The 331,908-nt window shown below is 61.9% G+C and carries 275 protein-coding genes, 8 tRNA genes, 6 pseudogenes and 1 riboswitch; of the genes and pseudogenes, 111 read left to right on the forward strand and 178 right to left on the reverse strand.

Going from position 1 to position 331,908, the window contains the following annotated elements; all coding sequences use genetic code 11:
- Nucleotides 1-213 precede the first annotated feature (213 nt).
- The 4 genes from FEM01_RS10750 (at nucleotide 214) to FEM01_RS10765 (ending at nucleotide 4,632) form a co-directional block, all read left to right on the forward strand.
- Nucleotides 214-2,661 (forward strand): acyl-CoA dehydrogenase, encoded by a 2,448-nt coding sequence (locus FEM01_RS10750; RefSeq protein ID WP_138219422.1) that lies wholly within the window; start codon nucleotides 214-216, stop codon nucleotides 2,659-2,661.
- Nucleotides 2,662-2,752: 91 nt separating this feature from the next.
- Nucleotides 2,753-3,163: a PA2817 family protein gene (locus tag FEM01_RS10755; protein WP_138219423.1), complete on the forward strand. Its 411-nt coding sequence runs from the start codon at nucleotides 2,753-2,755 to the stop codon at nucleotides 3,161-3,163.
- Between the two features lie 141 nt (nucleotides 3,164-3,304).
- A complete protein-coding gene (locus FEM01_RS10760) occupies nucleotides 3,305-3,847 on the forward strand; it encodes a fimbrial protein (RefSeq protein ID WP_138219424.1) in 543 nt (180 codons plus the stop codon).
- Nucleotides 3,848-3,909: 62 nt separating this feature from the next.
- Nucleotides 3,910-4,632 (forward strand): fimbrial biogenesis chaperone, encoded by a 723-nt coding sequence (locus FEM01_RS10765; RefSeq protein ID WP_138219425.1) that lies wholly within the window; start codon nucleotides 3,910-3,912, stop codon nucleotides 4,630-4,632.
- Between the two features lies 1 nt (nucleotide 4,633).
- Here FEM01_RS10765 and FEM01_RS10770 read toward each other — a convergent pair whose 3' ends face one another.
- The 7 genes from FEM01_RS10770 to FEM01_RS10795 form a co-directional block, all read right to left on the reverse strand.
- Nucleotides 4,634-6,121: a hypothetical protein gene (locus FEM01_RS10770; protein ID WP_138219426.1), complete on the reverse strand. Its 1,488-nt coding sequence runs from the start codon at nucleotides 6,119-6,121 to the stop codon at nucleotides 4,634-4,636.
- Nucleotides 6,122-6,176: 55 nt separating this feature from the next.
- Nucleotides 6,177-8,378 carry an autotransporter outer membrane beta-barrel domain-containing protein gene (locus FEM01_RS10775; protein ID WP_138219427.1) on the reverse strand — a complete coding sequence of 734 codons (2,202 nt, stop codon included), beginning with the start codon at nucleotides 8,376-8,378 and terminating at the stop codon, nucleotides 6,177-6,179.
- Nucleotides 8,379-8,532: 154 nt separating this feature from the next.
- Nucleotides 8,533-10,548, reverse strand: coding sequence for a hypothetical protein (locus FEM01_RS10780; protein WP_138219428.1), 2,016 nt, complete (start codon nucleotides 10,546-10,548; stop codon nucleotides 8,533-8,535).
- 531 nt (nucleotides 10,549-11,079) lie between these two features.
- Nucleotides 11,080-15,045 (reverse strand): RHS repeat domain-containing protein, encoded by a 3,966-nt coding sequence (locus FEM01_RS10785; protein ID WP_171030938.1) that lies wholly within the window; start codon nucleotides 15,043-15,045, stop codon nucleotides 11,080-11,082.
- A 64-nt stretch (nucleotides 15,046-15,109) separates the two neighbouring features.
- Entirely contained in the window at nucleotides 15,110-17,971 is a 2,862-nt protein-coding gene (locus FEM01_RS24160; protein WP_171030939.1) for a hypothetical protein, read from the reverse strand.
- On the reverse strand, nucleotides 17,968-20,388 hold the full coding sequence (locus tag FEM01_RS10790; RefSeq protein WP_138219430.1) for an Ig-like domain-containing protein: 2,421 nt from the start codon (nucleotides 20,386-20,388) through the stop codon (nucleotides 17,968-17,970). The genes FEM01_RS24160 and FEM01_RS10790 overlap by 4 nt, the downstream gene beginning before the upstream one ends.
- Before the next feature lie 115 nt (nucleotides 20,389-20,503).
- Complete coding sequence (locus FEM01_RS10795; RefSeq protein ID WP_138219431.1) at nucleotides 20,504-22,234, reverse strand: hypothetical protein; 1,731 nt, start codon at nucleotides 22,232-22,234, stop codon at nucleotides 20,504-20,506.
- A 382-nt stretch (nucleotides 22,235-22,616) separates the two neighbouring features.
- Here FEM01_RS10795 and FEM01_RS10800 point away from each other — a divergent pair, with 382 nt between their 5' ends.
- The 4 genes from FEM01_RS10800 (at nucleotide 22,617) to FEM01_RS10815 (ending at nucleotide 32,878) form a co-directional block, all read left to right on the forward strand.
- Nucleotides 22,617-23,894 carry a hypothetical protein gene (locus FEM01_RS10800; protein WP_138219432.1) on the forward strand — a complete coding sequence of 426 codons (1,278 nt, stop codon included), beginning with the start codon at nucleotides 22,617-22,619 and terminating at the stop codon, nucleotides 23,892-23,894.
- A gap of 24 nt (nucleotides 23,895-23,918) precedes the next feature.
- Complete coding sequence (locus tag FEM01_RS10805) at nucleotides 23,919-29,060, forward strand: RHS repeat-associated core domain-containing protein (RefSeq protein ID WP_138219433.1); 5,142 nt, start codon at nucleotides 23,919-23,921, stop codon at nucleotides 29,058-29,060.
- Between the two features lie 186 nt (nucleotides 29,061-29,246).
- Nucleotides 29,247-31,763, forward strand: a complete 2,517-nt coding sequence (locus tag FEM01_RS10810) for a fimbria/pilus outer membrane usher protein (RefSeq protein WP_138219434.1) — start codon at nucleotides 29,247-29,249, stop codon at nucleotides 31,761-31,763.
- A 44-nt stretch (nucleotides 31,764-31,807) separates the two neighbouring features.
- The gene (locus FEM01_RS10815; RefSeq protein WP_138219435.1) at nucleotides 31,808-32,878 is read left to right on the forward strand and encodes a fimbrial protein; all 1,071 of its coding nucleotides are present in this window, start codon (nucleotides 31,808-31,810) and stop codon (nucleotides 32,876-32,878) included.
- Nucleotides 32,879-32,987: 109 nt separating this feature from the next.
- On the opposite strand, the gene FEM01_RS10820 is transcribed toward FEM01_RS10815, so the two are convergent.
- The 5 genes from FEM01_RS10820 to FEM01_RS10840 all read right to left on the reverse strand — a co-directional run bounded on the left by FEM01_RS10820 (nucleotide 32,988) and on the right by FEM01_RS10840 (nucleotide 33,547).
- Nucleotides 32,988-33,063 (reverse strand) — tRNA-Gly (locus tag FEM01_RS10820).
- Between the two features lie 82 nt (nucleotides 33,064-33,145).
- Nucleotides 33,146-33,221, reverse strand: a tRNA-Gly gene (locus FEM01_RS10825).
- Between the two features lie 7 nt (nucleotides 33,222-33,228).
- A tRNA-Glu gene (locus FEM01_RS10830) sits at nucleotides 33,229-33,301 on the reverse strand.
- A gap of 92 nt (nucleotides 33,302-33,393) precedes the next feature.
- Nucleotides 33,394-33,469 (reverse strand) — tRNA-Gly (locus FEM01_RS10835).
- A 2-nt stretch (nucleotides 33,470-33,471) separates the two neighbouring features.
- Nucleotides 33,472-33,547: transfer RNA gene (locus FEM01_RS10840), tRNA-Glu, on the reverse strand.
- Between the two features lie 395 nt (nucleotides 33,548-33,942).
- On the opposite strand from FEM01_RS10840, the gene FEM01_RS10845 reads away from it, so the two are divergent.
- Nucleotides 33,943-34,710 carry a hypothetical protein gene (locus tag FEM01_RS10845; protein WP_138219436.1) on the forward strand — a complete coding sequence of 256 codons (768 nt, stop codon included), beginning with the start codon at nucleotides 33,943-33,945 and terminating at the stop codon, nucleotides 34,708-34,710.
- A 59-nt stretch (nucleotides 34,711-34,769) separates the two neighbouring features.
- On the opposite strand, the gene FEM01_RS10850 is transcribed toward FEM01_RS10845, so the two are convergent.
- Together FEM01_RS10850 and FEM01_RS10855 are read right to left on the reverse strand one after the other, a co-directional pair.
- Complete coding sequence (locus FEM01_RS10850) at nucleotides 34,770-35,252, reverse strand: GAF domain-containing protein (RefSeq protein WP_138219437.1); 483 nt, start codon at nucleotides 35,250-35,252, stop codon at nucleotides 34,770-34,772.
- Nucleotides 35,253-36,140, reverse strand: coding sequence for an ATP-binding protein (locus FEM01_RS10855; RefSeq protein WP_138219438.1), 888 nt, complete (start codon nucleotides 36,138-36,140; stop codon nucleotides 35,253-35,255).
- A 158-nt stretch (nucleotides 36,141-36,298) separates the two neighbouring features.
- Between FEM01_RS10855 and FEM01_RS10860 the strand changes: the two genes are divergently transcribed.
- Nucleotides 36,299-38,653, forward strand: coding sequence for a hybrid sensor histidine kinase/response regulator (locus FEM01_RS10860; RefSeq protein WP_138219439.1), 2,355 nt, complete (start codon nucleotides 36,299-36,301; stop codon nucleotides 38,651-38,653).
- Here FEM01_RS10860 and FEM01_RS10865 read toward each other — a convergent pair.
- Both FEM01_RS10865 and msrB read right to left on the reverse strand, forming a co-directional pair.
- Nucleotides 38,643-39,131: a glutathione peroxidase gene (locus tag FEM01_RS10865; protein ID WP_138219440.1), complete on the reverse strand. Its 489-nt coding sequence runs from the start codon at nucleotides 39,129-39,131 to the stop codon at nucleotides 38,643-38,645. The two genes, FEM01_RS10860 and FEM01_RS10865, sit on opposite strands and share 11 nt — an antisense overlap.
- A gap of 12 nt (nucleotides 39,132-39,143) precedes the next feature.
- Nucleotides 39,144-39,539, reverse strand: a complete 396-nt coding sequence (gene msrB / locus FEM01_RS10870; protein ID WP_138219685.1) for a peptide-methionine (R)-S-oxide reductase MsrB — start codon at nucleotides 39,537-39,539, stop codon at nucleotides 39,144-39,146.
- Between the two features lie 169 nt (nucleotides 39,540-39,708).
- Between msrB and FEM01_RS10875 the strand changes: the two genes are divergently transcribed.
- The gene (locus FEM01_RS10875) at nucleotides 39,709-40,920 is read left to right on the forward strand and encodes a pyridoxal phosphate-dependent aminotransferase (RefSeq protein ID WP_138219441.1); all 1,212 of its coding nucleotides are present in this window, start codon (nucleotides 39,709-39,711) and stop codon (nucleotides 40,918-40,920) included.
- A gap of 214 nt (nucleotides 40,921-41,134) precedes the next feature.
- Nucleotides 41,135-42,022, forward strand: a complete 888-nt coding sequence (gene htpX / locus FEM01_RS10880; protein ID WP_138219442.1) for a protease HtpX — start codon at nucleotides 41,135-41,137, stop codon at nucleotides 42,020-42,022.
- A 47-nt stretch (nucleotides 42,023-42,069) separates the two neighbouring features.
- Here htpX and FEM01_RS10885 read toward each other — a convergent pair whose 3' ends face one another.
- Nucleotides 42,070-42,735 (reverse strand): thiopurine S-methyltransferase, encoded by a 666-nt coding sequence (locus tag FEM01_RS10885; RefSeq protein WP_138219443.1) that lies wholly within the window; start codon nucleotides 42,733-42,735, stop codon nucleotides 42,070-42,072.
- Between the two features lie 102 nt (nucleotides 42,736-42,837).
- Here FEM01_RS10885 and FEM01_RS10890 point away from each other — a divergent pair, with 102 nt between their 5' ends.
- Nucleotides 42,838-43,590: a DODA-type extradiol aromatic ring-opening family dioxygenase gene (locus FEM01_RS10890; protein WP_138219444.1), complete on the forward strand. Its 753-nt coding sequence runs from the start codon at nucleotides 42,838-42,840 to the stop codon at nucleotides 43,588-43,590.
- Between the two features lie 169 nt (nucleotides 43,591-43,759).
- Here FEM01_RS10890 and FEM01_RS10895 read toward each other — a convergent pair.
- Both FEM01_RS10895 and FEM01_RS10900 read right to left on the reverse strand, forming a co-directional pair.
- A pseudogene (locus FEM01_RS10895) lies at nucleotides 43,760-45,479 on the reverse strand (DEAD/DEAH box helicase).
- A 319-nt stretch (nucleotides 45,480-45,798) separates the two neighbouring features.
- Complete coding sequence (locus FEM01_RS10900) at nucleotides 45,799-46,554, reverse strand: spermidine synthase (RefSeq protein WP_138219446.1); 756 nt, start codon at nucleotides 46,552-46,554, stop codon at nucleotides 45,799-45,801.
- 116 nt (nucleotides 46,555-46,670) lie between these two features.
- Between FEM01_RS10900 and FEM01_RS10905 the strand changes: the two genes are divergently transcribed.
- On the forward strand, nucleotides 46,671-48,017 hold the full coding sequence (locus tag FEM01_RS10905; protein ID WP_138219447.1) for a class II 3-deoxy-7-phosphoheptulonate synthase: 1,347 nt from the start codon (nucleotides 46,671-46,673) through the stop codon (nucleotides 48,015-48,017).
- Here FEM01_RS10905 and FEM01_RS10910 read toward each other — a convergent pair.
- Together FEM01_RS10910 and FEM01_RS10915 are read right to left on the reverse strand one after the other, a co-directional pair.
- Entirely contained in the window at nucleotides 47,998-49,218 is a 1,221-nt protein-coding gene (locus tag FEM01_RS10910; RefSeq protein ID WP_138219448.1) for a winged helix-turn-helix domain-containing protein, read from the reverse strand. The two genes, FEM01_RS10905 and FEM01_RS10910, sit on opposite strands and share 20 nt — an antisense overlap.
- Nucleotides 49,219-49,327: 109 nt before the next feature.
- A complete protein-coding gene (locus tag FEM01_RS10915) occupies nucleotides 49,328-50,077 on the reverse strand; it encodes a sulfite exporter TauE/SafE family protein (protein ID WP_138219686.1) in 750 nt (249 codons plus the stop codon).
- Between the two features lie 115 nt (nucleotides 50,078-50,192).
- On the opposite strand from FEM01_RS10915, the gene FEM01_RS10920 reads away from it, so the two are divergent.
- The 3 genes from FEM01_RS10920 (at nucleotide 50,193) to FEM01_RS10930 (ending at nucleotide 52,220) form a co-directional block, all read left to right on the forward strand.
- A complete protein-coding gene (locus FEM01_RS10920; RefSeq protein WP_138219449.1) occupies nucleotides 50,193-51,149 on the forward strand; it encodes a LysR family transcriptional regulator in 957 nt (318 codons plus the stop codon).
- Between the two features lie 56 nt (nucleotides 51,150-51,205).
- Complete coding sequence (locus FEM01_RS10925) at nucleotides 51,206-51,661, forward strand: MarR family winged helix-turn-helix transcriptional regulator (RefSeq protein WP_138219450.1); 456 nt, start codon at nucleotides 51,206-51,208, stop codon at nucleotides 51,659-51,661.
- Between the two features lie 130 nt (nucleotides 51,662-51,791).
- Nucleotides 51,792-52,220, forward strand: a complete 429-nt coding sequence (locus FEM01_RS10930) for an organic hydroperoxide resistance protein (RefSeq protein WP_138219451.1) — start codon at nucleotides 51,792-51,794, stop codon at nucleotides 52,218-52,220.
- 88 nt (nucleotides 52,221-52,308) lie between these two features.
- On the opposite strand, the gene efp is transcribed toward FEM01_RS10930, so the two are convergent.
- Both efp and earP read right to left on the reverse strand, forming a co-directional pair.
- On the reverse strand, nucleotides 52,309-52,878 hold the full coding sequence (efp, locus tag FEM01_RS10935; RefSeq protein ID WP_013971530.1) for an elongation factor P: 570 nt from the start codon (nucleotides 52,876-52,878) through the stop codon (nucleotides 52,309-52,311).
- Nucleotides 52,879-52,926: 48 nt separating this feature from the next.
- Nucleotides 52,927-54,060, reverse strand: coding sequence for an elongation factor P maturation arginine rhamnosyltransferase EarP (gene earP, locus FEM01_RS10940; protein WP_138219452.1), 1,134 nt, complete (start codon nucleotides 54,058-54,060; stop codon nucleotides 52,927-52,929).
- Between the two features lie 128 nt (nucleotides 54,061-54,188).
- On the opposite strand from earP, the gene FEM01_RS10945 reads away from it, so the two are divergent.
- Together FEM01_RS10945 and FEM01_RS10950 are read left to right on the forward strand one after the other, a co-directional pair.
- Entirely contained in the window at nucleotides 54,189-54,593 is a 405-nt protein-coding gene (locus FEM01_RS10945; protein WP_138219453.1) for a hypothetical protein, read from the forward strand.
- 2 nt (nucleotides 54,594-54,595) lie between these two features.
- Nucleotides 54,596-55,078, forward strand: a complete 483-nt coding sequence (locus FEM01_RS10950; protein WP_138219454.1) for a GreA/GreB family elongation factor — start codon at nucleotides 54,596-54,598, stop codon at nucleotides 55,076-55,078.
- Between the two features lie 250 nt (nucleotides 55,079-55,328).
- Here the strand turns inward: FEM01_RS10950 and FEM01_RS10955 are convergent, their stop codons facing one another.
- Nucleotides 55,329-56,261, reverse strand: coding sequence for a LysR family transcriptional regulator (locus tag FEM01_RS10955; RefSeq protein ID WP_138219455.1), 933 nt, complete (start codon nucleotides 56,259-56,261; stop codon nucleotides 55,329-55,331).
- Nucleotides 56,262-56,371: 110 nt separating this feature from the next.
- Here FEM01_RS10955 and FEM01_RS10960 point away from each other — a divergent pair, with 110 nt between their 5' ends.
- Entirely contained in the window at nucleotides 56,372-57,121 is a 750-nt protein-coding gene (locus FEM01_RS10960) for a 3-oxoacyl-ACP reductase family protein (protein WP_138219456.1), read from the forward strand.
- 25 nt (nucleotides 57,122-57,146) lie between these two features.
- Here FEM01_RS10960 and FEM01_RS10965 read toward each other — a convergent pair whose 3' ends face one another.
- Nucleotides 57,147-58,025 carry a LysR family transcriptional regulator gene (locus FEM01_RS10965; protein ID WP_138219457.1) on the reverse strand — a complete coding sequence of 293 codons (879 nt, stop codon included), beginning with the start codon at nucleotides 58,023-58,025 and terminating at the stop codon, nucleotides 57,147-57,149.
- Between the two features lie 108 nt (nucleotides 58,026-58,133).
- On the opposite strand from FEM01_RS10965, the gene FEM01_RS10970 reads away from it, so the two are divergent.
- The 3 genes from FEM01_RS10970 (at nucleotide 58,134) to FEM01_RS10980 (ending at nucleotide 62,131) form a co-directional block, all read left to right on the forward strand.
- A complete protein-coding gene (locus FEM01_RS10970) occupies nucleotides 58,134-59,324 on the forward strand; it encodes an MFS transporter (protein ID WP_138219458.1) in 1,191 nt (396 codons plus the stop codon).
- A gap of 105 nt (nucleotides 59,325-59,429) precedes the next feature.
- Entirely contained in the window at nucleotides 59,430-59,807 is a 378-nt protein-coding gene (locus tag FEM01_RS10975; RefSeq protein ID WP_138219459.1) for a hypothetical protein, read from the forward strand.
- Between the two features lie 194 nt (nucleotides 59,808-60,001).
- Entirely contained in the window at nucleotides 60,002-62,131 is a 2,130-nt protein-coding gene (locus tag FEM01_RS10980; protein WP_138219460.1) for a TonB-dependent siderophore receptor, read from the forward strand.
- A gap of 112 nt (nucleotides 62,132-62,243) precedes the next feature.
- Here the strand turns inward: FEM01_RS10980 and FEM01_RS10985 are convergent.
- Nucleotides 62,244-62,333, reverse strand: a tRNA-Ser gene (locus FEM01_RS10985).
- 289 nt (nucleotides 62,334-62,622) lie between these two features.
- Between FEM01_RS10985 and FEM01_RS10990 the strand changes: the two genes are divergently transcribed.
- From FEM01_RS10990 to FEM01_RS11000, 3 genes are all read left to right on the forward strand, one after another.
- Nucleotides 62,623-63,312 (forward strand): crotonase/enoyl-CoA hydratase family protein, encoded by a 690-nt coding sequence (locus FEM01_RS10990; RefSeq protein ID WP_138219461.1) that lies wholly within the window; start codon nucleotides 62,623-62,625, stop codon nucleotides 63,310-63,312.
- Between the two features lie 93 nt (nucleotides 63,313-63,405).
- Entirely contained in the window at nucleotides 63,406-64,125 is a 720-nt protein-coding gene (locus FEM01_RS10995) for a lysophospholipid acyltransferase family protein (protein WP_138219462.1), read from the forward strand.
- 109 nt (nucleotides 64,126-64,234) lie between these two features.
- Nucleotides 64,235-65,206, forward strand: a complete 972-nt coding sequence (locus FEM01_RS11000; protein WP_138219463.1) for a magnesium and cobalt transport protein CorA — start codon at nucleotides 64,235-64,237, stop codon at nucleotides 65,204-65,206.
- Nucleotides 65,207-65,248: 42 nt separating this feature from the next.
- Here FEM01_RS11000 and FEM01_RS11005 read toward each other — a convergent pair whose 3' ends face one another.
- Entirely contained in the window at nucleotides 65,249-65,983 is a 735-nt protein-coding gene (locus FEM01_RS11005) for an amidotransferase (RefSeq protein WP_138219464.1), read from the reverse strand.
- Nucleotides 65,984-66,511: 528 nt separating this feature from the next.
- Between FEM01_RS11005 and FEM01_RS11010 the strand changes: the two genes are divergently transcribed.
- Nucleotides 66,512-67,315 (forward strand): c-type cytochrome, encoded by an 804-nt coding sequence (locus FEM01_RS11010; RefSeq protein ID WP_138219465.1) that lies wholly within the window; start codon nucleotides 66,512-66,514, stop codon nucleotides 67,313-67,315.
- Nucleotides 67,316-67,318: 3 nt separating this feature from the next.
- On the opposite strand, the gene FEM01_RS11015 is transcribed toward FEM01_RS11010, so the two are convergent.
- The 4 genes from FEM01_RS11015 to FEM01_RS11030 all read right to left on the reverse strand — a co-directional run bounded on the left by FEM01_RS11015 (nucleotide 67,319) and on the right by FEM01_RS11030 (nucleotide 70,760).
- Nucleotides 67,319-67,651, reverse strand: coding sequence for a ribonuclease E inhibitor RraB (locus FEM01_RS11015; protein WP_138219466.1), 333 nt, complete (start codon nucleotides 67,649-67,651; stop codon nucleotides 67,319-67,321).
- 179 nt (nucleotides 67,652-67,830) lie between these two features.
- The gene (locus FEM01_RS11020) at nucleotides 67,831-68,067 is read right to left on the reverse strand and encodes a hypothetical protein (RefSeq protein WP_138219467.1); all 237 of its coding nucleotides are present in this window, start codon (nucleotides 68,065-68,067) and stop codon (nucleotides 67,831-67,833) included.
- 266 nt (nucleotides 68,068-68,333) lie between these two features.
- Nucleotides 68,334-70,403 (reverse strand): LTA synthase family protein, encoded by a 2,070-nt coding sequence (locus tag FEM01_RS11025; RefSeq protein ID WP_138219468.1) that lies wholly within the window; start codon nucleotides 70,401-70,403, stop codon nucleotides 68,334-68,336.
- Nucleotides 70,404-70,568: 165 nt separating this feature from the next.
- Nucleotides 70,569-70,760, reverse strand: a complete 192-nt coding sequence (locus tag FEM01_RS11030; protein WP_138219469.1) for a PLDc N-terminal domain-containing protein — start codon at nucleotides 70,758-70,760, stop codon at nucleotides 70,569-70,571.
- A 124-nt stretch (nucleotides 70,761-70,884) separates the two neighbouring features.
- Between FEM01_RS11030 and FEM01_RS11035 the strand changes: the two genes are divergently transcribed.
- On the forward strand, nucleotides 70,885-71,820 hold the full coding sequence (locus FEM01_RS11035) for a ZIP family metal transporter (RefSeq protein ID WP_138219470.1): 936 nt from the start codon (nucleotides 70,885-70,887) through the stop codon (nucleotides 71,818-71,820).
- A gap of 67 nt (nucleotides 71,821-71,887) precedes the next feature.
- On the opposite strand, the gene FEM01_RS11040 is transcribed toward FEM01_RS11035, so the two are convergent.
- Nucleotides 71,888-72,418, reverse strand: a complete 531-nt coding sequence (locus FEM01_RS11040; protein ID WP_138219471.1) for a hypothetical protein — start codon at nucleotides 72,416-72,418, stop codon at nucleotides 71,888-71,890.
- A gap of 58 nt (nucleotides 72,419-72,476) precedes the next feature.
- Nucleotides 72,477-72,974, reverse strand: coding sequence for an ankyrin repeat domain-containing protein (locus tag FEM01_RS11045; protein ID WP_416781376.1), 498 nt, complete (start codon nucleotides 72,972-72,974; stop codon nucleotides 72,477-72,479).
- A 290-nt stretch (nucleotides 72,975-73,264) separates the two neighbouring features.
- On the opposite strand from FEM01_RS11045, the gene FEM01_RS11050 reads away from it, so the two are divergent.
- Nucleotides 73,265-73,537 (forward strand): DUF3509 domain-containing protein, encoded by a 273-nt coding sequence (locus tag FEM01_RS11050; protein ID WP_138219473.1) that lies wholly within the window; start codon nucleotides 73,265-73,267, stop codon nucleotides 73,535-73,537.
- Between the two features lie 84 nt (nucleotides 73,538-73,621).
- Here the strand turns inward: FEM01_RS11050 and FEM01_RS11055 are convergent, their stop codons facing one another.
- The 3 genes from FEM01_RS11055 to aroC all read right to left on the reverse strand — a co-directional run bounded on the left by FEM01_RS11055 (nucleotide 73,622) and on the right by aroC (nucleotide 76,477).
- Nucleotides 73,622-74,158, reverse strand: coding sequence for an oxidase (locus FEM01_RS11055; RefSeq protein ID WP_138219474.1), 537 nt, complete (start codon nucleotides 74,156-74,158; stop codon nucleotides 73,622-73,624).
- Nucleotides 74,158-75,306: an MFS transporter gene (locus tag FEM01_RS11060; protein ID WP_138219475.1), complete on the reverse strand. Its 1,149-nt coding sequence runs from the start codon at nucleotides 75,304-75,306 to the stop codon at nucleotides 74,158-74,160. The genes FEM01_RS11055 and FEM01_RS11060 overlap by 1 nt, the downstream gene beginning before the upstream one ends.
- A 79-nt stretch (nucleotides 75,307-75,385) precedes the next feature.
- Nucleotides 75,386-76,477, reverse strand: a complete 1,092-nt coding sequence (gene aroC, locus FEM01_RS11065) for a chorismate synthase (protein WP_138219476.1) — start codon at nucleotides 76,475-76,477, stop codon at nucleotides 75,386-75,388.
- Nucleotides 76,478-76,647: 170 nt separating this feature from the next.
- On the opposite strand from aroC, the gene FEM01_RS11070 reads away from it, so the two are divergent.
- Both FEM01_RS11070 and FEM01_RS11075 read left to right on the forward strand, forming a co-directional pair.
- Nucleotides 76,648-77,610 carry an alpha/beta hydrolase gene (locus FEM01_RS11070; protein ID WP_138219477.1) on the forward strand — a complete coding sequence of 321 codons (963 nt, stop codon included), beginning with the start codon at nucleotides 76,648-76,650 and terminating at the stop codon, nucleotides 77,608-77,610.
- 121 nt (nucleotides 77,611-77,731) lie between these two features.
- A complete protein-coding gene (locus FEM01_RS11075) occupies nucleotides 77,732-78,514 on the forward strand; it encodes a hypothetical protein (RefSeq protein WP_138219478.1) in 783 nt (260 codons plus the stop codon).
- Nucleotides 78,515-78,545: 31 nt separating this feature from the next.
- Here FEM01_RS11075 and prmB read toward each other — a convergent pair whose 3' ends face one another.
- A complete protein-coding gene (prmB, locus tag FEM01_RS11080; protein WP_138219479.1) occupies nucleotides 78,546-79,454 on the reverse strand; it encodes a 50S ribosomal protein L3 N(5)-glutamine methyltransferase in 909 nt (302 codons plus the stop codon).
- 179 nt (nucleotides 79,455-79,633) lie between these two features.
- On the opposite strand from prmB, the gene FEM01_RS11085 reads away from it, so the two are divergent.
- The 5 genes from FEM01_RS11085 (at nucleotide 79,634) to FEM01_RS11105 (ending at nucleotide 82,572) form a co-directional block, all read left to right on the forward strand.
- Nucleotides 79,634-80,224: a cysteine hydrolase family protein gene (locus FEM01_RS11085; protein WP_138219480.1), complete on the forward strand. Its 591-nt coding sequence runs from the start codon at nucleotides 79,634-79,636 to the stop codon at nucleotides 80,222-80,224.
- A gap of 89 nt (nucleotides 80,225-80,313) precedes the next feature.
- The gene (locus tag FEM01_RS11090; protein WP_138219481.1) at nucleotides 80,314-80,634 is read left to right on the forward strand and encodes a hypothetical protein; all 321 of its coding nucleotides are present in this window, start codon (nucleotides 80,314-80,316) and stop codon (nucleotides 80,632-80,634) included.
- A 304-nt stretch (nucleotides 80,635-80,938) separates the two neighbouring features.
- Nucleotides 80,939-81,499, forward strand: a complete 561-nt coding sequence (locus FEM01_RS11095) for a Smr/MutS family protein (protein ID WP_138219482.1) — start codon at nucleotides 80,939-80,941, stop codon at nucleotides 81,497-81,499.
- Between the two features lie 70 nt (nucleotides 81,500-81,569).
- A complete protein-coding gene (gene folE, locus FEM01_RS11100; RefSeq protein WP_138219483.1) occupies nucleotides 81,570-82,115 on the forward strand; it encodes a GTP cyclohydrolase I FolE in 546 nt (181 codons plus the stop codon).
- An 85-nt stretch (nucleotides 82,116-82,200) separates the two neighbouring features.
- The gene (locus tag FEM01_RS11105) at nucleotides 82,201-82,572 is read left to right on the forward strand and encodes a glutaredoxin family protein (protein ID WP_138219484.1); all 372 of its coding nucleotides are present in this window, start codon (nucleotides 82,201-82,203) and stop codon (nucleotides 82,570-82,572) included.
- A gap of 66 nt (nucleotides 82,573-82,638) precedes the next feature.
- Here the strand turns inward: FEM01_RS11105 and FEM01_RS11110 are convergent, their stop codons facing one another.
- Nucleotides 82,639-83,241, reverse strand: a complete 603-nt coding sequence (locus tag FEM01_RS11110) for a glutathione S-transferase family protein (RefSeq protein WP_138219485.1) — start codon at nucleotides 83,239-83,241, stop codon at nucleotides 82,639-82,641.
- A gap of 146 nt (nucleotides 83,242-83,387) precedes the next feature.
- Between FEM01_RS11110 and FEM01_RS11115 the strand changes: the two genes are divergently transcribed.
- Nucleotides 83,388-84,578: a benzoate/H(+) symporter BenE family transporter gene (locus FEM01_RS11115; RefSeq protein WP_138219486.1), complete on the forward strand. Its 1,191-nt coding sequence runs from the start codon at nucleotides 83,388-83,390 to the stop codon at nucleotides 84,576-84,578.
- Nucleotides 84,579-84,767: 189 nt separating this feature from the next.
- Here the strand turns inward: FEM01_RS11115 and FEM01_RS24755 are convergent, their stop codons facing one another.
- From FEM01_RS24755 to FEM01_RS11125, 3 genes and pseudogenes are all read right to left on the reverse strand, one after another.
- Nucleotides 84,768-85,640, reverse strand: a complete 873-nt coding sequence (locus tag FEM01_RS24755) for a methyl-accepting chemotaxis protein (RefSeq protein ID WP_431188589.1) — start codon at nucleotides 85,638-85,640, stop codon at nucleotides 84,768-84,770.
- Nucleotides 85,629-86,807: pseudogene (locus FEM01_RS24760) on the reverse strand (HAMP domain-containing protein); the annotation flags it as partial. The pseudogene FEM01_RS24760 and the gene FEM01_RS24755, both read right to left, overlap by 12 nt.
- Before the next feature lie 174 nt (nucleotides 86,808-86,981).
- A complete protein-coding gene (locus FEM01_RS11125; RefSeq protein WP_138219487.1) occupies nucleotides 86,982-87,743 on the reverse strand; it encodes an SDR family oxidoreductase in 762 nt (253 codons plus the stop codon).
- 176 nt (nucleotides 87,744-87,919) lie between these two features.
- On the opposite strand from FEM01_RS11125, the gene FEM01_RS11130 reads away from it, so the two are divergent.
- Nucleotides 87,920-88,921, forward strand: coding sequence for an NADP-dependent oxidoreductase (locus FEM01_RS11130; RefSeq protein ID WP_138219488.1), 1,002 nt, complete (start codon nucleotides 87,920-87,922; stop codon nucleotides 88,919-88,921).
- A 65-nt stretch (nucleotides 88,922-88,986) separates the two neighbouring features.
- On the opposite strand, the gene pyrF is transcribed toward FEM01_RS11130, so the two are convergent.
- The gene (pyrF, locus tag FEM01_RS11135; RefSeq protein WP_138219489.1) at nucleotides 88,987-89,688 is read right to left on the reverse strand and encodes an orotidine-5'-phosphate decarboxylase; all 702 of its coding nucleotides are present in this window, start codon (nucleotides 89,686-89,688) and stop codon (nucleotides 88,987-88,989) included.
- 184 nt (nucleotides 89,689-89,872) lie between these two features.
- On the opposite strand from pyrF, the gene FEM01_RS11140 reads away from it, so the two are divergent.
- Nucleotides 89,873-90,040, forward strand: a complete 168-nt coding sequence (locus FEM01_RS11140; RefSeq protein WP_138219490.1) for a DUF2897 family protein — start codon at nucleotides 89,873-89,875, stop codon at nucleotides 90,038-90,040.
- A gap of 74 nt (nucleotides 90,041-90,114) precedes the next feature.
- On the opposite strand, the gene FEM01_RS11145 is transcribed toward FEM01_RS11140, so the two are convergent.
- From FEM01_RS11145 to mtnA, 46 genes are all read right to left on the reverse strand, one after another.
- Entirely contained in the window at nucleotides 90,115-90,447 is a 333-nt protein-coding gene (locus FEM01_RS11145) for a ComEA family DNA-binding protein (protein WP_138219491.1), read from the reverse strand.
- 176 nt (nucleotides 90,448-90,623) lie between these two features.
- Nucleotides 90,624-91,862, reverse strand: a complete 1,239-nt coding sequence (locus FEM01_RS11150; protein ID WP_138219492.1) for a glycosyltransferase family 4 protein — start codon at nucleotides 91,860-91,862, stop codon at nucleotides 90,624-90,626.
- Entirely contained in the window at nucleotides 91,859-93,061 is a 1,203-nt protein-coding gene (locus FEM01_RS11155) for a glycosyltransferase (protein WP_138219493.1), read from the reverse strand. Before FEM01_RS11155 ends, FEM01_RS11150 begins: the two co-directional genes overlap by 4 nt.
- A 28-nt stretch (nucleotides 93,062-93,089) precedes the next feature.
- Entirely contained in the window at nucleotides 93,090-95,018 is a 1,929-nt protein-coding gene (gene asnB / locus FEM01_RS11160) for an asparagine synthase (glutamine-hydrolyzing) (RefSeq protein ID WP_138219494.1), read from the reverse strand.
- Between the two features lie 24 nt (nucleotides 95,019-95,042).
- Nucleotides 95,043-99,242, reverse strand: a complete 4,200-nt coding sequence (locus FEM01_RS11165) for a D-glucuronyl C5-epimerase family protein (protein WP_138219495.1) — start codon at nucleotides 99,240-99,242, stop codon at nucleotides 95,043-95,045.
- Nucleotides 99,229-100,632: a glycosyltransferase gene (locus FEM01_RS11170; protein ID WP_138219496.1), complete on the reverse strand. Its 1,404-nt coding sequence runs from the start codon at nucleotides 100,630-100,632 to the stop codon at nucleotides 99,229-99,231. The genes FEM01_RS11165 and FEM01_RS11170 overlap by 14 nt, the downstream gene beginning before the upstream one ends.
- Nucleotides 100,616-102,886 (reverse strand): class I SAM-dependent methyltransferase, encoded by a 2,271-nt coding sequence (locus FEM01_RS11175; RefSeq protein WP_171030941.1) that lies wholly within the window; start codon nucleotides 102,884-102,886, stop codon nucleotides 100,616-100,618. The genes FEM01_RS11170 and FEM01_RS11175 overlap by 17 nt, the downstream gene beginning before the upstream one ends.
- Nucleotides 102,883-104,646, reverse strand: a complete 1,764-nt coding sequence (locus FEM01_RS11180) for an ABC transporter ATP-binding protein (protein ID WP_138219498.1) — start codon at nucleotides 104,644-104,646, stop codon at nucleotides 102,883-102,885. The genes FEM01_RS11175 and FEM01_RS11180 overlap by 4 nt, the downstream gene beginning before the upstream one ends.
- The gene (locus FEM01_RS11185) at nucleotides 104,639-105,421 is read right to left on the reverse strand and encodes an ABC transporter permease (protein ID WP_138219499.1); all 783 of its coding nucleotides are present in this window, start codon (nucleotides 105,419-105,421) and stop codon (nucleotides 104,639-104,641) included. Before FEM01_RS11185 ends, FEM01_RS11180 begins: the two co-directional genes overlap by 8 nt.
- Before the next feature lies 1 nt (nucleotide 105,422).
- Nucleotides 105,423-106,514: a non-hydrolyzing UDP-N-acetylglucosamine 2-epimerase gene (gene wecB, locus FEM01_RS11190; protein ID WP_138219500.1), complete on the reverse strand. Its 1,092-nt coding sequence runs from the start codon at nucleotides 106,512-106,514 to the stop codon at nucleotides 105,423-105,425.
- Nucleotides 106,511-107,602 (reverse strand): DegT/DnrJ/EryC1/StrS family aminotransferase, encoded by a 1,092-nt coding sequence (locus tag FEM01_RS11195; protein ID WP_138219501.1) that lies wholly within the window; start codon nucleotides 107,600-107,602, stop codon nucleotides 106,511-106,513. The genes wecB (FEM01_RS11190) and FEM01_RS11195 overlap by 4 nt, the downstream gene beginning before the upstream one ends.
- A gap of 181 nt (nucleotides 107,603-107,783) precedes the next feature.
- Complete coding sequence (wbpA, locus tag FEM01_RS11200) at nucleotides 107,784-109,088, reverse strand: UDP-N-acetyl-D-glucosamine 6-dehydrogenase (RefSeq protein WP_138219502.1); 1,305 nt, start codon at nucleotides 109,086-109,088, stop codon at nucleotides 107,784-107,786.
- A 182-nt stretch (nucleotides 109,089-109,270) separates the two neighbouring features.
- Nucleotides 109,271-111,268, reverse strand: coding sequence for a polysaccharide biosynthesis protein (locus FEM01_RS11205; protein ID WP_431188586.1), 1,998 nt, complete (start codon nucleotides 111,266-111,268; stop codon nucleotides 109,271-109,273).
- Nucleotides 111,269-111,359: 91 nt separating this feature from the next.
- Nucleotides 111,360-112,370, reverse strand: a complete 1,011-nt coding sequence (locus FEM01_RS11210) for an MraY family glycosyltransferase (protein ID WP_138219503.1) — start codon at nucleotides 112,368-112,370, stop codon at nucleotides 111,360-111,362.
- Nucleotides 112,367-113,335, reverse strand: coding sequence for a UDP-glucose 4-epimerase family protein (locus tag FEM01_RS11215; RefSeq protein WP_138219504.1), 969 nt, complete (start codon nucleotides 113,333-113,335; stop codon nucleotides 112,367-112,369). The genes FEM01_RS11210 and FEM01_RS11215 overlap by 4 nt, the downstream gene beginning before the upstream one ends.
- A 9-nt stretch (nucleotides 113,336-113,344) precedes the next feature.
- On the reverse strand, nucleotides 113,345-114,472 hold the full coding sequence (gene wecB / locus FEM01_RS11220; protein ID WP_138219505.1) for a non-hydrolyzing UDP-N-acetylglucosamine 2-epimerase: 1,128 nt from the start codon (nucleotides 114,470-114,472) through the stop codon (nucleotides 113,345-113,347).
- Nucleotides 114,465-115,475 (reverse strand): nucleoside-diphosphate sugar epimerase/dehydratase, encoded by a 1,011-nt coding sequence (locus tag FEM01_RS11225; protein WP_138219506.1) that lies wholly within the window; start codon nucleotides 115,473-115,475, stop codon nucleotides 114,465-114,467. The genes wecB (FEM01_RS11220) and FEM01_RS11225 overlap by 8 nt, the downstream gene beginning before the upstream one ends.
- Nucleotides 115,476-115,712: 237 nt before the next feature.
- A complete protein-coding gene (locus FEM01_RS11230; protein ID WP_138219507.1) occupies nucleotides 115,713-118,337 on the reverse strand; it encodes a hypothetical protein in 2,625 nt (874 codons plus the stop codon).
- Between the two features lie 560 nt (nucleotides 118,338-118,897).
- Nucleotides 118,898-119,755 (reverse strand): dTDP-4-dehydrorhamnose reductase family protein, encoded by an 858-nt coding sequence (locus tag FEM01_RS11235; RefSeq protein ID WP_138219508.1) that lies wholly within the window; start codon nucleotides 119,753-119,755, stop codon nucleotides 118,898-118,900.
- A 15-nt stretch (nucleotides 119,756-119,770) separates the two neighbouring features.
- A complete protein-coding gene (locus tag FEM01_RS11240) occupies nucleotides 119,771-120,190 on the reverse strand; it encodes a hypothetical protein (RefSeq protein ID WP_138219509.1) in 420 nt (139 codons plus the stop codon).
- A 38-nt stretch (nucleotides 120,191-120,228) separates the two neighbouring features.
- On the reverse strand, nucleotides 120,229-122,238 hold the full coding sequence (locus FEM01_RS11245) for a hypothetical protein (RefSeq protein WP_138219510.1): 2,010 nt from the start codon (nucleotides 122,236-122,238) through the stop codon (nucleotides 120,229-120,231).
- 428 nt (nucleotides 122,239-122,666) lie between these two features.
- Nucleotides 122,667-123,641 (reverse strand): methionyl-tRNA formyltransferase, encoded by a 975-nt coding sequence (locus FEM01_RS11250; protein ID WP_138219511.1) that lies wholly within the window; start codon nucleotides 123,639-123,641, stop codon nucleotides 122,667-122,669.
- A gap of 3 nt (nucleotides 123,642-123,644) precedes the next feature.
- Complete coding sequence (locus tag FEM01_RS11255; RefSeq protein WP_171030942.1) at nucleotides 123,645-124,958, reverse strand: lipopolysaccharide biosynthesis protein; 1,314 nt, start codon at nucleotides 124,956-124,958, stop codon at nucleotides 123,645-123,647.
- Between the two features lie 33 nt (nucleotides 124,959-124,991).
- Nucleotides 124,992-126,929: an acyltransferase family protein gene (locus tag FEM01_RS11260; protein ID WP_171030943.1), complete on the reverse strand. Its 1,938-nt coding sequence runs from the start codon at nucleotides 126,927-126,929 to the stop codon at nucleotides 124,992-124,994.
- Nucleotides 126,930-126,953: 24 nt separating this feature from the next.
- On the reverse strand, nucleotides 126,954-128,165 hold the full coding sequence (locus tag FEM01_RS11265; protein ID WP_138219514.1) for a glycosyltransferase family 4 protein: 1,212 nt from the start codon (nucleotides 128,163-128,165) through the stop codon (nucleotides 126,954-126,956).
- A gap of 2 nt (nucleotides 128,166-128,167) precedes the next feature.
- Nucleotides 128,168-129,040, reverse strand: a complete 873-nt coding sequence (locus tag FEM01_RS11270) for a glycosyltransferase family 2 protein (RefSeq protein ID WP_138219515.1) — start codon at nucleotides 129,038-129,040, stop codon at nucleotides 128,168-128,170.
- Nucleotides 129,033-130,424, reverse strand: a complete 1,392-nt coding sequence (locus tag FEM01_RS11275; protein ID WP_138219516.1) for a polysaccharide deacetylase family protein — start codon at nucleotides 130,422-130,424, stop codon at nucleotides 129,033-129,035. The genes FEM01_RS11270 and FEM01_RS11275 overlap by 8 nt, the downstream gene beginning before the upstream one ends.
- On the reverse strand, nucleotides 130,421-131,380 hold the full coding sequence (locus FEM01_RS11280) for a GNAT family N-acetyltransferase (RefSeq protein ID WP_138219517.1): 960 nt from the start codon (nucleotides 131,378-131,380) through the stop codon (nucleotides 130,421-130,423). Before FEM01_RS11280 ends, FEM01_RS11275 begins: the two co-directional genes overlap by 4 nt.
- Before the next feature lie 77 nt (nucleotides 131,381-131,457).
- Nucleotides 131,458-132,294 carry a sulfotransferase gene (locus tag FEM01_RS11285; RefSeq protein WP_138219518.1) on the reverse strand — a complete coding sequence of 279 codons (837 nt, stop codon included), beginning with the start codon at nucleotides 132,292-132,294 and terminating at the stop codon, nucleotides 131,458-131,460.
- A complete protein-coding gene (locus FEM01_RS24500; protein WP_276610551.1) occupies nucleotides 132,291-132,929 on the reverse strand; it encodes a CatB-related O-acetyltransferase in 639 nt (212 codons plus the stop codon). Before FEM01_RS24500 ends, FEM01_RS11285 begins: the two co-directional genes overlap by 4 nt.
- A gap of 35 nt (nucleotides 132,930-132,964) precedes the next feature.
- Nucleotides 132,965-134,206 carry a lipopolysaccharide biosynthesis protein gene (locus FEM01_RS11295; RefSeq protein ID WP_171030944.1) on the reverse strand — a complete coding sequence of 414 codons (1,242 nt, stop codon included), beginning with the start codon at nucleotides 134,204-134,206 and terminating at the stop codon, nucleotides 132,965-132,967.
- Complete coding sequence (cysC, locus tag FEM01_RS11300) at nucleotides 134,190-134,834, reverse strand: adenylyl-sulfate kinase (RefSeq protein ID WP_138219520.1); 645 nt, start codon at nucleotides 134,832-134,834, stop codon at nucleotides 134,190-134,192. The genes FEM01_RS11295 and cysC overlap by 17 nt, the downstream gene beginning before the upstream one ends.
- Nucleotides 134,835-134,924: 90 nt before the next feature.
- The gene (locus FEM01_RS11305; RefSeq protein ID WP_138219521.1) at nucleotides 134,925-136,013 is read right to left on the reverse strand and encodes a DegT/DnrJ/EryC1/StrS family aminotransferase; all 1,089 of its coding nucleotides are present in this window, start codon (nucleotides 136,011-136,013) and stop codon (nucleotides 134,925-134,927) included.
- Nucleotides 136,010-136,591 carry a UDP-2-acetamido-3-amino-2,3-dideoxy-D-glucuronate N-acetyltransferase gene (gene wbpD / locus FEM01_RS11310; RefSeq protein ID WP_138219522.1) on the reverse strand — a complete coding sequence of 194 codons (582 nt, stop codon included), beginning with the start codon at nucleotides 136,589-136,591 and terminating at the stop codon, nucleotides 136,010-136,012. The genes FEM01_RS11305 and wbpD overlap by 4 nt, the downstream gene beginning before the upstream one ends.
- Nucleotides 136,592-136,598: 7 nt before the next feature.
- Nucleotides 136,599-137,549, reverse strand: a complete 951-nt coding sequence (wbpB, locus tag FEM01_RS11315) for a UDP-N-acetyl-2-amino-2-deoxy-D-glucuronate oxidase (protein ID WP_138219523.1) — start codon at nucleotides 137,547-137,549, stop codon at nucleotides 136,599-136,601.
- A gap of 16 nt (nucleotides 137,550-137,565) precedes the next feature.
- On the reverse strand, nucleotides 137,566-138,879 hold the full coding sequence (gene wbpA / locus FEM01_RS11320; protein ID WP_138219524.1) for a UDP-N-acetyl-D-glucosamine 6-dehydrogenase: 1,314 nt from the start codon (nucleotides 138,877-138,879) through the stop codon (nucleotides 137,566-137,568).
- A 175-nt stretch (nucleotides 138,880-139,054) separates the two neighbouring features.
- On the reverse strand, nucleotides 139,055-140,482 hold the full coding sequence (locus tag FEM01_RS11325) for an MBL fold metallo-hydrolase RNA specificity domain-containing protein (protein ID WP_138219525.1): 1,428 nt from the start codon (nucleotides 140,480-140,482) through the stop codon (nucleotides 139,055-139,057).
- Nucleotides 140,483-140,586: 104 nt separating this feature from the next.
- Nucleotides 140,587-140,850, reverse strand: coding sequence for a LapA family protein (locus FEM01_RS11330; RefSeq protein WP_138219526.1), 264 nt, complete (start codon nucleotides 140,848-140,850; stop codon nucleotides 140,587-140,589).
- Nucleotides 140,851-140,870: 20 nt separating this feature from the next.
- A complete protein-coding gene (gene ihfB / locus FEM01_RS11335; RefSeq protein WP_138219527.1) occupies nucleotides 140,871-141,167 on the reverse strand; it encodes an integration host factor subunit beta in 297 nt (98 codons plus the stop codon).
- Nucleotides 141,168-141,363: 196 nt separating this feature from the next.
- Nucleotides 141,364-143,040, reverse strand: a complete 1,677-nt coding sequence (gene rpsA, locus FEM01_RS11340) for a 30S ribosomal protein S1 (RefSeq protein WP_138219528.1) — start codon at nucleotides 143,038-143,040, stop codon at nucleotides 141,364-141,366.
- A 124-nt stretch (nucleotides 143,041-143,164) separates the two neighbouring features.
- Nucleotides 143,165-143,851, reverse strand: a complete 687-nt coding sequence (gene cmk, locus FEM01_RS11345; RefSeq protein ID WP_138219529.1) for a (d)CMP kinase — start codon at nucleotides 143,849-143,851, stop codon at nucleotides 143,165-143,167.
- Nucleotides 143,848-146,088 carry a bifunctional prephenate dehydrogenase/3-phosphoshikimate 1-carboxyvinyltransferase gene (locus tag FEM01_RS11350; protein ID WP_138219530.1) on the reverse strand — a complete coding sequence of 747 codons (2,241 nt, stop codon included), beginning with the start codon at nucleotides 146,086-146,088 and terminating at the stop codon, nucleotides 143,848-143,850. Before FEM01_RS11350 ends, cmk begins: the two co-directional genes overlap by 4 nt.
- An 83-nt stretch (nucleotides 146,089-146,171) precedes the next feature.
- Nucleotides 146,172-147,266, reverse strand: a complete 1,095-nt coding sequence (gene pheA / locus FEM01_RS11355; protein ID WP_138219531.1) for a prephenate dehydratase — start codon at nucleotides 147,264-147,266, stop codon at nucleotides 146,172-146,174.
- Complete coding sequence (gene serC / locus FEM01_RS11360; RefSeq protein ID WP_171030945.1) at nucleotides 147,266-148,351, reverse strand: 3-phosphoserine/phosphohydroxythreonine transaminase; 1,086 nt, start codon at nucleotides 148,349-148,351, stop codon at nucleotides 147,266-147,268. Before serC ends, pheA begins: the two co-directional genes overlap by 1 nt.
- Nucleotides 148,352-148,577: 226 nt before the next feature.
- Nucleotides 148,578-151,367, reverse strand: a complete 2,790-nt coding sequence (gene gyrA, locus FEM01_RS11365) for a DNA gyrase subunit A (protein WP_138219533.1) — start codon at nucleotides 151,365-151,367, stop codon at nucleotides 148,578-148,580.
- Nucleotides 151,368-151,627: 260 nt separating this feature from the next.
- Nucleotides 151,628-152,704, reverse strand: coding sequence for an S-methyl-5-thioribose-1-phosphate isomerase (gene mtnA / locus FEM01_RS11370; protein ID WP_138219534.1), 1,077 nt, complete (start codon nucleotides 152,702-152,704; stop codon nucleotides 151,628-151,630).
- Nucleotides 152,705-152,814: 110 nt separating this feature from the next.
- On the opposite strand from mtnA, the gene FEM01_RS11375 reads away from it, so the two are divergent.
- From FEM01_RS11375 to FEM01_RS11390, 4 genes are all read left to right on the forward strand, one after another.
- Complete coding sequence (locus tag FEM01_RS11375; protein ID WP_138219690.1) at nucleotides 152,815-154,140, forward strand: TRZ/ATZ family hydrolase; 1,326 nt, start codon at nucleotides 152,815-152,817, stop codon at nucleotides 154,138-154,140.
- 64 nt (nucleotides 154,141-154,204) lie between these two features.
- Nucleotides 154,205-154,903, forward strand: coding sequence for a bifunctional 2-polyprenyl-6-hydroxyphenol methylase/3-demethylubiquinol 3-O-methyltransferase UbiG (gene ubiG, locus FEM01_RS11380; protein WP_138219535.1), 699 nt, complete (start codon nucleotides 154,205-154,207; stop codon nucleotides 154,901-154,903).
- Between the two features lie 2 nt (nucleotides 154,904-154,905).
- Complete coding sequence (gene mupP / locus FEM01_RS11385) at nucleotides 154,906-155,577, forward strand: N-acetylmuramic acid 6-phosphate phosphatase MupP (RefSeq protein ID WP_138219536.1); 672 nt, start codon at nucleotides 154,906-154,908, stop codon at nucleotides 155,575-155,577.
- Nucleotides 155,578-155,698: 121 nt separating this feature from the next.
- On the forward strand, nucleotides 155,699-156,439 hold the full coding sequence (locus FEM01_RS11390) for a YciK family oxidoreductase (protein WP_138219537.1): 741 nt from the start codon (nucleotides 155,699-155,701) through the stop codon (nucleotides 156,437-156,439).
- 70 nt (nucleotides 156,440-156,509) lie between these two features.
- Here FEM01_RS11390 and FEM01_RS11395 read toward each other — a convergent pair whose 3' ends face one another.
- From FEM01_RS11395 to FEM01_RS11425, 7 genes are all read right to left on the reverse strand, one after another.
- The gene (locus FEM01_RS11395) at nucleotides 156,510-157,295 is read right to left on the reverse strand and encodes a TenA family transcriptional regulator (protein WP_138219538.1); all 786 of its coding nucleotides are present in this window, start codon (nucleotides 157,293-157,295) and stop codon (nucleotides 156,510-156,512) included.
- A 38-nt stretch (nucleotides 157,296-157,333) separates the two neighbouring features.
- Nucleotides 157,334-159,790: an EAL domain-containing protein gene (locus tag FEM01_RS11400; RefSeq protein ID WP_138219539.1), complete on the reverse strand. Its 2,457-nt coding sequence runs from the start codon at nucleotides 159,788-159,790 to the stop codon at nucleotides 157,334-157,336.
- Between the two features lie 301 nt (nucleotides 159,791-160,091).
- The gene (locus FEM01_RS11405; protein WP_138219540.1) at nucleotides 160,092-161,924 is read right to left on the reverse strand and encodes an ABC transporter ATP-binding protein; all 1,833 of its coding nucleotides are present in this window, start codon (nucleotides 161,922-161,924) and stop codon (nucleotides 160,092-160,094) included.
- Nucleotides 161,917-162,549, reverse strand: a complete 633-nt coding sequence (locus FEM01_RS11410) for a DsbA family protein (RefSeq protein ID WP_138219541.1) — start codon at nucleotides 162,547-162,549, stop codon at nucleotides 161,917-161,919. Before FEM01_RS11410 ends, FEM01_RS11405 begins: the two co-directional genes overlap by 8 nt.
- A 3-nt stretch (nucleotides 162,550-162,552) precedes the next feature.
- Nucleotides 162,553-163,485 carry a rhodanese-related sulfurtransferase gene (locus FEM01_RS11415; RefSeq protein WP_138219542.1) on the reverse strand — a complete coding sequence of 311 codons (933 nt, stop codon included), beginning with the start codon at nucleotides 163,483-163,485 and terminating at the stop codon, nucleotides 162,553-162,555.
- Nucleotides 163,486-163,687: 202 nt separating this feature from the next.
- Nucleotides 163,688-163,984 (reverse strand): BolA family protein, encoded by a 297-nt coding sequence (locus tag FEM01_RS11420; RefSeq protein ID WP_138219543.1) that lies wholly within the window; start codon nucleotides 163,982-163,984, stop codon nucleotides 163,688-163,690.
- Between the two features lie 10 nt (nucleotides 163,985-163,994).
- Nucleotides 163,995-164,519, reverse strand: coding sequence for a DUF2059 domain-containing protein (locus FEM01_RS11425; protein ID WP_138219544.1), 525 nt, complete (start codon nucleotides 164,517-164,519; stop codon nucleotides 163,995-163,997).
- Between the two features lie 156 nt (nucleotides 164,520-164,675).
- Between FEM01_RS11425 and FEM01_RS11430 the strand changes: the two genes are divergently transcribed.
- Nucleotides 164,676-166,070 (forward strand): class II fumarate hydratase, encoded by a 1,395-nt coding sequence (locus tag FEM01_RS11430; RefSeq protein WP_138219545.1) that lies wholly within the window; start codon nucleotides 164,676-164,678, stop codon nucleotides 166,068-166,070.
- Between the two features lie 87 nt (nucleotides 166,071-166,157).
- Here the strand turns inward: FEM01_RS11430 and pap are convergent, their stop codons facing one another.
- Entirely contained in the window at nucleotides 166,158-167,648 is a 1,491-nt protein-coding gene (gene pap, locus FEM01_RS11435) for a polyphosphate:AMP phosphotransferase (protein ID WP_138219546.1), read from the reverse strand.
- Nucleotides 167,649-167,780: 132 nt separating this feature from the next.
- On the opposite strand from pap, the gene mnmC reads away from it, so the two are divergent.
- The 5 genes from mnmC (at nucleotide 167,781) to FEM01_RS11465 (ending at nucleotide 175,017) form a co-directional block, all read left to right on the forward strand.
- Complete coding sequence (mnmC, locus tag FEM01_RS11440; RefSeq protein ID WP_138219691.1) at nucleotides 167,781-169,742, forward strand: bifunctional tRNA (5-methylaminomethyl-2-thiouridine)(34)-methyltransferase MnmD/FAD-dependent 5-carboxymethylaminomethyl-2-thiouridine(34) oxidoreductase MnmC; 1,962 nt, start codon at nucleotides 167,781-167,783, stop codon at nucleotides 169,740-169,742.
- A gap of 127 nt (nucleotides 169,743-169,869) precedes the next feature.
- Nucleotides 169,870-171,657: an N-acetylglutaminylglutamine amidotransferase gene (locus tag FEM01_RS11445; protein ID WP_138219547.1), complete on the forward strand. Its 1,788-nt coding sequence runs from the start codon at nucleotides 169,870-169,872 to the stop codon at nucleotides 171,655-171,657.
- 3 nt (nucleotides 171,658-171,660) lie between these two features.
- Nucleotides 171,661-173,406 (forward strand): N-acetylglutaminylglutamine synthetase, encoded by a 1,746-nt coding sequence (ngg, locus tag FEM01_RS11450; protein ID WP_138219548.1) that lies wholly within the window; start codon nucleotides 171,661-171,663, stop codon nucleotides 173,404-173,406.
- A 127-nt stretch (nucleotides 173,407-173,533) separates the two neighbouring features.
- Entirely contained in the window at nucleotides 173,534-174,718 is a 1,185-nt protein-coding gene (locus FEM01_RS11460) for an osmoprotectant NAGGN system M42 family peptidase (protein WP_138219549.1), read from the forward strand.
- A 71-nt stretch (nucleotides 174,719-174,789) separates the two neighbouring features.
- Complete coding sequence (locus FEM01_RS11465; protein WP_138219550.1) at nucleotides 174,790-175,017, forward strand: YheU family protein; 228 nt, start codon at nucleotides 174,790-174,792, stop codon at nucleotides 175,015-175,017.
- A gap of 51 nt (nucleotides 175,018-175,068) precedes the next feature.
- Here the strand turns inward: FEM01_RS11465 and csrA are convergent, their stop codons facing one another.
- Both csrA and FEM01_RS11475 read right to left on the reverse strand, forming a co-directional pair.
- Nucleotides 175,069-175,254 (reverse strand): carbon storage regulator CsrA, encoded by a 186-nt coding sequence (gene csrA / locus FEM01_RS11470; protein WP_138219551.1) that lies wholly within the window; start codon nucleotides 175,252-175,254, stop codon nucleotides 175,069-175,071.
- Nucleotides 175,255-175,378: 124 nt separating this feature from the next.
- Nucleotides 175,379-176,194, reverse strand: a complete 816-nt coding sequence (locus FEM01_RS11475; RefSeq protein ID WP_138219552.1) for an SDR family oxidoreductase — start codon at nucleotides 176,192-176,194, stop codon at nucleotides 175,379-175,381.
- Between the two features lie 247 nt (nucleotides 176,195-176,441).
- On the opposite strand from FEM01_RS11475, the gene FEM01_RS11480 reads away from it, so the two are divergent.
- Nucleotides 176,442-176,594, forward strand: a complete 153-nt coding sequence (locus FEM01_RS11480) for a DUF3309 family protein (protein ID WP_023630061.1) — start codon at nucleotides 176,442-176,444, stop codon at nucleotides 176,592-176,594.
- A 78-nt stretch (nucleotides 176,595-176,672) separates the two neighbouring features.
- Here FEM01_RS11480 and FEM01_RS11485 read toward each other — a convergent pair whose 3' ends face one another.
- The 3 genes from FEM01_RS11485 to FEM01_RS11495 form a co-directional block, all read right to left on the reverse strand.
- Nucleotides 176,673-178,337 carry a cation acetate symporter gene (locus FEM01_RS11485; protein WP_138219553.1) on the reverse strand — a complete coding sequence of 555 codons (1,665 nt, stop codon included), beginning with the start codon at nucleotides 178,335-178,337 and terminating at the stop codon, nucleotides 176,673-176,675.
- Nucleotides 178,334-178,645, reverse strand: a complete 312-nt coding sequence (locus FEM01_RS11490) for a DUF485 domain-containing protein (RefSeq protein WP_138219554.1) — start codon at nucleotides 178,643-178,645, stop codon at nucleotides 178,334-178,336. Before FEM01_RS11490 ends, FEM01_RS11485 begins: the two co-directional genes overlap by 4 nt.
- A 203-nt stretch (nucleotides 178,646-178,848) precedes the next feature.
- Nucleotides 178,849-179,697 (reverse strand): glycine betaine ABC transporter substrate-binding protein, encoded by an 849-nt coding sequence (locus tag FEM01_RS11495; RefSeq protein ID WP_138219555.1) that lies wholly within the window; start codon nucleotides 179,695-179,697, stop codon nucleotides 178,849-178,851.
- A gap of 211 nt (nucleotides 179,698-179,908) precedes the next feature.
- On the opposite strand from FEM01_RS11495, the gene FEM01_RS11500 reads away from it, so the two are divergent.
- Nucleotides 179,909-181,444 (forward strand): beta (1-6) glucans synthase, encoded by a 1,536-nt coding sequence (locus tag FEM01_RS11500; protein WP_240791747.1) that lies wholly within the window; start codon nucleotides 179,909-179,911, stop codon nucleotides 181,442-181,444.
- A 55-nt stretch (nucleotides 181,445-181,499) separates the two neighbouring features.
- Here FEM01_RS11500 and FEM01_RS11505 read toward each other — a convergent pair whose 3' ends face one another.
- Complete coding sequence (locus FEM01_RS11505) at nucleotides 181,500-181,868, reverse strand: hypothetical protein (protein WP_138219557.1); 369 nt, start codon at nucleotides 181,866-181,868, stop codon at nucleotides 181,500-181,502.
- 208 nt (nucleotides 181,869-182,076) lie between these two features.
- Between FEM01_RS11505 and FEM01_RS11510 the strand changes: the two genes are divergently transcribed.
- The gene (locus tag FEM01_RS11510) at nucleotides 182,077-183,375 is read left to right on the forward strand and encodes a serine/threonine protein kinase (protein WP_138219558.1); all 1,299 of its coding nucleotides are present in this window, start codon (nucleotides 182,077-182,079) and stop codon (nucleotides 183,373-183,375) included.
- Nucleotides 183,368-184,183: an MlaA family lipoprotein gene (locus tag FEM01_RS11515; protein WP_138219559.1), complete on the forward strand. Its 816-nt coding sequence runs from the start codon at nucleotides 183,368-183,370 to the stop codon at nucleotides 184,181-184,183. Before FEM01_RS11510 ends, FEM01_RS11515 begins: the two co-directional genes overlap by 8 nt.
- A 968-nt stretch (nucleotides 184,184-185,151) precedes the next feature.
- On the opposite strand, the gene FEM01_RS11520 is transcribed toward FEM01_RS11515, so the two are convergent.
- Together FEM01_RS11520 and FEM01_RS11525 are read right to left on the reverse strand one after the other, a co-directional pair.
- Nucleotides 185,152-186,294: a patatin-like phospholipase family protein gene (locus FEM01_RS11520; protein ID WP_138219560.1), complete on the reverse strand. Its 1,143-nt coding sequence runs from the start codon at nucleotides 186,292-186,294 to the stop codon at nucleotides 185,152-185,154.
- Between the two features lie 111 nt (nucleotides 186,295-186,405).
- On the reverse strand, nucleotides 186,406-187,341 hold the full coding sequence (locus FEM01_RS11525) for a lipid A biosynthesis lauroyl acyltransferase (RefSeq protein ID WP_138219561.1): 936 nt from the start codon (nucleotides 187,339-187,341) through the stop codon (nucleotides 186,406-186,408).
- 100 nt (nucleotides 187,342-187,441) lie between these two features.
- On the opposite strand from FEM01_RS11525, the gene minC reads away from it, so the two are divergent.
- The 5 genes from minC to FEM01_RS11550 all read left to right on the forward strand — a co-directional run bounded on the left by minC (nucleotide 187,442) and on the right by FEM01_RS11550 (nucleotide 191,566).
- A complete protein-coding gene (gene minC, locus FEM01_RS11530; protein ID WP_138219562.1) occupies nucleotides 187,442-188,197 on the forward strand; it encodes a septum site-determining protein MinC in 756 nt (251 codons plus the stop codon).
- Nucleotides 188,198-188,294: 97 nt separating this feature from the next.
- Nucleotides 188,295-189,107 (forward strand): septum site-determining protein MinD, encoded by an 813-nt coding sequence (minD, locus tag FEM01_RS11535; RefSeq protein ID WP_050704578.1) that lies wholly within the window; start codon nucleotides 188,295-188,297, stop codon nucleotides 189,105-189,107.
- Nucleotides 189,108-189,110: 3 nt separating this feature from the next.
- On the forward strand, nucleotides 189,111-189,365 hold the full coding sequence (gene minE / locus FEM01_RS11540) for a cell division topological specificity factor MinE (protein WP_138219563.1): 255 nt from the start codon (nucleotides 189,111-189,113) through the stop codon (nucleotides 189,363-189,365).
- 152 nt (nucleotides 189,366-189,517) lie between these two features.
- Nucleotides 189,518-190,153, forward strand: coding sequence for an RluA family pseudouridine synthase (locus FEM01_RS11545; RefSeq protein WP_138219564.1), 636 nt, complete (start codon nucleotides 189,518-189,520; stop codon nucleotides 190,151-190,153).
- A 123-nt stretch (nucleotides 190,154-190,276) separates the two neighbouring features.
- On the forward strand, nucleotides 190,277-191,566 hold the full coding sequence (locus FEM01_RS11550; RefSeq protein WP_138219565.1) for a M18 family aminopeptidase: 1,290 nt from the start codon (nucleotides 190,277-190,279) through the stop codon (nucleotides 191,564-191,566).
- Here FEM01_RS11550 and FEM01_RS11555 read toward each other — a convergent pair.
- Together FEM01_RS11555 and FEM01_RS11560 are read right to left on the reverse strand one after the other, a co-directional pair.
- Nucleotides 191,542-192,339 carry a hypothetical protein gene (locus FEM01_RS11555; RefSeq protein ID WP_138219566.1) on the reverse strand — a complete coding sequence of 266 codons (798 nt, stop codon included), beginning with the start codon at nucleotides 192,337-192,339 and terminating at the stop codon, nucleotides 191,542-191,544. The two genes, FEM01_RS11550 and FEM01_RS11555, sit on opposite strands and share 25 nt — an antisense overlap.
- A 49-nt stretch (nucleotides 192,340-192,388) precedes the next feature.
- Complete coding sequence (locus FEM01_RS11560; RefSeq protein ID WP_138219567.1) at nucleotides 192,389-192,820, reverse strand: hypothetical protein; 432 nt, start codon at nucleotides 192,818-192,820, stop codon at nucleotides 192,389-192,391.
- A gap of 206 nt (nucleotides 192,821-193,026) precedes the next feature.
- Here FEM01_RS11560 and FEM01_RS24165 point away from each other — a divergent pair, with 206 nt between their 5' ends.
- A complete protein-coding gene (locus FEM01_RS24165; RefSeq protein ID WP_171030947.1) occupies nucleotides 193,027-193,194 on the forward strand; it encodes a hypothetical protein in 168 nt (55 codons plus the stop codon).
- Between the two features lie 44 nt (nucleotides 193,195-193,238).
- Complete coding sequence (locus FEM01_RS11565; RefSeq protein ID WP_138219568.1) at nucleotides 193,239-195,392, forward strand: mechanosensitive ion channel family protein; 2,154 nt, start codon at nucleotides 193,239-193,241, stop codon at nucleotides 195,390-195,392.
- 59 nt (nucleotides 195,393-195,451) lie between these two features.
- On the opposite strand, the pseudogene FEM01_RS11570 reads toward FEM01_RS11565, so the two are convergent.
- Nucleotides 195,452-196,163, reverse strand: a pseudogene (locus FEM01_RS11570) (UTRA domain-containing protein).
- A gap of 327 nt (nucleotides 196,164-196,490) precedes the next feature.
- Between FEM01_RS11570 and FEM01_RS11575 the strand changes: the two are divergent.
- The 6 genes from FEM01_RS11575 (at nucleotide 196,491) to FEM01_RS11600 (ending at nucleotide 201,755) form a co-directional block, all read left to right on the forward strand.
- Nucleotides 196,491-197,549 carry an ABC transporter substrate-binding protein gene (locus FEM01_RS11575; RefSeq protein ID WP_138219569.1) on the forward strand — a complete coding sequence of 353 codons (1,059 nt, stop codon included), beginning with the start codon at nucleotides 196,491-196,493 and terminating at the stop codon, nucleotides 197,547-197,549.
- A 112-nt stretch (nucleotides 197,550-197,661) separates the two neighbouring features.
- Nucleotides 197,662-198,468 (forward strand): alkaline phosphatase family protein, encoded by an 807-nt coding sequence (locus tag FEM01_RS11580; RefSeq protein ID WP_138219570.1) that lies wholly within the window; start codon nucleotides 197,662-197,664, stop codon nucleotides 198,466-198,468.
- Nucleotides 198,465-199,313 carry an ABC transporter permease gene (locus FEM01_RS11585; RefSeq protein ID WP_138219571.1) on the forward strand — a complete coding sequence of 283 codons (849 nt, stop codon included), beginning with the start codon at nucleotides 198,465-198,467 and terminating at the stop codon, nucleotides 199,311-199,313. Before FEM01_RS11580 ends, FEM01_RS11585 begins: the two co-directional genes overlap by 4 nt.
- Nucleotides 199,303-200,097 carry an ABC transporter permease gene (locus FEM01_RS11590; protein ID WP_138219572.1) on the forward strand — a complete coding sequence of 265 codons (795 nt, stop codon included), beginning with the start codon at nucleotides 199,303-199,305 and terminating at the stop codon, nucleotides 200,095-200,097. The genes FEM01_RS11585 and FEM01_RS11590 overlap by 11 nt, the downstream gene beginning before the upstream one ends.
- A 1-nt stretch (nucleotide 200,098) precedes the next feature.
- Nucleotides 200,099-201,088, forward strand: coding sequence for an ABC transporter ATP-binding protein (locus FEM01_RS11595; protein ID WP_138219573.1), 990 nt, complete (start codon nucleotides 200,099-200,101; stop codon nucleotides 201,086-201,088).
- 13 nt (nucleotides 201,089-201,101) lie between these two features.
- On the forward strand, nucleotides 201,102-201,755 hold the full coding sequence (locus FEM01_RS11600; RefSeq protein ID WP_138219574.1) for an HAD family hydrolase: 654 nt from the start codon (nucleotides 201,102-201,104) through the stop codon (nucleotides 201,753-201,755).
- A 103-nt stretch (nucleotides 201,756-201,858) separates the two neighbouring features.
- On the opposite strand, the gene FEM01_RS11605 is transcribed toward FEM01_RS11600, so the two are convergent.
- Nucleotides 201,859-202,821: an NAD(P)H-quinone oxidoreductase gene (locus FEM01_RS11605; RefSeq protein WP_138219575.1), complete on the reverse strand. Its 963-nt coding sequence runs from the start codon at nucleotides 202,819-202,821 to the stop codon at nucleotides 201,859-201,861.
- A gap of 141 nt (nucleotides 202,822-202,962) precedes the next feature.
- Between FEM01_RS11605 and FEM01_RS11610 the strand changes: the two genes are divergently transcribed.
- A complete protein-coding gene (locus tag FEM01_RS11610) occupies nucleotides 202,963-205,044 on the forward strand; it encodes a carboxy terminal-processing peptidase (protein ID WP_171030948.1) in 2,082 nt (693 codons plus the stop codon).
- Between the two features lie 109 nt (nucleotides 205,045-205,153).
- A complete protein-coding gene (locus FEM01_RS11615; RefSeq protein ID WP_138219577.1) occupies nucleotides 205,154-206,908 on the forward strand; it encodes a GGDEF domain-containing protein in 1,755 nt (584 codons plus the stop codon).
- 12 nt (nucleotides 206,909-206,920) lie between these two features.
- On the opposite strand, the gene FEM01_RS11620 is transcribed toward FEM01_RS11615, so the two are convergent.
- The 6 genes from FEM01_RS11620 to FEM01_RS11645 all read right to left on the reverse strand — a co-directional run bounded on the left by FEM01_RS11620 (nucleotide 206,921) and on the right by FEM01_RS11645 (nucleotide 211,279).
- Nucleotides 206,921-207,289 (reverse strand): hypothetical protein, encoded by a 369-nt coding sequence (locus FEM01_RS11620; protein WP_138219578.1) that lies wholly within the window; start codon nucleotides 207,287-207,289, stop codon nucleotides 206,921-206,923.
- Nucleotides 207,286-207,630: a helix-turn-helix domain-containing protein gene (locus tag FEM01_RS11625; RefSeq protein WP_138219579.1), complete on the reverse strand. Its 345-nt coding sequence runs from the start codon at nucleotides 207,628-207,630 to the stop codon at nucleotides 207,286-207,288. The genes FEM01_RS11620 and FEM01_RS11625 overlap by 4 nt, the downstream gene beginning before the upstream one ends.
- Nucleotides 207,631-207,721: 91 nt before the next feature.
- The gene (locus FEM01_RS11630; protein WP_138219580.1) at nucleotides 207,722-208,162 is read right to left on the reverse strand and encodes a YkvA family protein; all 441 of its coding nucleotides are present in this window, start codon (nucleotides 208,160-208,162) and stop codon (nucleotides 207,722-207,724) included.
- Between the two features lie 285 nt (nucleotides 208,163-208,447).
- Nucleotides 208,448-209,176 carry an FKBP-type peptidyl-prolyl cis-trans isomerase gene (locus FEM01_RS11635; RefSeq protein ID WP_138219581.1) on the reverse strand — a complete coding sequence of 243 codons (729 nt, stop codon included), beginning with the start codon at nucleotides 209,174-209,176 and terminating at the stop codon, nucleotides 208,448-208,450.
- A gap of 197 nt (nucleotides 209,177-209,373) precedes the next feature.
- The gene (gene pcaQ, locus FEM01_RS11640; RefSeq protein ID WP_138219582.1) at nucleotides 209,374-210,306 is read right to left on the reverse strand and encodes a pca operon transcription factor PcaQ; all 933 of its coding nucleotides are present in this window, start codon (nucleotides 210,304-210,306) and stop codon (nucleotides 209,374-209,376) included.
- 10 nt (nucleotides 210,307-210,316) lie between these two features.
- Complete coding sequence (locus tag FEM01_RS11645; RefSeq protein ID WP_138219583.1) at nucleotides 210,317-211,279, reverse strand: helix-turn-helix transcriptional regulator; 963 nt, start codon at nucleotides 211,277-211,279, stop codon at nucleotides 210,317-210,319.
- Between the two features lie 365 nt (nucleotides 211,280-211,644).
- On the opposite strand from FEM01_RS11645, the gene FEM01_RS11650 reads away from it, so the two are divergent.
- The 7 genes from FEM01_RS11650 (at nucleotide 211,645) to FEM01_RS11680 (ending at nucleotide 221,263) form a co-directional block, all read left to right on the forward strand.
- Nucleotides 211,645-212,988 carry an MFS transporter gene (locus tag FEM01_RS11650; RefSeq protein ID WP_138219584.1) on the forward strand — a complete coding sequence of 448 codons (1,344 nt, stop codon included), beginning with the start codon at nucleotides 211,645-211,647 and terminating at the stop codon, nucleotides 212,986-212,988.
- A 139-nt stretch (nucleotides 212,989-213,127) separates the two neighbouring features.
- Complete coding sequence (locus FEM01_RS11655; protein WP_138219585.1) at nucleotides 213,128-213,820, forward strand: fumarylacetoacetate hydrolase family protein; 693 nt, start codon at nucleotides 213,128-213,130, stop codon at nucleotides 213,818-213,820.
- A 14-nt stretch (nucleotides 213,821-213,834) separates the two neighbouring features.
- Nucleotides 213,835-214,599 (forward strand): SDR family oxidoreductase, encoded by a 765-nt coding sequence (locus FEM01_RS11660; RefSeq protein WP_138219586.1) that lies wholly within the window; start codon nucleotides 213,835-213,837, stop codon nucleotides 214,597-214,599.
- Nucleotides 214,600-214,648: 49 nt separating this feature from the next.
- Entirely contained in the window at nucleotides 214,649-215,599 is a 951-nt protein-coding gene (locus FEM01_RS11665; protein ID WP_138219587.1) for a 2-hydroxyacid dehydrogenase, read from the forward strand.
- 119 nt (nucleotides 215,600-215,718) lie between these two features.
- On the forward strand, nucleotides 215,719-216,144 hold the full coding sequence (locus FEM01_RS11670; RefSeq protein ID WP_138219588.1) for a DcrB-related protein: 426 nt from the start codon (nucleotides 215,719-215,721) through the stop codon (nucleotides 216,142-216,144).
- Nucleotides 216,145-216,165: 21 nt separating this feature from the next.
- Entirely contained in the window at nucleotides 216,166-220,782 is a 4,617-nt protein-coding gene (locus FEM01_RS11675) for an RHS repeat-associated core domain-containing protein (RefSeq protein WP_138219589.1), read from the forward strand.
- 1 nt (nucleotide 220,783) lies between these two features.
- Nucleotides 220,784-221,263 (forward strand): hypothetical protein, encoded by a 480-nt coding sequence (locus FEM01_RS11680; protein WP_138219590.1) that lies wholly within the window; start codon nucleotides 220,784-220,786, stop codon nucleotides 221,261-221,263.
- Here the strand turns inward: FEM01_RS11680 and nirD are convergent.
- From nirD to FEM01_RS11695, 3 genes are all read right to left on the reverse strand, one after another.
- On the reverse strand, nucleotides 221,256-221,630 hold the full coding sequence (gene nirD, locus FEM01_RS11685; protein WP_138219591.1) for a nitrite reductase small subunit NirD: 375 nt from the start codon (nucleotides 221,628-221,630) through the stop codon (nucleotides 221,256-221,258). The genes FEM01_RS11680 and nirD overlap by 8 nt on opposite strands.
- The gene (gene nirB, locus FEM01_RS11690) at nucleotides 221,630-224,182 is read right to left on the reverse strand and encodes a nitrite reductase large subunit NirB (protein ID WP_138219592.1); all 2,553 of its coding nucleotides are present in this window, start codon (nucleotides 224,180-224,182) and stop codon (nucleotides 221,630-221,632) included. Before nirB ends, nirD begins: the two co-directional genes overlap by 1 nt.
- A 305-nt stretch (nucleotides 224,183-224,487) precedes the next feature.
- Nucleotides 224,488-228,501: a bifunctional nitrate reductase/sulfite reductase flavoprotein subunit alpha gene (locus FEM01_RS11695; protein ID WP_138219593.1), complete on the reverse strand. Its 4,014-nt coding sequence runs from the start codon at nucleotides 228,499-228,501 to the stop codon at nucleotides 224,488-224,490.
- A gap of 308 nt (nucleotides 228,502-228,809) precedes the next feature.
- Between FEM01_RS11695 and FEM01_RS11700 the strand changes: the two genes are divergently transcribed.
- From FEM01_RS11700 to FEM01_RS11715, 4 genes are read left to right on the forward strand one after another with little or no spacing between them, the layout of a single operon-like run.
- On the forward strand, nucleotides 228,810-229,013 hold the full coding sequence (locus FEM01_RS11700) for a ParD-like family protein (protein WP_138219594.1): 204 nt from the start codon (nucleotides 228,810-228,812) through the stop codon (nucleotides 229,011-229,013).
- Entirely contained in the window at nucleotides 229,010-229,789 is a 780-nt protein-coding gene (gene map, locus FEM01_RS11705; RefSeq protein ID WP_138219595.1) for a type I methionyl aminopeptidase, read from the forward strand. The genes FEM01_RS11700 and map overlap by 4 nt, the downstream gene beginning before the upstream one ends.
- 57 nt (nucleotides 229,790-229,846) lie before the next feature.
- Nucleotides 229,847-230,539: a DUF1266 domain-containing protein gene (locus tag FEM01_RS11710; protein WP_138219596.1), complete on the forward strand. Its 693-nt coding sequence runs from the start codon at nucleotides 229,847-229,849 to the stop codon at nucleotides 230,537-230,539.
- A complete protein-coding gene (locus FEM01_RS11715) occupies nucleotides 230,536-233,169 on the forward strand; it encodes a molecular chaperone DnaJ (protein WP_138219597.1) in 2,634 nt (877 codons plus the stop codon). The genes FEM01_RS11710 and FEM01_RS11715 overlap by 4 nt, the downstream gene beginning before the upstream one ends.
- Here the strand turns inward: FEM01_RS11715 and FEM01_RS11720 are convergent.
- From FEM01_RS11720 to FEM01_RS11730, 3 genes are all read right to left on the reverse strand, one after another.
- Complete coding sequence (locus tag FEM01_RS11720) at nucleotides 233,163-234,869, reverse strand: molecular chaperone HscC (protein ID WP_138219598.1); 1,707 nt, start codon at nucleotides 234,867-234,869, stop codon at nucleotides 233,163-233,165. The genes FEM01_RS11715 and FEM01_RS11720 overlap by 7 nt on opposite strands.
- 156 nt (nucleotides 234,870-235,025) lie before the next feature.
- Nucleotides 235,026-235,102 (reverse strand) — tRNA-Asp (locus tag FEM01_RS11725).
- A 13-nt stretch (nucleotides 235,103-235,115) separates the two neighbouring features.
- Nucleotides 235,116-235,191, reverse strand: a tRNA-Val gene (locus FEM01_RS11730).
- A gap of 206 nt (nucleotides 235,192-235,397) precedes the next feature.
- Between FEM01_RS11730 and rdgC the strand changes: the two genes are divergently transcribed.
- Both rdgC and sugE read left to right on the forward strand, forming a co-directional pair.
- On the forward strand, nucleotides 235,398-236,318 hold the full coding sequence (rdgC, locus tag FEM01_RS11735) for a recombination-associated protein RdgC (protein WP_138219599.1): 921 nt from the start codon (nucleotides 235,398-235,400) through the stop codon (nucleotides 236,316-236,318).
- A 216-nt stretch (nucleotides 236,319-236,534) separates the two neighbouring features.
- Nucleotides 236,535-236,852: a quaternary ammonium compound efflux SMR transporter SugE gene (gene sugE, locus FEM01_RS11740; RefSeq protein WP_138219600.1), complete on the forward strand. Its 318-nt coding sequence runs from the start codon at nucleotides 236,535-236,537 to the stop codon at nucleotides 236,850-236,852.
- Between the two features lie 18 nt (nucleotides 236,853-236,870).
- Here the strand turns inward: sugE and FEM01_RS11745 are convergent, their stop codons facing one another.
- The gene (locus FEM01_RS11745) at nucleotides 236,871-238,745 is read right to left on the reverse strand and encodes an MFS transporter (protein WP_138219601.1); all 1,875 of its coding nucleotides are present in this window, start codon (nucleotides 238,743-238,745) and stop codon (nucleotides 236,871-236,873) included.
- 267 nt (nucleotides 238,746-239,012) lie between these two features.
- On the opposite strand from FEM01_RS11745, the pseudogene FEM01_RS24765 reads away from it, so the two are divergent.
- Nucleotides 239,013-240,077: pseudogene (locus tag FEM01_RS24765) on the forward strand (methyl-accepting chemotaxis protein); the annotation flags it as partial.
- Nucleotides 240,069-240,932 (forward strand): methyl-accepting chemotaxis protein, encoded by an 864-nt coding sequence (locus FEM01_RS24770; RefSeq protein ID WP_416782123.1) that lies wholly within the window; start codon nucleotides 240,069-240,071, stop codon nucleotides 240,930-240,932. The pseudogene FEM01_RS24765 and the gene FEM01_RS24770, both read left to right, overlap by 9 nt.
- Nucleotides 240,933-240,991: 59 nt before the next feature.
- On the opposite strand, the gene FEM01_RS11755 is transcribed toward FEM01_RS24770, so the two are convergent.
- The 6 genes from FEM01_RS11755 to FEM01_RS11780 all read right to left on the reverse strand — a co-directional run bounded on the left by FEM01_RS11755 (nucleotide 240,992) and on the right by FEM01_RS11780 (nucleotide 246,764).
- Entirely contained in the window at nucleotides 240,992-241,828 is an 837-nt protein-coding gene (locus FEM01_RS11755; RefSeq protein WP_138219603.1) for an amidohydrolase family protein, read from the reverse strand.
- Between the two features lie 133 nt (nucleotides 241,829-241,961).
- On the reverse strand, nucleotides 241,962-243,236 hold the full coding sequence (locus FEM01_RS11760) for an MFS transporter (RefSeq protein ID WP_138219604.1): 1,275 nt from the start codon (nucleotides 243,234-243,236) through the stop codon (nucleotides 241,962-241,964).
- Nucleotides 243,237-243,368: 132 nt separating this feature from the next.
- Nucleotides 243,369-244,100 (reverse strand): GntR family transcriptional regulator, encoded by a 732-nt coding sequence (locus FEM01_RS11765; protein ID WP_138219605.1) that lies wholly within the window; start codon nucleotides 244,098-244,100, stop codon nucleotides 243,369-243,371.
- 131 nt (nucleotides 244,101-244,231) lie between these two features.
- Nucleotides 244,232-244,954, reverse strand: coding sequence for a type 1 glutamine amidotransferase (locus FEM01_RS11770; protein ID WP_138219606.1), 723 nt, complete (start codon nucleotides 244,952-244,954; stop codon nucleotides 244,232-244,234).
- 90 nt (nucleotides 244,955-245,044) lie between these two features.
- Nucleotides 245,045-245,938, reverse strand: coding sequence for a dihydrodipicolinate synthase family protein (locus FEM01_RS11775; protein WP_138219607.1), 894 nt, complete (start codon nucleotides 245,936-245,938; stop codon nucleotides 245,045-245,047).
- A 43-nt stretch (nucleotides 245,939-245,981) separates the two neighbouring features.
- A complete protein-coding gene (locus FEM01_RS11780) occupies nucleotides 245,982-246,764 on the reverse strand; it encodes an aldolase (RefSeq protein WP_138219608.1) in 783 nt (260 codons plus the stop codon).
- Nucleotides 246,765-246,902: 138 nt separating this feature from the next.
- Here FEM01_RS11780 and FEM01_RS11785 point away from each other — a divergent pair, with 138 nt between their 5' ends.
- Nucleotides 246,903-247,439: a helix-turn-helix domain-containing protein gene (locus tag FEM01_RS11785; RefSeq protein ID WP_138219609.1), complete on the forward strand. Its 537-nt coding sequence runs from the start codon at nucleotides 246,903-246,905 to the stop codon at nucleotides 247,437-247,439.
- Nucleotides 247,440-247,501: 62 nt separating this feature from the next.
- On the opposite strand, the gene FEM01_RS11790 is transcribed toward FEM01_RS11785, so the two are convergent.
- On the reverse strand, nucleotides 247,502-248,641 hold the full coding sequence (locus FEM01_RS11790) for a TDT family transporter (RefSeq protein WP_138219610.1): 1,140 nt from the start codon (nucleotides 248,639-248,641) through the stop codon (nucleotides 247,502-247,504).
- A gap of 161 nt (nucleotides 248,642-248,802) precedes the next feature.
- Here FEM01_RS11790 and FEM01_RS11795 point away from each other — a divergent pair, with 161 nt between their 5' ends.
- Nucleotides 248,803-249,993: an MFS transporter gene (locus tag FEM01_RS11795; protein ID WP_138219611.1), complete on the forward strand. Its 1,191-nt coding sequence runs from the start codon at nucleotides 248,803-248,805 to the stop codon at nucleotides 249,991-249,993.
- A 117-nt stretch (nucleotides 249,994-250,110) separates the two neighbouring features.
- Nucleotides 250,111-253,587, forward strand: a complete 3,477-nt coding sequence (locus FEM01_RS11800; protein WP_138219612.1) for a hybrid sensor histidine kinase/response regulator — start codon at nucleotides 250,111-250,113, stop codon at nucleotides 253,585-253,587.
- Here the strand turns inward: FEM01_RS11800 and rmuC are convergent.
- Nucleotides 253,559-254,917: a DNA recombination protein RmuC gene (gene rmuC / locus FEM01_RS11805; protein WP_171030951.1), complete on the reverse strand. Its 1,359-nt coding sequence runs from the start codon at nucleotides 254,915-254,917 to the stop codon at nucleotides 253,559-253,561. The genes FEM01_RS11800 and rmuC overlap by 29 nt on opposite strands.
- A 186-nt stretch (nucleotides 254,918-255,103) precedes the next feature.
- Nucleotides 255,104-255,523, reverse strand: coding sequence for a tetratricopeptide repeat protein (locus FEM01_RS11810; RefSeq protein ID WP_138219614.1), 420 nt, complete (start codon nucleotides 255,521-255,523; stop codon nucleotides 255,104-255,106).
- A gap of 921 nt (nucleotides 255,524-256,444) precedes the next feature.
- On the opposite strand from FEM01_RS11810, the gene FEM01_RS11815 reads away from it, so the two are divergent.
- The 3 genes from FEM01_RS11815 (at nucleotide 256,445) to FEM01_RS11825 (ending at nucleotide 258,820) form a co-directional block, all read left to right on the forward strand.
- Nucleotides 256,445-256,669 (forward strand): hypothetical protein, encoded by a 225-nt coding sequence (locus FEM01_RS11815; RefSeq protein WP_138219615.1) that lies wholly within the window; start codon nucleotides 256,445-256,447, stop codon nucleotides 256,667-256,669.
- Nucleotides 256,670-256,913: 244 nt separating this feature from the next.
- Nucleotides 256,914-257,396: a hypothetical protein gene (locus FEM01_RS11820; RefSeq protein WP_138219616.1), complete on the forward strand. Its 483-nt coding sequence runs from the start codon at nucleotides 256,914-256,916 to the stop codon at nucleotides 257,394-257,396.
- A gap of 146 nt (nucleotides 257,397-257,542) precedes the next feature.
- Nucleotides 257,543-258,820: an OmpP1/FadL family transporter gene (locus FEM01_RS11825; protein ID WP_138219617.1), complete on the forward strand. Its 1,278-nt coding sequence runs from the start codon at nucleotides 257,543-257,545 to the stop codon at nucleotides 258,818-258,820.
- Between the two features lie 167 nt (nucleotides 258,821-258,987).
- Here the strand turns inward: FEM01_RS11825 and FEM01_RS11830 are convergent, their stop codons facing one another.
- Nucleotides 258,988-259,917 carry a LysR family transcriptional regulator gene (locus FEM01_RS11830; protein ID WP_138219618.1) on the reverse strand — a complete coding sequence of 310 codons (930 nt, stop codon included), beginning with the start codon at nucleotides 259,915-259,917 and terminating at the stop codon, nucleotides 258,988-258,990.
- A 114-nt stretch (nucleotides 259,918-260,031) separates the two neighbouring features.
- On the opposite strand from FEM01_RS11830, the gene FEM01_RS11835 reads away from it, so the two are divergent.
- Nucleotides 260,032-260,292, forward strand: coding sequence for a DUF2798 domain-containing protein (locus FEM01_RS11835; protein ID WP_138219619.1), 261 nt, complete (start codon nucleotides 260,032-260,034; stop codon nucleotides 260,290-260,292).
- A 12-nt stretch (nucleotides 260,293-260,304) separates the two neighbouring features.
- Here the strand turns inward: FEM01_RS11835 and FEM01_RS11840 are convergent, their stop codons facing one another.
- From FEM01_RS11840 to cobO, 14 genes are all read right to left on the reverse strand, one after another.
- Nucleotides 260,305-260,856, reverse strand: a complete 552-nt coding sequence (locus FEM01_RS11840; protein ID WP_138219620.1) for a glutathione peroxidase — start codon at nucleotides 260,854-260,856, stop codon at nucleotides 260,305-260,307.
- A gap of 46 nt (nucleotides 260,857-260,902) precedes the next feature.
- On the reverse strand, nucleotides 260,903-261,025 hold the full coding sequence (locus FEM01_RS24505; RefSeq protein WP_276610554.1) for a hypothetical protein: 123 nt from the start codon (nucleotides 261,023-261,025) through the stop codon (nucleotides 260,903-260,905).
- Entirely contained in the window at nucleotides 261,022-262,224 is a 1,203-nt protein-coding gene (locus FEM01_RS11845) for an MFS transporter (RefSeq protein ID WP_138219621.1), read from the reverse strand. The genes FEM01_RS24505 and FEM01_RS11845 overlap by 4 nt, the downstream gene beginning before the upstream one ends.
- 64 nt (nucleotides 262,225-262,288) lie before the next feature.
- On the reverse strand, nucleotides 262,289-262,693 hold the full coding sequence (locus FEM01_RS11850; RefSeq protein ID WP_138219622.1) for a MarR family winged helix-turn-helix transcriptional regulator: 405 nt from the start codon (nucleotides 262,691-262,693) through the stop codon (nucleotides 262,289-262,291).
- 75 nt (nucleotides 262,694-262,768) lie between these two features.
- Complete coding sequence (locus FEM01_RS11855) at nucleotides 262,769-263,497, reverse strand: adenosylcobinamide-GDP ribazoletransferase (protein ID WP_138219623.1); 729 nt, start codon at nucleotides 263,495-263,497, stop codon at nucleotides 262,769-262,771.
- 1 nt (nucleotide 263,498) lies between these two features.
- Nucleotides 263,499-264,068, reverse strand: a complete 570-nt coding sequence (cobC, locus tag FEM01_RS11860; RefSeq protein ID WP_138219624.1) for an alpha-ribazole phosphatase family protein — start codon at nucleotides 264,066-264,068, stop codon at nucleotides 263,499-263,501.
- Nucleotides 264,065-265,120: a nicotinate-nucleotide--dimethylbenzimidazole phosphoribosyltransferase gene (gene cobT / locus FEM01_RS11865; protein ID WP_138219625.1), complete on the reverse strand. Its 1,056-nt coding sequence runs from the start codon at nucleotides 265,118-265,120 to the stop codon at nucleotides 264,065-264,067. Before cobT ends, cobC begins: the two co-directional genes overlap by 4 nt.
- On the reverse strand, nucleotides 265,117-265,638 hold the full coding sequence (cobU, locus tag FEM01_RS11870; protein WP_138219626.1) for a bifunctional adenosylcobinamide kinase/adenosylcobinamide-phosphate guanylyltransferase: 522 nt from the start codon (nucleotides 265,636-265,638) through the stop codon (nucleotides 265,117-265,119). The genes cobT and cobU overlap by 4 nt, the downstream gene beginning before the upstream one ends.
- Nucleotides 265,631-267,091, reverse strand: coding sequence for a cobyric acid synthase (locus FEM01_RS11875; RefSeq protein ID WP_138219627.1), 1,461 nt, complete (start codon nucleotides 267,089-267,091; stop codon nucleotides 265,631-265,633). The genes cobU and FEM01_RS11875 overlap by 8 nt, the downstream gene beginning before the upstream one ends.
- Nucleotides 267,088-268,080: a threonine-phosphate decarboxylase CobD gene (gene cobD / locus FEM01_RS11880; RefSeq protein ID WP_138219628.1), complete on the reverse strand. Its 993-nt coding sequence runs from the start codon at nucleotides 268,078-268,080 to the stop codon at nucleotides 267,088-267,090. The genes FEM01_RS11875 and cobD overlap by 4 nt, the downstream gene beginning before the upstream one ends.
- Nucleotides 268,073-268,981, reverse strand: a complete 909-nt coding sequence (gene cbiB / locus FEM01_RS11885) for an adenosylcobinamide-phosphate synthase CbiB (protein ID WP_138219629.1) — start codon at nucleotides 268,979-268,981, stop codon at nucleotides 268,073-268,075. Before cbiB ends, cobD begins: the two co-directional genes overlap by 8 nt.
- The gene (gene bluB, locus FEM01_RS11890) at nucleotides 268,978-269,628 is read right to left on the reverse strand and encodes a 5,6-dimethylbenzimidazole synthase (protein WP_138219630.1); all 651 of its coding nucleotides are present in this window, start codon (nucleotides 269,626-269,628) and stop codon (nucleotides 268,978-268,980) included. The genes cbiB and bluB overlap by 4 nt, the downstream gene beginning before the upstream one ends.
- Nucleotides 269,625-270,920: a cobyrinate a,c-diamide synthase gene (locus FEM01_RS11895; RefSeq protein ID WP_138219631.1), complete on the reverse strand. Its 1,296-nt coding sequence runs from the start codon at nucleotides 270,918-270,920 to the stop codon at nucleotides 269,625-269,627. The genes bluB and FEM01_RS11895 overlap by 4 nt, the downstream gene beginning before the upstream one ends.
- Nucleotides 270,917-271,528: a cob(I)yrinic acid a,c-diamide adenosyltransferase gene (gene cobO, locus FEM01_RS11900; protein ID WP_138219632.1), complete on the reverse strand. Its 612-nt coding sequence runs from the start codon at nucleotides 271,526-271,528 to the stop codon at nucleotides 270,917-270,919. The genes FEM01_RS11895 and cobO overlap by 4 nt, the downstream gene beginning before the upstream one ends.
- A 111-nt stretch (nucleotides 271,529-271,639) precedes the next feature.
- Nucleotides 271,640-271,859: riboswitch (cobalamin riboswitch) on the reverse strand.
- A gap of 147 nt (nucleotides 271,860-272,006) precedes the next feature.
- On the opposite strand from cobO, the gene FEM01_RS11905 reads away from it, so the two are divergent.
- A complete protein-coding gene (locus FEM01_RS11905; protein WP_138219633.1) occupies nucleotides 272,007-272,585 on the forward strand; it encodes a hypothetical protein in 579 nt (192 codons plus the stop codon).
- A gap of 128 nt (nucleotides 272,586-272,713) precedes the next feature.
- Here FEM01_RS11905 and FEM01_RS11910 read toward each other — a convergent pair whose 3' ends face one another.
- From FEM01_RS11910 to FEM01_RS11930, 5 genes are all read right to left on the reverse strand, one after another.
- Nucleotides 272,714-273,247, reverse strand: coding sequence for a C40 family peptidase (locus tag FEM01_RS11910; protein WP_138219634.1), 534 nt, complete (start codon nucleotides 273,245-273,247; stop codon nucleotides 272,714-272,716).
- A 145-nt stretch (nucleotides 273,248-273,392) separates the two neighbouring features.
- A complete protein-coding gene (locus tag FEM01_RS11915; RefSeq protein ID WP_138219635.1) occupies nucleotides 273,393-274,031 on the reverse strand; it encodes a C40 family peptidase in 639 nt (212 codons plus the stop codon).
- A 127-nt stretch (nucleotides 274,032-274,158) separates the two neighbouring features.
- Nucleotides 274,159-274,863, reverse strand: coding sequence for a DnaA regulatory inactivator Hda (hda, locus tag FEM01_RS11920; RefSeq protein WP_138219636.1), 705 nt, complete (start codon nucleotides 274,861-274,863; stop codon nucleotides 274,159-274,161).
- A 143-nt stretch (nucleotides 274,864-275,006) separates the two neighbouring features.
- Nucleotides 275,007-276,080, reverse strand: coding sequence for an AI-2E family transporter (locus FEM01_RS11925; RefSeq protein WP_138219637.1), 1,074 nt, complete (start codon nucleotides 276,078-276,080; stop codon nucleotides 275,007-275,009).
- Between the two features lie 12 nt (nucleotides 276,081-276,092).
- The gene (locus FEM01_RS11930; protein WP_138219638.1) at nucleotides 276,093-277,139 is read right to left on the reverse strand and encodes a DUF2066 domain-containing protein; all 1,047 of its coding nucleotides are present in this window, start codon (nucleotides 277,137-277,139) and stop codon (nucleotides 276,093-276,095) included.
- A 321-nt stretch (nucleotides 277,140-277,460) separates the two neighbouring features.
- Here FEM01_RS11930 and purM point away from each other — a divergent pair, with 321 nt between their 5' ends.
- From purM to FEM01_RS11950, 4 genes are all read left to right on the forward strand, one after another.
- A complete protein-coding gene (purM, locus tag FEM01_RS11935) occupies nucleotides 277,461-278,519 on the forward strand; it encodes a phosphoribosylformylglycinamidine cyclo-ligase (RefSeq protein ID WP_138219639.1) in 1,059 nt (352 codons plus the stop codon).
- Complete coding sequence (gene purN / locus FEM01_RS11940) at nucleotides 278,519-279,172, forward strand: phosphoribosylglycinamide formyltransferase (RefSeq protein ID WP_138219640.1); 654 nt, start codon at nucleotides 278,519-278,521, stop codon at nucleotides 279,170-279,172. Before purM ends, purN begins: the two co-directional genes overlap by 1 nt.
- A gap of 8 nt (nucleotides 279,173-279,180) precedes the next feature.
- Nucleotides 279,181-279,891, forward strand: coding sequence for a DUF3108 domain-containing protein (locus FEM01_RS11945; RefSeq protein ID WP_138219641.1), 711 nt, complete (start codon nucleotides 279,181-279,183; stop codon nucleotides 279,889-279,891).
- A 220-nt stretch (nucleotides 279,892-280,111) separates the two neighbouring features.
- Complete coding sequence (locus FEM01_RS11950) at nucleotides 280,112-280,294, forward strand: hypothetical protein (protein ID WP_138219642.1); 183 nt, start codon at nucleotides 280,112-280,114, stop codon at nucleotides 280,292-280,294.
- Between the two features lie 46 nt (nucleotides 280,295-280,340).
- Here the strand turns inward: FEM01_RS11950 and FEM01_RS11955 are convergent, their stop codons facing one another.
- The 7 genes from FEM01_RS11955 to FEM01_RS11985 form a co-directional block, all read right to left on the reverse strand.
- On the reverse strand, nucleotides 280,341-280,883 hold the full coding sequence (locus tag FEM01_RS11955; RefSeq protein ID WP_138219643.1) for a DUF2058 domain-containing protein: 543 nt from the start codon (nucleotides 280,881-280,883) through the stop codon (nucleotides 280,341-280,343).
- Nucleotides 280,884-280,910: 27 nt separating this feature from the next.
- Complete coding sequence (gene mazG, locus FEM01_RS11960) at nucleotides 280,911-281,744, reverse strand: nucleoside triphosphate pyrophosphohydrolase (protein WP_138219644.1); 834 nt, start codon at nucleotides 281,742-281,744, stop codon at nucleotides 280,911-280,913.
- 64 nt (nucleotides 281,745-281,808) lie between these two features.
- Nucleotides 281,809-284,049, reverse strand: a complete 2,241-nt coding sequence (gene relA / locus FEM01_RS11965) for a GTP diphosphokinase (RefSeq protein WP_138219645.1) — start codon at nucleotides 284,047-284,049, stop codon at nucleotides 281,809-281,811.
- Nucleotides 284,050-284,148: 99 nt separating this feature from the next.
- A complete protein-coding gene (gene rlmD, locus FEM01_RS11970; protein WP_138219646.1) occupies nucleotides 284,149-285,507 on the reverse strand; it encodes a 23S rRNA (uracil(1939)-C(5))-methyltransferase RlmD in 1,359 nt (452 codons plus the stop codon).
- Nucleotides 285,507-286,406, reverse strand: coding sequence for a cysteine synthase CysM (gene cysM / locus FEM01_RS11975; protein ID WP_138219647.1), 900 nt, complete (start codon nucleotides 286,404-286,406; stop codon nucleotides 285,507-285,509). The genes rlmD and cysM overlap by 1 nt, the downstream gene beginning before the upstream one ends.
- 1,272 nt (nucleotides 286,407-287,678) lie before the next feature.
- Nucleotides 287,679-289,025 (reverse strand): sensor histidine kinase, encoded by a 1,347-nt coding sequence (locus FEM01_RS11980; RefSeq protein ID WP_138219648.1) that lies wholly within the window; start codon nucleotides 289,023-289,025, stop codon nucleotides 287,679-287,681.
- 2 nt (nucleotides 289,026-289,027) lie between these two features.
- Nucleotides 289,028-289,747, reverse strand: a complete 720-nt coding sequence (locus tag FEM01_RS11985) for a response regulator transcription factor (protein WP_138219649.1) — start codon at nucleotides 289,745-289,747, stop codon at nucleotides 289,028-289,030.
- A gap of 246 nt (nucleotides 289,748-289,993) precedes the next feature.
- Between FEM01_RS11985 and FEM01_RS11990 the strand changes: the two genes are divergently transcribed.
- From FEM01_RS11990 to FEM01_RS12005, 4 genes are all read left to right on the forward strand, one after another.
- Nucleotides 289,994-292,747, forward strand: coding sequence for a response regulator (locus tag FEM01_RS11990; protein WP_138219650.1), 2,754 nt, complete (start codon nucleotides 289,994-289,996; stop codon nucleotides 292,745-292,747).
- A gap of 111 nt (nucleotides 292,748-292,858) precedes the next feature.
- Nucleotides 292,859-293,848, forward strand: a complete 990-nt coding sequence (locus FEM01_RS11995; protein WP_138219651.1) for a 2-hydroxyacid dehydrogenase — start codon at nucleotides 292,859-292,861, stop codon at nucleotides 293,846-293,848.
- Nucleotides 293,849-293,879: 31 nt separating this feature from the next.
- Nucleotides 293,880-294,314 (forward strand): hypothetical protein, encoded by a 435-nt coding sequence (locus tag FEM01_RS12000; protein WP_138219652.1) that lies wholly within the window; start codon nucleotides 293,880-293,882, stop codon nucleotides 294,312-294,314.
- Nucleotides 294,315-294,719 carry an META domain-containing protein gene (locus tag FEM01_RS12005; protein ID WP_138219653.1) on the forward strand — a complete coding sequence of 135 codons (405 nt, stop codon included), beginning with the start codon at nucleotides 294,315-294,317 and terminating at the stop codon, nucleotides 294,717-294,719. It begins immediately after the preceding gene.
- Between the two features lie 89 nt (nucleotides 294,720-294,808).
- Here the strand turns inward: FEM01_RS12005 and FEM01_RS12010 are convergent, their stop codons facing one another.
- Entirely contained in the window at nucleotides 294,809-295,276 is a 468-nt protein-coding gene (locus FEM01_RS12010) for a TlpA disulfide reductase family protein (RefSeq protein WP_138219654.1), read from the reverse strand.
- Nucleotides 295,277-295,362: 86 nt separating this feature from the next.
- Here FEM01_RS12010 and arsC point away from each other — a divergent pair, with 86 nt between their 5' ends.
- From arsC to FEM01_RS12025, 3 genes are read left to right on the forward strand one after another with little or no spacing between them, the layout of a single operon-like run.
- Nucleotides 295,363-295,716 carry an arsenate reductase (glutaredoxin) gene (gene arsC, locus FEM01_RS12015; protein WP_138219655.1) on the forward strand — a complete coding sequence of 118 codons (354 nt, stop codon included), beginning with the start codon at nucleotides 295,363-295,365 and terminating at the stop codon, nucleotides 295,714-295,716.
- The gene (gene wrbA / locus FEM01_RS12020) at nucleotides 295,713-296,318 is read left to right on the forward strand and encodes an NAD(P)H:quinone oxidoreductase (protein ID WP_138219656.1); all 606 of its coding nucleotides are present in this window, start codon (nucleotides 295,713-295,715) and stop codon (nucleotides 296,316-296,318) included. The genes arsC and wrbA overlap by 4 nt, the downstream gene beginning before the upstream one ends.
- Nucleotides 296,311-296,718, forward strand: a complete 408-nt coding sequence (locus tag FEM01_RS12025; RefSeq protein WP_138219657.1) for a DUF2069 domain-containing protein — start codon at nucleotides 296,311-296,313, stop codon at nucleotides 296,716-296,718. Before wrbA ends, FEM01_RS12025 begins: the two co-directional genes overlap by 8 nt.
- Nucleotides 296,719-296,767: 49 nt before the next feature.
- On the opposite strand, the gene FEM01_RS12030 is transcribed toward FEM01_RS12025, so the two are convergent.
- Complete coding sequence (locus tag FEM01_RS12030; RefSeq protein WP_138219658.1) at nucleotides 296,768-297,439, reverse strand: DNA-3-methyladenine glycosylase I; 672 nt, start codon at nucleotides 297,437-297,439, stop codon at nucleotides 296,768-296,770.
- 4 nt (nucleotides 297,440-297,443) lie between these two features.
- On the reverse strand, nucleotides 297,444-298,268 hold the full coding sequence (gene ttcA / locus FEM01_RS12035; RefSeq protein ID WP_138219659.1) for a tRNA 2-thiocytidine(32) synthetase TtcA: 825 nt from the start codon (nucleotides 298,266-298,268) through the stop codon (nucleotides 297,444-297,446).
- A 261-nt stretch (nucleotides 298,269-298,529) separates the two neighbouring features.
- On the opposite strand from ttcA, the gene FEM01_RS12040 reads away from it, so the two are divergent.
- Together FEM01_RS12040 and FEM01_RS12045 are read left to right on the forward strand one after the other, a co-directional pair.
- On the forward strand, nucleotides 298,530-299,129 hold the full coding sequence (locus FEM01_RS12040) for a Yip1 family protein (RefSeq protein WP_138219660.1): 600 nt from the start codon (nucleotides 298,530-298,532) through the stop codon (nucleotides 299,127-299,129).
- A 174-nt stretch (nucleotides 299,130-299,303) separates the two neighbouring features.
- Nucleotides 299,304-299,798 carry a SprT family zinc-dependent metalloprotease gene (locus FEM01_RS12045; RefSeq protein ID WP_138219661.1) on the forward strand — a complete coding sequence of 165 codons (495 nt, stop codon included), beginning with the start codon at nucleotides 299,304-299,306 and terminating at the stop codon, nucleotides 299,796-299,798.
- 18 nt (nucleotides 299,799-299,816) lie between these two features.
- On the opposite strand, the gene FEM01_RS12050 is transcribed toward FEM01_RS12045, so the two are convergent.
- From FEM01_RS12050 to FEM01_RS12070, 5 genes are all read right to left on the reverse strand, one after another.
- Complete coding sequence (locus tag FEM01_RS12050; RefSeq protein ID WP_138219662.1) at nucleotides 299,817-302,270, reverse strand: M10 family metallopeptidase; 2,454 nt, start codon at nucleotides 302,268-302,270, stop codon at nucleotides 299,817-299,819.
- 189 nt (nucleotides 302,271-302,459) lie between these two features.
- Nucleotides 302,460-303,785 carry a dicarboxylate/amino acid:cation symporter gene (locus FEM01_RS12055; RefSeq protein WP_138219663.1) on the reverse strand — a complete coding sequence of 442 codons (1,326 nt, stop codon included), beginning with the start codon at nucleotides 303,783-303,785 and terminating at the stop codon, nucleotides 302,460-302,462.
- Between the two features lie 532 nt (nucleotides 303,786-304,317).
- Complete coding sequence (locus FEM01_RS12060; protein ID WP_138219664.1) at nucleotides 304,318-305,664, reverse strand: ATP-binding protein; 1,347 nt, start codon at nucleotides 305,662-305,664, stop codon at nucleotides 304,318-304,320.
- Nucleotides 305,661-306,338 carry a response regulator gene (locus FEM01_RS12065; protein ID WP_138219665.1) on the reverse strand — a complete coding sequence of 226 codons (678 nt, stop codon included), beginning with the start codon at nucleotides 306,336-306,338 and terminating at the stop codon, nucleotides 305,661-305,663. Before FEM01_RS12065 ends, FEM01_RS12060 begins: the two co-directional genes overlap by 4 nt.
- Nucleotides 306,339-306,446: 108 nt before the next feature.
- Nucleotides 306,447-307,052 (reverse strand): outer membrane protein, encoded by a 606-nt coding sequence (locus FEM01_RS12070; protein ID WP_138219666.1) that lies wholly within the window; start codon nucleotides 307,050-307,052, stop codon nucleotides 306,447-306,449.
- Nucleotides 307,053-307,184: 132 nt separating this feature from the next.
- Here FEM01_RS12070 and FEM01_RS12075 point away from each other — a divergent pair, with 132 nt between their 5' ends.
- Together FEM01_RS12075 and FEM01_RS12080 are read left to right on the forward strand one after the other, a co-directional pair.
- The gene (locus FEM01_RS12075) at nucleotides 307,185-307,976 is read left to right on the forward strand and encodes a dienelactone hydrolase family protein (protein ID WP_138219667.1); all 792 of its coding nucleotides are present in this window, start codon (nucleotides 307,185-307,187) and stop codon (nucleotides 307,974-307,976) included.
- 55 nt (nucleotides 307,977-308,031) lie between these two features.
- A complete protein-coding gene (locus FEM01_RS12080; RefSeq protein WP_138219668.1) occupies nucleotides 308,032-308,727 on the forward strand; it encodes a 4'-phosphopantetheinyl transferase family protein in 696 nt (231 codons plus the stop codon).
- On the opposite strand, the gene FEM01_RS12085 is transcribed toward FEM01_RS12080, so the two are convergent.
- Nucleotides 308,724-310,328, reverse strand: a complete 1,605-nt coding sequence (locus FEM01_RS12085; RefSeq protein ID WP_138219669.1) for an ATP-binding protein — start codon at nucleotides 310,326-310,328, stop codon at nucleotides 308,724-308,726. The two genes, FEM01_RS12080 and FEM01_RS12085, sit on opposite strands and share 4 nt — an antisense overlap.
- A complete protein-coding gene (locus FEM01_RS12090; RefSeq protein ID WP_138219670.1) occupies nucleotides 310,325-311,035 on the reverse strand; it encodes a response regulator transcription factor in 711 nt (236 codons plus the stop codon). Before FEM01_RS12090 ends, FEM01_RS12085 begins: the two co-directional genes overlap by 4 nt.
- A gap of 769 nt (nucleotides 311,036-311,804) precedes the next feature.
- Between FEM01_RS12090 and FEM01_RS12095 the strand changes: the two genes are divergently transcribed.
- From FEM01_RS12095 to FEM01_RS12100, 3 genes are all read left to right on the forward strand, one after another.
- Nucleotides 311,805-314,681: a ribonucleoside-diphosphate reductase subunit alpha gene (locus FEM01_RS12095; RefSeq protein WP_138219671.1), complete on the forward strand. Its 2,877-nt coding sequence runs from the start codon at nucleotides 311,805-311,807 to the stop codon at nucleotides 314,679-314,681.
- Nucleotides 314,682-314,830: 149 nt separating this feature from the next.
- On the forward strand, nucleotides 314,831-314,962 hold the full coding sequence (locus FEM01_RS24510) for a hypothetical protein (protein WP_276610562.1): 132 nt from the start codon (nucleotides 314,831-314,833) through the stop codon (nucleotides 314,960-314,962).
- A gap of 465 nt (nucleotides 314,963-315,427) precedes the next feature.
- The gene (locus tag FEM01_RS12100) at nucleotides 315,428-316,678 is read left to right on the forward strand and encodes a ribonucleotide-diphosphate reductase subunit beta (protein WP_138219672.1); all 1,251 of its coding nucleotides are present in this window, start codon (nucleotides 315,428-315,430) and stop codon (nucleotides 316,676-316,678) included.
- 42 nt (nucleotides 316,679-316,720) lie between these two features.
- Here FEM01_RS12100 and FEM01_RS12105 read toward each other — a convergent pair whose 3' ends face one another.
- Genes FEM01_RS12105 through FEM01_RS12120 form a run of 4 tightly spaced genes read right to left on the reverse strand, consistent with a single transcriptional unit; the run spans nucleotide 316,721 to nucleotide 321,779 of the window.
- A complete protein-coding gene (locus FEM01_RS12105; protein ID WP_171030949.1) occupies nucleotides 316,721-317,992 on the reverse strand; it encodes an N-6 DNA methylase in 1,272 nt (423 codons plus the stop codon).
- Nucleotides 317,989-318,876: a hypothetical protein gene (locus FEM01_RS12110; RefSeq protein WP_138219674.1), complete on the reverse strand. Its 888-nt coding sequence runs from the start codon at nucleotides 318,874-318,876 to the stop codon at nucleotides 317,989-317,991. The genes FEM01_RS12105 and FEM01_RS12110 overlap by 4 nt, the downstream gene beginning before the upstream one ends.
- Nucleotides 318,876-320,861, reverse strand: a complete 1,986-nt coding sequence (locus FEM01_RS12115) for a hypothetical protein (RefSeq protein ID WP_138219675.1) — start codon at nucleotides 320,859-320,861, stop codon at nucleotides 318,876-318,878. Before FEM01_RS12115 ends, FEM01_RS12110 begins: the two co-directional genes overlap by 1 nt.
- A gap of 3 nt (nucleotides 320,862-320,864) precedes the next feature.
- The gene (locus FEM01_RS12120) at nucleotides 320,865-321,779 is read right to left on the reverse strand and encodes a phosphoribosyltransferase-like protein (RefSeq protein WP_138219676.1); all 915 of its coding nucleotides are present in this window, start codon (nucleotides 321,777-321,779) and stop codon (nucleotides 320,865-320,867) included.
- 469 nt (nucleotides 321,780-322,248) lie between these two features.
- On the opposite strand from FEM01_RS12120, the gene FEM01_RS12125 reads away from it, so the two are divergent.
- Nucleotides 322,249-322,788: a BRO-N domain-containing protein gene (locus FEM01_RS12125; RefSeq protein WP_138219677.1), complete on the forward strand. Its 540-nt coding sequence runs from the start codon at nucleotides 322,249-322,251 to the stop codon at nucleotides 322,786-322,788.
- 485 nt (nucleotides 322,789-323,273) lie between these two features.
- A complete protein-coding gene (locus FEM01_RS24170; RefSeq protein ID WP_171030950.1) occupies nucleotides 323,274-323,426 on the forward strand; it encodes a hypothetical protein in 153 nt (50 codons plus the stop codon).
- Between the two features lie 120 nt (nucleotides 323,427-323,546).
- Here the strand turns inward: FEM01_RS24170 and FEM01_RS12135 are convergent, their stop codons facing one another.
- The 7 genes and pseudogenes from FEM01_RS12135 to FEM01_RS12165 all read right to left on the reverse strand — a co-directional run bounded on the left by FEM01_RS12135 (nucleotide 323,547) and on the right by FEM01_RS12165 (nucleotide 331,608).
- The gene (locus FEM01_RS12135; RefSeq protein ID WP_138219679.1) at nucleotides 323,547-324,446 is read right to left on the reverse strand and encodes a LysR family transcriptional regulator; all 900 of its coding nucleotides are present in this window, start codon (nucleotides 324,444-324,446) and stop codon (nucleotides 323,547-323,549) included.
- Nucleotides 324,447-324,527: 81 nt separating this feature from the next.
- Nucleotides 324,528-326,543, reverse strand: a complete 2,016-nt coding sequence (locus FEM01_RS12140) for a pyridoxamine 5'-phosphate oxidase family protein (RefSeq protein ID WP_138219680.1) — start codon at nucleotides 326,541-326,543, stop codon at nucleotides 324,528-324,530.
- Nucleotides 326,544-326,570: 27 nt separating this feature from the next.
- A complete protein-coding gene (locus tag FEM01_RS12145) occupies nucleotides 326,571-327,200 on the reverse strand; it encodes a glutathione S-transferase family protein (protein WP_138219681.1) in 630 nt (209 codons plus the stop codon).
- A 300-nt stretch (nucleotides 327,201-327,500) separates the two neighbouring features.
- Entirely contained in the window at nucleotides 327,501-328,055 is a 555-nt protein-coding gene (locus FEM01_RS12150; RefSeq protein ID WP_138219682.1) for a UPF0149 family protein, read from the reverse strand.
- A 66-nt stretch (nucleotides 328,056-328,121) separates the two neighbouring features.
- Nucleotides 328,122-328,697, reverse strand: a pseudogene (locus FEM01_RS12155) (asparaginase domain-containing protein); the annotation flags it as partial.
- Nucleotides 328,697-329,785 (reverse strand): annotated as a pseudogene (locus tag FEM01_RS12160) (FAD-dependent oxidoreductase); the annotation flags it as partial. The pseudogenes FEM01_RS12160 and FEM01_RS12155, both read right to left, overlap by 1 nt.
- Before the next feature lie 179 nt (nucleotides 329,786-329,964).
- Nucleotides 329,965-331,608, reverse strand: a complete 1,644-nt coding sequence (locus FEM01_RS12165) for an acetolactate synthase large subunit (protein ID WP_138219684.1) — start codon at nucleotides 331,606-331,608, stop codon at nucleotides 329,965-329,967.
- Nucleotides 331,609-331,908 lie beyond the last annotated feature (300 nt).

Here is a 331,908-nt window from a genome sequence, read left to right on the forward strand (position 1 = left end):
TGCGAAATCAGTTCTCTGCGCGACAGCGCAGCCCAAAGGTCTGGGTAATCTCCTACAGAGATCACGCCAGTTTTCAAATACTGAGCAAGACAGTTGCCTGCATCGAACTTGCACCCGCCTCCCCCGGTCACTGTTCAATCAGGCCGCCCCCCGCATTGCGTCTAAGCTCTGTGGGGTCGGCTGAACGCCCCCAGGGTTCATGGAGGAAAACGTATGTTGCTGTTGTGGTTGCTCGTCCTGCTGTTCGGTGCCGTGTATCTCACCCACCGGCGCCTGCCACCGTTGCAGATCCTCGCCGCAATGGCCGGGTTCACCTTGCTGATGGGTATCTTCAGCAAGGCGCCGGGCTGGCTACTGACGCTGATCTGGGTGGTCATCGCCCTCAAGGTGGCTTTCGTCACCCTGCACGAACAACGCCGCCAACTGTTCACGGCCCCGGTGTTCAAATGGTTCCAACGCACCCTGCCACCCATGTCGCAGACCGAACGCGAGGCCATCGACGCAGGCACCGTATGGTGGGACGGCCACCTGTTCAGCGGCCGCCCAGACTGGAACACCCTGCTCGACTACCCCGCGCCCAAGCTCACTGACGAAGAACAAGCCTTCATCGACGGGCCTACCGAAGACCTGTGCGCCATGGTCAGCGACTGGCAGGTCGGCCAGGACCTGGACTTACCGCCCGAAGCCTGGGCACATATCAAGGCGCACGGCTTCTTTGCCCTGATCATCCCCAAGGAATACGGCGGCAAGGGCTTTAGCGCCTACGCCCATTCACAAGTCGCGATGAAACTGGCCACCCGCAGCGGCGACCTGGCCTCGACCGTCATGGTGCCCAACTCATTGGGCCCGGCCGAATTGCTGCTGCACTACGGCACCGATGAACAGCGCAACCACTACCTGCCGCGCCTGGCCCGCGGCGACGACATTCCCTGCTTTGCCCTCACCGGCCCGCTGGCTGGCTCCGACGCCGGTGCCATGCCCGACACTGGCATCATCTGCAAAGGCCAATGGCAGGGCGAAGAGGTCATCGGTCTGCGCCTGAACTGGGAAAAGCGTTACATCACCCTCGGCCCGGTCGCAACCCTGCTGGGGCTGGCCTTCAAGGCCTATGACCCCGACCACTTGCTGGGCGATGAAGAAGAGCTGGGCATCAGCCTGGCGCTGATCCCCACCGACACCCCTGGCGTAGAAATCGGCAAACGCCATCTACCGCTGGGGGCAGCGTTCATGAACGGCCCCAACAGCGGCAAGGACGTGTTCATCCCGCTGGACTTCCTGATCGGCGGCCAGGCCATGCTCGGCAAGGGCTGGATGATGCTGATGAACTGCCTGTCGGTGGGCCGTTCGATCTCGCTGCCGGCAGTCGGCACCGGCGCTGCCAAGTACACAAGCCTGGTCACCGGCCAGTACGCACGCGTGCGCGAGCAATTCAACGTGCCCTTGAGTGCCTTCGAAGGCATCCAGGAATCGCTCGCACGGATCGGCGGTAACGCCTGGCTGATGGACAGTGCCCGTTTGCTCACCGCCAAGGCCGTGGACCTGGGCGAGAAGCCGTCGGTGCTGTCGGCGATCCTCAAGTATCACCTCACCGAGCGCGGCCGCGAGTGCATCCAGCACGCCATGGACGTGCACGGCGGCAAGGGCATCATCATGGGCCCGAACAACTACCTGGGGCGCAACTGGCAAGGCGCGCCGATCTTCATCACCGTCGAGGGCGCGAACATTCTTTCGCGCAACCTGATGATCTTTGGCCAGGGCGCGATTCGTTGCCACCCGTTCGTGCTACGCGAAATGGCCTTGGCCGGGCGCCAGGACCAGGATCACGCACTGAGGGAATTCGACGACCTGCTGATGCAGCACATCCTGTTCGCTGCGGGTAACGCCGCCAGCACCCTGGTGCTGGGGCTGGGCCTGGGGCGTTTCGAAAAAGTGCCGGGCGACGCGCTGAGCCAGGGCTACTTCCGCGCGCTCAACCGCCAGGCTGCGGCATTCGCCCTGCTGGCGGACCTGTCGATGATGCTGCTCGGCGGTGCGCTCAAGCGGCGCGAGCGCCTCAGCGCTCGGCTGGGGGATGTGCTGAGCTACCTCTACCTGGCATCCGCCGCGCTCAAGCGCTACCACGACCAGGGCTCGCCCAAGCACCTGCAAGCGCTGCTGCGCTGGGCGATGGAAGAAAGCCTGGGCAAGGCTGAGCAGGCGCTGGACGCACTGTTGGACAACTTCCCCAACCGTTTCGTCGGCTGCGCCTTGCGTGTGCTGGTGTTCCCACTTGGCCGCCGACATGCCGGGCCGAGCGATGCCCTGGACGCTGAAGTGGCCGAACTGATCGGCCGCAACCGGGGTGATGCGGCGCTCGAAGCGCTGCTGGCCGGCTGCTTCCGTCCACAGGCCGAGGGTGACCCAGTAGCGGCGCTGCAACGGGCCTGCGACCTGTTGGAGGATGTGGCGCCGCTGCAAGCCAGCCTGCACCAGGCCCTCAAGGCCGGCACGCTACAGCCCAAACCGGGCCAGTCGGTGATTGAGGCGGCAGTGCAGGCCGGCGTGTTGCAGGCCGCCGAAGGGCAACGCCTGCACGCCGCCGAGCAGGCCAGGCGGGTGGTGATCGACGTGGATGCGTTCGACAAGGCGCAGTTGCTGCCGGTATCCGGCAAGGTGCGTTGAGATCCATCACGGGGCAGGCCAAGCCGTGACAGGCTTGCCCCGTGATTGGCGTATACTGCGCGCCTGTTTCCGAACCACCGAGGATCACCCCATGGCCACCCCCCACCTGGACTACCACCTGCAACTGCTACACCACCTGCGCACCATACTGGCCGCGCTGGGCGAAGCCGAGCAGGTGCCCGAGGAGAGCCACGCCCTGTTCCTCGAACGCTACGACGAACTGCTGACCCTGCTGCCGCAAGACCCCCTCCAAAGCCAGTACCTGGGCCAGGACCTGCTGTGCCAGGTCATCCAGCGCTATCCGCAAATCGCCCACCTGGTCCCCCGCGACTTGTTGTGGTTCTTCGGCGGTGACTGCCTGCACTTCATGCCCGACGAAGAGCTAGACCTGTACCAGCGCCTCGAAGAACGCCGCTACGAAGCCGAGCAGAACGACGAACCCTTCGACTGGCACCAGGAAAAACAACTGCTGTCGATGCCGGACGACGGCGCCAACCACTAACCCAATCGTTTCGACTTTCCGCACCTCGCAAGTCGACTTGCCCTACAGCAGCGGCTTGCCCACTTCCGTAGTCTCGCACCTCGCCTCGAAGCAGGCTTTTCCTGCTGTCAGAGGCCTCTGATAGACATACGGACCTTCACAATGAAAAAAACCCTGATCGCCCTGGGCCTGAGCCTGGGCGCCACCGCCGGTATCGCCCACGCCAACACCGGCTCCATCAACTTCCACGGCCAGGTCACCGCCGGTACCTGCTCCATCGAGATCATCGACCCATCCACCGGCCTGCCACTGAGCCGCGTGTTCATGGGTAACGTCCCCGCCAGCAAGTTCGAAGCCATCGGTACCGAGTTCGGCAGCCGTGCCTTCTCGATGCGCGTCACCCCCGGCACCAATTGCGACACCACGGGTAAAAAAGGCGTGGTGACCTTCACCGGTGCCTATGGCGCGGCAGGTGCAGGCGGCGACCTGCACGCCCTGGAGCCAGGCAGCACCGACGGCCTGGCACTGGCGATCAAGGACATTACCGGCGCCCTGATTGCCAACGGCAGCGACTCCAAGGATTACGATCTGGACGAAACCGACCCGACCGACATGCAGTTCTCGGCCCACTACCGCTCCACCGCCGCAAGCGTAGCCCCAGGCCCGGCAAACACCGACCTCGCCTACGTGTTCACCCTGAAGTGATCCCTACGCCCGGCTTCTTGAGGCCGGGCGTCCTTCTGTTGCAATTCACCCCACGGCCCGCCATGAACCTTCATCCCCAACGCCTTCGCCGCGCCCTGCTGAGCCTGGGCCTGGCCGCGTGCCTGCCCTGTGCACAAGCCGCACTGACCATCAACGCCACACGCGTGGTACACACCAGCGACGCGCGTAGTTCGTCGGTGGTGGTCGCCAACCCGAGCAATCGCCCGTTCGCCGTGCAGACCTGGGTCAACACCGAGCAGGACGACACCCTCGCCGCCGTGCCGCTGATGCCCGCGCCTGCCCTGTTCCGCCTGGATCCAGGCAAGGAGCAGATGGTGCAGATCAACGGCCTGCCCAACGACCTGCCGCAGGATCGTGAGTCGCTGTTCTTCTTCAACGTGCAGGAAATTCCGCAGCAAGTCAGCGGTGGCGAGAACGTGTTGAACATTGCCGTGCGTACGCGCATCAAGCTGTTCCACCGCCCGGCACAGCTCAAGGGCAAACCTGAAGATCAACTCGAGCGCCTGGCCTGGTCGCTGCAAACCCTCAACGGCAAGCCGCATCTGGTGGTCGACAACCCCTCGCCGTACCACTACACCTTCAATCACCTACGGGTCGGCACTGGCAGCCAGGCGCATGACTTGCGAGCCGCTGCCATGGTCGCGCCCTTCGAGCGCCAGGCCTACCCGCTGCCCGCCGAGCGAGCGCGCCCGTCGCAGGTACGCTTTGCGATCATCAACGACTACGGCGCGGTGTCCGCGGAAAAGACCGGGGACATTCGCTGAGTCAGGCAACCAGCGTCAGTTGCAACTCGAAATCCCGGCTGCTTGGCCAGGTCACCCCGGTGTCCAGGCTGACACTCACCTGAACCAGCAGCCGCGTGTTCAAGGCCAGCCCCTGGAGGAATGTCTTGGGTACGGTCAAGGTTGCGCCACCGCCGAGCAACCCGGCATCGATCTCCGCCTGGGTGACAGCATGCGAGTCGACAACCGTGTGGGCGGCAGCCCCCCCACGCACAATGATTTTCACCCGCTGATCGGTACTGGCCAGCGGCCAGAGTTCCTGGGTGATGGTCGCAGCATTCCCCACCTTGGCCAGGCTCAAGCTCCCCACGCTGGCTTCCAGCACTTGCGGCGATGGGGCAAAGGGCTTGTAGACGAGCACCCTGACCAGGCGCCGGCTCGACTCGTCGCCGGTGGCCGTGTAGTACAACGGGATGGTCTTGCCGCTGTGCGCGGCCAGACGCTCGTAGGGAATGGCGAACGCCCGGGTGCCAGGGCTGCCAGTGACGCTCACGGCCCCGGTCGTGCCGGGCTCGCCCCACTGCATCACCACCGGTTCCTGGCGACCTACGCCGGCATCTTCCGGAATACGCGCCTCCAGCTCGCCTCGCAGTGCATTCAGGTCAAGCACCACCGTCTCGCCGGTCCCTGTGGCCATGGGTAACTCTGGCCGGGACAAGATGCGCGGTGCAGGGGTTGCCTTGACCGCGAGGGTAATCACAGCCGAAGCCCGGCTCTGGTTACCGGCGCGATCGCTGATGCGGTAGTGCACATGGCGCTGCCCATCCCCACGTTCGCGGATCAGGTCACCGGCCAATACCAGTTGCAGGGGCTTGTTCAGATCGTCGACCTCCAACACCCGTTCCTCGACCAGCTCATCAGCCCCTAGCTGGCGGTCCCAATAGTAGGAAATCCGATCTCCGACCATCGGCGAGGTGTAAGCGGGCAACTCGGCCAACAACTGGTCGCCGTTGTTCAGCAAGTACTCCTCCGTCACACCGGCGGTGATGACTTGCGAGTCGAACTTCAGACGGTCGTCGAGGGTTGCCAGAGCAGGCGCGGTCAAGTCGATAGTCAAGGTCAAGGGCGCTGAGTCGGACTGGGCGCCGTTGTAGATCACCACTTGGTAGTGCAGCACCGGTCGGCCCTCGCGCAGGTAATGGGCAGGCACCTCGAACAGCAAGTCCTGGGGAGAAATCGGTGTCGTCCAATGCCGCTGCTCCACCTGCTGGTTGTTCCAAAACAGCGTCACGGTTTCTTCGCCGAACTCCGGATTGGAATCCGTCCACTGCGGCACCTCAACTACCAGCGGGTTGAGCAAAGCGCTGACCGGCAACAGGTTAGGCTGCCCGCCCGGTACGTCGCCGAGCAACAGCGGCACCCTGGGCAATGCCGCAGGCTCGGCGACTGTCGATTGCGCACCGACAGCAGCGGAGCCTGACATCACTCGCTGATACCAACGCCCGATCTCGCACGCGATTCGCTTGAACATACGCTTTCACTCCGCAGACAAAAAAAAGGGAAGGCCTTGGCCTTCCCCGTCTCTCTTACCAGCTGTAGTGCAGACCGACGCTGGCCCCCCAAGGCTGCTCGATCCGCTCGCCGTTGCTGTAATCGAAATCGGCATGCACCTGCCAGCGCTCGGCCAATGCCAGCGCTACCCCGACGCCCAGCTCCCCACGGGACCCGGAGATGTCATCGCTGAAACGGTGATCGTTGACCTTGGCCGAATTGTTGGCAGCGAACTCATGGGCAAACGCCGCACGCACATAAGGCTGCACGGTCTGGCCATTACCCAGCTCGAAGTTGCGCCCGAAGGTGGCACCCGCCTTGCCCAGCAACGAGCGGGTGTTATCGCCGTCGACCCGCAGGCCGTTGTCCAGGCGGTAGCTGGCGCCTTGAATGTCGACTGCCGACCATTGGGTGTACGGCTCAATGAAGTAGCCATCGCCCAGTGGGATGTTGCGGCCAAACTCCAGCGAAGCACCAAGCCCGTGGTTGCGGTAGTCGCCGCCAGTGCGCGTGCCGTCACCCAGTTCAACCTTGCTGCTGTTATCGAAGCGGTTGACCTTGGCCACCCCATCGAAGTAGTAGCCACTGTCGGCGTCCAGCCAGGTGGCGTACAGGCCCAGGTAGTAGCTCTTGACCTCACCGCTGGCGCCACGGGCGACGTTCAGGTCAGAATTGCTGTGCCCGGCCATCACACCCACCAGCCATTGCCCGTCGCCATACGGCAGTGGCGCATCGACACCCAGCGAAAAGCCCTGTTGCACTTGGGAGTAGGCCGCGCCAGAGGCAGGCGAGGCATTGAACTTGTTGCCATAAGAGCGCACCCAGGCCCCAGACTTGCGCTCGTCCAGGCGCAGCTCGCCCATCCGGCTACGCAAGGTACTCAACTCGCCATACCATACGGTGGGGGCAGAGTTGAACAGCGCCAGCGCCGAGGCGGTGCCAGGGCTGATGATCTGCCGCGAACCATCGAGGAACCAGTCGTCGCCACGCTGCACCAGTTCGTAGGAGAACGCACCGATGGCCACTGGGCCGTTGACCAGCGAGAAGCTCGCATCGCCAGCGGCTGCGTGGATCAAGTGCAGCGGATTCTGCTCGGATGGCTCGTTGCCACTACTGGCGACCACCAAGCCATGATTGCCAGTGGCAGTGCCAATCTCGAGAAAATCGGTTTGGCCAGTGGAGAAATCGGCATCCATAACGAAGGTACCGTTACCGCTCAACGTATCCAGTTCAAGCCTCAAATATTCAGTTGGAGCACCGAAACGCACCACACCGTCGTTCATGGCCAGCGCGCCGACCTGGCTATCTTCGGTCATGGTCCAGCTGCCTTGGCTGTTGAGCGTAAGGCTCGCGACGTTCACCAGACGACCGGTGAGGCTGGCCTGGTTCTCCAGGGTCAGATTGGCGGTGGAGCCGGCATCGGCCACCACATCGCCGGTCAGCGTGCTGTCATTGACACGCAGGTTGGCGGTGGAATTGGCCGTCACCTTCATCAACACGCCATCGCCACCCACCAGGCTTGAGCCCGCGCCGACCAGGATGTTCGCGGTGGTGGGCACAGCGGCAGTCAGACCTACCAGCAGCGCCGGCCCGGTCAGTCCCTCGACCTGAGTGCCTAGCAAGGTCACCTCGGCCGCCCCGCCCGTGTTGTCACCATACATACGCAACCCGGCCGAAGCGCCGGTAATGATGCTGCCCTCGGCGAACAGGGTACCGCTGCCAGCGAGGCTCACGGCGGGGGACGTACCGGTGCCGACCAAGGTGCTGTTGGTGGCCGTGAGGCTAGAGTTGGAACTGATCAACGCCGCGCCATTTCGGCCTTCCACATAGCTGTCGGTGACCTGCGCTGACGAGCCGATACCGCCGCTGGTGATCAGGCGAATGCCGTAATTGTCGGCGACGATGCGCGCATTATTGCTCACCGCAGCGCTGCTGCCTGCGGCCAGTTCGATACCGTCCTCGCTATTGAACGCATCGATGGTGCCGCCATTGATGGTCACCGTGGCGTTGCGCTCGGTGCGTATATGATTCATGGTGGCGCCGTTGGCGGTTAGGTGTATGCCCTCCAGCACCAGGTAATCATCAACAGGCGTCGCAGCAGTGATGGTCCTATCGGAGATGACTGGGGTAGTGGCCCGCGCCAGCGGATGCACGGCAAGGGCCAAAGGGGCCAGCAAAACCCAGGCTTGCGCTCGGGCCGGCCAAGACTTGGGGCGACGGTCGCAGATCAACATCATGCAGCACCTCTCATTTAGCAATCGGCGAACGCGTCGCCACAACGGTCAAATTGAAAGGCGGCAAAGCTATACAGACGTGCCGACTTTTTATGTCGGAAAAGTCTGAAGCTTAGTTCCCCATCCGATGGACAGTCGGGGGGTTGTCAGCAAGTCGTCAGTAAAAAACCTCGCATGGCCCATTGGGGTCATGCATGGCGATTCGCTGTTCGGCCATGTTGGACACCACGACTTTATGTATCCCGCGCTTCAACAGCGCTGGGTCTTCGAACTCGTAAGTGCAACGTGCGCGGCCAGTATGGTTGAGCGCATCGTACTCATAGATAGGCAAAATGTAGTCGACGTAGGGTTCTACTCGCCAAGTGAAGCCACTGACTGGGTAATCAGTCCCCAACGTGACCGTTTCTTCGAAAGCGGCGTCATCGACTTCCTCGCTTCCCACCAGCCCATGCAGCACCCACCACTTCATGGTGACGCTGGCGCCCGCTACCAAACCATACTTGGACAGATCACCCACGGTAATCCGCACGGCCGGCTCTGCCGACGGATTGGCAGGGTCGACCAGCGACTCGCAACTCAACCAGCCCTTGGGGTTGACCCCTTCGAATACCGGCTCGTCCGGGTGCAACACCACGGCCGTCACATCGACGATACGCGGCTTTGACCTGGGGCTGTTCGGCACCAAGGTGCGAGTAAGCCGGTAATCCACGGCTTTTTGTCCGTTATCGCCGCGCTGGATGTACTCCCAAGCAATGGTGCGCTCCAGCGTGTCACCAGCCTTGTCGGCGGCGATTACCGTGTAATCGGCGCTGACGACATGCTCGCCGTCCCAGAAGAACTCGATAAGGTCGCCCACGGCCAGGTTCTCGTAGAGCTTGACTTCAAGTTTTGCCGGTTTGCCATCATGCTCGGGCAAGAGCACGTTGGCAGTAGTCGAGCCTTCGCCGTAGACATCGCAGAGCGGTAACAGATCATTGATGATCTCGGGCCAGTCGGGGTCGGGATCGGAGCCAGGGTCAACCGGGCCGAACGTCTCGAAATTGACTTGGACCTCTGTACTTTTGGTACCGACGCTTCGACCACCACGCCACACCTCATAGCTCACGGTCATGTCCTTGGTGCCTGTGGCAGGTAGGCCATAGGCATCGCGCAACACCTGAGGCAGTACGCTGACCACCAGCGGGAACGTCTGACCAGCACCGATCGCTCGTCTATCCAGCAGGGTGCCCGCCCACGTAACGCTGACCTCATCGCTGGCTTTCCAATTGTCGAACACCGGGATGTGCACTTGCACGCCCAGCACCGCATCTTCGCGGTCGATCAGACCATCGGCGGCCAGTGGAACCACAGGCTCTTTCAGGTTTGCCGGCATAGCCCCCAGCGCCACCGACACCAATTGCGGCAGGGAAAGCTGGCCAACGTTGCCAGCTTTGTCCACCAACACATAAAACGCGAAAAATTCTCCGTCACCTGCGGCTTCGATGGCCGCTCTAGGAACGGCAAGCGCCTGAGACGGCCCGGTAACGTCGGCACTGCCGACCGGCGTCACCTGGTTGAAGTCGTCGGGCATTTCCTTGAGCCAGTAATAATGGACCTTGTCTCCCGGTGCGCGATCAGGATAGTCCGGAAGCGTCAGGCTCACAGCGGCTACGTTGGCATCGGTAACCGGGGCTATCGCGGGCACTGCGGGGGGAACGTTACCTTGGTTGGGCGCGACACGGTCGAAGCGCAACGAAAGACGACCGGAGGTCACCTCGCCCCCCATGTACCCCTCCACTTTACATTCAAAGTAATGATTGCCATCGCCATAGACTTCAGCCGTTTTATCCAGCTCCTTTTCAACGACCGGATCGCCCGGCTGCTGAAGATTTTCCTGACTGTATTCGCCTGTGAATAAGACTTCCGGCGTGGTACTTGATCCAGAGAAATGGTAGACCGTCAATGTATCGGTAACGCCTGGCGGCGCCAAATCGTTCCACTGCGGCACAACCAGCACCAACTTCTTGGCTGGATCTTTCAATACGCTCGCCAGCACGGTGTTGTCTGTGTCCACCAATACATCATCAGCATCTTTTATACCCGGTGCTGCGAAATCTGCCATTGCACCCTGCGATTTACGCGCCGCCCGGCGAACTTCTTCAGCCTTGGACAATATTTTTTTGAACCTGCCCATCTTTCGCCTCCACACTTACCGTGTTCACAGTTAATTTGATGAGTCGGCCCATGAACGACTGCCTGCCGGACCCGACAAGAACGTACAAAATTAGGAGCACACAATGAGTTACCTACAAAGATTGAGCACGCGTTGTAAATGACGCGCAACTGGCATTTTTATCAGTTTGACAGTTGAAATTTCATCGACTAAACAAGATCGTCCACCTGCTGATTAGCGCGTGCGTTGGCGCTCGGAGCACAACCTAAACTTGCTTGGCGAGCAAAAACCGGCTGGCGTTGCCAGCCTTGTCCAGCAACCGATACATCACCAGGAACTCGCCAGCACCCACTGCTCGAATCGCGCCTGCGCAATACGGGCTCGGGATTCTCGATAGCGGGCACCACACTCACCGTCGACGCTGACGCGTTGGAGGCTTTGGCACCCCAGCAGCCCGTTTGAAACAACACTGTATCTGTCGTGTTCATAGCACCTCCCGCCACAGCCACCCGACCGGTCATACCGTCGAATGGCGTGGCAGGCACAGCGCTATCAGGCAGGCTGCTGGTCTTTGCCAGCAGGATCGGCCATGGCGCTACCGCCCTGGCTGGCCAGCCGATCCAGCGGATCGTAGCCATAGTCGGCCTGCGTACCATCGGCCAGCTCGACCTGCTGCAACTGCCCCAGCTCGTTGTAGCTCAGCGTGCGCTGGTCCTGGTCGAGCGTGAGGTTGCCATCTGCGTCATACGCAAGGTCGATGGCGTTCGGGTAATCCGCGTGGGAATTGGTGATTCCGGTCAGTTGCGCCGGGTCCAGCGGGTTGTCGAACTGGTACTCGGCTGTGTTCTTCTCTTCACGGCCCGCCGCATTGGGGAACCAGGTATCGACGCGGGTGATGTTGTCCAGCTCATCGAAGTCGAACGCCTGGGCATTGATGGTCTTGCCATACGGATCGACCGGCGCCAGCGATCCTTCACACTCGTAGCTTTCAAGCCGTCCGCGCTTGTCGTAGTAATAGGTCTCCAGGCGCAAGGTTTCGCCGTCCTCCGTGGCCAGGTGACGCTCGATCAGCGCATCGGCGGCGTCGTAGACCTGGGTGAGCACTTGCACCTCGTCCTGCAACTCGAAACGCCGCTCGATCTCGCGATCGAAATCGTCATAGCTGAGGAAAGTACCCAGGCGCTGGGTGCCATCGCGGGTGATGTAGCTCTGCATGCGCCCAAGCGGGTCATAGGCGAACACCGTGCTCAGCGTACCCAGTGCCGTCGTGCTAAGGCGCCCCTGGCCGTCGTAGCTGTAGGTCTGGGTGTTGCCCAGCACATCGACGTAGGCCAGCTCGCGGCTGCGCAGGCTGCTGCGGTAGTGCATGGTGTAGGTGGCCAGGGTACCTGGCTCCTCCTGCACCGCGCGCACTTCGGACTTCAACTCGCCGGTGCTGAAATAGCTGCGCTCGAGCACCTTCACGCCGTTGTCCAAACAATGATTCAGGCGTGCGTTCTGCTTGTCATAGTCGTAGTCGAGCGTACCGCTGGAAACCCGGCGCTGCAGCGGTTCCTCACCCAGTTGCGGTTGGTAGACGTAGTCGATGCGCGCTTGGCGCGGCGTGATCACCCAGCTCGGCTGACGCTGGCCTGGCAGGTAGTGCAAGGTTCTGGTGCGCCCACCAGTGATGGACTTGATCATGCGGCCCAGGCCATCGAATTGCTGCTCGCCAAGCAGCTTGCCTTCTACCTCGATGCGCGTCGGCAAGTCTTCGCTACTGTGCTTGGCATAATCACGGTGCACGACGCTGCCATCGGCGAGGGTATGGTCGACCAGGCGATCAAAGGCGTCATAGGCGAACTTGACGATGGACTGGCGGGCATCGATCTCACGCACGGTACGCCCCAGGCCATCGTAGAAGTACTGGTGCCGGCTGACCCGTTTGCCCTGGGTATCGACCCGCAGCATCTCGCTCGGCTGGTCGAAGGCGTTGAGCCATTGCAGGGTCTTGCCGCCCTTGGTGCTGCCGTCGGCGCTCTGCGACCAACTGCTGCGCAGCGGCTGATTCCCGTCAGCCTGAGCCTTGCCGGGCGCTGCGCTGCGGGCATGCCGGGGGCGCCGGGCCGGGGCCTGCTCGCCTGGCAGCGAGCCGATCAGGTCAGTTTGCTGGACATGCATCACACCGTCGGCGCCCACCTCGGCGCAGTTCTGGTTCCAGCCGTCGTAGCGCAACGTCCTGGACAGTTTCAGGGTGACCGGCACCAGCGGGCCGTCAGGGTCACTGGGGTTGGGCTGGTCAAGCCAGTCATGCTCGACTTCCTCTACCAGGTTGCCGAACACGTCGTAGCGCGCGGTGTAGTTGACCCGGAACTTCTCTGCACGCGCTGCATCCTGAGCATCGGCATCATGGCGCTCGGTCCTGATCGGGCGGTTCAGGCCATCCAGCACGGCCAGCGTGGCCACCCCCTTGACGTTGGTTTCGACCTGCCGGGCTTGCTGGCCCGAGGTAGCCACCAGCTCGTAACTGTAGTGCCGCGAAGCGCGCAGCGCATCATCGTTGGGCGCAACGGTTTCGCGCACGACCCGGCGCAGTTCGTCGTACTCGTAGGCGATCTCCACGTCGTTGTCATCGCGATTGAGCAGCGGCTCGCCAATCAGCATGCTCTGGCGCAGAGTGACCTGCTTGATCGAATGGCGCCGTTGCTCCTCTTCCCCCTCAACGGGTTCGTCGTGGTCGAAGCCGGTCAGGGTTTGCACGGTTTCCAGCACGCTGGCGTTGTCCAGCGCCTGGTACTGGAACTCGGTCAACGTCGCGGTATCCGGATCATCGTGCAGCGTCACTACCTGGCTCTGCACAAGGCCATGACGCAGCGCGTCCTGGGGCGCCTGACAGTAGGTGTACAGGGTATCGCGCAGGGTACCGACGGCCACCTGCGCCAGGGTTTCCTGGCTCACTTGCAACCAGTATTCGCCGACCGCCCGGCGCAGGCTGCGCTCGCGCGAAGCCAAGGTGGAGTCGAAACGCGCATATCGATAGAACGTTTGCAGCACCGGGGCTGGCGACGCACTGTCGAACCGATCCGAGGGATGAACCGTCTGGCACTTGAGGCTGCGCACGAAGCCCTGCGGGTCTGGCGGGCAATCGCTGCCGCTACCTGCTACCGGGTAATACTCATTGACCGTGCGCACACCGCTGGGTAAGGCTTCGAGGGTCGGGTTGCCGAAGTCGTCGAACTCGGTCTCGGTGACCTCGGTACGTATCCGTGAGGGATCGTCACGCAGGCGCCACTGCTCGACCACCTGCTTGGGCAACTGGAAGAATCGTGGTTGCAGGACGAAGCTCAGGCTGGCGTCACCGTGGTAGGTGGTGTCGGTCTGGTTGACGTACCATTGCTGCTGGGATTGCGCAGGTGCGTCATAGTCCAGGGTCTCGCCCAGCTGTTCGGTCACCTGACGGGTCATCAGGTGATGGCGATCATAGGTGCGCTCGATCTTGCGCACGACCTCGCCCTGCCAGTACAGGCTTTCGACGCAACTGAACACATACGCCGCGCCAGCCTTGTACAGGTTGTCCTCGCCGTCGGTCCAGGTGATCCCGCTGTTGCCGGCCATGAAGTTTTCCGGGCTGTAGGTATAGCCCGTCTGCATGACCGGTTGCCCGCCACCAGGGTCGAGCGTGTGGGTCTTGACCCGCGGCAGCCGCTGGCGAGGGGCACCGGTCGGCAGCAAGTGGCCGGCATCGTCATATTCGAGGGTTTCGACAGCACCGGTAGGGGTCGCCACGCTGGCCAGGCAGGTCATGTTCTGGGTGCTGGCGTTGTTGACGTAGGTGAAGCGCCAGCTCCCTTGATCTGGGGTTGGCAGTACCACCTTGTCCACCTGGCGACCGCCCAAGTAAACGGCATAGGTGGCAAGCGCCAGGCCGCCTGCGCTCGCATCGGGGTGCAGATGCACGTTGTAGCGCGCATCGCTGGCGTACTCCACCTGTAGCAGCCGTACACCCGCCGCATCGACGATGCTGGCCAAGCATTGGTGGGCGCTGCCGGCTGGCCGCGTGTAGGCCAGCTCGATCCAGTGCCCGGAAGGTGCGTATACCCGGTATGGCAGGGCCACGGTCACCCCATTGCTGGTTTGCGAACGCAGGTGTTCCACCAACCCGGACTTGTGCACGATGCGGAAGTTGCTCGCATCGTCCTGATAGAAGTGGAAACTGAGAAGTTTCTGCTCATCGATCCTGGCTGGTGTCGTCGCGGTGCTGGTGACCACGAACTGCTCGCCGGTGTGCAGCGACAGGGCTCGGGTAGTGGGTAAGTACTGGCTGAGGTTGATGCTCCAGCCTTTGCCGTAGCCACTGTCTTCGGTGTTGAGCGGGTTGTAGGCCAGTTGCAACGGCAGCTCGGGGCCACGTAACTGGTTGGCCGGTAACCGTGGCAGCTGGATGGCCAAGGTGTACTGGCCCGTGCGCGGGTCGACAGCGTTATTCATGAAACTCATGAAATTGAAGGCGTTGGAGTGCACGACCGATTCTGTAGTCATCGTAGGGATCTCTGTATAGATGCAGGCCGCGATGCCTTGCCCAAGCAAGGCATCGCGGCTGAGGTCAGTGGCGTGCGGGTGGCTTGGACAGGAAGAAGCTATTACGCCCCTCCCGTCCAACACCGGCATAAGTGATTTGCAGGTCGTGCCGGTTACCCTGCTGGTCGAGCAGGCGGAACCTGAAGGCGCGCAGCAGGTGCTCGCGCTCGGCTTCCTCCTCGTCGGTGAGAATGTCCGGGTCGTCCGGTTGCTCGAAGCGCTGGCGGAAGTCATTTACCCGGTTCAGGCTCAGTAGCAGCTCACCTGTAGCCGGACGGCGGTTGGGATCGAGCGCCTCTAACGTCAACCCACGCTTGCCGGCCATGCGCACCAATGCACCGTCGTAGATCATCTGGTCCGATTCGCCACCGATCATGAAACCGCTGTAGCTGCACTGCACATCTTCGTATTCATCCGATGCCCAGCGCATGACCGACTTGTTGTCATTCGGCTCCACATCGATCGCCACGAACGGGATTCGCCGCCCTTCCGACATGACGTGTGTGAGCTTCCAGTAGTCGACGGTAAGCGTCATGTAGCCGAAGGTATCGTTTCCGACCACCTTGCCTTCCTGGCGTACCCGCTTGTCCTGCTCGTCCCACGGGTAATCCCTGGAGGCGTCGAAGGTCGGCAGCGTCATACCCTGCAACGCCACCTTGCCGTTCTGCTGACTGACCACCTCGGAATTGAACCAGCGTCCCCCCAGGCCAGACTGCTTGAACATGGCATAGACCTCGACCGGCACCGTCGAGGTGGTCTGCAACCAGTAGTTCGCAATCGTCTGTCCAGGGAGCGCGCGGGCGGGCGCGGGGTTGCCCTGGCCCGGGCGCATTTCCAGCAGGGGGTTGTGCGCGCGATTCATGACCCACGTGCCCGGCGTACCCGCCGCTGGCGGTTCGATACCGACCTCCACCACAGGGAGTTCGCTGCCATTGACGGTGTAGAACTTGAGCGACTGCAATTCGTCGTCGCTGATCGGGGCGTGGCTACCGTCGCCTGGGTCCCTGGTCTGGATATCTACCTGGACTTGAATCTGCTGCATGCCATTGGCGTAGCACTGCGGCGCAGTGATGGCCTTGACGTAGAAGTGGTCCAGATCATTCCAGTCGGTAACGGCCAGCGCTCGCATGCCGGTGCGCTGGCCGTGCTCGATGACGGCGTAGCCGGACACCCTGCCCAACAGCACCAGTCTGACGACACTGACCGACGATTGTGCAACCCCAGGCGGCGTATATAGCCCATCCGCCGAGATTTCACCGTCGCCAACGACTTCCCAGGCATAGTCGCTGCGTTGCAGGTGCTGCGGCGGTTCCTGGCCGATGTCGAGCAACGCCTGTCGCCAGTCTTCCGGCACGCGGAACTGGACCTGTCCAAAGGTTTGGTGGCGTGCCACGAAGGCCGGTTCAATGTCCAGCGATGCAGGCCGGTTAACGATGATCACACACGCCTCGGTGTCCTGCGCACGCCCCTTGTCGTTGTAATGGACACGCACGCGCTGGAGCTGGACTGGCGCAACCTGGCCGCTGGGCTTGTCTGGCGTGAACGTTGCCCGGTTACCGGCAGTGGTCAGCGTGCCAAGTTTTTCCCCTTCCAGACTCCAGGTGATACCGCTGCCGCCCGCTGCCACGAACTCGATCGGAGGGTTGTCAAGCGACCAAACGGCCGTTTGCGGTGCGATGACCAAGGGTTGGTCGTGCTCGACCACCAATGCCGATGCGGTGTGGGATTGTGGATCATTTTGCGCATGGGCGGTTACCAGCACCAGTTGCGTCGACTTGGCGAAATCCTGGCGCTCCCGCGTACTGTAGAGCCCCGTTGTCATCTGGCCCGTCGCTAACGGACGGAACAAGTTACGGGCGTCCCAAGCGACGGCACCACTGCCACCGGACATCTTGAACTGGCATTGCTCGGCAGCTACCAAGGTGGTAACCGCCGGGGCGATCTCACGGGTGAGCGGCCCCGCCTGCAACGTACCAAAACTCAACTGCTCGGCGCTTGCAAGCAGGCGGATCTTGCGCTTGCTGCCCTGGGACAATGATTCGAGCACCTGCTCTGGGGTACCCAGTGCCAGTTCCTGCAGATCCTTCTGCACCACCAGGGCGGCATCGACATCATCATCCTTGGACAACAGATAGGGATAGCGAGCACCTGGCAGGCCACCAGGCTCAAAATCCACGCCCAGCTGCATGAACAGCACCAGCGCACCGTCGCCCTCGCGGCCTTGCTCGCCCGCCCAAGGCGCCGGTTGCGTGATAGCCATCACGGACTTCGAGGTCATCGGCCGGTAGTCGCGCAGGTCGATGGTCGCCAAGCGCAATACGCGTCGTTCATCGGGTTGCTTCGCCAACCACTGCTGTAGGCGCTCGCCAATCTTGGCTCGTTCATAGGCGGTTTCACCCAGGTTGCAACTGAAATCCGTGGCCTGCCCTACGTCGAGCAGCACTTGAATTTGCCGTGACACCAGGTCGGTGTGTACGCTCAGTCGGCCGCGCGCCTCCAGCGTGAAGTCCATTGACTCGCGCACGCTCAGGCTGCGATGGAACCGTTGCGGCTCACCGGGCAAATGCAGCAGGTAACGATAGTCGGCGGCCAGCAGCGACATGCGCAGCGTGACCAGCCGATCGGTGGAGACAGATCGCTCGAAGGACACTTGTGTCGCGCCAAGCACCAGGCCCTCAATCTGGATCAACTGGGAATTACCCTCGTTGATGGAGAAGGTCTCAGTGAACGGCTCCAGGTACGTGAGGCTGCCCAGCCCTTCGAGGAATTTGTCCTGCAAGGTGAGGTTCAATGCCTTGCGACCGATGGCCAGTGCAGCCCCCCAACCCTTCAGCAGTTCTTCGTTACGCAGGCGCTGTGCCTGCATCTGTACCGAGTGATCGTTCATGGCCGAACCTGCTCGTTTGAAGTCTGCATGAGGGGAAGAGGCAGAATGGTGTAGTTCCACATCAAGTTGCGCGTGCCTCCCGCCCGGTCGATTGCCGCCACCACTACATAATGGTCAACGGAATCCGTGGGGAAGGTATACAAGCCGTTTGCGTCGAGGTTGCCATGCCCGCTGACCTTCACCCACGTGGTATCTTCAGGAAGCAATTCAAGTTCCTCGCCACCGTCCAGGGTGAGCCAGAAGCTGAACTGGATACCGTCGGCTACCGATTTGTGGGTGAAGTAGTAATCCTGCTTGGGCGGTTTGGTCAGGATCATCTCGCAGGTGCTGACCGTGCCATCGGCCTGCGACACCTTGACGCGGTCGACTCGCAACACTTTATTCAGGTCGCTATTCAGGTCGCTATCCAGGTCGCTGACGCCAGTCGGAAATACCGCTGGGCCGTGGTAGCGCCGCGCATCTTGCACATTAGGGTCATCCGCAATGACAAGCTTGCCGCCAGCATTGCCGGTGATCTCCCAGGTCAGTGCGCTTTTGTTGGTGGAGGCGGCCCAAACGAGGTAACCCTCATCGTTTTCGCCAGTCAGGTTGACCACGTTGACCAGCGGGAACACAGATACCGGTGCCGCGACCAGGTGCACCAGCGCCTTGCCAGTCCAGGAACCGTCGGTGGCGCTGGCCGTGACGATCACCCGCTTGCTGGAACCGAGAGCGGCGGAACTGGGGGCCGTATAAAGCCCTGTTGCACTGATCGAACCCACCGCTGCCGGGCTGACACCACGTTTACGGTCGCTGTCCAATGGATCCTCTACCTTCCAAGTTACCGCGAGGCCACTGGGTTGAACGGAGAACTGATGAGTTCCGCCAGCCGCTACTACCTTTTCAGCATCGGATAACTGGTAAGCGGTTAGCTTTGGCGCGATGTCTCCCAATATCGTCAAGTCACCTGGCACCGCAATCTCTTTCGGCACTACCACGGACGTGTCTCGAAACAACAGACCATTCAAGCGGAAGGCGTCAATGGTCTGGGTAAGCGATTTGAATCGCGATTGTAGAAACTTCAAATGTTCATAACAATGCTTCTCGAAATGCTCCGAAGTGTGTTTATCAAACTCAGCCTTGCACCTTGGATTGCCGCCGGATTTTTTTACGCTAACACCGGACTCAAGCTTTACCGCGACAGGCTGAATCTCGATGAGTGGCAAGCCGCTGGCTGCATCTTCGACCACAACCACCTTAAATTCTTGGACAAGATTCCAAGTGGCCGCGACGTTCCCGTCATATATGGCGTTACCGTTGTCGGGGTTGTCCATATTGAGTTTCGCGGATTGCGCATACATAACATCAGACTCACCTTGCCAGACCAGCTTTACGGTGTTATCCATGACCCTTACCGTCATTCCCGAAAACGGCATATACGTCGGCCAGCAAGAAAAAGACCACGGCTTGTCATCAATTCGGTATGTGTAATACCTGTCACTAATCACCAGCGTACCGCCCTCAAATACATATTTGAAAAATTGACCGTCTAGTTCTTTTTTGAATTCTCCGCCCAAACTAGTGAGCAATGACATGAGCTGAGGAATTAGCAAGCGGTCAACATATTGAGCATTCGAAATGATCAAATTGCTCGAATATCCCTGCGGCAGCATGTAAGGAATCGAGGTGTCGCTTGGGGGCAGCGCCCCCTCACGGTCATCCAGCCCGATCATCACAAGTACCTCGCCATCGCCAAAATCTTCGGCAGTGCGCAGGGTGGCTCCTCGCGCCGGGCGGGTCAGCACTCTGAACTTGCCAGGTTGCAGGGCATCCCCAGGGTTCTGACGAAGTTCGCTCAGCTGGAACTTTTTCTGAGAATCGCTCCATGTGGCGATTTCCGCCTTGAGATGCTCACCCAGTTTGACTCTCTCGAAGCGTGTATCCACACCGGACATCTCGAAGTCCGTCGCACCATTGCCCGCCAGGTCGAGCTCGACCTGCCCCGCCGAACCGACGCTACCCGGCGCGTTCCTGAGATTGATAGTCATCGTCAGTATCGGCCCGACCAGCCCATCGGCTAAACCCACGCGCTTGACCTCTTTGCGCGTGGTGCCTTGAGGTTGGGTGGTTTCGATGATTTTCCCGCCCACCGTGCGCATCAGGCAGCGGGCACGCGACTCGGTGATCACCGCGTTCTCGAACGACAGCCGCGGCTTGTCCAACTGCAGGCCTAACAACTGATGAGTAGTCCCGGCTACCGGATCGATCGAACTGTCGACCGGCGGGAACAACGAGGTCGCACCGAAGCGGGAGATGTAATCCTGCAACAGCAGGTAATTGGTTTTATTGCGATCGAATGCCAGTATGACATCCCAGCCTAATGTCTGCGGTTTTTTTGCCATTTCTTGCAAAAATTGGTTTTTCGTTTGCCGGGCCATAATAATTATCCTTTCATATAACAACGTAATCGTGGGAGATGTTTTGCTTATTAGATAACAGCAATCAATAAGCGCCTTACATCAAAATCGGCTAGTTTCACTACGCGCTTGCCAGTCATTTATTTAGGGAGACGAAAGCGTCGGGTACGGCATGCGTAGTTTTGCCGCCGTCGAAACTAATGCGTGCGGTCATGGTCATTCGCGAGTTGGCTGCCAACCCTCTCAGGTCTTGCAACGGCACTCTGGCCACAACCATTTTCTGGGACAGCTCGGAAGCACTCACCGGAACGGCGTCACGCAGGGTTTTCTGGTATTCACCCACACCACTCACAGCGATCGTGACCTGGTTGCCGACCGCCATGAACGGCCATTGGTGGAGCACAAGGTGCGGGTCTTCGGTGAGCTCGCCGAGCGACAAGTTGCCCAGTCCATCGGCTTCATCGCAGAGCACCTGCTGGTAGCCGTTACGTGGAACCGGATGGATCCGCAGGTTCAACGGCTCGGAAGCCCATTCACCCTGGCTGGTGGCCACGCTGTAGGTCACCGCGAAGCGCTTGGCTGATGCGTCGTTGCTCTGCTCCATGTTGGCGGCGATGAAATCGGCAGGCACCTTGAAGCGCAACGGGCTGTGCGGATCATCCGGAGCCTCCACCACGGTGCGGCCACCCTCTGTGTCGCCCAACCAGTGAACCTTGACCGTATCGTCCGGCTGCACCGCACTGTCAGGTACATTGACCCAGGCGCCGGCGTTGAAATCGGTCGCCGAACCCACCGCGTTGCCCGCGCCCTCAGCCGTGGTTTTTTCGACGCTCGGCGCCGGGCGTGGCCCACGGGTGCGCTCGACCTTGAACACAAGCGGCGCCGAGCTCATGGCCCAGCCTTCGCGGGCAATCTGGAAGAACAACACCACCTCGTCACCCACACTGGCGCCCAGCGCCTTGGGGTCGATCTGCCACTGCATCAAGCCACCCGCCAGGCTACTGGCATCCAAGCGCAGCGCTAGCGTGTGGCGGTTGTCCAGCTGAGTGCCAGTCCAATGGCACAGCACCAGGTCACCGGCCTCGACGCCCGCCGGGCAAGGCGCTTGAAGGGTTAGGCCATTGGCGAAAGCGTCCGGGTCCAGCACGTCCCCACCGGTAAAACCCACAATGCTCATGGCAGGCAGCAGCGGCTCGCTGGCGGGCTCTCCCTGCACCGCGAAGACCTGTTCCGACGATTGCAGCGTATCGGCCTGCCCCTTGAGCAGCACGGTGTAGTGCAGCACCGCCTTCCCATCCACCAAGTTGCGCCAGTCGGTACGCCGCACCTGGCATGCCAACGCAGCGCCCAGCTCGCCCGCCTGGGGTGAACAATCGTAGGTTTTTTCCCGAATCGGGGTACCGTCCTGCTCCTCGCCGTTGAGCAGCAAGGTCACCTGGTCGCCCACCTGCATAGCCTGGTACGGCGGGATATACAGGGTGGCGCCTGCAGTGGCCATCGCGCTGTAGTCGATGACCAGCGCGTGGGACTCCAGCGCCTGCACCGGTGCTAGCTGCTCCTCAAGCGCCGGCCTGCTGCGCAAGCCGACATAGCAGAATTGGCGCATCGATTCGGTTGGCAGATCATCGTTGACGCGGTAGGAGTAGAACACCCAACCGCCATAGGCGCCGGTCAGCAAGCGGTTGGCGATCTTCACGAGCACGCCATTGTCTGGGTCTGGGTTGATCACCGGGGTAACGGCATCAATATCGTCGATGGGTTCACCCTGCTCGTCCGACCCACGCCAGATCACCTTGATTTCGTCACCGGCCTGGATGCCGGGAAAGTTCACATAGGTTTCAAGATCGGCACCAGCCAATGCGTCCACATCGATCTCGGCGTTTGCGGTCAATGCAGGAATATGAGGAAGCGGGAAGCGCGTAGGTCCTGTCTGTTCAGCAGCGCATGCTTGCCCATCTGGTCGGTTTGTCGATTTCATGTACTGAAGCTCCACGGGTTTGGCACTTTTTTACGCCGCCACCCGTAAGCCGCCAACTGACAGAAATAATAGGTTCCCTTGATTGCCCCTGTATTCGCGCCGTGCCAGGCCACCTGATATTTTTACCAGTTGTGGAGGCTTGGTACGCTAAGGCATATTGAAAATTTAAATAATCAAGGCATGTTTTGCTGACTAGCAATTCTGTCAGGTGTGCAAAGCCACCGGTACTTTTATCCTCCAGATACGCACTACTCAAGCGTGACAGGTTGCAATGTTCAACCTGATGAATTATCGCGCCGCGTTACACAACGCCAAGCGATCCCAGCGTATTTCTGGAGAGACCAAGATGCTATTTAACCCCGTTGCACCCACCTCACGCAGACTGCAACCTGCCCTATTTGGCATGTTCTTGATCAGTTGCCTGGCAGGCAGTCTGGCGCAAGCAGCGAGCCCCAACACAGACGCCGGGCTGATTACCCTTTATGGCAAGAAAGGCGACATTGAGGACCCCGAGAACGATAACTACGCCACTTGTACCATCAAAGTTCCGCCCGCCGGCGCTGGGCGTTCTTTCGATGAAAACCTGAACAATCCCAGCTCGTCCTGTTATGAACTGCGCATATCGACCATTTCAATGTCGAACATGCCACCGGCCACCCAGATACTGCTGACCGACGATTATTTTTGCAACACCGCCCTGGACGACAGTTATGACGTAAGGCGTGACCCCGAAAGCAATAAAAACTTCTGGGTCAAACTCAGAACCGGTGCAGCCGGTGCCACATTGGAAGAAGAAAGTATCAGTGCGCTTACCTTCAAGGGCTTTGCCAGCAACGCTTCGCCCTCCTCGGGCAATATCAGCAAGGACGTACAGGTCGAAGATTTCAAGATCAGCGGCAGCAGCGATCGTATGACCTACACGCTGTCCTGCGTGCGGATCATCAGCTCCACCAACAAGAACACCAAACGCGGTGAATACCTTACACCCGTAGTCAATAGCGACTGGCACGAAGCGGTGAAAGAGTCGCAAAGCGTGGACTGGACTTGCCCCGCCGACAGCATGATCAGTGCACGCAAGCATGAAGGTGATGAAAACGGCAATACCGCCTACAAATGTGCCTCGCTTCCCGGCGTCAAAGTACTGCATGCCCAATGGTCGGCGAAGTTCCCGGAGTGCGGGATTAACCTCAAGGCCGATTACGACGAGGACAAGCACAGCTACAAAACCTGCGCCGAAAAAAAGTATGACAACGCCAATGCGCAGTTCCTGTACTTCAGTTGCCCCGCAGACCAAGTGATGACCGGCCGAAGCCACGAAGGCGATGAAAACGGCGACACACGCTACCAGTGCGCGGAGCTGTACCAAGGTGCCAATGAAGCCAAGAACCGTGTCACGGTATGGCCCGCCAGCTGGAGCGCTCCAATCAAGGAATCCAACAGCGAACATGCCTGCCCGGCAGGCCAGGTCATGGTCGGCAGGGCGCACAAGGGCGACGAGAACAACGACACCCGTTACCTGTGCGCCAAGCTGCGCGCGCCCGCCAATTGATCGCCATAGTCGGAGCACGCTTCCATGATTGCCTCTTCAAGCACCCACTCCAATGCGTTCAACTTCCTGGGCTTCATGCAGGGACAGGTCGACCCGCGCACTGGTCAGTACACCCTCGGCATCGAACTGCCGAAGCTCGCCGGTAACGACCTGATCGGCCCCACCCTGCCCCTGCGCCTGGATTTCAGCCCGCTCACCACCGAGGACAGCGGTTACGGCAAGGGCTGGAGCCTCAACCTCACGCAGTACGACCTGACCAGCCACACCCTGTCGCTGATTACCGGGGAAAGCTATCGGGTGACCAACGATGACCCCAAACCCGCCAGGATCGACGAACAGAAACTCGTGAGTTTCGAGTTCTACAAGGACGATGCCGACAACTACCGGGTAGTACACCGCTCTGGCCTGATCGAGCACCTGCGCGTGCAGGTCAGCAACGGCCAGCGCGTGGCCCTGCCGCACCGGGTTTACGCCGCTTCCGGGCATTGGATCGAGTTGAGCTATACCAGGCCCGCGCAGTTGAGCCATACCTGCCTGGACAGCATCCAGGATGCCACCGGCAGACGCTTGCTGTGGGTTGAGTATCAAAGCCTCAGCCAGTTCAACCTGCACCTGCACCCCGAGAACGGTGCCGATGGCGCGGCGCTCAGCACCTACACGGTCAAACTGACTAATCGCCTAGTGACCTCTGTGGTACTGCCCGAAGGCCAGGCGAACTGGGAGTTCGAGTACCTCAACAACGCCTCGACCCAGAACATGACCTGCCTCAAGCAGGTGCGCACGCCAACCGGCAGCCGCGAAACCCTCGCCTACGACGACGCTGGCCACCTGCTGCCCAGCGGTGCGCCGCTGGCCAGGTTGCCTCGCGTGAAGAGCCATGAGGTAGACCCTGGCTTCAAGCAACCAACCATGCTCACCGAGTACACCTACTCGGCCAACAACTTCATGGGCGGCAACAGCAGCCTGAAGTGGACACCTGGCGAAGACACGCTCTACAAGGTGCCCGGCAGCAGCACCTACTTCTATGAGTCGACGCAGACCCAGGCCCTGGATGGCAAAGTGGTGCGCAAAGTATTCAGCCGCTACAACCGCTACCACCTGTTGGTCCTGCAACGCACCGAACAGCTCGGCCCGGTGGCCGAGGTGCAAGCCTCGCGCACTGCGCAGCCGGTCGAGGACTGGCACATCCAGGAAACCGAGACCGTCTACCACGAAGACCTGAATCTCGACTTCGCCCTGCAACCGCGCAAGTTCCAGATGGCCAAGTACGCCATCGAACGCTGGCGCATGCAAAGCGACACGAACAAGTTCCGCCAGCAGGTCACCTACACCGACTTCGACGAGCATGGCAACCAGGTGCTGGAGGTGCAACCCAACGGCATTCACACGGTCAGTGAGTATTACCCCAAGGAGGGTGAGGCCAACGACGACGACCGGCACACCGGCTGCCCTGCCGACCCCCACGGTTTTGTGCGCAGTACCAAGCGGCGCACGATCTACCCCGCCGATTTGGGGCCAGGCGTGCTACCCGACGACATGCCCGAAACGATCCCCGCACTTGGCAACGTTGAATCCGGCGCCGTGGTGCTGTCCAGCGTGTTCCGTTACCAGCTGTTCGGTGCGCTCACCGACGCAACCCGCTCGGCCAGGGTGGCCGACCAATACCTGGTGATCGGCAGTGAAAGACTGGAGCAAGGCGAAGGGGGTGAGGCGCTCGTCCTTGAGCTGACCGAACGCAGCTACCTGAACCAACCTGACAAACCGACCTTGCATGGGCGTCAGGAACACGAGCAGAAAACCCTGTACAACCCGCAAGCCGACGGCCTGCTGGCCAGCGAAGGCATCACCACGCAGTGGCGCTACCCCAACGCAACGCGCAAGCACGCCGCCGCGCCGTTGGAGGTCAGGGAAACCGTTACCTGCAAGGGTCAGCAGAAAAACCTGCTCAGCCTGCATTCGAGCCTGACCGGCGACGTGCTGCGCCAACAGGACCTGCACGGCAACTTCACCGCTTACGAGTACGACGCCCTGCAACGGGTGGTGAAGCAGACCTTGGCCGACGGCACCCCGAACGCCGCGGTGCATACCTTTGCCTATGAGTTAGTCGCAAGCGCCGGTCAACAAGCGACCGTTACCGTGACCGACGCCAAGGGCGTGGCCACCCGCTCGTACTACGACGGCGCCTACCGCCTGATCGAGCAATGGCGCAAGACCGAAGCCGCCACTGACGAACAGAAAGTGTACGAGGCCAGCCACGATGCGCTGGGCCGTGTGATCGAGGAAACCCACTACGACCATGCCACGCAGTTCAGCGGTGGCCAGCTGGCGGTAAGCACCCGCTACGTATACGGCGCCTGGGAGGAAATCAGCCAGACCCTAAAGGCCGACGGTACTTGCCTGCACAACGCCTATTCGCCGTTCGGCGAGTTCGGTGACGTCAATGCCAACTGGCTGACCTCGGCCGAACAGCCGACCCTGCGCCAGCAGCATAGCGTGACCCACAGCGACCTTAACGACAGGACCGTGCGGGTGGAGCGCTTCGACAGCGACGGCAAGCTGGCTGGCCGCCAGGACTACTACCAGGATGGCCTGGGCCAGTGCCGGCGCGAAGAACAGCGCCTGCGCGACCCCGAATCCGGGCGCGAGGAGCTGCGCAGGACCCTGCATGCCTACGATGCCCATGGCCGCATGGTGCAGACCGAGCGCCCCGACAAATCAGTGCTGCGCCGCACGTTCGCCGGCCATAGCCGCAACGAGCTGGTCGAACGCATGGCGCTGCACACAACCGGCACGGCCCCTGGCATTACCGTGTGCGAGCGCGAGTTCGACGGCCTGGAACGCATGATCCGGCTAGCCGGCCCGCGCGAGGAAAGCTACACCTACACCGGCGAGCAGATGCTGATGAGCACGCGCACCACCGCCGCCAAGCGCGAGTTCGACTACACCTACGACACCAGCCTCTCCACCCAACCCAAGACCATCTCTGCCAAGGGCCAGACTGCGAACACCTACGCCTACGACAGCAAGACCACCGCGATCACCAGCGCGGTCAATCCGGCAGGCGTGCGCAGCTACCAGTACACCGACCAAGGCTACCTGCTCAAGGAAACCTGGGATGACACGGCCGGCGGCGACCGCTACGTCTGCGACCACGTCATCTCGCTGCAAGGCCGACCACTGGCGCGCGACGACAGCGACCAGCAGCAAACCCGGCATGGTTATGACACCCACGGCCGGCTGGCCTGGACCACCCAGGGCAACCTGCGCGCGGACTTCACCTACGACGCCAACGGCAGGCTGTGGCGCACCGAGACCCGCGACCTCGACAGCCAGCACGCCCTCGTCTGTGAGCAGTTGTACGACAGCCTCGGACGCGAAATTACCCGCCACCTGACGCGCTTTAACGGCACGGTCGAGCTCGACAAACAGACCATCACCCAGGTGTGGCGCGACGATGACCTGCTGCATAGCCGCAGCCTGGCCCACGATGGCAGGCAACAACTGAGCGAAACCTTTACCTACGATGCGCGCAACCGCCTGGAGGCCTACCTGTGCGAAGGCGAGCCCGCCGCCCTGCCCTGCAATGCGAAAGGCCGCGCCATCGAGGAGCAGGACTTCAGCTTCGATGAGCTGGACAACCTGGTCGAGTGCAAGACCTGGTTCGCCGATGGCACGCGCGATACCGCCACCTACACTTGCGTAGGCTTGCGCCTGACTCGGGTAGCGCACACCCACGACGACTACCAGCCCAAAATCGTCGATTTCAGCTACGACGACGACGGCAACATGCTCAACGACGAGGCCGGTAACCAACTGGTGTATGACGAGTATGGCCGCCTGAAACAGGTACTCGATGCCAAGGGCCAGGCGCTGTTCGGCTACCGCTACGATGGCCATGACCACCTGGTAGGGGTGCGCGAAGGCGCAGCGACACAGGAAAGCCTGCGCCGCTACCAGAACGAACGCCTGCACAGCACCGTCGAAGGTAACCTGCTCACCCAGTACCTGTACGACGGCGAGCGCCCGCTGGGCCTGCAACAAAAAGGCGATGCTGGGGCCACGCGCCTGCTGCTGAGCAACATGAGCAACAGCGTGCTCGGCGAAACGAGCCAGGGCAGCCTGACCGAGGCCCGCTACGCTGCCTACGGCGGACGTGACCAGTCGGGTCAAGCGCCAGAGTTGCAGGGCCTGCTTGCATTCAATGGCGAGGCGCGCGAGCGGGCGCTGGGCTGGTACCTGCTGGGCCGCGGCTACCGCGCCTACAACCCCGAGTTGATGCGCTTCCACAGCCCGGACTCGATGCCCCAGGAGACTGCCGGCATCAACCCCTACCAATATTGCCTGGGCGACCCGGTGAACTGGCGCGACCCGACCGGGCACGCAGGGCAGCCCACCACGCCGCCGGCGACCGCGGGCACGCGGCGCAAGAAAGCCAACAAGACCGGCCTGTGGATCACCCTGGGTATCTCGATCGCTGCCGCGCTCCTCTCCATCGTCACCTTCGGGGCCGGCGCGATAGGCGCCGTGGGTGCCGCAGGCTCCTTCGCAGCGCTGTCGGCAGCCACCAAAGTATGGATGGTGGTCGGTGTTACCGGCTCCTTGCTGCAGTTGGGCGGTACCGCAGTCCAGGTCGCATCTGTGCTCGAGAAGGATCCGGAAAAAGCCAATACGCTTTGGGCCATTGGCGGGGCGGTCAGTTTCCTGGGCACGATCATGACCGGTTTGGCAGCATCGCAGATGTTCTCGGCGAAGGCGGCGCTTCAGGCGGCGGCGGCGAAGAACGTAGCGGGTGCGAGCCAGTCGGAGGCAATGAAGGGGCTTGAAACCAGGGTTACGCAGCTAGAACAACGGCCACCTCAGCGAGGGGCTCGTGGGCCTGAGGGACCTCAGGGACCACAAGGACCACAAGGACCACAAGGAGAACCGGGAGTGCAGGGCGCGCAAGGCAGGGCGGGTGTTGACGCGCCAAGCGGGGTCGGTGGGGTAAGAAATAATCCGATCTTTGTCGACGAAAAGAGCCCTACACCCACACCACCAAGTTCGCCATTACCCCCCACCAGGCCCACAGCAAGCGCAAATCGGTGGGTATCTGCCCCAAGCGGCGGCATGGTGCAAGTAGAGTCCATGGATGTTGAAAAGAAAGCTTTAAAGTCGTCTAACGGCTGAGCCCTTCGAGTGAACCTCTCCTGACACGAGAGGTTCACTCCTCTGACTTAGTCGCCTAATTCGTCAGATCACGCCTACATACCCTTTCCTCCCTCCTCCCTAACCTTCCTCTCCACGCTCAGCCCGCCAAGGCGTGGACGAAAGTCCACAACCCAGCGACCTACCTCACATATCCGAGACCCCTTCATGCGTCACGCCAACCGGCGTCGGCACCCGCCGTCACCCCTTCGTTTTGCACCGCTGCTGGCCCTAGGCGGCAGTTGCCTGCTGCCCGCTGGCCAGGTGGCCCAGGCCGAAGAGCCTAGGCTGAAGTTCCATTCCGGTTTCATGCGCCAGGCCCCCGGCCAGCCGCCGGGTAGCGCCGAACTGGCCTTGCAGGCGTTGGCCGAACAACAGTCGCTGGCCGCCGGGCGCTACCCGGTACAGGTACGGGTGAACCTGGCCCACAACGGCGAGCACACCCTCGACTTCTACGAAAAAGGGCCGGGCCTGGGGCTTGCCCCCTGCTTGAGCCCGGCCCTGCTGGCGGAGCTTGGGTTGCGCCTGGAGCGCCTGGAAGCCACTGTCGACCCCGATACCGCGTGCATTGACCTGGCCGCCCAGCTACCCGGCGCCGACGTGAAGTTCGACAGTGCCAGCCTGCAACTGGACATCGCCATCCCCCAGGCAGCGCTGCGCCGCGACGTGGCCGGCAGCGTCGCCCCCGAACGCTGGGACAGCGGTATCAATGCAGCCTTCGTCAGCTACCAGGCCTCGGCCCAGCACAGCAGCCGCCGTGGCGGGCAGAGCCGCAGCCAGCAGGACCTGTACCTGAACAGCGGGGTCAACCTCGGCGGCTGGCGCCTGCGCAGCAACCAGAGCCTGCGCGAGGATGAACACGGCCGCCGCCACTGGAACCGCAGCAACACCTATGCCCAGACCGACCTGCCTGGCACCTGGGGCACCCTGACCCTAGGCGAGACCTTCAGCAACGGCGAAGTGTTTCGCAGCCTGCCATTCAAGGGCGTGCAACTGGCCTCGGACCTGGGCATGCTGCCCGACGTGCTGCAAAGCTATGCCCCGGTGATCCGTGGCGTGGCGCAGAGCCGGGCAAAGCTCGAGGTACTGCACAACGGCTACCCGATCTACAGCACTTACGTCGCCGCCGGCCCCTACGAAATCGACGACCTGGGCGTCGGCGGCGGCAGCGGCGAGCTGGAGGTGGTGCTAACCGAGGCCGATGGCCAGGTGCGGCGCTTCATCCAGCCGTATTCGAGCATCGGCAACCTGCTGCGCCAAGGCGTATGGCGCTACACCGCAGCGCTGGGCCGCTACAACCCGGTCGGCGACAGCGACCAGCCGAAACTCTGGCAGGCCACCCTGGCCCGCGGCATCGACTGGAACACCACCCTGTATGGCGGCATGCTCGGCGGCGACTACTACCGCGCCGGGCTGCTCGGCGCGGGTCGCGACTTCGGCCAGTACGGCGCCGTGTCACTCGACCTCACCCACGCCAGCAGCGACCTGGGCCGCGACCTTGGCAGCGTCAGCGGACAGAGCTATGCCATCCGCTACGGCAAGGCCTTCCAGACCCGCACCAACCTGCGCTTCGCCGGCTACCGCTACTCCACCGAAGGCTACCGCGACTTCGACGAAGCCGTGGCCCAACGCAACGCCGACCAGTACTACATGGGCAACCGCCGCAGCCGCCTGGAGGCCTCGGTGCATCAGCAACTGGGCCTGCGCAGCTCGCTGAGCCTGAGCCTGACCCAGGACGACTACTGGAACAGCGACCGCCAGCGCCGCCAGTACCAGTTCCAGTTCAACACCCAGTACCGAGACATCGGCTACAACCTGTTCGCCTCGCAGTCACTTGGGCGCAACAACCTCAGCGACCGCATGCTCGGCGTGAGCGTGACGATCCCGCTGGGGCTGGGCAACAGCAGCAGCGCCAGCTTCGACATGCAAACCCAGGGCGGGCGCCACATCCAGCGTGCCAGCCTCAGCGGCAGCGACCTGGACAACCGCCTGGGCTACCGCGCCGCGCTCAGCCGCGACGAGCAACAACGCAACAGCCTGGAACTGTCGGCCAGCTACCAGACCGCCCACGCCAACTATGGTGCCGGCATCAGCGAAAGCCGCGACCAACGCAACCTGTCGGTGAACGCCAGCGGCGCCCTGCTGGCCCACGCCGGCGGCATCACCCTGACGCCCTATCTCGGCGAGACCAGTGCCTTGATCCAGGTGCCGGACATCCCCGGCATCGGCGTGGAAAACGCCCCCGGCGCGCGCACCAATGCCAGCGGCTACGCCGTGGCGCCGCACCTGCGCCCCTACCGGGTCAACTCACTGAACCTGCGCACCGAACAGCTAGGGCCGGACATCGAACTGGACAACGGCTCGCAGGCCGTGGTGCCGCGACGCGGGGCCATCGTCAAGGCCACCTTCGCTGCGCGCCAGGTTACCCGCCTGATCCTCACCTTGCAGCACGACGCCGGCCAGCCGCTGCCGTTCGGCAGCCAAGTCAGCGACGAACAGGGCAATGTCGTGGCCATCGTCGGCCAGGGCGGCCAGGCACTGATTGCCACCGGCCCGCAGGCGCAAACCCTGGGCGTGCGCTGGGGCAAGCAAGGCCAGCAACACTGCCGGCTGGCGATCGACCCAACACAGATGCAACAGCGCCAGGGCTACCACCTGCAGACCCTCACTTGCCCGACCACCTGAACCCGAAGGTGCCAGTGATGGCGCCTCGCTATACGGATTTACGCATGTCCACCCTCAAGCACCTCTACGCGGCACTCAGCCTACTCGCGCTGTCCAGCGGCGCCCACGCCATCCCGCATTGCGCCTGGCTCACCACCCCTGGCCCGCTGCGCTATGACATCGACCTTGGCAATACCTGGGTGGCCCGGGATGCTCCTGTCGGCAGCATGATCGGCCAGATCCGCAACCTGACGGCGGCCGAGGCGCAAGGGCGCCAGATCCGCTGCGACAACGACGGCAGCGGCACGCTCACCTTCCAGGCCTCCCCGGCGGTTCCTGTGCACCCCAACCCGCTACCACCGGTCAACAGCTGGAACGTCGATGGCAAGGTCCTCGACACCGGCATTCCAGGGGTGGGCCTGTACATTCGCCTGGGCTTCCCCTTCACCGGTGGCGCCAGTAATGCCTTCACCCCGAAGAACGATGTCGCCATTCCCTACGACGGCGACCACGCACGCGAAGTCGGCGCCACGCCGATCCAGATCAACACCGCCAGCACCTTGATCGCCAGCTACACGCTGATCAAGACGGGGCCGATCCCCGCCGGGCTACAGCGTTTCGGCAAACAGATGGCGCGCAGCCAGATCACCGACCTGGGCAGCGCGCTGGATATTCATGTGAGCGGCGGCGTGCAGCAGGCGCAGTGCACCCTGAAGGCCGACGCAGTCAGCGCCGATCCGGTGCAACTGGGCACTCATGAGGTGAAGGATTTCACCGGGGTGGGCAGCACCACGGCAGCCACGGACTTCCATATCACCCTCAGCGATTGCGAGGACGATTCGGCCGGCAGCATCGCCCGCGCCTTCGTGCGCCTGGAAGGTGCCCGCGGTTCGGTACCGCTGCTACCAGGCCTGGGCGTGTTCGGCCTGAGCAGCAACTCCTCTGCCGCTGGCATCGCCATCCAGTTGCTGCGCAGCGACAACACCCCGATGCCACTGCAACAGGACGAGCCGGTCACCGCGCTGTCGATCGGCGTGACCCGCCTGGACTTCAAGGCCCGCTACTACCAGATGGAGGCCAAGGTGACGCCTGGACTGGCCGAAGGTGCGCTGGACTTCACCATCAGCTACCGCTGAAAACGCTAAAGCCCTGGGTGCCAGGTGGCACATCCAGGGCTCTTGGGTGTTTTTCGACAACGGCAGAAACGAAAAAAGAGACTTTCGTCTCTTTTTTCGTTTCGATGTTTGGAGCGGGAAACGAGACTCGAACTCGCGACCCCGACCTTGGCAAGGTCGTGCTCTACCAACTGAGCTATTCCCGCAAAGTGAAGCTTTACCGCATTTGGCGTGAAACGCTTGAAGCCTTTCACCACCTACACACCGCCACGGCGCTGTGCTTTGAACTGGAGCGGGAAACGAGACTCGAACTCGCGACCCCGACCTTGGCAAGGTCGTGCTCTACCAACTGAGCTATTCCCGCAATGTGACGTCCCCTAGGGGACTCGAACCCCTGTTACCGCCGTGAAAGGGCGGTGTCCTAGGCCACTAGACGAAGGGGACTAAGCCGACGCTTTTCAGCGTACCAGGTGATGAACCTCACGATTCAGCCTGGATTTTCTTTTCCTGCCCTGCCGAAGCAGTGCCGGAGAAACTGGAGCGGGAAACGAGACTCGAACTCGCGACCCCGACCTTGGCAAGGTCGTGCTCTACCAACTGAGCTATTCCCGCATTGGCGTCCCCTAGGGGACTCGAACCCCTGTTACCGCCGTGAAAGGGCGGTGTCCTAGGCCACTAGACGAAGGGGACACACTACAACATTCACTCCCTGAAGCGTTTGGCTGTGTGCTTTACGCTGCAAGTGGCGCGCATTCTATGGATGCCTCGACAACCCGTCAAGCCCTTTATCAAAATTTATTTAAATCAATGACTTCCCGTTTTCCTGGGCGCTTGCATCGGGTGCGCCCAGGGTTTGACGTTGCTATTTTGACGCCAGGTCGGCAAGCTCATGGCAAATCGCTATGAGCTTGAGTAATCCTGGCGTTGGCCGATAGCAAGGGACAACGATCGTTCGCGGTTGAACCCGCTGCCGCCAGGTTCGGTTCGCACACTTGGCACATCTGCCGGGCTGCACTGTTCGCCATCGGACGAACTCACTACACTCACGTATAGATGCAACACTTCTTCTTGATGAGGCGTTAACGGTGACACCACTTCTGATCACCCTGCTTATCGTTGCGGGTATCGCATTGCTGATCGTGATCGGCTACCTCAACAACGTGGTCGAGAACGGCAAGCTCGAACGTGCCCGGCTCAAGGTGGAGCTGGCTGAGCGCCTGCGCCGCTGCGGCGAAATCTCCGAAACTTTCCCAGGTCAGTTCATGACGCCAGCGCTCAAGCTGATGCTGAGCCGCCTGGAACTGAACCTCAACCAGCGCCAACTGGCCCTGGACAAACACAACACGCCACTCAAGACACGCATTGCCGAACTCGAAGGCCTGATCGCCCTGGGCGAGAAGATCCCGGTAGGCAATCCGCCCTCGCCCATCCACACCGAAGTCAAGGCAAAGGATGTGCGTTTCTTGCTCGAACTGCTGCACAGCCAGATCGTGCGTGCCACCCAGGAAGGTTTCCTGGCCACCAACGAAGGCAAGTACTGGGTCAAGGAAGTTCGCCACATTCTGGTGCTGCTGCACATCGAGTTCTTCAACAACCTCGGCCAACAAGCCTTGCAGCAGAACCAGCCCGGCCAGGCGCGCCTGGCGTTCGAACGCGGTGTGCAGTACCTGCGCAAGCAGCCCGAGCCCAAGCAGTACGAAGAGCAGCTCACCTACATGGAAAAGCTGCTGGCACGCTCCAACGCCCAGGTACTGGACCAGATGGAGCCGGCTGCCGACGAGCAGAACGCGCTCACCGAAGGGCTGAAGACCGACGAAGACGAAACCTGGAAGAAGCGGGTCATCTACGACTGAGGTCACATCGACCGCGTTGCAACAAAAGCAAGGGGCCTGTTCAAGGCCCCTTGTTCATTTCAGCAATCGCTCAATTCAAGGAAGATGGCCGCCAGGCGTTCCAACCCAACCTGGTCGGCTGCGCTGAAGCGCGCAAGCTTGGGGCTGTCCAAGTCCAACACACCAATCAGGCGCCCGTGCTTGACCAGCGGGATCACCAGTTCGCTATTGGACGCACTGTCACAGGCGATATGCCCAGGGAAGGCATGTACATCGTCTACCCGCTGGGTCTGCCGGGTGGCTGCCGCCGCGCCGCACACACCCTTGCTGAACGGGATGCGCACACACGCCACCTGGCCCTGGAACGGGCCAAGGACCAGCTCCTCGTTGCGGTTGAGGTAGAAGCCGGCCCAGTTCAGGTCGTCCACCTGGTTGTACAGGAAGGCCGAGAACTGCGCGGCGTTGGCAATGAAGTCGCGCTCGTCGGCAAACAGCGCCTGCACTTGCGCAGCCAGCAGGTCGTAGCCATCGAGGCCTTTGCCACTGGCGTTGAGGTCGATCATTTATTTCTGCTCCAGCAATTGCAGCCCGACCCAGTAGCGGGCGAACTGATAGGCACAACGGCCATTACGGTTGCCGCGGCCAGTGGCCCAGCGCACGGCGAGAATTTCGAGTGCTTCGGTACGTTCCCAACTCAACCCGGCCGGGCGCGCCAGCTGGCCGATCCAGTGTTCGACCACGTCCAGGAAATGCGCCTGGCTGAACGGGTAGAACGACAACCACAGGCCAAAGCGGTCGGACAGGGCGATCTTGTCCTCCACCGCTTCGTTGGGGTGCAGTTCACCGTCGATCATTTTCCAGTTTTCGTTGTCGCTCTGCTTCTCCGGCACCAAATGGCGGCGATTGGAAGTGGCGTACAGCAGGACGTTGTCCGGCGCCTGCTCCAGCGAGCCGTCGAGCACGCTCTTGAGTACCCGGTAGTCGCCCTCCCCGGCTTCGAACGACAGGTCGTCGCAGAACAGGATGAAGCGTTGCGGCAACTGTTGCAGTTGCTCCACCACCCGTGGCAGGTCAGCCAGGTGGTCGCGCTCGATCTCGATCAGGCGTAAGCCGGCTGTGGCGTGCTCGGCCAGCAGCGCACGCACCAGCGACGATTTGCCGGTGCCGCGCGAACCCCACAGCAGGGCATGGTTGGCGGGCATACCGTTGATGAACTGATGGGTGTTGCGACCCAGTTGCTCACGCTGCTTGTCCACGCCGATCAGGTCGGACAGGCGCATGTCCAGGCTGACCTCCAGCGGCAGCAAGTAGCCGCTGCGGCCATCGCGCTGCCAACGCGCGGCCAGCGTCTGCGACCAGTCGATATGCGGACGTTGCGCAGGCAACAAGGGTTCAAGACGCGCGAGAACGGATTCGGCACGTTCCAGAAAAGCAGTGAGGCGAGCGTCCATCGGGGCTCCTGGCAAGTAGGGTTTCGGGGGTTCGCAAGTTCGCGGGCAAGCGCGCTGCCACAGGCGTGCAGCGGTGGAAACAGGCTTGCCGACGAAGGCGCCGTACAGGCCGCCGCTGAATGTTCTACAGACCCACCAGCAGCCAGGGCTGATCGGCTATGCTTGCGCAGCGCACGGAGCAAGTAACCGGCCTGGAACCCATGGATATCAAGTTCACCCATCGCCTGTCATACAAGCAAGCCCGGTTGACAGTCATGGCCGGCTTCATTCTGGGAACATTGCTGAGTCTCATCCAGATCGGCATCGATTATGCCAGCGAAGACGCGTCCATCAACCGTGAAATTCAGGCGCTGCTGAAAATCAGCCATGACACGGCCTCGCGCATCGCCTACAACATCGACGACGAGTTGGCCCAGGAACTCACCGGTGGTTTGCTCAAGTCCCCGGCGCTGGTCGGCGCCCGCTTGATCGACAACAACGACACGGTGCTGGCCGACGTGCAGCGTGCTCGCCTGGAAAGCCGCTACCGGCCACTGTCGGACTTCCTGTTCGGCGAACGGCGCCAGTTCCAGGACCGCCTGTACCTGGCGCACATGCCCGAGGAATACCTCGGCACTTTGTACCTGGACGTCGACACCTTCGCCTTCGGCGGTCGCTTTCTCGACCGTGCCGGCATCACCTTGGTCAACGGCTTCGCCCGCAGCCTGGTGCTGACCGGCATCCTGCTAGGGCTGTTCTACCTGATGCTGACCAAGCCTCTGGTCACGGTCATCGGCGCCCTGAGTGGCAGCGACACCCGTACGCCCCGGCAGGCGCGCGTGGAGTGCCCCAAGGGTCATGAAAACGATGAGATCGGCGTGCTGGTCAAGGTCGCCAACCAGCAGTTCGTGAGCATGGCCACCGAGATCGAACAACGCCGCACTGCCGAAAACCGACTCACCCAATACCTCAACGAACTCGAAGACATCGTCTCGGCCCGCACCAACGAACTCAAGGCCAGCAACAGCCGCCTGAGCCAGTCCAACCAGGAGCTGGAAGATGCGCGCCAGCGTGCCCTGGACATGGCCCAGGCCAGGGCGGCGTTCCTGGCCAACATGAGCCATGAAATCCGCACCCCGCTCAACGGCATGCTGGGCATGATCGCGCTGGCACTGGACAGCGGCCTGGCGCCCGAACAGCGCCAGCAACTGTCGATCGCCCACGACTCGGGCAAGGTGCTGGTGGACCTGCTCAACGATATCCTCGACCTGTCCAAGTTCGATGCTGGCCAACTCGAACTCGAACGCATCCCCTTCGACCTCGCGGCGATGGCCGAGGACACCGCCAACTTGCTTTCCCAGAACGCCGCCCCCAGCGTCGAGCTGACCTGCCTGATCGCCCCGGACTTTCCCAGCACGGTGCTGGGCGACCCCACGCGGGTGCGCCAGATCGTCAGCAACCTGCTGTCCAACGCCCTCAAGTTCACACGTTTCGGGCGGGTGGATGTGCGCCTGACGCAAATCGTCGGCGGTGTGCGCCTGGAGGTCAGCGACACCGGCATCGGCATCCCCGAAGAAGCCCAGGCGCGTATCTTCCAGCCGTTCACCCAGGCTGGCGCCGGGATCACCCGCCAGTACGGTGGTACTGGCCTGGGCCTGGCACTGACGCGCAACCTGTGCATGGCCATGCAGGGGCACTTGTATATCCACTCCGAAACCGGCTTTGGCAGTCGCTTCAGCGCCGACCTGCCACTGCTCGCACACACTGAAGCAATCCCACCGACAGCACTGAGCGGCCGGGTGGTGGCGCTGGGTAACCGCGCGAGCGGCCTGGCCGAACTGCTGCAAACGCTGCTGCCATGCTGGGGCCTGGATTACCGCCATGTCGACGATGCCATGCCGTTGGCGCACACCGAGGTCGACTTGTTGATCACCGACGATCTGAACCGCGTGCTGGATTTGCGCCCGGGGATCAAGGCACCGATTCTGCTGGTGACCGCTTATGGCAACTTCCTGCCCGGTGAGCAGGCCCACCAATTGGCGCCGCTGCACCAGATGGCCCGGCCACTGGCCCGCAACGCCCTCTACCAGACGTTACGCCGCACCCTGCTAGGCGAGCCTAACGCGCCGCTGCCGCACGAGATCCCGCTGGGGCAGGAACGGCGCGCGCGGATTCTGCTGGTGGAGGACAACCCGGTGAATCAACTGGTGGCCAAAGGCATGCTGAGCAAGCTCGGATGTCAGGTCGAAGTGGCCGCGCAGGGCGCCGAGGCCCTGGACTGTCTGGAGCAGGCAGCCTTCGACTTGGTGCTGATGGACTGCAACATGCCGGTGATGGACGGCTACGAGGCCAGCCGGCGCATTCGTCAGAGCGGGCGCTGGCCGGAATTGCCGATCATCGCCCTGACCGCCAATGCCATGCCCGAGGAGCGCGAGCGCTGCCGCGCCGCGGGCATGGACGACTACCTGGCCAAGCCGTTTCGCCGCGAAGAGCTACTGGCGCTGATCGACCACTGGGTACCGTTCAGCGGTTGAGCAGCCGTTCGATGTCGCCTTCCAGTGCCTGGGGCTTGGTGGTGGGGGCATAACGGGTGACCTGGCCACCGACCGGGTCGATCAGGAACTTGGTGAAGTTCCACTTGATTTTCTGCGTGCCAAGCACTCCTGGGGCGCGGCGCTTGAGTTCGACGAACAGCGGGTGGGCCTCGGCGCCATTGACCTCGACCTTGCGAAAAAGTGGAAAGCTGACGCCGAAGTTCAACTCGCAGAACTGCGCGATCTCATGGGCATCGCCTGGCTCCTGCTTGCCGAACTGATTGCAGGGAAAGCCCAGCACTACCAGGCCACGACTCTGGTAGTCCTGCCACAGCCGCTCCAGGCCCTGGTACTGGGGCGTGAAACCGCACTGGCTGGCGGTATTGACCACCAACAGCGCCTTGCCGGCGAAATCGCCGAGGGTTTTCTGCTCACCGCCAAGGGTGACGCAGGGGGTATCCAGCAGTGCATCGGCCATGGGGGCTCCAGTTCAGTCGCGGGGTTTGAGGTCCAGGCACACCGAGTTGATGCAGTAGCGCAGGCCGGTCGGTGGCGGACCGTCGGGGAACACGTGGCCCAAGTGGGCGTCGCACCGCGCGCAAGTGACCTCGGTGCGGATCATCCCGTGGGAGGTATCGCGGATCTCGATCATCGCGGCGTCATCGATCGGCGCATAGAAGCTCGGCCAGCCGCAGCCGGCGTCGAACTTGGTCTGTGCATCGAACAGCGGCAGGTCGCAGCAGATGCAGTGGTAGATGCCGTCGCGGCGCTCGCTGTTGTACTTGCCACTGAACGGCCGCTCGGTGCCTTTGAGTCGGCACACCTGATACTGGGCCGGGTCGAGCATGGCGCGCCATTCTTCCAGGGTCTTGTCGATCTTCTGCATGGGAACCTCGGCAGGCTTGAATTTCACCTCGCACCGTCTTTTCCCTGGCGCGGGTGGCACGTATATTAGTTGGCTTCGTGTGCCAGGCGCCAAGTCTGGCACCTGCTTCCTGCCCTTTCAAACCTTTCGCGCAAAGGCGGGCGGGCGTCTTCTCAATCGGGATCTCATCATGCAGTTCAGCAAATCGAACAAGCTCGCCAATGTCTGCTACGACATTCGAGGCCCAGTGCTCAAGCACGCCAAACGCCTGGAAGAGGAAGGCCACCGCATCCTCAAGCTGAACATCGGCAACCCGGCACCGTTTGGCTTCGAGGCGCCGGACGAGATTCTCCAGGACGTCATCCGCAACCTGCCCACCGCGCAAGGCTACAGCGACTCCAAAGGCCTGTTCAGCGCGCGCAAGGCGGTGATGCAGTACTGCCAGCAAAAGCAGATCGAAGGTGTCGGCATCGAAGACATCTACCTGGGCAACGGCGTCTCAGAGCTGATCGTGATGTCGATGCAGGCGCTGCTCAACAACGGTGACGAGGTGCTCATCCCGGCGCCCGACTACCCGCTGTGGACCGCTGCGGTGAGCCTGGCCGGTGGCAAACCGGTGCACTACCTGTGCGACGAGCAGGCCGACTGGTTCCCCGACCTTGAAGACATCAAGGCCAAGATCACCCCGAACACCAAGGCCCTGGTGATCATCAACCCGAACAACCCGACTGGCGCGGTGTACTCCAAGGAACTGCTGCTGGGCATGTTGGAGCTGGCCCGCCAGCACAACCTGGCGGTGTTCTCCGACGAGATCTACGACAAGATCCTCTACGACGAAGCCGTGCACATCAGCACCGCCTCGCTGGCCCCAGACCTGCTGTGCCTGACCTTCAACGGCCTGTCGAAGTCGTACCGCGTGGCCGGTTTCCGTTCGGGCTGGTTGATCATTTCCGGTCCGAAACACAATGCCCAAAGCTACATCGAGGGCATCGACATGCTGGCCAACATGCGCCTGTGCGCCAACGTGCCGTCCCAGCACGCCATCCAGACCGCCCTGGGCGGCTACCAGAGCATCAACGACTTGGTGCTGCCGCCGGGCCGCCTGCTGGAGCAGCGCAACCGCACCTACGAGCTGCTCAACGCCATTCCAGGCGTGAGCTGCGTCAAGCCGATGGGCGCGCTATACGCCTTCCCACGCATCGACCCGAAGGTGTGCCCGATTCTCAACGACGAGAAGTTCGCCCTCGACCTGTTGCTGTCCGAAAAGCTGCTGATTGTGCAGGGCACGGCGTTCAACTGGCCATGGCCGGACCACTTCCGTGTGGTGACGCTGCCGCGAGTGGATGACCTGGAGCAGGCTATCGGGCGAATCGGCAATTTCCTGCGGACCTACTCCCAGTAAATCACGCCCCATCGCAGGCTGGCCCCAGCCTGCGATGGCACCGAATAATTTCTTACATCCTGCAACGCTCTATCCCACAGCCCCTCTGGCATCCTCTGCCATACTCCCCCGCGTACACAGTTTGAAATAGTCGCCTGGTTGAAACGGTGACACCCTCCCCTTATATACCCCCGCAGTACGCAACAATTCCTTCCGTCAGGAGAACGTGACAACCATGATGCGCATTCTGTTGTTTGTAGCCACCAACCTTGCGGTGGTGCTGGTTGCAAGCATTACCCTGAGCCTGTTCGGCTTCAACGGGTTCATGGCCGCCAACGGGATCGACCTTGATCTTGGCAAGCTGCTGGTGTTCTGCGCCGTATTCGGTTTCGCCGGCTCCCTGGTCTCGCTGTTCATCTCCAAATGGATGGCGAAGATGAGCACCGGCACCCAGATCATCACGCAACCGCGCACCCGCCACGAGCAGTGGCTGTTGCAAACCGTCGAAGAGCTGTCCCGCGAGGCCGGTATCAAGATGCCCGAAGTGGGGATCTTCCCGGCCTACGAGGCCAACGCCTTCGCCACGGGCTGGAACCGTAACGACGCGCTGGTCGCCGTCTCGCAAGGCCTGCTTGAGCGCTTCTCGCCTGATGAGGTGCGCGCAGTGCTGGCCCACGAGATCGGTCACGTGGCCAACGGTGACATGGTCACCATGGCGCTGGTGCAAGGCGTGGTGAACACCTTCGTGATGTTCTTCGCGCGTATCATCGGCAACTTCGTCGACCGCGTGATCTTCAAGAACGAAGAGGGCCACGGTATCGCCTACTTCGTCGCGACCATCGTCGCTGAGCTGGTCCTGGGCATCCTGGCCAGCATCATCGTCATGTGGTATTCGCGCCGCCGCGAATTCCGCGCCGACGAAGCCGGTGCCCAACTGGCCGGCACCGGTGCGATGATCGGTGCCCTGCAACGCCTGCGCTCGGAGCAAGGCCTGCCGGTGCACATGCCCGATACGCTGAAAGCCTTCGGCATCAATGGCGGCCTCAAGCATGGCCTGGCTGGCTTGCTGATGAGCCACCCACCACTGGAAGAGCGCATCGACGCACTGCGCCGCCGCGGCTGATCCACAGGTGTCTGCAAAAGGGCGACTTCGGTCGCCCTTTTGCATGTTTATCGAGCAGCGCCACCGCGCTGAAGACGGTAGGCGCGCTCCACCAGGCTGTGTACACCTGCCTTCTGGAACTTCGGGCTATCGCCGATGATTTCGGGCGCAGCGAGCGTTTCCACCTGCCAGCCGGCAAAGCCTTGGCGTACTTCCTCGTCTGCCACCGAAAACGGCGGCCCACCGATCAGTGACTGGTCGTAGTCCAGCGTCACCAACAGGCCTTTGCACGCCTCGGGCAACACATCCCCCAACAGCGCCAGGTAGCGCCCGCGCATGTCCGGTGGCAGGGCAATCAGCGCCGCCCGGTCATACAGCGCCGCGCACTCGCTCACATCCTCGGGACGCAGGCTAAAGATATCCCCGCACCACAGCGCCACCTCATCGCTGCGCCAGACCTCGAACGCCCCCTGCCGGGACACTTCGGGCGTTAGCCCATGCTCGGCAAAAAAACACGCAATGGCGTGCTGCGACAACTCCACGCCCATCACCTGGTACCCCTGCCCGGCCAACCAGACCAAGTCCAGGCTCTTGCCGCACAACGGCACCAGCACCTTCGCGCCAGGGGGCAGCGCCAAGCCGGCCCAATGCGTCTGCAAGTAAGGATTCACCTGCGCCTGGTGAAAGCCGATCTGATTGTCCGCCCAACGCTGGTGCCAGAACGCTGCCTGCATGATCACTCCTGGTTTTTCGATAAGTAGATATCAAAACTTAGTTTGTATATCGATCTTTACCTGATCGAAGATACCTTCATCTTACTCGCCAGGACCTTCGCGATGCTGCCCAGCCTGTTTATTTCCCACGGATCCCCCATGCTCGCCCTGCAACCGGGCGCCAGCGGTCCAGCCCTGGCCGGTCTGGCGCGCGCGCTGCCCAAGCCCAAAGCGATCGTGATGGTGTCGGCGCACTGGGAAAGCCGCGAACTGTTGGTGACGAGCAACCCCAATCCCGCCACCTGGCACGACTTCGGCGGCTTCCCGCCGGCCCTGTACGCCGTGCAGTACCCGGCACCGGGAGACCCTGCGCTGGCGCAACGGGTGGCTGAACGGCTGGGAGCACGCCTGGATGACCAACGGCCGTTCGACCATGGGGCGTGGGTGCCACTGTCGCTGATGTACCCGCAGGCGGATATCCCGGTGGTTCAGGTCTCGCTGCCAAGCCAAGCCGGGCCGGCCATGCAATTGAAGGTGGGCGCGGCACTGCGGGCACTGCGCGAGGAAGGCATTTTACTGGTCGGCTCGGGCAGCATTACCCACAACCTGGGCGAGCTGGACTGGCACGCCGGGCCCGAGACCATCGAACCCTGGGCACTGGCGTTTCGCGACTGGGTGGTGGAGCAGTTGCAAGCAGGTAACGAGGCGGCGTTGCTGGACTACCGGCATCAGGCGCCGTTCGCGGTGCGCAACCATCCCAGCGACGAGCATCTGTTACCGCTGTACTTCGCCATGGGGGCGGGTGAGCGGTTCGGGATCGTGCACCAGGGGTTTACGATGGGGGCGCTGGGGATGGATATCTACCGGTTTGACTGAAGGTGCCGGTTAAGCCATTGGGGCCGCTACGCGCCCCGTTCGCGACACAAGGCCGCTCCTACAATGTCCACGTGAGCCTTGTGAATGTCGGCTTACGCAGTCGTGCAGGAGCGGCCTTGTGTCGCGAACGGGCCGCACAGCGGCCCCAATGGCCTAAGCTACGTGAGGATCAATCCTCGCGGTAGCGGCGCAGCTTGAGTTGCTTGCCGGCCACGCGGGTGTCCTTGAGCTTGGTCAGCAGACGCTCCAGGCCATCTTCCGGCAGCTCGATCAGACTGAAGCTGTCGCGTACCTGGATCCGGCCGATGGCATCACGGGCCAGACCACCTTCGTTGAGGATCGCACCCAACAGGTTCTTGGCAGCGATACCGTCACGGGCACCCAGGGCAGTACGGCAACGCACACGACCTTCGGCCAGCGGCATCGGCGCACGGCGCTCGCGGTCACCCGCACTGCGCTCGCTACGCTCACCACGCTCGGCGCGCTCGCCGGTACGCTCACGCGGGGTGTAGGTCGGCACCAGCGGTTGCTCGCGCTCAACGCTGGCCAGATCCAGCGCCTGACCGTTGGTGGCCTTGCGCAGCAGGGCCGAAGCCAGTGCGCGGGCGCTGCAACCCAGGTCGGCGGTCAGACGGTCGAACAACTCGCCGTGGCTGGCCTCGGACTCGGCCACCAGCGGCGCCAGGCTCTTGGTCAGCTTCTTGATGCGTGCATCGAGCACCGCTTGCGGGTTAGGCAGACGGGCTTCGGCGACTTTCTGGCCAGTGACACGCTCGATCACCTGCAACATGCGGCGCTCACGCGGGGTGACCAGCAGCAGCGCACGGCCATCGCGACCGGCACGGCCGGTACGGCCGATACGGTGAACGTAGGACTCTGGGTCGTACGGCATGTCGACGTTGAACACGTGGGTGATGCGCGGTACGTCCAGACCACGGGCAGCGACGTCGGTGGCGACGACGATGTCCAAGCGGCCATCCTTGAGCGAGTCGATCACGCGCTCACGCTGGTTCTGGGCGATATCGCCGTTCAGTGCAGCAGCCTTGTAGCCTTTGGCTTCCAGGGCGGCGGCCAGGTCCAGGGTGGCTTGCTTGGTCCGCACGAAGGCGATCAACGCGTCGAACTCTTCGACTTCCAGCAGACGCAGTACAGCCGGGATCTTCTGGTCAGCGTGGACCATCAGGTGAGCCTGATCGATCGCGGTAACGGTCTGGGTCTTGCTCTGGATCTTGACGTGCTTGGGCTCGCGCAGGTGACGCTCGGCGATCGAACGGATCGACGACGGCAGGGTCGCGGAGAACAGCACGGTCTGGCGCGACTCAGGGATGGCATCGAAGATCACTTCGAGGTCGTCCATGAAGCCGAGCTTGAGCATCTCGTCCGCTTCGTCCAGTACCAGGTACTGCACGGTGGACAGGACTTTCTCGTCACGCCGCAGGTGGTCGCACAGACGGCCTGGGGTGGCGACAACAATTTGCGCGCCGTTGCGAATGGCACGCAGTTGTGGGCCCATCGGGGCACCACCGTAGACAGCCACTACGTTTACGCCCGGCATCTGCTTGGCGTAGGTTTCGAAAGCGGTGGCTACTTGTAGCGCCAACTCACGGGTTGGCGCCAGGATCAGGGCTTGCGGTTCGCGCTTGCTCACGTCGATCTTGTTGAGGATCGGCAGGGCGAAGGCAGCGGTCTTGCCGGTGCCAGTCTGCGCCTGGCCGATCATGTCGTGACCGGCGAGGATGATCGGGATCGACTGTTGCTGGATAGCCGACGGCTCTTCATAGCCGGTGGCCAGGACGGCAGCAACGATGTTCGGATTGAGTTCGAGAGCGGCGAATCCGCCGATTTCCTGGGTCATGGGTCTGCCTCTAGGTGCATCCGCAAAGACCCATGCTCCAAAGCTGCACATGCCTTGAAAGACCAAACGGTCACCCAGGCAGCTTTGGCGGCGGGGATTTGCGAAAACGATTGAAATAAGAAACGTGTGAGAGGGTCCGCCTAGCGGACATGCAGCCGAAGCTGGATTCGGAGGATTTGCACCACCTGATTTTAGGGTCCGCTAAAAGACCGGCGCGTACTATATACGAATTCGCCTAAGACCGGGAGAAATATTTCAGCAGGAAAAGCCAGTATGCAGGACCGGCTGAAACGATTCCTTGTAGGAGCGTTGGGCTTGGGTGTTGCGCAGTCCTGTGGGAGCAGAGGCGGTTTTCAGGTCGCCGGCCTCACCACATTGATCAAATACTCCAGCGAATACCCCAGGCGCGGCGCGAGTGCCCCTGCCCGCTCGCGCAGCCCATCAAGATCCAGCGTCTGCTCCAGGTCCGCCGGCACCAGCAAGATCACGTTGCCCTCCTTCACCGGCAGTTCCCAGTAATGCCGGTGGTACAACCCACGCAACAACGCCGCGCCCAGTGGCCGGCCATCATCGCCGGCCCATTGGTTGATCACCAACCAACCGCCAGGGTTGAGCTGCTTCTGGCAGTTTTCCAGGAACGTCCAGGCCAGGTGGGCAACGCCCGGCCCGTGATCGGTGTACAGGTCGACGAACAACAGGTCGGTCTTCTCGGCGCTGGGCAGCAGCTCGATGGCATCGCCGATGCGTACGTACAGCCTGGGGTCGTCATCCAACCCCATGTACTGCATGGCCAGGCGCGGCACATCCGGGCGCAGCTCGATGGCCTCGACGTCCTCCAGCGGCAGGAATTTCAGGCAGGCCTGGGTCAGGGTGCCGGCGCCAAGGCCTAGGAACAGCGCGCTTTCCGGTTGCGCGTGGCACAACGCGCCGACCAGCATGGCGCGGGTGTAGTCGTATTCCAGCCAGCTGGGGTCGGCGGTAAAGGTGCAGCTTTGCTCGATGGCATCGCCGAACTCGAGGAAACGGTAATCCTCCACCTCGTACACACTGATGACCCCGAAGGCGTCCTCCACCCGTGCCAGCAATCGCTCTTCCCTTTCCGCCGCCATGCCAACCACCGCCTGCACAAAACGGGCATTGTCCGCCAATGCCAGTGGTGCAACAAGCCGCCCGGCGGCGTTACCATGACAGACACGCCTGAACCGACACCTATTAAGAGCCTGTGATGACCCAACCCTGGAGCCCTGAAAGCTGGCGCGCCCTGCCGATCCAGCAACAACCCGTCTACCCCGACGCCGTGCATCTGGCCAAGGTCGAGCAGACCCTGGCCAGCTACCCGCCGCTGGTGTTCGCCGGCGAAGCCCGCGAGCTGCGCCGGCAGTTCGCCGAGGTCACCCAGGGCCGGGCGTTCCTGCTACAGGGCGGCGATTGCGCGGAAAGCTTCGCCGAGTTCTCCGCCGCGAAGATCCGCGACACCTTCAAAGTGCTGCTGCAAATGGCCATTGTCATGACCTTCGCCGCCGGCTGCCCGGTGGTGAAGGTGGGTCGCATGGCCGGACAGTTCGCCAAACCGCGCTCGGCGAATGACGAAACCATCGGCAACCTCACCCTGCCCGCCTACCGCGGCGACATCGTCAATGGCATCGGCTTCGACGCCGCCAGCCGCGTGCCGGATCCCGAACGCCTGCTACAGGCCTACCACCAGGCCACCGCCAGCCTCAACCTGCTGCGCGCCTTCGCCCAAGGCGGCTTTGCCGACTTGCACCAGGTCCACAAGTGGAACCTGGACTTCATCGCCAACTCGGCGCTGGCCGACAAGTACCATCAGTTGGCCGACCGCATTGACGAAACCTTGGCGTTCATGCGCGCCTGTGGCCTGGACACCGCGCCGCAGCTACGCGAAACCAGCTTCTTCACCGCCCACGAGGCGCTGCTGCTCAACTACGAAGAAGCGTTCGTGCGCCGCGACAGCCTGACCGGCGACTACTACGACTGCTCGGCGCATATGTTGTGGATCGGCGACCGCACCCGCCAACTCGATGGCGCCCACGTCGAGTTCCTGCGAGGGGTGCACAACCCCATCGGGGTCAAGGTCGGCCCAAGCATGAACCCTGAGGAGCTGATCCGCCTGATCGACGTGCTCAACCCGGACAACGACCCAGGCCGCCTCAACCTGATCGTACGCATGGGCGCCGGCAAGGTCGGCGATCACCTCCCGGGGCTGATCCGCACGGTCGAACGCGAGGGTCGTCAGGTGCTGTGGAGTTCGGACCCCATGCACGGCAACACCATCAAGGCCAGCAGTGGCTACAAGACCCGCGACTTCGCGCAGATCCTCGACGAAGTGAAGCAATTCTTCCAGGTGCACCAGGCCGAGGGCAGCCACGCTGGTGGCATCCATATCGAAATGACCGGGCAGAATGTGACCGAGTGCATCGGTGGCGCGCGCCCGATCACCGAGGATGCTCTGTCAGACCGCTACCACACCCACTGCGACCCGCGCATGAACGCCGACCAGTCACTGGAGCTGGCATTCCTGATCGCCGAAACGCTCAAGCAGGTACGCCGCTGAGCAACGCCTGACGCAGCCGGCTGCCCTCTTTACGCGGGCAGTCCAGGCGCAGCGTCGCCAGCCCCAGCCAGTTGGCCAGTTGCTGTAGCTGTTGCGCCAACGCCTGGTAGCCCGCCTCGTCCAGCCCCGGCGACTCCTCGTGAACCGCCTGCACGGCCAACTGCCCGGCTGCGCGTTCGGCACGCAAGTCCACGCGCGCAGCGATGCGCTCGCGGTGCAGGAACGGCAGTACGTAGTAGCCATAAACCCGCTTGTGCGCCGGGGTATAGATCTCCAGACGATAGCGAAAATCGAACAGCCGCTCGGTGCGGCTACGCGCCCAGACCAACGAATCGAACGGCGACAACAGCGCGCTGGCCTCGATACGCCGGGGAATGCGCGGCACCTCACGCACATAGGCCGGTTGCTTCCAGCCCTGCACCGTGCACGCTTGAATTCGCCCGTCGGCCAGCAGCGCCGCCAGCGCGGCCTTGCTCTGTTGGGGTGAGAGGCGGAAATAGTCACGCAGGTCGTGTTCGCTGGCCACCCCGAGCGCGCCGAGGGCATGCAGCAGCAAACCTTGCTGGGCTTGCGCCTCGGGCAACGCCGGCTGGGCAAGGATGGCGGCCGGGATCACCCGTTCGGGCAAGTCATACAGGCGCTCGAAACCACGCCGCCCGTCGACCGTCACCTGGCCTGCGGCAAACAGCCATTCCAGCGCGTGCTTCTCGTCGCTCCAGTCCCACCAGGGCCCCGCACGCTGCTGACGAGTGGACAGGCTCCCTGCCCCCAACGGACCGCGCTCTTGCACCGCAGCCAACACCCGCTCAATGACCTCGCGCCGCTCACGGCCAAACACGGCCATGTGCCGATAGATACCAAGCCCTTGCGCCGCCGCATCCATGCGCCAGCGCATCAGCGGGTATAGCTCCAGTGGCAGCAGCGAGGCTTCATGCCCCCAGTACTCGAACAGCCTGCGTTGGCGCCGCTTGCCCCAGGCCAGCTGATCGAGGCTGGCCTGTGGATAATTGCCCAGACGTGAGAACAGCGGCAGGTAGTGGGAACGCACCAGCGCATTGACCGAGTCAATCTGCACAACACCCAGCTGTTGCAAGGTGCGCTTGATGGTCGCCAAAGCAGGTGTGCGCTCAGGAGGTTTGCCAAAGCCCTGGGCCGACAAGGCCAGGCGACGGGCTTGGAGAATGGACAACTCGAGGCTCACGGCGCGCCCTCCTGGAACCGGTGCAGTGCCTGCACCTTAGCACGCTTAGGTAAACCCACGCGTGCAGGCGATGCGCACGCGCGATGCCGGTGAGTGAGTACCCGAGGCGCTAGAGCTCGAATCCGAGCATCACCGCGCACACCACCAGAAACGCACAAAACATCCCTCGCAGCACTTTCTCCGGCAACGCATGGGCCAGCCGCACGCCCCAGCTGATACTGAGCAAGCCGCCTGCCGCCAACGGAATACCGATAGACCAGTCGACACTGTGGTGCACCCCATAGGTCAACAGGGTCACCAGGGTGCTGGGCGCAGCCAGCGCCAGCGACAAGCCTTGGGCCACCACCTGGGTAGCGCCGAACACACTGGTCAGAATCGGCGTGGCGACCACCGCTCCGCCTACCCCGAACAGCCCACCCATGGTCCCGGCGAAACTGCCCAGTACACCCAGCCACGGCCACCGGTAGCGCAGCTCATTGCTCGGCGGCGCCAGGCGCAGGAACATCCGCACCACGTTCCAGACCGCCAGCGCCACCAGGAAACCGACGAAGTACAAGCGCATCGAATGCGCATCGATCCCTACCGCCCAGATCGACCCCAGCCACGCGAACAGGAAGCTGCACAGCGCCAGCGGCAGGGCATGGCGTAGTTCGATGCGGTTGCGCTGGTGGTAACGCCACAACGCCAGCAACACGTTGGGCACGACCATCACCAGGGCGGTGCCCTGGGCCAACTGCTGATCCAGACCGAACAACACCCCCAGCGCCGGAATCGCGATCAACCCACCGCCGATGCCGAACAACCCACCCACGGTGCCAAGCGCGGCGCCCAACACGATGTACAGCACCCACTCGATCATCCGCGTCTCATCCCACTGCTTAAACGATGCACGCATGCTACCCAGTCGTAGCTGGCGGGGAAACGCACAGCAGCGCACAATGGCTGTGCGCATAACGCACAAGCAGAGCCCGAACATGAGCCCCGACATCCTCACAGAACAACTCAGCCTGTTTCTCGATGTACTCGACACTGGCAGCTTTTCCGCCGCCGCCCGTCGTCACCCGCTGACTCCGTCGGCGGTGGCCCGGCGCATCGATAACCTCGAAGCCGCAGTCGGCAGCCGGTTGTTCGCCCGCAGTACCCATGCAGTGCGCCCCACCTCGGCCGGCAAGGCCTTCGCCGAACGCGCCCGGCGCATCATCGAGGAACTGCGCCTGGCCCGCGCCGAAGCCGTGTCGTTGAGTAACGCCCCCGAGGGGCTGATTCGTATCGACGCCCCCGCCGCATTCGGTCGTCGCCATCTGGCACCGGCCATCGCCGACTTCCTGGTGGCCTATCCGGGACTCGACGTGCAGTTGCGCCTGATCGACAGCTTCGTCGACCTGCACGGCAGCCACCTGGGCGAGGTCGACCTGGTACTGCGCGCCGGCCCCTTGGCCGATACCCGGCTGGTGGCCACGCCGTTGGCCAATATGGTGCGCATCGCCTGCGCCAGCCCGGCGTACCTGGCCAGTCGCGGCGTGCCGGCCTGTCCCAGCGAACTGCCCGAGCACGATGGCCTGGACTGGGACGGCTTGGCACCGCCCTTCGCCTGGCGCTTCACGGTAGGCGGCCAGGCCCGCCTGTACCGACCGGCGCGCATGCGCATGACCGCCAACAACGCCGAAACCCTGCTATTCGGCGCCCTCGCGGGCCTCGGGGTAGCGCACCTGCCGACCTGGCTGATCAGCGAGTACCTGCTGCGCGGCGAACTGATCCCGCTGTTCTGCGACAACGGCCTGCCAGCAGCGGAATCCACCGGCATCTATGCACTGCGTCTTGAACATGAAACGAACTCTCGCAGCCGCTTGCTGCTCGAATTCCTCAAGAGCCGTTTCAGCCCGGTGCCGCCATGGGACCTGGCCCTGCGCAGCGAGCTGCGCTGGCAATGAGCACGTAAGCGCATTGGCGTGCTAGATTTTTCACCTGACCGAATTCAAGGAGCTGCATGAACGCCACCTCCCAAGCCCCCTGCGATGAGCTGCTGCTGGACAACCAGGTCTGCTTCGCCCTGCACTCCACTTCGCTGCTGATGACCAAGGTCTACAAGCCCCTGTTGCAGGCCCTGGGCCTGACCTACCCGCAGTACCTGGCGATGCTGGTGCTGTGGGAACAGGACGGCCTGACCGTGGGCGATATCAGCCATCGACTGCTCACCGATCCCGGCTCGCTCACCCCACTGCTCAAGCGCCTGGAAAGCGAAGGCCTGCTCAAGCGCAGCCGCAGCCGCGAGGACGAGCGAGTGGTGCTGGTACAACTGACCGACAAAGGCCGCGACCTGCAGCAACAGGCCCAACAGGTGCCGCCGTGCATCCTCAAGGCCTCTGGGCACAGCGCCGAGCAGTTGCGCAAGCTACAAGCCGACCTCTTGAAACTGCGCACACATCTGCAAGAAAACCTCTGAGCACTATGCTGTGATGTGGCCGCTTGGATGAATAGTCAAATATTTATCTTGCGCACTAATTAATCGCGCGATAAATTAAATCCATACCCACCTAGCGCCCCTGGCGCACAGCACACATGCGAGGCTCAAGATGCAAAAGGTCACTCCGCTGTACATCGCAGAAGCCACCTCCACTGGCGGTCGCGACGGCAAATCACGCTCCAGCGACGGCAAGCTGGAAGTCAAGCTGAGCACCCCCAAAGAGCTGGGCGGCGCAGGCGGTGAAGGCACTAACCCCGAGCAGATGTTCGCCGCCGGCTACTCGGCCTGCTTCATCGGCGCGCTGAAGTTCGTCGCCGGCCAGGAGAAAAAAGCCCTGCCAGCCGACGCCTCGATCACCGCCAAAGTCGGTATCGGCCAGATTCCGGGCGGTTTCGGCCTGGATATCGACCTCGCCATCAACCTGCCGGGCCTGGCCCAGGCCGATGCCGAGGCGCTGGTGGAAAAGGCCCACAAGGTCTGCCCTTACTCCAACGCCACCCGCGGCAACGTGGATGTGCGACTGCACGTAACGGTGTGACAAAAAACGCCGACGCAAATGCGTCGGCGTTTTTGCATGCACAAAAAAACCGGCCGAGGCCGGTTTTTTGTGCTCATCGCAAGAAGTCTTACTTCTTGGAACGGCCTTTGAAGCTGTTGTCGCGAGTGTCGATATCGATCCACTCGTCGATCTGGATGAAGTCGGCAACCGAGATCTCGGTACCGTTCTTCAGCTTGGCAGGCTTCATGACCTTACCGGAGGTGTCGCCACGGGCAGCGTTCTCGGTGTAGACAACCTGACGGCTGATGGTGGTCGGCAGCTCTACCGATACCAGGCGGCCTTCGAAGAACACGGCTTCGCAGACGTCTTCCATGCCTTCCTCGATGTACGGCAGAACGGCTTCGATGTCCTCGGCGTTCAGTTCGTACATGGTGTAGTCGGTGGTGTCCATGAAGGTGTATTCGTCACCGTTGATGAACGACAGGGTCGCTTCTTTGCGATCCAGGATCACGTCGTCCAGCTTGTCGTCTGCACCGTATACGGTTTCGGTCTTGTAGCCGGTCAGCAGGTTCTTCAGCTTGGTCTTCATGATCGCGCTGTTACGGCCCGACTTAGTGAACTCAGCTTTCTGTACCAGCCACGGGTCGTTGTCGATACGCAGTACGGTACCGGGTTTCAGTTCTTTACCAGTTTTCATTACGAAGTATCCGAATCTGGATGGATTTATAAAAATCGAGGCCGCGTATCATAGCGAATTTCGATAAAACTGTACCAGCTTCGTGGCAAGGTCCGGCTGAGCGGCCTGAACGGCGCACCATTGGCGCGCGTGCAGGCACAGCTCCGGCCAGTGCGCCTGCAGGGCTCGCCAGGCCTCGCCCATGCCCTTGTGCGTATTCCACGCCTGCCACAACCCAGTCAGCGCCTGCCCGGCAGCGTCCGACAAACCACGCCGATAAAGCGCCAGGAACGCGTCGAGCTTTTCCAAGTGGGCGTTTTCTTGCTGCACATAGATATGCCAGAGCATCGGCGCCGCGGCCCATTGGGCGCGCACGAACGAGTCTTCGCCACGCACGGCATTGAAATCACAACTCCACAGCAGACGGTCATAGTCGTCCTGGCTAACGAACGGCAGCACCTGCACGCTCAGAGCGCCGCGCCGATGCACCGCGCCCACCGGCAAGTCTGCCTGCCCCAGCCACTGGCCAAGGTCGCCCAGGATACGCCCATGGGGCACCAGCAGATGCGTCGGATCAGGCGCCGCTGCCAGCACATCGAGCCATTCGCCCAGTTGCGGGTTTTCGTAGGCGAACAACGAGATCAGCCGTGCTGCGCCCTGCACCTGCACGCCCAGCCCCTGGAGGAACGCCGTGCGCGCCTCAGGACTCTGGCAAAAGGCTTCACGCCGCGCGAGCAACGACGCCTCGCGCAACAGCCCGCCGGTTTTTTCGCTAAAGCCCGGGAAGAAGAAGATCTTGCGCAGGCCGTTGGCTTGAGGCGATGGCAGCCCATGGCAACCCTCGACCCAGGCCTCGGCGCTGAGGTAATCGAGATTCAGCCAAAGCGGCGGCTTGGGTTGCGCGGCCATGGATTGCACCAGGCCTTCCGGCAGTTGGCAGGCGAACGCCCCGATCACTACATCGCCAGGCACCTCGTCCTGCCAGCACGCCGGCCAACGGCGCACATCGACGCCCTGTTGCCACTGCTGGTCGGCATCGTTGTCGGCTTCAGGACACAGGCGCGTGAACGCTTGCAACTCATCCACCCACAGGCGCACCGCCAGCCCGTGTTCGTCTGCCAACTGGCGCGCCAGGCGCCAGGTGACACCGATGTCACCATAGTTGTCGACGACCGTGCAGAAGATGTCCCAGGTGGTTCTCATCGTGATACCTGCCAAAAAACGAGCGCGGATTCTGCGCACAAATGCCGACGGTTTAAAGCACCGCGCTGAAAATTCCTGCCACGCCATGCGACAATGCCGCCACCAAACTGCCTTGCCAGGAGGCCGCCATGGCCCGTCGCCGCGAACTTACGATCACCCTCAAGCCCGTGCAACTGATCCTGTGCGTCGCCTTTGGCCTGTGGCTGGGCGCCGTGGCCATTGCCTTGAGCCTGTGGCTGGCGCTGCGCCTTTGGCCCGAGCAGGTCCAGCCACTGGCCCAGGCCGTGGCACCGTCGGTCGTCCAACCCGCGACGGCCCCCACGGCAGCGCCCAACCAGACACAGGATGCCCAGGCGCAGATGTTCGAACGCTACAAGGACATCCTGCACAAGCAAGAACTGCAACAAGCCGCCGAAGCCGCCCAAGGTAACCCGCGTAACCTGAACGACCCCAAGTGCCAGTTCTGGCTGCAACAGAACCGCACCGCCCCGACGCCCAAGAGCCAGGCCAATGTGCTGGAGCTGTGCTACTGAACATGGACAAGGCCGCCCTGCTGCAACGCATCATCGCCACCCTGGAACACGACATGGACGTGTCGCGTCGCGCTGCGCAGACCGCCTACGAAGCGGCAACCGCCGAAGAGAACATCGCCGAGAACAAGTACGACACCCTCGGCCTGGAAGCGTCCTACCTGGCAACCGGACAAGCCCGACGCACCGCCGAGATTCGCCAGGCACTGCTGACCTATCAGCAATGGCGACTGCGCGACTACGATCCGGCGCGCGGCATCCAGATCGGCTGCCTGGTGACCCTGGAGGACCAGGCCGGGCAGCAGCGACGGCTATTCCTGGGCCCGGAAGGTGCGGGACTGAAGATCGGCGAAGGCGACACGCTGGTGACGGTGATCACCCCACGGGCACCGCTGGGTCAACAGTTGATGGGCAAAAAACCAGATGACGAAGTGAGCCTGGCAATCAATGGGATGGCCCAGGTTCAGTTCATCATCGATGTGGCCTGAACGCAGGATGCCAGTCAGTTAAGCCAATGGGGCCGCTGCGCAACCCATCGCGGCACAAGGCCGCTCCTACAGGTGCGGCGGTGGATTCAGGCTATGCACAATCCTGTGGGAGCGGGCTTGCCCGCGAAGCAGCCGACTCGGTGGGTGGCACCGGCTACGCCGGTGTTCGCGGTGGTCCGGCACTCCGGCCGGAAAGGGGCGCGCAGCGTCTCCAACTACTGCAAAAAAGGCTTGACTGGCTGGTATTAGCCTATGCCCCCTGCAACGCATCGAAGCGCTGCGCCAAGCCCTGCTCGGCAAAGCGCTCCACCACAAAATCGATGAACGCCCGAGTCTTGCCCGGCAGCAGCTTGTGCCCGGCGTAGTACAGGCTGATGTGGCCATCGTCCACGTACCAGTCGGGCAATACCCGCAGTAGCCTTCCGGCCGCCAAGTACGGCACGGCGAACGGCAGGCTCACCAGGGCGACGCCCAGGCTTTGCTCGGCCACCGCGCATGCCGCGTCGGAGTCGCTCATGGTCATTGCCTGGCGCAGTTGCAAGGGGCACTGCGCCTGCCAGCGGCTGGTCAACGGCCAAGCCCGTACCCGCCCCGTCTGCGGCGAGCGAATCAGGATACCGTCATGCCGTTGCAAGGCCTGTGGGTCGTCGATTGGACCATGCTCCTCGAGGTATCCGGGCGAGGCTACCAGGACGCGATGCGCCGGCGTCAGCTTGCGCGCCACCACACCCGGCGGCAGGTCGAAACCACCACCAATGGCGGCATCGAAGCCTTGCCCGATCAGGTCCACCTGGCGATTGTCGAAATGCCAGTCCGGGGTAATCGCTGGGTAACGGCGCAAGAAGTCGCCCAACAGAGGCAACACGTACAGCCGCCCGAACACCGTGCCCATGCTCACCCGCAACTGCCCGGCCGGCTGGCCCTCGGCACTGGCCAGATTGGCAACGGCGTACTGGATGGTGCGAAAACTGTCGCTGACCTCTCCCAGAAAGCGCTGCCCAGCTTCGGTCAAGGTCAATTTGCGTGTACTACGCTGGAACAGCCGCACGCCCAGGCGCACCTCCAACTGGGCAACGTTCTTGCCGACCGCCGCCGGGGTCAGCGACAAACGCCGGGCCGCTTCGGCGAAGCTGCCGACTTCGGCACTGCGGATGAAACATTCGAGGCTGCTGAACGATTCCATACCAAAAGTTTACTCTGATGATCCTGATTGCCATCTTATCAACAGGTAATCGACGATCGATACTGCGCCCATCCAAGGCATCCGGCCTTGCTCATCAGCAGGAGATCAGCATGTCCCAGCAACTTCCCCTCAGCGGTAAAGTGGCCCTCGTCCAGGGTGGTTCGCGTGGCATCGGCGCAGCCATCGTACGCCGCCTGGCCCGCGACGGCGCCAAGGTCGCCTTCACCTACGTCAGCTCCGCCGAAACCGCCAACACCCTGGCAGCACAGATCGTCGACGGCGGTGGCCAGGCCTTGGCCCTGCGCGCCGACAGCGCCGACGCCAGCGCCGTGCAGCAGGCCGTCGAGGACACCGTCAGCGCTTTCGGTGGCCTCGACATCCTGGTCAACAACGCCGGCGTGCTGGCGGTGGCGCCTGTCGCCGAGTTCGACCTGGTCGATTTCGACCGGATCCTGGCGATCAACGTGCGCAGCGTGTTCGTCGCCACCCAGGCCGCCGTCCGGCACATGGGCCAAGGCGGGCGCATCATCAACATCGGCAGCACCAACGCCGAGCGCATGCCCTTCGCCGGAGGCGCGCCCTATGCCATGAGCAAATCGGCACTGGTCGGCCTGACCAAGGGCCTGGCCCGCGACCTGGGTCCTCAAGGCATTAGCGTCAACAATGTGCAGCCGGGCCCGGTGGACACCGACATGAACCCGGCCAAGGGCGAGTTTGCCGACAGTCTGATCCCGCTAATGGCCATCGGGCGCTACGGCCAGGTCGAGGAAATCGCCAGCTTCGTCGCCTACCTGGCAGGGCCTGAAGCGGGTTATATCACCGGCGCCAGCCTGCTCGCCGATGGGGGCTTCGCAGCCTGACCCACAGCGCCTGGCGGGCTGCGTATCAGCCTGCCATCAGGCGTTGCTCCAGCACCTCCAGGAACGCTCGCGCAGCAGGCGTGGGGCTTTGTGACCATACCGCATAAAGATGCCGTACCGGCGCATCCACCAGCGGTACGCTGATCACCCCCTGGAAGCCCCTAGCGATGCGCTCGGGCACCAGCCCCACTGCCATGCCGCGTTGCACGAACTTCTCCACCAGGCGGATATGGCCGATTTCGAACTGCACCCGACGCACCACACCCACCGCCTGGAACGCCTCGTCGGTCTGGCGACGCGCGCCAGTGCCCTCGGGAAAATCCACCAGCACTTCATCGGCCAGCGCCGCCAACGCCAGTTGCCCCCTGCCCTGCAGCGGGTGTTCGGGGGCCAGCACCGCCACCAATTCCTCGCGAGCCAACAGACGGTGCTGCACGCCCTGCAACACCTCGCCCTGCCACAGGCCAATGAAACCCACGTCCAAGCGCCGCTCGATGACATCGGCGACCAACCGTTCGCTCTTGGCGGTCAGCCAACGTACGTCCACCTGCGGATGCCGGTCGTGGAACACTTCCAGCAACTCGACCAGATCGAGCGCTGTCAGCGAACTGATCTCGCCAATCGACAGGCGCCCGCGCACCTGCCCGCAGGCTGCCGCGACATCATCGGCGATACGCCGCGCCGCCTCTACCGCTGGGCGCGCACTGAGCACAAAGGCTTCACCGGCAGGGGTCAAGCGTACCCGCCGCGAACTGCGCTCGAACAGGCTCACCCCAAGCGTCGCCTCCAGCCGCGCGACCTGGTGGCTGAGTGCCGACTGCACCACATGGCAGCGCTCGGCGGCGCGGGTGAAACTGCCGGTGTCAGCTACGGCGAGGGCATACTCGAGCTGCTTGAGGTTCATACTGCTATCTGCTTTCAAGATGGATACCGTGAAAACTATACATTGGCGTCATGCCTGACACTTCCTGATACTTGTGCCTATTCCCTTTTTTCCTGCCACGAGACACCCATGAACACCCCCACTCTCGGTCGCGCCCTGATCTTGCTAATGGCCACCGCCACTGGCCTGGCCGTGGCCAGCAACTACTACGCCCAACCCCTGCTGCACAGCATCGCCGAGCACTTCGGCCTGAGCACCGCCAGCGCCGGCAGCATCGTCATCGCCGCGCAGCTCAGCTATGGCGCCGGCCTGCTGTTGCTTGCGCCACTGGGCGATTTGTTCGAGCAACGCCGACTGATCGTGAGCATGACGCTGATCGCTAGCGTCGGGCTGCTGATCAGCGCCTGCGCGCAAAGCCTGCCCTGGCTGATCGTCGGTACCGCGTTGACCGGGCTGTTCTCGGTGGTGGCGCAGATCCTGGTGCCGATGGCCGCCGCCCTCAGCGCCCCGGAGCAACGCGGACGCGCGGTGGGTACACTGATGAGCGGCCTGCTGCTGGGCATCCTGCTGGCCCGCACCGCGGCCGGACTCATGGCCGAGCTGGGCGGCTGGCGCAGCATCTACATCCTGGCCGCGGTGCTGATGGCGATCACGGCACTGGCGCTGTACCGCAGCCTGCCGCAGCACCACAGCCATGCCGGGCTCAAGTATCCCGCCTTGATCGGCTCGGTGTTCCGCCTGTTCGCCGAGGAACCCGTGCTGCGCTTGCGCGCGTTGCTAGGGCTGCTGTCGTTCAGCCTGTTCGCCTTGTTCTGGACACCGCTGGCGTTTTTGCTGAGCAGTGCGCCTTACCACTATTCGGATGCCGTAATTGGCCTGTTCGGCCTGGCGGGCGCGGCCGGGGCGCTGGCCGCCAACTGGGCCGGGCGTCTGGCCGACCGGGGCAAGGGCGCTCTGGGCACGACCATCGGGCTAACCGCGCTGCTGCTGTCATGGGTGCCACTGGGCTTCGCCCAGCAGTCACTGGCGGCGCTGCTGCTCGGGGTGCTGGTGCTGGACCTGGCGGTGCAACTGGTGCATGTGAGCAACCAGAACGCAGTCATCGCCCTGCGCCCCGAGGCGCGCACGCGGCTCAACGCCGGATACATCACCTGCTACTTCATTGGCGGCGCATTCGGGTCGCTGCTGGGCACCCAGCTGTTCCAGCGGTATGGCTGGGACGGCATCGTGGTCGCAGGGCTGATCATCGGCGCGCTGGCGCTACTGGCGTGGGAAATCGCCCGACGCAAGCAGGTGAAACTGCCGATGCAGGCGACCTGACGCGACAAATAGCCACATGACCCTCCGTCGCCTGGGCGTTGACTTGCCAACGCCCCCGGCGCTCAGTAAGCGCTGGTCAAAGCCCTTTCCCGACAGGACGACACAATGACAAGACTCACGGTGCAATCCGGCGATTTCTTGCAAGGTGAAGGCGAGTATCGCAATGGAGCGCTCACACTCAAGACCCCGCGCAGCCCCTCGCCTGGCGAGCGCATTTCCCTGGCCCGCATCAAGGACCTCAAGCTTGCCAACCTCGAATCCACCCGCAGCCTGGGCAGTGCCCTCGGCTGGGGCATGGCCGGGGCGCTGGTGGCAGGCCCGGTGGGGCTACTGGCCGGGCTGCTGCTCGGCGGCAAGGAAGACGAGGTGACGTTCCTCGCCACGTTCAAGGACGGACGCAAGCTGCTGGCCATCACCGATGGCAAGACCTGGTCGAAGATCGACGACAACTGGCGCCAACATCAGCGCCCAGCCGCCGCCTGAATTCACCCGCGGCTTATTCGTTCCATTCCTGAAGTGCCCGCTTTATTGCAGGCACGCGTGCCTGTGCGCCTGCTAACATGACGCCCCTTTTGACCGCCTGACCGGCGCAACGCCGGTGGCGCTCGCCTGCCTGCCGCATAACCGGCGACCACCGACCGATAACGGTGGCGCGTGCCTTTTCAAGGAGTCCCCGCATGACCCCGCTTCGCCCCCGCCTGCCGCTTGGCCTGCTCGGCCTGGGCCTTGCCCTGCACAGCACTCAAGGCCTGGCCGACGATAGCGTGACCCTGGCCCCGGTGCAGATTACCGAAGCCTACGCAAGCGAGGGCTACCCAGTGCACGAAGCACAGGTTGGCGGCCTGCACAGCGGCCCGCTACTGGATACCCCGGCTGCGGTCAGTGTGTTCAGCCGCCAGTTGCTGGACGACCGGCAGGTGCGCAACCTGAGCGAGGTGCTGCAAAGCGACGCCTCGGTAGGCGAAAGCTATGCCCCCATCGGCTACTACGAGAACTTCAACGTGCGCGGCTTCGAACTCAATGCCGCGAGCAGCTACCGGATCAACGGCCAGACCATCGCTGGCGAGCAGAACGTGGCTCTGGAGAACAAGCAGCAGGTGGAGTTGCTCAAGGGCCTGTCGGGGCTGCAAAGCGGTGTTTCCGAGCCCGGCGGGCTGGTCAACTACGTGACCAAGCGCGCGCAGGATGTGCGTAGCGTCAGCGTCTCGACCAACCAACAGGGCGAGCGCTACCTGGCCACCGACCTGGGCGGCTGGTTCGGCGCCGAGCGCCAGTTCGGCGTGCGGGTGAACCTGGCCCACGAGGACATCCGCTCCTACGCCGACCACGCCGATGGCCGACGCGAGTTCGCCTCGCTGGCCTTCGACTGGCAGATCAACCCCGATGCCGTACTGGAACTGGACGCCGAGTACCAGCACCGCGAGCAGTTCTCGGTGCCGGGCTATCAGTTGCTGGGCGGCACCGCCCTGCCCCACGCGGTCGACCCGAAGGACCACCTGGCCTGGCAGCAGTGGACCAAGCCTGTACAGAACGACTCACTGAACCTGGGCGGGCGCTTCAAGTACCGGCTCAATGACAGTTGGAACAGCACCCTGAGCGCTTCGCGCAGCCAGGTCGTGATCGACGACTACAGCTCGTTCGCCTGGGGCTCGAGCCAAGGCGCGGTGTTCGGCAGTACGGGTGACTACGACATCTATGATTTCCGCAGCCCCGACGACACGCGCCGCACCGATGAAGCCCAGGCCATGCTGGACGGGCGTTTCGACGCCCTGGGCGTGGCCCACGAACTGAGCATTGGGCTCAGCGCACAACGCCGCACCCTGGACCAACGGCCGTACTACAGCGAATGGCGGGGCACCGGCAACATCGACACGGGCGCCCCCGCGCTGCCACCTTCCGACAAACCGGTCGGCGACAGCGAACGGCGCCTGGACAGCCGCCAGTACGGCCTGATCTTCAGCGACCGCATCACCTTCAACGAACACTGGCAAACCCTGATTGGCGCCCGCGAAGTGCGCCTGGACGAGAAAGCCTGGGATCAAGACGGTGGCCTGAACCGCCACACCCGCCAGTACCAGTTGCTGCCCAACGCCGCGCTGATCTACAAACCGCAGCCCGACACCACGCTCTACGCCAGCTATGCCAAAGGGCTGTCCGCTGGCGGCACTGCGCCGTGGTACGCGTTGAACGCCGGCAATATCCTCGCCCCGACCCTGTCCCACCAACTGGAACTGGGCTTCAAACAGGACTGGCAGGGCATGAGTTTCAGCGCCGCGCTGTTCCAGATCCGCCAGGCCTACCAGTATTCACGCGCCGAAGGGTCTGACTTCGTTTATGTGCAACAAGGCCAGCAGAAGAACATTGGCCTGGAACTGAGCGCCAGCGGCCAGGCGACCTCGAACCTGCAGATCCACGCCAGCGTCGCGGCGATCCGGGCCCGGATCAAGAACAGTGGCACCGACGCCTACGAGGATCATCAAGCGATCAACGTGCCGCGCCTGCGCGCCGCGTTGCAGGCCGAGTACAGCTTGCCCGTACCAGGCCTGGCCCTGCTCGGCGGCGCCCGCTACAGCGCGAGCAAGTACGCCAGCCAAGCCGGCAATGTCGAGGTCGGCGGCTATACCGTGTTCGACCTCGGCGGCCGCTACCGCACGCGCATCAGCGGCTACGACACAACCCTGCGCCTGACCGTGGACAACGTTTTCGACAAGCGCTACTGGCGCGACGTGGGGGATTACCTGGGGGACAACTACCTATTCCAGGGCGCGCCGCGGACGGCGAGGTTGTCGGCTTCGGTCAATTTCTAATCGCCAGCGCGGAGCACGTCGACACCCCGACGTGCTCCGCGAACGCCGCCTGCATGACAGCTGAAAACAAAAAGCCCCCGAACCTTTCGATTCGGGGGCTTTTCGTAGAATGTGGCGGTGAAGAAGGGATTTGAACCCTTGATACGATTTCTCGTATACACACTTTCCAGGCGTGCTCCTTCGACCACTCGGACACTTCACCGTTTCTCTTCAAGCTATTCAGCCTGTCGAGGCGCGCTAATTTAGTCGAAGAGGTTTGCCTTGGCAAGTATTTTTTTCAGAATTTTCATGCGCTTAAGCCAATCCAGGAAAAGCCCGTAGGAATCAGGGCAATGCTGCCATTGTCGCCTGCGCTTTTACCGCGCGCCAAGCGCGCGCCCCGCTGCAGCGCGGGCTCAAGGGCGATGGCTGACCGACCAGTCAGTCTTGCTGCTTTACCTGACCGGTGGTGCTGGGTAACGTCGTGGCCACGCCACCTAAAGGACTCTGCCATGAGCGAGCTGATTACCTACCACGCCGAAGACGGCATCGCCACACTGACCCTGAACAACGGCAAGGTCAACGCCATCTCACCGGATGTCATCCAGGCGTTCAATGCTGCACTCGACCGCGCGCTGCAAGACCGCGCGGTGGTAATCATCACCGGCCAACCCGGCATCCTCTCCGGTGGCTACGACCTCAAGGTGATGACCGCCGGTCCCACGGAAGCGGTCAGTCTGGTCACCGCTGGCTCCACCCTCGCCCGCCGCCTGCTCTCGCATCCCTTCCCGGTGATCGTCGCCTGTCCGGGCAATGCCGTAGCCAAAGGGGCATTTTTGCTGCTGTCTGGCGACTACCGTATTGGCGTCGAAGGCCCTTTCAAGATCTGTCTGAACGAGGTGCAGATCGGCATGACCATGCACCACGCAGGTATCGAACTGGCCCGCGACCGCCTCGGGCGGGCGGCGTTCCAGCGCTCGGTGAACAACGCCGAGGTGTTCGACCCACAGGGCGCGTTGGCTGCCGGCTTCCTCGACAAGGTGGTGCCCGTCGAGCAATTGCAGGCCGCCGCGCTGGCCGCTGCCGCTGAACTGAAAAAACTGAACATGCTGGCGCACAAGAACACCAAGCTCAAAGTGCGCAAGGCCCTGCTCGAAGCACTGGACGAGGCGATCCTCGCCGACCAGAACTACCTGGGCTGAACCCAGCACCGCGACACCCGGCTCACACGCAGGTTTGCCGCGCACAGTGCACAGTCGTACACTTCGCCGCGACTGTCTGGTGTGAGTCGTATCATGCTTTATATGTTCCGCATGCTCCTGCTGGCGCTGCACTTTCTTCTGGTGGGCGTGGTGGGCCTGTTGATCGGCCTGCTACGGCCTTTCAACCCCGACAACAGCCGCCTGTTCGCCCACCTCTACAGCGTGCCCGCCGCCTGGATCATGCGCATCAGGGTGAAAGCCGAAGTCGGCCCGCTGTGGGACCAGCCGCCCGGCTGTGTGATCATCGCCAACCATCAATCGAACTTCGATCTGTTCATCCTCGGCCAGGTCGTTCCACCGCGCACGGTGGCCATCGGCAAGAAGAGCCTGGGCTGGATTCCGTTGTTCGGCCAGTTGTTCTGGCTGGGTGGCAACGTACTGGTGGACCGCGGCAATGCCTATCAGGCGCGCCGTGCCATGCAGGCCACGACCCGCACGCTGCGCAGCGGCACCTCGATCTGGATTTTCCCCGAAGGCACGCGCAACCCCGGTGAGCAACTGCTGGGTTTCAAGAAAGGCGCATTCCACATGGCCGTCGAGGCTGGCGTGCCAATCGTACCGGTATGCGTGAGCCGCTATTCGCAACGCCTGGGCCTGAACCGCTGGCGCAAGCGCACGGTGATCGTCCGCTCTCTGGCCCCAATCGCCACCACTGGGCTGACCCAGCAGGACCTGCCGGCACTGATCGAGCAGTGCCGTACGCAAATGCAGCACTGCATCGACCACATGGAAGCTGAGCTGGACGAGGCGTGAGCGCAGCCCTCGGGCTCGACGACCGGATAAATCTTCATCCTGCCTGGTTGCTCCCTGTCGCCACTGGGCCCAAGCTGTCTGACGTGTTCAACCGGATAAGCGGACAGTCATGGGTCGAGTCGTCGCAGCGGCGGTGTACAGCGCCGGTCGCAAGGTCACCAATATCAGCATCGACGAGGGCGCAGAATGGGCACGCAAGCCCGGACACTTCGTATGGATCGGCCTGGAAGCGCCCAACGCCGAGGAACTGGCCAACTTGCAGCGCCAGTTCGGCCTGCATGAACTGGCCATCGAAGACGCCCTCGAAAAACACAGCCGCCCCAAGCTCGAAACCTTCGGCGACGCGTTGTTCATCGTCACCTATTCACCGGTTCGCCATGAGGGCCGGCTGGAGTTCATCGAAACCCATATTTTCGCGGGCAACGGTTACATCATCACGTGTCGCAACGGGCACTCCAAATCCTACGCCCTGGTGCGCCAGCGTTGCGAAGCGCGCCCGCTGCTGCTGGAGCACGGCGAAGACTTCGTGTTGTACGCCCTGCTCGACTTCGTGACAGAGAACTACCAACCGGTCAGCGAAGCGATCCATGGGGAAATCGAGACGCTGGAGCAAAGCGTGCTCAGCAACTCATTGCGTGAAGAGGATATCCAGCGTCTGCACAGCCTGCGTCGCGACACCCTGCGTCTGCGCCGCTACGTGGCGCCGATGGTGGAAATCAGCGAGGAATTGCAGCGCTTGAGCTTTCCGTTCATCGACAAGAACATGCGCCCCTATTTTCGCGATGTGCAGATCCACGTGACGCGGCAGATGGAAGACCTCGCCGGGATCCGTGATATCGCCAGCCAGACCATCGAAATCGGCATGCTGCTGGAGTCGTCGCGCCAGAGCATCACCCAACGCAAGTTCGCCGCCTGGGCGGCGATACTGGCGTTTCCCACGGCGATTGCCGGGATCTACGGGATGAATTTCCAGAACATGCCGGAGCTGGGCTGGCACTACGGGTATTTTGCAGTGCTGGGCGTGATCGGGTTGGGGTGCACGGGGCTCTACGCGAGCTTCAAGCGTTCGGGTTGGCTATAAACGCTCGAATCAAGCGCTGCGCCTGAACGGCCTTAGGCTTGATCAAACAACGTTGCCGCTGGCCTTGGCCGGCTGCTGAATGAACCTGAGCATCCACTCGCCGACCAAATCGCCTTGGTGCTCGCTGGCCAGGCTCGCCACGGCCTTCTGGTAAACGTCCTCGCCCAGAGACGCCTGGCGGGCATCGAGCAGCGCGCGCGAGTAGTCGTGGACGAACTCCGGGTGCCCCTGGAAACACAACACCTGATCACGGATATGGTAGGCGGCGTTCGGGCAGAAGTCGCTCGAAGCAATCACCGTCGCCCCCTCGGGCAATGCCGTCACCTGATCCTGGTGGCTGATCAGCAGGGTCAGTTCGCTGACCTGCGGGTCCATCCACGGCGCATGCGCAGCCAGGCTATAGCGATGGATGCCCACGCCCCAGCCCTTGTCGGCCCGCTCGGCCTTGCCACCCAGGGTGAGCGCCAGCAACTGGTGGCCAAAACACACGCCCAGCAGTTTCTCGCCGCGCTCATAGAGCTTGAGCAGATAGGCCTTGAGGGTTTGGATCCAGGCATCGGTGCCGAAGGAGTCGGCCTTGCTGCCGGTCACCAAGTAGGCATCGAAACGCTCGGTGTCTGCGGGGTAGTCGCCGTTCATCACGTTGTACACGCAAAACTCGGCGGCGACCGGCTGACGCGAAAACAGCTGCTCGAACATCCTGCCGTAGCCCTGGTACTGCGCAACCAGTTCCGGTCGCAGGACATCGGTTTCAAGGATGCAGATGCGTAACGACATAGGGATAGTCCTGAACGACGTGGTGGGGATTTTTCGCTAAAGACTGACGCGAAAGCCCCGTACAAGCAAGTAGGATGTCCAGACGAACGGTAGGCCCTGTAACCCTTGGTAACTCCCTTCGCGCACTCGTCTAGCGAGAGCATGACAGCCAGGTGGCCAATGGCCTTGAAACCGCAGGAAATCAGATCGGTCACGGTTAGAACAAAGCGTTCTGAAACAAGGACGTCGCGCGCCCTACCTTTGGTTGTATACCCATCAATATGCGGTATGGAGGTACGGCACTGCATCACGCCGCTGTGATCGACCCGACGCCACGCAAGGAAGCCTAGGGTTTTTCAGGAATAACAACAATGAAGGCGGTCCGCCATGTTCAGACAATCAAAAGTACGCCAAGCCGGGCTCATACTCTTCGCCACGACGCTGCTGCTGATTTTGCCGAATCTTTCTCGGCTCTTTGGCTGACAGTGCCTGTGGTCTTTTCCCACGATGCGCAGGTAATCTTCTGACCTTGATGGTTGGAGATTGCCTATGCGTCTGCTGTTCGCCCTGCTCTGCCTGCTGCCTGCGCTGCCGTCGGCGGCCGCATCACTGAACCTGCAAATCGGTGATCAGCCGCGCACCTGGCACACCGAACAGCTGCTAACGCACCCGCAGGCACGTGACATCACCATCGAACAGGACGTGGCCTACAAGCGCACCCTGCACTACCGCGCCGTACCCCTGGCCGCGCTGCTCGAAGGGGTAAGCGCGGACGATCACCTGCAGGCCGTGGCATTGGACGGGTTCGCCGCCGAGATGCCAGCCGGGCCACTGTTGCAGGCAGGACCGGCACGCGCATGGCTGGCCATCGAGGACCCGGCGCAGCCCTGGCCGCCACTGGCCGCAGGTAAGCCCAGCGCCGGGCCGTTCTACCTGGTGTGGACCGCGCCACAGGCCAGCCACATCCGCCCGGAACAGTGGCCCTACCAGATTGCCTCGATTCGCCGCCTGCCCCCGGTAGCGGCACGCTTTCCCGCCCTGTTACCGGACCCGACCCTGGCCAAGGACAACGCCATCCGCCAGGGCTTTGCCCTGTTCCAGCAGAACTGCCTGGCGTGCCATCGCCTCAACGGCAGCGGTGATGCGCAGTTCGGCCCCGACTTGAACCTGCCACACAACCCTACCGAATACTTCCAGCCAGCCTACCTGCGCCAGTACATCCGCGATCCACAGAGCCTGCGGCACTGGCCGCAGGCGAGGATGCCGGGATTCCCGGTGCAGGTCCTGAGCGATCCGGAGCTTGATGCGTTGTTGGCCTACCTGAAGCACATGGCAGGGCGCAAGGCGCAATGATCGCTAGGCGATCTGCCGCTCCTGCCTGACGCCCCAGCCTTCCACCTCGCCGCCACAGGGCGAGACGACCCGCTCGAACGACGCTTCGAACGCGCCGATGCCCCGGTAGGTGGCGTACATCACCTTGCTCAGCTCCAAGTGCCAGGCGCCATCGTCGCGCTCGCTCACCTGGGCATTGATGGACTCGCCGCGAAATTGCCCAGCCGCACGACGGGCGCCAGCCTCGTCAGGGAACACCGCATAGAACTCGATGGGGTGGATTTGCGTGAAGTCGAAACCGCCAGCTTTCATCTGGCGAAGGACACTGCTGCTGATGTCATCGTTCTGGCTGCTCATGAAACGTCCTCCTGAAATGCAATGGATAGACTTTCCGTGCACACGACACACCCGTCCGGCACGCACAGGCGCAGGGCGGTTCGAGCTGATGCAAGACGCGAATGAAAGCGGCGCAGGTCCGCAGAGTAGACCGGCGCCAGATACCAGCTTAGTGCCTGCGCAGGCACCTTGCCAGAAGCTCAGCACACCTCGCGGATCGCGCTGATCACCACGCCGTTCTGTTCCTTGAGCCAGCGCGCGGTGGGGGAATGGCTACGCCCCTGGAAGTCGTTGAGGTCCAGCTCATCCATGACCGGGAACAGATGCGAACGAATGGCCCGCGCCGCGTCCTCCTCACTGGGGCACTGCTCGGCGGTGAGCAGCAGCGACGACGGTTCGCCCTTCTGGTCGGCAAAGATGACTTCCCACTCTTTCATCGATCAACCCTCGCTCGCAACGCAATGGTGAGTGACATCCGTAATAGCTGACCGCCACGCACCCGCATTGTTCAGCAGCGCCCACCTGCGAACGAAAAAAAGCCCCGTGTCCACCCTGGACTGGGCTGCTACGCAGTCCGTATACGACACAAGGCCGCGCCTGCAATGACCGCGCAAGCCCAGTTCGAGCGGGCACAGCGGTCATTGCAGGGGCGGCCTTGTAACGCGAATGGGCCGCACAGCGGCCCCTGGCGATCTGGAACGGGTTACTTGGGCGTGCCGTGCACCACCCCGGCGGTGTTGTCCAGCAGGCTCTTGGTGGCGGTCTGGATGTAGGCTTCCAGTTTCTTGAGCATCGCCGGCTGGTCTGGGCTGTCGATCAGTTCGGCCTTGAACTGGCTGCCCAACTGGTAGCGGTACAGACGGGGCGTCATGTCCTTGGACTCGATCAGGATGCGATCACCCTGTACCAGCCCCACCACCTGCTCACTGCCCGATGGTTTGATCATCCCCACGCCCTGGTCGCCCTCAGGCAGGTTGAGCAGGTCGCGCCCCCAGCACTGGTGACGGGTCTGGCCACCGAGGCGGCCCATGATGGTCGGCACGATATCGACCTGGGTACCGACGGTGTGGTTGACCGCGCCGAACTTCTCCTGGATGCCAGGGGCGATCAGCAGCAGCGGTACGTTGAAGCGGCCCAGGTCCAGTTCGGTGACCTGCTCATGGTTGGCGAAGCCGTGGTCGCCGACGATGACGAACAAGGTGTCCTTGAAGTACGGCTCCTTGCGCGCCTTCTCGAAGAACTGGCCCAGCGCCCAATCGCTATAGCGCATGGCGGTCAGGTGCTCGTCCAGGCGGCCTTGGCCGGTCACCTTGTCCACCGGCAAGTCCTTGGGCAACGCGTACGGCGTGTGGTTGGAGAGTGTCTGCAACAGTGCGTAGATCGGTTTCTTGCCGTCGTGCTTGGCCAGTTCTTGGTTGCCACGCTCGAACATGTCCTGGTCGGAAACACCCCAGGTCGGGTCCGAGAATACTGGGTTGACGAAGTCGTTACGCCCGATGAAGGTGGTCATGCCCTGGTTGCCGAAGAACCCCGACTGGTTGTCCCAGGCGAAGTCACCGTTGTAGACGTAGACATCGTCGTAGTCACGGGCGCTGAGCAGTGCAGGCAAGCCGGACAGCTTGTGGCCGCCTTCGGGGGTCTGCATCAGGTATTCGAAGCCCGGCAGGTTGGGGAAGCACGCCATGGTGGCGAACATGCCCTGATGGGTGTGGGTGCCGTTGGAGAAAAAGCGGTCGAACAGCAAGCCTTCTTTGGCCAGCTTGTCGAAGTAAGGCGTGATGTTGTTCGGGCTGCCCAGCGCGCCCACGGAGTGGCCGGCGAAGCTTTCCATGAGAATCACCACCACGTTCTTGACCGCCAGGGTCCGTGCCTGTGGCGGCAGGAAGTCGCGGCGGATGGCCGCTTCGTCGGCGTCGACCAGGGTGTCGTGGGGCGTCAGCAACTGCTCGCGCACGGTCTGGGTCGCTTCGTTCTGTTCAAGCACCGGCTTCCAGAGATTGGCGCGGTCCTCGCCGTAGCGACTCTTGGCTGCATCGATCAAGGTCAGGGTGCCGTTCAGGCCCAGTTGGTTGACGAAGTTCGAATCCGTGGTGAAGGCATCGCCCCAGCGCATCGGCGGGCCTTGGCGCAGGGTGCCACGGGCGGCGATCACCGCCACCAGCAGGATCACCATGAACACCGCCAGACGCCCGTACCACGGCGCTGCCGAGCGACTGCCCAGGCTTGGCGCACGGCCCCGGGTCAGGCGATCAATTCCCTTGAACAACAGGCTCAGCAACCAAGTGCCGAACAACCAGGCCAGCAGATAGCGCACCACCGGGAAGCCATACCAGAGCATGCTCAGGACGGTCTTGGGATCCTCGTTGATGTATTGGAACACCAAGCCGTTCAGACGCTGGTGGAATTCGCGGTAGAAGTCCATCTCCATCAGGCCGAGGAACATCACCACGCTCGAGGCGACGGTCAGCCACAGGCGAAATGCCCCGCGCCGGGCCATAGCCCACGGGCTCAGGATCGCCAGCAGCAACGGGATGCTGATGTACACCACCACACGCAGGTCGAAGCGCAGGCCGTTGAAGAAGCCTTCGGCGACGGTCGAGTAAGGCGTCTGGCCGATCATATCGCTGTTGTAGACCAGCAGCGCCAGGCGCACCAGGCTCAACATGAACATGATCACCAGGCCGCTGAGTAGCGTATAGAGCAGGTGGGATTTGAGGGTTGGCGAGAACGCGCCTCGCGCGCCCTTTTGCTTCAAGGCGTCCGTGTTGGCCATGAATGGAGAGATCCTAGGATTGCTGGTTTGCGAAAAAGGCGACGTCGCCGACAGCCGGAAGGCCCCACCGCCTTAGGTGGCGTGGTGCCCATGCAGCATTGTGCGGCGCGGATTCTCGAAAATCGAGTGTGAAAATTATGTCGACAGAACCGCTGCGGGTATTTGTCAGAGCCGCACATTACCCCGTGGCCCGGCGATGGCCCAGATGATCAGCCCGAGTACCGGCAGCAACACGATTAGCAGGATCCACAGCACCTTGATGCCGACTTCAGCACCGCTCTTGAGCACATTGAGGACTGCCCAGATGTCCAAGGCGAGAATGATCAGGCCCACCAGCCCGTTGAATGTCGATCCCATGTCAGCATCTCCTGCGATAAATATCGCCAGAGCATAGCCGTCTATCGCGACCATAGAAGGGAATCCTTGGTCAGGGCCATCGGTCACTGGATAGACTGTCTACACAGACTGATCCGAGGTTCCAATGCCACCTGCACACACACCAAACGTATCCGCCTCCCTGTTCGCCGCTTGGCGGCAACAGGCGTTGAACACCCCCTGGCTCAGCGCAGGCCTGGGCTTGAGCCTGCTGGCCATCGTCGCGCTGTTGCTGGCGAGCCTGTGGAACGCGGTCAGCGGCGAGCATGCCGATAACCTGCACCTGGCCGCGCTGGGCGGGCTTGGCGGCTTTGCCGCCACCGCGCTTGGTGCGGTGCTGGCGGTGGTGCTGCGCGATGTGAGTGCCCGAACGCAGGATGTGATGCTTGGCTTTGCCGCCGGCATGATGCTCGCGGCCAGTTCGTTCTCGCTGATCCTGCCTGGGCTGGAAGCTGCCCGTGCGATCACCGGGAATGGCCCGGCGGCGGCGTTCACCGTGGTGCTGGGCATGGGCCTTGGCGTCTTGCTGATGCTTGGCCTGGACCGATTCACCCCCCACGAACACGAAAGCACTGGCCCTTGCGGCCCGGACGCTGAACGCATCAACCGGGTGTGGCTGTTCGTGCTGGCAATCACCCTGCATAACCTGCCCGAAGGCATGGCCATCGGTGTCAGCTTTGCCACTGGCGACCTGAACATCGGCCTGCCGCTGACCAGCGCAATCGCCATCCAGGACATCCCCGAAGGCCTGGCCGTAGCCCTAGCCCTGCGTGCCACGGGCCTGTCCAACCTCAAGGCCGCGCTGGTGGCTATCGGCTCCGGTCTGATGGAACCGTTGGGGGCAGTGATCGGCCTGGGGATTTCCACCGGCTTCGCCTTGGCCTACCCCATCAGCATGGGGCTGGCGGCCGGAGCGATGATCTTCGTGGTGTCCCACGAAGTTATTCCAGAAACCCACCGCAATGGGCACCAGACGGCAGCAACCCTGGGGCTCATGGGAGGATTCGCGGTGATGCTGTTTCTGGATACGGCATTGGGCTGAACAACATCGCCGCGCAGCTCGTAGCGGCGAATCAGTGCCAGGTCGGTAACGTGCGCGGTGGCCGTCCTCAGACGTGAACGGCCACCTTCAACGCTTCCAGCGCCGGCTCGACCTTGATCCCGAGCGCCTCACCCAGCTCCAGCACACGCGCCAGGTCATGCTGGCCGACCATCACCATCTGCAATTCATCATCGAGCAGTTGGCTGAAGTTCAGCAGCACATAGCCGCCGGCCTCTTTGTTCAACGCGCCCATCTGCACCTGGATGCGATTGAGGGCGGTCAGCGGCTCGGTGCGAGCCAATTGCTTGGCCTTAAGGGTAAACGGCACGCTCTTGTCGAACGAGTCGCTGATCTGCTGGAACAGGTCCTGGTAGCTGTCGGCCTGGAACAAAACCGTGTCAGGCAGGCTGCCGACCACGACCCACTCCCCCAGCGCGAACGGGAAGCTGTCGTCGTAGTTGATGTCGGGGTTGGCTGCGAGGAAGGCGGCTGGATCCGCGTAAGCTTGGATGGCTTCTTCAGCGATGCGCTCGATCTCTTCGTCGCGCATGCAGCCTGCGCCGATCAGGCGGATGAATTCGAGCAACTGGTCTTTCATGGGGGCCCTGCGCATTGGCGTAAAAGGCGCCAAGGATAGCCGCAAACGCCCCCGACCGCTAACCGGCAAGCGCCTCCAGACGCGCCGCCGCCTCGACCGCCCCCATGGTGCGAGCAGCCAGCAAGGCATTGCTGCCGGCTGCATCGAGGTGCATCGGATCAGCACCCTGGCCCAGCAGGTAGTCCAGCATCTCGACGCGGTTGAACATCGCCGCCAGCATCAACGCCGTGCGCCCATCGGCGGCGGCGGCATCTACCGGCACGCCATGCTCGAGCAGCAACCGAACCATTGCCAGGTCGCCTTTGAAAGCAGCGCCTGCGATAGGCAACTGACCGTTGTCATTGGCGATCAGGGGGTCAGCACCATGAGCCAGCAATACCCGCACCGCCTCATGATGGCCATGGTAGCTGGCCAGCATCAGCAAGGTGTCGCCCTTGTGATTGCGCAAGTCAGGCGGTAAACCGCTGGCAAGCAACCGTTCGAGCATCGAAGCATCGCCGCGGCGGGCGCGCTCGAAGACTTCATCGGCAAATGCGGCCCTCTCTTCGGCGGTCATGCTGAGGGATTGTTGATCGGACACGGGGAACCTCCTGGCAGTTGATAGGCCCAATTGTTGGTCAGGCATTGCTCGTGGCGCAAAGGTTCAGAATCTATCGACAGGCAAGGCCCACGCTATCACCGTGCATTTTGCACTGTGCAAAATGCACGACCTTGCAGAATGCAAGGAAGCTCGACAGCAAAGGCATCGTAACCCATTGTTTTTAAAGGATTTTTAATAGCGAAAAATCTGGCACGGTCACTGCAACCATCAACTCATGTCTGCCAACACAACAGTCAGGAGTTGATATGGACCTTATCCAGGAAAAATTCGCCTCGGTCTTCAGCGCCTATCAGGTGGCGACCCAGCCCCGCCCGGACGGCGGTGTGCTGCTTACGCTGCGCGCTGTCGACGGCAAGGTGACTCGCCGCGTGCTGACCTACGGCCAGTTGCACAGCGCAGAGCAGCTGTCCTGGGCAATCAGCGCCATTCGCCGTGACCTGGCCGAGCAAGCCAGCGAACTGCCGGTGATCTCGATGCTACAGAGCCAACAGCGTTTCGCGCTACCGACCTATCGCTGATCGCTGCACCCTTTCGCGGGGCGCACTTTTTTCATGTAGGGACTGCATGAAAAAAGCGTGCCCCGCGAACCTTTTACCGCCCCCTCAAAGCTCATCGATGCCTGCGAACGCCTGCGCAGTGGCGTCGCCGGTCAAGCGTGGCGTCATGCCTTGCTCATTGGCAAACAGCCGCACGGCCAGGCAGAACGGGCTATCGCCCAAGTCGAACCAGCGCCGGGTCGCGCCTGGCACCACCAGCACATCGCCTTTCTCGCACAGCACCGCGTACACCTGATCGCCCAGGCGCAGGCTCAGTTGCGCCCGCCCACTCAACAGCGCGAAGACCTCGGCACTGTCATGTACGTGCTCTTCGCGCAGGTCTTGCTGGGCGGGATCGACAGCATCGCAGCTCAACACACTGACGGCCTGGCAGCCGTGCTCGGTCATCAGCCGGTCCAGCGGCGCGCGGCAGGCGTCGAGCACTTCCTGCGCGGGGCTACCAGGACGCAAACGCACGTCTGGTTGCCATCGGGCAAAACGCACGCCCTGCTCGGCCAAGGTTGCGACGATATCGTCGTGGTGGGTCAGCACCTTGTACGCAAGCTCAGGGCTGGCGACGTGGAAAACGCTGAGAATGCTCATCAGGGGTCGTTCCTGCGGTCAGTCAAACGAAGGCCAATGATAACGGCTGCCGCCAGCGCGGCGACGCTGGCTATACCAAAGGTGAAGTGCGGGCCCAGCCAGTTCCAGCTGTAGCCCGAGTAAAGTGCGCCTAACGCACCACCGGTGCCGGACAACGCCGCGTACAGTGCCTGGCCCTGACCTTGCTGCCGGGCGCCGAAGCTCCCCTGCACGAAGGCGATGCAGGCGGCGTGGAAACAGCCGAAAGTGGCCGCATGCAGCACTTGGGCGAACACCAGCACCACCGGCTCGCCGGCCAGGTTACCCAGCAGCAGCCAGCGCAGGGCCGCGAGCAGGAAGCTGGCCAGCAGGACCTGACGCACCGAAAAGCGCGTGAAGATCCGCCGCATGGCCATGAACACCAGCACTTCAGCCACCACGCCCAGGGCCCACAGCAAACCGATCGCACCACGGCTATAGCCAAGGTGCTCCAGGTGCAGGGTGAGGAAAGTGTAGTAAGGGCCGTGGCTCAGCTGCATCAGCGCCACGCAAAGGTAGAACGCCACCACCCCCGGCGCCGCCAACTGCTTGAGAAAGCCGCCTGCCGCCTGCCGCTCGGCGTGCTCAACCGGCTGTGCATTCGGCACCCAGAGGCTGGCGGCGGCGATACCGGCCATGATGGTCACCAGCGCCACCGGGTAGATATCCAGGCTCAGCCACTCGAACAACCGGCCCAGGCCAACCACGCTGAGGATGAAGCCGATCGAGCCCCACAACCTGACCTGGCTGTAGCGCGAGGTCTGACCGTGCAGATGGGCCAAGGTGATCACCTCGAACTGTGGCAACACCGCATGCCAGAAGAACGCGTGCAGGGCCATTACCAGCGCCAGCCAGGCGTAGCTCTTGCCGAAGAAGATCAACGAGAAGCTCGCCAGAGTCGATAACGCCCCCAAGCGCACGATCAGCAGGCGTCGGCCGCTGCGGTCGCCCAGCCAGCCCCACAGGTTGGGGGCGATGCAGCGCATCAGCATGGGAATGGCCACCAGCTCGCCGATGCGGGCCGGGGAAAAACCCAGATGGTCGAAGTACAGCGCCAGGAACGGCGCGGTGGAACCGAGCAGGGCGAAGTAGAACAGGTAGAAGCTGGACAGGCGCCAGTAGGGAATCATCGCAAGGTCCGCTCAGGGGTTCCCGGCCTGTCGCGGGGCACCGGCGCTTGCACGGTGCCTCGCGAGCAGGCCAGCACGGTCACAACTGGCGCAATACCGGGGTGGCGACCTTCACATCGGCATTCTGCGCACGGTGACGCAACAGGTGGTCCATCAGCACGATGGCCATCATCGCCTCGGCGATGGGCGTGGCACGGATGCCCACGCAGGGGTCGTGACGGCCCTTGGTGATCACGTCCACCGGATTGCCATCGATATCGATCGAGCGGCCCGGAGTGGTGATGCTGGAGGTCGGTTTGAGCGCTAGGTGGGCGACGATCGGCTGGCCCGACGAAATACCACCGAGGATGCCGCCTGCGTTGTTGCTGAGGAACCCCGCCGGGGTCAGTTCGTCGCGGTGCTCGGTGCCGCGCTGGGCGACGCTGGCGAAACCTGCGCCGATCTCCACGCCCTTGACCGCGTTGATGCTCATCAGCGCATGGGCAAGCTCGGCATCGAGGCGGTCGAAGATCGGCTCGCCCAGACCGGGCATGACGCCTTCGGCGACCACAGTGATCTTCGCGCCCACCGAGTCCTGGTCACGCCGCAGTTGGTCCATGTAGGCCTCAAGCTCTGGCACCTTGGACGGGTCAGGGCTGAAGAAAGCGTTTTCCTCGACCGAATCCCAGGTCTTGAAGGGGATTTCAATCGGGCCCAGCTGACTCATGTAGCCGCGCACGCGAATGCCCTGGGTTGCCAGGAACTTCTTGGCGATAGCGCCAGCGGCCACGCGCATGGCGGTCTCGCGCGCCGAACTGCGGCCGCCGCCACGGTAATCGCGGGTGCCGTACTTGTGGTGGTAGGTGTAGTCGGCGTGGGCTGGGCGGAACAGGTCCTTGATCGCCGAGTAGTCCTTGGACTTCTGGTCGGTGTTGCGGATCAGCAGGCCAATCGAGCAGCCGGTGGTACGCCCCTCGAACACACCGCTGAGGATCTCCACCTCGTCGGCTTCCTGGCGCTGCGTGGTGTGACGGCTGGTGCCGGGCTTGCGCCGGTCGAGGTCGTGCTGCAGGTCAGCCAGGGAGATTTCCAGGCCCGGTGGGCACCCGTCGACAATGGCGACCAACGCCGGGCCGTGGCTTTCGCCAGCGGTGGTGACAGTGAACAGCTTGCCGTAGGTATTGCCGGACATGGACGCTCCGCGAAATCTGCCTGAGATGAACGAAAGCGGCAGTATACGTAAATCAGGCTGGCCTGTGCGTGCGGACTTACGCCCCGAGCAGGCCGTGACGGGCGGTTGCGCGCGAACCTTCGCCTCCAATCCCGGTCTTACCTTCACCCTCCCCACGCAGTACCTCGCCCATGAAGCGCCGCCTCACCGCCCTGCTCCTGCTGCTGTGCGCCAGCCTCGCCCAGGCCGCCGCCCCTACCGTGCTGCAACGCCCCATCGACTTGGACACTGGCGCAGGCGTGCTGCATGGCAGCCTGCTGCTGCCCCAGCAGGACACGCCGCCTCCTGTGGTGCTAATCATCGCCGGGTCCGGCCCCACCGACCGCGACGGCAACAATCCCGCGTCGGGGCGTATCGACAACCTCAAGCGCCTGGCCCTGCTGCTGGCCAACGCGCACATCGCCAGCGTGCGCTTCGACAAACGCGGCGTCGCTGCCAGCCAGCCGGCCACCCCCGATGAGCGCGACCTGAGTGTCGAGCGCTATGTCGCCGATGTGGTGGCCTGGGGGCAGTTGCTGCGCCACGACCCACGCTTCGGCCCGCTGATTCTGGTGGGCCACAGCGAAGGCGCGCTGATCGCCTCGCTGGCCGCCGAGCAGGCCGGCGCCAGCGCCGTCATTACCCTCGCCGGCAGTGGCCGTCCGGTTGCCGATGTGCTGCGCGAGCAACTCGCCCAGCGCCTGCCGCCCGCACAACTGGCCGCTGGCGTGGCAGTGATCGACCGGCTACAGGCCGGGCAGACCAGCCTCGAGGTGCCAACGTTGCTGCGCCAGGTGTTTCGCCCCAGCGTGCAGCCCTACCTGATCACCCTGCTGCGCCAGGACCCGGCCGCCGCCTTCGCGCGCTTGCAGATGCCGGCTTTGATCGTCCAGGGGCGCAACGATGTGCAGGTGGAAGTGGCCGACGCCGAACAGCTCAAGGCCGCCAAGCCCGATGCCCAACTGGCGCTGATCGATGGCATGAACCACATGCTGCGCATCAGTCCTAAGGATATGAGCCAGCAGCGCGACAGCTACCGTAACCCCGAATTGCCCCTGGCGCGCGAGCTGGGCGAGCAGATCGTCACCTTTATCCGCCGCCTGCCGGCCGCCTGAGACCTGCGCCGCACGAAAGCTCACGCTTTTACCCGCGCTGCCGATAAGGGTGCTGACAAAGCGGTGATTCTGCGCCTACAGGCAGTGATCACCCGGCCGCCGTGCACTTGAGGATGCCCTGATGACCGATGCCCCCGCCGCCGAGGCGACCGAAGAACAAGCCCCGGAAAGCGCCCCGCAGCCGTGGGCAGACCTTGCCACCGAACATTTCCAGTTGCTGCGCCTGGCGCCGCTGCCCACCGACCGTAACAGCGGCGCGCGCCCGCTGCGCTTCGTACAATTCGGCTATGCCGAGCGCCACGACAAGGAACACAGCCTGCTGCGCTTGGAAATTCACCTGCCAGGGCAAAAAGTGCGCAAGGAGCAGAACCGCCTGGACATCCGCGTCGACCACGCGCAACAGCGGGTGAGCATCGGCGCGGACGCGGGCATGCAGATCGAGCCGCTCAACCGCGGCTTGGGCCGCTACCTGCTGGCACAGGCCGTGCAGTGGTTGCAACAGCGCTGCGCGCACTACCACATCGAGGGCATGAACCTGCCGAACAAGGACGCACTCAACGAAGACACCCGCCTGCGCCGCGACCACGTGCTGCACAGCGTCGGGCTCGAAGTGGAGTATCTTGAGGGGCAGTTGCTCAAAGGGCGCGTCAAGGACACCTCGGTAAGCAAGCTCAAAGGCGGCTGGAATACCGAGAAAGTCCAGCGCGTCGACATGCTCGAAGCCGCCGGCATGTTGCAACAGGCCGAGCAGAACCTGCTGGAAAAAGAAGCCCAGCTGCGCGAGCGTGACGAACGTGTGGCCAAGTACCGCCGCGAGGACGGTGGATTGCGCTTCACCATCACCTGCCTGGTGGCCTTTGCGCTGTTCCAGACCGGCTTGCTGATCTGGATGGCGACGCGCTGAAACCTGATGGGGCCGCCGCGCGGCCCCGCACTCACACCCGTGAGGCGAACAGCGCCTGATGCTGGCGGCACTGCTCGGCAGTGAGCATGAATACGCCGTGTCCGCCACGCTCGAACTCAAGCCAGGCGAAGTCGACCTCCGGGTACAACGCCTCGACATGCACCTGGCTGTTGCCCACCTCGACGATCAGCAAGCCTTTCTCGGTCAGGTGCTCGGCCGCCTCGGCCAGCATCCGCCGCACCAGATCCAGCCCATCGTTACCGCAGGCCAGGCCCAGCTCGGGCTCGTGGTGATATTCCGCAGGCATGTCGGCGAAATCTTCGGCATCGACATACGGCGGGTTGGACAGGATCAGGTCGAAGCGCTGCCCCGGCAAACCTGCGAAACCATCGCCCTGCACGGTGTAGACGCGCTGATCCAGGCCATGCCGCTCGATGTTCTGGTTGGCCACCTCGAGCGCATCGAAGGACAAGTCGGCCAGCACCACTTCGGCCTCCTGGAACACATCGGCGGCAACGATGCCGATGCAGCCAGAGCCTGTGCACAAGTCAAGGATGCGCGCAGGCTCTGCCGCCAGCCAAGGCTCGAAGCGCTTTTCGATCAGTTCGCCAATCGGCGAGCGCGGCACCAGCACGCGTTCGTCGACGATGAACGACATGCCGCAGAACCACGCTTCACCCAGCAAGTAGGCGGTGGGCACACGGTCTTCGATACGGCGCTTGAGCAGGTGCTGCAAACGGACCCGTTCGTCATCTTCGAGGGCGCAGTCCAGGTAGCTGTCGGCCACTTCCCACGGCAGGTGCACGGCACCCAGTACCAGCAGGCGAGCTTCGTCCCAGGCATTGTCGGCGCCATGGCCGAAGAACAGCTCATGCTCATGGAAGCGGCTGACCGCCCAGCGGATATGGTCGCGCAAGGTGCGCAAACGGGATGTGATCACGGGGGACTCCTTTTCAGACAGGACAAAAGTCTAACAGCCCACACCACACAAATGTTCCTTCCGATAGCCAGACAGGTAGCCCTAAGCCAGTAACCATGCTGCTTGCAATGTCAACCATTCACATTGACGCCAAGGCAAGGGAGAATAGGTATACAAAAGCCCTATCCGAGGAGCCCTTGATGTCTGTTCCAACCACGATGTTCCGCCTCACGGGCCGTGACTACCCGCCGGCCAAACTCGGCCAGGCCAGCCTGATCGTCATCGATGCGCAAAAGGAATACCTGAGCGGTCCGCTGACGCTATCGGGAATGGACGAGGCCGTGGCGAACATCGCCCGGTTGCTCGACGCCGCACGCAAGGCCGGGCGCCCGATCATCCATGTTCGCCACCTCGGCACCGTGGGTGGCCGTTTCGACCCTCAGGGGCCTGCCGGGGAATTCATCCCAGGCCTTGAGCCACGCGACGACGAAATCGTTATCGAGAAGCGCATGCCCAACGCGTTCAAGAACACCAAGCTGCATGAAACGCTGCAAGAGCTTGGCCACCTCGACTTGATCGTGTGCGGCTTCATGAGCCATTCGAGTGTCAGCACCACCGTGCGTCGTGCCAAGGACTATGGTTACCGTTGCACCTTGGTAGAGGACGCCTCGGCAACGCGCGACCTGGCCTTCAAGGACAGCGTGATTCCGGCCGCACAGATCCACCAGTGCGAAATGGCCGTAATGGCCGACAACTTTGCCTGCGTCGCCCCAACCGCCAGCCTGGTCTGAGCTCTACCGCCCGGCGAACGGGCGGAACCCTGGCCCTGAGCACCGGTCCAAACGCGGATAAGCGACAGCAGAATCCGAGGAAAACCCCCATGAAGCTCAAGGGCAGTTTCAATGCAAGGCGCCTGCGCCAGCGCGAACCCGGCCAGTGGCGCGCGCGCATGGCCGCCGCCTTTGCCGTACTGCTGGCGACATTGGGTATCCTGCTGGCAATGGCCGGTGTGGCGGGCCTGCTGGGCAACTACCCGGCCTTCGCCGAACTCAACGCCAACCGCGCGCTGTCGACAGTGTTCGCAGGCGCTGGGCTGTTGCTGCTGTACCTGGGCGTACGCGCCTGGCGACGCAGCCGCATCCGCTTGCGCCGTGGGCGCGACCTGAACCTCTCGCCGCACCTGATGAAAAAGCACCACTGAACGCACAGTCCTTTGCGGCAGCCCTGTGCCCCGGCCTCATGGAACTGCACATAACTTGCTGATTTAGCAGGGACTTGTGGGAGCGGCTTTAGCCGCGAACACTGGCGCAGCCGGTGCCAGACACTGCGCTGCCTGCTTCGCGGCTAAAGCCGCTCCCACAGGGTTAGCGTCGCGCTTGCGAAATCAGTTCTCTACACCACAGCGCAGCCCAAAGAGCTGGATGATCTCCATGCAGAACTCCCCTGCACGGATAACACAACCCCGCCCCGCTCGCGTAAACTACGCCGCCCACAGTGGAGGCAGTATGCAGGACGACGACTTTTCTCTGTTCAGCGCCGAGGTGCGCGGCGTCAAGCCGATCAAGCACGATCGCGCCGATGTCGGCAAGCCCAAGGCCGATCGCAAGCAGCTGGCCGGCCTGCGCCAGGCCGCGACCGTGCGCAGCGACAAGACCTTGGTAATCGACGGCCTGTCCGACCAGTTCGTCATCGACGTTGCCGCCGAAGACGAGCTGATGTGGCGCCGTGACGGCGTGCAGGAAACCCAGATCCGCAAACTCAAGCTTGGCCAGATCGCCTTCGAGGGCAGCCTCGACCTGCATGGCATGAGCGTCGAGAAAGCCCGCGAGACGCTCTGGGCCTTCATCGCCGAAGCCACCCAACTCGAAGTGCGCTGCGTACGCGTCACCCACGGCAAAGCCGCCCGTATCGACGGCAAACGCCCGATGATCAAGAGCCACGTCAACACGTGGCTGCGCCAGCACCCGCAAGTGCTCGGCTTCGCCTCGTGCCAGGCACGTCATGGCGGCACCGGTGCGGTGTACGTGATGCTCAAGCGAACCATGCTCGAAGGCCGCGACGAGTGACATCGCGCTTGCAGCGCTGACGTTGCCGCCGTACCCTTCGTCTTTGCGAAATTTTTCCACAGGTAGATCCATGTCCCTGGAACAGAACTACACCGAGATCCTTAGCCAACTGGGCGAGGACGTCTCCCGCGAAGGCCTGCTCGACACGCCGAAGCGGGCAGCGAAGGCCATGAAGTACCTTTGCCGCGGTTATGAGCAAACGCTCGAAGAAGTCACCAACAATGCGCTGTTCAGCTCCGACAACAGCGAGATGGTGCTGGTCCGGGACATCGAGCTGTATTCGATGTGCGAGCACCACATGCTGCCGTTCATTGGCAAGGCACATGTCGCCTACCTGCCCAAGGGCAAGGTGCTGGGCCTGTCGAAGGTCGCGCGCATCGTCGACATGTACGCCCGTCGCCTGCAAATCCAGGAAAACCTCAGCCGCCAGATCGCCGATGCGATCCAGCAGGTCACCGGCGCTGCCGGGGTTGCCGTGGTCATCGAAGCCAAGCACATGTGCATGATGATGCGCGGTGTCGAGAAACAGAACTCCAGCATGCTCACTTCGGTGATGCTGGGCGAGTTCCGCGAAAACGCCGCGACCCGCAGCGAGTTCCTCAGCCTGATCAAGTGATCGGCGCGTAATCCTGGCCGGCCCGCCTGATGGCCTGTTTCAAGACAGGCATCGGGGTCGGCTTTTTCATGTTCAGGAGTTGCCCATGATCGTCAAAGCCCTGCGGGTCGGCCTCGGCCAGCTCATCGTATTCGGCGACTGGATCAGCCGCCCGGCGAAAAAAAAGCGTGATGCTTCGGCCCAGGCCGCCGTCGAACAGCAGGCCAATGGCCTGGCGCTGTACCAGTTCCATGCCTGCCCATTCTGCGTGAAGACCCGTCGTACCCTGCACCGGCTGAACGTGCCGGTGGCGCTGCGCGATGCGAAGAACGACGCGCAGCACCGCCAGGCGCTGCTCGAAGGCGGTGGCCGGGTGAAAGTGCCGTGCCTGCGCATCGAGGAAGGCGACAAGGTGACTTGGATGTACGAATCCAAGGACATCATTGCCTACCTCGACAAGCGCTTCGCCAACGCCTGACCGGGCGGCATCGCCTGCTGCGCAGGGTCTGCACGGTACTCGATACCTGTGCAGACCCGCGCAGGCTCAATCGACCATTGGCACATGCCGTGGATGACTCGCCACCCGCGCCAGCCACGCCCGCACTGCCGGGTAGTCGGCAAGGTCGAAGCCGCCCTGGTGGGCCACATGGGTGTAGGCGTACAGCGCGACGTCGGCGATGGAGTACTGCTCACCGACCAGGTACGGCGTCATCTGCAACTGCCGCTCCATCACCTTCAGAGCCTTGTAGCCGCCTTTGTGCAACTTGCGGTACTCCTCCAGCCGCTCGTCCGGCAACCCCAGGTAGAACTGAATGAAGCGCGCCACAGCGATGTAGGGCTCGTGGCTGTACTGCTCGAAGAATTGCCATTGCAACACCTGGGTGCGCAGGCGCGGCTCGCTGGGCAGGAACTCGCTGCCATCGGCCAGGAAATTGAGAATCGCGTTGGACTCCCACAAACAGGTGCCATCTTCGAGCTTGAGCACCGGCACCTTGCCGTTGGGGTTCATGGCTAGGAATTCAGGGGTCTCGGTCTGCCCCTTGAGAATGTCCACCGGATGCCATTCATACGGGCGATCGAGCAAGCTGAGCATCAGCTTGACCTTGTAGCAGTTACCCGATTGGTAATCCCCATACACCTTGTACATCGCCCCTCCCCTTAACACGCAGTTGCGAAATCGCCGCCCATAGTTGGCGACTGTACGGCTAATTGCAATGCCTGCTGTATCGCAAAGATCACGCCAGGGCACGGTAGCCTGAAAAAAAAGCTTACACCTGTACAAGGATTCACCCCATGACCGATGTCACTTCTGCCCGCTTGCGCCCCCTGGCAGACAGCTCTCCCTCGGCGGTGGTCGCCGGCTTCATCGCGATGCTCACCGGCTACACCAGCACCCTGGTACTGATGTTCCAGGCCGGCCAGGCCGCAGGCCTGACCCAAGGGCAGATTTCTTCGTGGATCTGGGCCCTGTCGATTGGCATGGCGGTCTGCACCATCGGCCTGTCGCTGCGCTATCGCACCCCGATCACCGTGGCCTGGTCGACCCCCGGGGCGGCGCTGCTGATCACCAGCCTGGGCGGCGTCAGTTATGGCGAGGCGATTGGTGGCTACATCATCTGTGCCCTGCTGGTGCTGATTTGCGGTGTGACCGGTAGTTTCGAGCGCCTGGTCAAGCGCATCCCGGCATCTCTGGCCTCGGCGCTGCTGGCTGGCATCCTGTTTCGCATCTGCAGCGAAATTTTCGTTGCCGTGCAACACCAGACGTTACTGGTACTGAGCATGTTCATCAGCTACCTGGTCGCCAAACGCCTGGCCCCACGCTACTGCGTACTGGCCGCGCTGTTGGTGGGTACGGCCCTGTCCGGCGCCCTCGGCCTGCTGGACTTCAGCGGGTTCCACCTGGAGGTCGCGACCCCAGTGTGGACCACGCCCAGCTTCTCGCTGGCGGCGACCATCAGCATTGGTATTCCGTTGTTCGTGGTGGCCATGACCTCGCAGAACATGCCAGGCGTTGCCGTGTTGCGCGCCGACGGCTACGCGGTCGCGGCTTCACCACTGATCTCGGCCACCGGCCTCGCCTCGCTGTTGCTGGCCCCCTTCGGCTCGCACGGGATCAACCTGGCGGCGATCAGCGCGGCCATCTGCACCGGGCCACATGCCCATGAAGATCCGACCAAGCGCTATACCGCAGCAGTCTGGTGCGGGATCTTCTACGGTATCGCCGGCATCTTCGGAGCCACCTTGGCCGCACTGTTCGGCGCCCTGCCCAAGGAACTGGTGCTGTCGATCGCAGCCCTGGCGTTGTTCGGCTCGATCATGAACGGACTAAGTGTGGCCATGGGCGAGGCCCGTGAGCGCGAGGCAGCGCTGATCACCTTCATGGTGACCGCCTCGGGGCTGACCCTGTTCTCCATTGGTTCGGCGTTCTGGGGAATCGTCGCGGGGGTGATCACCTTGCTGATCCTGAGCCCGCGCAAGGGCTGAGAGGATGGCACCGGCTACGCCGGTGCCATGCACCGAGTCGCCTTCTTCGCGGTGGTCCGGCACTCCGGCAAGCCCGCTCCCACAAGGTACGTGGCGTACCTGCAATAGCAGTTCTATGCGCGACAGCGCGGCCCTAAAGGGCTGGGTGATCTCCTACAGGCGCAGCGTTGGATTCAGGCTTCACGCCTGTCAAAGCCGGAAGTGCCCCACCATCCCCTTCAGGTCATCGCCCAAGCGCGCCAGCTCGATGCTCGAACGGGCGTTGTCCTGCATCGCCAGCGCTGCCTGATCGGCGCTGCCACGAATCTGAGTGACGCTGCGGCTGATCTCCTCGGCCACCGAACTCTGCTGTTCGGCCGCAGCGGCAATTTGCTGGTTCATCTGCTGGATCACTTGCACCGCAGCGGCAATGCTGCCCAACGCGCTCTCCGTCTGTAGCGCATCGGCCACCGCCAGGCGCACCAACTCGGTACTGCCACGGATCTGCGTCACCGACTGTTGTGCGTTGCCGCGCAAGCTCGCGACCAGCCGCTCGATCTCCTCGGTAGACTGCCGCGTGCGTCGCGCCAGGGCCCGCACCTCGTCGGCCACCACCGCGAAACCGCGCCCCTGCTCACCTGCCCGCGCCGCTTCGATGGCGGCGTTGAGCGCCAGTAGGTTGGTCTGCTCGGCCACACTCTTGATCACCTCCAGCACATCGCCAATGGTATGGATCTCGGCGCTGAGGTTGTCGATACCACTGCTGGCCGTTTCGGCAGCGCTCACCAGTTGCTCGATCCGCTGCATGCTCTGGCGCACCACCTCCTGCCCCGAGCCGACCTTGTCGTCAGCAGCCTGGGCGGCTTGAGCCGCCTGCTCGGCATTGCGCGCCACATCATGCACGGTGGCGGTCATCTGCTGCATGGCGGTGGCTACCTGTTCGGTTTCATCTTTCTGGCTACCCACCTCGCGATTGGTCTGCTCAGTCACGGTCGACAGCGCCTGGGCGCTGCCGGCCAGTTGCTCGATGCCCTGTTGCAGGCCGCTGACGATACCGGTCAGGCCTTCGGCCATCTGCTGCATGGCTTGCAGCAGTTGCCCGACTTCGTCGGTACGCGGCGCCTCGGCTTCGATGCCCAGCTCGCCGGCTGCGATGCGTCGAGCACGCTCAATCACCCGACGCAGCGGCGCGACCACCGCACGGGTGATCAGCCAGGCCGCCAGCACGCCGACCAGCAGCGCCAGCCCCGTGGCCCCCATAATCGCCAAGGCATTGCGCGCAAGCTCACCCTGCATGGCCTGCTCCTGGGCTGCATAAGCGTGTTCGACCCGCGCGGTGACCTGGTCGGCGCGGGCTTGCAACTGCGTCTTGATGCCTTGCTCCTGCCCGAGCAGGTCAGTGTATTCGTTGAGCTTTTCGGAGAAGCTGGCGATATGCCCGGCCACCTCGCCCAGCACGCTCTGGTAGCCCGGATCGGCGATACTGCCCTTGAGCTGCTCGACCAACTCGGCCGCCTCGACGGTCTGGGCGATGCGGCCTTGTTCGAGTTCCTCGCTGCCTTTGCGGCTTTGCTCCAGGCGCACGCGGGCTTGATCCATGGCCTGCAGCATCAGGCGCGAGACCTGCGCCACCTGCGCCGACTGCTCCAGAAACTCACTGCCCTGCTGCCCCTGGGACTGCTTGAGGGTGTAGGCACCGTCGTCGGCAAGCCCTGCCTGCAAGACATCCAGGTTGTTGGCGACACTGGAGACCGCCCAGCTAGCCGTATCCAAGGCCAGCTCCTTGGCCTGCACGGCCTGGACGAACTGCTCGAACGCCTGGGCGTAGGCCGTCAGGTCTTGCTCGGCGGCCGCAAGCGCCGGCAGACCGCGCGCGCGCTCGGTCAGCGCTTGCACGCCAGCACGCAGGGCGTCGGCCTCCTTGGTGTCCGAACGCAGGGCGAAGCCTTGCTCGTGCTGACGCAAACGCAGCAGATCGGTATTGAACTGGGTCATCTGGCGCAACCCGTCGAAACGCTGGCCGACGTGGGTCAATGCGTACACCCCAAGGGCCGCCACCACCAAGGTCAGCAACAGGACCAAGGCGAACCCAAGGCCAAGCTTGCGGGCCATGCCCAAGTTGGCCAGCACCCCGTACCTGGTCTTCGTCACCATCAGCGATTCCCCCTTGCCATGTCGGGCATGTCCAAGTAGCAAGAGTGACAACCGCCAGCGCCCCCTCACAAGGCCCTGGCGCCAGAATGGTGTCATTTAGCTATGAACGTGTCGTTTTCAGGCCAATGTAGGTCGTCCTACATACCGGAAGAACGCTTGGGCACGCACGTCCTGTGCATAAGCGACATTGATCCGAATACCCAGCATGCCTGGGCGCAATGCTCAAGCGCCGCAACAAGGGCTACTTCGCTTAATGCAGCCCAGGCAGCCTCAGATCGCCAGCGCGCCACCGTCGACGGTCAGGCTATGCCCCGTGGTGAAGGCAGCACCGTCGCTGCACAGATACAACACAGCGCTGGCGATTTCCTCGACCTTGCCGATGCGCCCGACCGGGTGCATCGCCGCCGCGAATTCGGCCTTGCGCGGGTCAGCCTCGTAGGCGCGGCGGAACATGTCGGTGTCGATCACCGCCGGACACACGGCGTTGACCCGAATACCCTTCTTGGCATATTCAATGGCCGCCGACTTGGTCAGGCCGATCACTGCATGTTTGGAGGCGGCGTAGATGCTCATCTTGGGCGCTGCCGACAAGCCCGCCACAGACGCGGTGTTGACGATCGCGCCGCCGCCTTGGGCCACCATCAGCGGCAATTGGTACTTCATGCACAGCCACACGCCCTTGACGTTGACCCCCATGATGGCGTCGAACTGCGCTTCACTCCCCTCGGCCAGGCGCCCCTGCTCGATCTCGATGCCCGCGTTGTTGAACGCATAGTCCAGGCGACCATACGTCTCGATGACCTGCGCGTGTAACTGGCGCACGTCGCTGTCCTGGGTGACGTCGCAGGCCACGAACAGCGCCTGGCCACCGGCCTCACGGATCAGCGCCACGCAGGCTTCGCCACCGGCCGCGTCACGGTCGGCCACCACCACCTTCAGGCCAACGCCTGCGAATGCCAGGGCCGTCGCCCGGCCAATACCGGCTGCGCCACCGGTGACCAGGGCAACCTGGCCAGAGAAAGTCATGCTCATCACGGGCTCCTGCTGTGGACTGTCGGATCGAGGCTGAGTCTAGTCAGGCGCCTCTCGAGCTGGGCAGCATCATCAGGGTTGCGGTTAGACTACTATCGTTTGCGGTGATCTTGCGTGACGCAGCCCATCAGTAAGGTCGATCATCACCGCCCATGCTTTGTTCAGGAGCCTCCAGCATGTCCTACAGCAACCGACGTTTTCTGCTCGCCAAGCGCCCGGTGGGCGCGGTACGCCGCGACGATTTCAGCTACGAACAGGTGCCTGCCACCGAGCCCGGCGCAGGCCAGGTGCTGGTGAAGAACCTGTACCTGTCCCTGGACCCCGCCATGCGCGGCTGGATGAACGAAGGTAAGTCGTACATACCGCCAGTGGGCCTTGGCCAGGTCATGCGCGCACTCGGCGTCGGCGAGGTGATCGCCTCGAACCACCCTGACTACGCGCCCGGCGACCACGTCGGCGGCGCCCTCGGGGTGCAGGACTATTTCACTGGCGAGCCCCAGGGGCTGCACAAGATCGACCCACGCCTGGCGCCCCTGCCGCGCTACCTGTCCGCCCTGGGTATGACCGGCATGACCGCCTACTTCGCCCTGCTTGACGTCGGCCAGCCCAAGGCCGGTGACACCGTGGTGCTGTCCGGCGCCGCAGGCGCGGTCGGCAGCATCGCCGGGCAAATCGCCAAGATCAAAGGCTGCCGCGTCGTCGGTATCGCGGGGGGCGCACAGAAGTGCCAATACCTGATCGATGAACTGGGCTTCGACGGGGTCATCGACTACAAGGCCGAGGACGTGCTGGTCGGCCTCAAGCGCGAATGTCCCAATGGCGTGGACGTGTACTTCGACAACGTCGGCGGCGAGATTCTGGATGCGGTACTGTCACGCCTGAACTTCAAGGCGCGCGTGGTGATCTGCGGCGCCATCAGCCAGTACAACAACAAAGAAGCAGTCAAAGGCCCTGCCAATTACCTGGCGCTGCTGGTCAACCGTGCGCGCATGGAAGGCTTCGTGGTGATGGACTACGCCAAGGAGTACGGCAAGGCCGCACAAGAAATCGCCGGCTGGCTGGCCAGTGGCAAGCTCAAGAGCAAGGAAGATGTGGTGGAGGGGCTGGAAACCTTCCCCGAAACGCTGCTCAAGCTGTTCAGTGGTGAAAACTTCGGCAAGCTGGTGCTCAAGGTGTGAAACCCGTACCGAGGTACGCCGGCACCCTAGCGCGGGTGCCGACCTGAGCCGCGGTCAGCGCAGGCTCAGCCGCGAATTTCGGCGACCACCGCCGCCAGTGCTTGGGCAGGATCCGCCGCCTGGCTGATCGGGCGACCGATTACCAGGTAGTCGGAGCCAGCATCCAGCGCCTGGCGCGGGGTGAGGATACGGCGCTGGTCGTCCTGGGCACTGCCCGCCGGGCGGATGCCGGGAGTCACCAATTGCAGGGACGGATGCGCAGCCTTGAGCGCCGGAGCTTCCAGGGCCGAGCACACCAGACCGTCCATGCCGGCCTTCTGCGCCAGCGCCGCCAGGCGCAGCACCTGCTCCTGCGGGTCGACGTCCAGGCCGATGCCAGCCAGGTCCTCGCGCTCCATGCTGGTGAGTACGGTCACGCCAATCAACAGAGGCTGTGGACCGCTGCGCTTGGCCAGCTCTTCACGGCAGGCCGACATCATGCGCAAGCCGCCCGAGCAGTGTACGTTGACCATCCACACGCCCATTTCAGCGGCAGCCTTGACGGCCATCGCGGTGGTGTTAGGAATGTCATGGAATTTCAGGTCGAGGAACACCTCGAAGCCCTTGGCGCACAGCGTCTCGACGATCCCGGAGGCGCTGCTGGTGAACAGCTCCTTGCCGACTTTCACCCGGCACAGCGCGGGATCGAGTTGGTCGGCCAGCTTCAGGGCGGCGTCACGGGTGGGGAAATCCAGGGCGACGATCAGGGGCGTCTGGCAGGCGGACATGGGCAGCGGTCTCTTGGCAAGTCTTGAACGGCGCGCATTGTAAACGAAGTGGCGCAGGCTTTGGGGGCCGTGGGTCACGAGAATTGGCTGGGCCAGTGGCCACTTCTATAATGGAACCATCCCGCGCAGGCATGGCTCGAATGTCATGAAAGCGCCGCCCTACATGCTCTGCAGGAGAACTTCGATGCCGTGGTATGCCTGGTTGATACTGTTGGTTGCCCTCGGCTCCATCGTCGGCGGCTTGATGATGCTGCGTGATACGGCCAAGAAACTACCGTTGACCGAGGAGCAGTTGCGCAAGGTGCATGAGCGCAATGCCGAGGCCGATGCCAAGGATGCGCAGGATCGATAAGGTTTGCGTGACGGCAAAACGTGAAACCGGTTGGCACGAGGCCAACCGGCAAGCACATCATACAGCCGTGTGTATCACTTCACTTCAAGCTTGCCGCGGTTGCGCTCAAGCAGGGCCTTGCCAATGCCCTTGATCTCCAGCAGCTCATCCACCGAACCGAAAGGCCCATTGGCTTCGCGATAAGCGACGATGGCTTCGGCTTTGGCTTTACCGATGCCGTTGAGCTCTTTTTGTAGCGTCGCGGCGTCTGCATCGTTGAGGTCGATCAACCGCTGTTGAACCTGCGGCATAGCCGGTGCGACCTGCTCGGTAGGCGGCGTCAATGCCGTGGCGGGCGCCGCGGCAACCGAAAGGGACAGACACGAGAAGAGCGGCAGCAGCAGATAGCTCAGTACGGTGTTTCGCATGGTGAACTCCTTGATCGATGATAAAGATTGCAGCGTTCCGTGGCTGCACGTGAACCCTATACCTTCGGATCTCAGAATCAACACCAAACGGCCAAACGCAGTGTTACCAGATCATACTTTCCCTTCACGACCCCCGCCGCGGGCCGCTCTGGGTCAATCAGGCAATATGTAAGCAATCATTCAGCAGTACGTGCCGCCACTACGCCTTCGAGCAGCTTCTCCATCTTGCCCCGGCATTTCTGTGCGTTGAAGTGTGCTCGCACATGGGCTGCACCGCGCTCTCCCATGTGCTGGCGCCGCTGTTCATCCTGCAACAGATCGGCAAGCAAGCTTGCCATTTGCCCTGCGTCACTCGGCGCGCACACGACACCGGCCTGCGCGCCCAGCACGATCTGCGCCGCCTCGCCCTGCACGCCGCACAATACCGCCCTGCCGCAGGCCATGTAGTCGAGCAACTTGGTGGGGATGGCCCCACGAAACAGCGGAATATCCTGCAAGGTCACCACACATAGGTCCGCAGCGCAGATACACTCACGTACCGAACGCTTGGCCACCGGCTCCCAGAGTTCGACGTTGGAAACCCCCGATTCGGCGATACGCCGCTGGATATCGGTGCGCTTCATGCCGTCACCGACCAGCAGATAAAGCACATCTTCATGGTCATGCAACTGGGCAGCATCAAGCAGCACATCCAAATTGTTCGCCTCGCCCATCGCCCCCATGTACAAGACGATCTTGCGATTTTGCCAGCCATGGCGCGCGCGCAAGCGCTCACCGGCCTCGGGATCGGGGTAGAGCATTTGCCCATCGACCCCACAGGTAATGACTTCGAGCCTCTCTGCGGGCCAGCCGCGGCGTACGATGTCGTCATGTATGCCTTGGGTCAGGGTGACGATACGTTGCGCCTGATCATAGAGCAGCCGCTCCATCCAGCTCATGATCGCAATCAGTTGCCGATTGCGCAGAATCCCCATTTGTACCGCCGACTCAGGCCACAGGTCGCGCACCTCGAATACCAGCGGGATTCGACGTATCTTGCACACCAGCCAGACTGTGAACATAGGAAATATCGGCGGCGAGGAAGCCAGCACCACATCAGGTTTTTCGATGCGCCACAGCCCCAGAGGAGCAGTCAGCGAAAAAGACAGGAAACTGCATAACCTCCCCAGGTAACTACGGTGTAGTTGGGAGTAGGTATAGGTACGAACGACCTCCACCGCACCATCACGCTCCCGTCGTATCAGGCGACGGTACCAAGGGAGCTTGGGCTGTTCGGCACGCATGTAGCCGGTTTCACCGGACACGACACTTACGGCGTGACCTCGCTCTGCCAGATACTGCGTCAACTCATAAACCAGCGAATGGCCCGGTGCGCAGTGCCCCTGATAATACTGGTAAACCACCGCGATCTTCATTTCAGCCCCTCGTAGATCTGCTTGAGTCGTTCACCTTCATGCTGCCAGCTCAAGGCATCACGGACGGCCATAAGCTGCTCGCGCCAAGCCAGCAGACGCGAACGATCAGCGAACATTTCCTCGATCGCACGTGCGATCTGCTGCGCGGTAGCCAACTCACATACATGACCGATCGCGTTGCCTGCTACGAGCCTGCGTAGTTCGGGCAGGTCACTTGCCAGGATCGGCAAACCTGCCGCGATGAACTCGAACAGCTTGTTGGGCGTGCAGTAGTAGTTGTTCAGGCAGATCGCCTGATAGGGAATGACCCCGGCATCGGCACTGGCGGTGATCTCGAGCAGCTGATGCTGTGGCACTGCAGGATGATAGTGCACCCTGTTCTGTACACCCAGGCGGATAGCCAGTCGCTGCAGGCTATCGCCCAAGGCGCCTTCGCCCAGCATCACCAGATGTACATCGGACGACCTGAGCAGTGCCATGGCTTTCGTCAGGTTTTCCAGGTTACGGCCTGCCGAGAATCCCCCCTGGAACAGCAGCAGCAGGTGATCTTCAGGAATGCTGAAATACTGATGCAGGTACCTAGAGCGTGGCGCTAGTGGCATTACTCGCTCGGCGTTGTGGATGACCGAGACTTGTGGCAGGTCATAGCGCGCTTGCAACTCACCCGCAATCGAGGGATTGACGGTGATCACACGTTCGCAGGCATGAATATGCCGGCGCTCGACATTCGCCCAGGCACGCTGCTGCCAGCGCGCGAATTCCTGCTCGCTGAAGAGTTCGTGGCTGTCATACACCAGAGACGCGCCAAACTCCTGAGCCAGCGTGCGGCCGACCGCAAGCATCGGCAAATCGTGGGCAACGACCACCTGGGCCGGATAACGACGGCCATCGGCGAGGAACAAATTCAGGTAAAATCGCTCCTGGTCGACCACCCAACGCCAAGCGATCGACTTGAGCAAACGCATGAGGTAGCCGTTCATCGGCAGCCAGCGCCGTACCTGGCGATAAGCATGCAGCACGCGACTTTCTCGACGCGCCGAGCACTCCTTGTCTGCGCCGATGCGCACCACACGGCAATCCTCTCCCGCAGCAGGCCGGTCCAGTGGCATCGCCAGGATGACGACCTGCCAACCCGCCTCCTGCAAGCTGTCGGCTTGCAGGAGGATGCGCCGATCGATCTGACGATCATTGCTCAACATCAGAATCCGCCCGGCGGCGGAGGCGACTTCAGACCCCACTTGGTTTCAGGTCCCGGTCGATAAAGATGCGATGCCACAACTCCAGGCTGAGCAGACCCCAGACTACACGTCCGAACTCACGCTCATTGCCCAGCATCTTCTCCACTACATCGAGATTGTACAGGCCACGCTGGCGTGCCTTTTCAGAGAGCAAGGTGTCGCGTACGAATTCCCGCGCCGGACCTTTGGTCCATTGAGTCAACGGGGTGGGGAAGCCCATCTTGTCCTTGCGCTCAAAGACGTTGCTCGGCAAGGCATGGCGGACGGACTCCTTGAACAGGTGCTTCATTCGGCCACCGGCGAACTTGATGTTCGGTGGAATGGTCGCCATGAACTCGACGATACGGTGATCGAGCAACGGAACACGCGACTCGATGGAGGCGGCCATGCTGGTACGATCCTCGACATGCAGCAGGGCTGGCAGTGAGCCCTTGAGGTCGAAGTAGGTCATCTGGTTGACCAGCGAATGCAGCTCATCGCGATTGAAAATGCGCTGGAACGACTCGAACGGCGAATAGCTGCCCGCTCCGCGAAGCACATCCTGATTGAACAGTTGGCTCATGCCATCGCTGCGGTCGATCAGGCTGAAGTAGCGCTGGTCGTGGGGCCCGAACAGGCCGTTCTTCCACAAGCCTTGCAACATCGGTTGATAGGTTGCAAGCAGCGGCAAGTTCGGCACGATGGACTCGAGCGAAACGGCATAACGACGCTGGTTCGCGGTCTGGTAGATCGCTCCAGAAAGACACTTTTCCAGATAGGCCGCCATGTAGCGGGCGTAGCCGACGAACAGTTCATCACCGCCCTGCCCACCCATGACTACCTTGACATGCTGACTTGCCAACTGCGAAACGTAATACTGGGGGATGACACCCGGCCCGGCCAGTGGCTCATCCATGTAATACATGAGCCGAGGCAGTACATCCGGCAACTCATGCCCGGCCGGAATGTAGATCTCGTTGTAGGCGGTGCCAGCAAACGCTGACACCTCCTTGGCATAGCCCGTCTCATCGAACTGGGGGCCTTCGTTGAAGGCTCCGGTGAAAGTCTGCAACCGCTCGCCACCGAGCATCCGCGAAGCCAGGCACACCACCGCACTCGAATCGAGCCCACCGGACAGGTGCGCCCCCAGCGGTACATCCGAACGCATGTGCAGGTTGATGGAGTCGTCGATCAGGCCGGCCAAGGTATCGATGAAGTAGCGTTCGTCGTGCTCCTCATCAATGTTGTAGTGCAGGTCCCAATACTGGCGCACTTCAAACTTCAGGGTATTGCCGACATATGTCGCCGACAGGCAATGACCCGGTTCGAGTTTCTGGATGCCTTTGAACAAGGTCTTGTCATCCAGGCAGAACTGGAACGTCAGGTAGTCCTGCAACCCGTTCGCGCAAGACTGCGCCGCCACCGAATCGTCAGCCAGAATCGCCTTGATTTCGGAGGCAAACAGCAGGCGCTGGCCGTTGAAGTGGTAATAGAACGGCTTGATACCAATGCGGTCGCGGGCACAGAAGAGCTTCTGCTCATGGTTGTCCCAAATGGCGAAGGCAAACATGCCGACCAGTCGATCGACAAAGGCTTCACCCCACTCGCGATAGGCATACAACAGCACTTCGGTATCCGAATAGCTGTGTATCGGGTGCCCCTTGCCAATCAACTCCCGGCGCAGTTCCAGGTAGTTGTAAATGGCGCCATTGAAAACCACGACGAAACGACCATCCTCGGTCACCATCGGCTGCTTTCCATGCTCGGGGTCGATAATGGCCAGACGGACATGACCAAGCCCCATAGGCCGGCGCTTATCGACCCAGACACCGTCGCCATCCGGGCCCCGGTGGCGGATGGCATTCATCATGTTTTTCAATGAGTGCTCGATCCCACCCACCTGACCGCTGGTCATCAGCAGCCCCACTACTCCGCACATACTCTATCTACCTATAGGGCTGATTCATTCAACAAGGGCGTAACTTTGCATTCGCAGGTAACGGTAATCGGGTCCGACATATTCATGTCGCAGCGAAATTGTCTGCTGCTCCGAGTACGCGACGAACGGAATCTTCCATGTTTTAGGTTGGCCATCGGTAAAGTCAAAGACATGACTCACCGTGTGTTCGCCCCCCTTGGCGTCCTTTATCACCGCGATCAAGCGGAACGCTCGATCACTGCCTTTGAGTTCCCCTCCGAGTGCTTGCGCTACAACTTCGAACTGATACCGCTTACCCGGAGTCACCCCCCCCAATGTCCAATCCTGCTGCTGATTGGTGTCGGCAGCACCGATAAAGCTGGCCCCCTGCCATTTCGGCCCAAACTCATTGGCCTCCAACCGGTTCTTCTCGGACAGCGACAACTGCAGCGGGAAGTAGAATGGTCTGTCGGCGCCCAGCACGCCGGCCGGCGCGGCCTTTGTGTAGATATCCTTACCCAGGTACGCTTCGGCACCCGCACGGCTTGATTCATGATGGATATCGACTTCCTCACCTGCCGTGTAGGCGGCCTTCAACGCCTCGAATGACAAGGGGCGCTCGCTCCCCGCACGCGTATAGAAAGCGCCATAGGTTGGGTCATACAACTGCCAGTGGCCATCTACTTTGATCTCAGCTACAGCATGCCCGTCGTTCTTCGGATAGTTCAGAAGACTCACGACCCGCCCTTCCATCCCCTGCGCAGCCGCCAGCGCAAGCAAAGTATTGGTGAACGATCCGCACGCTCCTTTTCGCTCCGCTACCGTGTCGTCGGGCGACAGTGAACGGGCGTAACCGACGCTGAATCCATCGATGTAGTGCATGAACGCCAGGATCTTTTCGTGCTCGGTATGCGCATCCGCCACCAGTTCATGGGACAAGGCCTTGATCTTGAGAGTGACAGGAATGCGGAAGACGCTCAGGGGATTGCGCGGGTCATGTCCATCCAACAGATTCCCATTGACCTCCGCAGAGGCCTGGCGTGGCTGGGTAACGACCTTCGCTGGGGAGGGCTTTTCCGTCGCTTCAGCTTGAACCTCGATCAGCCGCGCCAGCAACCTCGGCTGCCCAACAAACTCAGAAAACTCAAGGCGCACGGCCTCGACGGGTTGCTCACTGGCAAATTTCACTTCGAGGTCTTGCCCAGTTTCAGGCCGCTGAGCCGCCAACTCATGCTGCACCGTCCCATCACCGGCCAATGCCAGCACACGAACATGGCCCGCATAATTGAGTTTGTTTTCCCATTTCAGGTGCAGGGTGCCGCGGCTGACCGCTCGCGCCAGCTTGAGATCGACGAACTCAACAGGCTGATTCTCGACGCCGGCCACGTAGTTGTTGTTGGGATCGCCATCCAACGCATTCTCGAAACCAAACCCATCGTAGGTTTTCGAAGCGCCCATGACGGAAACATCGACCGCGGAAAACGGTGCTTTATAAACAGGCTGGTCAATCACCGTACGCCCAGCCCCCTTGGCCTCAAGGTAGTAACGCTGGCGCTCGGCATACTGATTGAAGAACCAGTCCTTGGTCAGCTTGCCGATGTGCTCAAGCTGATCGACCTCGAACACTTGATAGTCAGCTCCCTTGTACCACCCCATGTCTTGCGGGCGCACTTCGATGACTGCATCTTTCCATTGCTGATCTCCAACAGTCGTAATGACCGCATTTGGCAACGGCGTGAAATCGAGAACATTGCCTTCGTTGATAGACTGCACTTTCACTGCAAAGCGACCCGCCGCGACATCTTTGTAGTGCACCACCAAACGGTGCGGCTGGATGTCGAGGTAATCCGTGAAGGTCTTCTGCGGAAGCTGCATGAGCACGAAGGCGTTATGCCGTGCGCCGCCCTGGACAGCCTCTTTGTGCTGCGCATACCCATTGGCAAAAGCGCGTACCTGTCGCCCATCGGCAACCTGTACCGACGCCCATTCAAGGCCAGTGATGCGGCTACCGCCCACGAACGCTTTCTCACTGCCTACCTCAAGGCTCACTTGCTTGGCAAACTGCGGAGCCTGCAAGGCGATGCGCTCGATCAGCGGCGACGTATCACCTTCAATCCAGTCGATCTGGAAGAGCAGTTCTTTCTTCGGATTGGCGTCATAGCGCATCCAGTACCCTGTGTCGTATTGACCGATGCTGTTCTTGAGCGCTTCGACACCTTGCTGCACAAGGGTATCGCCCAGAGAACTCCTGTCGATGGCAGACACCTGCTTGATCATCGGCAGTGCCGACAGCTGCGCATTGAGCACATGGGTCCGATTGGGCACTTCTTCAAAGAACAGCCCGCCCAGACGCACTTTATGGGCCAGCCCACCGTCCGCCACGTCAACCGCATATGCCTGCAGCGTGGAGTTCAAAAGCGCACGCAGCGCCTGGGCATCAGCCGCTTTCTCCTGGTACACGCTCTGCAGTACCTTCAATACATAGGTTTGAGCGAACGAGGATTGCCAAGGCGATGCTGTCTCCACATCGTTGTAAACGTTGCGGAACTCAAACTTGTACGTGGTGGCATCGCCGACCTTGTATTGGTGGCGAGGATCAAGTAACCACTGCACTGCTGGGGCTTTTTTGACACGTTCCTTATCGATATTGAACTTGCGCAAAATCGTTTGAAGGCCTGCCATCTTGGAGCCTTCGGCCGCCTGAAGGGCCACGATGAACGGGGAGTAAACGGCTTTACCAGTATCGGGGTCACCGTCTTTATCCTTGATGTGCATGAGTAGAACCCCGTTCTTGTCCATGGAGTACCAAGGCAAGATCGGCGTCTGGTCAGGCACCTGCTCTGCCTTGGGCTCGACCGTGGCGTAGCCGGCGCCGGGCAAGGTATTGAGGTACGCACGGCTAATGTCGCGCCAGGCGTCTAAGCGCCCATCGACCTTGGCCAACTGGTCGAGATACTGCGCATGCTTTGCGCCATAGGTCTTACCAACCCAATAGCCCAGATCACGAGGCTGGACCGCAACTTTCCACTGCCGCCATTGAGCAGAGCCGCTGAGCAGCAGCGCCCCGTCACGCAGGGCGCGGAACGAGGTGCTCTGCGGGGAGATGCTGCGCATCTGGATATCGAGATTGCCGGGCTTTTCGTCAAAGTAGTCTACCGTCAGCTCATACCGCTGATCGCGAAGATTGTCCCGCCATTGGCCCGGCAGCTTCAGGTAAAAATAGGTGAATGGCGCAACCATTTGCCCACTGCTGTCAGGCGCCTCCCGGGCGCCCATGACAGGCTGCAAACGCCTGACCGAACGGCTGCCGATCTGCTCGACCTGGCCCCAATCATTACCGGCGATACGATTGTCGCCCTCGGCATCAGTGGTACGCCCGACGTCCAGCACGGACTCGGCACCAGAGAGCGGATCCCTGAGCGTGATCTTGTCAATAGCGACCGTCGGGTTGCTAAAACCGTATGGGTTTGCCAGGCGAAACAGCAATTCGTCCTTTCGCGGATTCAGATCGTAACGTAGCCAATACCCTGCATCGTATCGGGGCAACCAACGCAGCAACGTATCGGTGCCTTTGCTGAACCACTGCTGGTACTGCTTGTCGCCTGTCGCATCGGCCAACGCGTGCAAGGCCAACAAGACCCTCATGTGACCGTTGAGGATGTGCGAGGGGTTGTCAACGGGTTGGGGTATTTCCTCGAACCAGGCATCGTCACCGCGCGCGAACAGAAAGCCGCCCTCGCTGAGCGGGACGAACAATGCCCGAGCGGCCTTGGTCGCCGCTTGCAAGCTGCTCTGGTCACCTGTCTGCTTCCAGTGGACGAGTAACGCCTGGATGCCGGTGGCCTGGGCGAAGGCGCTGCTCCAGGGCGCCTTTATGGCCACATCGTTGTATGTGCTGTCGAAGGTATACGGCCATATCCATAAGCCGTTCTTGTCCTGGACAAGGTTTTCCTTGAGCCAAACGATACTGGCGGCGAAGCGTTGTGGATCCGGCTTGAGACCCAGGCTTGGGTCATAATCTTCAACACCGGCATATGCCAGGGCGTACAACGCCGTCCAGGCAGGATGCGCGACCTTGCCGACACCGTCGATAGAAAGCTGCGGTATGCCTCGGCCATCGGTCATGTGTTGAGCCTGGTCAACATTGGTTTGCTGGGTCTTGGCATCGGCATGCTGGGCTGGCGAAACGAACGTCGCCGTTGCGACCAACAATAGCCCGACGATGCCTCGATTAAAGTGACTCATTGACTACCTCAGACATCGGCAGCGTCGTGGAATGCCCATGCGACCCTGCAAGAAAACGCCCCATGTGCTCAGCGTAGGTCGCGCCCTGCCCCTGCCAGGCCAATGCGACACGACCATTGCGAATATTACCCCGCCACGTTTGCAGATCCTGGGCAGCGAAGGCTGCATCGATAGCGCGGGCGATCTGCCTGGCATTACCCATGACCGCCGAGTAGCCAAACGCATTGGCGCGCACGAACCGGTTGAGTTCGGGGGAGTCATTGGCCAGGATCGGCAAGCCCGCCTGGATGAACTCAAACAGTTTATTCGGTGTGCAGTAGTAAGAGTTGAGGTCTACATGCGGGTACGGAATGATGCCGATATCGGCGGATGCACTGTGCTGCAGCAGTTCGCTCTGGGGCACGGCAGGGAGAAAATGAATGCGGCTTCCCAGCAGTCCGATCTTCTCCGCCCTCTGCTTGAGCAGGTCGCCAAACGGGCCAAAGCCCATCATCACCAGATCGACATCGGCAGTGCTCACGTGGGCCATGGCCTGCACCAAGGTTTCCAGGTTGCGGTGAGGCGCGAACCCTCCCTGGAACAGCAGGATACGTCGCTCTGCCGACAACCCCAGCTTCTCGCGCAGCAGATCGTAATGCCCCTCAGGAGCGAAATCTGCCGGGGGATCGATGGCATTGAGCAAGGTCACTGGCTGGGGTATGGCATAACGACGCGCCATCTCCTCACCGATCGACTCATTCACGGCAAACACCAGATCGGCTTTCTTGATATGCAGCGCCTCGGCACTGGCGCAGATACGCCGCTGCGCGCGCGAGAAGGACTTCTGCTCGGGGTACAACTCATGGGCGTCGTACACCAACGGCACGTTCCACTCGGCCGCGATTTCAGCACCTGCCTGGAGCGCAGGCAGGTCATGGACCTGCACCAGATCGGCGGTGTAGCGGCGCGCGTGCTGAATGAACGCCTGCCTGAATGGCAGCGGATCATGCAGCATACGGTTATGGTAGCGAGCCAACAACAGCACCCTGTAGAGGCTCCAGTTCAAACGACTGGCATGGTTGAAAAAGCGCTGGAACCACCCCGTACGCCGAGGAAAACGGTTGGCGCCCCAGTTCAACAGGTCATTGAGCTTGTGCTGACGGGCCATATACCCGGTGTAGGTAGGGTTTTCTGGAATGATGAAATTCAGACCAATGCGTGTCAGCTGGATACCTTCGGCAGTGGTTTCCTCGCTTGTCTCCCCCTCGAATGACAGCGCGAGGAGCCGCACCGAATGCCCCTGAGAAATCAATGTCGATGCCTGTGCCACCACACGCCGATCCAAATGTTGGTCGTGGCATAGCATTAAAACCTGAGCCATTCGGCTCTCCTCCCTATTGCTTGCCGGCAAGGTTCGTCAGAATCGTTCTGACAGTCCGTCCAAACCGGTTTTCAATGCGCTGGTTGAGCTGGTCCAGACGAGACTGGTAGTCGTCCAGTGCGTTTTTAAGTTGTTGGCGTTGTGTTTCGATACTGGCCAGTTGCAGCGTGGTCTGGCCATTGATGCGCTCCGCGTCTAGTGCGCGGTCGTTGGATTGCCCCAATTGCGCTTGCAGCTCGCTGACGGAAAGCCGCAGCGCATGCGACTCGGCCTGATAGCGTTCTGCAAGCCCATGGGCTTGCTCGATAATGTGCAGATGTTCGGCGTTAAGATTTTGTAACTGCACCAGGGAACGATCGCTGTCGGCATTACGCGCCAGCAGCGCATCCCGCTCTGCGGCGAGATTCTGCAACTGCACGGCCGAGCGGTCAGCTTCCACAGCCCGCAGTATCAAAGCATCGCGCTCGGCCTCGAGATTCTGCAGTCTAACGGCCTGGCGATCGAACTCCAGCGCCCTCTGCAGCAGCGCATCACGTTCGGCGCCGAGGTTCTGCAGTTGGACAGCCTGCTGCTCCAATACTGCCAGCCGCTGTAGCGAATCTTGCCTGTCAGCCTCCAGGTTCTGCACACGCACCGCCTGTTGGTCGCACTGCGCCACGCGCGATAGCAATGCTTCACGCTCCGCGTCCAGATTCTGCACCTGCACGGCGAGTCGATCGGCCTCCCTTGCGCGCAGTAACAAGGCATCCCGCTCAGCCGTAACATTTTGCAGTTGCACCACGACCGCTTGAGCCTTTTGCGATTCTTGCTGGAAAGCGTCTCGCTCGGCGGTGAGGTTTTGCAACTGAACACGCATCTTGTTGATCTCGGCGCCGACCGTAGGGCCATAAACCGTCGAATGGGCGAGCGAGCGCTCGAAACGGGGCTGAATAGCCTTGAGCACATCTGCCGGAGAAGGCCTCACCGGGTTTGCCCTGGTTGCCAATGTCGATGGGTCAAACCACAGGGCATCGGCAACCTGAACGAACACTGCACGCTGAGCATCTTCCAATTGCAGGTAGCCCACATCCTGTCCAGTGGGTGGCGTCAGCCAAAGCGCATCAGGGCCACCCCCCAGGCGCACGCTGGCGTACGGCTCAGTGGCGGGCAACGACGCCAGGATCCCGTAATACCCAGCAACCGGCGCCCGGGGCAGGTCAAGGCTCGTGCGTGCTTGCCCCTCGGCCAGCACACAGCCTTCGAAGAGGCACCCCTCTGCGTCTTCGAGCATCAGGTTCAGCGGCCCGTGGCTTCCCGCAATACGCTCGACGAACAACTGCGGCTGAGCCTCATACAATGGGAACTGTAGGCGCAGACGACCATCGCTGCCCACGACGTGACGGGCCGCTTGGCAATAGGGCTGGAGATTGTCGCTCAATGGTTGATGGCGTAAATCAACGCAGGTTGCCGGTAAAGCATATGATCGAGCCTCGGGAACACCCGGAAGGTCCTGTGCGGTCCCCTCACGCTGGTAAATCACCAGGATTTCACTATGGCTACGGCAATACCTGCGCTCAGCCAGAGCGGGATAGATCAGGTGCGCGAGGGCTTCGGCGATCAGCGACGGTAGCGGCTCGGGTTGCTGAGCAGCATTCCCAGGCGCACCGCAAGCCGGACACAAGGCAGCCTCCCAACCAGACCATTCGCCAAGGGCCCTACGGCGCAGCTGGGTTTCCGGCGCCAACATGGCACTCCAGGGCTCACCGGACAGCACCGTGCAGTGCACACGCCAGCCTTTGGGCGCTCGCCGGTGCAAATCCTCTATGTCGTAGCTGCGCTCATGCCAGTTGACATGGTAGTGATGCCCACAGCTCGAACATTGTGCAGTTGCATCGAGCAACTCCTCGCGAAACGGTACAGCGACCATCACCGCCTTTCTCGCGACACGGAACAGCTCACCCCAGGCAGCCGTTTCCTCGGGTTCAGGCATATGTTCCAACGCGTCGGTACTGATGACTACGTCAAATGCGCTGTCAGCGAATGGCACGCACTGCGCAGAGCCTTTGACGCCTCTGAACGGCAGTCGCGACAGGGCTTGCTCGCTGCTGTCCAGCCCGACCACGACGGAGCCGGTGGCCGCAGCGAGTTGTCCGCTTATTTTGCCGTCACCACAACCTACATCCAGCACTGTTGCGACACTGCCCGGCCAGAAGTCCAAGATGGCCCTCAACAGGTTACGTTGCCCCAGTTGTAGAGGTTGATCCCAAACTTGCGAGTTTCCGTAAAGGCGGATGTCCTGACTCAAGTAATCTGCTCCCATTGCACGGGCTGGTTGACCACGCCAATCTGCACATGGATACCCGGTGGCGGTAGTACCTTGAGGGCATGGCAGCGGTCATGGAGGTCGTATGAGGCTGGTTCGACCGCTGACGCCAGATTAAGCTCCCGAAAGAGTGCAACAGAAACCAGGTAATCGCCTGGCCCCAACATCAGGGGGGCGAAGTCCACGCGAATCCCACCCTTACCTTCCAGGCGAGGGAAATGCGCACCACTCATGCTGGCAATGACCTGCATGACACAAGTCCCATCAGGTCGATAGATCGCCACTACCGGTACCGGATCAATCACCGCCTGGCTCGCCTCGTAAGCGATGACCGCAAAGGCTGACTCCCCGCTAATCAACGTATGCCGACGCTCTGCGTCACCATCGAAGAAGCCAAAACCAGTAATCCTCACCTCGCCACTGCCATAACGATCATCGCTGGCTAACGGTTGCAAATCGGTCAGCAACGTGGAGCGTTCGTGTGCAACCAAGGCACTCCGGTGCAGGTTTAAACGCAGCGAGCACCAGGTATCGCTATCGCTCGCTGGCAATTGTCCAAGCTCTGTGTAACTGGCTCGCTCCGGGTCGTACTGCTCGAGCAACACAACACCCGTAGGGCTGGCCTTGAGTTCTAGCTGCACCCAAGCCTGTTCTGGGATAGTGCCCGGCCAAGCAATCTGTAACGGTGCGTGCTGATAACGCCCGCCGAAGTCACCGAACGCCCAGCGCGCGCCCTCGACACTGTCGTCAACGAAACGCCAGTTCATGAATCGAGGGTCGACGATCAGGCAAGAGCCGCCCGCTTGGGGGCCTTGCAAATCGAACCGACCAAGGACGTTGTCGCCATTGCCATACTGCACGTCACGTACGAGAACAGGCGCGGCCGGCGCAATGCCGTCCTGACCGACAAGGCGCAATAGGCTCGATTGGCTTTCACTCTCCAGCAACGTCGCCACCTGCCCTCGGGTCAACGACATGCTCTTGGCCCTGACCCTACGCTCTTCTTCTGCACGGACGCTGGCCAGGTAGGCTTTGCTCACCGGCAATAGAGGTCCATCCTGCCGGACCTTTCCAGCCTCCAGCCAGACACCACGATCACAGAGCATCTGCACCGAGCTGATGTCATGCGAAACGAACAAGATCGTCGCCCCTTGGCTGGTCAGGTTCTTCATGCGCTGAATGCACTTGCCAAGGAAGTAGGCATCGCCGGCGCCAAGAACTTCATCGATGATCAGGACTTCCGGTGTCATGGTCGTAGCAACGGCGAACGCCAGGCGAGCATACATACCCGCCGAGTATTCCTTTACCGGGCGCTGGAGAAAGCCATCGAGTTCGGTGAATTCGGTGATTTCCTCAATGCATTCGGCCATTCGCGCAGGCGCGATGCCCTGGAAAGCCAGGGCCGAGCGGATATTCTCCAGCCCGCTGAAATCAGGGTGAAAGCCTGTCCCCAGGGTCATCAGCGCCTGAACATTCCCATTCACTCGAATCTGCCCGCTGTCTGCGCGCATTTGGCCAGAGACCAAGCGTAGCAACGTGCTCTTGCCTGCGCCATTGCGCCCGATCAGTGCCACTTTTTCGCCTTTGGCGATGTTCAGATCGATCCCGGTGAGCGCCTGAAAAGTGTCGTAGCGCTTGCGCGAAACCGGCAAGCCCAACGCATCAAGTGCACGCCACCCTGGATGCTGGAAACGCTTGAAGGTCTTGCTGACCCCCTTCAGAGAAATCGCAATATCAGACATGGTCAATGAACAGTGGCTTCAAACGAAGAATGAGCGCACCGCCCAGGCCAAACAGCACCAAGGCGAACAACGCGAATAACCCCAGTTTTTCCCAAGGCACGATATTCTGCATGAGGCAGGCTCGATATAGCTCCATCAGCCAAGCCAACGGATTGAACAATAGAATCGCCTTCAACCCCTGCGGCACCATGTCGGCGGTATAGCCGATTGGCGAGATCATCATCAACATCAGTACCAGAATAGGAACCGATTGTTGCAAGTCGCGGAAGAACACCGTCAACGTCGATGTTATCCATACCAAACCGAGCACCATCATGATCTGTAGCAGGTAGATCAGCGGTAGCAGCAGGTGAGTCCAGCTCAAGCCATGATGGTAAAGCACCGCCCCCCAGAGCATCAGCATGCCGACACCCATGCTGGTGTGACCTATGAACACCTCCCGAGCCACCACAAGTTCGATGGGGAACAACGTGTTCATCAGCAAATCGCGATTGGCGACGATGCTGGTAGTACCAACACCGAAAGCCTCGGAAAACGCCAGAAAGGGTACCAGCCCGGAAAATACCACCAAGATGTAGTCCAAGGTCCCAAGGCCGGGGATGCGTACCTGAAGGATCTGCACGAACACCAGGCTATACAGGCTCAGGAACAACAGCGGGTACAACAGCAGCCACAATGCCCCCAGCGCATTGGCACTGGTGCGTTTCTTCAGCCCCTGGACCACAGTCGAGTAAAGGATCTGGCGGTGCTTCAGCAGGCTCGCGAGGGCATTCATGTCAACCTTCTCTCAGTAACTGCGTAACGATCATGCGGCTGGCGAAACCGTCGCCGTAAGGAGACGCTACGGTGAGTTCCCAGGGTTGTTGCAGCGCCTGGGCAAAGGCCGCGACGATACGCTCGTGACTGGCCCCAACCAGGCGATTGCACCCTAACTCAACGGTTTCCACCCATTCGGTCTCGTCGCGCATGGTAATGCAAGGCACCTGGTAGAAAAACGCCTCTTTTTGCACGCCGCCCGAGTCGGTCAGAATGACGCTGGCCGCCTGCTCCAGAGCGACCATGTCGAGAAATGCCAGCGGCTCGGTAACTGTCAGCTTTTCCAGATAGCGCTCCAGACCGTAGTCGGCAATCAGTTTGCGTGTGCGAGGATGCAGAGGCAGGATCACCGGCAACTCGGCGGCGATGTGCGAGAGCGCACTGAGGATACCGGTCAAGCGCTCAGGCGAGTCGGTGTTCTCCGCCCGATGGCAAGTGGCCAAGGCAAAGCCACCTGCTTTGACCGCCAGACGCTGCAGCACCTGGCTTTCCCGGCGAGCGCGGTCGCGGTAGTAGAGAGCCACGTCGTACATCACGTCACCGACATTATGCACGCCCTCTACTACCCCTTCACCGGCAAGGTTACGCACCGCGACCTGTGTCGGGCACAGCAACAGTGTCGAGACGCGGTCCGCAAGAATACGATTGACCTCTTCCGGCATGCGCATGTTGAACGAGCGAAGCCCAGCCTCGACATGCGCCACCGGTATGTGCAGCTTGGAGGCCGCCAACGCGCCAGCCAGCGTGGAGTTGGTGTCGCCGTAGATCAGCACCCAATCCGGCTTCTCCTCCATCAGGATTTTCTCGATGCCTTCGAGCATTCGTCCGGTCATTTCACCATGACTACCCCCGGAAACTTCCAAGTTGTAGCGCGGCGCCGGAATCTCCAACTCGTCAAAGAACACCTGCGACATGTTCGGGTCGTAGTGCTGCCCGGTATGCACCATGACTTCCTGGATTTGGTCAGGGTGCCTGAGTATTTCCCGGGAAACAGCCGCAGCCTTGATGAATTGCGGTCGAGCACCGACGATTGTGACAACTTTGCAGGTCATGCGCTAAGGCTTCCTTTCAAGGCATTGACGATATGGCGCTGAGATGGCTCATCGAGATAGGGGTGCATAGGCAGGCTCATCACACGCTCGGCGATTTCATCACCGATCGGCAAAATAGCCTGTTCGTCGCGCACCGCCGGCTGGCGGTTCAGCGGAATGGGGTAATGAACGGCGGTCGGAACACCGGCTTGACTCATACGCGCCTGCACAGCGTCGCGTGCATCAACCTGCACCGTGTATTGGGCCCAAGCGCTGTCGTTGTCTGCCTCGACGTACGGGGCACGGATCCCAGCTTGGGACAACAGGTGTGCATAACGCGCTGCCACCGCATCACGTTGGGCAAGCTCCTGCTCGAAGATATCCAGCTTCGCCAGCAATACAGCCGCCTGCAGGGTGTCCAGGCGGCTGTTTACGCCCACGCGGACATGGTGATAACGGCGGTCTTGCCCATGCCGGGCAATCTGCCGCAGCACCTTTGCCATGTGCTCATCATTGGTGAAAATCGCCCCACCATCGCCATAGCAGCCCAATGGTTTGCTCGGGAAAAAGCTGGTGCAGGCAATATCAGACAAGTTGCAAGATCGCTTTCCTTTGTATCGAGCACCGAAACTCTGTGCGGCATCCTCAATCACCGCGATACCATGCTTGGCCGCAATGGCGTTGATCGCATCGAAGTCGGCGCACTGGCCATACAAAGAAACCGCGATGATGGCCCTCGTCCGTGGTGTGATGGCGGCTTCGAGCTTCGCAGCGTCCAGGTTGTAGGTCAGTGGATCGACATCCACGTAAACCGGTTTCGCCCCCAACAACGCAACCGTCTCGGCGGTAGCAATGTAGGTGAAGCCCGGCGTGATGACTTCGTCCCCGGGGCCGATGCCCAGTGCCATCTGCGCAATCTGTAGCGCGTCTGTACCGTTGGCGACTGAAATGCAGTGCGCCGCACCTGTGAAGGCCGCCAGACGCTCTTCGAGCACTGTGACTTCTGGGCCCAGAATATAGTTGCCATGGGCAAGCACCTGGGCAATGCCCGCATCTATGCGGTCCTTGATCAGCTTTTGCTGAGCGTTGAGGTCGATGAAAGCTATCATTGCTGCCGCTCCTTGCTGACGACATTGCGCACCGTGGAAACCAGAACCACGCCCTTCGCCCCAGATGGGTATCATCCAACAGGCTCCGGCTATAGCGAGCATCTTCGATACAGTAACACTGGCCGGCGCGTGATTTTCGAGGGTTGTGTGCCGAAAACGGCACACAGACGACACGATACGGTCAGGCCTTTATCACGTTCTTGGTTGGAGCACGGTATTTGCCACGACTGTCCACTAGCAAGCGGGCATGTGTTTGGATGAGCGCATAATCGAACCGGTCATGATCGGTCGCGAGAATGACGGCATCGAATGAGGCGAGGTTTTCCGCGGTGAGCGGTTCGCTATCCAAGGTAAAGTGATGCTCGCGCATGGGGGGGAATTGCGGAACATGAGGATCGCTGTAAGCCACGATACCGCCCTTGGCTTCGATCAACTCCATGATTTCCACGGATGGGGACTCACGCATGTCATCCACGTTTTTCTTGTACGCGATCCCCAGCACCAATACACGACTACCCTTGAGCGGCTTTGCGTGATCGTTCAAACCATCGATCAGTTTACCAACCACGTACGCCGGCATCGCCTGGTTGATCTCGCCTGATAGCTCGATGAATCGAGTGTGCAACCCATATTCACGCGCTTTCCAGGTCAGATAGAACGGATCAATCGGAATGCAATGGCCACCCAGCCCAGGGCCTGGGTAATAGGCAGTGAAACCGAACGGTTTGGTTGCAGCGGCATCGACCACCTCGAAAATGTCGATCCCCATACGGTCAGCGACGACTTTCATTTCGTTGACCAAGCCAATGTTCACCGCGCGATGGATGTTTTCGAGCAGCTTGGTCATTTCGGCGGCTTTGGTGGAACTGACCGGGACTACCTTGTCGATGGCCTGCTCGTACAACGCTATACCGGCCTCAAGGCAACGCGGCGTGTGACCACCAATTACCTTGGGAATGGTACGCGTTTCAAAATTAGGATTGCCTGGATCTTCACGCTCAGGGGAATACACCAGGAAGATATCTTCGCCCACCGTCAAACCGCGCTCCTGCACACGTGGCAGCAGCTCTTCCTCGGTAGTGCCTGGGTACGTGGTGCTTTCCAAGGACACCACATGCCCTTCACGCAAGTAGGGTTTAAGGGCATCCACAGTGTTGATCACGAAGCTCATGTCTGGCTCGCGATACTTGTTCAGCGGCGTGGGCACGCAAAGGATCAGCGCATCGCACTGCGCCGCCCTACTGAAATCAACGGTGGCCGAGAAACCCGACTCGCGGGCGCTGGCGATGGAATCCGAAGGAATGTGCTCGATGTAGCTGTGCCCCATGTTGAGCTTGTCGACTTTGACAGTATCTATGTCAATGCCCAGCACACGGTAGCCGATGGCGTTGTAGCGAAGCATCAGGGGCAAACCCACGTAGCCAAGCCCAACGATCCCGATGACCGCTTCCCTGCTTTTGAACTTACTTACAACCGCTACCGACATCTGAAAATTCCGTTACATGAAGATCATGGGCGCAAAAGTGAACAAAATTTTATCTTATCGACAGCGCGAACTCCACCCTCCTCACAAGGGCATGCCCGCTTGCCGGCCCCAAGCTGGCCGCCCGTCCCGACAAAGCGAGCGTGAACGCCTCGCCATACCCGAAGCCAGCGCACGAGCGACATTCAGTCTCCCTGGCAACGTTGCTGATAGATCAAATCGACGATTTCTCCGTCCGGCGTATAGCCGCTCACCATCTCACGCAGCAACTGCCGCGCCCGAACGTAATCGTCTTCCTGGACCGAGGCCAACAACAGCACCAAGCGCTCCTTGAGCACCTCCCAAGCCAACAGGTCCTCTTGCGCACTCATGATCATCGGGTGTTGGGTCGACTCGACGTTATCGCCGATCAATAACTCCTCATAGAGCTTTTCGCCTGGGCGAAGACCCGTGAATTCGATAGCGATATCACCTGAAGGGTTGCGCTCACTGCGAACACTCAATCCAGACAGGTGAATCATTTTCTCCGCCAGCTCGACGATTTTGACCGGCTCGCCCATGTCCAGCACGAACACATCGCCGCCCAGCCCCATCGAGCCGGCCTGAATCACCAACTGCGCAGCCTCGGGTATGGTCATGAAGTAGCGGGTGATTTTCGGATGGGTCACGGTGAGCGGACCACCGGCCTTGATCTGCTGACGAAACAGCGGGATGACCGAACCAGAAGACCCCAGCACGTTCCCAAATCGCACCATGGTGAAACGGGTAGCGTTGACGTGCGGGACCTTGTGACTATCGCCCAGCAGCACTGGCGAACTCTCACGGCTGAGGGCCTGAAGCACCATCTCGGCCAAGCGCTTGGTACTGCCCATCACATTCGTAGGGCGCACCGCCTTGTCGGTGGAGATGAGCACGAAATTGGCGACCCCAGCTTGCAAGGCCGACTGCGCAGCGTTGAGAGTACCCATCACATTGTTGAGCACACCTTCTGCAATGTTGTGCTCGACCATGGGAACATGCTTGTAGGCTGCGGCGTGGTAGACGGTTTCGACACGCCAGGTATTCATCACGTGCAACAGCTTGGCGGCGTCACGTACCGACCCGAGAATCGGCAGCAAACGCAGGTTCATCGACTCGCGTCGGCAGCGCTCTTCAAGTTCACCCATAATACTGTACAGGTTGAACTCACTGTGTTCGAACAACAGTAAAGTGGTCGGCCCCAATCCCATGATCTGGCGGCACAACTCCGAGCCGATCGACCCGCCCGCGCCGGTGACCATGACCACCTTGCCGGTGATGCAGCGCTGCAACAGGCCAGCCTCTGGCGGCACGGCGTCGCGCCCAAGCAGGTCTGCGATATCGACCTCCTGGATGTCATCCACCTTGACCACACCACTGGCCAGGTCCATCAGGCCTGGCACGCTGCGCACATGCAGCGGGAAGCCTTCCAGGTAGGCCAGGATCTCACGGCGGCGAACCCGACTGGCCGACGGAATGGCCATGAGAATCTCCTGGGCGCCCGTCGACTCGATCATGTGCTCGAGCCTTCTCGGCTTGAACACCTGCAAACCGGAGATCACTCGCCCCGCAATGTCTGGATCATCGTCAATGAAGGCCACCGGCCGCATCGAACGCCCCATACGCAACGCGGCCAGCAATTGATTGCCTGCCGCACCTGCCCCGTAGATCGCCACTTTAGTCAAATGGTCATCTTTGCTGGTGAACGGAACATGCTGGGCCGCAGCGAACCAATCCCCCAGGAAATACTGACGCATCAGCAGGCGCAGGCCGCCCAGCATCACCAGACTCAGCCACCAGTAATTGAAGACGATCGAGCGCGGCACCAGGGTCGCGTGATTGCTGTACCAGTAGACGATCAACGCCAACAGCAGGGAGGACAGCCCGACCGCCTTGAAGATGACCATCAGCGCATCATTGCCGAAATAGCGCATTACCGCCCGATACATACCGAAACGGATGAAGATCGGGATGGCGATCACCGGCGCGGCTAAAAATAGCCAAGGGTGGTGTATCAGCGGATTACCGGCGTCGTCCAGCCCGAGTCGAACCACAAATGCCATCCATAACGCCACCCAGACCAACACTAGGTCGGTGACCACTTGTAGTGCGCGCTTTTGGCGGCGCGGCAGGCCTAGCAGGCCGCTTCTCAATTTTTCGATCATCAGACTTGGTTCCGCCTCCGCGTCCCGCGGATATGACGTTAACTCCAGAAAACCAGGCTTGTAACGACGTGCAGCTCAGCGCCGCACCCCCTCAAGACTCGCGCTCGCCCGCGCGGTAGAACAGCGCCAGGACCAGCAATGGCAGGTAGGCAATCAGCAGGCCCAGCAGACCGTCGACACGCTGCAACACCACGGCAGTTGCAATCGGCAACAGCCAGAACAGGTTGATCACCAGCACGCCCAAGGTCACCGGCAGATGCCGCCTGTGGCGCCGCGAGGCGAACTGGTAGGCATGACTGCGGTGCGCCTCGTAAACCTTGTCACCGCGCAGCAGGCGCCGCAACAACGTGTACGTGGCGTCCACCACGAACACGCCGAGCAGTATCAACCACGCCCACAACAATGCGCTCGACTGCCAGGCAGCGATGAGCGTCAACACGCCGAGCACCATACCGAGGAAACCGCTGCCCGCATCGCCCATGAAAATACGCGCAGGCGGGAAATTCCAGAACAGGAAGCCAACCACGGCACCTGCCAGCAGCAACGGCGCCCAGATCAACGTGAACGCCCCCGACAGCCAGTACAACAAGCAGGCCCCCAGACAGGCTGTAATCGCCTCTACACTGGCGATACCGTCGATGCCGTCCATGAAGTTATACAGATTGAGCATCCAGACCAGGTACAAGGCAGCCAGAACATGGCCGAGCCAACCCAGCGAAACAGTGCTGCCAAAGACCTGCAACGGGGGTAAACCACCGATCCAAGCCAGCGCCCAGCCTGCGGCAAAAAAGTGCCCAAGCAAGCGCCAGCGTGCGGCTATGTGGCCATGGTCATCCATGAAACCGATGATCGCCACCAATAACCCCGACCCAAACAGCGCCATCAGCGCCGCATTGTCGAGCAAACCCGCCCACACCAACAGCGGCTGCACCAACAGGAATGCGACCACGATCGCCACCCCACCGCCGCGCGGCGTAGGCAGCGTATGCGAGCTGCGTGCATTGGGAATGTCGATGATGCTGCGGGCCAGCGCATAACGACGCAACAGCGCTGTCATCGCCAACGAAAAGACCACGACAAGAGGAAACAACCAGTAGATCATTTGCGAACAGAATCCTGAAAGTGTCGGGCAGTAGCCGCCAGCGCGGCATCAACGCTGACCGGAGGTACCCAGCCCAGCAGTTGGCGGGTTTTATCGATATTCACCACCAGCGAACCACACAGGCGCTGCGAGAGCGCCTTGCGCCCCACGCAAGTCGCTCCCAAACGCAGCAACCAGGCAGGAACGGGCAGCAGACAGGCACGCTTTCCCAGCGCAGCGGCCATGCGCTGTAACAGTTGGGTGGTCGACAGATCCTCACCGTCGCTGGCCAGGAACACTTGATTGGCCGCTGCCGGGTGCGCCAGGCACGTCACCACCAGATCCACCAGATTGTCCAGGGCGACCAGACTTCTGCGGTTATCGATGGCCCCGAACGGCAACGCCACGCCTCGATCGAGCCAACGCATCATCGACAGGAAGTTGGCTTTCACACCGGGCCCGTAGACCAGTACCGGGCGAACGATCACCACTTCGATCAAACCTTCGGCGGCCAACTGCAACAACTGCTGTTCGGCCTCATGCTTGGAGACTCCGTAAGGATCTCGTGGCGCTGGCACATCGTCAGCACGGTACGCACCGCCCGGAGCGGTTTCCTCACCATTGACCTTGATCGAGCTTATGAAAACGAAGCGTCGCACGCCGGCGGCGGCTGCCTGACGCGCAAGGTTGAGGGTACCGCCGACGTTGACTTGGCGAAATGCCGCAAGCGGATCCTTCTCGGTATCGTTCATTACATGCACGCGCGCAGCCGAATGGACGACCACGTCGACCCCAGACAATGCTGCCTGCCAGCCATCGCTTACAGCAAAATCCTGGCATACCACCGTCTGCGCAGCAGCCGGTACGCTCGCCGCAGCACTGCGCACGGCACACACCAGCGCGCAATCGCCATCAGCCAACAAACGCCGGGCAAGTGCCGAACCGACAAAGCCGGTCGCGCCGGTGAGAAAAACCCGCCGAGCCATACCCGCCACTCAGGCTTTACGCCAGACAGTACGATTGATGTAGTCGGTATAGCTGAGCACCACCCGCACTACCTGCTGCGAAACCGGGCCGCCTTCATAGTCCGGGACCACAGGAATCTGCCGCTGACCTGCCTGGTGCTGGCTGGTGATCACCTTCACTGCGCCCAGCACCGAATCGGCCTTCAACCCACTCATGATCAACGTGCCCTCATCCATGCCCTCTGGACGCTCATGGGCGTTGCGCAGCGTTACCGCCGGCAGGTTGAGCAGCGAAGCCTCTTCGGTGATGGTGCCGCTGTCAGAAAGTACGCAGAATGCCGACATCTGCAACTTGATGTAATCCAGCAAACCGAATGGTTTGACGAATCGAATCAAGGGGTGGTCGAGGTTCTCACCGAGGCTTTCCAGGCGCTTGCGCGTGCGCGGATGCGTCGAGACGATGACCGGGTAACCATACTGCTCTACCAGGGCACGCAAGGTTGCCAGCAAGTCACGCAGGTTATCCGGGCTATCGACGTTCTCTTCGCGGTGCGCGCTGACGATGAAGAACTTGCCCGCTTCCAGACCACTACGTACCAGAACGTCAGACGCCTCGATCTTGGGCATGTAGTAGTCGAGCACTTCATGCATGTGCGAGCCGGTCTTGATGATGGTTTCCGGGCGGATACCCTCGGCGATCAGATAACGGCGGGCATGCTCGGTCAACACCATGTTGATGTCAGACAGGTGGTCAAGGACCTTGCGATTGAGCTCTTCCGGCACCCGCTGATCGAAGCAACGGTTGCCCGCCTCCATGTGGAACACCGGGATCTTGCGGCGCTTGGCCGCGATCACCGCAAGACAAGTATTGGTGTCACCGTACAGTAGCAGGGCGTCGGGCTGCTCCAGCTCGAACACCGCGTCGGCCTTGGCAATCACTTCGGCGATGGTCTGAGCCGCGGTTTCACCGGCAGCGCCCAGGAAGTGGTCGGGCTTGCGGATTTCCAGATCGTCGAAGAACACCTGGTTCAATTCGAAATCGTAGTTTTGCCCCGAGTGTACCAGCACGTGATTGACCTGACGGTCGAGTTCGGCAATCACTCGGCTCATCTTGATGAGTTCGGGGCGAGTGCCGACCAGCGTCATGACCTTAAGCATTCAGTTGCTCCTTGATGTAGTCCAGCTTCAGCAGCAACTGCTTGACGCCTTCGACGTCCAGGCGCTCGGTATTGTGCGATGTGTAGTCTTCCAGCTCGGAGATCTTCTCCTCGCCTTCGACGAAGTACTTCTTGTAGTTGAGGTCGCGATTGTCGGCGGGGATGCGGTAGTAGCGTCCCATGTCCTCGGCCTTAGCCATCTCCTCGCGGGAAACCAGGGACTCGTAAAGCTTTTCACCATGACGCGTGCCGATCACGCGCAGCGCGCTGTCGCTGGTGAACAGCTCCTTCAGCGCCTGCGCAAGATCACCGACCGTCGAGGCCGGCGCTTTCTGCACGAACAAGTCGCCCTGCTGGCCGTGCTCGAAGGCGTGCAGCACCAGGTCGACAGAGTCTTCCAGCGACATCAGGAAACGGGTCATGGCAGGATCGGTAAGGGTCAACGGCTCACCGCTGCGCATCTGCTCGATGAACAACGGAATCACCGAGCCACGCGAGGCCATCACATTGCCGTAACGGGTTGAGCACACCACCGTGCCGCCCTGCGGGATCATCCGCGACTTAGCCACCACGAGTTTCTCGGCCATGGCTTTGGAGATGCCCATGGCATTGATCGGATACACCGCCTTGTCGGTAGACAGCACCACGACCCGCTGCACACCGCAGGCGATCGCAGCGTTTAGCACATTTTCAGTGCCGATGACGTTGGTGCGCACGGCCTCCATCGGGTAGAACTCGCAGGAGGGTACCTGCTTGAGCGCCGCGGCGTGGAAGATATAGTCGACGCCAACCATCGCCTGCTTCAGGCTGTCACTGTCACGGACATCACCGATGTAGAACTTGACCTTGTCATTGGCCAGGGCGATACGCATGTCTTCCTGCTTTTTCTCGTCTCGGGAGAAAATGCGGATTTCACGCACATTGGTATCGAGAAAGCGCCGCAACACCGTATGGCCGAAGGAGCCGGTGCCTCCGGTGATCATCAATACCTTGTCATCGAACATAAAACCTTCCCAACTGGTGCGTGCAACCGTCGCGGTGCACGGAATGAAATGAACGCATGTCGATTTTGATGCCAGACATGCCCAGGGCGTCACCCAGGCTTGAACAAAGCCTTGCACACCAACCGAACGGACAACGGTGCCATGCGGCCACTCATGGCGCACCTGGCGTCGTCACGAGCGCCACATGATACAGGCTGTTGCATGGGCTTTGCGAAGCTCGCCGCAACATCGTCGAAATCAACCGCGATAACCCCATGCGTAGCGCCATGCTGGTCGATCCACGTGCGAGCCAGGGGCCTGCGTCAAGCGCCACAGCCAGGCCAGTAGCATCCCCCACAGGAAGAATGAAACGATCCCAGGGTAAGGCTGGCGCATGCCGACCTTGAAAGAGTTGTCGACCAGCAGTGTAAAGAGCAGCACACCCACGACTGCCAAAACACCGGGTTCGGCAAAGATACCTCGTCGATTTTTCCAGACACCGTGCAAGGTATACAGCATTAGCGTAAGTAACGGCAGCAAAGCCAAGAAGCCAAAATTATACACAAAATCGAGATAGTAATTATGCGCGCTCGGGTAAGACTTCCTCTCAGGCGGATGTTCGTGACCCAACAAAAACGCACGCCAACTCTCACTTACTCCGATGTAATAGAACGTCCAGTACTTGAGGCGCTCCTGCACATTGGGCGGTATGCTTGCCTGCGGCGGCAATGGTGCTTGAGCCACTGGAGCAGCCGGAGCAAGTTCAGCAACAGGAGGCAAAAGGTTGTACTTGACGGCGAACAGCTTGCTGCCAGCGGCGTGCGAGAGCCCCAAAGCCATGCCTACCGCCACTAGAATACCCAGCAGCAAAGACCGCAAGTAATCGATGCCGAGCAAAAAATTAACCGCGATAAAAATCAAAACCCCTACCGGCAGCAACACCAACGCCAGCATTGAGAACGAAAGTGCTACATAAAGCCCCATCAGCCCACCCAGCACGAGTAGCCAGCCATACAGGGAGGTCTTGCTCCAAAGCGCATAAAGTGAAATTAGATAGCCACCAGCAAACACCACCGGGACATATTGCAAGTTTTGATAAACACTGAAAAACATGGCCGAATGACTCAGGATACGCTGAGACGACGACAAAGTAGCCACCACCTGCAGCGTGGCGACCACCAGCAAGACAGCGAGCAGCCCAAGCGCAAGACACTGCAACGCATCCTTCGCACTGCCCACCTGCACACCCAGTACCAACGCAAACATGGGTAGTACATACTGGACCAGCAGCAAAAGCTTGCCAACCTGGCTACCTGACTCGAAATTCTCTGCCAGCGACAAGACGCTCACCCACATCCCGATGAACGTGAAAAACACCACCACCAATACCCTGCGCGCCTGAGCATAGCGCCCAACGAGCAGCACGCCTAGATAGCAAAACACGACAGAAACGGGGACTGGAACCGACATCAGCTGAGAGCCGCTATCCTGATAAAGCCCCCCTTGATAAATACCACCGCCGAGCTGAATGAACATTGGCGTGAACAACCCCAAGACCAAGAGGATCATCACACCTCTTACCACCTGCTTGCGGGCGCAGACGTCAGCAAGGCGGGTTGAGAGTCGAGCACCACCGACCTTACCCAAGGCGACAAACCAATCTTCGCTTAGATAGAACGCGAGCGAAAGAATCGCTCCGATCAGATACAAGCTCACCAACGCAGCCTCGCCACCGGCGAGAAACAATAGCGGCACGCATCCGACCAGCAGCATGTTCGCCAGAACATCAGAGCTAAACACATCACGCCCCTCGTGTGCCTGCAGCCACTGCAAGCGCACACGCTGAGCCAATACCATGACCGCCCCTCCCACCAAAGAGCAACTGACAGCCATCCAGAAAAGATCACTCTTGGCAGTCCACGCCAACAGATCCGGCACCCACCACAAGACAAGCGCCAAACCGGCCCCAGCCAGGAACACGGTCATCAGGAGGATATTGAAGAACCTGATGAAACGCCCATTCAACAGGGCTCGCTCGTTACGCACCATCGTAGGCCCCAGCGCCTGAGCGAATACCGAGCCCATGATGCCGCCGAGGGCGAACGCCGCAAAAAAATCACCGGCCACTTGCTTGCCAACCAGCAGGATGATGAACAAGCGGAAAACATAAACAGAGACACCGATTGCCAACGTCGAACCGAAGTGAGGCAACAAACCGCGCAAGCTTCCAGACAGTGACGCGTCGCGTGTAAACGCCTGCCGAAGTAAATCACTACCGAGGCAACTCAGCAGAGGCGAGCATGCCCAGACGAACATCGCAGCAGTTACGGCAACATCCAGCACAATCGCCAGCGACACGCCCACCAACGTAAGGCATTGACAGGCGATAAAGGAAAACGCACTACCACGCTCGCTGCAACACTCCCGCTCACTCAAGAATACCTCAGCCAGCCACTCCGAGGCCCGCCGCAGAATAAGCAGAGCTATGAACGCTGCGCCACCTTGCGTACCACCAACGCAGGCCACCCACGCTAAAAGACACAGCGGCAGCAGCAACCACAAGCGCAGGCGCAGAACCCGCGCCGCCCAGGGAACGTTGGATTCCGACAAGATCAAACTACGGGCATTACCCGAGAACGAGTAGAATAAGGCAACAGTTGCGCCATGCACCAGCCCCACTTCGGCTGCCAACTCCGACTGCCCAAACACACTGAGCACGATGGTCAGCACCATCATGGAAAACAGATTGGTCATTATTGCTAGCGAATATAAAAGCACGGGCACTAAAACCTTCTCCGAGCCATAAAATCTCCCCATGACCACCGGCGCAACACGCCAGTCATCACCCGACCACAGAACATTAAACTTATAGAGCCAACCCACTGGGCATTTAAGCCAAGAGCACTTTTCCCTTAAAAACCACCAAAACAACAAAGATCAAAAATAGAAAATCCGAGCAATAAAAAGCCACTAGCGGATCACTCAAAACGACCCCCAACACAATGAAAGCAGTTAAAAACCCATAAACACAAAAACTTCAGCAGACCGAAATAATCGGACAACCATCGAAAAGCTATGTTTTAAATTTCAGCAGACTTAGCTATACAGGCCGGTAAATATACACGCACAGCCCGACATATCCATGCCCATAGATAAAATCAGAAGTTTCCTACACAGCAGGGCTTTTAGCCGCACCAACGCCTATTCAGCTCGCCCACACCACGCTTGCTTAGCAAAAAAGCGAGATGGGTGACGGGAAGGGGGGTCATTGACACGCTAACCGGTAACAGGCTGCCCGGCGCGCACGAGGGAAAGCGAAACTATTCTGCAGTGCCGACGCGGCTCAGCGCCGAGCAATTACCACGCAACCCGCAAGTAAGGGGACAACCTGCTGGTGCGCTTGCAAAGCGGCGCCACAGCAGGTCGAAAATCAGCGAAAACAGTCAACGCCCGGCGTGCATCCGACGAATCAACTCTGGCCACTGCGGCGCAACATACCCGGTCGCTTGCTCGAAACGACTACCGTTCAGCGAGCGGTCGATCACCAGGCCTGCATCCGGCCGAATATCGATCTGCTTGCCATATTCAGCAGCCACCAGCGCCAACAGATCAAACTTGGCAATCGGCTGCGCGGCAACGTGGTAAAGCCCATGGAGCGCTGGATTCGGCACCACGAAATCTTTCATTACCCGGGCCAGCTCGACGGTCGGCAGCCCGGAGAAGATCGCTTTGGTAAAGCCCTTGACGCCTGCCTGCTGGGCGAGGAACCAGTCCACCAGAGCGTAGCTGGATGCCAGCTCATGACCAATGATCGAGGTCCGCAGGGTGATCGCGTGTGGCACATCATGCAGCTCACCGATGTACTTGGATTTCCCGTAGAGATCTTCGGCGTCCGAAACGTCCGACTCCAGATAGCCACCGGCACGGCCGGAAAACACACAATCGGTGCTTACATGTATCAGGCGGGCACCGCTCACCTCACACAAGCGCGCCAGTCGATGAGGCAACATGGCGTTGATCGGTAAGGCGGTCAGCGGATCGTTGGCATCGGCCAGTTGCTTGATCAGCCCGACGCAGTTGATGACCACTTGCGGCCGAACCTTGGCAAACACCTTGGTCAGCATGTCCTGGTCAAGCACATCGGTGCCTGTAAGCAAACGCGCATGCGTATCCTGCGGGAAATCCCTGAGCATGGACCCGCTGCGAAGTGTCCCCCATACCTCATGCGCAGGGTCCTCGCCGAAAACACGGAACACGGCATTGCCCAGCATGCCAGTCACACCCAAAACCAATACTTTCATGATCGTTATAGTTCCTCAGGGATATTCAAGCTGACCGCCGGGTGTCTTGTGCCGGTCACGGCACCGTGCCAGACCAGCCAGCAGCACCCCCCAAAGGAAGAACGACACGATGCCCGGGTACGGCTGGCGCATGCCCACCTTGAACGAATTGTCGATCAGGAGAAGAAAAACCACGACCCCTGCCACCGCCAAAAGGTGTGGATCAGCAAATACCCGTGAGAAGTTTTTCAGCACCTGATAGGAGGTGAACAGTGCCAGCCCGAGCAATGGCAGCAGCGCAATGAAGCCAAAATTATACACAAAATCAAGGTAGTAATTGTGTCCACTCGGGTAGGCGCCGCGTGAGGGTGCCTGGGCATGACCGAACAGGAATGCCTGACCGCTTTCTCGAATACCGTCGAAGTAAAAACGCCAGTACACCAAGCGCTCGGTCAAATTGCGAGGCCCTTCTTGAACGTCAACACCCTGGCCTGTCAAAAACTCGAACTTGGCGGCGACAAGACTCGTATTGTGTACGTACAAAAAACCCAGCGCCCCCCCAATATCACCAAGCTAGCCAACAACCCCGAACGCCCCCGATAAATACCGACGATCAGGCAACGCGTAGAGAAACATAGCACGCCGACCAGCAATAACAGCATCGCCAACATTGAAACCGACAACACGACATACAGCCCGATCAAACCAGCCAACAGCATCAGCCAAACATGCTTGGACGGGTCACCCCACAGTGAATAGAGCGTAATGAGAAAACCGCCGCTAAAGATCACCGGCACATATTGAAGATGCTGATACACACCAAACAAAAATGCCGACGAACTCAACCGACTGTCCAGAGCCCAAGCGGTTGCAACCACCTGCAACACTACGACAACGAGCAGCACCACCAGCAGCACTCGCGCCAACCTGAGCACCGCATCGGCCGCCGACCCGAACTGCAAACCCAGTACCAAGGCAAACATAGGCAATAGGAACTGAATCAGTAAAATGAGCTTTCCGCGCTCCACACTCGCCGGCCCCTCTGCCGAGACCAGCAATACACTCAACAGCATACCGACGAACGTGAAAAAAATGATCACCAGCGCCGTGCGCGCACGTGCGTAGCTGCCGAGTACGACGACGCCCGCATAACAGAAAAACACTGAAACTGGGATAGGTAAAAGCGCCAGACTGCCATTGCTTCTAAAATTGCCGCCCCCAAGAAACAGCCCATGCCCCAGCTGAAAAAACACCGGTGCGAACAAGCCGCACACCAATAAGACCACCATCCAAGAGCGAAACGTTGCCTGCCGCTCAAAAACACCTGGTATTTTCTTCAGCATAAAGTGCCCTTTGTAGTTCTTCATTACCCCCACCCAATCCTCACTCAGGTAAAAAGCCAACGATATCAATGCTCCTACCAGATAAAGAGGCGCCAGGTAGAGATCTCCAGCAGCAAAGAAAAAAAGAGGTACACAACAGATCAACAACAAATTGGCCAATACATCAGAACCAAATACATCGCGCCCACCACCGCCCTGCAACAGACGCAACCGAACTCGTTGCGCCAACACCATCACCACCCCTCCGACCAAGGAGCAACTCACCGCAATCCAGAAAAAATTACTTTTGGCAGTCCACTCCATCAAGCCCGGCATGCGCCAGATCACGCCGCCCAGTGCAATACCTAGCAGCAGCACGCCAATCAACATACCGTTGAAAAATCGCGCAAACCGAGCACCTGCGGACTGTCGCTCGTGACGAATCATTGTCGGTCCGAGAGCCTGCGAGAATACAGCACCGAGAATACCTCCCAGCGCAAAAGCGGCGAACAGGTCACCCGCCTCCTCCTTGCCGACCAGCAGGACGATAAATAAGCGGAACACGTACACCGAAATGCCAATCGCCAACGTCGAGCCAAAGTGTGGCAGCAGCGTGCGCAGGCCATGCAGCGTAGAAGCATCACGACCCAAAGCGCGCTGAATCAACGCAGGATCAAAGCAGATCAGCAGTGGGGAACATGCCCACAGAAAGGTGACGGGCAAAGCCCAGAGATCAAGCAGCAAGGCGGACAACACCACACACAACCCGGCCCCTTGCAGCACAAAGAACGCAACACTTCTGTCCAAGCGCTCACGCAGCTCATACTCAGAAAGGAACACCTCCGCCAGCCACTCCGCCGCCCGGCGCAATATCAATAGCCAGATGAACAGCGCACCATCGGTCAGAACACCGATACATAAAAGCCAGGCCAATACGCATAGAGGCAGCACCAGAACAAACCGCAGACGAAGAATACGCGCCGCCCAGAGATCCCCTGCATCAGCCAGGATAAGACTGCGGGCATTGCCGGAAAATGAATAGAACAACGCAACCGTGGCGCCATGCACCAAGCCTATCTCGGCGCTCAGTGCAGGCTTTCCAAACAGGCTCAGACCGATGGTCAGGACCATCATGGCGAAGAGGTTGCTCATCACCGCGAGAGGAAAGATAAACGAACGCATCAAGGCCCCCTAGGTCTGAAAATTCATTTAACATCCATCCAGAATTTTGACGTCACTGAACATACGCAATCACTACTGGCATTTAGCCTTACCCAAAAGGCCTTACCCTGTAGCGCAGCATAGCGGTGGTTTAAAGAACCCGCAAAAAACGAAAAATATTTTTAAGCCCGAGAAAGGGAGAAACCAAAAAACAAAACAAAACGCTATTTAAATAATCGACTGTAAAAACACCGAACAAAACAATGCCTTGCAAAACAGCTCGCCAACTGCCCCGCAACAGGTCAACTCTGTACCTAAAATGCACTTCCAAGAGCGAAAAATTGCACATCCGCCACCGCAATACACACTCGTATATCTATCAATCGCGGCGATGATTTCACTTGGTTAATTCGGATTATTCATGACCGACCTACATCTATAATCCTGGGTTATCGCGCAACCTGTTTCAGCAGTCGTGTGACGATATGAATAAGCAGGAACTTAAGATGAAATGTCCGCGTCAGGCTGATGTAACCTTCTTTGCAAGCAACCCGGAAATGACCCTCGTGTCTATAAACTTCACCTGGTTGAAACTGACCGGTGGAGGCGACGTGGTAGTCACCTACCGACCAACGTTGGCCAGTGTAGACCCCGCCCGGCTGAGCAATCGCATTCAGCCATTGCTCGGTTCCCCTGAGCACGTTCCACACCCGCTCGACAGGCCACTGCTGCCACTCGATGATCGTGGCATGTTCTTCAGCGCGAAGATTACGAGCACGACGGTTTGACACATGCACGGGCTGAGGCTGCCTCGTCGCAGTACCCGCGTTCAAAGCATCGAGCGTCTGCAGCAACAGCCTTACTCCGACTTCACTGATAAGCCGCTGTGAGCGATCTGGAGACTTGATACCCAGCGGAACATTGATGAAGCCTTGGGCGAGGATGTCACCCGTATCCTCACCCTCATCAATGTAATGGACGGTCACTCCCGGCGTCAGATCGACATCGTAGTAGTGCCAAAAATCTGGATTGGGCCCCCGATATTTAGGCAGTAACGAGGGGTGCAGATTGATCGCTCCGAGCCTGGGCAGTGAGTAGATACTCTTGCTCAACAACTGCGACATGCTATGGACAACGATGAGGTCCGGCGCGAAACGATTGACCCATTCGGGCAGCCCAGGGTCTTGGCTGCTATACAACATGCGATAGGCGATGCCTTCGGCTCGACAATAATCCTGCAAGTTGTCGACTGCGAAAAATGCTTTGGCCACCTTGCTTCGCAAGCGACCGAGCAGGCGCCAGGGCCAGCCTGGCCGAGCACCACGCGGCGCCGACTCAAGCACTGCCACAACGTTGTGCTGCGACGTCACTAGCGGCGTAACGATCCGCGAAAGCCCTTGGGTAATGATCAGGATCTTCAACAACTTTCAGCTTCCATAATTCAGCGACACACCGCGCCCCTTGGCGAATCGATAGGTCATCACGCCATTGATGATGTACAGGATGCAGTAACCATAACTGAACGCGTGGAGCGCCAGCCCAACATCCTGACTTACCCCACCCAACACTAGCGAGCCGCATACGGTGACGAAGAGCCCGGACTGCCACAGTAGGTCCAGGCGCTGTTTGCCGGCGATGAAGAACAGGCAACTCAGTGGGCTGGTAATGAACTGGAAGAACAACATCGGGGCCAGCACCCTGGCATATTCACCCGATACCCGCCAGGCCTCACCGAATACCCATGCAAAAAAATCAGGCGCCACGACGTAGAACACCGCAAAGGGTGGCAACGACAGGATCAACAAGCGTACGAAGGTCTTTCTGTAGAGCGCCACACATTCGCCAGTGCGCGCATAACGCTCGCTCGCCTGCTGGCGAAAGACATCACCGATGGCGCCGGCAACGATACTCATGGGCGCGCCAATCACACGTTGCGTCAACATGAAAAAGCCCGCGACGCTGCTGCCAAAGAAACTCCCCAGCAATACGACCGGCGACTGAAACGAGGCCATGTTGAAGCCGTGGGCAAGCACCAGAAACTTGGGGAAGTCAACGTGACGCCGCGCCATCTTGTGCATTCTGGCAATGCTCATGCCGGTAAACAGTTTGCGCCGCCCTGACGCGAGGAACAGCAGCGAAAAGGCGGTCAGGTAACCGAGCACCGCGCCGATGATCAAACCGAGCATGCCGAGACCGCCGTAGCCCAAGGCGACATGCGCAGTTGACATGCCCGTGTTCTGCGCAATGCGTGTGGTGGACATGCGCTTGTAATACGCGTGTCGATTGCACCAGTAGTTCAGGCTCTGGTTAGCCCCCATCAACATCACGCTGAGCGGAACCCAGTAAAGCCAATACGTACTGCCAGCTAGATTGAACAACACGACCAGTTGATCATGGAACACCAGGATGATCAGCAGCAAGAGTGCGCTTACACCTGCGCAGCAGGCAATCGCGAGCGCTACGATGGCCGCAGCAGAACGCTCGCTTCTCGGCACCATGATCGCCAACTCATAGCGCCCGGTTGCCAGCACCGACAACACAGCGACCAACGCCATGTAGAGGGCAAACACACCAAACTCGGCAGGGCTGTAGAGCCGTGTCAACAAGGGGCTGATCGCAACCGGTATCGCCTGGCCGAGTGCGGTTCCGGTCATGAGGGTGATGACGTTTCGGGCGGAACCATGCTTAGGTAAGAATCTGCTCAACACGCGTTTATACCTGCTGCTACCGATGCTGTTCATGTGGTTGCTCATTACCAACCCGCGGCTTGCGCATCATCTTGACTGGCCAATCAGCCTGGCCAAAGCAGGTCCTGCCATTTCACCGTAACGTATCGCGCCCACCTCATTAAGGTGATGATTATCCAGATAAATCAGCACACCTTGCTGGTAAGGCGCATCCTTGAAAAAGGGCGACGCGGAGAAGTCGACAAACGTCGCCCCCTCAACGCCCGCCACCAACTCGCCAACTTTACGGTTGGCCTCTACCCAGGTCCGCTCAGGCTCCGGCGCACGTTTGGCCCCGAGCAGGGCAAAACGCTGCATGCGCTGGACATTGACCTCGAACATGGGCACTTGAGCCATGACCACTATGCGCTTGCCCTGTGCAGACATGGCTGTCAGGAACCCCCTGAACGCATCGGCGAACGCTGCGCTGCTCATCTGCCATTGCCACATTGCCGCCAGGACGATGGTATCGGCCTGTTCGAGCAGCGGTCCGACTGCCTGAATCTGCTCCTGGCAGCTCGCCCTGGAGTAAGCCGGAATACGATCGATATCAAACCCCGGGATCGGCACACAATTGCTCGCGGTAACCACCTTCACCGCAAAGCCATTTTGCTTGCCGGCGACGTCAAAGAAGTAGTTCAACTGGGCCGCATGGCTGTCACCCAGTACCAGCGTGTGCGCGTACTGGGACAAGTCTCCTTGTTTACATTGCCCCACAATCTGGCCGTGGCAGATCTCGTCGGGAGACGCATAGCGCGTGAACTCCTGGGATGGGGTCTGTTCAATCATGCGATTGATTGCAAACGCCCCACCTAACGTCGTTAGCACCGTAACCAGGCACACGGTCACAATACTTCGACCACGACCTGGCGATCTTAGGGGCACTTCAACCAGGTAGTAGGACAGACAGGAAAATCCTAGCGTCAAAACAACGAACATCAGTAACTGCAGGGTGCTCAACGTGTAATGACCATTCCAGTAACGGATAAAAGCCAAGACGGGCCAATGCCACAGGTAAAGTGAGTAGGAAATACCGCCAATCCAAACCATGGGAGGTTTGGAGAGCCCATCAGCAAGTACGCCCCTGCTGGCAGCAATGAGCAAGGCCGTTGCACTGCAAGGCAACAGTGCAATCAGGCCGGGAAAATGGCCAGACTCCATGAAAAGGAAACAGCAAAGCAGTACAACAGTAGCTACAGCCCCGACTACCGAGGCGAAGACCCGCCCCCAACGCTGCCCTAGGGAAGACAACGCCAGGCACGCCCCGAGCAAAAACTCTGGGATTCTGGCAAACAGAGAAAAATAGACACCTTGCTCGGCACCAGGCTTACCAAGGCGAAACTCGGCATAGGCAGTGAGACCCACGCACAATGCGAGCATGCTCGGCATCAGCCAGCGACGAGGCAAAAACAACAACAGTGCTGGCAACAACAAGTAAAACTGCATCTCGATGGCCAGCGACCAGGTATGCAGCAATGGCAACTCGTGCGCTGCGGGTGCAAAGTAGCTGCCGAAATTGGCGAAGAATCCATTGGCCCAGAACAGCAGCGCGTACACCTGGCTTTTGTAGAACACCTTGAAGTCAGGTGTGATGAACAGTACGGACGCGACGCTGGCGACGCTGGCAACCATGGCCAGCATGACCAGAAACGCAGGCACGATGCGGCGTACCCGCCCCCAGTAGAAGTCGAGCCAGAAGCCTTTCCCGGCCCTTCGCATGATGATCGGGGTGATGATATAACCCGATATCACGAAGAACATGTCGACGCCTAGAAAACCGGCAGGCAACCATTGCTTGTTGACATGGAACAGGATGACCGCAAGCACCGCAACGGCACGTAACCCTTGTACATCGTATCTGTACGTACCGTGCAACGCGCCCCCGGAGGTCGCGTGCAGCTGTTGTTCTCGCCAAGCACTCGTATTCACACCTGTTTTCTCATCAAAATCCTCGACGCGCCAACGGCTTTTTGCTACTGCGTGCAACAGCGCCAGGGCGGCGATCGGTTGTCAGTTCTGCAAAAGCTCGACCAGGCGCCGGGTTTGTGCGCTCATCTCGAAATGGCTATCGAAGTAAGCTCGCCCCGATTTCCCAAGCTCATCCCGGTCAGCCTCAGTCATCGCCTGCAATCGCAACACATTGTCCACCAATGGCTGCACCTGCTCCGCCGCCGACACCAGACCGGCCCCGGCTTCGAGCACGACCCGCCCGCCTTCGCCATTGAGCGCGGCGAGAATCGGTCGGCCAGCGGCCAGGTACGCCTGAATCTTGCTGGGTATCGTCTGGGCAAAGGCTTCTTCATCGTTCAGCGACACCAGCAAGGCCGATGAACGCTGGAAAATCTGCGGCATCGCCGCCATGGGGAAACGCCCGGGCAAAACCAGGTTATCCAACCCTAGCGTCTGTTTTTGCTGCTCAAGCCAGGCCAGACGGCTGCCGCTGCCGATCAACACCAGCCGCACTTGCGCCTCATTCTTGAGAGATGCAGCCACCTGCACCAACGTATCGAGCGCTTGAGCAGTGCCCAGATTGCCAGCAAACACGACGCAGAAATGCGTCTCCAGTAACGCTTTCAGTGCCTCGGGAATCTCACTTTGCGTGACGGTAGCGCTGACATCCATCGAATTGGGGTAGTACACGATCTTGCGCCGATCAGCCAAGCGCGCCACAGGGTCGGCAAAAGCGCGAGACTGTACCAGCAGCAGGTCGCAGAAGCGATAGATACCACGAACGACCCACGAAACGGCGCGCAGGGCGTGGGGATTACGCACGAAGCCGGTTGCCGCGAGACTTTCCGGCCACAGGTCCTGGACCCACAACGCCAGTTTGGCACGCTTGAACCACTTCAACGCGACGGCCGGAATCGCCTGCAAGATGGGCGAAGGTGCAAACACCACAATCGCGTCGAACGAATGCTTGCGCAGTAACCAAGGCAAGCAAAACAAGCCGGTCAGCACGAACGACAGGTAGTTCAGCACAAGGTTGCGCGCGCCACCCCGACCTCGAGGCCACAGCGGCACTCGAACCACCTCGATGCGATCCAGGTAGCGCTCGCGTTGCGTGCCACCCGCACGATAACCTGGGTAAATATCACCGTCGGGATAATTCGGCTTGCCCGTCGCGACTGTTACTTGGTGGCCCTGCTCATCGAGCGTTCGGACGATGTCATTGATGATGAAGCTTTCCGGCCAGAAATACTGGGAAAGGATCAGAATACGCACAATTACCTGCCAGAAAAGAAGCTATAGAAACGCTCACGAATCCAGTACAGCGAAGGCCTGGAGTTGAACAGAACCTTGACCTTGGCCTTGAGCGTCAACCCTGGCAACAGCATCAATAACGCCGGGCGACCCAGGTAACGCAGCAACTGCAGGGCAAACTCCAGCAGGACCTGGCGCTGTTGAACTGCGGTCAGGCGCTCACGGTACTTTTCGTAGAAGAAGAACAGCGCGCGCTGGCGCATCCACATTTGCTCATTGACCTGGGTAAATTGCACGCCACGCTTGTAACTGTTGTTGGCATGGATGCGGTACAGCAGGCCCACTTGCGGTACATGCTCGATTCTGACGCTGCCGAACCGCACTTGCAGCATTAGCCAGCTGTCTTCGTTGGCCAGTGTCGGGGGTATTGGGAAGGCAGTATCACCAAAGGCGCGGTTGAACGCGATGCAGCCACCGGACTCCAGGCCCTGGCGAGGATGCTTAGGCAACTCCATACCATCGTAGCGCTGTTGTTCGGAGAACGACTTGAGCTTGCAAAACGTGACCGCTGGTGCCTCGTTACCCCGCAACGGGGCAATACGATGCTCCAGCACTCCGGGAATGAGCAAGTCATCGCCAGCGAACAGCACGAAGTAACTGCCTGTGGCACGTTCATAGGCAAGACTGTAGGCCGCCGCCTTGCCAATACCCTCGGTCCGTACAAGATTCACGTAGGGCAGGCCAAGCGCTTCGATCACATCGGCGGTGCCATCGGTCGAACCATCATCGACCACGACCACCTCGACGCCCAACGTCTCGACAGCAGGCTCGATGGAACGCAGCGCCGACTCGACGTAACGCGCTTCGTTCTTTACCGAGACCAATACACTAAGCATTTGTCTTCACTGCTCCCAATTCCAGCACTTTTTCATACAGCGCCCGCTCAGCGGACGTGGACAGGTTGGAGTTATGCCAGAGCAAGGTGAAGCACCCCCCCACCGCTCGGCACGCATCGATCAGGCCGGCAAATCGAGCCACGGCCCCAGGGCCGCAGCCCAGCCCCATGTAGGTTGGCGAGGTGACCGTCACCTCCATGGCCACCAGAGGCCTGATTCGCAGCTCAAGCGCCTGCCGCGCTACCGGGTCGAAAGCCGGGTACTCATGGCAGGTACCACAGCGAAAACCTGACAAGTCGGCGTAGCCCAACGTGCTATCGTAGGTCATGCCGGCCTGGTCCCAGGCCCGCAAGGTCAACGGATGCGACCACCGCAGGTAATGCATACGCCCCCCCCAGACAGCCTGGCGAACCTGCTCTTCGGCGCACACACGCCTCAATCGATCGGCTTCCCCGACGATCAACCCAGGTTGCAAATAGGTGTTGAAGCTGGGGTGCAAGCCAATTTCATGGCCGCGGCCGTGGATACGGCGTATCAATCTGCGTATGGCCGGAGTCTCGGGCTCGTAGTCGGCGTCCATGGTCGGATGGGTACGACCACAAATAAAGTAGAACGCGCTGACCAACCCGTGACGTTCCGACAGGTCCATGAGCCAGTCGAAGGTGTTGGCCGGATCCACGGCAGCCAGCTCGCTTCGCCCCTTGAGCTTGATGTACAGGGCCCGTATTGGCGCCAACCAGTCACGGTGGCGCAGCACGTCGATCGCCACCACCCGGGCCAACCCCCGCAGCGATTTGAACGCATAGCGGCTGGGTTCATCGACGTCATGTGAGACCCGCATGCTGTATTGCAGTGGCCGCAGGCGCAAGGTCGGCCATTGACGTTGGACGACCTGGCGCAAGATGAATAGCCATTCATCCACGACAGGCCGCTCAAGGTAGCCATGCTGGTAGGCATGTGACGCTTCGGTGGGGAAGCGCCCGTAACGGTCACCCTGGCCATGCTCGATTTCCTCACAGCGACTGAGCATCCAGTAAGTGAGGCCGAGAATGTCATAGTCGATGACGAAGCCTTCTGGCGACTGCCTGATCAGCTCGACGGGCAGCTCAGCGACTCCCGGGGCCGGCAGCTTCGCTTGCAACGCAACGTTCCATCCACTGTGACTGGCGTCCCAACAGGTGAACGGCAAGCCGCCGCTGGCAGCACCCGGCCAGCTATCGAAACAGGCCAGTTCGATATGGCCTGGCGATGCTGGACAGGTCAAGCGGATTCGATCGTCTAGCCGGGTAAGCTCGAAAGCCTGGCCAAAACGCTCAGCCAGCACTTGCTCAAGCCAGGTCAGCTCGGATGCACCTGACCACTGTTCAAGCCTGTTTGCACTCATGATCCAGCCTTGAGGTCACGTAGTAAAAGAGCCGCCCTGATTAGCCTGGAGGGCGTCTTGGAGAGCGAGAAATAAGGAACCTGGACAGCACCGAAGCCGCGGAAGAAACGCTCTACCGGTTCGAGCATCGAGCCCTCGAAGTCGAAGCGCTGGGTCACAGTCGCAGCATGGCGAATAGCCTCCCACATGCACAGACTGGTCGCGCCACTGTTGCGCAAGGCCGGATCGCTGCCGCCCATGAGGTAGTACGCGCTGTTTTCGTCCCAGACCAGATAGACAGCAGCATGTCGCTTGCCCTGCGCATCTTCGGCAATAAAGATGCGACGGCACTCTCGCGCCTGACAGGCACGATCAAGACGCTGGAGCAGCGCAAGGTCATAAGGCACCGCAATGCCCTGGCGTGTGAATACTTGCTGGTTGAGCGCGTAGAAGTCTTCGATCCCCAGGTCCGTGCGCACGGTCACTGAAAAGCGCTCGGAGGCTTTACGTATGTCAGTGCGTATTTTGGCCTGGAAACCATCCCAGACAGCCGTTATATCGCTCAGGTCTGGCAGCGCATAGGTGTATCGGGTGGTTTGCTTGAAACCATGCCAGTAGAAGGGCAGCCAGTTGCCTTGCTGATAACTCCAGTTCTGAATGAAGTGGTCGAAGGCAGGCAACTGATTGATCAGTGCCTCCATCCACTCCTTCTGCTGCGACAGCCGGTTGGCGTACTTGGCCTCCCCTTCACGTAACCACACGCCCAGATGCTGGGTAAGACGTGGCTGCCCCAACGTGCGAAGCCCATATTGCTGGGTGACGACATAGGGTAAGCAGGCTACCACGTCATCACCCTTTTCCACCAAAGCGACATCCCAGTTAGCACTACCGGCCAAGGCATCCAACCACCAGCTTCTCAGGAAGAGAGGCAAGCTATTGTTCTGCTCGGAAAAAGCTGCATAGCGAGCCTTAGACATCCAATCGGGTCCACACCAGAGTATTCATATTCTCACGCTGCACCGGGCACCGGCGCACTCCCCCAACACACTCGAAGTCACTTGAAGTAAAGCGATCGTGTACTGCAGATCTTGGCAATCGCAGCATCGATCTGAGCCGCCACGATGCTGTTGATCGCATTCACGCCTGCCTGTGCATTCGACTTGCGCATCGGCCCGCTCACTTGGGTATGGAACATCCCCCCCAGGCCAATCGCATCGAAAGCGCGAAGGATAACGCCTTGCTCGGCAAACATCTCGTCGGCAATTAGGGTCTGCACGCGCGCCGGCCCTAAATCCGCTTTCATTTGCTCAGCGATGAGATTCGCTTCGTCCCAGAAATAGGCGATTTTTTCGATCTGCCCGTCAAGCTCTATCGGCGCAGACAGATGCCCCCACATTTCCGGCGATTTGTTCTCATAGTAACCCCGTGCCAAGCCGCTTTTGATGAACGATTTAGGGTTCCTCACCACATGCAGAAACTTGGCGTTAGGCATGTAGTGAGCAATCGCTGGGGCCAAGGGCAAATTCTTGCAGTCGCCATCAAAAAACATCAAGTCTCGCTCGAACGCCGACTTCAGGTAGGTCTCACGTGCCGCATAGAATGCGGCGAACGCCGCTTCGGAGGACAACGCCCCCTGGTGGTATGCGTGACCAGTCGAAGCCAGCCACGGGAGTGGGGCGTGCACACTGTACATCGTCGAGTGCTTGTTGCAGTACTCGACAAGCGACTTGGTGCCGCTGCGGCCAGGCGTAACGACAAACAGCGCTTGTGCGTTGAGCAGTTCGTCCCGAGCCATACAGGTTCGCGTTCGTTTGGTTTTTGCAAGGAGGTCACCGCCTTCCGCCGCGAACCGTCCGTACAAATAATCAATGCCGCGCCAGAACAAGCTCATCGAATATTCTCCAATTTTTCACGCAACTGCACGGGTTCGATAACCTGGAAATCCAATTCGAAGATGTCACGGTTGCGCTGAATTTTTTCAACGCTCCAGCTCCACCAGTCGACGGCCTCGAGCAGTGCTATCACCTCAGGGCAAAACCGGTATTTGACAACACGTGCAGGGTTTCCAACCGCAATCGCGTATGCGGGTATCGGACGTGTCACCACGCTTCCAGCGCCGATGACAGCCCCGTTGCCAACCGTTACGCCCGGCAGGATGACCACCGAATCGCCGATCCAGACACCATGGCCGATAATCACCTCACCTTTGCCCTTACCTGCCACAGGCACCGTAGACTTGATAATATTTACCTGTGCCCAGTCCTGCATATTCAAATACTTAACATGGTGATTAGTGCTTCTCACCACCAAACGCCCACCGATTGCACAGTACGATCCAATCTGGCAGACGCCCAGATGGGACACATGATTGATGCGGGTGTAATTACCAATCTTCACACCCCGCTCAACATAACTTCCTCTCGCCACACGAATTCCGCGACGCAAGTAATCAATACGCCGAAGCATGCTGTAGAAATAGAAAAAAATACCGTACAGCAGCCGGTAAACAATTGACTTCACGGTCACTTACTAAGCCCTCAAAAGAAATGGGGTACGGCACTTTACCGAGCACTGGCATAAAGAACGGTAAAGAACCCTAAATAAAAAACCGACAGCAGACCGCTCATCCAGCGCAGCATGGCTTCAACACTCAAGTCGTTCCAGGACGCGACGATCACCACGGTAAAAGACAACGCCAGAAGCACCAGATTGGCGACAAGGCCGATCCAATTGTTCTGCAGAATCTGATTGGTAGAGCTGAGCGGCGAAACCCAAAATCGGATCCAGAACAGCGGCGCCAGAATTTCTGCATACGTACCTGCCACCCGCCAGTTCTCGCCAAATACCCAGGCGAACAAAGGCTCAGCGAACAGGTAGATGACCAGAAACGGGGGTATGGAAATCGCCAGCAAACGCAACCAGGCGGCTCGAAACGAGCGACGCATGTTGCCACTTTCTCGCAGTTCGACACTCGCGCGCTGGTAAAAGACCTGGCCGATGGCACTGCCCACTACCGCCGAGGGGGCAGCCAACACACGCTGCACCAGGTTATAGAAACCTAGTGCAGCCAGCGAATAAAAGGTCGACAGCAGGAAGCTCAAAACGTTGACCGAGATGCCGTTAGCCAAGGTCGCCCACATCGAATACTTGGGGAAGTCTCGATAGCGATAAGCCACCTGCTTCAGCGACATGCAGGTGGGTTTGTCTCCATGACAGTCGCCAGCCGCAGGCCTGGCCAGCCCAGTAATGAAACCCAAGGTTCCCAACAGGTGACCGATGACAAGCCCGGTCATTCCAGTACTTGCGAACCCACCGACCACCTGAGCACCGCTCATGCCAAAGGACTTGAGCACGTTCGCGCGCGCGAGTGTGGAGAACTTTTTGCGCCTGCACACCAAGGCCGAAAAAATCGCGCCAAGCGTCAACGACCAAACTGCCAACGGTAGCCAAGGCAAAACATCAGCAAGGGTTTGGTCACCCACCATGGCTGCAACGGTGCTCTTCCAGAACAGGCAAGGCACGATCAGCAGCAGACAGAAAAAGGAAGCAATAATGCCGCTCAACCACGCCAGTGACTCAGCCTCCTCCTGACGCTCTGGAAGCATGATCGCCATTTCATAACGCGCAGCTGCAATGCCGCCCAATACAGTGGTAATCGCGACGAAAAGTGCAAACCCACCGAGTTGCTCTGGAGAAAACAAGCGCGTCAGCACAGGGCTGATAGCAATTGGGACGGCTTGAGCTACTAACGTTCCCGACGCAAGGGCAATAAAACTCCGATTGAAATCACCGATCGACTTCAAATTCACGATCCTTGATGCGACTCGACAACAACCCAAGCAACTGGATAATACTCATGCGGATCGACTCACCCTGAGCGCCCACTACGCACTCAGGGGCCAGCGGCGTTTCATAAGGACTGTCGACACCCGTGAAATCCTTGATGACACCTTCGCGCACTTTGCGATATAGCCCCTTAGGGTCGCGCTGTTCGCATTCAGCCAATGGTGTGGCGACGTGCACTTCGAAAAAATCCCCCTCAGCAAACAATGCACGTGCAGCAGCACGATCACTGGCAAAAGGCGAAATGAAGGCCGCGATGGTTATCACTCCAGCGTCCACCAACAACTTGGCGACCTCCGCAACGCGCCGAATATTTTCGCTACGGCTCGCATCACTCATGCACAAGTCTTTGCATAAGCCATGGCGTACATTGTCGCCATCAACCAGCATGGTGTGATAACCCTGACGAAACAGTTCGGCTTCCAGGGCATTGGCAAGCGTTGACTTTCCAGACCCTGACAATCCGGTGAACCATATGCACAGCGAACGCTGCTTCTTAGCAGCAGACCGCATTTTCGGTGTAACGGTAGTGCGGTTCCAGATCACTTCAGCTTCGCTGTCGTTCTCCTTGCGCTCGTATGGATCCATAAAAGTTCTCTCGTAGAATCACCGGCCTGTTGTTCAGGCCGGTCTGATGCTTACGAAGGCTGCACAAAGCCGCCATACAGCAAACAACATTTAACCAACGGCACTGGCCACCGCATCGACAATGACACCGGTGACCTGAGCATCCAGATAAGGATGCATAGGCAGGCTGATTACCCGTGTGGCGATAGTATCGCCCACTGGCAAGTGCGCATGCTCATCGGCGACAGCTGGCTGTCGGTTCAGCGGGATGGGATAGTGAACCGCAGTTGGCACACCCGCTGCCTTCAAGCTCGCCTGCACCTGGTCACGATTTTCCACTTGAAGGGTAAATTGCGCCCAGGCACTCTCGTTGTATTCCTCAACGTGCGGAGCAACCACCCCCACATCGGCTAACAAGGCAGCGTACCTTTGAGCAACCACTTGGCGCTGTTCGAGTTCTTGCTCGAAGATATCCAGTTTAGGCAGCAAAATGGCGGCCTGCAGCGTATCCAGACGGCTGTTCACCCCCACCCTGACATGATGGTAGCGACGGTCCTGGCCATGCCGGGCGATCTGCAGCATCACCTTGGCCAATGCTTCATCATTGGTGAAGATCGCACCGCCGTCGCCATAGCAGCCCAGAGGCTTGCTCGGGAAAAAGCTGGTACATGCAATGGTGGTCAAGTTGCAAGAACGCCGCCCCTTGTAACGAGCACCAAAACTCTGCGCCGCGTCCTCGATCACCGGGATGCCATGCCTGGCAGCAATCGTATTGATAGCATCGTAGTCGGCGCACTGACCATACAGGGAAACCGGAATGATAGCCTTGGTGCGCGGCGTGATTACCGCTTCCAACAGTGCTGGGTCGAGGTTGCAGGTACGTGGATCGACGTCCACGTACACAGGCTTCGCGCCCAGTAACGCCACGGTTTCGGCAGTCGCGATGTAGGTGAAACCAGGTGTGATGACCTCGTCACCCGGCCCGATCCCCAGGGCCATCTGGGCGATCTGCAAGGCATCGGTGCCATTGGCGACACTGATGCAATACTTCGCACCGACGAACGCCGACAGGCGCTCTTCCAGCTCTGTTACTTCAGGGCCAAGGATATATTGGCCGTGGGACATGACGTGTTGGATGGCAGCGTCGATACGCTCCTTGATCAGCGCCTGCTGCGCCTTGAGGTCGATGAATTCAATCATGCGGTTTCCTTGCTCACGACGTTGCCAGCAAGCACATAACGCGCACCACTATGAGCGCATTGCACTTGAGCCTGACCGGTCAATGGCAGTTCGAGCTGCTCGCCGAACTCACTCATCCAGCCGATTTGACGAGCAGGCACACCAACCATCAGTGCGTACGCCGGCACATCCTTGTTAATCACCGCCCCTGCGCCGACGAAAGCGAACTCGCCAATCGTCACGCCGCACACGATGGTGCAGTTGGCCCCCAGCGTGGCCCCCTTGCGCACCAATGTGTCGCGATACTCACTCTTGCGCTCGATCAACGAACGCGGGTTGTAGACATTGGTAAAGACCATGCTCGGACCACAGAACACGCCTTCCTCCAGGGTGACGTTGTCGTACACCGACACGTTGTTCTGGATCTTGCAGTGATCGCCAATGCTGACCTTGTTACCCACGAACACGTTCTGCCCCAGCGACACGCCCTTGCCGATGCGAGCGCCGGCGCAAACGTGCACGAAATGCCAGACCCGGGAGCCGTCACCGATCTGCGCGCCCTCATCGACGATGGCAGAGGCATGTACCTGATAGTTCATGCAGACCTCAGCGCTGGAGGGTTTCGAGGAACGGATGGCCCTCACCCGGTTGCGGCGCGACGATCGGGGCCGAACGAATCGTGTTCACCGTTTCCACGCAATGCCTTGCATCTTCGATGCCATAGCCACGACCGGCAAGGATTTCCTGGTAGCTGGTGGTGTGCAGGTCGGTGAAACCCTCGGAGAACTCCATTTCCTCGCCATCGACGGTAATCGAGCGATAAGTCGGCTTCTTGCCCTTGACCGACTCAGGCAGATCACCCGCATCGATGGACAGGAACCAGCGCACCCGTGCCTTCTCATACTCCAGGTAACCGGCGGCCTTGTAATCATTAGCGAAGTGCACGACGTTGCGTTGCAGCTTGCCGAAGATGAAGTGCAGCATGTCGTAGAAATGCACGCCAATATTGGTAGCGACACCAAAGGATTTGCGCGGATCACCCTTCCAGCTCTCCATGTACCACTTGCCGCGCGAGGTGATGTAGGTCAGTTCGACCTCGTACTTGCCATCCCGATGCTCATTCGCAACTTTGCTCTTCAGATCGAGAATGGCTTGGTGGTGGCGCAACTGCAAGATGTTGTACACACGCTTGCCGGTTTCCTTTTCGACCTGGGCAAGCTCGTCAAGAATTTCCGGGGTTGGCACCAAAGGCTTCTCGCAGATCACATCGCAGCCAAGGCGCAGGCCCGCAGCGATATGGGCATGGTGCAGATAGTTGGGCGAGCAGACCGCGACATAGTCCAGGGCGGTGGCCGGGTCGCGCTTGATGCGGTAGGCATGCTCGGCAAAACGCTCGAACTCGGTGAAGAACTCACTTTGCGGCGACAGGCTATCGATGATGCCTACCGAATCGTTGATGTCGTAGGCCGACACCAGCTCATTGCCGGTATCCTTGATGGCGCGCATGTGGCGTGGTGCGATGTAACCAGCGGCACCGATGAGGGCGAAACGTTTCAAAAGCAATACTCCTGAATCAAGCCTTGATGATGTGGTCAGCCGGTGCGCGGTACTTGCCGCGGCTGTCGATAACCAGTCGTGCGTGCTGTTTGATCAGCTCGTAGTCGAACTTGTCGTGATCGGTTGCCAGGACCACCGCATCGAACGAAGCCAGACTTTGTGCTGTCAATGCCACGCTGGACAGATCGAAATGGTGTTCGCGCATTTTCGGGAAGACCGGCACGTGCGGGTCGCTGTAGGCAACCACACAGCCCTTAGCTTCAAGCAGTTCCATGATTTCCACCGACGGCGATTCGCGCATGTCGTCGACGTTCTTCTTGTAGGCGATACCCAGCACCAGGACCTTGCTGCCCTTGAGCGCCTTGGCCGACTCGTTCAGACCATCCATCAGCTTGCCGACCACATACTCCGGCATCGCCTGATTCACTTCACCGGACAATTCGATGAAACGCGTGTGCAAGCCGTACTCACGGGCCTTCCAGGTTAGGTAGAACGGGTCGATCGGGATGCAGTGCCCACCCAAGCCAGGGCCGGGATAGTACGGGGTGAAGCCGAACGGCTTGGTGGCGGCGGCATCGACGACCTCGAAGATGTCGATCCCCATGCGATCGGCGACGACCTTCATCTCGTTGACCAGGCCGATGTTCACCGCGCGGTGGATGTTCTCCAGCAGCTTGGTCATCTCGGCAGCCTTGGTCGAGCTGACCTGCACCACACGATCGATGGCCTGCTCGTACAGCGCAACGCCCACTTCCAGGCACGCAGGGGTGTGACCACCTATCACCTTTGGAATAGTGCGGGTTTCAAAGTTGGGGTTGCCCGGGTCTTCGCGCTCTGGCGAGTAGACCAGGAAAATGCTTTCGCCTACCACTAGGCCGCCCTGCTCGACGCGTGGCAGCAGCTCTTCCTCGGTCGTACCTGGGTAAGTGGTGCTTTCCAGCGACACGACCTGCCCGGCACGCAGGTAGGGGCGGATCGCCTCGGTGGTGTTGATCACGAAGCTCATGTCCGGCTCGCGATACTTGTTCAAGGGGGTCGGCACGCACAGGATCAGTGCATCGCACTCGGCCACGCGCTGGAAATCGCACGTGGCTTCGAAGCCACTGCTGCGGGCTGAGGCAATCTGCGCAGCGGGAATGTGCTCGATGTAGCTCTCACCGGCATTCAGGCGTGCGGTCTTGGACGCGTCGATATCGATACCCAGCACCCGATAACCAATGGCGTTGTAGCGCAGCATCAACGGCAAGCCCACGTAACCGAGGCCGACGATGCCGATCAACGCCTCCCGGCTCTTGAACCTGGCGATGGTTTCCTGCTTGGTAACCGACATACTGAGTAACTCCCCTTGCATTACGCTTGAACGGCTCAAGCACCGATCGCGGGCGCATGCATGCGCGCCGAAATTTAAACGGCGTATTATGCCCTTACTGCGTCGCGAAGGCTTCTGAAAATTAGGGGCGCGACAGTCGGTACCACAACACACAACCCCATCAGCGCCCGAGCACTCAGGGAATCGCCACCTCGATCGGGTGAGCGAGGCGCGCATGGGTGGTTTTCAACGCCTCGGCCAATGCCCGTTTCGCCTCCTGCTCGCCATGCACCAACACCACTCGCCCCGCCGGCTCACGCCCACCTAGCGCAAAGCGCACCAACCCCGCCTGATCCGCATGCCCGGAGTACCCACTCAACGTCATCACCTTGGCGCGAATGTCGTACATCTGCCCATCAAGATCGATCTGCACGAAGCCTTCTGCCCCTTCACTGGCCTGGATCACCGCGCCCGGCGTGCCCTTGGCCTGATAGCCCACGAAGATCACTTCATGCCGAGGGTCCCCCAGCATGGCCTTGAGGTAGTTGACGATACGCCCACCCGAGCACATGCCATTGCCAGCGATGACAATCGCCGGCCGCCCCGTACTCTTGAGATGATTCACCACCTGTTGATGCTGGGCATGACTGTCAATGGTGATGAGTTGACGGAACCCCAACGGTTCACGGCCCTGCAGCAAACGACCGCTGGCTTCGGCCCGCCAGTACTGGTGCAGCTCCCGATAGACAGCGGTGATGCGCCGCGCCAAGGGCGAATCGAGAATGACCGGCAACCGCGACCACTGGCGGAAGTTGCCTTCCACCCTACCACCAGGCTCGTTCAGCAGCGCCTTGCGGTGAAGGATGTCCTCCAGCTCATACAGCAACTCCTGGGTTCGCCCCAGGCTGAAGGCTGGAATAAGAATCGTGCCTTCATCGGCCAGCGCCCTGTCGATCGCCACTTCGAGCGCCTTGCGCCGCTCGCTGCGGTCTGGGTGCAAGCGGTCGCCGTAGGTGCTTTCGAGCACCAGCAGGTCAGCCCGCTCAGGTGGCGCCAATGGGCGCAGCAGTGGATTGTCGGGCGCCCCCAGATCCCCCGAGAAAACCACTCGCAGCGCCGCCTCACCTCGTCCGATCTCGCACTCTACATAGGCCGAACCGAGCAGGTGCCCCGCTCGCTGAAGGCGTATCGCGCAGCGCATATCAGGCCGCTCCACGACCACATGCCACTGATCGAAGGCCAGCGCAACGATACGCGCCTGTAAGAACTCCAGGTAGCGGGCGACATGCGAGGGCTCACGACTGATTTCGAGCTTGTAGGCGTCCTCGAGCACCAACGGTAGCAACTTGGCAGAAGGTTCGCTACAAAAGATTGGGCCACGAAAGCCAGCAGCAAAGAGCGCCGGAATGCGACCGATATGATCCAGATGCACATGAGTGACGATGAGCGCCTGGATACCCGCTACATCGAAGCCAAGCGCGCCCCAAGACTCTCCACGGGCATCCTGGCCCTGCTCCAACCCGCAATCAATCAGCAGGCTGGTGGAGTCATCGAGGTGCAGTTGGTGACAGGAGCCTGTGACACCACGGGTGCCACCATGATGAGAGATGGAGGGAAGTATCATTGCACAGCGTCCTTTGCGGCCCAGGGAAGAAGTGCGCCATTAAGTCACTTCACCCCTCTACGACAAAGACTGCGAACGCACCACCTCAGGTAGGAAATGTCTGCTTAGCGTCCAGCCAGCGCTTCACGGCGAGCACTCGCCCGGATATTGCGCTTACCGCGCATCAATCCATAAGCCCCGAGCAGCGGACCTATCGCCAGGCCTAGCACCAATGCGGCGATTACCAGCACCGCAACCGGCACCTCCGGCGCCGCCCAACCGAACAGTACCAGGGAGACTGCCTGCTGATTTTCCAGCACGAAAAACAACACGACCGCTGCCAATAGCAGCACGAACAGCGCCAGAATGGCACGTTTGAGGTTACGCATCAGTCTGTTCCTTTGCCGACTCAGGTGACTTCATGCTCTTCTTCATTGACCCGGTCACGCAATTCCTTGCCAGGCTTGAAGTGAGGCACATACTTGCCTTCGAGGCTGACCGACTGGCCGGTCTTGGGATTGCGCCCTACCCGTGGAGCACGGTAGTGCAGTGAAAAGCTGCCAAAGCCGCGGATCTCGATACGATCACCAGTGGCCAAGCATTGTGACATCTGCTCAAGCATGGTCTTGATGGCCAGTTCCACGTCCTTGGACGAGAGCAGCCCCTGATGGGTGACAATACGTTCGATCAGCTCCGACTTCGTCATATTTTTCCCTTCGTTATCAAGCAGCTAGATCATTGCTTAACCAGTTTGTAGCACGCTCGGGCAGATTTGAACAGGGCGCTTCTTGACTAAACAAAAAAATTCAAGATTGGCGCAGGCAAAAACCAGTGCGCTACCCGAAAAACACACAAAAAAAGGGTGGCCCGTAGGCCACCCTTTTTCACCGATCAAACAGAACTCAGTTCTGTTTGGCCATTGCTTCGCGCAGCAGCGCAGCCATGGTGGTATCGGCAGCCGCTTCCGGAGCGTTCTTCAGGCTCTGGATGGCTTCGCGCTCTTCAGCATCGTCCTTCGACTTGATGGACAGGCTGATGACGCGGGACTTGCGGTCGACGCTGATGATCTTAGCTTCGATCTCTTCGCCTTCCTTCAGCACGTTACGGGCGTCTTCAACGCGGTCACGGCTGATTTCGGAAGCTTTCAGAGTGGCTTCGATGTCGTCGGCCAGGGTCACGATAGCGCCCTTGGCGTCAACTTCCTTGACGATACCTTTGACGATAGCGCCCTTGTCGTTGACAGCAACGAAGTTGGAGAACGGATCGTCTTCCAGCTGCTTGATGCCCAGGGAGATGCGCTCGCGCTCCGGATCAACCGACAGGATGACGGTTTCCAGCTCGTCGCCCTTCTTGAAGCGACGCACGGCTTCTTCGCCAGCTTCGTTCCAGGAAATGTCGGACAGGTGAACCAGACCGTCGATGCCGCCGTCCAGGCCAATGAAGATACCGAAGTCAGTGATCGACTTGATGGTACCGGTGATCTTGTCACCCTTGTTGAACTGGCCGGAGAAGTCTTCCCATGGGTTCGATTTGCACTGCTTGATACCCAGGGAGATACGACGACGCTCTTCGTCGATGTCCAGAACCATGACTTCCACTTCGTCGCCAACCTGAACGACTTTCGACGGGTGGATGTTCTTGTTGGTCCAGTCCATTTCGGAAACGTGCACCAGACCTTCAACGCCTTCTTCCAGCTCAGCGAAGCAGCCGTAGTCGGTCAGGTTGGTGACGCGAGCAGTCACACGAGTGCTCTCTGGGTAACGGGCTTTGATAGCAACCCATGGGTCTTCACCCAGTTGCTTCAGACCCAGCGAAACGCGGTTGCGCTCGCGATCGTACTTCAGGACCTTGACGTCGATCTCGTCGCCAACGTTGACGATCTCGGACGGATGCTTGATACGCTTCCAGGCCATGTCGGTGATGTGCAGCAGACCATCGACGCCGCCCAGGTCAACGAATGCACCGTAGTCGGTGAGGTTCTTGACGATACCTTTGACCTGTTGGCCTTCCTGCAGCGATTCCAGCAGAGCTTCGCGCTCGGCGCTGTTTTCGGCTTCCAGGACGCTGCGACGGGAAACGACAACGTTGTTGCGCTTCTGGTCCAGCTTGATGACCTTGAATTCCAGCTCTTTGCCTTCCAGGTGGGTGGTGTCGCGCACGGGGCGGACATCAACCAGGGAGCCCGGCAGGAACGCACGGATGCCGTTAACGTCGACAGTGAAGCCGCCTTTAACCTTACCGTTGATAACGCCCTTGACCACTTCTTCAGCAGCGAAAGCAGCTTCCAGAACAATCCAGCACTCGGCGCGCTTGGCTTTTTCACGGGACAGCTTGGTTTCGCCAAAGCCGTCTTCGACCGCGTCCAGCGCAACGTGAACTTCGTCACCGACCTTGATGGTCAGCTCGCCAGCTTCGTTGATGAACTGCTCGAGCGGGATGACGCCCTCGGACTTCAGGCCAGCGTGAACGGTAACCCAGTCGCCGTCGATGTCGACGACGATACCGGTGATGATGGCACCCGGCTGAAGATTGAGGGTTTTCAGGCTTTCTTCAAAGAGTTCTGCAAAGCTTTCGCTCATTTTAATTCCTGTAGATTCGGGCGAAACAAACGCCCATCGCCACACTCCAGACAATGTGGGTTTCGTTTAAGTAAAGAAAAGCCGGCAGGACGATGACTGGTGCCCCTGCCCGCTCTCCTCTCCATCAGAGGAGGTCGCGCAATGCGAGCTCGCTTCTGATGCGTTGCAGCACCTGCTCAATGGACAACTCCGTGGAATCCAGCTGAATGGCATCGGCCGCCGGCTTTAGCGGGGCCACTGCACGCTGGGTATCACGCTCATCGCGCGCACGGATCTCATCTAGCAGACTTGACAGACTAACATCTTCGCCCTTGCCCTTCAACTGCAGGTAGCGGCGGCGGGCGCGCTCCTCGGCACTGGCGGTCAGGAACACCTTGAGCGGTGCATCGGGGAACACCACAGTGCCCATGTCGCGACCGTCGGCAATCAACCCCGGTGCCTCACGAAATGCGCGTTGACGCTGCAGCAATGCTTCGCGCACCGCTGGCAGCGAGGCGACCATCGAGGCCCCCGCGCCGACCGTCTCAGTGCGGATCACGTTGCTGACATCCTCACCTTCGAGAATGATCTGCTGCAACTTGCCCGGCTCAGCGGCGATGAACTGCACATCCAGATGGGCCGCCAACGCCTTGAGCAACTCTTCGTTGGTCAAGTCGACGCCGTGATTGCTGGCATTGAACGCCAGCAAGCGGTAGAGCGCGCCGGAATCGAGCAACTTCCAGCCCAGCTCGCGGGCCAGCAAGCCCGCGACGGTGCCCTTGCCCGAACCGCTCGGCCCGTCGATGGTGATAACCGGCGCCAAGAGGTTCACGAGCTGGCCTCTTCTGCGACGCGAATGCCCACTTCCTTGCACAGCGCCAGGAAGTTGGGGAACGAGGTGGCGACGTTGGCACAGTCATGGATCGTGATCGGCGCACTGGCACGCAGCGACGCGATACTGAAGGCCATGGCGATACGGTGATCGCCGTGACCGTGCACTTCACCGCCACCGATCTGGCCGCCATCGATGATGATGCCGTCTGGGGTCGGTTCGCATTTAACGCCCAAGGCAATCAGCCCATCGGCCATCACCTGGATACGATCGGACTCCTTCACGCGCAGCTCCTCAGCGCCACGCAACACGGTACGCCCTTCGGCGCAGGCCGCAGCGACGAACAGCACCGGGAATTCATCGATGGCCAACGGTACGAGGTGCTCAGGGATCTCGATGCCCTTGAGCTTCGCCCCGCGCACCCGCAGATCAGCCACCGGCTCACCGCCAACTTCACGTTGGTTTTCCAGGGTGATGTCACCGCCCATCAGGCGCAGGATATCGATCACACCGGTACGGGTCGGGTTGATACCAACATGCTCCAGCACCAGCTCCGAGCCTTCGGCGATGGACGCGGCCACCAGGAAGAAGGCTGCCGAGGAAATGTCAGCCGGCACTTCGATACGCGTAGCGGTCAGCTTGCCGCCCGCCTGCAGCGAGGCGACCGGGCCATTGGACGACACCGAATAACCAAAGCCGCGCAGCATGCGCTCGGTGTGGTCACGGGTAGGCGCAGGCTCGGTGACGGTAGTAGTGCCTTCGGCGTACAAGCCAGCCAGCAGCAGGCAGGATTTGACCTGGGCACTGGCCATCGGCAGCGTGTAGTCGAGGGCTTTGAGCGTGCGCCCGCCACGAATGGTCAGCGGCGGACGCCCCTCAGGACCGGTTTCGACCACCGCCCCCATCTCGCGCAGTGGGTTGGCGACACGGTTCATCGGACGCTTGGACAGCGAAGCGTCGCCGGTCATGGTGACGTCGAACGGCTGCGCGGCCAGCAAGCCGGACAGCAGGCGCATCGAGGTGCCCGAGTTGCCCAGGTAGATCGGACCGGGCGGCGGCTTCAGGCCATGCAGCCCGACACCGTGAATGGTGACGCGGCCGTGATGCGGGCCTTCGATGACCACACCCATGTCGCGAAACGCTTGCAGCGTGGCGAGGGCATCTTCACCCTCGAGGAAACCTTCGACCTCGGTGGTGCCTTCGGCCAGCGAGCCGAGCATGATCGAGCGGTGGGAAATCGACTTGTCACCCGGTACGCGAATCCGTCCGGATACGCGGCCACCAGGTTGGGCCAGGAAAATCAGGTCGTTGGCGTTCATAGCGTCCACATAGGCCCGACGGGCCAGGATTTTACTGAAATGCTCGCGGGCAACCCGAGCGCGGGTGAACACACCCAGCAGTTGGTGCCCGTCCCCAGCATCGACCGCGTCGCGCAAGGCGTCGAGGTCGCTGCGAAATGTGTCAAGAGTGCGCAGGACCGCTTCCCGGTTGGCGAGGAAGATGTCATGCCACATGATCGGGTCACTGCCGGCGATTCTTGTGAAATCGCGAAAGCCTCCCGCAGCGTACCGGAAGATGTCCAGGTTTTCATTGCGCTTGGCCAACGAGTCGACCAGACCGAACGCCAGCAGATGTGGCAGATGGCTGGTGGCCGCCAGGACTTCGTCATGACGCTCCACCGGCATGTGCTCGACATCAGCATCCAGCGCACGCCACAGTCGGTCGACCAGCGCCAGTGCAGCCGGGTCGGTATCGGGCAGCGGCGTGAGAATAACCTTATGCCGACGGAACAAGGCAGCATTGGAAGCCTCCACCCCGCTCTGCTCGGAGCCGGCGATGGGATGACCAGGCACGAAGCGCGCCAGGCGCTCGGCAAAGGCCTCGCGAGCGGCACGTACCACGTTGCCCTTGGCACTGCCGACATCGGTGATAACCGCCGCCCCCAGATCGAGCTGCGCCAGTCGCGCCAGAACCTTCTCCATGGCCAGGATTGGCACCGCCAGCTGGATCACGTCGGCACCGACGCAGGCCGCCGCCAGGTCTTCCTCGCAGCGATCTACCACGCCCAGCACCACGGCCTGACGGCGCGACTCGGCATCCAGGTCGACCCCGACCACCTCACGGCACAGGCCGCTTTCACGCAGCCCCTTGGCGAAGGAGCCACCGATCAGGCCAAGGCCTACCACCACGAGCCGGCCGACGAGCGGCGCGGGATTGTTTGTTACAGCATTAACCACGAGTGCGAACCCTGTTCATGAATCCAGACAGTCTGTTGCCCTCTGCGTGGGCCGAGGCGACCCCGCAGAGGGCGCGCAAAGCCTTAGAGCACCGCCTTCGGATAGGACCCGAGCACCTTCAGTGCCACGGCTTCCTGACTGATCTTCTCCAGCACCGCCTTGATCAGCGGATCACGGTGATGACCGACGAAGTCGATGAAGAACACGTAGGTCCACTTGCCACTGCGCGACGGACGGGTCTCGATACGCGTCAGGTCAATGCCATTCTCGTGGAACGGTACCAACAGTTCATGCAGCGCGCCCGGCTTGTTGCTCATCGAGACGATGATCGAGGTCTTGTCGTCGCCCGTCGGCGGCACTTCCTGGCTGCCAATCATCAGGAAGCGCGTAGAGTTGTCCGGGCGGTCTTCGATCTTCTCGGCCAGACGCGTCAACCCGTACAGGTTTGCCGCCATGTCGCCCGCGATCGCCGCCGAGTTCCACTCGCCCTTGACCCGCTTGGCGGCTTCGGCGTTGCTGGATACCGCCACGCGCTCGACATTCGGGTAGTGAGCATCCAGCCACTTGCGGCACTGGGCCAGCGATTGGGCGTGGGAATAGATACGCGTGATGCTGTCGGTCTTGGTGCTCTCGCCCACCAGCAGATGGTGGTGAATACGCAGCTCCACCTCGCCGCAAATGACCATGTCGTGCTCGAGGAAGCTGTCCAGCGTGTGACTGACCGCGCCCTCGGTGGAGTTTTCCACCGGCACCACACCGAAGTTCACGGCACCGGCCGCCACTTCGCGGAACACTTCGTCGATGGCCGCCATTGGACGACTGACCACGGCGTGGCCAAAGTGCTTCATGGCCGCTGCCTGGGTGAACGTGCCCTCAGGGCCGAGATAGGCGACTTTGAGCGGTTCTTCCAAGGCCAGGCACGAAGACATGATCTCGCGGAACAAGCGCGCCATCTCTTCGTTACCCAACGGCCCGCGATTGCGCTCCATCACGCGCTTGAGCACGGCGGCTTCGCGCTCGGGACGATAGAACACCGGCTTCTCACCTTCAGCCAGCGAGGCAGTCTTGACCTTGGCCACCTCCTGGGCGCAACGGGCACGCTCACTGATCAGCTCGAGAATCTTCTCGTCGAGACTGTCGATGCGCACCCGCAGGGCCTTGAGCTCCTGATCGGACATCAGCCGTGCTCCTTCTCGAATTCAGCCATATAGGCCACCAGCGCCTCGACCGCTTCCAGGCCCAGGGCGTTGTAGATCGAGGCACGCATGCCACCGACCGACCGATGCCCCTTAAGATTGAGCAGGCCACGGGCATCGGCACCGGCCAGGAAAGCCTTGTCCAGACGCTCGTCAGCCAAACGGAAGGGTACGTTCATCCACGAACGGGCGTTATGGCTGATCGGGTTGGTATAGAAATCGCTGGCATCAATGTAGCCGTACAAGCGGTCTTTCTTGGCGCGGTTGCGCTGCTCCATGGCCGCGACGCCGCCTTGCTCCTTGAGCCACTCGAACACCAGGCCCGAGAGATACCAGGAGTAGGTGGCCGGCGTGTTGTACATCGAGCCGTTGTCGGCAGACACCTTGTAGTCGAGCATGGTCGGGCAGCTACTGCGAGCCCGCCCCAGCAGGTCCTCGCGCACGATCACCACCACCAGGCCGCTCGGACCGATATTTTTCTGCGCACCGGCGTAGATCAGGCCGTACTGCGACACATCGATCGGGCGGGAGAGAATGTCGGAGGACATGTCCACCACCAGCGGCACATCACCCGTCTCAGGCACCCAGTCGAACTGCAAGCCACCGATGGTCTCGTTGGACGCATAGTGGACGTATGCAGCGTTCTTGGTCAGGTTCCACTCATTCTGGCCAGGGATGGCCAGGTAGTCGAAGGGCTTGGCGCTAGCGGCAACATTGACGTTACCGAAGCGGCGCGCCTCTTCGATGGCCTTCTTCGACCAGATACCGGTTTCGACGTAGTCGGCGGTAGCGTTTTCCGGCAGCAGGTTCAGCGGAATCTCGGCGAACTGCTGGCTGGCACCACCCTGCAGGAACAGGATCTTGTAGTTGGAGGGGACGGACAGCAGATCGCGCAGATCCTGCTCGGCCTTTTCGGCGATGGCAACGTAGTCATCGCTGCGATGGCTCATTTCCATCACCGACAAGCCCTTGCCACGCCAGTCCAGCATTTCGGCCTGGGCACGCTGCAGGACAGCGTCAGGAAGCGCGGCAGGGCCTGCGCAGAAGTTAAAGGCTCGTTTGCTCACATCCACTCTCGCTCTGCCAAATAGAACAAATCGTAAATCTGTAGGCCACGCCACCCCTGTAGAAGCGGCCTGGTGCCCCGAAGGGCTGCATAGCAGCACCACTGAAACCTGGGGCCGCTTCGCGCCCCTTTCGCGGCACCAGGCCGCTCCTACAGGTTCAGCGTTGCCTGCCGTAATCAGTCAAACGGGGCGACCTTGGTCGCCCCGCTCGGGTTGTAGCACTTGCTTACTCTTGCGGCGCCTCTTCAGCGCCGGCGCTGTCGTCATCTGCCACGTCCAGCACGTCGGCGGCGATGGCGGTAGCGACGTCAACGATGACATCATCGATGTCGCCGAGATCATCGACATCGTCCTCGGAGGGCTCCTGAACGCGCTCCAGACCAACCAGCGTCTCGTCGGCAGCCAGTTTGATCAGCGTCACGCCTTGGGTATTACGCCCCAGGCTGGACACTTCACCCACCCGCGTGCGCACCAGCGTGCCTTGGTCGGAAATCAGCATGATCTCCTCGCCTTCCTGCACCTGGATCGCGCCAATCAACAGGCCGTTGCGCCCCTTGGTGCCCATCGCGATGACGCCCTGGCCACCACGACCGCGACGTGGGAATTTCGACAGCGGCGTGCGCTTGCCGAAGCCACGCTCCGAAGCGGTGAGGATCTGCGCGCCGGACTCAGGAATCAGCATCGAGATGATGCGCTGACCTTTGCCCAGCTTCATGCCGCGCACGCCACGGGCGTTACGGCCCATCTCGCGCACCACGCTCTCAGCGAAGCGGATCACCTTGCCGGCGTCGGAGAACATCATGACTTCCTTGGCGCCGTCGGTAATGGCCGCAGCGATCAGGGTGTCACCTTCCTTGAGCTTGAGGGCGATCAGGCCATTGGAGCGCGGACGGGCGAACTGCACCAGCGGGGTCTTCTTGACCGTACCGGAAGCGGTGGCCATGAAGATGTAGGCTCCGGTCGGCTCGGCGGCCCACTCAGCGGTATCGCCGTCTTCCTCGTCGACTTCCTCGGCTTCGATCACCTCGCCTTCGAGCACGGCGTCTTCGACCTCATCCAGATCCTCGTCGGCACCTGCGCTCTGCTGAAGGGCCTCCAGATCGATCTGCAGCATCGCCGTGATGCGCTCGCCCTCTTCAAGCGGCAGCAGGTTGACCATTGGGCGACCGCGCGCGGCACGGGACGCCTCAGGAATATCGTAGGTCTTGAGCCAGTAGACCTTGCCCTTGCTGGAGAACAGCAGCAACGTGGCATGGCTGTTGGCGACCAGCAGGTGCTCGATGTAGTCCTCGTCCTTGACGCCAGTGGCCGACTTGCCCTTGCCACCGCGGCGCTGGGCCTGATAGGCCGTCAGCGGCTGGGTTTTCGCGTAGCCGCCATGGGAAATGGTCACCACGCGCTCTTCTTCGGGGATCATGTCGCCGTAGTTGAGGTCGTGGCGGGCATCGAGGATTTCGGTGCGACGCGCATCGCCATATTCGGCGCGAATCGCTTCGAGTTCTTCGCGAATCACTTCCATCAGGCGCTGGGCGCTGCTGAGGATGCGGATCAGCTCACCGATCTGCTCGAGGATCTCTTGGTACTCGGCCAGCAGCTTCTCGTGTTCCAGACCAGTCAGGCGGTGCAGACGCAGATCCAGGATCGCCTGGGCCTGTTCTGGTGACAGGTAGTACTTGCCCTCACGCAGGCCATATTGCTCCGGCAGGTCTTGCGGACGGCAGGAGTCGGCACCGGCGCGCTCGACCATCAGTTGCACGGCACTGGATTCCCAGGCGGTGCTGATCAGCGCTTCCTTGGCCTCGGATGGCGTCGGCGAGGCCTTGATCAGGGCGATGACCGGGTCGATGTTGGACAGCGCGACCGCCTGGCCTTCGAGGATGTGGCCACGCTCGCGGGCTTTGCGCAGCTCGAACACGGTACGGCGGGTCACCACTTCACGGCGGTGACGAACGAACGCTTCGAGCAGATCCTTGAGATTGAGCAAGCGCGGACGACCGTCGATCAGGGCGACGATGTTGATGCCGAACACGCTTTGCAGCTGGGTCTGCTGATAGAGGTTGTTGAGCACCACCTCCGGCACCTCGCCGCGACGCAGCTCGATGACGATACGCATACCGTCCTTGTCGGACTCGTCGCGCAGCTCGGTGATGCCTTCGATCTTCTTCTCTTTGACCAGTTCGGCGATCTTCTCGATCAAGCGTGCCTTGTTCAACTGGTAAGGCAGCTCGGTGACGACGATCTGCTGGCGACCACCGACCTTGTCGATGTCTTCGATTTCCGAACGGGCACGCATGTAGATGCGCCCACGGCCAGTGCGGTAGGCCTCGATGATGCCCTGGCGACCGTTGATCAAGCCGGCAGTGGGGAAGTCAGGGCCCGGGATGAACTGCATCAGTTCATCGACCGTGATGTCAGAATTGTCGATCAGCGCCAGGCAGCCATCGATCACTTCGCCCAGGTTGTGCGGCGGAATGTTGGTGGCCATGCCCACGGCGATACCACTGGAGCCGTTGACCAGCAGGTTGGGGATCTTGGTCGGCATGACCGCCGGGATCTGTTCGGTGCCATCGTAGTTGGGCACCCAGTCGACGGTTTCCTTGTGCAGGTCGGCCAGCAGCTCGTGGGCCAGCTTGGCCATGCGCACTTCGGTGTAACGCATCGCGGCGGCGTTGTCGCCGTCCACCGAGCCGAAGTTGCCCTGACCGTCGACCAGCAGGTAACGCAGCGAGAACGGCTGCGCCATACGCACGATGGTGTCGTACACAGCCGTGTCGCCGTGCGGGTGATACTTACCGATCACGTCACCGACCACACGGGCGGATTTCTTGTACGGTTTGTTCCAGTCGTTGCCCAGTTCGCTCATCGCGTACAGCACGCGGCGATGCACGGGCTTCAAGCCGTCACGTGCATCGGGCAGCGCTCGCCCGACAATCACGCTCATCGCGTAGTCGAGGTAAGACTGTCTCAGTTCGTCTTCGATATTGACCGGGAGGATTTCTTTGGCCAGTTCGCCCATGAGAAGCCTGATTCCTTTTTCTGGTGAAACTTCGCCTGATCCCTCGAAGGACGAACGAAGCTCGCCGCCGCAGCGTTAGTAAGGTGCGACGACATACGACAAATCAATGAGTTGTGCCATGGATCTGCGCAATGAAGACCGCGCGCCTGGGCGGCCTTGGAAACTGCCGGATGTTACCACAAAGGCTGGGCGCATGGGAGATATGGCAAGGGGCCGCACCAGCGGCTGACCCCATCCCCCTGCAACCTTTCACAGCCCCGTCAATGCAGGCGCTTGCGACACACCAACTGAGCGATTTTCGCCGCATCTGGCCGCTCGACCACGCCTTTTTCGGTGACGATCACATCGATCAGGTCAGCCGGAGTCACGTCCACCACCGGATTGTAGGCGTCTACATCGGCCGTTACCTGGATACCTTCCACCTCCAACAGCTCTTCCACGCCACGCACTTCCAGCGGAATGTCTTCACCGGTGGCCAGATTAAGATCGATGCTGGTGCTCGGCGCCACCACCATGAAGCGCAGGCCGTGGTGCATCGCCGCCACGGCCATCTGGTAAGTACCGATTTTCGCCGCCACATCGCCATTGGCCGCGATGCAGTCGGCCCCCACCACCACCCAGGTAATGCCTTTGGTCTTCATCAGATGCCCGGCGGCAGCATCGACCACCAGCGTCACCGGCAGACCATCCAGGGCCAGCTCCCAGGCCGTCAGGCGCGAGCCCTGCAACCAAGGGCGCGACTCGCAGACATATACCTGCCCGACCATCCCCTCCAGCGCCGCGGCGCGAATCACGCCCAACGCAGTCCCAAAGCCGCCAGAGCCCAGCGCCCCTGCGTTACCGTGGGTGAGCAAGGTCTGCTCGCTGCCTTGGTGGCGGCGGATCTGCTCAAGGCCGAATTCGGCCATGGTCAGATTGGCCTCGCGGTCGCTGTCATGGATGGCGATAGCTTCAGCTTCCAGCGCCGCCAGGGCATCTTCACCCGCACGCAGGCGTTGCAGGCGCTCGCGCATGCGATTGAGCGCCCAGAACAGATTGGCCGGCGTAGGCCGGGTTTCGGCCAGCAGCATGAAGTCTTCCTCCAGCGCTTGCTCCCAGTCATCGCCTTCTGCCAGTCGCTCGCGCAGGGCCAGCACCAACCCATAAGCGGCGCAGATACCAATCGCCGACGCGCCGCGTACGGCCATATCGCCAATCGCCTCGGCCACTTGCACCACATCGACGCAGGTCAGCCAGTGCTGCTCGAGCGGCAACAGACGCTGATCGAGCAGGTGCAAGGCGCCATCGCGCCACTGGATGCCCGTCACCGTTTCTGCCGCCAAAAGTTGCTCGCGCATCGCCACTCCCCGCCAACCGACCATGAAAAGCCGGCGATTATAGCGACCCCCAGCCACAGGCGCTCGGGTATACTGCGCGTTTAACCGAACGATCCAGGTAGATGCCACGCATGCCCACCAACACGCCCCCTCTCGACCTGCTACTGGTGCCGCAATGGCTGGTGCCCGTCGAGCCGGCCGGCGTTGTGCTCAAAGGCCACGCACTGGGCGTACGTGACGGCCTGATCGCCTGGCTTGGCCCTCGTGAACGGGCCCCTGAGGCACAACAGGTGCGCGAGCTGCCGCACTGCCTGTTGAGCCCAGGGCTGGTCAACGCCCACGGCCACGCCGCCATGACCCTGTTCCGCGGCCTGGCCGACGACCTGCCGTTGATGACCTGGCTCAAGGAGCACATCTGGCCGGCCGAGGGCCGCTGGGTGAGCGAGGCTTTCGTGCGCGATGGCACCGACCTGGCCATCGCCGAGCAACTCAAAGGTGGCATCACCTGCTTCGCCGACATGTACTTCTTCCCACGCCAGGCCTGCGAGCGCGTGCACGCCAGTGGCATACGCGCGCAAATCGCCGCGCCACTGCTGGACTTCCCCATCCCCGGCGCCGCCACCGCACCAGAAGCCCTGCACCAGGCCATCGAGCTGTTCGGCGAACTGCGCGACCACCCGCGCATCCGCATGGCCCTGGGCCCGCACGCCCCATACACCCTCGGCGACGCCACCCTGGAGCAGATCCGCGTGGTCGCCGACCAGCTGGATGCCCCCGTGCACATGCACATCCACGAGACCGCCGATGAAGTCGAGCAGGCGCTCAAGGACAACGGCGAGCGCCCTCTGGCGCGGCTCGCCCGCCTGGGCTTGCTCGGGCCCAACCTGCAGGCGGTGCACATGACCCAGGTCAGCGACGAGGACCTGGCGCTGCTGGTAGAAAGCAACACCAGCGTGGTCCACTGCCCCGAATCCAATCTCAAGCTGGCCAGCGGCTTCTGCCCGGTGGAGCGGCTTTGGCAGGCCGGGGTCAACGTCGCCATCGGCACCGACGGCGCTGCCAGCAACAACGACCTCGACCTGCTTGGCGAAACCCGCACCGCCGCCTTGCTGGCCAAGGCAGTGGCTGGCTCGGCCACAGCGCTGGATGCCCACCGAGCCCTGCGCATGGCCACCCTCAATGGCGCACGCGCGCTGGGGCTGGAGACGCTTACCGGATCGCTGGAGCTGGGCAAGGCGGCAGACATCACCGCCTTCGATCTGTCGGGCTTGCTGCAACAACCGGTGCACGACCCGGTCTCGCAACTGATCTACGCCACCGGCCGTGACTGCGTGAAAGACGTTTGGGTCGCAGGCCAGCCATTGCTGCTGGACCGCCGCCTGACACGCATGGACGAACACGCGCTGAGCGCCAACGCTCGCGCCTGGGGCGCTCGCATTGGCGGGCGCGACGAATGATCGGCCGGCAGCTGCGGCTGTCGCCCTGTGACACTATTTATCAAAGCTTCAGAGGACTGTTCAGATGAGCAACGTCGACCACGCCGAAATCGCCAAGTTCGAAGCCCTGGCCCACCGCTGGTGGGACCGCGAGAGCGAGTTCAAGCCCCTGCACGACATCAACCCACTGCGGGTCAACTGGATCGACGAACGCGTGGGCCTTGCCGGCAAGCGGGTGCTCGATGTCGGTTGCGGCGGCGGCATCCTGAGCGAAGCCATGGCCCAGCGCGGCGCCAACGTGACCGGCATCGACATGGGTGAGGCCCCGCTGGCCGTGGCACAGCTACATCAGCTGGAGTCAGGCGTGCAGGTCGAGTACCGGCAGATCACCGCCGAAGCCCTGGCCGAGGAGATGCCTGGGCAGTTCGACGTGGTCACCTGCCTGGAAATGCTCGAACACGTACCCGACCCCTCGTCGGTGATCCGCGCCTGCTACCGCATGGTCAAGCCCGGCGGCCAGGTGTTCTTCTCCACCATCAACCGCAACCCCAAGGCTTACCTGCTGGCCATCATTGGCGCCGAGTACATCCTCAAGATGCTGCCGCGCGGCACCCATGACTTCAAGAAATTCATCCGCCCCTCCGAGCTGGGCGCCTGGAGCCGTGCCGCCGGCCTTGAAGTGAAAGATATCGTCGGCCTGACCTACAACCCGCTGACCAAGCACTACAAGCTGAGCACCGACGTCGACGTCAACTACATGATCCAGACCCTGCGCGAGGAATGAGCATGCGCTTGCGAGCAGTACTCTTCGACATGGACGGCACGCTGCTGGACACCGCGCCGGACTTCATCGCGATCTGCCAGGCGATGCTCGCCGACCGCGGCCTGCCGGCCATCGACGACGCGTGCATCCGCGACGTGATTTCCGGTGGCGCCCGCGCCATGGTGGCCGCCACCTTCGCCATGGACCCGCAGGCCGAGGGCTTCGAAGCCTTGCGCCTGGAGTTCCTCGAGCGCTACCAACGCGACTGCGCGGTGCACAGCAAATTGTTCGACGGCATGCCGGAACTGCTGGCCGACATCGAGCGCGGCAACCTGCTCTGGGGCGTGGTCACCAACAAGCCCGTGCGCTTCGCCGAGCCGATCATGCAGCGCCTGGGGCTGGCCGAGCGTTCGGCGCTGTTGATCTGCCCCGATCACGTGAAGAACAGCAAGCCCGATCCCGAGCCACTGATCCTGGCCTGCAAGACCCTGAACCTGGATCCGGCCAGCGTCTTGTTCGTCGGTGACGACCTGCGCGACATCGAGTCCGGCCGCGACGCCGGCACGCGCACCGCTGCCGTGCGCTACGGCTATATTCATCCGCAGGACAACCCCAACAACTGGGGCGCCGATGTGGTGGTGGACCACCCGCTGGAGCTGCGCAAAGTCATCGACAGCGCGCTGTGCGGCTGCTGATAAAGCTATGAGCTGCAAGCTTCGAGCTTCGAGCTGCAAGAGCAAGCAGATCGGCGTACGACCGGCTTTTTCTTGCAGCTTGCAGCTCGAAGCTTGCAGCTACCACTCTAGGGACTGACTCATGTTCGACTACACCGCCCGCCCCGACCTGCTCAAGGGTCGCATCATCCTGGTCACTGGTGCCGGCCGCGGGATCGGCGCTGCCGCTGCCAAAGCCTATGCAGCCCTGGGCGCCACCGTGCTGCTGCTGGGTAAGACCGAGGCCAACCTCAACGAAGTCTACGACCAGATCGAAGCCGCCGGGCATCCGCAACCGGTAGTGATTCCGTTCAACCTCGAAACCGCCCTACCCCATCAATATGACGAGTTGGCGGTCATGATCGAGGAACAGTTCGGACGCCTTGACGGCCTGCTCAACAACGCCTCGATCATCGGCCCACGCACGCCGACCGAACAGTTGTCCGGCGACAACTTCATGCGCGTGATGCACATCAACGTCAACGCCACGTTCATGCTCACCAGCACCCTGCTACCGCTGCTCAAGCTCTCCGAAGACGCCTCGGTGGTGTTCACCTCCAGCAGCGTCGGGCGCAAGGGCCGGGCCTACTGGGGGGCCTATGGGGTTTCGAAGTTCGCCACCGAGGGCCTGATGCAGACCCTGGCCGACGAGCTGGAAGGCGTTGCGCCGGTGCGCGCCAACAGCATCAACCCAGGTGCCACGCGCACCGCCATGCGCGCCCAGGCGTACCCGAGTGAAAACCCGCAGAACAATCCACTGCCTGAAGACATCATGCCGGTATACCTGTACCTGATGGGGCCCGACAGCAAGGATGTGAACGGGCAAGCACTGAACGCGCAGTAAACCTGTCGCGGGGCCAGTCCGTGCCTACGCGCTGACCGGCGCGCAGGCACGGACTGGCCCCGCGATGTTTTCAGCCTGCCGCCAGCGCCGGACGCAGGCGCCCTTGCTGACGCCCTTCCAGCTGCATGCAGCGCTCCAGGAACAGGAACATGCAGTCGTAGCTCTTGCACACCGCCCGGCGCAGCTCGGTACGCAAACCTAAGGTGGGGTTTTCGCCCGCCAGGGTGCAGATGATCTCAAGGGCCTCCCAGGGGTGCGCATCGTCGTACTGCGCATGCATCTTCAACCACTTCATCGCACGCTTGCGCGTGTCCTCGGGGAAGCCTTGGGCATAGGTGTCGCTGGAACAGACCACCGCCGACCACTCGCCCGTGGCGCCCTCGATGGCGTAGTTGGTGGCGGCCATGGCGATGGCCAAGGACTCGGTGGTACATACCCGCCAACACCAGTCGTTCAAGCCATTGAGTTCCGGCGGCACATCCTGCGCCTGCAACTCGTGCAAGTGGACACCATGGGCCTGACACCAGTGCAGCCAATAGTCGGCATGATTGAGCTCGACGCGAATATTGCGCATCAGCCAACGCCGCGCCATGTCCTCACCAGGATGGCGACCATAGCGGGTCTTTTGCAGGTTATGGGCCATGTACAACGAGAACTGCTCCACCACCGGCCAACCACCGATCAGGTATTGGCGAATGGTCGAGGCGCGTAGCTGTCCATCGCGCAGGCGCTGGTAGAACTCATGCTCGACCACCCTGCGCTTGCTTTCCCGACAATCCTCGATCAGTTGCTGGGCCCAGTCTGGATAACTGGCCGGATCCATCAAGGGTCCGATCCGTACGAACGCATCAATCACTGTCAGCTCCTTGATTCCCTGTGATTTGCGGACATTGCTCAGCGAAAGGTCCCTGGCGCCCTGTGCAACAGGGGCCTCGCCGCAATCCGTTGGCGCTGCAGGCTGTCGCAGGTGAATACTTGCGGGCGTTCGATCAGGTAGCCCTGGGCATAGTCGACGCCGATTTCCTGCAAAGCCTGCTCGATCAACGGGGTCTCGACGAACTCGGCGATGGTCCGTTTGCCCATCACATGGCCGATGTGGTTGATCACTTCGACCATGGCTCGGTTGATCGGATCGTCGAGCATATCTTTGACGAAACTTCCGTCGATCTTCAGGAAGTCTACAGGCAAATGCTTCAAATACGCGAATGACGACATTCCGGCGCAGAAGTCGTCCAGCGAGAACTTGCAGCCCAGGCCTTTCAATTCATTGATGAAACGAATCGCGCTTCCTAAATTGGCGATAGCGCTGGTCTCGGTTATTTCAAAACAGATTAAGCGCGGCGGGATGTCGAACTCGGCAAACAGCCGGTGCAGGTACTCCAGGAAGTTGTCATCACCGATGCTGGTGCCCGACAAGTTGATCGCGCACATCGCCAGAGGCCCTTCGCGGCCTTCGTCCAGGCATTGGCGAATGACCTGGAATACGCTGCGCACCACCCAACGGTCCAGCGCGGTCATCAGCCCATAGCGCTCAGCAGCCGGAATGAAGCTGTCGGGCAGGATGGTACGCCCACTTTCATCGTGTAGGCGCAGCAGGATTTCGATATGCCCGGCGCCTTCATGCGGACGCAACGGAGCAATTTCCTGGGCATACAGGCAAAACCGGTTCTCTTCCAGGGCCACATGCAGGCGCTGAATCCAAGCCATCTCGCCAAAACGCATGGACAGTTCGCTGTCGTCGGCGTGATACAACTGGACCCGGTTGCGGCCTTTCTCCTTGGCCATATAGCAGGCCATGTCGGCCGCCCGCAGCGACGCCTCGAGGGTGTAGGAGGCCTGGGAAATATGCACCAGACCGACGCTGACGGTGGTGACGAATGGCCGGCCTTTCCACACGAAATGCAGGCTCTGCACCGCCTGACGCAGCTGTTCGGCAATCCGCTCGGACTGCTCCGGCGGGCAGTTCTCCAGCAGCACGCCGAACTCATCGCCCCCCAGCCGGGCCAGGGTATCGCACTCGCGCAGCCCCGACTGCAGGACCGCACAGATGTGCCGCAACAGCTCGTCGCCGGCGGCATGCCCACAGGTGTCGTTGACCAGTTTGAACTGGTCCAGGTCGAGGAACATCAGCGAATGCCGGCCGCCCTGGCGCGACAGGATGTTCAGTGCCTGCTCCAGGCGATACTCGAACTCGCGACGATTGGCCAAGCCCGTCAAGGCATCGTGCGTCGCCTGCCAGGACAAGTTGGCGATGTACTGGCGCTCCTGAGTCATGTCATGCAGCACGACGACGATGCCACTGACCTGCCCATCGGTGAGGATCGGCGAGCCCACCAGGTTGACCGACACCGTGCTGCCGTCCAGGCGCTGGATCAAGCGCGAATGGTCGGCGCCGCCCTTGAGGCTGCCACTGAGTACCTGTTCAACCAAGGTGCGGCTGTCCTGCTCGGCGTGCTCGTCAAGCAAGCTGAACAAGGCCGCCAGCGGCAGGCCAGCGGCTTGGTCGGCCTGCCAATGGGTCAACATCTCCGCGGCCGGATTCATGTAGGTGATACAGCCATCGACATCGGTGGTGATCACCGCATCGCCAATCGATGCCAGGGTGATCTGCGCCCGCTCCTTCTCTTCCTGCAAGGCAACGGCAAAAGCCTGGCGCTGGGCCAGCAGCTTGCTCGACCGGCGCCAGGCCATGGCAATGAGAAACAGCGCGGTGACCAGGTTGGTGGCCATCAACACCTTGAGCAGCATCCGCGAACCTTCGCCCAAGGCATCGCTGAAGGCCTTGGCCGCCGGGGTCACGCCATCGTTGATGGCAACGATGCGCGCCTTCCATTCGCCGATTTGCCTTGCATCGACCTCGCCACCGGCAAACCCTGCGCGCATCTGCACGGCCAGTTCGTCGAGCTGGCGCAGGTAGTCGTCACCGATGTTCCAGTAGTCGATAGCGGTCTGCATATAGCTGACCTGGCGAAAATTACGGTAGAACCAGATGATCCGGGCGACATCCTCAGGATGGTTGCCGCCTTGCAAAATGCCCTTTCGCGCGGCCTCGAAGTCAGGCTCGGGACGGTCCAGGGCCAGGCGCAGCTCACGGTCACCCAACGGCACCAGGATCGCCTGGCGATAGCGCTGGTAGATCAGCGGCTGACCACTCTCGGCGTACAAGCTCAGGTAATAGATGGCGTCCTTCTGCGCTTTGGACCATAAGCTCTCGCCTGCCACGTAGGCGCGCATGGCGGAAAGCGCATAGAGACTCAGGCTGCCCAGCAGCACCTGGAACAGCACGACGGCCACGAACGGCCAGATAATGCCTAACAGCCTTGGCACTTCGAGAGTCCGATTTCCCTTCATGTAGTCCCTGTCACTGCGGCCATTGAGGCACGAATCAACCTAGACAACGCTCAGCGTAGGCGATTTGCCATGAAGCAGCGACAAGCTACGAGCGACAAGCTGCAAGAAAAAACAAAGCGGCTCTAACGTGCAGCTTGCAGCTTGAAACTTGCAGTTGGCTTTGAGGCACGAATCAACCTAGACAACGTTCAGCGTAGGCGATTTGCCAGGAAGCAGCGACAAGCCACGAGCGACAAGCTGCAAGAAAAAGCAAAGCCGCTCTAACTCGCAGCTTGTAGCTTGAAACTTGCCGCTGGCTTTATCAGATCTGCTGCAGGTGGCCGTACAGCTTGGCGTACAAGCCGCCTTCGGCGATCAGTTGCTGATGATCGCCATCCTCGGCCACATGCCCGCCGTCGAACACCAGCACCCGGTCGGCCTGCTTCACCGCCGACAGGCGGTGGGCAATGATCAACGTGGTGCGGCCACTGAGGAAACGCGCCAGGGCCTGGTGCAAGTTGTACTCGGTGGCAGCGTCTAGCGCCGAAGTGGCCTCATCGAGGATCACCACCTTGGGCTCAGCCAAGACCATGCGGGCGATGGCCAGGCGCTGGCGCTGGCCGCCCGACAGGCGCACCCCTGAACGCCCCACCACGCTGTCAAGCCCCTGCGCCAGCGCGGCGATGGTGGTGTCCAGTTGGGCGATGCGCAGCGCCTGCCAGCAAGCCTCATCGCTGCATTCGCGACCCAGTGTGAGGTTGGCACGCACGCTATCGTTGAACAACGACGGGTGCTGCAACACCACCGCCACGTTCTCGCGCAGGGTCTCCAGACCAATTTCCTGCAGGCTGGCGCCGCCGAAGCGAATGGTCCCGGACTGGGCGCTGTACAGCCCCAACAACAATTGCACCAAGGTACTCTTGCCGCCGCCGCTCGCCCCCACGATAGCCACCTTCTCTCCGGGAGCGATGGCTAGGTTGAGTTGGTCCAGGACCGGCTCGTCGGCGTAGGCGAAGCGCAGGTCGCGCACCTCGATACCCACCGTCGGGCGTCCGGAGAAAGGGTCGCAGGCCGACGGGTACTGCGGCTCGTCGGCGCGCGCCAGCAGTTCGTTGAGTCGGCTCAGGGCGCCGCCAGCGGCGTAGTAGGCGTATTGCAGGTTCAACAGCTGTTCGACGGGACCGATCATGAACCACAGATAGCTGAACACGGCCAGCATCTGGCCGATGGAAAGGTCGGAAAACAGCACCGTGAGCATCGCGGCGGCGCGAAAGATGTCGATACCGAACTGGAACAGCAGCCCGCTGGCCCGACCGCTGGCGTCGCTTTTCCACTGCGAAGCCACCGCGTAGTCGCGTACCTCGCGGGCGCGCAGGCCGAGGCGGCCGAGAAAATACCCCTGACGATTGCCGGCACGAATCTCCTGGATTGCGTCCAGGGTCTCGCTCAACGCCTGGGTGAAGCGCGCGGTGCTATCGTTTTCGAGCTTCTTCAGGTGCTTGACCCGCTTGCCCAACTGCACGGTGAAGTAGATCACCAGCGGGTTGAACAGCAGGATCAGTAGCGCCAGCTGCCAGTGCATCCAGATCAGGATCGCGGCGGTGCCGGTAAGCGTCAGCATGGCCACCAGGAAGCGGCTAAGGGTCTCGCCGACGAATTTGTCGAGGGTGTCCAGGTCCGTAACCAGGTGCGTAGTCACCGTGCCGCTACCCAGGCTTTCGTATTCTTTCAGCGAAATCCGCTTGAGCCGTTCGATCAGGCGGATACGCAGGCGATAGACGATGTCCTTGGCAAGCCCGGCGAACAGCTTGGCCTGCACCACGTTGAAGGCCAGCGCCGCCAAACGTAGGCCTAACGTGAAGCAGAGCATCAAGCCGATATAGCCGGCAGCCACCTGCCAGTTACTGGGCAGCAACTGGTTCATCCACTTGAGCGCGGCATCCCCGTGACCGAGTAGCACTTCATCCACCAACAGCGGCAGCAGCAAGGGAATCGGCACACTGCATAGCGCTGCGAGCACCGCGACCAGGTTGGCACTCCACAGGGCTTTCTTGTGGTGCAAGGCCAGACGACGGATTTCCGCCCAGCTCAGCCGATCGACCACAGCGGCGGGCTTCCCTGGCACAGGGTCTGGCGACCCAGGCACATCAAGCACAGGCGGCCTGCTGCAGCCAGCGGCCAAGCAACGGTTGCAGGCTCTCGAACGACTGGTAGCCGTTGGTCAGCAAGGCCAACTGGCCGTTACGCTCGGCCAACAACGTTGGAAAACCGGCAATGCCAAGGTCCTGCGCCCAGGTAAAATCCGCTGCGGTAGCACTACGGGTATCGTGGCTGGCGAAACGCTGGGCGAACACATCGCGCTTGAAGCCGGCCTGCACAGCCAGCTCCACCAGTTGCGGGGCGCGGGTGACATCCACGCCCTGCTCGTAGAACGACGCCTGGATCAGCGTGAGCAAGCCCCACATGCGCGCCTCATCCAACTCGCGCGCCGTCACCAGGGCCCGGCACGCAGGCTCGGTGTCGTAGACGAAACCGTCAGGCATGGCGCCTTCGAAGCGAAACGCCTGGCCGGTGGCATCCTGTACCGCCTGCCAATGCTCCAGGATGTACTTGCGGGTCGAGACATCCAATGCGCTGCCACCGCTGCGCAGACCACCGACCACCAGCCGCGTGGCGATACCCGCGGCGCTGGCCTGGGCGATCAGCGCCTCGGCCACGGGCGCGAACCCCCAGCACCAGGAGCACATCGGGTCCATCACATACAGCAAGCGGGCAGACATGGATCAAGCCTCGGCTTTGTAGTTGAAACCGATCGGATGCGGCTGGTTGCGCGCCTTGGCCAGCTCGATCTGCTTCTGGCGGTCGATAGCGCTGCGCCGGGTCTTCTCGCTCAGGCTGTCCCAGCAGTGCGGGCAGCTCACGCCGGGCGAGTAGTGCTCGGACTCGCGGTCCTGCGCATCGATCGGATGGCGACAGGCGTGGCACTGGTCGTACTCACCCTCGCTCAGGTCGTGGCGCACCGTGACCCGGTTGTCGAAGACGAAGCAGTCGCCGTCCCAGAGGCTTTCTTCCTGAGCGACTTCCTCGAAGTATTTCAGAATGCCACCCTTGAGATGATAGACGGCTTCGAAGCCCTCACCGAGCATATAGCTGGAGGCTTTTTCGCAGCGGATGCCGCCGGTGCAGAACATCGCCACTTTCTTGTGCTTGCTGGGATCGAAGTTGGCCTTGATGTAGTCGGGAAACTCGCGGAAGGTCTCGGTCTTAGGGTCGATGGCACCCTTGAATGTACCGATGGCCACCTCATAGTCGTTGCGGGTGTCGATCAGCAGCACTTCAGGGTCGCTGATAAGGGCATTCCAGTCCTTGGGTTCGACGTAGGTGCCGACCGCCTTGTTCGGGTCCACACCCGGCACGCCGAGAGTGACGATCTCTTTCTTGAGCTTGACCTTGGTGCGGTAGAACGGCTGCTCGTCGCAGTACGACTCTTTATGGTCGACATCCACCAGGCGCGGATCGCTGCGCAGCCAGGCCAGCAGCGCGTCAATGCCCTCGCGGGTGGACGACACGGTACCGTTGATGCCTTCGTTGGCCAGCAGCAGGGTCCCTTTGACGCCATTGTCGAGCATGGCCTTGAGCAGTGGCTCGCGCAGTTCGACGTAGTCTTGCAGGGTGACGAACTTGTACAGCGCCGCCACGACGATCGGTTGGGTCATTGCGTTGGATCTCCAGGTGGTTGCCCTCGTAAGGGGCGGACCAGGTTTTTACACAAATGGGCAGGGGTGCTTTGCACCCCTTTCGCGGCACAAGGCCGCTCCTACAGGGACCATGTAGTCTCTGTAGGAGCGGCCTTGTGCCGCGATGGGCCGCATGGCGGCCCCGAGGGATAGCGCAGTCTAGCAGAATCCCTTAAAGGATTCAGTGCCCACCGCCAGCGCACACCGGCGAAGCCGGTGCCACGCCCACCGCCGCCCATTCGTCAGGCGTGTAGGTGTGGATAGCCAAGGCGTGGATCTCGCCCATCAGGTCACCCATGGTGGCGTAGACCTTCTGGTGGCGCTTGACGCTGTTCAGCCCGGCGAACTGCTCGCTGACCAGCACGGCCTTGTAGTGAGTTTCCTGACCACGGCTGTGCATGTGGCTTTCGTTGCGCACCTCAAGGTGCAGGTCACCCAACGCTGCCAGCTGCTGCTCGATACGTTGCTGCATGCTCATCGCGACAGGCTCACTTCTTCGCCGGCGCTGCGGCTTTGCCGGCGTTCGGGTCAAGTTCCTTGGTCATGTCGTCAAGCAGCTTGTTGACCACAGGTACGGCCGGCTCCAGGCTCTGTTGAGTCAGCTGGGCCGATTGCTGGGTAACCTTGGGCATTTCGCGCAGGACTTTCTTGCCCAGCGGCGACTCGTAGAACTTCACCAGGTCGTTCAGCTCGGCCTCAGTGAAGGTCGCGGTATACAGGTCGACCATCTTTGGCTTGAGCTTCTTCCAGCCGATGGCGTTGTCCAGGGCAGCGTTGGCCTTGGCCTGGTAGCTGTCGAGCACGGACTTCTTCGAGGCCGGCGCCTGAGTCTGTTCGAAACGCTGAGCGAACATCTGCTGGACCTGCATGTACACCGGAGTGCCCAGCTTGTCGGCATTGGCCAGGGTCAGGAATTTCTCGGCGGCAGCGTTGTGGCTGGCGGTGGCAGCGAGCACCTGGCCGCTGGCACAGACCAGGGCGACGGCAGCAAAGAGGACACGGAGACGGGTCATTGCATTTCCTTCGTGAAAGGGAGGCGATACCTCAGGGTAGAGCATTCTGCGCCGTGGTGGCAAAGTGCTCAAGTAGCACGACGAGCGATGGAACCGCCCGGTCGATTCAGGGCCTAAACTGCGGTTTCGGACTAGATATCAAGGAGAGCGCGCAGCATGAGCCGTATCGAAACAGACAGCCTAGGTCCCATTGAAGTTCCAGAGCACGCCTACTGGGGCGCCCAGACCCAGCGCTCGCTGATCAACTTCGCCATCGGCAAGGAACGCATGCCGCTGGCGGTGCTGCACGCCCTGGCGCTGATCAAGAAAGCGGCGGCGCGCGTCAACGACCGCAACGGCGACCTGCCCGCCGATATCGCCCGGCTGGTCGAGCAAGCCGCCGATGAAGTGCTGGCCGGCGAGCACGACGATCAATTCCCGCTGGTAGTCTGGCAGACCGGCAGCGGCACCCAGAGCAACATGAATGTCAACGAGGTGATCGCCGGGCGCGCCAACGAACTGGCTGGCCAGGGCCGTGGCGGCAAGGTCCCAGTCCACCCCAACGACCACGTCAACCGCTCGCAAAGCTCCAACGATTGCTTCCCGACCGCGATGCACATCGCCGCGGCCCAGGCGGTGCATGACAAGCTGCTGCCGGCCATCGCCGAGCTGTCGGACGGGCTGGCGGAGCTGTCGGCGCGCCACACGCACCTAGTCAAGACCGGGCGTACCCACATGATGGACGCCACCCCCATCACCTTCGGCCAGGAAGTGTCGGCCTTCGTCGCCCAACTCGACTACGCCCAGCGCGCCATCCGCGCTAGCTTGCCAGCAGTGTGCGAACTGGCCCAGGGCGGCACCGCCGTGGGCACCGGGCTCAACGCCCCGCACGGCTTCGCCGAGGCAGTGGCCGCCGAACTTGCCGCATTGTCGGGATTGCCGTTCGTCACGGCGCCGAACAAGTTCGCCGCACTGGCCGGTCACGAGCCGCTGACCAGCCTGGCCGGCGCCCTCAAGACCCTCGCCGTGGCGCTGATGAAAATCGCCAACGACCTGCGTCTACTCGGTTCCGGCCCGCGTGCAGGCCTTGCCGAAGTGCGCCTGCCGGCCAACGAGCCGGGCAGTTCGATCATGCCGGGTAAAGTCAACCCGACCCAGTGCGAAGCCCTGTCGATGCTGGCCTGTCAGGTACTGGGCAACGATGCGGCAATCGGCTTTGCGGCAAGCCAGGGCCACCTGCAATTAAACGTGTTCAAGCCGGTGATCATCCACAACGTATTGCAGTCCATCGAGTTGTTGGCCGATGGTTGCCGCAACTTCCAGCAGCATTGCGTGGCCGGCATCGAGCCGGACGCCGAGCAGATGGCCGCTCACCTTGAACGCGGGCTGATGCTGGTGACAGCTCTGAATCCGCACATCGGCTACGACAAGGCGGCAGAAATCGCCAAGAAGGCCTACAGCGAAGGCAAGACCCTGCGTGAAGCGGCGCTGGCGCTCAATTATCTGACCAATGAGCAGTTCGACCAGTGGGTAAAACCGGAAAACATGCTGGCGCCTGGCGGCAAGGGCTGACCTGAGGCCGCGCCCGCGCTTGCACAGGCCCTGCACGCCACCTGTGCAAGCGTCCGGGCACTGCGCCCGAGCGTGGCGCACAGGCCATCAATGCTTGTGCTTGGCGAACGCCGCCTCCAGCGCCTGATTGATCGTGCGCAGCACTTTTACCCGCGCCCAGCGCTTGTCGTTAGCCTCCACCAGCGTCCACGGCGCAATTTCGGTGCTGGTGCGATCGACCATGTCACCCACGGCCTCGCTGTACACATCCCACTTGTCCCGGTTACGCCAGTCTTCCTCAGTGATCTTGTAGCGCTTGAACGGGATCTGCTCCCGCTCCTGGAAGCGTTCCAGCTGGGTTTGCGGGTCAATTGCCAACCAGAACTTGACCACCACCACCCCGGCGTTGCGCAACTGTTCTTCGAAGTCATTGATCTCGCCATAGGCGCGCATCCAGTCAGCCGGGCTGCAAAAACCTTCGACCCGCTCCACCAACACACGGCCATACCAGGAACGGTCGAAGATGGTGAACTTGCCGCGTGCCGGAATGTGCCGCCAGAAGCGCCACAGGTAGGGCTGGGCGCGCGCCTCCTCGGTCGGCGCCGCAATCGGGACGATGCTGTACTGACGCGGATCCAGCGCTGCGGCCACACGGCGAATCGCACCGCCCTTTCCGGCAGCATCGTTGCCCTCGAACACCGCCACCAGCGCGTGATGGCGCATGCGTTTGTTGCGCAGCAAGCCTGCCAGGCGGGCCTGCTCGGTGACCAATTGCTCCTCATAGTCGCGCTTGTCCAGGCGCAGCGTCATGTCCAGCGCACCCAGCAAGCTCTTCTGGTCGATGCTGCGTCCCAGTGGCGGGACATTGCCCTGATGCTTGCGTGGGCTGTTGCCTAGCGCTGCCTGCATGCTCTCCAGCAGGATGCGCCCGACCGCCAGGCTGCGGTAGTGCGGATCGACGCCTTCGATCACATGCCAGGGCGCGTAGTCACGGCCCGTGCGGCGCAGCACCCGCTCACCGAAACGCACGAAGCGATCGTAGGTTTGCGACTGTTGCCAGTCCAGCGGGCTGATACGCCAGTTGTGCAGCGGATCGCTCTTGAGCGCCTTGAGCCGCGCCTTCATCTGTTTCTTGGACAGGTGGAACCAGAACTTGATGATCACCGCGCCTTCGTCGCAAAGCATCTGTTCCAGACGCTCGGCACCGGCGATGGCTTGGTCGAGCACGGCGTTCTTGAACTGGCCATGCACCCGCCCTTCGAGCATCTGGCTGTACCAGTTGCCGAAGAACACCCCCATGCGCCCTTTGGGCGGCAAGGCCCGCCAATAGCGCCAGGCAGGAGGACGGGCGAGCTCTTCGTCGGTCTGCTGATCGAAGGTACGGACCTCGATCAGACGCGGGTCCATCCATTCGTTGAGCAACTTCACCGTCTCGCCCTTGCCGGCGCCTTCGATGCCATTGATCAGCACGATCACCGGGAAGCGCGCCTGCTGCTTGAGGTCATACTGAGCGTCGAGCAGCGCTTCACGCAGCGCCGGGACTTCGGCCTCGAAGGTTTCCTTGTCGATGCTATGACCGATTTCGGCGGATTCGAACATGCTGGGCTCCTTCACTGGATCAGCTACAAGCTACAAGCTACAAGCTTCAAGCTGCAAGAAAAAGCAGGCCGTGACACTATCTGTGTTTTTCTTGCAGCTTGAAGCTGGTAGCTAGCGACTGATTTGATGACTATGCCACGCCACGAACACGCCCAGATCGACTGGGACGAACAGGGTCGCCCGCACTCGCGCCAATACGATGATGTCTACTTCGCCAGGGACGAAGGCCTCGAAGAAACCTTGCACGTGTTCATCGAGCAGAACCAACTGCGCCAGCGCTTCGCGGCCCTGCAGCCTGCCGATTGCCTGGTGATCGGCGAAACCGGCTTTGGCACCGGCATGAACTTTTTCTGCGCCTGGCAACTGTTCAACGAGCTGGCCCACGCCGAGGCGCGCCTGCATTTCGTCAGCGTCGAGAAGTACCCGCTGACCCGTGACGACCTCGCGCGCGCCACGCAGCTATGGCCAGAGCTGGCCGCCTTCACCCAGCCCCTGCTGGCGCAGTACGTGGCGATTCACCCGGGCTTCCAGCAATTTAGCCTGGACGCTGGGCGCGTCACCCTGACCCTGATGGTCGGCGACGCACTGGAGCAGTTGCCGCAGCTCGACGCGCGCATCGACGCCTGGTTCCTCGACGGCTTCGCCCCGGCCAAGAATCCCGACATGTGGACCCCGGCGCTGTTCGCGCAACTGGCGCGCCTGTCGCATCCCGGCACGACTTTAGGCACCTTCACCACCACCGGTTGGGTACGCCGGTCCTTGATCGAGGCCGGGTTCAGCATGAAAAAGGTGCCGGGCCTGGGCAAGAAGTGGGAGGTGATGCATGGCGTGTTCACCGGTGAATCCAGCTCCGCTGCCGCACCTTGGTACGCCCGCCCAGCCACTGCGCCAAGCGCCCGCGAGGCACTGGTAGTCGGCGCGGGGTTGGCCGGTAGTGCCACCGCTGCCAGCCTGGCCGCGCGTGGCTGGCAGGTCAGTGTGCTGGAGCGCCACGCAGGCCCGGCGCAAGAAGCCTCGGGCAATCCACAGGGGGTGCTTTATCTGAAGCTGTCGGCGCATGGCACTGCGCTGTCGCAGATGATCCTCGCCGGTTTCGGCTATACCCGGCGCTGGCTCGAACGCCTGCAACGCGGCCAGGACTGGGATGGCTGCGGCGTGCTACAACTGGCTTTCGACGAGCAGGAAAACCAGCGCCAGGCCAAATTGGCCGAGGCCTTCGACGCCAGCCTGCTGCAACGGCTCGACCGCGAGCAGGCCCAGGCCCAGGCCGGCATCACCTTGCCCGCTGGCGGGCTGTTCTACCCCGAAGGCGGCTGGGTGCACCCGCCGGCGCTGTGCCAGGCACAACTGAACCACCCGCGCATACGCCTGCTCAGCCATGCCAATGTGCTTGAACTGCGCAAGGTCGATGGCCAGTGGCAGGCCTGGGAGGGTCAGCGCCTGCTGGCCAGCGCGGCGCAGGTGGTACTGTGCGCGGCCGCCGAGGTCCAAGCCTTCCCGGCCTGTAGCACACTTGCACTCAAGCGCATACGCGGTCAGATCACCCGCCTGCCGGCAACCGCAGCCAGCCGAGCGTTGCGCACCGTGGTGTGTGCCGAAGGCTATGTCGCGCCGCCGCGTGACGATGAGCACACCCTGGGCGCCAGCTTCGACTTCCACAGCCAGGACACCACACCTACCGTTGCCGAACACCGGGGCAACCTCGCATTGCTCGAGCAGATCTCTGCCGACCTCGCCGAACGGCTGGCCGCGCGGGCGTGCGATCCGCAGCAGCTCGAAGGTCGCGCAGCGTTTCGCTGCACCAGCCCCGACTACCTGCCGATCGTCGGGCCGCTGGCAGACAGCGCTGCGTTCAATGCGGCCTATGCCGTGCTGGGCAAAGATGCGCGCCAGGTGCCAGCAGTCGCTTGCCCGTGGCTGGAAGGACTGTATGTGAACAGCGGGCATGGCTCGCGCGGGCTGATCACTGCGCCGCTGTCAGGGGAACTGGTCGCGGCGTGGATGACTGGCGAGCCGTTGCCGGTGCCCCGGCCGGTGGCTGAAGCGTGTCACCCGAACCGCTTTGCGTTGCGTCGGTTGATTCGCGGTCAATAGCGCCCCTGAGCCGCGCGCTGCATATAACGGATTGATCTAAAACTCTCACAACCCACGCGGGTCCTTTACTAAGTGCCCGCCCTTGTGCAGGGCACGTTTTCCCCAACGGCAAACCCGGTAAGGACTTATGTGCGGATTAGCAGGAGAGTTACGTTTCACACCCATCGACCAAGCCCCTCGTCCGGCCGACCTGGCCGCGGTGGAGCGCATCACCCACCACCTGGCGCCTCGAGGCCCGGACGCGTGGGGTTTCCACAGCCAGGGCCCGATTGCGCTGGGTCACCGTCGCCTGAAGATCATGGACTTGTCCGATGGCTCGGCGCAGCCAATGGTCGACAATACCCTGGGCCTGGCGCTGGCCTTCAATGGCGCGATCTACAACTTCCCCGAACTGCGTGAAGAGCTGCAAGCGCTGGGCTACAGCTTCTGGTCCGACGGCGACACCGAAGTGCTGCTCAAAGGCTACCACGCCTGGGGGGCGGCACTGCTGCCCAAGCTTAACGGCATGTTCGCCCTGGCCATCTGGGAACGCGACAATCAGCGCCTGTTCCTGGCCCGCGACCGTCTGGGTGTGAAGCCGTTGTACCTGTCACGCAACGGCGAACGCTTGCGTTTTGCCTCTACGCTACCGGCGCTGCTCAAAGGCGGCGACATCGATCCGATGATCGACCCGGTGGCACTTAACCACTACCTCAACTTTCACGCCGTGGTGCCCGCCCCACGCACCTTATTGGCCAACGTGCAAAAGCTCGAACCAGGCACCTGGATGCGCATCGACCGGCACGGCGAAGTCGAGCGCCAGACCTGGTGGCAACTGCACTACGGCCCACACGCCGATGAGCACGGGCTGGACCTCGAAGGCTGGACCACGCGTGTGCTTGACGCAACCCGCGACGCGGTGGCAATCCGTCAGCGCGCGGCAGTGGACGTTGGCGTGCTGCTCTCCGGCGGCGTCGACTCGAGTCTGCTGGTGGGGCTGCTACGCGAAGTCGGCGTGGATGATCTGTCGACCTTCTCCATTGGCTTCGAAGATGCCGGCGGCGAGCGCGGCGACGAGTTCCAGTATTCGGATCTGATTGCCCGCCACTACGGCACCCGCCACCACCAGTTGCGTATCGCTGAACACGAGATCATCGAACAGTTGCCCGCAGCGTTCCGCGCCATGAGCGAGCCGATGGTCAGCCACGACTGCATCGCCTTCTACCTGCTTTCGCGGGAGGTCGCCAAGCACTGCAAGGGCGTGCAAAGCGGCCAGGGCGCCGACGAGCTGTTCGCCGGCTACCACTGGTACCCGAAGGTGGACGGCGCCGAGGATGCTTTCAGCGCCTACCGCGACGCGTTCTTCGATCGCAGCCACGCCGAGTACCGTGACACCGTGCAGGCACCCTGGCTGCTGGAGAACGATGTGGCCGGCGACTTCGTGCGCGAGCACTTCGCCCGCCCCGGCGCGCGCGATGCAGTAGACAAGGCCCTGCGCCTGGACAGCACGGTGATGCTGGTGGACGACCCGGTCAAGCGCGTCGATAACATGACCATGGCTTGGGGCCTGGAGGCGCGTACCCCGTTTCTGGACTACCGCCTGGTCGAGTTGTCGGCGCGCATCCCGGCACGCTTCAAGCTGCCCGACGGTGGCAAACAGGTACTCAAGCAAGCCGCCCGCCGCGTCATCCCGCATGAGGTGATCGACCGCAAGAAGGGCTACTTCCCGGTCCCTGGTCTCAAGCACCTGGAAGGCGCGACCTTGGGTTGGGTGCGCGAACTGCTCACCGACCCCAGCCAGGACCGCGGCCTGTTCAACCCAGCGATGGTCGACCGCCTGCTGAGTAACCCCCACGGCCAGCTCACGCCGCTGCGCGGCTCCAAACTGTGGCAGTTGGCGGCGTTGAACTTGTGGCTCAGCGAACAAGGAATCTGATCGATGAAAGCCCATGAAATCGCCTATGGCCAGCGCCTGCTGCGCGGCCAGGCGCCCTCCTACGAGCGCTTGCAGGCACGCCTGGCTGGGGACGGCAGCGAGCCCCACGACCAGCCGCATGCCGTGCACTGTGGCTGGGGTCGGGTACTGATCGGGCATACCTACCCGGACCCTGTGAGCCTGGCCGACGCACTGCTCGAAGAGCGCGCCGGCGAGCGCGACATTGCCGTGTACGTGGCGGCGCCACAGCAGGTGCTGGCCCAGGCGCCGCAGCAGTTGTTCCTCGATCCGTCGGATACGCTGCGCCTGTGGTTCACCGACTACCGACCCGCACAGCGAGTATTTCGCGGCTTCCGTATCCGCCGGGCGCAGAGCCCGGCAGACTGGCAAGCGATCAACACCCTGTATCAGGCACGCGGCATGCTACCGGTCGACCCCGAGCGCCTGACTGCGCACCACTTGGGCGGGCCGGTGTACTGGCTGGCCGAGGACGAGGATACCCATGCCGTGATCGGCAGCGTCATGGGCCTGAACCACGCCAAGGCGTTCGACGATCCCGAACACGGCAGCAGCCTGTGGTGCCTGGCGGTCGATCCACACTGCACCCGTCCGGGCGTAGGTGAAGTGCTGGTGCGCCACCTGATTGAGCACTTCATGAGCCGGGGCCTGGCGTGCCTGGACCTATCGGTGCTGCACGACAATCGTCAAGCCAAGCGCCTGTATCAGAAACTCGGCTTTCGCAACCTCACGACCTTTGCGGTCAAGCGCAAGAATGGCATCAACCAGCCGCTGTTCCTCGGCCCTGGCCCGGAGGCAGGGCTCAACCCCTATGCGCGCATCATCGTCGACGAGGCCTTGCGCCGCGGTATCGAAGTGCAGGTGGACGACGCCGCCAGCGGCCTGTTCACCCTGAGCCTGGGTGGGCGGCGTATCCGCTGCCGCGAATCGCTTAGCGACCTGACCAGCGCACTCACCATGACCTTGTGCCAGGACAAACGCCTGACCCGCCAGGTGCTGCACCAGGCAGGTCTACAGGTGCCGGCCCAGCAACTGGCAGGCAATGCCGACGACAACCTGGCGTTTCTCGAGGAGCATGGCGCGGTGGTGGTCAAACCGGTGGACGGCGAACAAGGCCAGGGCGTGGCGGTGAACCTCACCAGCATCGAGGAGCTTAGCCATGCCGTGGAGCAGGCACGGCGTTTCGACAGCCGCGTACTGCTAGAAAGCTTCCACCCAGGCTTCGACCTGCGCATCGTAGTGATCGGCTACGAGGTGGTAGCCGCCGCCGTGCGCCATCCGGCGCAGGTGCTCGGCGATGGCCGGCACAGCATCCGTGCGCTGATCGAGGCGCAAAGCCGTCGGCGCATGGCTGCCACGGGCGGCGAGAGCCGCATCCCACTGGACGACGAGACTGAGCGCACCTTACGCAGCGCAGGCCTGGACTACGACCACGTGCTGCCCGCCGGCCAGCGCCTGGCGGTGCGCCGTACCGCCAACCTGCACACCGGCGGCACCCTGGAGGACGTTACCGAGCGCCTGCATCCGGTGCTGGCCGATGCCGCCGTGCGCGCCGCACGGGCGCTGGAGATCCCCGTGGTGGGGCTGGACTTCATGGTCCGCGATGCCCAACACCCGGACTACGTGATCATCGAAGCCAATGAGCGTGCGGGCCTGGCCAACCATGAGCCGCAGCCGACCGCAGAGCGCTTTGTCGACCTGCTGTTCCCGCACAGCCACGCTTTGGCATGAATCAGTGCCGGCCTCTTCGCGGGTAAACCCGCTCCCACAGGGACTGCGCAGATCTCAAGTACAGCGCTGTACCTGTGGGAGCGGGTTTACCCGCGAAGAGGCCGGCTCAGGAACCTAGGAGTACCCCATGTCCGAACGGCACCTGGAACCCGACCTCGACTACCTGAAGAAAACCCTGCTGGAAATGCTCGCCATCCCCAGCCCGACCGGCTTTACCGACACCATCGTGCGGTACGTAGCCGAACGCCTGGACGAACTGGGCATCCCCTACGAAATGACCCGGCGCGGCACCATCCGCGCGACGCTCAAGGGCCGTCAGAACTCGCCCGACCGCGCCGTCTCGGCGCACCTTGACACCATCGGCGCCAGCGTACGCCAGTTGCAGGACAACGGCCGCCTGGCCCTGGCACCGGTAGGCTGCTGGTCGAGCCGCTTCGCCGAAGGCAGCCGAGTCAGCGTGTTCACCGACACCGGTGTTTATCGCGGCAGCGTGCTGCCGCTGATGGCCAGCGGACATGCCTTCAACACCGCCATCGACCAGATGCCGGTGAGCTGGGAGCATATCGAGGTGCGCCTCGACGCCTACTGCACCACACGCGCCGACTGCGAGGCGCTGGGGGTTGCTATCGGCGACTTCGTCGCCTTCGATCCCCTGCCGGAGTTCACCGAGAGCGGCCACATCAGCGCCCGCCACCTGGACGACAAAGCCGGCGTGGCAGCCTTGCTGGCAGCACTCAAGGCCGTGGTGCAAAGCGGCCAGCAGCCGCTGATCGATTGCCACCCGCTGTTCACCATCACCGAGGAAACCGGCTCCGGCGCAGCCGGCGCACTGCCTTGGGATGTCAGCGAATTCGTCGGGATCGACATCGCTCCGGTGGCCCCTGGTCAGGCATCCAGCGAGCACACGGTCAGCGTGGCCATGCAGGACTCCTCCGGGCCCTACGACTACCACTTGTCGCGCCATCTGCTCAAATTGGCCAGTGATCACGACATTGCCGTGCGCCGCGACCTGTTTCGCTACTACTTCAGCGACGCGCACTCTGCGGTGACCGCCGGCCATGATATTCGAACAGCTTTGGTGGCCTTCGGCTGCGATGCCACCCATGGTTACGAGCGTACGCACATTGACAGCCTCGCAGCCTTGAGCCGCCTGCTGGGCGCCTACCTGCTGAGCCCGCCGGTCTTTGCCAGCGACTCGCACCCGGCAACCGCGTCGTTGGAGCGCTTTAGCCACCAGCTGGAGCACGAGACGCAAATGGAGAGCGACACCCGGGTGCCAACGGTGGACAGCGTGGTGGGTAACAAAGGTTGAAGGGTTGCCGGCGCGCCCACGCGGTTGCAAATCGCGTAGCATGCCGGCTTCCGTATCAAGGCCTTGCAACCATGCTGATCCCCTACGACCAACTTGAAGCCCAAACCCTGACCCGCCTGATCGAGGACTTCGTCACCCGCGACGGCACCGACAATGGCGACGACACACCGCTGGAGACCCGCGTGCTGCGGGTGCGTCAGGCGCTGGCCAAGGGACAGGCGTTCATCTTGTTCGATGTGCAGAGCCAGCAGTGCCAGTTGCTGGCCCGGCATGACGTGCCGCGCGAGCTGCTGGAGTAGCACCAGCGCGCGAACGCCGATAGACAGCCGCCCCACCTAGCAAGGCCCCGCTCACCCCTGGGCCTCGGGCTTTTCCTGCTGCTGAATACGTTTGTACACCTCCACACGGTGCACCTGGACCTCACGCGGCGCGCTGATCCCCAGCTTCACCTGGCGGCCGTCCACCGATACCACCTCTATACGGATATGCTCGGAGATGAGGATCACCTCCCCCACTTCGCGTCCGATCACCAGCATGCTCCGACCCTCCAAACACAGGAAAAGCCGGAGCCTGCCCCCTCGCCGTTTGCCAGCACAATGCCTCAGCGCGGAAATAGACCTATCCCACACGATAGGGTAAAAAATCCTACAGCCAAACCCGTTAACCAGTGGACTTACGCGCCTTGGCGCGCATTTTTGCCGCCATGTCAGCCATCTCGTCATACAGCCGTTGCGGCGCCTGGCACTTGAGCTGCCAGGCCTGGCGCCCAGCCTCATGCGGCAGGATCAGGAACTCACCTGCCGCGACCTGGGCATGAATGTAGTCGGCGATGTCGGCGGCGCTGATCGGCGAGCCTTCCAACAACTTGCCGACCTGGGCCTTCATGGCAGGGTTCGGCCCGCGGAACGAATCCAGCAGGTTAGTCTGGAAGAACGACGGGCATACCACGTGCACCGCCACCTCGACCTGGCGCAGTTCCACCAGAAGGCTTTCGGAGAGTGCCAGCACGCCGGCCTTGGCCACGTTGTAGTTGCTCATCCCCGGGCCCTGCATCAAGGCCGCCATCGAGGCAATGTTGATGATCCGCCCGTGACTGCGTTCGAGTAACGGCAGGAACGCCTTGCAACCCTTGACCACGCCCATCAGGTTAACAGCGATCTGCCAGTCCCAGTCCTCCAGCGACAGCTCGGCGAAGAATCCACCGGAGGCGACACCGGCGTTGTTGACGATCACATCGCAGCCGCCGAATTTCTCTTCACAGGCCTGAGCCAGGGCCGTCAGTTGGCTGTAGTCGCGCACATCGCAGCGCTGGATGAAGCCGTCGCCACCCGCCACGCGCACCAGCTCCAGGGTTTCACGCAGCCCCGCTTCGTTGACATCGGCCAGGGCCAGCCGCCAACCATCACGAGCCCAACGCAGGGCGATCTCACGGCCAAGGCCGGAACCGGCCCCAGTGATCATCATTCGATTGTGCATGGTGCAGAGCCCGACTCAGTGAAAGTGAGCTGGAGTCTAGCCAGATCCGGGCGCCGTCAGGGGCGGCATCAGGGTGCTGAATATGCGGGTAATCGCCGCGAGGTTTGCCCCAAGGCGCGGGGTGAGGCTGGGTCATGTGCCATGCCTGCGCAAGCGTGATGGAATCTTTGCCATCGCCCACCGGTCCGAACTTGTAGGCGGCCCACAGTACCGGCCCCTCTACCCTCCACCACGCAAGGACTCCGCCATGACCACGATCCTCATCATCATCCTGATCCTGCTGCTGATCGGTGGCTTACCGGTCTTCCCTCATTCCCGCGCCTGGGGCTATGGCCCGTCCGGTATCATCGGCGTGGTTCTGGTGGTGCTGCTGATCCTGTTGTTGCTCGGACGCATATGACCTGCGCCCGGACGCGTCCGGGCACCTGAACGACGACGCCCCGCATGAGCGGGGCGTCGTCGTTTCACTGCAGAGGTATCAGTGCGACACCGCCCCGCTGGCCCCCAGGCCAGTCTGGGAACGCACGAACTGCGGGAAGAACAGCGCGCGCTCGTCCTCGGCAGCCTTGGACTTGTCGGTGACCGAGAAGAACCAGATACCGGCGAACGCAATGAGCATCGAGAACAGCGCCGGGTACTCGTACGGGTAGATGGCTTTCTCGTGACCGAGGATCTGCACCCAGATGGTTGGGCCGAGGACCATCAGGCCTACCGCGCTGATCAGGCCCATCCAGCCGCCGATCATCGCACCGCGGGTGGTCAGCTTCTTCCAGTACATCGAAAGCAGCAGCACCGGGAAGTTGCAGCTGGCCGCGATGGAGAACGCCAGGCCCACCATGAAGGCGATGTTCTGTTTCTCGAACAGGATGCCCAGGCCAATCGCCAACACGCCCAAGGCGACGGTGGTGATCTTCGACACGCGAATCTCATCCTTGTCGTTGGCCTTGCCCTTGCGCCAGACGCTGGCATACAGGTCATGCGACACCGCCGAGGCACCGGCCAGGGTCAGACCGGCGACCACCGCCAGAATGGTGGCGAACGCCACTGCCGAGATGAAGCCCAGGAACACACTGCCACCGACCGCATCGGCCAGGTGCACCGCTGCCATGTTGTTGCCACCGATCAAGGCGCCGGCAGCGTCCTTGAAGTCCGGGTTGGTGCTGACCAGCAGGATCGCGCCAAAGCCGATGATGAAGGTCAGGATGTAGAAGTAACCGATGAAACCGGTGGCATAGAGCACCGACTTGCGCGCCTCTTTGGCGTCGCTCACGGTGAAGAAGCGCATCAGGATGTGCGGCAGGCCCGCAGTACCGAACATCAGCGCCAGGCCCAGGGAGAACGCCGAGATCGGGTCCTTGACCAGGCCGCCCGGGCTCATGATCGCCTCACCCTTGGCGTGGACCTTGATCGCCTCGGAGAACAGCGTATTGAAGTCGAAGCCCACGTGCTTCATCACCATCAACGCCATGAAGCTCGCACCGGACAGCAGCAGCACCGCCTTGATGATCTGCACCCAGGTGGTCGCCAGCATGCCGCCGAACAGCACGTACAGGCACATCAGGATACCGACCAGAATCACCGCGACGTGGTAGTCCAGGCCGAACAACAGCTGGATCAGCTTACCGGCACCGACCATCTGGGCAATCAGGTAGAAGGCCACCACCACCAGCGAGCCCGAAGCCGACAAGGTGCGGATTTCCTTCTGCCCGAGGCGATACGAGGCCACATCGGCGAAGGTGTACTTGCCCAGGTTACGCAGGCGTTCGGCAATCAGGAACAGGATGATCGGCCAACCGACCAGGAAGCCGATGGAGTAGATCAGGCCATCGTAGCCCGAGGTGAACACCAGTGCGGAAATCCCCAGGAACGAGGCAGCCGACATGTAGTCGCCAGCGATCGCCAGGCCGTTCTGGAAGCCAGTGATCTTGCCGCCGGCGGCGTAGTAGTCAGCGGCCGACTTGTTGCGCTTGGACGCCCAGTAGGTGATACCCAGGGTAAACGCGACGAAGGCAACGAACATGGCGATGGCCGAGACGTTCAGCGGCTGCTTGTGCACTTCGCCGGTCAGCGCATCGGCGGCCCAGACGGCCGGGGCGAAGGCCGCAAAGGCCAGTACAGCGAGTTTTTTGGCGTGACCGATCATTGCTTGGCCTCCTCGAGAATGGCCTTGTTCAACTGGTCGAACTCGCCGTTGGCGCGACGCACGTAGATGGCGGTGAGCACGAATGCCGAGAGGATCAGGCCGACGCCCAGGGGAATACCCCAGGTGATCGACGACTCGGGGCTAAGCTTGGCGCCAAGGACTTGCGGGCCATAGGCGATGAGGAGGATGAAGGCGCAGTAGAGGCCGAGCATGATCGCCGAGAGTATCCAGGCGAAGCGCTCGCGCTTGGTGACCAGCTCCTTGAAGCGCGGACTGTTCTGTATCGATTGGTAAATGCTGTCGTTCATTGTTTTTGTCCTAGCAGCACAGATAAGGGAGAACCCGACTCCACTTTATGCTGCCGATGGACGCCAACCAGACGACCTTAGTCTTAGATGCAAGGGTGTTTTACAAATTTCGCAACAACCCTCTACGCACGGCGGGGCAAACCCGCTCCGACCTTCAAGGTCGGAGCGGGTTTGCCCCGCGCAAGCGAAGTACCTGGCAATCCTTACTTGCCGGTCCACTCCTTGACTCGATCCGGGTGCTTGGCAACCCAATCCTTGGCCGCGGCTTCAGGCTTGGCGCCCTCCTGGATAGCCAGCATTACCTCGCCGATCTCGTCCTTGGACTGCCAGCTGAACTTCTTGAGGAACTCGGCCACTTCCGGGGCCTTGGTCGCCAGTTCCTTGCTGCCGATGCTATTGACCGTCTCGGCAGCGCCATACACACCTTTCGGGTCTTCGAGGAACTTCAACTTCCACTTGGCGAACATCCAATGCGGCACCCAACCGGTCACCGCGATCGATTGCTGCTTGGCGTAGGAGCGCCCGAGTTCGGCGGTCATCGCGGCGCCGGAACTTGCAGTGAGCTTGTAACCGGTGAGGTCGTAGTCCTTGATGGCCTGCTCGGTCTTGAGCATGACCCCGGAGCCTGCATCAATGCCGACGATCTTCTGCTTGAAGCTCTGATCGGTCTTAAGGTCTGCGATGCTGTTGGCCTTGACGTACTCAGGGACAATCAGGCCGATCTTGGCATCCTTGAAGTTCGGACCATAATCGACCACGTTGTCCTTGTTCTTGGCCCAGTACTCTCCGTGGGTCACCGGCAGCCAAGCCGAGAGCATGGCATCCAGTTTGCCTGTGGCTACGCCCTGCCACATAATGCCGGTGGCCACGGCCTGCAATTTCACGTCGTAGCCGAGCTTCTGCTTGATCACTTCGGCGGCCACGTTGGTGGTCGCCACACTGTCGGACCAGCCATCCACGTAACCGATGCTCACCTCTTTGGCCATTGCCTGTGCAGTGCTCATGGCCAATACCAGGGCGGTACCCACCCCCAGGAAACGTCGCATACTCATCAAAGCATCCCCTCGTCAGGTCTTGGAGATTGCATCATCGACCTGAGGCCCAGTGCGACCTGATCTGTCAGCGACCTTTAGCCAACAGTCCGCGACAGCACTGTGCCATTAGCGCCATGGCGCTCAGGACGCCTGCGCGATCCTTGCATGCCAAAGGCTTGGCGCCGGGCTACTATCACTGGCTTTCGCGTATCAGACGATGGACCGACCGATGTTCCGCACTTCCTACCTGCTTGCCTGCCTGCTCGCCCTCAGCGGCCTTGGCGCCTTGTGGTACGGCCTGGGCAAGCCCGTGCAACTGCCCGATGCCGCCAGCCCGACGCATAAGTTGCAGTGCGCCTCCTACACCCCGTTCGACAAAGACCAGTCGCCGTTCGATCAACCGTTCCAACTGCGTCCGGCACGCCTGGATGCCGACCTGGCGCTGCTGGCCGAGCGTTTCCAGTGCATTCGTACCTATTCGCAGACCGGCCTCGAGGCCATCCCGGCACTGGCGCGCAAGCATGGCCTGAAGGTGATGCTCGGCGCCTGGGTCAACGCCAATCCTGTCGACACCGACAAAGAGATCGGCCTGCTGATCGCTGCGGCCAACGCCAACCCGGATGTAGTCAGTGCCGTGATCGTCGGCAACGAGACGCTGCTGCGCAAGGAGGTCACCGCTGAGCGCCTGGCCCAACTGATCGGCAAGGTGAAAAGCCAGGTCACGGTTCCGGTGACCTACGCCGATGTCTGGGAGTTCTGGCTACAACATCCACAGATCGCGCCCGCGGTGGATTTTCTCACCATCCACCTGTTGCCCTACTGGGAGGACGATCCGCGCGGCATCGACGCGGCCTTGGCGCATGTGGCCGAGGTACGCCAGGTGTTTGGCCAGCGCTTCGCGCCCAAGGACATCCTGATCGGGGAAACCGGCTGGCCCAGCGAGGGCCGCCAACGTGAAACGGCAGTGCCCAGCCGGGTCAACGAAGCACGCTTCATTCGCGGCTTCGTCGCCCTGGCCGAGGCCAATGGCTGGCACTACAACTTGATCGAGGCCTTCGACCAACCCTGGAAACGCGCCAGCGAAGGCGCGGTGGGCGGTTACTGGGGGCTGTACGACGCCGATCGGCAGGACAAAGGCGTGCTCGAAGGGCCGGTGAGCAACCTGGCGCTGTGGCCACAGTGGCTGCTGGCCTCGATGAGCCTGTGGCTGGCTACCTTGGCGCTGGCCGGACGCCCGGCCAACGCCCGCGCCGCACTGCTGTTGCCGCTGCTGGCCGCGTTGGGTGCCGCCAGCCTGGGGCTGTGGGGCGAGCTGATGCGCACCCACGCACGATTTGCCGCAGAGTGGCTGTGGGCGTTAGTGCTAGCTGGGCTCAACCTGCTGGTGCTGGCGCATGCCAGCTTGGCCCTGGCCCGACGCGACGGCTGGCGCCAGCGGTTGTTCGCCTGGCTCGAAGCGCATGCCGGCAAATGGCTGCTGGCGGCCGGCTTCGCTGGGGCGGTGAGCATGCTGGCGATGGTCTTCGACCCGCGCTATCGCAGCTTCCCCAGCGCCGCACTGCTGCTACCAGCGGTGGTATATCTGCTGCGCCCGGTCAAGGCGGCGCGGGCGGAGGTGGCGTTGCTCGCCCTGATCGTCGGCGCCGGGGTAATGCCGCAGCTTTACCACGAGGGGCTGGCGAACCGGCAGGCCTGGGGCTGGGCGCTGGTCAGCGTGCTGATGGTCGGGGCGTTGTGGCGTAGCGTGCGAGTGCGTAAGGCCTGAGCGCGCGGCCCTGCTGGGGGGCGGGCCGGCCGCAAAGGGGCGTACAGCGCCCCTGTTAGCCATTGCGCGATGAGCGCACCAACCGCAACCCTGCCAGCACCACCGCGAACACGGCAATGCTCGCGGTGTACAGCACCAGCGCCGGCACCCCGAACAGCAGCGCCAGCAGCGCCAAACCCGCGCCGCTAAGCCCTGAAACCCAGTGGGCCAGCAGCGCAAGCCCCAACGCGCACCAGGCGAGCACTTGATGATGAATCGCCAATCCCAGGAGCGCACGCGCCTGGCATTGCCAGTATTCTCCGGGCACCGCGCACAGGCCTACCCAGCGGGCATCTTCCATCAATCCATAGCGCACGCCATAACTGGCGGCCAGCCAGGCGCCCAGCACCGCCAGCACCACGGTGACCTGCAGCGAACGAGGCATCCAGTTCTCCTATAGCGGTCATCGAAACGCAGCATGATGGCCCACACACAAAGGTAAGGCAAAATCATGGCCAGACAGCTATGTTGCTGAGATTACCGAGTGCGGCAAAATCTGGTGCGACGAACGACATTACCCCGGCAACTTTGCCGGGCGCGCCGTGGTCCTAGCCTGCGTACCGCATCACCTTGCGTTTTCCTTGGGGGAATCAATGTTCAGACCTTTGCGCCTCGTCGCCTTGCTTGGCGGCCTGCTCATGGCGGTGGCCGCTTCAGCGCGGGATATCGACGCCGCGAGCTACGGCTATCCGTTGACCAACCCGTTCGAGGCGACCATCGCCACGACCCCGCCGGACCAGCGCCCGACGCTGCCCAGCGACGAGGACATCGACCAGGACGACTACAGCCTGAACCTGCGCCCGGAGCGCGAGTTCACACTGCCGGACAACTTCTGGTCAGTGAAGAAATTGCGCTATCGGCTGGCCAAGCAGGATCACGCAGCGCCGCTGATCTTTCTGATTGCCGGCACCGGGGCGCCCTACTCCAGTTCGATCAACGAATACCTGAAGAAGCTTTTCTACCAGGCCGGTTATCACGTGGTACAGCTGTCCTCTCCGACCAGCTGGGACTTCATGAGCGCAGCCTCGCGCTTCGCGACCCCTGGGGTGTCGGTGGAGGATGCCAAGGACCTGTACCGGGTCATGCAGGCGGTTCGCGCCCAACACCCGCGCCTGCCGGTCAGTGAGTACTACTTGGCCGGCTACAGCCTGGGGGCGTTGGATGCCGCATTCGTCAGCCACCTGGACGAAACCCGCCGCAGTTTCAATTTCAAGCGTGTGCTGTTGCTCAACCCACCGGTGAACCTGTACACCTCGATAAGCAACCTGGACAAGATGGTGCAGACCCGGGTCAAGGGCATCGACAAAAGCACCACGTTCTACGAGCTGATGCTGGAAAAGCTTACCCGCTACTTCCAGGACAAGGGCTACATCGACCTCAACGAGGCGCTGCTGTACGACTTCCAGAACTCCCGCGAGCACCTGTCCAACGAGCAGATGGCCATGCTGATCGGCACCTCGTTCCGCTTCTCGGCGGCCGACATCGCTTTCACCTCGGACCTGATCAACCGCCGCGGCCTGATCATTCCGCCGAAAATGCCGATCACCGAGGGCAGCAGCCTTACGCCATTCTTCAAGCGTGCCCTGCAGTGCGACTTCGACTGCTACCTCACCGAACAAGTCATCCCCATGTGGCGCGCGCGTACCGATGGCAACAGCTTGTTGCAGTTGGTGGATCAGGTGAGCCTTTACGCGCTGGAAGACTACCTGCGCGATAGTCCGAAGATCGCCGTGATGCACAACGCCGACGACGTGATCCTTGGCCCTGGCGACATCGGTTTCCTGCGTCGGGTGTTCGGCGACCGGCTGACCCTCTACCCCCATGGTGGCCATTGCGGCAACCTCAACTACCGCGTCAACAGCGACGCCATGCTGGAGTTCTTCCGTGGTTAATCGTCTGCTGCTCGTCACTGCCCTGCTCGCCTGTGGCCCTGCCTTGGCCGAGGAAGTCGCCCCCCGCGCCAGCGTGGTCGAGAGCGACGCGATTGGCACCTTGTCGGCGGAGCCCGATGGCTTCCTCGATCCGCTGCGGCAGTTGAAATTCAACCCCGGACTGGACCAGCGCGAGTTCGAGCGCTCGACCCTGGGGGCGCTGAACATCTACGACCCGCTGGAGTCGATGAACCGGCGTATCTACCACTTCAACTACCGCTTCGATGAGTGGGTGTTCCTGCCGGTGGTCAATGGTTACCGTTACATCACCCCAGGCTTCGTGCGTACCGGGGTGACCAACTTCTTCAATAACCTGGGCGATGTGCCGAACTTGTTCAACAGCGTGTTGCAACTCAAGGCCAAGCGGTCGGCCGAGATCACTGCACGGTTGATGTTCAATACCATCATCGGCGTGGGCGGGCTGTGGGACCCGGCAACCAAGATGGGGCTGGCGCGCCAGAGCGAGGACTTTGGGCAGACCTTGGGTTACTACGGGGTGCCGGAGGGACCTTACATCATGCTGCCGATCCTGGGGCCTTCGAACCTGCGCGATACAACCGGGTTGGTGGTGGACTACGCGGGAGAGCAGGCGGTCAACTATCTGGATATGGCCGATACGGCGAACGATCACCCGGAAATTACCGTGCTCAAGGCGGTGGACAAGCGCTATACGACCAACTTCCGGTATGGGCAGACCAACTCGCCGTTTGAGTATGAGAAGGTGCGGTATGTGTATACGCAGGCGCGCAAGTTGCAGATAGCGGAGTGAGGGTTTGGGTTGTGGGGTTGGTTGTGGGTTTGTATTGAAAGATGTAGGCGCATGCTTTGGCTTGGGGGACTTCGAGTCACCTTTCCGCCCTTACGGCGGGTCCCTTTTTGAAGCATCAAAAAGGAACCAAAAAATGCTCGCTCCATCATCCGGCCCCTGCGCTGCGCGCAGGGGTTCCCTCGCTCCGGCGCCTTTCGGGCCCGAGCGGCCTACGACTTGCTACGCAAGTCTACATCTCGCGCCTTCGGCTGCGCCGAAGGGTGCTGCGCACCTGGCCCTACAGACGCCTACACTCGGCCTCCTGAAGTCGCAATTGGCGGCGCCTGGGCTATTGCGCGCTTAGAAGCGAGAGCAAGAGCAAGAGCAAGAGCAAGAGCAAGAGCAGCAAAATTATTTGTTTGAATTGATTAGGGCGTTGTTTGCACTTAGGTATTCGCGGGCAAGCCCGCTCCCACAGTGCAATGCTTGAAGCTTGAAGCTTGAAGCTTGAAGCTTGAAGCTTGAAGCTTGAAGCTTGAAGCTTGAAGCTTGAAGACTATGGAACCTTTGTGGGAGCGGGCTTGCCCGCGAATACCATCCAGAGTTCCCACACTTGCAACTAGCGGTTAGCTGCGCAAGTACAGGCGCCACCCCTAACTTCGCGACTTCAGTAGGCCGAGCGGAGGTGACTGGAGGGCCCAAGGTGCGCAGCACCCTTCGGCGCAGCCGAAGGCGCGAGATGTAGACTTGCGTAGCAAGTCGTAGGCCGCGCGGGCCCGCAAGTCACCGTAGCGAGGGAACCCCGGAGCGAAGCGCAGGGGCCGAATGAATGGAGCGCCACGGCTTTGGTTACTTTGGCCACGACCAAAGTAACCCGCCGTAAGGGCGGAAAGGTGACTCAACGTCAACCAAGCTAATGAATGCGCATACACCTATCAAAACAAACCCAAAACCAAATCCAAATCCAAAATCGAAACTCAACCCCAAACTCAGATCCCAAGAAACTGACACAACTCCCGCTTCTTGGCCAACGCATCACGCCGCCCCAACTCAATCAACTCACAGCAATAACTCGCCTCAAACAGCAAGTAACTCAGAACCCCCGCCCCACTGGTCTTGGTAGCACCCGGCCCACGCAAGAACACCCGTAGCGCAGCCGGCAACTCACGCCGATGCCGCGCCGCAATCTCATCCAGCGGCTGACTAGGCGCCACGACCAAAACCTCGATCGGCGCCAAACCCAACCGCCGCGTGTCCAAATGCGCAGGCAGCAGATGGCTCAGGTGATTAAGCCGCTGCAACAGCTCAATGTCATCCTCAAGGCTATCGATGAACGTGCTGTTGAGCATGTGCCCGCCGATCTGCGCCAGGCTCGGCTGCCGCCCGCTGAACAGCCGCTGCGTGGGCAACGGCGGCGAAGGACGCTGCGGGTTGCCACTGACCCCCACCACTAGTACACGGCTCGCCCCAAGGTGCAACGCCGGGCTGATCGGCGCCGACTGGCGCACCGCGCCGTCACCGAAATACTCCTCGCCCAGCCGCACCGGCGCGAACAACAAGGGAATCGCAGAACTCGCCAGCAAATGCTCGACCGTCAACGCAGTGGGTACGCCAACGCGACGATGGCGCAGCCAGGGCTCAATACTGTCGCGCCCCTGGTAGAACGTCACCGCCTGGCCAGACTCGTAGCCGAAGGCGGTCACGGCAATGGCTTGCAGCTGGTTCGCCGCCAGCGAGTGAGCAATACCATCAAGGTTCAGGTGCTCGTGCAACAGGCCGCGCAGCGGGCGACTGTCGAGCAACGCCACTGGCACCTGGCCCCCGAGGCCGAGCAAGCTATGCCCGACGAAGCGCGACGCCTGCCGGATGACCCCAGGCCAATCACTGCGCAGTACCAGATGGCTGCGAAAGTTCTGCCAGAACGCCGTCAGGTGCTGCACCGACTCGCTGAAACGCGTGGCACCACTGGCAAGCTTGACGGCGTTGATGGCGCCTGCCGAGGTGCCCACGATCACCGGAAAGGGATTCGGCGCGCCTGGGGGCAGCAGCTCAGCGATACCGGCAAGCACGCCAACCTGATAGGCGGCGCGGGCACCGCCGCCAGAGAGGATCAGGCCGGTGGTTGGGGTCATGCTTCCTTCCTGGATCATGGTTGACAGGTCCGGCCTCTTCGCGGGTAAACCCACTTTCACAGGTACAGCATCAGGCTCACCCGCGAACAGGTGGGCCGTGCCATCGAAACCTCAGCGTTTTTTCTTGTCGTACAGCCGTGGCTCACCCTCAGGCCGCGATTTGAACCGCCGGTGCGCCCACAAATACTGCTCAGGACACTCACGCAACACACCCTCGACCCACTGATTGATGCGCAGGCAATCGGCTTCTTCGGTCTCGCCGGGGAAGCCCTCGAGCGGCGGATGCACCACCAGACGGTATCCGCTGCCATCTTCAAGGCGTTTCTGGGTGAACGGGATGACCCGCGCCTTGCCTAGTCGGGCGAACTTGCTGGTAGCGGTGACCGTGGCCGCCGGGATACCGAACAGCGGCACGAAAATACTCTGCTTGGTGCCGTAGTCTTGGTCTGGCGCGTACCAGATCGCGCGGCCCTTGCGCAGCAACTTGAGCATGCCCCGCACATCGTCGCGCTCCACCGCCAACGAATCGAGATTGTGACGCTCGCGGCCACGGCGCTGGATGAAGTCGAACACCGGATTGCCATGCTCGCGGTACATGCCGTCGATGGTGTGGACCTGCCCCAACAGCGCCGCGCCGATCTCCAGGGTGGTGAAGTGCACGGCCATCAGGATGGCGCCTTCGCCATCGCGCTGTGCGGCCTGCAGGTGCTCAAGACCTTCGATGTGCGCCAGACGCGCCAACCGGGCCTTTGGCCACCACCAGCTCATGGCCATCTCGAAGAAGGCGATGCCGGTGGAGGCGAAATTTTCCTTGAGCAGACGTTGCCGCTCGTCGCCCGACAGATGCGCAAAACACAGCTCCAGGTTGCGCGCAGCAATACGCCGGCGCTCGCCCGCCAGGCGGTACATCACCGCGCCCAGGCCGCGCCCCAGCACCAGCAGCACGCGGTAGGGCAGTTGAGCCACCAGCCACAGCAGGCCCAGGCCGAGCCACAAGGCCCAGAATCGTGGGTGGAGGTACAGGGTACGAAAACGCGGGCGTTCCATTGAAGCTTCCGGCAAGACAAGGGCCGGGCATTCTACATCGGTTGCGGGCAATCGGTCTTATCGCTATAAGTCAGGGCACTTTTTTCGCAACAAGCCGTCTATGCAGACCATGAGCCTCAACCAGACACCCGACATCGCCCCCGTGTTCCAGCTCAAGGGCAGCATGCTTGCCATCACCGTGCTGGAACTCGCGCGTAACGACCTCGAATCCCTCGACCGCCAACTGGCGGCCAAGGTAATCCAGGCGCCGAATTTCTTCAGCAATACGCCGCTGGTGCTGGCGCTGGACAAGCTACCCGCCGACGAGGGCGCCATCGACCTGCCCGGGCTGATGCGCATCTGCCGCCATCACGGCCTGCGGACCTTGGCGATCCGCGCCAGCCGCATCGAGGATATCGCCGCCGCGATTGCCATCGACCTGCCGGTACTGCCGCCCTCAGGGGCCCGCGAGCGGCCGCTCGAACCGGAACCGCAGGCGAAGAAACCCGAACCCACCCCACCACCGCCACCCGCCGAGCCCGAAGTGCGCCCGACGCGCATCATCACCTCGCCGGTGCGCGGTGGCCAACAGATCTACGCCCAGGGCGGCGACCTGGTGGTGACAGGCTCGGTGAGCCCCGGTGCGGAACTTCTGGCCGACGGCAACATCCATGTGTACGGCGCCATGCGCGGTCGCGCCCTGGCCGGCATCAAGGGTAATACCCGAGCACGTATCTTCTGCCAGCAGATGACTGCGGAAATGGTCTCGATCGCCGGTCAGTACAAGGTCTGCGAAGACCTGCGCCGCGACCCGCTGTGGGGCACTGGCGTACAGGTCAGCCTGTCTGGCGATGTGTTGAACATCACCCGTCTTTAACGGATACTTGCCGGCATTTTTAGCGCAACTTTTTTCCTGTTGCCGTTTTTTGTATTTGCAGGGACGTCTGTCCCGACTTATTTAGGGGTGAAACACCTTGGCCAAGATTCTCGTGGTTACTTCCGGCAAGGGGGGTGTGGGCAAGACCACCACCAGCGCCGCTATCGGTACCGGGCTCGCACTGCGCGGCTATAAGACCGTCATCGTCGACTTCGACGTCGGCCTGCGTAACCTCGACCTGATCATGGGCTGCGAACGCCGCGTGGTGTACGACTTCGTCAACGTGGTCAATGGCGAGGCCAACCTGCAACAGGCCCTGATCAAGGACAAGCGCCTAGAGAACCTGTTCGTGCTGGCTGCAAGCCAGACCCGCGACAAGGACGCCCTCACCCAGGAAGGCGTCGAGAAAGTCCTGATGGAACTCAAGGAGCAGTTCGACTACGTCATCTGCGACTCGCCGGCCGGTATCGAAAAAGGCGCGCACCTGGCGATGTATTTCGCTGACGAAGCCATCGTCGTGACCAACCCGGAAGTGTCCTCGGTACGTGACTCGGACCGCATGCTGGGCATTCTGTCGAGCAAGTCGCGCCGCTCCGAAAACGGCGAGGAGCCGATCAAGGAACACCTGCTGATCACCCGTTACCACCCCGAGCGCGTCGAAAAGGGCGAAATGCTCAGCATCGCCGACGTCGAAGAAATCCTGGCGATCAAGCTCAAGGGTGTGATCCCAGAATCGCAAGCCGTACTGAAGGCCTCCAACCAGGGCATCCCGGTCATCCTTGACGACCAGAGCGATGCCGGCCAGGCGTACAGTGATACCGTCGACCGTTTGCTGGGCAAAGAAAAGCCCCTGCGGTTCATCGATGTGCAGAAGCAAGGATTCTTCGCGCGTCTGTTTGGAGGCAAGTAAACCATGAACCTTTTTGACTTCTTTCGTGGCAGGCAGAAACAGACCAGCGCGTCGGTAGCGAAAGAGCGTCTACAGATCATCGTGGCGCACGAGCGCGGCCAGCGCAGCACCCCGGACTACCTGCCCGCCTTGCAGAAGGAACTGGTCGAGGTGATCCGCAAATACGTCATCATCGGCGACGACGATGTGCAGGTGGCGCTGGAAAACCAGGGCAGCTGCTCGATCCTGGAGCTGAACATTACCTTGCCTGAGCGCTGATTCCAGCGTCTGCCGGCCGACTCTGGGGCTGCTGCGCGGCCCTTTCGCGGCACAAGGCCGCTCCTACAGGCACATACGATCGTCTGTAGGAGCGGCCTTGTGCCGCGAAAGGGCCGCGTAGTGGCCCCGGTTGCCTTCACAGAGAACCTGCAATGCCGCTGTCGAACATCCAGATCCTGCACGAGGACGCGTCCATCCTGGTGATCAACAAGCCGACCCTGCTGCTGTCGGTGCCGGGGCGTGCCGAGGACAACAAGGACTGCCTGATCACCCGCCTGCAAGAAAACGGCTACCCCGACGCCCTGATCGTCCATCGCTTGGACTGGGAAACCTCCGGGATCATTCTGCTGGCCCGGGACGCTGACAGCCACCGCGAGCTGTCGCGCCAGTTCCACGACCGCGAGACCGAAAAAGCCTACACCGCGCTGTGCTGGGGCCAGCCTGCGCTGGACAGCGGCAGTATCGACCTGCCGCTGCGCTATGACCCGCCGACCAAGCCACGCCATGTGGTGGACCACGAACAGGGCAAGCATGCGCTGACCTTCTGGCGCATCGTCGAGCGCTGTGGCGACCACTGCCGGGTGGAGCTGACACCGATCACCGGGCGCTCGCACCAACTGCGCGTGCACATGTTGTCGATCGGCCACCCGCTGCTGGGCGACCGTCTGTACGCCAACCCCGAGGCGCTGGCCGCCCATGAACGACTGTGCCTGCACGCCTCGATGCTGAGCTTTACCCACCCGGTTTCGGGTGAGCGGTTGAAGTTCGAGTGCCCCGCACCTTTTTAAGCTGCACGCTTCAGGCTACACGCTGCAAGAAAAAGCCACGGCAGACCGCGTATGAGCTTGCTCCGCGGACTGCTCTTGCTTGAAGCTTGCGGCTTGAAGCTCGAAGCTCGAACGGAGTGATTTATGCGCGATGCCCTCAACGCTGGCCTGATCGAATTCCTCAAGGCCTCCCCGACGCCCTTCCACGCCACCGCCAGCCTCGTGCAACGCCTCGAAGCGGCCGGCTATCAGCGCCTGGACGAACGCGAAAGCTGGGCCACGGTGCCCGGCGGGCGCTACTACGTAACCCGCAACGATTCCTCGATCATCGCCGTCAAACTTGGCAAGCAATCGCCCCTGATCGGCGGGATCCGCATGGTCGGCGCCCACACCGACAGCCCGTGCCTGCGGGTCAAGCCGCAGCCCGAGTTGCAGCGCCAGGGCTTCCTGCAACTGGGGGTCGAGGTCTACGGCGGTGCACTGCTGGCGCCCTGGTTCGACCGCGACCTGTCACTCGCCGGGCGGGTGACCTTCCGACGGGATGGCAAGGTCGAAAGCGCACTGGTGGACTTCAAGCTGCCGATCGCGATCATTCCGAACCTGGCGATCCACCTCAACCGTACCGCCAACGAAGGCTGGCAGATCAATCCGCAAAACGAACTGCCGCCAATCCTGGCGCAGGTGGCGGGTGACGAACGCATCGATTTCCGCGCGCTGCTCACCGAGCAACTGGCCCGCGAGCATGAGCTGAACGCCGACGTGGTGCTGGATTACGAGCTGAGCTTCTACGACACCCAGAGCGCGGCACTGATTGGCCTGAACGGCGACTTCATCGCCGGCGCGCGCCTGGACAACCTGCTCTCCTGCTATGCCGGCCTGCAGGCGCTGCTCAGCGCCGATAGCGACGAAACGTGCGTATTGGTGTGCACTGACCACGAGGAAGTCGGCTCTTGCTCGGCCTGCGGCGCCGATGGCCCGATGCTTGAGCAGACCCTGCAGCGCCTATTACCCGATGGCGACGACTACGTGCGCACCATCCAGCGCTCGCTGATGGTTTCCGCCGACAACGCCCATGGCGTGCACCCCAACTACGCCGACAAGCACGACGGCAACCACGGCCCCAAGCTCAACGCCGGCCCTGTGATCAAGGTCAACAACAACCAGCGCTACGCCACCAACAGCGAAACCGCTGGGTTCTTCCGCCACCTGTGCATGGCCGAGGAAGTGCCCGTACAGAGCTTCGTGGTGCGCAGCGACATGGGCTGCGGCTCGACCATCGGCCCGATCACCGCCAGCCACCTGGGTGTGCGCACCGTGGACATCGGCCTGCCGACCTTCGCCATGCACTCGATCCGCGAGTTGTGCGGCAGCCATGACCTGGCGCATCTGGTGAAGGTGCTGGGCGCGTTCTACCGCAGCCGCGAACTGCCTTGATCATCGGCAGAGCCCGCCTCGATCACTGGGGTGGGCTCCGCTGACGAGGGATCGAGCAAGGCTTCCAGGTTGAGGCGCCCCTTGGGGTCCCAGTTGATGTATTTCCACAGGGAGAAGTCTTCAGGCAGGCTGCCCTTCTCTGCCTCCGCAGTCGCTAACTGGCTCGCCACTTTTTCTCGTTCATTGGCAGGATAGTTCAGGCGTTCAGCCGGGGTCAGATGGTCAAGATACTCCAAATACCCCTTGAACAACGGGCGATCATCGCCGCTGCTAACGGCGTGCTCGATCAGGCGTGTGAAGTAATCATTATCGAGATGTGCTTTGGCCCGGAGCGCCGCACAGCGTTCTTCCTCGGTGTAATTTTTCTCGTCCTGCTCAATAGCAACTAACGCATCACGCCCCATCCCCCAGAATGGATTGTTACTGGGATCAACCTCCAGCTCCCGACGTTCGAGCAGATTCGCCAGATAGCTCACCACTTTATTGAAACGCTCGGCCTCGTCGGCCGTATAAGTCTCAGGGGGTGCCTTCTGCAAGAAGCCTTCATAACCTAGTTTAAAAAAACTGTAACTTATCCGATCAGCGAGGGCTGGAGTGCCATATATTTTGGCGTGAAGCGCTTTTGCGTCAACTATCTCTTCGGATATGGATAGCGACTCTGGCGAAAAGCTGACAGGATTTTGAGTCTCAGCTCCCTCCACACGCTCGGCCGAAGCGCGTACGGGCAGGCTGGAGCGAACTGAAAAGTTCTGCACATCGCTCGTGATCTTCATGAGCATTCCTCACATTAAATGAATGGACGCCAGCAGGCGCCCTCGAAACTTATTTAATTGTGAATCTCACCGTATAGTGATAAGGCATGTTCATGTCGATTTTTTCAAGGACGACAGTACAGTCAGCCTTTGTAGAACCTATAGACCTAGCGTCTTTCTTCCAAGTAGGAATATTGCTTGGAAACGACGCGATGTGGGAGACACTGAATCGGCATTTTTTGGCTCCGGATGCATACACAAAGCGCATACCAGAAATTGAATCAGCAAAGCTTGTGACAACAAAGGTAGACATTAATTGCGGGCCAACATCGGCCATTATTGGGCTGGCACCCCCCGACATGTGCTCATATGTATATTTTGCGATCACATTAGTCTTGTTATCAATTATCACGGTGGCCTTATTATTTCCCGCAAAGGCATAGTTGTTCGCCAACACCCCCAACAACACCCCTGCCCCAGACAAAACAACCTGCTTGAACATGACCAGTCCTCTACAAATCCCCACAAAGCGTGGTGAATGTTGTATCGGCCCATCGCTGATTTGCTGTGTAGGAAGCCGGTCTGATAAATACGTAGGAAAATTTACCTAACCCACCACCACCCCAAACTGTGATTCAAGTCATCTCGAAGCCTGCGCAACGCACTATGCTTGTAGATATCTGGTAAAGCACCGCAAGGACTGCCCCCATGTCCCCCTTCCTCTCCCTGTTCCTCCCGGTCTTCCTGTTCCTGATGGTCCTGACCATCGGCTTCAGCCTGCGCGAGCGTAATATCGGCGTGCTGATGATGGGGGTCGGCACCTTGGGTATCTTCGGCCTCACCTGCTGGAAGATCCTGGAGAAACTGCCCACATAAACCTCTACACTCGGTCCATCGTTTGACCTGAGGTAGATTTCCCGGTGCCTGCTCTCCTGCGTTGCCTGACGTTCCTGTTGCTGCTGTTGATCACCCCGGTGCACGCCGCCGGCTTGCCGGGGCTGCTGGGCAGCAGCGCCCCCGCCCAGCCCGAAGCCAGCGAGCCATTAGGCAAATCGCTGGACGAAGTGATCAAGAACCTCGAAAACGACCAGCAACGGGCAAAGCTGCTGGCTGACCTGAAGAAATTGCGCGACGCCACGAAGCAATCGCAACCCACCGTCGAGCAAGGCGTGCTGGGCCTGATCGGCGGTGCCCTGCACGATTTCGAGAAGCAGTTCAGCGGCGATGCCAGCCCGTTCGCCCGCTGGTCCCTGGAAATAGACCAGGCGGGGGACGAACTGAGCGCGTTGATCGTGCCGGTGCATCAATGGCCAGCGATTCTCTTCGGTTTCGCCGCGGTCATCGTGGTCTGGAGCCTGCTGGCCTACGCCTTCAACTGGATCGGGCACCGCGTCAGAGTACGCTTCGGCCTGACCGAGGAACTGCCGCAACACCCGCGCACCTGGGACCTGGTGCGCTTTGCCTTGCGCAAGCTCGGGCCATGGCTGGTGGCGCTGATCTTCACCGTGTACCTGAGCTTCGCCCTGCCCTCCTCGCTGGGCAAGTCCATGGCCATGGTACTGGCCTACGCACTGGTGGTCGGCACGCTGTTCTCGGCGATCTGCGTAATCGCTTTCTCGCTGCTCGACGGGCCGCACCGCCACCGCGCCCTGCACATCCTGCGTCACCAGGCATTTCGCCCGCTGTGGCTGATCGGCAGCTTCGCCGCCTTCGGCGAGGCGCTGAGCGATCCGCGCCTGACCGCCGCACTGGGCAGCCACCTGGCGCATGCCCTGGCAACCCTGGCCAACGTCGTTGCGGCGCTGTGCACCGGGCTGTTCATCCTGCGCTTTCGCCGCCCGATCGCCCACCTGATCCGCAACCAGCCGCTGTCGCGACGCCTGACCCGACGCACCCTGAGCGACACCATCGAGATCCTCGGCAGCTTCTGGTTCATCCCGGCGCTGATCCTGGTGGCGATCTCGCTGTTCGCCACCTTCGTCTCTGCCGGCGACACCAGCACTGCTCTGCGCCAGTCGTTGATGTGCACAGTGCTGGTGGTGGTGTGCATGGTGCTCAATGGGCTGGTACGCCGCCACGCAGCCAACCCCAAACGCGCCTCCCGGCGCCAGGCGGTGTACGCCGAGCGCCTGCGCAACTTTGGCTACCTGCTGGTGCACCTGTTCATTTGGTTAGTGTTCATCGAGCTGGGGCTGCGGGTGTGGGGCCAGTCGATGATCAGCTTCGCCGAGGGCGACGGTCACGACGTCAGCCTGCGCTTGCTGGGGCTGGCCGGCACGCTGATCGTCGCCTGGCTGGTGTGGATCCTCGCCGACACCGCCGTGCACCACGCCTTGGTGCGCTCGCGCCGGGGCCTGGCCAACGCCCGCGCACAAACCATGATGCCGCTGATCCGCAACGTGCTGTTCGTGGTGATTTTCATCATCGCCGTGATCGTCGCCCTGGCCAACATGGGCATGAACGTCACCCCGCTGCTGGCCGGTGCCGGCGTGATCGGCCTGGCCATCGGTTTTGGCGCACAGTCGCTGGTCGCCGACCTGATCACCGGGTTGTTCATCATCATCGAGGACTCCCTGGCCATCGATGACTACGTCGACGTCGGCGGCCATCTGGGCACGGTCGAAGGCCTGACCATCCGCACCGTGCGCCTGCGAGACATCGACGGGATCGTGCACACGATTCCGTTCAGCGAGATCAAGAGCATCAAGAACTACTCCCGGGAGTTCGGCTACGCGATCTTCCGCGTGGCGATCCCGCACAGCATGAACATCGACCAGGCCATCGCGCTGGTGCGCGAGGTCGGGCAGAAGCTGCGCAGCGACCCACTGATGCGCCGCAACATCTGGTCGCCGCTGGAGTTGCAGGGGGTCGAAAGCTTCGAATCGGGCTCGGCGGTCTTGCGGGCACGCTTCAAGACCGCGCCGATCAAGCAGTGGGAGGTGTCGCGGGCATTCAACCTGGCGCTCAAGCGCCAGCTCGACGAAGCCGGACTGGATCTGGCCACGCCGCGGTTGTCGGTGCAAGTGGTGACGGCCGGTGGCGGCAACATGGCCGACACCGCCTCATCCACCTGAACCCCGTCGTGGGGCAAATCGTGTCGGTATGCCGATGCGACTTGCCCCGCGCTGCTTGCCTACCCTGCCTCGGCCCGGATGCAAATCGCATCATGCCGCCAATACTCAAGATCACAGTCGATCAGGTGCCCATGCTGGTCGCTGTTGACCCGGGTGATGTGTAGCCCCGGGCTGCCTGCTGACACTTTCAAGGCACTCGCTGCCTCTGCCGGCAGGGCCGTTGGCAGGATCTCGAAGCATACCTTGCCATACTGGATGCGGTACTCGCGGGCATAGATCTCAGTCAGCGACTGGGCCAGGTCAAGGTTGAGGATTCCGGGAAAATATTGCGGGTTGAGGTAGTGCTCGGCATACAGCACCGCGCGCGTCGATGCGCCGCAGGCGGCAGATGCGCACCACACTCGACAGCGCCGGCAGGCGCAGACGCGCGCAAATAGCTGCCGGGGCCGGTTGCAGGCGCGCCGACAGTAGCTCGGTACTGGGCACACGGCCCTGAGCGCGGACCATGGCATGGAAGTGGCTGCGCTCGATCAAATCGTACGTCAGCCGCTCGGGCGCAACGAACCAGCCACGACGTTCCTCGCGGTAGATCAGGCCTTGGGCCTCCAACTGCACCAGCGCCTCGCGCAGGGTGATACGCGTGGTATCGAACACCTCGCTGAGCTTGCGTTCGGCCGGCAACTTGCCACCCGGCGTCAGCAAGCCGTGTTCGATCTGCTCCTGCAGCGCATGGCAGATGGCTGTTACCGCACGCGGTTGCGTCGCCTGCATCAAAGGTTACCTATCTGGACTAGTCCAGCCCCATAACAGGGCACGTGGAGAATAGTGCAAGCCTAGGCACAGCTGATGAACATCCTGTGACAAGGCCTTGGGCCAAGCCTTGCCAGATCCGGGCCAGCGCCCGCCATTGCTGGGGTTTGCAGTGGTCTACGCTGTAACTCCAAGGCCATCGACTTCCCCGGTCGGCCTGCGTCATACATCAAATTGTCACGCAAGCGGCCTACCTTGGCTCAAGGTTTGCTGACCTAGACCAACATCAGGCAGCCACAGGCTCGATTCATAACAACGACTGCAAGGCACCCACCCAAGGAGCTTCGGATGAAAAAGTTGTTCATGGCGTCACTGCTCGGTTCGGCCATCGCGTTGTCCACCTCGGCCATGGCCCAGGACCTCAAGGCCCTCGAAGAAGCGGCACGCAAGGAAGGCACGGTCAACAGCGTGGGCATGCCCGATGCCTGGGCCAACTGGAAAGGCACCTGGGACGACCTGGCCAAGAAATACGGCCTCAAGCACAGCGACACCGACATGAGTTCGGCTCAGGAAATCGCCAAGTTCGAGGCTGAAAAAGACAACGCCAGCGCTGACATCGGCGACGTCGGCGCCGCGTTCGGCCCGATCGCGGCCAACAAGGGTGTCACCCAGGCCTACAAGCCAAGCACCTGGGATCAGGTCCCGGCATGGGCCAAGGACCAGGACGGCCACTGGGCGCTGGCCTATACCGGCACCATCGCCTTCATCATCAACAAGGATCTGGTCAAGGAAGGCGAGCGCCCGACAACCTGGCACGACCTCGAAAAGGGCACGTACAAGGTCGCCATCGGTGACGTCGGTACTGCCGCCCAGGCCGCCAACGGCGTGCTTGCGGCTGCCATCGCCTACAAGGGCGATGAAGCCAACATCGAACCTGGCCTGCAATTGTTCACCAAGCTGGCCCAGCAGAAGCGTCTGTCGCTGGCCAACCCGACCATCCAGACCCTCGAGAAAGGCGAAGTGGAAGTCGGCGTGGTGTGGGACTTCAACGGCCTGAGCTACCGCGACCAGATCGACCCGAAACGCTTCGAGGTGCTGATCCCGTCCGACGGTTCGATCACCTCGGGCTACACCACCATCATCAACAAGTACGCCAAGCACCCGAACGCGGCCAAGCTTGCGCGCGAATACATCTTCAGCGATGCCGGGCAGACCAACCTTGCCATCGGCCATGCCCGGCCGATCCGTGCCGAGCACCTGAAGCTGCCCGCCGACGTGCAAGCCAAGCTGCTGCCCAACGAGCAGTACAAGGCGGCCCAGCCGATCAAGAACGCCGAAGCCTGGGAAGCGACCTCCAAGGCCCTGCCGCAGAAGTGGCAGGAGCAAGTGATCATCGAGATGGAATAAGGCAGCTTCAAGTTGCAAGCTGCAAGCTTCAAGTCAAAGCGAGGGTGGACAGGCCCGCTTCTTCTTGCAGCTTGTAGCTTGTAGCTTGCTTGCTGCTCCAATAGGAGCCGCCATGCAGCACAACGTCATCCTGGTCTTGCTCGACGGGCTCAACCACCAGGTCGCGCACCACGCCATGGGCCACCTGCACGCCTATGTCGAAGCCGACCGCGCCGCGCTGTACCGTGTCGAATGCGAGCTGCCGTCGCTGTCGCGGCCGCTCTACGAATGTATTCTCACGGGCGTGCCGCCAATCGACAGCGGCATCGTGCACAACAACGTCACTCGCCTGTCCAACCAGCGCAGCGTGTTCCACTACGCTCGCGAGGCTGGGTTGGGCACTGCGGCGGCGGCTTATCACTGGATGAGCGAGCTGTACAACCGCTCGCCGTTCGACCCCCTGCGTGATCGCCATACCCACGCGCCGAAACTGCCCATCCAGCACGGCCTGTTCTACTACGCCGATCATTACCCCGACTCGCATTTGCTGGCCGACGCCGAGTACCTGCGCCGACGCCATGCGCCGAACTTCCTGCTGGTGCACCCGATGAACATCGACGACGCCGGCCACCGCCATGGCCTGGACAGCAGCCAGTACCGCAACGCCGCACGCAGCGCCGATATCCTGTTGGCCGACTACCTGCCACGCTGGCTCGAAGAGGGTTACCAGGTGCTGGTGACCGCCGACCACGGCATGAACAACGACCGCTCGCACAACGGCCTTCTGGCCGAGGAGCGCGAAGTACCGTTGTTCGTGTTCGGTGATGGATTCAGCCTGGACCCTGCCGCCAAGCCCTTGCAGACCGAACTGTGCGGCACGATCTGCGAACTGCTGGGCGCCGCCCATGACAAAACCGTCTGCCGGGAGTTGCTCACGTGACGCCTACCACTTCCCGTAGCCGTGGCCGCTACCTGGCGCTGCTCTGCCTGCTGCCATTCGCGGCGTTTTTCATCGTCTTCCAGATCGCCCCGCTGGCGTGGGTAGCGATCAACAGCCTGCAAAGCGCAGGCGGCTGGGGCTTGGATAACTTCACCAAAGTGTTCGCCTCGAAGTTCTACCTGCAAGCGCTGCAACGCAGCCTTGAGATCAGTTTCTGGTCGAGCCTGTTCGGTATCCTCATTGCCGTCCTCGGCGCCTACTCGCTGCGCCAGGTGGACTCAAGGCTGCGCGACTTCGTCAGCGCCTTCGCCAACATGACCAGCAACTTCGCCGGTGTACCGCTGGCGTTCGCCTTCATCATCCTGCTGGGCTTCAACGGTGCGCTTACCCTGTTGCTCAAGCAGATCGGGTTGCTGGGGGACTTCAGCATCTACTCCAAGACTGGCCTGATCTTGGTGTACACCTATTTCCAGATCCCGCTTGGGGTGCTGCTGCTCTACCCAGCTTTCGACGCCTTGCGCGAAGACTGGCGCGAGTCCGCTGCGCTGTTGGGTGCCAGCCATTGGCAGTTCTGGCGGCACATCGGCCTGCCGGTGCTGACTCCTGCGCTGCTGGGCACCTTCGTCATCCTGCTGGCCAACGCGCTGGGCGCCTACGCCACGGTCTACGCCTTGACCACCGGCAACTTCAACGTGCTGCCGATCCGCATCGCTGCGCTGGTGGCCGGTGACATCACCCTCGACCCGAACCTGGCCAGTGCCCTGGCCATGGTGCTGGTGGGGCTGATGAGCGTAGTCACGGTGATCCATCAATGGCTGCTCAAGAGGAGCTACCATGCGCGCTGAAAAGACCTCTGGCGGGCTTTACCACCGCGTGGTGGTGTACCTGCTGTTCCTTATTCTGCTGCTACCGCTGGCCGGCACCCTGCTCTACTCGCTGGCTACCAGCTGGTCGGCCACCCTGCTGCCCAGCGGCTTGACCTTCAAGTGGTACATCGCACTCTGGAGCGAACCACGTTTTCTCGCCGCCTTCGGCCAGTCGCTGCTGGTGTGTGTCGGCGCGCTACTGCTGTCGGTGCTGCTGATCCTGCCGCTGCTGTTCGTGGTGCACTACCACTTCCCGCGCCTCGATGCGCTGATGAACGTGCTGATCCTACTGCCATTCGCGGTGCCGCCAGTGGTGTCCTCGGTGGGGCTGCTGCAGTTGTATGGCAGTGGGCCGATGGCCATGGTCGGGACGCCGTGGATCCTGATCGGCTGCTACTTCACCGTCGCGCTGCCGTTCATGTACCGGGCAATCACCAACAACCTGCAAGCGATCAACCTGCGCGACCTGATGGACGCTGCCCAACTGCTCGGCGCCAGCACCTGGCAGGCGGCACTGCTGGTGGTGCTGCCGAACCTGCGCAAGGGCTTGATGGTGGCCCTGCTGCTGTCGTTCTCGTTCCTGTTCGGCGAGTTCGTGTTCGCCAACCTGCTGGTGGGCACCCGCTACGAAACCTTGCAGGTGTACCTGAATAACATGCGTAACAGCAGCGGCCACTTCAACAGCGCGCTGGTGATCTCGTACTTCGCCTTCGTGCTGGTGCTGACCTGGGTCGCCAACCGCCTGAACAAGGACAAATCCTGAGATGAGCTTCGTCAGCGTCCAGAACCTGCAAAAAAGCTACGCCGGCAATCCGGTATTCGAACACATCGACTGCCAGATCCAACGCGGCGAGTTCGTCACCCTGCTCGGCCCCTCAGGCTGCGGCAAATCCACCTTGCTACGCTGCATCGCCGGCCTCACCCCGGTGGACAGCGGGCAGATCCTGCTCGATGGCCAGGACATCGTGCCGCTCAGTCCGCAAAAGCGTGGCATCGGCATGGTGTTCCAGAGCTACGCATTGTTCCCCAACATGACTGTGGAGCAGAACGTCGCCTTCGGCCTGCGCATGCAGAAGGTAAAGGCCGCCGAGAGCCAAGCGCGGGTAAGCGAAGCGCTTGAGCTGGTAGAACTGGCCAGCTTCGCCGGGCGTTATCCGCACCAGCTGTCGGGCGGGCAGTGCCAGCGTGTGGCGCTGGCCCGCTCGCTGGTCACGCGGCCTCGCCTGCTGTTGCTCGACGAGCCGCTGTCGGCCCTCGATGCACGGATTCGCAAGCACCTGCGCGAGCAAATCCGCACCATCCAGCGCGAGCTGGGGCTGACCACGATCTTCGTCACCCATGATCAGGAAGAGGCACTGACACTGTCGGACCGTATCGTCCTGATGAACCAGGGGCGCATCGTCCAGAGCGGTGATGCCGAGACCCTCTACACCGCGCCTGTGGACCTGTTCGCCGCAGGCTTCATCGGCAACTACAACCTGCTCGATGCCGATAGCGCCAGTCGCCTGCTGGAGCGCCCAGTGACCAGCCGCCTGGCGATCCGCCCGGAGTCAATCAGCCTCGGCCTGCACGGTGCGCTCGACGCCGAGGTGCGCAGCCACAGCTTGCTGGGCAACGTGATCCGCTACCGCGTACGGGTGCGCGAGGTGGATCTGGTGGTGGATGTGCTCAACCGCTCGGCCGCCGATCTACACGCCGACGGGCAACGGGTATCCTTGTCGATCGACCCCACGGCGCTACGGGAAGTGGCCTAAGGAGACTCAACGCATGGCTTTGGCAATTTTCGATCTGGACGAAACCCTGATCCACGGCGACTGCGCGTCGCTGTGGAGCGAGCAGATGGCACGCCTGGGCTGGGTAGACGGCGAGCGTTTCCTGCAGCGCGACCACGCGTTGATGGAGGCCTACGGCAAAGGTCAGCTACAGATGGAGGACTACATGGCGTTCAGCCTGGAGCCGATCGCCGGGCGCACCCTGGAAGAAGTGGCACATCTGGTGGAGCCGTGGGTGGAGGACGTGATCGAGCCGATCATTTTCGGCGATGCCTGCCACTGTATCGCCGAGCACCGCAAGCGTGGCGACCGTATTCTGATCATCTCGGCCAGCGGCACGCACCTGGTCGGGCCAATCGCGGCTCGCCTGGGCGTAGACGAATACCTGGCCATCGAGCTGGAGGCGCTCAACGGGGTGTACACCGGCAAGACCCGCGGTGTGCTGACCTACCGTGAAGGCAAGATCACCCGGCTGCTGGAATGGCTGGACCAGGAGCAAGAAAATCTGGAAGGGGCGAGTTTCTATTCCGATTCGAGGAATGACTTGCCGCTGCTGCTGAAGGTGGACCATCCGTTCGCGGTAAACCCGGATGCGGTGCTCAGGGAGCATGCGCAGACCCATGGCTGGCCGGTGCTGAGCTGGAGCTGAAGCTTGTAGCACCCATCATGGATGCCCCCACAGGGACCACACTGTCGCTGAAACGACGGTGATCCTGTGGGAGCGGGTTTACCCGCGAACAGGCCGGGCCTGCTTATGCCAGGCTCGGGTCGATCACCATCACCAACTTGCCCGACACCTGGTTGCTCTCAAGCTCGGCATACGCCGCCTGGGCAAACTCGGCAGGGTAGGTGTCGACCAGTTGCGGCGACAACCGCCCTTCGGCGAACAGCGGCCATACCTGCTGGTGCAACTCGCGCAGCAACTCGGCCTTGAAGTCATCGTCGCGGTTACGCAGGGTGGAGCCGGTGATATTCAAGCGTTTGCCCAGCACCACCGCCAGGTCCAACTCGAACGTGCGCCCGCCCATCAAGCCGATGACCACCCAACGTCCATCACGCGCCAGCAACTCAAGATTGAGCGAGCCATAGCTCGCCCCCACCGGGTCGAGGATCACATCGAACGGCCCGAAGTCCTTGAGCGCATCGAGGTTTGCATTGCGCACCACACCACCCGCCGCCCCCAGCGCCTGACAGTAAGCCAGACGCTCCGGGGAACCGACACTGACCCAGACAGGGCTGCCGAATGCCTTGCACAGCTGGATCGCCGCCGAGCCGACGCCGCTGGCGCCCGCGTGCACCAGGACCTTTTCGCCAGCCTTGAGCGCACCCAGCTGGAAAATGTTCAGCCAGGCCGTGGCATACACCTCAGGCAACGCGGCCGCCTCGTGCAGGCTCAGGCCCTCGGGCACCGGCAGCACATGCCCAGCATCCACCACCACTTCCTCGGCCATCGCGCCGCTGGCCAGCAATGCGCAGACCCGATCGCCCACGCGCCAATTGGCGCCGGCGCCGACTTCCTCGATCACCCCGGCGCATTCCAGACCCATGTACGGGCTGGCCCCCGGAGGTGGTGGGTACAAACCCTTCATCTGCAACAGGTCGGCACGGTTCAGCCCAGCGGCGGCCACTCGAATGCGTACCTGCCCTGTGTCGCAAGCCGGACGTTCGGCCTCGACCCAGGTGACATGTCCGTCAACGCCTTGCAATGCTTTCACAGTGCCTCCATAGTTGATTCATCAGCGAGCCTGGGGAACGCTTGTCCCCGGGCTTTTTGCAGTATTTGTCCGGCTCAATGGAACCGGCAACGGAAAAGACGGCCTACTATGCGTGATCAATTGCCTCCACGTCGAATCAGCATGAAGCATTTCCTCCCCAGCACCGCCCTCGCCCTCATGATCGGGCTTGGCAGCCTCACGCTCGGTGGCAATGCGGCCGCCGCCAACAAGTGGGACAGCCTGCAACCGGACCGTGACGAAATCGTCGCCAGCCTCAACGTGGTCGAGCTGCTCAAGCGCCACCACTACAGCAAGCCGCCGCTGGACGATGCCCGTTCGGTGATCATCTACGACAGCTACATCAAGTTGCTCGACCCCTCGCGCAGCTATTTCACCGCCGCCGATATCGCTGAGTTCGACAAATGGAAGACGCAGTTCGACGACTTCCTCAAAAGTGGCAACCTCGACCCCGGCTTTACCATCTACAAGCGCTACCTGGACCGCGTGAAGCAGCGTCTGGACTTCGCCCTGGCCGAGCTGAACAAGGGCGTCGACAAGATCGACTTCACCGTCAAGGAAGACCTGTTGGTCGACCGCAAGGACGCCCCGTGGATGAAGAACCAGGCCGAACTCGACGAGTTGTGGCGCAAGCGCGTCAAAGACGAAGTGCTGCGCCAGAAGATCGCTGGCAAGGACTTCAAGCAGATTCAGGAAACCCTGATCAAGCGTTACAAGAACCAGGCCTCGCGCCTGGACCAGACCCGCGCCGAAGACATCTTCCAGGCTTACATCAACACCTTCGCGCAGTCCTACGACCCGCACACCAACTACCTCTCGCCGGACAACGCCGAAAACTTCGACATCAATATGAGTTTGTCGCTCGAAGGCATCGGTGCGGTGCTGCAAAGCGATAACGACCAAGTCAAGATCGTACGCCTGGTGCCAGCAGGCCCGGCGGCCAAGACCAAGCAGGTCGCGCCGGCCGACAAGATCATCGGCGTGGCCCAGGGCAACAAGGAAATGGTCGATGTGGTCGGCTGGCGCCTGGACGAGGTGGTCAAGCTGATCCGCGGTCCGAAAGGCTCGGTAGTGCGCCTTGAGGTCATTCCGGCCAGCAATGCGCCGAACGACCAGACCAGCAAGATCGTCTCGATCACCCGTGAAGCCGTGAAGCTCGAAGAGCAGGCGGCGAAGAAGTCGGTGCTCAAGCTCAAGCAGAATGGCCGCGACTACAAGCTCGGCATCATCGAGATCCCGGCCTTCTACCTGGACTTCAAGGCCTATCGCGCCGGTGACCCGGACTACAAGAGCACCACCCGCGATGTGAAGAAACTGCTGACCGAGCTTCAAAAAGAGAAGGTCGACGGCGTGGTCATCGACCTGCGCAACAACGGCGGCGGCTCGCTGCAAGAAGCTACCGAACTGACCAGCCTGTTCATCGAGAAAGGCCCCACCGTGCTGGTACGCAACAGCGACGGGCGTGTCGACGTACTCGAAGACGAAAACCCCGGCGCGTTCTACAAAGGCCCGCTGGCGCTGCTGGTCAACCGCCTGTCCGCCTCGGCATCGGAGATCTTCGCCGGCGCCATGCAGGACTACCACCGTGCGCTGATCATCGGTGGCCAGACCTTCGGCAAGGGCACCGTGCAGACCATCCAGCCGCTCAACCATGGTGAACTCAAGCTGACCCTGGCCAAGTTCTACCGGGTTTCCGGGCAGAGCACCCAGCATCAGGGCGTACTGCCGGACATCGCCTACCCGTCGATCATCGACACCAAGGAGATCGGCGAGAGCGCGCTGCCCGAGGCCATGCCATGGGACACCATCCGCCCAGTGGTCAAGCCTGCGGCCGATCCGTTCAAGCCGTTCCTGGCCCAGCTCAAGGCCCAGCATGACGCCCGCAGCGACAAGGACCCGGAGTTCGCCTATATCCGCGACCGTCTGGCCCTCACGCAACAGCTGATGAACGAGAAAACCGTCAGCCTGAACGAGCAGGATCGCCGTGCCCGCCACGATCAGATCGAGGCCAAGCAACTGGCGCTGGAGAACGTACGGCGCAAAGCCAAGGGCGAAGAACCGCTCAAGGAGCTGAAAAAAGAAGACGAGGACGCGCTGCCCGCCGAGCCGGACGACACCAAGCCCGAAGACGACGCCTACCTATCCGAGACTGGTCGCATCCTGCTCGACTACCTGAGCCTGAGCACCTCGGTGGCCAAGCACTGAGGTGATGGCAAAATAATGTGACTTGTCATCAAACAGTCATCGCGCTGTCGTGAAATAAAAGGGTCGGACATGCCTGTGTCTGGCCCTTTTTCATTCAGGAAAGCCGTCCATGACCGTCACCGAACAGCTCAGCGCTTTGAGCGCCATCCTGGCTCAACGTAGCGTCCACAGCCTGTTCCAGCCCATCGTTTGCCTGAGCGAGCGGCGCATCCTCGGCTATGAAGCCCTGAGCCGCGGCCCCTCCAATAGCCCACTGCACTCACCGCTGACGCTGTTCGCCGTGGCGCGCCAGGCCGAACGCCTGAGTGAGCTGGAAGTGCTGTGCCGGGCCACGGCCTGCCAGCGTTTCAGCGAGCAGGGCCTGGCGGGCAAGTTATTCCTGAATGTGTCGCCTGAGTCGCTCCTGGAACCGCACCACCCTTCCGGTCGTACGTTGAAGATGCTCGAACAGTTCGGCTTGTCGCCCAGCCAAGTGGTCATCGAACTGACCGAACAGACACCTACCGAAGACTTCCAACTGCTGTTCAACGCCCTGCACCACTACCGTGACATGGGCTTCTCGATTGCCCTGGATGACCTTGGCGCAGGTTATTCGAGCCTGCGCCTGTGGTCGGAGCTGCGCCCGGACTACGTGAAAATCGACCGCCACTTCATCGATGGTATCCACCAAGATCCGCTCAAGCGTGAGTTCGTCGGCTCCATCCTGCAGATCGCCCGTGCCTCACGCGCCCAGGTGATCGCCGAGGGCATCGAACTGGCCGAAGAGTTGGCCGTGCTCAGCGAAATGGGCATCGACCTGGTGCAAGGCTACCTGCTCGGTCGCCCCCAGGAGTTCCCGCCGCACACCCCGCCCCTGCTGCCGTCGCAGACCAATCAGGCACTGGCACTGAGCGAAGACAGCTGTGACTTGAGCGCACTGCTGATCCAGCAACCAGCGGTGCCCTCGGACACCGCCACCCAGCAGGTGCTCGACGCCTTCCGCCGCCAAGCCAACCTCAACTCCCTGGCAGTGCTGGACAGTGATGGCAAGCCCTGTGGCATCGTCCACCGGCATTCGCTGGCCGATGCCCTGTTGCAGCCATTCGGCACCGACCTGTACGCACGCAAGCCGATCAGCCGGCTGATGAGCGAGGACTTCCTGGCGGTGGAGCGCGGACAATCGCTGCAACAGGTCAGCCGCCTGCTCACCAGCCGCGCTCGGCAGCGTATCGAGGAGGATTTCATCATCACCCAAGGCGGACGCTACCTGGGCTTGGGCCGGGTGATCGACGTGCTGAAACTGATCACCGAACAGAAGCTGCAGCAGGCCCGGCACGCCAACCCGCTGACCTTGCTGCCGGGCAACGTGCCGATCCAGCAGTGCCTGGCACGCCTGCTGGAGCAGCGCCAGGCGGCAGCGGTGTGTTACGTGGACATCGACAGCTTCAAACCTTTCAACGATATCTACGGCTACGCCCGCGGCGATGAAGTGCTGCTGTGCCTGGCGCAGTGCCTGCACGAATGCGTCGATCCCAGGCGTGATTTCGTCGGGCATATCGGCGGGGATGACTTCATGCTGGTGTTGGGCTCCACGGACTGGCGCGAGCGCCTGCACACCTTGGTCCAGGCCTTTGCCCGCGAATGCCTGCGCTTCTATCGGGCCGAACACATCGCGGCCGGCCGCTTCATCGCCCACAACCGCTTGGGCCAGCGCGAGACCTTTGCCCTGCTGTCACTGTCGATCGGGGTGGTCTGGCTGGAGCCAGGCAGTGCCGAACACCTGGATGCCGGGCAATTGGCCGACCTCGCCTCGCAGGCCAAGCGCCAAGCCAAGGAAACATCAGGCTCCAGCCTGAGCCTGATCGATACCCGCCTGCCGGCCTGACAAAGCCTGCGATCAGGCCTGCTCTGGATACCGGTACTCGAACACCCGCACCACCTCCGAAGCATGCCAGGACGCAGCCTCCATGCCATCCACAGGCCCCGAGAAGCGCCCCAGGCGCTCGACACACTCGAAAAAACCGGTGCGCGGCAAGCGACTGGCACCTTGGCTGATCACCAGCGAACTGCGCAGCGGCTGCTCGGCACGGGCATCGAGCAAGGCCAGGTACTCCAATGCGGCGGTCAACGTCTGCATGGCGGGACTGGGCAATTGCAGGCGTTCGAGCAGCGCACGATAAGTGAGCAGGTGACGTTGACGGCGGGCCAGGTCAAGCTCGGTCAGCAGGCTTTCCCACTGCTGGCGGCTGATCCTGACCTGGCTCATGACGGCTCGCTCCAGCCGGCCACACCCAAGTGCCAGGCCAGCGCGCGCAGGATCGCCGCATCGGGGCGTCGCTCACCGGATTCGATCATCGCCAGATACGCCGGGCTGATGCCCACATTGCGCGCCAGCAGCTGCGCATCCATACCCTTGGCCTGGCGCAATGCCGCCAGGTCGGCGAGGCTGGAGAGGCTCGCAGGGGCCTCTTCGACTGGCGAGGTAACGGCTTCGGCCGATGCCTGGGCCGGCGCCTGGCCAGCGGCAGCGAGCAAGGCCTGGTATTGCGCCCAGGGAACCACTGCGTACTCGGGCTGACCGTCCCGGCTTATGACCTGAATACCCATTACAACCCCCTTAACATTGGATTACGGCATGTAATCCGTCGGCATAACACTTATGCCAATTATATTAGCAACCTCAGGGGTTCGCCGGGAATCACTGCCCTTGGCGCTCCAGGCGCAAGGCTTCGGGGGTATCCGGCAGACGCTCTACCACCCGTAGCTTCTCCGGCGCCTGACTGGCGCGCCACGCCTTGAAACGGGCCAGTTCGTCGCCGACGGTCTTCAGCACCCAGCCCAGCACGGCGATATCGTCGAGAAAACCCACGCCCAGCAACCAGTCCGGGATCGCATCCAGGGGGCTGACGAAATACAGCAGGCCCGCGACGATGGTCACCAGGGCTTTGGGGCTTACCGCACGGTACTCACCGCGCCACCAGGCCAGGCACAGCGCCTGGAGCAGACGTACGTCCTCGCGCAGTTGGCCAAGCTTAGGCCCCTTGCGAGCCACCGCGAACAGCAATGCTGGCAAGCGCCCGCGGCTGAGCAGGCGTTCGGCCAGGGGCAGGAAGCGGGCGAAATTCCAGGGTGCGCTCATGAAACCTCCAGAGGAGCAGGCAGGTTATCCACAAATATTGTGGATAACCTTGTGAACAGGACCGGCTTTGCGCCGTTTGGCGCCCGCCCGACAAGGGCCAGGCACGGATCGGGCGTTTTTTACACAGACGTTTCAGTGCCGCAAACGTTTTGCGACGGCAAAGGTCTTGGCGCTGCATCAGGTCTACTGTGTGCGACAGTGAATGACGCGCGCGGTTCGCGTCAAGTGATGCACAAAACGACGACGCCCCGTCGAAACGGGGCGTCGTGGATGACAGCGCGTGCCTTACTCGGCCGGGGTTGGCTCGGCGTCCTGCTTGGCAGGATCCTTGATGGCCAGCAGTTCCAGGTCGAACACCAGCACCGAGTTGGCGGGGATCAGCGGGCTCGGGCTCTGGGCGCCGTAGGCCAGCTCTGCCGGGATGTACAGCTTGTACTTCTCGCCGACATGCATCAGTTGCAGGCCTTCGACCCAACCAGGGATCACGCCGCTGACGGGCAGGTCGATCGGGCTGCCGCGCTCGACGGAGCTGTCGAAGACCTTGCCATCGATCAGCTTGCCTTCGTAGTGGACGGTGACCACATCGGTGGCTTTCGGCTGTGGGCCGTCGGCCTTCTTGACCACTTCGTACTGCAGGCCCGAAGCGGTGGTGACCACGCCAGGCTTCTTGGCGTTCTCTTCGAGGAATTTCTTGCCAGCAGCGGCGGCTTCTTCGCTGGCCTTGGCCAGGCGTTCTTCGGCGCGCTTCTGCAGGGCAGTGAAGGCTTCGACCAGCTCTTCGTCCTTGATGCGCTGTTCTTTCTTGCCTACCGCGTCCTCGATACCTTGGGCGACGGCTTTCGAGTCCAGGTCGTCCATGCCTTCCTGAGCCAGGCTCTTGCCCATGTTCAGGCCGATACCGTAGGAGGCTTTCTGTGCCGGCGTCTTGAGTTCGACGCTGCTGGTCTGGGCGTCGCAGCCCGCCAGTACCAGACTTACCAAGGCAACCGCTGCCGCCAGACGAGTGTGTTTCATGCTGATTCCTTGTTCATGCGCCATAAGGGCAAATCAGGGTAAAGCCGCGAGCTTAGCAGGCGGTCGGGACCAATGGCTACCGGCATAAGAGCGGGTTATGGGCTGGAAGTTCCTGGGTGAAAGGTTGTTCATCGAAGGGGGTGCAGCCACTGGCCAGTATTGACGGTTTTTCCGACATTGGCTTGGCTCACGATCTGTCAGGGATAATCCCCCGCCCGATACAACTGCGCCACCTCGCGCAGCACCTCGCACACCCACTGCGCCGGCAGGCTTTGCGCCAACGCGGCATTGCGGCAGATCCCCACCGACCCGCCCGGCTCACGCACGCCAAGGTCGAGTTCCGCCAGCTCACCGCGCCCCAGGTCAATCAGCACCGCATCGCGAGGCGCCACCCAGACCCCATCGCTGCCCAACAGATAGCGCCGGCTCAAAGCCAGCGACAGAGTTTCCAGGCGCTGCGCGGGCATCTGCATCCCGCCCTGCACGAACAGACTGTCGGCATGCTGGCGAATGGTCGTGCCCAGCGGCGGGAGCACCAGCGGGTAGCGCCCGACTTGCGAGCGATCCACCGGAGACCGTGCCAGCAACGGATGCCCAGGTCGCACTACCAACGCCATCGACTCGCTATACAGGTGCTCGAACGACAGCCCCTGGATTTGCGGGCTGTCGGTCATGCGCCCAACCACCAGCTCCAGCTCACCGAGGTGCAACTGTCCCAGCAACTGCGCACTCACGCCGGTCACCACACTGATCACCAGGCCCTCATGGCGCTGGTGCAGCCGGCACAACACCTCGGGCATCAACAACCCCTCGACGGTCGAGAGCACGCCGATACGCACCTGCGATGGTGCTCGCGCCGCGCCGCGCACGCTGCCTACGCCATCGCGCAGGGCCTGTACGCTGGGCCCGGCGTATCGCATGAAACGGGTGCCCGCCGGGGTCAGCTCGACACCCTGGCGGGTGCGTTCGAACAGCCGGGTTTCCAGCAAACCTTCAAGCTCCTTGAGGGTCTTGGAAATCGCCGGCTGGCTGATGGCGAGCACATCGGCGGCCCTGGCCAGGCTGCCCTGCCGGGCAATCTCCAGGAAGCACAGCAGATGGCGGAACTTGATGCGGGTATCGAGGTTCATGCCCGGCAGTTTATCCGTGCACGCCAACCCTGCAAGCGTCGCTATCGAGGGTAATCGCCTGGGGCGTGTCCGGGTCGCGCTGCTGGCGGCGGAACTGCCCCGGCGGCAGGCCGTGGATCTGCCGGAAACGGCGGCTGAAATAAGCCTCGTCGGCGAACCCGCACAAGCGCGCCACCTCGCCCACCGGCCGGCTGCCGTTGAGCAGGTAGTTGCGCGCGGCGTGCATACGCCGCTCCAGCACCAGTTCGCTGAAGGTCTTGCCCACCTCCTTGCGCAACCAGTGGGTCAGGTAGCTGGGCGCAAGATACGTGGCCGCCGCCACCTTGGGCAGGTTCAGGTCAGGGTCGTCGATGTGCCGGCGCAGGTAATCGCTCATGCGCCCCAGCGCCGCACGGCGGCTGTGCTCGGCGGCATTGCTCTCGGCCAACTGACGTAGCGGCTCGGCGTACAGGCTGCACACCCTGCCGATCAGTTGCAACAGCAAGCCCTTGAGCATCTCCCGGCTGCCGAAGCCCCGGTTAGCGTCCAGTTCACGCATTTGCTCGATCAAGGCCAGCACTTGGCTGAACTGTGTCGGGTCAAGGTGGAAGTCCAGGTGCTCCTGGAAGCGAAATGGCGACAGCTCCGGCGCCAGCAGGATCGACACGTCTTCCAGGTCCATGGGGTCGCAATCAAGGTGCGGCAGCAAGAAGGTCTGGGAGAAGTTGATCACCACGAAATCGCTCTCGGGCGGATGCGGGATCACATGCACCCGATGCGGCAGGATGAACGCCAGCGTATGCCGCGTGAACGGGCGTTGGGCTGCACCGATGTGCTGCACGGTGTCACCGCCTAGGTTGATCTGGATCTGGAAGTACGCATGGCGATGCGGTGCGGTTTCCGCCGGCCGACCGCGCGCGTCGCGGATGTGGAAATCCATCAGCTCGCAGCGCTCCTGCATGACGTAGGTGGGCACTTGGCGCTTGGGCGGCATGGGGGCTCCTGTGTGCTTGTGTCTGTGGACCTGCTCGCAGGGCACGCCGGGGGCCGGCGCACTCTGCGATTCTGCCGCCAGCCCCGAATGATCGCAATAAGTTGTACGACGTCCAAACTCATTGCACGACCGGCCAATTCAAAAAACGCCTCTCGCATGAATTGATAAAAAACATACAAATCAACAATTTAAATAAAAAATACTGGTTAAACCCTGCCCAGCGAGTTTCTTGGACAATCCCCCAACACCCGGCCTTCAGCGGAAAAAACGGTCTAAAAACCCCATTGATCCAAACAAGTTGTACGACCACCCTGGAATAGGACTGCAGCCCAACCTCTCCAAAAACAACAAACGAGGTCGACTCAATGTCGAGCACGCCCACTTCCCGTACCGCGCCTGCACCGTTCGCGCTGGACGCTGCGCCCACGCAACGCCTGCCCACCCGACGCCGCTGGTTCATGCTCGCCCTGCTGCTGGTGGCGACCATCATCAACTACGTCGACCGGGTCAACATCTCCATCGCCGCACCGTTCATGGCCAAGGATCTCGGCCTGGACAAGGTGCAGATGGGCCTGATTTTCTCCGCCTTCGCCTGGACCTACGCCCTGGCCCTGGTCCCCGCTGGCTTCATCGCCGACCGCTTCGGCTCGCGCCTGACCTACGGCGTGTCGCTGATCAGCTGGTCGGCGGTTACCGTGGCCCAAGGCCTGGCCACAGGCTTCGCCTCGCTGTTCGGCCTGCGCCTGGCGGTCGGCGCCATGGAGGCCCCTGCCTTCCCGGCCAACAGCCGCGCGGTCACGGTATGGTTCCCAGCCCGCGAACGCGGCATGGCCAGCAGCGTGTACGTGTGCGGCCAGTATCTGGGGACCGCACTGTTCACCGGCGCCCTGCTGTGGCTGGCGACCACCTACGACTGGCGACACGTGTTCTACAGCACCGGTATCGTTGGCATCCTGTTCGGCGTGGTGTGGCTGTTCCTGTACCGCGACCCGCTCACTTGCAAGAAGGTCAGTAAAGAAGAGCTGGCCTACATCGAACAGGGCGGCGGCCTGGTCAAGAGCAGCCAGCAGCGCACCCGCTTCGACTGGCGCCAAGTGGCCGAGCTGTTCCGCTACCGCCAGGTCTGGGCGATCTGCCTGGGCAAGTTCGCCAGCACCTCGGCGCTGTACTTTTTCCTCACCTGGTTCCCCACCTACCTGATCGAAGAGCGCCAGCTCACCCTGATCAAGGTCGGGATCTTCGCGGTGCTGCCGTTCATTGGCGCGACGGTGGGCATCCTGCTCGCAGGCATCGTCTCGGACCTGCTGATCCGCAAGGGTTACTCGCTGTCGTTCGCGCGCAAGCTACCGCTGGTGGTGGGCTCGATGCTGGGCATGTCGATCGTGCTGGTGAACTTCACCGACTCCAACGTGTTGTGCATCGCCGTGCTCACCCTGGCCTTCTTCGCCCAGGGCATCGCCTCTTCGTCGTGGGCCGCGGTCTCGGAGGTCGCGCCCAAGGAACTGATCGGACTCACCGGCGGCATCACCAGCCTGGCAGCCAACATTGGCGGGATCGTCACGCCAATCGTGATCGGTGCCATCGTGCATGCCAGCGGCTCGTTCGCCATGGCGTTCTGGTTCATCGGCGGCGTGGCGCTGATGGGCACGCTGTCGTACTCGCTGCTGCTGGGCAAGTTGTATCGGATCGAGTTGAAGACCGCTGCATGACAGTGCAGCTGTGGCCCATTCGCTGTGGGCCAGCACTGCCATTACAGAACCCGGATTTATCCAAACGCCCCCCGCTTTCGTCCAACTTCCTGCGGCCAGCGCTGATTACGCTGGCCACTCGCAACCAGAGGATCCCCCCATGACGTACCTGTTCAGCCCTCCGGCCATCGTCAGCCTGCCGATCCAAGGCAGCGACAAGCGCTTTCCCGTCGGCCGGGTATTCTGCCTGGGCCGCAACTACCCCTGGCCAAACGCCAGCGACCCGGCGCCGAGCGAGCCGGTGTTCTTCATGAAGCCCGCCTGCAACGTGGTCGAAGCCTCAGGCGAGCTGCCTTACGCCCCGGCCACCGAGGAGTTCTGCCACGAGATCGAACTGGTGGTGGCCATTGGCACCGGAGGCGCCAACCTCGACGCCGCCAACGCCCTGGAGCACGTGTTCGGCTATGCCGCAGGCCTGGACCTGACCCGCCGCGACCGTCAACGCCAAGCCAAGCAGCACGGCCTGCCATGGGAGGGCGCCAAGGTGTTCGAGGCCGCCGCACCGATGACCGCCATCACCCAGGCCGCCTGGCCGCTGGACGCCGAGCTATGGCTCAAGGTCAACGGCCAGGAGCGCCAGCGCGCACACCTGTCGCAGCAGACCTGGCCACTGGCCGAAGTGATCGCCCGCCTCTCGCACCTGCTACCGCTACGTCCGGGCGACCTGATCATGACCGGCAGCCCGCCCGGCGTCGCGCCGCTGGAGCCCGGCGATGTGATCCATGCCGGTATCGACGGCATCGCTGAACTGACCCTGCGGGTAGGCCCGCGCCCTACTTCCCAAGCCGCCTGAAGCTGGAGTCGAACATGTCGCAAGCACACAACAAGAAAGTTGCACTGGTGACCGGCGCCGGCAGCGGCATCGGCCGCGCAGTGGCACTGGCCCTGCTCGAGGACGGTTTCAGCCTGGTGCTGGCAGGCCGTCGCGCAGAGCCGTTGCAGGCCCTGGCCGAGCAAGCCCGTGCCGCAGGCCGCGAGGCTATGGCGGTGCCCACCGACGTACGTGACGAACACAGCGTAGCCGCGCTATTCGCGGCCATCGAGCAGGTGCACGGGCGCCTGGACCTGATCTTCAACAACGCCGGCATCAACGCCCCCGCAGTGCCCATCGACGAGCTGGCGCTGGAGAACTGGCGCAACGTGGTCGCTACCAACATCGACGGTGTGTTCCTGTGTGCCCGTGCCGCCTTTGGCCTGATGCGTCGCCAGCAACCACAAGGAGGGCGAATCATCAACAACGGTTCGATCTCGGCGCACACACCGCGCCCGTTCACCGGCCCGTACACCGCCAGCAAGCACGCGGTACTCGGCCTGACCAAGGCCCTGGCGCTGGATGGTCGCCCCTACAACATCGTCTGCAGCCAGGTGGATATCGGCAACGCCCTGACCGAGCTGTCCGAGCGCATGACCCGTGGTGTGCGCCAGGCCAACGGCGATATCGCCCCCGAGCCGATGCTCGACGTGCGCCACGTGGCCGACGCGGTGCGCTACATCGCGGCGCTGCCGCTGGATGCCAACGTCCTCAACATGACCGTGATGGCCAGCAACATGCCGTTCGTTGGGCGTGGCTGAGCCCCGCCCCGCTTGCACCTTGCCCCCATCGATTGCACCGGAGTACCCCATGAAGCCCGAAATCCTGCAACTGAGCCCGATCCTCATCCCGCAAATCCGCGAGCGCCTGGAAAGCCTGTTCAGCGTGCACCGCTATTACGAGCAAGCCGACAAAGAGGCCTACCTCGATGCCCACGGCGCCAGCATCCGTGGCGTCATCACCGGCGGCCATACCGGCATCAGCCAGGCGCTGATGGCTCGCCTGCCCAGGCTCGAAGTGGTCGCGGTGAACGGTGTGGGCACCGATGCGGTTGACCTGGCCTATGCCCGCGACCGAGGCATCCAAGTCACCGCCACCCTCGGTGCACTGACCGAAGACGTGGCCGACCTGGCCATCGGTTTGCTGATCAGCGTCTGCCGTGGTATCTGCACCGGCGACCGCTTCGTGCGCGCCGGCCACTGGGCAACCAGCCCCACCCCGCTGGCACCACTGCCGCTGGCACGCCAGGTGTCGGGCATGCGCGTGGGTATCGTCGGCATGGGCCGGGTTGGCCGCGCGGTGGCCCAGAGAGCCGCCGCCTTCGGCTGCCCGATCGCCTACACCGACTTGCAGGCGCAGGACGTGCCCTACACCTTCGAAGCGGACCTTGCGCAACTGGCCCGCAACAGCGACGCACTCATACTCGCCGCAGCAGCCGACAAGGGTGAGGCGTTGATCACCCGTGACGTCCTCAAAGCACTCGGCAGCGAGGGTTACCTGATCAACATCGCCCGCGGCAAACTGGTCGACGAGCCGGCGCTGCTCGCTGCTCTACAAGCCGGTGAAATCGCCGGCGCCGCGCTGGATGTATTCGCCGACGAGCCGCGCGCCCCCGAGGCGTTGTTCGAACGCGAAGACGTGGTGCTGCAACCGCACCGTGCCAGCGCCACCGTGCAGACCCGCACGCGCATGGGCGAAATGGTCGTAGCAAGCCTGGTGGACGTGTTCGCCGGGCGCACGCCGCAAGGGCTGGTGCTGTGACCTAGGCAAAATGCCAGCACGGGCGATTCGGCCAAACCTGTCACAGCCGCATCGCCTGGCGCTTGCAGCCTGCGCATCGAAGCTTTAGCGTGTGCCGCTTCGACGCAAGGAGCAGCGCCATGGCCGCCTACCTTACCCAGGACCTGACCCTGGAACTGGGCGATGAAACGCCCGAAGACACCAGCATGAACATGCTCGCCTTCCGCGAGCGTGGCACCAGCCTGGTGATCGCCCGCAGCCCGCTGCCGCTGGGGCAGACACTGCAAGACTTCTATCAGCAGCAACTGACCCAGTTGCGCGAACGCCTCGGCGCCACCATCAGCGAGCCGCAAGCAGCAATCGCTGGCGTTGCCCGAGACATCCAAGGGCTGGAAACCAGCTTGCACTTCAAGCGCGGCGAGGTGCTGTCGTATCAGCGCCAACTGGTCTACGTCCTAAACGGGCAAAACCGCTTCGTGGCCCTCAGCTACACCAAGCAGACGCCCCTGCAAGCGGCCGACCTCGCCCACTGGGAAGCCATCAAGGCCGGCCTGCGACTGAACTAACCCCGATATCCGAGACGGCTCATGGACGATAGCCTGCACGCCGCCCGCCTGGGCGACCTGATCCTGCACCCACCGCTGATGGCCGAACTGGTCAGCACCCTGACCGAAGCGGTGGTGTATGCCGCCGCCACTGCGGCAGTCGCGGCAGCCATCGGCGGTGCCGTGGTGGCCGTGGTCGGCACCGGGGGCGCCGCGACGGTGCTGACGCCGCTGATTGCCGGCGCACTGGTGGGCGCCGCCGCCATGCTGCCCGGTGGCGAAGACAAGAGCATTGGCGAGCAGATCTCGGACTTCAGCAACTGGGTCGGCAATTCGATGTTCCCGCCGGAGCCTTACGGAGCCATCGAGACAGGCTCGGTCAACACCCATATCAACGGCCTGCCCGCCGCACGCGCAGCCGGCATCGTCACAGGCGCCAGCGCGCCGGAGGTCCCCGCCGAAGCGCCCTCGATCCTGGAGAACATCGGCAGCTACGCGATGCTGGGCGCATCGATGATGTTGCCGATCATCGGCCTGGCACAAGAGATCAACAGCATCTTCAACCCACCGGTGACTACCCCGGCAGACCCCGGCACCCAGCCCGCCGAACTGGACACGGTCAAGTGCAGCAAGCACCCAACGCCCAACTTCGTCGCGCAGGGTTCGGACAAGGTGTTCATCAACGGCCACCCAGCAGCGCGGGTCGGCGACAAGAGCACCTGCGACGGGCCGATCGGCATGACCTTCTCGCCCAACGTGCGCATTGGTGGCGGTACGGTGACCGTGCGCGACATCCATGACGGTAAGAGCGCGGCGGCGAAAATCATCGGGATCGTGGCAGGGATGCTGCTGTCGCGGCGTATCAAGAGCCGTTCACGCCCACGTAACGCGCCCAGGCCCAAGACCCGCATTCCGCCGTGCAAAGGGCATCCTGTGCTGGTGGCCACCGGCAGCAAATTGCTCAACGGTTCTGAAGATCTGGATTTCAGCCTGCCCGGCCTGATTCCGCTCGACTGGCCGCGCCGTTACGACAGTACTGATGAGCGCACCGACGGCCTGCTGGGGATGGGCTGGAGCCTGCCCTATGAAACACGCATCGAACGGATAGCCCACCCAGAGGGCGGCAAGCTGTGGATTCTTGTCGACGAAGATGGCTGCCGCATCGAACTGGGCCGCATCGAGCCTGGAAACGCGCTGATCAGTACGTTGGATGGCGTGGCCATCTTCCACCAGGACCACGGCATCACCGTAGTCGAGGACATCTACAGCGGACAGTACCAAGTCTTCAAGACCGATCCGCTCGACGAAAACCGCTCGCGACTGGTGCAGTTGGGCGATCGCAACCTGAACCGCGTCGAGCTGCTGTACGACGACCAAGGGCGATTGCATTACCTGGTGGACACCTTTGGCCGCACGGCCGTGCGGCTCGACCACGATAGCCTGCACACCCAGCGTGTCCAGGCGGTATGGCGACTGGACCTGCGTCCGGGCGACAGGTTCGAGGTCGCCAGCCAGCAATTGCTGGTCAGCTATGGCTACACCGGCGACGGGCAGCTTGCCCAGGTACACGATGCAAGCGGACAGTGCGTGCGTCGGTTCACTTACACCGAAGCGGGATACATGGCCAGCCAGGCCCTGGCCAACGGTGCGGTTCACCACTACGAGTGGGCCCGTTTCAGCGTACCGCCTGACGGTATCGCCTCAGGTCTGTCGCTGCCGAATGATTTCCCCCCCTTGCTCGAAGAGCAGCCAATGCACCAGTGGCGCGTGATCCGCCACACCAGCGAGAGCGGCGAGCGCTACGACTTCGAATACGACCTGGCCCTGGGGCTGACCCACATCAGCGACAGCCTGGGCCGGAGAGAGTCATTCCAGTGGGACCTGCACTACACGTTGTACCGATACGTCGATGCCTTGGGCAATGAGTGGCAGGAAACCTTCCAGCAGGGGCAATTGATCGCCAGCATCGAGCCCGACGGCAGCCAATGGTCTTACACCTATGACGCTATCGGCCGCCTGATCGGTAGCAAAGACCCACTTGGACGCCTCGAAAGCATCCACTACGGCGAACACTGGGCGCTCCCCCTGAGTATCAGCTCGCCTGATGGCGCAACCTGGCGCATGCGCTACGACAGCCACGGCAACGTCCTCTGCGAAACCGATCCGCTGGGGGCGAACACCCAGTACCGCTACGACTCGCGTGGACAATTGCTGGCCATCACCGATGCCCACGGTCACGAACGCCAACTGAAGTGGAATGACCGCGGCCAACTGCTCAGCTACCAAGACTGCTCAGGCAACACCACGCACTACCGCTACACCGAGCGTGGCGAACTGGCCGAGGCGATCAATCCACGCGGCGAGCGCACGCGCCACCGCTACGATGTACGGGGCTACCTGATCGAAAGCCAGAGGCCAGACGGACGCAGCGATCACTTCGAAGTCAATGCCGGTGGGCAGTTGATTCGTCACCGCGACCCCGCCGAGCGCATCACCCAATGGAACTTCGACGCCAGTGGGCGCCTGCGCCAGCGTATCGACCCGATGGGCCAGACTATCGATCTGCACTACGACGCTTATGGTCGCCTGCTGGAACTGAGCAACGAAAACAACGAGTGCTATCGCTTTGAGTGGGATGCGCTGGACCGCGCGATAAGCCAGCAGAACCTCGATGGCAGCGGCCACACCTATGACTACGACGCGCGCGGTACGATCACCCGCGTTGTGCTGCATCCCGCCCCGGGACAAGCGCACGATACCGCAGCACAGATTCATCAGCTTGAGCATGACGCCGTAGGCCGCTTGCTACGCAAGCACACCGCAGACGGCACCACCGAGTTCTGCTACGACAACGCCGACAACCTTCTCGCGGTGACCTTTACCGACACCTCGGGCAATGCCCAGCAACTGTCGTATAGCTACGACCTGAACGCACGCCTGCTGAGTGAAACCAGCGCTGCCGGAAAGCTGGCGTATGCCTACGATGAGCTGGGTAACCTGCAGCGTATGACCTTGCCCGACCAGCGTCAGGTCAACCTGCTTCGCTACGGCAGCGGCCATCTGCACCAGATCAACCTTGATGGGCGAGTCATCTGCGACTTCGAGCGCGACAGCTTGCACGAGGAGGTGCTGCGAACCCAGGGCCGACTGCAAACCCGTACCCGCTATGACCGCTGCGGTCGCCTGAGCCAGAAGGCCATTCATTACAGCGACGCCTCGAACGCCAGCTTGGCGTTGCTGCAAAAAGACTATCGCTACGACGCTGGCGACAATCTACTGAACGAAACCCACACCCAAACCCTGCGCCCCGGCAGCCAGCACCCGGCTGTGCTCGAACAGGTGCTCGGACGCTTCCATCAGGCAGGGCGCGGCAATAGCAGTCATCAAGACGTGGTGACGTACGACTATGGAGCAACGCCGCGCGTGCATGCCGTGACACGCATGTCGCCGCAACGAAACGCGCCGATCGTCGAGCTTTATGGGTATGACCGTGCCGGCAACCTGCTCGAAGGCTACCAGCCCAAGGGCCACGCGCGGCACAACCAGGTCACCGTCCACCAGAACAACCGCTACCGCTACGACGGCTTTGGGCGACTGGCCGAAAAGCGCAGCGCCAACGGCCTGCTGCAACGCTTCGAGTACGACGCCGAGCACCGTCTGGTACGCGTGCTGCAACAGCGCGGCAGCCTGCATGAGCGGGTCGAATTCAGCTATGACCCGCTCGGGCGACGTATCAGCAAATGCTTGTATCGCAATGGCCATCCTCAGCCCGTCAGTCGCACGCAGTTCCTCTGGCAGGGCCTGCGATTACTGCAGGAAGTCCAGGACGGCAAACCAAGCCTGTATGTCTACGCCGAGCCAGAACGCCACGAGCCACTGGCGCGAATCGACGGCATGCCCGGACAAGAAGTGCTGCACTTCTTCCACACCAACCTCGCCGGCCTGCCGGAGCAGTTAACCGACGAGAACGGCGACACTGTCTGGCACAGTGACTACCTGCTATGGGGCAAGAGCCGCGAGGAGTGGCACTGCCCTGGGCAGAACCGTCAACAGAACCTGCGCATGCAGGGACAGTACCTTGACCGCGAGACGGGCCTGCACTACAACACGTTCCGGTATTACGACCCCGATATCGGTCGGTTTACCCAACCGGACCCGCTGGGCCTGGAAGGCAGCCTCAACCTCTACGCCTACGCCCCCAATCCACTGTCATGGATCGACCCGCTGGGCCTGTCGGAGTGTTCGCTGCTCGACCGTATCATCCACGACGCCAACAAAGTAGCATCGCCAGGTGGCCAGATCACCGCGCGGCAAGCACAGATCCTGCGCGGCAACCTGCCCGTGGTGCAGCGCCGCAACGCGACGCAGAACCGCGTGGTGCGCAAGGAATTCGTAAAAACCGAAAAAGCGCTGATCAAACAGTGGGAAACCAATACCAACCGGTCTTGGCCGGACGGCGCCACGGCGCACCATGTCATCCCGCTGGAAAGCGGCGGCGCCAACAAGTGGTGGAACCTGATGCCGACTCACGGCACCCTACCCAACCACTCGTTACCCGGCATCCCTGGCCCGCATGCCGCCGGCGGGGTGCTCCGGACCACCATTCAGCAGGGCCGCAAGGCGTTGCCCCCTAAAACCATTACCGACTTGAGGCTCTAGCATGATCGACCTGGAAAAAACCCTTGCACAGATCGAGCAGGCAAGCTTCTTCAGCAAACTGGGCAACCCGGATATCAACGATCCTGGGCTGATTTTCATCGCCTCGGTCGAAGCAGTCTTCATCTCGCCCTGCGACCAAGACTTTCAGGGGTTGTATCAGGCGAGTAACTGGCTGCCCACTTCACTCGGCGAGGACGATCCGTGGTATCCGCGCCAGGACACGCCAAAAGCACTCAGCGAACAACGCATGGCGCTGAACAAGGCGGTGATGGCCGCCACGCGCAAAGTCGACAAGGCGCCGTTCATCTGCCGCCCCCACGACTTCAGCGAAGCGGCGCGAGGCGGCGCCGCTTACGCGTTTCGCCAGTACGCCACCGAACAGTATTTCAACCTGGGTGAGCACTGGCGCCAGGTCATCGAACTGTACCTGGCCGGGCACTGGCCAGTCGGTCATGCGCCCGGCAAGCTGATCGTCATCTAGACCACGCCCCGGAACCGATCTCCACGCGCCCCTCACTGATGCGTACCGCCCATACTGGCAAGGCCTGCTGCGCATCCTCCAGGCAACGCCCGCTGTGCAGGCAAAAGTGCTGCTTGTACAACGGCGCTGCGACGACCGGCTCGCCTTGCAGGTTACCCACCAGACCGCGCCCGATGACATTCGCGCCCGAACGCGGATCGCGGTTGCCCACCGCGTACAGCTCGGGCCCCTGCCCCGGAAGATAGAACAACGCCACCTGCTGCCCGTCATGCCACACCACCACGCCAGAATCGGCCACCAGGTCGCTGACCTGACACACGGTTTGCCAGGCAGTTTGTTTCACTACACGCGCATTGGACTGGTTCATCACACAGCCTCCTCATGGGTTGGGATCAGGTGCAGCGGTACCGCAGGCCGGCGCTGGCCGCGCTCGCGGACGAAATGCACATCGGGATCGGCGCGCTGGTCGTTGACGAAGGTGCGGAAGCGCTTGAGTTTTTCCGGGTCGCTCAAGGCATTGGCCCATTCGCATTCGTACTGCTCGACCACGTGCTGCATCTGCGCCTCCAGCTCTGCGGCCAGGCCCAGGCTATCGTCGATCACCACCTGTTTGAGGTAATCCAACCCGCCTTCGAGATTCTCGCGCCACACCGAGGTACGTTGCAGCTTGTCGGCGGTGCGGATGTAGAACATCAGCACGCGGTCGATCAGGCGCACCAGGGTTTCATCGTCCAGGTCGGTGGCGAACAGCTCGGCATGGCGTGGGCGCATGCCGCCGTTGCCGCACACGTAGAGGTTCCAGCCCTTGTCGGTGGCGATCACGCCAATGTCCTTGCTCTGCGCCTCGGCGCACTCGCGGGTGCAGCCGGATACCGCGAACTTGAGCTTGTGCGGCGAGCGCAGGCCCTTGTAGCGGTCCTCCAGGCGCAGGGCCATGGCCACGCTGTCTTGTACGCCATAGCGGCACCAGGTACTGCCCACGCAGGATTTTACCGTGCGCGTCGACTTGCCATAGGCGTGCCCAGTCTCGAAGCCAGCAGCGATCAACTCACCCCAGATCAATGGCAACTCGTGCAGTTGGGCGCCGAACAGGTCGATACGCTGGCCACCGGTGATCTTGGTGTAAAGGTCGTACTTCTTCGCCACTTGGCCGATCACGATCAGCTTCTCGGGGGTGATTTCACCGCCGGGAATGCGTGGCACCACCGAGTAGGTGCCGTTTTTCTGCATGTTGGCCATGAACGTGTCGTTGGTGTCCTGCAACGGCACCAATGCCGGGTCCATGATCGGCTGGTTCCAGCACGAGGCAAGAATGTTACCCACCGCAGGCTTGCAGATGTCGCAGCCTACATGGCCCTTGCCGTGGCGCTGGAGCAACTCGGAGAAGGTGCGGATGCCCTCCACCCGCACCAGCGCATAGAGTTCCTGGCGGGTATAGGCGAAGTGCTCGCACAGGCTCTTGTCCACGCTCACGCCGCGCGCGCTCAGCTCATGTTCGACCACCTGCTTGAGCAGCGCCGCACAACCGCCGCACCCACTGGCAGCCTTGGTGCAGGCCTTGACCGAGGCCAGATCGCCACAGCCGCCGTCGATGGCCGCACACACCGCGCCCTTGCTGACGTTGTGACACGAGCAGATGGTCGCGCTGTCGGGCAACGCATCGGCGCCCAGCGCTGGCGCGCCGGTGCCTTGTGGCAAGATCAGCGCAGCCGGGTCGGCGGGCAGCTTGATGCCGTTCTGGGCGTATTGCAGCAGGGTGTCGTAGTAGCTGTTATCGCCCACCAACACCGCGCCGAGCACATGCTTGCCGCTGGCATCCACCACCAGACGGCGGTAGCCGGCGCTGGCTTCGTCGATGAAGCGGTAACTGCGCGCGCCCGGCGTGGCACCATGCGCATCGCCAATCGAGCCTACATCCACGCCGAGCAGCTTGAGCTTGGTCGACATGTCCGCACCGGTGAAGGCCACAGGCGCCTCGCCCACCAGCAGCCCGGCGAGGTTGCGGGCCATGGCGTAGCCGGGGGCGACCAGGCCAAATACGCTACCGTTCCACGATGCGCACTCACCGATGGCGAAGATCTGCGGGTCGCTGGTGGTGCAATGGTTGTCGATCACCACCCCGCCACGCGCGGCGATTTCCAGACCGCAGGCGCGGCCCAGGGCATCTTGCGGGCGGATGCCGGCGGAAAACACCACTAGGTCAGTTTCCAGGTATTCACCGCCGTCGAAGTTCATACGGTAGCGGTAGTCTGAGCCCGTACTGATCGACTGGGTGGCGCGGGACAGGTGCACCCCCACGCCCAGCGCTTCGATCTGCGCCTTGAGCGCAGCGCCGCCTTCGGCATCCAACTGCACCGGCATCAAGCGCGGGGCGAACTCCACCACATGGGCTTCGAGCCCCAGCGACTTCAGCGCGTTGGCCGCTTCCAGCCCCAGCAGGCCACCGCCCACCACTACGCCGCGGCGCGCACTGCCAGCGGCGGCACGAATGGCATCGAGATCGTCGAGGGTGCGGTAGACCAGGCGGGCGTCGCCGGCCGAACCTTCGATCGGAGGCACGAACGGGTAGGAGCCGGTGGCCAGCACCAATTGGTCGTAGGCATAGCGGCCTTGCTCGGTGACCACCTCGCGGCGGTCGCGGTCGATCTGCGTCACCGCCTCGCCCAAGTGCAGGTGCACACCGTTATCGCCATAGAACCCTTGTTCACACAGGGCCAGGGTTTCAGCGCAGCTGCCAGTGAAGTACTCGGACAGGTGCACACGGTCGTAGGCGCGCTGGCGCTCCTCACCGAATACATGCAGCTCGAAGCGCCCCAGGGCGCCTCGTGCCACCAGTTGTTCGACGAAGTGGTGACCGACCATGCCGTTGCCGACGATGACCAGTCGCCCCCGTGGTGTGCCGTTCGCTGTTGCCTTCATAGCCGATCCTCGATCACGGAAAACAAAAAGGCGCCTGGAGCCGAAGCTCCAGGCGCCTTTGCCTGTACTCATCAGTGTGAGGCCCCTGGGCGATCGCCGTTGATCGATGGGGCTGTTGTAGCTGGGGTGAAGCAGGGAGTGTGCCAATTGCCCCATAAAGCGCTATCGGTGTTGGTTTCTTCGCGGGTAACCCGCTCCTGCAGGGCCTGCACAGCACCTGTGGGAGCGGGTTACCCGCGAAGAAGCCAACGTGCATTCAAGGCAAAACGCACAACCTCGGTGCACGTCTCACCAATCCAGAGCACTCAATACACGTCGCGCCGATAGCGCATGTTCCTGCGCAGCCCCTCCACGTAGGCCGCCGCCGCATCGGCATCCAACGCCCCGTGCTCGGCGACCAGTTGGTGCAGCGCGGCATCGACATCCCGGGCCATACGCTGGGCGTCGCCACACACATACACATAGGCGCCCGCCTGCAACCACTGCCACAGCTCGGCGCCGTACTCCAGCAAACGCTGCTGCACGTAGACCTTCTCGGCCTGATCGCGGGAAAACGCCGTACTCAGGCGCAGGTGCCCAGTGGCTTCCCAGGCCTGCAACTGCTCGCGGTAGTAAAAGTCGCACGCCGCCTGCTGCTCACCGAAAAACAGCCAATTGCGCCCGCTGGCCCCGCGCACCTGGCGTTCTTCGAGAAAGCCGCGAAACGGCGCGATACCGGTGCCAGGGCCAATCATGATGATCGGCGTGGCATCGTCCTCAGGCAGCTGGAAATGCCGCGACGGCTGCGCGAAGATGGCCACTGCGCTGCCCTCGGCGCGGTCGGCGAGAAACGTCGAGCACACGCCCTTGCGTTGGCCATGGCGTACGGTGGACATGGTCAGGTGCACTTGGCCAGGGTGGGCGGCGGGGCTGGAGCTGATGGAGTACAGCCGTGGCTGCAGAGGCGGCAGCAACGTCAGCCAGCTGGCCAGCGGTAATCGTTGGGGAAAGGCGTGCAGTACGTCGGCCAGTTGCCGCCCCCACAGCCAGGCCTTGAGTTCGGCCTTGGCCTCTGGTTGCAGCAGCCGACGCAGCTCGGCGTGGTCCTGGCTAAGGGATGCCAGTTGCGCCATGTTCACCTGGGCAATGTCCAGGTGACGCTCCAGCGCGGTCGCCAGGGGCATCGGCGCGTGCCCCTTGAGTTCGACTTCAACGTGACCATCGAAGCCCATCAACCCCAGCAGCTCTTCGACCAGCGCCGGGCAGTTGCGCGGCCACACCCCCAGGGCATCGCCGGGCCTGTAGGTAAAACCACTGTCGCCAAGGTCGAACACCAACTGGCGGGTTTCCTTGTTGGAGCCGGGGCCATTGAGCAGGCGGTTTTCCACCAGCGGCGCCAGCAGCGGCTGGCGCTTGCTGAAAGCCGCATCCGGCGCTGACGTATCGGCGGCAGGTAGCGCGGTGCCCAGCTGCTTCGACAACTTCTCCAGCCAGCCGGCGAAGGCCTCGTCGAAGTCAGGCTCGCAATCGACCCGCTCCAGCAGACGACGGGCACCCAGCGCGTCAAGGCGCTGATCGAGCTTGCGCCCAAAACCACAGAACTGGTCGTAGCTCGAATCCCCCAATGCCAGCACGGCGTAGGGCAACGCCGCGCAGTGACTCCCCTGCTCGCCTTGCAACGCTTGCCAGAACGCCTCGCCACTGTCGGGGGCATCGCCATCGCCGAACGTACTGGCGATCAACAGCACGCTGGCGGCTCCCTGCAACTGCGCAGGCGTAACCTCCTCCATGCTGCTGAGTTCGACGTTCAAGCCAGTGGCGCGCAGGTGTTCGGCGCAACGCTCGGCCAAGGCTTGGCCGTTGCCCGTCTGGGAGGCCCACAGGATGCGATGGACAGGCGTTGCCGTGGCCGCCAGGGTGGCACTGCTCGGCTGTGCGAACAGGCCAGCCAGCAGGCCATCGACGAACAGTCGTCGGCTCGGCACCAGCGGTGCGCTGGCCGGCAGGCTCGGCACCCCCTCGGCACGCGCCTGGCCCAAGCCGAGTAGAAAGCCCTGCAGGTAGTGGCGCTCCTCTTCGGCCAGCACCGGTACCGGTAGTGTATCCAGGCCAAGCAAACGGGACAGGGTGGAGGTCGGCATAGCGGCAGGCTCCGTGGCGGGGGGCAGTTCAAGGGTTTCGATACGCTCGCCGGCAACCCGCTCCAAGGCCACCGCGCAATGCTTGAAGGCCGGTTGCAGCGACGTCGGGTCGACCGCATCGCAGGTCAGCGCATTGATCGCCAACTGCTCGCCGTACAGGTCGTTCCAGTGAAACGGCGCGAAGCAGTTACCCGCCTGCACGCGGTCGCTGAGCCGAGCGGGCAGCACGGCCTGGCCACGGCGCGAACGGATCGCCACCTGATCCTTGTCAACGATCCCCAGGCGTTTAGCGTCTTCGGGGTGTATCTCGACAAAGGGCCCCGGTTCGAGCTTGTTCAGGCTGGGCACCTTGCCGGTCTTGGTCAGGGTGTGCCACTGGTGCTGCACACGGCCAGTGTTGAGCACGAAGGGGAACGCCTCGTCTGGCAGTTCCGCAGGCGCCAGCCAGGGCCGGGCGAAAAACCGCGCCTTACCGCTTTGGGTAGGGAACGCCAGGGCGGGTACGTGGCCGTCGGCGTCACGCCACAATGTCTGGCTAACCCCGTCGTTGTGGTAGCGCAGCGGGCTGCGCTGATCCTCGCGCCCAGGTGCGCAGGGCCACTGGCGTGGCTGTTCGCGCAAGCCGGCATAGTCGATGCCGCGCAGGTCGTAGCCCGTGGCCGGGTTCCAGAAGCGCCGGATCTCATCGAACACCGCTTGCGCGTCGGGGTAGTCGAACGCTGCCTCATAGCCCATGGCACAGGCGATCTGAGCGATGATCCGCCAGTCCTCCAGGCTCTCGCCGGGAGGATCGACGGCCCGTGGCATAAGGGTCAGGTTGCGCTCGCTGTTGATCATCACGCCCTCGCCTTCGGCCCACAGTGCGGCGGGCAGGAGGATATCGGCATACCGGTTGGTCTCGCTATCAAGGAAGGCGTCCTGGCAAATCACCAGTTGTGCCTGGCGCAGGCCATCGATCACCTGCTGGCGATTGGCAACGCTAGCCACCGGATTGCTGCAGATGATCCAGCAGGCTTTGACCTCGCCGCTGTTGAGCTGCTCGAACAGCGCCACGGTGCCCTCGCCGGCTTCGCTGCGCAGGCTGCCGGCTGGCAATTGCCACTGTTGCTCGACGAAGGCGCGATCAGCCGCCACCTGCGCCGAACGCTGGCCCGGCAACCCCGCCCCCATGTAGCCCATTTCACGCCCGCCCATGGCGTTGGGCTGACCGGTCAGCGAGAACGGCCCGCTGCCTGGGCGGCAAATCGCCCCGGTGGCCAGGTGCAGGTTGCACAGCGCATTACTGTGCCAGGTGCCGTGGATACTCTGGTTCAGGCCCATGGTCCAGCAGCTCATCCATTCCCCGGCCTCGCCAATCAGGCGTGCGGCCTCGCGGATGGCGGCCGGCGTCAACCCAGTGATGGCGGCGACCCGCTCGGGGGTGTAGTCGGCCAGGAACGCCGGCAGGTCTTCCCAGCCTTCGGTGTGCCGGGCGATGAAACCAGGGTCGGTGTGACCGTTGGCATGCAGCAGGTGCAACAGGCCATTGAGCAACGCCAGGTCCGAGCCGGGGCGCAGTTGCAGGAACAGGTCGGCCTTGTCGGCGGTGGCGCTGCGCCGCGGGTCGACGACGATCAGCTTGGCGCCCGCCTTGAGGCGATCGAGCAGACGCAGGAACAGGATCGGGTGGCAATCAGCCATGTTCGCACCAATCACCAGGAACACCTCGGCGCGCTCGAAATCCTGGTAGCTGCCCGGCGGGCCATCGGCGCCCAACGACTGCTTGTAGCCACTGCCAGCACTGGCCATGCACAAGCGCGAGTTGGACTCGATGTGGCGGGTGCGGATAAAGCCCTTGGCCAGTTTGTTGGCCAAGTACTGCGCCTCCAACGACATCTGCCCGGACACGTACAGCGCCACGGCATCGGGGCCATGGGTGTCGATGATCGTCCGCAGTCGATGTGCCGACTCGGCAATGGCCGCCTGCACGGCACAACGCACCGGCGGTTGCTCGCGCTCGCGGCGCACGAAGGCCTGCGCCATGCGCCCGCTGTCCAGTGGCACGTGGGCGGTCAGGCCCTTGGTGCAGAGCCGCCCACGATTGCTCGGGTGCTGCTTGTCACCGCTGACCTTCACCACCTTGCCGTCGCGTACGCTCATCACGATGCCGCACCCCACCCCGCAATACGGGCAAACGCTGCGCACCTGGCTGTTGCTCATCGGCGATCTCCTGCAGATGAAAAACGACGAAGGCGCCGGCCACCCTGCCTGCATGCGCAAGCGGGGCAACACGGCGCCTTCGTCGTGATAGGAAGCGGCCATCGACGTTGATGGCCTGTATGCAGTCGTGCCAGCAAAACCTGGGCCAGTTCGGCGTCGCCCACCTCTCTGGGCGCAACGCCGTGGTAGCAAGGTGTTCGGCGAGCTGCGATGCACCGAGACGGTGAGCCGCGCACCAACGGGTGGCACGCACGAGGATGACGAAGATATGCTTCGCATACGTTTCATATCATCGGATGGATTGCACCATGGGCATCGTCAAGATCTGCGACGACCTCCACGAAGACCTGCGCATCGCCAGCAGCGCCCTGTCGCGCTCGATCAACGCCCAGGCAGAGCACTGGATTCGCATCGGCATGCTGGCCGAACTGCATCCGCAAGCCACCTACCAGGAACTGCTACGTCAGTTGCTGCGCCAGGAACAGGCCAACCTCAAGGCGTACCTGCAATGAGCCAGGTGATACTCAAGAACGCTGCGCAACTGGCCCTGATGCGCCACGCCGGACACTTGCTGGCCCAGGTGTTCGAGCATCTGGATGGGTTCATCCGCCACGGCGTGACCACCCTGCAGATCAACGACCGCGCCGAGGCGTTCATCGTCGATCAGCTCAAGGCTCGACCGGCCAGCAAGGGCCAGTACGGCTTTCCCTATGCCCTGAACACCTCGGTGGACCATGTCGTCTGCCACGGCATGCCCAAGGCCGACGAGGTGCTGCGCGAGGGTTCGATCGTGAATGTCGATATCACCCTGGAACAGGGCGGCTACATTGCAGATTCATCGAAGATGTACGCCATCGGACACATCAGCGACGAGGCCCGGCGACTGGTGGATACCACCTATGAAGCCTTGTGCAAGGGCATCGCACAGGTGCGGCCGGGGGCCACGCTGGGAGATATCGGCCACGCGATCCAAGTGCATGCCGAAGCCGCTGGCTACAGCGTGGTACGCGAATACTGCGGGCATGGCATCGGGCAGCAGATGCACGAGGCGCCCGAGGTGTTGCACTACGGCCATCCGGGTATGGGGCTGCGGCTGCAAGCGGGGATGGTGTTCACCATCGAGCCAATGATTAACCAAGGCGGGCGTGGCACCCGGGGGTTGCGCGATGGCTGGACGGTGATCACCCGTGATCGCAGCCTGTCGGCGCAGTGGGAGCATACCGTGGCGGTCACCGAGCAGGGCTATGAGGTGCTGACACGGCGCCAGGAAGAGCGCCAGCTGTGGTGACAGCTTCCTTGCTTTACAATGCCCCGCCAGATCACCGGGCCCGAGGGAACACTGTTCATGGACGACACCGCGCAAAACTGGCTACATGCACTGTCCGCGCCGATGGCCGCGCTGAACGGCGCCAGCTATACCGCGCCTGACTTCTACGAAGGCGAAGACCATGCCGACCTCGAGCGCTGGTGGGGCATCACCACCCGCGCCCAACTGCTGGACACCCTGGGCATGGCCGACACCGGCCATGCCACCGAGCTGAGCGCAGCTTACTGGCAGTACCAGCGTCTTCTCCCCAGCCAGTGGCAAGCCCTGCTCGAGAGCCTGACGCCGCACCAACGCGTCCTGCATGAATACGCTGCGCGCACTTTCCCCGACTGCGGCCCGGGCGGCACCCGCGCCTGGGACCTGGGACGCATGAGCTACCTGCTGCGTACCGGGTTCAAGAAGGGCTTGATCACCCGCGAAGAAAGCCTCTACCTGCATTACCGCCTGGCCCTGCGCGCCCGCCACTACTACAACAGTTGGGACCGCTACCTGGCCGGTTACCTGTTCGGCAAGGCTCTGTGGAACCTGGGTAGCGAAGACACGCCGGGGCTGGCCGCCGACCTCGAACGACAGGGCAGCGATCACTGGAACCGCTGCATCATGCTCAACCTGCATCATGGCGCCCGCGAGCTGCTCATGGATCTGGCGTGGGACCTGTATCTACCTGAACCACCCCGCCCTGCCACGCTGGAAGAGGACTGCTGGTCATGAGTTGCTGGATTCGCCTGGGGATCGAGCCGACCCAGGACCTGGACGCTATTCGCCTGGCCTACCGTGGCCGCCTGCCAGCGCATCACCCCGAGACCGACCCGGAAGGTTTCCAGGCTCTGCGCGAGGCCTACGAACAAGCCCTGCGTCTGGCCCGCGAGCATGACCTGGCCAGCGCCAGCCAAGAGCAGCCGGCAGCAGACACCCCGCCCCCTGCCCTGCTGCGCTTCTACCAATTGCTCGAAGCACCAGCCCTGCGCTTCGACCCGCAGGCCTGGCAGCGCTATATCCTCGAACTCGACGAGTTGCCCCTGGACGAGCTGGATCAGCTCAGCGGCCAGTTGCTGCATTGCCTGCACGACTGCGGGCCGCTGTCGCATCAATGCGCACGCTTGCTGGCCGAGCGCCTGGCCTGGGCCGACCAGTTGCTGCGCATGGACAATCCGCAAGCGGCCGAAGCCCTGCTCGAACGCCTGCAACAACCTGACCCGTTCGACACCGGGCTGATGCGCGACTGGCCAGCTATCGCACAAATGGAAACCCTTTGGTTCTTCCGCAGCCTGGAATACAGCTTCCACCAGCGCCCGCTGTTCGAGTACCAAGCGTTCGCCAACGTGCACACCTGCCTTGCGATTCCCGATGACACGGCGCTGATCCAACGCGTGCTGGTGCAGTGCTGCCACGCCGGCGTTGCAAGCCCGACCTTCCATGCACAGTTGCTGGAACGCCAGGCGCAAGGCGAGGACACCCAGGACTTGCTCTACCTGCTGGCCCGCCAGGCCACACTGCTGGGCGCTGAGCAGGATGCACTGGCGCTCTGGCTGCGCCTGCACCAGGAACACCAGCACCCGCACGCCGAGCGCTGGCTGATCGACCTCTGCACACGCCAGCAGCCCCAGCGCCTGCCGCTGTTGATCCAGTCGCTGGACTGCCTGACGCCCCCCGCCAGTTGGCCAGACGATCTGGCCGATCCGGCCCAGGCCTGGGGCAGCCCGGGCCAGTCAGCGCAAACCTTGGCACGTTGGGCCGAAGCCGGACGTCACCCGCTGGACGGCATCGCCCGCGTGTTCATCGAATGGCGCCTAGATGGCGACGATGAGCTGCCGTTACTCGCCTGGCTGCTCCAGGAGCAGGCAGACCACGACCTGCACCGGCTGTACTGGTACGCCTGGGCACTGCAACGCGGCGACACCGGGCTGCTGCATCTGATCCTGGCGCAGCAGCCCAGCGCGGACCCGCTCGACGCGCTGATCCTCACCGGCTTCCAGCGTCAGGCGGCGCAACAACTGCATTGGCTGGAACACTCACCGGTGGCCCGGGCGCTGACGCACTACTGCGCCAACCTCGAGCCCGACACCCCGCTGCCAGCCGGCCTGCTCGCAGACCCTATCCGCCCACTGTGCCGCGAGTGGCTGCGGCGCATGCGCCAATACTCGGCCCAGGCCATCTACGCGCTCAACCAGCATTTCGACATGCAGCGTATGTTCACCACGCCGTTCACCCTGACCTTGCAAGGGCATATGGCTGAGGCAGGCCTGGTGCTGCCGCCGATGGCTTCCGGCGAAGCGCTGTGGGAGTGGCACCGCCAGCAGTTGTTCATGCTGGCCGCGCTCGACCAGCCAACACGCTGGCAAGCGATGATCGATCCGGCCCTGACCGAACAGTTGCGCTACCCCGACGATCACCCGTTCGCTGCGACCCACGCGCTGCTACTGCGCCATCCGAACGGCGGCCTGCTGGGTAGCCTGGACCGCCAGGATCCGATGCAGACGTTCCTCGCCGCGCGCCTGTCGACTCTGCCGCGCGCCCTGGAGAGCGAACGCCTGCCTGACGCCGCGCAACTGTTTGATTGCCTGGACAACGATGACGGCAGCCTGCTCGAACATCACCCACTGGGCTATCTTCTGTTCTGCCTGACGCTGTACCACTGCCGCGCCCTGGGCGAGCAACAGCGCGCCGAACTGGGCGAGCGTCTGGCAGCAGTGAGCCTGCCTGGAGCTTGGTTCGAGCCCTGGCGCCAAGGGCTGATGGAGGGAAAAACCCGCCACCTGCCGGCCAAGGTGCTGAACGAACTGGGCCTGGAAAGCCGCCCGGTCAATGACTTGCTCGATGCCCTGGACCATCTGCTCAACCACGCCAGGCCACCCAAGACCCGAGCCCTGCGCGCCCTGCAGAAGGTCAAGGACGACCCGAACCAGGACCCCGGCCTGCGCTGCGCGATCATGGCGGTTTTGGGCTGGACCGAACGCATGCTGCTCAACGAACTGCAGCAGGCTCCAGCGCCGGCCTGGGCGTTCTGGACACTCAACAGCCGCCTGAACCGCACCGGCTTCGCCCTGCACCTGCTGGCTGCGGTTGGCTGCGTGAGCCTGTCCACCCAGTTACCGGCACTCAACGTGGTGATGGCCATACTGGTGATCAGCGGTGCGCTACGCCGGCTACGCGATTTCGGCCAGGGTGTGCCAACACTTGCGCTGCTGTTGGTGCTCAGCCGCGTCTTGCCAGCGGTGCCGTTGTTCCTGCTGGGCATGCCCGGTGACAAGCTGCCCAACCGTTATGGCCCGGTGCCAGGCCAAGGGGAAGCGCTCGAAGGTGGCCTGCAGGCCACCTTGCGCCGGTTCGATAATCAGTAGCGCAACTCGTCGAGCGCCTGGCTCAAGGCCTTGCGCTCACGCTCGATAGCGCTGGGCTGCTGCGCGGCAAGTATCTGGTTGAAGGCATCCATCCAGCTGGCGATCAGTGCACGCTCATCGCCCAGGCTCTGCATCCAGGCGCGCTCCAGGCGGGCCAGCAGGGTGCGGTTGGGCAGGCTGTCGCGCGGGTGGATCTTCAAGGTCGCCAGACGCGCCTGGCTGGCCTGGCGCGCCTCGGCATCCAGCCCGGTGGGGCTGCGGTCGATGCTGTGGCTATGCTTGCGGCCACTTTCGATGAAGGTCACGTCCACTTCGAGCAAGCCATTGATGTCGTAGCTGAAGCGCACATCCAGCGACTGGATCTCACCGGTCGGCTGCAACGGGACCTCGAAGCTGTCGACCAGAATATTGTCACGCACCCAAGGCCGTTCGCCCTGGTACACCGCGATACGGACCACCTTCTGCTCGGGATGGGCACTGTAGAAGCGCTGCACCTTGGAGGTGGGAATGATGGTATTGCGCTCGATGATCGGTGTGAATGCTCCGCTGACGTCCTCGCCACGGGACGATGCAATACCTAGGGTGTAGGGGCACACGTCGGTCAGGATCAGTTCGTCGATGGCCGCGTCACGGGCCTTGCAAGCCGCCTGGCTGGCCGCGCCGAGGGCGACCAGGGTATCCGGGTCCAGGTGCCGGTACGGCAGGCGACCGAACAGCTTGGCCACCAGTTGCTGCACCTGTGGCATGCGCGTGGCACCGCCCACCAGCACCAGGCTGTCCAGCTCGCGCGGGCTCAGCCGGGCATCGCGCAGGGCCTGCTCGATAGGCGCGCGCACCCGCGCCAGCAAAGGCGCGAAGATCCTCTGCAAGGTGATTTCGTCGACCTGCCATTCACGCACCTGGCCAGCGCCGCTCCAACTCAGCGTGCCACCGCCCTCGCCCGCGTCGCGCTTGAGCTGCTCGATGGCATCGTACAGGCTGGCCAGGGCCTGGGGGGCGAGGTCTTCGGGCTTGAGCTGCCAGTCGCGCAAACAGGCCTGCAACAGGGCGTCGGTGAAATCCTCGCCGCCCAGGTAGTTATCGCCCGTGGAAGCATGCACCTCGATCAACGGCAGGGCGTATTCCAGGACCGTGACGTCGAAAGTGCCACCGCCCAGGTCGAACACCAAGGTGCGCTCGAACTTCTGCTCGTGCAGGCCGTAGGCCATGGCCGCAGCAGTGGGTTCGTTGATCAGGCGCTGCACCTTGAGGCCGGCGAGTTCGGCGGCGAACAGCGTGCGCTTGCGCTGCTCGTCGCTAAAATAGGCCGGCACCGAGATCACTGCCTCGTTCACCGGGCAGCCCAGGTACGCTTCGGCATCCTGCTTCAGGGCTCCGAGCACCAGGGCCGACAGCTCCTCGGGGGTGAAGCGCTGCTCGCCCAGAGTGAAATGCTTATCGCTGCCCATGAAGCGTTTGAACGCCGCCGCCGTATGCTGCGGGTGGGTGGTCAGGCGGGCGCGAGCGGCTTGGCCGACCAGCACGCTGCCGTCGCTGTCGACGCTGACCACCGACGGGGTCAGCACCTCGCCCATGGCATTCGGGATCAGGCGCGCGGCACCGTCCTGCCAGACGGCGATGAGGCTGTTGGTGGTGCCCAGGTCGATACCCAACAGTGGCATGGCGGGCGTTGCGGGGGGAGAGAGGCTGGCATCCTGCATGGTCGGTCTCTTGCTTGCGAAAAGACCCGGCGCATGACCTGCTGGCCGAATGCGGCGGGCAGGGCATTCTGACGCAATGCTGGAAACAAAAAAAGCGACCCTAAGGTCGCTTTTCTTGTAACTTCCGGGTGTTCAGTGGGCCCTGGAAGTTGAATATGGCGCGGCGGACGGGACTCGAACCCGCGACCCCCGGCGTGACAGGCCGGTATTCTAACCGACTGAACTACCGCCGCGCTATACATCGAGTGGTGGGTGATGACGGGATCGAACCGCCGACCCTCTGCTTGTAAGGCAGATGCTCTCCCGGCTGAGCTAATCACCCTTCGTCTCGGTGTGGCGCGCATTCTACGGAGGACCCTCTACCCTGGCAAGCACTTTTTTCAAATTTTTTTGAATATTTTTCAAGGACCTAGCTCGCCGCAGTTTTTCTTCCTTATAGGCAGGCTACTGGCCCTCTGACAGGGTTGGCCTGGAAGCACCGCTCGGAGAATAATGCCCGCCTTATGTATTAAGGAGAGATTCCCCCTCATGTGGTTCAAGAACCTGCTGACCTATCGCCTGACCCAGGATGTTCCATTCGAGCCTGAAGCACTGGAAGCCGCCCTGGCCAGCAAGCCGGCCCGCCCCTGCGCCAGCCAGGAACTGACCACCTACGGTTTCGTCGCCCCGTTCGGCAAGGGCGAAGACGCCCCGCTGGTGCACGTCAGCGGTGAATTCCTGCTGATCGCTGCGCGTAAAGAGGAGCGCATCCTGCCCAGCAGCGTGGTCAACGATGCGGTCAAGGAGAAGGTCGAGGAAATCGAGACCGAGCAGATGCGCAAGGTCTACAAGAAGGAACGCGACCAGATCAAGGACGAGATCATCCAGGCCTTCCTGCCGCGTGCGTTCATCCGCCGTTCGATGATCTTCGCCGCCATCGCCCCGCGTCAGGGACTGGTGCTGGTCAACTCGGCCAGCGCCAAGCGTGCCGAAGACCTGCTCTCCACCCTGCGTGAAGTGATGGGTTCGCTGCCGGTGCGCCCGGTCAGCGTGAAGATCGCACCGGTCGCGACCATGACCGATTGGGTCAAGTCGCAAAGCCCTGCCCCGGACTTCTTCGTACTCGACGAATGCGAGCTGCGTGACACTGCCGAAGACGGCGGCATCGTGCGTTGCAAGCGTCAGGACCTGACTGCCGAGGAAATCCAGCTGCACCTGAGCACCGGCAAGGTGGTCACGCAATTGGCCCTGGCCTGGCAGGACAAGCTGTCGTTCGTGCTGGACGACAAGACGGTGATCAAGCGCCTGAAGTTCGAGGAACTGCTACAGGAGCAGGCCGAGCAGGATGGCGGCGACGAGGCCGCGCAGCAATTCGATGCCAGCTTCCAGCTGATGATGATGACCTTCCGCGAATTCCTCCCGGCGCTGTTCGAGGCGCTGGGTGGCGAGGACATTCCGCAAGGCGTCTGAGCATAGCTGCAAGCTGCAAGCAACATCAAAAGCCAGCGCGATGCTGAATGCAACACCGTCGCGCTTCAGCTTGGGGCTTGGGGCTTGAAGCCCTGGCTCTGACTTGCCCGCCAACCGCTAAATCGGCACCATGCACCGACAGTGGGGACGACCTCACGACGCACCGCGTGACCATTCCGGGGACGGCCCCATCCTTGAAAACGATGGAGACGAACCATGTCCTGGATCATCCTGTTCTTCGCCGGCCTGTTCGAGGTCGGCTGGGCGGTCGGCCTGAAATACACCGACGGCTTCAGCCGCCCACTGCCCACCGCCCTGACCATCGCCGCCATGGCCATCAGCCTCGGCTTGCTGGGCCTGGCCGTCAAAGAGCTGCCACTGGGCACCGCCTATGCCATCTGGACCGGCGTGGGCGCCGTGGGCACGGTCATCGCGGGGATCATTCTGTTCGGCGAGTCCATGGCCCTTGTCCGGCTACTCAGCGTGGCATTGATCGTCGCCGGGCTGATCGGGCTGAAGGTCAGCGCCAGCTGACCTTCTCCTTGGCGAGTCTCAGCGCAGATCGCCACGCAGCAGGCTCACCTGTTCACGCAGCGCATCCGGCTTGGCGGCCTCGGCCGGGACAGCCGGGCCCGCGACGAGGGTCACCCGCGACCATAGACGCTTGAACAATCCCTTGTTCGGATCGCGACTGAAGAAACTGCCCCACAGCCCCTGCAACGCCAGCGGAATCACCGGCACCGGAGTCTCCTTGAGGATGCGGTTGACCCCGCTCTTGAACACATCGATCTCACCATCGGCGCTGAGCTTGCCCTCGGGGAAAATGCACACCAGCTCGCCATCGGCCAGGTACTGGGCGATACGGGCAAAGGCTTGCTCGTAGGTGGCCGGGTCTTCGCGCAGACCGGCGATGGGGACGGCCCCGGCCGTGCGGAACACGAAGTTGAGCACCGGCAGGTTGTAGATCTTGTAGTACATGACGAAACGGATCGGCCGGCGAATGGAGCCGGCGATCAGCAACGCATCGACGAACGACACGTGGTTACACACCAGCAGCGCGGCGCCCGTGTCGGGAATGCGCTCAAGCTCACGGTGCTGCACCCGGTACATCGAGTGGCTGAGCAGCCAGATGAGAAAACGCATGGTGAATTCCGGCACGATGCGGAAAATATAGGCGTTGACCGCTACATTGAGCAGCGACACCACCAGGAACAGCTGCGGGATGCTCAGTTTGACGACGCTCAGCAGCACGATGGTGATGATCGCCGACACCACCATGAACAGCGCATTGAGGATGTTGTTGGCCGCGATTACCCGGGCACGCTCACCTTCGGCGGTGCGCGCCTGGATCAGCGCATACAGCGGCACAATGTAGAAGCCGCCGAACACCCCGAGGCCGATGATCGACAGCATGATCCACCAAGCTTCGCGCATGCCCAGCAGCGTCAACCAGTCGTGCGCGGTGCCGGTGTCGGGCACATCGCCCGAGTGCCACCACCACAACAGCCCGAACAGAGTCAGACCGAACGAGCCGAACGGCACCAGGCCGATCTCCACCTTGCGTCCGCTCAGGCGCTCGCACAGCAGTGAGCCGACGGCAATGCCGACCGAGAACAGTGTCAGCACCAGGGTCACCACGGTCTCGTCGCCGTGCAGCCAGTCCTTGGCATAGGCTGGGATCTGGGTGAGGTAGATGGCGCCGACGAACCAGAACCACGAGTTACCGACGATCGAACGCGACACCGCCGGGGTCTGCCTGAGCCCCAGGCGTAGCGTGGCCCACGACTGCCTGAAGATGTTCCAGTCCAGACGCATCTGCGGTGCAGCAGCCGTAGCCCGCGGGATCCAACGGCTGGCCAGGTAGCCCAGCACTGCTGTGCCGACCACCCCGCCCGCCACCACCGTGGCGTAGCTGGAGGAGGACATCATCACTCCGGCGCCAATCGTGCCCGCCAGAATCGCCAAGAAGGTGCCCATTTCCACCAGGCCGTTGCCACCTACCAGTTCTTCTTCGCGCAAGGCCTGCGGCAGGATCGAATACTTCACCGGGCCGAACAGTGCCGAGTGGGTGCCCATGGCGAACAACGCGATCAGCATCAACACCAGATGGCCGGTGACGAAGCCAACGGCGCCAGTGGCCATGATGACGATCTCGGCCAGCTTGATCGCGCGAATCAGCCGGTCCTTGGCGAATTTCTCACCGAACTGACCGGCCAGCGCCGAGAACAGGAAGAACGGCAGGATGAACAGCAAGGCGCACAGGTTGACCCAGATCGAGCGGTCGCCCTCGAGGCTGAGTTTGTACAGGATCGCCAGGATCAACGACTGCTTGAACAGGTTGTCATTGAAAGCACCCAACGATTGGGTGATGAAGAACGGCAAAAAGCGCCGCTTGCCGAGCAGGGTGAATTGCGAGGGGTGACTCATCGTCCGTGTACCTGATTGGGCTTTGTCATTGGAGGCACGCACAGCGCGTAAAGCCACAAATCTGCACGCGAAGCAGTGGTCAGGCAAGTCATGAAGCCAACGCATGGCACCCTTCAAACGCAGACAATATCAATGTGACATCATCTTTTCACACGTTTGGTTTCAGGTTTCGCGTATCCTTGCCGACAATTCATATAGATGACTACATCTAAAAAGGAACAGACCTTCGGTCTCCTCCAATACCTCGGAAAAGGAGCTCAGCAGCATATGTTCAGGTGGTTCGGCGATTTGAAAATCGCGCACAAACTCGCCCTCGGCTTCGGGCTGGTGCTCGCGCTCGCCCTGGCGCAGTCGCTGGTCAGTTGGGACGGGCTTTCGAACCTGGTCCGACGCAGCGAGGTGGTGAATGCCGTCGCCGGACTCAACGATGCCCTGGGCGACTTGCGTGAGGCGCGGTTGCGCCACGCTATGAGCAACGGCGGCGAACCAGAGGCCGAGTCGCTGCAAAAAGCCCTCGACGCGTTCCAGACGCCGCTGGCCAAACTGCGCGCGCTCATTCGCACCCCAGAAAACCTGGCGATCCTGGGCAAAGCCGAGCAGCACCTGCAGACCTACGCTGGCAACCAGGCGTTGAGCGTCGAGGCCTATCGGAAAATGCGCGCCGCGCAAAAGGAAATGGGCAGCCTGGCCACCACCGCCTTCGCCGACATCGAGCAGATTCGCAAACAGGTACGCGCCCTACCCGACGCCGAGCAGCGTGCCGTGCGCATCGAGGCGATCAACCAGGTACGCGAGAACCTGATCCTGTTGCGCTACCACGTACGCGGCTACACCGGTAATACCAACGCCGAAACCGAAAAGCTGATGAATACGCAGATCGCCACCACGGTGAACGACCTGCCGACCCTCGTGGCGCGCTTCGACGGCAGCTATGCCGGGCAGTTCCAGCAGTTGCAAAACCAAGTTAGTACTTATGCCAGCGCCGTCGAAGCGTTTCGTGGTGAAGTCAGCAAACTGGTGGACTACCGAGCGGCCATGGGCGCTGACGTCGAAGGCTTGAACGTCTTGATCGGCCAGTTGCTCGACAGCCAGGCCAGGTTCGTGCGTGAGGACAGCCACTTCGCCAAGACCCTGCAACTGGCCACCACCGCCCTGGCCCTGCTGCTGGGCATCCTCGCCGCCGTGCTAATCGCCCGGCAGATCAGCCAACCGTTGCAACGCGTGCTGCAAGCCATGGAGCGCGTGGCCGCCGGTAACCTCACCGAGCAACCTGACAGCCCGCGTCGCGATGAACTGGGCCAGTTGCAGAACAGCCTGCGCAGCATGACCGCCAACCTTCGCCAGCTGATCAGCGGCGTGCGCGACGGTATCGGCCAGATCACCAGTGCCACCGAAGCGCTGTCGGCGATCACCACGCAGACCAGCGCCGGGGCCAATAACCAGAAGATCGAGACCGACCAGGTGGCCACTGCCATGCAGGAAATGGCGGCTACCGTCCACGAAGTAGCGCGCAATGCCGGCGAGGCCTCGGTCGCCGCCAGTGCCACCGACCAGGAAGCCCGCGAGGGCGACAGCGTGGTCAACCGCGCCGTGGCGCAGATCGATCGCCTATCTAGCCAGGTGGACGCTACCAACCAGGCGATGGACGCCCTGCGTAGCGAGAGCCAGCGCATTGGCAAGGTAATGGACGTGATCAAGGCGGTGGCCGAGCAGACCAACCTGCTGGCGCTCAATGCTGCCATCGAAGCCGCACGTGCCGGCGAAGCCGGACGTGGCTTCGCCGTGGTCGCCGATGAAGTGCGTGGGCTGGCACAACGCACCCAGGCCTCCACCGAGGAGATCGAATCGGCGATCAGCAGCTTGGAGCAAGGCACCCGTTCGGTCAGCGACCTGATGGAGCAAAGCCAGAGCCTGACCGCCAGCAGCGTGGCGCTGGTGCGCGAAGCCGGCATGGCACTGGAGGGCATCACCCAGCGGGTTTCGGCAATCGAATCGATGAACCAGCAAATTGCCGCCGCCTCCGAGCAGCAGAGCGCCGTGGCCGAGCAGATCAGCCGCAGCGTGGTGACGGTGAGGGATATTTCCGAACAAACCGCCGAAGCCAGTCAGCAGACCTCGGTGTCCAGCGTGGAGCTGGCGCGCCTGGGAGGGCAGTTGCAGACGATGATCAGCCGGTTCCGCTTCTGATCGACACACACCATTACGGGGCACGCCAGCATGCTGACGTGCCCCGTAATACCTTCAGCTCAATCGAATCTGAACAATGCGCGCGCCGTGTCTACCAGCAGCGCCTGACGCAGCTGTGCCGAACACCCTAGCGCCTCGAACTGCTCCACCACCGAACTGAAGTTCACCGTAGACTCGTGCTGGGTGTGCGGCCAGTCGCTTCCCCACATCAGCCGCTCGGCGCCGTAGTGCGCCTCGAGCGCGCCCAGCGCCTGCTGGGCAAAACGCAGGTTCTCCCGTGGCGTACCTTCCAGGCGATAGATACCCGAGACCTTCAGCCACACCTTGCCCTCCCCGCCCAAGGTCAGCAATTCGGCGAAGCCCGGCTGCCCAAGGCCTCGACGGGCGTCGGCACGGCCAAAGTGGTCGATGACGATGTCCAGCCCGTACGGGCGCAACGCCCGCACCAGCGCTGGCAGGTCGGCCACCTGGCGATGCAGCTCCAGGTGCCAGCCTTGCTCGCCGATGCGCTCAAGCAGTGGCCGCCATTCGGCCGCCGTGAGGTCGGGCAACTGCACCTGGCCCATCAAGTTCAGGCGCACCCCGCGTACTCCCAGGCGCGCCATCTCATCAAGGGCTTCTCGCTCGACGTCCCGTTCGAGCATCACCACGCCACGTAGCTGTTCAGGCGCGGTGCGCAGCGCACTGAGCAGGTAGCGGTTGTCGGTGCCCAGAAAACTGGGCTGAACCAGCACGCCATGACTAAAGCCATGGCCGTGGAGTTGGGCAAGGTAGTCGCCCAGTGGCGCATCGTAGGCCGGTGCATAACGGCGCTCGGCCGCCAGTTGCAAACCTCGGCTAAAGACGTGTGCGTGGCTGTCGATGGCCGTGATCGGTGAAACAGGGACGTCAGGCATGGGGCTCTTCGGGAAACGGGGTTGAGGTCGACGTTTTCAGGATTGGGGCTGCTGCGCAATGCCGCTTCTACAGACGCATTCATCTGTAGGAGCGGCCTCGTGCCGCTAAGGGACCGCAAAGCGGTCTCAGGGTTTACTTGGCCAGCGCTCCAGCCACCACAGGCTCCGGCTTGGCTTCAAGGTTACGGCCACGGGTTTCCGGCAGGCACAGCGCGGCGATCACCGCCACGCCATAGGCGATGCCGGCATCGATGCCGATGGCCGCGCCCAGCGACATGGACTCGCTCATGTGGCCGACCAGGAACGGGAACACTGCCGACAGCACGCGGCCAAAGTTGTAGCAGAAACCCACACCAGCGCCGCGCACGTCGGCCGGGTACAGCTCGTTGAAGAACGCCCCGAGGCTGGCAGGGATGCCCGCGGCGAAGAAGCCCAGCGGGAAGCCCAGGAACAGCATCTGGGTGTTGCTCAGCGGGAAAAACACGTAGGCCTGCACGGTGAGTACGCAGCACACAGCGAACAGCAGGATGTTCTTGCGTCGGCCGATGCGGTCGATCAACAGGCCGCTGACCACACAACCGCACCAGAAGGCAAAGATGATCACCGCCAGGTAGCCGCCGGAGTTGAGCACCGACAGGTTGCGCTCGGTCTTGAGGAAGGTCGGCAGCCAGGTCATCACCGCATGGTAGCCGCCGTGGGCGCCCAGGCCGAGCAGACCGCCGAGCAGGGTCACACGCAGCAGTTCGGGGCGGAAGATGCCAGCCATGGACTTGAAGAAGCTGCCCGCAATGGCCTTTTCTTTTTGCAGGCGCTGGAAGCTGTCCGGCTCTGGCACATTGCGGCGCACCCAGATGATCAGCAGCGACGGCAGCAGGCCGACGAAGAACATCACCCGCCAAGCGAATTCCTGCGGCACCAGCGAGTAGATCAGGGTGAACAGCGCCACCGCCAGGCCCCAGCCCACTGCCCAAGCGCTCTGCACCGTGCCCATCACCTTGCCGCGGTATTTCGGGTTGATGGTCTCGGCCATCAACACGGCGCCGGCGGCCCATTCACCGCCGATGCCGAAGCCTTGCATGGCCTTGACGAACAACAGCGGGTAGAACCCGGTGACGAACGCCGAGAGGAAGGTGAACGTGGAGAACCAGAGAATCATCCACTGCAGGGTGCGCACCCGGCCGTAACGGTCGGACAGCGTACCGCCGAGCCAGCCACCGATCGCCGAGGTGACCAGGGTCACCGCGCTGATCAAACCGGCATCGCCTTTGCTGAGCGAGAACGCGGCGATCAACGCCGGGATGGCCAAGCCGAACATCTGCACTTCAAGTGCATCCAGCGACCAGCCGCCGAAACAGGCCCAGAACGTCTTGCGCTCCCGCGAGGTGATTTGGCGATACCAGCTGAACATGGTTGTTATCCTTCTAGTCGTGTTGTGTAGCGACCGGGCGCACCGAAGCTCTTGGCACGCGTCGGCCGGGCAGGCAGAACCACGGCGCCGTGCAGGCACGGCGCCGAACATCAAAGGGGGTAAAGCGTTTTCTTATCGAATGTCGATGCGGTAGCGGAAGTGCTGGGCATGACCGCGCGAACGCCGCCACTCCAGCGGCTTGCCTGCGTAGTCACGGGCCAGACGCTCGATCACCACCACCGGGCTGCCTTCGGGCAGTTGCAGCAGGCGCCCGTGCGCCGGGTCGACCGCTTCGGCGGTGAGGGTCTCCTCGGCAGCAGCCACGACCTGGCCGCACAGTTCTTCGTAGATCGGATAGAGCAGCGGGCCCTTGCGGTCTAGCTCGACCTCCAGCAGTGGCTGGAAGGTCTGGCGTGGCAACCAGATGTCTTCGGCCAGCACCGGCTGGGCGCCGAGCAGACGCAGGCGGATGATGTGGATGACCTCAGCCTCGGCTGGCAGACCCAGGGCATGCGCCACCGCCGAGGGCGCGCGCATCGGGTCGATGGAAAGGATGCGGCTCTCCGGCACGGCGCGCTCGCCATTGGCCGACTCGAAACGGAAGAAGCGGAACAGCGAAGACTGGAATTGCGGCCGGCGAATGAAGGTGCCGCGACCCTGCTGACGTTCCAACACGCCCTCGGCTACCAACGCATCGACCGCCTTGCGCACGGTCCCGACCGACAGGTCGAACTCGGTGGCAAGCGCCGCCTCGGTGGGAATCGCCTCGCCCGGACGCCAACGGTTGTTGGCGATCTGCTCGACCAGGTGGTCGCGCAACTGTTGGTAACGGGGCAGGCGCGCATCGGCTGACAAGGCGTTCATGGGCGGCTCTCGGTGAATGTCATGTAGACATATATATGAATTTTTTCGAGAGTATTCCCCCTAGCAGGATGACTGTCAATCCTCCGGCTGTCGTCTAAGGCGTCTTATCCATCGCTCAACCTGGCGCGTGACTATTGGGTGGCCTGATAGTCAGCGACCAGCTTGTCCAGGAAGATGAACAGCTTTTGGTTCATCTGCTCCCAGTCGTTGACACGCAGCGCGGCGGGCTGCTGAACGAAGCGCCGGTCGGTCAGCGTGAGCAGTTCGGCTTGCGAGGCAGCGATCAGCAACTCGACGACCTCGCGGGTGAATTCCATATGGCATTGGAAGCCGTACACCAGGTTGCTGTACTCGATGATCTGGCGAGGACACCCTTCACTGATGGCCAGGATTTTTGCATCAGCGGTCAGGCCTGGCATGTCGTTGTGCCAATGGCCGACCTCAAGAACATCGCCAAAATGGGCGACCTTGCTATTGGCCATGCCCGCCGCCGTCAGGCTGATCGGGAACTTGCCGATTTCCTTTTCCGGGCTGTGGCCAAACGGCGCGCCCAGGGCCTCGCCGATCAGCTGCGAGCCGAGGCAGACACCTACGACCGCTTTCCCGGCCTGGATAGCCTGGCCAATCAAGTGGCACTCAGCCGCGGCATCGAAGTGCGGGCACTGTTCAAGGGTGGTGGCGGGGTCTTGCGGCCCACCCAGCACGACCAGCAGGTCGAAGTTGTCTGCATTGCCTGGCAACGCGTCGTTGGCGTAGACGCGGGAGTAGCTGGCGGCGTAGCCGCGCTCCAGAACCCAGGTTTCATAGGCTCCAGGTGCTTCGAAGGATTCGTGGACGATGAAGTGGACGTTCATGACAGGTCTCGGTGGTGTGACGCAGCAAGGCGAAAAAGAGGTAGCTAGCTAGAACCTGGCGGCTGCATGCAGCCAGCCAGGCCCAGCCGATCAGCTCTGGGCAGACAGCTCGTCCAGCAGGCCTTTCAAGTAGGTGCTGCCTTGGGCATCCAGCGGCTGCAAGGGCAGGCGCGGCGCACCGACATCCAGGCCGAGCATTTTCAGGCCAGCCTTGATGGTGGTCGGCAGGCCACGACGGGTGATGTACTCCAGCAGCTCGTACTGGCGGTAGAACAGCGCGCGGGCTTTAACCAGGTCATGGCCCTGCACGGCATCCCACAGCGCCAGGTTCAGCGCAGGGATAAGGTTCGGTGCAGCGGTGCACCAGCCTGTCGCGCCAGCGACCAGCGCCTCCAGCGTCAGCGGGTTGCAGCCGTTGTAGAACGCAACCTTACCGCCGGTCGCGCGATACAGCCGGTGCATGCGCTGAATGTCACCCGTGCTCTCCTTGACCATGGTGACATTCTTCACTTCCCCCAGAATACGCAGGATCAGGTCGACGGACAGATCAGTACCGCTGGTGCCCGGGTTGTTGTAGAGCATGATCGGGATGTCGATCGCGGCCCCCACGGCCTTGTAATGATCGACGATCTCGGTTTCGGTCAGCTTCCAGTAGGAAACCGGCAAGACCATGACGGCGGTGGCGCCACAGGCCTGGGCCAGTTGAGCACGTTGCACGGTGCGTGCGGTGGTCAGGTCGGACACGCTGACGACAGCAGGGACGCGCCCGGCGATCTGTTGCAGGCTGAAGCGCACGACCGATTCCCACTCGCCATCGGACAGGTAGGCGCCTTCGCCGGTACTGCCCAGAGGAGCGATGGCGTGCACGCCGGACTGGATCAGGCTATCGATGGATTTGCCCAAGGCGTTCAGGTCGACCGAACCGTTTGCGGCGAATGGCGTGATGGTGTAGCCGATGACACCCTTGATTACGGGAGTGGACATACAAGGCACCTTTGAGGTTTTTCAAGAATGAGTACAGCGTGAACTAGACCAGGCAGTCGCCATGGGTACGTAGCGCGCGCCGGGCGTAGTAGCTGAAAGCCGCGCCATGCCGCTTGGGCGTAGAGATCCAGTCATGCGCCTCCTTGCCCAGCGCTTCGGGAATCGGGCGGATCTGGCCAGCGCTCATCGCCATCAACTGCATCCTGGCAGCACGCTCGAACAGCAGCGCCAACACGCAGGCTTCCTCAATCGAACCGCCGGCGATCAACAGGCCGTGGTGCGAAAGCAAGAGGGCGCGCTTGTCGCCGATGGCATTGGCGATGATCTCGCCCTCCTCGTTGCCCACCGGAACACCGGGCCAGTCCTTGAGAAATGCGCAGTCATCGAACAGCGGGCACAGGTCCATATGGGAAACCTGCAGCGGCACTTCCAGCATCGACAGCGCGGCACTGTGCAAAGGGTGGGTGTGGATGATGCAGTTCACGTCGGGGCGTGCACGGTACAGCCAGCTGTGGAAACGGTTGGCAGGGTTGGCCATGCCTTGGCCTGCCAGGACATTCAGGTCCTCATCCACCACCAGCAGGTTGGACGCTGAGATCTCGTCGAAGCCCAGGCCCAGCTGTTGCGTATAATAGGTCCCGACCTCTTCTGCACGGGCGGTGATCTGCCCCGCCAGGCCCGAGTCATGGCCGCCGTCGAACAGGATGCGGCAGGTCAGTGCGAGTTTTTCGCGTGCGGTGTAGGTGTTGTCGATCAGGGCGGTTAGCATCCGCTGCTGGGCGAGCTTGACCAGCTCATCCTTGCCGGTGTGCAGGGTCGTGTTCACAGTCAGTACCTGTACGAAGAAGTAGGCGATGTATCCCCTGGTCGCCGCTGCAACGGCACCAGGACACACAGCAACCATATATGACACTTTGTTTCATAATCAACACCCGTGTCATCAATTTTCAAGGAACAGCCTGGGATGTCGGTTCAGCTGAGAATTTTGCGCAAGAAGATGGGCATGACCCTGGAACAGCTGGCAGGGCACACCGGGCTGACCAAGAGTTATCTGTCCAAGGTCGAGCGCGGCATGAATTCGCCGTCGATCGCAGTGGCCCTCAAGCTGGCCAAGGCACTTAACGTGCAGGCAGAGGAACTGTTCAGCAACGAAGCGGTGCCGACCGAAGGCTACAGCCTGGTTCGGCGCCAGCAACGCGACGCACCGGGCGAACCACCGGCCTCGACCCACGTGCCACTGGCCAGGCATATCGGGCAACGGGCGCTGCTGCCCTTCATGGTCTACCCGCCCCGCACATTTGGGCACTCAGCCTTCAAGGAACACTTGGGTGAAGAGTTCATCTATGTCCACCGCGGCTGCGTGGAAGTCGACTTCGGCAGCGAGCGCCTGACCCTCGAAGAAGGTGATGCCCTGCATTTCAATGCGCAGAAGGCGCATCGTATTCGCACGGTTTCGCAGGTCCAGGCCGAGCTGCTCGTGGTGGTGCACAGCGCGCAGTGAGCACGGCGCAGATCAGCTTGATCCGCGACCGCGCATTCGGATGTTGATCCGCCTCCAGCACCTCAGCGCATGGCGATGCACGGCGAGACGAACAGCTCGCCGCGCCATGCCCCGCGCACGGTACGGCTGGCCACCAGCACCCAAAGCATTGCCAGCGCCACCACCAGCACCTGAGCGAACACGCTGAAGAACCCAAGTCCCAGCCACTGAGCAAGCTTGAAGGTAGCCATGCAGTACACCCCAAGCGGAAAGGTGAAGCCCCACCAGCCCAGGTTGAACGGCATGCCCTGGCGCAGGTAGCGCAGGGTGATTAGCACCGCTGTCAGCAACCACCACAACCCCGCGCCCCACAGCACGATCCCCGCCACCAAGCCCAGGCCACGGGCCACCTCGCCCAGGCTGCCCAGGCCGCTGGCGGCGAACACCGCCGGGGCGTCGCTGCCGAGTACCAGCATACCCAGGGCACCGGTGCCGATCGGCCCCAAGGCCAGCCAGCTGGACGCCGCCATATTGGCCGGAGGCAGCTTGTGCAGCGCCATGCGCAGCATGAGGATGGTGAGGATGCTGAACGCCACCGGCAACGACACCGCCCACATCACGTAGCTGGTCACCAGCACCTGGAACTGCCGGTGCGCATCCGCCAGATGCGGCGCCAGCAGGCCACCGCTGGCGGCGGCCACCTCCGCCGCCACCACCGGCAGCAGCCACACGGCGGTCATCTGGTCGATGCTGTGCTCCTGGCGGGTGAACATCAGGTACGGAATCGCCACGCCGCACAGCAGTGCCAGGCCCACGTCCAGCCACCACAGCGCTTGCACCCATGGCACCACGGCTTCGCCCCAACGGGCTAGGCCGAACACCAGCGCACCGTTGAGCAAGGTGGCCAGGCCCATCGGGATGGTGCCGAAGAACATCGACACGGTGGAATGCGCGAAGATGCGCCGCGCCTCGTCGAAGAACAGCACCCAACGCGCGCCGTACAGCACGCAGAACAGAACGAACAGGCCGATGCTCAACCACCACAGGCCCTCGGCCAGACTATCGAGCAGCGGGATGCGCAACTGATGGAAGGCCAATGCCAGTACGCCGGTGCCCATGGTCGCGGCGAACCAGTTGGGGGTGAACTGGCGGATCACTTCGAGGGGATGGGCCAGTTGGCTGAAGGGGCGCCAACTGGCGGCGCGGGGCTGGGTGCAGGGCATAGGGTTGTCTCCGGCCTTTTGTAAGGTGGATTCATCTTATGCCGTAAAAGAATATCTATATAACGCGTATTTTCTCTAACTGTTATCTGCTTTACAGATATAGGCTTAACCCTGCGCCCTGGCATATGCTTGGGCCGGCTTTCCGCTCACAAGGATGCGTCATGCTTGCCGCTCTGAAAGGCTACCCCCAGCCAGTACGCCTGCTGCTGATCACCACCTTCACCCTGACCCTGGCGCGTGCACTCACCCTGCCCTACCTGGTGGCCTACCTGTCGGCACACATGGACCTGTCGGTCGCCCAGGTCGGCGTGCTGGTCGGCGGCGCGATGTTCGTCTCGTCGGCCTTGGCGCTGTATGGCGGGCACCTGGTCGATACCCTGCGCAACCACACGCTGATCGTCAGTTGCACGCTGCTGTTCGCCCTGTCTTTCGTGGGCATCGTGGCCAGCACCACGGCGCTGCCGTTCTTCTGCTTCCTGGTCCTGGCCTACCTGGCACAGACCGTGGTGGACCTGGCCGCCAAGGCTGGCTTCTGCGCCCTGCTGCCGGTCGAGGCACGCGGCGAGGTGTTCGCCATCAAGTACACCCTTAACAACATTGCCTGGGCCGGCGGGCCGATGCTTGGGGTGCTGCTGATCGAAGCCAGCGACCATCTGCCCTTCTACCTCTCGGCCCTGATCGGCCTGGGCCTTGGCCTGTTCTACCAACGCCTGGGCGAGCGCGAGCTGCTGAGCCGCACCGACGAAGCACCTGCGGCAGGCTTCGTGCAGGTCGCCTTGGTGCTGCTGCGCGATCGACGGCTGGTCTGCTTCACCTTGGGCGGCGTACTCAGCGCGGTGGTGTTCGGCCAGTTCACCGCCTATCTGTCGCAGTACCTGGTCGTGACCACCCAGGACCCGGCGCGTGTGGCACGCCTGGCCGGCTATCTGGTAAGCACCAACGCGGTCACGGTGATCGCCCTGCAATACCTGGTCGGCCGGCGCATCACCCGCCAACACTTGATGCCCTGGTTGCTGGCCGGAATGGGGTTGTTCATCGTCGGGCTGCTGGGATTCTCGGTGGCCGACTCGGTGCCGACCTGGTGCCTGGCCATGCTGGTGTTCACCCTCGGCGAGATCATCGTGATCCCGGCCGAGTTCATGTTCATCGACCTGATCGCGCCGGAGCCACTGCGCGGCATTTACTATGGCGCGCAGAACCTGTCCAATCTGGGGGCTGGGTTGGGGCCGATGCTGGTGGGCGCGACGCTGGGCTCGATGGCGCCGCAGGCGGTGTTCTACCTATTGATCGGATCGGTGCTGATGGCGACGGTTTTCTATTGGCTAGGCACGCGCACCCCGTTAAAACGCTGAGGTCGGCGCGGACTGCGACGTCCTGCCACTGCGACCATGGTCTGCGCTGACGAACCCTGCGCTGCGTGCCAGACTGATTGATCGGGACCGCGTTCTATTCATTGCCTCGGAGTTTGCATGTCGTTGTCCAGCGGGCTGATCGCCGTGGTCGCCCTGGCCTATATGGCCATCATGTTCGCCATCGCCTTCTACGGTGACCGCCGCAGCACGCCGCTGCCGCCGCGCCTGCGCGCCTGGGTGTATAGCCTGTCGCTGGCGGTGTACTGCACCAGTTGGACCTTCTTCGGCGCGGTCGGCCAGGCCGCCGAGCAGCTCTGGGCGTTCCTGCCCATCTACCTGGGCCCGGTGCTGCTGCTGATGTTCGCGCCCTGGGTGCTGCAGAAAATGGTGCTGATCAGCAAACAGCAGAACATCACATCCATCGCCGACTTCATCGCCGCCCGCTACGGCAAGTCGCAGACCCTCGCGGTGGTGGTGGCACTGATCTGCCTGGTCGGCGTGCTGCCCTACATCGCCTTGCAGCTCAAGGGCATCGTGCTGGGTGTGAACCTGCTGATCGGCGCCAACGCCGACGCCACCGGCAGCCGCGTGCAGGACACCGCGCTGGTGGTGTCGCTGGTGCTGGCGCTGTTCGCCATCGTGTTCGGCACCCGTAGCCTGGACGTCACCGAGCACCACCGGGGCATGGTCCTGGCGATCGCCTTCGAATCGCTGGTCAAGCTGCTGGCCTTCCTCGCAGTCGGCGCCTTCGTGGTGTTCAACCTGTACGACGGCTTCGATGACCTGTTGACCCAGGCGCGCCATTCGGTGCACCTGGACAGCTACTGGCAAGAAACCATCAACTGGCCGTCGATGGTGGTGCAGACCGCCGTGGCGATGATGGCAATCATCTGCCTGCCGCGTCAGTTCCACGTGACCGTGGTCGAGAACATCGAGCCCCAGGACATGCGCCTGGCGCGTTGGGTGTTCCCGCTGTACCTGGGGCTGGCGGCGCTGTTCGTGGTGCCGATCGCCCTGGCCGGACAAATGCTGCTGCCCGGCACGGTGATCTCCGACTCCTTCGTGATCAGCCTGCCGCTGGCCGAGGCGCACCCGAGCCTGGCGCTGCTGGCATTCATCGGCGGCGCTTCGGCGGCCACCGGCATGGTCATCGTCGAGGCCGTGGCGCTCTCGACCATGGTTTCAAACGACATGCTGCTGCCCTGGCTGCTGCGGCGCAACAATGCCGAGCGGCCGTTCGAGGCGTTCCGCCACTGGATGCTGTCGGTGCGCCGGGTCACCATCGTGGTGATCCTGCTGCTGGCCTATGTCAGCTACCGACTGCTAGGGTCCACTGCAAGCCTGGCAACCATCGGCCAAATCGCCTTCGCTGCGGTCACCCAGCTCACACCCGCCATGCTCGGTGCGCTGTACTGGAAGCAAGCCAACCGCCGCGGGGTATTCGCAGGGCTTGCTGCCGGTATCTTCCTGTGGTTCTACACCTTGGTGCTGCCGATTGCCGCGCATAGCCTCGGCTGGTCGCTGAACGTGTTCCCGGGCCTGGCCTGGTTGCACGGCAACCCGCTGGACCTGCCGATCACCCCACTGACCCAGGGCGTGGTGCTGTCGCTGGCGGGTAACTTCACGCTGTTCGCCTGGGTTTCGATCCTGTCGCGTACACGGGTGTCCGAGCACTGGCAGGCCGGGGCCTTCATCGGCCAGCAGACCAGCGCCCGCCCCAGCAGCAAACCGCTGCTGGCGGTACAGATCGACGACCTGCTGAATCTGGCCGCACGTTTCGTCGGCGAAGAACGCGCCCGCCAGAGTTTCATCCGCTTCGCCTACCGCCAAGGCAGGGGCTTCAACCCCAACCAGAACGCCGATGGCGACTGGATCGAGCACACGGAACGGCTGCTGGCTGGCGTCCTGGGCACCTCCTCGACCCGTGCGGTGGTCAAGGCCGCCATCGAAGGCCGCGAGATGCAGCTCGAAGACGTGGTGCGCATCGCTGACGAAGCCAGCGAGGTGCTGCAGTTCAACCGTGCCTTGCTGCAAGGGGCGATCGAGAACATCAACCAGGGCATCAGCGTGGTCGACCAGAATTTGCACCTGGTCGCCTGGAACCGTCGTTACCTGGAACTGTTCAACTACCCGGACGGGCTGATCAGCGTTGGCCGGCCGATTGCCGACATCATCCGCTACAACGCCGAGCGCGGCCTGTGCGGCCCGGGCGAGGCACAAGTGCACGTGGCACGCCGCCTGCATTGGATGCGCCAGGGCCGCGCCCACTCCTCCGAGCGCCTGTTCCCCAACGGCCGGGTGATCGAGCTGATCGGCAACCCGATGCCCGGCGGTGGCTTCGTCATGAGCTTTACCGACATCACCCCGTTCCGCGAAGCCGAGCAGGCCCTGCGCGATGCCAACGAAAGCCTTGAGCAACGGGTGGCCGAGCGCACCCACGAGCTGTCGCAGCTCAACCAGGCGCTGTCCGAGGCCAAAAGCCGCGCCGAAGCCGTAAGCCAGTCCAAGACCCGCTTCCTGGCCGCCGTCAGCCATGACCTGATGCAGCCGCTCAACGCCGCGCGGCTGTTTTCCGCAGCGCTGTCGCAGCAAGCCGAGGGCATGAACGAGGAGGCCCAGCAACTGGTGCAGCACATGGACAGCTCGCTGCGCTCGGCCGAAGAACTGATCAGCGACCTGCTGGACATCTCGCGCCTGGAGAACGGCAAGATCACCCCGGATCCCAAGGCCTTCGCCCTCAACGATCTGTTCGACACCCTCGGCGCCGAGTTCAAGGTACTGGCGGCCGAGAAGGGCCTGACATTCCGCTTGCGTGGCAGCCGCCTACGCATCGAAAGCGACATGAAACTGCTACGCCGAGTGCTGCAGAACTTCCTCACCAACGCGTTGCGCTACGGCAAAGGGCCAATCCTGCTGGGCGCACGCCGCCAAGGCGGGCAACTGTGGCTGGAAGTCTGGGACCGCGGCCCGGGCATCGCCGACGACAAGCTGCAAGTGATCTTCCAGGAATTCAAGCGCCTGGACAGCCACCAGACCCGCGCTGAAAAAGGCCTGGGCCTGGGCCTGGCGATTGCCGACGGCCTGTGCCGGGTGCTCGGCCACCCGTTGCAAGTACGCTCATGGCCAGGCAAGGGCACGGTGTTCCGGGTCGGCGTGCCGATTGCCCGCAGCGCCGCCCCCGTGGCACCCGCGCCAGTCGAGCAGGCTGGCCAGCCGCTGGCCGGATTGCAGGTGCTGTGCGTGGACAACGAAGACAGCATCCTGATCGGCATGAACAGCCTGCTCAGCCGCTGGGGCTGCCAGGTGTCCACCGCGCGCAACCAGGCCGAATGCGAGGCGCTGCTGAGCAATGGGCTGCGTCCGCACCTGGCGCTGGTGGACTATCACCTGGACGATGGCGAGACCGGCACGGGACTCATGGGCTGGCTACGCGCGCGACTGGGCGAGCCTGTGCCGGGGGTGGTGATCAGCGCCGACGGGCGCAACGAAACCATCGCCCTGGTGCATGCTGCAGGCCTGGACTACCTGGCCAAGCCGGTCAAGCCGGCCGCCCTGCGCGCCTTGCTCAATCGGCATCTGAGCCTGGTGCAGTAAGCACTTCGTCGCTCAGGGCGCGCTCGATCAGCTCGCTCGGGAGGCTTTTACTGGCACGAGCGCCAAGCAGCTTGAGCTGTTCACTGCGACTGACCAGGTTGCCGCGCCCTTCGCAGAGCTTGTTACGTGCTGCCGCATAGGCCTTGTCCACCTGGGCCAGGCGGCTGCCCAGCTCGTCCAGGTCCTGGATGAACAGCACGAACTTGTCGTACAGCCAGCCGGCGCGCTCAGCGATCTCACGCGCGTTCTGGCTTTGCCGCTCTTGTTTCCACAAGCTGTCGATCACCCGCAAGGTGGCCAATAGCGTGGTAGGGCTGACGATCACGATCTGCCGGTCGAAGGCTTCCTGGAACAGGTTCGGCTCGGCCTGCAAGGCTGCCGAGAACGCCGCTTCGATGGGCACGAACAGCAGCACGAAATCCAGGCTGTGCAGGCCATCGAGGCGGTTGTAGTCCTTGCTCGACAGCCCCTTCACGTGACTGCGTAGCGACTGCACGTGCTGCTTGAGGGCGGCCTCGTCATTGTTGGCGACGAACTGCTGATAGGCCGTGAGGCTGACCTTGGCGTCGACCACCACCTGCTTGTCGCCCGGCAGCATGATCAGCACATCGGGCTGGAAGCGCTCACCATCGGCGCTCTTGAGACTGACCTGAGTCTGGTACTCGCGGCCCTTCTCAAGCCCCGCGTGCTCCAGCACGCGCTCCAGAATCAGCTCGCCCCAGTTGCCCTGGGTCTTCTGGCCCTTGAGCGCCTGGGTCAGGTTGGTGGCTTCATCGGACAGGCGCAGATTCAGCTGTTGCAGGCGCTCAAGCTCCTTGCTCAGCGAAAAACGCTCGCGGGCTTCTTGCTGATAGCTCTCCTCGACGCGCTTTTCGAAGGCCTGGATGCGCTCCTTGAGCGGATCGAGCAGTTGGCCCAGGTGCTGCTGGCTGGTCTGGGCGAAACGCTGCTCGCGTTCGTCGAAGATCTTGCCGGCCAGTTCGGCGAACTGAGCCCGAAGCGTATCGCGCGCGCCTTGCAGGTCTTCCAGACGCTGCTGGTGGCTGTCTTGCTGCTCGCGCAGCTCAGCCTCAAGGCGCGCGGCCTGGGCTTCGAGGCGGCGCAGTTCGGCTTCGCGGTTGGCCCGCTCCAGGTGCCAGGCGTGGGCGGCGTCACGGGCGTTGTCGCGGTCGATCTGCAACAGTTCCAGTTCCCGGCCTTGGGCGGCCAGTTGGGTCTGCTTGAGCGTATTGGCTTCGCTGAGGTCGCTGATCTCGTCGCGGCTGGCCTCCAGTTGCGCTTGCAGGCCCTCCTGGGCCAGCACCGCGCTGTTCAGGCGCTCTTCGAGCAGCGTCCGCTCAGCGCTGTGGGCGCCCTGGCGGCGTTGGACCTGCATGACCCACCCCAGACAGGGCAAGGCCCCCACCAATACGCCCAGCACAATGCTGGTCAGATCCACTGCCATGCTTACCCCGCACGATCATAGACGAATGCAGCGCAGCTTATCGGGCTGCCTGTTCGGGCGCCATCGCAGGCTTCAGTCCTGAGCGCCTTGCCTGAGCAACCGCCGCGCCTCTTGCGAGCCCTGGCCGGCTGCCAATTCCAGCCAGTAGCGCGCCTGCTCGGGCGCCTGGCCTTGGCACAGACGAGCGTACTCCAACTGGGCGCGGCGGTCGCCTGCACGGGCGGCCTGGCGCAACAGCTCATGGCCGATGCGCCGATCCCGCGCATTGCCACATTCACGACACAGCATCTGCCCCAGGCGACTCTGGGCCACGACCACACCTTGGCGTGCCGGCTGCTTGAGCATCCGTCCAGCCAGGTGCTTGACGCTGGGTTTGTCGCCCAGACGAGGGCTATCGAGCAGCCACAGGGCCACTTTCAAGGAGAAGTGTTTTTTTTCAGACCGTGTTGTACAGGCAACGGGACGTGCGTGGGGTTTACCGCGAAGCTTCATGACCGACAGCGATGATGACTCGAGAGGCGCGCCACTCTACGCCTTTTTCATGCGCTTGACCCGGCCGATGCACTGCCATGGACTTTTTTTTTCGATGGTTTTTTCTTGACGCCTGGATAGCAAGAATGCACATACGCAAGCCTGCGACCGATTGTCGGACATTTCTGCAAACAGCTGGCACGCCCGTGCTAGAGCAAGTGCTTTGGACAATCCACAGATCCTGTGGATAACTCGGTGGACAACCCCCTGCCATAGCCCGCAAACCCTTGCAAAATGGGGCTTACAGTCAAACTGACGATTTTTTCACCAGTCAAAATTAGTGTTTTTTTTCATTGACTTAAGCGGTCAGTCAAGGCATTGGCGAAGCATCCTTAGCGTGGTGCAAGCCGCTTACAACTGGCACGCCAAGTGTGTACAAGTGCACCGGCAAGCAGCACGTCCCTGCACGAAAACAGCACATTCACTGTGTTGAAACGGGGTTTTACCCGCTTCACAGCAGGCTGTGAAATCGGCATAATGGTCGGCTTAACGAAATCCGGCTAAAAAAGCTTGTCAGCTTAGCTACATTGCTGTAGGGTGCGTCTGGTTAGTACCCAGCTGAAAGTCAATTCAGGCCCCAAGGTCTTCGCAGCGACGCTGCCCCTCCCGACCGGCCCATTCGCTGATTCACTCCGCAGCACACTGCCCGAGCGCGAATCACGTATCAGATTGATCAGGATCTTCCCCGGCGCCTAGAACCCTGGCACCGGTGTGCTGCCTGCCTTTTGTCGTACCTACCAGCCAGCCCAGCGCCCACTTGATATGCGCCCCTCTGGCTGTCCTGTTCCAGTCAGGTTCTGCGTCTCCTTAATAAAGACGTCACTGGAACGTTTCTATTGTGCACGGATCGAAATCCGTGTCTTACGCAGGAACATCCAAACCATGAGCAAACAACAACAGATCCAAACCGCCTTCGGCACCCTCTCTCAGGCCTTCGCTCCACTGAAGTGCCTTATTGTCGCTCCACGCAAGGGCAGCTTCAGCTTTACCTTGGTCGATGAGCATGGCGTAGCCTGCCATACCGAGCGCCTGTACCCAGAGCAGTACAACCGCGCAGAACCCCTGCAGGCCGTGATCGAGCGTACCCGCCAATCCCTCACTGCATGAATGAATGGCGGCAAATTCACACCATGAATATAGGCCCGGCCACGCTGCCTGATGGTTCTTGGCGTAATTGCCAACGGGCATATCGCCCGTGCCGTCAGGCCGCAATCGATTTAAAAACAGCCCTTTACGCCACGCTTATCACACTACACTTCAACTCGAGCGGCATTGACCGCTTCCGGCGGGCCTGACCACTCACCAGCTGCCAAGCTCCAGCGCCCGTCGGCCCTTTTCAGATGAGGGCGCCATGGGTATCGCTGCGAACGAGTTGAGTCAATACGTCATCCGGCCAACGCTGATCTATCTGAATCGCCACTGCGAAAGCGCTGAAGCTTTGTTACTGGGGGTTGCAGCCAGCCAGTCCGCACTCGGCTCGGCTCTGCATGATCGGCGCGGCCATGGCCTGTACCGCATCACCGGTCAACGTCACCAGTTGCTATGGGACGATTACCTGGCCCGCGACCCCGAACTCGCCAGCCTGGTAAGAGGCCTGGCCAGTCAGCACGCCTTCCTCGGTGGTCCGCATCTGGAGCTAACCGTGAACCTACGCTACGCCACCGCCATCGCCTGGATGCTGATCGAGGCGCAAGCCACCGCGCTTCCCCCCGCCGATGACCTGATCGGTCTGGCGCGCATCTGGCGCCAGACCTTCAACACCCAAGGGCGTCTGCGCGACTTCACCCGAGCCTGGCAACACTGTATCGAGCCTGCGCACGTTCTGGCCTCTTGAGAGCAACTCGCATCTACAACCGAAAAAAAGGGAATTTTGGTCGGATTGTCCTACAAAACCGCTCTATCTCCTGCGTTATGGCCTATAGCGTGGAGCGTGATTTGTTGGTAGCTTTTCGCCCCGGAGAACCCAAGGAGTTTCTAATAATGAAAAAAGTAATGCTCAAAACCTCCCTCGGCATCGCCGTTGCCGTCGCTTCCAGCCAACTGCTCGCCAGCGGTTTCGCTCTCAACGAACAAAGCATCAGCGGCATGGGAACAGGTTTCGCGGGTCGTTCTTCTTCTGCCGAAGATGCCAGCACCGTGTATGGCAACCCCGCTGGCATGTCGCGCCTCAAGCGCGAACAAATCACCGTCGGAGCCGCTGCGGTCATCGCCAAGTCCGATATCTCCGGGCCGGGCAGCAGCAAAGGGGGGGAAACCGACGGCGACATGGTCCCGCTCGTCGGTGTACCGATGGGCTACTACGTCAAACCACTGGATGATCACTGGAGCGTCGGTTTCGGCGTCTACGTGCCGTTCGGCCTGGTGACCGACTACGGTAGCGACGACGCTGCACGCTACTGGGGCAAGAAGAGCCACGTCGAGGTGGTGACCTTCCAGCCAACCGTGAGCTATGCCTTCAACGACAAAGTCTCGATCGGTTTCGGCCCGACCATCAACCGGATCAAGGGTGAACTGGGCTCGAACCTGGCTAGCATCTCGCCACTGGCGCCTGCCGATGGTGAAGTGAAGATCAAGGGTGACGACACTGCAGTCGGCTACAACATCGGTATCCTGGTTCAGGCCACCGACCGTACCCGCGTGGGCCTGACCTACCACTCGATGGTGGACTACAAGCTCGAAGGCAAGACCAAGATCAACTACCCGGTGCTCGGCCTGAACGACAGCAAGTTTGACGCGAGCCTGAAGATCAAGACCCCTGAATCGGTCGACTTCTCGATCACCCACGAACTGGATGACCGCTGGACCCTGTACGCCGGCAGCACCTGGACACGCTGGAGCCGTCTGGAAGCGATCACCGTCAACAACGAGGGGACCTCGGGCGCTTCGGCGCAGTTCGGCACCATCAGCGAAGAGCAGAACTGGCACGACACCTGGGCTCACGCCATCGGTGCTTCGTACAAGCTGAACAAGGAGTGGACCCTGCGCACCGGTTTCTCGGTCGACCAGTCGCCCACCAACAACACCAATCGCTCCCCACGCATCCCCACCGGCGATCGTAAGATCTTTAGCGTCGGTGCCGGCTGGAGTCCATCGGATGACCTGACCATCGACGTGGCCTACTCCTACCTGTGGGAAGAAGACACCAAGGTCAACAACCAGCCCGACAGCCCGATCGAAAACGCACTCAAGGGTAGCTACCAGGCCAAGTACGAGAACAGCGCCCACGGCGTTGGCGCGTCGCTGACCTACCGCTTCTAAGCGTTACCGCCTGAAAAAACCGGGGCCGCTGTGCGGCCCTTTCGCGGCACTAGGCCGCTTCTACACCGACCGCGCAAGCCAATGCGGGCGGACTCTGGAGGAGCGACCTCGCCGGAGCGCCGGACCGACCGCGAAAGGGCTGCGAAGCAGCCCCAAATGGCAGTTTTTCACGCCTGCACCCGCCAACTGTCGCCCAGGCAATCCTGTAGATAATCCATGAACACCCGCACCTTGCCCGTCATGGCGAAGCGGTCGGCCAGGCACAGGTACACGTCCATCGGCTCGGGCCGCGCATAGGCCAGGGCATCAGGGCTGAACTCGAACAGCGGCACCAGCCGGCCGGTATCCAGATACGGGCGGACGATGAACTCGGCCAGACGCGTAATACCGCCGTCATTCAGCGCCATTTGCGTCAAGGCGTCGATGTCATCGCTGATCAGGACCGGGCCGAATTGCGCCTCGAAACGCAGGCCGTCACGCATGAAGCCCCAGGTTAGAAAACGCCCATCGACCGGATAGCGAAACACCAGGCAGCGGTGCTCGCGCAATGCCTCGGGCGTGGCGGGCCAACCCGCACTGGCCAGGTAACCGGGGGAAGCGCAGCAGATGAACGGAATCCGCGCGACATGCCGGGCCAGCAAGTGATCTTCCAATTGCGGCGTGATGCGCAGGCTGACATCGACATCTTCCCGTGCATGGTTCACCTTGCGGTCAGTCATCACCAACTCTATCGAAAGCTGCGGATAACGGGCCGCGAAGGCGGGTATCAGCGGCGCCAGCACATGGCGGCCGAACGCCGAGCTGGAAGCAATGCATAGGCGCCCCTGTGGCTCGCTGTCGGGCGTGGTGACCGCCTGCTCAGCCATGGTCAAGTCCCGCTCGATATGCCTGACCCGCTCGTAGTACAGGCTGCCAGCCGGCGTCAGCGCCATGCTGCGGGTAGTGCGCGAAAGCAGACGCACCTGCAAGTGGGCTTCCAGGCGCGCCAGGTTCTGGCTCACGGCAGCGGGGCTCAACCCCAGCGCACGGGCGCCGCCGGCGATGCTGCCTGCCTCGACCACCTTGATGAAACTACGGATGGCATTGAGCAAGTCCATGCTGAGCCTCGGATTCGTAAGTTTTTCTTTATAAAGAACTCAGTCGCCAAGGTCTACAGGTGCTCACACAGGCATTGATAACCTGCGCCCTCACCTACCTGCACAGGAGCTAGCATGACCGAACTGTCCTCCGCCCGTAGCCGGCGCAAGCTGCGCCCAGGCGCCACGCCCTACGTCTTCGCATTCTACATGTCGGCAATCATGGCACTGTTGATGAGCTTCGTGATCACGGCAGCCAATGCCGGCATCGACCCGCAGTACCTGAGCAACGTGCTCAAGGCCTACCAGTTGGCAATGCCGGTGGCGTTCGTCTGCGTGCTGATCGTAAGGCCGGTGGTGATCCGCCTGGTGGCATTGACCGTCCACCCGCACTGACGCGTCGCTCTGTCATGGCTTGGAGGCAATGGCTTTGTCGATGGCGGCGGTGAACGCTGGATCATCCGGCTTGGTCAAGCTGGAGAAGCTTGCGATGACCTTGCCCTGGCGGTCGACCACGTACTTGTAGAAGTTCCACTTCGGCGCGCTGCTCTGCTTCGCCAGCTCGGCGAACAGTGGGATCGCATCCTCGCCACGCACTGGCTGAGCCTTGGTCATGGTGAAGGTCACACCGTAGTTGGCATAGCATACCTTAGCGGTCTTCTCGGCGTCGGCGTCTTCCTGCTTGAAGTCGTTGGACGGCACGCCGAGCATCTCCAGGCCCTGCGCGTGGTACGCCTTGTAGGTACCCTCCAAGCCCTCGAACTGCGGGGCGAAGCCGCAATAACTGGCAGTATTGATAACCACCAGCGGTTTGCCGGCAAAACGCTGGCAAAGATCGATCTGCGCCTTGCCGCGCAACTCGGGCAGGCTGCCTTGCAGCAGTGCCGGGCAGTCCGCCGCCCAGCTCGAAGCACTGGCGGCCAGGGCCAGCACGGGAATCGTCAGCCAGGGTGCACGCATTGTCGGTTCTCCTCCAAGACGGTTACATGAAGGTGCAGGTTAGTCCTTAACACAGACTCATGCCCAACTGCATCAACGCCAGACCGCCCTGTTGCCATCCCCACCACACCAGGGCCAGCAGCAACAACGCCGCCAAGGCCAGCAGGCCACGCACGACAAAGCGGCTCATGCGGCCTGAGCCTGCAAGCGGGCCACTGGTCGTTCGCGTACGGGCCAATTGAGCGCAGCAGCCAACAGGCTGAGCAGGATCGAGATCTGCCAGACCAGGTCGTAGTTGCCGGTGTGGTCGTACACCACACCGCCCAACCAACCGCCCAGGAAGGCGCCCAACTGGTGCAACAGGAACACGATGCCACCGAGCATCGACAGGTTACGCACGCCGAACAGCGTGGCCACGGTGCCATTGGTCAACGGCACCGTGGACAACCACAGCAGGCCCATGGCGATGCCGAACAGGTAAGCGCTGAACTGGGTGACCGGCGCCCACAGGAACAGCACGATCACCACGGCGCGCAGCAGGTACAGCGCGGTCAACAGGCGCGGCTTGGACATCCGCCCGCCCAACCAGCCAGCGGTGTAGGTACCAACGATGTTAAACAACCCCACCAACGCCAGCACCGTGGTACCAGTGGTGGCCGGCAGGTGCTGGTCGACCAGGTAGGCGGGCAGGTGCACACCAATGAACACCACTTGGAAGCCGCACACGAAAAAGCCCAGGGCCAGCAACCAGAACCCGGAATGCGAGCAGGCTTCACGCAGCGCCTGGCCGAGGGTTTGCTCGGCGCCGTGGGCCGGCAGCGGCGTGTCCCGCAACAGACCGACAAAGGGCACGATCAGTGCCACCAACAGACCCAGTACCAACAGTGCCGCCGACCAGCCCAGCCATTGGATCAGGCCGAGGGTGCCAGGCAGCATGGCGAACTGGCCGAAGGAGCCCGCCGCACTGGCGATGCCCATGGCCATGCTGCGCTTCTGCGCCGGCACGGCGCGGCCCACCACGCCGAGAATCACCGAGAACGAAGTCCCTGACAGACCGATGCCGATCAACAGCCCCGCACTCAACGACAGCGACCAAGCCGAATCAGCCATGCCCATCATCACCAGGCCCGCCGTGTAGAGGATCCCGCCAATGATCACCACACGTGCCGCACCCAACCGATCAGCCAGGGCTCCGGCGAACGGCTGGGCCAGACCCCAGATCAGGTTCTGCAGGGCAATGGCAAAGGCGAACACCTCGCGCCCCCAGCCGAACTCCGCGCTCATCGGCGCGAGGAACAGGCCAAAGCCGTGTCGCACGCCCAACGACAGCGCGAGGATCAGCGCCGCCCCCAGTAACACCCAACCGCTGGTCCGCCACACGGAAGTCATTGTCGTTATCTCCAGCCCATCGCAAGGTTGATGCGGGTATATACCCGCTTAGGGTCGTTCATATTCAGGCCAGCTGTTCCAGCAAGCGCACCAATTCGTCACGCGGGCCTTCACCCAGGCGCGCCACCAACCCGGCCTGGGCCTGCTCCCACGCAGGCTGTGCCGCCAACAGCCGAGCCTTGCCCGCCGCGCTCAGCAGTACCACACGGTTGCGTTGGTCGTCGCCATCAGCCAGTTGCACCAGACCTTCGGCCTCCAGCACCCGCAGGTTGCGCCCCAGCGTGCTGCGCTCAAGGCCCATCGCCTCGGCCAGGCTGGTGATGCTCGGGCGGTCCAGCCGCTGCACACTGCGCAGCAGGGAAAACTGGGCGACATTGATGCCGAAGCCGGCCAGGGCTTCGTCATAGTGCCGGCTTACCCCTCGGGCGGCGCGGCGTAAATGGGTACAGATACATTCACTGGTCAGCATGAATACGTGTATATACCCGCACCTGGGATGTTGCAAGGAGTTTCAAACTTGTCGAGCAAACTGCCCCAGGGCTCATCAAGCAGCCAGCGCTACCACGACCGCCAACTCCAACAACTCCAGCAACGCGCCAGCAGTATCCCCGGTCGTTCCTCCCAGCCGCTGACACATCAGCCGACGCAGGCAAGCGAAGGCCACTAGCGCCAACGTCAGCGCCCACAGCGCCTGCATGCCTCCAAGCAGGACACAGGCCAGTCCACACCCCAGCAACACCCGGCCTGCTGCACGACGCGGCAAGTGCTCGGCCAGCGCGGCGCCCAAGCCGCCTTGACGCACGTAGGGCGTACTCAAGAACAAGCCCAGCATCGCCGCCCGTCCAACCACCGGTGCCAACACCAGCCAGGCCCCTGCGCCACGCTCGACCAACACCCACAACGCGCAGAACTTGAGCAGCAGCACCAACACCAGAGTCACGACGGCAATCGGCCCACTGCGCGGGTCCTTCATGATCTGCAAGGTCCGCTCGCGATCGCCGAAACCACCCAGCCAGGCGTCGGCGCTGTCGGCCAGGCCGTCCAGGTGCAAGCCACCACTGAGTAGCACCCAGAGCGCCAGCAGCAATGCCGCGTGCAGCGGCGCGGCCATACCGTGCATCAGGGTACTGGCCAACCAAAGCAGCATGCCGAACAGCGCACCCACCACGGGATAGAACAGCAACGAGCGGCCCATCTCGCGCGGCGCCGGCATACCCGGCAGGCTCACGGGCAAGCTGCTTAGAAATTGCAAGGCAATCCAGAACGGCAGCATCTCAACACGCCTCGTGCAGTTGCCCATCGAGCGCCACATGCAGGCGCACCAGCGCCGCATGCGCCACCTCGACCTGCAACAACTGCGCACGTGGCATCCCCCGGGCCTGGGCGAGCAACAGCCGCATCACCCCGCCATGGGTCACCAGAAGCACACGCTGCCCCGCGTACTCACCAGCCAGTCGCCGAATGCTATTCAACACCCGCTCGGCAAACGCGAGCACCGGCTCGCCGCCCGGCGGCGTAAAGGCATAGGGGTCATTCCAGAACTGCCCAAGGGCATCGGCCTGGGTTTGCATGATCTGCGCCGCACTGCGCCCTTCCCATTCACCGAAGTGCAACTCGCGTACCCCGGCCTCACGCTGTACCGGCAGACCCAGGCGTGCGCCCAGTTCGTCAGCGAACAAGCCACAGCGTTGCAGCGGCGAGCTGACCAGCACATCCCACGGGCCGGCCGCATCGACGGCCTGGCGCATCTGTGCCCAGCCATGCTCGGTCAGCGCATCGTCCAGGCTGCCGCGCAGCCCGCCGCCCAGTTCGGTCTCGCCATGACGCAGCAGGTCGAGGATCATGCCGGGCGGTCCGCCACCGCCGCTTCGGCGAAAGTCGCCATCTGCCCGTGCAGGGCACAGGCCAAACGCAGCAACGGCACGGCCAGGGCAGCGCCACTGCCCTCCCCCAGGCGCAGACCCAGCGCCAGCAATGGCTCAGCCTCGAGCGCTGTGAGCAAGGCCTTGTGACCAGGCTCGGCACCCTGGTGGGCGAACAGCAGCCAGGGTGCCAGCCCCGGGTTCAGGCGTACCGCCACCAACGCAGCGACGCTACAGATGAAACCGTCCACCAGCACCGCCACGCCATGCTGGGCGCAGGCCAGGTAGGCGCCTGCCAAGGCAGCGATTTCGAAGCCGCCGACACACCCCAAGGCCTGCAACGGCGCATCGGCACGCAGGCCATGCAGCACAAGCGCGCGCTCGATCACCTCGGCCTTGTGCCGTACCCCGGCACTGTCCAGGCCTGTGCCGGGCCCGCTCAGCTCACGCGCCGGGCATTCGAGCAAGATGCTGGCCAGGGCCGCAGCGGCGGTCGTGTTGCCGATCCCCATTTCACCGCCGATGAACAGCTGGGCACCATTGGCCACTGCGCGCAGGGCGCTGTCGCGACCGGCCTGCAGGGCGGCCAGCAACTGCTCCTCGCGCATCGCCGGCTGGCGCGCGAAGTTGGCGGTGCCAGCGCCCAGGCGCAGGTGGTGCACTCCCGGCAGCTCCAGCCTCGGGTCGATGGTGCCGAGGTCGACTACTTCCAGGCTGGCACCCAGCTGACGCGCCAGCACACTGATCGCCGCGCCACCACCGACGAAGTTGCGCAACATCTGCCCGGTCACCGCCTGCGGATAGGCCGAGATCCCCTCCTCCACCACGCCGTGGTCACCGGCAAAAATGCTGATAGCAACCCGTTCCAGCTGAGGACGTTCGAGGCCTTGCAAGCCCGCCAGGCGGATCGCCAAGCGTTCGAGCTGGCCAAGGGAGCCAGCGGGCTTGGTCAGTTGCTGCTGACGGGCACGCGCCTGATCCATGGCGGCGGTGTCGAGGGGTTGGCAGGCATCGAGCCACCACATCTGGGTCATAGAGCGGGTCCTTTGAGCATGAGAGGAAGGCCGGCCACGCTCAGCACCACGCGCTGGCAGCGTTCGGCAGCGGCCTGGTGCAAGAGGCCCGCCGCATCGACATAGCGGCGGGTCAACTCGCCCATGGGCACCACGCCCAGGCCGGTTTCGTTGCTGACCAGGATGATCGTGCCAGGCAACTGTTCAAGGCAATCGAGCAGCGCATCGCACTCCTCGGTCAGGCGCTGCGGGTCGTCGAGCATCAACAGGTTGGTCAGCCACAGGGTCAGGCAGTCCACCAGTAGGCAGCGCTGCTCAGCGGCCTGGGCACGCAGCACGGCGGCCAGGGCCAGCGGTTCTTCGATCAGGCCCCACTCGGCCGGACGACGCTCACGGTGCAGGCGCACGCGCTCGTTCATCTCGCTGTCTTGCGGCGCGCTGGTGGCAATGTAGGTGACCGGCAGGCCGCTGGCCACGGCCAGTTGCTCAGCCAGGCGACTCTTGCCCGAGCGGGCGCCGCCGAGGATCAGGTTACGCATGGGCGACTCCACACAGTTCGCGCAGGCGCGCGGTGTCCAGATGCTGTTCGATGAGATCGGCCAGGCGTTCGATATCGCGCTCGCGCAGGGCCTCGTAGTCGACAGGCTGAACCTCGGCGAGCCCTGCCCAGCGCAACAGCGCCGCGCACGACTGGCTGCCTTCGAACAGACCATGCAGGTAGGTGGCAAGGATCTGTCCGTCGTCGCTGATGGCGCCGTCGCAACGGCCATCGGCCAATTGCAGCGCAGGCTGTGCAAGCGCAGGGCCTGTGGTGACCCCCGCGTGAATCTCATAGCCGGCCACCGCTGCCTGCTCCAGTTCGAGGGTGCCGGTCACGTTGCGCAGTTGCTTCTCGGCTTCCAGCACCGTGACGTAGTCCAGCAGCCCGAGGCCATCACTGCTGCCGGCCGCCCCTTCCAGGCCCAGCGGATCGCAGACCTCGCGACCGAGCATCTGCAAGCCGCCACAAATACCGATCAACTTGCCGCCGTAACGCAGGTGTCGGGCAATCGCGCTGTCCCAGCCACGCGCGCGCAGTTGCGCCAGGTCCCCGCGCACACTCTTGGAGCCCGGCAGGATGATCAGGTCGGCAGGCGGAATCGGCTCACCTGGGCCAATGAACTGCAGATCAACCTGCGGGTGCAGGCGTAGCGGATCGAAATCGGTGTGGTTGCTGATACGCGGCAACACCGGAACGATCACCTTGAGCACCCGTTCACCCTTCTGGCCCTGGCGCCGGTCGATACCGTCCTCGGCCTCCAGGTGCAGGTCGGTAACAAACGGCAGCACGCCCAGTACCGGCTTGCCGGTGCGTTGCTCCAGCCAGTCCAGGCCCGGTTGCAGCAAGGCGATATCGCCCCTGAAGCGGTTGATGACGAAACCCTTGACCCGCGCCTGCTCGCTGGGTGACAGCAGCTCAAGGGTGCCAACCAGGTGGGCGAATACCCCGCCGCGGTTGATGTCGGCCACCAGGATCACCGGGCAGTCGACCGCCTCGGCAAAGCCCATGTTGGCGATGTCGCCGGCACGCAGGTTGATCTCGGCCGGAGAGCCTGCGCCCTCTACCATCACCACTTGATACGCCTCGCGCAGGCGCGTGTGCGATTGCAGGACCGCCTGCATGGCGATGGCCTTGTAGTCGTGATAAGCCACCGCGTTCATGCTGGTCACGGCACGGCCATGCACGATCACCTGGGCACCGGTGTCGCTATTGGGTTTGAGCAGCACCGGGTTCATGTCGGTGTGCGGCGCCAGCCGGCAGGCTTGGGCCTGCACGGCCTGGGCACGGCCGATCTCGCCACCGTCGGCGGTCACCGCGCTGTTAAGTGCCATGTTCTGCGGTTTGAACGGCACCACGGCAATGCCTTGGCGCAGCAGCCACCGGCACAGGGCGGTCACCAGGGTGCTCTTGCCGGCATCGGACGTGGTGCCTTGCACCATGAGCGTGGTCATGTGGTTTCCTTGTGGTAGTCCGCCAGGGCCTGGGCCAGGCGCTGCTCGTCGGCCATGCTCGGAGCCAGGCCAAAACGCAGGGCCTGTGGCTGCTCGAACATGCGCACCAGAATGCCGCGACGGGCGAGAAAATCATGCAGGTGCGCGGCGCGTTCGCTGCGCACATATTGAAACAGCGCGCAGCCACCGCTCGGCGCCAACCCACTGGCGCTCAGCAGGTCAGCCAGGCGCTGGCTGGCGGCGGCGCAGCGTGCGATCTGCGCCTGCTGCTCGCGCTGATCGGCGTAGCAGGCCTGGCCCAGCACCCGGGTCGGGCCGCTGACGGTCCAGGGGCCGAGCACGTCGGCCAAACGCTGCAACAGCGCAGGCTCGGCGGCAACGAAGCCCAGGCGCACCCCGGCCAAACCGAAGAACTTGCCGAACGAACGCAACACGATCAGCCCTGGCTGCCCGGCCTGATCGACGATGCCATGCTCCGGGGTGTTGTCCATGAACGCTTCATCCACCAGCAGCCAGCCGCCGCGCGCGGCCAGGCGCGCATGCCAGGCCAGCAGCCGCGCGCGCGGCAGCGTGCGGCCAGTGGGGTTGTTGGGATTGACCAACAGCAGCACATCGAGGCTGTCGAGTTGCGTCTCGACCTGCTGCTCGTCCAGTTCGAGCAACGCATGACCGGCGCGCTGCCAGGCATGTGGGTGCTCGGCGTAGCACGGTGCCAGCACCCCGACACGCCCGGCTGGCCGCAGGTATGGCAGGGCCTGGATTGCCGCCTGGGAACCGGCCACCGCCAACAGTGGCGTGGCACCGTAATAGGTGCGAGCGGCCTGTTCGAGACCATCCTCGACCTCCGGCAGGCGCGCCCAGGCGTCCAGTGGGATCGGCGCAATCGGGAAGGCCCACGGTGCGATGCCACTGGACAGGTCCAGCCAGTGCTCGCGGGCAATACCGTATTGCTGCACCGCGCGCAGCAGACGACCGCCATGTTCAAGCATTCAGATAGCCCCCCAGGCAGATCACCAGCAGCCACAGCCAGACCCCGCGCTGCACCAGACTCCAGCCGCGCTCGATGGCGTCGGCATCGGCCATCGGTCCTTCGCCCAGACGTGGCCGCTCGTGCAGCTCGCCGTTGTACACCGCAGGGCCGCCCAGCTCTACGGCCAGCGCGCCGGCACCGGCTGCCATCACCGGGCCCGCGTTGGGGCTGTCCCACAGCGGCCCTTGCTGGCGCCAGCAACGCAGCGCCAGACGGGTCTTGCCGAGCAGCGCGTAGGTCAGCGCCACGAGCCTTGCCGGCAGGTAGTTGAGCACATCGTCAATGCGCGCGGCGCACCAGCCAAAGCGTTCGAAACGTTGGTTGCGATAGCCCCACATTGCATCCAGGGTATTGCTCAGGCGGTACAGCACGACGCCCGGCGCACCTGCGACGATGAACCAGAACAGCGCCGCGAACACCGCGTCGCTGCCATTTTCCAGAACCGATTCAGTGGCCGCGCGGGCCACAGCGGGCTCATCCAGCTCGCGGGTTTCACGACTGACCAGGTAGCCCACGCGCAGGCGAGCTTCATCCAGGTCGCCCTGGCGCAAGGCCTGGGCCACCGGCAGCACATGCTCGCCCAGGCTGCGCAGGCCCAGGGCGCAATACAGCGCCAGGACATCGACCAGCCAGCCGATATACGGCAACCACGACAGCAGCAGCGCGACCAGCGTCAGTGGCACCACGGCGATGAACCAGGCGCTGACGCCATGGCTGCGCCAACCACGCCCGCCCGCGTTCAATCGGCGTTCGAGGTGCTTGGCCAGGTTGCCAAACCCCACCAGCGGGTGGCGTCGTTTCGGCTCGCCGAGCAGCGCGTCCAGGGCCACACCTGCAACGGTCAACAGGGCCACGCTCATGGCCGTTCTCCCCAATGGTTTTCGTACAGCATTTCACTCAAGGGGCGCTCTTTGGCCCAGTGTTCCATCACCAACATCGGCGCCGGGTAGAACTCGATCACCGGGCCCAGGCACAACACCGCCACGGGTTTTGCCCCGGCAGGCATGCCCAGCAGCTCGGCCAGCGCCTGCGGGTCGAACAACGACACCCAGCCCATACCCAGCCCTTCGGCGCGGGCCGCCAACCACAGGTTCTGGATCGCGCAGGATAGCGAAGCCAGATCCATTTCCGGCAAGGTACGCCGGCCAAAGATATGCGGCTCACGGTTGTCCATGAGCGCGGCCACCAGCACCTCGGCGCAATCGCCGATACCTTCGACCTTGAGCTTCATGAAATCGTCGGAACGCTCGCCCAGCGCCTCGGCGGTCAGCACACGCTCCTGTTCCACCAAACCCTGGATGCGCTCGCGCAGCGCACGCTGGCTGATGCGGATGAAGCGCCACGGCTGCATCAGCCCCACGCTGGGGGCCTGGTGCGCAGCGGCCAGTAGGCGGCCAAGCAGCGCGGGGGCCACCTCCCCCCCGGCGAAGTGGCGCATGTCGCGGCGCTCGCCGATAGCCCGGTAGATCGCCGCGCGTTCGGCCTCGCTGTAGGCGTGATCGCTCATGGTCGCAACAGCGCCGCCGCCGCATCGGGATTGGACGGGAAGTAGAAGTGCACGTAGGAGGCAGTCAACCGGCCCAGGCGATAGACCGCCTCGTTGCCTCGCCCACCGTTGGGGCTCAGGCCTCGAGCGATGGGCTCCAGCACGGTGCTGGTCAGCGAGTGGTGGTAGGTGTGCCCACGCAGGGTGCCTTCGGGCAACTCGACCGCTTGCAGCGCCAGGGCAGCCAAACGCTTCTGCATGGTTGCCTCACCAGGCAGCACACCAAGCAGTTCGGCACGTTCACCGGCCACATCGGTCAGCGCGTCGAGTAGATACAGCATGCCGCCGCACTCTGCCAGCAGTGGCTTGCCCTGGTCATGGTGGGCGCGAATCGCTTCGAGCATCGGCGCGTTGGCCGACAGTGCACGGTGATGCAGTTCAGGGTAGCCACCAGGCAGGTACAGGCTGTCTACCAACGGCAGCTCGCGGTCGTGCAGCGGCGAGAAGAATTCCAGTTGCGCGCCAAGGCTACGCAGTACGTCGAGGTTGGCGCCGTAGAGAAACGCGAAGGCTTCGTCACGGGCCACGCCGATGCGTACGCCGGACAATGATGCCGCGTGGCTGAGGGGGGCGGGCGCAGCGAAGCTCACCGGCGGAGGCAACGTTGCGTCACAGCTGGCGCCCAAGGCTTCGGCGGCGGCGTCCAGGCGAGCGTCAAGGTCGTTCAGCTCGCTGGCCTGCACCAGCCCCAGGTGTCGGCTGGGCAGTTCGATGCCGCGCTCGCGGGACAACCCGCCATACCAGCGCAGGCCTTCGGTCAGGCTACCTTCGAGCAACTGTGCGTGGCGCAAGCTCCCGACGCGGTTGGCCAGCACCCCTGCAAAGGGCAAGTCCGGCTGATAACGCGCCAGGCCAAGGGCCAGGGCGCCAAAGGTCTGGGCCATGGCCGTGCCGTCGATCACCGCCAGCACCGGCACGCCGAAATGCCGGGCCAGGTCCGCGCTGGACGGGGTGCCGTCGAACAGCCCCATCACCCCTTCGATCAGGATCAGGTCGGCCTCCTCGGCCGCCTCCCAGAGCAAGCGGCGGCTCTCGTCAGCGCCGATCATCCACAAGTCGAGCTGGTACACCGGTGCGCCACTGGCACGTTCGAGGATCATCGGGTCAAGGAAGTCCGGCCCGCACTTGAACACCCGCACCTTGCGCCCGAGGTTGCGGTGCAGGCGCGCCAGGGCGGCAGTGACCGTGGTCTTGCCCTGGCCCGAGGCCGGGGCGGCGATCAGAACCGCAGGGCATTGACGCGGCTGACTCACAGTTCAACGCCCTTCTGCGCGCGGATACCGGCCTGGAAAGCGTGCTTGAGCATGCCCATCTCGGTGACGGTGTCGGCCATCTCGATCATTTCGGGCTTGGCCCCACGGCCGGTGACGATCACGTGCTGCATCGGCGGGCGGGCCTGGATGTCGGCCAGTACCTGGTCAAGGTCGAGGTAGCCGTGCTTGAGGGCGATGTTCAGCTCATCGAGCACCACGAACTGTACCGAGGCATCCTGCAACAGCTGGCGCGACACGGCCCAGGCAGCTTCGGCGGCGGCGATGTCACGGGCACGGTCCTGGGTCTCCCAGGTAAAGCCCTCGCCCATGACGTGGTAGCGCACCTGCTCGGGGAAACGGCGGAAGAACAGCTCTTCGCCAGTGCTGTTGCGGCCCTTGATGAACTGCACCACGCCGCACTGCATGCCATGCCCGAGCGCGCGGGCGAGCATGCCGAAGGCCGAGCTGCTCTTGCCCTTGCCGTTGCCGGTCAGTACCAGCAACAAGCCGCATTCGTTGGGGGAATTGGCGATGCGTTCGTCGATGATCGCCTTCTTGCGCTGCATGCGCGCCAGGTGACGTTCGTCGCGTTCGGGGGATTCGCTCATCAGGGGTCTCCGCTGTCTGGCGCCAGGCGGCGACAGGTGAAAGGCGGGCAAACGGAGAACGCGCAGGGGCCGTGGCACAGGCCACATCGCACCGCGCATCACCCTCCGTGATGCCGTTGGCAGTTGCAGGCCGGTCTCCGGGCTCATGAGCGGGCCACAGGCCCTGACCGCGCGCCTTCCCGGGCCTAGGGCCCAGTGGCCTTGCGCGGCCTTCGACTCACCTACCGTTGCGGGGGCAGCGCCGGAATCGCACCTTGCAGGCGCACACCGGCTTCCCAGTTTCACCCCACCAAGCCAAGGCTCGCGAGGCACCTGAAACACGCGGCGAAGGTTAGAGGGTTGCACCGGGAGCGTCAATGAACGAAGGCCCGACTGAACCGGACCAATGGCCAATCTACCGGCTTGTGCCACACTGAGGGCAGTGATATCACTTAGCCAGCACTTAGGCGAATATCAAAACAAGAACAAGGAGCGCTGCATGCAGGGTCTAATCATCAACAACCCGAACCTCGAATTCCTGCGCCCGGCACTGGAACGTTGGGTCGACTGCATCGACCGCTTCAACCAGTTCCAGGGCGATAACGATGCGCCCTACTGGCATGGCACCACGGCCAACGTGGGCTTGCTCGCCGCCGCCGCCTGGCAAGGTGAACTGGTGGCACTGCCGCAATCGACCAGCAAGAAGCAGCGTGATGAAGGCGACCGCGAAGGCCGCTGCGACCTGACCCTCTGCAGCGCCGAGGCGACGATTCACCTGCATGCAGGTCAACGCTGGCCGCGCCTGGCCCGCCTGGACCTGTCCGCAGCACTGCTGGAAACGTCCCTGCAGGCCAAATGTATCGCCTACGCCAGCCAACTCAAGGCCGGTGCGCTGTTCGCCACGCCCTGGAAAGCCGGCCAGCACGCCAGTCCCGAGGAACTGCAAGACCTGGTCGACGACCTGCACAAGCACAGTGCCTGCGCGGTGGCCTGGTACTTCCCCTATGCCTATCGCAAGCTGCACAACGAATTGGGGCAATACTTCCCCGGCGTGGCGCTGCTGCTCAAGCAGGCCTGAAGGGAAACCGCGCGCAGGCTTGCGCAAAAACGGCGTGTCGTGCGCCGACCGCAGGCCTTGGCGGGTAGCGACGGGCTACGTGATCTGGTTCATCTGCCAGGCCCGAAGCACCTGGCAAGCGCGGAAACTTATGGGTTCTGCGCCAGATGCCCCGCAGGCAGCACGCGCTTGGCTTGCAAGTAAGCCTTCGACCAATAGCTGTTGGACAGATAATCCAGACGCACCGTGCCGCCGGTAGAAGGTGCGTGCACGAAACGGCCTTCGCCTACGTAGATGCCAGCATGGCTCACCTGCCCGCCGCCATTGGTGGCGAAGAACACCAGATCGCCAGATTGCAGGGCATTGATCGCCACGCTTGGCGCGCGCATGCCAATCATGTCACGGGTGGTGCGCGGCAAGCTGATGCCAGCGGCGTCGCGGTACACATAGCCGATCAGGCCGCTGCAGTCGAAACCCGAGTCCGGGGTATTACCGCCCCAACGATAGGGCGTTCCCACCAGACCAATCGCGCGAAACAGCACATCTTCGGCCACCGGCGAGGACGGTTGCGACTGATTGAAGGTGACGGGAGGATAGACCGGCGCCGGGGCCGGAACATGGCTGGAACAGGCCGCCAGCAGGGCCACCAGCCAAAGCAATGCGAAACGCGCCAACATCGCCATGATCGAACATCCTGTCGTGAATACTCCGGCCGCAGCCGAAGGCGAAAAGAGTTGAGAAATTAGATTAGACGCTTTCTGTAAATGCGCACGGCGGCGAGCTTTTCAGCTACGCCGCCGTGGCAGGGTACAGCATTTTGACATCAAATCAATTGCGCGAGAGCGTGGTGCTCGGGGCCATCGCCAGGGCGCGCTTGGCTTCGATGAAGGTCTTGCTCCAGTAGCGATCGCTCAGGTTGTCGATGCGCACACCACCGCTGCGGCGGCTGCTGGAGTGGATGAACTGGTTGTCGCCCAGGTAGATGCCGGCATGGCTGACGCGACCACGGCCGTTGGTGCTGAAGAACAGCAGGTCACCCGGCTTGAGCTTGTTGCGTGCGACCTTGGGGGCATCGACGTTGATCATTTCGCGAGTCGAGCGCGGCAGGTTCATGCCTGCTTCTTCGCGGAACAGGTAGCCGATGAAACCGCTGCAGTCGAAGCCGGACTTCTCGGAAGTACCGCCGAAGCGATAGCGGGTACCGATCAGCGACATACCACGCTCGAGGATGCTGTCGGCCAGCACCGGAAGCTGATAAGGCTTGCTGTTGCTGGAGAAGGCGTCGAGGTCTTCTTCATTAGCCAGCTCTTCCTCGGTGAATACGGAAGAGGTGGGCGCCTTGATCTTGGCCGATTGCTCGGCGACCAGGCGATGATCCTGTGATTGAGTGGCCGGACCTTGGGAGGCGCAACCGAACAGCAGGGTGGCAAGTGCAAGTGGCACGAGGGGTGCGAAGCGCTTCAGCATGGGCACGACCGTGTCTGTAGTCCTTTAGAAGGTGGAAACTATGCCCTCTATCGTGACCATTTGCAAATTTTATCGAAAAACATGTGACTTTTGCGTTTTGCCGCTCTGGTGCCGTGTTTTCAAGGGCTTACCAGCCCAGGGTTTCCTTGAGAAACGGAATGGTCAGCTTACGCTGGGCTTGCAACGAGGCCTGATCGAGGCGTTCGAGCAGGTCGAACAGTGCGCTCATGCTGCGCGTGCCACGGGTGAGGATGAAGTGGCCGACCTCGTCGGTCAGGTGCAGGCCGCGACGCGAGGCGCGCAGTTGCAGGGCACGCAGCTTGTCCTCGTCGGACATGCCGCGCATCTGGAAAATCAACGCCAGGGTAAGCCGTGACTTGAGGTCGGCCAGCTTGATCGGCAACTCGCGCGGCGAGCTGGAGGCGGCCAGCAACAGGCGCCTGCCACTGTCACGCAGGCGATTGAACAGGTGGAACATGGCCTCTTCCCAATCGGCCTTGCCGGCGATCACGTGCAGGTCGTCGATACACACCAATTCGTACTGTTCGAGGTGATCGAGCAGTTCGACGCCACGTTCGAGCAGTTGCGCCAGCGGCAGGTACACCGCCGGCTCGCCCAGTTGCTGGAAGCGCTGGGTGGCAGCTTGCAGCAGGTGGGTACGCCCCACGCCCTGCTTGCCCCACAGGTAGATGAGGCTTTCGGTCCAGCCGGCGTCGGCTTCGCACAGCCGCTCGACATAGCCCAATGCCGCGGCATTGGCGCCCGGGTAGTAGTTGATGAAGGTGGCGTCATCGCGCAGACGCACACCCAAGGGCAACTGGATCGGTTTCATGCTCGCGGGTGGTCGCAGGGACCACAGGGGGCCTTTGATGAACAGTGTGCAAAGTCTATACCCGCAACGCGGGCGGCACAATCGGGCAGCGCAAGAGCGTCAGTAAAATCAAGCAGTTGCGCATTACGATGCGTGCCGCGCGGTCAAAGGTCCGGATCGATTTGCCCCGCGTACATGTCCGACTCTTTATAGAGCGCGTGCACATGGCGCAGCAACACCATGATCACCGCCGCCACCGGCAGCGCCAGCAGCACGCCGGTGAAGCCGAACAGCTCACCGCCAGCAAGAATCGCGAAGATCACCGCAACGGGGTGCAGGCCGATGCGGTCCCCCACCAGCAGCGGCGTGAGCACCATGCCCTCGAGGGCCTGACCGACCATGAACACGGCCACGATACCCAGCATCGGGTACAACTCGCCGCCGAACTGGAACAATCCGGCGACGATGGCCGCGCCGATGCCAATGATGAACCCCATGTACGGCACGATGGCCGCCAGTCCCGCGAGCATCCCGATCAGCAGACCCAGCTCCAGCCCCACTAGCATCAGTCCGGTGGAATAGATGACGCCCAGCGCCAGCATCACCAGCAATTGCCCACGCACGAATGCCCCTAGCACCTCATGGCACTCCCCGGCCAGTGCCACCACCTGCGGCTCGCGCTGGCGCGGCAGCAAGCTGCGCAGCTTGGCCATCATCAGGTCCCAGTCGCGCAGCAGATAGAAGCCCACCACCGGGATCAGCACCAGGTTGGCCAGCCAGCCGATCAGCGCCAGGCTCGATGCGGTGGCCTGGGACAGCAGCATGCCGACGATATCGGTGGTTTGGCCGACGTGCTCGCCGATGGCAGCCTTGATCTTGTCGAATTTCCAGAAGCCATCGGCCAGGCCCAGGCGACTCTGGACCCACGGCAGCGCCACATGTTGCAGCCAGTCGAGCATCTGCGGCGCCAACTCGTAGAGACGCACCAGTTGCTTGGCCAGCATCGGGATCAGTACCAGCAACAGGGCGAGCAAGACCAGGGTGAACAGGCCGAACACCACCACCACGCCCCAGGTGCGCGACAAGCCGATGCGCTCGAGGCGATCGACCAGCGGGTCGGCCAGATAGGCCAATAGAATACCCACCAGAAAAGGCGAGAGGATGTTGTGCAGCAGATACAGCAGCACGGCGCCCAGCAGGGCGGCGCCCAACCCAATCCAGCGACGCAGGTCAGTCATTGCAGGGCTTCCTCACCAACGAAAACGCAGGCCATCGAACGGTTTGGCGGCAGCGGCAGGCGCAGCGCCCGGCTCGGCCTGTGGCGCTGGGGCGACAGGCGCAGGCTCGGCGGGCAGCTCTTGCAGACGGGCCAGCGCCAACTGCGCGCGCAGTTGTTCGCGGTTGCCGCTGACGGCATAGGTCAAGGTGCCACCGTCGGCCATCTGCAAGCGCGCGCCGTAGGGCTCCAGCACGCGGCCAAGCTCGGCATAATGCGCAAGGTTCATGCCCTCGACCTGTACCAGCAGCTCGCTGCTGGCGCCTGGACGGGTCACATAGCGCGGCGCCAGACGATTACTCACCGCCAACAGCACGGCGTCGGCCAGGGCGGTTTGGTCAGCCCCCTCCGCACTGCCCTGCTCACGCTGCTCGCCCAACCACAGCTGCCACTTGCCCTGCCATTTGCCATCAGCTTCGTGGGCATGGACGGCCAGGAGCGCATCAGCCCCGTAGCGCTCGGAAGCCTCGCGCAGCGGTGCGGGATCGGCGCTGTCGATCTGCTTGGCATTGGCCACCAATTGCTCGGACAAGTCAGCCAACGGCAAGCGCAGCGGCAAGCCACGGTGCTGGGCTGCGCGGCGCAGCGGCTCGGCGCTGCTCTGGCCATCACCGACCAGACTGCTGCCCTCGACACTGTCGTTCAGCCACCAGCCGAGGATCGACGGCCGGTTGCTGCCCCATAGCGCCAGGCCCGCCTGACGCAAGGCGCGCTCGGTACTGCCCGGATCGAACTCCACCAGCACCGACTCCGGCGGCCCAGCTTCGGTGCCGACTTGGTTGACGATCGCTTGCGGGTCCTTGCGCAGGGTGGCCAGGGCTGGGCTTTGCGGTGCCTTGGCGTCACCGGTCAGGCGCAGCACCAGGGTATCGAACGCCCTGCTGGTAGCCTGGGCGCGTGCGTCGCTGCCCTGCCCCTGGAGCGGCTCGTGTACCTGATAGAGCCCAGAGACGGTTTCGGCCTGGCCGTTCAGGCAGACCAGCGCCAGGCAACCGGCCGCGAAGTGATTGAAAAGACGCATGGGGGATTCCTGTCCGGATGTGCTTCAAGCTTCGAGCTTCAAGCCTCGAGAAAGTGCAGGTGATGCCTCAAACTGCCTGCTTGCAGCTTGAAGCCTATGGCTTGCAGCTTATACAGAAGAGGCCGAACCAACCACCTGCACTGTTTTTTCGCCAGATTTACGCCCTGCCCGTCGGCCTGAGGATGGCCGCTGGGGGGCAACCCTGATAAAATCGCGCGCCTTCGCAGACCAGTGACGTTCAGACCGCCGCCGCTTCCTTGAGCCGGCCTTGGCCGTCCCGGTCGTTTTCTAAGAATCCCTCCCTCTTAAAGGCCTGGATCAATGAGCAAGCAACCCTCCCTGAGCTACAAAGACGCCGGTGTAGACATCGACGCCGGCGAAGCACTGGTCGAACGCATCAAGGGCGTCGCCAAGCGCACCGCACGCCCTGAAGTCATGGGTGGCCTGGGCGGCTTCGGCGCCCTCTGCGAAATCCCGGCCGGCTACAAGCAGCCGGTGCTGGTCTCCGGCACCGACGGCGTCGGCACCAAGCTGCGCCTGGCGCTGAACCTGAACAAGCACGACAGCATCGGCCAGGACCTGGTCGCGATGTGCGTCAACGACCTGGTGGTGTGCGGCGCCGAGCCGCTGTTCTTCCTCGACTACTACGCCACCGGCAAGCTCAACGTCGACGTCGCCGCCACCGTGGTCACCGGCATTGGTGCAGGTTGCGAACTGGCCGGCTGCTCGCTGGTCGGTGGTGAAACCGCCGAAATGCCAGGCATGTACGAAGGCGAAGACTACGACCTGGCTGGCTTCTGCGTCGGCGTGGTAGAAAAGGCCGAGATCATCGACGGCTCCAAGGTGGTCACCGGCGACGCCCTGATCGCCCTGCCCTCCTCCGGCCCGCACTCCAACGGCTACTCGCTGATCCGCAAGATCCTCGAAGTCTCCGGCACCGACATCGAGAACACCCAGCTCGACGGCAAGCCGCTGACTGACCTGCTGATGGCCCCAACCCGCATTTACGTCAAACCACTGCTGCAACTGATCAAGCAGACCGGCGCCGTCAAGGCCATGGCCCACATCACCGGTGGTGGCCTGCTGGACAACATCCCGCGCGTACTGCCCAAAGGCGCCCAGGCGGTGGTCGACGTGGCCAGCTGGCAGCGTCCGGCGGTGTTCGACTTCCTGCAAGAAAAAGGCAACGTCGACGAGCACGAAATGCACCGCGTCCTGAACTGCGGCGTGGGCATGGTCATCTGCGTGGCCCAGGATCAGGTCGAAGCCGCACTGAACGTACTGCGCGCCGAAGGTGAGCAACCGTGGGTGATCGGCCATATCGCCGTGGCCGCCGAAGGCGCCGCCCAGGTCGAGCTGCAGAACCTCAAGGCACACTGATGCCCGGCAAGACCTGCAATGTCGTGGTACTGCTGTCGGGCTCCGGCAGCAACCTGCAAGCCCTGATCGACAGCAGCCAAGGCGCCGACAGCCCGCTGCGCGTCGGTGCGGTGATTTCCAACCGCGCCGACGCCTACGGTCTGGAACGCGCCAGGGCAGCTGGCATAGACACCGCGGTGCTCGAACACACCGGTTTCGCAGGTCGTGAAGCCTTCGACGCGGCGCTGATGGCGCTGATCGACGGCTTCAACCCGGACCTGGTGGTACTGGCCGGCTTCATGCGCATCCTCAGTGGCGGCTTCGTGCGTCACTATCAAGGTCGCCTGCTGAACATACATCCGTCACTATTGCCCAAGTACAAAGGGCTGCACACCCACCAGCGCGCCCTGGAGGCCGGTGACACCGAGCACGGTTGCAGTGTGCACTTCGTCACCGAGGAACTCGATGGCGGGCCACTGGTCGTACAGGCTGTAGTTCCAGTAGCCGCAACTGACACCGCGCAGACGCTCGCCCAGCGGGTGCACCTGCAGGAACACCAGATCTACCCCCTGGCGGTACGCTGGTTCGCCGAAGGTCGCTTGTGCCTGGGCGAACACGGTGCGTTACTCGATGGACAGCCGCTGCCGGCCAGCGGTCATTTGATTCGATCCTAGGAGAATTTATGCGTCGCGCCCTGCTCTTGGCTCTCGCCGTGCTCGCCCTGCCGCTGCAGGCAGCTGATCTGAAGCCGTTCTCGGCCAGCTACACCGCCGACTGGAAGCAACTGCCCATGAGCGGCACTGCCGAGCGCAGCTTGGTCAAAAATGCCAACGGCACGTGGGACCTGAACTTCAAGGCTTCCATGATGATCGCTAGCCTGACCGAGCAAAGCACCCTGCGCATGGACAACGACACCCTGCTGCCGCAAAAGTACCACTTCGAGCGCGGCGGCCTGGGCAAAGCCAAGAAAGTCGACCTGACCTTCGACTGGACCGGCAAGAAAGTCACCGGCACTGACCGGGGCGATGCCATCAGCCTGCCGATCAACCGCGGCGTGCTGGACAAGTCCTCGTACCAACTGGCCCTGCAGCATGACGTGGCCGCTGGCAAGAAGAGCATGACCTACCAGGTGGTCGACGGTGACGAAATCGATACCTACGACTTCCGCGTATTGGGCACTGAGAAAGTCAGCACCAAGAACGGCCAGGTCGAGGCGATCAAGGTCGAGCGCGTGCGCGACCCAAGCCAGAGCAAACGCATCACCGAGCTGTGGTTCGCCAAGGACTGGGACTACCTGCTGGTGCAACTGCGCCAGGTCGAGACCGACGGCAAGGAATACGTGATCGTGCTGCAAGATGGCACGGTCGACGGCAAGACGGTCAAGGGCAACTGACCTTCACCCAGACGTTGCACCCCAAGCCCCGCCATGTGCGGGGCTTTTTTTGCCCGCTGGAAATGTCCAGATTTGGCGGGCGGGCCGCCCCTACACCGCTCGCGAATGCGCTTCATGAACATTGTTTCATCGCCCGTTTATTTACTTAGCCTGCTAACAAACTTTATAAAGAAGACCTGCGACACAGCGCCGCAGCCAACCCTAGCAGTGGAGTTAAGCGATGACTGTCAAAGTAACCGAACGCGACGAATCGAAAATGTCCCACGAAGGCCTGGCCGCGGGTGTGCGGATCTGGGATGTGCACCAGCAAGGTCAGTTGGTAGGCATGTTCCACGACGAACACCTGGCCCAGCAGTATCGTAAAGAGCTCGAAGTGCTGGAAAACCAGCGCAATAGCCAATGACAGCGACTTCCCAGAAAAAAACCCGCCTAGGCGGGTTTTTTCGTGTTTACCACATCAGATCATCCGGGATCTTGTAGGCGGCATACGGATCGTCGGCTTCGTCGGCTTCCTCGACATGGGTGTTGAGCAGCAAGATGCGCTGCGGGTCGCGCTCCTGGATCTTCACCGCCGCCTCGCGCGGGATCACTTCATAGCCGCCGCCATGGGCGACGATAGCCAAGGCGCCATTACTCAGCTTGCTGCGCATCAGGGCGTTGACGGCGATGCGCTTGACCTTCTTGTCATCAACGAAGTTGTAGTAATCCTCGGTGGTCAGCTTGGGCAGGCGGGTCGCTTCGATCAATTGCTTGATCTGTGCGGCACGGGCCTTCTGCTCGGCCTTTTCCTGAACCTGGCGGTTCAGTTCCTGGTCCTTCTTGGCCTTCTCGGCCATGGCTTCCTTGGCCAGGCGCTGCTGGGTGTCGTCCACCTCGACCTGGCCCTTGTGCTCCAGGCGTTTTTGTTTCTTCTGGGCTTTGTTGGTCTGCGAGACCTGTTTCTGGTTGACCAGGCCGGCTTTGAGCAATTGGTCGCGAAGGGAAAGGCTCATGGGGTGTTCACTCACTTAGGCATCGGCTCAGCCGCAGCTGGGCAGGTTCTTTTCCTGACGCTTGGCCTCGCCCCACAGGGCGTCCAGCTCGTCGAGGGTGCGATCTTGGATGTTCAGGCCCTGCTCGCGCAATGCCTGTTCGATAAATCGAAAACGCCGTTCGAACTTGCGGTTGGCGCGGCGCAAGGCGTTTTCCGGGTCGTGCTTGAGGTGGCGGGCCAGGTTGACGGTGGCGAACAGCAGGTCGCCGAGTTCGTCTTCGAGGGCATCGCTGTCGCCATCGGCCATAGCTTGCAGCACTTCGTCCAGCTCTTCGCGCACCTTGTCCAATACCGGCAACGCCGCTGGCCAGTCGAAGCCCACGGTGGCCGCGCGCTTTTGCAGTTTAGCCGCACGCGACAAGGCAGGTAGCGCCGCAGGCACGTCGTCGAGCAGCGAGAGCTGTTCGGGGTCGCTTTGCTCAGCGCGTTCCTCGGCCTTGATCTCTTCCCAGCGTGACTTGACCTGGGCCTCGCTCAGGGCCGGCGTGTCCAGCGGCGCGTACAGCTCACCGGTGGGAAACACGTGAGGGTGGCGACGAATCAGCTTGCGGGTGATCGAATCAACCACGCCGCTGAACTCGAAGCGCCCCTCTTCGCGGGCCAGCTGGCTGTAGTAGACCACCTGGAACAGCAAGTCACCCAACTCGCCCTGCAGATGGGCGAAGTCGCCGCGCTCGATGGTGTCGGCCACTTCATAGGCTTCTTCGAGGGTGTGCTGGACGATACTGGCGTAATCCTGCTTGAGGTCCCACGGGCAGCCGTACTGCGGGTCACGCAGGCGGGCCATGAGGTGCAGCAGGTCATCGAGGGTGTAAGTCATTTAGGCAGGTCCTTCGGCGGCGTCTGCATTCGCGGGCAAGCCCGCGAATGCAGACGCCGCGGTATCACGGTGTACGGTTACGCCGCGTCTCGATGATGTTCGGCAACTGCGAGATGCGTCCAAGCAAGCGTCCCAGGGCATCGAGTCCAGGAATCTCGATGGTCAGCGACATCAGCGCGGTGTTGTCTTCCTTGTTCGAGCGGGTGTTGACCGCCAGCACGTTGATCTTCTCGTTGAGCAACACCTGCGACACGTCGCGCAGCAGCCCTGGGCGGTCGTAGGCCCGGATGACGATATCCACCGGATAGGTCTGCACCGGGATCGGTCCCCAGCTGACCTGGATCATGCGCTCAGGTTCCTTGCCGGCCAGTTGCAACACCGAGGCGCAGTCCTGGCGGTGAATGCTCACGCCGCGGCCTTGGGTGATATAGCCGACGATGGCATCGCCCGGCAGCGGCTGGCAGCACCCGGCCATTTGCGTGAGCAGGTTGCCCACGCCCTGGATCTGGATGTCGCTGCGCTTGCCCGAGCGAATACCCCGGGCCTGACGCGGGATCAGTTCGACCTGCTCGCTACGCTCAGGCTCAAGCAACTGCTGGGCTGCGTTGACCATGTGCGCCAGGCGCAGGTCGCCGGCGCCGAGGGCGGCGAACATGTCCTCGGCGGTCTTGACGTTGGCCTTCTCGGCTAGGCGCTCGAAGTCCACCTGGGGCAGCCCCAGGCGGCTGAGCTCACGCTCGATCAGGGTCTTGCCGGCCGCTACGTTCTGATCGCGAGCCTGCAACTTGAACCAGTGGACGATCTTGGCACGAGCCCGCGAAGTGGTCACATAGCCCAGGTTGGAGTTCAGCCAGTCACGGCTGGGGCTGCCGTGCTTGCTGGTGATGATCTCCACCTGCTCGCCGGTCTGCAGGCTGTAGTTGAGCGGCACGATACGCCCATTGATCTTGGCACCACGGCAGTTGTGGCCGATCTCGGTGTGCACGCGGTAGGCGAAGTCCAGCGGCGTGGCGCCCTTGGGCAGGTCGATGGCATGGCCATCAGGGGTGAACACATAAACCCGGTCCGGCTCGATGTCCACGCGCAGTTGCTCGGCCAGACCGCCGATATCGCCCAGTTCCTCGTGCCACTCAAGCACCTGGCGCAACCAGGAGATTTTCTCTTCGTAGTGATTGGAGCCAGATTTGACGTCGGTGCCCTTGTAGCGCCAATGCGCGCACACGCCCAGCTCGGCTTCCTCGTGCATGGAATGGGTGCGGATCTGCACCTCCAGCACCTTGCCCTCAGGGCCGATCACCGCCGTGTGCAGCGAGCGGTAGCCGTTCTCCTTGGGGTTGGCGATGTAGTCGTCGAACTCTTTGGGAATATGCCGCCAGAGGGTGTGCACGATCCCCAGCGCGGTGTAACAATCGCGCACCTCGGGAACCAGGACGCGCACGGCACGCACGTCATAGATCTGGCTGAACTCCAGGCCTTTGCGCTGCATCTTGCGCCAGATCGAATAGATGTGTTTCGCCCGACCGCTGATGTCAGCCTTAACGCCCGTGGCCAGCAGCTCGTTCTGCAACTGGTTCATCACGTCGCTGATGAAACGCTCACGGTCCAGGCGGCGCTCATGCAACAGCTTGGCGATCTGCTTGTACTGGTCAGGTTCGAGGTAGCGGAACGAGAGGTCTTCCAGTTCCCACTTGATGTGGCCGATACCCAGGCGGTGGGCCAGAGGTGCATAGATGTCGAACACCTCACGGGCCACGCGCAGGCGTTTTTCGTCATCGGCGGCCTTGACCGCACGGATCGCGCAGGTTCGCTCAGCCAGCTTGATCAACGCCACGCGCACATCGTCGACCATGGCCACGAGCATCTTGCGCAGGTTCTCCACCTGCGCCTGGGAGCCGAGCACCAGCGACTGGCGCGGGCTCAGGCTGGCGCTGATGGCCGCCATGCGCAGCACACCATCGATCAGCTTGGATACCACCGGACCAAAACGCTGACTCACTTCGGCCAACGTCACCTTGCCTTCGCGTACCGAGCGGTAGATCACTGCCGCCACCAACGAGTCCTGGTCAAGCTTGAGGTCGGCGAGGATTTCGGCGATCTCCAGCCCCGCCTGGAAACTCGAGGTACCGTCGGCCCACGAATGCTTGGCCGGGTTGCCTTTTTTCTCGACTTCCTGGGCGAACTCGCAAGCGTCCTTCAAGGCCACGCGATCGAGCAGCGAATCGACGCTCACGACGTGGTCGAGCCATGCTTCGAGATTGATACTGCCGTCGTTATTGACCGGCTGGTGCACTCTCACCTGTACCATCTTTGTTTTACCTTTCCATACAGCGCACCACACCGGTGCACTGGCTATCACCTGTGCAGCCTTCGTTCCGTGAAGGCCGCACCAAGAGGACCAGCCTGGCTAGTCCGCTTCGAATAACGCCATGGCCTCGACATGCGCCGTCTGAGGAAACATGTCGAGAATCCCGGCCCTTTTTAACCGGTACCCCTGCCCTGCCAGCACCTGTGCGTCGCGCGCCAGTGTGGCCGGGTTGCACGAGACGTAGACCAACCGTTTCGCACCGAGCCGGTGGATGCCTTGCACCACCTCATAGGCCCCGTCCCGTGGTGGGTCCAAGAGTACCGCAGAAAAGCCTTCGGCGACCCATCCGGCGCCCACCAAAGGCTGCGATAAATCGGCCTGAAAAAACCGTGCGTTATGCACATCGTTGTCTCGGGCATTGGTTGCAGCGCGCTCGACCATGGCCTGCACGCCTTCCACCGCCACCACCTCGCGCGCAGCTCGGGCCAGCGGCAGGGCAAAATTACCCAGCCCGCAGAACAGGTCCAGGACCCGCTCGTGCGCCTGGGGCGCCAGCCAAGCCAGCGCCTGCTGGATCATCAAGGTGTTGACCTGAGCATTGACCTGGACAAAATCGCCCGGTCGCCAGGCCAGCTCCAACCCCCACGGTTCCAGGGCGAAGCCCAGCTTGCCAGCGGCATCCACTGGGGCCGGCTCGCCTTCACCTTGCAACCACAACTGCGCGCCCGCCTCCCGACAGAACGCGTCAAGACGCGCCAGGTCCTCGGCGGGCAGCGGCGCCACATGACGCAGCAACAGCGCCTCGGCGGTGCCGCTGAACAGCTCGACATGGCCGAGCGCCTGGGGCTTGTCCAGGCTGCGCAACACCGTGGGCAAGTGCCGCAGTAGGGTTTGCAAGGGTTGTACCAGCACCGCGCAGTCGTCGATGGCGATGATGTCCTGGCTGGCTTCGGCGCGGAACCCCACCTCCAGCTGACGGGCCTTGGGATCCCAGCGTACAGCCACCCGCGCACGGCGACGGTAGCCGAACTCCGGGCCACTCAGGGGCGCCGCCCACGCTTGCGGCTGTAGGCCAGCAACCCGTTGCAGTTGCTCGGCCAACAGGCGCTGCTTGAGCGCCAGCTGATCGGCGTGAGGCAGATGCTGCAAGTTGCAGCCGCCGCAGCGCTGGTAGTGTTTGCACGGTGCCTCACGGCGCTCGGCACTGGCCTGGAACACCCGTTCCAGGCGCGCGTCGACGATCTTGCCGCGGGCGCCGAGCACCCGGGCCTCTACATCTTCGCCGCCCAGCGCGCCACTGACGAACCACGTACGCCCTTCAAGGAAGGCGATACCACGGCCATCACCGGCCAGGCGCTCGATCTGCAAGCGCTGCTTCTTGCCCACGGGCACTTGCGCGGTACGGTTGCCGCCGGCTGGCTGGAAGCGCAGGCCGCCGTTGCTTTTCTTTCTGGACATCAGGTGGGATCGAACAGGCCGGTGGACAGGTAACGGTCGCCGCGGTCGCAGATGATCGCGACCATCACGGCGTTTTCGACTTCACGGGACAAGCGCAGCATCGCCGCGACCGCACCGCCCGAGGACACCCCACAGAAGATGCCTTCTTCACGGGCCAGGCGGCGGGTGGTGTCCTCGGCTTCCTGCTGGGACATGTCGACCACACGGTCGACCCGGGCTGCGTCGAAGATCTTCGGCAGGTACTCGTGGGGCCAGCGGCGAATGCCGGGAATGGCCGAGCCTTCCATCGGTTGCAGGCCGACGATCTGCACCGCCGGGTTTTGCTCCTTGAGGTACTGCGAGCAGCCCATGATGGTCCCGGTGGTGCCCATGGAACTGACGAAATGGGTGATGCTGCCTTGGGTCTGCTGCCAAATTTCCGGGCCGGTGCTGGTGTAGTGGGCGATCGGGTTGTCGCCGTTGGCGAACTGATCGAGCACCAGGCCGCGGCCTTCGGCTTGCAGTTTTTCGGCAAGGTCGCGTGCGCCTTCCATGCCCTCTTCCTTGGTCACCAGAATCAGCTCGGCGCCATACGCGGTCATGGCCGCCTTGCGTTCGGCCGTGGAGTTGTCGGGCATGATGAGGATCATCTTGTAGCCCTTGATCGCGGCGGCCATGGCCAGGGCGATACCGGTGTTGCCGGAGGTGGCCTCGATGAGCGTGTCACCGGGCTTGATCTGGCCACGTAGTTCGGCGCGGGTGATCATCGACAACGCCGGGCGGTCCTTGACCGAACCTGCCGGGTTGTTGCCTTCGAGCTTGAGCAAGAGGGTGTTGCTGGTTTCCCCGGCGAGGCGCTGCAGGCGAACCAGAGGCGTGTTGCCGACGCAATCGGCGATGGTTGGGTACTGCAGGGTCATGGGCGTTTTCGCAATCCGGACGGCAGGGGGGCCTATCATACCGGCAAACCCTGTCGGGCCATATCACGCAATTGTTGGGGGTTATAGCGGGTTGGTATAAGGGTTCGGGTTCGGGTTCGGGTTCGGTTTCGGTTTCGGTTTCGGTTTCGGTTTCGGTTTCGATGGTCAGGGTGGTTGTTTTTGGAGACGTATGCGCATTCGTTGGCGATGTCGACGCTTAGTCACCTTTTCGCCCTCACGGCGACCTACTTTTGCTCTTGGGCAAAAGTAGGCAAAAACCGCTCGCTCCATCATCCGGCCCCTGCGCTGCGCGCAGGGGTTCCCTCGCTACGGCGCCTTTCGGGCCCGCGCGGCCTACGACTTGCTGCGCAAGTCTACATCTCGCGCCTTCGGCTACGCCGAAGGGTGCTACGCACCTGGCCCTACAGACGCCTACACTCGGCCTCCTGAAGTCGCAATTGGCGGCGCATGGGCTATTGCGCGCTTAGAAGCAAGAGCAAGAGCAGCAGAATTATTTGTTTGAAGTGATGGATGTATTTCGCAGTGGTAAGGCACTCCAGCAAGCCTGCTCAAAGTGCAAGGTCTGAAGTTTTGAGCAATTCTGGCTTTGCACAATCCTGTAGGAGCGGGCTTGTCCCGCGAAGCAGGCAACGCGATGGATGGCACCGGCTACGCCGGTGTTCGCGGCACAAGGCCGCTCCTGTACAGGCTGTGTGAAAACCTCTCGACCGATGTAGCTGTTCAAAAAACATCCTAAAAATCGCGCACCTACGCAAAATCTGGGTCTGCTGAGCCGCCATCTCTTTTCAGATTTCACGTACGAGCGCGATCATCGAAAAGCAGCGGGGGTTTTCACACAGCCTGTACAGGTGCAGCGCTGGGTTCAGGCTTGGCGCAGTCCTGTAATCCAGAGTTCCCACAACTGTAACTAGCGGTTAGCTGCGCAAGTCCAGGCGCCACCCCTAACGTCGCGACTTCAGTAGGCCGAGCGTAGGTGACTGGAGGGCTCAAGGTGCGCAGCACCCTTCGGCGCAGCCGAAGGCGCGAGATGTAGACTTGCGCAGCAAGTCGGAGGCCGCGCGGGCCCGTAAGTCACCGCAGCGAGGGAACCCCGGAGCGAAGCGCAGGGGCCGAATGAATGGAGCGCCACGGCTTTGGTTACTTTGGCCACGACCAAAGTAACCCGCCGTAAGGGCGGAAAGGTGACTAAAAGTCGACAAAGCCAATGAATGCGAATACAACCATCAAAACAAACATCAACTAACCAACCAACTAACTGACACCAACCGGCAACCGCATACACAACTGCAACCCACGCGCCCCGTTGACCGCCCATAGCACTCCACCCTGCCGCTGGATGGCACTGCGGGCGATACTCAACCCCAGGCCAAAGCCACCATCCCCCGGCCGCGACCCATCCAGCCGGGAAAACGGCGCAAAGATCCGCTCCAGATCCCCCTCGGCCACACCCCCGCCCTCGTCCTCCAGCACCAGCCGCCAATAGCCGCCGTCGCGCTGCCCACTCAGGCGTACCACGCCATTGGCAGGCGAATGGCGGATCGCGTTGCGCAGCATGTTCTCCAACGCCTGGGCCAAGTGATTGAGATTGCCCTGCACCCAGCAACTGGCCGGCAGCGTGCAATGCAGCCGCGCCAACGGCCAGCCGCTCTCGTAGCAGGCGTTCTCGCACAGCATGTCCCATAGCGCCTGCACCTGGATCGACTCCAACACCATTGATGCCCGCTCAGCATCCTGCCAAGCCAGTTGCAAAGTGCCCTCGACCAGTTGCTGCATGCCATCCACCTCGCGGTGTACCCGCTCACGCAGGCAGTGCAGGTCGGTTTCACCCTCGCACGCCACCCGCAGGCGGCTGAGCGGGGTGCGCATTTCATGGGATAGGTCACGCAACATCTGCTGCTGCAACGCCACCGTACCTTGCAAGCGCTCGGCCATCTGGTCGAACGCTCGAGCCAGCTCGCCCAGCTCGTCCTGACGCGCAGTGGTACGCGAATCGAGCCGCGCCGTGAGTTGATCGGCGCGCCAGGCACTGGCCTGCTCGCGCAACTGGTTCAGCGGTACGATCAACATGCGGTAAAGGCCTACGCACAACAGCAAGGTGAACAGCCCGGGGATGATGCCGTTGGTGACCACCTGCCAGAACAACCGGTACTGGCCTGGGGTGAAGCGCCTGGGCAATTCCATCACCAGCATGCCCTGCTCGGGCAGAGTGGGGAACGGCAGGCGCAACCAAGGCTGGCCCACGCTGCGTCGGCTCATCGGCCAGTCCACCCCGCGCAAGCGCGTCAGGTGCTGGATCTGTTCGCCATTCAGGCCAATGCTGCCCAACGGTTGCAAGTCGCCATCCAGCACACCAGCCCAACCTGGCTCACGCGCCAACAAGCCTTCCAGCCAGCGGTCCACCCCTTCGCGCCCGCCCTCGCGCCAAGCCCGCTCGGCCTCGGCGGCATAACCGCGCAGCACATCGCGGGCGCCTTCATCGAGGAAAGCGTTGCGGGTTTCCATGTGCCGACCCCAGGTGTAGCTCAGGCCGATCATCAACAGGCAGAAGCCCACCAGCAAAATGGCCAGCTTCCAGAACAGCGAATGGCGATTGAGCACGTTCAGTTCGCCTCGCCCACGCCAAACACATAACCTTTGCCCCACACGGTACGCACCTGACGCTCGTGGTAGCCGATGGCTTTGAGCTTGCGGCGGATCTGGCTGACATGCATGTCCAGGCTGCGGTCATGCCGCACATAGGCCCGCTGCAGCACCTGCCGGTAAAGCAATGGCTTGCTCAGCACTTCGTCCTGGCTGCGATAGAGCGTGTCGAGCAGGCGAAATTCGCTCGGGGTAAGGCCCGCCCAGGCACCGGCCAGGCTGACATCGGCGCGCGCCTCGTCGAAGCGCAACTCGCCCGGGGCGATGACATCGCGCGGCACCAGGGCTCGACGCTCGAACGCCACGCGGCGCAGCAGCGCCTCGATGCGTACTCGAAGCTCGGCAAAGCTGAAAGGTTTGGGCAGGTAGTCGTCAGCCCCGCGCTCGAAGCCGCTGATGCGATCGGCCTCAGCGCCCAGTGCCGACATCAGGATCACCGGCGTGGCACTGTTGCGACGCAGCTTGACCAGCGCCTCCAAGCCATTGAGGCCAGGCAGCAGAATATCCAGCAGTACCAGGTCGAACACCTGGCGCCCTGCCACTTCCAGCCCTTCCAGGCCGTTACGGCACCAGGTCACCTGAAAACCACCACGTTCAAGTTCTGCATGCAGGTAGGCACCCAACACCGGATCGTCTTCGATGGCGAGGATGTTGGAGGCATGAATGGGTTCGGGATTCATTGGCAACTGTCATTTATTCTCAGTTACGCAATTATTGTGTAAGCGCTGATGCCATGCAACGGGTCCACGCCCCACGTCACGCCGCCCTGCGCAAAACCCGTTGGCGCAGGGCTTTGCCAACCCGCTCATGGTCGCGCAGCGCAGGTGCAAAAAACTGACACAAACAAGTGCATTGCCATCCCACCCGGAGTAACGTTCCCGATTCAAGCGCCCAGCGCGCCCCTAGGCACATGACAGGAGATCGGTGTGCTCGACCGTTTGGGAATCCGCAGCCGCGTCCTGTTACTGGCCCTGCTGCCCGCCAGCCTGATGGCCCTGGTACTGGGTAGCTACTTCACCTGGTTGCAGCAAAGCGAGCTGCGCACGCAACTGGTACAGCGTGGCAAGATGATCGCCGAACAACTCGCGCCATTGGCCGCCCCGGCCCTCGCCCGCCAGGCACCGGCGCAGTTGGAGCGGATTGCCGCACAGGCCCTGGAGCAGGCCGATGTACGCGCCGTGGCGTTCCTGGCCGCCGACCGCACGCGCCTGGCCCATGCCGGCCCCAGCATGCTCAATCAGCCGCCCAGCGGCGGTACCGGCACGCAGGTGCTGCAACGCACCGGCAATGATGCGACGCGCTACCTGATGCCGGTATTCGGTCATCATCGTGACCTGGCCACTGACGCCGTCCCCGCCGAAACCGAGCGGCTGCTGGGGTGGGTGGAGATCGAGCTTTCCCACGACGGCACCCTGCTGCGCGGCTACCGCAACTTGTTCACCAGCCTGTTGCTGATCCTGCTGGGGCTGGTCCTCACCGCGCTGCTGGCACTGCGCATGAGCCGCACCATCAACGGCCCAATCAACCGCATCAAGCACGCGGTCAACCAACTTAAGGACGGTCACCTCGAGGAACGCCTGCCGGCCATGGGCAGCCATGAGCTGGACGAACTGGCGGCCGGTATCAACCGCATGGCCGAAACCCTGCACAACGCCCACGAGGAGTTGCAGCACAGCATCGACCAGGCCACCGAGGACGTGCGCCAGAACCTCGAGACCATCGAGATTCAAAACATCGAGCTGGACATGGCGCGCAAGGAGGCCCTTGAGGCCAGCCGGATCAAGTCCGAATTCCTCGCCAACATGAGCCACGAGATCCGCACGCCGCTCAACGGCATCCTCGGCTTCACCCACCTGCTGCAGAAAAGCGAGCTGAGTCCGCGCCAGCTCGACTATCTCGGCACCATCGAAAAATCCGCCGACAACTTGCTGGGAATCATCAACGAAATCCTCGATTTTTCGAAGATCGAGGCCGGCAAGCTGGTGCTCGACAGCATCCCCTTCAACCTGCGTGACCTGATCCAGGACACTCTCACCATCCTCGCGCCAGCCGCACACGCCAAGCAGTTGGAGCTGCTCAGCCTGGTGTACCGCGACACCCCGCTGTCGCTGATAGGCGACCCGCTGCGGCTCAAGCAGATCCTCACCAACCTGGTGAGCAACGCGATCAAGTTCACCCGCGAGGGCACCATCGTCGTGCGCGCCATGCTCGAAGACGAAGGCGAAGACAGCGTACAACTACGCATCAGCGTGCAGGACACCGGCATCGGCCTGTCGCCCCAGGATGTCCGCACGTTGTTCCAGGCGTTCAGCCAGGCCGATAACTCGCTGTCACGCGAACCCGGTGGTACCGGCCTTGGACTGGTGATCTCCAAGCGCCTGATCGAGCAGATGGGCGGCGAAATCGGCGTCGACAGTACGCCCGGGGAAGGTTCGCAGTTCTGGATCAGCCTCAACCTGCCCCGCGCCCATGACGATGCCGAAGAGACGCCGTTGCAAGCGCTGCTCGGGCGTCGGGTGGCCATCGTCGACGGGCATGACCTGGCGCGCCAGGCACTGGAGCACCAACTGGAAGACTGCGGCTTGTCGGTCAGCCTGTTCTCCTCCTGCGACCAGTTGCTAGAGGCGGTGAACGCGGCTTACCAGGCCGGCCAGCCATTCGATTTCGCCGTGCTTGGCGCCAACCTGAGCAGCCTTGCGCCTGAGCAACTGGGCCAATACCACCCACAGCTCGAACGCCTGGGCTGCCAGTGCGTGGTGCTCTGCCCCACCACTGAACAGCCGCTCTACCACCCTTTCCTGCCTAACGCACACGGGCAATTGCTGGCCAAACCCACCTGCTCGCGCAAACTGCGCCGGCTGCTGCTGGAACTGGTACAGCCGCGCAGGCCGCTTGGTGAGGCGAGCATCGAGCATGGCAAGCGGCTGCCGAAAATCCTCTGCGTCGATGACAACCCGGCCAACCTGTTGCTGGTCAAGACCTTGCTGGAGGAAATGGGCGCCGAAGTGGTGGCCGTGGACAACGGCTATGCGGCCGTACAAGCCGTTCAGGACGAGCCGTTCGACCTGGTACTGATGGACGTGCAAATGCCCGGTATGGATGGACGTGCCTGTACCGAGCAGATCCGCCTGTGGGAAAGCAGCCAAAGCGCCCCAGCGCTGCCGATCGTGGCACTCACCGCGCACGCCATGGCCAACGAAAAACGCGCCCTGCTGCACAGCGGCATGGACGACTACCTGACCAAGCCGATCAGCGAACGCCAACTGGGTCAGGTGGTGATGAAATGGACCGGCCTGAGCCTCGGCGTACCAACCCAGGAGCGCCGCGCCGAACACGTCGCGGACAGCGAACTGAAGGTGCTCGACCCCGAGGAAGGCCTACGCCTGGCCGCTGGCAAGCCAGACCTGGCCGCCGACATGCTGGCGATGCTGCTGGCCTCGCTGGATGCCGACCGTGAGTCCATTCGCTTGGCCCGCGAAGCCTGCGACCGCAACGCGCTGATCGAGCGCGTGCATCGCCTGAACGGTGCCTCGCGCTACTGCGGGGTGCCCCAGCTGCGCGCCGCCTGCCAACGCAGCGAAACGTTGCTCAAGCAGGACAGTCCACAGGCCCAGCAGGCGCTGGACGGACTGGACCAGGCCATTGCCCGCTTGGCTGAACAGGCGCGCCAGAGCGCTTGAGGCTAACCGGGCAAACCTTGCAAGGCGCTGCGCAGCGACACAGATCAAGGCCCACACCGGCCACTTGGCTAGACTGCCGAGGTTGCCCCTACAGGAAGCAGGAAGACTGCCATGCGCGCGTTGTTGTTCAGTTGCCAGCACTACGACCAGGAAAGCTTCGCCCGCGCCGCCAACGACAGCGCGCTTGACCTGCACTACCAGCCGGCCCGCCTGACCCTGGACACCGCTGCGCTGGCGCATGGCTTCGACGCGGTCTGTGCGTTCATCAACGACGAACTCGACGCCCAGGTACTCGAATGCCTGGCCAGCGGCGGCACGCGCCTGATCGCCCTGCGCTCGGCTGGCTACAACCATGTCGACCTGGCCGCGGCCCAGCGCCTGGGGCTGACGGTGGTGCGCGTGCCGGCCTACTCGCCGCATGCCGTGGCCGAGCACGCCGTCGCCCTGATCCTGGCCCTCAACCGGCGCCTGCACCGTGCCTACAACCGTACCCGCGAAGGTGATTTCACCCTGCACGGCCTGACCGGCTTCGACCTGCATGGCAAGACGGTGGGTGTGGTCGGCACCGGGCAGATCGGCGCGGCCTTCGCCCGCATCATGGCCGGCTTCGGTTGCCAGTTGCTGGCCTATGACCCGCATCCCAACCCCGAACTTCTGGCCTTGGGCGCACGTTACCTGGAACTGCCGCAACTGCTGCGCGAGGCCCGTATCATCAGCCTGCATTGCCCGTTGACCGAACACACCCGGCACCTGATCAATGCGCGCAGCCTGGCCAGCCTGCAACCCGGCGCCATGCTCATCAACACCGGACGCGGTGCATTGGTCGATACCCCGGCCCTGATCGATGCGCTCAAAAGTGGCCAGCTCGGCTACCTGGGACTGGATGTCTATGAGGAAGAGGCCCAACTGTTTTTCGAGGACCGCTCCGACCAACCACTGCAGGACGATGTGCTGGCACGTCTGCTGACCTTCCCCAACGTGATCGTGACCGCGCACCAGGCGTTTCTCACCCGCGAGGCACTGGATGCGATCGCCACCACCACGCTGGATAACATCACCCGCTGGGCGGCAGGCAATCCGCAGAATCTGGTCATCAAGTGATGCTAGGATACGCGGCATTTCTGGAGGACCCATGGTCGAGCACGATTTCCGCTACACCCTTTTCAACCCGCAACACACCCTGATCGAATGCCGCGCGCTGGTACCGGGCCGTTACCAGGTCACCGGCAACGGCGGTTCGATCCAGAAAGGCGACGTCCTGCTGGTATCGCTCAAAGGCAGCAAGAGCCTGTCGATGCGCCTGACCGTGGACACCGTACGCCACCTGATCAACCCGAGCGGCCAGTGGGTTGCCGTGGCCCAGGGCCCGGTGTTCAACGAGCTGGAAATCCTCGAATGGCAGGTCAAGTGCGACAGCTGCGACGCGGTGCTGGACTTCGAGTTCGCCGTCGAGGCCAAGTTGGGCAAGAAGGGCCATGCCCCTGCCGCCACCGCGCGCATCGCCGAGCTTGGCTGGAGCAGCCAGGGCGATGGCCACCTGTGCCCGAAGTGCCAGGAGCGTGGTTGAGTGAAACAGCTGTTGATTGCTGCGCTGATCGCTGGCGGCCTGGCCGGCTGCGCCTCTGAGCCTTCGCCGCTGCGCCAGGAGCAAAGCTATGTGCTGGAGTGGATCGGCGAACGCCCTTTGATGGACTACAGCCACCTCACGCTGACCCTGGCCAGCGACGGCCGTGCCTACGGCAATGCCGGCTGCAACCACTGGTTCGCGCCTTACACCCTGGACGGCGAGCACCTGAGCTTCGGCAAGGTCGGCAAGACTCGCAAGCTCTGCGCGCCGGCGGTGATGGAGCAGGAGAAACGCTTCCTCCAGGCGCTGGAGAACGTGCAGCGCTGGGATGTGTCGCCGGTCGAGCAGATCCGTTTCTGGCCCGCCGAAGGCAAGCCGCTGCGCTTCTGGCCTGAGGAAGGCTGACAGCCGCGGCAAGCTACGAGCTGCAAGCTACAAGAAGAGGCAAGGATCACGCCCTGCTCTTGCTTGTAGCTTGTAGCTCGCCGCTGACCTCAGGCCCCGCCCTTGAGCGCCTTGATCTTGGCCTGCAACCCTTCGAGGGTCTGCTCACCCATCAACTGCTCACGCACCTTGCCCTTGTCGTCGATGATGTAGGTGACCGGCAGCGCCTCGCTGCGTGGCAGCTTGTAACGCTCGGCGGGGTCTTGCGCGAGCACCGTGAAGGTAATCCCCAGCGTATCGGCAGAGGCTTTCAAGTCCGCGCCTTGCAGGCCATCGTAGTTCACCCCCACCACCTTGATACCCTGGGCCTCCCACTGCTTGGCCGCCGCATTGAGTTCGGGGATTTCCGTGCGGCACGGGCCGCACCATTCGGCCCAGTAGTTGAGCACCAGCCAGTGCCCCTGGATCTGTTCGGCCTTCACCGTGTTGCCGTGCTGGTCCACGCCGTAATCGGCACCGCAGCCGCCGAGCAACAGGCTCGCGGTGATGGCCAGTACCGCTGCCAAACGCCTTGCCATGGGTCAATCCTTCTCGAAGTTTTCAAGCATTGAAGTCGGTCGCTGCGGTTAGAATAGCCGCCACACCTTGCTGGATGCGACCCGCCATGACCGAACTGACGCTCTATCATAACCCGCGCTGCTCCAAATCCCGCGGCGCCCTTGAGCTGCTCGAAGCCCGCGGCCTGACCCCCACCGTCGTGCGCTACCTGGAGACGCCACCAGATACCGCCACCCTCACGCAATTACTCGCCCGCCTCGGTATCCCGGCGCGTCAATTGCTGCGCAGCGGCGAAGACGAATACAAGGCCCTCGGCCTGGCCGATTCCTCGCTGAGCGAAGCCCAGCTGATCGAGGCGATGGTGCAGCACCCCAAACTCATCGAGCGCCCGATCCTGGTCGCTGGCGACAAGGCCGTCATCGGTCGTCCGCCTGAAAAAGTCCTGGAGATCCTGCCGTGAGCGCGCCCTACATCCTGGTGCTGTACTACAGCCGCCACGGCGCCACCAGCGAAATGGCCCGGCATATCGCCCGCGGCGTCGAGATGGCCGGCCTGGAGGCGCGTCTGCGCACGGTGCCGGCCATTTCTACCGAGTGCGAAGCGGTCGCCCCGGACATCCCGGCCAGCGGCGCGCTGTACGCCACCCTCGACGACCTGCGCCACTGCGCGGGCCTGGCCATGGGCAGCCCGACCCGCTTCGGCAACATGGCAGCACCACTGAAGTACTTCCTCGACGGTACCAGCAGCCTGTGGCTGGGTGGCGAGCTGGTAGGCAAGCCGGCTGCGGTGTTCACCTCCACCGCTAGCCTGCATGGCGGCCAGGAGACCACCCTGCTGTCGATGCTGCTGCCGCTGATGCACCACGGCATGCTGGTCACAGGCCTGCCCTACAGCGAATCGGCGCTGCTGGAGACCACCGGCGGCGGCACGCCCTATGGGGCCAGCCACCACGCAGGCGCAGATGGCAAGCGCGAGCTGGACACACACGAGATCGCCTTGTGCCGTGCCCTCGGCCAACGCCTGGCGAACACCGCCAAGGCCCTCGGTGGCCAACGTGGCTAGGAAGCCGAAGGTTTTGCCACCACTCGACTGGCTGCTGCCGCGCGTACGCACCACCCGCGCCTTGAGCCTGGCGTGTTTCTTCGGGCTGATCGTGTTGCTGGTGGTCAACAACCTGTGGTTCGCCAACCTGCATGGGGCGCGGGTCGAAGTGATCCTGGCGGTTGAGCTGGTGCCATTGGCGCTGCTGCTGCCGGGCATGCTGCGGGGCAGCGCCAGGGCGCACGCCTGGACCTGCTTCGTGGTGAACATCTACTTCATCAAGGGCGTACTGGCAGCGTTCGACCCATCACGGGCAATGTTCGGATGGGTCGAGGTGCTGGTGAGCCTGGGACTGTTCGTCAGCGGGCTGCTGTATGTGCGCTGGAAGTTCCAGCTTGAACGGCGCCTGGCGGGCGAATGAACCGCAGAAGGATCCCCCTGTAGGAGCGGCGGATTCAGGCGCGGCAAGGTCAGTGGTTGACGGTATGCGCCAGCATCACCGACAACTGGCACAGCGGCCGCCCACTCTGGGCCTGCCACTGGTTGAACGCCTGCTGCACCAACGCCAGGTCGCGCTGGCTGGTCGGTGGTTTGTCGATGATCTTCTGGGCGATCAGGGCCGCCGCCATGTCATCGGTAGGAATGAACGTATCCTTGCCCACCATGCGCAAGAAGCGCGGCGCCGACAGCCCCCCGAGCTGGTTGCCGTGCTTGGCCAGGTACTTCCACAGCCCGACGATATCGGTCGTGGGCCAGTCGGCGATGAACGCGCCGAAACTGCCGTGCTCCTTGACCACATCCAGCACCATCTGCGCATTGCGCGGCACGCTCTTGAGCTTGCCCAGGTGACGGATGATGCGCTCGTCGTGCATCAACCGCTCCAGGTGCTCGGCGCCCATCAGCACGACCTTTTCCGGGTCGAAGCCGAAGAATACCTGCTCGAACACTGGCCACTTGGCGTCCACCAGGCTGTGCTTGAGGCCCGCGCGGAACACCCGCAGGGCCAGCGTCGACAGGTAGCGGTCATCGCTGATGCCGCGCAGCTGCGCAGGCGTGCGCGGCTGCGGCAGGAAGGCTTCCAGCGCCTGGGCAGAGCCGAAGCGATTCAGGCAGTATTCATGCAACCACTGATAGTCGCGCATACGTTCAGATGTTCAGCACGTCGAGAAAGCGCGGCGTGGCGCTTTCGTCGATCTTCAGGCTGGTGAAGTCGAACAGATTGCGGTCGGCCAGTTGCGATGGCGCAACGTTCTGCAGGGCGCGGAAGATGCTTTCGGTACGACCTGGGTGCTTGCGCTCCCACTCCACCAGCATGTCCTTGACCACCTGGCGTTGCAGGTTCTCCTGCGAGCCGCACAGGTTGCACGGGATGATCGGGAACTCGCGCATGTCCGAGTAGGCCTGGATGTCCTTCTCGCTGCAGTAGGCCAGCGGGCGGATTACCACGTTGCGCCCATCGTCGGCGCGCAGCTTCGGCGGCATGCCCTTGAGCGAGCCGTTGAAGAACATGTTGAGGAAGAACGTCTCGACGATGTCGTCGCGGTGGTGACCCAGGGCCATCTTGGTCGCGCCGATTTCGTCGGCGAAGGTGTACAGCGTGCCACGGCGCAGGCGCGAACACAGCGAGCAGGTGGTCTTGCCTTCAGGCACCAGTTCCTTGACCACCGAGTAGGTATCCTTCTCGACGATGTGGTACTCGATGCCCAGCTCCTTGAGATACGCGGGCAGCACGTGCTCGGGGAAGCCTGGCTGCTTCTGGTCCATGTTCACCGCGACGATCTCGAACTGGATCGGCGCCACCTTCTGCAGGTGCAACAGAACATCGAGCATGGTGTAGCTGTCCTTGCCGCCGGACAGGCAGACCATGACCTTGTCGCCATCCTCGATCATGTTGTAGTCGGTGATGGCTTCGCCAGCGAGGCGACGCAGGCGTTTTTGCAGTTTGTTCTGGTTGACCGAAAGGGTGCCCATAGCGCTTGGATCCGCAAGGTGTGACAAAAGCCGACTATTTTACGCACAAACCGGTCACGGCAGTAGGAGATTCCGATAAAGACTTCAAGGGAATCAAGCCTGCGCTGGACAGTGCGATTTGCTCTAAAAACCGGGAATTATGCAGGGATGCGCTTCCTATACTGCGACATAAGGCCGCATTGTCGCCGAATCGGTGTACTGGCCTCGGGCCGCTTGCGCTCCAGTTGGGGGCGGTTGGCAATATGCAGAGGAGTGACCGGCATGATTCATCACGTTGTGGGGCTGTTTACCCATCCCGACCAGGAGTGGCGGGAGATCCGTGGCGAGGAAGAAAGCATCAGCCACATGTACCTGACGCACACCTTGATCCTGGCGGCGATACCGGCCGTATCGGCGTTCATCGGCACCACCCAGGTCGGCTGGGTGATCGGTGAACGGCCAGCGGTGATGCTGACCCTGGAAAGCGCACTGTGGATGAGCATCATGTCGTACTTGGCAATGCTCGCCGGGGTGGCGGTGATGGGCGCCTTCATCCACTGGATGGCACGCACCTACGACGCCAATCCGAGCATGGCGCAATGTATCGCCTTCGCCACCTATACCGCCACACCGCTGTTCCTCGGCGGACTCGCAGCGCTGTATCCACACCTGTGGCTGGGCATGCTGATTGGCACGGCCGCCATCTGCTACACCGTCTACCTGCTTTACGTGGGGCTGCCGACGTTCATGAACATTCCCGCCGACGAAGGCTTTTTGTTCTCAAGTTCAGTGCTAGCGGTCGGGCTGGTGGTGCTGGTGGCGATCATGGCGGCCACGGTGATCATCTGGGGCTTGGGTGTGGGGCCTGTCTACACCAATTGACCCAGCAATCGGGGCTGCTTGGCAGCCCCTCGCCCTGCGCGGGTAAAACCCGCGACTATCGCGGCAATGCCGAGCTGGGCGAAGCCTTGCCCACGACGGGCCGAGCGTAGACCGACGGCTCGGCAACCCTGCGCCGCTTGCGGCATAATGGCTGGCCAGGAGAATCACCCCGCCATGCCCGAGCTGCTCAAACAACGCGTCGAAACCTGTTACCAGCAAGCCGAAACGTTCTTCAAACGTACCTTCCCGCGCCCGCAAGTGAGCTTCAAGCTGCGCGGCCAGAAAGCCGGCGTCGCGCACCTGCACGAAAACCTGCTGCGCTTCAACCTGCAACTGTACCGGGAAAACCAGGACGACTTCCTGCGCCAGACCGTGGCCCATGAGGTGGCACATCTGGTCGCCCACCAGTTGTTCGGCGACCGCATCCAGGCCCACGGCGAAGAGTGGCAACTGATCATGCGCGGGGTCTACGAACTGCCGCCCAACCGCTGCCACAACTACGCAGTGCAACGGCGCCAGGTGACCCGCTACATCTATACCTGTCGCTGCCCGGAACAGGAGTTTCCCTTTACCGCCCAGCGCCACACCCTGGTAGGCAAGGGGCGCCGCTACCTGTGCCGGCGCTGCCGGGCCACGTTGGCGTTCAGCGGGCAGACGCGGGTGGAATGATCCACCCGCCGCGCCGGGTCAGGCTGCCAGGTGGTCCTGGCTGAAGCTGGTCACGCCCACCAGCTTGATCTCGAAGTCAGCGGTGAACTTACCATCGCTGCCAAGCTTGGCGTCGATGTTGCCTGACAGGATCTCGTCGGCGAAACGCAGTTGCCCGGCGCCGGTGAAATCGCCCGAGCCGATGAAGGTGAATGCGTTGACCCCCTTGAGCAAGACGTTGGCATCGATCTTGGTCAAATCGATGCGGTCGCCCTCGGCGCCGTTGAAATCGGTGATCACGTCGCGCTTGTCACCCAAGCCCATTTCCTTGAGCAGGCTGAACACGAAGATGTCTGCGCCCTGGCCACCGGTCATGGTGTCGGTACCCAAGCCGCCGATAAGTACATCGTTACCGGCGCCGCCATTGAGTACATCGTTACCAGCACCGCCGTTGAGGGTGTTGTTGCCCGCATTGCCGATGATCACGTTGTTCAGCGTGTTGCCGGTGCCATTGAGGTTGTCCAGCCCGGTCAGGGTGAGGTTTTCGAAGTTCGCGCCGAGGGTCCAGTTGACCGACGCGCGCACGGTGTCGATACCGGCGTTGGCGCCTTCGGTGACCACGTCACGCAGGTTGTCGACCACGTAGGTGTCGTTACCTTGGCCGCCGACCAGCGTGTCGATACCCTCGCCGCCGTCCAGCCAGTTGTCGCCAGCGTTACCGGTGATGCGGTTGTTCTGGGTATTGCCTGTTCCGTTGATGTTGTCGGTGCCGGTCAGGGTGAGGTTCTCGAGGTTGCTACTCAAGGTCCAACTGACCGAGGAAAAGACGCTGTCGATCTCCTTGGCCGAGGTCCCGCTCTCGATGATCAGGTCATCGACGCTGTCGACATAGTAGGTGTCGTTGCCCAGGCCACCGATCAAGGTGTCGGCGCCACCGCCACCGCGTAGCACGTTGGCGCCATCGTTGCCGGTGAGCACGTTGTCCAGGGCGTTGCCGGTAAGGCTGAGACTGGCCTTGCCTAACAGCTCGCCGTCCTCGACGTTGGCCGCCAGCACATAGCTGACGGATGCACGCACCAGGTCACGGCCCTCAGCGGCGCCTGCGAGTTCGATCACCACATCGCGCAGGTTGTCGACATAGTAGATGTCGTTGCCACGCCCGCCGATCAGGGTGTCGATACCCACGCCGCCGTCGAGCAGATCGTTGCCCTCGCCGCCCTCCAGGCGATCATTGCCGGCACCGCCGTACAGCGAGTCATTGCCAGCACCACCGACCAGCGTGTTGATGCCGGCATTACCAGTGATCACATTGTCCAGCGCATTGCCGCCACCGTTGAGGTTGGCCTTGCCGGTCAGCACCAGGTTCTCGACGTTTGCGCTCAGGGTATAACTGACCGAGGCGCGCACCGTGTCGATCTCGCTGGCCAGGGTACTCTCCTCGATCACCACATCACTGACGTTGTCGACGATATAGGTGTCATTGCCCAGGCCGCCCCTCATGATGTCGGCGCCAGCGCGACCGTCGAGCACGTTGTCCAGGGCATTGCCGATCAGGGTGTCGGCAAAGGCCGAACCGGTGGCGTTCTCGATCTTGGCGCCGTAGGCGATGGCTAGGCCGTTGTTGATCATTTCATTACGCGCATAGTCGTAGAACAGCGCGCCAATGTTGCTGAATTCACCTTCGTTCAGGTTGAGCAGCACGCCAGCGGTCTGGTTGCTGGCGTCGAGGGTGTCCGTGCCGCCGGCATCCCAAATGGTCTGGAACACCACTTGGCCGGGCTTGAAGCTGTAGGTGTTGTTGCCGGTTTGCCAAGTCATGTTGGCGCCGTACAGGTACTGGATCGCCGCGATGTCATACAACATCGGCGTGGTCGGTTCCACGTAGGCCGTCATCTGGGCGTTGTAGTAGTCGTTGCTGTAGCTCATCAGGGTGTAGCGCACATCGTCCAGCGCGGCGGGCAACACCGCACTGTTGTTGCTGGCACTCTCGAACGGATGCTTCAAGCCCAGGGCATGACCGATCTCGTGCATGAAGGTCATGTAGTCATAAGTACCGGCAACCGGCTTGGCCTGGTTGGTGGCCGGGCCGATCCACACGTCTCCACCGCTGGGGCTGTTGGCCGGGTAGTAAGCCCAGGCAGCGGCGGTGTTGCCCATGCCACTGAAACCACCGAAGCGCAGGTCGCCCACCGACGTACTGGTTTCGGTCACCTGGGTGAATTTGATGTTGGCCACGGCCGACCAGGCGCCAAGCGCGCCCTTGACCGCCGTTTGCTGCGCGGCGCTCAGGTTATAGGCCTTCAGGTACTCGCTGCTGTCGGAGTAACGGTTGGCGAACATCGATTTGCCCACCACGACAAAACTGTAGGACAAGGACGTCGTGCCGGTAGCCCAGGCATTGCCCCAGGCACTGCCGGCCAGGAGGCTATTGAGGAGTGTGCTGTTCGACAGCGAAACGCTATGGGAGGCTGAATAGCCGGTTGGGCTTGGCATTGCACTACATTCCTGAATAGACCGTGAACATCCGTGTACTCAACGCCTGGCCGGTCCGTAATCCCAGGCAGCGATTTAAGTGCTGGCAATCTACCATTATTTTGACGTCAAACCTACGTTGCCGTCGAACAGTAGGGTACAAAAAAACCCATCCGAAGATGGGTTTCTTTGTGCATCAGGCCGACGCTATCAGCGGCTGGCCGGACCTTCCGCGACACCCAGGTCGTCGGTTGGACGGGTATCGATCAGTGGCGAACCACCCGAGGCCAGTTCGGCTTGCAGGGTATCGGTGTCCAGCTCCTTGACCCATTTGGCGACCACCACGGTAGCCACCGCGTTGCCGATCAGGTTGGTCAGGGCACGGGCTTCGGACATGAAGCGGTCGATACCCAGGATCAGCGCAAGGCCGGCAACCGGCAGGTGGCCCACGGCGGACAGGGTCGCAGCCAGGACGATGAACCCCGAACCGGTTACGCCCGCAGCGCCTTTGGAGGCGACCAGCAGCACCAGCAGCAAGGTGATCTGGTGGGTGATGTCCATGGTGGTGTCGGTCGCCTGGGCGATGAACACCGCGGCCATGGTCAGGTAGATCGAGGTGCCGTCCAGGTTGAACGAGTAGCCGGTCGGAATCACCAGACCCACCACGGATTTCTTCGCACCCAGGCGCTCCATCTTGGCCAGCATGCGTGGCAGGGCCGACTCGGAAGACGAAGTGCCCAGCACGATCAGCAGCTCTTCACGGATGTAGCGGATCAGCTTGAGGACGCTGAAACCGTGGGCGCGGCAGATACCGCCCAGCACGATCAGGATGAACAGCAGGCAGGTGATGTAGAAGCAGGCCATCAGGTAGCCCAGCTGCACCAGCGAACCCACGCCGTACTGGCCGATGGTGAAGGCCATGGCACCGAAGGCACCGACCGGCGCCAGCTTCATGATCATGTTGATGATGTTGAACATCACATGCGCGAAGCGGTCGATCAGCTCCAGCACCGGCTTGCCGTAGCTGCCCAGGCGGTGCAGGGCGAAGCCGAACAGCACCGAGAACATCAGCACTTGCAGGATGTCGCCGTTGGCGAAGGCACCGACCACGGTGTTGGGGATGACGTTGAGCAGGAAGCCGACAGTGGTCTGCTGCGCGCCGGCGGCGGCGTAGGCAGCCACGCTGCTGGCGTTCAGGGTGCTGACGTCGACGTGCATCCCGGCACCCGGCTGCACCACATTGACCACGACCAGGCCGATGATCAGGGCGACGGTAGAGACGATCTCGAAGTACAGCAGTGCGTAGCCGCCGGTTTTGCCGACCGATTTCATGCTCTGCATGCCAGCGATGCCGCTGACCACGGTACAGAAGATGATCGGGGCGATGACCATCTTGATGAGTTTGACGAAGCCATCGCCGAGCGGCTTGAGGGCAACGCCGGTTTCTGGGTAGTAGTGGCCGAGCAGGATACCGATGGTGATCGCGACGATCACCTGGACATACAGCGATTTGTACAGCGGCTGACGAGTCGTCATGGCTAATTTTCCTCAAGTGTGCCGGCGCATCCTTCCCAGGATGTCGGGGCACCTGAATCGCGAACCCTCCTGCACCTGGAGGGATTTGTCGTTGTGTTCGAGCTGCCTGGCAGGCGTCTGCCCGGTCTCTACTCAGCTCAATAGCAAGGGCGATGCCAAAATGCCCGACCACGGTGCAAACCCAATGTTTACGGGATATTTTTGCCCTCGGACGGGGCGCTCGACGAGGTTTTGGCTGGCGGATTTCCGCCCGTTGGCGGGAATCGCACAAGGGGTGTGGCGGGAATCCGCCCGAAAGTGATGTTCACGCGGGTTTGGTCAGAGCGCTTTACCTGTAGGAATTCACCCAGCCCTGCCGGGCCGCGCTGTCGCGCAGAGAACTGATTTCGCAAGCACGCAGCGTACCCTGTGGGAGCGGCTTTAGCCGCGAACACCGGCAAAGCCGGTGCCATTCACCGTGTCTGGTTGCTTCGCGGGTGAACCCGCTCCCACAGGTACAGCGCTCTACTCGGGTAATGCGCAAGCCAGTCAATCATTCGAGCCGGAAGACAATCTTGAACAACGCCCCGCCCAGTTCGGAATCCCCCAGGCTCAGCTCGGCGTCATAGCTGCCGACGATATCCTTGACCACCGCCAGCCCGATGCCCTGCCCTGGGTGCTGGCTGTCCAGGCGCTCGCCACGCTCCAGGATGCGCTCACGCTGGTCCGCCGGCACTCCAGGGCCGTCGTCCTCGACGCACAGCTCGATCTGCCCAACGGTTTGCCGCAGGCTCACCCGCACCTGGCCCAGGCACAAGCGGTAGGCATTCTCTAGCAGGTTGCCAAGCAGTTCGAGTAAGGCGCCCTGCTCCATCGGCACGCGCGCCTGTGCCGGGACGTCCAGGCTGACCTGCACGCGCTTGTCGCGGTAGACCTTGGCCAAGGTGCTGCACAGGCTGTCGAGCAGCGGTTCGAGTTGCACCTGATGGCGCACCAAGCCGCTCTTGCGCAGGCTGGCCCGTTGCAACTGGTAGTCGATCTGCTGGCTCATGCGTTCGATCTGGCTTTGCAGCACATGCGCCTGTTCAGGCTCGTAGCGCCCCTTCTCCAGACGCTCGCCCACCCCTTGCAACACCGCCAGGGGGGTCTTGAGGCTATGCGCCAGATCGTCCAGCGAATCGCGGTAGCGCTGGCGCTGTTCGCGCTCGCTGCGCAGCAGGCGGTTGAGCGAGCCGGTCAGGCGCAACAGCTCGCGCGGGTGCTCGCGGCTCAGCCCGTCACGCGCGCCCGCCTCGACCTGGTCGAGTTCGACACTGAGCCTGCGCAGCGAGCGCAGGCCCCAGGTCAACCCGGCCCAGAGCAGCACCAGCAACGCCAGCAAGGCCGCGCCAAAACCCAGGTAAAGCTTCTCGCGCAGGCCATGCAGGGTGTTCTGGTATTCACGCACCGGCTGCAACGCGACGATGCTGAACGCAGCGCTCTTGCCGCCGAGCAGCTTGACCTCGACGTCGTAGACGAAGAACTCCTCGCCATCACGCTGGTGAATGCGCGCGAATTCGTTGCCGCGCCCGTCATAGCGAGGCTGGTAGTTGATGTTCTGGTTACGCGTGGCACGCGATTGCCAGACCAAGTTGCCTTGCCGGTCGAAGATGTAGCCGAGCAGGCCGGTGTACGGCAGGTTGAAGCGCTCGTCCGGGAGCAAGGCCGGCATCTGTAGACGGCCCTGTTCGATGCGCGCAGCGGAGATCAAGGTGGTCACATCCGAGGCCAGGCGCTGCTCGATAGACTCCTGCAAGGCCAGGCTGAAGGCCTTCTGCAAGGCCGGCAACAACGCCAGCATGAACAGCAGCGCGAGCAGCGCCGCCGCCAGCATCAGGCGCACGCGCAGCGAGCGAATCAACGGCAACGCTCGGTGAACAGGTAGCCCAGGCCGCGCACCGTGTCGATGGGTTTGAAACCTGTGGCGCCTTCGAGCTTGCGTCGCAGGCGGCCGACCAACACTTCGATGACATTCGGGTCACGCTCTTCATCGTCGGGATACAGCTGCTCCATCAGCCGCTCCTTGGCCACCACCTGTTGGTGATGGCGCATGAGGTATTCAAGGATGCGGTATTCATAGGCCGTCAGCGCCAGCGGTGCGGCGTCGAGGCTGGCTTGCTTGCGGTTGAGGTCCAGCACCAGGGGGCCGGCAGCGATAGTCGCCTGGGTGAAACCGCTGGAGCGACGCAGCAAGGCATTCAGACGCGCTTCCAGTTCCTCGAACTGGAACGGCTTGACGACATAGTCGTCGGCACCAGCGGCCAGGCCTTCGACCTTGTCCTGCCAGTTGCCACGGGCAGTGAGGATGAGGATCGGGAACGTCTGGCCAAGGCTGCGCAACTGGCGGATCAGGTCCAACCCGCTCATGCCTGGCAGGCCCAGGTCGATCACAGCCAAGTCGTGGTTGTACTGCTCGGCCTGGTACAGGGCCTCTTCTGCGTTGGCCACCGCCTGTACCACGTGCCCGCTTTCGCCCAGGCGGGTAAACAGGTGATGGCGCAGCAGTGCCTCGTCCTCGACCACCAGCAATTTCATGCGCATCTCCTTCGATCCAATCGCGGCAGCGGCCTCAGCACAGGCTGTCGCGCAGCTGTGCGGCGCGGGCGACAACCTGTGATGAAGCCACTGCTGGCCACAGCATAATCAGAACTTGTAGGTGGCCGCCAGGTAAGTCTGGGCGCTGCTGGTCAGGCGCAGGGTACCTTCCTTCGGCCCGCCATGCTCGCCAATCTCGGTACTGGCATTGCTGCGCAGGTAACGGTAGCCGAGTTCGACCGAGGCTTGGTCGGTGACCTGCTGGATCACACCGGCCTGCAAGCCGACCGCGTAGCCGATATCGGTGTCGCGGCTGGCGCCAGGGGAATCCTGTGTGAGCTTGGTCATGCCCAGGCTACCGCCACCGAAAAGCTTGGTGGTATCTCCCAGCGGCAGGAACACATCATAGCTGCCCAGCAGGTTCTCCTGGCGCAGCTTGACCCCACCGTGATCGCCGGAGACGTTGTCGTAGGTCAGGTAGTAGCGGCCTTGCTCGTTGATCTTGCCCAGGCGTACACCCCAGGTGTCGTCCTTGCCAATGATGCCGTCGGCATTGAGGTTGTCGGTGTTGCTTTGCAGCAGGCCTGACTTGCGCACCTTGTCGCTGGTCTGGCCATAGGTGAGGCTGGCGAAGTTATCATCGGCCTGGGCAGCGGTGGTGAGGCCAGCAGCGCACACCGCCATGGCGGCGATCAGGGTATTGAGCGATTTCATGGTTCAGGTACTCCGGTTGGGTGCGTTGTGTGTGTCTGCGGGCTAGAGTAGGGAGGGCGTCCTGAACCACCGCTGAACCCAGCCTGAACCTTCGCTGAACGAAGCGGCCACCGTCGTAAAAGGAGTTAGACCATGCGTTCCCTGCTTGCCCTGGCACTGTTGTGCTGTACCGCCCTTGCTCAGGCGGCGGTGCAGACCCGAGAAATCCGCTACCAGGATGCCGACGGCACCGCGCTGATCGGCTACTACGCCTATGACGATGCCATCGAAGGCAAGCGCCCCGGCATCGTCGTGGTGCATGAATGGTGGGGGCTGAACGATTACGCCAAGCGCCGTGCCCGCGACCTCGCCGCCTTGGGCTACAACGCCCTGGCCATCGACATGTACGGCGACGGCAAGCACACCGAGCACCCCCAGGACGCCCAGGCGTTCATGGCGGCGGCGATGAAAGACCCCGCCGCCGCCGCGCGACGCTTCGATGCCGGGCTAGAACTGCTGAAGCTGCAACCGAACACCAACAAGCACCAACTGGGCGCAGTGGGTTACTGCTTTGGCGGCAAGGTGGTACTCGACGCCGCGCGGCGTGGCGAGAAACTCGACGGAGTGGTGAGCTTCCATGGCGCCCTGGCCACCCAGACCCCGGCCAAGCCAGGCGTGGTGCGGGCGAAGATCCTGGTGGAGCACGGCGAGGCCGACAGCATGGTGACCCCGGAGCAGGTGGCGGCATTCAAGGCCGAAATGGACGCAGCCAAGGCCGACTACCGGTTCGTCGCGATTCCAGGGGCCAAGCATGGCTTCACCAACCCGGATGCCGACCGCCTGAGCCATGGCGCGCATGGTGGCCCGGATATCGGCTATGACAAGGCCGCGGACGAGAGTTCCTGGAAGGACATGCAGGCGTTCTTCAAGACCGCCTTCGACTGAGCAGCCAGCACCGGGCATGACTTGCACCCTGGCGCATGGCTGGCACAATACCGCCATGAACAGATTGCCCGCCTGCTGCACCCCGCCCCAGCACCACTGGCCCCTGCCCCGCCCGGTCGAGGGGGCGGTGCTGGTGAGCTGTACGTTCGATCCGGCGCGACTCGCCGCTGACGACTTCCAGCGTGCCGGGATTGTCCAGAGCGCCAGCCTGCAACGCTCGGTCGCCAAGCGCCAAGCTGAGTACCTGGCAGGCCGGGTGTGCGCCCGCGAGGCGCTGCGCCTACTCGATGGCCGTGACTATGTCCCCGCCACGGCAGAGGATCGCGCGCCGATCTGGCCTGCGGCCATTCATGGCTCGATTACCCATGGCCAGGGCTGGGCCGCCGCCGTGGTGGCCGCCCGAGGCACCGGCCTGGGCCTGGATCAGGAAACCCTGCTCAGCGACGAACGCGCCGAACGCCTGGCCAGCGAAATTCTGACCCCCGCCGAACTTGAACGCCTCGCTCCTGCTCAGCAGGCGCTGGCGGTGACGCTGACGTTCTCGCTCAAGGAAAGCCTGTTCAAGGCGCTCTACCCGATCACCCGTCAACGCTTTTATTTCCAGCATGCCGAGGTGCTGACCTGGTCCGCCGACGGCCACGCCCGCTTGCGCCTGCTCACCGACCTGTCAGCCCAGTGGCGCCACGGCGTGGAACTCGATGGCCAGTTCTGCGTGCAGGACGGCCACCTGTTGAGCCTGGTCAGCGTCTAGTCGCGAGGCTGCTCACGCGGCCAACTCAAGCTGAAGCGGGCCCCACCCAGCGACTCGCTATGCCCCACCAAGGCACGCCCGCCGTGCCAGTAGATGATCCGCCGCACGATCGACAAGCCCAAGCCATGGCCGCCCGAAGCGCGGGTTCGGCTATCATCCAGGCGCGTGAAGGGGGTGAAGATGCGGTCCCACACGCCCTCGGGAATACCTGGGCCGTCGTCTTCCACATCGATTCGGCAACGCTGCTGGCCTAACTGGTAGCTCAAGCGCACCTCGGACTCGGCATGGCGCATGGCATTGCGCACCAGGTTCTGTACGGCCCGGTGCAGGTAGCGCGGCTCGGCCTCGACCCAGGCACCCGCGCCCTCCAGGCCACGGCATGCTGCGCGCAGCACGCGCACCTCGGCGCGCAGCGGGGCCAGTTCGGCGATCACCCGGTCGAGCAGCGCATCCAGGTCCACGGCCTGGAACTGCAAGGCCGGCGTGCCCTGCTCCAGGCGCGCGTAGGTCAGCATCTCGTCGACCAGCTTGTCCAGGTCCTGAATATCGCCATCCATGCCCGCCAGGTGCTTGGCACGCGCCTGCTCGGTGCTCGCGCTTTCGAGCATCTCCAGGCCGAAGCGCAGACGTGCCACCGGCGTACGCAGTTCATGGGACACCGCCCGCACCAGCTCGCGCTGCATGGTCAGCGAACGCTGCAGGTGCTCGGCCATACCGTTGAACGCTTCGGCCAGGCGCCCGACCGAGTCCGCACCACCGGCCGGCACACGGGTGTCGAGGCTGCCCTGGGCGAGGCGTGTCGCGGCCACCTCCAGCCCCGAGAGTCGGCGTTCCAGCCCTCGCACCAGCAGGTACACCACCAACCCGATCAGGCACAGGCCCAGGCAGGCAATCAAAATCAGCAATTGCGGCGGATACGGGTTGAGCTGGTGCAGCGGGCCGATCTCAAGCACCCAGGGCGAACCCGAAAGGCCCGAGAACACGCGGATCGAGTCGCCATCCTTGCCCAGCGCCATCACCGTGTCGCCCTCCTCTACCCGGCGACGCTGGTCGTCATCCAGGGCCGTGCGCTCGATGCGTTGCAGGGCAATGTCGAACCCAAAACCTTTGCTGCGCTTCAATTGCGCCAGACGCGCCTGTTGCTCGGTCACCGGGTAGCGCACCAACTCGTCGGCCAACAAATAAAGCGTGGCGCGCGCCAACTGCTCGCTGACCTGCTTGACCTCGGCCACCAGCAACAGGTCTTCACGGCCCACGCGGCGCAGCACTCGGGCAGCGTGGGGGCCGGTCTTCTCCACCACCACCAGGTCACGGTACAGACGTGCCCGCTGGCCGCCATCGAGGGTGAAAGCCGACATCGGCTGCAACTTCAACGGCACCCCGAGCAGGCGCTCCCACATCAACAGCGAACGCTTGCGCGCCACCTCGTTCTGCTGCGCCAGGTTGTCGGCCATCAGGCTGAAGGTGCCCTGGGCCAGGCCCTCGCGGTGCTGGCCGGCGCGCACCTCGTTGACCAGGTGCAAACTCAGCGCACCGAGCACGGCAACCAGCACCAACACGGCCAGCATGCCGCCGTAGATGCGCAGGAAGATCGCGTTCATGGCGCCAGCGCCTGGGCCGCCTCGCCAACGAACAGGTAGCCCTTGCTGCGCAGGGTCTTGATCAGCCGCGGGTTGAGCGGATCGTCACCGATTTTGGGGCGGATCTTGGAAATACGCACATCGATGGAGCGGTCCTGACCGTCATAGCCCACCCCACGCAGGGCGGTGAAGATCTGCTCACGCGACAGCACCCGCCCGGCGTGGCTGGCGAGCAGCCAGAGCAGGTCGAACTCGGCACCGGTCAGCTCGACCCGCTGGCCTTCCAGGCGCGCCTCGCGCAGGCGGTTGTCGATCTGCAACGCGCCAAATGCCAGGAGCTGCCGCCGCTCAGGCGCTTCGCTGCGCCGCAACAGGGCCTGGATTCGCGCCAGCAACAGGCGCGGGCGCACCGGCTTGCAGACGTAGTCGTCGGCGCCCTGGTCCAGGCCCTGCACCTGGTCGAGTTCATCGCTACGGGCGGTGAGCATCAGGATCGGGCCTGCATATTGGCCGCGTACGCGCCGGCAGATGCTCAGGCCGTCTTCACCGGGCAGCATCAGGTCGAGGATCACCAGGTCCGGCTGGCTGTCGATGATGCGCCGCACGGCGCGGGCGCCATCGCCTTCGACGCTGACCTCGTAGCCATTGGCCTGGAGGTACTCGGCGGTGAGTTCGGCGAGGCGCGGGTCGTCTTCGACGATGAGAATGCGGTTGCTGGGTTGATCCATTGCCCCTGCCTTCTAATTGTTATTGTCTGTCTTCTGCTGCGGCCCTTTCGCGGGCGCTGTCAACCCAAGTCCCTGATCCCGATCAGGATTCACTTCACTAAAGCGCAATATCTGCCCCGGATACTACGTCCAGCCCCGCCCCCTGCCAACCACGCCGACGCAGCCCTCGACTGAAGCGTTTTTTGTGATAGGGTGCGCGCCCTTGAAAATCTGTCGCACCCTGAAGAAACCCGGAAATTTCGCGCAAACCAGTTAGCACAAGGCCTACAGCGAATACCCACCTAAGACTCACAAAGTACCCACAACTTATCCACAGGGCGCTCGCCTTGCAAAGCCCCTGATACCGCATTATCTTGTATCCCCATCGCGACGAACCACTAGATATTGGGGTTCGAGCAAAATCACAAACACAAGTCGACAGGCAAATTCAAGCGAATTTACCCACTGAACTTAGCGTGATTTCACCTGCCAAACCGCTCCTGCGGAGGCGACCGAGGCAAGCCCGTCCACGGCCTTGTTCGGGTATGAATGCTGCAGGCAACGCCGGGCACTCATCAGCAACCGTTTTTGGGCATGGCCCAGAACCTTTGACTTCGGCCAGGGAGCGGCAGATGCACTGCCCTAATTCCTGAGTCTGTCCCGAAGTTGGCAAGCCCGCGCGGCGGATGCACTGGCAGTGCGTCCCCACCCAGGCCACCAGACTGGCGGATGGAACGGTGGGCGCCCACAAGGCGCCTGAACACTATAGAAACTGTGGAGACACCCACCCATGCAAACCGACACAACTCGCGAGAACCCGCAGGCCCTGGCGCCGCAGGCCGAGTCCAATCAGGACCTGGCTGCCACCGCCCCAGGCCAACTGCGCGTGATCAAGCGCAACGGTACTGTCGTCGCCTACACCGACGACAAGATCACCGTGGCCATCACCAAGGCGTTCCTCGCAGTTGAAGGCGGCACCGCCGCTGCCTCGTCGCGCATCCACGACACCGTCGCGCGCCTGACCGAGCAGGTCACCGCCACGTTCAAGCGTCGCATGCCATCGGGTGGCACCATCCACATCGAGGAAATCCAGGACCAGGTCGAACTGGCCCTGATGCGTGCCGGCGAGCAGAAAGTCGCCCGCGACTACGTGATCTACCGTGAACAACGCGCCAAGGAGCGCGCCACCCGCGTAGCCAGCGAGAGCGTGGTCGAGCCGCACCCAAGCATCCGCATCACCCTGGCCGACGGCAGCCTGGCCCCTCTGGACATGGCCCGCCTGAACACCATCATCAGCGAAGCCTGCGAAGGCCTGGCCGAAGTCGATGGCGAGCTGATCCAGCGCGACACCCTGAAGAACCTGTACGACGGCGTGGCCATCAAGGACGTCAACACCGCCCTGGTGATGACCGCCCGTACCCTGGTCGAGCGTGAGCCGAACTACTCGTTCGTCACCGCCCGCCTGCTGATGGACACCCTGCGCGCCGAAGGCCTGGGCTTCCTCGGCGTGGCCGAAAGCGCCACACACCACGAAATGGCCGAGCTGTACGCCAAGGCCCTGCCGGCCTACGTCGAAAAAGGCGTCGAGTTCGAGCTGCTCGACCCAGCACTCAAAGGCTATGACCTGGAGCGCATGGGCAAGGCGATCAATCACGAACGCGACCAGCAGTTCACCTACCTGGGCCTGCAGACCCTCTACGACCGCTACTTCATCCACAAGGATGGCGTGCGCTTCGAGCTGCCGCAGGTCTTCTTCATGCGTGTGGCCATGGGCCTGGCGCTGGAAGAGAAAGACAAAGAAGCCCGTGCGATCGAGTTCTACAACCTGCTGTCCTCGTTCGACTACATGGCCTCGACCCCGACCCTGTTCAACGCTGGCACCCTGCGTCCACAGCTGTCGAGCTGCTACCTGACCACCGTGCCGGACGACCTGTCGGGCATCTACCACGCGATCCACGACAACGCCATGCTGTCGAAATTCGCCGGTGGCCTGGGCAACGACTGGACCCCGGTACGCGCCCTGGGCTCGTACATCAAGGGCACCAACGGTAAATCCCAAGGCGTCGTGCCGTTCCTGAAAGTGGTCAACGACACCGCCGTTGCGGTCAACCAGGGCGGCAAGCGCAAAGGCGCCGTGTGTGCCTACCTGGAAACCTGGCACCTGGACATCGAAGAGTTCATCGAGCTGCGCAAGAACACCGGTGATGACCGTCGTCGTACCCACGACATGAACACCGCCAACTGGATCCCTGACCTGTTCATGAAGCGTGTCTTCGATGACGGCAAGTGGACCCTGTTCTCGCCATCGGAAGTGCCTGATCTGCACGACCTGACCGGCAAGGCCTTCGAAGAGCGCTACGAGTACTACGAAGCCCTGACCGAGTACAACAAGATCAAGGTGTTCAAGACCGTCCAGGCCAAAGACCTGTGGCGCAAGATGCTGTCGATGCTGTTCGAGACCGGCCACCCATGGCTGACCTTCAAGGACCCGTGCAACCTGCGCAGCCCGCAGCAGCACGTGGGCGTGGTCCACAGCTCGAACCTGTGCACCGAAATCACCTTGAACACCAACAAGGACGAAATCGCAGTCTGCAACCTGGGTTCGATCAACCTGCCTAACCACATTGTCGACGGCAAGCTGGACACCGCCAAGCTGCAACGCACCGTGAACACCGCCGTGCGCATGCTCGACAACGTGATCGACATCAACTACTACTCGGTGCCGCAAGCGCGCAACTCGAACTTCAAGCACCGCCCGGTCGGCCTGGGCATCATGGGCTTCCAGGACGCGCTGTACCTGCAGCACATCCCGTACGGCTCGGATGCTGCCGTCGAGTTCGCCGACAAGTCGATGGAAGCGGTCAGCTACTTCGCCATCCAGGCCTCGTGCGACCTGGCCGATGAGCGCGGCGCCTACGAGACGTTCCAGGGTTCGCTGTGGTCCAAAGGCATCCTGCCGCTGGATTCGCAACAGATCCTGATCGAAGCCCGTGGCCAGAAGTACATCGACGTCGACCTGACCGAGTCGCTGGATTGGGCACCGGTGCGCGAGCGCGTGAAAAAAGGTATTCGTAACTCGAACATCATGGCCATCGCGCCGACCGCGACCATCGCCAACATCACCGGCGTGTCGCAGTCGATCGAGCCGACCTACCAGAACCTGTACGTGAAATCGAACCTCTCGGGCGAATTCACCGTGATCAACCCGTACCTGGTCCGCGACCTGAAAGCCCGCGGCCTGTGGGACTCGGTAATGATCAACGACCTGAAGTATTACGACGGTTCCGTGCAGCAGATCGAGCGCATTCCGCAAGAGCTCAAAGACCTCTACGCCACCGCGTTCGAAGTCGAGACCAAGTGGATCGTCGATGCAGCCTCGCGTCGCCAGAAGTGGATCGACCAGGCGCAGTCGCTGAACCTGTACATCGCTGGCGCTTCGGGCAAGAAGCTGGACGTGACCTACCGCATGGCCTGGTACCGTGGTCTGAAGACCACCTACTACCTCCGCGCCCTGGCCGCAACCAGCACCGAGAAGTCGACCATCAACACCGGCAAGCTCAACGCCGTATCGAGCGGCGGCGACAGCGCCCCGGTCCAGGCAGCGGGCCCAGCGCCAGTGCCGAAGGCCTGCGCGATCGACGAGCCGGATTGCGAAGCCTGCCAATAAGGCGCAAGTAGCATGCTGATGCCGCAAGGGGTGCCCACGGGCGCCGCTTGCGGCATTTTTGTATCCACGCCGTAGAGAAGCGTTGCCCGTTTCCCGCCACGATCCAGGCTCGCTAAAAGGACAGGACCTCTTAACAAAGGACCTGACTCATGACGCGGAAAAAAGTGGCAACTCGCAAGATTGGTCGCAATGCCGAGACCGGCCGCTTCACCTCGGTCGAACAGGCGCGCAAGCACCCCAAGACCCATGTGGTCGAGACGCTGCACACACGCTGCGACTGATGGCTGCAGTCGGCGACTTTGCCGACAATTTCGGGGCCGCTTTGCGGCCCTTTCGCGACACAAGGCCGCTCCTACAAAGATCGCGCCAACCCAACATGATGTAGATCAAAAATAAAAAGGCACAATATGTAGTGCCTCTTGTATTTTGCCGCTACACTCCCCTCCCGTAAAGAGGACACCTGATTCCGTGAACGGACGCGCGAAAAGCCGGTCGAAATTTTACCCTCGTCAGTAGGACTCGCGCCCCCGATCAAACACGAATTCCGGTATACTGCGGCCCCTCTGAAAAGGGCACCCCATCCATGTCCCTGGCCCCTCCCCGAGGCCTGGCCAGGCGCGAATCCAGATGTAACGAGAGTCAGCCTCTCGAGCTGACCATTTGCCCTTTGGCCGTGCGTCAGGCACCACATTCTTAAAATCCAACCGGTTGCCTTCAAGGCGACCCTCAAGCAGGAGCTGATTACCATGCTGAGCTGGGACGAATTCGACAAAGAAGACGGCGAAGTAGCCGCCAAGGGCACCACCCCCGCACAGGCCGCTGCCGCCGCCACCCTGGACAAGCTCGACAGCGCCGGCGGTGCCGCCGCCCTCGAAGCCCGCGCCGCCACCGCCTCGGACTCCGACGCGGTCAAGCGTGCCAAAGCCGCGCTGGATGCCCTGGACGTCGCCGAAGGCCTGGCCGAACTCGAAGGCTCCTCGGCCCGCGTCGCGGTCGATGAAAAGCGCATGATCAACTGCCGCGCGGACCTAAACCAACTGGTTCCGTTCAAGTACGACTGGGCCTGGCAGAAGTACCTGGACGGCTGCGCCAACCACTGGATGCCGCAAGAGGTCAACATGACCGCCGACATCGCCCTGTGGAAGAGCATGGACGGCCTGACCGAAGACGAGCGCCGTATCGTGATGCGCAACCTCGGCTTCTTCTCCACCGCCGACTCGCTGGTGGCCAACAACCTGGCCCTGGCCGTGTACCGCCTGATCACCAACCCGGAGTGCCGCCAGTACATCCTGCGCCAGGCCTTCGAAGAGGCGATCCACACCCACGCCTACCAGTACTGCATCGAATCGCTGGGCATGGATGAAGGCGAGATCTTCAACATGTACCACGAGATCCCATCGGTCGCTAAAAAGGCCGCCTGGGGCCTGAAGTACACCCGCGCGATCTCCGACCCGGAATTCAACACCGGCACCGTCGAGACCGACAAAGAGCTGCTGCGCAACCTGATCGCCTACTACTGCGTACTGGAGGGCATCTTCTTCTACTGCGGCTTCACCCAGATCCTGTCGATGGGCCGCCGCAACAAGATGACCGGCGTTGCCGAGCAGTTCCAGTACATCCTGCGTGACGAGTCCATGCACCTGAACTTCGGCATCGACGTGATCAACCAGATCAAGATCGAGAACCCGCACCTGTGGGACGCCGCGATGAAGGAAGAGGCGACCCAGATGATTCTGCAAGGGACTCAGCTGGAGATCGAATACGCGCGCGACACCATGCCACGCGGCGTGCTGGGCATGAACGCGGCGATGATGGAGGATTACCTCAAGTTCATTGCTAACCGTCGTTTGACTCAGATTGGTCTGAAGGAAGAGTATCCAGGGACTACCAACCCGTTCCCATGGATGAGCGAGATCATGGACTTGAAGAAAGAGAAGAACTTCTTTGAGACTCGGGTGATTGAGTATCAGACGGGTGGGGCGTTGAGCTGGGATTGACCTAAGCTTGGGCTTCCATGTAAATGGAAGCCCAAGATAATTCTAGGCATTACTTCGAACAACATCAGCGCACCCCATCATATAAAGCAGCTTACTTTCCAAATCCTTCTCCATTGATCTCGCTTTAAAGATCTGCTCACGCTCGATATATGAGGCATACCTTCTAATAACTTTATCATCTTTGAAATCGATAAAATCTGGAATCCTTAGCTCTCTGAGCCGTCCCAAAGAAATATAGTTTGCCCCCCCTCCTGAAATTTCGAACAACGCATTTCCACCGAGCAAAACAGATACACGAAGCATTAACAATAGCCTATAGGAAGAAATTTTACTCTTCTCTTTCGGCGCAATCTTTATAATGCAGTCACTACAGGGAGCACATTTTTTCGATTGATAAACTGAAAAACTGTCGCTTGCTCCACGTCCTACACGCTTGAGGGCCAAGTCAAATTGTTTGAGTACAGCCGAACTATTTGCACCACGGACCATTGGCTTCTCATATGCAGCATGAGAGCTAAAGTTAGTAGAGTGGTACAAATAATCTTTCTTCCCCGTTGCACATACATTCCCCCTGCTGATCTCGGCGAGAGAGCACAGGTCAACCACACCTGTCTTATTTAATACATCGGAGTACTTAGCTGAAACCAGCAATCGCTCTGGATCCAACCCGCCACCTTGCTCCCTTATAAAGCAAGAACTCAATTCGTACGAAAGTTCATCATAAGCAAGTAAAACTCTATAACCATGTCGCTTCTCATTGATCACTGTTAGTACATAAAAGCCTCCCTCAACTTTTTTGAAGGAGTACTTTGGGAGTTTCACAACAGACTTAACAAAATAATCGGCTAACAGCTTGTTTCTTAACCAAGCACACTTATCGCCAACAACAACCGAGGAAGGCAATATAAAAACCGCTTTCCCTAGAGGCGAAAGCAAACTAAGGCACTTCACTACAAATGCGGCTTCTATTGGAATCTTACGCCCCGCCCACAACACGTGATTTGACAAATTATTATCAAACGGCGGATTCGCTAAAATCAAATCAAACTCACCTAGAGAGTCAGACTTTAAAAAATCGGAGCACTCAAGTTTTATATGCTGCCCTTCAACATGACTCATACGAGAAGAAACCTTAGCAAGGTTATCCTCATTAATATCGAAAGCAACCAACGCACTGAAGTTCCCATCCAACGCCGCAAGTAATGCACCATCCCCAACAGCAGGCTCCAAAACACGGGAGTAGTGTCCCGAAACCTCTTGGCGAACAGCAGCTTCGACAACCGACAGTGGCGTTGGAAAAAAACAATTCCTCAAGAGAAAAAACCCCGCACTAGGTGTACCCGTGAAATTCCGTATGAGCGGTTTGAAGATCTAGCGGGATGATCATACAGCAACGATGAATTTTTATCACTACATAAGAACTTTATCGCACCGACACTCATCGGTTTAGGGCCCAATGGCACCAAAAAAAATACTTCATCCTGATATTTTTTCCTTAGCCCTTCAAGCAAGTTGTAAATGCCGCCTATATTGGTTGCACCGCAATAGAGAAACGAATCTTGCAGATTATTCTCTAAAATGGCACGTGCACTTGTCAGGAGAGAGTTTTTCTCCCAACCAAATTTAAATGCTGGCACTCCAAAGACCAAATTACACTCCGCCCTAGTAAACTCGGAAAACTCCAAAGCATTTTTGAACCGGTCCCCTTCATAACCCATAAAAAAAACAAACAGCTTAGGCTCATCTACAGGAATCGCCTTAGATATGCCAGGGATACCAGCCTCCTCGAAGCCCAACATACTTTCAGAAAGTTCAAATACATGCCCTCCGGCATCCTCACTTTTTTTATACTCCTCAGGCTCTGCATAGAGAACATCCAAAACTAAATCCACAACTGACTTAAAAGCAAAACTCAGTATGGCGAATTCAGCAACATCAAAAGACGTTGCATCAACCAGTATCCTCTTACCACGCCAAGTGGAGGCGAAGCCCTCAAGTTCGTGCAATTCTACACGCCCCTCGCCGATTACCACATTCATGTTTTCTCGATCATACTCAAACGAGAACACGTTATCTGCCGCACTCACCAATAATTCTTTTACTTTCTCGTCTCGCTCATCACATTGAGTCCCATGAAAAGCAGCATCCCACCTTTCACCGGCAAGAGAAGAAAGGTCAAGGAATTCCAAAGCCTGCATTAGAAGAGCCCCCTCTGAACAAATTCTTCAGGCACCTCACCCTCATCACCCAATTCTAGTTTTCGCCTTCTATTTCTCCTCAACTCTTCAAACCCAGAGCTACTATCACTTATTAACGCCGCAACCTCCACAGGCTCGAAGTACGTCTTCCTTATTTTTCTGTAGCTAATAAAAAAATACGGAGCATAAATCGGATTTAGCACCCAATCGTAATCATCCTTCTTATCTAAACTTTTACCTTTAGTCGAAGGAGCCCTAGATAAGATCCCCCATTTTTCCGCCTCCATTAAGAATTCTTGAGAATCGACATCCAACGCCGAGAATCCGCCTCGAATATTAAAATGGGTTATTTCAGGCTCGCTTTGTGAGTTCCGTTCTTGAAAAAGCCCAAACAAATCTCCAATGCGCCCACAGAAAAGCTTGAGCCTTTTACCATGTGGCATAAAACTAGAAATTTCCCTAAATAATATCTCACTAGTTTGCATCGCTGAGATATGCTGAGCTCTTCCATCAATCCGCAGCTCCCCCACGTCTTGGACTAAAAAATTCGAAAAGGCCGTTCTACACAATTCAAGAAAATGGCGCATATTACCGCTCGAGAGTAAAACATATACGTCAAAGCCAGCATAGAAAGTTGAATCACTTTTATAAGAGCGCACCAGCTTCAAATAGCTACCAATAAAAAAGTTTTGCACCCACGCAGTAGTACCATCAAATTTATTATCCAAACCGAGCTGCAAATTATTCAATTGAAACTTTATATCTGCAACTTTCAACCTACTTCTAAACACCAAGGACGAGATAACTATGGAGGCCTTTTTGTGGTTTTCATCAACAAAATCAGAAGCCTCACCGCTATACGCCTTCGACTTCAGACCAAACTCAATCTCATGCTTTAATTTTTTGAGCAACTTTGAATCGGCAAATATTTCATCAGCCAGTTCCTCATGACTTTTTCCAGGCAGCAGGTTTTTAGCGGCAGCCAGCACTCGATCTTTATACGTTTTTTCTGCCCGTAAACCTATATCCTCTACCGAATTAAGCTTCACTCCATCAAAGATCTTTTTGAAGCTACCATCGGTTTTTGAAAGTCGTAGAAAAAGAATCTCCGCAGCGAAGCACTCAAAAGAGTCACCAACTAGCCTTGCATCAAGATTCTCAATTGTATAATCATGCTTATAGGAAATAGACTCACTACCCACAGTTTCAGAATAGGGAGCACCATTTAACTTTACGGCAATATTAAATATTAGCGGCGGCTCTGAGTGTTTAATTCTCGTATTAATAACATATTGCTGATAGCGCAACAGGTTCTCATACTCATCAACGTATACTTTAAATTTTAAATCTCTAACACCCGTTTTTTCTTTCGCCTCATTAATAAAATCACTCAGCACAGAATCAGGCAAAATCAAAATATCATCAATTAATTTCGGATTTGCCACAGCCAACTCACAGCGCTTCCGCAATCGCCTAAAGCTTTCGTTTAGACTGCCTAAATCTCCCTTTAGAGATGCGTCATAATCTGCTAAAGACGTGAACTCTTCTCTATCAAAACATACTCTACTACCATCAGAATACTCTACATTTGAAATCTTAACGAAAGCGTTTGCCAGCTCCACCAAGAGATACACATTAACATAATGAGAAAACACTGACTGCCACTTTTCATCTTCAACCCCGCGCTTTTGAAGTTGCCTCAAAAATTGCGTATCAGCCCTCATGTACAAGCCTACTGCTGCAAGCTCTTGTTTTTCTACGCACTTCCTCTTTTCCGAAAACCGACTATGATAGGACAGGTATCTCAAAAGCATAGTCTTACCTGACCCTCGCCCTCCCTCTAGACGTAACGGAAAACTACTTGCAAAGTCAATTTTAGGATAAAAATATGGAATAACGAAGTCATCCCATACATCCATTCCAATATGCTCGCTCCTATTATTCGCAAGCACTGCGCTCAAGCTATCTTTATAATCAAGCCCCATGATTTACCTCGAGAATAAAGGGAAGTATTTTTCGTTTGCCGCCCAAAATATTGGCAGCGTCGCATTTGGTGCCCCGTGAGAAAAGACATAGGAAAGCTCAAGATCACCGTATCCGAATTTATTCTGAAGTTTTTGGTGACCTACTTTATCCATAAATGCCAAATACGTAGCTTTAAGATCCGCCACAAACTCTGGGGATGCTTTTTTATGTCTCAATCTAAATCCTGAAAAAAACTTACTTCCATCCTCGATAAGCTCCGAGTAACAAAGCTTTATGCTCGGGGCCTCAGACGAAATTTTCTCGATACCTTTGGTGCAAGCCCCCAATGGAGCGTATACATATTCGATATCACTCCGCAGCCCACCCGCTGGAGTGAAACGTTCAAGAAACTCTAGAAATTGCTCGCCAGTACCAACGAAATCATCAATAAATACGACCAATTTGACCTTATCGCTGAAATCATTCATCAACCACGGCCAAGCCATAAACTTATCGTTAACGCCAACCTCTTTTTTGTAGAGTCGTGCTACAAGGGGACCGCTTTTTGTTGGTGGATCCACATCTCGTATTACAGGTATTATCTTTATTTTGTCTTTATCCACCCCTGGATATTTTTTAATAAGCACCTTTCGAAGAGGTCCACTCAGCGCTAACTTCTCAACATTAACTGCCTGACTGACAGCTCTATCGAGAGCGTGGAATAACAATGAACTTGTCTGTAGATTAGTTCTATAAATTAGAGAATCCAACAAAAAACCGCACAAAACTTTCTCATCATACGTTTCGAAATATGAAACCCACGTCTCTAGAGACTTCAGGTTAACATCTTTCCATAGACTGGAACTTATAAGAGTTTTTGTTGAAATCAATACATTTTCATAAAACTCTATTCCTTTCCCCTCCATGAAATCTTCCATGCTGTACTCCCTTCGTCCTAGATCGTCGCGAAACCCGTGGAACATTTTTATTATTTTTCAGCACACATTTTAGCTAACCAAGCCTAGTCTACCCAAAACAGATCATTTTCAGAAAGGTCCTACGTAGGATTTGCTAGCTCTAGCCTTCACCATTCGTTATTTTCTCAGTGCGCCTAAGAAACGCACCACACAGCGGTCAAACTGCTCCCGATAGATGCGGCATTTTCATGCCTGTGGTTTACTACTGCGCGCATGAAACACTCTGTTACGTCGGGAGTGGGCTAATACAAGACCCGCGAGGGAAATACGTCCGGCCTGCTGTGTAAGGTTTCTTAGCTCCCGACACCCAGCCCTAAGAAAGCTGTCCACAGACAGAGGTAAAGGAAATGCCTACCGAAACTAGCGTTCACAGGCCTTTCGCACACGCGTCCCGCCTGTTCCAATCCCTCAGGATCCAGGGAGGCCAGCCATGACTGACCTCCACGCTCCCACCCTGTTCACCCGCCACAACCGCCCTCTCCACACCCTCTGGCTCGAATCTCAAGCTTGGTTCAGCGCCCACGAACTCGGCCGGATGACCGGGCACTTCTTCGACGCACACTGCCTGCGCAAGCTCGACCCGGACCAACATCGCACCGTGCGCCTACTGCGCTACGGCCAGTACCAGGACACCAACATGGTCAGCGAGTCTGGGGCCTATACCTTGCTGGCGCATCACCATGTTCCCGAGAACCGCCACCTGCGGCACTGGCTGACCCATGAGGTGGTGGCGGTACTACGCGATGAGCAAGGCTCGGGGGTGGATGACCTGCCGCGCCTCGGCAGGATGTGCTGGCCCGGTGGGCATACGGCGAGTTTGTTGTACTGGCAAAGCGAGGCTTGGGTACGGATGCGAGACATGCCGGTGGTGATGGCGGGGGAAGCGCCTTTGGCCGTGGCGGTGAAGCGCAAGCTGAGCTGGAAGGAATGTGCGCAGCGGGCGTTGCGCTTGCACGGGGTTGGGGATTGAAGATCCCAGTGGCGTACTGGGGCCGCTTTGCGGCCCATCGCGGGGCAAGCCCGCCCTCATAGAACTGCACATAACTTGTTGGTTTAGCAGGGACCTGTAGGAGCGGCTTTAGCCGCGAACACCGGCGAAGCCGGTGCCATGCACCGCGTCTTCTGCTTCGCGGGCAAGCCCGCTCCCACAGGGTACGCGGCGCGCTTGCAAAATCAGTTCTCTGCGCGGCAGCGCAGCCCAAAGGGCTGGGTGATCTCATACAGAAAGNAAAATCAGTTCTCTGCGCGGCAGCGCAGCCCAAAGGGCTGGGTGATCTCATACAGAAAGCGGTGATTGCAGAAGGAGGGCTTGCCCTCGCCACAAAGAGCATCGATGTGCCGGACTGGAATATGCCAGTCAGGTGGTCGAGGGCAAGACCGTTGGTGGGTATATGACGGGGCGTGAGCCGTGCCAGATGAGCTCGTCATCTAATGCAGGCAGGCTCAGGAGAACCGATGGTAACCGAACAGAAAAAACAGCTCAGCGGTGCCGTAATCGAGCGCCTGGAACACCAAATTCCCGACATGGCAGCCAAGGCAACCCGCCTTGCCTACTACCGCGCCGTCGCCGCAGGGCAAATAAATCTAGCCCTTTGGAAATTCTCATAGTCACTTCAACGATGGAAACTCAAAGCCTGGAACTCTAGGCAAATAGGCTAGAAAAAACCTGTTAAGCCAAGAATTCCAGGCGCTATGAGAGCCACATTCAATGACCGCAACGCTCTCAGGTCAGCTCAGGTGCTCATGACTACGCAAATGCTCGGCGAGCATGTCGATGAAGGTGCGCACCTTGGTCGAGCCGTACTTGCTCTCGCGGTGCAGGATATGGATCGGCCAGGGGGCTTCTTCGTATTCGGCCAAGATCACTTGCAAGCTGCCTGCGGCGAGTTCGTCGGCGACCTGGTAGGACAGCAAGCGGGCAATGCCCAACCCGGCGCACGCGGCGGCGATGGCGGCGTCATTGCTGGTGACGGTCAGGCGCGGCTTCATGCGGATCAGGGTGGGATCGTCGATAGCGCCGAAGCGCCAGTCGGTGCGCGGCGACAGGGTGCCCGTGGCGATTACGCTGTGGCCTTGCAGCTCGCTGGGGTGGCGCGGGGTGCCGTGTTGCGCCAGGTACTCGGGCGAGGCGCACAGCAGGCGGCGCATCGTGCCCACGCGCAGCGCCTTGAGGCCTGAGTCGGGAAGCTGGCCGATGCGCACGGCGACGTCCATGCCCTCCTCCACCAAGTTCACCACGCGGTCGAGGAAGAACGCCGATACATCCACCTCGGGATACTGCTTCAGGTAGCGAACGATGCACGGCATGACGAACTTCTTGCCGAACAGGATCGGCGCCGTGACGGACAGGTCGCCCCTGGGCGCCGCGTTGATGCCGGCGGCGGCTTCGTTGGCTTCGAGGATGCTGGCGAGGATATGCCGGGTGTCCTCAAGGTAGCGCCCACCGGCCTCAGTCAGGCGCACGCTGCGGGTGGTGCGTTGCAGCAGCTTGACCCCAAGCTGTTCTTCAAGGGCTGTGATGGCGCGGGTGACCGCCGCTGGCGAAATCGCCAGGCGACGGGCGGCCGCAGCGAAGCTTTCCAGCTCGCCAACGGCGACGAACACCTTCATCAGGTGAATCTGGTCCATGTCGAGTCCTGAGCCACAGTGGTCGGCGGATTATCCGACATCCTGGCGCATCGGTGTGAACGCAGGCGGAGCCGGCACCGCTCAGAGATCCAGTACCAGCGCCTGAACCCCTTCCTCGACCTGGGCTGGCACCGCGCAGCAGATCAGCGCTGTGCCTTGCTCAGGCAACTCGGCAGGCGGCTTCGGGTAATGCACCTGCCCGCTCAGCACCTTGGTCTTGCAGGTACCGCACGACCCACCTCGGCAACTGAAGTCTGGGGTTAACCCGTGGCTTTCGGCCAGCGCGAGCAGCGTGCCGCTCTCCGGCACCCAACGAGCGCCTTTCGCGGAGCCTGCGAAGTACACGGGCACCGCGTCGGTGGCGGCAGGAGGCTGTTGCAGCACGGGTTGGCTGTTATCGGTATGACGGCGCAGGGTCGAGGGGCCGAAGGCTTCGGCGTGAATACGCGCATCGGGCACATGCACGCCGCGCAGACCTTCGTAGAGGTCCTGGGTGAAGCTGGCCGGGCCGCACAGGTAGAAGTCGTAGTCATCCAGCGCCAGCGCCGCCTTGACCTGGTCGATACCCAGGCGCCCGGCAAACGTATAGTCACGCCCCTGCACGGCATCGGCTTCAGGCTGGCTCAGCGCACGGTGAATGCGCAGCAGGCCACCGGCACCGCGCTCCAGTGCCGCAAGCTCCTGCTGGAATGGCAGTTCGGCCAGCGAGCGGCCGCCATGGAACAGGTACACAGGCCGGCGCTGAGCGCTGTTCAACTGCTCGCGGAGCATGGCGATCAACGGGGTGATGCCAACCCCGGCGCCGATCAGCACGATCGGGCGCTCGCTCGGCGGGGCCAGGGTGAAGTTGCCCATGGGCAGGCGCACGTCCAGCCGGTCGCCGACCTTGAGCTGCGCATGCAGATGCCGTGATGCCGGCCCCTGGGCCTTGACGCTGATCCGCAGGAAATCATCGGACGGGGCGCTGGACAGGCTGTAGGTGCGGATCAACGGCGCCTGGCCATCGAGCAGCACACGCAGCGGAATGTGTTGGCCAGGGGTGAAACTCACCGGCAGGCCATCTTCGGGCTGGAGGTAGAACGAGCGGATATCGCGGCTCTCCTGCTCGATACGAGCCACGCGCCAGCCCAACCACTGGCGCTGGCCTTCACGCGCTTGCAAACGCTGCTCGGCCTCGGCCCAGGTGCCGGTCGTCAGGCTGCTGGGTGCGTACTCATGGAATGCCCAACGCAGCGAAACGCCAGCCGGGCGCAGGACCACGTGCTCGACCTGCAACGTCCACAGCCGCTCGGCGCCCTCGAAGGCAGCCGTTAGCGGGCTGTCGAGCAGCACCTCGGCGCGACCGGACAGTTGCAGCACATCGCCACTGTTGAAGTCGACGAATAGCAGGCCGGCAACTGGGTTCGCCAGCAGGTTACCCAGCGTGTTGAAATGCAGGTTGCCAGCATAGTCGGGGATGCTCAGGCAATTACCTTCGACCTTGACGAAGCCGGGGCGGCCACCACGGTGCGAGACATCCACCGAGCGCTGGCCATCGGCGTGGGTGATGTAGCTGGCGACGAAGAACGTATCGGCCTGCTCGATGATGTCGAGCGCGCGAGCATCCAGCGTGGAGGCGTCGATGCGTCCCTGCGCCGGTTCATCGACCCGCGTGTACTGGCGCAACTGGATGTACTGCGGGCAGTTGCCGAAGGCCTGCTCGACTTGCACCTGCAACTGGCTGGCAGTGGCGGCGCTGATCAGGCCATTGATGCGGTTACGCCGACGGGTGTGCAACTCGATGCCAAGCAGGCCGATGGCCGCCCCCGCCACCCAGCCGGCAGTGGCTGGGTCGTCGGCCGACGGCGTGGTGCCAATCAGCAGTTGCCTGGGGTCCGGCGAGCTGACGAAGCCTTCTGGGCCTTCGAGCAGCGTCGCCCACGGTTTGCCTTGCGCGTCCACCGCGCCTGCCACCATGAACGGCAATTGCTGGTAGAACGCGCGGTGCTGGTCGGGCATGTAGTCGCGGATGACCTTCGGCCCGAACACCGCCATGCGTTCGGCAACGCCGACGTGTGCCTGCAACCGTCTTTCACCTTCGTGCCAGGGAGAACGCATGGCGGCATGCCTCGTTTGAGTAGGCTGTTACAGGGTGGTTTGCAGGCCGATCACGGTACGCGGCATCGGCACGAAACCTGGCAGGGCTTCGATACGCGCGAGCCAGGCGCGCACATTGGGGTATGGCTGCAGCGACACATTGCCTTCCGGCGCATGGGCGATGTACGAGTAATTGGCGATATCGGCGATGGTGGCCTGCTCACCCACCAGGAACGGGGCCTTGCCCAGTTCGGCCTCGATCACCTTGAGCAGGGTGTGGGCGCGGCCGATCACTTCGTCGGCGTTGAACGAGGCGCCGAATACCGTCACCAGGCGTGCTGCGGCCGGGCCGAAGGCCAGGGGGCCGGCAGCGACCGACAGCCAACGCTGTACCCGCGCGGCGCCGAGCGGGTCCTCGGGGAGCCAGCGCTCGCCGCCGTAGGCCTTGGCCAGGTAGACCAGAATGGCGTTGGAATCGGCGACCACGGTGCCGTTGTCATCGATCACCGGCACTTGGCCGAAGGGGTTGAGGGCAAGAAACGCTGGCAGCTTGTGGGCGCCCTTGGCCAGGTCAACGAACACTTGCTCGGTGGGCAGGTTCAGCAACGACAGCATCAACTCGATGCGGTGGGCGTGGCCGGATTTGGGAAAGTTATAAAACTTGATCGCGGTGGTCATGGCGCTGGCTCCGGGGGTGGGTTGCTGCGGGCTATGCTGCGCTGATTCGCTGGGCAGCAGAATCCGTACACTGCGCAATCCATAATTTCGCAAGGCGCAATAATGGACTTGGCAGCGCCCTGAAGGCGTACACCGGGGGAGGTCATCCAGGCTGGGGGAGCTGCCGTGCTTGGCGCGCAGCGAGCAGTCTGGAGCAGGTGCCGGAATCAGCACTCACCCCTGACGATTACCGCGCGCCTTTCACTCGGCGCGGAGCCAGCCCGGCAGGTGGCCAGGCTCAACGCTGGCCTCAATCAAGGGTCAGTGGCGTTGCTGTTTCTGGTAGTGGTACAGACCCCGGGCGGCCTCGACCACCAAGGGCACGCACGCCTGGTGTTCGTCGAAACTCATCGAGTCGAGCAGCTCGAAGTTATCTTCCAGACCATGCAGGGAAATCGCCTTGAGCAAACGGTCTTGCTCTGGTGGCAACTCGTCCCACTCGGCGACCTGGGTGCCACGCATGTAGCCAAAGCACCATTCCTCGAGAATGATCGTCGGCCCATGTTCACCGTGGCCTTCTTCGAACACCGGCTCGAAGTGTTGCAGGTCCTCGCTGAGCGCTTCGGCAACCTGATTGGCGTAACGCAGCAGCAAAGCGACGTAGGCTTCCTCGTGGGCGGGTTTCTTGAACTTGGGCACCTTGCCGCCGGCCACGCTGGGCAGCCATTTTTCCGGGGTGACGGGGTTGGGGGAACTGGCCAGGGCGGTGAACAGGCCATCGAGTTCGGCCAGATTGAGCACCGAATAGTCGTTGCCGTAGGTCATCAGCAGGTCTTCAAGGCGATCAAGTTCTTTTTCGCTGAGCGCAGGGAGCATGGGCGGGGTGTCCTGGATTGAATATGCCTGCACCCTAGCACAGGCATATGCCGGCCTGCCTGCGGATCAACCCGCCAGCCAGGTATCCAGCTCGGCCGTTTGCGCCGTACCGAGCAACAGCCAGAGCAGGATGCGGCACTTGCGCGGGCACAGCGCCCCGGCCATGCGCATGCCTTTGCTCAGCAGGTCGATTTCACCACCGGCAAAGCCGCAGGTACTGCGGGCCGTTGCGCCGCTGCCGGTGCGCGTAGCCACGATCACCGGCATGCTTCGGGCGATGGCCGCCATGTGCGTAGCCCAGTCGAGCGAAACGTGACCAGCGCCGAAACCGGCGATGACCACGCCTTCGTAGTCAAGATCAGGCAGGGCTTGCAGCAGCGCAGTGTCGCCATCGAGACACGCCTCCAGCAATGCGACGCGTTGATGGGTGCGCGAGGGCACCGGCAGCGTTCGCCGGGGCGACGCTGAGTGCAGGTAGATTGGCTGCCCCTCTACCACCTCCCCTGCCGGCCCGTGACCTGGCGACGCGAAGGCCGCCATCGCCAGGCTGGCGACCTTGCGTACGTGCCTGGCGCAGTGAATCTGGTCGTTGATCACCACCAGCACCCCTCGCCCTCGACTGCCTTCTCCAAGCGCCACCTCAGGCCGTCTTCACGCGCCCGGAACTGTTCGTAGAGTGAAATCCCCTGCGTCTCAATCGGCATAAACAACAGACTTTCATCCAGGGCTGCTATCCCCAGATAAGCCGGAGCCTGAAACGGTAACCCTCTGCGATCGGGCACGCTTGCGAGCCCAGCCCTGGCACGGCAAGGGGCTGGCCCTGATCGTCCACCCTGCCGTGCACCAGTTGCAAATGGTTGCTGAAACCGAAAATAGCCGTACGCAAAGGATAGAGGCAGCAGACATCGTAAAACGCTCCCCAACTACCATCGCCAATACCAATAGCATAGAAAATCGCTGACTCATCGCTCGTCATCCCCAAACCGCCGAACTCACCGGGGTTATCGGCGCGCCACCCTTTCAGTTCAGGCAGGCGAACCAAGTCGCGGAACGATAGATGATGATAGCGCTCGACTATAGCCGACCACATCGCCTGCCATCCTGCGCTGCCGTAGACCGCCGCAACCTGTTCAGCAAAGCGTGTGGCGAAACGCTGCCATTTACCGTGGCGTCGCCGTGCGGATTCTTCCAGATCAGCAACGTAGGATCGTCGTCCTCCTCCAACTGTCCTTCACGCAAGTAGATTCCGGTGGCATTGACCCACGGGGTACCGGCTTTGGAAAGTCCGAAAGGGTCAGATCGAACAACTCGGCGTAATAGGCCATCAGTGAGTGGCCGGCCTTGGGAGGCTCGCCGGTACGGTTGAAGAATGGCATACGCATGGCACCCATCTCGAAGGGCGTGGAGCGGTGCTGGGCACTCCACGACTTGTTCGCCACCGTCAGGTGTCGACCACCAACGCGCTGGGACTGCTCGATGAGTGTGACCCGGGTAAAACCGCAGCGCAGCAGTTCACGTGCAGCTGTTAGGCCTGCCACGCCGGCCCCGACGATACAGATACGATGTTCAGGGGCTGTGGCTCGCGCTACTCCGCCGTCTTGCTCAAGCAGTCGGCGATAGTCAAAACACAGATCTGGCGGGTTGGGAAAACGAGCAGCCCAGGGCTCGAGCTCAGAGACTGGCTCGATCGCCAGATCGGCGGGATGATTGTGAGACGACCCGATTGTCATGGCAGTGGTGCGCCTTCAATGAAAGAACGGACGCGAAGCATGGTCAATCTAGGTATTTGAGCAGCGGTAATTAAAGCTGGCGGCAAAGCAAAGCGGGGCAAGACCACTCCCACACCAGGCAACGTCATGCTGCGCAACGTGTGGGAGCGGGCTTGCCCCGCGATTTTTACGGCTACAGCTTAAACGGCCAGCGCGCGCTCACGCAGCTCGCTGTTGAGGATGCGGTCGTTTTCGCTGTAATCGACCGGGCAGTCGATCACGTGCACGCCTGGAGTCTTGATGCAGTGCTCAAGCAACGGCAGGAACGCTTCGGCGCTTTCTACGCGGTGACCGTTGGCTCCGTAGGCTTCGGCGTATTTGACGAAGTCCGGGTTGCCGTAGTCCAGGCCGAAATCGGTGAAGCCCATGTTGGCCTGCTTCCAGCGGATCATGCCGTAGCCGTCGTCACGCAGGATCACCACGGTGATGTGCATGCCCAGACGTACTGCGGTTTCCAGCTCTTGGCTGTTCATCATGAAGCCGCCGTCCCCACACACGGAGATCACTGGACGGTCCGGGTACACCAGATGCGAAGCCATGGCCGATGGAAGGCCGGCCCCCATGGTTGCCAGGGCGTTGTCCAGCAGCACGGTGTTTGGTCTGTGCGCCTTGTAGTTACGCGCAAACCAAATCTTGTAGATGCCGTTGTCCAGGGCAACGATGCCTTCGGAAGGCAAGGCACGACGGATGTCGGCAACCATACGCTGCGGGTAGACCGGGAAGCGGTTGTCGTCGGCGCCTTCGATGATCTGCGCTTCGTTGGCTTCGCGGATGGCCATCAGGCGGGTGAAGTCCCAGTGGCTGGTGTCGGTCAGGGCTTCGCTGATCTGCCAGACGGCGTTGGCGATGTCACCGATCACTTCGACCTGCGGGAAGTAAACGGCATCCACCTCAGCCGAACGGAAGCTCACGTGGATCACCTCGGTACCACCACGAACCATGAAGAACGGTGGCTTCTCGATAACGTCGTGGCCGATATTGACGATCAGGTCAGCCGCCTCGACAGCGCGGTGCACGAAATCACCGGACGACAACGCAGCGTTGCCCAGGAAGCGCGGGTGGCGCTCGTCGACCACACCTTTACCCATCTGAGTGGTGATGAACGGAATGCCAGTTTTGTCGATCAGTTGCTTGAGAACCTTGGCGGTCATCTTGCGGTTCGCGCCGGCACCAATCACCAGAATCGGGTTACGGGCATTCTTCAGCTTCTGAACAGCGGCCTCGATGGCCACGTGCTCGGCCAGGGGACGACGGTGCAAGCTGCGCGGGATCGGCAAGGCGTCGGTCTGCTCAGCGGCGATGTCTTCAGGCAGTTCCAGGTGCACGGCACCTGGCTTTTCTTCTTCAGCCAGGCGGAAGGCTTCACGCATACGCGCCGGGATGTTGTCGGCAGAGGCGAACTGGTGGGTGTACTTGGTGATGGGGTCCATCATGCCGCACACATCGATGATCTGGAAGCGGCCCTGTTTGGACTTCTTGATCGGCTTTTGGCCAGTGATCATCATCATCGGCATGCCGCCGAGGTAGGCGTAGGCGCTGGCAGTTACCAAGTTGGTGGCGCCAGGGCCCAGGGTCGACAGGCTGACGCCGGTTTTGCCGGTCAGGCGGCCGTAGGTTGCAGCCATGAAGCCTGCGGATTGCTCGTGGCGGGTCAGTACCAGCTTGATCTTCGACTTGCGCAGGGACTCGAGCAGATCGAGGTTTTCCTCGCCTGGGATGCCGAACACATACTCGACACCTTCGTTTTCCAAGCATTGCACAACGACATCGGCGGCCTTGGCCATCTTGCTATCTACCTCAGTTATATAGGACGTTGAAAGTCCAGACATGCGCAGCACGGTACGCTGGCATCGCTCTGTTCAGGCGCGAGGATTGCCCCGAACCTAAGCCTTGACGCAGGGTAGGTACGGGTAAGTCACGTTAATTGAAGGTAATAATTGTCGCACCCTTCCGAACGGTTGAAGAGGTACGGAACGGGCAAAAGACCTTTGCCTCGGGACGGGATATTGAAGCAGGGCGTTTTCGAGATTTCTTAGAGACGCCAGAAAGACAAAACCCCTACCTGCTCACGCAGATAGGGGTTT

It is taken from the genome of Pseudomonas mosselii, assembly GCF_005796105.1.
In the GTDB taxonomy this organism is placed as follows: Bacteria; Pseudomonadota; Gammaproteobacteria; order Pseudomonadales; family Pseudomonadaceae; genus Aquipseudomonas; species Aquipseudomonas mosselii_C.

Excerpts from the sequence above, each read along its gene's own strand:
- FEM01_RS10750 (WP_138219422.1), top strand. The coding sequence starts at position 214 with ATGTTGCTGTTGTGGTTGCTCGTCCTGCTGTTCGGTGCCGTGTATCTC.
- FEM01_RS10755 (WP_138219423.1), top strand. The coding sequence starts at position 2,753 with ATGGCCACCCCCCACCTGGACTACCACCTGCAACTGCTACACCACCTG.
- FEM01_RS10760 (WP_138219424.1), top strand. The coding sequence starts at position 3,305 with ATGAAAAAAACCCTGATCGCCCTGGGCCTGAGCCTGGGCGCCACCGCC.
- FEM01_RS10765 (WP_138219425.1), top strand. The coding sequence starts at position 3,910 with ATGAACCTTCATCCCCAACGCCTTCGCCGCGCCCTGCTGAGCCTGGGC.
- FEM01_RS10770 (WP_138219426.1), bottom strand. The coding sequence starts at position 6,121 with ATGTTCAAGCGAATCGCGTGCGAGATCGGGCGTTGGTATCAGCGAGTG.
- FEM01_RS10775 (WP_138219427.1), bottom strand. The coding sequence starts at position 8,378 with ATGATGTTGATCTGCGACCGTCGCCCCAAGTCTTGGCCGGCCCGAGCG.
- FEM01_RS10780 (WP_138219428.1), bottom strand. The coding sequence starts at position 10,548 with ATGGGCAGGTTCAAAAAAATATTGTCCAAGGCTGAAGAAGTTCGCCGG.
- FEM01_RS10785 (WP_171030938.1), bottom strand. The coding sequence starts at position 15,045 with ATGACTACAGAATCGGTCGTGCACTCCAACGCCTTCAATTTCATGAGT.
- FEM01_RS24160 (WP_171030939.1), bottom strand. The coding sequence starts at position 17,971 with ATGAACGATCACTCGGTACAGATGCAGGCACAGCGCCTGCGTAACGAA.
- FEM01_RS10790 (WP_138219430.1), bottom strand. The coding sequence starts at position 20,388 with ATGGCCCGGCAAACGAAAAACCAATTTTTGCAAGAAATGGCAAAAAAA.
- FEM01_RS10800 (WP_138219432.1), top strand. The coding sequence starts at position 22,617 with ATGTTCAACCTGATGAATTATCGCGCCGCGTTACACAACGCCAAGCGA.
- FEM01_RS10805 (WP_138219433.1), top strand. The coding sequence starts at position 23,919 with ATGATTGCCTCTTCAAGCACCCACTCCAATGCGTTCAACTTCCTGGGC.
- FEM01_RS10810 (WP_138219434.1), top strand. The coding sequence starts at position 29,247 with ATGCGTCACGCCAACCGGCGTCGGCACCCGCCGTCACCCCTTCGTTTT.
- FEM01_RS10815 (WP_138219435.1), top strand. The coding sequence starts at position 31,808 with ATGTCCACCCTCAAGCACCTCTACGCGGCACTCAGCCTACTCGCGCTG.
- FEM01_RS10850 (WP_138219437.1), bottom strand. The coding sequence starts at position 35,252 with ATGATCGACCTCAACGCCAGTGGCAAAGGCCTCGATGGCTACGACCTG.
- FEM01_RS10855 (WP_138219438.1), bottom strand. The coding sequence starts at position 36,140 with ATGGACGCTCGCCTCACTGCTTTTCTGGAACGTGCCGAATCCGTTCTC.
- FEM01_RS10860 (WP_138219439.1), top strand. The coding sequence starts at position 36,299 with ATGCTTGCGCAGCGCACGGAGCAAGTAACCGGCCTGGAACCCATGGAT.
- FEM01_RS10865 (WP_138219440.1), bottom strand. The coding sequence starts at position 39,131 with ATGGCCGATGCACTGCTGGATACCCCCTGCGTCACCCTTGGCGGTGAG.
- msrB (WP_138219685.1), bottom strand. The coding sequence starts at position 39,539 with ATGCAGAAGATCGACAAGACCCTGGAAGAATGGCGCGCCATGCTCGAC.
- FEM01_RS10875 (WP_138219441.1), top strand. The coding sequence starts at position 39,709 with ATGCAGTTCAGCAAATCGAACAAGCTCGCCAATGTCTGCTACGACATT.
- htpX (WP_138219442.1), top strand. The coding sequence starts at position 41,135 with ATGATGCGCATTCTGTTGTTTGTAGCCACCAACCTTGCGGTGGTGCTG.
- FEM01_RS10885 (WP_138219443.1), bottom strand. The coding sequence starts at position 42,735 with ATGCAGGCAGCGTTCTGGCACCAGCGTTGGGCGGACAATCAGATCGGC.
- FEM01_RS10890 (WP_138219444.1), top strand. The coding sequence starts at position 42,838 with ATGCTGCCCAGCCTGTTTATTTCCCACGGATCCCCCATGCTCGCCCTG.
- FEM01_RS10900 (WP_138219446.1), bottom strand. The coding sequence starts at position 46,554 with ATGGCGGCGGAAAGGGAAGAGCGATTGCTGGCACGGGTGGAGGACGCC.
- FEM01_RS10905 (WP_138219447.1), top strand. The coding sequence starts at position 46,671 with ATGACCCAACCCTGGAGCCCTGAAAGCTGGCGCGCCCTGCCGATCCAG.
- FEM01_RS10915 (WP_138219686.1), bottom strand. The coding sequence starts at position 50,077 with ATGATCGAGTGGGTGCTGTACATCGTGTTGGGCGCCGCGCTTGGCACC.
- FEM01_RS10920 (WP_138219449.1), top strand. The coding sequence starts at position 50,193 with ATGAGCCCCGACATCCTCACAGAACAACTCAGCCTGTTTCTCGATGTA.
- FEM01_RS10925 (WP_138219450.1), top strand. The coding sequence starts at position 51,206 with ATGAACGCCACCTCCCAAGCCCCCTGCGATGAGCTGCTGCTGGACAAC.
- FEM01_RS10930 (WP_138219451.1), top strand. The coding sequence starts at position 51,792 with ATGCAAAAGGTCACTCCGCTGTACATCGCAGAAGCCACCTCCACTGGC.
- efp (WP_013971530.1), bottom strand. The coding sequence starts at position 52,878 with ATGAAAACTGGTAAAGAACTGAAACCCGGTACCGTACTGCGTATCGAC.
- earP (WP_138219452.1), bottom strand. The coding sequence starts at position 54,060 with ATGAGAACCACCTGGGACATCTTCTGCACGGTCGTCGACAACTATGGT.
- FEM01_RS10945 (WP_138219453.1), top strand. The coding sequence starts at position 54,189 with ATGGCCCGTCGCCGCGAACTTACGATCACCCTCAAGCCCGTGCAACTG.
- FEM01_RS10950 (WP_138219454.1), top strand. The coding sequence starts at position 54,596 with ATGGACAAGGCCGCCCTGCTGCAACGCATCATCGCCACCCTGGAACAC.
- FEM01_RS10955 (WP_138219455.1), bottom strand. The coding sequence starts at position 56,261 with ATGGAATCGTTCAGCAGCCTCGAATGTTTCATCCGCAGTGCCGAAGTC.
- FEM01_RS10960 (WP_138219456.1), top strand. The coding sequence starts at position 56,372 with ATGTCCCAGCAACTTCCCCTCAGCGGTAAAGTGGCCCTCGTCCAGGGT.
- FEM01_RS10965 (WP_138219457.1), bottom strand. The coding sequence starts at position 58,025 with ATGAACCTCAAGCAGCTCGAGTATGCCCTCGCCGTAGCTGACACCGGC.
- FEM01_RS10970 (WP_138219458.1), top strand. The coding sequence starts at position 58,134 with ATGAACACCCCCACTCTCGGTCGCGCCCTGATCTTGCTAATGGCCACC.
- FEM01_RS10975 (WP_138219459.1), top strand. The coding sequence starts at position 59,430 with ATGACAAGACTCACGGTGCAATCCGGCGATTTCTTGCAAGGTGAAGGC.
- FEM01_RS10980 (WP_138219460.1), top strand. The coding sequence starts at position 60,002 with ATGACCCCGCTTCGCCCCCGCCTGCCGCTTGGCCTGCTCGGCCTGGGC.
- FEM01_RS10990 (WP_138219461.1), top strand. The coding sequence starts at position 62,623 with ATGAGCGAGCTGATTACCTACCACGCCGAAGACGGCATCGCCACACTG.
- FEM01_RS10995 (WP_138219462.1), top strand. The coding sequence starts at position 63,406 with ATGCTTTATATGTTCCGCATGCTCCTGCTGGCGCTGCACTTTCTTCTG.
- FEM01_RS11000 (WP_138219463.1), top strand. The coding sequence starts at position 64,235 with ATGGGTCGAGTCGTCGCAGCGGCGGTGTACAGCGCCGGTCGCAAGGTC.
- FEM01_RS11005 (WP_138219464.1), bottom strand. The coding sequence starts at position 65,983 with ATGTCGTTACGCATCTGCATCCTTGAAACCGATGTCCTGCGACCGGAA.
- FEM01_RS11010 (WP_138219465.1), top strand. The coding sequence starts at position 66,512 with ATGCGTCTGCTGTTCGCCCTGCTCTGCCTGCTGCCTGCGCTGCCGTCG.
- FEM01_RS11015 (WP_138219466.1), bottom strand. The coding sequence starts at position 67,651 with ATGAGCAGCCAGAACGATGACATCAGCAGCAGTGTCCTTCGCCAGATG.
- FEM01_RS11020 (WP_138219467.1), bottom strand. The coding sequence starts at position 68,067 with ATGAAAGAGTGGGAAGTCATCTTTGCCGACCAGAAGGGCGAACCGTCG.
- FEM01_RS11025 (WP_138219468.1), bottom strand. The coding sequence starts at position 70,403 with ATGGCCAACACGGACGCCTTGAAGCAAAAGGGCGCGCGAGGCGCGTTC.
- FEM01_RS11030 (WP_138219469.1), bottom strand. The coding sequence starts at position 70,760 with ATGGGATCGACATTCAACGGGCTGGTGGGCCTGATCATTCTCGCCTTG.
- FEM01_RS11035 (WP_138219470.1), top strand. The coding sequence starts at position 70,885 with ATGCCACCTGCACACACACCAAACGTATCCGCCTCCCTGTTCGCCGCT.
- FEM01_RS11040 (WP_138219471.1), bottom strand. The coding sequence starts at position 72,418 with ATGAAAGACCAGTTGCTCGAATTCATCCGCCTGATCGGCGCAGGCTGC.
- FEM01_RS11045 (WP_416781376.1), bottom strand. The coding sequence starts at position 72,974 with ATGACCGCCGAAGAGAGGGCCGCATTTGCCGATGAAGTCTTCGAGCGC.
- FEM01_RS11050 (WP_138219473.1), top strand. The coding sequence starts at position 73,265 with ATGGACCTTATCCAGGAAAAATTCGCCTCGGTCTTCAGCGCCTATCAG.
- FEM01_RS11055 (WP_138219474.1), bottom strand. The coding sequence starts at position 74,158 with ATGAGCATTCTCAGCGTTTTCCACGTCGCCAGCCCTGAGCTTGCGTAC.
- FEM01_RS11060 (WP_138219475.1), bottom strand. The coding sequence starts at position 75,306 with ATGATTCCCTACTGGCGCCTGTCCAGCTTCTACCTGTTCTACTTCGCC.
- aroC (WP_138219476.1), bottom strand. The coding sequence starts at position 76,477 with ATGTCCGGCAATACCTACGGCAAGCTGTTCACTGTCACCACCGCTGGC.
- FEM01_RS11070 (WP_138219477.1), top strand. The coding sequence starts at position 76,648 with ATGAAGCGCCGCCTCACCGCCCTGCTCCTGCTGCTGTGCGCCAGCCTC.
- FEM01_RS11075 (WP_138219478.1), top strand. The coding sequence starts at position 77,732 with ATGACCGATGCCCCCGCCGCCGAGGCGACCGAAGAACAAGCCCCGGAA.
- FEM01_RS11085 (WP_138219480.1), top strand. The coding sequence starts at position 79,634 with ATGTCTGTTCCAACCACGATGTTCCGCCTCACGGGCCGTGACTACCCG.
- FEM01_RS11090 (WP_138219481.1), top strand. The coding sequence starts at position 80,314 with ATGAAGCTCAAGGGCAGTTTCAATGCAAGGCGCCTGCGCCAGCGCGAA.
- FEM01_RS11095 (WP_138219482.1), top strand. The coding sequence starts at position 80,939 with ATGCAGGACGACGACTTTTCTCTGTTCAGCGCCGAGGTGCGCGGCGTC.
- folE (WP_138219483.1), top strand. The coding sequence starts at position 81,570 with ATGTCCCTGGAACAGAACTACACCGAGATCCTTAGCCAACTGGGCGAG.
- FEM01_RS11105 (WP_138219484.1), top strand. The coding sequence starts at position 82,201 with ATGATCGTCAAAGCCCTGCGGGTCGGCCTCGGCCAGCTCATCGTATTC.
- FEM01_RS11110 (WP_138219485.1), bottom strand. The coding sequence starts at position 83,241 with ATGTACAAGGTGTATGGGGATTACCAATCGGGTAACTGCTACAAGGTC.
- FEM01_RS11115 (WP_138219486.1), top strand. The coding sequence starts at position 83,388 with ATGACCGATGTCACTTCTGCCCGCTTGCGCCCCCTGGCAGACAGCTCT.
- FEM01_RS24755 (WP_431188589.1), bottom strand. The coding sequence starts at position 85,640 with ATGCAGCAGATGGCCGAAGGCCTGACCGGTATCGTCAGCGGCCTGCAA.
- FEM01_RS11125 (WP_138219487.1), bottom strand. The coding sequence starts at position 87,743 with ATGAGCATGACTTTCTCTGGCCAGGTTGCCCTGGTCACCGGTGGCGCA.
- FEM01_RS11130 (WP_138219488.1), top strand. The coding sequence starts at position 87,920 with ATGTCCTACAGCAACCGACGTTTTCTGCTCGCCAAGCGCCCGGTGGGC.
- pyrF (WP_138219489.1), bottom strand. The coding sequence starts at position 89,688 with ATGTCCGCCTGCCAGACGCCCCTGATCGTCGCCCTGGATTTCCCCACC.
- FEM01_RS11140 (WP_138219490.1), top strand. The coding sequence starts at position 89,873 with ATGCCGTGGTATGCCTGGTTGATACTGTTGGTTGCCCTCGGCTCCATC.
- FEM01_RS11145 (WP_138219491.1), bottom strand. The coding sequence starts at position 90,447 with ATGCGAAACACCGTACTGAGCTATCTGCTGCTGCCGCTCTTCTCGTGT.
- FEM01_RS11150 (WP_138219492.1), bottom strand. The coding sequence starts at position 91,862 with ATGAAGATCGCGGTGGTTTACCAGTATTATCAGGGGCACTGCGCACCG.
- FEM01_RS11155 (WP_138219493.1), bottom strand. The coding sequence starts at position 93,061 with ATGTTGAGCAATGATCGTCAGATCGATCGGCGCATCCTCCTGCAAGCC.
- asnB (WP_138219494.1), bottom strand. The coding sequence starts at position 95,018 with ATGTGCGGAGTAGTGGGGCTGCTGATGACCAGCGGTCAGGTGGGTGGG.
- FEM01_RS11165 (WP_138219495.1), bottom strand. The coding sequence starts at position 99,242 with ATGAGTCACTTTAATCGAGGCATCGTCGGGCTATTGTTGGTCGCAACG.
- FEM01_RS11180 (WP_138219498.1), bottom strand. The coding sequence starts at position 104,646 with ATGTCTGATATTGCGATTTCTCTGAAGGGGGTCAGCAAGACCTTCAAG.
- FEM01_RS11185 (WP_138219499.1), bottom strand. The coding sequence starts at position 105,421 with ATGAATGCCCTCGCGAGCCTGCTGAAGCACCGCCAGATCCTTTACTCG.
- wecB (WP_138219500.1), bottom strand. The coding sequence starts at position 106,514 with ATGACCTGCAAAGTTGTCACAATCGTCGGTGCTCGACCGCAATTCATC.
- FEM01_RS11195 (WP_138219501.1), bottom strand. The coding sequence starts at position 107,602 with ATGATAGCTTTCATCGACCTCAACGCTCAGCAAAAGCTGATCAAGGAC.
- wbpA (WP_138219502.1), bottom strand. The coding sequence starts at position 109,088 with ATGTCGGTAGCGGTTGTAAGTAAGTTCAAAAGCAGGGAAGCGGTCATC.
- FEM01_RS11205 (WP_431188586.1), bottom strand. The coding sequence starts at position 111,268 with ATGATCGAAAAATTGAGAAGCGGCCTGCTAGGCCTGCCGCGCCGCCAA.
- FEM01_RS11210 (WP_138219503.1), bottom strand. The coding sequence starts at position 112,370 with ATGATCTACTGGTTGTTTCCTCTTGTCGTGGTCTTTTCGTTGGCGATG.
- FEM01_RS11215 (WP_138219504.1), bottom strand. The coding sequence starts at position 113,335 with ATGGCTCGGCGGGTTTTTCTCACCGGCGCGACCGGCTTTGTCGGTTCG.
- wecB (WP_138219505.1), bottom strand. The coding sequence starts at position 114,472 with ATGCTTAAGGTCATGACGCTGGTCGGCACTCGCCCCGAACTCATCAAG.
- FEM01_RS11225 (WP_138219506.1), bottom strand. The coding sequence starts at position 115,475 with ATGTTCGATGACAAGGTATTGATGATCACCGGAGGCACCGGCTCCTTC.
- FEM01_RS11235 (WP_138219508.1), bottom strand. The coding sequence starts at position 119,755 with ATGAAAGTATTGGTTTTGGGTGTGACTGGCATGCTGGGCAATGCCGTG.
- FEM01_RS11245 (WP_138219510.1), bottom strand. The coding sequence starts at position 122,238 with ATGCGTTCGTTTATCTTTCCTCTCGCGGTGATGAGCAACCTCTTCGCC.
- FEM01_RS11255 (WP_171030942.1), bottom strand. The coding sequence starts at position 124,958 with ATGAACAGCATCGGTAGCAGCAGGTATAAACGCGTGTTGAGCAGATTC.
- FEM01_RS11270 (WP_138219515.1), bottom strand. The coding sequence starts at position 129,040 with ATGCTTAGTGTATTGGTCTCGGTAAAGAACGAAGCGCGTTACGTCGAG.
- FEM01_RS11275 (WP_138219516.1), bottom strand. The coding sequence starts at position 130,424 with ATGAGTGCAAACAGGCTTGAACAGTGGTCAGGTGCATCCGAGCTGACC.
- FEM01_RS11280 (WP_138219517.1), bottom strand. The coding sequence starts at position 131,380 with ATGTCTAAGGCTCGCTATGCAGCTTTTTCCGAGCAGAACAATAGCTTG.
- FEM01_RS11285 (WP_138219518.1), bottom strand. The coding sequence starts at position 132,294 with ATGAGCTTGTTCTGGCGCGGCATTGATTATTTGTACGGACGGTTCGCG.
- cysC (WP_138219520.1), bottom strand. The coding sequence starts at position 134,834 with ATGGATCCATACGAGCGCAAGGAGAACGACAGCGAAGCTGAAGTGATC.
- FEM01_RS11305 (WP_138219521.1), bottom strand. The coding sequence starts at position 136,013 with ATGATTGAATTCATCGACCTCAAGGCGCAGCAGGCGCTGATCAAGGAG.
- wbpD (WP_138219522.1), bottom strand. The coding sequence starts at position 136,591 with ATGAACTATCAGGTACATGCCTCTGCCATCGTCGATGAGGGCGCGCAG.
- wbpA (WP_138219524.1), bottom strand. The coding sequence starts at position 138,879 with ATGTCGGTTACCAAGCAGGAAACCATCGCCAGGTTCAAGAGCCGGGAG.
- FEM01_RS11325 (WP_138219525.1), bottom strand. The coding sequence starts at position 140,482 with ATGATACTTCCCTCCATCTCTCATCATGGTGGCACCCGTGGTGTCACA.
- FEM01_RS11330 (WP_138219526.1), bottom strand. The coding sequence starts at position 140,850 with ATGCGTAACCTCAAACGTGCCATTCTGGCGCTGTTCGTGCTGCTATTG.
- ihfB (WP_138219527.1), bottom strand. The coding sequence starts at position 141,167 with ATGACGAAGTCGGAGCTGATCGAACGTATTGTCACCCATCAGGGGCTG.
- rpsA (WP_138219528.1), bottom strand. The coding sequence starts at position 143,040 with ATGAGCGAAAGCTTTGCAGAACTCTTTGAAGAAAGCCTGAAAACCCTC.
- pheA (WP_138219531.1), bottom strand. The coding sequence starts at position 147,266 with ATGTCCGATCAGGAGCTCAAGGCCCTGCGGGTGCGCATCGACAGTCTC.
- gyrA (WP_138219533.1), bottom strand. The coding sequence starts at position 151,367 with ATGGGCGAACTGGCCAAAGAAATCCTCCCGGTCAATATCGAAGACGAA.
- mtnA (WP_138219534.1), bottom strand. The coding sequence starts at position 152,704 with ATGCGCGAGCAACTTTTGGCGGCAGAAACGGTGACGGGCATCCAGTGG.
- FEM01_RS11375 (WP_138219690.1), top strand. The coding sequence starts at position 152,815 with ATGCCCACCAACACGCCCCCTCTCGACCTGCTACTGGTGCCGCAATGG.
- ubiG (WP_138219535.1), top strand. The coding sequence starts at position 154,205 with ATGAGCAACGTCGACCACGCCGAAATCGCCAAGTTCGAAGCCCTGGCC.
- mupP (WP_138219536.1), top strand. The coding sequence starts at position 154,906 with ATGCGCTTGCGAGCAGTACTCTTCGACATGGACGGCACGCTGCTGGAC.
- FEM01_RS11390 (WP_138219537.1), top strand. The coding sequence starts at position 155,699 with ATGTTCGACTACACCGCCCGCCCCGACCTGCTCAAGGGTCGCATCATC.
- FEM01_RS11400 (WP_138219539.1), bottom strand. The coding sequence starts at position 159,790 with ATGAAGGGAAATCGGACTCTCGAAGTGCCAAGGCTGTTAGGCATTATC.
- FEM01_RS11410 (WP_138219541.1), bottom strand. The coding sequence starts at position 162,549 with ATGTCTGCCCGCTTGCTGTATGTGATGGACCCGATGTGCTCCTGGTGC.
- FEM01_RS11415 (WP_138219542.1), bottom strand. The coding sequence starts at position 163,485 with ATGACCCAACCGATCGTCGTGGCGGCGCTGTACAAGTTCGTCACCCTG.
- FEM01_RS11420 (WP_138219543.1), bottom strand. The coding sequence starts at position 163,984 with ATGAGCATGCAGCAACGTATCGAGCAGCAGCTGGCAGCGTTGGGTGAC.
- FEM01_RS11425 (WP_138219544.1), bottom strand. The coding sequence starts at position 164,519 with ATGACCCGTCTCCGTGTCCTCTTTGCTGCCGTCGCCCTGGTCTGTGCC.
- FEM01_RS11430 (WP_138219545.1), top strand. The coding sequence starts at position 164,676 with ATGAGCCGTATCGAAACAGACAGCCTAGGTCCCATTGAAGTTCCAGAG.
- pap (WP_138219546.1), bottom strand. The coding sequence starts at position 167,648 with ATGTTCGAATCCGCCGAAATCGGTCATAGCATCGACAAGGAAACCTTC.
- mnmC (WP_138219691.1), top strand. The coding sequence starts at position 167,781 with ATGCCACGCCACGAACACGCCCAGATCGACTGGGACGAACAGGGTCGC.
- FEM01_RS11445 (WP_138219547.1), top strand. The coding sequence starts at position 169,870 with ATGTGCGGATTAGCAGGAGAGTTACGTTTCACACCCATCGACCAAGCC.
- ngg (WP_138219548.1), top strand. The coding sequence starts at position 171,661 with ATGAAAGCCCATGAAATCGCCTATGGCCAGCGCCTGCTGCGCGGCCAG.
- FEM01_RS11460 (WP_138219549.1), top strand. The coding sequence starts at position 173,534 with ATGTCCGAACGGCACCTGGAACCCGACCTCGACTACCTGAAGAAAACC.
- FEM01_RS11465 (WP_138219550.1), top strand. The coding sequence starts at position 174,790 with ATGCTGATCCCCTACGACCAACTTGAAGCCCAAACCCTGACCCGCCTG.
- csrA (WP_138219551.1), bottom strand. The coding sequence starts at position 175,254 with ATGCTGGTGATCGGACGCGAAGTGGGGGAGGTGATCCTCATCTCCGAG.
- FEM01_RS11475 (WP_138219552.1), bottom strand. The coding sequence starts at position 176,194 with ATGCACAATCGAATGATGATCACTGGGGCCGGTTCCGGCCTTGGCCGT.
- FEM01_RS11480 (WP_023630061.1), top strand. The coding sequence starts at position 176,442 with ATGACCACGATCCTCATCATCATCCTGATCCTGCTGCTGATCGGTGGC.
- FEM01_RS11485 (WP_138219553.1), bottom strand. The coding sequence starts at position 178,337 with ATGATCGGTCACGCCAAAAAACTCGCTGTACTGGCCTTTGCGGCCTTC.
- FEM01_RS11490 (WP_138219554.1), bottom strand. The coding sequence starts at position 178,645 with ATGAACGACAGCATTTACCAATCGATACAGAACAGTCCGCGCTTCAAG.
- FEM01_RS11495 (WP_138219555.1), bottom strand. The coding sequence starts at position 179,697 with ATGAGTATGCGACGTTTCCTGGGGGTGGGTACCGCCCTGGTATTGGCC.
- FEM01_RS11500 (WP_240791747.1), top strand. The coding sequence starts at position 179,909 with ATGTTCCGCACTTCCTACCTGCTTGCCTGCCTGCTCGCCCTCAGCGGC.
- FEM01_RS11505 (WP_138219557.1), bottom strand. The coding sequence starts at position 181,868 with ATGCCTCGTTCGCTGCAGGTCACCGTGGTGCTGGCGGTGCTGGGCGCC.
- FEM01_RS11510 (WP_138219558.1), top strand. The coding sequence starts at position 182,077 with ATGTTCAGACCTTTGCGCCTCGTCGCCTTGCTTGGCGGCCTGCTCATG.
- FEM01_RS11520 (WP_138219560.1), bottom strand. The coding sequence starts at position 186,294 with ATGACCCCAACCACCGGCCTGATCCTCTCTGGCGGCGGTGCCCGCGCC.
- FEM01_RS11525 (WP_138219561.1), bottom strand. The coding sequence starts at position 187,341 with ATGGAACGCCCGCGTTTTCGTACCCTGTACCTCCACCCACGATTCTGG.
- minC (WP_138219562.1), top strand. The coding sequence starts at position 187,442 with ATGCAGACCATGAGCCTCAACCAGACACCCGACATCGCCCCCGTGTTC.
- minE (WP_138219563.1), top strand. The coding sequence starts at position 189,111 with ATGAACCTTTTTGACTTCTTTCGTGGCAGGCAGAAACAGACCAGCGCG.
- FEM01_RS11545 (WP_138219564.1), top strand. The coding sequence starts at position 189,518 with ATGCCGCTGTCGAACATCCAGATCCTGCACGAGGACGCGTCCATCCTG.
- FEM01_RS11550 (WP_138219565.1), top strand. The coding sequence starts at position 190,277 with ATGCGCGATGCCCTCAACGCTGGCCTGATCGAATTCCTCAAGGCCTCC.
- FEM01_RS11555 (WP_138219566.1), bottom strand. The coding sequence starts at position 192,339 with ATGAAGATCACGAGCGATGTGCAGAACTTTTCAGTTCGCTCCAGCCTG.
- FEM01_RS11560 (WP_138219567.1), bottom strand. The coding sequence starts at position 192,820 with ATGTTCAAGCAGGTTGTTTTGTCTGGGGCAGGGGTGTTGTTGGGGGTG.
- FEM01_RS24165 (WP_171030947.1), top strand. The coding sequence starts at position 193,027 with ATGTCCCCCTTCCTCTCCCTGTTCCTCCCGGTCTTCCTGTTCCTGATG.
- FEM01_RS11575 (WP_138219569.1), top strand. The coding sequence starts at position 196,491 with ATGAAAAAGTTGTTCATGGCGTCACTGCTCGGTTCGGCCATCGCGTTG.
- FEM01_RS11580 (WP_138219570.1), top strand. The coding sequence starts at position 197,662 with ATGCAGCACAACGTCATCCTGGTCTTGCTCGACGGGCTCAACCACCAG.
- FEM01_RS11590 (WP_138219572.1), top strand. The coding sequence starts at position 199,303 with ATGCGCGCTGAAAAGACCTCTGGCGGGCTTTACCACCGCGTGGTGGTG.
- FEM01_RS11595 (WP_138219573.1), top strand. The coding sequence starts at position 200,099 with ATGAGCTTCGTCAGCGTCCAGAACCTGCAAAAAAGCTACGCCGGCAAT.
- FEM01_RS11600 (WP_138219574.1), top strand. The coding sequence starts at position 201,102 with ATGGCTTTGGCAATTTTCGATCTGGACGAAACCCTGATCCACGGCGAC.
- FEM01_RS11610 (WP_171030948.1), top strand. The coding sequence starts at position 202,963 with ATGAAGCATTTCCTCCCCAGCACCGCCCTCGCCCTCATGATCGGGCTT.
- FEM01_RS11615 (WP_138219577.1), top strand. The coding sequence starts at position 205,154 with ATGACCGTCACCGAACAGCTCAGCGCTTTGAGCGCCATCCTGGCTCAA.
- FEM01_RS11620 (WP_138219578.1), bottom strand. The coding sequence starts at position 207,289 with ATGAGCCAGGTCAGGATCAGCCGCCAGCAGTGGGAAAGCCTGCTGACC.
- FEM01_RS11625 (WP_138219579.1), bottom strand. The coding sequence starts at position 207,630 with ATGGGTATTCAGGTCATAAGCCGGGACGGTCAGCCCGAGTACGCAGTG.
- FEM01_RS11630 (WP_138219580.1), bottom strand. The coding sequence starts at position 208,162 with ATGAGCGCACCCTGGAATTTCGCCCGCTTCCTGCCCCTGGCCGAACGC.
- FEM01_RS11635 (WP_138219581.1), bottom strand. The coding sequence starts at position 209,176 with ATGAAACACACTCGTCTGGCGGCAGCGGTTGCCTTGGTAAGTCTGGTA.
- pcaQ (WP_138219582.1), bottom strand. The coding sequence starts at position 210,306 with ATGAACCTCGATACCCGCATCAAGTTCCGCCATCTGCTGTGCTTCCTG.
- FEM01_RS11645 (WP_138219583.1), bottom strand. The coding sequence starts at position 211,279 with ATGCCGCCCAAGCGCCAAGTGCCCACCTACGTCATGCAGGAGCGCTGC.
- FEM01_RS11650 (WP_138219584.1), top strand. The coding sequence starts at position 211,645 with ATGTCGAGCACGCCCACTTCCCGTACCGCGCCTGCACCGTTCGCGCTG.
- FEM01_RS11655 (WP_138219585.1), top strand. The coding sequence starts at position 213,128 with ATGACGTACCTGTTCAGCCCTCCGGCCATCGTCAGCCTGCCGATCCAA.
- FEM01_RS11660 (WP_138219586.1), top strand. The coding sequence starts at position 213,835 with ATGTCGCAAGCACACAACAAGAAAGTTGCACTGGTGACCGGCGCCGGC.
- FEM01_RS11665 (WP_138219587.1), top strand. The coding sequence starts at position 214,649 with ATGAAGCCCGAAATCCTGCAACTGAGCCCGATCCTCATCCCGCAAATC.
- FEM01_RS11670 (WP_138219588.1), top strand. The coding sequence starts at position 215,719 with ATGGCCGCCTACCTTACCCAGGACCTGACCCTGGAACTGGGCGATGAA.
- FEM01_RS11675 (WP_138219589.1), top strand. The coding sequence starts at position 216,166 with ATGGACGATAGCCTGCACGCCGCCCGCCTGGGCGACCTGATCCTGCAC.
- FEM01_RS11680 (WP_138219590.1), top strand. The coding sequence starts at position 220,784 with ATGATCGACCTGGAAAAAACCCTTGCACAGATCGAGCAGGCAAGCTTC.
- nirD (WP_138219591.1), bottom strand. The coding sequence starts at position 221,630 with ATGAACCAGTCCAATGCGCGTGTAGTGAAACAAACTGCCTGGCAAACC.
- nirB (WP_138219592.1), bottom strand. The coding sequence starts at position 224,182 with ATGAAGGCAACAGCGAACGGCACACCACGGGGGCGACTGGTCATCGTC.
- FEM01_RS11695 (WP_138219593.1), bottom strand. The coding sequence starts at position 228,501 with ATGAGCAACAGCCAGGTGCGCAGCGTTTGCCCGTATTGCGGGGTGGGG.
- FEM01_RS11700 (WP_138219594.1), top strand. The coding sequence starts at position 228,810 with ATGGGCATCGTCAAGATCTGCGACGACCTCCACGAAGACCTGCGCATC.
- map (WP_138219595.1), top strand. The coding sequence starts at position 229,010 with ATGAGCCAGGTGATACTCAAGAACGCTGCGCAACTGGCCCTGATGCGC.
- FEM01_RS11710 (WP_138219596.1), top strand. The coding sequence starts at position 229,847 with ATGGACGACACCGCGCAAAACTGGCTACATGCACTGTCCGCGCCGATG.
- FEM01_RS11715 (WP_138219597.1), top strand. The coding sequence starts at position 230,536 with ATGAGTTGCTGGATTCGCCTGGGGATCGAGCCGACCCAGGACCTGGAC.
- FEM01_RS11720 (WP_138219598.1), bottom strand. The coding sequence starts at position 234,869 with ATGCAGGATGCCAGCCTCTCTCCCCCCGCAACGCCCGCCATGCCACTG.
- rdgC (WP_138219599.1), top strand. The coding sequence starts at position 235,398 with ATGTGGTTCAAGAACCTGCTGACCTATCGCCTGACCCAGGATGTTCCA.
- sugE (WP_138219600.1), top strand. The coding sequence starts at position 236,535 with ATGTCCTGGATCATCCTGTTCTTCGCCGGCCTGTTCGAGGTCGGCTGG.
- FEM01_RS11745 (WP_138219601.1), bottom strand. The coding sequence starts at position 238,745 with ATGAGTCACCCCTCGCAATTCACCCTGCTCGGCAAGCGGCGCTTTTTG.
- FEM01_RS24770 (WP_416782123.1), top strand. The coding sequence starts at position 240,069 with ATGACCGCCAACCTTCGCCAGCTGATCAGCGGCGTGCGCGACGGTATC.
- FEM01_RS11755 (WP_138219603.1), bottom strand. The coding sequence starts at position 241,828 with ATGCCTGACGTCCCTGTTTCACCGATCACGGCCATCGACAGCCACGCA.
- FEM01_RS11760 (WP_138219604.1), bottom strand. The coding sequence starts at position 243,236 with ATGTTCAGCTGGTATCGCCAAATCACCTCGCGGGAGCGCAAGACGTTC.
- FEM01_RS11765 (WP_138219605.1), bottom strand. The coding sequence starts at position 244,100 with ATGAACGCCTTGTCAGCCGATGCGCGCCTGCCCCGTTACCAACAGTTG.
- FEM01_RS11770 (WP_138219606.1), bottom strand. The coding sequence starts at position 244,954 with ATGAACGTCCACTTCATCGTCCACGAATCCTTCGAAGCACCTGGAGCC.
- FEM01_RS11775 (WP_138219607.1), bottom strand. The coding sequence starts at position 245,938 with ATGTCCACTCCCGTAATCAAGGGTGTCATCGGCTACACCATCACGCCA.
- FEM01_RS11785 (WP_138219609.1), top strand. The coding sequence starts at position 246,903 with ATGTCGGTTCAGCTGAGAATTTTGCGCAAGAAGATGGGCATGACCCTG.
- FEM01_RS11790 (WP_138219610.1), bottom strand. The coding sequence starts at position 248,641 with ATGCCCTGCACCCAGCCCCGCGCCGCCAGTTGGCGCCCCTTCAGCCAA.
- FEM01_RS11795 (WP_138219611.1), top strand. The coding sequence starts at position 248,803 with ATGCTTGCCGCTCTGAAAGGCTACCCCCAGCCAGTACGCCTGCTGCTG.
- FEM01_RS11800 (WP_138219612.1), top strand. The coding sequence starts at position 250,111 with ATGTCGTTGTCCAGCGGGCTGATCGCCGTGGTCGCCCTGGCCTATATG.
- FEM01_RS11810 (WP_138219614.1), bottom strand. The coding sequence starts at position 255,523 with ATGAAGCTTCGCGGTAAACCCCACGCACGTCCCGTTGCCTGTACAACA.
- FEM01_RS11815 (WP_138219615.1), top strand. The coding sequence starts at position 256,445 with ATGAGCAAACAACAACAGATCCAAACCGCCTTCGGCACCCTCTCTCAG.
- FEM01_RS11820 (WP_138219616.1), top strand. The coding sequence starts at position 256,914 with ATGGGTATCGCTGCGAACGAGTTGAGTCAATACGTCATCCGGCCAACG.
- FEM01_RS11825 (WP_138219617.1), top strand. The coding sequence starts at position 257,543 with ATGAAAAAAGTAATGCTCAAAACCTCCCTCGGCATCGCCGTTGCCGTC.
- FEM01_RS11830 (WP_138219618.1), bottom strand. The coding sequence starts at position 259,917 with ATGGACTTGCTCAATGCCATCCGTAGTTTCATCAAGGTGGTCGAGGCA.
- FEM01_RS11835 (WP_138219619.1), top strand. The coding sequence starts at position 260,032 with ATGACCGAACTGTCCTCCGCCCGTAGCCGGCGCAAGCTGCGCCCAGGC.
- FEM01_RS11840 (WP_138219620.1), bottom strand. The coding sequence starts at position 260,856 with ATGCGTGCACCCTGGCTGACGATTCCCGTGCTGGCCCTGGCCGCCAGT.
- FEM01_RS24505 (WP_276610554.1), bottom strand. The coding sequence starts at position 261,025 with ATGAGCCGCTTTGTCGTGCGTGGCCTGCTGGCCTTGGCGGCGTTGTTG.
- FEM01_RS11845 (WP_138219621.1), bottom strand. The coding sequence starts at position 262,224 with ATGACTTCCGTGTGGCGGACCAGCGGTTGGGTGTTACTGGGGGCGGCG.
- FEM01_RS11850 (WP_138219622.1), bottom strand. The coding sequence starts at position 262,693 with ATGCTGACCAGTGAATGTATCTGTACCCATTTACGCCGCGCCGCCCGA.
- FEM01_RS11855 (WP_138219623.1), bottom strand. The coding sequence starts at position 263,497 with ATGCTGCCGTTCTGGATTGCCTTGCAATTTCTAAGCAGCTTGCCCGTG.
- cobC (WP_138219624.1), bottom strand. The coding sequence starts at position 264,068 with ATGATCCTCGACCTGCTGCGTCATGGCGAGACCGAACTGGGCGGCGGG.
- cobT (WP_138219625.1), bottom strand. The coding sequence starts at position 265,120 with ATGACCCAGATGTGGTGGCTCGATGCCTGCCAACCCCTCGACACCGCC.
- cobU (WP_138219626.1), bottom strand. The coding sequence starts at position 265,638 with ATGCGTAACCTGATCCTCGGCGGCGCCCGCTCGGGCAAGAGTCGCCTG.
- FEM01_RS11875 (WP_138219627.1), bottom strand. The coding sequence starts at position 267,091 with ATGACCACGCTCATGGTGCAAGGCACCACGTCCGATGCCGGCAAGAGC.
- cobD (WP_138219628.1), bottom strand. The coding sequence starts at position 268,080 with ATGCTTGAACATGGCGGTCGTCTGCTGCGCGCGGTGCAGCAATACGGT.
- cbiB (WP_138219629.1), bottom strand. The coding sequence starts at position 268,981 with ATGAGCGTGGCCCTGTTGACCGTTGCAGGTGTGGCCCTGGACGCGCTG.
- bluB (WP_138219630.1), bottom strand. The coding sequence starts at position 269,628 with ATGAGCGATCACGCCTACAGCGAGGCCGAACGCGCGGCGATCTACCGG.
- cobO (WP_138219632.1), bottom strand. The coding sequence starts at position 271,528 with ATGAGCGAATCCCCCGAACGCGACGAACGTCACCTGGCGCGCATGCAG.
- FEM01_RS11905 (WP_138219633.1), top strand. The coding sequence starts at position 272,007 with ATGCAGGGTCTAATCATCAACAACCCGAACCTCGAATTCCTGCGCCCG.
- FEM01_RS11910 (WP_138219634.1), bottom strand. The coding sequence starts at position 273,247 with ATGGCGATGTTGGCGCGTTTCGCATTGCTTTGGCTGGTGGCCCTGCTG.
- FEM01_RS11915 (WP_138219635.1), bottom strand. The coding sequence starts at position 274,031 with ATGCTGAAGCGCTTCGCACCCCTCGTGCCACTTGCACTTGCCACCCTG.
- hda (WP_138219636.1), bottom strand. The coding sequence starts at position 274,863 with ATGAAACCGATCCAGTTGCCCTTGGGTGTGCGTCTGCGCGATGACGCC.
- FEM01_RS11925 (WP_138219637.1), bottom strand. The coding sequence starts at position 276,080 with ATGACTGACCTGCGTCGCTGGATTGGGTTGGGCGCCGCCCTGCTGGGC.
- FEM01_RS11930 (WP_138219638.1), bottom strand. The coding sequence starts at position 277,139 with ATGCGTCTTTTCAATCACTTCGCGGCCGGTTGCCTGGCGCTGGTCTGC.
- purM (WP_138219639.1), top strand. The coding sequence starts at position 277,461 with ATGAGCAAGCAACCCTCCCTGAGCTACAAAGACGCCGGTGTAGACATC.
- purN (WP_138219640.1), top strand. The coding sequence starts at position 278,519 with ATGCCCGGCAAGACCTGCAATGTCGTGGTACTGCTGTCGGGCTCCGGC.
- FEM01_RS11945 (WP_138219641.1), top strand. The coding sequence starts at position 279,181 with ATGCGTCGCGCCCTGCTCTTGGCTCTCGCCGTGCTCGCCCTGCCGCTG.
- FEM01_RS11950 (WP_138219642.1), top strand. The coding sequence starts at position 280,112 with ATGACTGTCAAAGTAACCGAACGCGACGAATCGAAAATGTCCCACGAA.
- FEM01_RS11955 (WP_138219643.1), bottom strand. The coding sequence starts at position 280,883 with ATGAGCCTTTCCCTTCGCGACCAATTGCTCAAAGCCGGCCTGGTCAAC.
- mazG (WP_138219644.1), bottom strand. The coding sequence starts at position 281,744 with ATGACTTACACCCTCGATGACCTGCTGCACCTCATGGCCCGCCTGCGT.
- relA (WP_138219645.1), bottom strand. The coding sequence starts at position 284,049 with ATGGTACAGGTGAGAGTGCACCAGCCGGTCAATAACGACGGCAGTATC.
- rlmD (WP_138219646.1), bottom strand. The coding sequence starts at position 285,507 with ATGTCCAGAAAGAAAAGCAACGGCGGCCTGCGCTTCCAGCCAGCCGGC.
- cysM (WP_138219647.1), bottom strand. The coding sequence starts at position 286,406 with ATGACCCTGCAGTACCCAACCATCGCCGATTGCGTCGGCAACACGCCT.
- FEM01_RS11985 (WP_138219649.1), bottom strand. The coding sequence starts at position 289,747 with ATGAATCCCGAACCCATTCATGCCTCCAACATCCTCGCCATCGAAGAC.
- FEM01_RS11995 (WP_138219651.1), top strand. The coding sequence starts at position 292,859 with ATGCGCGCGTTGTTGTTCAGTTGCCAGCACTACGACCAGGAAAGCTTC.
- FEM01_RS12000 (WP_138219652.1), top strand. The coding sequence starts at position 293,880 with ATGGTCGAGCACGATTTCCGCTACACCCTTTTCAACCCGCAACACACC.
- FEM01_RS12010 (WP_138219654.1), bottom strand. The coding sequence starts at position 295,276 with ATGGCAAGGCGTTTGGCAGCGGTACTGGCCATCACCGCGAGCCTGTTG.
- arsC (WP_138219655.1), top strand. The coding sequence starts at position 295,363 with ATGACCGAACTGACGCTCTATCATAACCCGCGCTGCTCCAAATCCCGC.
- FEM01_RS12030 (WP_138219658.1), bottom strand. The coding sequence starts at position 297,439 with ATGCGCGACTATCAGTGGTTGCATGAATACTGCCTGAATCGCTTCGGC.
- ttcA (WP_138219659.1), bottom strand. The coding sequence starts at position 298,268 with ATGGGCACCCTTTCGGTCAACCAGAACAAACTGCAAAAACGCCTGCGT.
- FEM01_RS12040 (WP_138219660.1), top strand. The coding sequence starts at position 298,530 with ATGATTCATCACGTTGTGGGGCTGTTTACCCATCCCGACCAGGAGTGG.
- FEM01_RS12045 (WP_138219661.1), top strand. The coding sequence starts at position 299,304 with ATGCCCGAGCTGCTCAAACAACGCGTCGAAACCTGTTACCAGCAAGCC.
- FEM01_RS12050 (WP_138219662.1), bottom strand. The coding sequence starts at position 302,270 with ATGCCAAGCCCAACCGGCTATTCAGCCTCCCATAGCGTTTCGCTGTCG.
- FEM01_RS12055 (WP_138219663.1), bottom strand. The coding sequence starts at position 303,785 with ATGACGACTCGTCAGCCGCTGTACAAATCGCTGTATGTCCAGGTGATC.
- FEM01_RS12065 (WP_138219665.1), bottom strand. The coding sequence starts at position 306,338 with ATGAAATTGCTGGTGGTCGAGGACGAGGCACTGCTGCGCCATCACCTG.
- FEM01_RS12070 (WP_138219666.1), bottom strand. The coding sequence starts at position 307,052 with ATGAAATCGCTCAATACCCTGATCGCCGCCATGGCGGTGTGCGCTGCT.
- FEM01_RS12075 (WP_138219667.1), top strand. The coding sequence starts at position 307,185 with ATGCGTTCCCTGCTTGCCCTGGCACTGTTGTGCTGTACCGCCCTTGCT.
- FEM01_RS12080 (WP_138219668.1), top strand. The coding sequence starts at position 308,032 with ATGAACAGATTGCCCGCCTGCTGCACCCCGCCCCAGCACCACTGGCCC.
- FEM01_RS12085 (WP_138219669.1), bottom strand. The coding sequence starts at position 310,328 with ATGAACGCGATCTTCCTGCGCATCTACGGCGGCATGCTGGCCGTGTTG.
- FEM01_RS12090 (WP_138219670.1), bottom strand. The coding sequence starts at position 311,035 with ATGGATCAACCCAGCAACCGCATTCTCATCGTCGAAGACGACCCGCGC.
- FEM01_RS12095 (WP_138219671.1), top strand. The coding sequence starts at position 311,805 with ATGCAAACCGACACAACTCGCGAGAACCCGCAGGCCCTGGCGCCGCAG.
- FEM01_RS24510 (WP_276610562.1), top strand. The coding sequence starts at position 314,831 with ATGACGCGGAAAAAAGTGGCAACTCGCAAGATTGGTCGCAATGCCGAG.
- FEM01_RS12100 (WP_138219672.1), top strand. The coding sequence starts at position 315,428 with ATGCTGAGCTGGGACGAATTCGACAAAGAAGACGGCGAAGTAGCCGCC.
- FEM01_RS12110 (WP_138219674.1), bottom strand. The coding sequence starts at position 318,876 with ATGCAGGCTTTGGAATTCCTTGACCTTTCTTCTCTTGCCGGTGAAAGG.
- FEM01_RS12115 (WP_138219675.1), bottom strand. The coding sequence starts at position 320,861 with ATGGGGCTTGATTATAAAGATAGCTTGAGCGCAGTGCTTGCGAATAAT.
- FEM01_RS12120 (WP_138219676.1), bottom strand. The coding sequence starts at position 321,779 with ATGGAAGATTTCATGGAGGGGAAAGGAATAGAGTTTTATGAAAATGTA.
- FEM01_RS12125 (WP_138219677.1), top strand. The coding sequence starts at position 322,249 with ATGACTGACCTCCACGCTCCCACCCTGTTCACCCGCCACAACCGCCCT.
- FEM01_RS24170 (WP_171030950.1), top strand. The coding sequence starts at position 323,274 with ATGGTAACCGAACAGAAAAAACAGCTCAGCGGTGCCGTAATCGAGCGC.
- FEM01_RS12135 (WP_138219679.1), bottom strand. The coding sequence starts at position 324,446 with ATGGACCAGATTCACCTGATGAAGGTGTTCGTCGCCGTTGGCGAGCTG.
- FEM01_RS12140 (WP_138219680.1), bottom strand. The coding sequence starts at position 326,543 with ATGCGTTCTCCCTGGCACGAAGGTGAAAGACGGTTGCAGGCACACGTC.
- FEM01_RS12145 (WP_138219681.1), bottom strand. The coding sequence starts at position 327,200 with ATGACCACCGCGATCAAGTTTTATAACTTTCCCAAATCCGGCCACGCC.
- FEM01_RS12150 (WP_138219682.1), bottom strand. The coding sequence starts at position 328,055 with ATGCTCCCTGCGCTCAGCGAAAAAGAACTTGATCGCCTTGAAGACCTG.
- FEM01_RS12165 (WP_138219684.1), bottom strand. The coding sequence starts at position 331,608 with ATGGCCAAGGCCGCCGATGTCGTTGTGCAATGCTTGGAAAACGAAGGT.